General features: G+C 69.3%; 440 protein-coding genes, 3 tRNA genes, 3 rRNA genes and 2 pseudogenes (1 of these 448 cut by a window edge). 306 read left to right on the top strand and 142 right to left on the bottom strand.

Annotated elements, in window-relative coordinates:
• Positions 1-105: 105 nt before the first annotated feature.
• Positions 106-747: a hypothetical protein gene (locus tag ASE68_RS20275; RefSeq protein ID WP_157421637.1), complete on the top strand. Its 642-nt coding sequence runs from the start codon at positions 106-108 to the stop codon at positions 745-747.
• Positions 744-1418, top strand: coding sequence for a Pr6Pr family membrane protein (locus ASE68_RS12570; protein ID WP_235480851.1), 675 nt, complete (start codon positions 744-746; stop codon positions 1416-1418). The genes ASE68_RS20275 and ASE68_RS12570 overlap by 4 nt, the downstream gene beginning before the upstream one ends.
• Positions 1419-1476: 58 nt before the next feature.
• Here the strand turns inward: ASE68_RS12570 and ASE68_RS12565 are convergent, their stop codons facing one another.
• Complete coding sequence (locus tag ASE68_RS12565) at positions 1477-1746, bottom strand: antibiotic biosynthesis monooxygenase (protein ID WP_162238274.1); 270 nt, start codon at positions 1744-1746, stop codon at positions 1477-1479.
• 234 nt (positions 1747-1980) lie between these two features.
• On the opposite strand from ASE68_RS12565, the gene ASE68_RS12560 reads away from it, so the two are divergent.
• From ASE68_RS12560 to ASE68_RS12550, 3 genes are all read left to right on the top strand, one after another.
• Positions 1981-2400: a hypothetical protein gene (locus ASE68_RS12560; protein WP_055859108.1), complete on the top strand. Its 420-nt coding sequence runs from the start codon at positions 1981-1983 to the stop codon at positions 2398-2400.
• Between the two features lie 72 nt (positions 2401-2472).
• Positions 2473-2880: a RidA family protein gene (locus ASE68_RS12555; protein WP_055859105.1), complete on the top strand. Its 408-nt coding sequence runs from the start codon at positions 2473-2475 to the stop codon at positions 2878-2880.
• 146 nt (positions 2881-3026) lie between these two features.
• Positions 3027-3560: an SRPBCC domain-containing protein gene (locus tag ASE68_RS12550; RefSeq protein WP_082462221.1), complete on the top strand. Its 534-nt coding sequence runs from the start codon at positions 3027-3029 to the stop codon at positions 3558-3560.
• 90 nt (positions 3561-3650) lie between these two features.
• On the opposite strand, the gene ASE68_RS12545 is transcribed toward ASE68_RS12550, so the two are convergent.
• The gene (locus ASE68_RS12545) at positions 3651-4229 is read right to left on the bottom strand and encodes a DUF998 domain-containing protein (RefSeq protein WP_055859102.1); all 579 of its coding nucleotides are present in this window, start codon (positions 4227-4229) and stop codon (positions 3651-3653) included.
• A 309-nt stretch (positions 4230-4538) separates the two neighbouring features.
• Here ASE68_RS12545 and ASE68_RS12540 point away from each other — a divergent pair, with 309 nt between their 5' ends.
• The 3 genes from ASE68_RS12540 to ASE68_RS12530 all read left to right on the top strand — a co-directional run bounded on the left by ASE68_RS12540 (position 4539) and on the right by ASE68_RS12530 (position 6484).
• A complete protein-coding gene (locus ASE68_RS12540) occupies positions 4539-5033 on the top strand; it encodes an SRPBCC family protein (RefSeq protein WP_055859099.1) in 495 nt (164 codons plus the stop codon).
• 169 nt (positions 5034-5202) lie between these two features.
• A complete protein-coding gene (locus tag ASE68_RS12535; protein WP_055859096.1) occupies positions 5203-5796 on the top strand; it encodes a hypothetical protein in 594 nt (197 codons plus the stop codon).
• Positions 5797-5989: 193 nt separating this feature from the next.
• Positions 5990-6484 (top strand): hypothetical protein, encoded by a 495-nt coding sequence (locus tag ASE68_RS12530; RefSeq protein ID WP_055859093.1) that lies wholly within the window; start codon positions 5990-5992, stop codon positions 6482-6484.
• Positions 6485-6550: 66 nt separating this feature from the next.
• Here the strand turns inward: ASE68_RS12530 and ASE68_RS12525 are convergent, their stop codons facing one another.
• The 5 genes from ASE68_RS12525 to ASE68_RS19890 all read right to left on the bottom strand — a co-directional run bounded on the left by ASE68_RS12525 (position 6551) and on the right by ASE68_RS19890 (position 8764).
• On the bottom strand, positions 6551-6754 hold the full coding sequence (locus ASE68_RS12525) for a helix-turn-helix transcriptional regulator (protein WP_055859090.1): 204 nt from the start codon (positions 6752-6754) through the stop codon (positions 6551-6553).
• Positions 6754-7248, bottom strand: a complete 495-nt coding sequence (locus ASE68_RS12520; protein WP_055859086.1) for a DUF2975 domain-containing protein — start codon at positions 7246-7248, stop codon at positions 6754-6756. The genes ASE68_RS12525 and ASE68_RS12520 overlap by 1 nt, the downstream gene beginning before the upstream one ends.
• A 107-nt stretch (positions 7249-7355) precedes the next feature.
• On the bottom strand, positions 7356-7889 hold the full coding sequence (locus ASE68_RS20270; protein WP_157421636.1) for a hypothetical protein: 534 nt from the start codon (positions 7887-7889) through the stop codon (positions 7356-7358).
• A 105-nt stretch (positions 7890-7994) separates the two neighbouring features.
• Positions 7995-8234, bottom strand: a complete 240-nt coding sequence (locus ASE68_RS12510) for a hypothetical protein (protein ID WP_055859080.1) — start codon at positions 8232-8234, stop codon at positions 7995-7997.
• A 158-nt stretch (positions 8235-8392) separates the two neighbouring features.
• Positions 8393-8764 carry a PLD nuclease N-terminal domain-containing protein gene (locus tag ASE68_RS19890; protein WP_082462218.1) on the bottom strand — a complete coding sequence of 124 codons (372 nt, stop codon included), beginning with the start codon at positions 8762-8764 and terminating at the stop codon, positions 8393-8395.
• A gap of 488 nt (positions 8765-9252) precedes the next feature.
• Here ASE68_RS19890 and ASE68_RS12500 point away from each other — a divergent pair, with 488 nt between their 5' ends.
• On the top strand, positions 9253-9993 hold the full coding sequence (locus ASE68_RS12500) for an endonuclease/exonuclease/phosphatase family protein (protein ID WP_055859074.1): 741 nt from the start codon (positions 9253-9255) through the stop codon (positions 9991-9993).
• 98 nt (positions 9994-10091) lie between these two features.
• Here ASE68_RS12500 and ASE68_RS12495 read toward each other — a convergent pair whose 3' ends face one another.
• Positions 10092-10427: a hypothetical protein gene (locus ASE68_RS12495; RefSeq protein WP_157421635.1), complete on the bottom strand. Its 336-nt coding sequence runs from the start codon at positions 10425-10427 to the stop codon at positions 10092-10094.
• Between the two features lie 298 nt (positions 10428-10725).
• On the opposite strand from ASE68_RS12495, the gene ASE68_RS12490 reads away from it, so the two are divergent.
• The 3 genes from ASE68_RS12490 (at position 10726) to ASE68_RS12480 (ending at position 12487) form a co-directional block, all read left to right on the top strand.
• On the top strand, positions 10726-11421 hold the full coding sequence (locus tag ASE68_RS12490; protein ID WP_157421634.1) for a hypothetical protein: 696 nt from the start codon (positions 10726-10728) through the stop codon (positions 11419-11421).
• A gap of 76 nt (positions 11422-11497) precedes the next feature.
• Complete coding sequence (locus ASE68_RS12485; RefSeq protein ID WP_157421633.1) at positions 11498-11908, top strand: hypothetical protein; 411 nt, start codon at positions 11498-11500, stop codon at positions 11906-11908.
• Between the two features lie 66 nt (positions 11909-11974).
• A complete protein-coding gene (locus ASE68_RS12480; protein ID WP_055859062.1) occupies positions 11975-12487 on the top strand; it encodes a barstar family protein in 513 nt (170 codons plus the stop codon).
• Between the two features lie 143 nt (positions 12488-12630).
• Here the strand turns inward: ASE68_RS12480 and ASE68_RS20265 are convergent, their stop codons facing one another.
• Together ASE68_RS20265 and ASE68_RS12465 are read right to left on the bottom strand one after the other, a co-directional pair.
• Positions 12631-13197, bottom strand: a complete 567-nt coding sequence (locus ASE68_RS20265) for a hypothetical protein (protein ID WP_157421632.1) — start codon at positions 13195-13197, stop codon at positions 12631-12633.
• A gap of 323 nt (positions 13198-13520) precedes the next feature.
• Positions 13521-14072: a CGNR zinc finger domain-containing protein gene (locus ASE68_RS12465; RefSeq protein ID WP_055859054.1), complete on the bottom strand. Its 552-nt coding sequence runs from the start codon at positions 14070-14072 to the stop codon at positions 13521-13523.
• A 104-nt stretch (positions 14073-14176) separates the two neighbouring features.
• On the opposite strand from ASE68_RS12465, the gene ASE68_RS12460 reads away from it, so the two are divergent.
• The 3 genes from ASE68_RS12460 to ASE68_RS12450 are packed head-to-tail and all read left to right on the top strand — an operon-like array spanning position 14177 to position 16713.
• Positions 14177-15145: a DMT family transporter gene (locus ASE68_RS12460; RefSeq protein WP_055859051.1), complete on the top strand. Its 969-nt coding sequence runs from the start codon at positions 14177-14179 to the stop codon at positions 15143-15145.
• A gap of 9 nt (positions 15146-15154) precedes the next feature.
• On the top strand, positions 15155-16057 hold the full coding sequence (locus ASE68_RS12455) for an LLM class flavin-dependent oxidoreductase (RefSeq protein WP_055859047.1): 903 nt from the start codon (positions 15155-15157) through the stop codon (positions 16055-16057).
• 38 nt (positions 16058-16095) lie between these two features.
• The gene (locus tag ASE68_RS12450) at positions 16096-16713 is read left to right on the top strand and encodes a hypothetical protein (RefSeq protein ID WP_055859044.1); all 618 of its coding nucleotides are present in this window, start codon (positions 16096-16098) and stop codon (positions 16711-16713) included.
• A gap of 59 nt (positions 16714-16772) precedes the next feature.
• On the opposite strand, the gene ASE68_RS12445 is transcribed toward ASE68_RS12450, so the two are convergent.
• Positions 16773-17162, bottom strand: coding sequence for a co-chaperone YbbN (locus ASE68_RS12445; protein ID WP_055859042.1), 390 nt, complete (start codon positions 17160-17162; stop codon positions 16773-16775).
• Positions 17163-17340: 178 nt separating this feature from the next.
• Here ASE68_RS12445 and ASE68_RS12440 point away from each other — a divergent pair, with 178 nt between their 5' ends.
• The 3 genes from ASE68_RS12440 (at position 17341) to ASE68_RS12430 (ending at position 21059) form a co-directional block, all read left to right on the top strand.
• Positions 17341-18990 (top strand): M28 family metallopeptidase, encoded by a 1650-nt coding sequence (locus ASE68_RS12440; RefSeq protein ID WP_055859039.1) that lies wholly within the window; start codon positions 17341-17343, stop codon positions 18988-18990.
• 207 nt (positions 18991-19197) lie between these two features.
• Entirely contained in the window at positions 19198-20418 is a 1221-nt protein-coding gene (locus tag ASE68_RS12435; RefSeq protein WP_082462217.1) for an LLM class flavin-dependent oxidoreductase, read from the top strand.
• 11 nt (positions 20419-20429) lie between these two features.
• The gene (locus ASE68_RS12430; protein WP_055859033.1) at positions 20430-21059 is read left to right on the top strand and encodes an FMN reductase; all 630 of its coding nucleotides are present in this window, start codon (positions 20430-20432) and stop codon (positions 21057-21059) included.
• On the opposite strand, the gene ASE68_RS12425 is transcribed toward ASE68_RS12430, so the two are convergent.
• The 6 genes from ASE68_RS12425 to ASE68_RS12400 all read right to left on the bottom strand — a co-directional run bounded on the left by ASE68_RS12425 (position 21034) and on the right by ASE68_RS12400 (position 29328).
• Positions 21034-21678, bottom strand: a complete 645-nt coding sequence (locus ASE68_RS12425; RefSeq protein WP_055859031.1) for a DedA family protein — start codon at positions 21676-21678, stop codon at positions 21034-21036. The two genes, ASE68_RS12430 and ASE68_RS12425, sit on opposite strands and share 26 nt — an antisense overlap.
• An 82-nt stretch (positions 21679-21760) precedes the next feature.
• Positions 21761-25708 carry a DUF3376 domain-containing protein gene (locus tag ASE68_RS12420; RefSeq protein WP_055859027.1) on the bottom strand — a complete coding sequence of 1316 codons (3948 nt, stop codon included), beginning with the start codon at positions 25706-25708 and terminating at the stop codon, positions 21761-21763.
• Between the two features lie 98 nt (positions 25709-25806).
• Positions 25807-25998, bottom strand: a complete 192-nt coding sequence (locus tag ASE68_RS12415; protein ID WP_055859024.1) for a DUF5302 domain-containing protein — start codon at positions 25996-25998, stop codon at positions 25807-25809.
• Between the two features lie 31 nt (positions 25999-26029).
• Entirely contained in the window at positions 26030-27688 is a 1659-nt protein-coding gene (locus ASE68_RS12410) for an ABC transporter permease (RefSeq protein ID WP_055859021.1), read from the bottom strand.
• On the bottom strand, positions 27685-28632 hold the full coding sequence (locus ASE68_RS12405; RefSeq protein WP_055859018.1) for an ABC transporter ATP-binding protein: 948 nt from the start codon (positions 28630-28632) through the stop codon (positions 27685-27687). Before ASE68_RS12405 ends, ASE68_RS12410 begins: the two co-directional genes overlap by 4 nt.
• A 51-nt stretch (positions 28633-28683) precedes the next feature.
• Positions 28684-29328 carry a TetR/AcrR family transcriptional regulator gene (locus ASE68_RS12400; protein WP_055859015.1) on the bottom strand — a complete coding sequence of 215 codons (645 nt, stop codon included), beginning with the start codon at positions 29326-29328 and terminating at the stop codon, positions 28684-28686.
• Positions 29329-29464: 136 nt separating this feature from the next.
• Between ASE68_RS12400 and ASE68_RS12395 the strand changes: the two genes are divergently transcribed.
• The 3 genes from ASE68_RS12395 (at position 29465) to ASE68_RS12385 (ending at position 35181) form a co-directional block, all read left to right on the top strand.
• Positions 29465-31576 (top strand): glycosyltransferase, encoded by a 2112-nt coding sequence (locus tag ASE68_RS12395; protein WP_055859012.1) that lies wholly within the window; start codon positions 29465-29467, stop codon positions 31574-31576.
• Positions 31577-31842: 266 nt separating this feature from the next.
• Positions 31843-34125 (top strand): polyribonucleotide nucleotidyltransferase, encoded by a 2283-nt coding sequence (locus tag ASE68_RS12390; protein ID WP_055859009.1) that lies wholly within the window; start codon positions 31843-31845, stop codon positions 34123-34125.
• Positions 34126-34302: 177 nt separating this feature from the next.
• Positions 34303-35181, top strand: coding sequence for an SGNH/GDSL hydrolase family protein (locus tag ASE68_RS12385; RefSeq protein WP_055859008.1), 879 nt, complete (start codon positions 34303-34305; stop codon positions 35179-35181).
• 176 nt (positions 35182-35357) lie between these two features.
• Here ASE68_RS12385 and ASE68_RS12380 read toward each other — a convergent pair whose 3' ends face one another.
• The gene (locus ASE68_RS12380) at positions 35358-35570 is read right to left on the bottom strand and encodes a hypothetical protein (RefSeq protein ID WP_055859005.1); all 213 of its coding nucleotides are present in this window, start codon (positions 35568-35570) and stop codon (positions 35358-35360) included.
• A 1-nt stretch (position 35571) separates the two neighbouring features.
• Positions 35572-36285: a transcriptional regulator gene (locus tag ASE68_RS12375; RefSeq protein WP_055859002.1), complete on the bottom strand. Its 714-nt coding sequence runs from the start codon at positions 36283-36285 to the stop codon at positions 35572-35574.
• A 160-nt stretch (positions 36286-36445) separates the two neighbouring features.
• Between ASE68_RS12375 and ASE68_RS12370 the strand changes: the two genes are divergently transcribed.
• From ASE68_RS12370 to ASE68_RS12355, 4 genes are all read left to right on the top strand, one after another.
• Positions 36446-37384, top strand: a complete 939-nt coding sequence (locus tag ASE68_RS12370) for an ABC transporter ATP-binding protein (protein ID WP_055858999.1) — start codon at positions 36446-36448, stop codon at positions 37382-37384.
• A gap of 2 nt (positions 37385-37386) precedes the next feature.
• Positions 37387-38208 carry an ABC transporter permease gene (locus ASE68_RS12365; protein ID WP_200921708.1) on the top strand — a complete coding sequence of 274 codons (822 nt, stop codon included), beginning with the start codon at positions 37387-37389 and terminating at the stop codon, positions 38206-38208.
• Positions 38209-38330: 122 nt separating this feature from the next.
• Complete coding sequence (locus ASE68_RS12360; RefSeq protein ID WP_055861303.1) at positions 38331-39476, top strand: sensor histidine kinase; 1146 nt, start codon at positions 38331-38333, stop codon at positions 39474-39476.
• A complete protein-coding gene (locus ASE68_RS12355; protein WP_055858994.1) occupies positions 39473-40078 on the top strand; it encodes a response regulator transcription factor in 606 nt (201 codons plus the stop codon). Before ASE68_RS12360 ends, ASE68_RS12355 begins: the two co-directional genes overlap by 4 nt.
• 54 nt (positions 40079-40132) lie before the next feature.
• Here ASE68_RS12355 and ASE68_RS12350 read toward each other — a convergent pair whose 3' ends face one another.
• Positions 40133-40990 carry a RimK family alpha-L-glutamate ligase gene (locus tag ASE68_RS12350; RefSeq protein WP_162238273.1) on the bottom strand — a complete coding sequence of 286 codons (858 nt, stop codon included), beginning with the start codon at positions 40988-40990 and terminating at the stop codon, positions 40133-40135.
• A gap of 50 nt (positions 40991-41040) precedes the next feature.
• Entirely contained in the window at positions 41041-41505 is a 465-nt protein-coding gene (locus ASE68_RS12345) for an Lrp/AsnC family transcriptional regulator (protein ID WP_055858988.1), read from the bottom strand.
• 164 nt (positions 41506-41669) lie between these two features.
• Here ASE68_RS12345 and pdhA point away from each other — a divergent pair, with 164 nt between their 5' ends.
• Genes pdhA through ASE68_RS12325 form a run of 4 tightly spaced genes read left to right on the top strand, consistent with a single transcriptional unit; the run spans position 41670 to position 45642 of the window.
• Positions 41670-42812, top strand: a complete 1143-nt coding sequence (gene pdhA / locus ASE68_RS12340; RefSeq protein WP_055858985.1) for a pyruvate dehydrogenase (acetyl-transferring) E1 component subunit alpha — start codon at positions 41670-41672, stop codon at positions 42810-42812.
• A complete protein-coding gene (locus ASE68_RS12335; protein WP_055858982.1) occupies positions 42809-43819 on the top strand; it encodes an alpha-ketoacid dehydrogenase subunit beta in 1011 nt (336 codons plus the stop codon). Before pdhA ends, ASE68_RS12335 begins: the two co-directional genes overlap by 4 nt.
• A 2-nt stretch (positions 43820-43821) precedes the next feature.
• Positions 43822-45276, top strand: a complete 1455-nt coding sequence (locus ASE68_RS12330; protein WP_055858978.1) for a dihydrolipoamide acetyltransferase family protein — start codon at positions 43822-43824, stop codon at positions 45274-45276.
• 54 nt (positions 45277-45330) lie between these two features.
• Entirely contained in the window at positions 45331-45642 is a 312-nt protein-coding gene (locus ASE68_RS12325; protein ID WP_055858975.1) for a 4a-hydroxytetrahydrobiopterin dehydratase, read from the top strand.
• 15 nt (positions 45643-45657) lie between these two features.
• On the opposite strand, the gene ASE68_RS12320 is transcribed toward ASE68_RS12325, so the two are convergent.
• Positions 45658-46092 carry a GNAT family N-acetyltransferase gene (locus ASE68_RS12320; protein ID WP_157421631.1) on the bottom strand — a complete coding sequence of 145 codons (435 nt, stop codon included), beginning with the start codon at positions 46090-46092 and terminating at the stop codon, positions 45658-45660.
• A complete protein-coding gene (locus ASE68_RS12315; RefSeq protein WP_055858969.1) occupies positions 46071-46700 on the bottom strand; it encodes a TetR/AcrR family transcriptional regulator in 630 nt (209 codons plus the stop codon). The genes ASE68_RS12320 and ASE68_RS12315 overlap by 22 nt, the downstream gene beginning before the upstream one ends.
• 98 nt (positions 46701-46798) lie before the next feature.
• Here ASE68_RS12315 and ASE68_RS12310 point away from each other — a divergent pair, with 98 nt between their 5' ends.
• From ASE68_RS12310 to ASE68_RS12300, 3 genes are all read left to right on the top strand, one after another.
• On the top strand, positions 46799-48406 hold the full coding sequence (locus ASE68_RS12310) for a carboxyl transferase domain-containing protein (RefSeq protein WP_055858965.1): 1608 nt from the start codon (positions 46799-46801) through the stop codon (positions 48404-48406).
• Between the two features lie 86 nt (positions 48407-48492).
• A complete protein-coding gene (locus tag ASE68_RS12305; protein ID WP_055858962.1) occupies positions 48493-50190 on the top strand; it encodes a SulP family inorganic anion transporter in 1698 nt (565 codons plus the stop codon).
• A complete protein-coding gene (locus ASE68_RS12300; protein WP_055858959.1) occupies positions 50187-50858 on the top strand; it encodes a GAP family protein in 672 nt (223 codons plus the stop codon). The genes ASE68_RS12305 and ASE68_RS12300 overlap by 4 nt, the downstream gene beginning before the upstream one ends.
• A 46-nt stretch (positions 50859-50904) precedes the next feature.
• Here the strand turns inward: ASE68_RS12300 and ASE68_RS12295 are convergent, their stop codons facing one another.
• A complete protein-coding gene (locus ASE68_RS12295; RefSeq protein WP_055858957.1) occupies positions 50905-51630 on the bottom strand; it encodes an MBL fold metallo-hydrolase in 726 nt (241 codons plus the stop codon).
• A 123-nt stretch (positions 51631-51753) separates the two neighbouring features.
• Between ASE68_RS12295 and ASE68_RS12290 the strand changes: the two genes are divergently transcribed.
• The 8 genes from ASE68_RS12290 (at position 51754) to ASE68_RS12255 (ending at position 60427) form a co-directional block, all read left to right on the top strand.
• Complete coding sequence (locus tag ASE68_RS12290; RefSeq protein WP_055858954.1) at positions 51754-52335, top strand: TetR/AcrR family transcriptional regulator; 582 nt, start codon at positions 51754-51756, stop codon at positions 52333-52335.
• 115 nt (positions 52336-52450) lie between these two features.
• Positions 52451-54505, top strand: coding sequence for a biotin carboxylase N-terminal domain-containing protein (locus ASE68_RS12285; RefSeq protein ID WP_055858951.1), 2055 nt, complete (start codon positions 52451-52453; stop codon positions 54503-54505).
• On the top strand, positions 54495-55682 hold the full coding sequence (locus tag ASE68_RS12280; RefSeq protein WP_055858948.1) for an acyl-CoA dehydrogenase family protein: 1188 nt from the start codon (positions 54495-54497) through the stop codon (positions 55680-55682). Before ASE68_RS12285 ends, ASE68_RS12280 begins: the two co-directional genes overlap by 11 nt.
• 9 nt (positions 55683-55691) lie before the next feature.
• The gene (locus tag ASE68_RS12275) at positions 55692-56249 is read left to right on the top strand and encodes a MaoC family dehydratase (RefSeq protein ID WP_055858946.1); all 558 of its coding nucleotides are present in this window, start codon (positions 55692-55694) and stop codon (positions 56247-56249) included.
• The gene (locus ASE68_RS12270; RefSeq protein ID WP_055858943.1) at positions 56246-57058 is read left to right on the top strand and encodes a CoA ester lyase; all 813 of its coding nucleotides are present in this window, start codon (positions 56246-56248) and stop codon (positions 57056-57058) included. The genes ASE68_RS12275 and ASE68_RS12270 overlap by 4 nt, the downstream gene beginning before the upstream one ends.
• A 207-nt stretch (positions 57059-57265) precedes the next feature.
• Entirely contained in the window at positions 57266-58363 is a 1098-nt protein-coding gene (locus tag ASE68_RS12265; protein ID WP_235480850.1) for an aldo/keto reductase, read from the top strand.
• A gap of 49 nt (positions 58364-58412) precedes the next feature.
• Positions 58413-59795 (top strand): pitrilysin family protein, encoded by a 1383-nt coding sequence (locus ASE68_RS12260; RefSeq protein WP_055858939.1) that lies wholly within the window; start codon positions 58413-58415, stop codon positions 59793-59795.
• A gap of 29 nt (positions 59796-59824) precedes the next feature.
• Complete coding sequence (locus ASE68_RS12255) at positions 59825-60427, top strand: histidine phosphatase family protein (RefSeq protein WP_055858936.1); 603 nt, start codon at positions 59825-59827, stop codon at positions 60425-60427.
• Positions 60428-60447: 20 nt separating this feature from the next.
• Here ASE68_RS12255 and ASE68_RS12250 read toward each other — a convergent pair whose 3' ends face one another.
• The gene (locus ASE68_RS12250; RefSeq protein ID WP_055858934.1) at positions 60448-60987 is read right to left on the bottom strand and encodes a GNAT family N-acetyltransferase; all 540 of its coding nucleotides are present in this window, start codon (positions 60985-60987) and stop codon (positions 60448-60450) included.
• 38 nt (positions 60988-61025) lie between these two features.
• On the opposite strand from ASE68_RS12250, the gene dapB reads away from it, so the two are divergent.
• Together dapB and ASE68_RS12240 are read left to right on the top strand one after the other, a co-directional pair.
• Positions 61026-61805 (top strand): 4-hydroxy-tetrahydrodipicolinate reductase, encoded by a 780-nt coding sequence (gene dapB / locus ASE68_RS12245; protein WP_055858931.1) that lies wholly within the window; start codon positions 61026-61028, stop codon positions 61803-61805.
• A gap of 25 nt (positions 61806-61830) precedes the next feature.
• Positions 61831-62268 carry a hypothetical protein gene (locus ASE68_RS12240; protein ID WP_055858928.1) on the top strand — a complete coding sequence of 146 codons (438 nt, stop codon included), beginning with the start codon at positions 61831-61833 and terminating at the stop codon, positions 62266-62268.
• Here the strand turns inward: ASE68_RS12240 and ASE68_RS12235 are convergent.
• The 4 genes from ASE68_RS12235 to ASE68_RS12220 all read right to left on the bottom strand — a co-directional run bounded on the left by ASE68_RS12235 (position 62243) and on the right by ASE68_RS12220 (position 64606).
• On the bottom strand, positions 62243-63145 hold the full coding sequence (locus ASE68_RS12235) for a TIGR01777 family oxidoreductase (RefSeq protein WP_055858925.1): 903 nt from the start codon (positions 63143-63145) through the stop codon (positions 62243-62245). The two genes, ASE68_RS12240 and ASE68_RS12235, sit on opposite strands and share 26 nt — an antisense overlap.
• 1 nt (position 63146) lies before the next feature.
• On the bottom strand, positions 63147-63572 hold the full coding sequence (locus tag ASE68_RS12230) for an OsmC family peroxiredoxin (RefSeq protein WP_055858922.1): 426 nt from the start codon (positions 63570-63572) through the stop codon (positions 63147-63149).
• Between the two features lie 76 nt (positions 63573-63648).
• Positions 63649-64161: a DUF4395 domain-containing protein gene (locus ASE68_RS12225; RefSeq protein WP_082462215.1), complete on the bottom strand. Its 513-nt coding sequence runs from the start codon at positions 64159-64161 to the stop codon at positions 63649-63651.
• Complete coding sequence (locus ASE68_RS12220; RefSeq protein ID WP_055858921.1) at positions 64148-64606, bottom strand: thioredoxin family protein; 459 nt, start codon at positions 64604-64606, stop codon at positions 64148-64150. The genes ASE68_RS12225 and ASE68_RS12220 overlap by 14 nt, the downstream gene beginning before the upstream one ends.
• 156 nt (positions 64607-64762) lie before the next feature.
• Here ASE68_RS12220 and ASE68_RS12215 point away from each other — a divergent pair, with 156 nt between their 5' ends.
• The 19 genes from ASE68_RS12215 to dapF all read left to right on the top strand — a co-directional run bounded on the left by ASE68_RS12215 (position 64763) and on the right by dapF (position 84879).
• Positions 64763-65572 (top strand): thymidylate synthase, encoded by an 810-nt coding sequence (locus ASE68_RS12215; RefSeq protein ID WP_055858918.1) that lies wholly within the window; start codon positions 64763-64765, stop codon positions 65570-65572.
• On the top strand, positions 65569-66156 hold the full coding sequence (locus ASE68_RS12210) for a dihydrofolate reductase (RefSeq protein ID WP_082462214.1): 588 nt from the start codon (positions 65569-65571) through the stop codon (positions 66154-66156). Before ASE68_RS12215 ends, ASE68_RS12210 begins: the two co-directional genes overlap by 4 nt.
• 228 nt (positions 66157-66384) lie before the next feature.
• Positions 66385-67272 (top strand): type IV toxin-antitoxin system AbiEi family antitoxin domain-containing protein, encoded by an 888-nt coding sequence (locus tag ASE68_RS12205; protein WP_157421630.1) that lies wholly within the window; start codon positions 66385-66387, stop codon positions 67270-67272.
• Between the two features lie 169 nt (positions 67273-67441).
• On the top strand, positions 67442-68416 hold the full coding sequence (gene dapA / locus ASE68_RS12200) for a 4-hydroxy-tetrahydrodipicolinate synthase (protein ID WP_055858911.1): 975 nt from the start codon (positions 67442-67444) through the stop codon (positions 68414-68416).
• A 104-nt stretch (positions 68417-68520) separates the two neighbouring features.
• Positions 68521-70197, top strand: a complete 1677-nt coding sequence (locus tag ASE68_RS12195) for a ribonuclease J (RefSeq protein WP_055858908.1) — start codon at positions 68521-68523, stop codon at positions 70195-70197.
• A gap of 148 nt (positions 70198-70345) precedes the next feature.
• Positions 70346-71380 carry a hypothetical protein gene (locus tag ASE68_RS12190; protein WP_055858904.1) on the top strand — a complete coding sequence of 345 codons (1035 nt, stop codon included), beginning with the start codon at positions 70346-70348 and terminating at the stop codon, positions 71378-71380.
• Positions 71377-72168 carry an ABC transporter ATP-binding protein gene (locus ASE68_RS12185; protein WP_082462213.1) on the top strand — a complete coding sequence of 264 codons (792 nt, stop codon included), beginning with the start codon at positions 71377-71379 and terminating at the stop codon, positions 72166-72168. The genes ASE68_RS12190 and ASE68_RS12185 overlap by 4 nt, the downstream gene beginning before the upstream one ends.
• An 8-nt stretch (positions 72169-72176) precedes the next feature.
• Complete coding sequence (locus ASE68_RS12180; protein ID WP_235480849.1) at positions 72177-73403, top strand: ABC transporter permease; 1227 nt, start codon at positions 72177-72179, stop codon at positions 73401-73403.
• 121 nt (positions 73404-73524) lie between these two features.
• Positions 73525-74016: a GNAT family N-acetyltransferase gene (locus tag ASE68_RS12175; protein WP_055858898.1), complete on the top strand. Its 492-nt coding sequence runs from the start codon at positions 73525-73527 to the stop codon at positions 74014-74016.
• A gap of 139 nt (positions 74017-74155) precedes the next feature.
• A complete protein-coding gene (locus ASE68_RS12170) occupies positions 74156-77080 on the top strand; it encodes a DNA translocase FtsK (protein WP_055858895.1) in 2925 nt (974 codons plus the stop codon).
• A gap of 80 nt (positions 77081-77160) precedes the next feature.
• Positions 77161-77772: a CDP-diacylglycerol--glycerol-3-phosphate 3-phosphatidyltransferase gene (gene pgsA, locus ASE68_RS12165; RefSeq protein WP_055858892.1), complete on the top strand. Its 612-nt coding sequence runs from the start codon at positions 77161-77163 to the stop codon at positions 77770-77772.
• A gap of 5 nt (positions 77773-77777) precedes the next feature.
• Entirely contained in the window at positions 77778-78326 is a 549-nt protein-coding gene (locus ASE68_RS12160; RefSeq protein WP_235480848.1) for a CinA family protein, read from the top strand.
• Between the two features lie 193 nt (positions 78327-78519).
• Positions 78520-78828, top strand: a complete 309-nt coding sequence (locus ASE68_RS12155; RefSeq protein ID WP_055858886.1) for a helix-turn-helix domain-containing protein — start codon at positions 78520-78522, stop codon at positions 78826-78828.
• Positions 78829-78910: 82 nt separating this feature from the next.
• A complete protein-coding gene (locus tag ASE68_RS12150) occupies positions 78911-79150 on the top strand; it encodes a DUF3046 domain-containing protein (protein WP_055858885.1) in 240 nt (79 codons plus the stop codon).
• A gap of 272 nt (positions 79151-79422) precedes the next feature.
• Positions 79423-80505 carry a recombinase RecA gene (gene recA / locus ASE68_RS12145; RefSeq protein WP_055858882.1) on the top strand — a complete coding sequence of 361 codons (1083 nt, stop codon included), beginning with the start codon at positions 79423-79425 and terminating at the stop codon, positions 80503-80505.
• 37 nt (positions 80506-80542) lie between these two features.
• A complete protein-coding gene (locus ASE68_RS12140) occupies positions 80543-81415 on the top strand; it encodes a regulatory protein RecX (RefSeq protein ID WP_055858879.1) in 873 nt (290 codons plus the stop codon).
• A gap of 12 nt (positions 81416-81427) precedes the next feature.
• Positions 81428-83056 carry a tRNA (N6-isopentenyl adenosine(37)-C2)-methylthiotransferase MiaB gene (gene miaB / locus ASE68_RS12135; RefSeq protein ID WP_055858876.1) on the top strand — a complete coding sequence of 543 codons (1629 nt, stop codon included), beginning with the start codon at positions 81428-81430 and terminating at the stop codon, positions 83054-83056.
• Between the two features lie 16 nt (positions 83057-83072).
• A complete protein-coding gene (gene miaA, locus ASE68_RS12130; protein WP_055858871.1) occupies positions 83073-83993 on the top strand; it encodes a tRNA (adenosine(37)-N6)-dimethylallyltransferase MiaA in 921 nt (306 codons plus the stop codon).
• Between the two features lie 4 nt (positions 83994-83997).
• Entirely contained in the window at positions 83998-84879 is an 882-nt protein-coding gene (gene dapF / locus ASE68_RS12125) for a diaminopimelate epimerase (protein ID WP_055858868.1), read from the top strand.
• 82 nt (positions 84880-84961) lie between these two features.
• Here the strand turns inward: dapF and ASE68_RS12120 are convergent, their stop codons facing one another.
• Positions 84962-85570, bottom strand: coding sequence for a class I SAM-dependent methyltransferase (locus tag ASE68_RS12120; RefSeq protein WP_055858866.1), 609 nt, complete (start codon positions 85568-85570; stop codon positions 84962-84964).
• Positions 85571-85650: 80 nt separating this feature from the next.
• Between ASE68_RS12120 and hflX the strand changes: the two genes are divergently transcribed.
• The 3 genes from hflX (at position 85651) to metE (ending at position 90771) form a co-directional block, all read left to right on the top strand.
• Positions 85651-87174, top strand: a complete 1524-nt coding sequence (gene hflX, locus ASE68_RS12115; protein WP_055858864.1) for a GTPase HflX — start codon at positions 85651-85653, stop codon at positions 87172-87174.
• Between the two features lie 268 nt (positions 87175-87442).
• Complete coding sequence (locus ASE68_RS12110; protein WP_055858861.1) at positions 87443-88426, top strand: methylenetetrahydrofolate reductase; 984 nt, start codon at positions 87443-87445, stop codon at positions 88424-88426.
• Positions 88423-90771 (top strand): 5-methyltetrahydropteroyltriglutamate--homocysteine S-methyltransferase, encoded by a 2349-nt coding sequence (gene metE, locus ASE68_RS12105; RefSeq protein ID WP_055858857.1) that lies wholly within the window; start codon positions 88423-88425, stop codon positions 90769-90771. The genes ASE68_RS12110 and metE overlap by 4 nt, the downstream gene beginning before the upstream one ends.
• A 194-nt stretch (positions 90772-90965) precedes the next feature.
• Here the strand turns inward: metE and lexA are convergent, their stop codons facing one another.
• Positions 90966-91658 carry a transcriptional repressor LexA gene (lexA, locus tag ASE68_RS12100; RefSeq protein ID WP_055858854.1) on the bottom strand — a complete coding sequence of 231 codons (693 nt, stop codon included), beginning with the start codon at positions 91656-91658 and terminating at the stop codon, positions 90966-90968.
• Positions 91659-91917: 259 nt separating this feature from the next.
• Between lexA and ASE68_RS12095 the strand changes: the two genes are divergently transcribed.
• From ASE68_RS12095 to ASE68_RS12055, 9 genes are all read left to right on the top strand, one after another.
• On the top strand, positions 91918-92328 hold the full coding sequence (locus tag ASE68_RS12095; protein ID WP_082462210.1) for a LysM peptidoglycan-binding domain-containing protein: 411 nt from the start codon (positions 91918-91920) through the stop codon (positions 92326-92328).
• A 166-nt stretch (positions 92329-92494) separates the two neighbouring features.
• Positions 92495-93598 (top strand): histidinol-phosphate transaminase, encoded by a 1104-nt coding sequence (locus ASE68_RS12090; RefSeq protein ID WP_055858852.1) that lies wholly within the window; start codon positions 92495-92497, stop codon positions 93596-93598.
• 9 nt (positions 93599-93607) lie between these two features.
• Complete coding sequence (gene hisB / locus ASE68_RS12085; RefSeq protein ID WP_055858848.1) at positions 93608-94222, top strand: imidazoleglycerol-phosphate dehydratase HisB; 615 nt, start codon at positions 93608-93610, stop codon at positions 94220-94222.
• The gene (gene hisH, locus ASE68_RS12080; protein WP_055858846.1) at positions 94219-94857 is read left to right on the top strand and encodes an imidazole glycerol phosphate synthase subunit HisH; all 639 of its coding nucleotides are present in this window, start codon (positions 94219-94221) and stop codon (positions 94855-94857) included. Before hisB ends, hisH begins: the two co-directional genes overlap by 4 nt.
• 104 nt (positions 94858-94961) lie before the next feature.
• Positions 94962-95711: a bifunctional 1-(5-phosphoribosyl)-5-((5-phosphoribosylamino)methylideneamino)imidazole-4-carboxamide isomerase/phosphoribosylanthranilate isomerase PriA gene (priA, locus tag ASE68_RS12075; RefSeq protein WP_055858845.1), complete on the top strand. Its 750-nt coding sequence runs from the start codon at positions 94962-94964 to the stop codon at positions 95709-95711.
• A complete protein-coding gene (locus tag ASE68_RS12070; RefSeq protein ID WP_082462209.1) occupies positions 95695-96537 on the top strand; it encodes an SseB family protein in 843 nt (280 codons plus the stop codon). Before priA ends, ASE68_RS12070 begins: the two co-directional genes overlap by 17 nt.
• 99 nt (positions 96538-96636) lie before the next feature.
• Positions 96637-98010 (top strand): pyridoxal-dependent decarboxylase, encoded by a 1374-nt coding sequence (locus ASE68_RS12065; protein WP_055861288.1) that lies wholly within the window; start codon positions 96637-96639, stop codon positions 98008-98010.
• 60 nt (positions 98011-98070) lie between these two features.
• Positions 98071-102621, top strand: coding sequence for an ATP-dependent helicase (locus ASE68_RS12060; RefSeq protein WP_055858839.1), 4551 nt, complete (start codon positions 98071-98073; stop codon positions 102619-102621).
• Positions 102608-103387: a DNA-formamidopyrimidine glycosylase family protein gene (locus ASE68_RS12055; RefSeq protein ID WP_055858835.1), complete on the top strand. Its 780-nt coding sequence runs from the start codon at positions 102608-102610 to the stop codon at positions 103385-103387. The genes ASE68_RS12060 and ASE68_RS12055 overlap by 14 nt, the downstream gene beginning before the upstream one ends.
• 87 nt (positions 103388-103474) lie before the next feature.
• On the opposite strand, the gene ASE68_RS12050 is transcribed toward ASE68_RS12055, so the two are convergent.
• Positions 103475-103903 carry a DUF1844 domain-containing protein gene (locus ASE68_RS12050; RefSeq protein ID WP_369800079.1) on the bottom strand — a complete coding sequence of 143 codons (429 nt, stop codon included), beginning with the start codon at positions 103901-103903 and terminating at the stop codon, positions 103475-103477.
• Between the two features lie 332 nt (positions 103904-104235).
• Here ASE68_RS12050 and infC point away from each other — a divergent pair, with 332 nt between their 5' ends.
• The 11 genes from infC (at position 104236) to ASE68_RS11995 (ending at position 113955) form a co-directional block, all read left to right on the top strand.
• Positions 104236-104856: a translation initiation factor IF-3 gene (gene infC, locus ASE68_RS12045; RefSeq protein WP_082462208.1), complete on the top strand. Its 621-nt coding sequence runs from the start codon at positions 104236-104238 to the stop codon at positions 104854-104856.
• A gap of 54 nt (positions 104857-104910) precedes the next feature.
• Positions 104911-105105 carry a 50S ribosomal protein L35 gene (rpmI, locus tag ASE68_RS12040; RefSeq protein WP_055858832.1) on the top strand — a complete coding sequence of 65 codons (195 nt, stop codon included), beginning with the start codon at positions 104911-104913 and terminating at the stop codon, positions 105103-105105.
• Positions 105106-105137: 32 nt separating this feature from the next.
• A complete protein-coding gene (rplT, locus tag ASE68_RS12035; protein ID WP_055858830.1) occupies positions 105138-105524 on the top strand; it encodes a 50S ribosomal protein L20 in 387 nt (128 codons plus the stop codon).
• Between the two features lie 96 nt (positions 105525-105620).
• A complete protein-coding gene (locus tag ASE68_RS12030; RefSeq protein ID WP_055858828.1) occupies positions 105621-106424 on the top strand; it encodes an RNA methyltransferase in 804 nt (267 codons plus the stop codon).
• A 79-nt stretch (positions 106425-106503) separates the two neighbouring features.
• Entirely contained in the window at positions 106504-107292 is a 789-nt protein-coding gene (locus tag ASE68_RS12025; RefSeq protein ID WP_055858825.1) for an amino acid ABC transporter ATP-binding protein, read from the top strand.
• Positions 107293-107344: 52 nt separating this feature from the next.
• Positions 107345-108205: a glutamate ABC transporter substrate-binding protein gene (locus ASE68_RS12020; RefSeq protein WP_055858822.1), complete on the top strand. Its 861-nt coding sequence runs from the start codon at positions 107345-107347 to the stop codon at positions 108203-108205.
• Positions 108206-108263: 58 nt separating this feature from the next.
• A complete protein-coding gene (locus ASE68_RS12015; RefSeq protein ID WP_055858819.1) occupies positions 108264-108914 on the top strand; it encodes an amino acid ABC transporter permease in 651 nt (216 codons plus the stop codon).
• Entirely contained in the window at positions 108911-109837 is a 927-nt protein-coding gene (locus ASE68_RS12010; protein ID WP_055858817.1) for an amino acid ABC transporter permease, read from the top strand. Before ASE68_RS12015 ends, ASE68_RS12010 begins: the two co-directional genes overlap by 4 nt.
• A 64-nt stretch (positions 109838-109901) precedes the next feature.
• A complete protein-coding gene (pheS, locus tag ASE68_RS12005) occupies positions 109902-110942 on the top strand; it encodes a phenylalanine--tRNA ligase subunit alpha (RefSeq protein WP_055858814.1) in 1041 nt (346 codons plus the stop codon).
• Between the two features lie 4 nt (positions 110943-110946).
• Positions 110947-113487 (top strand): phenylalanine--tRNA ligase subunit beta, encoded by a 2541-nt coding sequence (pheT, locus tag ASE68_RS12000; RefSeq protein ID WP_055858812.1) that lies wholly within the window; start codon positions 110947-110949, stop codon positions 113485-113487.
• 63 nt (positions 113488-113550) lie between these two features.
• On the top strand, positions 113551-113955 hold the full coding sequence (locus ASE68_RS11995) for a DUF1801 domain-containing protein (RefSeq protein ID WP_055858809.1): 405 nt from the start codon (positions 113551-113553) through the stop codon (positions 113953-113955).
• A gap of 87 nt (positions 113956-114042) precedes the next feature.
• Here ASE68_RS11995 and ASE68_RS11990 read toward each other — a convergent pair whose 3' ends face one another.
• Entirely contained in the window at positions 114043-114759 is a 717-nt protein-coding gene (locus ASE68_RS11990; RefSeq protein ID WP_082462207.1) for a TetR/AcrR family transcriptional regulator, read from the bottom strand.
• A 186-nt stretch (positions 114760-114945) separates the two neighbouring features.
• Here ASE68_RS11990 and ASE68_RS11985 point away from each other — a divergent pair, with 186 nt between their 5' ends.
• From ASE68_RS11985 to ASE68_RS11930, 12 genes are all read left to right on the top strand, one after another.
• Positions 114946-116670: an amidohydrolase gene (locus ASE68_RS11985; RefSeq protein WP_055858806.1), complete on the top strand. Its 1725-nt coding sequence runs from the start codon at positions 114946-114948 to the stop codon at positions 116668-116670.
• Between the two features lie 10 nt (positions 116671-116680).
• A complete protein-coding gene (locus ASE68_RS11980; protein ID WP_200921707.1) occupies positions 116681-118342 on the top strand; it encodes an ABC transporter substrate-binding protein in 1662 nt (553 codons plus the stop codon).
• A 115-nt stretch (positions 118343-118457) separates the two neighbouring features.
• A complete protein-coding gene (locus tag ASE68_RS11975) occupies positions 118458-119405 on the top strand; it encodes an ABC transporter permease (protein WP_200921752.1) in 948 nt (315 codons plus the stop codon).
• Positions 119402-120262, top strand: coding sequence for an ABC transporter permease (locus ASE68_RS11970; protein ID WP_055858804.1), 861 nt, complete (start codon positions 119402-119404; stop codon positions 120260-120262). The genes ASE68_RS11975 and ASE68_RS11970 overlap by 4 nt, the downstream gene beginning before the upstream one ends.
• Positions 120259-121935, top strand: coding sequence for an ABC transporter ATP-binding protein (locus ASE68_RS11965; protein ID WP_055858801.1), 1677 nt, complete (start codon positions 120259-120261; stop codon positions 121933-121935). The genes ASE68_RS11970 and ASE68_RS11965 overlap by 4 nt, the downstream gene beginning before the upstream one ends.
• Positions 121936-122173: 238 nt before the next feature.
• Entirely contained in the window at positions 122174-123217 is a 1044-nt protein-coding gene (gene argC, locus ASE68_RS11960; protein ID WP_055858797.1) for an N-acetyl-gamma-glutamyl-phosphate reductase, read from the top strand.
• Positions 123214-124365, top strand: a complete 1152-nt coding sequence (argJ, locus tag ASE68_RS11955; RefSeq protein ID WP_055858795.1) for a bifunctional glutamate N-acetyltransferase/amino-acid acetyltransferase ArgJ — start codon at positions 123214-123216, stop codon at positions 124363-124365. Before argC ends, argJ begins: the two co-directional genes overlap by 4 nt.
• A 2-nt stretch (positions 124366-124367) precedes the next feature.
• Positions 124368-125279, top strand: coding sequence for an acetylglutamate kinase (argB, locus tag ASE68_RS11950; RefSeq protein ID WP_055861271.1), 912 nt, complete (start codon positions 124368-124370; stop codon positions 125277-125279).
• Positions 125276-126469, top strand: a complete 1194-nt coding sequence (locus ASE68_RS11945; RefSeq protein WP_055858792.1) for an acetylornithine transaminase — start codon at positions 125276-125278, stop codon at positions 126467-126469. Before argB ends, ASE68_RS11945 begins: the two co-directional genes overlap by 4 nt.
• Before the next feature lie 51 nt (positions 126470-126520).
• Entirely contained in the window at positions 126521-127456 is a 936-nt protein-coding gene (argF, locus tag ASE68_RS11940) for an ornithine carbamoyltransferase (protein WP_055858789.1), read from the top strand.
• A complete protein-coding gene (gene argH, locus ASE68_RS11935; protein WP_055858786.1) occupies positions 127453-128916 on the top strand; it encodes an argininosuccinate lyase in 1464 nt (487 codons plus the stop codon). Before argF ends, argH begins: the two co-directional genes overlap by 4 nt.
• Before the next feature lie 8 nt (positions 128917-128924).
• Entirely contained in the window at positions 128925-129593 is a 669-nt protein-coding gene (locus tag ASE68_RS11930; RefSeq protein WP_082462205.1) for a DNA-3-methyladenine glycosylase, read from the top strand.
• A 99-nt stretch (positions 129594-129692) separates the two neighbouring features.
• On the opposite strand, the gene ASE68_RS11925 is transcribed toward ASE68_RS11930, so the two are convergent.
• Together ASE68_RS11925 and ASE68_RS11920 are read right to left on the bottom strand one after the other, a co-directional pair.
• Complete coding sequence (locus ASE68_RS11925; RefSeq protein WP_055858783.1) at positions 129693-130298, bottom strand: hypothetical protein; 606 nt, start codon at positions 130296-130298, stop codon at positions 129693-129695.
• Positions 130299-130424: 126 nt separating this feature from the next.
• The gene (locus ASE68_RS11920; protein WP_055858780.1) at positions 130425-131093 is read right to left on the bottom strand and encodes a hypothetical protein; all 669 of its coding nucleotides are present in this window, start codon (positions 131091-131093) and stop codon (positions 130425-130427) included.
• 123 nt (positions 131094-131216) lie between these two features.
• On the opposite strand from ASE68_RS11920, the gene tyrS reads away from it, so the two are divergent.
• From tyrS to ASE68_RS11820, 21 genes are all read left to right on the top strand, one after another.
• Positions 131217-132518, top strand: a complete 1302-nt coding sequence (tyrS, locus tag ASE68_RS11915; RefSeq protein WP_055858777.1) for a tyrosine--tRNA ligase — start codon at positions 131217-131219, stop codon at positions 132516-132518.
• Positions 132519-133358: 840 nt separating this feature from the next.
• A 16S ribosomal RNA gene (locus tag ASE68_RS11910) occupies positions 133359-134884 on the top strand.
• A 507-nt stretch (positions 134885-135391) separates the two neighbouring features.
• Positions 135392-138496: ribosomal RNA gene (locus ASE68_RS11905) — 23S ribosomal RNA — on the top strand.
• Positions 138497-138737: 241 nt separating this feature from the next.
• A 5S ribosomal RNA gene (gene rrf, locus ASE68_RS11900) occupies positions 138738-138854 on the top strand.
• Together the 16S, 23S and 5S rRNA genes form the textbook arrangement of a ribosomal RNA operon.
• Before the next feature lie 251 nt (positions 138855-139105).
• On the top strand, positions 139106-141139 hold the full coding sequence (locus ASE68_RS20745; RefSeq protein ID WP_235480847.1) for a primosomal protein: 2034 nt from the start codon (positions 139106-139108) through the stop codon (positions 141137-141139).
• A 3-nt stretch (positions 141140-141142) separates the two neighbouring features.
• Positions 141143-142174 (top strand): HAD-IIA family hydrolase, encoded by a 1032-nt coding sequence (locus tag ASE68_RS11890; protein ID WP_055858774.1) that lies wholly within the window; start codon positions 141143-141145, stop codon positions 142172-142174.
• Between the two features lie 45 nt (positions 142175-142219).
• The gene (locus ASE68_RS20555) at positions 142220-142384 is read left to right on the top strand and encodes a hypothetical protein (protein ID WP_200921706.1); all 165 of its coding nucleotides are present in this window, start codon (positions 142220-142222) and stop codon (positions 142382-142384) included.
• Positions 142385-142387: 3 nt separating this feature from the next.
• Positions 142388-143197: a TlyA family RNA methyltransferase gene (locus tag ASE68_RS11885; RefSeq protein ID WP_055858772.1), complete on the top strand. Its 810-nt coding sequence runs from the start codon at positions 142388-142390 to the stop codon at positions 143195-143197.
• Positions 143194-144108 carry an NAD kinase gene (locus tag ASE68_RS11880; protein ID WP_055858769.1) on the top strand — a complete coding sequence of 305 codons (915 nt, stop codon included), beginning with the start codon at positions 143194-143196 and terminating at the stop codon, positions 144106-144108. The genes ASE68_RS11885 and ASE68_RS11880 overlap by 4 nt, the downstream gene beginning before the upstream one ends.
• Complete coding sequence (gene recN, locus ASE68_RS11875) at positions 144101-145807, top strand: DNA repair protein RecN (RefSeq protein ID WP_055858766.1); 1707 nt, start codon at positions 144101-144103, stop codon at positions 145805-145807. The genes ASE68_RS11880 and recN overlap by 8 nt, the downstream gene beginning before the upstream one ends.
• 122 nt (positions 145808-145929) lie before the next feature.
• A complete protein-coding gene (locus tag ASE68_RS11870) occupies positions 145930-147636 on the top strand; it encodes a CTP synthase (RefSeq protein ID WP_055858764.1) in 1707 nt (568 codons plus the stop codon).
• Complete coding sequence (locus tag ASE68_RS11865; RefSeq protein ID WP_055858760.1) at positions 147629-148321, top strand: NUDIX hydrolase; 693 nt, start codon at positions 147629-147631, stop codon at positions 148319-148321. Before ASE68_RS11870 ends, ASE68_RS11865 begins: the two co-directional genes overlap by 8 nt.
• Positions 148322-148331: 10 nt before the next feature.
• Complete coding sequence (gene xerD, locus ASE68_RS11860) at positions 148332-149237, top strand: site-specific tyrosine recombinase XerD (RefSeq protein WP_055858757.1); 906 nt, start codon at positions 148332-148334, stop codon at positions 149235-149237.
• A 56-nt stretch (positions 149238-149293) separates the two neighbouring features.
• The gene (locus ASE68_RS11855) at positions 149294-150181 is read left to right on the top strand and encodes a ParA family protein (protein WP_055858753.1); all 888 of its coding nucleotides are present in this window, start codon (positions 149294-149296) and stop codon (positions 150179-150181) included.
• Between the two features lie 82 nt (positions 150182-150263).
• Entirely contained in the window at positions 150264-151070 is an 807-nt protein-coding gene (locus ASE68_RS11850; RefSeq protein ID WP_055861267.1) for a ScpA family protein, read from the top strand.
• Positions 151060-151827: an SMC-Scp complex subunit ScpB gene (gene scpB, locus ASE68_RS11845; protein WP_082462201.1), complete on the top strand. Its 768-nt coding sequence runs from the start codon at positions 151060-151062 to the stop codon at positions 151825-151827. Before ASE68_RS11850 ends, scpB begins: the two co-directional genes overlap by 11 nt.
• A complete protein-coding gene (locus ASE68_RS11840) occupies positions 151820-152728 on the top strand; it encodes a pseudouridine synthase (protein WP_157421628.1) in 909 nt (302 codons plus the stop codon). The genes scpB and ASE68_RS11840 overlap by 8 nt, the downstream gene beginning before the upstream one ends.
• Complete coding sequence (locus ASE68_RS11835; protein WP_055858750.1) at positions 152725-153807, top strand: prephenate dehydrogenase; 1083 nt, start codon at positions 152725-152727, stop codon at positions 153805-153807. The genes ASE68_RS11840 and ASE68_RS11835 overlap by 4 nt, the downstream gene beginning before the upstream one ends.
• 2 nt (positions 153808-153809) lie before the next feature.
• Positions 153810-154496: a (d)CMP kinase gene (gene cmk, locus ASE68_RS11830; RefSeq protein WP_235480846.1), complete on the top strand. Its 687-nt coding sequence runs from the start codon at positions 153810-153812 to the stop codon at positions 154494-154496.
• Positions 154497-154549: 53 nt separating this feature from the next.
• Positions 154550-156067 carry a ribosome biogenesis GTPase Der gene (gene der / locus ASE68_RS11825; RefSeq protein WP_055858747.1) on the top strand — a complete coding sequence of 506 codons (1518 nt, stop codon included), beginning with the start codon at positions 154550-154552 and terminating at the stop codon, positions 156065-156067.
• Positions 156068-156124: 57 nt separating this feature from the next.
• Entirely contained in the window at positions 156125-156550 is a 426-nt protein-coding gene (locus ASE68_RS11820; RefSeq protein ID WP_055858743.1) for a nitroreductase/quinone reductase family protein, read from the top strand.
• A 68-nt stretch (positions 156551-156618) separates the two neighbouring features.
• Here ASE68_RS11820 and ASE68_RS11815 read toward each other — a convergent pair whose 3' ends face one another.
• Positions 156619-157245 (bottom strand): GNAT family N-acetyltransferase, encoded by a 627-nt coding sequence (locus ASE68_RS11815; RefSeq protein ID WP_055858740.1) that lies wholly within the window; start codon positions 157243-157245, stop codon positions 156619-156621.
• A gap of 75 nt (positions 157246-157320) precedes the next feature.
• Between ASE68_RS11815 and ASE68_RS11810 the strand changes: the two genes are divergently transcribed.
• Together ASE68_RS11810 and ASE68_RS11805 are read left to right on the top strand one after the other, a co-directional pair.
• Positions 157321-157815: a MarR family winged helix-turn-helix transcriptional regulator gene (locus ASE68_RS11810; RefSeq protein WP_055858738.1), complete on the top strand. Its 495-nt coding sequence runs from the start codon at positions 157321-157323 to the stop codon at positions 157813-157815.
• Entirely contained in the window at positions 157812-158468 is a 657-nt protein-coding gene (locus tag ASE68_RS11805; protein ID WP_055858733.1) for a PH domain-containing protein, read from the top strand. The genes ASE68_RS11810 and ASE68_RS11805 overlap by 4 nt, the downstream gene beginning before the upstream one ends.
• Before the next feature lie 34 nt (positions 158469-158502).
• On the opposite strand, the gene ASE68_RS11800 is transcribed toward ASE68_RS11805, so the two are convergent.
• Positions 158503-159021 carry a hypothetical protein gene (locus ASE68_RS11800; protein ID WP_055858730.1) on the bottom strand — a complete coding sequence of 173 codons (519 nt, stop codon included), beginning with the start codon at positions 159019-159021 and terminating at the stop codon, positions 158503-158505.
• A 220-nt stretch (positions 159022-159241) separates the two neighbouring features.
• Between ASE68_RS11800 and ASE68_RS11795 the strand changes: the two genes are divergently transcribed.
• Positions 159242-159318 (top strand) — tRNA-Pro (locus tag ASE68_RS11795).
• Positions 159319-159469: 151 nt separating this feature from the next.
• On the top strand, positions 159470-159841 hold the full coding sequence (locus ASE68_RS11790) for an HNH endonuclease (protein ID WP_082462199.1): 372 nt from the start codon (positions 159470-159472) through the stop codon (positions 159839-159841).
• Between the two features lie 33 nt (positions 159842-159874).
• Here ASE68_RS11790 and ASE68_RS11785 read toward each other — a convergent pair whose 3' ends face one another.
• The 3 genes from ASE68_RS11785 to ASE68_RS11775 all read right to left on the bottom strand — a co-directional run bounded on the left by ASE68_RS11785 (position 159875) and on the right by ASE68_RS11775 (position 162414).
• Positions 159875-160642, bottom strand: coding sequence for a CPBP family intramembrane glutamic endopeptidase (locus ASE68_RS11785; RefSeq protein WP_162238272.1), 768 nt, complete (start codon positions 160640-160642; stop codon positions 159875-159877).
• Positions 160643-160749: 107 nt separating this feature from the next.
• On the bottom strand, positions 160750-161349 hold the full coding sequence (locus ASE68_RS11780; RefSeq protein ID WP_055858723.1) for a GNAT family N-acetyltransferase: 600 nt from the start codon (positions 161347-161349) through the stop codon (positions 160750-160752).
• A gap of 84 nt (positions 161350-161433) precedes the next feature.
• Complete coding sequence (locus tag ASE68_RS11775) at positions 161434-162414, bottom strand: aldo/keto reductase (protein WP_055858720.1); 981 nt, start codon at positions 162412-162414, stop codon at positions 161434-161436.
• Between the two features lie 126 nt (positions 162415-162540).
• On the opposite strand from ASE68_RS11775, the gene ASE68_RS11770 reads away from it, so the two are divergent.
• Positions 162541-163452: a helix-turn-helix transcriptional regulator gene (locus ASE68_RS11770; protein WP_055858717.1), complete on the top strand. Its 912-nt coding sequence runs from the start codon at positions 162541-162543 to the stop codon at positions 163450-163452.
• A gap of 5 nt (positions 163453-163457) precedes the next feature.
• Here ASE68_RS11770 and ASE68_RS11765 read toward each other — a convergent pair whose 3' ends face one another.
• On the bottom strand, positions 163458-164090 hold the full coding sequence (locus ASE68_RS11765) for a TetR/AcrR family transcriptional regulator C-terminal domain-containing protein (protein WP_055858714.1): 633 nt from the start codon (positions 164088-164090) through the stop codon (positions 163458-163460).
• 99 nt (positions 164091-164189) lie between these two features.
• Between ASE68_RS11765 and ASE68_RS11760 the strand changes: the two genes are divergently transcribed.
• Entirely contained in the window at positions 164190-164450 is a 261-nt protein-coding gene (locus ASE68_RS11760) for a hypothetical protein (RefSeq protein ID WP_055858712.1), read from the top strand.
• A gap of 61 nt (positions 164451-164511) precedes the next feature.
• Here ASE68_RS11760 and ASE68_RS11755 read toward each other — a convergent pair whose 3' ends face one another.
• The 6 genes from ASE68_RS11755 to ASE68_RS11730 are packed head-to-tail and all read right to left on the bottom strand — an operon-like array spanning position 164512 to position 169770.
• Positions 164512-165399, bottom strand: a complete 888-nt coding sequence (locus ASE68_RS11755) for a sulfurtransferase (RefSeq protein WP_055858710.1) — start codon at positions 165397-165399, stop codon at positions 164512-164514.
• On the bottom strand, positions 165396-166325 hold the full coding sequence (locus ASE68_RS11750; RefSeq protein WP_055858707.1) for an ABC transporter substrate-binding protein: 930 nt from the start codon (positions 166323-166325) through the stop codon (positions 165396-165398). Before ASE68_RS11750 ends, ASE68_RS11755 begins: the two co-directional genes overlap by 4 nt.
• Positions 166322-166885: an aminobenzoate synthetase gene (locus tag ASE68_RS11745; RefSeq protein WP_055858704.1), complete on the bottom strand. Its 564-nt coding sequence runs from the start codon at positions 166883-166885 to the stop codon at positions 166322-166324. The genes ASE68_RS11750 and ASE68_RS11745 overlap by 4 nt, the downstream gene beginning before the upstream one ends.
• On the bottom strand, positions 166872-167639 hold the full coding sequence (locus ASE68_RS11740; RefSeq protein ID WP_235480844.1) for an energy-coupling factor transporter transmembrane protein EcfT: 768 nt from the start codon (positions 167637-167639) through the stop codon (positions 166872-166874). Before ASE68_RS11740 ends, ASE68_RS11745 begins: the two co-directional genes overlap by 14 nt.
• Complete coding sequence (locus ASE68_RS11735; RefSeq protein WP_055858701.1) at positions 167636-169126, bottom strand: ABC transporter ATP-binding protein; 1491 nt, start codon at positions 169124-169126, stop codon at positions 167636-167638. Before ASE68_RS11735 ends, ASE68_RS11740 begins: the two co-directional genes overlap by 4 nt.
• Before the next feature lie 2 nt (positions 169127-169128).
• Complete coding sequence (locus ASE68_RS11730) at positions 169129-169770, bottom strand: ECF transporter S component (protein ID WP_055858697.1); 642 nt, start codon at positions 169768-169770, stop codon at positions 169129-169131.
• A gap of 142 nt (positions 169771-169912) precedes the next feature.
• Here ASE68_RS11730 and ASE68_RS11725 point away from each other — a divergent pair, with 142 nt between their 5' ends.
• From ASE68_RS11725 to ASE68_RS11715, 3 genes are all read left to right on the top strand, one after another.
• Positions 169913-170551, top strand: a complete 639-nt coding sequence (locus ASE68_RS11725) for a GntR family transcriptional regulator (RefSeq protein ID WP_055858693.1) — start codon at positions 169913-169915, stop codon at positions 170549-170551.
• Between the two features lie 74 nt (positions 170552-170625).
• Positions 170626-172065 carry an APC family permease gene (locus ASE68_RS11720; protein ID WP_055858690.1) on the top strand — a complete coding sequence of 480 codons (1440 nt, stop codon included), beginning with the start codon at positions 170626-170628 and terminating at the stop codon, positions 172063-172065.
• Positions 172066-172186: 121 nt separating this feature from the next.
• Entirely contained in the window at positions 172187-175465 is a 3279-nt protein-coding gene (locus ASE68_RS11715) for a hypothetical protein (protein ID WP_055858687.1), read from the top strand.
• Here the strand turns inward: ASE68_RS11715 and ASE68_RS11710 are convergent.
• Together ASE68_RS11710 and ASE68_RS11705 are read right to left on the bottom strand one after the other, a co-directional pair.
• Positions 175451-176098: a VanZ family protein gene (locus ASE68_RS11710; RefSeq protein ID WP_200921705.1), complete on the bottom strand. Its 648-nt coding sequence runs from the start codon at positions 176096-176098 to the stop codon at positions 175451-175453. The two genes, ASE68_RS11715 and ASE68_RS11710, sit on opposite strands and share 15 nt — an antisense overlap.
• A 77-nt stretch (positions 176099-176175) precedes the next feature.
• On the bottom strand, positions 176176-176829 hold the full coding sequence (locus ASE68_RS11705; RefSeq protein ID WP_055858684.1) for a M15 family metallopeptidase: 654 nt from the start codon (positions 176827-176829) through the stop codon (positions 176176-176178).
• An 88-nt stretch (positions 176830-176917) separates the two neighbouring features.
• Here ASE68_RS11705 and ASE68_RS11700 point away from each other — a divergent pair, with 88 nt between their 5' ends.
• On the top strand, positions 176918-177658 hold the full coding sequence (locus ASE68_RS11700) for a response regulator transcription factor (protein WP_055858681.1): 741 nt from the start codon (positions 176918-176920) through the stop codon (positions 177656-177658).
• The gene (locus ASE68_RS11695; protein ID WP_200921704.1) at positions 177651-178736 is read left to right on the top strand and encodes a HAMP domain-containing sensor histidine kinase; all 1086 of its coding nucleotides are present in this window, start codon (positions 177651-177653) and stop codon (positions 178734-178736) included. The genes ASE68_RS11700 and ASE68_RS11695 overlap by 8 nt, the downstream gene beginning before the upstream one ends.
• A gap of 5 nt (positions 178737-178741) precedes the next feature.
• On the opposite strand, the gene ASE68_RS11690 is transcribed toward ASE68_RS11695, so the two are convergent.
• The 3 genes from ASE68_RS11690 to ASE68_RS11680 all read right to left on the bottom strand — a co-directional run bounded on the left by ASE68_RS11690 (position 178742) and on the right by ASE68_RS11680 (position 181379).
• Positions 178742-179512, bottom strand: a complete 771-nt coding sequence (locus tag ASE68_RS11690; protein ID WP_082462197.1) for a GNAT family N-acetyltransferase — start codon at positions 179510-179512, stop codon at positions 178742-178744.
• Between the two features lie 96 nt (positions 179513-179608).
• Positions 179609-180436 carry an endo alpha-1,4 polygalactosaminidase gene (locus tag ASE68_RS11685; protein ID WP_055858676.1) on the bottom strand — a complete coding sequence of 276 codons (828 nt, stop codon included), beginning with the start codon at positions 180434-180436 and terminating at the stop codon, positions 179609-179611.
• Entirely contained in the window at positions 180345-181379 is a 1035-nt protein-coding gene (locus ASE68_RS11680; protein WP_082462196.1) for a DMT family transporter, read from the bottom strand. Before ASE68_RS11680 ends, ASE68_RS11685 begins: the two co-directional genes overlap by 92 nt.
• A 74-nt stretch (positions 181380-181453) precedes the next feature.
• On the opposite strand from ASE68_RS11680, the gene ASE68_RS11675 reads away from it, so the two are divergent.
• Positions 181454-181924, top strand: a complete 471-nt coding sequence (locus ASE68_RS11675) for an Lrp/AsnC family transcriptional regulator (RefSeq protein WP_055858673.1) — start codon at positions 181454-181456, stop codon at positions 181922-181924.
• Here the strand turns inward: ASE68_RS11675 and ASE68_RS11670 are convergent.
• The 4 genes from ASE68_RS11670 to ASE68_RS11660 form a co-directional block, all read right to left on the bottom strand.
• Complete coding sequence (locus ASE68_RS11670; protein WP_055858670.1) at positions 181890-182525, bottom strand: TetR/AcrR family transcriptional regulator; 636 nt, start codon at positions 182523-182525, stop codon at positions 181890-181892. The two genes, ASE68_RS11675 and ASE68_RS11670, sit on opposite strands and share 35 nt — an antisense overlap.
• Complete coding sequence (locus ASE68_RS11665; protein ID WP_055858667.1) at positions 182525-183418, bottom strand: alpha/beta fold hydrolase; 894 nt, start codon at positions 183416-183418, stop codon at positions 182525-182527. The genes ASE68_RS11670 and ASE68_RS11665 overlap by 1 nt, the downstream gene beginning before the upstream one ends.
• 72 nt (positions 183419-183490) lie before the next feature.
• Positions 183491-183658 (bottom strand): hypothetical protein, encoded by a 168-nt coding sequence (locus ASE68_RS20260; protein WP_157421624.1) that lies wholly within the window; start codon positions 183656-183658, stop codon positions 183491-183493.
• Positions 183659-183663: 5 nt separating this feature from the next.
• On the bottom strand, positions 183664-184986 hold the full coding sequence (locus tag ASE68_RS11660; RefSeq protein WP_055858664.1) for an NAD(P)/FAD-dependent oxidoreductase: 1323 nt from the start codon (positions 184984-184986) through the stop codon (positions 183664-183666).
• Between the two features lie 131 nt (positions 184987-185117).
• Between ASE68_RS11660 and ASE68_RS11655 the strand changes: the two genes are divergently transcribed.
• Both ASE68_RS11655 and ASE68_RS11650 read left to right on the top strand, forming a co-directional pair.
• Positions 185118-185663, top strand: coding sequence for a PadR family transcriptional regulator (locus tag ASE68_RS11655; RefSeq protein WP_055858659.1), 546 nt, complete (start codon positions 185118-185120; stop codon positions 185661-185663).
• A gap of 38 nt (positions 185664-185701) precedes the next feature.
• A complete protein-coding gene (locus ASE68_RS11650) occupies positions 185702-187387 on the top strand; it encodes an AarF/ABC1/UbiB kinase family protein (RefSeq protein ID WP_055858656.1) in 1686 nt (561 codons plus the stop codon).
• A gap of 46 nt (positions 187388-187433) precedes the next feature.
• Here the strand turns inward: ASE68_RS11650 and ASE68_RS11645 are convergent, their stop codons facing one another.
• Positions 187434-188585 carry a calcium:proton antiporter gene (locus ASE68_RS11645; RefSeq protein WP_055858653.1) on the bottom strand — a complete coding sequence of 384 codons (1152 nt, stop codon included), beginning with the start codon at positions 188583-188585 and terminating at the stop codon, positions 187434-187436.
• Between the two features lie 154 nt (positions 188586-188739).
• Between ASE68_RS11645 and ASE68_RS11640 the strand changes: the two genes are divergently transcribed.
• From ASE68_RS11640 to ASE68_RS11625, 4 genes are all read left to right on the top strand, one after another.
• Positions 188740-189924 carry an alpha/beta fold hydrolase gene (locus tag ASE68_RS11640; RefSeq protein ID WP_055858650.1) on the top strand — a complete coding sequence of 395 codons (1185 nt, stop codon included), beginning with the start codon at positions 188740-188742 and terminating at the stop codon, positions 189922-189924.
• 218 nt (positions 189925-190142) lie between these two features.
• On the top strand, positions 190143-190538 hold the full coding sequence (locus tag ASE68_RS11635; RefSeq protein WP_157421623.1) for an SHOCT domain-containing protein: 396 nt from the start codon (positions 190143-190145) through the stop codon (positions 190536-190538).
• A 73-nt stretch (positions 190539-190611) separates the two neighbouring features.
• Positions 190612-191466: a hypothetical protein gene (locus ASE68_RS11630; RefSeq protein WP_055858643.1), complete on the top strand. Its 855-nt coding sequence runs from the start codon at positions 190612-190614 to the stop codon at positions 191464-191466.
• 25 nt (positions 191467-191491) lie between these two features.
• Complete coding sequence (locus ASE68_RS11625) at positions 191492-192286, top strand: hypothetical protein (protein ID WP_055858640.1); 795 nt, start codon at positions 191492-191494, stop codon at positions 192284-192286.
• A gap of 39 nt (positions 192287-192325) precedes the next feature.
• Here the strand turns inward: ASE68_RS11625 and ASE68_RS20255 are convergent, their stop codons facing one another.
• The 4 genes from ASE68_RS20255 to msrB form a co-directional block, all read right to left on the bottom strand.
• Positions 192326-192475: a hypothetical protein gene (locus ASE68_RS20255; RefSeq protein ID WP_157421622.1), complete on the bottom strand. Its 150-nt coding sequence runs from the start codon at positions 192473-192475 to the stop codon at positions 192326-192328.
• A 1-nt stretch (position 192476) separates the two neighbouring features.
• Positions 192477-193037: a flavin reductase family protein gene (locus ASE68_RS11620; RefSeq protein ID WP_082462195.1), complete on the bottom strand. Its 561-nt coding sequence runs from the start codon at positions 193035-193037 to the stop codon at positions 192477-192479.
• A gap of 127 nt (positions 193038-193164) precedes the next feature.
• Positions 193165-193683, bottom strand: a complete 519-nt coding sequence (gene msrA / locus ASE68_RS11615) for a peptide-methionine (S)-S-oxide reductase MsrA (protein WP_055858636.1) — start codon at positions 193681-193683, stop codon at positions 193165-193167.
• Positions 193680-194168, bottom strand: coding sequence for a peptide-methionine (R)-S-oxide reductase MsrB (gene msrB / locus ASE68_RS11610; RefSeq protein WP_055858634.1), 489 nt, complete (start codon positions 194166-194168; stop codon positions 193680-193682). The genes msrA and msrB overlap by 4 nt, the downstream gene beginning before the upstream one ends.
• Positions 194169-194426: 258 nt before the next feature.
• Between msrB and ASE68_RS11605 the strand changes: the two genes are divergently transcribed.
• The 6 genes from ASE68_RS11605 to ligD all read left to right on the top strand — a co-directional run bounded on the left by ASE68_RS11605 (position 194427) and on the right by ligD (position 201345).
• Positions 194427-196160 carry a sodium:proton antiporter gene (locus tag ASE68_RS11605; protein ID WP_055858631.1) on the top strand — a complete coding sequence of 578 codons (1734 nt, stop codon included), beginning with the start codon at positions 194427-194429 and terminating at the stop codon, positions 196158-196160.
• A gap of 168 nt (positions 196161-196328) precedes the next feature.
• Positions 196329-197294: a transglycosylase SLT domain-containing protein gene (locus tag ASE68_RS11600; RefSeq protein ID WP_157421621.1), complete on the top strand. Its 966-nt coding sequence runs from the start codon at positions 196329-196331 to the stop codon at positions 197292-197294.
• Between the two features lie 189 nt (positions 197295-197483).
• Positions 197484-199046, top strand: a complete 1563-nt coding sequence (locus ASE68_RS11595; RefSeq protein WP_235480843.1) for a YhjD/YihY/BrkB family envelope integrity protein — start codon at positions 197484-197486, stop codon at positions 199044-199046.
• Positions 199047-199128: 82 nt separating this feature from the next.
• On the top strand, positions 199129-199905 hold the full coding sequence (locus ASE68_RS11585) for a 1-acyl-sn-glycerol-3-phosphate acyltransferase (RefSeq protein WP_055858625.1): 777 nt from the start codon (positions 199129-199131) through the stop codon (positions 199903-199905).
• Positions 199906-199959: 54 nt separating this feature from the next.
• Positions 199960-200232 (top strand): DUF2277 domain-containing protein, encoded by a 273-nt coding sequence (locus ASE68_RS11580; RefSeq protein WP_055858622.1) that lies wholly within the window; start codon positions 199960-199962, stop codon positions 200230-200232.
• A 90-nt stretch (positions 200233-200322) separates the two neighbouring features.
• Complete coding sequence (ligD, locus tag ASE68_RS11575) at positions 200323-201345, top strand: non-homologous end-joining DNA ligase (RefSeq protein ID WP_055858619.1); 1023 nt, start codon at positions 200323-200325, stop codon at positions 201343-201345.
• Between the two features lie 110 nt (positions 201346-201455).
• Here the strand turns inward: ligD and ASE68_RS11570 are convergent, their stop codons facing one another.
• Both ASE68_RS11570 and ASE68_RS11565 read right to left on the bottom strand, forming a co-directional pair.
• The gene (locus tag ASE68_RS11570; RefSeq protein ID WP_200921703.1) at positions 201456-202256 is read right to left on the bottom strand and encodes an isocitrate lyase/phosphoenolpyruvate mutase family protein; all 801 of its coding nucleotides are present in this window, start codon (positions 202254-202256) and stop codon (positions 201456-201458) included.
• The gene (locus ASE68_RS11565) at positions 202253-203080 is read right to left on the bottom strand and encodes a hypothetical protein (protein ID WP_055858616.1); all 828 of its coding nucleotides are present in this window, start codon (positions 203078-203080) and stop codon (positions 202253-202255) included. The genes ASE68_RS11570 and ASE68_RS11565 overlap by 4 nt, the downstream gene beginning before the upstream one ends.
• Positions 203081-203144: 64 nt before the next feature.
• Between ASE68_RS11565 and ASE68_RS11560 the strand changes: the two genes are divergently transcribed.
• Positions 203145-203837: a helix-turn-helix transcriptional regulator gene (locus ASE68_RS11560; protein WP_055858613.1), complete on the top strand. Its 693-nt coding sequence runs from the start codon at positions 203145-203147 to the stop codon at positions 203835-203837.
• 19 nt (positions 203838-203856) lie between these two features.
• Here the strand turns inward: ASE68_RS11560 and ASE68_RS11555 are convergent, their stop codons facing one another.
• Entirely contained in the window at positions 203857-204501 is a 645-nt protein-coding gene (locus ASE68_RS11555; RefSeq protein ID WP_082462365.1) for a GTP pyrophosphokinase family protein, read from the bottom strand.
• Between the two features lie 164 nt (positions 204502-204665).
• Between ASE68_RS11555 and ASE68_RS11550 the strand changes: the two genes are divergently transcribed.
• Positions 204666-205529: an MBL fold metallo-hydrolase gene (locus ASE68_RS11550; RefSeq protein WP_055858610.1), complete on the top strand. Its 864-nt coding sequence runs from the start codon at positions 204666-204668 to the stop codon at positions 205527-205529.
• Positions 205530-205585: 56 nt separating this feature from the next.
• Here the strand turns inward: ASE68_RS11550 and ASE68_RS11545 are convergent, their stop codons facing one another.
• On the bottom strand, positions 205586-205999 hold the full coding sequence (locus ASE68_RS11545) for a YchJ family protein (protein ID WP_055858606.1): 414 nt from the start codon (positions 205997-205999) through the stop codon (positions 205586-205588).
• A 275-nt stretch (positions 206000-206274) separates the two neighbouring features.
• Between ASE68_RS11545 and ASE68_RS20550 the strand changes: the two genes are divergently transcribed.
• Positions 206275-207006 (top strand): hypothetical protein, encoded by a 732-nt coding sequence (locus ASE68_RS20550; protein ID WP_235480842.1) that lies wholly within the window; start codon positions 206275-206277, stop codon positions 207004-207006.
• Between the two features lie 82 nt (positions 207007-207088).
• Here ASE68_RS20550 and ASE68_RS11535 read toward each other — a convergent pair whose 3' ends face one another.
• From ASE68_RS11535 to idi, 9 genes are read right to left on the bottom strand one after another with little or no spacing between them, the layout of a single operon-like run.
• Entirely contained in the window at positions 207089-207382 is a 294-nt protein-coding gene (locus tag ASE68_RS11535) for a GNAT family N-acetyltransferase (protein WP_055858600.1), read from the bottom strand.
• Positions 207382-207768, bottom strand: a complete 387-nt coding sequence (locus ASE68_RS11530) for an RNA-binding S4 domain-containing protein (protein WP_055858597.1) — start codon at positions 207766-207768, stop codon at positions 207382-207384. The genes ASE68_RS11535 and ASE68_RS11530 overlap by 1 nt, the downstream gene beginning before the upstream one ends.
• 28 nt (positions 207769-207796) lie before the next feature.
• Positions 207797-208675 carry a prenyltransferase gene (locus tag ASE68_RS11525; protein ID WP_055861230.1) on the bottom strand — a complete coding sequence of 293 codons (879 nt, stop codon included), beginning with the start codon at positions 208673-208675 and terminating at the stop codon, positions 207797-207799.
• 20 nt (positions 208676-208695) lie between these two features.
• Complete coding sequence (locus tag ASE68_RS11520) at positions 208696-209046, bottom strand: lycopene cyclase domain-containing protein (protein ID WP_055858594.1); 351 nt, start codon at positions 209044-209046, stop codon at positions 208696-208698.
• Entirely contained in the window at positions 209043-209477 is a 435-nt protein-coding gene (locus tag ASE68_RS11515; RefSeq protein ID WP_082462194.1) for a lycopene cyclase domain-containing protein, read from the bottom strand. Before ASE68_RS11515 ends, ASE68_RS11520 begins: the two co-directional genes overlap by 4 nt.
• Positions 209474-211087, bottom strand: a complete 1614-nt coding sequence (gene crtI, locus ASE68_RS11510; protein WP_055858591.1) for a phytoene desaturase family protein — start codon at positions 211085-211087, stop codon at positions 209474-209476. The genes ASE68_RS11515 and crtI overlap by 4 nt, the downstream gene beginning before the upstream one ends.
• The gene (locus ASE68_RS11505) at positions 211084-212067 is read right to left on the bottom strand and encodes a squalene/phytoene synthase family protein (RefSeq protein ID WP_055858589.1); all 984 of its coding nucleotides are present in this window, start codon (positions 212065-212067) and stop codon (positions 211084-211086) included. The genes crtI and ASE68_RS11505 overlap by 4 nt, the downstream gene beginning before the upstream one ends.
• On the bottom strand, positions 212064-213128 hold the full coding sequence (locus tag ASE68_RS11500) for a polyprenyl synthetase family protein (protein WP_055858587.1): 1065 nt from the start codon (positions 213126-213128) through the stop codon (positions 212064-212066). The genes ASE68_RS11505 and ASE68_RS11500 overlap by 4 nt, the downstream gene beginning before the upstream one ends.
• Entirely contained in the window at positions 213121-213663 is a 543-nt protein-coding gene (idi, locus tag ASE68_RS11495; RefSeq protein ID WP_200921702.1) for an isopentenyl-diphosphate Delta-isomerase, read from the bottom strand. Before idi ends, ASE68_RS11500 begins: the two co-directional genes overlap by 8 nt.
• 54 nt (positions 213664-213717) lie before the next feature.
• On the opposite strand from idi, the gene ASE68_RS11490 reads away from it, so the two are divergent.
• Together ASE68_RS11490 and ASE68_RS11485 are read left to right on the top strand one after the other, a co-directional pair.
• Positions 213718-214224, top strand: coding sequence for a MarR family winged helix-turn-helix transcriptional regulator (locus ASE68_RS11490; protein ID WP_157421620.1), 507 nt, complete (start codon positions 213718-213720; stop codon positions 214222-214224).
• A 34-nt stretch (positions 214225-214258) separates the two neighbouring features.
• On the top strand, positions 214259-214708 hold the full coding sequence (locus ASE68_RS11485; protein WP_055858580.1) for an NUDIX domain-containing protein: 450 nt from the start codon (positions 214259-214261) through the stop codon (positions 214706-214708).
• 13 nt (positions 214709-214721) lie between these two features.
• Here the strand turns inward: ASE68_RS11485 and ASE68_RS11480 are convergent, their stop codons facing one another.
• A complete protein-coding gene (locus tag ASE68_RS11480) occupies positions 214722-215555 on the bottom strand; it encodes a DUF1295 domain-containing protein (protein ID WP_055858577.1) in 834 nt (277 codons plus the stop codon).
• A gap of 32 nt (positions 215556-215587) precedes the next feature.
• Here ASE68_RS11480 and ASE68_RS11475 point away from each other — a divergent pair, with 32 nt between their 5' ends.
• The 4 genes from ASE68_RS11475 to ASE68_RS11460 all read left to right on the top strand — a co-directional run bounded on the left by ASE68_RS11475 (position 215588) and on the right by ASE68_RS11460 (position 218090).
• The gene (locus ASE68_RS11475) at positions 215588-216211 is read left to right on the top strand and encodes a CDP-alcohol phosphatidyltransferase family protein (RefSeq protein WP_055858573.1); all 624 of its coding nucleotides are present in this window, start codon (positions 215588-215590) and stop codon (positions 216209-216211) included.
• Position 216212: 1 nt separating this feature from the next.
• Complete coding sequence (locus tag ASE68_RS11470) at positions 216213-216722, top strand: FHA domain-containing protein (RefSeq protein WP_369800078.1); 510 nt, start codon at positions 216213-216215, stop codon at positions 216720-216722.
• Positions 216722-217411 (top strand): MerR family transcriptional regulator, encoded by a 690-nt coding sequence (locus ASE68_RS11465; RefSeq protein ID WP_055858570.1) that lies wholly within the window; start codon positions 216722-216724, stop codon positions 217409-217411. The genes ASE68_RS11470 and ASE68_RS11465 overlap by 1 nt, the downstream gene beginning before the upstream one ends.
• Before the next feature lie 124 nt (positions 217412-217535).
• Entirely contained in the window at positions 217536-218090 is a 555-nt protein-coding gene (locus ASE68_RS11460) for a MerR family transcriptional regulator (RefSeq protein WP_055858566.1), read from the top strand.
• Positions 218091-218237: 147 nt separating this feature from the next.
• Here the strand turns inward: ASE68_RS11460 and ASE68_RS11455 are convergent, their stop codons facing one another.
• A complete protein-coding gene (locus ASE68_RS11455; protein WP_055858563.1) occupies positions 218238-219071 on the bottom strand; it encodes a ParA family protein in 834 nt (277 codons plus the stop codon).
• Positions 219072-219147: 76 nt separating this feature from the next.
• Between ASE68_RS11455 and ASE68_RS11450 the strand changes: the two genes are divergently transcribed.
• The 3 genes from ASE68_RS11450 to def (ASE68_RS11440) all read left to right on the top strand — a co-directional run bounded on the left by ASE68_RS11450 (position 219148) and on the right by def (ASE68_RS11440) (position 224504).
• Complete coding sequence (locus ASE68_RS11450) at positions 219148-222552, top strand: pyruvate carboxylase (protein WP_055858558.1); 3405 nt, start codon at positions 219148-219150, stop codon at positions 222550-222552.
• Positions 222553-222778: 226 nt separating this feature from the next.
• On the top strand, positions 222779-223999 hold the full coding sequence (locus ASE68_RS11445; RefSeq protein WP_055858555.1) for a MinD/ParA family protein: 1221 nt from the start codon (positions 222779-222781) through the stop codon (positions 223997-223999).
• A 13-nt stretch (positions 224000-224012) separates the two neighbouring features.
• Positions 224013-224504 carry a peptide deformylase gene (gene def / locus ASE68_RS11440; protein ID WP_055858552.1) on the top strand — a complete coding sequence of 164 codons (492 nt, stop codon included), beginning with the start codon at positions 224013-224015 and terminating at the stop codon, positions 224502-224504.
• A 96-nt stretch (positions 224505-224600) separates the two neighbouring features.
• On the opposite strand, the gene ASE68_RS11435 is transcribed toward def (ASE68_RS11440), so the two are convergent.
• Positions 224601-226436, bottom strand: a complete 1836-nt coding sequence (locus ASE68_RS11435) for a long-chain fatty acid--CoA ligase (protein ID WP_055858549.1) — start codon at positions 226434-226436, stop codon at positions 224601-224603.
• A 152-nt stretch (positions 226437-226588) separates the two neighbouring features.
• Here ASE68_RS11435 and ASE68_RS11430 point away from each other — a divergent pair, with 152 nt between their 5' ends.
• From ASE68_RS11430 to ASE68_RS11420, 3 genes are all read left to right on the top strand, one after another.
• Entirely contained in the window at positions 226589-227542 is a 954-nt protein-coding gene (locus ASE68_RS11430) for an ROK family glucokinase (RefSeq protein WP_055858546.1), read from the top strand.
• A gap of 50 nt (positions 227543-227592) precedes the next feature.
• Positions 227593-228282, top strand: coding sequence for a 1-acyl-sn-glycerol-3-phosphate acyltransferase (locus ASE68_RS11425; protein ID WP_055858541.1), 690 nt, complete (start codon positions 227593-227595; stop codon positions 228280-228282).
• A gap of 82 nt (positions 228283-228364) precedes the next feature.
• A complete protein-coding gene (locus tag ASE68_RS11420; RefSeq protein ID WP_055858537.1) occupies positions 228365-229735 on the top strand; it encodes a class II 3-deoxy-7-phosphoheptulonate synthase in 1371 nt (456 codons plus the stop codon).
• Positions 229736-229870: 135 nt separating this feature from the next.
• On the opposite strand, the gene pknB is transcribed toward ASE68_RS11420, so the two are convergent.
• Positions 229871-231820, bottom strand: coding sequence for a Stk1 family PASTA domain-containing Ser/Thr kinase (pknB, locus tag ASE68_RS11415; protein WP_055858535.1), 1950 nt, complete (start codon positions 231818-231820; stop codon positions 229871-229873).
• Positions 231821-231983: 163 nt separating this feature from the next.
• On the bottom strand, positions 231984-233195 hold the full coding sequence (locus ASE68_RS11410) for a LysM domain-containing protein (RefSeq protein WP_082462191.1): 1212 nt from the start codon (positions 233193-233195) through the stop codon (positions 231984-231986).
• Between the two features lie 186 nt (positions 233196-233381).
• Between ASE68_RS11410 and ASE68_RS11405 the strand changes: the two genes are divergently transcribed.
• Positions 233382-233732 carry an Rv2175c family DNA-binding protein gene (locus ASE68_RS11405; protein ID WP_055858532.1) on the top strand — a complete coding sequence of 117 codons (351 nt, stop codon included), beginning with the start codon at positions 233382-233384 and terminating at the stop codon, positions 233730-233732.
• 14 nt (positions 233733-233746) lie between these two features.
• On the opposite strand, the gene ASE68_RS11400 is transcribed toward ASE68_RS11405, so the two are convergent.
• Positions 233747-234859 carry a polyprenyl synthetase family protein gene (locus ASE68_RS11400; protein ID WP_055858528.1) on the bottom strand — a complete coding sequence of 371 codons (1113 nt, stop codon included), beginning with the start codon at positions 234857-234859 and terminating at the stop codon, positions 233747-233749.
• 74 nt (positions 234860-234933) lie between these two features.
• Between ASE68_RS11400 and ASE68_RS11395 the strand changes: the two genes are divergently transcribed.
• From ASE68_RS11395 to ASE68_RS11280, 24 genes are all read left to right on the top strand, one after another.
• The gene (locus ASE68_RS11395; RefSeq protein ID WP_055858524.1) at positions 234934-235323 is read left to right on the top strand and encodes a DUF3040 domain-containing protein; all 390 of its coding nucleotides are present in this window, start codon (positions 234934-234936) and stop codon (positions 235321-235323) included.
• Between the two features lie 342 nt (positions 235324-235665).
• On the top strand, positions 235666-236097 hold the full coding sequence (mraZ, locus tag ASE68_RS11390) for a division/cell wall cluster transcriptional repressor MraZ (RefSeq protein WP_055858521.1): 432 nt from the start codon (positions 235666-235668) through the stop codon (positions 236095-236097).
• Between the two features lie 103 nt (positions 236098-236200).
• Complete coding sequence (gene rsmH / locus ASE68_RS11385; RefSeq protein WP_055858518.1) at positions 236201-237154, top strand: 16S rRNA (cytosine(1402)-N(4))-methyltransferase RsmH; 954 nt, start codon at positions 236201-236203, stop codon at positions 237152-237154.
• A complete protein-coding gene (locus ASE68_RS11380) occupies positions 237151-237738 on the top strand; it encodes a hypothetical protein (RefSeq protein WP_055858516.1) in 588 nt (195 codons plus the stop codon). The genes rsmH and ASE68_RS11380 overlap by 4 nt, the downstream gene beginning before the upstream one ends.
• A gap of 28 nt (positions 237739-237766) precedes the next feature.
• Entirely contained in the window at positions 237767-239575 is a 1809-nt protein-coding gene (locus ASE68_RS11375; RefSeq protein WP_055858513.1) for a penicillin-binding protein 2, read from the top strand.
• Positions 239576-239588: 13 nt separating this feature from the next.
• Positions 239589-241133, top strand: coding sequence for a Mur ligase family protein (locus ASE68_RS11370; protein WP_055858510.1), 1545 nt, complete (start codon positions 239589-239591; stop codon positions 241131-241133).
• Complete coding sequence (gene murF / locus ASE68_RS11365) at positions 241130-242542, top strand: UDP-N-acetylmuramoyl-tripeptide--D-alanyl-D-alanine ligase (protein WP_055861218.1); 1413 nt, start codon at positions 241130-241132, stop codon at positions 242540-242542. The genes ASE68_RS11370 and murF overlap by 4 nt, the downstream gene beginning before the upstream one ends.
• Positions 242539-243636, top strand: coding sequence for a phospho-N-acetylmuramoyl-pentapeptide-transferase (gene mraY / locus ASE68_RS11360; RefSeq protein ID WP_055861213.1), 1098 nt, complete (start codon positions 242539-242541; stop codon positions 243634-243636). Before murF ends, mraY begins: the two co-directional genes overlap by 4 nt.
• Positions 243633-245186, top strand: coding sequence for a UDP-N-acetylmuramoyl-L-alanine--D-glutamate ligase (gene murD / locus ASE68_RS11355; protein WP_055858507.1), 1554 nt, complete (start codon positions 243633-243635; stop codon positions 245184-245186). Before mraY ends, murD begins: the two co-directional genes overlap by 4 nt.
• Positions 245131-246396, top strand: a complete 1266-nt coding sequence (gene ftsW, locus ASE68_RS11350) for a putative lipid II flippase FtsW (protein WP_082462190.1) — start codon at positions 245131-245133, stop codon at positions 246394-246396. The genes murD and ftsW overlap by 56 nt, the downstream gene beginning before the upstream one ends.
• On the top strand, positions 246393-247493 hold the full coding sequence (gene murG / locus ASE68_RS20245) for an undecaprenyldiphospho-muramoylpentapeptide beta-N-acetylglucosaminyltransferase (protein ID WP_055858504.1): 1101 nt from the start codon (positions 246393-246395) through the stop codon (positions 247491-247493). The genes ftsW and murG overlap by 4 nt, the downstream gene beginning before the upstream one ends.
• A 105-nt stretch (positions 247494-247598) precedes the next feature.
• Entirely contained in the window at positions 247599-249002 is a 1404-nt protein-coding gene (gene murC, locus ASE68_RS20240) for a UDP-N-acetylmuramate--L-alanine ligase (RefSeq protein ID WP_055858501.1), read from the top strand.
• Positions 249003-249372: 370 nt separating this feature from the next.
• On the top strand, positions 249373-250113 hold the full coding sequence (locus ASE68_RS11335; protein ID WP_235480840.1) for an FtsQ-type POTRA domain-containing protein: 741 nt from the start codon (positions 249373-249375) through the stop codon (positions 250111-250113).
• Between the two features lie 190 nt (positions 250114-250303).
• Positions 250304-251518 (top strand): cell division protein FtsZ, encoded by a 1215-nt coding sequence (gene ftsZ, locus ASE68_RS11330; RefSeq protein ID WP_055858495.1) that lies wholly within the window; start codon positions 250304-250306, stop codon positions 251516-251518.
• The gene (locus tag ASE68_RS11325) at positions 251515-252213 is read left to right on the top strand and encodes a YggS family pyridoxal phosphate-dependent enzyme (RefSeq protein ID WP_055858492.1); all 699 of its coding nucleotides are present in this window, start codon (positions 251515-251517) and stop codon (positions 252211-252213) included. The genes ftsZ and ASE68_RS11325 overlap by 4 nt, the downstream gene beginning before the upstream one ends.
• Before the next feature lie 33 nt (positions 252214-252246).
• Entirely contained in the window at positions 252247-252717 is a 471-nt protein-coding gene (locus ASE68_RS11320; protein WP_055858490.1) for a cell division protein SepF, read from the top strand.
• A 15-nt stretch (positions 252718-252732) separates the two neighbouring features.
• A complete protein-coding gene (locus ASE68_RS11315; protein ID WP_055858487.1) occupies positions 252733-253029 on the top strand; it encodes a YggT family protein in 297 nt (98 codons plus the stop codon).
• A 115-nt stretch (positions 253030-253144) separates the two neighbouring features.
• Positions 253145-253834 carry a DivIVA domain-containing protein gene (locus tag ASE68_RS11310; RefSeq protein ID WP_082462189.1) on the top strand — a complete coding sequence of 230 codons (690 nt, stop codon included), beginning with the start codon at positions 253145-253147 and terminating at the stop codon, positions 253832-253834.
• Positions 253824-254567 carry a signal peptidase II gene (gene lspA, locus ASE68_RS11305; protein WP_082462188.1) on the top strand — a complete coding sequence of 248 codons (744 nt, stop codon included), beginning with the start codon at positions 253824-253826 and terminating at the stop codon, positions 254565-254567. Before ASE68_RS11310 ends, lspA begins: the two co-directional genes overlap by 11 nt.
• Before the next feature lie 5 nt (positions 254568-254572).
• Positions 254573-255493 (top strand): RluA family pseudouridine synthase, encoded by a 921-nt coding sequence (locus ASE68_RS11300; RefSeq protein WP_055858484.1) that lies wholly within the window; start codon positions 254573-254575, stop codon positions 255491-255493.
• A gap of 127 nt (positions 255494-255620) precedes the next feature.
• Positions 255621-259094 (top strand): DNA polymerase III subunit alpha, encoded by a 3474-nt coding sequence (gene dnaE, locus ASE68_RS11295; protein WP_055861208.1) that lies wholly within the window; start codon positions 255621-255623, stop codon positions 259092-259094.
• 47 nt (positions 259095-259141) lie between these two features.
• Positions 259142-260449: a histidinol dehydrogenase gene (gene hisD, locus ASE68_RS11290; RefSeq protein WP_055858482.1), complete on the top strand. Its 1308-nt coding sequence runs from the start codon at positions 259142-259144 to the stop codon at positions 260447-260449.
• Between the two features lie 71 nt (positions 260450-260520).
• A complete protein-coding gene (gene nrdR / locus ASE68_RS11285) occupies positions 260521-260994 on the top strand; it encodes a transcriptional regulator NrdR (protein WP_055858480.1) in 474 nt (157 codons plus the stop codon).
• 66 nt (positions 260995-261060) lie between these two features.
• The gene (locus ASE68_RS11280) at positions 261061-262119 is read left to right on the top strand and encodes a quinone-dependent dihydroorotate dehydrogenase (protein WP_055861206.1); all 1059 of its coding nucleotides are present in this window, start codon (positions 261061-261063) and stop codon (positions 262117-262119) included.
• 51 nt (positions 262120-262170) lie between these two features.
• On the opposite strand, the gene ASE68_RS11275 is transcribed toward ASE68_RS11280, so the two are convergent.
• Positions 262171-263229, bottom strand: a complete 1059-nt coding sequence (locus tag ASE68_RS11275; RefSeq protein WP_055858478.1) for an App1 family protein — start codon at positions 263227-263229, stop codon at positions 262171-262173.
• A gap of 109 nt (positions 263230-263338) precedes the next feature.
• Between ASE68_RS11275 and ASE68_RS11270 the strand changes: the two genes are divergently transcribed.
• From ASE68_RS11270 to ASE68_RS11250, 5 genes are all read left to right on the top strand, one after another.
• A complete protein-coding gene (locus ASE68_RS11270; RefSeq protein ID WP_055858476.1) occupies positions 263339-263998 on the top strand; it encodes a TetR/AcrR family transcriptional regulator in 660 nt (219 codons plus the stop codon).
• 171 nt (positions 263999-264169) lie between these two features.
• On the top strand, positions 264170-265039 hold the full coding sequence (locus ASE68_RS11265; protein WP_055858473.1) for an ABC transporter ATP-binding protein: 870 nt from the start codon (positions 264170-264172) through the stop codon (positions 265037-265039).
• A complete protein-coding gene (locus ASE68_RS11260; protein ID WP_055858470.1) occupies positions 265036-265731 on the top strand; it encodes an ABC transporter permease in 696 nt (231 codons plus the stop codon). Before ASE68_RS11265 ends, ASE68_RS11260 begins: the two co-directional genes overlap by 4 nt.
• Complete coding sequence (locus tag ASE68_RS11255; RefSeq protein WP_055858467.1) at positions 265728-266507, top strand: ABC transporter permease; 780 nt, start codon at positions 265728-265730, stop codon at positions 266505-266507. The genes ASE68_RS11260 and ASE68_RS11255 overlap by 4 nt, the downstream gene beginning before the upstream one ends.
• Positions 266508-266509: 2 nt before the next feature.
• Positions 266510-267442 carry an ABC transporter substrate-binding protein gene (locus tag ASE68_RS11250; RefSeq protein ID WP_055858465.1) on the top strand — a complete coding sequence of 311 codons (933 nt, stop codon included), beginning with the start codon at positions 266510-266512 and terminating at the stop codon, positions 267440-267442.
• Here ASE68_RS11250 and ASE68_RS11245 read toward each other — a convergent pair.
• The 3 genes from ASE68_RS11245 to ASE68_RS11235 form a co-directional block, all read right to left on the bottom strand.
• Positions 267439-268143 carry a DedA family protein gene (locus tag ASE68_RS11245; RefSeq protein ID WP_055858463.1) on the bottom strand — a complete coding sequence of 235 codons (705 nt, stop codon included), beginning with the start codon at positions 268141-268143 and terminating at the stop codon, positions 267439-267441. The genes ASE68_RS11250 and ASE68_RS11245 overlap by 4 nt on opposite strands.
• A 62-nt stretch (positions 268144-268205) precedes the next feature.
• Positions 268206-269039, bottom strand: a complete 834-nt coding sequence (locus tag ASE68_RS11240; RefSeq protein ID WP_082462186.1) for a M56 family metallopeptidase — start codon at positions 269037-269039, stop codon at positions 268206-268208.
• A 2-nt stretch (positions 269040-269041) separates the two neighbouring features.
• The gene (locus ASE68_RS11235; RefSeq protein WP_055858460.1) at positions 269042-269416 is read right to left on the bottom strand and encodes a BlaI/MecI/CopY family transcriptional regulator; all 375 of its coding nucleotides are present in this window, start codon (positions 269414-269416) and stop codon (positions 269042-269044) included.
• Between the two features lie 87 nt (positions 269417-269503).
• Here ASE68_RS11235 and ASE68_RS11230 point away from each other — a divergent pair, with 87 nt between their 5' ends.
• The 9 genes from ASE68_RS11230 to holA all read left to right on the top strand — a co-directional run bounded on the left by ASE68_RS11230 (position 269504) and on the right by holA (position 283861).
• The gene (locus ASE68_RS11230) at positions 269504-270916 is read left to right on the top strand and encodes a cytochrome ubiquinol oxidase subunit I (protein ID WP_055858457.1); all 1413 of its coding nucleotides are present in this window, start codon (positions 269504-269506) and stop codon (positions 270914-270916) included.
• 12 nt (positions 270917-270928) lie between these two features.
• The gene (cydB, locus tag ASE68_RS11225; protein WP_055858454.1) at positions 270929-271933 is read left to right on the top strand and encodes a cytochrome d ubiquinol oxidase subunit II; all 1005 of its coding nucleotides are present in this window, start codon (positions 270929-270931) and stop codon (positions 271931-271933) included.
• Between the two features lie 2 nt (positions 271934-271935).
• Positions 271936-273576 (top strand): thiol reductant ABC exporter subunit CydD, encoded by a 1641-nt coding sequence (cydD, locus tag ASE68_RS11220; protein WP_055858452.1) that lies wholly within the window; start codon positions 271936-271938, stop codon positions 273574-273576.
• Positions 273569-275314, top strand: a complete 1746-nt coding sequence (gene cydC / locus ASE68_RS11215; protein ID WP_055861203.1) for a thiol reductant ABC exporter subunit CydC — start codon at positions 273569-273571, stop codon at positions 275312-275314. The genes cydD and cydC overlap by 8 nt, the downstream gene beginning before the upstream one ends.
• Positions 275315-275323: 9 nt before the next feature.
• A complete protein-coding gene (pabB, locus tag ASE68_RS11210; RefSeq protein WP_055858449.1) occupies positions 275324-276856 on the top strand; it encodes an aminodeoxychorismate synthase component I in 1533 nt (510 codons plus the stop codon).
• Positions 276857-276937: 81 nt separating this feature from the next.
• Positions 276938-279505, top strand: a complete 2568-nt coding sequence (gene leuS, locus ASE68_RS11205; protein ID WP_235480839.1) for a leucine--tRNA ligase — start codon at positions 276938-276940, stop codon at positions 279503-279505.
• A gap of 115 nt (positions 279506-279620) precedes the next feature.
• Positions 279621-280340 carry a ComEA family DNA-binding protein gene (locus ASE68_RS11200; protein ID WP_055858446.1) on the top strand — a complete coding sequence of 240 codons (720 nt, stop codon included), beginning with the start codon at positions 279621-279623 and terminating at the stop codon, positions 280338-280340.
• Positions 280341-282794: a ComEC/Rec2 family competence protein gene (locus tag ASE68_RS11195; protein ID WP_055858443.1), complete on the top strand. Its 2454-nt coding sequence runs from the start codon at positions 280341-280343 to the stop codon at positions 282792-282794.
• A 23-nt stretch (positions 282795-282817) separates the two neighbouring features.
• A complete protein-coding gene (gene holA, locus ASE68_RS11190) occupies positions 282818-283861 on the top strand; it encodes a DNA polymerase III subunit delta (protein WP_055858440.1) in 1044 nt (347 codons plus the stop codon).
• A 120-nt stretch (positions 283862-283981) separates the two neighbouring features.
• Here the strand turns inward: holA and rpsT are convergent, their stop codons facing one another.
• The 3 genes from rpsT to ASE68_RS11175 form a co-directional block, all read right to left on the bottom strand.
• On the bottom strand, positions 283982-284242 hold the full coding sequence (gene rpsT / locus ASE68_RS11185) for a 30S ribosomal protein S20 (RefSeq protein ID WP_055858437.1): 261 nt from the start codon (positions 284240-284242) through the stop codon (positions 283982-283984).
• 171 nt (positions 284243-284413) lie between these two features.
• The gene (locus ASE68_RS11180) at positions 284414-285076 is read right to left on the bottom strand and encodes a response regulator transcription factor (protein WP_304439085.1); all 663 of its coding nucleotides are present in this window, start codon (positions 285074-285076) and stop codon (positions 284414-284416) included.
• Entirely contained in the window at positions 285073-286317 is a 1245-nt protein-coding gene (locus ASE68_RS11175; RefSeq protein WP_055858435.1) for a sensor histidine kinase, read from the bottom strand. The genes ASE68_RS11180 and ASE68_RS11175 overlap by 4 nt, the downstream gene beginning before the upstream one ends.
• A gap of 81 nt (positions 286318-286398) precedes the next feature.
• Here ASE68_RS11175 and lepA point away from each other — a divergent pair, with 81 nt between their 5' ends.
• Genes lepA through hemW form a run of 3 tightly spaced genes read left to right on the top strand, consistent with a single transcriptional unit; the run spans position 286399 to position 290143 of the window.
• Positions 286399-288252, top strand: coding sequence for a translation elongation factor 4 (gene lepA / locus ASE68_RS11170; RefSeq protein WP_055858433.1), 1854 nt, complete (start codon positions 286399-286401; stop codon positions 288250-288252).
• Between the two features lie 11 nt (positions 288253-288263).
• Positions 288264-288914, top strand: coding sequence for a DUF1990 family protein (locus tag ASE68_RS11165; protein WP_055858431.1), 651 nt, complete (start codon positions 288264-288266; stop codon positions 288912-288914).
• 2 nt (positions 288915-288916) lie between these two features.
• Positions 288917-290143 carry a radical SAM family heme chaperone HemW gene (hemW, locus tag ASE68_RS11160; RefSeq protein WP_055858428.1) on the top strand — a complete coding sequence of 409 codons (1227 nt, stop codon included), beginning with the start codon at positions 288917-288919 and terminating at the stop codon, positions 290141-290143.
• A gap of 6 nt (positions 290144-290149) precedes the next feature.
• Here the strand turns inward: hemW and ASE68_RS11155 are convergent, their stop codons facing one another.
• Together ASE68_RS11155 and ASE68_RS11150 are read right to left on the bottom strand one after the other, a co-directional pair.
• The gene (locus ASE68_RS11155) at positions 290150-290530 is read right to left on the bottom strand and encodes a DUF4870 domain-containing protein (protein ID WP_055858421.1); all 381 of its coding nucleotides are present in this window, start codon (positions 290528-290530) and stop codon (positions 290150-290152) included.
• 120 nt (positions 290531-290650) lie between these two features.
• The gene (locus ASE68_RS11150) at positions 290651-291112 is read right to left on the bottom strand and encodes a DUF4870 domain-containing protein (protein WP_055858418.1); all 462 of its coding nucleotides are present in this window, start codon (positions 291110-291112) and stop codon (positions 290651-290653) included.
• A 190-nt stretch (positions 291113-291302) separates the two neighbouring features.
• On the opposite strand from ASE68_RS11150, the gene hrcA reads away from it, so the two are divergent.
• The 13 genes from hrcA to leuA all read left to right on the top strand — a co-directional run bounded on the left by hrcA (position 291303) and on the right by leuA (position 304656).
• Complete coding sequence (gene hrcA / locus ASE68_RS11145; protein ID WP_055858416.1) at positions 291303-292325, top strand: heat-inducible transcriptional repressor HrcA; 1023 nt, start codon at positions 291303-291305, stop codon at positions 292323-292325.
• Between the two features lie 46 nt (positions 292326-292371).
• Positions 292372-293475, top strand: a complete 1104-nt coding sequence (gene dnaJ, locus ASE68_RS11140; protein ID WP_055858413.1) for a molecular chaperone DnaJ — start codon at positions 292372-292374, stop codon at positions 293473-293475.
• Between the two features lie 11 nt (positions 293476-293486).
• Positions 293487-294221, top strand: coding sequence for a 16S rRNA (uracil(1498)-N(3))-methyltransferase (locus ASE68_RS11135; protein WP_055858410.1), 735 nt, complete (start codon positions 293487-293489; stop codon positions 294219-294221).
• Positions 294222-294245: 24 nt separating this feature from the next.
• A complete protein-coding gene (locus ASE68_RS11130; RefSeq protein ID WP_055858407.1) occupies positions 294246-294602 on the top strand; it encodes an HIT domain-containing protein in 357 nt (118 codons plus the stop codon).
• Between the two features lie 127 nt (positions 294603-294729).
• Positions 294730-295752, top strand: coding sequence for a PhoH family protein (locus ASE68_RS11125; protein WP_235480912.1), 1023 nt, complete (start codon positions 294730-294732; stop codon positions 295750-295752).
• Entirely contained in the window at positions 295749-296210 is a 462-nt protein-coding gene (gene ybeY / locus ASE68_RS11120; protein WP_055858403.1) for an rRNA maturation RNase YbeY, read from the top strand. Before ASE68_RS11125 ends, ybeY begins: the two co-directional genes overlap by 4 nt.
• Positions 296211-296212: 2 nt before the next feature.
• On the top strand, positions 296213-297529 hold the full coding sequence (locus tag ASE68_RS11115) for a hemolysin family protein (RefSeq protein ID WP_055858402.1): 1317 nt from the start codon (positions 296213-296215) through the stop codon (positions 297527-297529).
• Positions 297522-298415: a GTPase Era gene (era, locus tag ASE68_RS11110; protein WP_235480838.1), complete on the top strand. Its 894-nt coding sequence runs from the start codon at positions 297522-297524 to the stop codon at positions 298413-298415. Before ASE68_RS11115 ends, era begins: the two co-directional genes overlap by 8 nt.
• Positions 298416-298545: 130 nt before the next feature.
• Positions 298546-299733 (top strand): sensor histidine kinase, encoded by a 1188-nt coding sequence (locus tag ASE68_RS11105; protein ID WP_235480837.1) that lies wholly within the window; start codon positions 298546-298548, stop codon positions 299731-299733.
• Positions 299730-300413, top strand: coding sequence for a response regulator transcription factor (locus ASE68_RS11100; protein WP_055858395.1), 684 nt, complete (start codon positions 299730-299732; stop codon positions 300411-300413). Before ASE68_RS11105 ends, ASE68_RS11100 begins: the two co-directional genes overlap by 4 nt.
• 59 nt (positions 300414-300472) lie before the next feature.
• Positions 300473-301234, top strand: a complete 762-nt coding sequence (locus ASE68_RS11095) for an ABC transporter ATP-binding protein (protein ID WP_055858392.1) — start codon at positions 300473-300475, stop codon at positions 301232-301234.
• The gene (locus ASE68_RS11090) at positions 301231-302625 is read left to right on the top strand and encodes an ABC transporter permease (RefSeq protein WP_055858389.1); all 1395 of its coding nucleotides are present in this window, start codon (positions 301231-301233) and stop codon (positions 302623-302625) included. Before ASE68_RS11095 ends, ASE68_RS11090 begins: the two co-directional genes overlap by 4 nt.
• Before the next feature lie 258 nt (positions 302626-302883).
• Entirely contained in the window at positions 302884-304656 is a 1773-nt protein-coding gene (leuA, locus tag ASE68_RS11085; protein ID WP_055858385.1) for a 2-isopropylmalate synthase, read from the top strand.
• 96 nt (positions 304657-304752) lie between these two features.
• Here the strand turns inward: leuA and ASE68_RS11080 are convergent, their stop codons facing one another.
• Entirely contained in the window at positions 304753-305445 is a 693-nt protein-coding gene (locus tag ASE68_RS11080) for a trimeric intracellular cation channel family protein (RefSeq protein WP_235480836.1), read from the bottom strand.
• Between the two features lie 84 nt (positions 305446-305529).
• Between ASE68_RS11080 and recO the strand changes: the two genes are divergently transcribed.
• Together recO and ASE68_RS11070 are read left to right on the top strand one after the other, a co-directional pair.
• Positions 305530-306270, top strand: a complete 741-nt coding sequence (recO, locus tag ASE68_RS11075; RefSeq protein WP_055858381.1) for a DNA repair protein RecO — start codon at positions 305530-305532, stop codon at positions 306268-306270.
• Entirely contained in the window at positions 306267-307076 is an 810-nt protein-coding gene (locus ASE68_RS11070) for an isoprenyl transferase (RefSeq protein WP_055858378.1), read from the top strand. The genes recO and ASE68_RS11070 overlap by 4 nt, the downstream gene beginning before the upstream one ends.
• Positions 307077-307125: 49 nt before the next feature.
• Here the strand turns inward: ASE68_RS11070 and ASE68_RS11065 are convergent, their stop codons facing one another.
• On the bottom strand, positions 307126-308037 hold the full coding sequence (locus ASE68_RS11065; protein ID WP_055858375.1) for a serine hydrolase: 912 nt from the start codon (positions 308035-308037) through the stop codon (positions 307126-307128).
• Positions 308027-308935 (bottom strand): LysR family transcriptional regulator, encoded by a 909-nt coding sequence (locus tag ASE68_RS11060; RefSeq protein ID WP_055858372.1) that lies wholly within the window; start codon positions 308933-308935, stop codon positions 308027-308029. Before ASE68_RS11060 ends, ASE68_RS11065 begins: the two co-directional genes overlap by 11 nt.
• Positions 308936-309009: 74 nt before the next feature.
• On the opposite strand from ASE68_RS11060, the gene bla reads away from it, so the two are divergent.
• The 3 genes from bla to ASE68_RS11045 are packed head-to-tail and all read left to right on the top strand — an operon-like array spanning position 309010 to position 310869.
• Positions 309010-309963 carry a class A beta-lactamase gene (bla, locus tag ASE68_RS11055; protein WP_055858368.1) on the top strand — a complete coding sequence of 318 codons (954 nt, stop codon included), beginning with the start codon at positions 309010-309012 and terminating at the stop codon, positions 309961-309963.
• 55 nt (positions 309964-310018) lie between these two features.
• A complete protein-coding gene (locus tag ASE68_RS11050; protein WP_055861190.1) occupies positions 310019-310675 on the top strand; it encodes a DsbA family protein in 657 nt (218 codons plus the stop codon).
• Entirely contained in the window at positions 310672-310869 is a 198-nt protein-coding gene (locus tag ASE68_RS11045) for a hypothetical protein (RefSeq protein ID WP_055858366.1), read from the top strand. Before ASE68_RS11050 ends, ASE68_RS11045 begins: the two co-directional genes overlap by 4 nt.
• A gap of 56 nt (positions 310870-310925) precedes the next feature.
• Here ASE68_RS11045 and ASE68_RS11040 read toward each other — a convergent pair whose 3' ends face one another.
• Complete coding sequence (locus tag ASE68_RS11040) at positions 310926-311405, bottom strand: aminoacyl-tRNA deacylase (protein ID WP_055858363.1); 480 nt, start codon at positions 311403-311405, stop codon at positions 310926-310928.
• A gap of 91 nt (positions 311406-311496) precedes the next feature.
• On the opposite strand from ASE68_RS11040, the gene dusB reads away from it, so the two are divergent.
• The 3 genes from dusB (at position 311497) to dnaG (ending at position 315896) form a co-directional block, all read left to right on the top strand.
• A complete protein-coding gene (gene dusB, locus ASE68_RS11035) occupies positions 311497-312654 on the top strand; it encodes a tRNA dihydrouridine synthase DusB (protein ID WP_055858360.1) in 1158 nt (385 codons plus the stop codon).
• Positions 312655-312656: 2 nt separating this feature from the next.
• Positions 312657-313916 (top strand): deoxyguanosinetriphosphate triphosphohydrolase, encoded by a 1260-nt coding sequence (locus ASE68_RS11030; protein ID WP_200921701.1) that lies wholly within the window; start codon positions 312657-312659, stop codon positions 313914-313916.
• Between the two features lie 84 nt (positions 313917-314000).
• Positions 314001-315896: a DNA primase gene (gene dnaG / locus ASE68_RS11025; protein WP_055858358.1), complete on the top strand. Its 1896-nt coding sequence runs from the start codon at positions 314001-314003 to the stop codon at positions 315894-315896.
• Positions 315897-315938: 42 nt separating this feature from the next.
• Here dnaG and ASE68_RS11020 read toward each other — a convergent pair whose 3' ends face one another.
• From ASE68_RS11020 to ASE68_RS11010, 3 genes are all read right to left on the bottom strand, one after another.
• Entirely contained in the window at positions 315939-316514 is a 576-nt protein-coding gene (locus ASE68_RS11020; protein WP_055858355.1) for a TlpA disulfide reductase family protein, read from the bottom strand.
• Positions 316514-316990 (bottom strand): hypothetical protein, encoded by a 477-nt coding sequence (locus ASE68_RS11015; protein ID WP_055858352.1) that lies wholly within the window; start codon positions 316988-316990, stop codon positions 316514-316516. Before ASE68_RS11015 ends, ASE68_RS11020 begins: the two co-directional genes overlap by 1 nt.
• A gap of 98 nt (positions 316991-317088) precedes the next feature.
• The gene (locus ASE68_RS11010; protein WP_055858349.1) at positions 317089-319785 is read right to left on the bottom strand and encodes a hypothetical protein; all 2697 of its coding nucleotides are present in this window, start codon (positions 319783-319785) and stop codon (positions 317089-317091) included.
• A 414-nt stretch (positions 319786-320199) separates the two neighbouring features.
• On the opposite strand from ASE68_RS11010, the gene ASE68_RS11005 reads away from it, so the two are divergent.
• The 7 genes from ASE68_RS11005 (at position 320200) to ASE68_RS10975 (ending at position 327829) form a co-directional block, all read left to right on the top strand.
• Positions 320200-321831: an ABC transporter substrate-binding protein gene (locus tag ASE68_RS11005; protein WP_055858346.1), complete on the top strand. Its 1632-nt coding sequence runs from the start codon at positions 320200-320202 to the stop codon at positions 321829-321831.
• Positions 321832-321922: 91 nt separating this feature from the next.
• Positions 321923-323014: an ABC transporter permease gene (locus tag ASE68_RS11000; RefSeq protein WP_055858343.1), complete on the top strand. Its 1092-nt coding sequence runs from the start codon at positions 321923-321925 to the stop codon at positions 323012-323014.
• 1 nt (position 323015) lies between these two features.
• Positions 323016-324095, top strand: coding sequence for an ABC transporter permease (locus tag ASE68_RS10995; protein ID WP_055858340.1), 1080 nt, complete (start codon positions 323016-323018; stop codon positions 324093-324095).
• Complete coding sequence (locus ASE68_RS10990; RefSeq protein WP_055858337.1) at positions 324092-325780, top strand: ABC transporter ATP-binding protein; 1689 nt, start codon at positions 324092-324094, stop codon at positions 325778-325780. The genes ASE68_RS10995 and ASE68_RS10990 overlap by 4 nt, the downstream gene beginning before the upstream one ends.
• On the top strand, positions 325780-326637 hold the full coding sequence (locus tag ASE68_RS10985) for an ATP-binding cassette domain-containing protein (protein ID WP_055858334.1): 858 nt from the start codon (positions 325780-325782) through the stop codon (positions 326635-326637). Before ASE68_RS10990 ends, ASE68_RS10985 begins: the two co-directional genes overlap by 1 nt.
• On the top strand, positions 326634-327590 hold the full coding sequence (locus ASE68_RS10980; protein ID WP_235480835.1) for a D-isomer specific 2-hydroxyacid dehydrogenase family protein: 957 nt from the start codon (positions 326634-326636) through the stop codon (positions 327588-327590). The genes ASE68_RS10985 and ASE68_RS10980 overlap by 4 nt, the downstream gene beginning before the upstream one ends.
• Positions 327591-327753: 163 nt before the next feature.
• Positions 327754-327829 (top strand) — tRNA-Asn (locus ASE68_RS10975).
• 194 nt (positions 327830-328023) lie between these two features.
• Here ASE68_RS10975 and ASE68_RS10970 read toward each other — a convergent pair.
• Positions 328024-328368: a gamma-glutamylcyclotransferase family protein gene (locus ASE68_RS10970; protein ID WP_055858332.1), complete on the bottom strand. Its 345-nt coding sequence runs from the start codon at positions 328366-328368 to the stop codon at positions 328024-328026.
• Between the two features lie 173 nt (positions 328369-328541).
• Here ASE68_RS10970 and ASE68_RS10965 point away from each other — a divergent pair, with 173 nt between their 5' ends.
• Both ASE68_RS10965 and ASE68_RS10960 read left to right on the top strand, forming a co-directional pair.
• A complete protein-coding gene (locus tag ASE68_RS10965; RefSeq protein ID WP_055861182.1) occupies positions 328542-329240 on the top strand; it encodes an AzlC family ABC transporter permease in 699 nt (232 codons plus the stop codon).
• Positions 329237-329542 carry an AzlD domain-containing protein gene (locus ASE68_RS10960; protein WP_055858329.1) on the top strand — a complete coding sequence of 102 codons (306 nt, stop codon included), beginning with the start codon at positions 329237-329239 and terminating at the stop codon, positions 329540-329542. Before ASE68_RS10965 ends, ASE68_RS10960 begins: the two co-directional genes overlap by 4 nt.
• A 71-nt stretch (positions 329543-329613) precedes the next feature.
• On the opposite strand, the gene def (ASE68_RS10955) is transcribed toward ASE68_RS10960, so the two are convergent.
• A complete protein-coding gene (def, locus tag ASE68_RS10955; RefSeq protein WP_055858327.1) occupies positions 329614-330180 on the bottom strand; it encodes a peptide deformylase in 567 nt (188 codons plus the stop codon).
• A 39-nt stretch (positions 330181-330219) separates the two neighbouring features.
• Between def (ASE68_RS10955) and ASE68_RS10950 the strand changes: the two genes are divergently transcribed.
• The 5 genes from ASE68_RS10950 to ASE68_RS10930 all read left to right on the top strand — a co-directional run bounded on the left by ASE68_RS10950 (position 330220) and on the right by ASE68_RS10930 (position 334333).
• Complete coding sequence (locus ASE68_RS10950) at positions 330220-331137, top strand: DMT family transporter (RefSeq protein ID WP_055858324.1); 918 nt, start codon at positions 330220-330222, stop codon at positions 331135-331137.
• 182 nt (positions 331138-331319) lie between these two features.
• A complete protein-coding gene (locus tag ASE68_RS10945) occupies positions 331320-332576 on the top strand; it encodes a glycosyltransferase (protein WP_055858321.1) in 1257 nt (418 codons plus the stop codon).
• 10 nt (positions 332577-332586) lie between these two features.
• A tRNA-Ile gene (locus ASE68_RS10940) sits at positions 332587-332660 on the top strand.
• Positions 332661-332891: 231 nt separating this feature from the next.
• Complete coding sequence (locus ASE68_RS10935; RefSeq protein ID WP_055861179.1) at positions 332892-333125, top strand: helix-turn-helix domain-containing protein; 234 nt, start codon at positions 332892-332894, stop codon at positions 333123-333125.
• Positions 333125-334333: a tyrosine-type recombinase/integrase gene (locus tag ASE68_RS10930; RefSeq protein ID WP_082462181.1), complete on the top strand. Its 1209-nt coding sequence runs from the start codon at positions 333125-333127 to the stop codon at positions 334331-334333. Before ASE68_RS10935 ends, ASE68_RS10930 begins: the two co-directional genes overlap by 1 nt.
• A 135-nt stretch (positions 334334-334468) precedes the next feature.
• On the opposite strand, the gene ASE68_RS10925 is transcribed toward ASE68_RS10930, so the two are convergent.
• The 17 genes from ASE68_RS10925 to ASE68_RS10845 form a co-directional block, all read right to left on the bottom strand.
• The gene (locus ASE68_RS10925) at positions 334469-335035 is read right to left on the bottom strand and encodes a DUF4913 domain-containing protein (RefSeq protein ID WP_235480834.1); all 567 of its coding nucleotides are present in this window, start codon (positions 335033-335035) and stop codon (positions 334469-334471) included.
• Positions 335036-335045: 10 nt separating this feature from the next.
• The gene (locus ASE68_RS10920; protein ID WP_082462179.1) at positions 335046-335528 is read right to left on the bottom strand and encodes a single-stranded DNA-binding protein; all 483 of its coding nucleotides are present in this window, start codon (positions 335526-335528) and stop codon (positions 335046-335048) included.
• An 88-nt stretch (positions 335529-335616) separates the two neighbouring features.
• Positions 335617-337446, bottom strand: a complete 1830-nt coding sequence (locus tag ASE68_RS10915) for a type IV secretory system conjugative DNA transfer family protein (RefSeq protein ID WP_055858317.1) — start codon at positions 337444-337446, stop codon at positions 335617-335619.
• A 2-nt stretch (positions 337447-337448) separates the two neighbouring features.
• On the bottom strand, positions 337449-338435 hold the full coding sequence (locus tag ASE68_RS10910; RefSeq protein ID WP_157421618.1) for a DNA-processing protein DprA: 987 nt from the start codon (positions 338433-338435) through the stop codon (positions 337449-337451).
• A gap of 67 nt (positions 338436-338502) precedes the next feature.
• Positions 338503-339990 carry an ATP-binding protein gene (locus ASE68_RS10905; RefSeq protein ID WP_055858311.1) on the bottom strand — a complete coding sequence of 496 codons (1488 nt, stop codon included), beginning with the start codon at positions 339988-339990 and terminating at the stop codon, positions 338503-338505.
• Positions 339987-340427 (bottom strand): hypothetical protein, encoded by a 441-nt coding sequence (locus tag ASE68_RS10900; protein ID WP_055858308.1) that lies wholly within the window; start codon positions 340425-340427, stop codon positions 339987-339989. Before ASE68_RS10900 ends, ASE68_RS10905 begins: the two co-directional genes overlap by 4 nt.
• 192 nt (positions 340428-340619) lie before the next feature.
• Positions 340620-342083 carry an SCO6880 family protein gene (locus ASE68_RS10895; protein WP_055858305.1) on the bottom strand — a complete coding sequence of 488 codons (1464 nt, stop codon included), beginning with the start codon at positions 342081-342083 and terminating at the stop codon, positions 340620-340622.
• Positions 342084-342085: 2 nt separating this feature from the next.
• Positions 342086-343477: a conjugal transfer protein TrbL gene (locus tag ASE68_RS10890; RefSeq protein WP_055858303.1), complete on the bottom strand. Its 1392-nt coding sequence runs from the start codon at positions 343475-343477 to the stop codon at positions 342086-342088.
• Between the two features lie 30 nt (positions 343478-343507).
• Positions 343508-343777, bottom strand: a complete 270-nt coding sequence (locus ASE68_RS10885) for a DUF6112 family protein (protein ID WP_055858299.1) — start codon at positions 343775-343777, stop codon at positions 343508-343510.
• Between the two features lie 288 nt (positions 343778-344065).
• Complete coding sequence (locus ASE68_RS10880; RefSeq protein WP_055858296.1) at positions 344066-344332, bottom strand: DUF6112 family protein; 267 nt, start codon at positions 344330-344332, stop codon at positions 344066-344068.
• 1 nt (position 344333) lies between these two features.
• Positions 344334-345509 carry a M23 family metallopeptidase gene (locus ASE68_RS10875; protein WP_055858294.1) on the bottom strand — a complete coding sequence of 392 codons (1176 nt, stop codon included), beginning with the start codon at positions 345507-345509 and terminating at the stop codon, positions 344334-344336.
• 9 nt (positions 345510-345518) lie between these two features.
• A complete protein-coding gene (locus ASE68_RS10870) occupies positions 345519-346145 on the bottom strand; it encodes a hypothetical protein (RefSeq protein WP_235480833.1) in 627 nt (208 codons plus the stop codon).
• Between the two features lie 81 nt (positions 346146-346226).
• Entirely contained in the window at positions 346227-347207 is a 981-nt protein-coding gene (locus ASE68_RS10865; RefSeq protein WP_055858288.1) for a ParB N-terminal domain-containing protein, read from the bottom strand.
• Positions 347204-348088: a hypothetical protein gene (locus ASE68_RS10860; RefSeq protein WP_369800075.1), complete on the bottom strand. Its 885-nt coding sequence runs from the start codon at positions 348086-348088 to the stop codon at positions 347204-347206. The genes ASE68_RS10865 and ASE68_RS10860 overlap by 4 nt, the downstream gene beginning before the upstream one ends.
• A gap of 406 nt (positions 348089-348494) precedes the next feature.
• The gene (locus tag ASE68_RS10855) at positions 348495-349187 is read right to left on the bottom strand and encodes a DUF2637 domain-containing protein (RefSeq protein ID WP_055858282.1); all 693 of its coding nucleotides are present in this window, start codon (positions 349185-349187) and stop codon (positions 348495-348497) included.
• Positions 349175-350089, bottom strand: coding sequence for a bifunctional DNA primase/polymerase (locus ASE68_RS10850; protein WP_055858279.1), 915 nt, complete (start codon positions 350087-350089; stop codon positions 349175-349177). Before ASE68_RS10850 ends, ASE68_RS10855 begins: the two co-directional genes overlap by 13 nt.
• Positions 350086-351192, bottom strand: a complete 1107-nt coding sequence (locus ASE68_RS10845; RefSeq protein ID WP_055861176.1) for an ArdC family protein — start codon at positions 351190-351192, stop codon at positions 350086-350088. The genes ASE68_RS10850 and ASE68_RS10845 overlap by 4 nt, the downstream gene beginning before the upstream one ends.
• A 272-nt stretch (positions 351193-351464) precedes the next feature.
• Here ASE68_RS10845 and ASE68_RS10840 point away from each other — a divergent pair, with 272 nt between their 5' ends.
• The 4 genes from ASE68_RS10840 to ASE68_RS19870 are packed head-to-tail and all read left to right on the top strand — an operon-like array spanning position 351465 to position 354618.
• A complete protein-coding gene (locus tag ASE68_RS10840; RefSeq protein WP_235480832.1) occupies positions 351465-351944 on the top strand; it encodes a hypothetical protein in 480 nt (159 codons plus the stop codon).
• Between the two features lie 60 nt (positions 351945-352004).
• Positions 352005-352469: a hypothetical protein gene (locus tag ASE68_RS10835; protein ID WP_235480831.1), complete on the top strand. Its 465-nt coding sequence runs from the start codon at positions 352005-352007 to the stop codon at positions 352467-352469.
• Entirely contained in the window at positions 352466-353464 is a 999-nt protein-coding gene (locus ASE68_RS10830) for a DUF6545 domain-containing protein (protein WP_157421617.1), read from the top strand. Before ASE68_RS10835 ends, ASE68_RS10830 begins: the two co-directional genes overlap by 4 nt.
• Positions 353465-353478: 14 nt before the next feature.
• A complete protein-coding gene (locus tag ASE68_RS19870) occupies positions 353479-354618 on the top strand; it encodes a S9 family peptidase (RefSeq protein ID WP_235480830.1) in 1140 nt (379 codons plus the stop codon).
• 84 nt (positions 354619-354702) lie between these two features.
• On the opposite strand, the gene ASE68_RS10825 is transcribed toward ASE68_RS19870, so the two are convergent.
• The gene (locus ASE68_RS10825) at positions 354703-355350 is read right to left on the bottom strand and encodes a hypothetical protein (protein WP_157421616.1); all 648 of its coding nucleotides are present in this window, start codon (positions 355348-355350) and stop codon (positions 354703-354705) included.
• 107 nt (positions 355351-355457) lie between these two features.
• Between ASE68_RS10825 and ASE68_RS10820 the strand changes: the two genes are divergently transcribed.
• Positions 355458-357338, top strand: coding sequence for a class I SAM-dependent DNA methyltransferase (locus ASE68_RS10820; protein ID WP_055861167.1), 1881 nt, complete (start codon positions 355458-355460; stop codon positions 357336-357338).
• Entirely contained in the window at positions 357335-358306 is a 972-nt protein-coding gene (locus ASE68_RS10815) for a restriction endonuclease subunit S (RefSeq protein ID WP_157421615.1), read from the top strand. The genes ASE68_RS10820 and ASE68_RS10815 overlap by 4 nt, the downstream gene beginning before the upstream one ends.
• Positions 358307-358604: 298 nt before the next feature.
• Here ASE68_RS10815 and ASE68_RS20235 read toward each other — a convergent pair whose 3' ends face one another.
• Positions 358605-358922 (bottom strand): hypothetical protein, encoded by a 318-nt coding sequence (locus tag ASE68_RS20235; protein WP_157421614.1) that lies wholly within the window; start codon positions 358920-358922, stop codon positions 358605-358607.
• A gap of 477 nt (positions 358923-359399) precedes the next feature.
• Between ASE68_RS20235 and mobF the strand changes: the two genes are divergently transcribed.
• The 4 genes from mobF to ASE68_RS20230 all read left to right on the top strand — a co-directional run bounded on the left by mobF (position 359400) and on the right by ASE68_RS20230 (position 364986).
• Positions 359400-362834: a MobF family relaxase gene (gene mobF / locus ASE68_RS10805; RefSeq protein WP_055861162.1), complete on the top strand. Its 3435-nt coding sequence runs from the start codon at positions 359400-359402 to the stop codon at positions 362832-362834.
• 110 nt (positions 362835-362944) lie between these two features.
• Positions 362945-363325 carry a hypothetical protein gene (locus tag ASE68_RS10800; protein ID WP_055858267.1) on the top strand — a complete coding sequence of 127 codons (381 nt, stop codon included), beginning with the start codon at positions 362945-362947 and terminating at the stop codon, positions 363323-363325.
• Between the two features lie 87 nt (positions 363326-363412).
• A complete protein-coding gene (locus tag ASE68_RS10795) occupies positions 363413-363679 on the top strand; it encodes a hypothetical protein (RefSeq protein ID WP_055858263.1) in 267 nt (88 codons plus the stop codon).
• 5 nt (positions 363680-363684) lie between these two features.
• Complete coding sequence (locus ASE68_RS20230; RefSeq protein ID WP_157421613.1) at positions 363685-364986, top strand: hypothetical protein; 1302 nt, start codon at positions 363685-363687, stop codon at positions 364984-364986.
• Between the two features lie 67 nt (positions 364987-365053).
• Here the strand turns inward: ASE68_RS20230 and ASE68_RS10785 are convergent, their stop codons facing one another.
• Positions 365054-366037 (bottom strand): arsenic resistance protein, encoded by a 984-nt coding sequence (locus tag ASE68_RS10785; RefSeq protein WP_055858255.1) that lies wholly within the window; start codon positions 366035-366037, stop codon positions 365054-365056.
• 58 nt (positions 366038-366095) lie between these two features.
• Between ASE68_RS10785 and ASE68_RS10780 the strand changes: the two genes are divergently transcribed.
• Together ASE68_RS10780 and ASE68_RS20225 are read left to right on the top strand one after the other, a co-directional pair.
• Positions 366096-366440, top strand: a complete 345-nt coding sequence (locus tag ASE68_RS10780) for a hypothetical protein (protein ID WP_055858253.1) — start codon at positions 366096-366098, stop codon at positions 366438-366440.
• Positions 366437-366757, top strand: coding sequence for a hypothetical protein (locus tag ASE68_RS20225; protein WP_157421612.1), 321 nt, complete (start codon positions 366437-366439; stop codon positions 366755-366757). Before ASE68_RS10780 ends, ASE68_RS20225 begins: the two co-directional genes overlap by 4 nt.
• On the opposite strand, the gene ASE68_RS10775 is transcribed toward ASE68_RS20225, so the two are convergent.
• On the bottom strand, positions 366729-367196 hold the full coding sequence (locus ASE68_RS10775; protein WP_055858250.1) for a MerR family transcriptional regulator: 468 nt from the start codon (positions 367194-367196) through the stop codon (positions 366729-366731). The genes ASE68_RS20225 and ASE68_RS10775 overlap by 29 nt on opposite strands.
• Positions 367197-367474: 278 nt before the next feature.
• Here ASE68_RS10775 and ASE68_RS20220 point away from each other — a divergent pair, with 278 nt between their 5' ends.
• From ASE68_RS20220 to ASE68_RS10750, 5 genes are all read left to right on the top strand, one after another.
• Positions 367475-368080 (top strand): hypothetical protein, encoded by a 606-nt coding sequence (locus tag ASE68_RS20220; protein WP_152030937.1) that lies wholly within the window; start codon positions 367475-367477, stop codon positions 368078-368080.
• 127 nt (positions 368081-368207) lie between these two features.
• A complete protein-coding gene (locus tag ASE68_RS10765) occupies positions 368208-368828 on the top strand; it encodes a copper resistance CopC family protein (RefSeq protein ID WP_055858243.1) in 621 nt (206 codons plus the stop codon).
• Position 368829: 1 nt separating this feature from the next.
• The gene (locus tag ASE68_RS10760) at positions 368830-369363 is read left to right on the top strand and encodes a copper chaperone PCu(A)C (RefSeq protein WP_055858240.1); all 534 of its coding nucleotides are present in this window, start codon (positions 368830-368832) and stop codon (positions 369361-369363) included.
• A complete protein-coding gene (locus tag ASE68_RS10755; protein WP_055858236.1) occupies positions 369353-370582 on the top strand; it encodes a Dyp-type peroxidase in 1230 nt (409 codons plus the stop codon). Before ASE68_RS10760 ends, ASE68_RS10755 begins: the two co-directional genes overlap by 11 nt.
• A 225-nt stretch (positions 370583-370807) precedes the next feature.
• Positions 370808-371269, top strand: coding sequence for a hypothetical protein (locus ASE68_RS10750; RefSeq protein WP_235480829.1), 462 nt, complete (start codon positions 370808-370810; stop codon positions 371267-371269).
• A 90-nt stretch (positions 371270-371359) separates the two neighbouring features.
• Here ASE68_RS10750 and ASE68_RS10745 read toward each other — a convergent pair whose 3' ends face one another.
• Positions 371360-372271: a cation diffusion facilitator family transporter gene (locus ASE68_RS10745; RefSeq protein WP_055858234.1), complete on the bottom strand. Its 912-nt coding sequence runs from the start codon at positions 372269-372271 to the stop codon at positions 371360-371362.
• A 2-nt stretch (positions 372272-372273) separates the two neighbouring features.
• Complete coding sequence (locus ASE68_RS10740) at positions 372274-372663, bottom strand: helix-turn-helix transcriptional regulator (RefSeq protein ID WP_055858231.1); 390 nt, start codon at positions 372661-372663, stop codon at positions 372274-372276.
• A gap of 227 nt (positions 372664-372890) precedes the next feature.
• On the opposite strand from ASE68_RS10740, the gene lnt reads away from it, so the two are divergent.
• The 8 genes from lnt (at position 372891) to ASE68_RS10700 (ending at position 380940) form a co-directional block, all read left to right on the top strand.
• On the top strand, positions 372891-374459 hold the full coding sequence (gene lnt / locus ASE68_RS10735; protein WP_235480828.1) for an apolipoprotein N-acyltransferase: 1569 nt from the start codon (positions 372891-372893) through the stop codon (positions 374457-374459).
• Between the two features lie 58 nt (positions 374460-374517).
• Positions 374518-374943: a hypothetical protein gene (locus tag ASE68_RS10730; protein WP_055858225.1), complete on the top strand. Its 426-nt coding sequence runs from the start codon at positions 374518-374520 to the stop codon at positions 374941-374943.
• Between the two features lie 163 nt (positions 374944-375106).
• The gene (locus ASE68_RS10725; RefSeq protein WP_162238271.1) at positions 375107-375883 is read left to right on the top strand and encodes a M23 family metallopeptidase; all 777 of its coding nucleotides are present in this window, start codon (positions 375107-375109) and stop codon (positions 375881-375883) included.
• A 13-nt stretch (positions 375884-375896) separates the two neighbouring features.
• Positions 375897-376622: a thioredoxin domain-containing protein gene (locus ASE68_RS10720; RefSeq protein ID WP_082462177.1), complete on the top strand. Its 726-nt coding sequence runs from the start codon at positions 375897-375899 to the stop codon at positions 376620-376622.
• Complete coding sequence (locus ASE68_RS10715; protein ID WP_055858219.1) at positions 376619-377215, top strand: TlpA disulfide reductase family protein; 597 nt, start codon at positions 376619-376621, stop codon at positions 377213-377215. The genes ASE68_RS10720 and ASE68_RS10715 overlap by 4 nt, the downstream gene beginning before the upstream one ends.
• Positions 377212-377952 (top strand): cytochrome c biogenesis CcdA family protein, encoded by a 741-nt coding sequence (locus tag ASE68_RS10710; protein ID WP_055858216.1) that lies wholly within the window; start codon positions 377212-377214, stop codon positions 377950-377952. The genes ASE68_RS10715 and ASE68_RS10710 overlap by 4 nt, the downstream gene beginning before the upstream one ends.
• A 94-nt stretch (positions 377953-378046) precedes the next feature.
• Entirely contained in the window at positions 378047-379921 is a 1875-nt protein-coding gene (locus ASE68_RS10705) for a cytochrome c oxidase assembly protein (protein WP_235480827.1), read from the top strand.
• Entirely contained in the window at positions 379918-380940 is a 1023-nt protein-coding gene (locus ASE68_RS10700; RefSeq protein ID WP_082462176.1) for a cytochrome c oxidase assembly protein, read from the top strand. The genes ASE68_RS10705 and ASE68_RS10700 overlap by 4 nt, the downstream gene beginning before the upstream one ends.
• Before the next feature lie 267 nt (positions 380941-381207).
• Here the strand turns inward: ASE68_RS10700 and ASE68_RS10695 are convergent, their stop codons facing one another.
• From ASE68_RS10695 to ASE68_RS10685, 4 genes are all read right to left on the bottom strand, one after another.
• The gene (locus ASE68_RS10695) at positions 381208-381894 is read right to left on the bottom strand and encodes a thioredoxin domain-containing protein (protein WP_055858212.1); all 687 of its coding nucleotides are present in this window, start codon (positions 381892-381894) and stop codon (positions 381208-381210) included.
• A complete protein-coding gene (locus ASE68_RS10690) occupies positions 381891-383864 on the bottom strand; it encodes a cation-translocating P-type ATPase (RefSeq protein WP_055858209.1) in 1974 nt (657 codons plus the stop codon). Before ASE68_RS10690 ends, ASE68_RS10695 begins: the two co-directional genes overlap by 4 nt.
• Positions 383861-384220 carry a helix-turn-helix transcriptional regulator gene (locus ASE68_RS19865; protein ID WP_082462175.1) on the bottom strand — a complete coding sequence of 120 codons (360 nt, stop codon included), beginning with the start codon at positions 384218-384220 and terminating at the stop codon, positions 383861-383863. The genes ASE68_RS10690 and ASE68_RS19865 overlap by 4 nt, the downstream gene beginning before the upstream one ends.
• Before the next feature lie 337 nt (positions 384221-384557).
• Entirely contained in the window at positions 384558-384920 is a 363-nt protein-coding gene (locus tag ASE68_RS10685) for a metalloregulator ArsR/SmtB family transcription factor (RefSeq protein WP_200921700.1), read from the bottom strand.
• 90 nt (positions 384921-385010) lie between these two features.
• Here ASE68_RS10685 and ASE68_RS10680 point away from each other — a divergent pair, with 90 nt between their 5' ends.
• The 9 genes from ASE68_RS10680 to ASE68_RS10640 all read left to right on the top strand — a co-directional run bounded on the left by ASE68_RS10680 (position 385011) and on the right by ASE68_RS10640 (position 393577).
• Positions 385011-386372, top strand: coding sequence for an NAD(P)-binding domain-containing protein (locus tag ASE68_RS10680; RefSeq protein ID WP_055858202.1), 1362 nt, complete (start codon positions 385011-385013; stop codon positions 386370-386372).
• Between the two features lie 14 nt (positions 386373-386386).
• Entirely contained in the window at positions 386387-386899 is a 513-nt protein-coding gene (locus tag ASE68_RS10675; RefSeq protein ID WP_055861152.1) for a GNAT family N-acetyltransferase, read from the top strand.
• Positions 386900-386971: 72 nt separating this feature from the next.
• Positions 386972-387826, top strand: a complete 855-nt coding sequence (locus ASE68_RS10670) for a metalloregulator ArsR/SmtB family transcription factor (RefSeq protein WP_235480826.1) — start codon at positions 386972-386974, stop codon at positions 387824-387826.
• A gap of 16 nt (positions 387827-387842) precedes the next feature.
• Complete coding sequence (locus ASE68_RS10665; protein ID WP_055858199.1) at positions 387843-388598, top strand: MIP/aquaporin family protein; 756 nt, start codon at positions 387843-387845, stop codon at positions 388596-388598.
• 24 nt (positions 388599-388622) lie between these two features.
• Positions 388623-389042 carry an arsenate reductase ArsC gene (locus ASE68_RS10660; RefSeq protein WP_055858196.1) on the top strand — a complete coding sequence of 140 codons (420 nt, stop codon included), beginning with the start codon at positions 388623-388625 and terminating at the stop codon, positions 389040-389042.
• Positions 389043-389069: 27 nt separating this feature from the next.
• On the top strand, positions 389070-389720 hold the full coding sequence (locus ASE68_RS10655; protein ID WP_055858193.1) for an arsenate reductase ArsC: 651 nt from the start codon (positions 389070-389072) through the stop codon (positions 389718-389720).
• Positions 389713-390699, top strand: a complete 987-nt coding sequence (gene trxB / locus ASE68_RS10650) for a thioredoxin-disulfide reductase (RefSeq protein WP_055858191.1) — start codon at positions 389713-389715, stop codon at positions 390697-390699. Before ASE68_RS10655 ends, trxB begins: the two co-directional genes overlap by 8 nt.
• A gap of 84 nt (positions 390700-390783) precedes the next feature.
• Positions 390784-391095 (top strand): hypothetical protein, encoded by a 312-nt coding sequence (locus ASE68_RS10645; RefSeq protein ID WP_055858188.1) that lies wholly within the window; start codon positions 390784-390786, stop codon positions 391093-391095.
• A 1375-nt stretch (positions 391096-392470) separates the two neighbouring features.
• The gene (locus tag ASE68_RS10640; RefSeq protein ID WP_157421611.1) at positions 392471-393577 is read left to right on the top strand and encodes a competence protein CoiA family protein; all 1107 of its coding nucleotides are present in this window, start codon (positions 392471-392473) and stop codon (positions 393575-393577) included.
• A 12-nt stretch (positions 393578-393589) separates the two neighbouring features.
• Here ASE68_RS10640 and ASE68_RS20895 read toward each other — a convergent pair whose 3' ends face one another.
• The 4 genes from ASE68_RS20895 to ASE68_RS20215 form a co-directional block, all read right to left on the bottom strand.
• The gene (locus ASE68_RS20895) at positions 393590-393805 is read right to left on the bottom strand and encodes a PLDc N-terminal domain-containing protein (protein WP_055858182.1); all 216 of its coding nucleotides are present in this window, start codon (positions 393803-393805) and stop codon (positions 393590-393592) included.
• Between the two features lie 297 nt (positions 393806-394102).
• On the bottom strand, positions 394103-398095 hold the full coding sequence (locus ASE68_RS10630; protein WP_162238268.1) for a CHAT domain-containing protein: 3993 nt from the start codon (positions 398093-398095) through the stop codon (positions 394103-394105).
• A 116-nt stretch (positions 398096-398211) separates the two neighbouring features.
• Complete coding sequence (locus ASE68_RS10625; protein ID WP_157421609.1) at positions 398212-399060, bottom strand: hypothetical protein; 849 nt, start codon at positions 399058-399060, stop codon at positions 398212-398214.
• A complete protein-coding gene (locus ASE68_RS20215) occupies positions 399057-399935 on the bottom strand; it encodes a triacylglycerol lipase (RefSeq protein ID WP_157421608.1) in 879 nt (292 codons plus the stop codon). Before ASE68_RS20215 ends, ASE68_RS10625 begins: the two co-directional genes overlap by 4 nt.
• Positions 399936-400135: 200 nt before the next feature.
• On the opposite strand from ASE68_RS20215, the gene ASE68_RS10615 reads away from it, so the two are divergent.
• Both ASE68_RS10615 and ASE68_RS10610 read left to right on the top strand, forming a co-directional pair.
• A complete protein-coding gene (locus tag ASE68_RS10615; RefSeq protein WP_235480825.1) occupies positions 400136-403846 on the top strand; it encodes a DNA-binding protein in 3711 nt (1236 codons plus the stop codon).
• A gap of 536 nt (positions 403847-404382) precedes the next feature.
• Positions 404383-405207, top strand: coding sequence for a hypothetical protein (locus ASE68_RS10610; protein ID WP_157421607.1), 825 nt, complete (start codon positions 404383-404385; stop codon positions 405205-405207).
• Positions 405208-406707: 1500 nt separating this feature from the next.
• Here the strand turns inward: ASE68_RS10610 and ASE68_RS10605 are convergent.
• Complete coding sequence (locus tag ASE68_RS10605) at positions 406708-407364, bottom strand: TetR/AcrR family transcriptional regulator (protein WP_157421606.1); 657 nt, start codon at positions 407362-407364, stop codon at positions 406708-406710.
• Positions 407365-407454: 90 nt separating this feature from the next.
• Here ASE68_RS10605 and ASE68_RS10600 point away from each other — a divergent pair, with 90 nt between their 5' ends.
• A complete protein-coding gene (locus ASE68_RS10600) occupies positions 407455-408417 on the top strand; it encodes an alpha/beta hydrolase (protein WP_200921699.1) in 963 nt (320 codons plus the stop codon).
• A 305-nt stretch (positions 408418-408722) separates the two neighbouring features.
• Here the strand turns inward: ASE68_RS10600 and ASE68_RS10595 are convergent, their stop codons facing one another.
• The 3 genes from ASE68_RS10595 to ASE68_RS10585 are packed head-to-tail and all read right to left on the bottom strand — an operon-like array spanning position 408723 to position 411015.
• Positions 408723-409346 (bottom strand): bifunctional 4-hydroxy-2-oxoglutarate aldolase/2-dehydro-3-deoxy-phosphogluconate aldolase, encoded by a 624-nt coding sequence (locus ASE68_RS10595; RefSeq protein ID WP_055858162.1) that lies wholly within the window; start codon positions 409344-409346, stop codon positions 408723-408725.
• Entirely contained in the window at positions 409343-410281 is a 939-nt protein-coding gene (locus ASE68_RS10590) for a sugar kinase (RefSeq protein WP_055858159.1), read from the bottom strand. Before ASE68_RS10590 ends, ASE68_RS10595 begins: the two co-directional genes overlap by 4 nt.
• Entirely contained in the window at positions 410278-411015 is a 738-nt protein-coding gene (locus ASE68_RS10585; protein WP_055858155.1) for an SDR family NAD(P)-dependent oxidoreductase, read from the bottom strand. Before ASE68_RS10585 ends, ASE68_RS10590 begins: the two co-directional genes overlap by 4 nt.
• A 399-nt stretch (positions 411016-411414) precedes the next feature.
• On the opposite strand from ASE68_RS10585, the gene ASE68_RS10580 reads away from it, so the two are divergent.
• Both ASE68_RS10580 and ASE68_RS10575 read left to right on the top strand, forming a co-directional pair.
• The gene (locus ASE68_RS10580; RefSeq protein WP_369800087.1) at positions 411415-414423 is read left to right on the top strand and encodes a glycoside hydrolase family 2 protein; all 3009 of its coding nucleotides are present in this window, start codon (positions 411415-411417) and stop codon (positions 414421-414423) included.
• Between the two features lie 130 nt (positions 414424-414553).
• Positions 414554-416455 carry an RICIN domain-containing protein gene (locus ASE68_RS10575; RefSeq protein ID WP_162238267.1) on the top strand — a complete coding sequence of 634 codons (1902 nt, stop codon included), beginning with the start codon at positions 414554-414556 and terminating at the stop codon, positions 416453-416455.
• A gap of 60 nt (positions 416456-416515) precedes the next feature.
• On the opposite strand, the gene ASE68_RS10570 is transcribed toward ASE68_RS10575, so the two are convergent.
• Both ASE68_RS10570 and ASE68_RS10565 read right to left on the bottom strand, forming a co-directional pair.
• A complete protein-coding gene (locus ASE68_RS10570) occupies positions 416516-417424 on the bottom strand; it encodes a dihydrodipicolinate synthase family protein (RefSeq protein WP_200921698.1) in 909 nt (302 codons plus the stop codon).
• 16 nt (positions 417425-417440) lie between these two features.
• Entirely contained in the window at positions 417441-419198 is a 1758-nt protein-coding gene (locus ASE68_RS10565; RefSeq protein WP_055858145.1) for an IlvD/Edd family dehydratase, read from the bottom strand.
• 230 nt (positions 419199-419428) lie between these two features.
• Between ASE68_RS10565 and ASE68_RS10560 the strand changes: the two genes are divergently transcribed.
• From ASE68_RS10560 to ASE68_RS10525, 9 genes and pseudogenes are all read left to right on the top strand, one after another.
• A complete protein-coding gene (locus tag ASE68_RS10560) occupies positions 419429-420358 on the top strand; it encodes a carbohydrate ABC transporter permease (RefSeq protein WP_055858142.1) in 930 nt (309 codons plus the stop codon).
• A gap of 56 nt (positions 420359-420414) precedes the next feature.
• Entirely contained in the window at positions 420415-421272 is an 858-nt protein-coding gene (locus ASE68_RS10555; RefSeq protein WP_082462356.1) for a carbohydrate ABC transporter permease, read from the top strand.
• A gap of 71 nt (positions 421273-421343) precedes the next feature.
• Positions 421344-422690 carry a sugar ABC transporter substrate-binding protein gene (locus ASE68_RS10550; RefSeq protein WP_055858137.1) on the top strand — a complete coding sequence of 449 codons (1347 nt, stop codon included), beginning with the start codon at positions 421344-421346 and terminating at the stop codon, positions 422688-422690.
• Positions 422691-422810: 120 nt separating this feature from the next.
• Positions 422811-423011: pseudogene (locus tag ASE68_RS20825) on the top strand (winged helix-turn-helix domain-containing protein); the annotation flags it as partial.
• 51 nt (positions 423012-423062) lie between these two features.
• On the top strand, positions 423063-423533 hold the full coding sequence (locus ASE68_RS10545; protein WP_235480900.1) for a FadR/GntR family transcriptional regulator: 471 nt from the start codon (positions 423063-423065) through the stop codon (positions 423531-423533).
• A gap of 293 nt (positions 423534-423826) precedes the next feature.
• Complete coding sequence (locus ASE68_RS10540; RefSeq protein WP_055858132.1) at positions 423827-425002, top strand: alcohol dehydrogenase catalytic domain-containing protein; 1176 nt, start codon at positions 423827-423829, stop codon at positions 425000-425002.
• A 127-nt stretch (positions 425003-425129) separates the two neighbouring features.
• Positions 425130-426035: an SDR family oxidoreductase gene (locus tag ASE68_RS10535; protein ID WP_055858130.1), complete on the top strand. Its 906-nt coding sequence runs from the start codon at positions 425130-425132 to the stop codon at positions 426033-426035.
• 235 nt (positions 426036-426270) lie between these two features.
• Positions 426271-426543: a hypothetical protein gene (locus tag ASE68_RS10530; protein ID WP_055858126.1), complete on the top strand. Its 273-nt coding sequence runs from the start codon at positions 426271-426273 to the stop codon at positions 426541-426543.
• A gap of 109 nt (positions 426544-426652) precedes the next feature.
• Positions 426653-426970, top strand: coding sequence for a hypothetical protein (locus ASE68_RS10525; protein WP_055858124.1), 318 nt, complete (start codon positions 426653-426655; stop codon positions 426968-426970).
• Positions 426971-426980: 10 nt separating this feature from the next.
• Here the strand turns inward: ASE68_RS10525 and ASE68_RS10520 are convergent, their stop codons facing one another.
• Positions 426981-427304 carry a hypothetical protein gene (locus ASE68_RS10520; RefSeq protein WP_055858122.1) on the bottom strand — a complete coding sequence of 108 codons (324 nt, stop codon included), beginning with the start codon at positions 427302-427304 and terminating at the stop codon, positions 426981-426983.
• Between the two features lie 187 nt (positions 427305-427491).
• Here ASE68_RS10520 and ASE68_RS10515 point away from each other — a divergent pair, with 187 nt between their 5' ends.
• Complete coding sequence (locus tag ASE68_RS10515) at positions 427492-428223, top strand: EAL domain-containing protein (protein WP_162238266.1); 732 nt, start codon at positions 427492-427494, stop codon at positions 428221-428223.
• 69 nt (positions 428224-428292) lie between these two features.
• On the opposite strand, the gene ASE68_RS10510 is transcribed toward ASE68_RS10515, so the two are convergent.
• Positions 428293-428559, bottom strand: a complete 267-nt coding sequence (locus ASE68_RS10510) for a hypothetical protein (protein WP_055858116.1) — start codon at positions 428557-428559, stop codon at positions 428293-428295.
• A gap of 41 nt (positions 428560-428600) precedes the next feature.
• On the opposite strand from ASE68_RS10510, the gene ASE68_RS10505 reads away from it, so the two are divergent.
• Complete coding sequence (locus ASE68_RS10505) at positions 428601-428888, top strand: hypothetical protein (protein ID WP_055858113.1); 288 nt, start codon at positions 428601-428603, stop codon at positions 428886-428888.
• 33 nt (positions 428889-428921) lie between these two features.
• Here the strand turns inward: ASE68_RS10505 and ASE68_RS10500 are convergent, their stop codons facing one another.
• The gene (locus tag ASE68_RS10500) at positions 428922-430850 is read right to left on the bottom strand and encodes a sensor domain-containing diguanylate cyclase (protein WP_235480823.1); all 1929 of its coding nucleotides are present in this window, start codon (positions 430848-430850) and stop codon (positions 428922-428924) included.
• Between the two features lie 208 nt (positions 430851-431058).
• Between ASE68_RS10500 and ASE68_RS10495 the strand changes: the two genes are divergently transcribed.
• Positions 431059-431388 carry a hypothetical protein gene (locus tag ASE68_RS10495; protein ID WP_055858110.1) on the top strand — a complete coding sequence of 110 codons (330 nt, stop codon included), beginning with the start codon at positions 431059-431061 and terminating at the stop codon, positions 431386-431388.
• 168 nt (positions 431389-431556) lie between these two features.
• On the opposite strand, the gene ASE68_RS10490 is transcribed toward ASE68_RS10495, so the two are convergent.
• A complete protein-coding gene (locus ASE68_RS10490) occupies positions 431557-432435 on the bottom strand; it encodes a serine/threonine-protein kinase (protein ID WP_055858107.1) in 879 nt (292 codons plus the stop codon).
• 100 nt (positions 432436-432535) lie between these two features.
• Here ASE68_RS10490 and ASE68_RS10485 point away from each other — a divergent pair, with 100 nt between their 5' ends.
• Complete coding sequence (locus ASE68_RS10485; RefSeq protein WP_082462167.1) at positions 432536-434119, top strand: diguanylate cyclase domain-containing protein; 1584 nt, start codon at positions 432536-432538, stop codon at positions 434117-434119.
• A gap of 159 nt (positions 434120-434278) precedes the next feature.
• On the opposite strand, the gene ASE68_RS10480 is transcribed toward ASE68_RS10485, so the two are convergent.
• Complete coding sequence (locus ASE68_RS10480) at positions 434279-434755, bottom strand: MarR family winged helix-turn-helix transcriptional regulator (RefSeq protein ID WP_055858102.1); 477 nt, start codon at positions 434753-434755, stop codon at positions 434279-434281.
• Between the two features lie 104 nt (positions 434756-434859).
• Here ASE68_RS10480 and ASE68_RS10475 point away from each other — a divergent pair, with 104 nt between their 5' ends.
• Positions 434860-436131: an amidohydrolase family protein gene (locus ASE68_RS10475; protein ID WP_055858099.1), complete on the top strand. Its 1272-nt coding sequence runs from the start codon at positions 434860-434862 to the stop codon at positions 436129-436131.
• Between the two features lie 222 nt (positions 436132-436353).
• Positions 436354-436716, top strand: coding sequence for an amidohydrolase family protein (locus tag ASE68_RS20545; protein WP_055858096.1), 363 nt, complete (start codon positions 436354-436356; stop codon positions 436714-436716).
• A gap of 150 nt (positions 436717-436866) precedes the next feature.
• Here ASE68_RS20545 and ASE68_RS10465 read toward each other — a convergent pair whose 3' ends face one another.
• A complete protein-coding gene (locus ASE68_RS10465; RefSeq protein WP_157421605.1) occupies positions 436867-437550 on the bottom strand; it encodes a TetR/AcrR family transcriptional regulator in 684 nt (227 codons plus the stop codon).
• A gap of 178 nt (positions 437551-437728) precedes the next feature.
• Between ASE68_RS10465 and ASE68_RS10460 the strand changes: the two genes are divergently transcribed.
• From ASE68_RS10460 to ASE68_RS10425, 8 genes are all read left to right on the top strand, one after another.
• Positions 437729-439060 (top strand): MFS transporter, encoded by a 1332-nt coding sequence (locus tag ASE68_RS10460; protein ID WP_055858093.1) that lies wholly within the window; start codon positions 437729-437731, stop codon positions 439058-439060.
• 54 nt (positions 439061-439114) lie between these two features.
• Positions 439115-441805 carry a family 78 glycoside hydrolase catalytic domain gene (locus ASE68_RS10455; RefSeq protein WP_055858090.1) on the top strand — a complete coding sequence of 897 codons (2691 nt, stop codon included), beginning with the start codon at positions 439115-439117 and terminating at the stop codon, positions 441803-441805.
• Positions 441806-441881: 76 nt separating this feature from the next.
• Positions 441882-443120, top strand: coding sequence for a glycoside hydrolase family 1 protein (locus ASE68_RS10450; protein WP_055858087.1), 1239 nt, complete (start codon positions 441882-441884; stop codon positions 443118-443120).
• Positions 443117-443950: an SDR family NAD(P)-dependent oxidoreductase gene (locus ASE68_RS10445; RefSeq protein WP_055858085.1), complete on the top strand. Its 834-nt coding sequence runs from the start codon at positions 443117-443119 to the stop codon at positions 443948-443950. Before ASE68_RS10450 ends, ASE68_RS10445 begins: the two co-directional genes overlap by 4 nt.
• Positions 443951-443954: 4 nt before the next feature.
• Positions 443955-444806, top strand: coding sequence for a sugar phosphate isomerase/epimerase (locus ASE68_RS10440; protein ID WP_157421603.1), 852 nt, complete (start codon positions 443955-443957; stop codon positions 444804-444806).
• The gene (locus tag ASE68_RS10435) at positions 444803-446548 is read left to right on the top strand and encodes a family 43 glycosylhydrolase (RefSeq protein ID WP_200921697.1); all 1746 of its coding nucleotides are present in this window, start codon (positions 444803-444805) and stop codon (positions 446546-446548) included. Before ASE68_RS10440 ends, ASE68_RS10435 begins: the two co-directional genes overlap by 4 nt.
• Before the next feature lie 34 nt (positions 446549-446582).
• The gene (locus ASE68_RS10430) at positions 446583-447386 is read left to right on the top strand and encodes an SDR family oxidoreductase (RefSeq protein ID WP_055858078.1); all 804 of its coding nucleotides are present in this window, start codon (positions 446583-446585) and stop codon (positions 447384-447386) included.
• A gap of 233 nt (positions 447387-447619) precedes the next feature.
• Positions 447620-449122 carry an MFS transporter gene (locus ASE68_RS10425; protein ID WP_055858075.1) on the top strand — a complete coding sequence of 501 codons (1503 nt, stop codon included), beginning with the start codon at positions 447620-447622 and terminating at the stop codon, positions 449120-449122.
• Between the two features lie 52 nt (positions 449123-449174).
• Here ASE68_RS10425 and ASE68_RS10420 read toward each other — a convergent pair whose 3' ends face one another.
• A complete protein-coding gene (locus ASE68_RS10420; RefSeq protein WP_235480821.1) occupies positions 449175-450218 on the bottom strand; it encodes a helix-turn-helix transcriptional regulator in 1044 nt (347 codons plus the stop codon).
• A gap of 329 nt (positions 450219-450547) precedes the next feature.
• Here ASE68_RS10420 and ASE68_RS10415 point away from each other — a divergent pair, with 329 nt between their 5' ends.
• From ASE68_RS10415 to ASE68_RS20735, 11 genes and pseudogenes are all read left to right on the top strand, one after another.
• Entirely contained in the window at positions 450548-452797 is a 2250-nt protein-coding gene (locus ASE68_RS10415) for a glycoside hydrolase family 2 protein (protein WP_082462166.1), read from the top strand.
• Positions 452794-454191, top strand: coding sequence for a glucuronate isomerase (gene uxaC, locus ASE68_RS10410; protein ID WP_055858069.1), 1398 nt, complete (start codon positions 452794-452796; stop codon positions 454189-454191). The genes ASE68_RS10415 and uxaC overlap by 4 nt, the downstream gene beginning before the upstream one ends.
• Complete coding sequence (locus tag ASE68_RS10405; protein WP_157421602.1) at positions 454188-455603, top strand: mannitol dehydrogenase family protein; 1416 nt, start codon at positions 454188-454190, stop codon at positions 455601-455603. The genes uxaC and ASE68_RS10405 overlap by 4 nt, the downstream gene beginning before the upstream one ends.
• A 45-nt stretch (positions 455604-455648) precedes the next feature.
• On the top strand, positions 455649-456887 hold the full coding sequence (manD, locus tag ASE68_RS10400; RefSeq protein ID WP_055861129.1) for a D-mannonate dehydratase ManD: 1239 nt from the start codon (positions 455649-455651) through the stop codon (positions 456885-456887).
• Between the two features lie 154 nt (positions 456888-457041).
• Positions 457042-457641, top strand: a complete 600-nt coding sequence (locus ASE68_RS10395; protein WP_235480820.1) for a DUF1345 domain-containing protein — start codon at positions 457042-457044, stop codon at positions 457639-457641.
• Positions 457642-457857: 216 nt separating this feature from the next.
• Positions 457858-458340 carry a ferritin-like domain-containing protein gene (locus ASE68_RS10390; protein WP_055858067.1) on the top strand — a complete coding sequence of 161 codons (483 nt, stop codon included), beginning with the start codon at positions 457858-457860 and terminating at the stop codon, positions 458338-458340.
• Between the two features lie 37 nt (positions 458341-458377).
• Positions 458378-458545 (top strand): hypothetical protein, encoded by a 168-nt coding sequence (locus ASE68_RS20540; RefSeq protein ID WP_200921696.1) that lies wholly within the window; start codon positions 458378-458380, stop codon positions 458543-458545.
• A 149-nt stretch (positions 458546-458694) separates the two neighbouring features.
• Positions 458695-459138 (top strand): annotated as a pseudogene (locus tag ASE68_RS10385) (fibronectin type III-like domain-contianing protein); the annotation flags it as partial.
• Between the two features lie 87 nt (positions 459139-459225).
• Entirely contained in the window at positions 459226-459939 is a 714-nt protein-coding gene (locus tag ASE68_RS10380) for a TIGR00266 family protein (protein WP_055858056.1), read from the top strand.
• Positions 459940-460060: 121 nt separating this feature from the next.
• Entirely contained in the window at positions 460061-460852 is a 792-nt protein-coding gene (locus ASE68_RS10375; RefSeq protein ID WP_055858052.1) for an ABC transporter ATP-binding protein, read from the top strand.
• Positions 460834-461373: the 5' portion of a hypothetical protein gene (locus tag ASE68_RS20735; protein ID WP_235480819.1), read on the top strand. Its footprint extends 171 nt past the window's final position; the window shows 540 of its 711 coding nt (coding positions 1-540); it begins with the start codon at positions 460834-460836; its stop codon lies beyond the right edge, outside the window. The genes ASE68_RS10375 and ASE68_RS20735 overlap by 19 nt, the downstream gene beginning before the upstream one ends.

The raw sequence follows: 461373 nt of genomic DNA, 5'->3' as shown, positions 1-461373 counted from the left end.
GGTTCCGTGCGGACGTGTTGCCGCCGGGGACGGAATCCGCAGTGGAGCCCCGAATACCCGGATAATCGTTTCGGAAATCGCTCGATAGGCGGAGAAGAGGTTGATGTGGCCACACGCGTGCCGGCTGGATCACGCCTGCGGGTCTCGGGGTTGGCTGCCTCGTTCGCGTTCATCGTCTTCGTTGGAGTTGCGTCGGTTTGCCTGACGACTTCGGCGACCGCGGCGGGGCTCGACAAGGCCGTCATCTTCGCCGCCGGTGCTCCAGCGGCATTGGCGATCCTGTTTCTGCTGCTCGGGCTCCTCCGGCTCCTCGGATCGGGACGAGACGGCGCGGTAGCGAGACAGATCACGGACAGCCGAGCGGTGGTGTTCGGTTCAGGAAGGACGGCCGGACTGAAGAATGCGGTCGGGCCGTACCGTGTAGGGCCTCCGGAAACTGCCGTCCCATACGATTTCACGGTGGTCTGCAGCTCGGACGCAGTGAACCTCTGGACGGGCTCGATCGCCCTGCCCGTCAAGTTCGCGGAGATTCCCTGGCGCGACGTCGTGCAGACGACCGTCGGCACCGTGGCCATCGACGAACGACGGTCGCGTGGTATCGCCATCCAGACCACAGCAGCAGGGCGCATCGAGCTCCAGCCGCTCGGGCACGGCTTCGTGGCCGCCTTCCCGCTGTCGAAGACGACGCTCGGAGAACTCGCAGCGGAGATGAACGCCCATGCACGCGCATGCAAGGAGCGTCAGTGAGTCGGGGCGCACTCGCGCGCCCGATCGGCGTCGCCCGCATCACAGTGGGCGTACTGTGCCTCGCCGTGCTCTGCTACGCGTACGCCCTGCGCATCGCGGCAGGGGACGGCAACCCGTTCGACTACTTCGGCTACTTCACGAACCAGACCACGTCCCTCGCGAGCGTCGTGCTGATCATCAGCGGGACCTTCTCGATGCGCGGGCGCGTCGCGCCCGGCTGGCTTGACCTCCTGCGCGGAATGGCGACCGCGTACGTGATCGTCGTGGGAGTCGTCTACAACGTCCTGGTTCCCGGAACCGGAACCGCCCCAGCCTGGGTGAGCGCCGTTCTCCACGTCGTGGTGCCGTTGGCTGTCGCGATCGACTGGATCCTCGTCCCTGACCGCTCGCCCCCGCCGTGGCGTCGGCTCTGGCTCGTCGCGGTCTACCCGGTCGTCTGGGTAAGCGTCGTCCTCCTCCGCGGAGCGTCTGATGGGTGGGTGCCGTACGGTTTCCTCCTCCCGGAGCGCGGGCCGCTCTCGCTGGCCGTGCACCTGCTCGGGTTGTTCTGCGCAGTTCTCGCGGCCGGCGCCCTGGCCTGGGCCGCAAGCCGGGTCAACCTCTGGCACTCCAACAGTGACCCAACCGGTGAAGCAGAGATCGTCGACGCCACGCGAGTCACGTCGGCTTGAGCCGCCCAGCAGTTCGCGGATGCCGCGCCCGGTGAGGATCGCGTCGCGTTCCCGGCTGTCAGCGAACGTCGCCGCGCAGCCCGTCGATCGGATGCTCGTCCCAGGTCGCGAACGGGTCGTTGCCGACTTCCGCCATCAGCGCGGGTCGTGCGGCCGTCGCGGCGTCCTCGGAGTCCCAGAGCGCAATGCCCACAAGACGGCCGCTCCCATCGTCCACGACGCCGGTCCAGTGCAACCCCGGCTGTTCGCGGGCGACCCGGCTGTATCGCTGCATCGAGTCGAGCACCGCTTCCCGGTGCTCGGGTTTCGGCGAGTGCACGGAGACCACGGCGTACGTCATGCCACGAAGCCAAGCACGTGGCGCGCGGATTGGGAACAGGGGGAGTCGGCGGTGCGACGAACGAGCTTCTCTGGTCGCTCGGTGGGTCCAGTCTCTGATGTGTATCGCCTCGAAGCAGCCCCGTAGGCGCTCGGCGAGTGATTCGACTTGCGGCCGGGTGCACGATTTTCGTGGGGTTTGGAGGGCAGGCCACGCGCGACGGTTTGCATCTATGCTCGCGTCATGATTCAGTCCGGGCGCGCCTCGCTCACGGTCGTCTCGACCGAGACCGACCCTGCGCTCATCTCCGAGATCCTCGGACTGGTCCCGACGAGAACGAAGCTCCGAGGTTCCGTGAACCGCTCTGGTCGGCAGCTGGACCACAACGTGTGGACGATCGACGTCGAGCGCAGCGCCAACACGGAAGAGGACGCGACGGGCACTCGAGCGCTGGGTGATCTCGTCGCAGCCGCAAGCGCCGGAATCGGTCGATTTCCACTCCTCCCGGCTGATTGCTCCGCGAGGATCTGGTGGTCCGCGGACTCCGATTCAACGCAAGGCGGCTTCGTCATTCCCATCGAACTCGCTGCGGGGATCGCCGCGCTCGGTGTCGACGTCTACGCGACGGTCTACCTCGACGATGGTCTGAACAGCGCCGAGTGACGCTCGTTCCAGTCGGCGAGCGGCCGCTGGACGATCCGTCAGCTGTCTGCCGTGTCGTGTCAGGATGAGCCTGTGCACAGCGCCGTACGTCTCATTCGATCCAGCACGCTCAGCGGAGTCGCCCAGTATGCGTACGCAGCGACAGCACCGAAGGACGCGCGCTACATCTTTCTTGCCGGTGCTTGCCCGCTCGAAGACGATGGAACCATTGCCGCGGTTGGCGACTACGCGGCCCAAGCCGCTCGGTGCATCGAGACGATGAAGGGGGCGCTCGAGGCCGCCGGGGCAGGAATCGAGCACGTGATCAGCACGCGCGTCTTGGTCGCTTCCTCGAACCGGTCCGATCTCGTTGCAGCTTGGGAGGTGGTTCATGGCGCGTTCGGCGATCATGACGTACCGAGCACCCTCTTCGGGGTCACGGTCCTCGGATATGACGATCAGCTCGTCGAGATCGAGGCGGTTGCAGCAGTCATCGACTGACTTGCCCATCGGCGTCGTGAAGCGGCGTGCGGATGTCGCCATCCTCTGAGTACCTTGAGCAGGAAACGAGGGAAGCGAATGGCGGCCTCTGCCGTTGCCTACGGAGAGCAACGAATGGGCGCGATTCGAACAGGGAGTTGGTCGCAATGACCGAAGTGCACGGATCGGACGAATCCGACCGGTCGACGGATGAACTGATTCCGGATGTCCGACACGAGATCTTCAGTGTCTCCAGAGTTCTCCAGGCGGATCGGGCAACGGTCTTCGGAGCGTTTGCGGACGACCTCATCCGGCGGCGGTGGGTCCGTCTCCCGGGATCGGGAGCGACCTACGATCACGTCTTTCGGGTCGGCGGGGGCGAGGATGCGACCAGCACCTTCGTCCTGCCCGACGGGTCGGAAGAGCGGTTGCGCAACAGGTCCCGTTATCTCGACATCGTTTCCGGCCGCCGGATCGTGTTCGTGTACGAGGCGATCGTCAATGCCATGACCCGGTGGGTATCGCTCGTGACCGTCACCTTCGAGGATGCGGATGGTGGGGGAACCACGCTGATCTGGACGGAGCAAGTCGCGTTCCTGACCCGCACCGGTGACGGCAGCGCCGACCTGCCTCACCTGCGTACCGGGACGACCCTTCGGCTGAACGGGCTTTCGCTGGCCATCGATGGCAGCGGCTCCTGAGGCCCGCAATTCTCGCCGAGCTGTCAGCATGCGCTCGTGCGCGACATCCGAAGACGGACCGGCTGGCGCCTTAGAGGCGGCGCTCTTGCCTCACGCGGCGGACAGCACGCCGACAGCGGCCAGCACCACCCATGCCAGGTAGGCGAGGAGGCAGAACCTGTCCGGCCATCCGATTCGGATCTCAGGCGAGCCGCCTTGCCCGTGGGCTGGGGCCGCGGCGATGAGGAACCACACCAAGCCGGCGAACGGAACGACGGATGCGATCGCCAACGTCCAGCCGAGCGCGGTCGCCACCCCGACCCCCGCGATCAGCGCGGCAGGGGGGAAGCCGGCGAGCAACACCCCGCCAAGCATCGTGTGCGCCCTGCCCACGGGCGTGGCCTGAGCGCGGGGAGTCATGATCGGATCGGCGTCGATGAACGCGGCACCGAGCGCGCCCAATGCGACCGCGGCCAGGGGGATGGTCCACGCGCCGCCGAACGGCCACAAGGCGACACTCGTCGCCGCAAGGCCGATGGCCATCGTGACGAAGGCGAGGCGCATCACCCACCCATAACGCCCCAGGGAGTACTCGCTGATCATCCGCCAGGACGGGTCGTACTCGGGCTTGAGAACGTGGAGGATCGCGATCAGCCCTGCCGTGATCCCGCCGCCGACGAGCGCCGTCACGGCAGCGACGGCAGCAACGCTCAACAGGCCATACCTCCAGCGACCACGGGCATCCTCCTGAGCGGCACTCTATCCCGCGGTCTGGGACGACCATGGCTGGCCCAACACCGGAGCCGCATGCAGCGTCCGATCGCCGACCGGCCTCCGGGCGGCTTGGCTCCGCGCCGATGAGCAAGTACGGTCCTGAGCGTGACGATCAACAGCCCGCCGGAGAAGCGCTCAGCGCTCGATTTCGCCATCGCGACGCGAACCACCGAGGCCATGTCGTGCGGGTAGGCCATACGTCATCCGGCGGGCAGGGCTGATCACATGCTGATCGCCGCCCAAGACGCCACCGTGCCGGTCATCGTGCAGACCAGGTCGGCGCTCGCGCCCGAGGTCCTGTTCGCGGTCATCGTCCCGATCGATCTGACCCTGGTGTTTCGAAAGTGGGGCCCGTTCCCCGGGGTGCTCGGCGTCGAGAACCAGACCGGCGCGTGGGACCGCGTCGGGCAGAGCCGAAACCCGCAACTCTCGGACGGATCGACCGCCTTCGAGCGACTCACCGAGTACACCGAGGGCCACTCGTTCGCGTATGAACTGTCGGCGTTCACCGGGCGCATGCGACACCTCGTACGCGGCATCCGCGGTGAGTGGACATTCACCCCCGATGGCCTCGGGACGGTCATCAGGTGGACGTACGAGTTCAGCCCTCTCCCTGGTCGGAGGTTCGTCATCCGACGAATCGTGGCCCCACTGTGGCGTCGGTACATGGCCACCAGCCTTCGCGCGACGGTGCGGGAATCGAACCGCCTGGCGAAGTAGGCCCGACCGGCTTGCGATCTCCACCCGGGCGCGTTCGAACATGGCCGCGCCATCGTGCGATGGCGCAGTCGGGTCGCGGTGTGAGACGGTCTGACTGGCGTGTTGAGAAGCCGAGGAGGTATCTGTGCGCTCATCTGTACCGATTCCCGGGAATCCATGGCCGCACGACATGGTGATCACCGTCGATGACGATCCAGCGTCGCTTGTCGAGCTGCTGTGGATCCGCGATGCCTGGGACCTGCGACCGGACCACGACGATGTTCCGCCGCCACTTGCCGACCCACCCGACCCTGGGGTGAACGGAGAGGATGAGGTCGACATCCAAGCTTGGCAGGCTGCTTGGCCAGAGATCTGGGGTGCCACGCTCCGGCACGCCGGCGAAGTCCTCGACCCCGCGCTCTTCGACGCGATTCGAGGCACGGCGAACAATTCTCCTGAGCGCATGGAGTTGCTCGCTCGAATCACCGGACCTTCCTGGCGGGATCGGTTCGGTGACACGGGCTTGGTGCGGTTTCAGCCTTGGCAGGCTTCGCAATTCCGCAGGCGGACGGCCAGTCTCCCTACCTCGACCGAGGAGCAACCCGAGCACCGTTCCCTTGACGCGCTCATCAACGCATGGCGGCACGGACTCACGAGGATCGTGACGATCCCGTGCCGCGGTTCGTTCACGAGAGTCATCGGCCCGCATGCCCTGCTCATGACCGACGAGACTCGTGCAGATGCGGAGGCCTTCAGTGCGGCACTCCGTCAGTTCGGTTCTTGAGCCCGATAGCCGATCCTCTAACGAGCCGCGACCGGACGCGTGCAGATAGATCCGTCTGCGGGCAACCGTTCATGGACCGGCATCCGAAATGGTTTTATGAGGAGCGCTTCCGGGTTCGGCTGGCGGCAGCTCACACTTCGCTGCCAACACGGGTCGGATTGGGCGGTCCCGGCTTGAAGGGCGGCAAGGAGAAATGACTGCCCTGAGTGGCGTCGACTCGTTTGAGCCCTTCTTCCCGAAGGTGTCGGTGGTCACCGCTAGCGTCGGATGCGTGATCGAGATAGCTCGGACCCGCCGCTCATCTTCCGCCCCAGCCGCGCTGTTCTTCGAGCGCTGGTGCGACATCGAGACGCACCCCGAGTGGGCGCCGAGTATGGAGTATTTCCGGTTGTCCGAGCCCTTCGGCATCGGGGCGCGCGGGGTGCTGAAGGCGGTCGGGGGTGAAGAAGCGCCGTTCCGCGTCACGGCGGTGGGGCCCGGTTTCGTCTATGCCGATACGACGGAACTCGGTGAAGTGGAGCTGACAGTGCATCACGAGGCCGTCGACGGAGTCGACGGAACACAAGTCGAGCTCTCGGCGTGGCTGGTTGGTTCGGGCGAAGAGGAGTGGGCGCGCCGAATGTCTGCCGAGGTCCAAGGCAGCCTCGAGCGCGACCTAGCCGCGCTCGCGGCGCTGCTTGAGAGGTAGCGGCAGTCGGCGAGAACTGTCGCCGTGTGGGATCCGTCTGCGGACGTTCAAGGGCATCTGCTCTCTTCAGTCTTCGTAGTGCAGGATGTCGCCGGGTTGGCAATCGAGGACGCGGCAGATCGCGTCGAGTGTGGAGAATCGCACTGCCTTCGCTCGGCCGTTCTTGAGAACTGCGACGTTCGCCGGCGTGATGCCGACTGCCTCGGCGAAGTCGCCGACGCTCATTCTGCGTTCGACGAGCATGCGGTCGATCGAGATGCGGATCGGCATCAGATGACCTCCTCCAGTTCGGCACGCATCAGCATCGCGCGCCGAAGCAGCGATCGGAGCACGAGCGTGACGCAGCTCAATACGACGAGGACGAGAACGACGATCACCTGAATGAGCCCGAGGAACGGACTACCTGCTTGCCCGTTGCTGATCACCACGAAGCTGGTGATCACGAGCACGACAGCGCAGGCGAGGGAAACGACGAGGACGTCGACCCAGAGCAAGGAAGTTCGTGCCAGCACGGTTCCGCGGTAGAGGCGGTGAACGAGCAGCGAGATCATCGCGAGCGCGATGAGCGCGAGGGCAATGAACGCCATCGCCAGGGCGAGCAGCGGACCGCGCAGATCCGCGTACTCAGGCAAGCTCGCCGCGACATCCTGACTGATGCCGGGCAGGAGCACGAGCGCCCCAACACCAACGAGAAACAGCACCGCCAAGAGCGACTGGGTGAAGATGACGAGAGTGCGAGAGGGGCGCGGAAGATCGTAATCCATGCATCGATTGTCGATAGATGACTTATCGAAAGTCAATAGATGCAACCCATCACTTGATTCCGGCCAGCCACGGTGGGTTTGAGCCCGGGAGCGGATCCCTGAGCGGGTTAACGAGATTGACCGTCGACCTCCGTGAGGCGATGCGCGACGACCCCTGCGTGTCGGTAGCGCGACCATCCGTCGCCATCTGGCGCGTCCCATTGGAGACTGCTGCCGGCACGGTTCAGACGGTCGTGCTCATCCTTCGTGACCCAACACTTCTGGAGGAGCTGGTCGAAGATCGAGATGAGGTGTTCTGGAGAAGTGGCAGGGCCGCCAGCGATCGGAGCATTGTGGGTATTCGATCTGGGGTCCGCCTGGCTTGGATCGACAATTTCGATCACGATCCGTTTGAACGGGATCACATGCTCCACGACCCGTTGCCCACGCGGTAATTGCATCGCATCTTGGGTCGCGAACGTGACGTCGTGAGCTTTATCCAGTCCATAAAGAATCTGACGTAGGCGGCTCGGGTAGCCTCCCGAACCCTTTGACCACAACCGGCCGCCTGAGGCAAGGAGCGGACGAACTTCCGCTTCGATGAGGTCAAACGCCTCGGTCGCGATCCGCATGCGGCGCTCATCGTCCCGCTCAGCGTCCATTGAACGATCCTCGCTCAGTTCGGGCCGCGCAGTCCAGCCAATGCGTGGAGACCGCAGGCGGATCCTCAATTGAGCCGTGACACCTCTAGTCGTCTGAATCAGAAGCTAGGTCGCTTGTGTGAAAAATGACGTGAGCGCCATAACTCCCATGAGGATCCAGAAACTGCCAACGAGGATCATGGTCGCCGCGTTGAAAGCGCGCCTTGAGCGAGACTTCCGCCGGCCGAAGGTAGACCCATGCTGAGCGGAAAACCACCGCGACACCGGGCCTCGGAACCAGATGAGGACCACGCCGCCGCCGATCAGCAAGCTGGAAACCAGCACCACCGGGACAACTGCACTCATTCCCCAATGCTGTCCCATCCTGGCTTCGAAAGGTGAATCCATCGAGCCAGGGCAAGCAGGTCGCGTTTAGCGATCCCCTGCCGGGCGGTGAAAGACGTCGCTGTGCGCGACTGCGTAAGCGCCCTATAACGGCCCTGAACGCGGCCCACAAGGGCCCGTCAAGCTGTGGGCGCCGGCTTGCGACCAATCGTGAACCAGAGAATCAACCCGAGCCAGGGGAACAGCAATGCGATGAGCACCCACACCGCCCGAGCGGTTCCTGATGCCACTTGGTCGCGAGCGATACTCACGACAGTGACGACCAACGGGATGATCCAGATGACGGAAAGGATGATCAAGTGCCATCCGGTGAGGTTCCCAAACACGGCCTCAGTCTGGCAGACGCGTGCAGCGCGCGTTTCGGGAATCTGGCCGCCCGCGGGCGGATCCTCCTGCGGGCTGCGATGCGGCGGCCTCTTTTGAAAGTGCAAGTCGTCGCAGCTGAGTCCTGAGTCCAGTGCTCCCGGCCCGTTGATCGATATCGTGGCCATGACCGCAGCACGAGCTGGTTCGCGGCGTTGGAAGATCTGGGGTCAATCTCAGGTGTGGGAAGGGGCTGATCAGTTCTGGAGACGATCAACACGTTCGTTGAGCTCGTTGCTGGAATCGCGGGTCTGGCCGTCGCTCTGTGGCTCTTCCTCAAGCGGAGTGAACATGCGCGGCGAACGAAGGATCGGCTCGACCAACTGCCCAAGCGCCTCGGCGAGACCACAGCGCGAGATTCGACTCCCCGGACGTTCGCGTGGGTTTCTGTTTTCATGATGGCGCTATCCCTCTGGCTCATCATTGACGCGGCTCGACGGCTACTCATGGGGTAGGTCTCCAGACGTCACGAGGCCGTCCCACAAACGATCCACCAGCGGGCAGATGCGGTGGTAGTGGCCGATTGGCCGTGCGCCCCGAGCCGACCGTGGATCGCCTGAGTAGGCTCACCTCTGAGTAATGACCACGTCACCTCCACTAGGAAGGGAGCGAGTGAATGCGGATCGCGACCCTGAACTTGCGGCACGGTGGCGGGCCGCGCATCCCCTCCCTTCTCGAGCAGATCGAGAGGATCGACGCGGACGTCCTCGTGCTCACCGAGTTCCGATCCTCTGGGGTAGCCCTCGTCGACGGGCTGCATTCGCTCGGATATGAGACAACGACCTCACTGCCACCGGGCTCGTCCAACGGGATCGCCATCGCCTCGCGTTCTGCGATCGACCGCTCATGGTCGTTGGCTCAGGACTTGGATCCTGACTTGGATCCGCACCTGCTGTGGGCGGTGGCGACAAACGGACTAAGTCTCGTCGGGGTCTACCTTCCTCAGAGGAAGCTCAAGCTGCCCTACTGGGATGCCGTCATCTCCGCGGCCGCCAGCGGCCGTCTCAATGCAGGGGTGCTGATAGGCGACTGGAACACGGGTACGAACACCTTGGACAAATCCCCCGCGGGAGCCGGGTTCGATGGCGCCAATCGACTCGCCGCGCTCGAAGCTACCGGGTACGTCGATCCGTGGCGGCTTTCGCATCCTGACGAACGGGAGTACTCCTGGTTCAGCACTGCGGGTAACGGGTTCCGGGTTGACCATGTCTACGTGCATCCCTCGCTTCTCAACGACGTGCTGAACGTTTTCTACGACCAGAGACCGCTTGCAGAAAGCGCAACGGACCACGCAGCGTTGATCCTGGAACTCGGTGACGAGTTCCGGTCGAAGCAGGATCTGCCGAGCACCGTCTGAATGGACGCGGAGGTCGTGCTCGCGCCTCATTCAGGGACCGGCTCTCGGGAGACCCGGTCAGTGAGATCGACTGCACCTCGGTCGGACCGTTCAGCCGTCTAGAGAGTCCACCACTGGCTGGAGAGGCCGTCCGCACGCTGGGCGGCTAACGCCTTCCTGAACTCGACGACGAACACCACGAGGAACATCGGGCTGGCGAGCAGAATGGCAAGGACCATTCTGGCGCCGTGCAATTCGAAGGTGCCCGCGACGATGTCGGCCCAACCTTGGGCGATGAGTATTCCCAGCACGATGGTGCCGAGCGCACTGGCGACCGCGAGCAGCAACATCACCATCGGATTGGCGCGGTACGCGGTTCGCGGCCGGTCACGACGGCGTCGGGGCGCATCGCTCGGCCGCCGTAAATCGGTGCCGTGCGGGTCGGTGTCGCGCATTCGCATCTTTCGGGCCGCGAGGAGAGTGTTTGAGTGATCGTAGCCGAGCTTCGAGTTGGCGCATTTCAACGGCTCGTGCTCCAACGGTCGAGCAATCCAGCGGTCACCGTGAAGGACTCATCCCGCGATGGAGCGTCATCGGTTTGAGCGGTAGAGGATCCGTTACCGGGCGCGTTGCTGAGCCTGACAATCTCGTTCGGCTCTGCCGGATATGGGTCGACTGAGTGCTATTCGATGCTTCGACTACCCTTTGCGAGGGGCAGCGCCACGCGTGTTCCGCCTCGTAGGCTGCTCAACTATGAGTAATCCCGCGCGCGAGCTGCACAGCCTCTATTCCGAGTGGCGCGAAGCCCTCACTGCTGGAAACCAAGCTCTGGTCAACGTCCTCCGACCCCACACACTGGAAGGCGCTGCCCGGCTCGAGGCGGGCATGCGGCTGCTACTCAGAATCGACGGCGTTCTCCGGCAGTTCGAAGACGACGGCCGCAACGTTGCTCTATACCGTCGGCAGTTTCCGGGCTGGTCGATGGGAGTGCTGTCGACAGAAGTCGGGTGGGGCAACAACCTCGGATCCGACAACCTCGTTTCGGCCGCTGTGATGGACCAGCTTGAGGGGTTCGCCAACTTCCTCGACGGCAAGGTCTTCGAGGTTGAAGCCGCTGACCTCGACAACCTCCGGGATGTTCTAGGCCGAGCTCGAAAGTTGCTTCTCGAGGATGACAGCCTCGATCCGAATCTGCGGTATTACCTCCACCGACTCCTCCAGGAGATGCAGCACGCCATAGACGACGAGGCCTTCGGCGCGAGCTATGACTTCTCAGAGGGCGCCCAGCGCCTGTGGGTGGCCTTCCAAGCCGCCGAGGCGAAGAGTGCGAAAAAGGGCAGCAAGTGGAGCGCCCTCGTGCACGACATCACTGTCGGTGTACTCACGACGGCAGTCATCGAAGGCGCAAAGTTCTACATCGCAATCGCGGCGTCGCCCCCTAGTGCCTGACGACTGCGAGCGGGCGGTGGCGGTGCCAGGAGCCTCATGGCTGGCGACGGCGTCCTTCCCCTCGCAGCTGTACCGGATGTCGATCGATCACCGCTGCAGTGCCATCGTTGAGGTCATGATGGAGACGCCTTCTCTCGCCCAGGTGCGCCGAGTGCTCGAGCGAACCCTGATCGTCACTGGCGGCGAGCTCACCGCCGCCATGTGGGATCAGATTTCGGCACTGCGCGCGGTGAGTGGCCCTGTCACGATGCTCGAACTTGACGTCCCCTCCGAGGTCCAGAAGATTGACCACGCAAATGGTCCCTACCGATCCATGAGCAACGATGCTCAGGTCCAGGTTGTCGACGAAAGTGGCGACGCTACTGGCGGGATCCTGCTGTGGGTAGAAGACGGTCGGCTGATCACCCTTGAGTACTACTGGTACACCGACGACCCGCCACTCGAGCTCCCAACCGTGGATCGCATCGTCTGCGCGACGTCGCGGTAACCGATCGGCAACTGGGCCGGCCAGTGCCCTCTGAGAGCGCAGCGGCCGTCCAGTTAGGCTCGCCCCATGGCGTCCTTCGATCTGCAGACCGATCTCGGTCAAGACCCCGCATATCGACTGCTGGCCAATTCGCCCGTCACGCTCTTCCGTAGGGCCGACCGGATGGCCTCGACGCTTGAGCAGCTGAGGAAGCTCCGCTATCAAGTCCTGGAGTTCGACGCCACGACTTGGAGCCAGCTCGCGGCAATGCACGATCAGCTCGCGGCTGGGTTTGAGTTCCCGGACTACTACGGACGGAACTTCGATGCACTCGCCGACTGCCTGAAGGACGTCGTCGAGCACGACTACGGGTGGGACCCGAAGGCGACTGGACTCGTCGTCGTACTCGATCGATACGACGCCTTCGTGGAGGCCGATCCCGAATCGGCACAACTTCTCCTCGAGATCATGGCTCATACGTCGCGAGGCGCCGCTCTACTCGGCGGCCGCTTGATTTGCCTCGTGCAGTCCAATGACCGCGAAATCGCGATTGCACCGATCGGCGCGACCGTTGTGCCGTGGCACGATGCGGAGCATTGACCTGATCGACGGCGGTCGCAGCGTGGTCAACTCCAGTGCACCCGCACTGCGCACGCGGATCCGCTCCTGGGAAACTGTTTGGCACCATCGGAACCACCCCGCGTTGTTGAGAAGTGAGCCTACTGTCCCTGTCGCAGAGGACGTCAATCTCCGCCACGCACGCGCACAACGCGATCAGGGTCGCCAAGCCCTTGAGTCTGAATCCATCCGGCGCCATGGACGAATCGTTCGGCGATGAGACGGTCTTCTTCGCTCGGCGGCGCAAGGTCGCTGCGGTACGTCTGAGCGAGGCGCTCGCTTGAGTCTTCGAACAGGTAGCAATCCGCGTAAACCTGGCCGTGATGCAGCCATTCATGCCTCACGACAGGTCGATTCGCGAACCACTCAAGAAGGTCGCCAGCGCGAGCAGCCAGCTCGGGTGAGCCACCATCCAGATGAAAACCATTGAGTGTGGGCACGGGCGGGAACGACCGGTCGTGGACGCTGATCCGATCGCCTCGGAGGCTGCGACCTCGGAGCTGCAGCCCCACCGAAACGAGGGCAACCTCCGGCGCGTCGACGTCCAATACAAGCAGGAGATTGTCGTCCGTCCGTTCGACGCAGTACGGACGAAGACCGTCACGCAGCCTCGCCCGGAGTGCGCTTACGAACGAGAGTTGAGCGTCGGTCAGAGCCTCACCTTCAAGGTCAAACCACGCCAAATCGTCCACGACGCTCCACCATAGTCGCGCGTCTCACGCGCCCGATAGCCGGTCGCGAGCCGGTCGCCGGCCCGGCCGCGTTGATTCTGCGGCGATCCTGGAATGCGGGCGTCCGGATACCCCGCCCGATCAGAACGCCCGCACGGGCACGTCTACTGCAACGCAAGACGGGTCGGGCTCACCGGTGCCGACGCTGAAAGCGCTGCCATTCGAAGGCGACGTTGCTCGCACGAGTCCGTAGCAGCCGTGATCGAGGCAGGTCGCCCACGACGAGTCCGAAGCGTTGACCCGCGAACCAGGACGCCCTCCCGAGGAGAGTGACGCCTCCGGCCCTAGACCGCGTCGGCCCGCGCGCGGTAGGCGCGCACGGCCATGCGGTTGCCGCAGCGCGTGGTGCAGAAGCGGCGGGAGCCGTTCTTCGAGAGGTCGACGTAGAGGCTCTCGCAGTCGTCGGCGTCGCAGACGCGCAGGCGGTCCATCTGGTCGGCGCGGATGACGTCGACGAACGCCATCGCCGCCTCGACGAGGATGCGCGTGGCGAGCGGCTCGTCGAGCGCGGTCGCATGGATGTGCCAGTCGAGGTCGTCGTGGCGCACGAGCCGGGGGAGTGCACGGGCCTCGGCGAGCAGGTCGTTCACGGCTTCGGCGGCGGCGTCGCGGTCGAGCAGCCAGAGGCGCCGTAGCTGCTCGCGGGCGTCGCGCACCTCGGCGAGTTCGCGGGCGTCGCGGTCGTGCCGGCCCGAGTAGCGCCAGACGGCGATGAGCTCGCTCAACTGCGCGACGGTGCGCAGTTCGTCGTCGCCCGAATCGGATGACGCGGGCACCGTGTCGGTGAGGGCGGAGACGAAGGCGAGCGCCGACTCCGTGTCATGGGTGAAAAACATTTGACTCCTGACTTGCTCCACGAGTACTGTCACGAGCATAACGAGTTTCGGGCATGACGCGTCCAGGCTCGCACTGGAGCGACGAACAACGGAACGGGAACGGAATGCGGGCTTCACGCGGCATCCTCGGCATCACGCTCGGCCTCGGCTCGGGCCTCGCGTTCGGCGCGGGCGGGGCCATCGTGAAGCCGCTGCTCGAGTCGGGCTGGTCGCCCGGCGCCGCGGTCTTTTTCCGCGTGCTCGTCGGCGCCCTCCTGCTGCTCGTGCCGGGGCTCATCGCGCTGAAGTTCGACCTGCGCCCGCTCTGGCGCGCGAAGTGGACCGTGCTGACCTATTCGGTGATCGCCGTCGCGGGCGTGCAGCTCGCGTTCTACATGTCGATCTCGCGCATCCCCGTGAGCACCGCGCTGCTCATCGAGTACCTCGCGCCGGTCGCGCTCGTGGCCCTCGCCTGGGTGCGCACGCGGCATGTTCCACAGTTCGTGGTGCTCGCCGGATCCGTCGTGGCGATCGTCGGCCTCGTGCTCGTCATCGGCCCGGCCGGCGGTGCGCTCGACCCCGTCGGCATCGCGTTCGCCGCGGTCGCGATGATCGGCGTCGCCGTCTACTACGTGCTCGGCGAACGCAGCGACACCGGCATCCCGCCGATCGCGCTCGCCGCGGTGGGCCTGTTCATCGGATGCCTCGTGCTCGGCCTCTCGCTCGCCGTCGGCCTCGTGCCGTTCGAGGCGAACTTCACCGTGATGCCCTTCTTCGGCACGACGGCCCCATGGTGGGTTCCCGTGCTCACGGTCGGCGCCCTCTCGACGGCGTTCGCCTACGTGTCCGGCATCATGGCGATCCAGATCCTCGGCACGCGCCTGGCCTCGTTCCTCGGGCTCTCCGAGGTGGTCTTCGCGGGCATCGTCGCCTGGATCCTGCTCGGCGAGGCCATCGGCCCTGTGCAGCTGCTCGGCGGCCTGCTCATCCTCGGCGGCATCGTGCTCGTGCGCTTCGAACGGCCGGCGCTCGCAGGCGGGCCCGAACCGATGCCGGTTCCGGTCGGCACGGTCGAGCCGGCTTCGCGCACGTAGGCTTCGAGCATGCGATTCGGCATCTGCATCCTGCCCCAATCCGACTGGCCCGAGGCCGCCGAACTCTGGCGCGGCGCCGAAGACTACGGCTTCGACCACGCCTGGACCTACGACCACCTCTCGTGGCGTGGCCTCGCCGGCGAGCGCTGGCATGCGACCGTGCCGACGCTCACGGCCGCCGCGATGGTCACCGAGCGCATCGAGCTCGGCACCTTCGTCGCCTCGCCGAACTACCGGCATCCGGTGCCGTTCGCGAAGGACATCGCGACCGTCGACCAGATCTCGGGCGGGCGGGTGCTGCTCGGCGTCGGGTCGGGCGGCACGGGCTTCGACGCCACCGTGCTCGGCGAGCCACTGCTGACGCCCACCGAACGGTTCGAGCGCTTCGCCGAGTTCACCGAGGCCCTCGACGTACTGCTGCGCTTCGAGGATGCGGCGGCCGCGGCATCCGATTCGCCCGGAATCTCGTACGAGGGGGAGTGGTACCGCGCGGTGAACGCCCGCATGGTGGGCGCACCGCCGCAGTCGCCGCGCACCCCGCTGCACATCGCCGCCGACGGGCCGAAGGCCATGGCGCTCGCGGTGCGCCTCGGCGACGGCTGGGTCACGACGGCCGGCTCGATCGACGACACCGAGGAGTGGTGGGCCTACGCGGCCAAGCTCTCGCGACGGCTCGACGACGCGTGCGCGGCGGTCGGTCGCGACGCCTCGACCATGCCGCGAACGTTGCTGCTCGACTCGTCGGCCCGCTACTCGCTCGAGAGCGTCGACGCCTTCGAAGACGCGGTGGGCCGGGCGGCCGAGCTCGGCTTCACCGACGTCGTCGCGCACTGGCCGCGCGAGCACGGCATCTACGCGGGCAGCCGCGCGGTGCTCGACGAGGTCGCCTCGCGCCTGCCGTCCCTGCGCTGAGGGCAGCGCCACAGGATTGCTTCGATACGCTGGCAGGCATGCCCGCGCCACGCTCGAAGTCCCTGCTCGCGTGGGAGCCGACCCCGTATCTGCTCGTACTGGTGCTGCTCGTGCTCACCGGCATCGTGCGTCCGAGCTCGCCCGCCGTGCTGTACTGGCCGTTCCAGGTCGCGCTCGTCGCGTCGCTCGCGTGGCTGGTCGTCGTGCTCGTGCGCAGCGGTCGCCGGCGTTCGAACCCCGACCAGTGGGGCAACCTGGCGACGCTCGACGGGCTCGAGATCGTCGACTCGCCCGGGCGTGAGCGCGAGGTGCGCACCGTGGTGCCTGTGACCGACGTGCACCGGCACCAGGCCGCGATCGACCTGGCGCGCATCCACGGCGGCCCCGACCAGCACGCCGTGCTCGTGCCGCGCGCCAGCCGATGGCTGTCGAAGCGCTATCGGGTGGGCGTGCAGCTCGTCGGCGGCGACCGGCCGCGTCACGCGGGGTTCCTGTCGGATGCCGCGGCCGAGCCGTGGACCGAACGGCTCGACGCGCTCGGGCTGCGGGGTGCGTACGTGCGCGTGCCGGCCCGCATCTCGGGCCAGGGCCGTCCGTACACGGTCGACCTCGACACCAGCGGACTGCCCGAGGCGCTGACGCCGGCGACCGACTAGTCGGCCGCCCGCGGCATCCGCTCGATCAGGTCTGGCGCTCGATCACGTCTGGCGCTCGATCAGGAAGCGGGCGTTTCGACGGCTTCGTTCGCCTGCTCGGCCGCGATCTGCTCGCGCACCATGTCCATGTCGAGCTCGCGCACCTGCGACACCAGGTCGTCGAAGACGGGGCGGGGGAGCGCGCCGGCCTGGGCGAAGACGCCGATGCCGTCCTTGAACGCCATGATCGTCGGGATCGACGTGATGTTCATCGCGGCCGCGAGCTGCTGCTGGTCTTCGGTGTCGACCTTGGCGAAGACGAGGTCGGGGTTCGCCTCGGAAGCGGCCTCGTAGTTCGGGGCGAACTGCAGGCACGGGCCGCACCAGCCGGCCCAGAAGTCGACGAAGACGGTGCCGCCCTCGAGGATCGTCTTCTCGAAGTTCTCAAGCGTCAGGGGAACGGTAGCCATGTCTCAAGGGTACGGTCTCGTGCATGGGAGTCGCCCGATGTTCGCTGGGGGCGACCTGCGCGCACGATTCCTGCGTCTGCGGCGGCGAGGACGCGCAACCCCTTCCGGCCTTCGGAGCCGCCTCATAGGATTTCCCCCCAATCGGGTGTCAACGAGTGACATCCGCGCGGAAAGGAACATGATGCGACGAACAGCACCACGATCCAGAGACATCCGAACCATCGCGCTCGCGGCCACCGCCGCGGCCGCGCTCGTGCTCGTCCCGACGAGCGCCGCGTTCGCAGGCGGCGGCTCCGGCGGCGGCAAGGGCGGGCAAGCGAGCTCGTCGGCGAAGTGCGACAACCGCAACAACAACACGCTGCCCAAGCTGCTCGAATGCGCTTCGACCGGAGTGCTCGAGCACTTGGACGAGTTCCAGCAGATCGCCGACGAGAACGGCGGCAACCGCGCAGCCGGCCTGCCCGGCTACGACGCGAGCGTCGAGTACGTCGTCGACACGCTCGAGCGCGCGGGGTGGGACGTCACGCTCGACGAGTTCCCGTTCACCTTCATCGGGCCGTCCACGCTCGAGCAGACCGCGCCCGTCGTGGCGGAGTACGAGACGGGCTCGTTCACCGGAACCGGGTACGGCCCGATCGACGGCACGATCGTGCCCGTCGACGTCGTGCTCACGGCACCGTACGAACCGGTCACCAGCGGCTGCGAGGCTGCCGACTTCACGGGCCTCGACTTCAGCGGTGCCAGTGACATCGCGCTGATCCAGCGCGGAACGTGCGAGTTCGGCGTCAAGGCGCGCAACGCGCAGGATGCCGGCGCCGAAGCGGTGATCATCTTCAACCAGGGCAACACGCCCGAGCGGTCGGGCCTCATCACGGGCACGCTGTTCGGTGCGAACACCGAGGCGCTCGACATCCCCGTCGTCGGTGCGAGCTTCGAGCAGGGCGTCGCACTGGCCCAGGCCGGATCGACGGCGTCGATCTTCGTGCCGGCTCCCGAGGAGCGGCCGCAGGTCAACGTCATCGCCGAGCTCCCCGGCAAGAACGACGACAACGTCGTGATGGCGGGCGCGCACCTCGACTCGGTGCAGGCGGGCCCCGGCATCAACGACAACGGCAGCGGCTCGGCTGCGCTCATCGAGATCGCCCAGGCGCTCGGCAAGCTCAAGCCCGAGAACACCCTGCGCTTCGCATGGTGGGGTGCTGAGGAGAGCGGACTGCTCGGGTCGGCGGCCTATGTCGACGGTCTCTCGCAGCCCGAGAAGGACGACATCGCCCTGTACCTCAACTTCGACATGATCGCCTCGCCGAACTCCATCTACATGGTCTACGACAGCGACGAGTCGGGGTACGAGGCTCCCGTGGTGGTGCCCGAGGGGTCGATCGCGATCGAGGATCTCTTCGAGAGCTACTTCACCCTCATCAAGAAGCCGTACGACGACGCGGAGTTCTCGGGTCGCAGCGACTACGAGGCGTTCATCCTGAACGGCATTCCGGCCGGAGGCCTGTTCACGGGCGCCGAGGTCGTGAAGACCGAGCAGCAGGCGGCGATCTGGGGCGGAACGGCCGGTGAGCAGTTCGACCAGTGCTACCACCTCGTCTGCGACACGATCGACAACATCGACAAGAAGGCGCTGTACGTGAACATGGGGGCCATCGCGACCGCGGTGCTCACCTACGCGTACTCGACGGAGGACGTGAACGGCGTGAAGGGCAAGAAGCTGCCCTTCAACCTGCTGCCGGCTCCGGCCGGACCGCAGGGCACGGTCGGCGGCGGCGGCGGGCTCGCGCCCGACCACGGCCACGACCACGGGCCGCTCGAGGCCTCCTAGTCCGAGCCCGAACTGCGAGCGGGGGTGCCTTCGGGTGCCCCCGATTCGTCGTGCGGGCGGCTCGGATCCCTCGTCGGCAGGGGTCGGAATCGGCCCGCCGAAATCGGCTGTCAGGTGCGGGAATAGTGTTGCCGTGTCATCCGTTGGACCCGATGTATGCAAATGCATATACTTGTAGGACCAGAGGGAACACCCAGGAGGGGCGCCATGCAATTCGGAATCTTCACCGTCAGCGACATCACCCAGGATCCGACGACCGGCCGCACCCCGACCGAAGCCGAGCGCATCCAGGCGACGCTCACGATCGCCAAGCACGCCGAAGAGGTCGGCCTCGACGTCTTCGCCCTCGGCGAGCACCACAACCCGCCGTTCTGGTCGAGCTCGCCCACCACGACCCTCGCCTACATCGCCGGGCAGACCTCCACCCTGCAGCTGACCACCTCGACGACGCTCATCACGACGAACGACCCCGTGAAGATCGCCGAGGACTTCGCGATGCTGCAGCACGTGTCGGGAGGTCGCGTCGACATCATGCTCGGCCGCGGCAACACCGGCCCGGTCTACCCCTGGTTCGGCAAGGACATCCGCCAGGGCCTCCCGCTCGCGCAGGAGAACTACGAGCTGCTGCACCGCCTGTGGCGCGAAGACGTCGTCGACTGGCAGGGCCGGTTCCGCACGCCGCTGCAGGGCTTCACCTCGACGCCGCGCCCGCTCGACGGCGTGCCCCCGTTCGTCTGGCACGGCTCGATCCGCACCCCCGAGGTCGCCGAGCAGGCCGCGTCGTACGGCGACGGCTTCTTCGCCAACCACATCTTCTGGCCGGCGTCGCACACCCAGCGCATGATCGCCCTCTACCGCCAGCGCTTCGAGCACCACGGCCACGGCACCGCCGCACAGGCGATCGTCGGTCTCGGCGGGCAGGTCTTCATGCGCAAGAACTCGCAGGACGCGGTGCGCGACTTCCGTCCGTACTTCGACAACGCGCCCGTCTACGGACACGGTCCGAGCCTCGAGGACTTCACGCAGCAGACCCCGCTCACCGTCGGCAGCCCCCAAGAGGTCATCGACAAGACGCTCGGGTTCCGCGACTACGTCGGCGACTACCAGCGCCAGCTCTGGCTCCTCGACCACGCCGGCCTGCCCATGAAGACCGTGCTCGAGCAGCTCGACCTGCTTGGTGAAGAGGTCGTGCCGGTGCTGCGCCGCGAGTTCGCGAAGAACCGCCCCGCCGAGGTTCCGGATGCCCCGACGCACGCCTCGCTCGTCGCCGCCACGTACGGCGGCGAGGCCCCGCGCCAGGCGACGCCGAACGCGAACCGCGGCGACAACCTCGCCGGCCCCTCGCCCTACCAGGACGCGCAGGCCGGTCCGGCCGCACCCGCACCCGTCAAGACCGGCTCGGCCTTCGGCCGCGCCGCCACGCGATAAGGAGCACGGCCATGACCACCAAGCGCATCGTCGTCATCTCGTCGGGCCTGTCGACGCCGAGCTCGACACGGCAGCTCGCCGACCGGCTCTCGGCCGACGCCGCGAGCATCCTGCGGGAGCGCGGTGTCGAGGTCGAGGTGCAGACGTTCGAGCTGCGCGACCTCGCGCACGACATCACGAACAACCTGCTGCTCGGCTTCGCTCCGCCGAAGCTCGAGGAGGCCCTCGAGGCGGTCGCCTCGGCCGACGGCCTGATCGCCGTCTCGCCGATCTTCACGACGAGCTACGCGGGCCTGTTCAAGTCGTTCATCGACGTGATCGACACCCAGGCGCTCACCGACCTGCCCGTGCTGCTCGGCGCGACCGGCGGCACGCCCCGGCACTCGCTCGCGATCGATTACGCGATGCGCCCGCTGTTCACGTACCTGCACGCGCTGCCGGTCACGACGGGCGTCTACGCGGCCACGAGCGACTGGGGCGACGGCGGCGACGGTGTGCGCTCGCTGCCCGACCGCATCTTCCGCGGTGCGAAGGAGTTCGCCGACCTCGTCGAGCGCACCGACCGGTCGAACCTCGTGAACGACCCGTTCGCGCTCGACCGCCCGACGGGCCACCTCATCGGCGGTCTCGCGGGGGAGTGATCCCGGTCGAGGGCCCCGTCGCCGCATCCGGCGACGGGGCCCTCGTCGCGTCGAGGCGTGCGATGACCCGGTCGATGCCGAGCCCGAGCACGATCGCCACGGGAATCGACACGAGCGTGGCGACGAGCGGCTGATCGCCGAACGCGGCGCCGATGAGCGCGCCGACGCCCACGTTGTAGCAGGCCCAGGCGAAACCGGCCGCGAGCGACAGCGGCAGGTAGCGCCGCAGCGGCACCCGGCCCGCTCCAGCGGCGAGGTTCACCGCGATGCGTGCGAACGGCACGTACCTCGCCGTGAACACGAGCACGGCCGTGCGGCGATGCACCGCGTCACGCGCGCGCCGGAGCGCCCGCCCCACGCGACCGCGCCGCTGCCACGCCCATCGGTCGAGGCCCACGCGCCGGCCGATCAGGTAACAGCACAGATCGCCGACGACGGCCCCGGCCGCGGCGACCGGCACCACCGCCCACAGCGACGGCGACCCCGTCGAGGCGGCCAGCGCGCCGAGTGCGACCACGAGCGTCTCGCTCGGCAGCACCACGAGGAACGCGTCGCCGACCACGAACGCGAACAGCACGGGCAGCACCCACGGCGAGGCGGCGATCGCGTCGAGATCCACACGCCGGTTCTACCGCGCCGAGGTGAACGGCAGGGGGCGGATGCCGCCGGCGGCCGCCCGCGGCATCCGTCAGTCGTGCCGGCTACTCGTCGACGAGCGAGCCGGGTTCGAGGTCGTAGACGGAGTCCTTCGGCTTGCCGACCTTGCCGGTCGAGGCCCCACGGAACCACGGCGCCCACCAGAGCACCGTGCCGGCGACCCACGCGGTCACGGCGAACACGGCCCACGCCTGGATCGCGGCGTATCCGGACTCGATGGCGACGGTGGTCGCATCGGCGTTCGGCGCGACCACATCGTCGAACGAGGCGAGCCAGGTCGTGAGGGATACGGTGACCACGGCCGCGACGACCGTCACGACGGTCACGCCGATGAGGCGGTACCAGGGCTTCAACGCCTGCGAGAGCAGCGTGATCGAGAGCGCACCGACGACGAGTGCCGAGGCGATCGCGCGCCAGGCGATCGGGCCCCATGGTGCGTCCAACTGCTCGGTGAGCGGGTCGAGCAGGGTCATCGGCAGGATCGCGGTGATCGCGAGGGCGACGACCGCGAGCGCGCCGAGCTGGATCCACCGGCCAGGGCGGGGCCGACGGGCCGACGACACGGTCTGCAGCCGGCTGTGCGTCACCTCGGCGACGACGACGAGGGCGGCGAGCGCGACCCAGAACGGCAGCGTCCAGAGCCCGAACGTGAGAGCCACCGCGCCGAACGCGATCACGAGCAGCACCGTCAGCGTCACGAGGATCGCCCGCGGTACCAGTGCTCGCCGTTCTGCGGCCGCGATGACCTGGCGAGCCCGCGAACCTTCGACGGTCGCACTGTTGACGGCATCACGTCGTCCGCGTCGAGCGGAGCGCGCGCCGAGCAGGCGGATCCCGGCGACGACCGCCGCGACGACCGTCGCGATGATCGCCCCGACCAGGCGCTGGTCGGGCGAGGAGGCGGCGCTGAGGTCGCCGGTCATCTGCCGGAGCGCGAGCATGAGCCCGCACGCGAGGACGATCGCCACGAGCATGAGCCGAGGCGGTGAGAGCAGCGCCGGTGCGAGCGCCAGCACCGGGCGCAGCAGCCATTGCACGACGCCCACCGGCGAGAGCCGTCCGCTCCCGCGAACGACCGCCGAGGAGGCGACGCGCACGACGCGCGAGGCCAGCGCGACCCGATACCCGGACCCCAGCGATTCGAGGTCCTGCGAGCCGCGCACCATGCGCGCCCGGATGCGGTCGGGGGCATGCGGGTCGGAAGCCGGATCGGTGCCCTCGTCGACGACGCGCGTGCCGTACGGCCGATCGTCGCTCTCGTCCATCTCGCGGAGCAGTGCCGCGTGCACGAGGTCGAGGTTCGGCGTCGCGACGGGCTCGATGCGAGGCGCGGGCTCCATGCTCTCGAGGAGTTCGACGACGCCGGCGGCCGCGTCGAGGCGCCCCCACCACCAGTCGTTGCGGCGCCACTCCTTGCTGAGGAATCCGGCGAAATTCGCGATGCGCAGGCCCGCGAGCTTCGACGACGATCGCAACTCGCGGTCGTCGAGCAGGCGCCCGACGGTCTCGGTGTCGAGTTCCCCGACCGGCTTCGCGAGCGCGGCGCGGTATCCCTCGAGGATCTGGGCATCGAGGAGCGTGCGGTACGTGGCGACCGCGGCGGGCTGCGTGTCGGAGCCGATCCGGTGGAACCGCACGGTCGACGATGCCGTCGGGATGCCGCTGCCCGCGAAGATCAGCGGCAGGTCGCTCGCCGGCAGCCGAGTTCCGACGCCGGGCATCAGGTGCCACGGGGTCTCGAGCCAGCGCAGTTTCGGATCGTGGGCCGCAGCGATGACGCTCGCCTGCTGCAGCCACTCGACGAGCGCGTCGAGCTCGCCCCAGAGTTCCGCCCGCAGACGCGGACGATCTGCGTTCGCGTCGAGCCAGGTCGTGACGAGCGCGGCGACACTCGACTCGGTCAACGGCGATTCGGATGGCGGCACGTCGTCGATGCCGTCGAGCGTGCGACCGACCGCTCGGTCGCGCAGGTCGCGCGCCTGGGACATGACCGCGTACAGGCGCTCGCGCAGCACGGCCCGTGTCGTGGCGGTGGTCTCGGGGATCTCGGCGAGTGCCGCGTCCAGGGCGTGCAGCGACGTCGAGCGGAAGCACTGATCCTCGATCGCACGCACCCACGTGAGCGCGCAGAACGCCGCATCGACGAGGGTCTGCGCGCCTCGCGAGATGGCATCCACTGGCACATCCTCGACGGGCTCGTTGCGGCTCACCCGGTCGAGGGCGTCACGGAGGGCCTTCTCGAACCGACCGATGCTCGTGCGGTCGAGGGCGCGACGGTCGGGGCGCCGCTTCAGGTTGGTGCCGAGGGTCCACTCGCCAGGCCGGCTGAAGACCATGCGCAGGAACTCGGCATCCGTGGTCGACCGCAGGCGCGCGAACGCGGCAGCCGAACTCCGCTCCGAGGCCGGATCCTCGCCGGCCGTCGTCCGCGCGTTCATGCGGACGGCGAGCATCTCGTCGCGGCCCTTGCGCACGAGCGCCTGGGTGCGCTCGTCGAAGACGGCATCGATCTCGTCCTCGCCGGATTCGCCGCCCGCGCGCTTGCGCACACCGGCCATCACCGAGAAGAGGAAACGCGAGAGCGGGTCGTCACGGGCGGTCCTCGGGTCGGGCGGCAGCTCGGGCGCGGGACCGGTATATGCGGTGGCCCGCAACAGCCAGCGCGAGCTCTCCTTCGGCGACGGGTCGAGGTAGACGAGCGCGCGGTTGACGTGCTCGTTCGCAGGGATGTTGCGCACCGCGCGGAGCGCTCGATCGATGGGGATGTTGTCGAGCACGCCGCCATCGACGACGCGGAACGGATGGGATCGGCCCTCCTTGCGGTGCGCGCTGAACACCGTGCGCATGTCGGGCGGACTCGAGGTGCGTGCCGCGTCGAACGGCTGGTCGCCCGAGTAGATCAGGGCCGGCTCGAACGCGCCGGGGAACGAGGAGGTGGACCGCGCCGCATACGCGAGTCGTGCGTAGGCGAGGCGCCGGTCGTCGACGTCGACGTCCTTTCCGGGAATGTCGCGATGCGGCACGTCGTCGGTCTCGGTGCCCACGAAGCGGAAATGCGCGTGCCCTTCGGCGGCGCTGCGCTCCGTGGTGTCCTTCGCGTCGATGAGCGTCGCCGAGAGGTCGACCACCACATGCGGCGCCTCGAGCGCTGCGTGCGGCGGCGAGGTCACGGCGGATGCTGCTTCGGACCCGCGATTCGGACCGACGACGCCATCGCCGCTCGGGTCGTCGCCCGTGCCGCCGACGTCGCCCTCGGCGATGCGACCCAGTGCGGCCACGAGCTCGACCCAGAAGAACTCGTCGCCCCGGAGGACGGAGTCGAACCTCGCCGGCTTGCCGGTCTGCAGCAGCCCCCATGCGGCGCCCGTCTCGAGCCAGGTGCCGAGGATGCCCTCGAGGCCCACGCCCGCGCGTTGCGCGACGGCGTACATGACGGCGTTCAGTCCGCCGGCGCTCGCCCCGGCGAGCACGTCGAACTCGACGCGGTCGTAGCCGCGTTCGTACAGCAGTTGGGCGTACCGCTCGGCGCGCGCCAGCAGATTCTCGTCGGGGACGGCTGCCGCCAGCAGCATGCGCCGGGTCGACGCGTCGGCCTTTGCGAGGCGGTCCGCGTCGATGGTGACGGGGTGGATCAGCAGCGCGCGCGGCCCGTCGTCACCCTTGACGCGATAGATGCGGATGCGCCGAAGGATGTCCAGCTCGGCGATCGCCCCGCCGATCCAGACGGCGAGGCTCACGCCGCCCTTCATCGCGAGCGCCACGCGCAGGCCGCGCGCGTGGAACGGGCTCGCGCCGTCGGGCAGGAAGACCCGCGGATTGAGGTCGGCTGCCGCACCCTTCGAGGTGCGGGCCTCCCGGTCGACCTCCTCGGTCGGCGCCAAGTCGACGCCGGCGGCGACGGGGAACGTGCCGTAGGTGCGCTCGAACGGCTGCGCCGTGGCGGCGGCATCCAATCGCAGCGTGACGTAGTCGTGCGGTACCGGCTCTGGCATCGGTCGCTCCCTGCGGAAGACCCGTATCGGTCGGCCACATGCTAGCGACTGGCGGACCCCGACGTCGTCAGGGCGCGCACCGAGTCAGCTGCCGGGATTCAGCCGCCGCTCTTGCGCCGGAACTCCTGCTTCGTCGCGGCGTTGCCCTGCGCGTGGTCGACGGCCCCACGGCCGTCGAGGTGCGCCTCACCGCGGTGCTGCTGCTTGTTCTTGCGCTCGAGGGCCTCGCGGAACTTGCGCTTGACGTCGTCGGAGGGGCCCGTGGTGGTCTTGTCGTCGTCGGCACTCATGGTTCGAGTCTAGGCCTGCGGATGCCGCGGCTCACGCCTGCGTGAGGTCGCGCGCCCGGAACCGCGCGAGCCCGAGGATCCAGAGCGCGAGCGCCACGACCGAGAGCACGAGGAGGGGCAGGGCGTCGAACTCCACGCCCGGAACCCGCGGCGTCGCCGCGAGGGGGGTGGCGTCGATGACCTCGTCGGAGAGGGAGAAGAGCGGCCCGAACATCGCGATGATCACGCTGGCGCCGTAGACGATCCACGTGATGAGGATCGCCTGGCGGGGCAGCCAGCCGGTGAGGAGTACCGCGACGCCCATGAGCACGAGCAGGCTCGGCACGTACGCGGTCGAGGCACCGAGGATGCGCAGCACCTGGTCGGGGTCGGACTGCGATGCGGCGAACGAGAGGCCGAACACGAGGCCCGACGCGACGAGGATCACGGTGCCCCACACGGCGGCCAGGAGGTAGTGGGTGAGCGCCCACCTCGTGCGCGAGACCGCGCCGGCCAGTTGCGGTTCGAGGCGGCCGGAGGCCTCCTCGAGGCGCACGGAGGTCGCGCTCTGCACGGCGAAGGCGGCCGCGACCATGGCCGTGGCCATGACGAAGAGGCCGACGATGCCGTCGAGCACGCTGTCGGCCTGCCCCATGAAGGCCGTCGCGTACGGGCTGTTCGAGTCGAGCAGGTCGGACATCGCCGAGGCGACGCCGCCGTAGAAGGCGCCGCCCACCATGCCGCCGATGAGCCAGCCGATCATGGGTCCGCGCTCGAGGCGCACGGCGAGGCCGAGCGTGGTCGCCAGCGAGCGCGAGGCCCGCGCGGGCCCTGGGCGGTCGGGCAGCACGCCCGCGCCGACGTCGCGGCGGGACTCGATGACGCCGGCCACGAGGCATCCGCCGATGCCGAGGCCGACGAGCAGCAGGAGCGGCCACCAGGTGTTCTCGCCGAAGGAGCGCATGTTCTGCGCCCAGCCGATGGGGGAGACCCAGCTGAGCGGGCTCGGGGTGTCGCCCTCGGCCTGCACGTCGGCGATCGCCCGCACGAGGTACGAGACGCCGAGCACGATCGACGCGAGCGAGTTGGCCGCCCTGCTGGTCGAGGTGAGCTGCCCGGCGAGCGCGGCGATGCCGAGGAACGCGATGCCGACGCCCGCGATCGACGCGCCCATCGCGAGCGAGCCCTCTGCGGGCAGGCCGAGTCCGATGCAGGTGACGCCGATGAGCAGGCCGATCGCGACGCTCAGCCCGCCGACGACGAGCTGGTTCGCGAGGCTGTAGGCATGGTGCCCGACGGCGCCGGCGCGGATGAGCTCGGTACGCCCGTTCTCCTCTTCGGCGCGGCCGTTGCGGGTCAGCAGGAAGATCGACGCGAACCCGATCGACACCGCGAGGGTCATCCAGATCTTGATGTTCAGGATGCCGCCGAGCGTGCCTGCTCCGTACGGCAGGCCGGTGAGCGCGGCCACTGCCGGGGTGTTGGCGACGGCCGCGTACGCGTCGCGCGACTCCTGCGTCGGGAACGCGACGCGCTGGGACTCGAAGACCATCGCGACCATGCCGACGAGCACGATCGTCCAGATGGCGAGGCGCAGCCAGTTGCGACGCAGGATGAAGCGGCTGAGCTCGGGGAACGCGGTGAATGCCGCGGCGGGCGCCGCATGCCCGGGGGTCGCCGAGGTCGGCCGGGCCGGTGCGAGCACGCTCATGACGCGTTCACCGCCTCGTCGGTCGCGTCGGAGGTCGCGCCGGCCGGCAGCTCGACGCCGTAGTGCCGCAGGAAGAGCTCCTCGAGCGACGGCGGCGTCGAGACGAGCGATCGCGGCGAGCGCGAGGCCAGGTCGGCGAGGACGCCGCCCAGCTCGGCGTCGTCGACCGTGAAGGTGACCCGGTCGCCGTCGGCCGTGAGGTCGTGCAGGTCGGTGCGTTCGGCGAGCGTGCCCGCGCCGCCGGGCAGCACGACCGAGACCGAGGTGCGGTGCAGGTGGCGCAGGTCGGCGAGGGTGCCGGCCTCGACCGTGCGGCCCGCGCGGATGATCGTGACCGAGTCGCAGAGCTTCTCGACCTCGGCGAAGATGTGGCTCGAGAGCAGCACGCTGCGCCCCTGGTGCGTGAGCTCGCGCACCGTGTCGGTGAACACGCTCTCCATGAGCGGGTCGAGGCCCGACGTGGGCTCGTCGAGGATCAGCAGCTCGGCGTCGGAGGCGAGCGCCGCGACGAGCGCGACCTTCTGCCGGTTGCCCTTCGAGTACGTGCGGGCCTTCTTCGTCGGGTCGAGGTCGAAGCGATCGACCAGTTCGTCGCGGCGGGTTCGGTCGATGCCCCCGCGCAGGCGCGAGAGGATGTCGATGGCCTGACCGCCCGTGAGGTTCGGCCAGAGGTTCACGTCGCCGGGAACGTACGCGATGCGGCGGTGGAGCTCGACCGCCTCGCGCCACGGATCGCCGCCGAGGAGGCGCGCGGCCCCGGCATCCGCCCTGGCGATGCCGAGGAGGATGCGGATCGTGGTCGACTTGCCCGAGCCGTTCGGCCCCAGGAAGCCCATGACCTGGCCGCGTTCGACGCGCAGGTCGAGCCCGTCGAGTGCGGTGACGGTGCCGAAGCGCTTGACGAGTCCGGCGACCTCGATCGCCGGGGTTGATGCTGCGTTCATGACTGCTCCTTGACGTGTGATTCGGTGACGGGTCGGCGTGCGCGAGCGCGCTCAGCCGGGCGGGTCGCCGATGTAGCGCAGGTACTGGTCGAGGTAGGTGCTGTCGGCGAAGACGCCGTGGGTGTAGAGCTCGATCGAGGGCAGCGCGGTCGCCTCGAACGTCTCGTGCAGCACGCTCTTGAAGTCGGCGAGGGAGATCTCGGGATGCAGCGACAGTTGCACGATGAGCCCGCCGATCGAGTTCGTCACGAGCAGTCGCGCACGGCCCTCGGGGTCGCGACTCGGTCGCAGGATGCCGGCCTCGACCGCGTTCTCGGAGTAGGCGAGCGCGTCGGCGATCATGCGTTCGATGAAGGCGGCTCCCGCCGGACTGCCGTCCTGCACGCTGCGGAGGATGTACACGAGCATGGCGCCGTACTCGTCGGCCTCGGCATACTGCGCCAACGCGCTCGTGGGCGAGGTCAGGCCCTCGACCTTCGCCTCGTGGTGCATCGCGAGCACGGCCTCGTCGCATTCGGCGCGCAGCGCGTCCTTGGAGCCGAAGTGGTGTCGGATGAGTCCGGCGCTCACGCCCGCCCTGGTCGCGATCGTGCGCACCGACGCGCCGAACCCCTCGGCGGCGAAGCACTCGATCGCGGCGTCGCGAAGGCGCGCGCGGGTCGTGAGATCGCTCGCGGGAGCCTCGGTGATACGCATGTATCGGATGCTACACGCCTGTATAGCCATCGTCCAGTGGGACGGCGGCCCAACCGTCGGCGACCAGCAGGTGAACCTTCGACGATCACCGCCCCGAACGCTGAAAGCACGCCTCATCAGGCCCCACGCTGGAGTCGTGAAGGTCGCACTCCTCGCAGAATCGTTCCTCCCGCACATGAACGGCGTGACGCATTCCCTGCTCCAGGTGCTCCGCCACCTCGAGCGGCGCGGACACGACGCCCTCGTGATCGCCCCGCGGTCCGGACCCGTCGAGGGCTCGCCACTCGCCTCGCCCGACGGCTCGCGCGACGACGCGCCGGGCGCCCGGCTGCACGGCGCCCGCACCGTGCTGCTGCCCTCGATGCCGCTGCCCACCTATCCCGATGTGCGCGTGACCCTCGCGGGAGCGCACCGGCTCGCGACGCTCCTGCGCGAGCACGACGCCGACGTCGTGCACCTCGCGTCGCCCTTCGTGCTCGGCTGGCGCGGCATCCTCGCGGCCGAGGCGCTCGGCATGCCGACCGTCGCCGTCTACCAGACCGACATCCCGTCGTACGCCGAGCGCTACGGCGTGCCCGGCGCGGCGCCCGCCCTCGCACGGCACATGGCGAAGCTGCACCAACGGGCCACGATCACGCTCGCGCCCTCGGGCTCGGCCGTCGACCGGCTCACGAGCCTCGACGTCGACCCCCACCGCATCGCGCTCTGGCGGCGCGGCGTCGACACCGATCGGTTCTCGCCGTCACGGCGCACCCAGGCGTGGCGGCGAGACGTCGCGGGCGTCACCGGCGACGAGGTCGTCGTCGGCTACGTCGGCCGGCTCGCCCCCGAGAAGCAGGTCGAGGACCTGCGGGCCATCGCCGACCTGCCCCGCACCAGGCTCGTCATCGTCGGCGACGGGCCGTCGAGGGCCATGCTCGAACGGATGCTGCCGACGGCCGTGTTCACCGGCTTCCTCGGCGGCGACGCGCTCGCCGAGGCCATGGCGTGCTTCGACGTGTTCGTGCATCCCGGCGAGAGCGAGACGTTCTGCCAGACGATCCAGGAGGCGCTCGCGAGCGGGGTTCCCGTCGTCGCGACGGGTCGGGGCGGCCCGCTCGACCTCGTCGAGAACAGCGTCGACGGATGGCTCTACCGCCCAGGCGACCTGGCGGGGTTCCGCGACCGGGTGCGCGACCTCGTCGGCGACGACGCCAAGCGGCGCGCATTCGCCGTGCGCGCCCGCGAAGCCGTGCACGGTCGCGGATGGGACGTGCTCGGCGACGAGCTCCTCGGCCACTACGAGCGGGTCGCGGCCGGGGCCGGGCGGACGCCCGCGCCGGCGGCGGGGGCCGCGATCCGGCACCGGGCGCCCGCCGCGACCAGGGATCCGGCGCCCGTCTCGACGCGCGAACGCGGGCCCGCGGCATCCGCCCCGCCCGTGCCGCCGCGCTGGCTGCGCTACGTCGCCGTCGGCGACTCGCTGAGCGAGGGCCTCTGCGACACCTCGCGCATGGCCGCGGGGGAGTTCCGCGGCTGGGCCGACCGGCTCGCGATGCTGCTCGCCCTCGCGAGCCCCGCCGGCGACCGCGTCTCGTACGCGAACCTCGCCGTGCGCAGCCGCAAGGTCGACGACGTCGTCGAGTCGCAGCTGCCGCAGGCGACCGCCCTCGGAGCCGACCTCGTGAGCGTGCTCATCGGCGCCAACGACCTCGTCGGCGCCCGGCCCGCCGTGCACGCGCTCGCCGATCGTCTCGCGGCCTCGGTCGCGGCCGTGCGCGGCACCGGCGTCGACGTGCTGCTCGTGACGCCGTTCATGCCGCAACGCCCTGCCTCGCGGCTCTACGAGGCGCGCTTCGCGGCCTTCGCCGACCGCGTCGTCGGCATCGGCCACGACACCGGTGCGATCGTGCTCGACGTCGCCGCGCTGCCGACGCTCACCGTCAGGGGCATGTGGGCCGAGGACCGCGTGCACCTGAACTCCGCGGGGCATCGCGCGCTCGCCTACGAGGCCGCCAGGCGCCTCGGGGTTCCGGATGCCGCGGCGCTCGGTGCCCTCGAGCAGGCCGCGCACGGCCGAGGCGTCGATGCCGACCCGTTCGCCGGCGACCGCCACGTCGGCGACGCCGCATGGCTCGTACGGCACGCGGCGCCATGGGTCGCACGGCGCCTGCGCGGACGCACGGCCGGCGACGGACGCGACGCGAAGCGCCCCGAACTGCGGCCCGTGCTCGAGGCCGCCCACGCGACATCCGCTGTTCACGGGTGAAAAACATGCGCTCTGCTAGGCTGGACGAGGTTGCCGACCGGTCGCCGTGCAGGTGCACGGCGCCGAACAGCAGCTGACGGAGCAGGCCGGCAGGAAGCTGGTCCCCTGTGGTGGATCACCAATCGACGAACGGATCGAATGGTGGACTTCTACTGGTGGCCAGCGTGAACCCATCGTCCTGATGCGATTCGTATTGCCTGTTCCTGCTCCTGACGTACGAGTCGTGCCCATACGGGGTGCGACGAAAAACAAAGGAGAGAGACCTCTTGGAAGGTCCTGAAATCACGTTCGCCGAAGCCGTCATCGACAATGGCAAGTTCGGCACCCGCACGATCCGGTTCGAAACCGGCCGCCTCGCGCAGCAGTCGCAGGGCTCGGCAGTCGCCTACATCGACGAAGAGACCATGCTGCTCTCGGCGACGTCCGCCTCCAAGCAGCCGAAGGACCACTTCGACTTCTTCCCGCTCACGATCGACGTCGAAGAGCGCATGTACGCCGCGGGTCGCATCCCGGGCTCGTTCTTCCGTCGCGAGGGCCGCCCCTCGACCGAGGCGATCCTCACCTGCCGTCTGATCGACCGCCCCCTGCGCCCCTCGTTCGTCGAGGGCCTCCGCAACGAGGTCCAGGTCGTCATCACCGTGCTCGCCATCGAGCCCGACGAGCTCTACGACGTGCTCGCCATCAACGCCGCGTCGCTCTCGACGCAGCTCTCGGGCCTGCCGTTCTCGGGTCCCGTCGCCGGCGTGCGCGTCGCGCTCATCGACGGCCAGTGGGTCGCGTTCCCCAAGCACAGCCAGCTCGAGGACGCCGTCTTCAGCATGGTCGTCGCGGGTCGCGTCATCACCGAGAACGACGGTTCGCAGGACGTCGCGATCATGATGATCGAGGCCGAGGCGACCGACAACGCGTGGAACCTCATCCAGGCCGGCGCCATCAAGCCGAACGAAGAGGTCATCGCGCAGGGCATCGAGGCATCGAAGCCGTTCATCAAGCAGCTCGTCGAGGCGCAGCTGCAGGTTGCGAAGATCGCCGCGAAGCCCACCGCCGACTACCCGACCTTCCCGCCCTACCAGGCCGAGGTCAAGGCAGTCGTCGAGGCGTTCGCAGCCGCAGAGCTCAAGGACGTCTACAAGATCGCCGGCAAGGTCGAGCGTCAGGACGCCGATGACGCGCTCAAGGCGCGCGTCAAGGCCGAGGTCGCAGCCAAGGTCGAAGCGGGCGAACTGCCCGAGTCGGCCAACGCCGAGGTCTCCGCGGCCTACAAGTCGGTCACCAAGAAGGTCATGCGCACGCGCGTGCTCGAAGAGGGCGTCCGCATCGACGGCCGCGGCCTCGCCGACATCCGCCCGCTCGATGCCGAGGTGCAGGTCGTGCCCCGCGTTCACGGCTCGGCCATCTTCCAGCGCGGCGAGACCCAGATCCTGGGCGTCACCACGCTGAACATGCTGAAGCTCGAGCAGCAGATCGACTCGCTGAGCCCGGTCACCAAGAAGCGCTACATGCACAACTACAACTTCCCGCCCTACTCGACCGGTGAGACCGGTCGCGTCGGGTCGCCGAAGCGTCGCGAGATCGGGCACGGCGCACTCGCCGAGCGCGCGCTCGTGCCGGTGCTGCCCACGCGCGAGGAGTTCCCCTACGCCATCCGCCAGGTCTCCGAGGCACTCGGCTCGAACGGCTCCACCTCGATGGGTTCGGTCTGCGCCTCGACGCTGTCGCTGCTCAACGCCGGTGTGCCGCTGCGCGCCCCCGTCGCGGGCATCGCGATGGGCCTCATCTCCGACACCGTGAACGGTGAGACCCGCTACGCGGCCCTCACCGACATCCTCGGTGCCGAAGACGCCCTCGGCGACATGGACTTCAAGGTCGCCGGCACGTCGGAGTTCGTCACCGCGATCCAGCTCGACACGAAGCTCGACGGCATCCCCGCCTCGGTGCTCGCCGGCGCGCTGACGCAGGCGAAGGAGGCTCGCACGACGATCCTCGCCGTGCTGAACGCCGCGATCGACGCTCCCGACGAGATGGCCCCGACCGCGCCCCGCGTGATCTCGGTGCAGATCCCCGTCGACAAGATCGGCGAGCTGATCGGCCCGAAGGGCAAGACGATCAACGCGATCCAGGACGAGACCGGCGCCGACATCTCCATCGAGGAGGACGGCACCGTCTACATCGGCGCCGTCGACGGTCCGTCGGCCGAGGCCGCTCGCGCGCAGGTCAACGCGATCGCCAACCCGACCAACCCCGAGGTCGGCGAGCAGTTCCTCGGCACCGTCGTGAAGATCGCCGCCTTCGGCGCGTTCGTCTCGCTGCTGCCCGGCAAGGACGGCCTGCTGCACATCAGCGAGGTGCGCAAGCTCGCCGGTGGCAAGCGCGTCGAGAACGTCGAAGACGTGCTCGGCGTCGGCCAGAAGATCCTCGTCGAGATCACGAAGATCGACGACCGCGGCAAGCTCTCGCTCGCTCCGGTCGTGGCCGAAGACGCCGACACCGAGGGTCGCGAGACCGCCGGTATCCACTCCGAGGTTGCTGCAGAGGGCGCCGACGCGTAACCACCGCGTCACCGCGTTCATCGCAGACCGATGCCCCGCCCGATTCGTTCGGGCGGGGCATCCGTCGTCTTGCCGTCGTGTCGTGATGCGCTGCGCTGAGCGCTGCGATGCGCTGCATGGGTCGGCACCTCGAAGTGGGGATGGCCGGGCGTTCGGCCTCGGAGTAGCGTCCGCCCCATGATGAAGAATGCTCACTTCAAAAGGGGGCTTCCGTCTCGTCTCGGTGCCCTCGCGCTGATCTCCGCCGCCCTGATCGCCGGCATCGCCGCCGCTCCGGCGGCCGCCCAGCCGACCACGGCCGCATCAGGTGCGGCCTCGGCCGTCGCGACCGGCTGGTCTCCGCCCGCGCGCGGCTACGTCGCCCTCGGCGACTCGTTCACCGCGGGCCAGGGTGCTCCGCCGTACCGCTCCGACGACTGCAAGCAGAGTCGCTTCACCGGGTATCCGACCATCGCCGCCGTCTTCAGCCTCTACCGCCTCACCGAGAACAAGGCGTGCTCGGGCGCGACCGTCGCCGACACCGCGGCGCAACTGGCGGGCGTGAGCCCGCAGACGAAGCTCGTGACCCTCACGGTGGGCGGCATCGACGCCGGCTCCAACGAGGTGCTCGCGGGCTGCGCCCTGAACCCCGATCCGGCCGTCGACCCGTGCAAGACGGCGCTCGAGACGAGTGCGGCGAAGCTGGCCGTGCTCGGTCCGCAGCTGGTCGGGCTCTACGCGACGATCGCCGCGACCCTTCCGAACGCGAAGGTCGTCGTGCTGAACTATCCGCGCCTGTTCGCCCCGGGCGTCGCGCCGCTCGGCGACCTCGTCAACACCGCGAGCGACGGGCTCAATGCCGTCATCGCGGGGGCGGTCGCGGCGACCGGCAACCCGCGCGTCACCCTCGTCGACGTGACGCAGGAGTTCGCCGGCCACGGCATCGGCTCGCGCCTGCCCTACATCGCGTTCGACCCGGCGAACCCGCTGGCCACGGCGAACTTCCATCCGAACGCCCTCGGCAACGCACTCGGGTACGCCCGCGCACTCGCGAACGACCGGGTGCTGAGCCGCTGAGCCACGGCAGACGCTGATGCCCCGCCCGATGCGTTCGGGCGGGGCACCCGTCGTCTGCTGCGAACCCGGAGAACGGATGTCGCGGTCGCGCGCGACTCGCCGCACCGCGGTCGCGAATGGTCGCTCCACGACGAGCAGAGCGACCATCTGCGTCCGTGCGATCGGGCCGACGCCGCTCAGCGGAACGGGTTCACGCTGGGGCGGATCAGCGCGTCGCGCTCGGGCAGCGCCGCAGCGACGACCGCCCGTGTATCGGCTTCGGATCGCAGCCGGTCGGCGTCAGCCCGGCGGGCCGCTCGCCGCAGGCCCCATTCGGTGATGCGGAGTCCGCTGCGCACGGCCAGCACGGCGATGACTCCCGAACCGGGGGAGAGGAGTGTCGTGGTCATGTCAGAGCTCCTTCGTGGTGTCGGTGGGGTCGGTCGTGATGTCGTCGGCGTTCGTCGTGGTGTCGGGGCTGCCGGTCGGCGCCGTCGGCTCCCCGCGCATGAGCGGGAACGCGTTGATGTGGATCTGCACCGGTCGCGAGCCGGGGGAGGGCGTGCGCTTGTGGGCGTCGATGTAGCGCATCAGCACGACGTCGAGGTCGGCGACGAGTGCGCCGAGTTGCTCGGGCGTGAGGCGCAGGTTGATGGTGTCGCTCGTCGCGATGTCGAGCCACTCGTCGCCGAAGACCTGGTCGCCCTCGAGCACGAACTCGCGGAAGTTCGTCTCGCGCGAGCGGAACCACTCGTCTTCGACGAGCTTGACGGCGAGGCGCTCGGCGCTGCCGGCGGGCAGCGACCTGGCATCGGGGATCGCGATCGAGCCCGGCGTGCGCTCCCACCAGCGCTCGCGGCCCTTGCCGCGCGTGGTGTCCTCGCGCACGAGGCCGGCGCGTTCGAGCTGGCGCAGGTGGTAGCTCGTGGAGCCGCTCGACTCGCCGAGGCGTTCGCCGAGCCCGCTCGCGGTCATCGGGCCGTACGACGAGAGCTCGTCGTAGATGCGCACCCGCAGCGGATGGGCGAGCGACTTGAGGCTCGAAGAGGGCAGGACGTGGTCGATGCCCGGGTGCCGCGTGCTGCTGGGCTGGGCCGAGAGGTCGCGGGGCTGGTCGGTGGACATGATGCAAAGATAACGCTGCAAAGAGAACGTTGCAAGGATTTCTTTGCAACGTATTCTTTGCATCATCCCGTCCGCCGCATTCAGGACCATGACGGATGTCACGGGCAGGTCGTGACGTCGGTGTGAGGGCGACCACCTCGACGGCGCCGACCATGGACTCATGGGAACAGCAGAACTCACCACCGCAGCCGCCGGCACCGCGGCATCCGCACCGCTGCTCGCGGTCGACGTGCGCGCCGTCACCAAGCGCTTCGGCTCCGTCCACGCCGTCGACGGCGTCGACCTCCAGATCGAGCCGGGCGAGATCGTGGCCTTCCTCGGGCCGAACGGGGCGGGCAAGACCTCGACGATCGACCTCATCCTCGGACTCTCCTCACCCGACGCCGGCACCGTCGAGGTCTTCGGCCGGAGCGCGCGCACGGCGGTCGCCCAGGGTTTCGTCTCGGCCGTGCTGCAGACGGGCGGACTGCTCAAGGACCTGACGGTCCGCGAGACCGTGGCGCTCACCGGCAGTCTGTTCGCCGACCGCCGTCCGGTCGATGAGGTGCTCGAGCGCGCCGGCATCCTCGAGATCGCCGACCGCATGGTCGGCCTCTGCTCGGGCGGCCAGCAGCAGCGCCTGCGGTTCGCGATGGCACTGCTCAGCGACCCCGGCCTGCTCATCCTCGACGAGCCCACGACGGGCATGGACGTCACGGGGCGCCGCGACTTCTGGAACGCGATCCGCGAGGATGCCGCACGCGGCCGCACCGTGCTGTTCGCGACCCACTACCTCGACGAGGCCGACGCCTACGCCGATCGCATCGTGCTGATGCGCCAGGGGCGGATCGTCGCCGACGGCACTGCCGCCGAGATCAAGAACCTCGCCTCGGGGCGCACGGTGCACGCGACCATTCCCGGAGCCGATGCCGTCGCCCTCGCCGCACTGCCGGGGGTCGATTCGGTCGAGGCCCAGGGCGAGCGGTTCGCGCTCGTCACCCGGGACTCCGACGTCGTCGCCAGGCACCTGCTCACCGCGACCGCCGCCCGCGACCTGGAGATCACCGGGCAGAACCTCGAGAGCGCCTTCATCGCCCTCACCTCCGAAGGGAAGTACTGACCATGAGCACGACCGCACCCGCACGCACCGACCGCGTGAGCCTCGAGCGCCGGGTCCCGCCGTTCGGTGGCTTCAACCTGACGTTCCTCGGCATCGAGCTCAAGCGAAAGCTGCGCAACCGCCGCACGCTCGCCTTCACCGTCGTCTTCCCGGTCGCGATGTACCTGCTGATCGGCTACCCGAATCGCGACCAGCCGCTCACCGACCTGCCGATCGCCGACGGCGGCCTCTCGGTCGCCGCGTACATCATGGTCTCGATGGCCGTGTACGGCGCGATCATCTCGGCCACCGCGGCCGGCAGCGCCGTCTCCATCGAGCGCGCGCAGGGGTGGAGCCGCCAGCTGCGCCTCACCCCGCTGCATCCGATCGCCGGGGTGGCGACGAAGGTGATCGCGGGCATGATGCTCGGCCTGCTCGCGGTCGTGGCGACCTACATCGCGGGGGCCGCCACCGGCATCCGGATGTCTCCGGAGCAGTGGATCGCCTCTGGTCTGACCGCCTGGCTGCTTGGCTCGGCCGTCTTCACCGCGCTGGGCCTGCTCGTCGGCTACCTCGTGCCAGGCGAGAACACGGCTCAGGTCACGAACCTCGTCGTCGTGTTCCTGAGCTTCATCGGCGGACTCTTCTACCCGGTCGACTCCATGGCGCCCGTGCTGCAGGACATCGCCGCTTTCACCCCGGTCTACGGCATCGGGCAGATCGCGCGGGCGCCGCTCACGGGCCAGGGCGTCGACCTGCTGTGGTTCCTGAATGCGATCGCGTGGCTCGCGATCTTCGTGCTCGGCACCGCCTGGGCGTTCCGTCGCGACACGAAGCGCGTCTGACCGAGCCGCCCGTCGTGCCGCGCCGACCCGCGCGGACCCGCGCGGCACGACCGGCACGCCCGGCCTCGTCCCCCGATCCGCTCCGTCCTAAGGTGAGACACGTGCGCGACACGAGCATCGACATGCCTTTCTCCGGCCCGAGGTGGCCGATCATGCCGCCGTCGTCGGCCGGCCCGCTCACGACGTTCCCGGCGGTGCTCGTCTCACGCGGGGCGCGCAGCTGGTACTTCGGCGCCGGTGTTTCGCTCCTCTGGCTCATCGGCGTCGGCGACGCGGTGATCGCGCAGTCGTCCTCGACGTGGTCCGCCGTGGTCGGTGTCGCACTCGTGGTCGTGTTCGCCGTCGCGTTCCTCGTCGCCGCGCCGCTCGGCTGGTCGCTCACGCTCCGTGGTCGCCGGCTCGTCGCGCTCGGCTTCTTCGCGCTCTCGTTCACGCTCATGCCATGGCTCGGCTGGGAGGTCTGCAACGTCTGGACCTACGTCGGCGTGCTGATCGCCGTGACCGTGCTGCCCTGGCGGGAGACCTGGACGTCGATCCTCGCGCTCGGCGGTCTCTCGCTGCTGCTCGGATACCTCACCGAGGGTTGGCACGAGCACGTGCTCTCGACCCCGGCGATCATCATCTCGATCTCGCTCATGATGGCCGCGTTCGCCCGCACCCTCGCCGCGATGAACCAGCTCCGGGCGACCCAGGCGCAGCTCGAGTCGATGGCCGTCGAGCGCGAGCGCGGACGCGTGGCGCGCGACCTGCATGACATTCTCGGTCATTCGCTCACGGTCATCACCGTCAAGGCCGAACTCGCCGGGCGGCTCGTCGAGGCGGATCCGGCGCGGGCCCGATCCGAGATCGGCCAGGTCGAGCAGCTCGCGCGCGGCGCACTCGCCGACGTGCGCGCGACGGTCGCCGGGTTCCGCGGGGTCAACGTGAGCACCGAGCTCCTCGCCGCAAGGTCCGCGCTCGAGGCCGCCGGCATCGAGGCCGACCTGCCGCGGTCGACGGATGCCGTGCCCGAACCTCGTCGCGAACTCGCCGGCTGGATCGTGCGCGAGGGCGTCACGAACGTGATCCGGCATTCGGGCGCATCCCGGTGCCGGGTGCGGTTGGCGTCCGACGCCGTCGAGGTCGCCGACGACGGGTTCGGTCCGAGCGCCGCCTCGGCGGGTTCGAACGGTCTCGCCGGCCTGCGTGAACGCGTCGAGGCTGCGGGCGGCACGATGACCGTCGGACGCGGCGACCTCGGCGGCTTCACCCTGAGGGTGGCGCTGTGATCCGCCTGCTCATCGCCGACGACCAAGCCCTCGTGCGCGGTGCGCTCTCGGCGCTGCTGGGGCTGGAGCCTGACATCGAGGTCGTCGCCGAGGTCGGTCGCGGCGACGAGGTGGTCGCCGCAGCGCAGGCCGCCACGCCCGACGTGGCGATGCTCGACATCGAGATGCCGGGCGTCGACGGCATCGCCGCTGCCGCCGAGCTCCGTCGGGCGATGCCGACGTGTCGCGTCATCATGGTGACGACGTTCGGACGGCCCGGGTACCTCAAGCGGGCCATGCGCGCCGGCGCCTCCGGATTCGTCGTGAAGGACACACCGGCGGCCCAGCTGGCCGACGCCGTGCGGCGCGTCGCCTCCGGCCTGCGGGTGGTCGACCCCGTGCTCGCGGCCGAGTCGCTCGCGCAGGGCGACTCGCCCCTCACCGAGCGAGAGACCGACGTGCTCTCGGTCGCGCGCACGGGCGGTTCGATCGCCGACATCGCCCGCATCCTGCACCTATCGGAGGGCACGGTGCGCAATCACCTCTCGAGCGCGATCGGCAAGACCGAGGGCCGCAACCGTGCGGATGCCGCGCGCATCGCCGAGGCCAACGGCTGGCTCTGAGGCATCCGCCCGTTTCGCTTCGGAGTCGGCGTGCCCGTAGGAGCCCGGCGTGGGTCAGGCGTCGCCGGTCGCCCCGAGCCGTCGCAGCACGGCCTCGGSGAGCCGATCGGCGCTGCCGGGGGTGCGGTCGAGGTAGAGCAACGGCTCGACGAGTTCGAGCTCGAGAATGGCGAGGCGCCCGTCGAGGCGAACGACGTCGATCCGGGCGAAGAGCGGGTCGAAGGGCAGCCCGGCGAGCATCGCCGCGACCTGCGCGAGGTCGTCGCCCGACGCGTCGATGCGCTCGACGGTGCCGCCGTAGATGCCGTGGGCGCGGAAGTCGCCCGACGCCGGACGCTTGCGCAGCACGTGGCTCGGCTCGCCGCCGATGAACACGAACGAGAGTTCGCCCTCGTCGATGATCGCGTCGGCGAAGGGCTGCACCATGACCTCGGTGTCGGGCGGCAGCGCATGCAGCACGTCCGCGAGCCCTGCGGCGGCCGTTCGGATCACGCCAGAGCCGCCGACGCCCACGGCCGGCTTCAGCACGAGTTCCGGCCAGCCGGCGGCCGCGACCGACGCGACGAGGCGATCGGCGTCGGAGGGGAGCCCTCGCAGGACCGGCACGATCGCCACCCCGAGCCGCTCGAGGTCCTCGAGGTAGCGCTTGTCGAGGTTCCACCGCACGGCGTCGAGCGGGTTGAGCAGCGTGCACGCCGACCGGTCGATGTCGGTCAGCACGTCGACGAACCGGGTCGGCCGGTCGACGTAGTCCCAGGTGCTGCGCACCACGGCGGCGTCGTAGGCTCCCCAGTCGACGCCGTCCTGAGACCAGACCACCGGCTCGGCCTCGATGCCGCGTTCGCGGAGCGCCTCGATGAGCAGTCGGTCGTCGTCGAACAGCGCCTCGACGTCGCCGATCTCCCAGGTCACGAAGCTCGGGAGTCGTTCGCAACGCAGGATCGCAACACGCATTCGGGGCCTCAATTCGATCTCGCCAGCAGCGGCGCCAGTCGGTAGGGGATGAGCTCGCCCATGGCGAGGGAGGTCTCGGTTCGCACGACGCCGTCGATCGCGAGGATCTCGCCGTCGATGCGGAACAGGTCGTGCGCGTCGCGGCACACCACGCGCACGAGCAGGTCGACCGAGCCCGAGAGCCCGTGCGCCTGGATCACCTCGGGGATCTCCGAGACGGCGGCGACCACCTCGTCGAGCCGCTTCTGCAGCAGGTGCACCGACACGAAGGCCTCGAGCGGGTAGCCGATCGGCACGGGGTCGATGCTGCGCTCGAACGACAGGAAGGCGCCGGATGTCTCGAGCCGGGCCATGCGCGCCTGCACCGTGTTGCGCGAGAGGCCGAGCCGGTCGGCGAGGGCCACCACCGTCGCTCTCGGGTCGGCGCCGAGTGCGCCGAGCAGGGCGCGGTCGACATCGTCGTAACCGGTCATACTGCGAAACGATAGCACCCCTCTGGTGCCCCTCGTTGAGCAACATGCTCAACCGATTATCGAATGCTTGAGCGCTGTGCCATCTCGACGTACGCTCACGGTATCCGGCAGTGTCGCCGGGTACGACCGCTCACGAGGCGGTCGTCGAGAGCGAGGATCCACCCATGACCCCATCCGACCGAATCGCCACCGGGCTCCTGACCCGGGCCGACGGCTTCGCCCAGCTCATCACGCCCGAGGGCGAACGTCGCGCCGACCCGGCCCTCGATCGTTGGGTCGTCGACATCGACACCGAGGCGCTGCGCGGCCTCTACCGGGACATGTCCGTGCTGCGCCGCATCGACTCCGAGGGCATCGCCCTGCAGCGACAGGGCGAGGTCGGCCTCTGGCCGCCGCTGCTCGGCCAGGAGGCCGCACAGGTGGGCTCGGCACGGGCCCTGCGTTCCGACGACTTCGTGTTCGGCAGCTACCGCGAGCACGGCGTCGCCTGGGTGCGCGGCATCGATCCGGCCGACGTGCTGCGCGTCTGGCGCGGGGCCGCGTCATCCGGCTGGAATCCCTACGACTACGGCATGGCCGTTCCGCAGATCATCATCGGCGCGCAGTCGCTGCACGCGACCGGCTGGGCGATGGGCGCGGCCTGGGACGGCTCGGATGCCGCGGCCGTCGCGTACTTCGGCGACGGTGCCACGAGCGAGGGCGACGTCAACGAGGCCCTCGTCTTCGCGGCGAGCTTCGAGGCGCCCGTCGTGTTCTTCTGCCAGAACAACGGCTGGGCGATCTCCGAGCCGGTCGGCCTGCAGTCCAAGCAGCCCCTCGCGCAGCGCGCCGACGGGTTCGGCGTGCCCGGCATCCGCGTCGACGGCAACGACGTGCTCGCCGTGCTCGCGGCGACGCGGATCGCCCTCGACCGCGCCCGGCGCGGCGGTGGCCCGACGTTCATCGAGGCCGTGACCTACCGCATGGGCCCGCACACGACGGCCGACGACCCGAAGCGCTACCGCACCGACGACGAGCTCGCCGACTGGCGCGCACGCGACCCCATCTCCCGCGTAGGGGCGCTGCTCGCGGCATCCGGAACCGACCTCGAGGAGCTCGACCGCGAGGTCGAGGGCGAGTCGTCGCGCGCCGCCGCGGCGCTGCGCGCCTCGATCGCGACCATGACCGATCCCGAGCCGATGACCGTGTTCGACCACGTGTACGCCGAACCGCATTCGCATCTCGACCGCCAGCGCGACCACTACGCGAGGTACCTCGCGCAGTTCGACGACGGCGACACCGCTGCGTCCGAGGGAGGCGCCCGATGACCACGCTCACCCTCGGCGGCGCCATCAACGCCGGCCTCCGCCGTTCGCTCGCCGGCGACGACCGCGTCGTGCTCATGGGCGAGGACATCGGCACGCTCGGCGGCGTGTTCCGCGTCACCGACGGCCTGAAGGCCGAGTTCGGCGCGCACCGCGTCGTCGACACCCCGCTCTCGGAGGCCGGGATCATCGGCACCGCGGTCGGCCTCGCGTACCGCGGCTACCGGCCCGTCGTCGAGATCCAGTTCGACGGGTTCATCTATCCCGGGTTCGACCAGATCGTCGCGCAGGTCGCGAAGCTGCACCGGCGCTCGCGGGGCACCGTGAAGATGCCGATCACGATCCGGGTGCCGTTCGGCGGCGGCATCGGCGCGGCCGAGCACCACTCCGAGTCGCCCGAGGCGTACTTCGCGCACACGGCAGGGCTGCGAGTCGTCTCGTGCTCGGATGCCGCCGACGCCTACGTCATGATCCAGCAGGCCATCGCGAGCGACGACCCCGTGCTCTTCTTCGAGCCCAAGCGCCGCTACCACGTCAAGGGCGAGGTCGACGATCGGGCGAGCCTCGCCGACGCCAAGCCGATGGGCATCGCGTCGGTCGTGACATCCGGAACCGACGTGACGCTCGTGACGTACGGCGCGCTCGTGCAGGTCGCGCGCGACGCGGCCATCGCCGCCGCCGAGGAGGGCGTGTCGATCGAGGTCATCGACCTGCGTTCGCTCTCGCCGCTCGACCTGAGCACCGTCGCCGGCTCGGTGCGCCGCACCGGTCGACTCGTCATCGCGCACGAGGCCGGACAGCAGCTGGGCCTCGGCGCGGAGATCGCGGCGAGCATCACCGAGCGGTGCTTCGAGTTCCTCGAGGCGGCGCCCGTGCGCGTGACGGGGCACGACATCCCGTACCCGCCCGCGAAGCTCGAGCGGTACCACCTGCCCGACCTCGACCGCATGCTCGACGGCGTCGACCGGGCCCTCGGCCGGCCCAACTCGCTGAGCGGGGTGGAGGCATGAGCATGATCCGCGACTTCCCGTTGCCCGACCTCGGCGAGGGCCTCACCGAGTCCGAGATCGTCGCCTGGCGCGTCGCGGTCGGCGACCGCGTCGAGCTCAACCAGATCATCGCCGACGTCGAGACGGCCAAGGCGGTCGTGGAGCTCCCGTCGCCGTTCGCGGGCGTCGTCACGGCGCTGCACGCGGGCGAGGGCGAGACCGTCAACGTCGGTGCGCCGCTGTTCTCGTGCGACACGGGCGAGGGCTCGCCGGCAGGGTCTGCCTCGCCCGCGGAGCCCGTCGCGACGGCCGACGTCGACGAGCAGGCGGCGGATGACGCGCCCGGCCCGAACCTCGTCGGCTACGGCGCCGGTGCCGAGTCGGGTCCGAAGCGTCGTGCCCGGCGTGCTGCGCTCGCGGCAGACCTGGTGCCCGCCCCGCCGGCCGAGGACGCTCCCGCGGAGGGGGCGCCCGCCGAGGCGCTGCCTGCCGAGGCGCTGCCTGCCGTCGCCGCGCCCGCTGAGCAGGGTCCGCCTTCGGAACGACCGCGTTCCACGCCGCCCGTGCGCAAGCTCGCGCACGACCTCGGCGTCGACCTCGCGGCACTGCACGGCTCGGGGGACCGCGGACTCATCACGCGCGCCGATGTCGAGGCCGCGGCATCCGCATCGGGTGACGGCAACGCCGTCGACGCGCCGTCGCAGGCCTCCGCATCCGATGAACCCGCGCAGTCGACGCCGAACGGGCGTCTCGGCGGCGGCGTCGGCGGGCCGGAGCGTGCCGACGTGCGCATCCCGATCCGCGGCGTGCGCAAGCACACGGCGGCCGCGATGGTGCAGAGCGCGTTCACCGCGCCGCACGTGACGGAGTTCCTCACGGTCGACGTCACGGCCGCGATGGACCTCGTGCGCAGCCTTCGGGAGGACCCCGCGTTCGCCGGGCACCGCGTCACCCCCCTCGCGGTCGTTGCGAAGGCCGTGTGCCTCGCCGCCCGGCGGACCCCCGACGTGAACGCGCGTTGGGAGGAGGCGTCGCAGGAGATCGTCCAGTTCGCCTCGGTGAACCTCGGCATCGCGGCGGCGACCGAGCGCGGGCTGGTCGTGCCGAACGTGAAGGCGGCCGAGCGGCTGACGCTCATCGAGTTGGCCGATGCGATCGGCGAGCTCGCGACCACCGCGCGCGAAGGGCGCACGCGGCCCGCGGACCTCACGGGCGGCACCCTGTCGATCACGAACGTCGGCGTGTTCGGCGTCGACGCCGGCACGCCGATCCTGAACCCGGGCGAAGCGGTCATCCTCGCGATGGGCGCCGTGCGTCGTCAGCCGTGGGAGCACCGCGGCGAGATCGCCCTCCGCGAGGTCATGACGCTGAGCCTCTCGTTCGACCACCGCCTGGTCGACGGGCAGCAGGCGGCGTCCTTCCTCACGGATGTCGGCGCGCTGCTGCGCGATCCGGCCCGTGCGTTGACGATGGTGTGACCGTTCGTCGGTAGGCCCCTGTCGGCGGTCTCGGCCGGGGAGGATGATGGCGACATGGACCCGCAACGCATCCTCACCCCGGACGAGGCCGCCGACGCGCTCGTCGGCACCGCGTTCACCCACGTCGGCGCCCGGCTCGAGGGCGCCTATCGCACGGCGGACTTCGCGAGCGCCGTTCGCCTGCTCGACGCCGTCGCCGTCGTGGCCGACGAGGTCGACCACCATCCCGACGTGCGCGTCGCCTGGGGCGCCATCGCGTTCGAGCTGAGCTCGCACGACGCGGGCGGCGTGACCTCACGCGATCTCGAGCTCGCCCGACGCATCCAGGCGCTCGCCGAGGCACAGGGGGCGCGACCGCACGACTGAAGGCGCGTGGCCGCCTCAGGCGAGCAGGAAGACCAGCTCGTCGACCGGGGCGCCGGTTGCCGTCGTGCCCCCGGGCCGGCCGGAGTCGGGCTCGAAGCCGAGTCGCTCGAGCACGCGGATGCAGGCGTCGTCGTCGGGCGCGACGCGGGTGCGCACGGGCCGTTCGTCGAGCACCTCGAGGTAGAGGCGCAGGGCCCGGCCGGCGATGCCGTCGTCGCGTCGGGTGCCGTCGACGCGGCAGGCGACGAACGCGTCGCCGCGGTCGAGCCAGCGCGCGACCTGGCCGACGATCTCGCCGTCGGCGCGGATGGTGCGGCGGTCGGCGTCGGCGTCGGTGCCCGACGGGGCGTCGGTGCCGATCAGGGCGTCGTCGCCCGGGGTGATCCGGTTCAGGGTGTCGAGATCCGTGTCGCGGGTCGCGCGCAGGCTCACGACATGAGGCTCGCCCATGCCATCTCCTCGAGGATGCCGCGGATGGTGCCGTCGGCGGGTCTGCGCCCAGGGGTGCGGGCGCTGTGCGGTGTGGAGTTGAGCAGTCCGAAGGCGGCGTGTGCCCGGAACCGCAGCTCCACCTCGGCCCGGTCGGGCCTGAGCTCTGCGAGGGTGTCGACCCAGCGTTCGACGTACCGGCGTTGCAGCGAGCGCACCTCGTGGCGCACGCCGGGGTCGAGTTGTTCGAGTTCGCGGTCCTGCACGGCGATGACGTCGGCCTCGCCGAGCGCGAAGGCCACGTGGAACCGGATGAGCGAGCGCAGGGCCGAGGTCGCGTCGGGCGCTTCGGCGAGCACCCGCTCGGCGCCGTCGAGGAGCGAGCGGCTGGCGTCTTCGAGGATCGCGGCGAGCACGGCGGACTTGCCGGTGAAGTGCCGGTAGACGGCGGGTCCGCTGACGCCGACGGCGGTGCCGAGGTCCTCGATGGTCACCCCGGCGTACCCGCGTTCGGCGAAGAGCCGCGCGGCGGCGGTGAGGATCGCCTCGCGTCGGTCGGCCTTCTGCCGGCCGCGCTCGGTGAGCGGCGGCTGCGGTGCCGTCGGGGCCTGTGCGGGTGTGCTTGCCATTTGGATGGGTGCTCGCTAACCTCGGGAATCGAGTTAGTGAACACTAACCGAAAATCGCGAGGTCGCACAAGTGGCGCCGCGACGACGCGGAGGGGCCGATGACGACACTCACGACGGCGATCGATCGATCCGGCGAGGGCGCGCGACGCAACGCCGACGCGCACGCCGAGCTCGTCGGAGAGCTGCGCGAACGGCTCGCGGTCGCCGCGCTCGGCGGCCCCGAGGCATCCCGCGACCGCCATGTCGCGCGAGGCAAGCTGCTGCCGCGCGATCGCGTCGACCGGCTGCTCGACGAGGGCAGCCCGTTCCTCGAGCTCTCGCCGCTCGCGGCCGACGGACTCTACGGCGGCGATTCGCCCGGCGCCGGCATCATCACGGGCGTCGGGCTCGTGCACGGCCGCCCCGTCGTGGTCGTCTGCAACGACGCGACCGTCAAGGGCGGCACCTACTACCCGATGACCGTCAAGAAGCACCTCAGGGCGCAGGAGGTCGCGCGCGAGCACCGCCTGCCGTGCGTCTACCTCGTCGACTCGGGCGGCGCGTTCCTGCCGATGCAGGAGGACGTCTTCCCCGACCGCGAGCACTTCGGCCGCATCTTCTTCAACCAGGCGCAGCTCTCGTCGATGCGCATCCCGCAGCTGGCGGCCGTGCTCGGCTCGTGCACGGCCGGCGGCGCCTACGTGCCCGCGATGAGCGACGAGTCGGTCATCGTCCGCGACCAGGGCACGATCTTCCTCGGCGGGCCGCCCCTCGTGAAGGCCGCGATCGGCGAGGTCGTGACGCCTGAAGAGCTCGGCGGCGGCGACCTGCACTCGCGCGTCTCGGGCGTGACCGACCACCTGGCCGACGACGACGAGCACGCGCTCGAGCTCGTGCGCGACATGGTCGCGACACTGCCGGCGCAGGGCGATCGCGCCTGGGCCGTGCGCGAGCCGCGGCCACCGGCCGTCGACCCTGCCGACCTGACCGCCGCGGTCCCCGTCGACGTGCAGCAGCCCTACGACGTGCGCGAGGTCATCGCGAGACTCGTCGACGCGAGCGAGTTCAGCGAGTTCAAGCCCGACTACGGCGACACGCTCGTCACCGGGTTCGCGCACCTCGACGGGCATCCCGTCGGCATCGTCGCGAACAACGGCGTGCTTTTCAGCGAGTCGGCGATGAAGGGCGCGCACTTCATCGAGCTCTGCGACCAGCGCGGCATCCCGCTGCTGTTCCTGCAGAACATCTCGGGCTTCATGGTGGGCCGCGACGCCGAGGCGGGCGGCATCGCCAAGCACGGCGCGAAGATGGTCACCGCGGTCGCCACCACGCGGGTGCCGAAGCTCACGGTCGTGATCGGCGGCTCGTTCGGCGCCGGCAACTACTCCATGTGCGGGCGCGCCTACTCGCCGCGTTTCCTGTGGATGTGGCCGAACGCCCGCATCTCGGTCATGGGCGGCGAGCAGGCGGCATCCGTGCTCTCGACGGTCAAGGGCGATCAGCTCGCGGTGCGGGGCGAAGAGTGGTCGGATGCCGCGGCCGAGGCGTTCAAGGCCCCGATCCGCGAGCAGTACGAGCAGCAGGGCAGCCCGTACCACTCGACCGCGCGGCTCTGGGACGACGGCATCATCGACCCGGCCGACACGCGAACGGTGCTCGCCATGGCGCTCGAACTCGCGAGCCGCACGCCGCTGCCCGACCCGGCGTTCGGACTCTTCCGCATGTGACGGTGCGGAACCGCCACTCGGCGCCGCCCCCATGCCAGAGTGTTCCCGTACGTGCGTGAACGCGCGAACGGGGAATCGGGGGCGGTATGCAGCGACCATTGGCCGGGCTGACGGGGAAGAACCTCGCGACCGAGTTGACGGCCGGGGTGACCCTGATCGCGATCGCGATCCCGCTGAACATCGGCTACGCGCAGATCGCAGGCCTGCCGGCCACCGCCGGCCTCTACGCCCTGATCGTGCCGACCATCGTCTATGCGCTCGTCGTCTCGTCGCGCCAGCTGGTCGCGTCGCCGGATGCCGCGGCCGCGGCGCTCGTGGCCTCGTCCATCGGCGGCCTCGCGGCCGCCGGCAGCGCCGACTACGCCACCATGGCGCTCGCGCAGGCGATCATCTGCGGCGTCATGTTCGTGCTGCTGTCGGTGTTCAAGCTCGGATTCCTCGCGAACTTCCTCTCGAAGCCGATCCTCATCGGCTTCGTCGGCGGCCTGGCCCTCGACATCATGGTCAGCCAGATCGCGAAGATGCTCGGGGTCGAGATCGACTCGGGCGGCGAGTTCGTCGACAAGGTCTCCGGGCTGCTCGGCGGACTCTCCACGACGAACCTCTGGTCGCTGGCCATCTCGGTCGTCTCGGTCGCCGTGCTCCTGCTCGGCAAGCGGTTCCTGGGTGCCGTGCCGTGGGCGCTCGTGGTGCTCGTGCTCTCGACGGTGCTCGTGGTGCTCGCGAACCTCGACGACGCGGGCGTCGACGTGCTCGGCGCCGTGCCAGCCGGCCCGCCCACGCTCACGTGGCCCGTGCTCGAGTGGACGACCTGGCTCGCGCTCATCCCATCGGCCATCGCCCTCACCCTCGTGACCACCGCCGAGGGCCTGCTCGTCTCCCGCTCGTACGCCGAGAAGCACCGCTACCCGTTCCGCGCCAACCGCGACCTCCTGGCGTTCGGACTGTCGAACATCGCGGCGGGTGCACAGGGCAGCTTCTCGGTCGGGTCCTCGACCTCGCGCACCGCGGCGATGGACCAGGCCCGTTCGCGCACGCAGCTGCCGTCGCTCGTGCTCGCCGTCGGCACGCTGCTGCTGCTCCTCTTCGGCACGAGGCTGCTCGCCGACATCCCCTCGCCGGCGATCGGTGCGGTCGTCGGCGTCGCGATCATCCCGCTTCTCGGCATCCGCGAGTTCGCCGACCTCTGGCGCAAGGACCGCTTCGAGTTCGTCATCGGCGCGGTCTGCTTCGTGGTGACGCTGTTCGTCGGCGCGATCGCGGGCATCGTCGTCGCGTTCACGCTCGCCCTCATCAACCTCGCCAGGCGGGCCTCGAACCCGGCGATCGACGTGCTCGGCACGTCGGGCGATCCGAGCGAGTCGCTGCTCGAGGACACCCCCGTCGGCACGACCACGGTGCCTGGCGTCGTCGTCATCCGGCTCGCAGCCCCGTTGTTCTTCGCGAACGGCAGCGTCTTCACCGCCGCGGTCAAGCGGGCGGTGACCTCCGTCGAGGGCGAGCCGGTGCACGACGTCGTCATCGACATGGAGGCCGTGACCGACATCGACGTCACCGGCGGCGAGGAATTCGAGGCGCTCAAGGTCTGGCTCGCCGACAACCACGTGACGCTGTCGTTCAGCCGCATGCGGAATCCCGCACGCCTGCGACTCGTGCAGCTCGGACTGCTCGGCGACGAGCGCATCTTCGACACCAACCGGGCCGCGATCACGGCGCTCTCCGCCGGGCCCGTCGCCGCGAGCACCATGGACCCGGGCACCACGACAGAGAAGAGCAGCTCATGAACGGCGCCATCGGCGGCATCCTCCCACTCGCACTCGGCGTGGCCATCAGCCCGATCCCCATCATCGCGGCGATCCTCATGCTGCTCTCGCCGAAGGCACGCGTCACGAGCGTCGGGTTCCTGCTGGGCTGGCTGATCGGCATCATCGTGGCGATCACCGTGTTCACGCTGCTCGCGTCGGTCCTGCCCGAGAACGATCCCGACGCGTCGAAGCCGATCCAGGGCGTGATCCAGCTGTTGCTCGGCGCGGGCCTGCTCCTGCTCGCGCTCGGGCAGTGGCGCAAGCGCCCGAAGGCGGGCGAGGAGCCGGTGCTGCCCAAGTGGATGCAGGCGATCGACAAGATCACGTTCTTCGGCGCCCTCGGACTGGGGTTCCTGCTCTCGGCGCTGAACCCGAAGAACCTCATCATGGCGGCGGGCGCCGGCACCGAGATCGGCTCCGCCGGGCTCGCGACCGACGAGATCGTGCTCGTCATCGCGATCTACGTGCTGATCGCCGCGTCGACCGTGGCGATCCCGGTGATCGCCTACCTCATCGCGTCGGCGAAGCTGCGCGGCCCGCTCGACGCGCTGCGCGGCTGGCTCGCGCACGAGAACGCGGTGATCATGGCCGTCCTGCTGCTCGTGATCGGCATCTCGATGCTCGGAAAGGGCATCGCCAGCTTCTGAGGCGCACGGCCTGCGGGCCGTGTTCGGGCTGTCACCTGATGCCGCCTCAGGCTCCGGATGCCGCGGCCGCGCGCTCGACCTCGCCGACCGCCTGCTCCACGCCGCCCCGCCAGGGCGAACCGTGCCCGGGCAGCACCCAGGTCGCGCCGAGACCGGCGATGCGGTGCAGTGACGCGAGCGCCTCGGCCGGGTCGTCGGTGAACGGTGCGGGCTGCGGACCCGTCGTGCCGGTCAGCACGTGGCGGGTGGTGAGCCCGTCGCCGACGAACACCGCGTCGACCGACGGCACGTGGATCGCGACGCTGCCGGGGGAGTGACCCGGCAGGCCGATGATCACCGGTGCGCCCGGCAGGTCGAGCACGTCGCCGTCGTGCACGGCGACGACCTCGGTGAGCGGGGTGGTGCGCAGCCCGTTCTTGCGCAGCGCGTACCAGAGGAACTTCGCCGTCGCGCCGAGCTTCATGTGGCCCCACTCGGGCTTGGTGGATACCTCGCCACGGGCCCGCGCGGCATCCGCCTCGTGCACGAAGACGGGGACGCCGTGGTCGCGGCGCAGGCGTTCGGCGAACCCGATGTGGTCGCTGTCGCCGTGGGTGAGCACGACGCCGCGCACGTCGTCGATCGTTCGACCCATGGCGTCGAGCTCGGCGAGCAGTTCGGTGTACTGCCCGGCGAGCCCGGCGTCGATGATCGTGACGCCATCAGGTGCGTCGACCAGGTAGACGGCGACGATGTCGTTGCCGATGCGGTGCAGCGAGGGTGCGAGTCGCATGGGATGCTCCGATGTTCGTGTTCGTGGTTCGGGCTGGCGATGGCTACGATACATAGCTATGATGGCTAACGTCAATAGCCATTGCGATCGGATACCGGTCGCGTCGCACCCGGAGGAGCCACGATGCCCACCCCAGACCGTACGTCGCTCGCCGCGATCGTCGACGCCGGCCGCGACCTGCTCGAACTCGCGGGACTCGACGGCCTGACCATGCAGGCCGTGGCCACGAGGGTCGGCGTGCGCGCGCCGTCGCTCTACAAGCGCGTGAGCAATCGCGATGCGCTCATCGCCCTCGTGGTCGACGCGACGTTGCGCGACCTCGGGGGTGCCGCCGACGGCGCCGTCGCCGACGCGGGCGGCGACCCTCGAGACCGGCTGCGGGCGCTCGCCCATGCGCTGCGGGCCTTCGCGCACCGTCGTCCCGTCGCGTTCCGCCTCGTCTTCGCGCCGACGTCCGACCTCCACCTCGACCCCGACGCGTTGCGCGCGTCGAGCGTCGCCGTCGTGAGCGCCGCGACCGATCTCGCAGGCGAGGAGCACGGCCTCGATGCCGCGCGAACCTTCACCGCCTGGGCCAACGGGTTCGTGAGCATGGAGCTCTCCGGCGCGTTCCGCCTCGGCGGCGACGTCGACCGCGCGTTCGACTTCGGCGTCGAGGCCCTCGTCGCGGCGGTGGCGGGGGTGGCTCCGGCGCCGCGCATCTGAGCGTCGGCATGGCGTCCTTGCGATTTCAGTTAGTGGTCACTAACATGATTCCAGTTAGTGCACGCTAACCGGATTCGAGCGGCGTGCGCCCTGCAGAGAGGCAGAAGACACGCACATGGGCACGATCGACGCCGGCAGCCGTCCGTTCGAGCGCGTGCTCGTCGCGAACCGCGGCGAGATCGCGGTGCGCGTCATGCGCACGCTCCGCCGCCTCGGCATCCGCTCGATCGCCGTCTTCTCGGATGCCGATGCCGACGCGCCGCACGTGCGCCTCGCCGACGAGGCCGTGCGCATCGGCCCGGCGCCGGCCGCGCAGAGCTACCTCGACCCCGCCAGACTCGTCGCCGCGGCGCTCGAGACCGGTGCGCAGGCCGTGCACCCCGGCTACGGGTTCCTCTCCGAGCACGCGGGGTTCGCCGCCGCCTGCCGCGACGCCGGCATCGTCTTCATCGGCCCTGGCGACGAGGCGCTCGCTGTCATGGGCGACAAGATCCGCGCGAAGCGGCACGTCGCGGCATCCGGAGTGCCCGTGGTTCCCGGCGTCTCGGACCCGGAGCTCGACGACGCTGCGCTGCTTGCTGCGGGGGAGCGGGTCGGGTTCCCGCTCCTCGTGAAGCCCTCGGCCGGCGGTGGCGGCAAGGGCATGCAGATCGCGCGCGACGCGGGCGAGCTCGCCGAGGCGATCCCGGCCGCCCGTCGCGTGGCCCGCACCTCGTTCGGCGACGACACGCTGCTGCTCGAGCGCCTCATCGAGCGGCCGCGGCACATCGAGGTGCAGGTGCTCGCCGACGGGGCGGGCACCGTCATCCACCTGGGCGAACGCGAGTGCTCGCTGCAGCGCCGCCACCAGAAGGTCGTCGAGGAGGCGCCGTCGCCGCTCCTCGATTCCGCGACGCGTGAGCGCATCGGCCTGGCCGCCTGCGACGCCGCCCGCAGCGTCGCGTACCTCGGTGCTGGCACCGTCGAGTTCCTCGTGTCGGATGTCGCGCCCGACGAGTTCTTCTTCATCGAGATGAACACCCGGCTGCAGGTCGAGCACCCCGTCACCGAACTCGTCACCGGCGTCGACCTCGTCGAACAGCAGTTGCGCATCGCCGCCGGACAGCCGCTGGGCATCGCACAGCACGACGTGCAGCTCACCGGCCACGCCATCGAGGCCCGGGTCTATGCAGAATCGCCCGACCGCGGATTCCTGCCCTCGACGGGCGAGGTGCTCCAGTGGCGGCCGGCGACGGGCGAAGGGGTGCGCGTCGACGCGGGCATCCGCACCGGCCAGCACGTCACGGCCGACTACGACCCGATGCTCGCGAAGGTCATCGCGTACGGCGGCGACCGCGCCGAGGCGCTCGATCGGCTCGACGGGGCGCTCGCCGACACCGTCGTGCTCGGCGTCGACACGAACATCGCGTTCGTCCGGCGCCTGCTCGCGGAGCCCGACGTGCGCGCCGGCGCCCTCGACACGAACCTCATCGACCGGATGCCGCCCGCCACCACCGAGGCGCCGCGACCCGACCAGCTCGCCGCCGCGGCATCCGCCCTGCTCGCGCGCACCGCAGGCGAAGGCCGCGCCCGTGTCTGGGGCGGCCCGCAGGCGTGGACGCACGCGGACACCGCGGGCTGGCGCCTCGGCGTCCACCGCCGGCCGAGCGTGCTGCTCGCCCCGCGCGACGAGCCGTCCGCCGTGGTGACGGCGACCGCAGCGCGATCGGCCGCCGCCCCCACGACCGACACCACGACCGTGCGCATCGCCGACGATGGCGAGATCTGGGTGCACGACCGCCACGGCACGACCGCCTTCGTGCACGTCGACCGCCGTGCCGCGGCGGAAGCCCGTCGAGCGCTCGCCGAGCGCGGCGGCGTCGTCGCGAACCCGGAGCTCCGCGCCCCCATGCCCGGCACGGTCACCGCGGTGTTCGTCGCCGACGGCGACGCCGTCGAGGCGGGCGCCCCGATCATCGCGATCGAGGCCATGAAGATGGAGCACCGCGTCACCGCCACGACCGCCGGAACCGTGCGTCTCGCGGCATCCGTCGGCGACCTGGTTTCGCGCGACCAACCCGTCGCGCGCATCGAGCCTGCGAGCGACATCCGCGACGCAGCATCCGCACCCGAATCCGACCTGCCCGCGACCCGGGGAGAACACGAACAGGAGCCAACGCATGCAGTATGACCTCACCGACGAGGAGCAGCGCCTCTCCGACGACGTCGCCGACTTCGCCGACCGAGTCGTCGCGCCCGCCGCCTACGAGTACGACACGAAGCGCCGCCTGCCGATGGAGATCATCGCGCAGATGGGCGACATGGGCCTGTTCGGCCTGCCCTTCCCGAAGGAGGTCGGCGGCCAGGGAAAGACCTACTTCCAGCTCTGCCTCGCCGTCGAGGCGCTCGGCCGCGTCGACCAGTCGATCGGCGTGACCCTCGAGGCCGGCGTCGGACTCGGCGTGATGCCGATCTACCGGCACGGCACGCCGGCGCAGCAGGCGGAGTACCTGCCCGACCTCGTCTCGGGGCGGGCGCTCGCCGGATTCGGGCTCACCGAGGCCGGCGCGGGCAGCGACGCGGGCGCCACGGCGACCACGGCCGACCTCGTCGGCGACCAGTGGGTCATCAACGGCTCGAAGCAGTTCATCACCAACTCGGGCACGCCGATCACGCGATTCGTGACGATCACGGCCGTGACCGGGCAACGTATCGGGGCCCGCGGCGAGATCAAGCCCGAGCTCTCGACGATCATCGTGCCGAACGACACCCCGGGCTTCACCGTCGAGGCGAGCTACGACAAGGTCGGCTGGCACACCTCCGACACGCACCCGCTGACGCTCCGCGACGTGCGCGTGCCCGCGTCGAACCTGCTCGGCGAGCGCGGACGCGGCTACGCGAACTTCCTGCGCACGCTCAACGAGGGCCGGGTCGCGTTCGCCGCGCTCGCCACGGGCGCCGCGCAGGGCTGCCTCGAAGAGGCACTGCGCTACGCGAACGAGCGCCGCGTGTTCGGCACGAGCATCGGCTCGAACCAGCACATCGCGTTCAAGATCGCGCGCATGCAGGCCCGCGTGCACCAGGCCAGGCTCGCCTGGCACGACGCCGCGCGCAAGCTCGATGCGGGCAAGCCCTTCACGCTCGAGGCATCCATCGCCAAGATGGTGTGCGGGGAGGCGGCCATGGACAACGCGCGCGACGCCACGCAGATCTTCGGCGGCTACGGCTTCATGAACGAGAACGCCGTGGCCCGCCACTACCGTGACTCGAAGATCCTCGAGATCGGCGAGGGCACCACCGAGGTGCAGCTCATGATCATCACCCGCGAGCTCGGCATCGGCGCCGAGCAGCTCGTGCCGACCGCCTAGGAGCAGACGATGACGGATGCCGCGAGCGACGCAGTGCCGGTGCGCGAGGTCGTGCAGCGCGGCCTCTGGTTCGAGGAGTTCGAGGCGGACGTGCGCTACCTGCACCGACCCGGACGCACCGTGACCGAGGCCGACAACGTCCTCTTCACGACGCTGACGATGAACCCGCAACCGCTGCATCTCGACGCGGAGTTCGCCGCCGCGCAGCCGTTCGGGCGCATCCTCGTGAACTCGCTGTTCACGCTCTCGACCCTGGTCGGCCAGTCGGTCGGGCAGCTGACGCTCGGCACGCTCGTCGCGAACCTCGGCTTCGGCGAGGTCGCGTTCCCGAACCCGGTGTTCGTCGGCGACACGCTGTACGGCGAGTCGGTCGTCGAGTCGAAGCGGCTGTCGTCCTCGCGCCCGGGCGAGGGGGTCGTCGTGCTCGCGCACACCGCGCGCAACCAGCACGGCGTCGTGGTCGCGACCGCGTCGCGCACGATGCTGGTCCACACCCGCGAGGCCGGCGAGCGGCGGTCGGCGCATGGGGACGGCGAACGGCGGTCCGACGATCGGGCGAGCGGATGACGCGGCCGTCGTTCCGCTTCGGCCCGGCGCTGTTGTTCTGCCCGGCCGATCGACCAGACCGCTTCGCGAAGGCGCTCGAACGGGCCGACGCGGTGATCCTGGATCTCGAGGACGCGGTCGCCGCCGACGCGAAGGCCGACGCGCGGCGGGCGGTCGCGGCATCCGACCTCGACCCGGAACGCGTGATCGTGCGCGTCAACCCGGCTTCGGTCGATGACTTCGCGCATGACGTCGCCATGCTCGCCGAGACGGCGTATCGCACGGTCATGCTCGCCAAGTGCGAGGGAACGGCCGACCTCGTCTCGCTCGAGCCCTTCGAGGTCATCGCGCTCTGCGAGACGGCGCGCGGCGTGCTCGCGGCGGAGTCCGTCGCGGCGCTGCCGAACGTGGCGGCGCTCATGTGGGGCGCCGAGGACCTCGTCGCCTCGCTCGGGGGATTCTCGAGCCGGCACGACGACGCCCGGTACCGGGGCGTCGCCGTGCACGCCCGCGCGCACGTGCAGCTCGCGGCGGCCGCGCACGGGGTCGCCGCGATCGACACCGTGCACCTGGACATCGCGGACCTCGAGGGGCTCGCCGACGAGGCCCGCGACGCTGCGGCGCTCGGGTTCGCGGCCACCGCCTGCATCCACCCGTCGCAGGTCGACACGGTGCGAGCGGCGTACCGGCCGAGCGCGGAGCAGCTCGAATGGGCGCGGGAGGTGCTCGCGGCGGCGACCGGCGAGCCCGGCGTCTTCGCGTTCCGCGGTCGCATGGTCGATGGGCCGGTGCTGCGCCAGGCGGAGGCCGTGCTGCGACGCGCGGGCTAGCGTTCGGTCCGTTTCGTCCGGATCCGATCCGATGCGCGGTCGGCTCCGAACCACTTCCGAGAATCACCCGTGATCAGCACGATTCGGCCTCCGTTCGGGGGCCAACTCGAAACGATTGGGTAACAGTTCATCGGAAATTCCCGCGGCGGCATCCACAAGCCGTCGGGGGCATCATAGGGTCGTCTCAATCCTGGGGAGGAGGAGAAGGTGGCGAGAAGGCACTTGGCAGGGGGGCGCGATCCGCATCATGCGGCGGTCGCACTCGCAGAACGAGACGCATTCCAGGGCACGGATGCATCGGGGTCGACGATCCTCGACGAGCCGCGCACGGCGGCGCATCGCGCCGAGGTCGTCTCCAGCAACACCTTCTCGGGCCCGATCCTCGTGCCGCTCCGCGCACGCCTCGGCGACACCGACATGAGCGTGCACCGCCTCGCGATCGGCGGCAGCACGTTCGGCTGGACCCTCGGATCCGAAGACGCGTACGCGATCCTCGACCGCTTCGCCGGAACCGGCGGCGACCTCATCGACACGGCCGACAGCTACGCCGCCGGGCGCAGCGAGTCGATCATCGGCGCGTGGATGACCTCGCGCGGCTGCCGCGACCGGATGCACGTCATGACCAAGGTCGGCCGCAATCAAGATCTTCCCGGCCTCGCGCCGCAGACGATCCGCGCCGCCGTCGACGCGAGCCTGCAGCGCCTCGGCACCGACCGCATCGACGTGCTCTACCTGCACGGCGAAGACCCCGACGTCCCCCTCGAGGAGTCGCTCGGCGCCGTGGGCGCACTCGTCGCGGCCGGCAAGGTGCGCGCGGTCGGCGCGAGCGACTTCGGCCCGGAGCGCCTCATCGAGGCCAGGGTGCTCGCCGCCAACGGCCTGCCCAGGTTCCAGACGCTCACCACGCGCTACAGCCTCATGGAGCGGAGCTCGTTCGAGGGCGCGACCGAGCTGGTCGCGCATGCGCAGGGCCTCGCGGTCATGCCGTACTTCGCCCTCGCGAACGGATTCCTCGCCGGCGGCGTTCGACGCCGCAGCGACGTGCGGCACGACGCCCGCGGCGCCCGCGCCGGCGTGCACCTCGGACGACGGGGACTGCGTGTGCTCGCCGCGCTCGACGAGATCTCCGCAACGCACGGCGTCGCACCCGCGACGATCGCGCTGGCCTGGCTGCTGGCACGGCCCACCGTGGTGGCTCCCGTCGTGAGCGCCACGAACGCCGATCAGGTCGACGCGCTCATCGCCGCGGCATCCGTCGAACTGCACCGCTCGGAGCTCGTCGAACTGGACCGAGCCTCGCACTGAGGCGCGCGCCACCACCCACGGCGCGGGCGCGTGGCCTAGGCTTGGGGGGATGAACGGCGCCGTCGACCTTCCTCTCGGCACAGCCGAACTGTCCTTCACCGCTGCCGGTGATGCCCTCGTCAGGCGAACGATCCTGCCGTCGGGCGTTCGCGTGCTCACCGAGCAGGTGCCAGGCAGCCGCAGCGCCACCATCGGCTTCTGGGTCGCCGTGGGTTCGCGCGACGAGACGCCGGCCGACGAGGCGCATCCGGCGACGTTCGGGTCGACGCACTTCCTCGAGCATCTGCTGTTCAAGGGCACGCCGTCACGCACGGCGCTCGACATCGCGATCTCCTTCGACGCGGTCGGCGGCGAGCACAACGCCATGACGGCCAAGGAGTACACCTGCTACTACGCCAAGGTGCAGGACCGCGACCTGCCGATGGCGGTCGAGGTGCTCTCCGACATGTTCACGTCGTCGCTGCTCGATCCGGGCGAGTTCGACAACGAGCGCGGCGTGATCCTCGAAGAGCTGTCGATGGCCGGAGACGATCCAGGCGACGTGGCGAACGAGCGCTTCTTCGAGGCCGTGCTCGGCGACCACCCGCTCGGCCGGCCCATCGGCGGCAGCCCCGACACCATCAATCAGGCCACGCGCGAGGCCGTGTTCGAGCACTACGCGGCGAACTACCGGCCGAACGACCTCGTCGTCACCGCCGCCGGCGCCGTCGACCACGACGAGCTCGTCGCCGCGCTGCAGCGCGCCCTGACCGCCGGCGGGTGGAACCTGACGATCGAGGCGGCGCCCGTCGAGCGGCGCGCGCGCGCCGTGGCCGAGCTCGCGCCGCCGCGCGAGCTCACGGTCGTGCAGCGGCCCCTCGAGCAGGTCAACCTCATGCTCGGGGCGCGCGGCCTCGTAGCGACCGACGAACGCCGCTCCACGATGAGCGTGCTCAACACCGTGTTCGGCTCCGGCATGTCGTCGCGCCTCTTCCAAGAGGTGCGCGAGCGCCGCGGCCTCGCCTACGCCGTGTACTCCTTCGCCCCGTCGTACTCCGACGCCGGCCTGTTCGGCATGTACGCCGGGTGCGCGCCGTCCAAGGCGCCCACCGTCGCCGAGCTCATGCGCGTCGAACTCGACCGGCTCGCGCGCGACGGCATCACGGCCGAAGAGCTGCGCCGGGCGACCGGGCAGCTGGCCGGGGCATCCGCGCTCGCCCTCGAGGACTCCGACACGCGCATGTCGCGCCTCGGCCGTGCCGAGCTCACCCTCGGCGAGTTCGTCGACCTCGACGAAGCGCTCCGCCGCATCGCCGGGGTCACCGCCGAAGACGTGCGCGCCCTCGCGGCCGATCTCGCAGCACAGCCGTTCTCGCTCGTCGCCGTCGGCGCCGGCGAGGAGGCCGACTACGCCGACGCGATCGACCTGCCACCGACATCCGACGCCGCCTAGGCCGGCCGAAACAGCACAGGAAGCCCATCGTGCCCCACCACCTCTACCTCGTCCGCCACGGCGAACAGCTCGACGCCGAACACGGCATGCAGGACGGGCCTCTGTCGCCGCGCGGGCGACGGCAGGCCGAGCTGCTCGGCGAGCGACTCGGCGGCATCCCGTTCGACAACGCCTGGCATTCGCCGCTGCAGCGCGCGACCGAGACCGCCGAGATCATCGCCGCCAAGATGCCGTCGCTCTCGCCCGAGCCGTCGGCCCTGCTCTTCGACTGCATCCCGTCCGGCCCCGCGCCGGCGACCCCCAAGGCCTACGACGCGTTCTTCGGGTCCGTGACCGAGGCCGAGATCGAGGCCGGCACCGCCCAGATGGAAGACGCGGCGGCCGAGTTCCTCCGCTCGCACCGCGACGACCGCCACGACCTGCTCATCACCCATAATTTCGTCATCGGCTGGTTCGTGCGCGAGGCGCTGAGCGCCCCCGACTGGCGCTGGCTCTCGATCAACCAGGCGAACTGCGGCCTCACCGTGCTCACCCAGAAGTCCGGCCGCCCCTGGAACCTCGTCGTGCACAACGACCTCTCGCACCTGCCGTTCGAGCTGCGCACCGGCCTTCCGGAGCCCTTCGCCGTCTGACGCGGCGGCGACGCCCCGTCTCAGCCGAGCAGCCGCTTGGCGAACCAGGTCGTCGCGTTCGGGTTGTCGTTGTAGGGCGCGACCTCGACGAATCCGCTCGAGCGGTAGAGCCCGCCGGCGGCGGCGAGGCTCGCGTTCGTGTCGAGCACGAGCTCCTCGGCGCCGAACTCTCGGGCACGGCGCTCGAGCTCGACGAGCAGCGCGCGGCCGGCGCCGCGGCCGCGCGCGGCATCCGTCAACCAGAGGTGCTTGACCTCGTAGCGCACGAGCCCCGTCGCGGGGTCGGCATCGATGCGCCGGATGCCGCCGCAGCCGATGCCCGTCGTGCCCGCGGCATCCGACCCGCTGCCGTGGTCGTGCTCGGCGGGATCGGCGTGCTCGGCGTGCTCGGCGTCGACGATGAGGAACACGCCGTCGGGCGGCGTGAACGCAGCATCGACGGGAAAGGTCGGACGGTACTCGCCCTGCTCGGCGGGGAACCCGGCTGCACGCTCGGCGAAATACGCGGTGAGCATGCCGTTGGCCTCTGGGCCGCTGACCGGCACCGCTCGGAACTGCATGCGGCCCAGCCTAATCGGCGCTTGGTAGGCTGAAGCACGTGACGATACGGGTCGCCGTGGCCGGGGCCACGGGCAAAATGGGCAAGCTGGCACTCGCACTCGTCGAGGCCGCAGAAGACCTCGAACTGCATGCGGCGCTGTCGTCGACGTCCGAGCTCGACGAGATGCTCGGAGCCGACGTCGTGCTCGACGTCACGCACCCCGCCGCGAGCGCGGGCATCGTCGAATTCGCCGCGGGCGCCGGCATCCCGATCGTCGTCGGCACCTCTGGCTGGTCGTCCGACCGCATCGCCGACATCGAGCGCTTCGTGCGCGGCCACGACGAGGCCGGCGCGGTGCTGTTCATCCCGAACTTCTCCATCGGCAGCACGCTCGGCACCGCGTTCGCGGCGCTCGCGGCGCCCTGGTTCGACTCCATCGAGATCGTCGAGGCGCACCACGCCGGCAAGGTCGACTCGCCCTCCGGCACGGCGGTGCGCACGGCCGAGCTCATCGGCGAGGCGCGCGCCGCTGCGGGGCCCGTCGGTGCCCCCCACGCCGACCAGCGTGCTCGCGGCCAGCTCGTCTCCGGCGTTCCGGTGCACAGCCTGCGCATGTCGGGCCTGCTCGCCGAGCAGCGCGTCGTGCTCGGCGGCGACGGCGAGACGCTCACGATCGCGCACTCGACGCTCTCGCCGAGCTCCTACGAGGCCGGCATCCTGCTGGCACTCCGCCGGGCGCCAGAGTCGACCGGCGTGACCGTCGGCCTCGGCGTGCTGCTCGGGCTCGACCTGCCCGGCGCGACGGTTCCGGCCGCTGCCGCCGCGGTCGCAGAGTGACCGCCTCCGCGGCGTGGCGCGTCGCATGAGCGCGAAGGTCGGCGCCATCTCGATGGCCGTACTGCTCGCCGTGTACGTCGCCCTCGTCGGATGGCGGGCCGTGCAGTTCGCCGCGACCGGCGAACCCGTCGCGATCGGCATCGGTATCGCCCTGATCGTGCTCCCGATCATCGCCGCGTGGGCGATCTGGCGCGAACTCTCGTTCGGCATCCGCTCGCAGCGGCTCGTGAAGCGCCTCGAGGCCGAGGGCGCGACCGATCTCGGCATCGACACCACGGCGAGCGGCCGGGCCGTGCGCGCATCGGCCGACGCCGAGTTCGACCGGTTCCGCGCCGAGGCGGAGGCCGAGCCCGACTCCTGGCGGGCGTGGATGCGCCTCGGCATGGCGTACGACGCGGCAGGCGACCGCCGGCGTGCGCGTCAGGCCGTGCGGCGGGCTATCGAGCTCGAGCGGGCGAGCTGAGCATCGCCTCGATCGCGGACTCCACGGTCTCGTGGGCGAACGCGAACCCGTCGTCGACGAGTCGGTGCGGAACGACCTTCGCGCTCGCGAGCAGCAGGTCGTCGGCGGCCTGACCCAACGCCGCCTCGAGCACGCGCTCGGGCACCGCGAGCGAATACGGCCGATGCATCTGCTGCGCCATCGCGCTCATCACGCGATCGGCCGTCGCCGGGGTCGGTCCGACGATGTTGACGGGCCCGACGAGCGGCGAGTCGAGCAGGTGCATGATCGCCGCCACCTCGTCGTCGAGCGCGATCCACGGCCAGTGCTGGCCACCGGTGCCGAGCCGCGCCGAGACGCCGAGCTTCGTGAGCAGGCCGACCGGCTTCATCGCGCCGCCGCGCCCGATCACGAGACCGGTGCGCAGGTTCACGGTGCGCGTCTCGTGCGGGGCGAGTGCGGCCGCCTTCTCCCAGCGCGCCACGATGTCGGCGAGGAACCCGTTGCCGGCGGGAGCCGCCTCGGTGAGCAGTTCGCCCGGCCGGTTGCCGTAGTAGCCGACGGCCGATCCGCTGAGGAACACCGCGGGGGGAGTGCGCGCCTTTCGCATCGCATCGGCGAGGGTGCGCGTGGCGCTCACGCGCGACTCGAGGATCTCGCCGCGGTATGACTTCGTCCATGGCAGGTGCGAGAGCGAGGCGCCGGACAGGTTGATCACGGCGTCGACGCGATCCATGATCGTGAAGTCGATGATGCCCGCCGCGGGCGACCAGGTCACCTCCTCGGGCGACTCCGTTCGCCGGCGCACGAGGCGCATGACCTCGTGCCCCGCCGCGGCGAGGCGTTCGACGAGTGTCGTGCCGATGAAGCCGGACGCGCCGGCGATGAGCACGCGCACGTCAGGCGAGTTCGGCTTCGATCGTGATCGGGATGCCCGCGAGGGCCTGGGAGATCGGGCAGTTCGCCTTCGCGTCCTCGGCGAAGGTCTCGAACTCCGATTCGGTGAGGCCGGGAACCCGTGCGCTCACGAGCAGGTGGCTGCCGAGCACGCCGCGACCGGCCTCGAACGTGACCGCCGCGGTCGTCTGGATCGACTCGGGTGCGTGCCCGGCGCCGGTCAGCGCGTGCGCGAGCGCCATCGAGTAGCAGGCCGAATGCGCCGCACCGAGCAGCTCCTCGGGATTCGTGGTGCCGGCCTCGCCCGCGGAGCGTGCCCGCCAGTTCACGGGGAACTCGGCAACCCCGGAGGAATCGAGCTTCGTCGTGCCCGAGCCTTCGGTGAGGGTGCCGGTCCAGACGGTGGTCGATTCACTCGTGACGGCCATGGGTCCTCCTCGTCGAGCCGGAACCCTCAGCCTAACCCGCAGGGGTGTCGAGCGGCAGGCCTCCGCCGCGCGGATGTCAGGCGCGCTGCACGATCCGTGCGCGCACGAGCAGCAGGTAGATCTGGCAGCCGAGGCAGTAGTCGAAGACCGCGTTCAGGAACGCCGCGATGAAGGCGAAGCCGGCCGCGATCGCCACGGCGTACTCGACGCCGAGGAGCCCCAGCACGACGCCGACGATCGTCACGATGAAGCCCACGAGCTGGGCGAACGTCGGCGGACGCGGGTCCTCGAGCTCGCTCGGCGGGGCGAGGCGGGGCCGCACGAATGTGCGGTAGATCGCGCCGAACGGATGCCGCTTCACGCCGGCGACCGCGCCCCAGAGGAAGATCGCGGAGAGTACGGTGAGCAGCGCCCATGCGGCGACGGTCGCGCCGGCGACCGAGAGCACGACGACCGCCAGCAGGAGCACGGCCGTGATCGCCGCCGAGAACCGCGGTGCGCGGGGATCGATGCCGGCGGGCGCCCCGGTGGTGGTGCGGGTGCCGGTGCCGGTGCCGGTGGCGGATTCGACGGATTCAGGATGCGACATGGGGACTCCGGGTGATGGTCTCGAGGTGGGTGCGGACGGCCGCCAGGCGGGGGACTCCGCCGATGCGCGCGGTCGTGGTGCCGTCGGCGCGGAGGATCAGCGTCGTCGGCGTCTGCCGGACGTGGAACCGGTCGGCGAGGTCGGCGCGGTGCGTGAGGTCGATCTCGATGTGCCGCACTCCCTCGTACCCGTCGGCGACCGCGGTGAGCTGACGCGCCGTCGACGGGCAGCGGCTGCAGAACTCCGTCGAGAACTGCACGAGCGTGGCGGCGGCGCCGAGGTCGGCGTCGTCGAGCCCGAGGGCGGCGGCCGACGAGCTGCGCGTGGCCGCGGCATCCGTCTTCGTCGCCCTGACCCGACCGGTGCGGGCCCGCCAGACGAGGCCGACGACGGTCGCGATCGCCGGCAGCCCGAGGCCCACGATGAGCGCTGCCTGCCAGTCCATGCGCCAAGGGTACGAGCGCCCCGGAACGGCGGGTCGAGTGTGACGACGGATGACGCGTCGACCCGCCGTGCGCACGGGCGCCGCCGCGCGGCATCCGCACCCACGCCGTGCGCGAAATCGGACTCGATGTCGGCCGGGCGGGATAGCATCGATGCGATGTCCGAGACGATCAGCACCCCGTACGAAGACCTCCTGCGCGACGTGCTCGAGCACGGCACGCGCAAGACCGACCGCACCGGCACGGGCACCACGAGCGTGTTCGGGCGCCAGTTGCGGTTCGACCTCGCCGAGGGGTTCCCACTCGTGACGACCAAGCGCGTGCACTTCAAGTCGATCGCCTACGAACTGCTCTGGTTCCTCCGCGGCGAGTCCAACGTCGGCTGGCTGCGCGAGAACGGCGTCACCATCTGGGACGAATGGGCCGACGCCGACGGCGAGCTCGGTCCCGTCTACGGCGTGCAGTGGCGCTCGTGGCCCATGGCCAACGGCGAGACGATCGACCAGATCTCCGAGGTCGTCGACCAGATCCGCCGCAACCCCGACTCGCGGCGCCTCATCGTCTCCGCCTGGAATCCCGCCGACATCCCCGACATGGCCCTCGCACCCTGCCACGCGGTGTTCCAGTTCTACGTGGCCGACGGCAAGCTGAGCTGCCAGCTCTACCAGCGCAGCGCCGACATGTTCCTCGGCGTGCCCTTCAACATCGCGTCCTACGCGCTGCTCACCCACATGGTCGCCGCGCAGACCGGACTCGAGGTCGGCGACTTCGTCTGGACCGGCGGCGACTGCCACATCTACGACAACCACGTCGAGCAGGTGCGCACGCAGCTCGAACGCGAGCCGTTCCCGGCCCCCACGCTCAGGCTCACCCGCAGGCCCGACTCGATCTTCGACTACGAGTACGACGACTTCGCGGTCGAGGGCTACCAGCACCACCCCGCGATCCGCGGCGCCGTCGCCGTATGAGTGCGGATGCCGCGGGCCGGCCGCTTCCGGCCGACGCGGCCCGCGAGGCTCGCCCGGCCCGCCGCCGCGTCGATGCGCGCCCCGCGATCGGGCTCGTCTGGGCCGAGGCCGAGGGCGGCGTCATCGGTCGCGACGGCGGCATGCCGTGGCACGTGCCAGAAGACCTCGCGCACTTCAAGGCCGTCACACTCGGTGCCCCGGTCGTCATGGGCCGCAAGACCTGGGACTCCCTGAACCCGCGGTTCCGACCACTGCCGGGGCGGCGCAACGTCGTCGTGACCCGCCAGGCCGGCTGGGCCGTCGAAGGGGCGGATGCCGCAGCTTCCGTCGACGAGGCCCTCGCCCTCGTCGGCGACGTCGACCGGGTCTGGGTCATCGGCGGATCCGAGCTGTTCGGCTCGACCCTCGCCCTCGCCGATCGGCTCGAGGTCACCGAGCTGCGGCACGCCGACGGCGCCTTCCGCCCTGCTGACGGCGACGTGCTCGCGCCGCCCGTCGGGCCCGAGTTCGAGCCGACGCGCGGCGACGAGCACACCTCGGCGAGCGGCATCCGCTACCGCTTCGTCACCTACCGCCGCCCCTGACGCGGGCCCGCCCGAAGGCCGGCGGCCCAGCCCGCCACCGCACTCCGATCCTGCCCAACACTGCGGATATACGATCCGGCACGCCGCCAAACGCGCCGCAGGCAGGGCGAGCCCGATCGTATATCCGCCGAATCGAACCCGTCCTCCCCGGCTGGCCCGGAGCTCCGCGATTCCGGCTCCCGACGCGGATGCCCGTCTCGCGCTGATCGCCCAGTCCAGCCTGTCGCTGTGAGAAGTCCGCGGTGGACCCCCGGCGAGATCGGCCGACTGGCTCGCGAGCTCGGCGGCGTGGTCCGCCGTGGCGATGTCGCGCAGCTCGGTCTCGATGTGCGAGCGCTGCGACGCGCCGTCGTGACCGGCGAGGTGATCCGGGTCAGGTCCGGCCTCTATGCGAGCGCAGACCTGCCGTCCTCGACGAGGACGGCCCTTCGGCACGGGGGAGTCCTGGCCTGCGTGTCGGTGGCACGACTCCGCGGCCTCTGGGTGCTGCCGCTCGATTCGACCGTGCACGTCTCGCTCCCGCCGAACGGCCACGCGCGCGAGCACGCTCGCTGCGCGTGCGTGCAGCACTGGAACGCCCTCCCGACTCCAACTGCGACCGAGGTGTCCCTCGTCGACGCCCTCCTCCAGATTCGCGGATGCCTCGGGGACGACGCCTTCTTCGCAACGCTCGAGTCGGCGCTCCACGTCGGAGCGCTCGACGTCGGAGCACGGAACGAGTTGCGAGCCCGGATCACCGAATCGGCACGCTGGCTCGTCGACCTCGCCGGCACCGACGCCGAGAGCGGCCTCGAATCATTGCTCCGCATCCGGCTGCACCGATTGGGCTTGGCACTTCGCACGCAAGTCGAGGTTCCCGGTGTCGGACGGGTCGACTTCGTACTCGGCGACCGGCTGATCCTGGAGGTCGACGGTCGGGCGGGGCACGACACTCCCGATGACCGTCACCGAGACCGCCTGCGCGATGCCGTGGCGACGGCCCACGGCTTCACGACGCTCCGATTCGACTACGCGCTCGTCGTGCACGACTGGACGCTGGTCGAACAGGCGATCCTCGCTGCCGTCGGCCGGAGCGCTCACCTCGATCCGTGGGCCGAGCGCGTGCGCATGGCCTGAGCCGACAGCAGGGCGTATTCAACGCCCGCGCATGTCCAGAACGGCGGATATACGATCCGGCTCACCGCGTGGATCGGGCGGCGCACGGCGCGGCGGATCGTATATCCGCCAGGATGAACGCAGGCGACGGCGCCCCGCGGCATCCGCTCGACCCGATAGCCTTGACTGCGTGACTCAGGAAAACCCCTTCGGACAGGTACTCGTCGCGCTCGTCACCCCGTTCACGGCTGACGGCGAGGTCGATTGGCCCGGGGTCGAGAAGCACATCGATCACCTGATCGAAGGCGGCGCCGACGGCATCGTCGTCACGGGCACCACCGGCGAGACCAGCACGCTCACCGACCCGGAGAAGATCCGCCTCGTCGAGGTCGGCAAAGACGTCGCGGCGGGTCGCGCGAAGATCATCACGGGCGGTGGCTCGAACGAGACCGCGCACGCGATCGAGCTCTACAAGCACTCCGAGCAGGCCGGCGCCGACGGCATCATGATCGTCACGCCGTACTACAACAAGCCGACGCAGGCGGGCATCCTCACGCACTTCCGCATGGTCGCCGACGCGACCGACCTGCCGGTCATCCTCTACGACATCCCGGGCCGAACGGGCGTTCCGATCAAGTACGAGACGATCCTGCGCCTCGCCAAGCACCCGAACATCCTCGCCGTGAAAGACGCCAAGGGCGACTTCAGCGAGGTCAGCCGGGTGCTGAACCAGACCGACCTCATGTACTTCTCGGGAGACGACGCGAACGCGCTGCCGCACCTCTCGATCGGTGCGACCGGGCTCATCGGCGTCACCGCGAACATCGCGCCGGCGCCGTACCGCACCATCGTCGACGCCGTGAACCGCGGCGACCTGGCGACTGCGACCGCCGCGCACCAGCAGCTCGAGCCGCTCGTGCGCGCCGTCATGACGCACGTGCCGGGCACCGTCGCGGCGAAGTACATCCTCCACGGCCTCGGCCGCATCGGCAGCCCGCGCGTGCGCCTGCCCCTCGTCGGCCCCGAGGAGTGGGAGGCCGCCCTCATCGAAGACGAGATCGACCACGTGCGCGGCATCGCCGGCGTCGACTTCCGAAACTTCCGACCCGACCGCAACGCCGCCGCCGGCGGAGCGCTGCCGAAGGTCGCAGGCACCACCCGTTAGACCTGCGGATGTCGCGACGCACGCCCGTGCGAGACATCCGCCCCGAGACATCCGCGGCCCCGAGGGTCGCACCGAACTGAACACCGAAATCTGAAGGAGGGCCCATGCCCGATTCCATCATCGAACCTGCCCCGCTGACCCCCGGAACGCTTCGCATCATTCCGATCGGCGGCCTCGGCGAGGTCGGCCGCAACATGACGAGCTACGAGATCGACGGCAAGATCCTCATCGTCGACTGCGGCGTGCTCTTCCCTGAAGAGCACCAGCCGGGCGTCGACCTGATCCTGCCCGACTTCGGGTTCCTGCGCGACCGCATCGACGACATCGTCGGAGTGGTGCTCACCCACGGCCACGAAGACCACATCGGCGGCGTGCCGTACCTGCTGCGCCTGCGCGCCGACATCCCCCTGATCGGCTCGCAGCTGACCCTCGCGCTCGTCGAGGCGAAGCTCAAGGAGCACCGCATCAAGCCGTACAGCCTCACGGTGAAGGAGGGTCAAGACGAGGAGATCGGCCCGTTCGACCTCGAGTTCATCGCGGTCAACCACTCGATCCCCGACGCGCTCGCCGTCGCGATCCACACCGACGCCGGCACCGTGCTCGCCACGGGCGACTTCAAGATGGACCAGCTGCCGCTCGACGGACGCCTCACCGACCTGCGCGAGTTCGCCCGCCTCGGCGAGGAGGGCGTCGACCTGTTCATGGTCGATTCCACCAACGCGGATGTCCCGGGCTTCACGCCGCTCGAGCGCACGATCGGCCCCGTGCTCGACGAGGTCATCGCCCGTGCTCCGCGCCGGGTCATCGTGGCGAGCTTCTCGAGCCACGTGCACCGCGTGCAGCAGGTGCTCGATGCGGCGCACCAGAACGGCCGTCGCGTGGCCCTGCTCGGCCGCAGCATGGTGCGCAACATGACCATCGCCGCAGACCTGGGGTACCTCAACGTGCCGGCGGGCGTGCTCGTCGACTACAAGAAGGCCGGCGACATCCCCGACGACAAGATCGTCTACATGTCGACGGGTTCGCAGGGCGAGCCGATGGCGGTGCTGAGCCGCATGGCCAACCGCGACCACCAGATCGAGGTCGGCGAGGGCGACACCGTGATCCTCGCGTCGAGCCTGATCCCGGGCAACGAGAACGCGGTGTACCGCGTGATCGACGGCCTCACGAAGCTCGGCGCCAACGTGGTGCACAAGGGCAACGCGAAGGTGCACGTCTCCGGCCACGCGGCCGCGGGCGAGCTGCTCTACTGCTACAACATCCTGAAGCCGAAGAACGTGCTGCCGATCCACGGCGAGTACCGGCACCTGTTCGCGAACGCGAAGCTCGCCCGCGACACCGGCATCCCCGAGCGCAACACGTTCATCGGCGAGAACGGCACGGTCTACGACCTGCTCGACGGCGAGATGAAGGTGGCGGGCCAGCTCGACCTCGGCTTCGTCTACGTCGACGGCTCGACGGTCGGGGAGATCACCGACGCCGACCTGAAGGACCGTCGCATCCTCGGCGAAGAGGGCTTCATCTCGGTCATCATCGTGGTCGACGCCTCGACGGGGCGCATCATCGTCGGGCCCGAGATCCATGCGCGCGGGTTCGCCGAAGACGACTCGGTGTTCGAAGAGGTGAAGCCGAGGATCTCGGCGGCGCTCCTCGAGGCCGCGCAGAGCGGCGTGCGGGATTCGCACGCGCTGCAGCAGATCGTGCGTCGCACGGTCGGCACGTGGGTGAACCGTCGCCTGCGTCGTCGTCCGATGCTCGTGCCGCTCGTCATCGAGGCGTAGTCGAGCAGGTCGGCATCGCCGGTTCTCAGGGGCGGGTCGGGACATCCCCGACCCGCCCCTGAATCATCCCCGAGGCGGATTCCGCCTGCGGCATGCACGCCGGTAGCGTTGGGCGACCCGTTCGAACCCTACCGATGGAGGCGCAGCCGTGGGTGTCTGGCGCAAGTGGATCTTCCCGATCGTCCGAGTGGTGCTGGTGGCGGCGATCGCCGTCGCCCTGGTGAAGCTCGCGTTCTTCCCCGACGCCCCGCAGGCCGATGCCGCGCTGCAGCCGACGGGCACGATCTCGGAGCCGCAGGTCGAGGTGGCCCGCGCATCGATCCGCAACGACGTGGTGCTCGCGGGCACGGTGTCGCCCGATCCGGCCGTCACGATCAAGGCGACGGCGAACGGCACGGTCGACGAGGTGTTCGTCAAGCCCGGCCAGGTGATCGGCGAGGGCGACCTGCTCTTCGACATCAAGGTCGTCGACGAGCCGGTCGAGACGACGACGGTCGGCCCAGACGGGGTGCCGATGGTCTCGCTCGGCCAGCCGGGCCACCACTTCGAGCAGGTGTTCGCACCGATCTCGGGCGTGCTGACGGGCTTCGAGGTGCTCTCGGAGCAGCCGATGGCGGTCGGCGAGGCCGCCGGAAAGGTCGCTCCGCCGTCGTTCCAGGTCACGGCGCCGCTGAGCCCCGAGCAGCAGTACCGGCTCACGCAGCTGCCGGCCGAGGCCGAGGTCGTGATCGCTGGCGGCCCGGCGCCGTTCACGTGCGCCGGGCTCTCGATCTCGGCGACGGATGCCGCGGCCGCGGGCGATGCCGACACCGCGGCCGACTCGGCCGGCACGGCCGCCGGGGCGACGGTGCGGTGCGCGGTGCCCGCCGATGTGCAGGTCTTCTCCGGGCTCACGGCGCAGGTGACGATCGCCGCCGGAAGCGCCGACGACGTGCTCTCGGTGCCGACGACGGCCGTCGAGGGCGGTGCGGAGACCGGCGTCGTGTGGCTCGTGGGCGACGACGGCGAGGGCGCGGAGCACCCGGTGACGCTGGGGCTGACCGATGGCGTGAACGTGCAGATCGTCGACGGGCTCGCCGAGGGCGACGCCGTGCTGCAGTTCGTGCCGGGTGCGCCGGCCCAGCCCGACTGCGAGATGGACCCGGCGGCGTGCGCGGGCATGGTCATGGGGGCCGCCAAGTGACGTTGATCACGCTCGAGGGCGTCGGTCGCACGGTCGAGCTTCCCGATGCGCCGCCGCTCGAGATCCTCTCGGCGGTCGATCTCGTCATCGACGACGGCGATCGCGTGTCGGTCGTCGGGCGCTCGGGGTCGGGCAAGTCGACGCTGTTGAACCTGCTGGGCCTCCTCGACCGGCCGACGCACGGCGAGATCCGCTTCGACGGGGCCGACGCGCGACGCCTGTCCGACGGTCGGCTCGCCCGGCTCCGCGGCGCGTCGATCGGCTTCGTGTTCCAGCAGTTCAACCTGCTGCCGGGCCGCACCGCGATCGAGAACGTCATGACCCCGCTCCTCTACGACCGGGGTGCGGCGTTCTGGCGGCGCGAGCGACTGGCCACGGCCATGCTCGAGCGCGTCGGCCTCGGCGCGCGACTGACGTCGATGCCCGATCGCATGTCGGGCGGCGAGCAGCAGCGCGTCGCGATCGCGCGGGCGCTCGTGCGGCGTCCGAGGCTCATCCTCGCCGATGAGCCGACGGGCGCACTCGACCTCGAGACCGGCGCGACCGTCATGGAGCTCATGGAGGAGGTCGCGCGCGAGACGGGTGCGGCGCTTGTGACGATCACGCACGATCCGGCGATCGCGCGGCGAGCGGTGCGCCACCTGCGACTCGACGCGGGCCGGCTGCTGCCGCTCGACGACGTCGACCCGGTCGCGCACGACGGAATCTCGGATGTCTCGGGCGCCGCGCCCGCGGCATCCGCGACCGCATCGGCACGCGAGCCCCAGCCAGAGGGGGCGAGCGCATGATGTCGTTCATGGGCCGCACGTTCACCGGCATGGTCTCGACGTTCGTGGAGTCCGCTGAAGAACTGCGCATCCACCGCACGCGCGTGCTGCTCTCGCTCATCGGCGTCGCGATCGCGGTGTTCGCGCTCACGACGGTGCTCGGCGCCGCTGCCGTGGCCCAGCAGGCGCTGAACGAGGGCAACGAACGCAACTCGGGCCGGCCGGCGATGCTCGCCGCGAACGTGTACTCGACGTCGATGGACGGCGCCGTGCCCGACTCCGATCGCACGACCGAGGCGTGGCAGGCCGTGGTGGCGCGCCACGAGATCGAGTACGAGACCCGCGTCGGCTACGGCGCGCTCACGGCGCAGTTCGTCGACGGCGCCACACCGGTCGACTCGACGATCGTCGACGCCGACTACGGCATCATGCATCGCACCCCGATGCAGGAGGGCGCGTGGTTCGTCGAGGGCGACGCCGACCGTCTCGCCCCGGCGCTCGTGGTCAACGTGCCGTTCTGGCAGAGCCTCGGGTCGCCGGCGATCGCGTCGCATCCGACGGTCGAGCTGCGCGGCGCCGACGGACCGGTGACGGCGGTCGTCGTCGGGGTGGTCCGCACCTCCGACTACGAGACGTATCCTCGCTCGTTCGTGCTGGCGGACGCCGTCGAACGGCTCGGCCTCGTCGGCGAGAACATGAACGGGTACCAGTACGAGGCCTGGGTGCCCACCGACGTCGCCGATCCGCTCGCCGAGCGCCTGAGGTCCGAGCTGCAGGCGGCCTCGCCGGGCCTGCAGGCCGAGGTGTACCGGCAGGACTACCTGGCGTGGGAGGGCGGCGACCCGCTCCTCGTGCTGAAGCTCGTGGTCTCGGGCGTCGCGGTGGTGATCCTGCTGCTCGGGGCGCTCGGCCTCGTCACGATCTCGCTCGTCACCGTGAAGTACCGCATCCGCGAGATCGGCATCCGCCGCAGCTTCGGCGCGACCAGCGGCCGCGTCTTCTTCTCGGTGATGATGGAGAGCGTCGTCGGCACCGCGGTCGCGGGCGGCATCGGCGTCGCGCTCGCGATCGTCGCCGTGAAGAGCCCGCTGTTCGAGCAACTCGTCGGGCAGGGCATGGTCGAGGACTTCCCCCCGTTCCCGATCGAGGCCGCGCTGATCGGCATCGGGTCCTCGGTGCTGGTGGGTGCGCTCGCAGGACTGCTGCCGGCGCTCACCGCGGTGCGGGTCAGGGTGATCGACGCGATCCGGTTCTGAGGTCGAGGGCCGGGGCAGCGGGCGGCCGGGCGGGTCATGGCGGGGGGCGGCGGGGCCGGCCGGCCGAGCCCGGCCGGCCGCCCGAAACACCGTCGAAACGGGCGTGCCCTAACATCCGGTCATGGCGGACTTCACGATTCGCCCGGCGGTCGTGGGCGACGGATCCTTCCTCGCGGACATGGTCGTCGAGGCGGCGAACTGGCGGGCGGGCGCGACGCGTCCACGACCTTCGGTGCTGAGCGACCCCGTGTACCGCAACTACATCGCGGGCTGGCAGCGTCCGGCCGATCGCGGGTTCGTCGCGATCGACTCGCAGGAACGGCCGATCGGGGCCGCGTGGTATCGCCTGCTGGCATCCGACGTGCCGGCGCACGGCTTCGTCGCGGCGGGCGTGCCCGAGCTCATCATCGGCGTGCGTCCGTTCTGGCGCGCACAGGGCGTCGGGCGGGCGCTCATCCAGGCGTTGACGGATGTCGCGCGCGCGGCGGGCTACGCCAGGCTCGCGCTGAGCGTGGAGCACGGCAACTTCGCCGAGGGCCTGTATCGCAGCGAGGGGTTCGCGGTCGTCGCCTCCCGCGGCAACCGCGACACCATGGTGCGACTGCTCGGCTGAGTCAGGTGTGGCAACGGGCCGGCCGGCGCGGCGGGCACGGGTGGTTCGGCGCGGCGTGTGATCGGCGTGGCCCTGCGGATCACGGACACTCGCGGCTGCCTGACAGTCGGCGTCGGCGGTCGGCCCTAACGTAGAGCCCATGGCTACGAGCACCAGGTCGAACGGGCGTGCCTCCGGCACGCCTGCGCGCGCGGGTTCGAGGTCGACGAGTGCGAAGACGTCGGGCGCGAAGACCGCGCCGACGAAGAAGCTGCCAGCCACGACCACGCGCGCGACGTCTGCGAAGGCCGCTGCCGCGGCATCCGATCGTCCGAATCTCCTCGTCCGCATGTGGATGGGGCTCGCGCACGTGACGGGCGGCGCGGCGCGCGCACTCGGGCCCGAGACGCTCAGCAAGGAGGAGCGCCGCGACGGGCTGCCGTTCTTCCTCGTGCTGCTGGCCGTCGCCGGGGCCGTGGTCGAGTGGTTCTTCATCAACGAGCCGGTCGCGCAGTCGCTCGACACCTGGACCTTCGGCGGGCTCTTCGGGCGGGTGGCCTTCGCGCTGCCCGTGATCCTGCTCGTCTTCGCCGTGTGGTTGTTCCGGCATCCGAGCTCCGTGCACGACAACACCCGCATCGGCATCGGACTCGGCATCCTCCTGCTCTCGGTCTCGGCGCTGTGCCATCTCTTCGGCGGGCGCCCGGCGCCCAGCGAGGGCATGCCGGTGCTCGCACGCGCGGGCGGCATCCTCGGGTGGATGCTCGCCGAGCCGCTCGCCCTGCTGATCACCCAGGTCGGCGCGACCATCGTCGTCATCGTGCTGGCGCTGCTCTCGCTGCTGATCATCACGAAGACCCCGCCGAACCGCATTCCGGCGCGGTTCCGCGAGCTCTACGCCTGGCTGTTCGGCGCCCCCGAGGTCGACGGTTCCGAGGCGGCCGCCGCCCCGACCGTCGAGAAGCCGAAGCGCGGCCGCAAGTCGGTGCCGGTCGAACTCGACGGGCTCGATGCGCTCGACGACTCCGCCGACGACGCCGACGGCGGCGGCAAGTCGGGCCTGCTCCCGTGGTGGCGCCGCAACGAGTCCAATCGCGAGGTCGACCCGGAGTTCGATGAGCCCGGGGCAGACGGGCTCACCGCGGTGTTCGGCGAGGCTCCTGGAGCCGGTGCCTTCGACTCGCCCATCGACGGTGCGGGCGGGGGTACGGCCTACGGTGCCGAAGTGCTTGACGACCTGCAGCGGGCTGAGACGGCGCTGCAGCGGTACACGGGCGACGTGCCGCGCGGCGGAACCGCGCTGAAGGACGACGACGCCGGGGCGACCGGCGTGCTCTCGGTGTTCGACGAGGCGGCGGCCGGCGAACTCGCCGGCGCGTCGACGGCCGGCGGTGCCGCGGCATCCGCTCCCGCGCCGATCGGAGTGCCCGAGGCCGCCGAGCCCGACCGCCCCTACAACCTCCCGGCGGCCTCGACGCTCGCCGCGGGCGCACCGGCGAAGGCGCGCTCAGCCGCCAACGACGAGGTGGTGCGCCAGATCACCGGCGTGCTCGACCAGTTCGGCGTCGACGCCAAGGTCACCGGCTTCAGCCGCGGGCCGACCGTGACGCAGTACGAGATCGAGCTCGGCCCGGGCGTGAAGGTCGAGCGGGTCATCGCGCTCTCGAAGAACCTGGCCTACGCCGTGGCCTCCAACGAGGTGCGCATCCTCTCGCCGATCCCCGGCAAGAGCGCGATCGGCGTCGAGATCCCCAACGCCGACCGTGAGATCGTCACGCTCGGCGACGTGCTGCGCTCGGGTGCGGCCTCCCATGCCACCCACCCGATGACCATCGGCGTCGGCAAGGACGTCGGCGGCGGACACGTCGTCGCGAACCTCGCGAAGATGCCCCACCTGCTCGTCGCGGGTTCCACCGGCTCCGGCAAGTCGAGCTTCGTGAACTCGATGATCACGTCGCTGCTCATGCGGGCCAAGCCCTCCGACGTGCGCATGGTGCTGATCGACCCGAAGCGCGTCGAGCTCGCGCCGTACGCCGGCGTGCCGCACCTGATCACGCCCATCATCACGAACCCCAAGAAGGCCGCCGAGGCGCTGCAGTGGGTCGTGAAAGAGATGGACATGCGCTACGACGACCTCGCGTCGTTCGGCTTCCGCCACATCGACGACTTCAACAAGGCCGTCGTGAACAACGAGATCGTGCTGCCGCCCGGCAGCGAGCGCAAGCTCAAGTCCTACCCGTACCTGCTCGTCGTGGTCGACGAGCTCGCCGACCTCATGATGGTCGCGCCCCGCGACGTCGAGGACTCGATCGTGCGCATCACGCAGCTCGCGCGCGCCTCCGGCATCCACCTCGTGCTCGCCACGCAGCGCCCCTCGGTCGACGTGGTCACCGGACTCATTAAGGCGAACGTGCCGTCGCGGCTCGCGTTCGCGGTGACGAGCGTCACCGACTCGCGGGTCATCCTCGACCAGCCCGGCGCCGACAAGCTCATCGGCCAGGGCGACGGCCTCTTCCTGCCGATGGGCGCTTCGAAGCCGATCCGCGTGCAGGGCGCGTGGGTCAGCGAGGCCGAGATCGAGAAGGTCGTCACGCACGTCACCCGCCAGGCGCGACCCGACTACCGGCAGGATGTCGCGGCATCCGTCGAGCGCAAAGAGATCGACGCCGACATCGGCGACGACCTCGAGCTGCTGCTCGCCGCCGCCGAGCTCGTCGTCTCGACGCAGTTCGGGTCGACGTCGATGCTGCAGCGCAAGCTCCGGGTCGGCTTCGCCAAGGCGGGCCGGCTCATGGACCTGCTCGAGTCGCGCGAGATCGTCGGGCCCTCCGAGGGCTCGAAGGCGCGCGACCTGCTCGTCTCGGCCGACCAGCTGCCCGGCGTGCTCGCGCGCCTGCGTGGTGAGGAGCCCGCCGCCCGGCCCTCCGACAACCAGGGAGCCCCTGCCGCCGCTGCGGCGTCCCAGACCGACGGGTTCGAGCCCGACGCCCGCTACGACGACGACCCGGTCGCCAGGGCCACGCAGGGGCTCGCCGAGGTCGAGGGCGACGACGAAGACGCCTGGGGCCTCACGGGTCGCGACTGAACGACTCTGCCGGGGTGCGAGCCGTGCACGCGAGCATGGCGCGACCTCGGCCGCCGGCGGCATCCCGCTATCCTTGCCCCATGACCTCCTCCGCCGGTAGCTCCGGACGATCGGCGAACTGGAATCTGCCGAACGCGATCACGATCGTGCGCATCCTGCTCGCGCCCATCTTCTTCTGGATGCTCCTCGTCGACGACGGGGCCGACGGATGGCTGCGGTGGGCGGCCGCCGCACTGTTCATCATCGCGATCGCGACCGACGGCATCGACGGGCACATCGCGCGTTCGCGAGGACTCGTCACCGATCTCGGCAAGATCCTCGACCCGATCGCCGACAAGCTCCTCACGAGCGGTGCGCTCGTCTGCCTGTCGATCCTCGGAGAGCTGCCCTGGTGGGTCACGGCGATCATCGTCGTACGCGAGGTCGGCATCACGGTCTGGCGGCTCGTCGAGCTGCGTCGGGGCAATGTCGTGCCCGCGTCATCCGGTGGCAAGCTGAAGACCGTCGTGCAGGCCGTCGCGATCTCGTTCGCGCTCGTACCGCTCTGGACGGTGTTTGGCGAGTGGATCCACTGGGTCAACGGCGTGCTGATGACGGCGGCCGTCGTGCTCACCCTCTGGTCCGGCCTCCTCTACGTGCGCGACGCGATCCGCCTGGCGCGCAGCGAGCGCACCGACGGCAGCGGCAACTGACGACGATGGGCGAGCGGATGCCGCGGGCCGACCTCGATCCATCGGCCGAGCTCGTCTCACTCCTCGCGCGACGAGGCCTCACGATCGCCGTCGCGGAGTCCCTCACGGGCGGCCTGGTCGTCGCCGAACTGGTGCGGGTACCCGGAGCCTCGGCCGTCGTGCGCGGGGGAGTGGTCGCCTATGCGACCGCCCTGAAGCATTCGGTGCTCGGCGTCTCAGCTGAGCTGCTGGCGCGCGAGGGTGCGGTGCATCCCGAGGTCGCGGCGGGCATGGCCGAGGGTGTGCGGCGTGTGCTCGCCGTCCAGGGCGCATCGGCGTCGATCGGCGTCTCGACGACCGGCGTGGCCGGCCCCGATCCGCAGGGCGGGAGGCCACCCGGCGTGGTCTTCGTGGGTGTCTCGATCGCCGATCGCACCGAGGTGCGCGAGCTCGCGCTGCAGGGTGACCGCTCCGAGATCCGTCGTGCGACGGTCGACGCGGCGATCGCGGCCGTGCTCGATGCGCTCCGTGACGACGACGACGACGAGAGTGGCGACGAAGGCGCGACGCGCTGACGGCGACGGACCCGACCGATCGAATCGCGTCCGTTCCCGCCGGAATACTCCACATGAAGACCCTGTTACATCCTGCAGGTTCACACGAAAGGCCCAGTGTGCGACGCTAGGTTGGAAGCACCGAGTTTCAGGTAGACTGACGCTCCCGTTTCCGGCTCCGGCGGAGTCGCAGGCAGATTGAAGGAGGTTCCCGATGGTTCTGGTTCGACAGGAGATCGGCGATGTATTGAGGGACTTCCGACTGCAGAAAGGCCGCACGCTCCGTCAGGTGGCGTCCAAGGCCAGCGTCGCGCTCGGATACCTCAGCGAGGTCGAGCGCGGTCAGAAGGAGGCGTCCTCCGAGATTCTCGCGTCGGTCGCCGACGCACTCGACACGCCCATCTCGGTGATCATGCACGAGGTCGGAGACCGCCTCGCGGTGCTCGAGAGCCTCTCGGTCGTGCCCGACAGCCTTCCCGACGAGCTCGTCGCAGAGTTCGACGCGGGCCTGATGGTGCGCTGATCCCCGACATTCACGATGCCGAACGGCCGGTCTTGAGACCGGCCGTTCGTGCGTTCCCCCTTCGAGTGCTGCAGGAGGCCAGATGAAGCTGAGCGAGTTCCAGATCGCCGTCGAGCACGAGTTCGGCGCGGGGTACGGCGCCGTCGTGGTGAACGACCTCGCGCTCATGGGCGTCGGCGGCCGCACCGCCCGCGAGGCCCTGGCAGACGGCGTCGGTGCGCGCGAGGTCTGGATCGCGCTCTGCGATGCGGCCGACGTGCCCGAGCAGCGCCGGCACGGCGTCGGTCGCCCGACGCCCGAGGGCAGTGGCGCGTCGCTCTGACCACACGCCCGAGGGCGGGTGAACACGTGTTCGACACGCGGCGCGTCGTTCGAACATCCGTTCGGATTCGAGGATAGGCTCCTCAACAAGCAGGAGGCACGACGCTGCTTTCCACATCCGTCACGGTCCACGTGACGGATGTCGGTGGCCGACCATACGGTCGAAGCGTCGGAACACACCGCAACCGCCTTGTCGCCAGACGTCGCAGGTCACGGCCCGCACGAGCAACGACAGCCTAGAGGCAGCCGCATCATTCACCGAAGGAGCCCCACATGCCATCCGCAGTAGACCGCGAGAAAGCCCTCGAAACCGCCCTCGCCCAGATCGACCGCCAATTCGGCAAGGGCTCGGTGATGCGGCTCGGCAGCGAAGACCGCGCTCCGGTCGAGGTCATCCCCACCGGTTCCATCGCGCTCGACGTCGCACTCGGCGTCGGCGGCCTGCCCCGCGGCCGCATCATCGAGATCTACGGCCCCGAGTCCTCGGGCAAGACCACGCTCACGCTGCACGCGATCGCGAATGCACAGCGCGCCGGCGGCATCGCGGCATTCGTCGACGCCGAGCACGCGCTCGACCCCGAGTACGCCAAGAAGCTCGGCGTCGACATCGATGCGCTCCTCGTCTCGCAGCCCGACACGGGCGAGCAGGCCCTCGAGATCGCGGACATGCTCGTGCGGTCCGGCTCCATCGACCTCATCGTCATCGACTCCGTCGCCGCGCTCGTGCCGCGTGCCGAGATCGAGGGCGAGATGGGCGATTCCCACGTCGGTCTGCAGGCCCGCCTCATGTCGCAGGCGCTCCGCAAGCTCACGGGTGGTCTCAACCAGACGAACACCACGATGATCTTCATCAACCAGCTGCGCGAGAAGATCGGTGTCTTCTTCGGCAGCCCCGAGACCACCGCCGGCGGCAAGGCGCTGAAGTTCTACGCTTCGGTGCGCCTCGACATCCGCCGCATCGAGACCCTGAAAGACGGCACCGAGGCGGTCGGCAACCGCACCCGCGTCAAGGTCGTCAAGAACAAGATGGCGCCGCCCTTCAAGCAGGCCGAGTTCGACATCCTCTACGGCGTCGGCATCTCGCGCGAGGGCAGCCTCATCGACTACGGCGTCGACCAGGCCATCGTCAAGAAGTCCGGTGCCTGGTACACCTACGACGGCGACCAGCTCGGGCAGGGCAAAGAGAACGCCCGCAACTTCCTGCTGTCCAACCCCGACATCGCCGCCGACATCGAGAAGAAGATCCTCGTCAAGCTCGGCATCGGTCCCGCGGGCGCCGCGGGTGCTGCGGCAGCTGCAGCGGCACCGACGAACGTCGAACCGATCGCACCGAAGCAAGTTCGCAAGGGTGCCTGAGTCATCGTGATGCATGAGACCGGGGAGAGGAGCCGACATGAATGACGCGTCAGAGCACCTCGCCCCGGTCTCGTACCTTCCCTGGGCGACGCCCGGTGTGACGTCGGCGGTGGGTTCCGACGCAACCGAACCGTTCGCCGATGAGGAGAGCGGGGCTGATGACGCCGACGCCTCGAACGCCGAGACCATCTCGGGCGACGACGGCGTGGGCGACGATGGCGCGGGCGTTGACGCAGAGGTGAACGATCGCCGAGCGCGTTCGGGACTCGCCCGCGGTGGGCGTTCCGGCGGTGACGGCCGAGCCGAGCGCTCCGCGAAGGTCAGCGACTTCGGCCGGGCTCGCCGATCGTCTTCGGACTCCCGCCGTCGGTTCGGCGCGGCTGGGCGCGATGGCCGCGACGAGGGTGACGCCGTCGACGAGCGCGATGCCGAGACGGGTCCGCAGCGAGACGAACGCATCGACCGGCTCGTCGTGTCCCGACTGCGGCGCTCGGCGCTCTCGGTCGCCGAGGTGCGCAAGGTCCTCGCCGAGCACGGCCTCCACGAGATCGAGATCGAGGAGTGGATCGAGCGCTACGAGCGACTCGGCTACCTCGACGATGCGCGGCTCGCCGAACAACTCGTGCACGTGGGCTCCGAGCGTCGCGGTCGCGGCAGCGGGGCAATCCTGCAGGAGCTCACGCGGCGCGGCATCGTCGGCGACGAGGCCCGCACGGCCATCGCCGACCTCGACCCCGAGACCGAGTTCGACAATGCGCGCGCGACCGCGGAACGGCGGGCCAGGCAGCTGCGCGGCCTCGACCGTCAGACGGCCGAGCGGCGCCTCTCGGCGTTCCTGCAGCGGCGCGGCTACGCCGGAGACGTGGTTCGGCAGGTGGTGACAGAGGTACTCGCAGCCGATGGCTCGTAAACTGATGCGATCATGAGCACCATTCACGAGACCGCGGTCGCAGATGCCGTCGCCGCCGAGTCGAACGACGATGCCGTCCGTCCGCGCACCTACGAGGTTCGAACGTTCGGTTGCCAGATGAACGTGCACGACTCCGAGCGGCTCTCCGGTTCGCTCGAGGCCGCCGGATACGTGCCCGCCGATGGGGCGGAGCCCGACATCGTGGTCATCAACACCTGCGCCGTGCGCGAGAACGCCGACAACAAGCTGTACGGCAACCTCGGCCACCTCGCGGGCGTGAAGCGCCGTCACGCTGGAATGCAGATCGCCGTCGGCGGATGCCTCGCCCAGAAGGACAAGAACGTCATCCTCGAGAAGGCGCCCTGGGTCGACGTGGTGTTCGGCACGCACAACATGGGCTCGCTGCCGAGCCTGCTCGAACGGGCCAGGCACAACGACGAGGCGCAGCTCGAGATCCTCGACTCGCTCGAGGTGTTCCCCTCGACGCTGCCCACCAAGCGCGACTCCACGTACAGCGGCTGGGTCTCGATCTCGGTCGGCTGCAACAACACGTGCACCTTCTGCATCGTGCCCTCGCTCCGCGGCAAGGAGAAGGATCGCCGTCCCGGAGAGATCCTCGCCGAGGTGCAGGCGCTCGTCGACGACGGCGCCATGGAGGTCACCCTGCTCGGCCAGAACGTCAACTCCTACGGCGTCGAGTTCGGCGACCGGCAGGCGTTCGGCAAGCTGCTGCGGGCTGCGGGGCACATCGAGGGCCTCGAGCGCATCCGCTTCACGAGCCCGCATCCGGCCGCGTTCACCGACGACGTGATCGACGCGATGGCCGAGACGCCCGCGGTGATGCCGCAGCTGCACATGCCGCTGCAGTCCGGCTCCGACCGCATCCTGAAGGCCATGCGACGGTCGTACCGCTCCGAGAAGTTCCTCGGCATCCTCGACCGGGTGCGGGCGAAGATCCCGAACGCGGCGATCTCGACCGACATCATCGTCGGGTTCCCCGGCGAGACCGAAGAGGACTTCCTCGCGACCATGCGCGTCGTCGAGGCGGCCCGCTTCGCCTCGGCGTTCACGTTCCAGTACTCGATCCGGCCTGGCACTCCGGCCGCGACCATGGAAGACCAGGTGCCCAAGGAGGTCGTGCAGGAGCGCTACGAGCGACTCGCCGCCCTCCAGGACCGCATCTCCTGGGAGGAGAACCAGAAGCTCGTCGGCCATGAGGTCGAGGTGCTCGTCTCCACCGGCGAGGGCAAGAAGGACGCCGAGACGCACCGCCTGAGCGGTCGGGCCGAAGACAGCAGGCTCGTACACTTCGAGGTTCCGGCGGGCAGCGAGCAGCCGCGGCCGGGCGACGTCGTGAGCGTCACGATCACGCAGGCTGCGCCGTTCCACCTCATCGCCGATTCGGCCGGTGGAGCACCGCTCGCGATCCGGCGCACCCGTTCCGGCGACGCCTGGGATCGCTCGCAGGCCGAGAGCTGCGGCGTGCCGGTCGCTCCGGGCGCCGCAACCGCCAGCGGCGGCGCGGCGCGCGTCTCCCTCGGGCTTCCCTCGGTGCGCGTGCTGCCGGCGACGAACGAGCCGCTCATCAAGCCGGGCTTCGGCACGTTCCCCATCTACGACGTCGACGACGACCTCCGCTGAGCGCGAGGGGCGACGCATGACGCTGATCGCGGTGGTCGGCGCGACCGGCACCGGCAAGTCCGACTTCGCGCTCGACCTGGCCGAGTCGTTCGCGCGCGGCGGGCGCGAGTCCGAGGTCGTCAACGCCGACGCCATGCAGCTGTACCGCGGCATGGACATCGGCACCGCGAAGCTCTCGCTCGACGAGCGCCGCGGCGTGCCGCACCACCTGCTCGACGTGCTCGACGTCATCGACGAGGCATCCGTCGCCGCGTACCAGCGCGAGGCGCGCGCGTGCATCGACGAGATCATCGCCCGGGGGCGGGTCGCCCTGCTCGTCGGCGGTTCGGGGCTCTACATCTCGTCGGTGATCCACGACTTCCGCTTCCCGGGAACCGACGCGGCGGTCCGCGCCCGGCTCGAGGCCGAGCTCCTCGAGCTCGGACCCGGGCTGCTGCACGCGCGTCTTCGCGAGATCGACGCCGAGACCGCAGCGGGGGTCGACGCCGCCAACGGCCGACGCATCGTGCGGGCGCTCGAGGTCATCGAGGTGACCGGGGAGCCGAAGGCGGCACGTCTGCCCGACGAGCCGGTGCCGTGGCGCGACCACCGCATCGTGCACCTGCGCACCGAGCGCGCGCAGCTCGTCGAGCGTCTCGACGCCCGTGCCGCGCGCATGTGGCACGACGGGCTGGTCGACGAGGTGCGCGACCTCGTGCCGCTCGGGCTCGAGCAGGGCATCACCGCGCGGCGCGCGATCGGCTACGCGCAGGCCCTCGCCGAACTCCAGGGGCGCATGGCCCAGTCCGACGCGATCTCCGAGACGCAGCAGCTCACGCGAACCTACGCCAGGCGACAGGTTGGCTGGTTCCGGCGGTACCGTGAGGCGGTCGAACTGGACGCCGGCGACCCGCACGCCAGGGCCGGCGAGCTGGCCCGCCAGGCGGCCATAGACTGAACAGATGTCCTTCGACCTGCGCTTCACCAAGGGCCACGGCACCGGCAACGACTTCGTGCTGTTCGCCGATCCCGACGGCGACACGGTGCTCTCGCCCACGCAGATCGCGGCCGTCTGCGACCGCCACTTCGGCGTCGGCGGCGACGGCCTGATCCGTGCGGTGCGCTCGGAGAATCTCGGCGACGGGGCATCCGCCCTCGATGAAGACCCCGAGGCCGTCTGGTTCATGGACTACTGGAACGCCGACGGCTCGGTCTCCGAGATGTGCGGCAACGGCGTGCGCGTCTTCACCCGCTTCCTCATCGATCAGGGGCTCGTTCAGCTCGCGCCGGGCGCATCGATCGCGATCGGCACTCGCGCGGGCGTGCGCCGGGTGAGCCTCGCCGAGAACGGCTTCGAGGTCGACATGGGCCTCTGGCGACGCGAGGGCGGCGAGCCGCTCGTGCGGGCGAAGGGCCTCTCGGTCGCGCGTCCGGGGCTCGGCATCGACGTCGGCAATCCGCACGTGGTCGTGGCCCTCGCCGACGACGACGAGCTCGCAGGCCTCGACCTCGCGTACCTGCCCATCCTCGATCCCGAGCCGGCGGCGGGGGCGAACGTCGAGTTCGTCGTGCCGTCGGAGCCGCTCGTCGAGGCCGGCGTGGGGCGCATCCGCATGCGCGTGCACGAGCGCGGCTCCGGCGAGACGCTCTCGTGCGGCACGGGTGCGGTCGCGTCCGCGCTGGCCGTGCGGTTCTGGGCCGGCAGCGGTGCGCCCGACGACTGGCGCGTGCAGGTGCCGGGCGGGGTCGTGGGGGTGCGCATGTTCGCGGCATCCGATGGTGAGCACGTGGCGCTCTCGGGGCCGGCCGAGCTCGTCTTCGACGGCGTGCTCGCGCTCGCCTGAGCCCGCGACATCCGTCACCGCCCTCCTCGGAGCGAGCGGATGCCGCGTGCTGCCCGCCTCGAGCGGTGTGCGGGTCGTGCGGTCAGGCCGCCCGACGCCCGGCCGTGAGCACGCGGAACCCCTTGGAGTTCGCCGCGCGCTCGACGTCGAGTCCGAGGCCGTCGCCGAGCCATCGCTGCAGCGATTCGGCGCCGAGGTGCTTCGCGACGACGAGCCAGGCGGTCGCGTCGTCGGCGAGCCGGGGGAGCCAGAGCTCGAGCATCGCGTGCAGCTCCTGCTTGCCGACCCGGATGGGCGGGTTCGACCAGATCGTGCCGAACGCGACACCGTCGGGAACATCCGAGGGCAGCACGGCGTTGATGTTCGTGAGGCCGAGGCGGGCGGCGTTGCGGCGCACGAGGTCGAGTGCCCGTTCGTTGACGTCGACGGCCCACACCGTTGCCTCGGGAGCCTGCAGCGCGAGCGACAGGGCGATCGGCCCCCACCCGGTGCCGAGATCGAGCAGGTCGCCGGTCGCCGGCGGTGCCGGAACCGTGTCGAGCAGCAGCGAGGTGCCCTGGTCGAGGTGCTCGGGGCTGAACACCCCGGCCGCGGTCGAGAGTTCGAGGTCGCGGCCCGCGAGGCGGACGCTGATGGTGCGGGTGCTGGCATTGCTCCGAGGAGACGCGGAGAAGTAGTGGTCGGAGCCCATGGCAGCACGGTAGCGCACCGGAATGGGCGGGCACCGCACGACGAAGCAGAACCACACGCAAGCGAAGTAAGGTTGAGAGAATGAACGAAGCCGAAGACCACCCCACCGACGACGCCGTCGAGCGGGTGCTGCGCACCGCGGATTCCGCCGCGAGCGTGGCCCGGTTCGGCGCGGGCGAGGCCACGTCGATCATGCGAACGGATGCCGCGGGCGGCTCCTCGACCGACGGCGACCAGTTCGAGCGTGAAGACCGTGCGGCGCTGCGACGCGTTGCAGGTCTGTCGACCGAACTCGAAGACGTCACCGAGGTCGAGTACCGGCAGCTGCGCCTCGAGAACGTCGTGCTCATCGGCGTGTACTCGCAGGGTTCGCAGGCCGACGCCGACAACTCCATGCGCGAGCTCGCGGCTCTCGCCGAGACGGCGGGCGCCCGCGTGCTCGACGGACTGCTGCAGCGTCGACCGCACCCCGACCCCAGCACGTACCTCGGCAAGGGCAAGGCCGAAGACCTGCGGCACGTCGTCGCGGCCGTCGGCGCCGACACCGTGATCGCCGACACCGAGCTCGCACCCAGCCAGCGGCGCGCGCTCGAAGACGTGGTGAAGGTCAAGGTGATCGACCGCACCGCGGTGATCCTCGACATCTTCAGCCAGCACGCGAAGAGCCGCGAGGGCAAGGCGCAGGTCGAGCTCGCCCAGCTCGAGTACCTCCTGCCGCGACTGCGCGGCTGGGGCGAGTCGATGTCCCGTCAGGCCGGTGGCCAGGTCGGCGGCGCCGGCGCGGGCATGGGTTCGCGTGGTCCGGGTGAGACGAAGATCGAGCTCGACCGTCGACGCATCCACACGCGCATGGCGAAGCTGCGCAAGCAGATCGTCGGCATGAAGCCGGCGCGAGACGCGAAGCGCGCGAACCGTCGGCGCAACGCCATCCCGTCGGTGGCGATCGCCGGCTACACGAACGCCGGCAAGTCGAGCCTCCTGAACCGCATCACGGGGGCGGGCCTGCTCGTCGAGAACGCGCTGTTCGCGACGCTCGACGCGACCGTGCGTCGCAACACGACCGCCGACGGCCGCATCTACACGATCGCCGACACCGTCGGGTTCGTGCGCAACCTCCCGCACCAGCTCGTCGAGGCGTTCCGCTCCACGCTCGAGGAGGTCGGCGACTCCGACCTCATCGTGCACGTGGTCGACGCCGCGCACCCCGACCCCGCCGGGCAGATCGCGACGGTTCGCGACGTGATCGGCGACGTGGGCGCCCGCGACATCCCCGAGCTGATCGTCTTCAACAAGGCCGACCTGGTCGGCCCAGAGGAGCGGCTCGTGCTGCGCGGACTCGCGCCCGACGCGGTCTTCGCCTCGGCGCGCACCGGCGAGGGCATCGACGAGGTGCTCGCGGCGATCACGCGCATGCTGCCCGACCCGGCGGTCGAGATCGACCTGCTCGTGCCCTACGACCGCGGCGACGTGGTCTCCCTGCTGCACGAGACGGGCCGCGTGATCTCGGTCGACTACGTCGACGAGGGCACCCGGGTGCGGGCGTTCGCCTCGCCCGAGCAGGCCGCGCAGCTCGCCGGGTTCGCCGCGGCATCCGCTGCCGTCTGAGTTCGCGGGCGCCCGCTCGCGGCCGACGGTGATCGGCGACCCCGCCGGGACGCACCGGGTCACGACACGTCACCGAATGTCACAGTTCGCACCGGCCGCCGCCTTTTCCGCGTATCGTCGGCCCTGATCGAACGTGATCGGCCCGATGCCGGTCACCTGGAGCGACAGCCGAGCCCGGCACCCGCCCGCGAGACCACCAGCCGTGACGGCCGGGGTACGCGGCACGTGTGCCCGTCCCGCCCACGGTTCACGGACCCTGGAGCGCAGCATGGCACCGATCGCACCCGAGCCGGCGGCGACGCCCGAACGCACCCCGCTGTCGTTCGAGCTCTTCCCGCCTCGAACGGATGCCGCGGCGATCGCCCTCGGCCGCACGATCGACCGGCTCGCCGACGTCGACCCGGCATTCATCTCGGTGACGTTCGGCGCCGGCGGCACCTCGCGAGACCGCTCGCTCACGGTGCTGCGATACATCCTCGAGAACACCGAGATCGAGCCGATGGCCCACCTCACGTGCGTCGGGTCGTCGCACGCCGAGGCGAACGAGCTCGTGCGGCGGTTCCTCGACGCGGGCATCCGCAGCTTCCTCGCGCTGCGCGGCGACCCGCCGGCAGGCTCCGACCCCGACGCAGCCCTCGGCGACCTCGCCACCGCTGCAGAGCTCGTGCAGCTCATCCACCGGGTGCAGCAGGAGCGCGAGCCGTTCCGGCAGGTCGCGGTGGCCGGTCATCCCGAGGCCCGACGCATCCGCGAGCGCGAGCGCCCCACGCGCGTGGCGGTCGCCACGTTCCCGACGGGGCATCCGCGGTCCAAGGACCTCTCGCAGGACGTCGACATCCTGCTCGCGAAGCAGGCCGCGGGCGCGAACCTCGCGATCACGCAGCTCTTCTGGCGGGCCGACGACTACCTCGCCTTCGCCGACCGTGCACGCGCAGCGGGCGTCACGATGCCGATCCTGCCCGGCATCATGCCGACCACGACCCCTGCGCGCCTCGCCCGGCTGACCGAGCTCACCGAGGTCGAGCCGCCCGCCGAGTTCGCCATCGCGCTCGAGATCGAACCGGATGCCGCGGGGCAGGCCGAACTCGGCATCGCCTACGCGACCCGGCTCGCCGCCGAGGTGCTCGAGGGCGGCGCCCCCGGCCTGCACCTGTACACCTACAACCGCCACGAGGCCGTGCTCGACGTCGTCGGTCGCCTCGGGATCGCATCACCACACCAGCTCGCCAACGAGAGGAACACCGAGCGATGACCGAAACCACCTTCCCCACCGGGACGATCATCGGCTACCCGAGGATCGGACGCCGCCGCGAACTCAAGCGCGCGGTGGAATCCTTCTGGGCGGGCCGCATCGACGCCGCCGAACTCGAGGCGACCGCCGCCGAACTGCGCGCCGCGACGCGGGCACGTCTCGCCGACCTCGGGCTCGCACGAACCGATTCCGCGATCCCGGAGTCGTTCTCGTTCTACGACCAGGTGCTCGACGCCGCGGTCGCGGTCGGCGCGATCCCCGCACGTTTCGAGCGGCTCCGCGGTGCCGACGGCGGTCTCGACCTCGCGGGCTACTTCACCATCGCGCGCGGCGAGGGAGACGACGCGCCGCTCGAGATGACGAAGTGGTTCGACTCGAACTACCACTACCTCGTGCCCGAGATCTCGCCAGAGACCTCGTTCTCGCTGCACGCCGAGCGGATCGTCGCCGAGTTCGTCGAGGCGCGCGAGGCCGGGTACCTCACGCGTCCCGTCGTCGTCGGCCCGGTCACGTTCCTGCTGCTCGCGAAGGCGGCGGATGACGCGCCCGACGGGTTCCGCCCGATCGACCGCCTCGACGACCTCGTGCCCGTCTACGCCGCGCTCCTCGCGGAGCTCGCCGCGGCCGGCGCCGAATGGGTGCAGCTCGACGAGCCCGCCCTCGTGAGCGAGAGCATCGACGAGTCGCGCGATCGCGTCATCGCGTCGATCGGCGCAGCCTACGACGTGCTCGGAGCGGCCGAGGCCCGCCCGTCGATCTTCGTCGCGGCGCCGTACGGCGCCCTCGACGACGCCCTCCCGGCCCTCGCAGCGGCGCCCGTCGAGGCGATCGGCCTCGACCTGGTGCGCGGCTCCCTGCCCGACGCGCTCGACCCCGCGACCGAGGAGTCCCTCGCGGCCAAGACGCTCGTCGCCGGCGTCGTCGACGGCCACAACATCTGGCGCGGCGACCTCGCCGCGGCGTTCGCGCACGTCGAGGCGCTGCAGTCGCGCTCCGCATCGGTCGCCGTCGCCACGTCGACCTCGCTGCTGCACGTGCCGCACGACGTCGACGACGAGTCCAGGCTCGACGCGCGCCTCGTCGGCTGGCTCGCCTTCGCCGACCAGAAGGTCGCCCAGGTCGCCACCCTCGCGCGCGGCCTCGTCGAGGGGCGCGACGCCATCGCAGGCGAGCTCGATGCGGCATCCGTCGCCCTCGCGGATCGCGCCGCAGCCCCCGGCGTGCGCGTGCCCGCGGTGCGCGAGCGCCTCGCAGGCCTGCAGCGCGGCGACTTCAGCCGCGCCGACTACGACGAGCGCCTCATCGCGCAGGAGTCGCTCGACCTGCCCGAGCTGCCGACCACGACGATCGGCTCCTTCCCGCAGACCGGCGAGATCCGCCGCGCCCGAGCGAGCCTCGCGAGCGGTGCGATCTCGGCCGCCGAGTACACCGGGCTCATGCGCGAGGAGATCGCGCGCGTCATCCGCCTGCAGGAGGAGCTCGGCCTCGACGTGCTCGTGCACGGCGAACCCGAGCGCAACGACATGGTGCAGTACTTCGCAGAGCTGCTCGACGGTTTCGCGGTCACCGAGCACGGTTGGGTGCAGTCCTACGGATCGCGGTGCACGCGCCCGTCGATCCTCTGGGGTGACGTTTCGCGGCCCGAGCCCATGACCGTCGCCTGGGCCGAGTACGCGCAGTCGCTCACCCGCCGGCAGGTGAAGGGCATGCTGACCGGGCCCGTCACGATCCTCGCGTGGTCATTCGTGCGCGACGACCTGCCGCTCGGCGACACGGCGCGACAGGTCGCGCTCGCCCTCCGCGACGAGATCGGCGACCTCGAGGCCGCGGGCATCCGCATCATCCAGGTCGACGAGCCCGCCCTGCGCGAGCTGCTGCCGCTGAAGCTGGCCGACCAGCCGGCCTACCTCGACTGGTCGGTGGGGTCGTTCCGGCTCGCGACGGCCGGCGCGGCATCCGCGACCCAGGTGCACACGCACCTCTGCTACTCGGAGTTCGGCGTGATCATCGACGCGATCAAGAACCTCGACGCCGACGTCACGTCGATCGAGGCCGCGCGCAGCCGCATGGAGGTCGTCGACGACCTCGCGACGAGCGGCTTCGACCACGGCATCGGACCGGGCGTCTACGACATCCATTCGCCGCGCGTGCCGAGCGTCGACGAGGTCACGACGCTCCTCGAGCGCGCCGTCGCCGAGATCCCGGCGAACCGGCTCTGGGTCAACCCCGACTGCGGCCTGAAGACCCGCGGGTACGACGAGACGGTCGCCTCGCTCGAGCACATCATCGAGGCGACGCGCTCAGTTCGCGCTTCGCGTCTCGAGCACGTCGGCGCCGCCTCGTAGGGGTCGGATGTCACGGGCGGGCGGCGCTTCGGCGTCGCCCGCTCGCGTGTGCCAGGCATTGCCCGGCCGTTGTCGGGCAAGGTCGGGGTTCGCGGGTCGCCCGAGGTGGCACGTGTGCATGGTCGCGCGAGGTCGCAGGGGTGCTCGGTCGCGCGTCTGTCCTGCAACCCGGCGCCGCGCGCCACGGGTCGCGGTCAGACCGCGCGGAGCACCGCGACGATCTTGCCGAGCACCTCTGCGGCATCGCCGAGGATCGGTTCGAACGCGCTGTTGCGGGGCAGCAGCCAGGTGTGTCCGTCGCGCTGGCGGAAGACCTTGACGGTCGCCTCGCCGTCGAGCATGGCCGCGACGATCTCGCCGTTCTCGGCGGTGCGCTGCGAGCGCACGACCACCCAGTCGCCGTCGCAGATGGCGGCGTCGATCATGGAGTCGCCGACGACCTTGAGCATGAAGAGGTCGCCCTTGCCCACGAGCTGCCGGGGGAGCGGGAACACCTCGTCGATCTGCTGCTCGGCCGTGATGGGCACGCCCGCGGCGATGCGGCCGACGAGGGGCACCATCGCCGCGTCGCCGACGACGGGAGACGACTCGCCGTTCGACGAGCTGCGGGACTCGACGCCGGGCAGCTCGATGAGCACCTCGAGGGCGCGGGGCCGGTTCGGGTCGCGTCGCAGATAGCCGGCGAGCTCGAGCTGGTTGAGTTGGTGCGTCACGCTCGAGAGCGAGGAGAGTCCGACCGCGTCGCCGATCTCGCGCATGCTCGGCGGGTATCCGCGACCGGCGACCGACCGCTGGATGACCTCGAGGATCGAGATCTGCTTGGCGCTGAGGCTCTTGCGGCGGCGGCTGCGGCCGGACTCGCGCAGGTCGTCGAGTTCGGTGCTCATCGTCGTAGCTCCCTCTGGGTCTCCGTCTCGCGAACGGATGTCGGTGGTGTCTGTTGGACTGTCATCGGACATTCGAAACTGTATCCGCCTCGCATGGGCGCGGCAAACATCTGTTCGAGTGTGTCGCGAGATCCGGGGCCGAAGTTTTCGGAGCCGGGATGCTTGCGAGGTTCGAAATTCGAATATATATTCGGAACAGAGTTTCGCATCCGGCCCTCCCGGCCGAGGGTCGGGTGCGAATCATCCCAGGAGGTGCGAGATGAGTGCAGTATCGGTCAGTGCCGGAGCAGTCGGCGGCTCGTACGGTTCGTATGCCGACCGCCCCAGGTCGTTCGACGTCGGCGACGGCGCCCTCGTCGTGCGCAGCAGACTGCGACTCACGCGTCGTGGGCGTGCCGTGTTCACGGTGCTCGCCGCGATCCCGATCGTGTTCCTCGTGGCGTCCTTGGTGCTGGGTTCCGGCGGCGCTGCAGCCGATGCAGAGGGTTCGAACGGCGTGAGCCTCGCGTACCTGACGGTCTCCGACGGAGAATCGCTCTGGAGCATCGCCGAGTCCCTCGCTCCGCAGGGCGACCCTCGCGACCTCATCGCCGAGATCATGCGCATCAACGGGCTCGACGACTCGGTCGTGCAGCCCGGGCAGCGGCTCGCGCTTCCCTCGCAGCCGTAGTTTCCCTCGCCGGGGCCGCGCCGCCGCCTACCTTCGACGTCACAGGCGCCTCGCCGACGGTCGGCGGGCGGGCGCGGCGGTCACCGGCGCGGCGGTCACCGGTGCATTGGTCGCGGGGCGTCACCGCGACCGCGGGAGCCAGTTCGTGCTCGGTAGCATTGATCAGGTGACCGACCTCGAAGACCTGCCCATCCGCGACGACCTCCGGGGGCGCGCTCCATACGGCGCCCCGCAGAAGGCAGTGCCGGTCGCGCTCAACGTCAACGAGAACACGCATCCGATCCCAGAGGCGGTCGCGCACGACATCGTCGCCCGTGTCGCCGCCGCGATCCTGCAGTTGAACCGCTATCCCGATCGCGAGTTCACCGAGCTCCGACGAGCGTTCGCCGGCTACCTCGGCCACGGGCTCGACGAGTCGAACATCTGGGCCGCGAACGGCTCCAACGAGGTGCTCCAGCACGTGCTGCAGGCGTTCGGCGGTCCAGGCCGCAGGGCGCTCGGCTTCGCGCCGACCTACTCGATGTACGGCCTGCTCTCGTCGGGCACGGGCACCGAGTGGATCGGCGCTCCCCGCGACGCCGACTTCGAGCTCTCGCCCGAGACCGCGGTTGCCGCGGTGCTCGAGCACGACCCCGACCTCGTGATCCTCTGCGCGCCGAACAACCCGACGGGCACGCCGCTCTCGATCGAGACGATCTCGGCCGTCGCCGATGCGGCGCGCGGCATCGTCGTGGTCGACGAGGCCTACCACGAGTTCGCCGATCCGGGCACGCCGAGCGCGCTCACCCTGCTCGAGGGTCGCCCTCGGCTCGTGGTCTCCCGCACGATGAGCAAGGCGTTCGCGTTCGCCGGCGCACGTGTCGGCTACCTGGCCGCAGATCCGGCCGTTGTCGACGCCCTGCGGCTCGTGCGGCTGCCCTACCACCTCTCCGCGCTCACGCAGGCCGCCGCACTCGGCGCGCTGGCCCACTCCGGCGAGATGCTCGCGATGGTCGACGAGATCCGCGGCCAGCGCGAGCGCATCGTGACCGAGCTCGCCCGGCTCGGGTTCCGCCCGTACCGCAGCGGCGCGAACTTCGTGCTCTTCGGCGGCGTCGACGACCCGCACGCGGTCTTCGAGGGCCTGCTCGAGCGCGGCATCCTGATCCGCGACATCGGACTGCCCGGATGCCTCAGGGTCACCGCGGGCACCGAGACCGAGACGACCGCGTTCCTCGAGGCGATCGCGGCGTTCGCCCCGGCACCGGCCGCCCCGACGCCCGCTGCATAGGATGGCATCATGACGACTTCGAACGCATCGCGCACGGCGCGGGTGCAGCGCGAGACGAGCGAGTCGAGCATCGACCTCTCGATCGACCTCGACGGCACGGGCACGAGCGACATCGAGACCTCGGTGCCGTTCTACGACCACCTGCTCACCGCGTTCGCGAAGCACTCGCTCACCGACCTCACGGTGCGCGCCAAGGGCGACATCGAGATCGACGTGCACCACACGGTCGAAGACGTCGGCATCGTGCTCGGCCAGGCGATCCGTCAGGCGCTCGGCGACAAGCGCGGCATCTCGCGTTACGGCGACGCGCTCGTGCCGCTCGACGAGGCGCTCGTGCAGGCCGTCGTCGACATCTCGGGTCGTCCGTACCTCGTGCACACCGGTGAGCCCGCCGGCTTCGAGTACCACCTCATCGGCGGTCACTTCACGGGGTCGATGGTGCGCCACGTCTTCGAGGCCATCACGTTCAACGCGGGGCTCACGGTGCACGTCAACGTGCTCGGCGGCCGCGACGCACACCACATCGCCGAGGCCGAGTTCAAGGCGTTCGCGCGAGCGTTCCGGCAGGCGAAGGCGTTCGACCCGCTCGTCAGCGGCATCCCGTCGACGAAGGGCGCCCTGTGACCCGTCCGCCTCGCGTGGTCGTGCTCGACTACGGCTCGGGCAACGTGCACTCGGCGGCGAAGGCCGTCGAGCGGGCGGGAGCAGACGTCGAGGTCACCTCGGATCGAACGGCCGCGCTCGAGGCCGACGGGTTGCTCGTTCCCGGTGTCGGCGCCTTCAAGGCCGTCATGGACCAGCTGCGCGCCGTGCGCGGCGACGAGATCATCGACCGTCGGCTCGCCGGTGGGCGGCACGTGCTCGGCATCTGCGTCGGCATGCAGGTGCTCTTCGAACGCGGCGTCGAACGCGGAACCGACACCGAGGGCCTCGGCGAGTGGCCGGGCGACGTCACCGAACTGCCGGCTCCCGTGCTGCCGCACATGGGCTGGAACACCGTCACCCCCGACGAGGGATCCGTGCTCTTCGACGGCATCGCCGACGAGCGCTTCTACTTCGTGCACTCGTACGCCGCGCAGCAGTGGAGCCTCGACGTCATGCCGCCGTTCCCGAAGCCGCGGCTCACGTGGGCCGAGCACGGCGGCCCCTTCCTCGCCGCCGTCGAGAACGGCCCGTTGTCGGCGACGCAGTTCCACCCCGAGAAGTCGGCTGATGCCGGCATCCGGCTGCTGTCGAACTGGCTCCGCTCGCTCGGCTGAACGCCCTGCCGCGTCACACGATCCGACCGCACCCAGCGGTGCGGACTAGGATTCTGTGACTGTGCCGATGCCGCATTCTGAGGCATCCGATTTCGAGGACAGTGATGAGTGAGTTCAACAAGACCCCCCGCCTGGTGCTGCTGCCGGCGGTCGACGTCGCGGGCGGCAAGGCTGTTCGTCTGACGAAGGGCGAGGCCGGCACCGAGACGAACTACGGCGACCCGATCGACGCGGCCGTCGACTGGGCCGATCAGGGTGCGGAGTGGATCCACCTCGTCGACCTCGATGCGGCGTTCGGGCGCGGCTCGAACGGCGGCATCCTGAAGAAGGCGATCCGTCAGGTGCGCGGCCGGGTGAACGTCGAGCTGTCGGGCGGCATCCGCGACGACGAGTCGCTCGAGCACGCCCTCGAGATCGGCGCCAAGCGCATCAACCTCGGCACCGCAGCGCTCGAGAACCCCGAGTGGGCCGCCTCCGTCATCGCCCAGTACGGCGAGGCGATCGCCGTCGGGCTCGACGTGCGCGGCACGACGCTCGCCGCTCGCGGCTGGACGAAGGACGGCGGCGACCTGTGGCAGGTCATGGACCGCCTCGAAGAGGCCGGCGCCGCACGCTACGTCGTCACCGACGTCACGAAGGACGGCACGCTGCAGGGCCCGAACCTCGACCTGCTGCGCCAGGTGATGGATCGCACCCACCGCCCGGTCGTGGCATCGGGCGGCATCTCGAGCCTCGACGACATCGTCGCGCTCCGCGAGCTCGTGCCGCTCGGCCTCGAAGGCGCGATCGTCGGCAAGGCGCTGTACGCGGGCGCGTTCACGCTGCCCGAGGCGCTGGATGTCGCGTCCCACTGATCCCGAGGCGCTCGGCCACGATCCGAGTGACGCCGCCCAGGCGGTTCCAGACCATCGGATGCCGGGCGGCAGCGCGGATTCGGCCGGCACGCCGTGGGCGGGCCGCTCGTTCGAGCAGAACGCGCATGCGCAGGACGACGGCAGTGCGCCCGCGCACCTCGTGGCCGCCCTCGCGCGGTTCCGTTCGGGTGACGGCGGCCCGGTCGACGTCGTGCAGGCCTTCGCGACCTCGCGCCTGCTGATCCCGCTGCTCGCCGAGCTCGGCGACGGAGGCACGGAGCTCGGCGAGCACGGGCTCGCGGTCGAGAAGAGCCAGGAGCTCTCGATCGTGACCGTGCAGGGCCCCGACGGCCGGCCCGTGCTGCCCGTGTTCAGCTCGGTCGACGCGATGCGGCGCTGGAACCCGATCGCCCGCCCGGTGCCCGCCGACGGCGTGCGCGTGGCGCTCGCCGCGGCCGATGACGGCACCGATCACGTGGTGCTCGACCCCGGCTCCGAGACCGAGTTCGGCCTGCGGCGCGGCGCGGTGTGGGCGGTCGCCCAGGGGCACGCCTGGCGCCCGGCGGCGGAGTCCGAGCCGATCGGCGAGGCGTTCGCCCGCTCGGTGGCGTCCGAGCTGGCGGTGATCGACGTGCGCCTCGTCGACGGCGACCCCGACGCGCGCCTGCTCGGCCCCGAGCTCGTGGTCGAGTTGGAGCTCGTCTCCGGGTTGGAGCGCGTCGAACTCGATGCGGTGCTCGCCCGCCTCGCGCAACGATGGGCGGCCGACGACGTCATCGCGACGGGCGTGGACTCGCTGAAGGTGCGGTTGCGCGCGGCATCCTGAACCGGCATCCGGATCTCCGAGCGCGGCGCAGCCGTGACGGCGCCTGATGGTTGCCGCACGGATCGCGCGGGTGGAGAATCGCGCCGAGAAGGAGCGATGATGCCCGCAGCCGCAGACGAGTTCCACGAACCGCTCGAGGCCGCCGCGCGGCTGGCCGGCCGATGGCTCGACGGCGTTCGAGATCGACCGATCGCGCCGACCGCCGGCATCGACGAGGTGAAGGACGCCCTCGGGCGAGACCTCGCCGACGAGGGCATGGATGCCGCGGCGGTCGTCGAGGCGCTGAGCGCGGCCGTTGAGCCGGGCCTGATCGTCATGCAGTCGCCGCGATTCTTCGGATGGGTGATCGGCGGAACCGCGCCGGCGCCGCTCGCCGCCGACTGGCTGGTGACCGCATGGGACCAGAATGCCGCGCTCCGCGAGGTGACGCCGGGGGTGAACGCCGCCGAGGAGCTCGCAGGCGAGTGGGTCTGCGACCTGCTCGGCCTGCCCGAGGGCTCGGTCGCGGGGTTCACGACCGGGGCGACCGTCGCGAACCTCGTGGCGCTCGCCGCGGCGCGGCACGCCGTGCTCGAACGGGTCGGGTGGGACGACACGGTCGACGGCATCCAAGGGGCGCCGCGCATCCGGGTGCTCGCGGGCGACGAGCATCACCCGTCGGTGGATGTCGCGCTCCGCTGGCTCGGCCTCGGCAGGCCGATCGACGTGGCCACCGACGACGAGGGCGCCATCCTGCCGGCCGCGCTCGAGGCCGCGCTCGCCGAGGGCACGGGCCCCGCGATCGTGTGCCTGCAGGCGGGCAACATCCACTCCGGGGCGTCCGACCCGTTCGAGGCGTGCATCGGCCTCGCGCACGCGGCGGGCGCGTGGGTGCACGTCGACGGCGCGTTCGGGCTCTGGGCCGCGGCGAGCGAGCGCCTGCGGCACCTCGTGGCGGGCGTCGAGCTGGCCGACTCGTGGGCGACCGACGCGCACAAGACGCTCAACGTGCCCTATGACGCCGGCATCGTCGCCGTCGCCGACCCGGCACCGCTCGTGGCCGCGATGACCATGCACGCGGCCTACCTGCCGGCGGCCGCGACCGGCATCGACGCGGCCGACCGAGTGCTCGAGCTCTCGCGCCGGGCGCGAGGCGTGCCGACGTACGCGGCACTGCGCACGCTCGGCCGCTCGGGCGTCGCCGACCTCGTCGACGGGCTCGTCGACTCGGCGCTCGCGCTCGCCGACGGCCTGCGCCGCATGGACGGCGTCGAGGTGCTGAACGACGTCGTGTTCACGCAGGTCTGCGCCGGGTTCGAGGGCCGCGACGTGGCGGGGATCGCGCGCGCCCTCGACGACGACGGCGTCGCGCTCGCGCACCCGTCGCGCTGGCGCGGGGGCGAGGTGCTGCGGTTCTCGGTCAGCAACCGGGGCACGGATGCCGCGGCGACCGAGGCGACGCTCGACGCCGTCCGTCGCGTGCTGGCGCGCTGACCCGACGCGGATCCGGCCGCCGGAGGTCCCGGTGTCGGCCGTGGGCGGCAGGATGGAGGGGTGCACGCGCTCGAGGCCTTCTCCGAAGCGACGCGAACCTGGTTCGCGGAGTCGTTCCGCGCGCCGACGGCGGTGCAGTCCGCCGCGTGGCAGGCGATCGGGCGTGGCGCGCACGCGCTCGTCGTCGCCCCCACCGGGTCGGGCAAGACGCTCTCGGCGTTCCTCTCCGCGATCGACCGGTTGCACACCGAGCCGCCGTCTCGCGCCGACGGCGCTCCGCCCGGAACCCGGGTGCTCTACCTCTCGCCCCTGAAGGCGCTCGGCGTCGACGTCGAGCGCAACCTCCGTGCGCCCCTCACGGGCATCGCCCGCGTGTCCGAGCGGCTCGGCGTCGAGCCGCCGCACGTCAGCGTCGGCGTCAGGTCGGGCGACACCCCGGCCAACGAGCGGCGGGCGATGCTGCGCACGCCCCCCGACATCCTGATCACGACGCCCGAGTCGCTGTTCCTGATGCTCACGTCGCAGGCGCGCGAGACGCTCCGCACCGTCGAGACGATCATCGTCGACGAGATCCACGCGGTGGCCGCCACCAAGCGGGGTGCCCACCTCGCGCTCTCGCTCGAACGCCTCGACGCGCTGCTGCCGAAGCCGGCGCAGCGCATTGGCCTCTCGGCCACGGTGCGCCCCGTCGAGGAGGTCGCGCGGTTCCTCTGCGCGAGCGCCCCGGTCGAGATCGTCGCGCCGCCGAGCGAGAAGAGGTTCGACCTGCGCGTGGTGGTGCCCGTCGAGGACATGGCCCAACTGCCCGCGAGCGATGATGCCACCGGCTCCATCTGGCCGCACGTCGAAGAGGCGATCCTCGAGAAGGTGCTCGCGCACCGCTCGTCGATCGTGTTCGCGAACTCCCGGCGCCTGGCCGAGCGGCTCACGGCACGACTCAACGAGCTCGCGCTCGAGGCGTCCGAGCGCGAGGCGCTGCTCGTCGGGGCCGCCGGCAGCGGGCCCCCCGCCGCGGTCATGGCGCAGTCGGGCCAGACCGCTGGGGCGCCACCGCTGCTCGCGCGAGCGCACCACGGGTCGGTGAGCAAGGAGCAGCGCGCCGAGATCGAAGACGACCTCAAGAGCGGCCGGCTCCGCTGCGTGGTGGCCACATCGAGCCTCGAACTCGGCATCGACATGGGCGCGGTCGACCTCGTCGTGCAGGTCGAGTCGCCGCCGTCGGTCTCGAGCGGGCTCCAGCGGCTCGGGCGCGCCGGCCACCAGGTGGGGGAGGTCTCGCGCGGGGTGATCTTCCCGAAGCAGCGCGCCGACCTCGTGCACGCGGCCGTCACGAGCGAGCGCATGCTGGCCGGCGCGATCGAGACCATGCGGGTGCCCGCGAACCCGCTCGACATCCTCGCCCAGCAGACGATCGCCGCCTCGGCGCTCGACGCCCTCGACGTCGACGAGTGGTTCGACGCAGTGCGCCGGGCCGCCCCGTTCGGCGCATTGCCGCGCTCGGCCTACGAGGCCACGCTCGACCTGCTCGCCGGACGCTATCCGTCCGACCGCTTCGGCGAGCTCCGTCCGCGTCTCGTGTGGGACCGCGAGGCCGGTACGCTCGTCGGCCGCCCCGGCGCGCAGCGCCTCGCCGTCACGAGCGGCGGCACCATCCCCGACCGGGGCATGTTCGGCGTCTTCCTCGTCGGCGACGAGTCGGGTGGGCGGCGCGTCGGCGAGCTCGACGAGGAGATGGTCTACGAGTCCCGCGTCGGCGACGTCTTCGCCCTCGGGGCCACGAGCTGGCGCATCCAAGAGATCACCTTCGACCGGGTCAACGTCGTGCCGGCCTTCGGGCAACCGGGCCGGGTGCCGTTCTGGAAGGGCGATGGGCTCGGCCGACCCGCGGAGCTCGGGCGCGCGCTCGGCGCGTTCATGCGCGAGATCGCCTCGGCCGACGAGCCCGCCGCGCTCGAACGCGTCACGGCGGCCGGGCTCGATGCCTTCGCGGCGCGCAACCTCGTCACCTTCCTCGCCGACCAGGCGAAGGCCACCGGACACGTGCCGTCAGATCGCACGCTCGTCGTCGAGCGCACGCGCGACGAGCTCGGCGACTGGCGCGTCATCCTGCACTCGCCGTTCGGCATGCCGGTGCACGCGCCGTGGGCGCTCGCCATCGCCGCACGGGTCCGCGAGCGGCACGGCGTCGACGGTGCCGCCATCGCGGCCGACGACGGCATCATCGTGCGCATCCCCGACACGGGCGTCGACCCGCCGGGCTCCGACCTGTTCGTGTTCGAGGCCGACGAGCTCGAGCAGCTCGTGACCGAGGAGGTCGGCGGGTCGGCGCTGTTCGCGAGCCGCTTCCGCGAATGCGCGGCGCGAGCGCTGCTGCTGCCGAACTACCAGCCGGGGCGGCGCTCGCCGCTGTGGCAGCAGCGCCAGCGCTCGGCCCAGCTGCTCGAGGTCGCGAGTGCGTTCCCGACGTTCCCGATCATCCTCGAGACCGTGCGCGAGGTGCTCCAAGACGTCTACGACGTGCCCGCCCTCGTCGAACTGGCTCGGGATGTCGGTGCGCGCCGTGTGCGCCTCGTCGAGACCACGACCGAGTCGCCGAGCCCGTTCGCGAGCTCGCTGCTGTTCGGCTACGTCGGCGCGTTCATGTACGAGGGCGATTCGCCGCTCGCCGAGCGCAGGGCCGCGGCCCTCGCGATCGACACCGCGCTGCTCGGCGAGCTGCTCGGCCGGGTCGAACTGCGCGAGCTGCTCGATCCGGGGGTCATCACGACGACCGAGCGCGAGCTGCAGCGGCTCGCCGACGACCGCCGCGTGCGCGGCGCCGAGGGCGTCGCCGACGCGTTGCGCTGGCTCGGGCCCCTCACCGTCGAGGAGCTCGCCGAGCGCGTGAACGACGAGACCGATCCGGTCGCCGCCGTCGACGAGCTCGTGGCCGCGCGCCGCGCGGTGCGGCTGACGTTCGCCGGGCGAGAGCACGTCGCGGCGATCGAAGACGTCGGTCGCCTGCGCGACGCGCTCGGCGTGCCGGTTCCACCGGGCGTCGCGGTCGCCTTCGCCGAGCACGTCGGCGACCCGCTCGGCGATCTCGTGAGTCGCTACGCGCGCACCCACGGGCCGTTCGCGGCCGACGAGGTCGCCGACCGGTTCGGCATCGGCGTCGCGGTCGCGAAAGGCGCCCTGCGCAGGCTCGCCGACGAGCGCCGCGTCGTCGAGGGCGAGTTCCGCCCGAACGGCACCGCGACCGAGTGGTGCGACGCCGAGGTGCTCCGCAAGATCCGGCGGCGATCGCTCGCCGCGCTCCGACACGAGGTCGAACCCGTGCCGCAGGCCGTGCTCGCGCGGTTCCTGCCCGAGTGGCAGAACGTCGGCGGCCGGCTGCACGGCATCGACGGCGTGCTCTCGGTGGTCGAACAGCTCGAGGGCGTCCGCCTCCCGGCATCCGCCTGGGAGACGCTCGTGCTGCCCGCGCGCGTCTCCGACTACAGCCCGACGATGCTCGACGAGCTGATGACCACGGGCGAGGTCGTCTGGGCGGGGTCCGGTTCGCTCGCGGGCGACGACGGCTGGATCACGCTGCACCTCGCCGAATCGGCGCCGCTGACGCTCGACCCGCCGATCGGCGTCGAGACGACCGCGCTGCAGCGCGAGGTGCTCGTCGCACTCGCATCGGGCGGTGCGTACTTCTTCCGCCAGCTCTCCGACGCCGTCGGCCGGTTCGGCGGACTCGATGCCCCGGTCGTCGACGACGAACTCGTCGAGGCGCTGTGGGGACTCGTGTGGGCCGGCCTCGTCACGAACGACACCTTCGCGCCGGTGCGCTCGCTCATCTCCGGCGGCCGCAGCGCCCACCGCACGACCCGCCCGACTCCACGTTCCCGCATGATGCGTGGCCGCTCGCTTCCGCGCGCGTCGTCGGCGGTGCTGCGCTCGGGGCCGCCGTCGGTCGCGGGTCGCTGGTCGATCCTGCCCGTGCCCGATTCCGATGCCACCCGACGCGCCCATGCGCTCGCCGAGACCATGCTCGACCGCCACGGCGTCGTCACTCGCGGCACGGCGGTCGCCGAGGGCGTGCTCGGCGGGTTCGCCCTCGTGTACCGCACGCTCAGCGGGTTCGAGGAGTCTGGCCGGGCCCGCCGCGGATACTTCGTCGAGGCGCTCGGCGCCGCGCAGTTCGCCGGGCCCGGTGCGGTCGACCGGTTGCGCGGCTTCGCCGATCGAGACGACCGGCCGGACGACGCGCGCAAGGTGTTCGTGCTCGCGGCGACCGACCCGGCGAACGCCTACGGCGCTGCGCTGCCCTGGCCCGACCCACCGGGCGAGAGCTCCCATCGTGCGGCACGCAAGGCGGGCGCGCTCGTCGTCGTGGCCGACGGCGAGCTCGTGGCGTACGTCGAACGCGGCGGCAAGACGATGCTCGCGTACGTCGACGACCCTGCCGTGCTGCGGCAGGCCGCCGATGCCGTCGCCGCGCTCGTGCGCACCGGGCGGGTGCGACGCCTCGCCGTCGAGAGCGTCAACGGCGCGTTCGTGCTCGGTACGCCGTTCGGCGATGCCCTGAGGGCCGCGGGATTCGGCGAGACGCCGAAGGGGCTGCGACTCGATGCCAGAGGGTGACACCGTCTTCCGGGCGGCCGCTCGCCTGCACGCGGCACTCGCCGGGGCGGAGCTCGTGCGCACCGACTTCCGGGTGCCGAGGTACGCGACGGCCGATCTCGCGGGGGAGCGCGTCGACGAGGTCGTCGCCCGGGGCAAGCACCTGCTCATCCGCACGCCCGCCTGGAGCATCCATTCGCACCTGAAGATGGAGGGCGAGTGGCGCATCGTGGCGCCGGGGGAGCGTTGGCCGAAACCGGCGCACCTCGCGCGCGTCGTGCTCGAGACCGCCGACGCGACGGCGATCGGCTTCGAGCTCGGGCTCCTCGAGGTGCTCCGACGCGACGATGAGGCGGCGGCCCTCGAATACCTCGGCCCAGACCTGCTCGGCCCCGACTGGAACGCCGACGAGGCCGTCCGCCGGCTGCAGGCGAGTCCGGAGACGCCCGTCGCCGTCGCCCTGCTCGACCAGCGCAACCTCGCGGGCCTCGGCAACGTCTACGCCAACGAGCTGTGCTTCCTCCGCGGCATCCGACCGCATCGACCCGTGTCGAGCGTGCCCGACCTGCCGGCGGTCGTGTCGCTCGGGCGGCGACTCATCTTCGCCAACCGCGACCGCTCCGCGCGGGTGACCACCGGAGTCGACCGTCGCGGACAGCGGCTCTGGGTCTACGGACGCGCCGGCGAACCGTGCCGGCGCTGCGGCACGCGCATCGAGCGCGGCGAGCTCGGCCGCACCGACCTCGAGGAGCGCGTGACGTTCTGGTGCCCGAACTGCCAGCGGTGAGCCGGCGACGTGAGCACGAGAGCCCCGTGAACGACGATGGGGTCGCCGCGAGCTGCGGCGACCCCATCGTGCGGTGGGCGGGCTGAGTCAGTTGACCGGGCCGGTCCACTTCTCGCCTGGCCCCTGGCCGATGGCGTCGGGGATGACGGATGCCTCGCGGAACGCGAGCTGCAGCGAACGGAGTCCGTCGCGCAGCGAGCGGGCGTGCATGTCGCTGATCTCGGGAGCGCCCGCGGTGATGAGCCCGGCGAGCGCGTTGATGAGCTTGCGGGCCTCGTCGAGGTCGATCTGCGACTCGGGGTCGTCGGCGAGGCCGACCTTGACCGCGGCGGCGCTCATGAGGTGCACGGCGGCGGTCGTGATGATCTCGACCGCCGGTACCTCGGCGATGTCGCGTGTGGCGCCGTCGAGCGCCTCCTCGAGGTCGCCCTCGTGGTGTTCGGTGTGGCCGTCGGCGTGATCCTCGTGGGATCCGCCGGCGAAAGTGGGCTCGTCTGAATTCTCGATCACAGACATCCTCTGCTAGACTCGTTCGGTCCGGGTCTCGCACCCGGCACGCCGGGGCATGTCCCCGGCACGGCTGGGCTTGTCCCAGTACGGCTGGGCTTGTCCCAGTACGAAAGTGGAGATTCTCCCACCCGCGCTTACCGCTTCATCAAGGTTACCGGGTTGAATGCCCTCCGCCGCATGGCTCCAGATCGGCAACGATCGCGAGACATGGGGTAGTCAGGGGGCCGCAGTGCTGAATGGTGTGATTCCGTTCGGCGTGCGTGGATCTTCGCTCTCGAAACGGTGGGCGGCATCCGGTCTCCCATCGAGTGAAGAAGCTTGAGTAGAGGAGTACCCGCATCAGCGATCCCCGTACCAATGACCGTATCCGCGTTCCCGAGGTCCGCCTCGTTGGTCCCGCAGGAGAGCAGGTCGGCGTCGTGAAGATCGAGGTGGCCCTGCGGCTCGCGCAGGAAGCCGATCTCGACCTCGTCGAGGTCGCTCCGAACTCCAAGCCCCCGGTCGCCAAGATCATGGACTACGGCAAGTTCAAGTACGAGGCTGCGCAGAAGGCGAAAGAGGCCCGGCGCAACCAGGCGAACACGATCCTCAAAGAGGTCCGGTTCCGTCTCAAGATCGACAAGCACGACTACGAGACCAAGATGAAGCGCGCCATCGGCTTCCTGAAGGCCGGCGACAAGGTCAAGGCCATGATCCTGTTCCGAGGCCGCGAGCAGTCGCGCCCCGAGATGGGCGTCCGACTCCTGCAGCGCTTCGCCGAAGACGTCGTCGAGTTCGGCACGGTCGAGCACAACCCCACGATCGACGGCCGCAACATGGTCATGGTGATCGCCCCTCTCAAGAACAAGTCCGAGGCCAAGGCCGAGGCGAATGCACAGCGTGCTGCGGCGAAGTCGCGCCCGTCGGCGGATGCCGACGGCGAGGCCGAGACGCAGACGGCCGACGCCGAAGAGGCGTAGGCCAGACACCCACGTCCGCCACGAGTTGGCGGCAGAACCAAGGAGACACACGAGATGCCGAAGCAGAAGACCCACTCCGGGTCCAAGAAGCGCTTCAAGATCACCGGCAGCGGCAAGATCAAGAAGCAGCAGGCCGGAATGCGCCACAACCTCGAGGTCAAGGCCTCGAAGCGCAAGGCCCGTCTGAACCAGGACAAGGTCGTGTCGGCCCCCGACGCCAAGGTCATCAAGAAGCTTCTCGGCCGCTGAGCCGCGAGACCCGTTAAGGAAGAAACAGAGTCATGGCAAGAGTGAAGAGGGCGGTCAACGCCCACAAGAAGCGTCGCGTCATCCTCGAGCGCGCTGCGGGTTACCGCGGCCAGCGTTCGCGTCTGTACCGCAAGGCCAAGGAGCAGGTCACCCACTCCCTCGTCTACTCGTACAACGACCGCCGCAAGAAGAAGGGCGACTTCCGTCGCCTCTGGATCCAGCGGATCAACGCGGCTTCGCGTGCGAACGGCCTCACGTACAACCGCCTCATCCAGGGCCTCGGCCTTGCGGGCATCGAGGTCGACCGTCGCATCCTCGCCGAGCTCGCCGTGCACGAGCCGGCGACGTTCGCCGCGCTCGTCGAGTCGGCCAAGAAGGCCCTCCCGGCCGACACCTCGGCTCCGAAGACCGCCGCGTAAGCAGCAGCCTCGACTGACGTCGAACGGCCCGGCACCCCCTGCGTGAGAGCAGGGCGGTGCCGGGCCGTTCCGCGTTCCCGCCCTAGAATTGGCGTCATGCTCGAGAACCCCAGGTCTCCCCGTGTCCGCTCGGTCGCGAAGCTCGCCAAGAAGGCGTCGCGTTCCGAGAGTGGGCTGTTCCTGCTCGAGGGGCCGCAGGCGGTCTCCGAGGCGCTGCGGTTCCGGCCCGAGCTGGTGCTCGAGCTCTTCGCCACCCCGACGGCGCTCGAACGCCATCCCGAGATCGTGGCCGCGGCCGATGAAGCCGACCTCGAGATCGAGTACGTCACCGAAGAGGTGCTCGATTCCATGGCCGACACGGTGACCCCGCAGGGGTTCGTGGCGGTCTGCCGGCAGTTCCCGACGGCCGTGAAAGACGTGTTCGCGGCCTCCCCGAAGCTGATCGCGATCCTCGAAGAGGTGCGCGACCCCGGCAACGCCGGCACGATCGTCCGGGCAGCGGATGCCGCGGGCGCCGACGCGGTCGTGTTCACGGGTCGCGCGGTCGACCTCTACAACCCCAAGGTCGTGCGCAGCTCGACGGGGTCCATCTTCCACGTGCCCGTCGCGGTCGGCGCAGACCTCGCCGACGTGCTCGTGCGCGCCAGGGCCGCCGGCCTGACGGTGATCGCGGCCGACGTGAAGGGCGACGACCTCCTCGCGGCGCGCACCGACGGAACGCTGGCGAAGCCCACGGCATGGCTGTTCGGCAACGAGGCCAGGGGCCTGCTCGACGAGCAGCTCGAGCTCGCCGACCGGGTCGTCACGGTGCCCATCTACGGGCATGCCGAGTCGATGAACCTCGCGACCGCGGCATCCGTGTGCCTGTACGAGAGCGCCTTCGCCCAGCGCAGCGCCTGAGCGCCCCGCGGGTTACGAAAAGGTAACCAACCGCGTGCGATCCTGATCTCGGTGCCCTTCGCCCCCTAGTTTTGGGGGTATGGACCCGACCCAGCCAGCGCCGCCGACGTCGAACATCTCGGTCCGTCGTGGCGAACCCCTGGTCGTCGTCGACCACGTCGACAAGCACTACGGCGAACTGCACGTGCTGAACGACATCAACACGGTCGTGAATCGCGGCGAGGTCGTCGTGGTGATCGGCCCGAGCGGATCCGGCAAATCGACGTTGTGCCGTGCGATCAACCGCCTCGAGACCATCGACTCCGGTTCGATCTCGATCGACGGCCAGAAGCTCCCCGAAGAGGGCGCGGCGCTCGCAAAGCTTCGCGCCGATGTCGGCATGGTCTTCCAGTCGTTCAACCTGTTCGCGCACAAGACCGTGCTCGAGAACATCACCCTCGCGCCCACGAGGGTCAAGCGGATGTCGCGCAAGGCCGCCGAGGCCGAGGCGATGAGACTGCTCGACCGCGTCGGTGTGGCCAATCAGGCGAAGAAGCTGCCCGCACAGCTCTCCGGAGGCCAGCAGCAGCGCGTGGCGATCGCCCGGTCGCTCGCGATGAACCCGAAGCTCATCCTCATGGACGAGCCGACGAGCGCGCTCGACCCCGAGATGATCAACGAGGTGCTCGACGTCATGGTCGGCCTCGCCAAAGACGGCATGACGATGATCGTCGTGACCCACGAGATGGGCTTCGCCCGTAAGGCGGCCGACCGGGTGCTGTTCATGGCCGACGGCCGCATCGTCGAGGAGGCGACCCCGGCCGACTTCTTCGACAACCCGAAGTCCGACCGCGCCAAGGACTTCCTCTCCAAGATCCTCGACCACTAGACCCGGGTCGCCACGAGCGACCGGGAACCACCACCAGAAAGAGGCAACGGACATGACACGCATGAGAATCGCCCTCGTCGCGGCCGCAGCGGCCGCCGCACTGGCCCTGGCGGGCTGCAGCAGCGGGGGCAGCGACGACGCCGGCTCCGACGAGCCCGCACCCACCTTCGAGGCGGGCACCACCATGGCCCGGCTGCAGGAGGCCGGCGAGATCACGATCGGCACGAAGTTCGACCAGCCCCTCTTCGGCCTGGTCGGCCCGTCGGGCGAGCCCGAGGGGTTCGACGTCGAGATCGGCAAGATCATCGCCTCCGAGCTCGGCATCGACGAGGGCAACATCACCTGGACCGAGACGGTCTCGGCGAACCGCGAGCCGTTCATCGAGGGCGGCCAGGTCGACCTCGTCGTCGCGACCTACACGATCAACGACGAGCGCAAGGAGGTCATCTCCTTCGCGGGTCCGTACTACATGGCCGGGCAGTCGATCCTCGTGCTGGCCGACAACGACGACATCACCAGCGAAGAAGACCTCGTCGGCCAGCCGGTCTGCTCGGTCACGGGCTCGACTCCGGCGGCGAACCTCAAGGAGCTCGGTGCCGAGGTCCTCGAGACCGACACCTACTCCAACTGCCTCGAGCCGCTCCGCAGCGGCAAGGTGGTCGCCGTGTCGACCGACAACGTGATCCTCGCGGGCCTCGCAGCCCAGAACGAGGGCGAGTTCAAGGTCGTCGGCGAGCCGTTCACCGAGGAGCCCTACGGCATCGGCGTGCAGCTCGACGACACCGACTTCCGCATGTTCATCAACGACGTGCTCGAAGAGGCCTACGAAGACGGGCGCTACGAGGAGGCGTGGAACTCCACGGCCGGAACCGTGCTGCCGTTCGTCGACCCGCCCGCGGTCGACCGCTACTGATCCGAACGGGTCCGGGCCGCTTCCGGTCCGGACCCGTTCCTCCACCGAGAGGACCCGCGTGGACGTCGTCATCGCGAATCTTCCGCTCTACCTCGAGGGCTTCAGCGTGACGCTGCTGCTCCTCGCGGTCGGCGGTGCGGGCGCGCTCGTGCTCGGCACGCTCATCGCCGCGATGCGCATCTCGCCGATCGCGACGCTGCGCGTGATCGCCACGGTCTACACCGAGATCATCCGCAACACGCCGCTGACGCTCGTCGTGATCTTCTGTGCGATCATCCTCCCGATCCTCGGGTCCGAACTCCCGTACCTCATCGCCGGCATGATCGCCCTGGCGGTCTACACGTCGCCATTCATCGCCGAGGCGCTGCGCTCGGGCATCAACGGCGTGCCCGTCGGCCAGGCGGAGGCCGCCCGCAGCCTGGGCCTCGGCTTCGGCCTGACGGTCTCGCTCATCGTGCTCCCGCAGGCGTTCCGCATGACGATTCCGCCGCTCATCAACGTCCTGATCGCCCTGACGAAGAACACCTCCGTGGTCGGCGGCGTCGGATTCGTGAGCGAGCTGTTCGGCGTCGGCCGCACGCTCGCGAACGCGAACGGCGACGCGGTGATCGCCGTGCTGATCGGAGTCGCGTTCTTCTACCTCATCGTGACCGTGCCGCTCGGCCTGCTCGCGACGCAACTCGAGCGGAAGTGGGTGGTGCAGCGATGAGCGGCGCCAGTGTCCTGTTCGATGCGCCCGGCCCGAAGGCCCGTCGCCTCTCCCGCATCCTCTCGGCCGTCACGGCCGTGGTCGTGGTCGCGGGCCTCGGCTGGGTCTTCGCGACCCTGAATGCGCCGCGCGAGTCCGGCGGCATCACGCTTCCGGGCATGTTCGACACCGTGCGCTGGACCATCGTCGCCGACCCCGAGATGTGGGGCTTCATCATCAGCGTCGGCGTCTGGGGAACGCTGCGCGCTGCGGCCGTCGCCGCAGTGCTCGCCATCGCGATCGGCATCGTCCTCTCGCTGCTCCGCAGCTCGGCGATCGCCTGGGTGCGCATTCCCACTGCCGTGCTGATCGAATTCTTCCGCGGCATGCCCGTGCTGCTGATGATGCTCTTCATCCTGCTCGTCGCGGGCACCGGCCAGTACTGGGCGGTCGTCTCCGCGCTCGCGATCTACAACGGTGCCCTCATCGGCGAGACGCTCCGTGCGGGTCTGGTGGCCCTCCCCAGGGGTCAGCGCGAGGCCGCGCTGAGCGTCGGCATGCGGCCGCTGCAGTCCAAGATGCTCGTGGAGTTCCCGCAGGCGTTCCGCCAGATGCTGCCGATCATCGTCGCCCAGCTCGTCGTCCTGCTGAAGGACACCTCGCTCGCGTACATCGTCGGCTATCCCGAGCTGCTCCGCGTCACCCTCAACAACCTCGGCAGCTTCTACGGCAATCGCTACCTGTTCACCCTGTGGTGCATCGCCTTCGTGTTCTACCTCGTGATCGACCTCTCGCTCTCGTGGTTCGCGCGCTGGCTGGCGCGGCGCACCGATCGTCGCTACCACACCGGCAAGGGTGCTGCGGTCGAGGATCCGAACCAGGCGCTGCTGATGGCACAGGCGGTCGCGTCGGCTCGGCAGTCCGAGGGAAACAGTCAGGGCTGACTGATCAACGACGGCCGTCGACCCCGGCAGCCCGACCGAGCGCCGACCGCTAGACTCGTCTCTCGTGTCCGAGCCCCGTGAAATCACCGAGCAGTCCGTCGAGTCCGCGGTCACCGCGGCGCTCGCCGCGATCGCCTCGGCCGGCGATTCCGCCGCGCTGAAGGCCGTTCGCGCCGAGCACACCGGCGAGAAGAGCGAACTCGCCCAGCTGAACGCCGAACTCCGCAATGTCCCCAACGACCAGAAGGCCGCACTCGGCAAGCTCGTCGGCGGGGCCCGCGGCCGCGTCAACCAGGCCTTCGCCGCCCGCGAGAACGAGATCGTCGCCGCTGAGGCGGCGGCCCAGCTCGAGGCCGAGGCGGTGGATGTCACGGCGCTGCCGTCGCGGTACACCGCCGGCTCGCGGCATCCGCTCGCCCTGCTCGAAGACCGCGTGTGCGACGTCTTCACGGGCATGGGCTGGGAGATCGCCGAGGGGCCGGAGGTCGAGAGCGAGTGGTTCAACTTCGACGCGCTGAACTTCGACGCCGACCACCCTGCGCGCGCGATGCAGGACACCTTCTTCGTCGACCCGCCTGAGGCCCACCTCGTGATGCGCACGCACACGAGCCCCGTGCAGGTGCGCTCGATGCTCGACCGCGAGGTGCCGATCTACGTGCTCGCGCCGGGTCGCGTCTACCGCACCGACGAGTTCGACGCCACGCACCTGCCCGTGTTCATGCAGTTCGAGGGCCTCGCGGTCGACAAGGGCCTCACGATGGCGCACCTCAAGGGCACCCTCGACCACTTCGTGAAGTCGATCTTCGGCGACGAGGCCAAGGTGCGCCTGCGCCCCAGCTACTTCCCGTTCACCGAGCCGTCGGCCGAACTCGACTTCTGGCACCCGACCTTCAAGACGGGTCCGCGCTGGATCGAGTGGGGCGGATGCGGCATGGTGCACCCGAACGTGCTCCGCTCGGCGGGCATCGACCCCGAGGTCTACACGGGGTTCGCGTTCGGCATGGGCATCGAGCGGGGCCTCATGCTCCGCGACGGCGTGCAGGACATGCGCGAGATGGTCGAGGGCGACATCCGGTTCTCCCAGCAGTTCGGAATGGTGGTCTGAAGACATGCGAGTGCCGCTGAGTTGGCTCGCCGAGTACGTCGAGCTCGTTCCCGGAACGACGCCCGAGCACGTGCACGCCGCCCTGGTCGAGCTCGGGCTCGAGGAGGAGGGCGTGCACACGTTCGACCTCGTCGGCCCCATCGTCGTGGGCGAGGTGCTCGAGTTCGTCGAGGAGCCGCAGTCCAACGGCAAGACGATCCGCTGGTGCCAGGTGCGTGTCGCGCCAGAGGGCGAGACCGCGGCCGACGGCGGCGAGGCCGTGCACGGCATCGTGTGCGGCGCCCGCAACTTCTTCGTCGGCGACAAGGTCGTGGTGACCCTGCCCGGTGCGGTGCTGCCCGGCCCGTTCCCGATCGCGGCCCGCAAGACGTACGGCCACGTCTCCGACGGCATGATCGCCTCGGCGCGCGAGCTCGGCCTCGGTGAAGACCACGACGGCATCCTGCGACTGTCGACGCTCGGCATCGACGCGCCCGTCGGCACCGACGCGATCGCGCTGCTCGGCCTCGACGACACGGCCGTCGAGTTGAACGTCACGCCCGACCGCGGCTACGCCTTCTCGATCCGCGGCGTCGCCCGCGAGTACTCGCACGCCACGGGTGCGGCCTTCCGCGACCCCGCGCTGGTGCACCCGGCGCCGGATGTCGCGTCGGCGCCGTTCCCCGTCGAGCTCCGCGATGACGCCCCCATCCGCGGCCGTGCCGCGGTCGGCGTCTTCACGACGCAGATCGTGCGCGGGGTCGACCCCACGCGCCCGACGCCCGCGTGGATGATCGCGCGGCTGAAGCTCGCCGGCATCCGCTCGCTCTCGCTGCTCGTCGACATCACGAACTACGTCATGCTCGAGTTCGGGCAGCCGACGCACGCATACGACCTCGACAAGCTGCAGGGCGGCATCGTCGTGCGCCGTGCGACGCCGGGCGAGAAGATCACCACGCTCGACGACAAGGAGCGCGCGCTGCACGTCGAGGACCTCCTGATCGTCGACGATCGCGGCGCCATCGGCATCGCGGGCGTCATGGGCGGCGCCGACACCGAGATCTCCGACAGCACGACGAACGTGCTCATCGAGGCCGCGAACTTCGACCCCGTGTCGATCGCGCGCACGGCCCGTCGGCACAAGCTGCCGAGCGAGGCGTCCAAGCGCAACGAGCGCGGCGTCGACCCCGAGATCGCCGCGGCCGCCTCGGCGCGGGTCGCCCAGCTCATGGTCGAACTCGCCGGCGGCACGGCCGAGGGCGTCTCGGTGCTGGCCGACGTTCCCGCGCGCCAGGCGATCGTGCTGCCGCGCGGCTTCGTCTCGCGGGTCACGGGCGTCGACTACGACGACGCCGAGGTGCGTTCCTCGCTCGAGAAGATCGGTGCCTCGGTCGCCGACCTCGGCGGCCACGACGGCGTCGACGACGGGTTCTCGGTGGTTCCGCCGTCGTGGCGCCCCGACCTGACCGGCCGTGAAGAGCTCGTCGAGGAGGTCGCGCGACTCGGCGGCTACGAGCGCATCCCGTCGGTGCTGCCCGTCGCCCCGCCCGGCCGCGGCCTCACGCGCTCGCAGCGCATCCGTCGCCGCGTCTCCGACGCGCTCGCGGTCGGGGGAGCCACCGAGGTGCTCTCCTTCCCGTTCTCGAACGAGGCCGACAACCGGCAGTTCGGCAGCGCCGACGGGTCGCCCGTGGCATCCGTGCGGCTCGCGAACGCGCTCGATGCGACGAACCCGGTGCTGCGCCGTTCCCTGCTGCCCGGTCTCGTCGCGGCGGCCAAGCGCAATCGCTCGCGCGGCCTCGTCGACCTCGGCCTGTTCGAGCAGGGGCTCGTGTTCCTGCCCGAGACGGGTCGCGAGTACGGCACGAGCGAGTTGCCCGTCGGCGCCGCACTGCCGGGCGACGACGCGATCGCCGAGCTCGATGCCGGCATCCCGCCGCAGCCGCGTCACGTGGCCGCGCTCTTCGTCGGCGATGCCGTGACGAAGCAGCCCGGTCAGGCCGCGGTCGCAGCGGGCATCGTCGACGCCCTCGACGCCGCGCGTCGTATCGGCCTCGCGGTCGGCGCCGAGTTCGAGGTCGTGCAGGGGTCGCACCACACGATGCACCCCGGACGCACGGCTGAGCTGCGGGTCGACGGACATCCCGTCGGGTTCGCCGCAGAACTCCTTCCCGCGATCGCCGAGGAGGCCGACCTGCCGCGCGTGGTCGCCGTGCTCGAGCTCGACCTCGACGCCGTCATCGGACTCGCGGTCGAGCAGCCGGAGGCGCATGCCATCGGCACGTTCCCGGCGGCGACGCAGGACCTCTCGCTCGTCGTCGGCGTCGAGGTTCCCGCTGCGGTCGTCGCGGCATCCGTCGTCGAGGGCGCGGGCGAACTGCTCGAGGCCCTGCACCTCGTCGACGACTACCGCGGCCAGGGCGTGCCGGAGGGGCAGAAGAGCCTCACGTTCGCACTGCGCTTCCGCGCTGCCGACCGCACGCTGACCGCCGCCGAGGCGAGCGAGGCGAAGCTCGCCGGCGCGGCTCTCGCGGGCGAGCGCACGGGCGCCGCGATCCGCGAGTAACCGGGCCTGCGGTTCGCCGGGTCGGGGGCTGTCGGAAGCTCCGACCCGGCGATACCCTGAACCATGGCCGAACCGAAGACCGTTCCGACCGGGGCATCCGTCGGAGAATTCCTCGACGCGGTCGAGCCTGCCGGGCGGCGCGAAGACGGCCTCGTGCTGCGCGAGCTCTTCGACCGCGTGACCGACACCGACGCGGTCATGTGGGGCCCCTCGATCGTCGGCTACGGCCTGCAGCACTACCGATACGAGACCGGGCGCGAGGGCGATTGGCCGATCGTCGGGTTCTCGCCGCGCAAGGCGAACGTGGCGCTCTACGGGCTCCAGCTTCCCGGCGGCGAAGCGCTCGTCGAACGCCTCGGCAAGGTCAAGCTCGGGGCCGGATGCCTCTGGGTCGGCCGCCTGTCGAACGTCGACCTCGACGTGCTCGCGTCGCTGATCGACCGTTCGTGGATCCACGCGCGGGGGTGAGCGGTGGCAGGCATCGTCGCCGCACCCCGACCATCGCCGTGATCGGCAGCCGTGCCGGACAGGCTCCTCGTGCTCCGCGCGTCGTGGTCAGCGCGCCGCCGCGGCCCGTTCGGCCGACTGGATGACCGCCTCGACGCCGAGCATGAAGAGGTCGCGGTCCTCGAGGAGGGCCATCTTCACGCCGAGCTCCGCGATGCGCGGATGCGTGCGCGGGTCGGCGAGGATCGGCCCGTCGAACCACGGGCTCGTGTCGTCGTCGCCGACCCGCCCGGCTCGCCCGCGGGCGATTCCGGCCGCGGTCGAGAGCACGTGCGAGGCCATGAGGGCGTAGTGGCGCACGAGCTCGTCGCCGTCGAGCCCTGCCCTGGAGAACGCGTCGAGCATGAGCTCGACGGCGTCGAGCTCGCCTGGGCCGTGGGTCGTGAGCACGGTGGCCTCGACCGCGATCGCCGGGTAGGTCGTGAATGAGGCGAGGGTCGCGCGGGCCAGTTGCCGGAGGCGTTCGCGCCATTCCTCGGGTTCGGCGGTGACCGCGGCGACCGAGCGTGCGTTCAGCTCGTCGAGGAGCGCCTGCATGAGCGCCTCCTTGTTGCGGAAGTGCCGGTAGATCGCGGTGGGGTCGGTGCCGAGCCTGGCGCCGAGGTCGCGGACCGAGATGGTGGTGGCGGCCGTGTCGGCGGCGAGCTCGAGGCCTGCGGCGACGATCGAGTCGCGGTCGAGGCGCACCTTCGGGGCGCTGCCCGTTGCGCCGCCCGCTGCGCGGCCCGAGGCGGCGTGGCGGCTGGATCCGGTCGCGGTCGTCATCGCACCTGCTTTCGGTTCGCTGGGTCGGCACCCATCCTGTCACGCGTCGTCCGCCATGTGCGGCGATGCGACTGCGCGTTGCATCGGCCAGTGTAACGAATTGGACAACGCCGATGTCAACACTGTTGACGGCGCCGGGACGGGCGGCTACTGTCGCCACCACACACAACGAAGAATCGAGGCGAAGTGGCTGTCGACGTCCTATTCACCGGCGGGTCCGTGTTCACCGGAACCGGCTCGCCCCTGCACGACCATGCCGTCGGCGTCCGGCACGGGCGCATCGCCGCGATCGTGCCGGAGCACGAGGCCGCGAGCCTCGTCGGCCCCGATACCCGCGTCGTCGAGCTCGACGGCGCCCTGCTCTCACCCGGCTTCCAGGACGCCCACATCCACCCCGTCGGTGGGGGAGTCGAACTGCTGCAGTGCGACCTCAGCGCTGCGACGGATGCCGCCGACGCGGTCGCGACCGTCGCCGCGTACGCCGCGGCCAACCCCGATGAGTCGTGGATCCTCGGCGGCGGCTGGTCGATGGACCACTTCGCCGGCGGAGCCCCGGGCCGCGCGCTGCTCGATGACGTGGTGCCCGACCGACCGGTCTTCCTCATGAGCCGCGACCACCACAGCGCCTGGGCGAACAGCGCCGCGATCCGACTCGCCGGCATCGACGCCGAGACACCCGACCCCGCAGACGGCCGCATCGAGCGCGAGGCGGACGGCAGCCCTGCCGGCACGTTCCACGAGGGCTCGAGCGAGCTCTTCGCCGAGGTTCGGCCGGAGGGCAGCGAAGATCTCTCCTATCGCGGCCTCCTCCGGGCGCAGGAGCTCCTGCTCTCGCTCGGCGTGACCGGCTGGCAGGACGCGCTCGTCGCGGGCGACTCCGCCGGCATCTCCGATCCGACGGGGGCCTACTTGCGGGCCGTCGACGAGGGTGCGCTGCGCGCCCACGTCGTCGGCGCGCAGTGGTGGGAGCGCTCGGGCGGGCTCGAGCAGGTCGAGGGCATGCTGCGGCTGCGCGACGAGATCGCGCAGCGCGGGCACGAGGAGCGTCTCTCGTTCGGCACCGTGAAGATCATGGTCGACGGCGTCGCCGAGAACCAGACGGCGGCGATGATCGCGCCCTACCGCGACGCGCACGGCCATGACACGGCGAACCGGGGCATCTCGTTCGTCGATCCGACGCTGCTGCGGCGTGCCGTCGAGGCACTCGACGCCGCGGGCATGCAGGTGCACTTCCACGCGCTCGGCGACCGGGCGGTGCGCGAGGCGCTCGATGCCATCGAGGCCGCGCGCTCGGCGAACGGCCCGAGCGACGGACGCCATCACCTCGCCCACCTCCAGGTGGTCGCCGAGGCCGACACCGCCAGGTTCGCCGAGCTCGAAGCCGTCGCCAACCTGCAGGCCCTCTGGGCCACGCACGAGACCCAGATCGACGTGCTCACGCTGCCGTTCCTGCAGGACGGCGCCGAGGCGCGGCAGTACCCGTTCGGCGACCTCGTGCGCGACGGCGCGCGGCTCGCGGCGGGCAGCGACTGGCCCGTCTCGTCGGCCGACCCGCTGGCGGCGATCCACATCGCCGTCACGAGGATCGCACCCGACCTCGTCGACGGCGTGCCGCTCGGCGGCGCGCACCAGCGTCTCGACCTCGCGACGGCAATGGCCGCCTACACCTCGGGCAGCGCCTATGTGAACCACCGCGACCACGACACCGGGCACGTGCGTGAGGGATACCTCGCGAACCTCGTCGTCATCGAGCCGGATCCCTTCACCCTTCGCGACCACGAGCTGTATCGCGCCACCGTGACGTCCACGTGGATCGAGGGCGAGACCGTCTACGTCCGATACGACGCCGAGCCCGCCGCGGGACTCGCGGATGACGTCGCCACCCCCGGAATCCCCACCCCCACCCGCTGAGGAGCCTGACATGACCACCCTCCGATCCCGCGCCGGCGGCCGCACCGGCCGCCCCCGCGGCATCCTGCTCGTCGCCGCTCTCGCGGCGGGCGCCATGGCGCTCACCGCGTGCACGCCGCAGGCCGCGCCGAAGGCCTCGGCGCCCGACTGGGAGCTCACCGCCCAGACCGCCGCGCCCTCGGGCGACATCGACTCGTTCACCTGGGCGAACTACGGCGAGCCGTACTCGCTCGACTACGCGTACGCGTTCGACTACGCCGACAACATGGTGCTGTCGAACATCTGCGAGTCGCTGCTCCGACTGAACCCCGACTACACCCTCACACCCGGCCTCGCCGAGTCGTACGAGCAGTCGAGCCCGACGACGTGGGTGTACCAGATCCGCGACGGCGTGACCTTCCACGACGGCACGCCGCTCACGGCGGCCGACGTCGTGGCCTCGATGAGCCGCCACCTCGACCCGGCGGTCGGATCTTCGTGGTTCTCGGTCTACCAGAACGTCACCTCGATCGAGCAGACCGGCGACCGCGAGGTCACCGTCACGACGGCGATCCCCGACTCCCAGTTCAACCAGGGCATGGGCGGATCGGCCGGCGTCATCGAGTCGGCCGCGACGCTCGCCGAGAAGGGCGCCGACTACGGCAACTCCACCGGCCTCGTGAACTGCACCGGCCCGTTCGAGCTCTCGGAGTGGAAGTCGGGGGAGTCGATCACCCTCACCCGCTACGACGACTACTGGGACGACACACTCAAGGCGAAGTCGGGTGAGGTGCGATTCGTCTTCATGAACGACGCGAACGCGCGCATCAACGCCCTCAAGTCGGGCGATGTCGACGGCAGCTGGATGCTGCCGACCGACGGCATCGCGCAGTTGCAGGCGTCCGGAGCCGGCGACGTGTACTTCGGCCTCAGCACCGCGACCTCGAACCTCATCGTGTCCGACACCGACGGACCGCTCAGCGATCCTCGCGTGCGCCAGGCGCTCATGATGGCGCTCGACCGCGAGGGCATCCTCGAGGCCGCCGCCAAGGGCTACGGTTCGGTGTCGAACGCCCTGACCACCGAATCCGTGTGGGGCGAGGCATCCGAGCAGACCCGAACCGAGGCGTTCAGTGGCCTCGAGGAGTACCCGCGCGACCTCGAGGCGGCGAAGCAGCTCGTCGAGGACGCCGGGGCGACGGGGGAGAAGGTCGTGTTCGCGACCGCGCCGATCAGCAACGACTTCACCGTCGTGTCGCAGGCGACCGTGGCCGCCGCGCAGTCGATCGGCCTCGACGCCGAGATCAAGACCGTCACTCCCAACGCGTACACCGCACTCTTCTCCGACCCGAGCGCCCGCAAGGGCGTCGACCTCTTCTACACGGTCTGGTACCTCTCGAGCCCCGACCCGCTGGAGATGTACGGCGTGCTGCGCACCGGCGAGTTCAGCAACTACGGCGAGTGGAGCGACCCCGACTTCGACCGGATCGCGAACGAGGCCGTCGGCACCGCGGACCCCGACGCCCGGGCGAAGCTCACCTCCGAGCTGCAGCACATCGCGAACGAGCAGTTGCCGTGGCTCCCGCTCTACACCAGCCCGATGCCGGTCTTCGTCGGCGAACGCATCACCGGCGTCGCGCCGTCGATCGCGTTCCTGTACTACCCGTGGGCGGCGACCATTGGCGCTCGATAGGTCGACGGTCCCGGTCGCCGCGACGCCCGCGGCGACCGGTCCGGCCGGTCCGGCCGGTTCGATCGGTCCGGCCGGACCGGCGGAGCCGACCGGGCGGGGCCGGTACTCCGGCGGCATCCGTCGGGTCGCCAGCAGGTTGGGCGGGCTGGCGCTGACCCTGTTCCTCGCATCGCTCCTCGTCTTCTTCTCGCGTTTCATCGTGCCGGGCGACCCCGTGAGCTTCCTCCTCCGGGGCCGGCAGCCGAGTCCGGAGGCCATCGCCCAGGTCACCGAGCAGTACGGCCTCGACCTGCCGCCGTGGCAGCAGTACCTGAACTGGCTCGCGGGGGCGCTCCATGGCGACTTCGGCCGATCGCTGCAGTATCGGCAGGATGTCTCGACGGTCATCGCCGAACGCCTGCCCGTCACCCTCATGCTCGTCGTGATGGCGGGCGTGATCATCGCCGTCGTCGGCGTCACCGCGGGCATCGTCGCGGCGCTCAACCGTGGGCGCGTGCTCGACCGGGCGACGCTCGTCGGCCTGACGGTGCTGAGCGCGATCCCGTCGTTCGTCGGGTCGATCGTGCTCATCTCGGTGTTCGCGGTGCAGCTCGGCTGGTTCCCGACCTTCGGGTCCGGGGAGGGATTCGCCGACATGGCCTACCACCTCGTGCTGCCGTCGATCGCGCTCGCGATCGTGTTCATCGTGCTCGTGGGCAAGGTGACCCGGTCATCCATGGTCGAGCAGCTCGGCCGGGAGCACGTCGAGGTGGCCACGAGCCGTGGGCTGCGGCGGGGCACCGTCGTGCGCCGGCACGTGGTGCGCAATGCGCTCGGCCCGATCCTCACGGTGAGCGGCGTGCTCGTGGCCGGCCTCCTGGTCGCCAGCACGATCGTCGAGGCCGCATTCGGCCTCGCCGGCATCGGCTCCCTGCTGGTCCAGTCCGTCGACCGGCTCGACTTCCCGGTCGTGCAGGCGATCGTGATGCTCATCGTCACGGCGTTCGTCGTCGTGAACGCGATCGTCGACCTCGCCGAGCCGTGGATCGATCCGCGCTCGGCGGCGGGAGCGGGTGCGCGATGACCACGCCGACGCTCGCCGTCCAGGTGCTGCGCTCGCCGAGGGTGCGCCGCCCCGACCTGACCTTCATGATCGCGGCCGTCGTGCTCGCCGCGATGACGCTCGCGGCGATCTTCGCTCCGTTCGTCGCCCCGTACCCGCCCGACGCGATCGACCTGCTCGCCGTGAACGCCCCGCCGAGCACGGCGCACTGGCTCGGAACCGACGGCCTCGGCCGCGACCTGTTGAGCCGACTCGTCTACGGAGCTCGCACCGCACTGCTCGGTCCGCTGCTCGTGGTGATCGGCTCGACGGTCATCGGCATGCTGCTCGGGCTCATCGCCGGCTGGCGCGGCGGCTGGATCGACGCGGTGCTGGGTCGCGTGTTCGACGTGCTCTTCGCCTTCCCCTCGCTGCTGCTGGCCATCATGGCGGTCGCGCTGTTCGGCAAGGGGCTCGTCGCCCCGGTGATCGCGATGAGCATCGCGTACGCCCCGTTCGTGGCGCGGCTGACCAGGTCGCTCGTGAAGGCCGAGGTGAATCGGCCGTACGTGTCGGCCTACCGCGTGCAGGGCTTCGGCGGCGGCTGGATCGCCGTCAGGCGGGTGCTGCCGAACGTGATGCCCATCGTGGGCGCCCAGTCCACGTTGAACTTCGGCTACGTGCTCGCCGAGCTCGCGGGCCTGTCGTTCCTCGGTCTCGGGGTGCAGCCGCCGACGCCCGACTGGGGCGCGATGATCAACGAGGCCCAGTCCGGCATCCTCGCCGGAGCCTTCCTGCCCGCCCTGGTGCCCGCGGTCGCGGTCGTCGTCGTGGTCGTGGCCGTCAACATCATCGGGGACGAGCTCTCCGACCGCATCGGTGGAGGGGTCCCCGCATGAGCCTGCTCGAGATTTCCGACCTGACGCTCGACCTCGAGAACGGCACCAGCCTGCTGCACGGCATCTCGCTCGCCGTCGCGGCGGGCGAGACCGTCGGCCTCGTGGGGGAGTCGGGCTCTGGCAAGTCCCTCACGGCCCGCGCCGTCATCGGCCTCCTGCCCGATCGGGCGCGCCTCGGCGGCCGCATCGAGCTCGACGGGCACGAGGTGATCGGGGCGAGCGGCCGCGACATCCTCGCGCTGCGTCGGCACTCGGCGGCCATGATCTTCCAGGACCCGCGGTCGGGCATCAACCCGATGCGCACGATCGGCGATCACATGACCGAGACGCTCCGACTGTGCGAGGGCCTCTCGGCGACGGATGCCACGGCGCGGGCGCTCGAGCTGCTCGCCGCGGTTCGGCTGCCGCGCCCCGAGGAGCACCTGCGGCAGTACCCGCACGAGTTCTCGGGCGGCATGCTGCAGCGCGTGATGATCGCCGGCGCCCTCACGAGTTCTCCGAAGCTGCTCATCTGCGATGAGCCGACGACCGCATTGGATGTCACCACGCAGGCCGAGATCATCCGGGTGCTCGCCGATCAGCGCGACGCCCGCGGCATGGGCATGCTCTTCATCACGCACGACCTCAACCTCGCGGCCTCGATCTGCGATCGCGTGGTCGTGATGCGTGCCGGTCGCGTCGAGGAGGAGGGCGCCGCGCTGCAGGTGTTCACGGCGCCCAAGGCCGAGTACACCGCGCGCCTGGTCGCCGCGACACCGACGCTCGCGCCCGGCGGCGTTCCGGAGCGAGCGGATGCCGCGACGGCCGTCGACGCGGAGCCCCACGTCGCGACATCCGACGCACCTGCCTCAGGGGGCGCGTCCTCCGTGCCCGCACCGCTCCTCTCGGCGAAGGGGCTCTCGAAGACCTACCACCGGCGCGGCAAGCCGCCCGTGCGCGCCGTCGTCGAGGCGTCGTTCGAACTCGAGCGCGGCGGCGCGCTCGCGGTCGTCGGCGAGTCCGGATCGGGCAAGTCGACGCTCGCGCGCATGATCGTCGGCCTGGAGCAGACCGATGGCGGCGCGCTCGCCATCGCCGGCCGAGACCGCGCGTCGGTGCCGCACGGCCGCGAGGCCCGGCTGGCGCACGCCCGAAGCGTGCAGATGGTCTTCCAGGACCCGTACCTCTCGCTCGACCCCCGCATCACCGCCGGTCGGTCCATCGAGGACGCGCTGCGGCTGCACACGACACGGGATCGCACCGCCGCGCGGTCCCGTGCGGTCGACCTGCTCGAACAGGTCGGCCTCACGGCCGCACACGCCGACGCGCGGCCGCGAACCCTCTCGGGCGGCCAGCGCCAGCGCGTCGCGATCGCCCGCGCACTCGCGATCGAGCCAGACGTGCTCGTCATGGACGAGGCGACGAGCGCCCTCGACGTCTCGGTGCAGGCGCAGGTGCTCGACCTCGTGGCCGAGCTGCGTCGCGAGCGTGGGCTCACGGTGCTCTTCATCAGCCACGACCTCGCGGTCGTGCGACGGGTGTGCGACGAGGTGCTCGTGATGCGCCGGGGCGAGATCGTGGAGCGCGGCGCCACCGCCGAGCTGCTCGACGCGCCGCAGCATCCGTACACGCGCCTGCTCATCGACTCGGTGCCGAGTCCGGCCGGCGGTGAGGCGCGAGCCGCCGTCGCCTGATCCGCCGCGACCGGGACTACCCGACCGCCCGGTTTGCGGTCGGCGCCGCGCCGCCGCTAGGGTCGATCCATGTCCACCGCCCGTTTCGCCCGCACCGCACGCGTCGCGCGTGTCTCGGTCGTGCGCAACCGACGTCGTGGCGAGCGCCGAATGTCGGCGACCCCTGCGGAGGCCTGAGGCCTGACGCGGGGCGTCGCCGGAACATCGCCCCGCTCGTTCAGACCTTAAGGTGGATTCCATGACGTACTCCGTCGCCGTTTCCGGCGCGTCCGGGTATGCCGGAGGAGAGCTTCTCCGGCTGCTCGCTGATCATCCCGAGTTCGAGGTGCGAACCGTCACGGCGCATTCGAGCGCCGGCCAGTCGCTCGTGTCCGTGCAGCCGCACCTGCGCTCCTTCACGCACCTGACGCTGAAGGAGACGAGCGCCGAGACGCTCGGTGGCCACGACCTCGTCTTCCTGGCGCTGCCGCACGGCACGTCGGGAGCGATCGCCGCCGAGCTCTCGCCCGACACCCTCGTCATCGACTGCGGCGCCGACCACCGGCTCGAGTCGAGCACCGACTGGGCGGCGTTCTACGGCGGCGAGCACCACGGTGCGTGGAGCTACGGCGTGCCCGAGCTTCCGCGCCTGTCCGGCACGCAGCGCGAACGGCTCACGGGCGCTCGCCGCATCGCGGCTCCCGGCTGCAACGCGTCGACCGTGGCGCTCTCGCTCGCCCCCGGCATCCGTGCCGGCGTCATCGAGGATCGCGACCTCGTGTCGGTGCTCGCGGTCGGCCCGTCTGGTGCCGGAAAGAGCCCGAAGGTGAACCTGCTCGCGTCCGAGATCCTCGGCTCGGCGAATCCCTACGCCGTGGGCGGCGGCCACCGGCACATCCCCGAGATCCAGCAGGCCCTCCGCTGGGCGGGTGCGGCCGACCCGACGATCTCGTTCACCCCGGTCCTCGTGCCGATGAGCCGCGGCATCCTCGCGACCTCGACGGCCCGCATCGTTCCCGGAACGGATGCCGCGACCGTGCGCGCCGCCTGGGAAGACGCCTATGCCGGCGAGCGGTTCGTGCAGCTGCTTCCCGAGGGTTCGTTCCCGCGCACCTCCGACGTGGTGGGCGCCAACACCGCGCTCCTCGGACTCGCGATCGACGAGGCCGCCGGCCGCGTCGTCGTGGTCGCCGCCGTCGACAACCTCGTCAAGGGCACCGCGGGTGCCGCCATCCAGTCCGCGAACATCGCGCTCGGCCTCGCCGAGTACACCGGACTTCCCATGAACGGAGTCGCCCCGTGACCGTCACCGCCCCCGCAGGCTTCGAGGCCGCGGGCATCGCCGCGGGCATCAAACGCTCAGGCGCCCTCGACCTCGCCCTCATCGTGAACCGGGGGCCGTCGGCGGCGGCCGCGGCCGTGTTCACGTCGAACCGCGCGAAGGCGAACCCGATCCTCTGGTCGCAGCAGGTCATCCTCGACGGCGTCGTGTCGGCCATCGTGCTGAACTCCGGCGGCGCGAACTGCTTCACGGGCCCCGAGGGGTTCCAGGTCACGCATCGCACGGCGGAGGCCGCGGCATCCGCCCTGGGCATCGCCGCAGGCGACGTGCTCGTCTGCTCGACCGGCCTCATCGGCGACCAGCTCGACGGCGAGGTCCTCGAAGAGGGCGTGCTCTCGGCCGCCGCGCGCCTGTCGGCCGACGGCGGCGATGACTCGGCACGGGCGATCATGACCACCGACACGAAGCCGAAGACGGTCGTGATCGAGGGCGACGGATGGCGCGTCGGCGGCATGGCGAAGGGCGCGGGCATGCTCGCACCGGGCCTCGCGACCATGCTCGTGGTGCTCACCACCGACGCCGACCTGCCGAGCGGCGAGCTCGACGCGGCGCTCCGCGAGGCGACCAGGGTCACGTTCGACCGGCTCGACTCCGACGGCTGCATGTCGACGAACGACCAGGTCACGCTCCTCGCCTCCGGCGCATCCGGCATCGTGCCCGACCTCGACGCGTTCCGTACCGCCGTGACCGGCGCCTGTCGTTCGCTGGCCGAGCAGTTGCAGGCCGACGCCGAGGGTGCGAGCCACGACATCGCGATCGAGGTCCGCGGTGCCGTCACCGAAGACGACGCGGTCGAGGTCGGCCGCTCGGTCGCCCGCAACAACCTCTTCAAGGCCGCGATCTTCGGCAACGACCCGAACTGGGGCCGGGTGCTGGCGGCGATCGGCACGACGCAGGCGCCGTTCGACCCGTACCTCGTCGACGTGTCGATGAACGGCGTGCGGGTCTGCCACGCCGGGCGGCCCGACCAGCCCCGCGAGGCCGTCGACCTGACGCCGCGCGCCACGCACGTGCTCATCGAGCTGCATGCGGGCGAGGCATCCGCCATCATCCTGACCAACGACCTCACGCACGACTACGTGCACGAGAACAGCGCGTACGCGAGCTGATGATGCAGACGCGCGCACAGACAGAGACCGCCGATGCCGAGTCGTCGGCCTCGGCCAAGGCCCACGTGCTCATCGACGCCCTGCCGTGGCTGAAGCGCTTCCACGGCGAGACCGTGGTCGTGAAGTTCGGCGGCAACGCGATGGTGAGCCCCGAACTGCAGCGAGCCTTCGCCGAAGACATGGTCTACCTCCGCTACGCGGGCATCAAGCCCGTCGTCGTGCACGGAGGCGGCCCGCAGATCTCCTCGATGCTCGATCGTCTCGGCATCGAGAGCGAGTTCCGGGGCGGCTACCGGGTCACCACGCCCGAGGCGATGGACGTGGTGCGCATGGTGCTCTCCGGCCAGGTGAACCGCGAGCTCGTCTCCCTCGTGAACGAGCACGGCCCGCTCGCCATCGGCCTCTCCGGCGAGGACGCCGGCCTCTTCCGCGGCCGCCGTCGCGGGGTCGTCGTCGACGGCGTCGAGGTGGACCTCGGCCAGGTCGGCGACGTCGTCGAGGTCGACCCGGCCGCGGTCATCGCCCAGCTCGAAGCCGGCCGCATCCCCGTGGTCTCGTCGATCGCCCCCGATGCCGACCATTCGGGCCAGTCGCTGAACGTGAACGCCGATTCGGCGGCCGCCGCGCTCGCGGTCGCCCTCGGCGCGGCGAAGCTCGTCGTGCTGACCGACGTCGCGGGTCTCTACCACGATTGGCCGAACCGCGACTCGCTCGTCTCCCAGATCGACTCGGCCGAGCTCGCAGCGCTCCTGCCGAAGCTCGAGTCGGGCATGATCCCGAAGATGGCGGCCTGCCTCGAGGCCGTCGAGGGCGGCGTCGCGAAAGCGGCGATCATCGACGGACGCGTGCCGCACTCGATCCTGCTCGAGATCTTCACGCCCGCGGGCATCGGAACCGAGGTGGTGGCCGCATGAGCGCCTGGCAGCAGCGTTTCGACCGTCGCGTCATGCGCTCCATCGGCATGCCGCTCCGCAAGCTCGACCACGGCGAGGGCGCATACGTCTGGGACGACGAGGGGAACGAGTACCTCGACTTCCTCGCGGGCATCGCCGTCAACTCGCTCGGGCACGCGCATCCCGTGTTCGTCGAGGCCGTCAGCCGGCAGGCCGCGACCCTCGCGCACGTCTCGAACTACTTCACGACCGAGCCGGCGCTCGAGCTGGCCGAGCGCATCGTGCGCCTGGCCGGCGCGGGCGAGAACGGCCGTGCGTGGTTCGGCAACTCGGGCGCCGAGGCCAACGAGGCCGCGTTCAAGCTCGCTCGGCTCAACAACTCCGGCGGTGCGCGCACCCGGGTGCTCGCCCTGGTCGACGCGTTCCACGGCCGGACCATGGGCTCGCTCGCCCTCACCGGCAAGCCGCACATGCGCGAGGCGTTCGAACCCCTCGCGGGCGGCGTCGAGCACATCCCGGGCACGATCGAGGCACTCGAGGCGTCGATCGACGACGCCGTCGCCGCCCTCATCGTCGAACCCATCCAGGGCGAGGCCGGCGTCGTCGAGCTCCCCGACGGCTACCTCGAGGCCGCCCGCGAGCTCACCCGCCGACACGGCGCGCTCCTCATCGTCGACGAGATCCAGACCGGCGCCGGGCGCACCGGCGAGTGGTTCGGCTTCCAGCACGCCGGCATCACGCCCGACGCCATCACCGTGGCCAAGGGCATCGGCGGCGGCATCCCGATCGGCGGACTCGTGACGTTCGGCGCGGCATCCGACCTCTACTCGAAGGGCCAGCACGGGTCGACCTTCGGGGGCAACCCGCTCGCCACGGCCGTGGCCAACGCGGTGCTCGGCGAGATCGAGCGCGCCGACCTCGTCGGCAACGCGGCTCGCCGCGGGCCGGAGGTGCGCGCACGCATCGAGGCGATCGGCTCGCCGCTCGTCTCGGCGACGCGCGGCCGCGGACTCCTCATCGGCGTGGGGCTCACCGAGCCCATCGCGGGCCGCATCGTCGACGCGGCGCTCGAGCGCGGCCTCATCGTGAACGCCGCCAACGACGTGACGATCCGGCTCGCGCCACCGCTCATCATCGGCGACGTCGAGATCGACACCTTCGCAGACCGATTCGCCGCAGCGCTCGACGACGTCGCGCACGCGGCATCCTGACCCGAACCGACGCGTCGGCGCAGCCGACCCACCGAACGGAACACACACGACATGACCCGCCACTTCCTCCGTGACGACGATCTCACCCCGGCCGAGCAGGCCGAGGTGCTCGACCTCGCCCTGCGCCTGAAGGCCGACCGATTCGCCGAGCGCCCGCTCGAGGGGCCGCAGACGGTCGCCGTCTTCTTCGACAAGACCTCGACGCGCACGCGCATCTCGTTCTCGGTCGGCATCTCCGACCTCGGCGGTTCCCCGCTCATCGTCTCGTCGAGCGACAGCCAGCTCGGCGGCAAGGAGTCCGTCGCCGATACGGCCCGAGTGCTCGAGCGCATGGTCGCCGCGATCGTCTGGCGCACGTTCGCGCAGTCCGGGCTCGAAGAGATGGCCGCCGGCACGACCGTGCCGGTCGTCAACGCGCTCTCCGACGACTTCCACCCGTGCCAGCTGCTGGCCGACCTGCTGACGATCAAGGAACGCTTCGGCGACCTCGCCGGCCGGTCGCTCGCCTATGTCGGCGACGGAGCCAACAACATGTCGCACTCGTACCTGCTTGCCGGTGCGACCGCCGGCATGCACGTGCGCGTCGGGTCGCCCGCCGGCTACCCGCCTCGCGCCGACATCGTCGACGACGCCCGCCGCATCGCCGCGACGACGGGCGGATCGGTGCTCGTCACGACGAACCCGCACGAGGCCGTCGCCGAGGCCGACGTCGTGGTCACCGACACCTGGATCTCGATGGGCCAGGAGGCCGAGAAGGCCGAGCGCGTCGCGGAGTTCGCCGGCTACGGCGTCGACGATGCGCTCATGGCCGAGGCGGCCGACGGCGCGATCTTCCTGCACTGCCTGCCCGCCTACCGCGGCTACGAGGTCGAGGCGTCCGTCATCGACGGACCCCGGTCGGTCGTGTGGGACGAGGCCGAGAATCGACTGCACGCGCAGAAGGCCCTGCTGGCCTGGCTGCTCGCCCACCAGGAGGACGCACGATGACCGCCGAGACGCCCGGGACCCCCGGCACCGACGACCAGCACGGCACGAACGAGGGCTCGCTCTGGGGTGCCCGGTTCGCGAGCGGGCCGTCGCCCGAACTGCAGGCGCTCTCGAAGTCGACGCACTTCGACTGGCAGCTCGCTCCCTACGACATCGCCGGGTCGCGCGCGCACGCTCGCGCGCTCTCGGCGGCCGGGTACCTCGATGCGGGCGAGCTCGACGCGATGCTCGCCGGCCTCGATGCCCTCGAGGCGCGCGTGACGAACGGCACCCTCGTCGCGGCCGAGTCCGACGAAGACGTGCACGGCGCCCTCGAGGCCGCCCTGATCGACGTCGTCGGACCCGAGCTCGGCGGCAAGCTCCGCGCGGGTCGCAGCCGCAACGACCAGATCGCGACGCTCGTGCGCCTCTACCTGAAGGACCACGTCGCCGTCATCGGCCGCCAGCTCGTGCACCTCATCGACGCGCTCTCGGCGCAGGCCGACGCGCACCGCACGGCGATCATGCCGGGCCGCACGCACCTGCAGCATGCGCAGCCCGTGCTGCTCGCGCACCACCTCCTCGCACACGGGTGGGCGCTCTCGCGCGACCTCGAGCGACTCGTCGACTGGACCAAGCGAGCGGATGTCTCGCCCTACGGCGGCGGTGCGCTCGCGGGGTCGACGCTCGGCCTCGACGCGGCCTCCGTCGCCCGCGACCTCGGCCTCGCCTCGCCGTCCGAGAACTCGATCGACGGCACCGCCAGCCGCGACGTGGTCGCGGAGTTCGCGTTCGTCTCGGCGATGATCGGCATCGACCTCTCGCGCATCGCCGAAGAGATCATCCTCTGGAACACGCGCGAGTTCGGATTCGTCACGCTGCACGACGGCTACTCGACGGGTTCGTCGATCATGCCGCAGAAGAAGAACCCCGACATCGCCGAGCTCGCGCGCGGCAAGTCGGGCCGGCTCATCGGCAACCTGACCGGGCTGCTCGCGACGCTGAAGGCGCTGCCGCTCGCGTACAACCGCGACCTCCAAGAGGACAAGGAACCCGTCTTCGACTCGGTGGAGACCCTCGAGGTGCTGCTGCCGGCGTTCACGGGCATGATCGCGACCCTCACGTTCCACACCGAGCGCATGGCCGAGCTCGCCCCGGCCGGCTTCTCGCTCGCGACCGACGTCGCCGAATGGCTCGTGAAGCGCCATGTGCCGTTCCGCGACGCGCACGAGATCACCGGCTCGCTCGTGCGGTACGCCGAGGAGCATTCGCTCGAACTCGACGCGGTCGACGACGCCGCGCTCGCCGCCATCTCGCCGCACCTCACGCCCGACGTGCGCGAGGTGCTCACGATCGAGGGGTCCGTCGCGAGCCGCGACGGCGTGAGCGGCACCGCTCCGGCGAGGGTCGCCGACCAGTTCGCACGCCTCGCCGATCGTGTGCGTCACCTGGTCGCCGGCCTCCCCGACGCCGGGCACTGAGCGAGCGGATGCCGAAGCCGGGCGCATCGGACCCCGTGCCGCCTCCGGGCGGCGCGGCGTCCGGCGCCCGGCGTGCGCCCTCGCGGGCGTTCTTCGCGCGCGACTCCGTGGAGCTCGCGCCGCTGCTGCTCGGCGCCGTGCTCTCGTACACGTCCGACGCGGGCCGCGTCGCGGTGCGGATCTCGGAGGTCGAGGCCTACCGAGGCGTCGGTGAAGATCCGGGGTCGCACGCCCATCGAGGCATGACCGGCCGTACGGCCGTGATGTTCGGCGCGCCCGCGCACCTCTACGCGTACTTCACCTACGGCATGCACACGTGCCTCAACGTCGTCGCGGGCGTCGAGGGGCGGGCGTCGGCCGTGCTGGTGCGCGGCGGGACGGTGGTCGAGGGGCTCGAGCTCGCGCGAGAGCGGCGCGGCGCGGCATCCGATCGGGATCTCGCCCGCGGGCCGGCGAGGCTCGCCGTCGCGCTCGGCGTGCCGTTGGCCGCGAGCGGTGCCGACCTGCTCGAGTCGCCGTTCTCGCTCGAGGTGCCGACGGTACCGTTCGCGTTCGAGGCGGGCCCGCGCACGGGGGTCAGCGGCGCGGGCGGGGGAGCCGCGTATCCGTGGCGATTCTGGCTGCCCGGTGACCCGGGCGTCTCGCCGTATCGCCGGCACGCCAAGTCGCACGCCTGAGCGGAATCGGGCTGCCAGAGCCGGCCGAGTGCGTGGAGTCCGACGCGGTCGCCGTCGTCGTCGCAGTCGCTGCCCCGCCGCGAGCAGGTGCGTCGCGCGTCAGTGCACGGCGATCGTGACGACGAGGCTCGCCGCGCAGGCCCAGATGAGGCTCGCGAGCGTGCCGATGATGAACCGCTCGCGCGCTTCGGGCGCCTCGAGCTCGGTGAATCGGCCGACGCCCTTGACGGCGACGACGATCGCGAGGCCCTCGGGGAAGCCGGCGATGATCGAGCCGGCCACCGCGATGCGCTCGAGGAATCCGATGACGAGTCCGCCTCGCAGCACCTCGCGCTTCGGCGCGGCGACGATGCCCTGACGCTCTTCGGTGGTCGTGGCCTTGTCGCTGACGATGATGCCGCCGTGCAGGCCCGGTGCGACGCTCGAGCCCATGGCCAGCCGCAGCGCGGTCGCCGCAGCGGGGCTGCCGCCGAAGACGGCCGCCGTGAATGCGAGCGCGGTCGCGAGCGGACCGAAGCCGCCGGGCGCCGGTTCGGTCAATGCCGAGGCGCTGAGCAGCGCGATGACGAGGGCGCCGGCGGCGATCCACACGAACGCGGCCCGATAGCGCAGGTGCGCGAGCACCGAGAACGCGGCGGCGCCGGCGAGCGAGAGGAACAGGATGATCGAGGCGATGGCGTTCGTGACGGCGGTGGGATCGAACACGGGCTTCCTTCGGAGTAGGGCCAATGGAGCGGCTCCGAACAGCGTAGCGATCCGGGCCGACGCGCGGTCGCGGATTCGGCGCGTTCCGGCAGACGCGCTCGACGGTTCAGATGCGACGGACCCGTCTCACCTGGCGGGGCTGACCGACGGTTCAGACGCGACGGCTGCGTCGAGGCTTCCGAGCACCTGCTCGAGCGGCGCGATCGCGTCGCGTTCCGCACGCCACATCGCAGCCTTCAGGCGTGCGCTGACCGCCGCGGTGCTGATCGCGAGTTCGCTCGCGATGTCCTTCTGCCGGTGACCGGCCTGCGCGAGGTCGACGACCTCCCATCCGAACTCGCTGCGGCGTTCCCGCAGGAGGACGAGCAGGCGCACGAGCGCCTCGGCGCCGGCCGCGTCGATCGTCTCCGTCGGGTGGCCGTCGGTCGCGATCTCGGCCGGTGGGGCGGATGCCGCGCGAAGCGCGAACCGTCCGTCGGCCCGCTTGGCCGCCTGCACGGCCTCGCGCGCCGCGATGAACGCGGTGCCGCTCGCCTTTCGGGCGGCGTCGGGCAGGGGAGTGCGAAGCCCTCCGACGCCGAGCCCGACGCTCCAGCGCCCGTCGCGGGTGGTGTCGAGGACGATGCCGAGTGCGGTCGCCGCCGAGGCGGTGAGCAGTTGGATCTCGTCGCCGGCCGTCTGATCGGGCGGCAGCAGCAGCGCGTTGCCGTGGGTGCGCTCGAGGCGGGCGATCAGGTCGCCTGCGCGGTCGGCCTGTCGCCGGCTGGCGACCTGGTCGGCGGTGATCACGAACATGTCGCCCTCCCCAGATCAATGTCTGAACATTGAATCTTGATGCTCAAGGCTACATCATTGATACACGCAATTCTAGGTTCAGACCTTGACTTCGGTCGCTCGCCCCGCTGATACCCTTGCTGGGTGTCAGACCCCGTGATCCTCGCATCCCAGCACAACGACGACTCATTCGCAGACGTCTGGGAGGAGCTCCGCTGGCGCGGCCTCGTGCACGTCTCCACCGACGAAGCCGCCCTGAAAGAACTCCTCGCCGGCGATCCGATCACGTATTACTGCGGGTTCGACCCCACCGCACCGAGCCTGCACCTCGGCAACCTCGTGCAGCTGCTCGTGATGCGCCGGCTCCAGCTGGCCGGGCACAAGCCGCTCGGCCTCGTCGGCGGTTCGACCGGCCTCATCGGCGATCCTCGGCCCACGGCCGAGCGCACGTTGAACACGAAGGAGACCGTGGTCGAGTGGGTCGGCCGCCTGCAGGCGCAGGTCAGCCGCTTCCTCTCGGCCGACGGCGAGAACGCCGTTCGCCTGGTGAACAACCTCGACTGGACCGCCGGGCTCAGCGCCATCGACTTCCTGCGCGAGATCGGAAAGCACTACCGCGTCGGCACCATGCTCAAGAAAGACGCGGTCGCCTCGCGGCTCAACTCCGACGCCGGCATCAGCTACACCGAGTTCAGCTACCAGATCCTGCAGGGCTACGACTACCTCGAGCTCTTCCGTCAGTACGGCTGCGTGCTGCAGACCGGTGGCAGCGACCAGTGGGGCAACCTCACGAGCGGCACCGACCTGATCCATCGCGTCGAGGGCCGCAGCGCCCACGCCATCGGCACCCCGCTCATCACGAACTCCGACGGCACCAAGTTCGGCAAGAGCGAGGGCAACGCCATCTGGCTCGACGCCGACATGTGCAGCCCGTACCGCTTCTACCAGTTCTGGCTCAACACCGACGACGCCGACGTCATCGGGCGCCTGAAGGTGTTCACGTTCCTCGGTCGCGAGCGCATCGAACAGCTCGAGGCGCTCGTCGAGAGCGAGCCCTTCCGCCGCGAGGCGCAGCGCGCGCTCGCGAACGAGGTCACCACCCTGGTGCATGGGGCGGATGCCACGGCGGCCGTCATCGCGGCATCCGAGGCGCTCTTCGGCCAGGGCGACCTGTCGGCACTCGACGAGGCGACCCTCGAGTCGGCGTTGCGCGAGCTGCCGAACACCACGACCTCGCCCGACACCCCGGTGGCGCAGTTGCTCGTCGACACCGGACTCGTGAAATCGGTCGGCGAGGGCCGTCGCGCGATCGCCCAGGGCGGCGTCTCGCTCGACAACGTCAAGATCGAAGATCAGACGGCGACCATCGAGGGGCGCGTGGCGCCCGGCGGCATGGCCGTACTGCGTCGGGGCAAGAAGACCCTCGCCGGCATCTTCGTCCTCTAGTCGCACGCGCCGCTCGAGCTCCGAGCTCAACGACCCCGTTCACCTGCCAACCGCAGGGGAGCGGGGTCGTTCCGCGTCTCACCCGGCCGGATCCGCGGACCCGCCCGCCGGAATGCGCGTCGCTGCGTGCACGTCGAGTTTCGGATGCCGCCGCGTACCCGATTCGAAGCTCCGATGGCAGGGACGGCCCGCCTCGCTCGAACTCCGGATGCCGCGTGGGCTGGGCCATTGCGGCCGGCCCCGTTGGTACACGCCTGCCGACGGGGGCCGGTGTCCGGGGCGGAAACCTCAGCTGATCTGGGCTCCGATGTCTCGAGGACGGCGGTTGCTTATCGGCGACACGCCCGGGCTGCAGGGCTGATTTGGTGTCCTGGGGGGTGAGCCGTGTATCTTCATATCTGTCGCCGCGGCGGGTTGGAGAGATCCGGTTCGTGTGGTGAAGATCTCAGCCAAATAACCTCGTAGGCGCGTTTGCGACTCGGTGATTTCAAGTCTAAGATCGGATCTCCACCTTCTCCTTGGTTCACGGCTCATTTGGGCTGGTTTCTGGGAGTGTGATCGTAGTTCAGGGCTTCTGGTTCTGATGCGGTTCCCGGGTGGTATGGTTGACAGGTTGCCCTGATTGCGGGTCCACAGGTTTGTGGGTGTCTGGTTCGGGTGCGTCCGTTTCTTGAGAACTCAACAGCGTGCRTGCACTATGTTCAATGCCAATTTTTTGAACCCCAACCGGTTTTCGGATCGGTGGGATTCCTTTGATTGATGGACAATTTGATTTTTAGAAGTCAGTTGTTTCTCTGTCAGTGAACAAACTCCTCGACACTTCGGTGTTGGGAACCATTTTTTTTGGAGAGTTTGATCCTGGCTCAGGACGAACGCTGGCGGCGTGCTTAACACATGCAAGTCGAACGATGAAGCCCAGCTTGCTGGGTGGATTAGTGGCGAACGGGTGAGTAACACGTGAGTAACCTGCCCTGGACTCTGGGATAAGCGTTGGAAACGACGTCTAATACCGGATAGGACCTCTGACCGCATGGTTGGGGGTGGAAAGTTTTTTCGGTCTGGGATGGACTCGCGGCCTATCAGCTTGTTGGTGAGGTAATGGCTCACCAAGGCGTCGACGGGTAGCCGGCCTGAGAGGGTGACCGGCCACACTGGGACTGAGACACGGCCCAGACTCCTACGGGAGGCAGCAGTGGGGAATATTGCACAATGGGCGAAAGCCTGATGCAGCAACGCCGCGTGCGGGATGACGGCCTTCGGGTTGTAAACCGCTTTTAGTAGGGAAGAAGGGCTTCGGCTTGACGGTACCTGCAGAAAAAGGACCGGCTAACTACGTGCCAGCAGCCGCGGTAATACGTAGGGTCCGAGCGTTGTCCGGAATTATTGGGCGTAAAGAGCTCGTAGGCGGTTTGTCGCGTCTGCTGTGAAATCTGGAGGCTCAACCTCCAGCCTGCAGTGGGTACGGGCAGACTAGAGTGCGGTAGGGGAGAATGGAATTCCTGGTGTAGCGGTGGAATGCGCAGATATCAGGAGGAACACCGATGGCGAAGGCAGTTCTCTGGGCCGTAACTGACGCTGAGGAGCGAAAGCGTGGGGAGCGAACAGGATTAGATACCCTGGTAGTCCACGCCGTAAACGTTGGGCGCTAGATGTGGGGACCTTTCCACGGTTTCCGTGTCGTAGCTAACGCATTAAGCGCCCCGCCTGGGGAGTACGGCCGCAAGGCTAAAACTCAAAGGAATTGACGGGGGCCCGCACAAGCGGCGGAGCATGCGGATTAATTCGATGCAACGCGAAGAACCTTACCAAGGCTTGACATAACCGAGAACGCCGCAGAAATGTGGAACTCTTTGGACACTCGGTTACAGGTGGTGCATGGTTGTCGTCAGCTCGTGTCGTGAGATGTTGGGTTAAGTCCCGCAACGAGCGCAACCCTCGTCGCATGTTGCCAGCACGTAATGGTGGGAACTCATGTGAGACTGCCGGGGTCAACTCGGAGGAAGGTGGGGATGACGTCAAATCATCATGCCCCTTATGTCTTGGGCTTCACGCATGCTACAATGGCCGGTACAAAGGGCTGCGATGTCGTAAGGCGGAGCGAATCCCAAAAAGCCGGTCTCAGTTCGGATTGAGGTCTGCAACTCGACCTCATGAAGTCGGAGTCGCTAGTAATCGCAGATCAGCAACGCTGCGGTGAATACGTTCCCGGGCCTTGTACACACCGCCCGTCAAGTCATGAAAGTCGGTAACACCCGAAGCCGGTGGCCTAACCCTTGTGGAGGGAGCCGTCGAAGGTGGGATCGGTGATTAGGACTAAGTCGTAACAAGGTAGCCGTACCGGAAGGTGCGGCTGGATCACCTCCTTTCTAAGGAGCAACTCAGAAGCTTTCGGGTTTCTGCAGTGCAGACCAGATCAGGTCCTTTGTGGCTTGCTGGTCGCTCATGGGTGGAACATTGACATAGGCATCCAGGCCAAGGGTTCTGGTTTAGTACGCCGATGTGTTGTCTTTGACAGCGCGGATGGTTGGAACGATCGGGGCCGGCGGGTTGGATGCGTGCACGCTGTTGGGTCCTGAGGGACCGGACAAACCCTGGGCGCTCTTTGGAGCGTCCCGGGGGTGATGGTTTCTTCAGACCTTCACGAAGCCGATGGTTGATGATTCGGTGGGTGTGGGGGTTCTGGCCGTCTGTTGAGAACTACATAGTGGACGCGAGCATCTTAGAAGCAGGCCCGTGTGTGTAAAAGCACAGGGTCCTGTTTCACAAAAGGTGAGTCGCCAACGTACATCCCTCGGGGTGTTGTTTGGCGTATTCACTGGTCAATTTCGCAGCACCTTTCGGGGTGTTGCACGAATTCGATCGAACTCATGTGATTTCAAGTTTCTAAGAGCAAACGGTGGATGCCTTGGCATCTGGAGCCGAAGAAGGACGTCGTAATCTGCGATAAGCCTCGGGGAGCTGATAAACGAGCTGTGATCCGAGGATTTCCGAATGGGGAAACCCCGCCAGGCCCTTTGGGTGACCTGGTGACTCCCGCCTGAATATATAGGGCGGGTAGAGGGAACGTGGGGAAGTGAAACATCTCAGTACCCACAGGAAGAGAAAACAACCGTGATTCCGTAAGTAGTGGCGAGCGAACGCGGAAGAGGCTAAACCGGTCATGTGTGATACCCGGCAGGGGTTGCATGGTCGGGGTTGTGGGACCTTTCGGACTGTACTGCCGTGCAGTCACGGTGACGCGTCAGGTATAGACGAACCGCATTGAAAGGCGGACCGGAGTGGGTGTGAGTCCCGTAGTCGAAATGCCTGGCCGGCCGGAGAGGGATCCCAAGTAGCGCGGGGCCCGAGAAATCCCGCGTGAATCTGTCAGGACCACCTGATAAGCCTAAATACTCCCAGATGACCGATAGCGGACAAGTACCGTGAGGGAAAGGTGAAAAGTACCCCGGGAGGGGAGTGAAATAGTACCTGAAACCGTTTGCTTACAAACCGTTGGAGCACCCTTGTAGGTGTGACAGCGTGCCTTTTGAAGAATGAGCCTGCGAGTTAGTGATCTGTGGCGAGGTTAACCCGTGTGGGGCAGCCGTAGCGAAAGCGAGTCTGAATAGGGCGATTCAGTCGCAGGTCCTAGACCCGAAGCGAAGTGATCTATCCATGGCCAGGTTGAAGCGACGGTAAGACGTCGTGGAGGACCGAACCCACTTCAGTTGAAAATGGAGGGGATGAGCTGTGGATAGGGGTGAAAGGCCAATCAAACTTCGTGATAGCTGGTTCTCTCCGAAATGCATTTAGGTGCAGCGTTGCGTGTTTCTTGCCGGAGGTAGAGCTACTGGATGGCCGATGGGCCCCAAAAGGTTACTGACGTCAGCCAAACTCCGAATGCCGGTAAGTGAGAGCGCAGCAGTGAGACGGTGGGGGATAAGCTTCATCGTCGAGAGGGAAACAACCCAGACCACCAACTAAGGTCCCAAAGCGCGTGCTAAGTGGGAAAGGATGTGGAGTTGCACAGACAACCAGGAGGTTGGCTTAGAAGCAGCCACCCTTGAAAGAGTGCGTAATAGCTCACTGGTCAAGTGATTCCGCGCCGACAATGTAACGGGGCTCAAGCACGCCACCGAAGTTGTGGCATTGACATTTATGGTAGGCCTTCGTGGTCCAGCCGTGTTGATGGGTAGGAGAGCGTCGTGTGGGCAGTGAAGCGGCGGTGTAAACCAGCCGTGGAGGCCACACGAGTGAGAATGCAGGCATGAGTAGCGAAAGACGGGTGAGAAACCCGTCCTCCGGAAGACCAAGGGTTCCAGGGTCAAGCTAATCTGCCCTGGGTAAGTCGGGACCTAAGGCGAGGCCGACAGGCGTAGTCGATGGACAACGGGTTGATATTCCCGTACCGGCGAAGAACCGCCCACATGAAATCAGGAGTGCTAAGCATCCCAAGACGCGTGGATCCCTTCGGGGACGATCGTGAGGCGGCATGCGACCCCATCTGGTGGAGTGAGCGTATTAACAGGTGTGACGCAGGAAGGTAGCCCAACCCGGGCGATGGTTGACCCGGGGCAAGTGCGTAGGCCGAGCGATAGGCAAATCCGTCGCTCATGATGGCTGAGACACGATGCGGATAAAAAGTGGGTGATCCTATGCTGCCGAGAAAAGCATCGACGCGAGGTTCTAGCCGCCCGTACCCCAAACCGACTCAGGTGGTCAGGTAGAGAATACTAAGGAGATCGAGAGAATCGTGGTTAAGGAACTCGGCAAAATGCCCCCGTAACTTCGGGAGAAGGGGGGCCTAAGGCGTGAATGGACTTGCTCCAGGAAGCGCTGCAGGGCCGCAGAGACCAGTGGGAAGCGACTGTTTACTAAAAACACAGGTCCGTGCCAAGTCGCAAGACGATGTATACGGACTGACGCCTGCCCGGTGCTGGAAGGTTAAGAGGACCGGTTAGCCGCAAGGCGAAGCTGAGAATTTAAGCCCCAGTAAACGGCGGTGGTAACTATAACCATCCTAAGGTAGCGAAATTCCTTGTCGGGTAAGTTCCGACCTGCACGAATGGCGTAACGACTTCCCAGCTGTCTCAACCGCGAACTCGGCGAAATTGCATTACGAGTAAAGATGCTCGTTACGCGCAGAAGGACGGAAAGACCCCGTGACCTTTACTACAGCTTGGTATTGGTGTTCGGTGTGGCTTGTGTAGGATAGGTGGGAGACTGTGAAGCTGGCACGCTAGTGTCGGTGGAGTCATTGTTGAAATACCACTCTGGTCACTCTGGATATCTAACTTCGAACCGTGATCCGGTTCAGGGACAGTGCCTGGTGGGTAGTTTAACTGGGGCGGTTGCCTCCCAAAAAGTAACGGAGGCGCCCAAAGGTTCCCTCAACCTGGTTGGCAATCAGGTGGCGAGTGTAAGTGCACAAGGGAGCTTGACTGTGAGACTGACAGGTCGAGCAGGGACGAAAGTCGGGACTAGTGATCCGGCAGTGGCTTGTGGAAGCGCTGTCGCTCAACGGATAAAAGGTACCTCGGGGATAACAGGCTGATCTTGCCCAAGAGTCCATATCGACGGCATGGTTTGGCACCTCGATGTCGGCTCGTCGCATCCTGGGGCTGGAGTAGGTCCCAAGGGTTGGGCTGTTCGCCCATTAAAGCGGTACGCGAGCTGGGTTTAGAACGTCGTGAGACAGTTCGGTCCCTATCCTCTGCGCGCGCAGGAAATTTGAGAGGATCTGACCCTAGTACGAGAGGACCGGGTTGGACGAACCTCTGGTGTGCCAGTTGTTCCGCCAGGAGCACCGCTGGTTAGCTACGTTCGGGATGGATAACCGCTGAAAGCATCTAAGCGGGAAGCCGGCCTCAAGATGAGATTTCCATCCCCATTGGGGGAGAGGCTCCCAGCCAGACGACTGGGTTGATAGGCCGGATGTGGAAGACAGGACTAACGACTGTCGGAGCTGACCGGTACTAATAAGCCGATAACTTGAAACCTCACTACACACACACGAACGTGCATTCACGAAAAAGGCGTGTGTGTGGCCTGATGACTCGCGTCCACTCTGTGGTTCCCAACAGACGGAAACACAACATACAACTCAACAACGAACACCCCCACCCGGGCAACGTTGCGGGAGACCAYMMGGTCACGCAACCAMCACCCASGRTCAAAAGGGGGCCCGAAACTACACACCCACCACCCAGCAACRCTGGTGGTGCAGGATGTGGCAAGAGTTTCGGCGGCCATAGCGCGAGGGAAACGCCCGGACACATTCCGAACCCGGAAGCTAAGACTCGCAGCGCCGATGGTACTGCAGGGGGGACCCTGTGGGAGAGTAGGACACCGCCGGACAACCATTACCGAAGAGCCGCCCACCACGTGGGCGGCTCTTCGCATTTAACACACCNCGAACCCGGAAGCTAAGACTCGCAGCGCCGATGGTACTGCAGGGGGGACCCTGTGGGAGAGTAGGACACCGCCGGACAACCATTACCGAAGAGCCGCCCACCACGTGGGCGGCTCTTCGCATTTAACACACCAACCACGCAGAAGCGGCGCAGTACGGTTGAGTGACAACGAACTTCACAGATGACGGGACAATCGTGAGCGACACGAACGACGACACGAACAGGGGAGAGGCGCGCAGCCGCGCACCCCGTGGCGAAGGGCGACCGCAGAGCAGCGGGCGTGGCGCATACGATTCCAAGCCCCCGAGGTCCAACGGCGCGGGTTCCCGCGACGGGCAGCGCTCCAGCGGCTCCGGCGAGCGGAAGCCCTACGGCGATCGTGACAACACGCGTCCGTATGAGAAGCGCGACGGTGCTCCGCGTTCGTACGGCGACCGCGATAACAAGCGTCCCTACGAGAAGCGTGACGGGCAGTCCCGCCCGTATGAGAAGCGTGACGGTGGGGCGCCGCGTTCGTACGGCGACCGTGACAACAAGCGTCCCTACGAGAAGCGTGACGGCGACAACAAGCGTCCGTATGAGAAGCGTGATGGCGGTGCGCCGCGTTCCTACGGCGATCGCGATACCAAGCGTCCCTACGAGAAGCGTGACAGCGATAGCAAGCGTCCGTATGAGAAGCGCGACGGGCAGTCCCGTCCGTACGAGAAGCGTGATGGCGGTGCTCCGCGTTCGTACGGGGACCGTGACAACAAGCGTCCCTACGAGAAGCGTGACGGCGACAACAAGCGTCCCTACGAGAAGCGTGACGGCGACAACAAGCGTCCGTATGAGAAGCGCGATGGCGGTGCTCCGCGTTCGTACGGCGACCGTGACAACAAACGTCCCTACGAGAAGCGCGATGGGCAGTCGCGTCCGTATGAGAAGCGTGATGGCGCGCCGCGTTCGTACGGTGACCGCGACAACAAGCGTCCGTATGAGAAGCGTGATGGCGGTGCTCCGCGTTCCTACGGTGACCGCGATACCAAGCGTCCTTACGAGAAGCGTGATGGCGACAACAAGCGTCCGTATGAGAAGCGCGATGGCGGTGCTCCGCGTTCGTACGGCGATCGCGATACCAAGCGTCCCTACGAGAAGCGCGATGGGCAGTCGCGTCCGTATGAGAAGCGTGATGGCGGAGCGCCGCGTTCGTACGGCGATCGCAGCGATCGGCGCGACTCCCGCGAGCCGCGCGAGGAGTACCGTCGCGACTCGCCTGGCGCCGCGAATCTTCCGGTACGTCCGCGTCACGACGATCCGTTCATCCCGGACACGATCGAGCCACGCGACCTCGACAAGGGCGCTCGCGCCGAGCTCAAGACCCTCAGCAAGGAGAACGCCGACTGGGTCGCGCGACACCTCGTCGCGGCATCCCTCTACCTCGATGACGACCCCGAGCTGGCGCACGAGCACGCGCTGTCAGCCGGCCGCCGTGCGGGTCGCGTGGCTGTCGTGCGCGAGACGCTCGCGATCACGGCATACGCGACCGGTGACTTCGTCCTCGCGCTCCGTGAGCTCCGCACGTACCGTCGCATCTCCGGCAGCAACGACCAGCTCCCGCTGATGGTCGACAGCGAGCGTGGCGTCGGACGCCCCGACCGCGCCCTCGAGGTCGGTCGTGCCGTGGACCGCGCCGAACTCCCGGCTGCCGTGCAGGTCGGCCTCGCCATCGCGATGTCCGGTGCGCGCCTCGACCTGGAGCAGCCCGAGCTGGCCCTCGCCGAGCTCGAGATCCCGCAGCTCGACCCCGACCGTGCCTTCTCGTACAGCCCGGCGCTGTTCTCCGCCTATGCAGAGGTGCTCGATGAGCTCGGGCGATCGACGGATGCCGCGGCATGGCGTGCACGTGCCGCGCGTGCCGAGGACGCGCTCGGCGGCCCGGAACTCGACCTCGTGGAGATCTACGAGGTGGAGCTCGAGCCGGAACTCGACGCCGACACCGCATCATCGGATGGCGACGGCGACACTCGCGACGACGAGGCATCCGATTCGGCTGGCGCTGACGGCGACGTCGACGTCGCCGATGAAGATGATGCCGCCCTTGACGCTGACGCTGACGCTGACGCTGACGCTGACCAAGTCATCGAGCTGGTCGAGATCGCGGACGAGCCCGAGGACCTGGGCGACCCCGGCGACGTGCTCGAGGACGACGTGCGGGCCGTGCTCGCCGAAGGCGACGAGGACGAGGTCTGACGCGTGGGGCTGTTTCGCCAGAGGACCGAGGCGGCCTCTCCGCTCGACGGTGCCGATGCCGTGTTCGCCGACCTCGACGGGGTCGTCTACGCGGGCGCCGGTGCCATTCCGCACGCCGTCGAGAGCCTGAACCTCGCCAAGCAGCGGATGCCGGTCGGCTACATCACGAACAACGCCTCGCGAAGCGATGCATCCGTCGCCGCGCACCTGTCGGAGCTCGGCCTCGAGGTGCAGCCGTCGGATGTCGTGACCTCGCCGCAGGCGGCGATGCGCCTGCTCGACGAGCAGGTCGAGCCCGGCGCACTGGTCTTCGTCGTCGGCGGTGAGGGCATCGTCGTCGAGCTCGAGAAGCGCGGCTACCGTGTGACCCGGTCGGCGGATGATGCGCCGGAGGCGGTCGTGCAGGGGTTCACGCCCGAGGTCGGCTGGAAGGAGCTCGCGGAGGCGTCGTTCGCGCTGAACTCGAACGGCGGCCCCGGATCCGAGACGCCAGGGATCCCGTGGATCGCGACGAACACCGACTGGACCATCCCCGTGGCGCGCGGCATCGCCCCGGGCAACGGCACGCTGGTCTCCGCGGTGCACACGGCCGTCGGCCGGCTGCCACTGGTCGCGGGCAAGCCCGAGACGCCGATCTTCGACGAGGCGAAGCGGCGCTTCGGCGCGGAACGGCCGATCGTGGTCGGCGACCGTCTCGACACCGACATCCTCGGCGCGAATCGGGCTGGAATGACGAGCGTGCTCGTGCTCACCGGAATCGACCGTGCGAAGCAGGTGCTCGCCGCGGATGCCGCCAGCCGCCCGGACTTCATCGTCGGCGACCTGCGCGAGCTGCACGAGCCGTACCCGGTGACCGAGGAGGTGCGCGGCGCGATCCGCGTCGGAGGTGCGCGCGTGCGCGTCGACGGCCGTCGTGTGGTGATCGAGGCCGAGGGCGAGCGTCCGCTCGACCTGCTGCGCGCCGCGTGCGCGGCGATCTGGCGTTCGGGCACGGCGATCCACGTGCTCGAGGTGCCGGCCTCGCTCTACAGCTGACGCGCCGATCCCCTCGTCGTCGGCGGCCTCGGGTAGCGTGGACGCGTGAGCACTGAAGACGAACAGTTCGCTGCGTCCGAAGAGACGCGTTCGGCGCTCGACGCGATCGAGGCGCTGCCGCTCGACGAGCGTGCCGCGGGTTACCTCGCTCTCGCGGAGCGCCTGCGCACGGAGCTCGAGCACTCCGATCCGTCGCGGCAGTCCGACTGACGCATGGCATCCAGACGTCTCGACGCCGCCCTCCCCGAACGCGGACTCGCGCGCTCGCGCACGCACGCGGCAACGCTCATCGCGGCCGGCGTGGTGACGGTCGACGGCCGACCCGTCGTCAAGGCGTCGACCAAGGTCGAAGACGAGCAGACCATCGAGGTCGCGGCATCCGATCACTACGTCTCCCGCGCCGCTCACAAGCTCATCGCCGCACTCGACGGGTTCGCCGTCGACCCTGCTGATCGCGTGGTGCTCGACGCCGGCGCATCGACGGGCGGCTTCAGCCAGGTGCTGCTCGAGCGCGGCGCCCGCACGGTGCTCGCCGTCGATGTCGGGCACGGGCAGCTCGCCGCCGAGTTGTTCGGTGCGGCGGGGCTGGTACTGGTCGAGGGCTGCAACGTGCGTTCGCTCGATCGGGCGGCCCTGGCGAAGCTCTCGGGCGTCGAGGAGCCCGCTTCGCTCGTGACCGCCGACCTCTCGTTCATCTCGCTCACGACCGTGCTGCCGGCGCTCGTCGCGACGGCCGCCGACGACGCCGAGTTCGTGCTGCTCGTGAAGCCGCAGTTCGAGGTGGGTCGGTCGGGAGTGCGCGAGGGCATCGTGCACGACGCGGCACTGCGCTCCGAGGCCGTCGCCGGCGTGCTCTGGGCCGCGCACGACCTCGGTGTCGGCACGGCTGGCGTCATGTCCTCCCCAATCGCAGGCACGCGCGGAAACCACGAGTACCTCGTGCACCTCAACGCCGCGCGCGGAGTGAATCCGACAGAATGGATGCGGCAGGTAGCGCAGATGACGGGAGGCGAGCTCAAATGAACGACGCACGGCACTTCCTCGTGGTCTCGCACACCGGCCGTCGCAACGCCCTCGAGGCCACCGGCGAGGTCTGCGCCCAGCTCATCGCGGCGGGCGCGGTTCCGGTCATCGCCGACGAGCAGTGGAGCGATGTCCATGAGTTCGTCCCCGAGCTGAACGGCCGGGTCGCCCGGCTCGAAGAGACCGATCCCGCGCTGATCGAGCTCGTGATCGTGCTCGGCGGCGACGGCACGATCCTCCGTGCGGCCGAGCTGATCCGCGAGCTTCCGGTCGCGTTGCTCGGCGTCAACCTCGGTCATGTCGGCTTCCTCGCCGAGAGCGAGCGCGACGACCTCGGCTACACGGTGCAGCGGGCGCTCGCTCGCGACTACACGGTCGAAGAGCGCATGACGCTGTCGGTGCGCGCCAAGGTCGACGACGAGACGGTCTTCGAGAGCTGGGCGCTCAACGAGGTGTCCGTCGAGAAGGCCGAGCGCGAGCGTCTGATCGAGGTCGTGATCGAGGTCGATCGCCGGCCGCTCTCGTCGTTCGGCTGCGACGGGGTGGTCATGTCCACCCCGACCGGGTCCACCGCCTACGCGTTCTCGGCCGGCGGGCCGGTCGTCTGGCCGGGTCTCGAAGCCCTGCTGCTCGTGCCGCTCAGCGCGCACGCGCTCTTCGCACGGCCGCTCGTGGTCGCGGCCGACTCGTCGCTCGCCGTCGAGGTGCTGCGTCGCACCGAGGCGTCGGCGGTCATCTGGTGCGATGGCCGACGCACGTTCGACCTGCCGGCCGGCGCGCGCGTCGTGGTGCGGCGCTCGCCCGTGCCCGTTCGCCTGGCACGACTCCACGAGGCGCCGTTCACCGATCGACTCGTGAACAAGTTCCAACTCCCCGTGACAGGCTGGCGAGGACCGGTGGGCCATGATTGACGAACTCGGCATCCGCGACCTCGGGGTCATCGCCGAGGCGACGCTTCCGCTCGGGTCGGGGTTCACCGCAGTCACCGGCGAGACCGGCGCGGGCAAGACCATGGTCGTCACGGCGCTCGGGCTGCTGCTGGGCGCCCGCGCCGACGCCGGCGCCGTGCGGTCCGGGGCGAAGCAGGCCTGGGTCGAGGGTCGCTGGCTCGTGCCCGACGACGGCCCGGTCGCCGAACGCGTCGCCGAGACCGGTGGCGAGATCGAGGCGGGTGAACTGCTGCTCGGCCGGTCGGTCTCGTCCGAGGGCCGGAGCCGCGCGGTCGTCGGCGGCCGAAGCGCGCCCATCGGCGTGCTCACCGAACTCGGCGAGGAGCTCGTGGTCGTGCACGGCCAGGCCGACCAGCAGCGGCTCCGGTCAGCGGTCGCCCAGCGCGATGCCCTCGACCGATTCGCGGGCGCTGGTCTGCAGGCCGCGCTGACCGAGTACCGCGCCGCGTTCACCGCCTGGCACGCCGACGCCGCCGAGCTCGAACGGCTCACCCAGGCTCACGACGAACGCCTCCGAGAGGCGGCGGCCCTGCGCGAGGCGCTCGACGAGATCGAGGCCGCCGATCCGCGCCCGGGCGAAGACGTCGAGCTCTCCGAGCGCGCCGATCGCCTCTCGAACCTCGAAGACCTGCGCCTCGCCGCTGCCCAGGCGCACACGCTCATCTCGGCCGACGAGATCGTCGACGACGCACCCGACGCAGTCACGCTCGTCGACGGCGCCAAGCGCCACCTCGAGCGGGTCGTCGAGCACGATGCCGCGCTCGCTCCGATCCGCGAGGCCCTGCAGAACGCCGGCTTCCTGCTCGCAGACGCGGCCGCCGAACTCGGCGCCTACCTGGCGGGGCTCGACGCCGACGGTGCCCGAGAGCTCGAGGTCGTGCAGGAGCGTCGCGCACTGCTCACCTCGCTCATCCGTCGGCACGGGTCGACCCTCGACGAGGTGCTCGACTTCGGCCGCACGGGCGGTCTCCGACTCGTCGAGCTCGACGGCGACGATGAGCGCATCGAGCAGCTCGCGGCATCCGTCGACGACGGTGCGATCGTCGTCGACCGGCTCGCCGGCCGGGTCAGCGAGCTGCGCACCGACGCCGCCGGGCGGCTCGCCGCGGCCGTCACCGTCGAGCTGGCAGCGCTCGCGATGCCCGACGCACGGCTGACCGTGCTCGTCGACTCCGAGCACGAGCCGGCGGTGCACGGGCGCGACCAGGTCGCGATCCTGCTGCAGCCGCATCCGGGGGCGGAGCCTCGCTCGGTCTCCAAGGGGGCCTCCGGCGGCGAGCTCTCGCGGGTCATGCTCGCGATCGAGGTCGTCATCGCCGGAACCGACCCCGTGCCGACGTTCGTCTTCGACGAGGTCGACGCCGGTGTCGGCGGTGCCGCGGCGATCGAGATCGGGCGGCGACTCGCCCGACTCGCCGAACGCTCCCAGGTGATCGTGGTGACCCACCTCGCGCAGGTCGCCGCCTTCGCGACGAACCACCTGAGCGTGGTCAAGGGCACCGACGGGCGCGTCACCGAGTCCAGCGTGCGCCGCCTCGAAGGGCCGGATCGCGAGGCCGAGATGGCGCGCCTGCTCTCCGGACTCGCCGAGTCCGAGAGCGGATTGGCGCACGCGCGCGAACTGCTCGAACTCGCGGCGGAACGGGCGACCACCGGCTGAAGCGCGGCCGAATTCTGATGGGGAGACGCCGGGCGGGAGGCGCCCGGCGGGCGACGAAGGGGGATCCAGTGCAGAGTGACGGGGCGAGTTCGCAGAAACGTGGCTTAGACTATAAGCCCGTGGTGGAAGAACGCGGACAGGCGCCGAAGAGCGCAGACAATACAGACGACACGACCAAGCACATCTTCGTGACTGGTGGTGTCGTTTCCTCGTTGGGCAAGGGTCTCACGGCAGCCAGCCTCGGCAACCTGCTGACGGCACGCGGACTGCGCGTGGTCATGCAGAAGCTCGACCCGTACCTCAACGTCGATCCCGGAACGATGAACCCGTTCCAGCACGGCGAGGTCTTCGTCACCGACGACGGCGCCGAGACCGACCTCGACATCGGACACTACGAGCGCTTCCTCGACATCGACCTGAGCCAGGCGGCGAACGTCACCACCGGCCAGATCTACTCGACGGTCATCGCCAAGGAGCGCCGCGGCGAGTACCTCGGCGACACCGTGCAGGTCATCCCGCACATCACCGACGAGATCAAGCGCCGCATGCGGCTGCAGGCCTCCGAGACGCCGAAGCCCGACGTGATCATCACCGAGATCGGCGGCACGGTCGGCGACATCGAGTCGCAGCCGTTCATCGAGTCGGCGCGCCAGGTGCGCCACGAGCTCGGCCGCAAGAACGTCTTCTTCGTGCACGTCTCGCTCGTGCCGTTCATGGGCGCCTCGGGTGAGCAGAAGACGAAGCCGACGCAGCACTCCGTCGCCACCCTGCGCTCGATCGGCATCCAGCCCGACGCGCTCGTGCTGCGCAGCGACCGCCCCGTCACCGAGGCGAACAAGCGCAAGATCGCGCTCATGTGCGACGTCGACGAGGGCGCCGTCGTGAACGCCGTCGACGTGCCGTCGATCTACGACATCCCGACGATGCTGAACGACCAGGGCCTCGACGCCTACATCATCGAGACGCTCGGCCTCGACGCGAAGGCCGGCGACGTCGACTGGTCCGGCTGGAGCGGCCTTCTCGACGTCGTGCACGACCCCAAGCACGAGGTCACCATCGGACTCGTCGGCAAGTACATCGACCTGCCCGACGCCTACCTCTCGGTCACCGAGGCGCTGCGCGCCGGCGGCTTCGCCAACGACGCCAAGGTGAAGATCGAGTGGATCCCGTCCGACGAGTGCCGCACGCCAGAAGGCGCGAGCAGGCACCTGTCGCACCTCGACGGCATCTGCGTGCCCGGCGGCTTCGGCGTGCGCGGCATCGAGGGCAAGCTCGGCGCACTCCGCTACGCCCGCGAGAACGGCATCCCGACGCTCGGACTCTGCCTCGGCCTGCAGTGCATGGTCATCGAGTACTCGCGCAACGTCGCGGGCCTCGAGGGCGCGTCGTCGAGCGAGTTCGACCCCGACACCGAGTTCCCGGTCATCGCGACCATGGAGGAGCAGGTCGAGATCATCGCCGGAGGCGACCTCGGCGGAACCATGCGCCTCGGCCTGTACCCCGCGGCACTCACCGAGGGGTCGATCGCCGCAGAGGTGTACGGCTCGACGCTCGTCTCCGAGCGTCACCGTCACCGCTACGAGGTGAACAACGCCTACCGCGACGTCATCGCCGAGGCCGGCCTCGTGTTCTCGGGCACCTCGCCCGACCGGCACCTCGTCGAGTTCGTCGAGCTGCCGCGCGACGTGCACCCGTACTACATCGCGACGCAGGCGCACCCCGAGCTGCGCAGCCGCCCGAACGACGCGCACCCGCTGTTCCGCGGCCTGGTCGCGGCATCCCTCGACCGCCAGAAGGCGAGCCTGCTCTTCGACGACGCGAATGCCTGATCGCTCCGTCGACGACGTCCGGGGCGAGCCGCTCGCCGACGAACGGGTCGTGGTGCCCGTCTCGGCGAGCGAGGTCGTGTTCGAGGGTCGGGTGTGGGACATCCGTCGCGAGACGTTCGACCTCGGCGACGGGCCGATCGTGCGCGAGTTCATGGACCACCCCGGAGCCGTCGCCGTGCTCGCGCTCGACGACGACGACCGGGCGTTCCTGATCCGCCAGTACCGGCATCCGGTTCGCGTCCGCGGTTGGGAGATCCCGGCCGGGCTGCTCGACATCCCCGGAGAGGACCCGCTCGAGGCGGCCAAGCGAGAACTCGCTGAAGAGGGCGACCTCGAGGCGTCCGAATGGTCGGTGCTCGCCGACTTCCTCACGACGCCGGGCGGCAGCGACGAAGCGCTCCGCATCTACCTGGCGCGCGGCGTGCGCCCGGCCGCCGAGGCGTACGCGCGCGAAGACGAGGAGGCGCACATCGAGACCCGGTGGGTGCCGCTCGACGACTGCGTCGACGCCGTGCTCGGGCGACGGGTGCAGAACCCGTCGCTCGTGATCGCGGTGCTCGCAGCCGAGGCCTCGCGTGCACGCGGGTGGCGGAGCCTCGGCGAAGCGGATGCCGCGTGGCCCACCCGGTCGCCGGCACGCGGCACGCGGGCGCCCGGCGCAGCCGAGGGCGCCCCCACGGCATGAGCGCAGAGCGGTGACCGCGCAGACGGAGGTCGACGCCTACCTCAGGCACCTCACCGTCGAGCGCGGTCTCGCCCGCAACACGATCACCTCGTATCGACGCGACCTCGCGATCTACGCGACCTGGCTCGAGGCGCGCGGCTTCGACGGACCCGGCGCGGTCGCCGAGCAGGACCTCTCCGGCTTCATCCGGTACCTCGGCGCCGAACGCGAGCCGGTGCTCGCGACCGCCTCGATCGCGCGCGTGCTGTCGGCGGTGCGCGGGCTGCACCGCTTCCTCGCCGACGAGGGCACGCTGCCGACCGACGTCTCGCGTCGGCTGCGACCGCCGAAGCCGGCGATGCGGCTGCCCAAGGCGATCTCGGTCGCCGACGTCGAGGCGCTCATCGCGGCGACCACCGGCGAGGAGCCCGATCGGCTGCGCGACGCGGCACTGCTCGAGGTGCTCTACGGCACGGGCGCTCGCGTCTCGGAGGCGATCGGGCTGAACGTCGACGACCTGGTCGACGACGAGGTCGTGCGGCTCTTCGGCAAGGGCGGCAAGCAGCGCATCGTGCCGCTCGGCTCCTACGCCAGGCGAGCGGTCGACGCCTACCTCGTGCGTGCGCGTCCGCTGCTCTCGGCGCGGGGCACGGCGACCCCGGCGCTGTTCCTCGGCATGCGCGGGCGGCGGATGTCGCGGCAGGCCGCGTGGGAGGCGATCCACGGTGCTGCGGAGCGGGCGGGGCTCGCGGCATCCGTCTCTCCTCACACGCTGCGGCACTCCTTCGCGACGCACCTGCTCGAGGGCGGCGCCGACGTGCGCGTGGTGCAGGAACTGCTCGGGCACTCGTCGGTCGCGACGACCCAGATCTACACGCTCGTCACGGCTGACACACTCCGGGAGATGTACACGTCGGCCCACCCGCGCGCTCGCTAGAATCGACCAAGCAACTCGCACGACGAGGGGCCGGCAGGCCGGAAGAGAGACCACACGTGACCCAGCAGACGCACGATCCGGCGGACGGCATCGGTTCGCTGGAGCCGGACATCGGTCCGACCGGGCGTCCCCACCGCGAGTTCCCCGTTCCGAAGCCGCTGCGTACGCACGGCCCGGCCCGCATCATCGCCCTCTGCAACCAGAAGGGCGGCGTCGGCAAGACGACCACCACGATCAACCTCGGCGCCACGCTCGCCGAGTACGGCCGCCGTGTGCTCGCCATCGACTTCGACCCGCAGGGCGCGCTCTCGGCGGGGCTCGGCGTGCAGACGCACGACGTGCCGACGATCTACGACCTGCTGCTCTCGCGCACGATCGACCCGGTCGACGCGATCCAGCACTCGGGCGTCGAGGGCCTCGACGTGATCCCCGGCAACATCGACCTCTCGGCCGCCGAGATCAACCTCGTCAACGAGGTCGCGCGCGAGCAGATCCTCGCCGGCGTGCTGCGCAAGGTCTCCGCCGACTACGACGTGATCCTGATCGACTGCCAGCCCTCGCTCGGCCTGCTCACCGTCAACGCGCTCACCGCGGCGCACGGCGTCGTGATCCCGCTCGAGTGCGAGTTCTTCGCGCTGCGCGGCGTGGCCCTGCTCATCGAGACGATCGACAAGGTGCGCGACCGCCTGAACCCGGCGATCACGCTCGACGGCATCCTCGCGACGATGTACGACTCGCGCACGCTGCACTCGCGCGAGGTGCTCGAGCGCGTGGTCGACGCGTTCGGCGACGACGTGCTCGAGACCGTCATCACGCGCACGGTGAAGTTCCCCGACGCGACGGTCGCGGCGACCCCGATCACCGAGTTCGCGCCAGAGCACCAGGCGTCGAAGTCGTACCGGCAGCTCGCGAGGGAGCTGGTCTTCCGTGGCGCGGTCGCCTGAGGCCGTTCCGGTCTCGGGGGAGCACGTGCCCGGCGAAGAGGCCGGCAGCGATGACCAGCGCGCGGTCGAGGCATCCGGGACCCTGGCGCCCGCGACCGAGCCCGCCGACACCGGCTTCCGCGTCGCGCTCACGAACTTCGAGGGTCCGTTCGACCTGCTGCTCTCGCTCATCGCCAAGCACGAGCTCGACATCACCGAGGTCTCGCTCTCGGCGGTGACCGACGAGTTCATCTCCTACCTGCGCGGACTCGACTCGGCCGAGGAGCTCGACCGGGCCTCGGAGTTCCTGGTGGTCGCCGCAACCCTGCTCGACCTGAAGGTCGTCGGCCTGCTCCCGCAGGGCGAGCTCGTCGATGCCGAAGACGTCGCGCTGCTCGAGGCGCGCGACCTGCTCTTCGCGCGCCTGCTGCAGTACCGCGCCTTCAAGGAGGCCGCCCGGTGGTTCCAGTCGAACCTCGACGCCGAGGGGTTGCGCCATGCGCGTACCGTGCGGCTCGAGGACCGGTTCCGCCAGCGGGCGCCCGAGCTGCGGTGGACGCTGAGCGCCGAGGACTTCGCCGCATTGGCCGCGCTCGCGATGGCGCCGCGCGAGATCCCCGTCGTGGGGCTCACGCACCTGCACGCGCCGCTCGTGTCGATCCGAGAGCAGGCGGCGCACGTCGTCGCGGTGCTCCGGCGCGGCGACCCGGTGAGCTTCCGCCAGCTGATCGCGGGCGTCACGCGCCCCGGCGTCGTCGTGGCCAGGTTCCTCGCGGTGCTCGAGCTGTACCGGCACGCGGCGATCGGCTTCGACCAGGTCGAGCCGCTCGGCGAACTCACCCTGCACTGGGCCGCGGCGACGTGGTCCGACGAAAACCTCGAAGCCCTGGGGGCCGACTATGACGAATGAGATCGAAGAGGCGGATGTCGCGACGACCGCGGTCGACGAGGGCGGCGCCGGCCCCGACACGGCCGCTGAGCACCCCACTCGACCTGACGACGAAGTCGACGGGGCGACCGAGGGCCCCGAGCTCTCGATCGTCACGCCGCTCGACGTGCCAGGCCAGCCCCACCTCGACCTGGATCGCGCGCTCGAGGCGATCCTGTTCATCGCCGACGAACCGCAGAGCGTCGTGCACCTCGCGGCCGCCGTGCAGCGGCCGGTGGCCGAGGTGCGCGCCGCGATTGCACGCCTGCGGGCCGACTACGACGGCACGGGCGTCTCGGGGGAGCCGCGCACCGATGTCGCCGACGCGAACGATGCGGCACGCGGCATCCGTCGTGGATTCGAGCTGCGCGAGGTGGGCGGCGGCTGGCGTTTCTACGTGCGAACCGAGTACGACGCGCTGGTGTCGGATTTCGTGATCGCGCAGACGTCGACGAGACTTTCGCAGGCGGCGTTGGAGACGCTCTCGGTGATCGCCTACAAGCAGCCGATCTCGCGTTCGCAGATCGCGTCGATCCGCGCGGTGAACGTCGACTCGGTCGTGCGCACGCTGCTCGGCCGGGGGCTCATCACCGAGGTCGACACCGATGCCGAGACGGGCGCGCTGCTCTACGGCACGACCGAGCTGCTGCTCACCAACCTCGGTGTCAACTCCATCGACGAGCTGCCCCACATCTCACCGTTGCTCGACGACGGCCAGGAAGGATTCGAACGTGACTGACAAGAACGACGACCAGGGCGCCGGCTGGTTCACCGAACCGGAGGGCGTGCGCCTGCAGAAGGTGCTCGCCGCCGCGGGCGTCGCGAGCCGCCGCGTCGTCGAGCAGTACATCGTCGAGGGCCGCATCGAGGTCAACGGCGTCGTCGTGACCGAGCTCGGCCGCCGCGTCGACCCCGCGAGCGACCTCGTCGCCGTCGACGGCGTGCCGATCCAGCTCGACCCTGACAAGCGCTACTACATGCTGAACAAGCCGCGCGGCGTCGTCTCGTCGATGCGCGACGAGAAGGGCCGCCCCGACCTGCGGCAGTTCACCGACGAGCTCGAGGAGCGCGTCTACAACGTCGGCCGCCTCGACGGCGAGACGAGCGGCCTGCTGCTGCTCACGAACGACGGCGACCTCGCGCACGTGCTCGCGCACCCCTCGTTCGGCGTCGAGAAGACGTACATCGCCAAGGTGAAAGGCCGGGTGTCGGCGCAGACCCTGCAGCAGCTCAAGCAGGGCATCGAGCTCGAGGACGGCCCGATCAAGGCCGACCGCGCGAAGGTCAGGCAGCACCAGGGCGACGACGGCCACTCGATCGTCGAGCTCACGTTGCACTCCGGCCGCAACCGCATCGTGCGGCGCATGATGGCCGAGGTGGGGCATCCGGTCGTCGACCTCGTGCGTCGCAGCTTCGGGCCGCTGCACCTCGGCACGCTCCGCGTCGGGGTCATGCGCGAACTCACGAGCACCGAGCGCGGCCTGCTCCTGACGATCTCGCGAGAGGCGGATGCCGCGCGCGGGCGTGGCGAAGGGGCATCCGGGTCCTCGACCGACGAGGCCTCCGAAGCCTCCGGTGCTGCGGCGTCGGCCGAAGCCGCAGCAGGCGCAGACGGCGCAGCCGACGGGGAGCGGTCGTGAACGAAGCCCGCCTGACCGGCCCGGTGCGCATCGTCGGTGTCGGGCTGCTCGGCGCGAGCATCGGACTCGGGCTGCGTGCGAAGGGCGTCGACGTGGTCCTCGCCGACGCATCGCCGACGCACCTGGCGATCGCCGCGGACTACGGCGCGGGGCGCCCGGCGGCTTCGGACGACGTGCCGCAGCTGGTCGTCGTCTGCGTGCCGCCCGACGTCACGGCCGACGTCGTCGCCGCCGAGCTCGCCGCGAACCCGACCGCGATCGTGACGGATGTCGCGAGCGTCAAGGTCGCCATCCTCGACGAGCTCGTGGCGCGAGGAGCCGACGTCTCGCGCTACCTCGGAACCCACCCCATGGCCGGCCGCGAACTCGGCGGACCCATGTCGGGCCGCGCCGACCTCTTCGTCGGGCGCCCATGGGTGGTCGCCGCGCACGAGGCCATCTCGTACCGCGATGCGTCGGTCATCGACGACCTGATCCTCGACCTCGGCGCCACGCTCGTCGAGCTCACGCCCGAGCAGCACGACCGGGCGGTCGCCCTCGTGTCGCACGTGCCCCAGGTGGTGTCCACGCTCATGGCGCGACGCCTCATCGACGCACCCCACGCTTCGGTGAACCTCGCCGGCCAGGGCATCCGCGACGTCACGCGCGTCGCGGCGAGCGACCCCGAGCTGTGGGTGCAGATCCTCGGGCAGAACACCGCGCCCGTCATCGAGATCCTGCGCGGCTACCGCGAGGACCTCGACCGGTTCATCGACGCCCTCGACGACCTCGAGGCGCCCGGCGCCCGCCGTCGCATCGCCGAGGAGCTCTTCGGCGGCAACACGGGCGTCGAACGGCTGCCGGGCAAGCACGGCGTCGACCGTCGCTACGCGAGCCTCATCGTCATGGTCGACGACCGCCCCGGTCAGCTCGCCCGGCTCTTCAACGACGTCGGCGACGCCGGCGTCAACCTCGAGGACCTCCGCCTCGAGCACTCGCCGGGCGCCCAGGTGGGCCTCGCCGAGATCTTCGTGCTCCCCGAGGTGCAGGAGCGCCTCACCGACGAGCTGGCCGCACGCGGCTGGCGGATTGCAGGCTGAACGTGTCGTCCCCCGTCATCCCCGTCGTCGTCGCGATCGACGGCCCCGCAGGCAGCGGCAAGTCCAGCGTGTCGAAGGAGGTGGCCAAGCGCCTCGGCTACGGCTTCCTCGACACCGGTGCCGCCTATCGGGCGCTCGCCTGGCACGTGCAGGCCTCTGGCATCGACACGGATGACGCGGCATCCGTCATCTCCTCGCTCGCGAGCTTCGACTACCGCATCGGCACCGACCCGGCCGGCTACGCCGTGCACGTCGGCGAGGTCGACGTGACCGCGGCCATCCGCGATCCCGAGATCTCGGCGGTCGTCAGCAGGGTGGCCCGCGTGCCCGAGGTGCGCACGCATCTCATCGAACTGTTCCGCAGCATCATGGCTGCCGAACCCCGCCCCGGCGTCGTCGTCGAGGGTCGGGACATCACGACCGTCGTCGCACCCGATGCGCCCGTGCGGATCCTGCTGACCGCGTCGCCCGAGGTGCGGGCGTCTCGGCGTTCGGCCGAGCTCGTGGGTTCGACCTCGAGCGCCGTCGGCGACGACCTGCGCCGCCGCGACGAGGCCGATTCGAAGGTCGTCGACTTCATGACGGCGGCCGACGGCGTGACCACGGTGGACTCCACGGAGCTCGATTTCGAGCAGACCGTCGACGCCGTGATCGACGTCATCAGGTTCACACAGCCTGTCACTGATTGAATAGAGCGGGGCGCATCTCGATCAGACGCGCCCGAAGACTTGAGGAGACACCCATGACCGACCAGCGCGACGAGTACGACGACGAGTCCGTCGCCGACGACCGGCTCGCCGACCGCCTCGCCGACGTCGACGACGAGCTGGCCGAGCAGCGCGCGGCAGCGCTGCGCTCGGGGCTGTCCGACTACAACCTCGACGACGACGACCTCGACGTGCTCGAGCACTCCGAAGAGGGCGAAGACGGCATCCGCTACCTGCCGGCCCTGCCGGTGGTCGCGATCGTCGGCCGCCCCAACGTGGGCAAGTCGGCGCTCGTGAACCGCATCCTCGGCCGCCGCGAGGCCGTCGTCGAGGACACCCCCGGCGTGACGCGCGACCGCGTGTCGTACAAGGGCGAGTGGCTCGACCGTCGCTTCACCCTCGTCGACACCGGCGGTTGGGAGCCCGATGCCAAGGGCATCGACGCCTCCGTCGCGGCGCAGGCCGAGGTCGCGATCGACCTCTGCGACGTCGTGCTCTTCGTGGTCGACGCCACGGTCGGCGCGACCGCGACCGACGAACACGTCGTTCGGCTGCTCCGCAAGACGAACAAGCCCGTCTTCCTCGTCGCCAACAAGGTCGACGACGCCCGCCAGGAGTCCGAGGCCGCAGCGCTCTGGAACCTCGGCCTCGGCGAGCCGCACCCCGTCTCCGCACTGCACGGGCGCGGCGTCGCCGACATGCTCGAGGCCGTGTTCAAGGTGCTCCCGCAGGTGTCCGCCGTCGCGAAGGACGAGTTCGGCGGACCCCGCCGCGTCGCGATCCTCGGTCGACCGAACGTCGGCAAGAGCTCGCTCCTGAACAAGGCCGCCGGTGAGGAGCGCGTCGTCGTCAACGAGCTCGCGGGCACCACCCGCGACCCCGTCGACGAGCAGATCGAGCTCGGCGGCAAGATCTGGCGCTTCGTCGACACCGCCGGCATCCGTCGTCGCGTGCACCTGCAGCAGGGCGCCGACTTCTACGCATCGCTGCGCACCCAGGCGGCGCTCGAGAAGGCCGAGGTCGCCGTCGTGCTCCTCGACGTCTCGCAGCCGATCTCCGAGCAGGACGTGCGCATCATCGACCTCGTGCTCGAATCGGGCCGCGCGCTCGTGCTCGCCTACAACAAGTGGGACCTCCTCGACGACGACCGTCGCCGCTACCTCGAGCGCGAGATCGAGAAGGACCTGCACCACGTGGCGTGGGCCCCTCGCGTGAACATCTCGGCCCGCACCGGGCGCCACCTCGAGAAGCTCGTGCCCGCCCTCGAGACCGCACTCGCGTCGTGGGACACCCGCATCGCGACGGGCAAGTTCAACGCGTTCCTCACCGAGCTCACGCAGCAGACGCCGCACCCCGTGCGCGGCGGCAAGCAGCCCCGTGTCCTGTTCGGCACGCAGGCCGCGAGCCGGCCGCCGACATTCGTGCTCTTCACGACCGGGTTCCTCGACCCGGGCTACCGCCGGTTCATCCAGCGGCGCCTGCGCGAGATCTACGGGTTCGAGGGTTCGCCGATCGTCATCAACATGCGCGTGCGCGAGAAGCGCCAGCGCTAGCGGATCGATCGATTCGTGGCGCGCCGCCGCTCGCTCGCCGACCACCGATTACGGATCATGTCCGGAGTGCATCACGCGGTGTTGAAGGCGAGCGGATGGCGCGTGGCGAAGCGGATCGGCGGCATGCCGGTGCTCGAGCTCACCACCGTCGGGTCCCGGAGCGGTGCACGGCGAACCGTCGTGCTCTCCGCACCGATCGTCGAGGGTGAGCGCATCATCCTCGTGGCGTCGCGCGGCGGCGCAGATCGCGATCCGGCCTGGTACCGGAACCTCGTGGCGAACCCGCGCGTCGAGGTGACGCGAGGACGCACGACCGCGTGCATGGTCGCGAGAACGGCGAACCCCGCGGAGCGGGCGGTGCTCTGGGATCGCGTCGTCGCGGCATACGGCGGCTACGCGACCTACCAGGGCCGCACCGAACGCGAGATCCCGCTCGTGATCTGCGAGCCGTGCGGCGCGGGCGCCGGCGACCCGGCCGGGTGACCTCATGGCGCATCTCGGTGACGACTCGCTCGAGACGGAACCGCGTCGCGACCTGCGCCGGCGCGGGGTCAGCCTTCGGCGTCGAAGCGGGCCTGCATGACGGCGCGGTTGGGCGTGGGTCGCGCGACCTCGCGGAAGCCGGCGCGCTCGAACATGCCCACGGTGCCGGGGAACAGGTCGGCCGCAGGGACCTTGGACCTGGCCGAGGGGTCGATGGCGTAGGCCTCGACCACCCGAGCGCCGTGCTCGCGCGCGAACGCGACGGCCGCCTCGGCCAGTGCGCCGCCGACGCCGCGCTTGCGGTGCGCCCGCGGCACGACGAAGCACGTGACGGCCCAGATGCTCGCGTCGTCGAAGTCCAGGTCGGGGGAGCCCTCGGCCACGAGGCGCTTGCGAGGCAGGCCGGGCAGCGCGGATCGCGGCTCGACCGCGCACCAGCCCACCGGCGTCTCGCCGTCGTAGGCGATGAGGCCCGGACCGTGTTCTGCGTCGCGCACCTGTCGCTCGAGGAGTTGCGCGAGCTCGGCGTCGTTCATCGTCCATTCGCTGCGCGGGAGCTTGTACCACTGGCACCAGCAGTGCGCGGCATCGCCCTTCGTTCCGAACACGGCCTCGACATCGGCGAACGGCACCTGCTGGACGGGGACGACGCGCAGGGCCGGAATGCCGGCGTCTTCAGTGACCTGGGTTGGCATGCCGTCACGATAGTGCCCGGGTGCGACATCCTGCTCATATCGTGAATAGAGGTAATGATGTAGTAAGTTCATGGTATGACCCAGATCGAGCGCGAGCCGTCGACGCAGGCTCCGGCTCTCACGCCGACGCCGACCGTGCTCGACCGGCTGCTCGAGATCGGCGAGCTGTTCCAGCAGGACATGGCGACCGCATTCGCGGGCACCTCGCTCACGCCGGCACGCGTGCGCGTGCTCTGGGTGATCCAGCACGGCGGACCGATGACGCAGCAGGCGCTCGCGAGCGGCCTCGACGTCAGCGCGCGCAACGTCACGGCGCTCGTCGATGCGCTCGAGAGCGGTGGGCACGTGCGTCGGTCGCCGCATCCGACCGACCGACGGGCGACGATCGTCTCGCTCACCGAGGCGGCCGAACTCCGCATGCGCGAGATGCAGCGCGAGCACGCCGAACTCACCGCCGACCTGCTCGATGCCGTCGCGCCCGCCGACCGGGCCGCCCTCGAGCGCGGCGTCGACGCCATCGCCGAGCGGTTGCGGGCACTCATCGCGGCGGACCGGGAGCGTCGGGCATGAGCGTCACGAGCGAACGCCGCGTTGCGGCATCCGTCTGGCAGCGTGCAGCGAACCTGGCGAAGCGGGTGCTGCTCCTAGAACTGCGCATCTACGCGAACATCGGGCGCTTCGTCGCGCGCAGGCCTGCGATCGCGCGCGGCGCGGCCGGGTTCAGCTACCACAAGCCCGTGTTCGCGGTGCTGATGATCTTCATCGTGCTGTCGGCCGTCGAGATCCCGATCATCGACCTCGTCGTGCACCGGTGGCCCGCGGTGCGCATCGTCATGCTCGTGCTCGGCATCTGGGGCGTCACCTGGATGTTCGGCCTGCTCTGCGGCTACCTCATGCGGCCCATGACGGTCGGGCCCGACGGCATCCGCGTGCGCGAGGGGCTCGAGCTCGACGTCGAGCTCACGTGGGACGACATCGCGTCGGTCTCACGACGCAAGCAGGTCGATGAGCCCAAGTCACCGCGCATCGAGACGACGGATGCCTCGCGCACCCTCGCGCTGCGCATGCACGACGAGACGAACATCACGATCGAGCTGGAGCGCCCCACCGTCGTGCGGCTGCCCGGACGTGCGCCGAAGGGCGGCGATCAGGAGATCACCGCCCTTCGGCTGTGGGTCGACGACCCGAAGGGGTTCCTCGACGAGGTGCGTCGGCACCTCTGAACCCCGCGGGCCGTGCGGCCCGTTGCGCTGCGCGTCAGTTCTTGGGCGCCTCGGGCGTGGTGGGGGCGTCGGGGGTGGCGGCCGGGGCTGCGGGCGCGGCGGGGGCGGCCGGTTCTGCTGCGGCCTGGGCGGCGGCGGGCGCGGCGGCAGCGGGCGCGGGTGCGTCGACGGGAACCTCGACATCGGCCTCGTCGACCACGAGGTCGAGCTCCTCGAAGTCCTCGTCGTCGATGTCGCCGAAGACGGCCTCGAACTCGGCGGCGGCCGTCTGCGCCTGGATCACGGCGGCACGGTTGCGAGCGTGCGTCGCGAGGGCCAGGAGAAGGCCGACGATGCCGGCGGCGAGCAGCAGGCCGCCGACCGTGGACATCGAGATGTTGTTGAGGTACACCGCGTAGTCGGAACCCTGCTCGGTGTAGAACGCGACCTGCGCCGCGTTGCCGGCGAACAGCAGCAGCGCGCCGGCGATGGTCACCACGACCGCGACGGCCCAGAGCAGGATGATGGGCAGGTTCAGCGTTGACGGCTTGAGGGCGGTGGCGTTGTTCGACACGAGATTCCTTCGGAGAGGGGGCAGGGACGGTTCCCGGATGACGGGTACGCCGCCGTCGAAGGCGACTCCGACGAGCCTAGGGGAAAGGGCTATGAATCGGATATGTGCGTGCCACCTGCACCTTCGTGGGAGTCGACGTCGTTCGATGCCACCATGTGTTCGAGCACCCCTCCGGATGCCGCTATGATGGTCAAGTTGCCTTCGACGAGTTCGAAAGCGGCGGGCTGTGGCGCAGCTTGGTAGCGCACTTGACTGGGGGTCAAGGGGTCGCAGGTTCAAATCCTGTCAGCCCGACCAGAGCGAAAGCCCCGGTGGATCGAGAGATCTGCCGGGGCTTTCTTCATGTCCGAGGCACGAAGCCCCTGCGCTGATGCTCTGGCACTCAAGGAGTTCGTGGCGGCCTCGGCGCCTTCGGCGGATCGGATGCGGTGCGGATTAGCATGTCGACATGGCCGTCAGTCGGAGTCGTGCAGCGGTGTACGCGCGGCGGCGCAAGCGCCGTCTGGCGCAGAGCACCCACGATCTCAGTGATGCGCAGTGGGAGGCGTTGAGAACCGAATGGCGTGGCTGCGCCTACTGCGGTGCGAGCGATCGGCCGCTGCAGCGGGACTGCGTCCAGCCGATCTCACGCGGCGGCCGGTACACCCTCGACAACGTCGTGCCGGCCTGCGGCGCATGCAACGCGAGCAAGTCCAACGACGAGGTCACGTCGTGGCTTCGTCGCAAGAAGCTCGATGAGCGTGCGTTCCTGCTGCGGCAGCACGAGATCGGCACGCTTCTGAAGGCGCGGTTCACCGTTCAGGATGTCGCGCTCGACTGAACAGGGAACGCTGCACCCTGTGCTCTTCGCCCGTCATTCGCGCTCGTGCACCGTCTTCGTGCGCTCGCTGCGGCTCTCCCGGCGCGTGAGGATGATCGCGAAGATCACGGCGACGACGCCCACGAGGATTCCCAGAATTCCGGACAGGCCGCCGGGGGCCGCGAAGGACGAGAAGTCCCAGAGGCCGTGCAGTGCCATCGCGAAGATCAGCGTGCCGCTGACACGACGGAGCAGGTACAGGACGGTGCCGATCAGGAACGTGATGAAGACCTGCGAGATGCCGGGCAGCCCGGTGCCGAAGAGCGTGTTCGGCAGGTGCAGCAGGCCGAAGAGCAGCGTGCTGAAGAACCACACCCCGAGCTCCCCGAACCGGCTCCGCAAGGCCACGATCAGCTGCCCCCGGGTGACGAGCTCCTCGTTGAAGCCGACGAGGAGGCTGCCGATCACGAGGAAGACCCACATCAGCGGGGTGACGCGGGAGGTGTCGCCGAACAGGCCGAACACCGCGAGCAGCGCGAGGGCGACCGGGAAGACCCAGACCCAGGCCGGAAGCCGCTTCTTCGTCTCGAAGAGCGCGGGCCGCCACCATCCGTAGATCGAGACGATGACGATGATCGCGACCGAGCCCGCGGCCAGCGGCGCGACGTACCACTTCCAGAGGGTGTCCTCGCTGTCGCCGATGTGGTTGTAGTCGATGCCGTTGAAGATCCAGACGCTGTAGAACACGGCGAGGTACAGCAAGTAGGCGAGGACGCCGAGCCGAACACGGGGCGCGATGCGAAGCGGACGATCAGCGGTCATGGTCGAACGGTACTGGAGCCGTTCAGATGACGCGGGCATCGTCTGGAACCACGATGCGACCACGGTCGGCTCCGACGTCACCGGAATGACCGCGTCGATGCTCGAGGCTAGGTCGGCCTCGCATCGTGCCGGTCGTCCCACTCTGCCTCGCGCAGCGCGTAGACCTCCGTGTCGGCCCAGCGGCCCTTGAACCAGATGTTGCCGACGAAGTGCGCCTCCTTGCGCATGCCGAGCCGACGGCAGAGCGCGACGGATGCCGCGTTCCACGGGTCGACCTCGGCGACGATGCGGTGCAGGCCCATCGATGCGAATCCCATCCGGAGCAGCTCCGCAGCGGCCTCGGTCGCGTACCCTCGGCCCGAGTATTTGGGGTGGAAGGCCCAGCCGATCTCGGCGTACCCGTGCTCGGCGTGCTTGAGGCTGAAGTACAGGTCGCCGATCACGCGCGCATCGCTCCTTCGCTCCACCGCGAGCTCCAGGAAGTCCCCATCGGAGGTGAGCGTCGACTGCTCCGACCACGTCGCGATCCTCGCGGTGACGGTCTCGCGATCTCGCGGCTCGAAGAGCAGGTACTCGCAGACATCCGCTCGCGACTGGTAGGCGAGGACGTCATCGAGGTCCGTGTCGCGCATGATGCGGAGCCTGAGCCGTTCGGTGAGTCTCTCCTCGAACCGGAACGGGAGGCGGAAGTCCGGACGCTCGCTCACGCCGCCGAGTCTAGGCGGCGTGCAGCGGACGATCGAGGGTTCCGCGGTCCCGCGGTCCGCGGCGCCAGTTCCGTCGATCTCGGATCAGCCGTCGATGGACGCCATGTTCACTTCGTCGTGACGTGCGCCCGCGGCGGGCTCGAGGGAGTCCAACCGGTCCACCTGCGCCTGCGTGAGTTCGATCCGATCTGCCGCGGTGTTCTCCTCGACTCGAGCGACGCGGCGTGTGCCGGGGATGGGGGCGATGTCGTCCCCCTTCGTGAGGATCCATGCGAGCGCAGTCTGCGCGGGAGTTGCACCGATCTCGGCGCCGATCGCCCGGACCTCCTCGACGATCCGCAGGTTGCGCTGGAAGTTCTCCCCGGCGAACCTGGGGTTGCTCTTGCGCCAGTCGTCGTCGGGGAAGTCGTCGATCGACCGGATCCGACCGGTCAGCAACCCGTGGCCGAGGGGCGAGTACGGCACGAACCCGATACCCAGTTCGCGAAGCACGGGCAGGATCTCGGCTTCCACCTCGCGGGTCCACAGGGAGTACTCGGTCTGCAGGGCCGAGACCGGCTGAACGGCGTGAGCGCGGCGGATCGTTCCCACCGACGCTTCGGAGAGTCCGAAGTGGAGCACCTTGCCCTCGGTGATCAGGTCGGCCACGGCGCCGGCCGTCTCCTCGATGGGCGTGTCGGGGTCGACGCGGTGCTGGTAGTACAGGTCGATGTACTCGGTGCCGAGGCGCTTCAGCGATCCCTCAACCGCGGTCCGGATGTTCGCGGCACGGCTGTCGGTCGTTCCAGGGCCGCCCCTGGAGTGGGACACGAGGCCGAACTTCGTGGCGATCCTCACGCGGTCTCGACGGCCTCTCACGGCGTCTCCCACGATCTGCTCGCTCAGGTAAGGGCCGTAGATCTCCGCGGTGTCGATATGGGTGACGCCCAGATCGAGGGCGCGGTGGATGGTGCGGATCGACTCCGCGTGGTCCAGAGCGCCTTCCGAGGTGTACGTGCCGGCCATGGTCATCGCGCCGAGCCCGATGCGGGAGACCTCGAGGCCTCCGAGACGTGCGTTCTTCATTTCCGTCCTTCTCTTCTCGCTGTTCCCATCGAGTCAACGCGCATTCTCCTGCGGCAGCGCGGCCCTGCCTTCGGGTGCCCTGGCAGGGACCCCCTTCCGACTCGTCGTCGGCGTAGGTTCGAAGGCATGGGCACCCAGGACGACATCCGCGAGTTCCTCACCTCGCGGCGGGCCAGACTCACTCCCGCACAGGTGGGGCTGCCTGACTTCGGCGGCCGCCGCCGGGTGCCGGGGCTCCGCCGCGAAGAGGTCGCCCTGGTCGCCGGGATGAGCGCCGAGTACTACAAGCGGCTCGAGCGCGGCAACGCCTCGGGTGTCTCCGAAGCCGTGATCGACGGGATCAGCCGTGCCCTGCAGCTCGACGAAGCCGAGCACGCGCACCTGCACGACCTGATCCGCACGGCCAATGCCGGCGCCCATCCCAAGCGACGTCGACCGGTCGGATCGTCGCAGTTGACCGCCGCAATGCAGCAGACCATCGACGCGATGTCGACGGTGCCGGTGTTCGTGCAGAACGGCCGTCTCGACGCCGTCGCCGTCAACCGACTCGGCCGTGCCCTCTTCTCCGAGATGCTCGATGGAGCCCGGCCCCCGGCGAACGCCGCCCGATTCGTCTTCCTCGACCCCAGGGCGCAGACGTTCTATCAGGACTGGGAGGGCAACACCAGGCAGATCGTCGCCATCCTGCGTGCGGAAGCCGGGCGGTCGCCCTACGACCGGCAGCTCAGCGATCTCGTGGGCGAACTCTCCACCCGCAGCGACCTGTTCCGCAGGCTCTGGGGCGCTCACGACGTGCGCGAACACCGCACCGGACTCAAGCGGGTTCACCACCCCGTCGTGGGCGCCCTCGACCTGACGTACCAGAGCATGGACCTCGCGTCGGATCGCGGACTGCAGATGCTGGTCTTCTCCGCCGAGCCCGGATCCTCATCGCATGACCGGCTGCAGCTTCTCGCGAATTGGGCGGAGACGAAGGCATCGAGCGAGGTGTCCGCCGACGCCGAGGCCGAGGTCGAGGCCGCGGCGCGCGAGGACTGACCGCGTCAGTGCGTCGTGCCGGCCGCCGCCGTCGCGCCCCGCATGATCACGCTCAGGCAGTCGCGGAACAGGTCGTCTGCAGTGCGACCGTCTTGGAAGTACTCGGCGATGCCGGCCACGACCGTCGGGTGGGCCTCGGTGAAGGCCTCGAGGTCGAAGTCCTGCGCGGAGCCCGCGGCGGGCGGGCCGGTCTGCTCCTCGAGGACGTGGCCCACCGTGAAGTGCTCGACGGTCAGGACGATGAGGCGGGCCTGCCGCAGGGGGACCTCGCAGCGCACCAGCGTACTGATCGCGAGCTCGGAGATGGCGGCCATCCTGAGCGAGGTCTGCGACGTGGAGATGATCCGGGCGCCGTCGGGATGGGCGAGGAGCGCGCGTCGCAACCGTTCGGCGAGGCCGAGGAGCCACGCCTCCCACGGCTCGCCGGGCTCCGGTGGCACCATCTCGGGGAACTGCTGCTCGAGGATCGCGTCGGCGATCGCGGTGATCAGGGCGGCCTTGCTGGGGATGTGCCAGTAGAGCGTCGGCTGCTGCACGCCGAGCCTGGCGGCGAGCTTGCGCAGCGTCACCCCGTCGAGGCCGTCTGCGTCGAGCAGCGCGACGGCCTCGGTGACGATCTGGTGCCGGTCCAATGCCATGGGCTCACCCCCGCGGTCACTCTATCAATGATCGAGAAACGTCTCTATCGGTGATAGAGTCCGGTCGATCACCGACAGAAGTGAAAGGACGTGACCACGATGACCGACCAGCGTTCGATCCTCGACACCCTGCACGAGGCGACCCACCGCATCCCGGGCGTCTCCGCTCACGAGACCCGGCCGACCGGGCACCAGGGCGGCACCCGCCACGGTCGCGCCCGCATCAGTCGGGCGTCGCAGTCCGCGACCGCCGAGAAGCGCTCCGCCAACCCGACGCGCAACCACACGCCTGCGCGGCCCCCTCGGGTGCTGGTCGCCTGGCAGCGATGGATCGCCGCCTTCTTCGGCCGGGAGGTCTGACACGGGCTGCGGCGTACGCCGGGCGAGGTGCCCTCGCCGGCGCGCGGTCGGCGGCATGCCATCAACGGCTGCCGGCCAGCGCCTCCTCCGTGCTGAGCGGCAGGGCCGGGTCGGCGCTCCACTCCTCGAGCGAGCCGTCGTAGACCCGCACGCGGCGCAGGCCGGCATGGGCGAGTGCGAGGGCGTTGGCCGTCGCCGAGATGCCGCCTCCGCAGTAGAGCAGCAGCTCTGCGTCGAGGTCGGCTCCGGCCTCCCGGTATCGGGCGATGATCTCGTCCGCCGGCAGGATGCGGCCGTCACGGTCGAAGAGTGCGCGTGCCGGCACGTTGACGCTGCCGGGGATGTGACCTCGCCTGGAGTACCGGGTCGGCTCGACGCCCGCGAAGGCCGTCGCGGGAAGGCCGCAGACGAGCGCGCCGTCACGGGCGAGGGCGATCTCGTCACGCTCGACCCAGGCCTCGCGGGCGGTGCGGGCCGCCCAGCGTCGAGCCGGATGCACCTCATCGGGCGCCGTCGCGTCGTCGGCCGTCTCGATCGGCAGGCCCGCGGATCGCCACGCGGCGAGGCCGCCGTCGAGCACGCTGACCGGCACGCCGATCCAGTCGAGCAGGTACCAGAGGCGCGCAGCCCAGATCGTTCCGACGCTGTCGTAGACCACGACCCGGGTGCCCTCGCCGATGCCGATCGCCGCCAGCCGATCGGCGATGCCCTGCGGCGGCGCGTGGTGATCGTGCGTGGCGTGCGGCACCGAGAACTCCGTGTCGATGGCGACGTGCCGCGACCCGGGGACGTGCGCGTCCCGCCAGCGGTCCCGGCCGCTCTCGGCGCGGAAGTCCCCGTCGAAACGTGGTCGGTGCAGGATCAGGGTGGCGTCGAGCACGACGGGTGCGTCACCGGAGCGGAGCTGCGCGTGCAGGTCGATCGCGTCGACGAAGACGGGCGCGATCATGCGGCGGATGCCTCGAGGTCGGTGATCGCGCCGGGTGCGAGCGTGCGACGCCAGCCCGCGGCATCCGCGATCAAGCCGTTCGCCGCCATCCATTCCGCATACCGGTCCATGGCCTCCGACCGGATGCCGCCCCAACGGCCGTCGTGGAACCAGGTGGGCGCGATCGCCTCGAGCGATCGGGCGATCACGTCCTCGGTGAAGTAGGGCGTGACGGTCGAGAAGAGGTCGACGGTCGGTGCCGGATTCGCGGCCGCGTGCGCGAACCCGCGGGCCGTCGCGGCCAGGAAGCCGTCGATGAGGTGCGCCGGCAACTGTGCGGCCGCCGGTCCGCCGCCGAGCAGGTAGCTGTGGTATCGGATGCCGAGCTCGTCGTCGACGCGCCAGTGCCGTTCCGGCAGGTCGGGCTGCTCGGTCAACAGGATGTCCCACGCCCAGTACGAGCCGAACGTGGCATCCGCTTCGCCGTTGAGGAGGTCGGCGGCGCTGAGCTCGCGGACGCCGGCATCGACCAGCTCGACGCGGTCGAAGTCGCCGCCGGCACGCTCGACGAGGTCGCGCACGATCGCGAGGCCGCGTGGCGTGGGGTTCAACGCGAGGCGCCGGCCCTCGAGATCGGCCAGGGTCCGGATGCCGCTCTGCTCGAGCGTGCGCACGGTCTCGAGCCCGCGCTGGTTGATCGCGCTGAGCGCGTGCAGCTGCTCGCCCCGCTCCGCCCGCACGAGCAGGCGGTTCGTGGGGAACACCGCGAGGTCGGCGAGACCGCGGTTCACGTGCTCGAGGCCGTCGCCGATGCCGGGGTCGACGGTGCGGATCTCGAGGTCGATGCCCTGATCCGCGTACCATCCGGCCTCGCGGGCGACGTAGAACCCGGCCGAGTTCGGCCAGGGGTGGAAGTACTCGAGCACGAGGGAGATGGGGGTGGTCATGGGGTCCTTCCAGTCTGCATGAGGTCGAAGCCGCCGTCGGTCGGGACGGCGATGAGGTCGGCGAGGGCTTCGGGGTGGTTCTGCGCGATGAAGACGTCCTCCTGGGCGGCCCAGGCGTCCCAGTGCGGCACGTACGTCTCGCCGTCGCGGGCGAGGGCGCGGGCCTTGCGCTCGACGGTGCCGCTTTCGACCCAGAGTGCCGCGTCGGCCAGCGCCCGGTTCGCGATCGTGAGGCTGCCGACGCCCTCGACGATCAGCGGGCGGTCGGGGTCCACCGGATGCCAGCCGCCGGGGGCACCAGAGGTCCAGTCCCACTCGCGCCAGGACGCCGCGAGGCCGAGCGCCCGCGGCTCGAGCACGCTCGTCCGAAGGTGCTCGGATGCCCAGGTGAGTCCGCTCCATCCCGGGTAGATCGAGTCCAGGCGGATGACGACGGCCTCGGGCCAGAGTGCCGCCAGCGCGGTGGCGATCGTCGACTTGCCCGAGCCGGATCGGCCGTCGATGAGCAGGCTGCGCACGCCCGTCGCGCGCAGGCCCGTGGCGAGGTCAGCGAGCTCCAATGAAGTTCCAGCTTCCGGTCGCGACGGCCACGGTGATCGCCGTGGCGCTGATGACGACGCCGATCGCGAGGAGCGCGGCATCCGGTGCTCCCAGCGTCGACTCCCTCGCCCAGGTGCGCACGGGGGAGGCGCCGAAGCCGCGGGCCTCCATCGCCGTCGCGAGCTTGGCGCCCCGGCGCACGGCGAAGACGAGGAGGGCGAAGGCCTGGCCCGTCCATCGGCGGAGACGGCCGTGGTCGGCCACGCCCCGGGCGCGCCGGGCGTAACCGAGGTAGGTCCAGTCCTGGTGGAGCAGGCCGATCAGGCGGAACCCGGCGAGGGCGCCGAGCACGAACCTGGCGGGGAGCCGGAGCACCTGGGAGAGCCCGTCGGCGAGCTCGGTGGGGTCGACATCCGTGAAGAGCATGATCGACGGCAGCGCGATGGCGAGCACCCGGAGGAACGTCGCGATCGCGAGCTCGATCGAGCCGTCGCTGACGACGACGAGCAGGAACTCGGCGTGGACGCGACCGCTCGGGGCGCCGTACAGCAGGATCGTCAGCGCCGTGAATCCGGCCGCGATCACGATCGGGATGCTGCGCTTGAGGAACCGCCGGAACGGGATGCCGGTGCTCGCGAGCACGAGCACCTCGAGGGTGAGCGCGGTCAGGCCCGACACCCAGTCGACGCTGAAGACGAGGGCGACCGCGATGAGGAGGGCGGTGAGGAGCCGGGTGACCGGGTTGGCCCGGTTCACGTCGAGGCGCCGGGTCACGATGCCACCTCGGCCGGCCGCGGTTCCCAGGCGGGCAGCTCGAGCACGTCGTCGGCGAGCAGCGAGACGAAGGGCTCGTCGTGGGTCACGGCGACGACGGCGGTTCCAGCGTCGACGATCTCGGCGATGAGCTTCACGAGTTCCTCCCAGGTGCGCCGGTCCTGGCCGAAGGTCGGCTCGTCGAGGATGATCAGCCGCGGCTTGGCCGCGAGCGCGGTCGCCACCGAGAGGCGCCGCTTCTCGCCGCCCGAGAGCGTGTACGGGTTGGCGTCGGCGAGGTGCTCGAGGCGGAGTCGCGAGAGCAGGTCGTCGATCGTGCGGGCGATCGTCGCGGCATCCTGCTTCAGGGCACGCGGACCGATCGCGAGTTCGTCGCGCACGGTGGCGGCGAGGAACTGGTGTTCGGGGTCCTGGAACACGCTGCCGATGCGCGACAGGAGCTCCCGCGACCGCCAGGCGATGGGCTCGACCGGGCGGCGTGCCGGCGCGAATCCGGATGCCGCCTCGAGTCGCCCGCTGCCGGGGACCAGCAGTCCGCCCAGGGTGAGTGCGAGCGTGGACTTGCCGGCCCCGTTCGGGCCGACGACGGCGGTGGCGCGGCCGCTCCGGATCTCGACGTCGATCGTGGCGGCGAGCCCCGTGGCAGCCCGGCCCACGCCGAGGTCGCGCGCGGTGAGCAGCGGCACCTGGGCGCCCTGTCGGTGGCGTTCGAGCGTCGGGGTCGGCGCGCCGGGCACCCAGACGCCCGCGCCGAGCAACTCGGCGCGTTGGCGTTCGATCACCGCGTCGGGGTCGCCGTCGCCGATGATGCGACCCGCGGCATCCATCACGACGACCCGGTCGACCACGGGCAGCCACACCTCGGTTCGATGCTCGATCACGACGAGCGTGGCGCCGGTGCGGGCCGCGACCTCGGCGATCGCGTCGCGCACCTCTCGCACGCCCTCGGGGTCGAGGTTCGCAGTCGGCTCGTCGAGGAGGATGAGGCCGGGGTTCATGGCGATGACGCCGGCGAGCGCGAGGCGCTGCTTCTGGCCGCCCGAGAGCGCCGACGTGTCGTGGCCGAGGGGAGTGCGCAGGCCCACCAGGTCGAGGGCACGCGACACCCGACCCCAGATGTCGGCTCGCGGCACGCGGAGGTTCTCCATGCCGAACGCGACGTCGTCGCCGACCCGCGAGAGGATCACCTGGGAATCCGGATCCTGCAGGACCATGCCGATGCGGTCGCGACGTCGCTCGGGCCTGGCGCCGTCGACCAGCAGGCGTCCACGCTCGTCGCCGTCGTCGGCCCCGCCGAGCACGCCGCCGAGTCCGTGCAGCAGCGTCGACTTGCCGGCCCCCGACGGGCCGAGCAGCAGCACGCGCTCGCCGGGCTCGATGGCGAGGTCGAGGTCGCTCAGCGCCCAGTCGCGGCGACCGGCGTGGCGCCACGACCAGCCCTCGGCGCGGACCGCGGCGCCACCGTGCTGTGGAGCGGATTCCGTCATGGTCACGCCTCGCGGGTGCGAGCCTCGCGACCGGAGGCGAACCGACTGAGCGCGCCCGTGCGGGCGAGGCCGCGCACCGCGAGCCAGGAGAGGAGGCCGGCCAGCACCGCACCGGACACGATCGCGGCCACGACGTAGATGGTCGAGAAGGCGGACCCGGAACCGGGGTACCAGAGGATGAGGTCGTTGATCGCCAGTGCGAGCCCGCTCACGGCACCCGCGAGCAGGGCCACCGGAAGGTTCCAGCGGCGGTAGAGGAACGCCGCGAACACGAGCTCGGCACCGAGGCCCTGGATGAGACCGGACTCGAGCGTCAGCGGCCCCCACTGGTTGCCGACGAGCGCCGAGACCGCAGCGGCGACCAGTTCGCCGAACAGGGCAGCGCCCGGCTTGCGGATGACGAGCGCCGTGAGGATGCCGGCGAACAGCCAGCCGCCGCCGACGATCGCCTGCAGCCCGGGCAGCACGGCGCCGACGGGCGCGCTGATCGGGTTGGAGAGGATGTTCCAGAGCACGAACACGAGCCCGGACGCGACGCCGAGCACGCTGGCGACGACGATGTCGATGACGCGCCACCGGAACGGTGACGGGCGCCGTTCGTCGCCGTCGACCTGGGTGGCGGTGTCGGTCGTGCTCTGGCTCATGGCTCGCTCCTCGGGGACTCGGGTGGGACTCCACAACTATGCGGCCGAGCGAGGGTCGTGTGTGCACGTGTTGCTGATCATGTACTTTCTGTATACAGATCCATCCGATCCGTACACCTATCCGAGCAGTTGAGGAGCATTCATGTCGCGCGCACCCCTCCACGTGCAGTTGCGGGACGACCTGCTCGCCGGGCGCTTCCCCTGGGGCGAACCGCTCGTCGAGGGCCGACTGACCGAGCTCTACGGCGTGTCCCGCACCCCGATCCGCGAGGCGCTGAACCGCCTGGAGCAGGAGGGGCTCATCGTGCGCTCGTTGCGGGGCTACCGCATCCAGTCGGGCACCCCGGAGGACGTGATCGACATCTACGACGTGCGCATCGCGCTCGAGCAGGCCGCCGCGCAGGCCGCAGCCGTGCGTCGCACCGACCTGCAACTCGCCGAGCTCACGCAGTTGCAGCGCGAGGCCAGGCAGGAGGAGGACCCCGCCGTGGCCCGCCGGCTCCACGCGCGCTGGCACGAGCTCCTCTGGGCGGCCTCCGAGAACGCCACGCTCATCACCATGCTGCAGGGCCTGATCGTGCGGTTGCGCATCTTCGATCAGGACGCCTTCCACCGGCAGGACGTGCACGAGTCGATGCTCGAGCACGACGCCGTGCTCGAGGGCATCCGCAACCGTGACCCCGTCGCGGCGAAGGAGGCCATCGCGGCGCACCTGGTCCGCACCAAGCGCGAACGGCTCGACACGTTCGCACGACGGAGGATCGGCACCGACGCCGAGTGAGCGACACCCGCGCAAGGGGGTTGAGCCGACGCGGCGGATGTGGTCGGCTGGCCTCGGGCGAAGGGGGCCACGACATGAGCGACGATCCGTCCTGGACGCAGGTGGTGAAGGCCGTCGAGCCGGAGCAGCCGCAGTTGAAACGGGTGCTGGGACCCGGGCTGCTGCTTCTGTTCATCGTCGGAGACATCCTCGGAACGGGCATCTACGCCCTCACCGGCCAGGTCGCCGCCGAGGTCGGGGGTGCGGCGTGGCTGCCGTTCCTGCTCGCGTTCGCGGTGGCGACCGTGACGGCGTTCTCGTACCTCGAGCTCGTCACGAAGTACCCGCAGGCGGCCGGCGCAGCGCTGTACACGCACAAGGCGTTCGGCATCCACTTCTTCACCTTCATCGTGTGCTTCATCGTGATGACCTCGGGCATCACGTCGGCGTCGACGGCATCGCGAGCGTTCGCCGCGAACCTCCTCGTCGCCTTCGGGCTCCCGGATGTCACGGTGCCGACGATGCTCATCGCGCTGGCGTTCATCGTGCTCATCATGCTGGTGAACCTGCGCGGCGTGACCGAGAGCGTGTGGCTGAACGTGGTCCTGACCCTCGTGGAGCTGTCGGGCCTCCTGCTCGTCATCCTCATCGGCATGTGGGCGATCGCCGGAGGCAACGCCGACTGGTCTCGGGTGGTGGCGTTCGAGACGCCGGAGGACAAGGGCGTGCTGCTCGCGGTGAGCACGGCCACGTCGTTGGCGTTCTTCGCCATGGTCGGCTTCGAGGACTCCGTCAACATGGCGGAGGAGACGAAGGATCCCAGCCGGATCTTCCCGAAGATGATGCTGAGCGGCCTCGGCATCGCGGCCGTGATCTACGTGCTGGTGTCGATCACCGTGGTCGCCCTCGTGCCGATCGGCGACCTCGTCGGCAGCGAGACGCCGCTCGTGACGGCGGTCGAGGCTGCGGCACCCGGGTTCCCGATCAACGACCTGCTCCCGTTCATCTCGATGTTCGCAGTGGCCAACACCGCGCTCATCAACATGATGATGGCGAGCCGGCTGCTCTACGGCATGAGCCGGCAACAGGTGCTGCCGCCGTTCCTGGGCAGGGTCGCGCCGAAGCGGCAGACGCCGTGGGCGGCGATCCTGTTCACGAGCGCGCTCGCCGCGGGCCTCATCGTCTACGTGTCCCTCGACGCCGAGGGCTCCATCGTGGCGCTGCTCGGCGGCACGACCTCGCTGCTGCTGCTCACCGTGTTCGCGATCGTCAACGTGACCGTACTCGTGCTGCGGCGGCAGCCCGTCGACCACAAGCACTTCCGCACGCCGACGGCCCTGCCCGTGATCGGCGCGATCACGTGCCTCTACCTCGTGTTCCCGTGGACCTCCGGCCGCCCGCCAGGGCAGTACGGGATCGCGATCGCGCTGCTCGGGATCGGCGTCGTGCTCTGGATCGCCGAGCGGCTGTACACGGCGTCCCGGCGGCGACGCGACCACGATGACCGCGTCGAACCCGCCAGGAAGCAGACCTGAGCCGCCCCGCCGCTCCTCCTGCCCGCTCGGGCACCCGGTCCTGCTCGGTCGGCTGCGCGCCCGCGCTGGCCGCGGCCGCACCCGCGCGTGGTGATGGAGGCTGAGGAACGCAGGAGGAGGAGTGCCGATCCACGAACGGCCGGACCGGAACGCGCAGGGCAGGCAGGGCGGGCATGGCGCCGACGACCCGCGACGTACGGGCGAGCCGAAGTCTGCCGCGCGCGCCGTGCAGCGCGCGGGCGCGACGGTCGAGGCGCCGCGGATGCTGCATCCCGACGACGTCCTCGACCTGCAGCGGGATGCCGGCAACCGGGCGGTCGCGACGCACCTGCAGCGGGATCCGGCCCCCGACTCGGTCGCGGGCCGGCACGCGCGCGAGCCGATCCCGAAGGGCGGCCCGGACATCCGACCAGCATTGCAGGCGCGGTATCCGGCACTGCTCGGCGCCCTCACGGCGGCCCAGCTCGAGCACTGGCAGCGGGTCGTCGACCACTTCACGATCGCGTGGCATGTCGAGGCCAGGGTGCGGAGGCTGTTCGACGACTTCTCGTATTACGGCACGGTGCGCGAGCAGCATCCCGACTACGTGAAGGAGCGGCGCCGACTGCTGAGCGCAGTGCCGCCGAGGCCGGACGAGCACCTCAGCGTGGACGTGCGCCTGCTGCTCGCCGACGACGTGCGCGAGCCGCCGGAGTGGGACGTCAAGGCCGAGACCGAGTTCCGACAGTGGGCCGTCGAGCAGATCACGAAGCGGCCGCTCGAGCTCAGCACGCGGCCGTCGCCCGGCGAGGCGCTCGGGCAGCATCCGATGCCCGGCATCGTCTTCAAGACGAAGGGCTTCGTGACCGCCGACGACCTGCGCAACGACTATCCCGAGGAGTACGCGCGCCGCGTCTCGAACCGTGAGGAGCTCGCGAAGCTGCGCGAGGCGCTGAAGGAGACGACGCAGGTCTGGCACGAGCTGCAACCGATGCACGTCGAGCGCAGCGCCATCAACGCCAAGCGCATCGGCTTCGGGGCGATCCGGCACGTCTCGGAGGCGCTCGGCTCTGGCAGCGATCCCTACCCGACGATCCGCATCTGGGACCAGCCCCGGCAGCTCATCGAGCAGGCGTGGCCACTGCTCCGCGAGCGCAGGTACGAGCTCGCGGTGCCGCTCATCGCCATGGCCGAGCAGTCGACGGCCGAGGCGGCCAAGCGCTTCTCGGCCTACGAGAACCGCGTCATGACGGGCGCGGGAACGGCGGTGAAGTGGCTGAACCGGCTGAAGACCGCCGGCACCATCGCCGCAGGCATCGCCTCGGGCGGACTCGGCCTGACCGGCTCGGCCCTCGTCGCGGGCGGCTACACGTTCGCGCAGGAGGGACTCGGCCGGGCCGCCGAGATGCACTACGGCCAGCGCACGAGCCTCGGCCTCGCGAGCCTCATGCAGGCCGCGGGCGTCAGCGCAGTCATGACCTACCTCGGCGGCGCCCTGCAGGCACGGTTCCAGGTCGCGATCAAGGCGCGCATCGACCGGATCCCCGACCTCGCGGGCACGAAGCTCGCCGAGCTCACCGCGAGCGCGATGGCCGCGGGCACGTCGTCGGTCTACATGACGGCGACCGAGACCGTGCTGAAGTCCGTCGTCGAGGGCACGGCGCTGCCGAAGAACGCGAACGAGTTCGCCGACCTCATCGTCGACGGCGTCGTGCAGAACGTCGCCATGGACGTCGGCCTCGCCAAGGTCAACAGTCGGGTCGCGAAGGAGTACGAGGCGTGGCGCGGCGGCGCGCGCGGACCGGCCGTCACGATCCCCGAGGTCAGGGGAGCGGATGCCGGTGGCAGGGCAGCAGGCACGGCACCCAAGGCCGACGTGCCGGGCGTCGCCGGGCAGGCCGGCGGCCGCCTCTCGGACGTCGCCGTGCGCTCGCTGCTCTCGGAGCCGGGCGGATGGCGGCGCCTGGAGTACGAGCTGCGGGGCGGCACCGGTCTCGGCGCGAACCTGTCGCTGCCGGAGCGGCTGTCGCTCATCTCGCGGTTCGAGGCGCACCGCGAGCAACTCGCACGCAATGCGGGCTCCGTGTTCGGCGGCGAGGTCGTCATCGTCGACTCGGGCGACGGCCGCCAGGTCGAGGTGCACTTCACGGGCGATGAGGCGGCGCGCCACGTGCAGCACGCCACCGAGTACCTCGATGCGAAGTCGCCGGGGTGGGCGCGCCAGACCGACGTGCGACTCGTCGCCGACCCGGCGTCGACGCGTTCGCCCCGGGCCACGAGCGGCGGCCCCGGCGGCCGGGACTCCGCCCGCGTGGTGGAGCACCTCGGCCCCGAGGCCCGGGCCCTCGCCGCGGAGTTCGTGCCGCTCTACGAGAGCTACCGCAGGATGACGCCCGAGGCGCGGTTCGACGCCCTGCTCGAGATCACGAATCGGCAGCTCACGGCGGCCGGTGCGCCGCCGCTGATCCCCAACCACCTGCACAACCCGACGCCCGACCAGTTCGGCAAGCAGCCCGCCTCGGTATGGGAGTTGCACATCAACCGCGACCTCGTCTCGCACAAGGATCCGACGCCCCAGCAGTTCGCCGACGCGTGCGACACCATCGCGCACGAGGCACGGCACGCGCTGCAGTGGTTCCGCATGGCACGGCTGCACATCGAGCAGCGCATGCCTGGCGCGACCTGGGCCGAGGTGCGAGCGCAGGCGGCGAACGACCGGGTGCTGCGCAGCTTCGACGTGCAGACGGTCAAGGCCGCATGGGAGGCGCAGACGGGGAACCGCCAAGGAGGTGCGGAGACGTTGCGCCCGGGGGACCTGAACCATGCGACGGCGGCGGCGTTCTACGAGAGCGTGTTCGGTGCGAACGGCCCGGCCCGCAACCGCACCTACGACATGATGAAGATCCGCGGGAAGGAACTCGGGGTCGCGATGCGGCGGCTCAGGCTCTTCACGGAGGCCGGACTGCCCGAGAACCACCGGCTTCTCGTCGAGGCGCGCGAGCGGGTCCAGGAGGCCGAGGAGGCGCAGAGTCGGGCGCACGAGAACTACGAGCTCCTCGTGGAGGAGATCGACGCGCGCGTCCACGGGCAGGATGTCGCCGCTGCCGTGCTGAACGATGCCCGCATGCTGCCGCAGGTGCGTGACCGGGCTCGCGAGGCGCACCGCGCATTCCTCGTCGCCAGCCGCGAAGCCCGGGACGCATCGGCCCGCGGCACACGGACCTCTCGGACAGCGGCGAGGGCCGAGGCGTTCCGCCACTACGAGGAGGCCATGGAGACACTGCGCAAGCTCGTGGAGCGCCTCGAGACGGGAGCGGCCGCGGCGGCCAAGGCCGGCGGCGCGGGCGGCGCTGCCGCCCCGGTCGGGGCATCCGGTGGGAAGCCGGGCGGTGCATCGGGCGGCGGCTCACCGACTCGCTGACCCGACCGGCGTTCCCGACTGCTCCATGGGGACGGCGGGCCGCAGGTCCGTGCCGCGCATGGGCGTCCCGTACCGCAGCGGCGAGGCGACGAGGAGCGCACCGGCGATCAGGGCGAGCACCGTCGCGGCCGTGCAGAGCCGGATCGCCACCGTCGTGGCGCGCGAGCCGTGGCGACGGCGGGCGAGGTCGAGCACGGCGAACCCGACGAGGCCGCCGGCGGTGTTGACGATGAGGTCGGTGACGTCGGAGCTGCCCGTGGCCATCACGAACTGCCCGGCCTCCAGCGCGAGGCTCGCGGCCGCGACGACGCCCGTCGCCCTCCACCACGGCCACGAGGGCGCGACCAGGCCCAGGTAGACGCCGAACGGCACGAAGACGACGAGGTTCGCGAGCACCTCGGAGGGGGCGCTGGCGCCGAACTGCGCCGTGTCGGCGAACGGCACGAGCTTGACCACGCGATGCGAGGCGCCGCCGATCCAGGGGATCTCGAGCTTCCACAGCACGAGCCACGTGAGCAGGGCGAGGTACGCGACGAACATCGGGATCAGCATGGCCCCGGTCGGTCGGGGCGGGCGGTGCCGGCGCCGGGAGCGTGCGGCCGCGGCATCCGTCGTCTGGTTCGTGGTGGTCATGGCGGCGTCGCTTTCAGGTCTGGGGCTGTGTCCGAGGCTGGGTTCGGGGCGTGTCGCGGTGTCGTCCGGCATGCGGGTCAGCCCTGCATCCGGGGATCCCCGGTGGGGTCGGCGTACATCGCGGGGCAGCCGTCGGAGGCCGCATCGGGGCGGAGTTCGAAGTGCCAGGACTCGTTGGCGTAGACCTGGCAGAGCCCGTAGGCGGCGCCGTGCTCCGACAGCCACGCCGTCGCATCCCACGGGCCGAGGTCGATCGCGTCGCCACGCACATGCGGTGAGGTGCCGGCGGTGGCCACCCACTTGGCGGCCTCCTCGGCGGAGCCGTACTCGGCGACCGCGTCGCGCAGCAGTTGCTCCTGGTACTCGGGCGATCGCCAGCCGCTGTTGACGATGAACGAGACGCCGTCGCCGGCGGCCTCCGTCGCGGCCAGGCGCACGGCGTCGAGCAACTCGGGGTCGAGGTTGCCGACGGCCGGCTCCTCGTCGTCGAAGACGGTCACGCCGTCGTCGACCCGGCCGTCGCCGTCGAGTCCCCCGTCCGCTCCCGCGGCCGGAGGTTGCAGGCGAGCGGGTGCGTCGCCCGGTGCCCTCGGCGACGACGCCGCCGATGACCGGCCGGCGAGCGACCCGGCGAACACGGCGACGAGCAGCGCCGCGGCGAGCGCGAGCACGAGGAGCATGGCCGACCGGATGCCGCGGGTCGACGTTCGGGTGCGGTGCGTGGAGGTCATGGCCTCCAGCCAACGTGACCGCGTGTTGCCGCAGCGTATGCGGATCCCGATACGCCGACGATATGCGTCGGCTCGTACCATCGAGAACGTGCGCGTGCTGATCGTCGAGGACGAACCCCTCCTGGCCGAGGCCATCCGCGATGGCCTGCGCCTCGAGGCGATCGCGGCCGATCTCGCCGGCGACGGCGACACCGCGCTCGAGATGCTCGACGTGAACGCGTACGACCTCGTCGTGCTCGACCGGGACATCCCGGGGCCGTCGGGTGACGAGATCGCACGGCGCATCGTGGCGTCGGGCAGCGGGATGCCGATCCTCATGCTCACGGCGGCCGACCGGCTCGACGACAAGGCCTCCGGATTCGAGCTCGGCGCCGACGACTACCTGACGAAGCCGTTCGAGCTGCGCGAGCTCGTGCTGCGGCTCCGGGCGCTCGATCGCCGGCGCTCCCGCATCCGCCCGCCCGTTCGGGAGATCGCGGGACTGCGGCTCGACGCGTTCCGGCGCGAGGTGCACCGCGATGGGCGGTACGTCGCACTGACCCGCAAGCAGTTCGCGGTGCTCGAGGTGCTCGTCGACGCCGACGGCGGGGTGATCAGTGCCGAGGAGCTCCTCGAGCGGGCGTGGGACGAGAACGCCGATCCGTTCACCAATGCCGTGCGCATCACCGTCTCCGCGCTGCGGAAGCGGCTCGGCGAGCCCTGGCTGATCGTCACGGTTCCCGGCGTCGGCTACCGCATCGATGCCGGAGCCGATGCCGGCGCCGGTGACGGATCCGGTGCTGCGTCTGGCCGCGAAGGGGAGTCGACCGGGGGAGTCGGGAGTGGATAGACCGCCTGGGCTCAGCGTCCGCTGGAGACTCACCCTCAGCTACGCCGGCTTCCTCATGGTCGCCGGGGCGCTGCTCCTCGCCGTCGTGTGGGTGTTCCTGCTGCGCTACGTGCCAGCGAACGCGATCTGGACGATCGAGGGCTTCGTGCCGGGGCGCGACGACCTCGTGCGCGCCTTCGGTCCGGCGGCGGCCTGGGCCCTGGTGTTCCTGCTCGTGCTCGGGCTGCTCGGCGGATGGTTCCTCGCGGGCCGAATGCTCGCCCCACTCCGGCGCATCACGAAGGCCACCCGCGAGGCGGCGAACGGGTCGCTCTCCCACCGCATCGAGCTGGACGGTCATCGCGACGAGTTCCGCGAACTCGCGGACAGCTTCGACGCCATGCTCGCGCAGCTCGAGGCCCACGTCGCCGAGCAGCAGCGATTCGCCGCGAACGCCTCGCACGAGCTGCGGACCCCGCTGGCGATCAGCCGAACCCTGCTCGACGTCGCCCGAAGCGATCCGCAGCGGGACACGGACGCCCTCATCGAGCGCCTCGACGCCGTCAACACCCGGGCGATCGAGCTGACCGAGGCGCTGCTCGTGCTGAGTCGCGCCGACCGGCAGTCGTTCGCGAGGGAGCGCGTCGACCTGTCGCTCCTCGCCGAGGAGGCCACGGAGACGCTCCTCCCGCTCGCCGAGCAACGCGGCATCGCCCTCGAGGCGTCCGGCGAGGTCGCCGTCGCCGAGGGGTCGCCGACGCTGCTGCTGCAGCTGACGACGAACCTCGTGCACAACGCGATCGTGCACAACGTCGAGGGCGGCTTCGTGCGGGTCGGCACCTCGGTGCGCCCCGGCTGGGCCGTGCTCACCGTCGAGAACTCTGGAGAGCGGCTCGATCCGGCGCTCGTCTCGACCCTCACCGAGCCGTTCCGGCGGGGCACCGACCGCATCAGGAGCGACCACGCGGGCGTCGGCCTCGGCCTGGCGATCGTCAAGAGCATCACCAGGGCCCACGGCGGCACCCTCGAACTCGCCGCCCGCGACGACGGCGGGCTTCGCGCGGAGGTCGGCCTGCCCGCCGGCCTCGACGTTCGCTGAGGCCGTTACGCCGGCGTCCGCACCGCGGCGAACACCGAGCGCCTGCGGAGCGCGAAGCCGAGTCGTTCGTAGGCCGCGATCGCCCCGAGGTTCGACGCCTCGGCGTGCATCAGGGCGCGATCGCCGCGCTGCTGGATGTGGAAGGCCACGTCGAGCACGAGGCGTGATGCGAGGCCCTGCCGTCGGTGCGCGTCGTCGGTGGAGACCGCGCTGATCTCGGTCCAGCCCTCTGGATGCAGGCGCTCGCCGGCCATCGCCACGAGGCGGCCGTCGCGCCGGATTCCGACGTAGCGCCCGAGTTCATGGGTGCGGGGACGGAAGGGTCCGGGCTGGTTGCGCTCGACGATCGCGAGCATCTCGGGCACGTCGTCGGCGCCGAGCACGATCGCCTCCTCGTCGGGGCGCGGCCGCAGCGCGTCGGTCTGCACCAGCTGCACGCCGGCGCCGCGACCGACCACCTCCCATCCGTCGGGCAGGTCGCCGTCGAAGCCCGAGAGCCCGATGATCGCGTCGCGGCCGACGAGGTCGATCAGGGCGTCCCAGACTCCCGGGTCCTCCCAGGTGCGCACCGCGACGAACGGCGCGACGTCCTCCGGGTAGCGCCGCACGAGGTCGTTGCCGATCGCGAACGAGGCGTGCGGGCCGGCGAGCGAAGACCAGGCGGCGTTGTCGAGCACGGTCGCGTCGGCATGCGGCGCGTCGGGGTGCGGCTCATCGGCGTACGGCGCATCGGGGTGCGGCGCGTCGGCAGTCGGGGGGCTGGCGGGGTCGGACATGGGCTCACTGTGCGGCGCGCGGCGGTCGCGGCGCAAGGTCGGACGTCACCGCACGCAACACGCTGACGCACCCGCAACCTGAACGGATGTGCCGGCTCACCGTCGGCACACCTCGAAGACATGGGCGGCATCGCCGGGCAGCGTCAGGTCGCGGTCGCGCAGCACGAGCGACGCGGGCGCGTCGGGGTCCGCGCAGAGCTCGGCGAACGGGCGGGGGAGCGCATCGGTGTACTCGATCGCGATGACCTTCGCGCCGTACACCGCGGTGTACGCGCCGCACTCGTCATAGGCCAGGCATTCCTCGACGACCGCGAAGTCGAATCCCGCGTCGGCATGCAGCCGCTCGGTCGCCTCGGCGGCGTTCTTCTGTCCGGCCGCGAGCCCGTGCGCGTGGGCGAGGTCGACGAGGGTCGACGCGAGCGCGAGGTTGTCGTCGAGCGACATCGCGCCGCCCGAGCGCGTGTACGAGTCGAGGTTGTCGAACTCGACGGCGTCGTAGCCGCGTTCGGCGCACCCCTCGATCCACGGGGCGACGGACTCGGCGATGCGCGCTCGCTGCGCGGGGGTCGAGGTGTCGAGCAGCGCCTCATCGGGCCAGTCGGGGTCGATCACGTCTGCGCCGTCGCGATCGAGCACGACCTCGTCGGTCCAGAGCCCGCGCTCGCCGGGTTGCGTCTGGAACCCGTTCACGTAGCAGATCGAGTACCGGCCGGCGGCGGGATCGCTCGTGCGGTCGCGGGCGACGATGCCGACCGCCGGATCGGGCTCGTAGGCACCGCCGAGCTGGTAGTCGGGTGGCGACCCGGCCGGTGGCAGCACGACGGCACGGGGATCAGGGGCGTCGGGGGCCGAGCACCCCGACGCGAACAGGACCGCCAGTGCGAGCGCGCCCAGGGCGATACGGCTGCCGACGCGGTGGATCATCGTGTCCCATGCTCGCATGTCCGGCCCCGAGGCATCCGTCACCCGCGGCGACCGTGCGTCGGCGCCGCGGCGCGTTGAAGAGCAGCACCCCCGAGACCACGATCGTCATCGCCGCCACGACGCCCCACGTGATCGGCTCCCCGAGCAACGGCACGGCGAGCGCCGCGGCCGCCACCGGGCTCAAGGCTCCCGCGGTCGCGGCGATGCCGCTGCCGAGCACCCGAACCGCGTGCGCGTACGCGATCGTCGAGATGATGCCGGTGCCGAGGCCCTGCAGCACGGCGAAGAGCAGGATGTCGCCCGGCAGCGCGGTTCCCGACAGGAGGTTCGAGGGCATGGCACCGGAGCAGGCGAGCCCGAGGGCCGCGACCGCAGCGGGCGTGCAGATGACCAGCACCGTCGTCGTGAGGCTCAGCGTGCTGCGCTTCAGGCCGAGCGTGTAGACCGCCCAGACGAATCCGGCGACGAGCAGCACGGCGATGCCGGCCGGCGGCACCGTGCCGCTCGTCATGACGGCCGCGGCGGCCACTCCGACGACGATCAGGGCGACGGATGCCAGTTGCCGACCGGGGATGCGAACGCGTCCGCCCAGCACGGCCAGCACCGTGACGAAGAGCGGCACGGTGCCGGGGATGATGAGCCCCACCAGTGCGGCGGGCGCGAGGTGAGCTCCCAGCGCAGAGACGAGGAAGTGCGGCAGGCCGCCGACGAGGAGGAGGAGCGCGGTCGTGCGCCGCTCGGCACGGATCTCCCGGATCGCGCGCGGCAGCCACGGGGCCAGCGCCGCCACCGGGATCGCGAACCGCAGCACGCTCAGGTCGATCGTCGTCAGCGACGACTCGCCGACGCCACGCAGCGTGAGTGCGAACGACGCCCAGAGCAGGACCGCCGTCGCCATGGCGACGGCGCCGATCACGAGATCGCGGGTCTGGGTACCGGGCATGCCGCAACGATAGGAAATACGTCGGCGCATGCGATTGCCGAGAATGCCAAGAAATCGTGCTGCTTTGGCAGAATATGCCAATTCGAACCCTCGATGCCATCGACCGTCATATTCTGCTCGAGCTCCAGCAGGACGGGCGGCTCACCAACCAGGAGCTCGCCGATCGCGTCGGCCTCTCGCCGTCGCCCTGCCTGCGCCGGGTCCGCCAGTTGCAGGACGACGGGATCATCACCGGGTACGCCGCCGAGATCGCCGCCGGCGCGGTGGGGCTGGCCATCACCGCGTTCGTGCGACTGCGACTGTCGTCGCATGCGACGCAGGTGGTCGATGCGGTCGAGGCGCGACTCCGCGACATCCCCGAAGTGGTCGAGGCCTACCTGCTCGCCGGCGACGACGACTACCTCGCGAAGGTCGCCGTCGCGTCGTTCAGCGAGTACGAGGAGCTCATGCGCGGCCAGCTGCGCGCCATCCCGTCGATCGCCGGCATCACCACGACCTTCGCGTTCGGCGTCACGAAGGCGCGCTCGCCGCTGCCGCTGCGCTGACGGAACGCCCCGTGGCCGGCGGCTCGACCTCGAAGGTCGCCGCCATGCGGGCGAGGGCCTCGACCGCGCCCTCGAGGTCGGCCGGCGACAGGGGTCCGAGCAGCCGGTTCGCCGACAGGAGGCCGATGGTCGCGCTCGACAGGGCGAGCGCGACATGCTCGGGCGAGACGTCGGCGATCAGCGAGCCGCGAGCCTGCCGGTCGCGCACCCAGTCGACGACGCCCTCGTGGCGCCGTCGGTACCGGTCGTCGTCGACGGTCTCGACGTGCGCACCGAGCACGGCGTGATCGTCGAGGAACGCGGCCGTCAGCAGGTCGTCCTGCAGTAGGGCACGAATCGCGGCCCGGTACGCGTCGCTCAGGCCGGGGTCATCGCCGACCTCGAGCCGCACGCGATCGCGCAGGCGTCGGGTGGCGCGCCGCAGCACGGCGTCGAGGAGGTCGCGCTTGCCCGCGAACTCGAGGTAGACCGCCCCCTTGCCGATGCCGGCTTCCGCGGCGACGGCGGCGATGCCCATCGCGTCGAAGCCGCGCTCGAGGATCAGGCGCTCGGCGGCATCGAGGAGGCGTTCGCGCCGGTCGGGCACGAGCGGGCGGGGCATCAGCCGACCCGCCGAAGGAAGCCGACCATGGCCGGCACCACGAGGTCGGGCCGATCGCGCTGCACCCAGTGCCCGGCATCCGGGACCTCCAGCAGCTCGGCGCGGGGGAGCAGCCGGGCCGCGGTCCTCGCGCGCAAGATCGGCACCCCGCGGTCGTGATCGCCGTGGACGACCAGCGTCGGCGTCGGGATCCCGGGCAGTCGGTCGGCATAGTCGGTGCGCAACCGGTTCCAGAGCACCTGCTCGCGCTGCCATTCGCCGAACACCTCGAGGCCGTCGGATGCCGCGGCCTCCGCGATGACCGCCTGCACGAGTTCGGGCGTGCGGGCCGCCGGGTCGCGCACGATGCTGCGCAGTCCGCGTTCCATCGCGGCCGGGTCTCGTGCGTACGACCGGGTCATCGCCGCGAGGAGGCCGGATCGGAGCAGCAGGAACGTCGCCGCGTGGCTCAGGCGCCCGAGCGACCCGTCGGCGAGCCTGGGCATGATGCCGAAGCATCCCAGCAGCATCGCGCCGCGAGCCGCACCCGGCCGGTCGAGCATGTGGCCGAGGGTCAGGCCGCCGCCGAGCGAGAGCCCGCCGACCACGTACTCGTCGAGGCGGAGGGCGTCGACGAGCTCGCCGACGTAGCGCACGAGGTGCTCCTGCGTCAGCTGCCACTCGGCTCGGGGGCTGCGGCCGAAGCCCGGGTGATCGGGTGCGAGCACGCGGAAGCCGGCGTTCGCGAGCGCCGGGCCGACCTCGCCCCACGAGAGCTCGGCGCTGTCGGCCCCGCCGCCGTGCAGGAGGAGCACCGTCGGGCGGTCGCCGGTTCGGTCCCCGCCGGCGGCCGGCCACTCGACGACGGAGACCGTCGCCCCGGTCACCGGGACGGTTGCGCGACGTGCGCTCATGCGCCCTCCGTTCGTTGTGACCAGATTAGAGGTTCGGGTCACTACCGGAGTGTGGAAGGCGGGGCCCCCGCCTCACGCGAAGGGGTCGACGAGCGCGGAGTACCCGCAGTCGAGGCACCGCAGCGTGATCGTGAGGGGCTGATCGATCTCGACGAGCACGCCGCCGTCGAGGACGCCCCCGCACCGCGGGCAGGGATCGGGGCTGCGGAACCGCGGCTCGTCGCCGTTGTCGACCTCCATCGCGCTCAGGCCCAGAGCTCGTCGACGGGGACCTGCCGCCGCAGGATGTTCGCGGCGGCACGATGCCCCGAGAGCATCGCCGCCGGCACCGTCGCGGGGTCGTCGGTCCAGGTCGCCTCGCCCGCGAGGTGGAGCACGCCGCCGACGGGCGTCGCGAGGTCGTCGTGGTCGGCCGTCGTGGAGCCGACGGTCATATAGGCGTACGAGCCACGGGCGAACGGGTCGCCCTGCCAGTCCGTGCGATGCACGACGCTCGGCTGCTCGACGCGATCGCCGTAGAGCCGGGTCAGCTGGGCGAGCACCGACTCGACGACCCGCCGATCCGACCAGCCGCGCGTCTCGCGGGCGGCGGGGCCGGCGGCGAAGGTGAGGAGCGTGGGAGTGCCGTGCAGGGCGGTGAGGTCGTACCAGGAGTGCCACCATCTGCTCTCGGGACCCTGCTGGCGGATCGCGTAGACGTCGTCGTCCCAGAACCTCGTCGGGAACCGCAGGAAGACCTTCTCGAACGCGTTCATCTCGAGCCGGTCGAGGGCGCCGGCGACCGGTTCGGGCAGCGCCGGCTCGATGACGAAGTCGTCGGACTTCAGCACGCCGACGGGCACCGTCACGACGACGGTGCCGGCCGTGAACGCGCCGCGATCGGTGGTGACGACGACGCCGTCGCCCGACCACCGCACGTGGGAGACGACGTGCTCGAGGCGGACGTCAAGCCCCTCGGCGAGGTGCGCCGGCAGGCGGTCGTAGCCGTCGGGGAAGACCACCTCGTCGCCGTCGATCGAATCGTCGTCGAGTCCGTGCGCGGCGAGGTCCTCGATCCACGCGCCGTACTGCTCCTCCGAGCGGTGCTCGAGGTACTCGCGCACCCGCTGGGTGCGCTCGGCGTCCCACGCCTGACGGTCGAGCGCCGCCTCGGTCACGTCGCGGTACGAGGCATCCGGAGCGGATGCCGCGACCACGTCGAGGAGGGTCGCGTCGACGGCGTGGAGGTCGGCGGCGAAGCGACGTGCATCGGCATCGGACAGGCGCTCGCCGTCAGGCCCGTAGTACGCGATCGGTCGGCTGTCCGGCTGGTAGCCGCCGACCGTGAACTCGACGGTGCGCATGCCGAACGCCTCGGCCGCGGCGGCGACCGGGCTGCCGGTGACGCCGTGGATCCACGATGCGCCGAGGTCGGTGACGAGCCCGTCGGCGCGGTCGGTGCAAACCCGGCCGCCCACCCGGTCGCGGGCCTCGAGCACGGCGACCCGGTTGCCGTGCCGCGCCAGCAGCCTGGCGGCGCTCAGGCCCGCGACCCCCGCGCCGACCACGATCGTGTCGAAGTGCTCCATCGCCGACTGCCTCCATCTCGGGGTGCTGCACCCGCCTCCGACGGTATCGCCTGCGAACGTCGTACCCCTATCGCTCACAGCCTTCTCGCTATATCGTTGAGTATCGTTCACACGCGACGGAAGAGGTTGTCATGAGTGGCTCGTTCCCCACCGGCGGATTCGGCGCCGGCATCCCGGCCGACGGCATCTGGCAGGCCTTCGAGCAGTTGCGCTCGAACTTCGAGAAGCGCGCGGGCAGCCGCATGGGCCGCGGCGACGTGCGTGCAGCGGTGCTCGCCCTGCTCGCCGAGCAGCCCATGCACGGCTACCAGATCATCCACGAGATCGAGGAGCGCAGCGGCGGCACCTGGAAGCCGAGCGCCGGCTCGGTCTACCCGACCCTGCAGCTGCTCGCCGACGAGGGGCTCATCAGCGCCCAGGAGTCGAACGGCCGCAAGACGTACTCGCTCACCGACGAGGGGCGCTCCTCGGTCGCCGACACCGGTGCATCGGCGCCGTGGGCCCCGCAGGGCGGGAGCGACGGCGCCGGCCCCTCTGCACTGCCGAAGGCGGGCTTCGAACTCGCGCAGGCCGCCGCCCAGGTCGGGCGAACTGGCACGCCCGAGCAGGTGCAGCAGGCCGTGGCCGCGCTCGACGAGACGCGACGACGGCTCTACGCGATCCTCGCCCAGGACTGACGCGGGTGGCGTCCGCCCCTCGGGATCGAGGCGATTCGATGCCCGGTGCCGGCAATACCCGCGCGCGCTACCGACGCATCCTGCGGTTCGCGGGCTGGAACCTCGCCGTCACGTGGTGGTACGAGCTGTTCCTCCCGCGCATCGGGCTCACGTCGGTCGCCGAGCGCACGCGGTCCAAGCGCATGCGGCGCTTCGCCCAGCGGTTCCACGTGCTCGCGATCGACCTCGGCGGGCTCATGATCAAGGTCGGGCAGTTCATGTCCTCGCGCCTCGACGTGCTGCCGCCCGAGATCACCGCCGAGCTCGCGGGGCTGCAGGACGAGGTGCCGCCGGTGCCGTTCGCGGCGATCCGGGTGCTCGCCGAGGCCGAACTCGGCATGCCGCTCGACCGCGCCTACGCCTCGATCGACGAGGAGCCGATCGCCGCGGCATCCCTCGGTCAGGCCCACCGCGCCCGGCTCTCGGCCGCCGATGCCGCAGACACGGGTCTGCACGCCGTCGTCGTCAAGGTGCAGCGGCCGGGCATCGATCGCATCGTCGACGTCGACCTGGCCGCCCTGCGCAAGGTCGCGGGGTGGCTCAGCCACGTGCGACTCGTCTCAGACAGGGTGAACACGCACGCGCTCGTCGAGGAATTCGCGCAGACCAGCCTGGAAGAGATCGACTACCTGCACGAGGCCGCGAACGCCGAGCGCTTCGCCGCGGAGTTCGCCGACGACGACCGCGTGAGCGTCCCGTCCATCGCGTGGGAGCGCACGACCCGGCGCGTGCTCACCCTCGAAGACGTCACGGCGATCAAGATCACGGATGCCGCGGCGCTGGCGTCGGCCGGCATCGATCCAGCCGACGTGGCGCCGGCCTTCGCCGCCGTCATGTTCGACCAGCTCTTCACGAACGGCTTCTTCCACGCCGACCCGCATCCGGGCAACATCTTCGTCACGCCGATGCCCGTCGTCGAGGGTTCGACGGCGCCGGCGTGGAAGCTCACGTTCATCGACTTCGGCATGATGGGCGTGGTTCCGCCCGGCACGCGGAGCGGCCTGCGCAAGCTGCTCATCGCGGCGGCGTCGCGCGACGGCAAGGGCCTCGTCGACGCCGTGCGCGAGGTGGGCGTCCTGCTGCCCTCCGCCGACACCGGCGAGCTCGAGCGGGCGATGACCCAGCTGTTCGCCCGATTCGGCGGCATGGGGTTCGCCGAGCTGCGCGAGGTGGATCCGCGCGAGTTCCGCGACTTCGCCGAGCAGTTCGGCCACGTGGTGCGCTCGCTGCCGTTCCAGCTGCCCGAGAACTTCCTGCTCATCGTGCGCGCGATGTCGCTCACCTCGGGCGTGTGCAGTGCGCTGGATCCCGAGTTCAACCTCTGGGACTCGATCGAGCCGTACGCGACGAAGCTCATCCGCGACGAGCGCGGCAACGTCGTGCAGGACCTCGCGAAGCAGGCCGTCGAGATCGCCGGCATCGCGGTCGGCCTGCCGAAGCGCCTCGACTCGCTCGCGACCCGCCTCGAAGAGGGCTCCGTCGCCGTCACGAACCCGAGTCTCGAGCGACGCGTCGCCAGGCTCGAGCGCACCGCGAGGCGGGTGGTCTCCGCGATCCTGTTCGGCGCGCTCCTCGTGGCCGGGGCGGTGATCCGTGCGGATGACGCGGTGTTCGGCACCGTGCTGATGATCGCGTCCGTCCTGCCGCTGCTGCATGCGCTGTTCGCCGGGCGCGCCGGGCGCTGAGCGGCGAGGGGTCGGCAGGCGCAGGCGCCGCCCGCACGTGCTGAGCTCACGGCGCGAACAGCAGGATCGCGAACACCCCGAAGAGCATGAGGTGCACGGCGCCGTGCACGGCGGTCGTCCGTGGAGAGAAGAACGTGATCAGCGTCATGGCGAGCGTGATGGCGATGAGCACCATGTTCGCGGGCGTCTCGCCGAGCACGACCTCCTGGCCGCTGATCAGCCCGATCACGAGGATGACCGGAATGGTGAGCCCGACGGTCGACACGAAGGCGCCGAGCCCGAGGTTGAAGGCGCGCTGGTTCTGGTCGGCGAGCGACGCTCGGATCGCGGTCACCGCCTCCGGCGTGAACACGATGATGGCGATGACGACACCGCTGAGCGCCACGGGAGCGCCGGTGGCCTCGATGCCGAGGTCGACGAGCACGCCCAGGTCGTGCGAGAGCAGCACGATCGGCAGGACGGTCACGATGAGGAGCAAGGCGCGCCCGACCAGCTCCCCGCGGGCGGCGGGGTTCGCCGACGCCGACGCCGACGCCCCTGACGGCGCCGCGCTCGTGGAGGATGGGACTGCGGCCGACGGAACGACCGGCTGCACGAACAGGTTCCGGTCCCGGCCGACCTGCATGACGAGGAAGAACGCGTAGAGCGCGGCGGCGAGCACCGCGATGCCGATCGACTGGAACGAGGTCAGCGTTCCGCCAGGGGTCGAACTCGTGAAGTTCGGCAGCACCAGCGTGCAGAGCGACAGCGCGACGATGACCGCGAGGTAGACCGAGGTGCCGACCGTGTTGTAGTTCTGCGGCCCGTGGCGGAGCCCGCCGAGGAGGATGGCCAGGCCCATCACGCCGTTGATGATGATCATCATCACGGCGAAGAGCGAGTCGCGACCGATCGTCGCGGATCCGCTCGGGCCGAGCATCACCGACGCGATGAGGGCGACCTCGATCACGACGACGGTCAGCGTCAGGATGAGCGTGCCGAAGGGTTCGCCGACCTTCTCGGCGAGATGCTCGGCCTGGTTCACGACCCCGAAGGCCGCGACCATGATCGCCGCCAGGATCACGATGAACGTGATCACGCTGACGACGGCGTTCGGCGGATGCGCGACGAGGTCGTGCCCGAACGCGAGCGCCCAGATCGTCGTCGCCCAGGCGATCACGAGGATCACCACCGTCGACCGCGTGAGCAGTGCCCGCATGCTGACTCCTTCGTCCGAGCCGACCGTTCGCCACTCTACCGGCGTGCATCTCGGCATGGTCGGATGCGGCTGGACGCCGCCCGGCATTGCGCCTGCGGCTCGTCGCAGGCGATGCTGGTCTCGCGGCGGCCGCGCGCCGCATGGGGGAGTCGGCATGCGGGCTCGACGGGTGGTCGCGATCCTGGCGGCATCGGTGATCGCGATCGTCGGCGCGCTCGTCGCGGTCGAAGCGATCCGCATCATCGGCGATGCCGCGGAGCAGCCGGGGCTCGCGGACTTCTACGACCAGCCGGCCGACGCCGCGAACGGCGACCCCGGCACGCTCGTGCGGAGCGAGGCGCTCGACGGCGTGCCCGCGGCATCCGAGGCGTGGCGCATCATGTACCGCTCGACCGACCTGAACGGCGAGCCGATCGTCGTGACCGGCATCGTCGTGACACCGCTCGGCCCGGCACCCGATGGCGGGCGCACGGTGCTCGCCTGGGGGCATCCGACGACGGGCACGGATGCCTCGTGCGCCCCGTCGCGCGGCTTCGACCCGTTCATCGGCATCGAGGGGCTGCGCCTCATGCTCGACCGTGGCTACACGGTCGTCGCGACCGACTACGCCGGCATGGGCACCGAGGGCCCCGATTCCTACCTCGTCGCGCAGACCGCGGCGCGCAGCGTGCTCGACGCCGTGCGCGCGGCGCGCCACCTCGACGGCGCGGAGGCCGGTGATCGCGTGGTGCTGTGGGGGCACTCGCAGGGCGGGCAGGCCGTGCTCTTCGCCGCCGAGCAGGCGCCGGTGTACGCGCCAGAGCTCGACGTCGCCGGCGTCGCCGCCGCCGCGCCCGCGGCCGACCTGACCGCGCTCATGGGCTCGCACCTCGACGACATCTCGGGCGTGACGATCGGGTCGTATGCGTTCCCCGCATTCGCCTCGGTCTACGGCCCGAACGTGCCGGGCGCCGAGCTCGACGCGATCCTCACCCCCGCGGCGGTCGCGAAGTCGCCCGAGATGAACCGGCTCTGCCTGCTGACGAACCTCGAGAAGCTGCACGGCATCGGACAGCCGCTCGTCGGCGACTTCTTCGCCCACGACCCGACCACGACCGAACCGTGGGCCACGCTGCTCGCCGAGAACTCCGCCGGACAGCGCCCGATCGCGGCGCCGGTGTACGTCGCGCAGGGCGCCGACGACGAGCTCGTGCTGCCCGCCGACACGGCGACCTTCGTCGAGCACGTGCGCGGGCTCGGCGACGACGTCTCGTACGAGGTCGTGCCGCTGGCCACCCACAGCACGATCGCCTACCTCGCGCTGCCGACGCTCGACGCCTGGCTCGACGGCCTCGACTGAGTCAGCCCGCTTTTCAGGACCACATCGGTCATGACGGCGATATGCGCCCATGACCGTCTCATCCTGAAAAGGCGGGTGGACGAGTCAGGGGCAGGCGCGGCCGGCCCGCATGGTCGGATGCATCGCCCGGGCGCGCCTCTTCCACGGCGGGCCGCACGCCGATAGGTTGAGCGCCAGAAGGCACGGTCCTCGTCGTGCCCCGATCGAAAGGGCCCGCCATGGGAATGTTCGCCACCGTGTGGGATTGGATCTGGTTCAGCTTCTGGATCTTCGCCTACATCGCCTACCTCTTCACCCTGATCTACATCGCGATCGACATCTTCCGCTCGCACGACATCGGCGGGTGGATGAAGGCGCTGTGGATCCTGCTGCTGGTGTTCCTGCCGTTCCTGACCGGCATCGTGTACCTCATCATCCGCGGGCAGGGCATGGCGGAGCGATCGTCGTACCGACGCCCCGAGATCGTCGAGTACTCCGACGAGGAGGTGCGACAGGTCTCGTTCGCGAATCCGACCGATGAGATCGCGAAGGCGGCGGCACTGCGAGACCAGGGCGTCATCTCCGACGGGGAGTTCGACGCCATCAAGGCGAAGGCGCTCGGCCAGAAGTTCTGAGCCGGCACCACGCCCCGTGATCGCGTTGCCCGCGCCTCGTGCCCGGTCGTCGATCGCGGAGTAGCCTCGGCACATGAGCCAGTCCATCGGCGTCGGCCGGACCCCCGCTGCGGGGTCCGAGCCGGCGCCGTTCGACGTTCGCGGCTTCGCGCGAACCGCGCAGGGCAGCCTGCGCGACGACCTCGAACTCGACGCGATGGCGCAGGCCGGGCTCGCGCGCGACGCCGTTCGCACGGTCGCCACCCTCGCCGAACTCGAGGGGGCCACGATGGAGCACCTGCGAAACGTGCTCGTGACCCCGACCCACAAGGACGCGATGGTCACGGCGTTCCTCGTGTCGTGGGCCTACGAGAAGTACTGGATCGCCGATGCGCTGCGGCTGATCGCGGGCGCGACCGGGGCGAGGGATGCCGCGGCGAACCCCTCGACGCACACTGCGGCCGCCACCACCGGCCGGGCATCCGCCGGCCGCGGGCCGATCCGGCGGTCGCTCGCCGGCTTCGGGCAGGGGCCAGACGTGGTCGGCGCCCACCTCGCGCTCGGATTCGTGGACGACCTCGTGCTCGACCTCGCGTACGCGCGACTCGCCGCCGAGGCGATCGACGGGGCCGGCACTCCGAACCCGGCGTTCGGCGACGCCATCGCGCGCATCCGCACCATCAAGCTGCGGCACACCGAGTTCTTCGCGGGCGAGGCGCGGCGACGCATGGCGGCATCGTCGCGGGCGGCGCGCCTCGGGCGAGGCGAGCTCGCACGCTCCGCATGGCCGCTCGGCAGCGGCTCCGTCGCCACGGGGGAGCGGGAGGCGTTCGCGCAGTTCGCCGTGGCCGACGCCGAGTCGCGTTCGGCGCTCGCCCGCGGCATCCGATCGCTGCCTGGAGTTGGCGAACGCACCACGACCGCCGTCCTCCGACGGCTCGGCGCCTGAACGGGACACGAGGGAGCAGGGGAGCATGGCCTTCGACATCGACCGGTACACCGCGACGTCGGTCGGCGTCGCGTGGAGCGACCTCGACCTCGAGGTGTTCCGCACCGACCCGCTGCCCGAGTCGTCGTTGCGCACGCTGCGCTACATGGCCGACGTCGAGTACCACACCGTCTGCTACACGCGAGACCTGCTGACGACGCCGTCGCACCGCGAGGCCGACATGAGCGCGTTCATGACGATGTGGAACCGCGAGGAGTTCTGGCACGGCGAGGCGCTGGCCGCGGTGCTCGCGATGCACGACATCACGGTCGACTACGACGCGCTCAAGGCGAATCGCATGAAGCTCGGGTGGAAGGACCGGCTCGACCCCATCAAGCAGTCCGTGCTCGGCGGCCTCGTCGGCCAGGACTTCGTGGCCGTGCACATGTCGTGGGGCGCCGCGAACGAGTGGTCGGCGATCACCGCGTACCAGCGCATGGCCGAGCTCGAGGCGCATCCGGTGCTCGCCGAGTTGCTGCGCCGCATCGCCAAGCAGGAGGCGAGGCATGTCGCGTTCTACACGTCGCAGGCGCGCGAACGGCTCGCCGCGAGCGCGAAGGCGCAGAAGGTGACGCGGTTCGCACTCAGCCGGTTCTGGGCGCCGGTCGGGTCGAGCATCTCGTCGGAGAGCGACGTGCGGCATGTCATGACGCACCTGATGAGCGGCCCGGAGGGACGGCGTGCGGCCCGCAAGGTCGACGAGAGCATCAGCGGCATGCCGGGGCTCGCCGGGCTCACGATCGTGCAGGACGCCCTCGACCGGCTGGGCGTCGCCGCCTGAGGCAGGCGCGCGGCCCTGGCCGCGCCGCGCCGACCGGGCTCAGCGCGTCGTCAGCGCCGCGATGATCGTGCCGATCGCGCAGATCGCGAGGATCGCCGCCAGCCCGTAGCGGCGGAGCTGCACCGAGAGCAGCGCGACCGACGGACGACGTCGCCGGCGACGCCGTCGTGGTGGTGTCGTCGAGTGCATGTCAGACCTGCGGCGAGGCGTCGTCGATCGCGTGGAACCGGCGGTCGCGGTACACGAGCGCCGGCGCCCGTTCGCCGAGGTGCACGTCGAGCACCTCGGCCACGACGAGCGACGAGCCGCCGACGGGCAGGGTGTGGGTGATGCGCGCCCGCAGCGCCACGGGGGCGCCGACGAGCCACGGCTCGCCGGTCGGCAGGGTGCCCCAGCCCTGCTCGGGCGTGAAGCGAGGCGCACCCGATCGGGCGAAGGCCCGCGCGACCTCGACCTGGTCGGCCGAGAGGAGGTGCACGACGACGGATTCCGCGGCGAGCAGGCCGCCGGCGGATCCCGTGGCGCGCGTGACCGAGAACGAGAGCGCGGCGGGTTCGGCCGAGACCGACGCCACGCTCGAAGCCGTCAGGCCGACGGGCCCGAGCGGCGTCGTCGCGGTGATGAGGGCGACACCCGCCGGGTGGTCGCGGAACGCCGCCTTGAACGCCTCGGCGGTCGCGTCGAGCAGGGTCGGCGGTGCGGCATCCGTCGGCAGGGCGTCTGCAAGGGGGTTCGGATCGGGCACGGCCATGTCGTCCAGCCTACGTTCGCGAACCTGCGTGCCGGCACCACGCCCGCCGCCCCCGCACATGACGGATGCCCCGCCGGACCGGGGTCCGACGGGGCATCCGCTCGTGCTCGCGACCTGGGCGGAGTTCCTAGGCGACGGTGGAGGCGTCGCGCTTGGGCAGCTTCCAGCCGGGGCGCACGAAGTGGCACGTGTACCCGTTCGGGTACTTCTCGAGGTAGTCCTGGTGCTCGGGCTCGGCCGCCCAGAAGGGCGCGGCCTCCTCGATCGTGGTGACGACCTTGGCCGGCCAGAGTCCCGAGGCGTCGACGTCGGCGATCGTGTCGAGCGCGACCTCCTGCTGCTCGAGGCTCTGCGGGAAGATCGCCGACCGGTAGCTCGTGCCGATGTCGTTGCCCTGACGGTTCAGGGTCGACGGGTCGTGCACCTGGAAGAAGAACTCCAGCAGCTCGCGGTAGCTCGTGACGGTCGGGTCGAACTCGATCTCGATCGCCTCGGCGTGCCCGGGGTGATTGCGGTAGGTGGGCTCGGCGTTCGCGCCGCCGGTGTAGCCGACCCGCGTCGACTCGATGCCCGGGCGCTTGCGGATCAGGTCCTGCATGCCCCAGAAACAGCCGCCGGCGAGGACCGCGGTCTCGGTGTTCGTCATGATGCGTTCTCCTTCTCGGATGCCGCGGCCGCGCCATCCGTCGTCGTGAACAGGCTGAGGAAGTCCCCGTAGCCCTGCTCCTCGAGCTCGGCGACCGGCACGAAGCGCAGTGCCGCCGAGTTCATGCAGTACCGGAGTCCGCCGGCGTCGGCGGGCCCGTCGTCGAAGACGTGGCCGAGGTGGCTGTCGGCTCCCGACGAGCGTACCTCCACGCGCTTCATCCAGAGCGTGCGGTCGACATGCTCGGTCACGGCGGTCGCCTCGAGGGGCTTCGTGAAGCTCGGCCAGCCCGACCGGCTGTCGTACTTGTCGGTCGAGGAGAAGAGCGGCTGCCCCGACACGACGTCGACGTAGATGCCTGCGTCGTGGTTGTCCCAGTACTCGTTGCGGAACGCCGGCTCGGTGCCGTCGCCCTGCGTGACGCTGCGCTGGAGGGGCGTGAGGCGGGCGATCGCCTCGGGAGTGCTGCGGTAGTCGTTCGACATTCGTTCCTCCTTCATGGGGCGCCGCTGGCTGCGGCTCCCGGTGGGTCGCTGGCCGCCTCGCGAAGCGCGGCGACACTGGAGAAAACCATCGAGCGGGGCGCGCTGTTCCGGATGTCGCGCCTGCAGGCTGTGACTTCGCTGTGAGCGCGTCCCGGGCGCGCGACCGACGAGTGGTGACAGTCCGCCCGGGGTACGCGAGACTTTCCCCAGCCCCGTGGCCCGGATGCCGCATCCGCGCGGGGTGCGGATGGAGGGCCGGTGGAACTGCTCGTCGTGGTCGTGCTCGGACTGCTCGGCATCGCCGCAGCGGCGGTCTTCGGCCCGCGGCTCGGGGTGGCGGCCCCGCTGCTGCTCGTGATCGTCGGCATCGGCGCGAGCCTGCTGCCGTTCGTGCCGGAGGTCGAGATCGACCCGGAGTGGATCCTCGCCGGCGTGCTGCCGCCGCTGCTCTACTCGGCGTCGGTGGCGATGCCGGCGATGGAGTTCCGGCGCGAGTTCAGTGCGATCGGCGGGCTCTCGGTCGGCCTGGTGATCGTGAGCTCGGTGCTGCTCGGACTGCTGTTCGCCTGGCTGGTGCCCGGCATCGGGCTCGCGGCGGGCATCGCGCTCGGCGCCATCGTCAGCCCGACCGACGCGGTCGCGACCTCGATCGTGAAGCGCATCGGGGTCAGCCCGCGCATCGTGACGGTGCTCGAGGGCGAGAGCCTGCTGAACGATGCGACGGCCCTCGTGCTGCTGCGGTCGGCGATCGTCGCGACGGCCGCGTCCGTCACCTTCTGGGACATTTTGGGCGACTTCGTGTTCGCCGTGGTCGTCGCGGTGGTGATCGGCTACGTCGTCGGAAAGGCGAACCTCTGGGTGCGGGAGCGCGTGGTCGACCCGACGGCGAACACGGTGATCTCGTTCACGGTGCCGTTCCTGGCGGCGGTGCCGAGCGAGGCGCTCGGCGCCTCCGGGCTGGTCGCGGCCGTCGTGGCCGGCCTCGTCACGGGTCGCGGCGCGCTGAAGCGGCTCTCGCCGCAGCACCGCGCATCCGACACGCAGGCGTGGCGCACCGTCGAGCTGATCCTCGAGGGCGCCGTGTTCCTCGTGATGGGGCTGGAGATGTCGGCCATCGTGGCCGACGTGCAGGGCGGGCGGGCCGGCATCGCCGCCGGCCTCGTGATCGCCGGCATCGCGCTGCTCGCGGTGATCGCGGTGCGCACCCTGTACGTGCTCTCGACGCTCGGCCTGCAGCGTCGGCGGGTGCGACGCGGCATCGGGATGCGCGGACAGCTGGCGGACATGCAGGACCGGCTCGATCGGGTCGACGAACGGCATCCGCTGCGCCTCGAGCCGCGCGGCGGCCCGCAGCGAGGCGAGCCGGCCCCCGAGGTGCCGAAGGAACGGCTCGCGGTGTTCCGCAGAAGGATCCGTCGCAAGGTCGCCGACATCGACTACTTCACCGCCGAACCGCTCGGCTGGCGCGAGGGCAGCGTCATCGTCTGGGCCGGCATGCGCGGAGCGGTGACGCTCGCGGCCGCGCAGACGCTCCCGTCGGACACGCCGGAGCGCTCGCTGCTCGTGTTCGTGGCATTCGTGGTCGCCGCGGCCTCGCTCATCGTGCAGGGCGGCACCCTGCCGATGCTCGTGCGCTGGGTGAAGCCGGCGCTCTTCGACCGTGCCGCGGTCGACGCCGATCGCGAGGAGATCGACGACCTGCTGCGCGACATCGCCCGGCGCGTGACGGCCGATGCGGCCTCGGAGGAGGCTTCGGCCGCGGTGACGGATGCCTCGACGGGTGCCTCGGCGGGGGAGGCCGCGAGAGCGCGTACCGACCACGGACTGCGGCTCCGGCTGCGGGTGATCGGTGAGCAGCGGGCGGCGCTCTCGACCCAGCGCGACGAAGGCGGATTCAGCTCGACGGCACTCACCGAGTCGCTCGCGGCGTTGGATGCGGTGCAGATCAGTCTCGAATTACGCCTTCCATCAGGGGATGTTTCCAAAACGTGATCATTGAGCATTCGTCAATACCTCGGATGACATTCACAGGAACAAGTGAGGGGTTGTACAGAACTCCTCGGCAGACTGGCGACTTCGCCCGGGCGCCCCCGCGTCCGTGGAACGCCAAGCAAGGCTCGAAGCGCCCCCCGGTGCGACGACGCCGCCCAGGTGAAAGACATGCAGAACGAGACTTCTTCCCCCAGCACGACCCAGATTTCCCCCGGCACGAACCCCACGAGCACTGAGACCGAGCCGACCCTCCGCGGTCGTCGGGCGAGCGGACCCTTCCGGCGCTTCCGCACTCCGATCCTCACCGCGGGCGCCATCATCGCCGTCGGAGCCCTCGTCGGCACCGGATACGCCGTGCAGGGCGAGGCCACGGCCAAGGCCCAGCGCGTCTCGGAGACCGCTGCGCTCGCGCTGGCCGCAGAGCGCGACTCGCGACAGGGTCTCGCCGTCGACCACGGCGCCGTGCTCGACGTGCGCGCCGACAAGCAGGCGAAGGACACCCTGACGGTCGCCGGCAAGGCCATCGCCGCGGCGAAGGGCAAGGCCGACGCCTCCGCGCTCGCCACCACCGTCGCCGCACTCGACTCCTACGAGCTGCTGAGCCCGAGCAAGGTCTTCGAGCTCGTCGGCACGACGCAGAAGCAGACCGCCCAGGTCACCAAGGCCGTCGCCGAGGCAGACCGCGTCGCCGCCGAGAAGGCCGCCGCCGAAGCGGCCGCCAAGGCGAAGGCCGAGGCAGAGGCCGCCGCCCGCGAGGCCGCAGAGGCCGAGGCCGACTCCGGCTCCTCGTCCGGATCGTCCGACTTCGCCGCCCCGAGCGCCCCCTCGAACCCGAGCGAGGCCCAGGCCATCGCACGCGACATGATGGCCGCCCGCTACGGCTGGGGCGAAGACCAGTTCGGCTGCCTCGTCGCCCTCTGGAACCGCGAGTCCGGCTGGAACGTCTACGCCTCCAACCCCAGCGGCGCCTACGGCATCCCGCAGGCCCTCCCCGGCAGCAAGATGTCGTCGGCCGGCGCCGACTGGGCCAGCAACCCCGCCACGCAGATCTCGTGGGGCCTCGGCTACATCGCCGACCGCTACGGCAGCGCCTGCGGTGCCTGGAGCACCTCGGAGTCGCAGGGCTGGTACTGAGCCCTCCGCCCCCGCATCGATGGCGCCCGAGCTCCGGCTCGGGCGCCGTCGTCGTCTCCGGGGTTGAGGCTGCATGAGCGGCGCTCGTCTTCGGATGCCGCCGGCGGGCGCAGCCGGCCCCCGCATCGCATCCGGCGCGCCCGGAGTCAAGCGCCTGCGCGCGGCATCCGCTCTCGATAGCCTGACCGCATGGGTGGCGAGATCAAGGAGCCCGAGCGGTTGCCGGAGCAGACGGGCTTCATGGCGCGCATGAACGCGCTGATCGCGTGGGCCATGGCGCGCAAGCCCGTGCGCGCCTACCTGCGCTACATGAAGGTCCACGGCCCGGCGCTCGCCGACAGCGTCACCTACCGAACGCTCTTCTCGGTGTTCGCCGGCGTGTTCCTGGGGTTCGCGATCGCCGGCATCTGGCTCGCCGGCAACCAGCAGGCGATGGACGCGCTCGTCGAGACCGTCGAGAAGGCCATTCCGGGGCTGATCGGCGAGGGCGCGCTCATCGACCCCGACGACCTCGTGCAACCCGTGACGCTGAGCATCGCCGGCGCGATCGCGCTCATCGGTCTCGTCACCGCGATGATCGGCGCCATCGGCTCGCTGCGCGTCGCGATCCGCCGGATCGGCGGGCAGCCCGACCCGCAGACCTTCTTCCTCTGGACGATGCTGCGCGACCTCCTGCTGGCGATCGGGTTCGGCGCCCTGCTCGTCGGGGCCGCCGCGATCACGTTCTTCAGCACCGCCGCGCTCGACATGCTCTTCGGCTGGCTCGGCCTCTCGCGCAGCGCCGAGGGCTACACGTTCCTCACGGGAGCGGTCGCCGTGCTGGTGATCTTCGCCATCGACACCGTCGTCGTCGCCGGCATGTTCCTCGTGCTCTCGGGCGTGCGCCCGAATGCGGGAACGCTGTGGGTCGGCGCCCTGATCGGCGGTGCCGGGCTCACGGTGCTGCAGGAGCTCTCGGGCCTCTTCGTCGGCGGCGCGACCTCCAACCCGCTGCTGGCCTCGTTCGGCTCGCTCATCGCCCTGCTGCTCTGGCTGAACCTCTCGTCCCAGGTCATCCTCATCGCGGCGGCCTACATCATCACGGGCGTCGAAGATCGGCGCGATCGCGAATGGGGGCGCGAGCGGGATCGCGTGCTCGAGCGTGTGCGTGCCGATGAGCAGCGGTCGAGCGGCGGTCGTGCGACGCGTCGTCGCGCCCGAGGCGACGGGTTCGCCGACGGACTCCCCGACGGGAGGCCGCGCAGCTCGATCGTGCTGCGCGTCGTGCGCGGCCTGGTCGCGCCGCTCACGCGGACACGGGTGTTCCGCGCGATCGCCCCGGTGCTGCTGCCGCCGATCGAGGCGGTCATCGGCTGGACTACGGGCGGGCGCGTTCAGCTCAGCGCGCTCCTGGTGCCCTCCCTCGTGCTCCACACGGTCGGCGCCAAGACGGGGGAGCCACGCGACACGCCGCTCATGTACACGCCCGACGGGCATGGACGCGCGATCGTCGCCGGCACGACCTTCGCGATGGCGCGGCATCCGGGGTGGACCTACAACCTGCTTCGCCGGCCGGATGCCGCGATCACCGTGCGCGGTCGCGAACTGGCGGTGCGCGCCTCGCTCATCGACGCCGATGCCGAGCGCGAGGCGGCGTGGGCGCTCATCGAGGCGCAGTGGCCCGGCTATCGGGCCTACGAGCGCGACTCGGGGCGCGTGGTGCGGTTGTTCCGGCTGCAGCCGGTGCCGAACGAGGTCGCTCCGGGGGCGTGACGTCGTGAGCGCGACGTTGCGCCGGCACTTCGGCCACGAGGTCGCACAGGTGTCCTGCAGTGCGCGGTCCTACGATTGACGCATGACCGGACGACGGCCCAGTGAGCCCATCTACAGCACGGCGATCGTCGTCGGCCGCGGCCTCTTCGGCGCGCTGCGACTCAAGCGCCGGGTCACGGGCATCGAGCACGTGCCGACCACGGGGGGTGCCGTGCTCGCGATGACGCATTTCGGCTACCTCGAGTTCGCCCTCGTCGAATGGGTCACCTGGCTCGGCAACCGCCGTCGCATCCGCTTCATGGCGAAGCAGAGCGTGTTCGACAAGCCGGTCGTCGGCGCCCTCATGCGCAGCATGCGGCACATCTCGGTCGACATGAAGGCCGGGGCCGCAGCGTATGCGAAGGCCGTCGAGGCGCTTCGCAGCGGCGAACTGCTCGGCGTGTTCCCCGAGGCGGGCGTGAGCGCCTCGTTCACGGTCCGCGACCTGAAGACCGGCGCGGCCAGGCTCGCCGCCGAGGCGGGGGTGCCGATCATCCCGGTCGCCGTGTGGGGCGGGCACCGCCTGCTCACCAAGCGTCACAAGGTCGGCTTCTCCGAGCGGTTCGGGGTGCCCGTGAGCTTCGCGTTCGGGGCGCCCATCTCGGTGGGCGCCGACGAGGAGCCGCACATCGCGACCGAACGCCTGAAGGTCCGCCTGCAGGAGCTCGTCGATCGCGTCCAGCGCGAGTACCCGGTCGACGGCACCGGGCAGTGGTGGCAGCCGAAGCACCTCGGCGGCACGGCCCCGACCCCAGAGGAGGCGGCCGCGGCCGATGCCGCGCGTGACCTCGCCCGCGATGCGCGCCGAACCGAGGCCTGACCGACCGACAGGCCGACCCGAGACATCCTCGACACTTCGTCGTAGGCTTGAGGCATGTGCAGGAACATCCACACCCTCCACAACTTCGAGCCCGCCGCGTCGAACGACGAGGTGCACGCCGCGGCGCTGCAGTACGTGCGCAAGGTGAGCGGATCGACGAAGCCCTCCAAGGCGAATGCCGAGGCCTTCGAGCGCGCCGTCGCCGAGATCGCGCACATCACGCAGCACCTGCTCGACGACCTCGTCACGAGCGCGCCGCCGAAGAACCGGGAGGTCGAGGCGCAGAAGGCCCGCGAGCGCTCGGCCGGGCGGTACGCGGCCGCGTGAGTCGGTGCTGCGCGCGTGATCCGGCGCGGCGCGATCGTCTGATCGGTCGGGCCTCGCGGCGCGTCGGCGGGGTGCAGTAGCGTCGCTGGCATGGCAGGCGACGCGGCACAGCTCATCGTTCCCTCACCTGACGGCGAGCGCCAGATGCGCGTCTCGTCGCCATCGCGCGTGCTCTGGCCCGAGGTCGGCATCACCAAGCTCGAGCTCGCCGAGTACCTCGTCGCCGTCGGCGGGCCGTTCATCGAGGCCAACGGCGGCCGCCCGGTCTCGCTGCAGCGGTTCCCCGAGGGCATCGACGGCGAACAGTTCTTCTCGAAGAACCCGCCCCGCGGGGCGCCCGAATGGCTGCGATCGGTGACGGTCACGTACCCCAGCGGCCGCCGGCATGCGCAGGTCGTGCTCGACGAACCGGCCGGCGCCGTCTGGGCGGCGCAGATGAACACGATCGTGTTCCACCCCTGGGCGTCGCGAGCGGCGAACACCGACAACCCCGACCAGCTGCGCATCGACCTCGATCCCCAGCCGGGCACCGGCTTCGCCGAGGCGGTGCCGATCGCGCTCGTGCTGCGCGACCTGCTCGGCGAGGTCGGCCTCACGGCGTACGTGAAGACCTCGGGCAGCCGTGGCATCCACGTGTTCGCGCCCATCGAGCCCGAGCACGAGTTCCTCGATGTGCGGCACGCGGTCATCGCCCTCGGCCGCGAGCTCGAACGGCGCCTGCCCGAGCAGGTCACGACCAACTGGTGGAAGGAGGAGCGCGGCGACCGCATCTTCATCGACTACAACCAGGCCAATCGCGATCGCACCATGGCCGGCGCGTACAGTCCGCGTCCGCTGCCGCACGCGCCCGTCTCCTGTCCGCTCGAGTGGAGCGAGCTCGAGTCCACCGACCCGACCGCGCACACGATCCGCACGCTGCCGCAGCGGCTCGCCGAGGTGGGCGACCCGTGGGCGGGCATGCACGACCACCCGGGCCGCATCGACACGCTCCTCGACTGGTGGCAGCGCGACCTCGACGACGGCCTCGGGGAGCTGCCGTTCCCGCCCGACTTCCCGAAGATGCCCGGCGAGCCCATGCGCGTGCAGCCGAGCCGGGCGAAGCGCGACGACTGAGGGCGCGGCCCCGGGCGCAGCCTGCAGTCGCCTCCGCCGGACGGCCGACAGTGCGGCCGGACCGGTCTGCGCCGGATCGGGCCACAGCGGGGCAGCGGCGATCGAGCGGGTCAGGCGCCGCCGCCCGCCAGGTCCACGACGTCGGCATACGACGGAATCTCGCCGTCTCCGTGCTCCCTCGAGCCGAGCGCACCGGCCACGGCATCGTCGATCGCGCCCAGGGCGGCCCGCAAGAGGAGCGAGCCGGTGCTCACCCGCGCAACGCCGCAGGCCGCGAGCTCGCCGAATCCGACGCCGGGCTGCACGAGCACGTTGAGCGGAGCGCCCACGCGCGAGGCGAGCCTGGCGATGACCTCCAACGGAAGCGCGCCGGGCACGAACACCCCAGAGGCGCCGGCCCTCACGTACCGGCGCGCGCGTTCGAAGGCCGTCGCCTCGCGTTCGGCGACGGTGCCGCCGGCCTCGATCCAGAAGGCGTCGGTGCGGGCGTTCACGAACAGCTCGGGGGCTGCCGCCCGGATCGCCGCCACCTTCGTCGCCGCGAGCACTGGGTCGATCAAGCTGCCGGACGCGTCGGAGTCCTCGACGTTCACGCCGAGCACGCCCAGTTCAGCGAGTCGGCGGGTGTAGTCGCCTACTTCGTCGGGATCGTCGGAGAATCCGGACTCGATGTCGACGGTGACGCCGATGCCGGCGGCGGTCAGGTCCTGGGCCAGCCGCATCGTCGCGTCGGCCGCCTCGCCCGAGCCGTCGCGCAGTCCGTTCGCGATCGCGACGCCCAGGCTCGTCGTGCCGATCGCGTCGTGCCCGCGCGCGACCAGCCACCTGGCGGATGCACCGTCCCACGCGTTTGGCAGCAGCAGGGGGTTTCCGGGGCGATGCCGCGAGGCGAACTCGGCCGGGGTGATCAACGCCGGCTCCCGACGGCCGCCCCGCGCGTGATCGCCGGCTCCGGCCCTCGGAGTCCGTCGACGACGGCCGCGGCGATCGCCAGCGCGTGCGCCGGGGCCGGGCACGAGCGCGGTCCGGCGCCGAACGCGAGCGACCCCTCGGGTTCCTCCGCATCGTCGCCGCGACCGCCCTCGCACTCGGCCGCACCGAGCCGGAGCACCATGAGCGTGCCGTCTCGACGGAGGCGCCGGGTCGACGGAACCGGGGCATCGTGACGCAGTGTCCGCGCGAGCGCGGCGCGGGTCGTGAGGCCGGGATCCGCCTTGATCGAGCGGAGCGCGCCGTCGATCAACGCCGACGTCGCGAGGTGCGCCTGCACGAGGAGCTGCACGGCGAGTGCCGGATCCCGCCCGGGTGCGGCGTCGAGCGCACGTTCCGACGCGGCATCGGCGACGTCGAACCCTGCTCCCGGGGTCGCGCCGGTCGCATAGACCTCGGCGATCTCCGCGATGAGCGTCGGCAGTTCGTCGGGGGCGTCGAACCCGAGGTGCTCGGCGAGGGTCGCCACCGGGACGATCCGAGTGATGCCGGAGGCCGCCGAACCCCGAGCGTCGTGGGTCCGGCGGCTCGCCGTGCGAGCGAGGTCCTCTGGATCCAGCGCCGCGAGCCGTTGCTCGAGCCGCGCCCGGCGCAGGTCGTGCACGACGCCGTTCACGAAGCGGGATGTCGCGGCGCGCAGCCGTTCCGTCGCCGTCGCGGATGCGGCATCCGCTTCGGGAACGCGTTGAACGGGGTCGGCGAGGATGCGCCGCACCTCGCGGGGATCGGTGATGGTGACGTCCATGCTCCGACGCTATGCCCGTGAAGGTTCGTCCGGCGGCGAAACGTCGTCGGCGTACGCTGGCCACGTGAACGGCGATGCTGACCTCTCCCACCCCGCCAGGCTCATGGGCGAACCGGCCAGGGCGGCGATGCTCGTGGCCCTCCTCGACGGCGGGTCGCGGCCGGCGAGCGAGCTCGCGGGCATCGCCGGCGTGCGTCCGCCGACGGCGAGCGCCCACCTCGCGCAACTCGTCGACGGCGGCCTGCTGGTGGATCGCCGCATCGGTCGGCACCGGTACTTCGAGCTCGCCGACGCGAGCGTCGCCGACGCGGTCGAGGCACTGCAGCGCATCGCGCCGCGGAGGCCCGTGACCTCGCTCCGCCAGTCCACCACGGCCGTGCGGCTCGCCGAGTTCCGCACCTGTTACGACCACCTGGCCGGACGGGTGGCGCTCGTCATCGCCGATGCGCTCGTGCATGAGGGATCGGTGGCGCCGCTCGCCGCCGGCCGCGTCGGCGAGATCACCGGCATCGGTCCGCTCGCGCGGCGGCTCGGCGTCGAGGGTGAGGGCGACGGCGACCTCGTCGCACCGCAGGGTCGGCGCCCGCTGGTGCGCGGATGCCTCGACTGGACCGAGCGTCGGCCGCACGTCGCCGGGGCGGTCGGCGCCGGCATCCGCCGCACGTTCCTCGATCGCGGCTGGGCGGTCGGCCTCCCGCACGATCGATCGCTCAAGCTGACCGACGCCGGACGCGCGGTGCTCGCCGACCTCGGCTGACGGCAGTAGGGCGGGCGCGTCAGATCGCGATCGGCCTGCCCGTCACGGGCCCGACGGGCGCGCCGTGCAGCTCCCGGTGCAGGCGTTCCATGCGGGCGTCGAGCTCCGACGCCGTGCGCGCGGCATCCGTGAGGTCGTCGAGGAGCTCGGCCGGCACCTGGCGGTCGTACTTGTAGTAGATCTTGTGCTCGAGGCTGGCCCAGAAGTCCATGGCGATGGTGCGCACCTGCACCTCGACCGGCACGAGGTGGGTGCCCGTCGAGAGGAACACCGGCACCTCGACGATGAGGTGCAGGCTCTGGTAGCCGTTCGCCTTCGGCTCGGCGATGTAGTCCTTCTTCTTGAGCACCCGGATGTCGCCCTGGGCGGTGAGCAGTTCGGCGACGCGGTACACGTCGGAGACGAAGCTGCAGGTCACGCGCACCCCGGCGATGTCGGTGATCGTCTCGCGGATCGAGTCGAACGTCGGGTCGATGCCCTTGCGCTCGAGCTTCTCGATGACGCTGTCGAGGCTCTTCAGGCGGCTCGAGATGTGCTCGATCGGGTTGTAGGCGTGCGTCTGCCCGAACTCCTCGCGAAGGATCGAGAGCTTGGTGATGACCTCGTCCATGCCGAACTTGTAGCGGAGCATGAAGCGCTCGGTCTCGTCGCGCAGGGTTCGCATCTCTTCGAGCGTGCTGCCATCGATGCCCTCGATCGCGCGCTGGGCCCGCTCGGTGAGGCCTCGTCCGCTGGCGTCGTGGTCGGCGGTGGGTTGGATCGCAGTCACGAGATCCACCGTACGAGGCGAACCTCTGCATTGCCTTTGACCGGGGCTAGGCTCGGCCCATGACGACCTGGACCACCGTCGCCGTCGGCGTGCACCAGCGCCGGGGCGGCCCGTTCGACCTGTCCGTCGTGGTCGTCGAGGGCGCCGACGGCATCCTCGTGGTCGACGCAGGCGCCGATCCCGGTGAGGGGGCCGAGATCCTGGCCGACATCCGTGCTCGGTTCGACCGGCCGCTGCTGGGCCTGGTGAACACCCACGCGCATTTCGACCACACCTTCGGCAACCAGGCGTTCCGTTCCGGGGCGGCGGAGGTCGCGATCCACGGTCATGCCGCGATCGCACGCCACTTCGAACGCTACGAGGCGCCCCGGCTCGCCGCCTGGCGCCTCGATCCGTCGCGGGAGCCCGGGCGGGCGTGGGCCGACGTGGAGCTCGTACCGCCCACGCATCCCGTCGCGGCGCCAGTCGACCTCGACCTCGGAGGGCGCACCGTGCGGCTCCTCCCGCAACCGCCCGCGCACAGCGACACCGACCTCGTGCTGTACGTCCCCGACGTGCGGGTGTGGGTGCTCGGCGACCTCGTCGAGGAGTCCGGGCCGCCGATGTACGGGTCGGGCTCCTATCCGCTCACCTGGCCCGACGTGCTCCTCGCCCTCGCCGCTGGCCTGCGCGGCGACGACCCCGTCGTGCCGGGGCACGGCGCGGTCGTCGATCGCGTCTTCGTCGAACGACAGGCGGGCGTGCTGCGCGCGATCGCCGATCGGCTCGTCGAAGCCCACGGTCGAGGCCTGCCCGCCGAGGAGGTGCTCGCCGCGTACGCCGACTGGCCGCTCCCGCCCGAAGGACTCGCGGGTGCCGTCGAGCGCGCCTCTCTCGCGCTCGACGGGGGTCCGCTCGACGAGGGCGGCGTCCGCGACGCGTAAGACCACCGTCGCACGTCGAACCGTCGAACCCTCGTGCCGTCGTGCCGGCCCGCCGTTCAGTCGACGGCGGCCACGTACGACCAGCGCCCGCCCTCGCGCAGGAACGAGCTGATCTCCTGCTGGATGCCGCGCTCGCCGTCGTGCCGGTAGTAGGCGGCGAACTCGACCACGCCGGTGCGCTCGAGGGGGCCGCCCTGCTCGGTGCGCAGGATGTCGAGGCGCGTCCAGCGGATCGTCTGATCGAGGTCGAGTTCGTCGGGCCGGGTCGACGCATGCCAGGTCGCGAGCAGGTACCGGTCGTCGGCGATCGCGAACGCCGTGAACCGCGAGCGCATGAGCTGCACGGCGGTCGGAGCGGGCAGCCCGTCGACGATCCAGCGGCCGCAGCACTCGCCGAACGTGAGGCCGCTCGTGCACGGACAACGGTTGCCTGCAGGGGGGAACTCAGGGGATTCGGAGGTTTGCGGCATCCCCCCAGTATTCACGGGGCAGGGCGGGGTGCGGTCATGCTCCGCACAGGCAGAAGTGAGGATCCGTCCAGAATCGCCCGGCAGAGTGTGTGCCTTGTGCCCGAGCTCGGCGAGCACGTCCCCCGATTCCCCCGATTTCCGAGCGCTCAGGATTCATGCGCCCCTTCTCGAATGCAACGTCAGAACGCTCGAATACCACCCCCGAACCCAGCCCCACCCGGCGCGGAAACCGCGCTCGCCGCATCGGCCGCCAGCGTCTCATCGCCGTCGGCGCCGTGGCCGCCCTCGGGCTCGTCGTCGGCACCGGCTTCGCCGTGCAGGACGCGGTGAAGACGCAGGAGCGCATCGACGCGACCGCGCAGCTCACGCAGGCCACCGGCCTCAGCCGCGACGGACTCGGCGTCTACAGCGGCATCGCCGCGGCGAAGGCCGAGTCGCAGGCGGAGGACACGATCACGCTCGCCCAGGCGACCCTCGCGGCCGCCGACGGCAAGGTCGATGCGACGGGCCTGCAGGCCTCCGTCGCGTCGCTGAGCGACTACGAGGTCATCCCGACCGAGGACATCGTCGACCTCACGAAGCAGACCAAGGCCGAGGCCGCGAAGACCGCGGCCGCGACCAAGGCCTACGACGAGGAGCAGCAGCGCGCCGCGGCGAAGGCCGCCGCCGAGGCCGCACAGGTGCTCGCCGCCGCGAACACCCCCGAGGGTGCCCGCCAGACCGCGCGATCGCTCGCCGCATCCATGTACGGCTGGGGCGACGACCAGTTCCAGTGCCTCGAGAGCCTGTGGGCGAAGGAGTCGGGCTGGTCGTACACGGCCTACAACGCCTCGAGCGGCGCCACCGGCATCCCGCAGTCGCTGCCCGGCAGCAAGATGGCCACCGCCGGCGCCGACTGGGAGACGAACGCCGCGACCCAGATCAAGTGGGGCCTCGGCTACATCAGCGGGTCGTACGGCTCGCCGTGCAGCGCCTGGTCCCACTCCCAGTCGATGAACTGGTACTGATCCCCGGTCGGACTCCGAAGGCCGCGCGGGCCCGGCTCGACGCCGGCCACGCACCCTCACTGCTCCGCTCGTCGCACGCCGCTCAGGTCGTGCGCGGGCGGAGCAGTTCCGTTCGCTCGGGGTGGCGGTCGAACCACTCGGCGACGTACCAGCAGCTGGGCACGATGTGCCGGGCGGATGTCGCCTCGACGTCGTCGACCGCGAAGGCCACGAGCTCGCCGGCGAGCCCAGACCCCCGATGGCGTGGATTCGTGAACGCACGTGTCATCGCGATGGCGTCGCCGAGCACGCGGTAGTCGAGCACGCTCGCGACCTCGTCGCCGAGGCGCAGCACGTAGCGGTCGGCATCGGGTTCGTGCGTGAATTCCTTGTTCATCAGGCCTCCCTGCCGCGGAGCTTCTCGAGGTCGCGTCGTTCGCGCTTGGTCGGTCTTCCGGCCCCGCGGTCGCGAACGGGCACGATGGCGACGCTCTCGCGCGGCGGGGGCGGGGGAGTGCGGTCCTCGACCGCCGTCGCCGCGATCGTCGCCGAGACGCGCTTCACGAGCGTCTGCCGCACGACGAGCTGACGGTCGAAGCCCTCGATCCTGACGCGCACCTCGTCACCCGGTCGCACGGACTGCGCGGCCTTCGCCCGCTCGCCGTTGACCCGCACGTGACCGGCACGGCACGCGGCCGTCGCGGCCGAGCGCGTCTTGTACTGCCGAACGGCCCACAGCCACGCGTCGATGCGCACGGGGGAGTCGGAGAGCGGCGTCGGCATGCGGCAAGCCTACGCGCGCTCCGAACGCCTACGCGCGAACGGCCGCCCACCAGATGAGCAGCATCGTCACGAGGAATCCGACCGCGTAGTTCAGGGCGATGAAGTGCCGCCAGCCGCGGTTCGCCTCGCCGGAGTGCGCGTCGTCGATCGACCGGAACGGCCACACGACCACGAGGTAGGGCACGGCGAGCACGGCCCCGAGCGGCCCGGGCCACTCGGTCGCGAGCATGAGCAGTCCGGCGAGCGCCCAGAGCGCGAGCGCGACGCGCACGGTCGCCCGAGCGCCGAACGCGGTCGCGATCGACGCGATGCCGGCCTCCCGGTCGGGCACGACGTCCTGCACGGCGCCGAACGCATGGCTCGCCATGCCCCAGCAGAAGAACGCCGTGAGCAGCGCGGCGAGCTGGGGCGTCGCCACCGCTCCCGCGACCGCGAGTCCGTAGATCGCCGGGCTCACGAAGTGGAAGCTCGAGGTGATCGAGTCGAGCACCGGCCGCTCCTTGAAGCGCAACCCGGGCACGGAGTACGCGAAGACCGCGAAGAGACTCACGGCGAGCACGAACCAGGACCACGGATGCCCCGCGCCCGCCGACCACAGCATCACGACGAGGCACGGGGCGGCCGTGGCGATGCCCGCCCAGACCACCGTGCGATGCAGCGACGGGTCGAGCAGCGCGCCCTCGGCGCCGCCCTTGCGGGGATTGCGCAGGTCGGACTCGTAGTCGAACACGTCGTTCACGCCGTACATCAGCAGGTTGTACGGCACGAGGAAGAAGAGCGTGCCGACGACGAACGTGACGTCGACGGTGCCCGCGGTCAGCAGGTACGCGGCCGCGAACGGGAACGCCGTGTTGATCCAGCTGATCGGTCGCGACGAGACGAGCACCTGCGCGACGCGCGAACCCATCGACGCGCTCGGCACCGCGGTCACGAGGTCGACCCATCGGTGCGACGCGTTCCGCGCGAGCCGCGCCGTCGAGACGCCACGAGCGTCCACACCGCCGGCACCAGCAGCACCGCGGCGATCGGGTAGGCGAAGTCCTCGACGGGTGCGAGGCCGATCGTCGCACCGAGCCTCGTGCCCTCGGCGTAGCCGAACAGTCCGGCCGAGATCATCACCGTGTCGAAGACGGCGGTCAGCGCCAGCAGCACCACCGCGGCGATCGCCACGGCGAGGGCTCGACGGGCACGGGTGCCGGCCGGCATCCGACGAAGGGAGATCACGGCCACGATCGCCGAGACCAGCAGGAACGGGATGCAGATCAGCAGGTAGGTCACGCGCGGACCTCCGGCGCGGCATCCGCCCCTCGACCAGCGGCGCCGCCCGACCCGCCCGACGCGCCCGTGCTCGCCGCGGGCGCCGCACGCTCGTCGGCGACGTGGTCGGTCGGTCGCCTGCCCGCGAGCAGGCGCTCGGCTCCGAGCACCGCGACGAGCGAGAGGTAGCAGAGGAACGCGAGGAACACCGGCTCCTCGATCGGCAGATCGGGGGCGAGCAGCACGCCGGTCGCCCAGACCGACTCGCCGCGGAAGAACACGCCGAAGCCGATGCCGACGAGGTCCCAGACGAGCAGCAGCGCGGTGCCGGTGCCGACGGCCACCGCGGCGGCGACCGGGTGCCGCCAGAACGCGAGTCGCCATCTCGCATCCATGAGCGCCATCGCCCCGATCGAGACGAGGAGCGCAGCCAGATAGACGAAGCCGGTCATCCGGTCATCCTCGCAGGCGGAGTCGAACCCGCGGGGAGGGAATCGCCCGACTCCGGCAGCGGTCCGTACGACCGGTCGCCCCGCACGCGCTTCACGACGTTCTCCGCGCTGATGAGGCACATCGGCAGGCCGACACCAGGCACGCTCGACCCGCCGGCATAGAGCAGGCCGCGCACGCGGCGCGATCGGTTCGAACCGCGCAGGAACGCGCTCTGCCGCAGGGTGTGCGCCGGCCCGAGGGCTCCACCCCGCCAGGAGTTGAGGTCGGCCGCGAAGTCGGCAGGGCCCACGGTGCGCCGCACCACGATGCGCGAGGCGAGATCCGCCGTGCCCGTCGCCTCGGCGATCCGGGCGATCGCCCGGTCGGCCGCGGCCTCGACGAGGCGGTCGCCCCGGCCGTCCTCGCCGCCGCATCCGATCGAGACGTCGGCGGGCACCGGCACCAGCACGAAGAGGTTCGTGTCGCCGGGAGGGGCGACCGTGGCATCCGTCGCACTCGGCATGCAGACGTAGAACGAGGCGGGATCGGGCACCGACGGGTTCGAGCCGAAGATGCGGCCGAAGTTCTCGCGCCAGTCCTCGGTGAAGAAGAGGGTGTGGTGCGCGAGACCCTGCACCTCGCCGCGCACGCCGAGCATCGCGAGCACCGCGCCCGGCCCCGACGTGCGGCGATCCCACCACCGCTCGGGGTAGGTGCGGGCATGGGCCGGCAGCAGCTCGGTCTCGGTGTGGTGCAGGTCGGCGGCCGAGACGACCCGGTGCGCCGGCACCCGTCGCACGGAGCCCGATGCCTCGCGGAACCGCACGCCCGTGACCGACGGCTCGGCGTCCCCGGTGATCTCGATCTGCTCGACACGGGCGTTGCACACGATCTCGACACCCGCGTCGGCCGCGATCGAGGTGATCGCCTCGATGAGCTTCGAGAACCCGCCCTGCGGGTAGAACACGCCCTGCTCGAGGTCCATGTGGCTCATCAGGTGGTACATCGCGGGCGTCATCGACGGCGACGAGCCGAGGAACACCGCCGGGTAGCCGAGCACCTGCCGCAGCCGACGGTCGTGCACCGCGCGCGCCGCGAAGCGCTCGAGCGGCGTCGTCAGCAGGCCGGCCAGCCGCACCCCGCCCTTGAGCACCTCGGGTGCGAGCATGCCGCGCACGCCGTCGAAGTTCGTGTAGAGGAAGCGTCGGCGTGCAATGTCGTAGGTCGACGCCGCGGAGTCGAGGTAGCGCTCGAGCGCCGCCCCCGCGCCGGGCTCCACCGACTCGAACAGCGCGACGTTCTCGGCCCGCGTCGCGCGGATGTCGATCGCGTCGTCGTACCCGTCGGCGTACACGCGATAGCCGGGGTCGAGCTTCGTGAGCGTCAGCTGCTGCTCGGCACTCGTGCCGAACAGCCGGAAGAAGTGCTCGAACACCTCCGGCATCAGGTACCACGAGGGGCCGGTGTCGAACCGGAAGCCGTCGCGACTCCACGTGCCGGCGCGCCCGCCGACCACGGGGGAGGCCTCGAGCAGGGTGACCCGGTGCCCGTCGCGCGCGAGCAGCGCGGCCGTCGCGAGCCCGGCGATGCCGCCGCCGATCACCGCGATGCGCTCAGAGCCGTCGATCATCGACGTCCCCCTGAGGCGAGCATCGAGCGTGCGACGATCGCGAGCTTCGTCGCGTCGGGAACGCGGATGCGCGTCGTCATCAGGCGTTCGGCCGGCGTGGCCCGGCAACGGGCCGCGAGCCCGGCGAACAGTCCGTGTGCAGAGAGCACCGCCCCGCGCGCGCGGCGCGGCAGCTCGGGGATCGATCGGCCCGCGAGGTCGAGGTCGCGGTCGATGTCGTCGAGGATCCTGACCTTGTCGGCCTCGGTGAAGGCCTCCGGGTCGCACCACGGGAAGTAGTTGCGGCCGAGCGTGCGCCAGTCGGTCTCGAGGTCGCGCAGGAAGTTGATCTTCTGGAACGCGGCGCCGAGGTGCGTGGCCCCGAGTTCGAGTCGGCGGCGCCGTTCGAGGTCGGCCTGCGCGGTCGGCCCGGCGGCCACGCCCTGGTCGTCGGGCCGCGCCCGCCCTGACGCCTCGACGGCCAGGAACACGGCCAGGCACATGAGCCCGACGACCTCGGCCGAGCCGTGGATGTACGGGCCCACCTCGTCGGCCCGGATCGGGCTCGGGTCGAGGTCGCGCCGCATCGATGCGAAGAACGGGCGCGTCAGGCCCACGTCGATGCCGACGGCCGTCGCCGTCGTCGCGAACGCGTGCACGACGAGGTTGGTCGAGAAGCCGCGCCGAATCGCCAGCTCGGTCTCCGCCTCGAGCGCGTCGAGCGCGGTGAGGATCTCGTCGGCACCGAGGCCCGCGGCCGCAGCGGTGCCGTCGACGAGTTCGTCGGCAACCCGAACCAACGCATAGATCGATCGGATGCCGCGCCGCGACGGGGCATCGAGCAGGCGCGCCGCGGCGCCGAACGAGGTCGAGTACCGGCTGATCACCGTCGCCGCGCTCGCCGCGGCCGCATCGTCGTAGCGCTCGAGCAGCTCCGCACCCGAGGAGGACGGCGGGCGATCCGTCGTCTCGCGCTTCGTCGGGTCCACGGCGCGGCTCATCGGGCGCGCTCCACCGCTCGCCTGGCGATCGCGCCGAGTTCGGCGGCGAGCTCCGGCGGAAGGTCGGCCGTGTCGAGTTCGTAGCGGGCGAGGGTCACGTGCTCCTCGGCGAGCTCGAGGGCGGCGTCGAGGGCGCCGCAGCGGCGCAGGAGCTCGCGCAGTTCGTGGGCCTCGGCGTCGTCGAGCGACGGGTCGCCGAGCCCGACGGCGATGCGCGGCCACTCCGCGGTGGTCGCGGCGTGCGCGATGAGCGCCGTCCGCTTGCCCTCGCGCAGGTCGGATGCCACGGACTTGCCGGTGACGGCGGGGTCGCCGAACACGCCGAGCACGTCGTCGGTGATCTGGAACGCGATGCCGATGAAGCGCCCGTAGCGCTCGAGCGCGGCGATCGAGGACTCCGGTGCACCTGCGAGCACCGCGCCGGCGGCCAGCGGGCACTCGAAGGAGTACACCGCGGTCTTCTGCTCGAGCGTGGCGAGCACGCGCGGCATGCTCGTCGGCTCGGAGGCTCCGGCGTTCACGACATCGGCGAGTTCGCCGGCCGCGGAGACGAAGACGGCCCGGTCGAGGATGTCGAGCAGGCGCTCGCGGCGTTCGGCGTCGATCTGCAGCAGGGCGATCGCGCGGTGGGCGAGGCTCAGCGCGAGATCGCCGGCGAGCACCGAGGCCGTCTCGCCCCAGATGGCGCTCGTGCGTTCGTCGGTGCCGCTGCGCAGCGCACGGGCGGCGAACCTGGCGGTGATGTTCGGGTCGCCGCGCCGAACGGTGTCGCGGTCGATCACGTCGTCGTGGATGAGGAACGCCGTGTGCAGCAGCTCGAACGCGACCGCGACACGGGTGGCCAGGCGCGTGTCGACGCCGCCGAGGCCGTGGTACGCGAGCCGCACGAGCTGCGGCCGGATGCGCTTTCCGCCCGAGCTCTGCCGCGCGAGCGAGGTCCAGAGCGCGGCGTAGTGCGGATCGAGGTCGCCGGCACGACGGTGCGCGTCGGCGAAGATCGCACCGAGCTCGTGCTCGAGTTCGGTGTCGGCCGCGGCCGACGCGGAGGCGAGGTCAGTCACGGTAGAGCTCCAGGTGCACGGCCTGCAGTCCGAGCCACGGGCTGAACGCCCACGGAGCGGCCTCGATGGCGCGCTTGAGCTCGTCGGGCCGCACCCAGCGGTACTCGACGACCTCGCGCGGGTTGGGGTCGGGCTCGCCCGAGACGGTCGCGATGTACACCGGGCAGATCTCGTTCTCGACGGTGCCGTCGGCGTCGATCGCGCGGTAGCGGAAGGTCGGCAGCGCGAGCTCGAGCGAATCGAGTTCGAGGCCGAGCTCGAACTCGGCCCGGCGCCGAACGGCGGCGGTGAGCGGCTCGGAGGGTCGCGGGTGTCCGCAGAACGAGTTGGTCCAGACGCCCGCCCATGCCTGCTTCGTCAGGGCGCGCCGCGTGACCAGCACTTCACCGGCGGGGTTCAGCACGTGGCAGGAGAACGCGAGGTGCAGTGCGGTGTCGGGGCCGTGGGCCGCGCTCTTGGGCGCGGTGCCGATCGGGGTTCCGAGATCGTCGAGCAGCACGACGTCGTCGTCGATCAGGTCGATGGCGGTGGTCATCTGGCCTCCCATATTCGCTAACCGAGTTAGTGAATGTGACGTTACCATTGCAGCGTGGCCGACGGAACAATCGAAAGTTCGAGTGTGGAGCGCTACTGGTACGACGCAGACGACGACCAGACCGTGGCGGTCCTCGAGGCGGTGCGCCGACACCGCGCCGCCGAGGTCGAGATGCGCCGCCGCCTGCGCGCCGACATGGACATGGGCGACACGGATGCCGCCGCCCTGCGCTGGATCGTCGCAGAGCAGCAGGCCGGCCGCCCTCCGACGAGCGCGGGGCTGGCGCGCGAGCTCGGCGTCACGACCGCCGCGACGGCGAAGATCGTCGCCAGGCTCGTCGCGAGCGGCGACCTCGCGCGCGAACCCCATCCGACCGACGGGCGCGTGCTGCTCCTGCGCGCGATGCCCGATGCGCATGCACGACTCCGGCGCACGCTCGGCCCGATGCATCAGCGCATGCGGCAGGTGGCGGGGTCCTTCGACCCCGCCGAGCAGCGCGTGATCATCCGGTTCCTCGGCGACCTCGCCGACGCGATCGCGCCACCGGGCGTCACGGAGTGAGCCGTCACCGGCATCCGTGGGCCATGCTGGTGGCATGAGCGGAGCGAGCGGAGACGGCTGGGTCGAGGGGCCTGACGGGGCGCGGTACTGGGGGCGCTACGGCGCGGCCGGGCTGCTCGTCGTCAGCGCCGATCGCGAGGTCCTGCTGCAGCACCGCGCCGAGTGGAGCCACTTCGGCGGCACCTGGGGCATGCCGGGCGGTGCTCGCCACGAGCACGAGACCGCGCGCGAGGCCGCGTTCCGCGAAGCGGGCGAAGAGGCCGGCGTTCCCGCAGACGCGCTCGCCGTGCGGTTCTCGAGCGTGCTCGACCTCGGCTACTGGTCGTACACGACCGTCGTCGCCACGGCCGAGCGCCGGTTCGAGCCGCTCATCGGCGACCCCGAGTCCATCACGGTCGCCTGGACGCCCATCGACGAGGTCGACGCGCTCCCGTTGCACCCCCGGTTCGCCGAGGCATGGCCCGGCCTTCGAGCGAGGCTCTGACGAATCGAGGCCGTCAGCGTCCGGCGGTGACGGATGCCCCGGCTCGCGCCGGGCGAGGGAACCACGGCACGATCGGCGAGACGCGAGCCCGGTACTCGTCGTAGCCGGGGTGGCGTCCGCGCGAGATCGACTCCGTGAACACCGTCGAGCCGATGAACAGGAGCGTGAGCAGCACGGCGCCTGCGAGGGTCCAGTGCAGCCAGACACCGGTCGCGGCGACCGCGAAGCCGAAGAAGACCCACCACTGCGCCTGCTCGAAGAAGAAGTTCGGATGCCGCGACACGGCGAACAGCCCGGACTGCAGGAATCCGGGGGTCGGCGTGCGTCCCGCCGCTCGCTCGGCCGCCTTCCACCGGTGGAACCGCCACTGCTGCTCGTCGGCCACGGTCTCGCCGACGAGGAACGCGATGAACACGACGGCGAGCACGAGATCCCACGCGCCGAGCGGCGAACCGGCCGACTCGGCGACCGTGAGCGCCGGCAGCGTGATCAGCAGGATCAGCGCGTTCTGGTAGATCGAGATGAAGAAGAGGTTGAAGGCCTCGAACGCCGCCCGGGGCATCCGCTCGCGAAGGACCGCCCAGCGATAGTCCTCGCCACCCGGCCGGTAGCCGCCCTTCCGTGCGAAGTTGAACGTGAGGCGCACGCCCCACGCCGTCACGAGCACGGCCATGAGCACGAGGCGAGCGTCGAATCCGGCCGAGACCGCGAACACCCAGACGTACGCGATCGGCGCGATCGACCAGATGCGATCGACCCATGAATGCTCGTTGGTGATGAGCGAGAGGATCCAGGTTGCAGCGGTGATCGCGGCGCAGAGCACCAGACACACGGCGAGGGCAGTCATGGCTGGATTCTAGGGGTCGATAGGATCGCCATGTGGCTGGGCGGAGCGCGGGGGCGGTCGGATCGCAGGTGTGGACGATTCCGAACGTCCTCAGCATGCTCAGACTCGTGCTCGTGCCGTTCTTCCTCTGGGCCGTCGTGGCCGGCGAGTACGTCACGGCGCTCGTGGTCCTCGTCGCCGCCAGCCTCACCGACCTGCTCGACGGCTACCTCGCGAGACGCCTCGACCAGATCACGCGCCTCGGGCAGCTGCTCGACCCCGCGGCCGACCGCCTCTACATCTTCGCCGCGCTCGTCGGGCTCGCCGCGAACTCGCTCGTGCCGTGGTGGATCGTCATCGTCATCGTCGCGCGCGACGTCTTCCTGCTGATCCTCGGGGTGGTGCTCGCCAACCACGGCTACGGCCCGCTGCCCGTGCACCAGCTCGGCAAGGTCGCCACGTTCGCCCTCTTCTTCGGGTTGCCGGTCATCATGCTCGGCCTCGCGTTCCCGGCAGTGCAGCCGGTCAGCGCGCCGATCGGATGGGCCATCACGATCTGGGGCGCCTTCCTCTACTGGTGGGCCGGCATCATCTATGCGATCGAGACCGCACGAGTCATCCGGATTCCACTGGTGGCGGATGGGTCCCGATCGGATACGCTTGAACAGGGAGGCTAGCGTGGCGGATACCGACATTTCACAGGCTGGCGGCGCCGAGGGCGGCCGCACAGCGACGAACGGCGAGTTCGGAGACAGCAGCACGGCCGGAACGACCATCGGCTTCAGCCGAGAGGCCGCCGCGCAGCTGTCGATCGTCGATGCCGACATCTCGGCCGAAGAGCAGGAGGCGATCGCGGCGCTGCCGTCTGGCTCGGCGTTGCTCATCGTTCGGCGTGGGCCGAACAGCGGGGCGCGATTCCTGCTCGACACCGACGTGACGACCGTCGGCCGTCATCCCGACGCCGACATCTTCCTCGACGACGTCACGGTCTCGCGCCGGCACGCCGAGTTCGTGCGGCACCGCACGGCGTTCGAGGTGAAAGACCTCTCGTCGCTGAACGGCACGTACTTCGACGGGGTGCGCATCGAGACCGCGCTGCTCAGCGATGGAGCCGAGGTGCAGATCGGCAAGTTCCGCCTCACGTTCTACGCATCGCGCCGCGACCTGGCGCCGCTGGCGAGCAGCTAGTGTCGGGCCACGCCGCCGTCACGCACGCGAGCGGCTCGGCCCCCCTGCTCGGCATCGGCCAGGTGCTCGCGCGCCTGCAACCCGAGTTCCCCGACCTGACGCCGTCGAAGTTGCGATTCCTCGAGGAGCAGCGACTCGTCTCTCCGGCGCGCACGGCCGCCGGGTACCGCAAGTTCTCGACGGCAGACGTCGAACGCATCACGCTGGTGCTCTCGATGCAGCGCGACCACTACCTGCCGCTGAAGGTCATCCGGGCGCACCTCGAGTCCGTCGACGCGGGGGAGACGCCCGCGCTGCCCGGCGCGACCGACGCCAGCGGGTTCCTCGGAGCACGTCGATTCTCGCGAGACGAGCTCATCGCGACGGCGAAGGCGCCGCGGGGGCTCCTTGACGAGGCGGTCTCCGCGTCGCTCATGACCCCCGCCGAGCCCTACGACGATGAGGACCTCGAGGTGCTGCGCTCGCTCGTCGCCCTGCGCGACGTGGGCATCGAGCCGCGCCATCTCAAGGCGATGAGGGCCGCGGCCGAGCGCGATGCGGCACTCATCGATCGGGCGCTGGCCCCCTCGAGGCGGTCGGATGCCGCGGGCAAGGCGCGCGTCTCCGAGCATGCCGCAGAGCTCGCCGCCCGACTCGAATGCGTGCGAGCAGAGGTCGTGCGCACGACGCTCGCCAAGCTCGCCCGCTGAGCTCCGCCCCGACGCGTTCGCGACACGCCGTGACGTTCGGCCGGATGTGTTTGGTCGCACCCGCTCCGCTCGGTAGCGTGGACGATGCCCCGACGGGGTGACAGGACGACAGTGAGGGGATCGCATGAGTGAGCTCGACCGGAGCGCGCGCGATCGATACGACCTCGGACTCCTCTTCACCGACGGAATGCCCGAGCACGAAGACGGCACCGGCTATCGCGGCGCGGTCGCCGCCGGCGCCGCCGGCATCAGCTATCGCCAACTCGACTACTGGGCGCGAACGCAACTCGTCGAGCCGACGGTGCGCGGTGCAGCCGGCTCCGGGTCTCAGCGGCTGTACGGCTTCCGCGACATCCTGGTGCTGAAGCTCGTGAAGCGACTGCTCGACACGGGCATCTCACTGCAGCAGATCCGCACGGCCGTCACGCAGCTGCGCGAGTCGGGCGTCGAGGATCTCGCGCAGACCACGCTCATGAGCGATGGCGCGAGCGTGTACCTCTGCACTTCAGACGACGAGGTCATCGACCTCGTGAACCGCGGACAGGGCGTCTTCGGCATCGCCGTCGGCAAGGTGCTCCGCGAGGTCGAGAACTCGCTGGTCGAGCTCGACACGCAGTCGGCAGACCCCATGGACGAGCTGGCCGCCCGTCGCGGCGCGAAGTCCCGCCGCATCTCCTGAGCCTTCGGATCCCACGCGCCCGGGTCGTCGCGACGCGGGCGGCGATGTCGGCTCGCCTGATCGCTTCCTGCCCGCCGCGAGGACGCTGGATCAGGCGCCCCGAGCGTGCGCGCCCCGAATCGTGACCGGCGCGCGATCGCGCACGGCTCAGACCGTGGGGGTCTCGAGCTCGTACGGAGCTGCTGCGTAGTCGCCGATGTGCGCCGTGCGCAGCACGCGCTCGAGCAGCTGGTCGAAGTTCGCCGACATCTCCTCGGCCGACTCGCCGGGCCACATGTGCAGCGGCTTGGCGGCACCCTGGGCCTGCTGCAGGGACGTGCGCTCGGGCAGCTGGGGCGAGAGCACCAGCGGGCCGAACATGTCGCGGAGCTCCTTGATGCGGAACTGGTGCTCGAGCGACTGCACGCGTGCGCGGTTGACGATGATGCCGAGCGGCTGCAGGCGGGGGGAGAGGCCCCTGCGGATCTCCTCGATGGCGCGAAGGGCGCGATCGGCGGCGGCGACCGAGAACAGGCCGGGCTCGGTGACGACGGCGACGCGATCGCTCGCGGCCCAGGCGGTGCGCGTGAGCGCGTTCAGCGAGGGCGCGCAGTCGATGAGCACGAGCTCGTAGTCGGACTCGACGTTCGCGAGCGCCTCCTCGAGCTTCCAGATGTCGCGGATCGAGGGGTGCGGGCCGTCGAAGTTGATGGCCGACGGGCTGCCGATCATGACGTCGATCGTGGACTGCGGGTTGGACCTCGCCCAGCCGCTCGGGGCGATCGCCGAACGGACGATCTTCTCCTTGGGGGAGGCGAGCACGTCGGCCACGTTCAGGTGACCGGCGACCTGGATGTCCATGCCGGTGGACACGTCGGACTGCGGATCGAGGTCGACGACGAGGGTCCGGACGCCGCGGGCGAAGGCCGCCGACGCCAGCCCGAGCGTGACGGTCGTCTTCCCGACACCGCCCTTGAGGGAACTGACGCTGAGTACGTGCACGAACAGATACGCTACCTCTATTGCTTGGGCGAAACCTAAACGTTCGCTGTGCGGAAACCCCCACCGAAAGGCCTGCATGTTCTCGAAGATTCTGGTAGCCAACCGCGGAGAGATCGCCATTCGGGCGTTTCGAGCGGCGGTCGAACTCGGCGCGAAGACGGTGGCGGTGTATCCCTTCGAGGACCGCAACTCCCTGCACCGGCTGAAGGCAGACGAGGCGTACCAGATCGGCGAGCCCGGGCATCCGGTGCGCGCGTACCTCGACGTGTCGGAGATCATCCGCGTGGCCCAGGAGTCCGGCGCGGACGCGATCTACCCCGGCTACGGCTTCCTCTCCGAGAACCCCGAGCTGGCCCAGGCGGCGGCAGAGGCCGGCATCACGTTCATCGGCCCGCCCACCAGGGTCCTCGAGATGGCCGGCAACAAGGTCACGGCGAAGGAGCACGCGATCGCCGCGGGCGTGCCCGTGCTGAAGTCCACGCCGCCCTCGCGCGACATCGAGGCGCTCGTGGCCCAGGCTGACGAGATCGGCTTCCCGATCTTCGCCAAGGCGGTCGCCGGCGGCGGCGGGCGCGGCATGCGCCGGGTGAACACGAAGGACGACCTGCGCGCCTCGCTCGAAGAGGCCATGCGCGAGGCGGACAGCGCGTTCGGCGACCCGACCATGTTCCTCGAGCAGGCCGTGCTCCGCCCTCGACACATCGAGGTCCAGATCCTGGCGGATGCCACGGGCGAGACCGTGCACCTCTTCGAGCGCGACTGCTCCGTGCAGCGCCGCCACCAGAAGGTCATCGAGATCGCCCCGGCGCCGAACCTCTCCGACGACATCCGCACGGCGCTCTACAGCGACGCGATCGCGTTCGCGAAGTCGATCGGCTACGTGAACGCGGGCACCGTCGAGTTCCTGCTCGACACGGCGGGCGAGCGCGCGGGCGAGCACGTCTTCATCGAGATGAACCCGCGCATCCAGGTGGAGCACACCGTCACCGAAGAGGTCACCGACGTCGACCTCGTGGTCTCGCAGATGCGCATCGCGGCCGGCGAGACGCTCGCCGAGCTCGGACTCGAGCAGGGCGACATCCGGCTCCGCGGTGCGGCGCTGCAGACCCGCATCACGACCGAGGACCCGACGGCGGGCTTCCGCCCAGACACCGGCAAGATCACGACCTACCGCTCGCCCGGCGGCGCCGGCATCCGCCTCGACGGCGGAACGATCAACCCCGGTGCCCAGATCAGCCCCCACTTCGACTCGATGCTCGCGAAGCTGACCTGTCGCGCCCGCGACTACCCGTCGGCGGTCGCACGCTCACGCCGCGCCCTCGCCGAGTTCCGCATCCGAGGCGTCTCGACGAACATCTCGTTCCTGCAAGCCGTGCTCGACGACCCGGCGTTCATCGCAGGCGACCTCAGCACGTCGTTCATCGACGAGCGTCCGCAGCTGGTGCGCGGTCGCGTGTCGAAGGACCGCGGCACGAAGATCCTGAACTGGCTCGCCGACGTCACGGTGAATCAGCCGAACGGTCAGGCTCCGACGACCGTCAGCCCGGTCGAGAAGCTCCCGGCGATCGACCTGACGGCGCCGGCCCCCGCCGGCTCGCGTCAGCAGCTGCTCGAGCTCGGCCCGGCCGGGTTCGCCGCCGCGCTCCGCGCGCAGACGCCGCTCGCCGTCACCGACACGACGTTCCGCGACGCCCATCAGTCGCTGCTCGCGACCCGCGTGCGCACGAAGGACCTCGTGGCCGTGGCGCCGTACGTCGCCCGCATGACGCCCGAGCTGCTCTCGGTCGAGGCCTGGGGCGGCGCGACGTACGACGTCGCGCTCCGCTTCCTAGGCGAAGACCCGTGGGAGCGGCTGGCAGCACTGCGCGAGGCGCTGCCGAACGTGAACATCCAGATGCTCCTGCGCGGGCGCAACACGGTGGGGTACACCCCGTACCCGACCGAGGTCACCGACGCGTTCGTCCGCGAGGCCGCCGCGACCGGCGTCGACATCTTCCGCATCTTCGACGCCCTGAACGACGTCAACCAGATGCGCCCCGCGATCGAGTCGGTGCTCGCCACCGGCACAGCGGTGGCCGAGGTCGCCCTCTGCTACACGGGCGACCTGCTCGACCCCGCCGAAGACCTGTACACGCTCGACTACTACCTCGGCCTGGCCGAGGAGATCGTGGCCGCGGGCGCGCACATCATCGCGATCAAGGACATGGCGGGCCTGCTGCGCCCGACCGCGGCCGAGAAGCTCGTATCGGCCCTTCGCGAGCGGTTCGACGTGCCGGTGCACCTGCACACCCACGACACGGCCGGCGGCCAGCTCGCCACCCTGCTCGCGGCAGCCAGGGCCGGCGTCGACGCGGTCGACGTCGCGAGCGCGCCCATGGCGGGCACCACGAGCCAGCCCTCGGCCTCCTCGCTCGTCGCCGCACTCGCGCACACCGAGCGCGACACCGGCATCTCGCTGCAGGCCGTGGCCGACCTCGAGCCCTACTGGGAGGCCGTGCGCCGCGTCTACAAGCCGTTCGAGTCCGGCCTCCCGGGCCCGACGGGTCGCGTGTACCACCACGAGATCCCGGGAGGGCAGCTCTCGAACCTGCGACAGCAGGCGATCGCGCTGGGCCTCGCCGACGACTTCGAGCTCATCGAGGACATGTACGCCGCGGCGAACGACATCCTGGGTCGCGTTCCGAAGGTCACCCCGTCGTCGAAGGTCGTCGGCGACCTCGCGCTGCACCTCGCGGCCGTTCGCGCCGACCCCGCCGACTTCGCGGCGAACCCCGAGAAGTACGACGTGCCCGACTCGGTCATCGGCTTCATGGCAGGCGAGCTCGGCGACCTGCCCGGCGGATGGCCCGAGCCGTTCCGCACGAAGGTGCTGGCCGGTCGCGACGTGCGCATCGGCGTCACCGAGCTCACGGCCGAGCAGCTCGAGGCGCTCGACGGCGACAGCGCGACGCGTCGCTCGATGCTCAACAACCTGCTCTTCCCCGCCCCGACCCGGCAGTTCGAGCAGATCCGAGAGCTGTTCGGCGACCTCTCCGTGGTCGACACGATCGACTACCTCTACGGACTCCGACAGGGTTCGGAGCACGTCGTCGAGATCGCTCGCGGCGTCCGGCTCTACGCCGGGCTCGAGGCGATCGGCGAGGCCGACGACAAGGGCATGCGCACCGTCATGACGATCCTGAACGGCCAGCTCAGGCCCGTGTTCGTGCGCGACCGCAGCATCGAGGTCGACTCCCGTGCCGCAGAGAAGGCGGATGCCTCGCAGCCCGGCCATGTCGCCGCGCCCTTCTCGGGCGTGGTCACCCTGCAGGTCGAGCCGGGGGCCGAGATCGCCGTCGGCCAGAGCGTCGCGTCGATCGAGGCCATGAAGATGGAGGCGGCGATCACGTCGCCGATCGCCGGTGTCGTCGAGCGCGTCGCCATCCCGAAGACCCAGCAGGTCGAGGCCGGCGACCTCCTCGTGGTGGTCCGTCCGCTGTAGGCTGAGGCGTGAGCTCACGGTAACGTGGGCTCACGTTCGCACTGAGGAGGGGTTATCGGTGGCTGACATCAGGGGAGACGATCACGCAGCGTCGAGACGTCCAGGAGGGCGTACGGCAGCGATCGACCGTTCGGCGCCCGACACGACGAGCGGTGCTCATTCCGCGGGAGCGATTCCCGACAGCTTGAACATCAAGGTCGATCTCCCGCCGGCGCCGAGACCCGTGATGCCCGACGACGAGGTGGCCGTGGCCATCGACGACGTCGCGGTCGACCCCGGCGGGCTCGCTGCCGGGCCGACGACGACCTCGGTCGAGGTGGTCACCCCCGCACTCGTCGGTGCATCCGCGCGCGCCGGGGCCCACGCCGATCCATCTCCTTACGGTGCGCTGCTCGCGGCGGACGCCTCGAGGCTGCGCCGTGAGCGGGTGAGCACCGACACCGGCAGTCATGTCGCGATCGTCGACGTGCCGTCCGACTCCGCGACGCCCGCCGAGGTGCCCGAGACCTCCGAATCCCTCACCGCCGACCGCCTCATCGACCTGAACCGCACGACGCGGCCCGCACCGCACGGCGGCTTCAACCGCTTCATCTACGAGGCGTCGCTGCACCTGGTCAACCTCGGTGATTCGGCCAAGGCCCGCGCCTACAAGGAGCTGAGTGCGAGGATCCAGCGTCGATTCGATGGCGGCGCGAGGTTCGTCCCCGTGCTCACGCGCAAGGGCGGGGTCGGCAAGACCACGATCACGACCCTGCTCGGCATGGCCCTCGCCGATGCGCGCGACGACCGCATCATCGCGATCGACGCCAACCCCGACCGCGGCACCCTCGCCGAACGCGTCGACCGGCAGACCCGGGAGACGGTCCGCGACGTCGTGACGCGTGCGTCCTCGATCGGCGGCTACACCGATTTCTCGGCGTTCGTCTCGCGCGACGAGACCCGGCTCGACATCCTGGCGTCCGACACCGACCCGACGCTCTCCGAGGCGTTCAACGCCGACGACTACAACGTCGTCGCCGGGCTCGCGGCTCGCTACTACTCGCTCGTGCTCACCGACTGCGGCACCGGCATCGTCCACTCCGTCATGCGCGCCACGCTGCAGCGTGCCGATTCGATCGTGATCGTGTCGGGTGGCAGCGTCGACGAGGCCCGACTCGCATCCGAGACCCTCACGTGGCTCGAGGCGAACGGCTTCGGCGAACTCGTGCGCAACGCCATCGTCGCGATCAACCTCGCGACGCAGGGCACGCACCTGGTCAAGGTCGACGAGATCGAGGCCCACTTCCAGTCGAGGGTTCGCGAGATCGTGCGCATCCCGTACGACCCCCAACTGGCCGCCGGATCCGTGGTGCACTGGGACGAACTGCGTCCCATCACGCGTCACGCCGCACGCGAGCTCGCCGCGCTCGTCGTGGAGGGGCTGCCCGTCGACCGCGGCGGCCATTGAAACGGAGCGGCATTTGCCGGAACGACCCATTCGCCTGTTCGGCGACCCCGTATTGAAGACCGTGTCAGCCCCCGTCGAACAGGTCGATGACCGTGTGCGCGGGCTCGTGACCGACCTGCTCGACAGCGTCCGGGTGCCCGGCCGTGCTGGGGTGGCCGCCTCGCAGATCGGGGTCAACCTGCGGGCGTTCAGCTACAACGTCGACGGCGACGTCGGCTACATCATCAATCCCGTCGTCGTCGAGACATCCGGCGAGATCGAACTGCTCGACGAAGGGTGCCTGTCGGTGCCCGGACTCTGGCAGAAGACGCCCCGATACCCCTTCGCCCGCGTGCGTGGCATCGACCTCGAGGGCAACGAGATCGAGGTCTCCGGATCCGGACTCATGGCGCAGGCGCTGCAGCACGAGTGCGACCACCTCGACGGCCTGCTCTACCTCGACCGGCTCGAGAAGGACGAACGGCGTGCCGCGATGCGGGCGGTCAGGGAGTCCGACTGGTTCTGACCGGCGCTTGCACCGGTGCCGTCACCGGCACGGATGCCGGAACGCCGAAGGGCCTCGCGGATGTCTCCGCGAGGCCCTTCGACGTGCAGTCGATCGTCAGCGGATGATCGAGTGGCCCTCGGTCGCCGGCGCACCGGCGTACATGCCCTCGATCTGGCCGGCGAAGTCCGCGAGGATCACGTTGCGCTTGATGCTCATCTTGGGCGTCAGGTGCCCGCTCGCCTCGGTGAGCTCGCCCGGCAGGATCGCGAACTTGCGGATCGACTCGGCACGCGACACGTGGTCGTTGGCCGTGTCGATGGCGCGCTGCACCTCGGCCAGCACTGCGGGGTTCGTGGCGGCCTCCTCGACCGACATCGTCGCGTCTTCGCCGTTGTTGTTCAGCCACACCGGGAGCATCTCGGGGTCGAGCGTGATCAGGGCCGAGATGAACGGCTTCTGGTCGCCAACGACCACGACCTGCCCGACGAGCGGGTTGGCGCGGATCGGGTCCTCGAGCATCGCGGGGGAGACGTTCTTTCCGCCGGCGGTGACGATGATCTCCTTCTTTCGCCCCGTGATGGTGAGGAAGCCGTCGGAGTCGAACGAGCCGAGGTCGCCGGTCTTGAACCACTCGCCGTCGAACGCCTCTGCGGTCGCCTCGGGGTTGTTCCAGTACTCCTTGAACACGTCGATGCCCTTGACCTGGATCTCGCCGTCTTCGGCGAGACGCACGGAGACGCCGGGAAGCGCGGGGCCGACCGTGCCGATCTTGGAGCGCGTCGTGAGGTTGACGGTCGCCGGTGCGGTGGTCTCGGTGAGGCCGTAGCCCTCGAGGATGGTGATGCCGAGCGCGTGGTAGAAGTGCCCGAGGCGCGGGCCGAGCGGGGCGGAGCCCGAGACGGCGTACTTCACGTTGCCGCCCATGGCCTCGCGCAGCTTCGAGAAGACGAGCGCGTCGAAGAGCTTGAACTTGAGCTTCAGGCCGAGCGGGATCGAGGTGCCGGCCTCCTTCGCCGTCGAGTACGCGACGGCGGTCTCGGCTGCGGCGCGGAAGATCTTGCCCTTGCCGCCGGCTTCGGCCTTCTGCTCGGAGACGTTGTAGACCTTCTCGAACACGCGAGGAACCGCGAGGAGGAAGGTCGGCTTGAAGCTCGCGAGCGACGGGAGGAGCAGCTTGGTGTCGGGCTGGTGGCCGACGCGGACGCCGGCGTGCACGCTCAGCACCGCGATGAACCGCGCGAACACGTGCGCGGTCGTGATGAAGAGCAGCGTCGAGGCGCCGTCGGGGTCCTTCACGACGTCGGCGAGTGCGACACCGGCGTTGCGGGAGAGCTCGACGAAGTTCGAGTGCGTGAGCACGCAGCCCTTGGGCTTGCCGGTCGAGCCCGACGTGTAGATCAGCGTCGCGATATCGGAGCCGACCGCGAGGTTGCGGCGGCGCTCGATCTCCTCGTCGGGCACGTCGACACCTGCGGCGGCGAGCTTGTCGAGGTCGCCGAGGTCGATCTGCCACGTGTTGCGGATCGCGGGCAGGTCGGGGTGCACCTCGTCGAACCGGGTGAAGTGATCGGCGGTCTCGAGGATCGCGGCGATCGCGCCGGAGTCGCTGAGGCTCCACCGCACCTGCGCGGGGGAGTTCGTCTCGTAGACGGGCACGAGGATGCCGCCGGCGAACCACATGGCGAAGTCGATGAGGGTCCACTCGTAGCGGACCTTGCTCATGAGCCCGACCTTCTCGCCTGGCTGGATGCCTGCGGCGACGAAGCCCTTGGCGAGGGCGATGACCTGGTCGTAGAACTCGCGGGTGGTCACCGGCGACCACCCGCCGTCTGCGGTCGGAAGGGAGAACAGCACGGAGTCTGGCGTGGCCGCGACGCGCTGGACCAGCAGGTCGGTGGCGTTCGCTTCGGGATCGGCGGGGACGACGACGGGGGTATCGAACTGAATCACGGTAGCTCCTTCGGCACCGGGTCGAACGGGGGGCTTCCGGTCGCTGTAGGGGAGACGCCCGGGTCTATTACACTCTAGTGGTTGCCCTCGGAGCCCAGCGCCCGAGCGGTGCCAACACCTCTCTGGGCGACCCAAGCGAAAGGCGATCCACCGTGCACGCGATCGGCATCGACATCGGCGGAACCAAGATCGCGGGAGCCGTGGTCGACGAGGCGGGCGTCATCGTCCGCAGCGAGCGGGTTCCCACGCCCGCAGGCGACTCCGCCCTGCTCGAAGACGCGGTCGTCGCGATGATCCGGTCGCTCGCCGACGGGGCCGCCGACGACGTGGTCGTGGGCGTCGCCGCCGCCGGGTTCATCGACGCCGCGCAGTCGACCGTCTACTACGCGCCGAACATCGACTGGCGCAACGAGCCCTTCCGCGCGAAGCTCGAAGCCCGGGTCGGCGCGACCGTCATCGTCGACAACGACGCCAACGCCGCCGGTTGGGCCGAGTTCCGCTTCGGTGCCGGTCGCCTGGTCAGCGACATGGTCATGCTCACGATCGGCACGGGTGTCGGCGGCGCGATCGTCGCGGGCGACCGCCTCTTCCGTGGCGGATTCGGCGCCGGCGCCGAGCTCGGGCACCTCCGTGTCGTTCCGGGCGGGCTGCCGTGCGGCTGCGGCCAGCGCGGTTGCATCGAGATGTACGGCTCCGGTCGCGCCCTGCTGCGCATGGCCAACGAGATCGCGGATGCCGGTGGCATCGGCCTGCAGCTGGCGCGCGCCCGCGAGACGAACGGCGCCCTCGACGGCCGCATCGTCGGCGCGATGATCGAGTCCGAGGATCCCGGTGCGATCGCGGCGCTTCGCCAGCTCGGACACTGGCTGGGAGAGGCCTCGGCCTCGATCTCCGCGGTGCTCGACCCGCAGCGGTTCGTGTTCGGCGGCGGCGTCGCCTCGGCGGGCGAGCTCCTGCTCGGCCCGATCCGCGAGGCGTACCTCGAGCACCTGCCGGCGCGCGGGTACCACCCTGAGCCCGACTTCGTCATCGCCGAGCTCGTGAACGACGCCGGCGTGGTCGGCGCCGCGGATCTCGCACGCGTCTGGGCCGCCGAGCACGCCTGAATCGCTCCGGCGATAGGGTTGAGCGGGCGAGCGGAAGGAGCGACAGCGCGGTGTTCTACTGGATCATGAAGCACATCGTGGTCGGACCGATCCTCCTCGCGATCTTCCGGCCGTGGATCGTCGGGCTCGAGCACGTGCCGAAGGACGGCCCCGTGGTGCTCGCCAGCAACCACCTCTCCTTCATCGACTCGATCTTCCTCCCGCTCGTGGTCGACCGTCCGGTGGTGTTCCTCGCGAAGAGCGAGTACTTCACGGGCAAGGGCCTCAAGGGCTGGGCGACGAAGATGTTCTTCCAGGCGGCGGGCCAGCTGCCGATCGACCGCTCCGGCGGCAAGGCGTCCGAGGCGTCGCTCGAGACCGGCCTCCGCGTGCTGGGCGGCGGCGGCATCCTCGGCATCTATCCCGAGGGCACGCGCAGCCCCGACGCACGTCTGTACCGCGGTCGCACCGGCGTGGCGCGCATGGTGCTCGAGGCCGGCGTCCCGGTCATCCCGGTGGCCATGATCGACACCGAGAAGGTCATGCCCATCGGCACGCGACTGCCCAAGGTGCGTCGTATCGGCATCGTCATCGGCCCGCCGATCGACTTCACGCGCTTCGAGGGACTCGAGGGCGATCGGTTCGTGTTGCGTTCCGTGACCGACGAACTCGTGCACTCGCTCCGCGCCCTGAGCGGCCAGGAGTACGTCGACGTCTACGCCAGTTCCGTGCGGGAGCAACGCGCCACGCAATCGGGGTAGGCTCGGAATGCGGTGGCGCGCTCGCGCCGCCGATCGTCATTTCACCGGCGCGCATGCGCCCCGAACCCCTCAGGACATATCCGTGGTACAGCTCGTCGAGCCCGTCGTCAATGCAGATCCTTCCGTGATCGACGGCCTCGACTATTGGCGCACGCTGCCCATCAAGCAGCAACCGCAGTGGCCCGACGCGGCCGCGGCTGCCGCGGCATCCGCCGAGCTGGCCACGCTGCCTCCGCTGGTGTTCGCGGGCGAGGTCGACAACCTGCGCGATCGTCTCGGCGCCGCAGCCCGCGGTGAGGCGTTCCTGCTGCAGGGCGGCGACTGCGCCGAGACCTTCGCCGGCGCCACGGCCGACCAGATCCGCAACCGGGTGAAGACCGTGCTGCAGATGGCCGTCGTGCTGACCTACGGCGCGTCGATGCCCGTCGTGAAGATGGGCCGCATGGCGGGTCAGTTCGCCAAGCCGCGATCGAGCGACACCGAGACGCGCGGCGACGTCACCCTGCCCGCCTACCGCGGCGACATCGTGAACGGGTACGACTTCACGCCCGAGTCGCGTCAGGCCGACCCGGCGCGACTGGTTCGCGGCTACCACATGGCCGCGTCGACGTTGAACCTCATCCGCGCGTTCACGCAGGGCGGCTTCGCCGACCTGCGGCAGGTGCACTCGTGGAACCAGGGCTTCGCCGCCAACCCGGCGAACGCCCGCTACGAGACCATGGCGCGGGACATCGATCGCGCCGTCCGGTTCATGGACGCCTGCGGCGCCGACTTCGAGGCGCTGAAGCACACCGAGTTCTACACCGGTCACGAGGGCCTGCTCATGGACTACGAGCGCCCCATGACCCGCATCGACTCGCGCACCGGCACGCCGTACGACACGTCGGCGCACTTCATCTGGATCGGCGAGCGCACGCGCGAGCTCGACGGCGCGCACGTCGACTTCCTCTCGCGGGTGCGCAACCCGATCGGCGTGAAGCTCGGCCCGACCACGTCGCCCGAGACCATGCTCGAGCTCATCGACAAGCTCGACCCGAACCGCGAGCCCGGCCGCCTCACCTTCATCACCCGCATGGGTGCCTCGAAGATCCGCGACGGGCTGCCGCCGCTGCTCGAGGCCGTCAAGGCGAGCGACGCCACCCCGCTCTGGGTCACCGACCCGATGCACGGCAACGGCATCACCACGCCGAACGGCTACAAGACGCGCCGCTTCGACGACGTCGTCGACGAGGTCAAGGGCTTCTTCGAGGCGCACCGCGCGGCCGGCACCTTCCCGGGCGGCATCCACGTCGAGCTCACCGGTGACGACGTCACCGAGTGCCTCGGCGGATCCGAGCACCTCGACGAGGCATCCCTGGCGACGCGGTACGAGTCGCTCTGCGACCCGCGCCTGAACCACATGCAGTCGCTCGAGCTCGCCTTCCTGGTGGCCGAGGAGCTCTCGGCCCGCTGATCCACCCGCGTGCGCGGCATCCGTCTGATCGGCGGATGCCGCGCACGTGCGTTTCCGGCACCCTTTCGATGGGCGTCGGTGATGCCGAGGGCATCTGTCTCTCCGGCCAACCCATCGAGCCGGGGTCGGATCGACTCAGAAGCCGGCGAAGTTGACGGTGACCTCGGACCCGCGCAACACGGATTCTCCTGCCGCCGGACTCGTCTTCGAAACCGTGAATGCTTCGGGAACGACGTCAGCAATGCGGTTGTAGCTCAGTTCGAATCCGGCCTCGATCAGCATCGGCCTTGCCTCGCCCCAGTTCAAGTCGACGACGTCGGGGACGACGACGAGGTCGGGACCCTTCGAGACGGTGAGCAGCACCTTCGAGCCCGGCACCATCGGGTCGTCGGCCCAGTCGGCGGTCTTGACGTGGTCCTTCGGGACCTCGTTGTCGAAGACGGCGTCGGCGTACTCGACGGTCAGGCCGGCGTCTTTGAGCTTGGCCTCGGCCTCGTCGGCGGGGAGTCCTTCGACCGGGGGGACGGCGCCCACCGAGACCACGAGGCTCAGCTCGCCGCGCTCGGCGTACTGGTCGGGAACGGGTTCGCCGTCGCCGGTGAGCACGGCGATGACCGAGCCGGAGGGCACGTCCCCGGAGAAGCGCTCGATCGACTTCTCGTTCACCGAGAAGTCCGCGAGCTGGGTTCTCGCGTCGGCCTCGGTCGCACCGACCACCTGCGGCACGGCGATGATGGCCGGCCCCGTGGAGACGTACATGGTGAGCTTCGACCCGCGTTGCGCCTGTTTGCCTGGCGCGGGGTCGCTGCCGGAGACGAGTCCTGCTGCGACCTCGGGGTCGCTGCGCTCGGCCTGCGTCACGTCGAATCCGGCGTCGACCAGCATCGCCTCGGCGTCGGCCGGCGTCTCGTTCACGATCGCCGGCACCGTCGCATACGAGCCCGGGCCCGCGCCGAAGTACCAGCCGGTGCCCGCGGCGAGGCCCGTGAGCAGCAGGACGAGCGCGAGGATCCAGTACCCGCGTCGCTTCCGGCGCGCGGCCGCAGTGGTGAGCGCTGCCGTGTCCGGGCCGTCGCCGTCGGCGTCGGAGGCCGGGCCGACCGGCGAGGCGAGCGGCTTGGGGGCGAGCGCCGTGCCGGTGAGCACGGTGGTCGCCGCCGTCGAGGCGCCGACCAGTGCGGCCGAACCGAGACCCGCGCCGGTGAGCACCGTGGTGGCCTGGGTGACGTTCGCCTGGCCGCCGCGGATCTCGGGCTCGATCTGCCGAAGCCGGTCGAGCATCTCCTTCGCGTCGCGCGGGCGTGCCTCGGGGTCGCGTGCGGTGGACCACACCACGAGCTCGTCGAGTTCGACCGGCACGTTCGGGTTCTTGGTGCTCGGCATCGGCACCTGGTCGTTGGCGTGCTGGTAGGCGATCGCCATCGGCGCCTCGCCGACGTAGGGCTGCTCGCCGGTGAGCATCTCGTAGACCATGATGCCGACCGCGTAGATGTCGCTGCGGGCATCGGCGACGCCCCTGGTCACGAGTTCGGGGGAGAGGTAGGCGATGGTGCCGAGCAGCGCCTGGCCGGTGGCGGTGTTCGCGCTCGCGGCCCGCGCGAGCCCGAAGTCGCCGAGCTTGATGCGGCCGTCGTCGGCGAGCAGCACGTTCTCGGGCTTGAGGTCGCGGTGCACGATGCCCGCCTTGTGCGCGGCGGCGAGGCCGGCGAGCACGGCGTCGAGGATGTCGACCGTCTGCTCGGGCGTCAGTCGCTTGTAGTCCTTCAGCAGGTCGCGCAGGGTGATGCCGGGCAGGTACTCCATGACGAGGTACGCCATGTCGGAGTCCTGGCCCTGGTCGAAGACGTTGACGACGTTCGGGTGGGCGAGGCGGGCGGCCGAGCGCGCCTCCTGCACGAAGCGGGTCTTGAACGTGTTGTCGTCGGCGAGGTGGCCGTGCATGATCTTGATCGCGACGCGCCGCTCGAGCCGCAGGTCGGTCGCGAGGTACACGGTCGCCATGCCGCCGCGCGCGATGCGCGAGCGCACCTGGTACCGGCCGTCGATGAGACGGCCGATCATCGGGTCGGCGGGCGCAGTGGTCACCTGAGAAGTGTACGAACTCCTTCATGCCGATGGCCGACTACACACCGTGCACGCGGGGATCGAAACCGCTTCGTGATGCGATCCACGGGTTGCGATGTGGCCGGCCGCGGCGCCGGATGGCACGGCGCGCGATGGCGGCGGGATCCGGTGGCGGTGCGATCGATCAGCCGAGGTCCGCGATCCAGACGCGGGCCGCCGTCTCCCACTTCGCGTAGTGGTCGGGGTGCGCCGAGTGCTGCACGGCCTGCGCCGCGGCCGCGACCGGCATCGACTCCCATCCGCGCACGTCGAGGAGCCCGGGTGCGCGACCGACGTTCGGCCCGTCGGGCCCGCCGTAGAACGACCTCGCGGCGTGCGCCGGATCCGAGACCTGCTCGACCGTGCCCCAGCCCTGGCTCGGCCGCTGCTGGAACAGGCCGAGCGAGTCGCGATCGCCGGTGTCGACGTCGCGCAGCCCGGATTCCTGGGCGGCGGCCACGAGCGCGACGACGATGCCGCCGTCGGGCACGCCGAGGGAACGGCCGACCTCGATGATGAGCGACGCGTTCGCGCGCATCTCGTCGGTGAGGGTTGCGGGGCGATCCGGCTCGGGTGCCGGCGCAGGCGCCGGGGCCGGAGCGGGAGCGGGAGCCGGGGCCGGAGCGGGAGCGGGAGCCGGGGCCGGAGCGGGAGCGGGAGCCGGGGCCGCTTCCGCGACGGGCTCCGCCACCACGGGCTCGGCGGGCGGCGCTTCGGGAGCGGCCTGCGGGGCCGCGGCCTGCGGCGCGGCATCCGTCGCTCCACCCGTCGGCGGCAGCACGATCGACTCGCCGGGGAAGATGAGGCTCGACGAGCTCAGGCCGTTGGCGCTCAGCACGTCGCGCGTGCGCAGGCCGTATCGCTCGGAGATGCCGCTGATGGTGTCGCCGGCCACGACGGTGTGGCGTCGGATGTCGGTGGCGGCGGTCGGCTTCGGTGCGACGGGCGTCGAGCCGCCCGGCAGTGCCAGCCGCTGCCCGGGGAAGATGAGGCTCGACCACCCGAGGCCGTTCGCGGCGAGCACCTCGGCGGTCGCGAGTCCGTAGCGCTCGGCGATGCCGCTCACGGAGTCGCCCGCTGCGACGACGACCTCGGCCGGCGGCGCGGATGCCGGGGCGGCCGTCGTGCGGCGCGTCTCGGCGTTCGTGGCCTTGGCCTTCGCGAGCCGTTTCGCCGTCTGCGGGGCCGCCTCGGCGGGCTGCACGATGCCGAGCGTCACGGCGATGGTGCCGACGACCGCGATCGGCAGCGTCAGCAGGCGACGGATGCCGCGTGGCCGGCGCGCGTGCGAACGCTCGCGCCTCGTCTCCGGCTCCGGCTCCGGCGACTCCGCCGTCGGCGCTTCGGGATTCGTCATGCTGCCCCCTCGGCCGACCCCCATCGGCACTGGGCGTCACGGTTCCACAGCCATGGGGTCGTGTCAACGACATGCGCGCGTGTCCCCGGGAGTCGCCGGCTGACGCCGCCGCGACCGCGCGGAGCGTCAAGACCGGCCTGCCGTGACGGGTACCTCCGGCGACCCCGCTCTGGCTAGGCTGGAGGGGTGACCGATGCGACTGCGCCCGATTCGACCGCACCCGAATGGCTGACCGTTCCCGAGCTCGTCGAGCTCTTCGGCTCGACCCCGACCCGGGTGCGTCACCTCATCGACGACCGTCATCTGCTCGCGGCGCGCATCGACGGCGTGCTCAAGGTGCCCGCGGCCTTCATCCGCGACGGGCACCCGCTGCCCGAGCTGCACGGCACGATCATGGTGCTGGGCGACGGCGGGTTCAGCGACGCCGAGGCGCTGGACTGGTTGATGAACGTCGACGACAGTCTGGGCGTCAGCCCGATCGACGCGCTGCTCGCCGGCCGCAAGGCCGAGGTGCGGCGCGTCGCGCAGGCGCTCTGATCGCCGACCGGTGATCAGCTGCTGCGGCGGCTGACGGTCGTCGCGAGCGACGCCAGTTCGGTGCGCGCTGCAGAACTCAGCGGCGCGTCTTCGAGCGCTGCGCGCGCGCGTCCGACCTCGGTCGCGATGAGCGCCTCGACCTCGTCGACGGCGCCGGTGTCCGAGATGGTGCGCTGCAACATCTTCACCTGCTCCTCGGAGAGGGCCGGATCGCCGACCAGCTCGTCGAGCAGGTTGCGCGGGCCGGGGGCGAGGCGCTCGCGTGCGATCGCGATGATCATCGTGCGCTTGCCCTCGCGAAGGTCGTCGCCGCTCGGCTTGCCCGTGACCTTCGGATCGCCGAAGACGCCGAGCAGGTCGTCGCGCAGCTGGTAGGCCATGCCGAGGGGGAGTCCGAACTCGCGCAGCGCCTGGATCTGGGCCGGGGTGCCTCCCGCGATGTATCCGCCCAGCGCGAGCGGCGACTCGACCGAGTACTTCGCGGCCTTGTAGGTGATCACGCGCTCGGCGGTCGCACGCTGCTCGTCGTCCGGCCTCGTGTGCCAGGACTGCTCGGCGAGGATGTCGAGGTACTGCCCGGCCGTGACCTCGGTGCGCATGCGCACGAACTCGGCGCGCGCGGCCCGGGCCGCGACGCGGTCGGCGAGCGCGTCGAGGCCCTCGTCGAGCAGTTCGTCGCTCCAGCCGAGCAGGAGGTCGCCGAGCAGGATCGCCGAGGCCCTGCCGAACTCGTCGCTGCTGCGGAGCCAACCGGCCTCGGAGTGCAGTCGCTCGAACAGGCGGTGCGCCGCCGGGGCGCCGCGGCGGGTGTCGGAGTTGTCGATGATGTCGTCGTGCACGAGCGCCGCGGCGTGGAACAGCTCGAGCGCCGAGGCGGCCGAGACGATCGGGAAGGTGTCGCGTTCGGCCTCGTCGCCGAACTGGTCGAACCCGCGACCGCCTGCCGCCTCCCACCCCCAGTAGCAGAACAGCGCCCGGAAGCGCTTGCCTCCGCTGAGAAAGCGCCTTGAGAACAGGTCGAGCGGCTCCAGCTCGGGTGTGATCGAGCGGAGAATGGTGCTGCGCTCATCGAGGAACTCATCGATGCGTGCTTGAACCAGATCGACGAGTCGAGAACCTTGAGTCACCTGCCTAGCCTAGCGAGGCTGTGCGGCGCTAGAATGGGCCCGGATGCGTCGGTCCCGAGCCTGAGGGGAAAGAGATGCCGCTTTCAGAGCAGGAGCAACGTCTTCTCGAGGAGATGGAGCGCAATCTCTATCGCAACGATGCCGACTTCGTGCATGCGGTCGGGGGTGGCCGTGGACGACGCCCCAACTACCGTGCGATCGTGCTCGGAGTCCTCCTCGCCGTGATCGGCGCCGGCGCCTTGATCGCCGGTGTCGCGTTGCAGATGCTCATCGTCGGCATCCTCGGATTCGCGATGATGTTCGCCGGCGTCCTCGTCGCGATCACGCCCGGCAAGCGTGGGGCGACCGCCCCGGCTCCCGAAGAGGGCTCGCCCTCGGCAGGCAAGCCGCGCGGCAACCAGTCCGCCGGCTTCATGGACCGTCTCAACGAGCGCTGGGACCGCCGCCAGGAGCGCGGCGACTAAGCCCTCCACCGTCCTCCACCGTTGAACGGGTCGATCCTCCGGATCGGCCCGTTTCGTCATGTCCGGCCCGATTCGGGCCCATTCGGGCGGCCTCCGCGCTGATCCCGGCCTGCTCGCGAGTGTGCGAACGCTCGGGTTCCGTGTGTTCCCGCGCGTATCCGCGCCCTCCTCCTCCCCGGTGCGTCCGATTCCCTCCACGCCCCTCCACGGCGAACATCCGCGTGTTTTCGGGCATCGCTCACGTCGATTCCGCATCGATCGCCTGCGTGTCGTTGCTCCGGGGATGAGAGTGGAGTAAAGTGGGGGCACCTGGATCCTGGTCGGAGGAAAGGGGGTGGTGCGGTGTTCCTCGGGACCTACGAGCCGAAGCTCGACGAGAAGGGCCGCGTCATTCTTCCGGCCAAATTCCGGGACGAACTCTCGACCGGTCTCGTGCTGACGCGCGGGCAGGAGCGTTGCATCTACGTGTTCAGCGCCAGGGAGTTCGAGCAGATGAACGAGAAGATCCGCCAAGCCCCGGTGACGAGCAAGCAGGCGCGCGACTACATGCGCGTCTTCCTCTCTGGGGCCTCCGCGGAGACCCCCGACAAGCAGCACCGGATCACGGTCCCCGCAGCGCTCCGCACCTATGCGGGGCTCGGCCGAGACCTCACGGTCATCGGCGCCGGCAGCAGGGTCGAGATCTGGGACGCCACGGCGTGGCAGACCTACCTCGCCGAGCAGGAGGCGGCCTTCGCAGAGACGGCGGAGGAGGTGATTCCCGGGCTCTTCTAGCTCGACGGGTTGCGACTCCCAGCCGTACGCGCCTGCTGCACTTCCCCGCAACAGGACGAACGGATGGGGATCGGAATCCGTCGGACACGATCCCGGAGGCATCATGGACATCGAACGCATCCACACTCCCGTCATGCTCGAGCGCACGCTCGAACTCCTCGAACCCGCCCTCCGCCGTGATGGCGCGGTCGCCGTCGATGCCACGCTCGGCATGGGCGGCCACACCGCCGCGATGCTCGAGCGGTTCCCGTCGCTGACGGTCATCGGCCTCGACCGCGACACCGACGCGCTGGCGATCGCCCGCGAGCGGCTCGCGCCGTTCGGCGACCGTGCACGCTTCGTGCACACGGTGTACGACGGCATCCTCGACGCGATCGAAGCCGAGGGATTCGACGAGGTCGACGCCGTGCTCTTCGACCTGGGCGTCTCGTCGCTGCAGCTCGACCGCGCCGAGCGCGGATTCGCGTACTCGAAGGACGCGCCGCTCGACATGCGCATGGACGGCACGACCGGCCGCACCGCGGCCGACATCATCGCCACGTACAGCGAGACGGAGCTGCGCCACATCTTCCAGGACTTCGGCGAGGAGAAGCTCTCGTCGAGGTACGCGAAGGCGATCGTGAAGGCCCGGGAGACCCAGCCGATCCTGCGCTCGGCCGAGCTCGTCTCGATCATCCACGACGCGACCCCGGTCGCGGTGCAACGTCAGGGTCACCCCGCCAAGCGCGTGTTCCAGGCGCTGCGCATCGAGGTCAACGAGGAGCTCTCGGTGCTCCAGCGGGCGATGCCCGCCGCACTCGACGGGCTCAACGTCGGCGGCCGAATCGTCGTGCTCGCCTATCAGTCGCTCGAGGACCGCATCGTCAAGCGCGTCCTGCAGACGGCGTCCTCGTCGTCGGCTCCGGCCGACCTCCCGATGGAGCTCCCCGAGCACCGCCCGACCTTCAAGCTGCTGGTCAGGGGTGCCGAACTGGCGAGCGAGGCCGAACAGGCCGAGAATCCGCGCGCCAAGCCGGTGCGCCTGCGAGCCGCCGAGCGGGTGAGGAGCGCGACGTGAGCGCCCTTCCCGCGCAGAGCGCACTGAGCCCCATCCGACGCCGTGGCTGGATCCCCGAGATCCTGCGCCCGGCACCCGACCGGGCCGCCCGACCCAAGCCGCGCCTCGCGTACGCGATCATCGCGGTCGGCGGCGTCGTCGCCATTGCACTCGCGCAGCTGTTGCTCTCGATCGCCGTCACGCAGGGCGCATACGAGATCGACGGCTACGAGCTCAGCCAGGCCAAGCTCTCACGGCAGCAGCAGACGCTCGCCGAGGACCTCGACCGCGTGCAGTCCCCGCAGTACCTGGCCCGCAACGCCGAGGCGCTCGGCATGGTGCCGAACACGAACCCGGTGTTCCTTCGGCTCAGCGACGGTGCGGTGCTCGGACAGCCGGCGGCTGCAGGCGGGGGAGCCGCGGCATCCGCTGCCCTGGTTCCGAATGCGCTGATCAGCGGCGTGCCGCTCGTGACCGAGCAGTCGGCGGGGGAGACTGCACCCGTGGGCGGTCAGGGGGCCGGCCTCGGAGAACCCGTGGCCGATCCGGTGGCGCCGGCGCCGCCGCCCGTGAGCGACTCGCTCCCGACGCCCACGACCCATTGACGCACCGAACCACTGGAGGTCGATCCAGGTGAACCGCATCAGCCGTCATCCGATGCGGCGGATCCTCGCGGCGGGCCTCGTGCTCGTCGTGCTCGTCGGGCTGTTCGTGGCGCGCCTGATCGACATCCAGGTGGTGCGGGCGTCGGCGCTCAACGAGCAGGCCGAAGAGGTCCGTTCGACCGACCCGATCACGGTCTACGGCGCGCGCGGCGACATCGTCGACCGCAACGGCACGGTGCTCGCCGACAGCGTGATGCGCTACGACGTCGCGCTCTCGCCGAAGAACGCGAAGAAGAGCAAGATCACGCGCGACGAGCCCGACCCGGCCGATCCGAAGAAGACGAAGCAGGTTCAGGTGCCGCTCGAGCAAACCGCGGCCGAGCTCGGCGCGATCGTCGGACTCACGGGCGACCAGGTGCTCGGCATCATCGCGTCCGAGCTCGCCGACGACCCCGATTCCGACTTCGCCTACGTCGCGAAGCTCGTCGACGTCGACACCTACGAGAAGGTCAGGGCCCTCGACATCCCCTGGGTGGTGCAGTACCCGCATCCGAGCCGCAGCTATCCGAACGGGGCCGTCGCTGGCAACCTGCTCGGGTTCGTCAGCAACGACGGCGATGCGCAGGCCGGCGTCGAGCTCGGACAGGACGAGTGCCTGGCCGGTGAGGACGGCGAGGTCACCTTCATCCCGAGCCTGCAGGACTGGGTCGAGATCCCCGGCACCGAGGTCGTGCACAAGCAGGCGAAGGACGGCGGCACCCTGCAGCTCACGATCGACTCCGACCTGCAGTGGGAGGTGCAGCGCATCGCCGAGGCGCAGCGCCTCGCCGTTGGCGCACAGTGGGCGACCGTGACGGTCATGGAGGCCAAGACCGGCAAGTTGCTCGCCGTCGCCGACGTGCCGACGGTCGACCCCAACGACCCGAGCGGCACCGACAAGGAGGATCGCGGCTCGCGCACGTTCACGGCACCGTTCGAGCCCGGCTCGACGTTCAAGGCCATCACCGCCGCATCGCTCGAGGACGCCGGCTTGGCGAACCCGCTGAGCCAGGTCATCGCCCCGTATTCCTACGATGCGCCGAACGGCGCGAACTTCCGCGACAGCTTCTACCACGACGACACTCCGTACACGCTCACTGGTGCGCTCATCGACTCCTCGAACACCGCAACCGCGAAGTTCGGCGAGCAGATGTCCGACCAGGCGCGGTTCGAGTACATGCAGAAGTTCGGCTTCGGCACGGCGAGCGAGGTCGGGTTCCCGGGCGAGGAGTCCGGCGACCTGCACGGCGGCCCCGACGAGTGGGACAACCAGACGAAGTACACGACGATGTTCGGCCAGGGCCTGACCACGACCGCCGTGCAGATCGCGAGCTCCTACCAGGCCATCGCGAACGACGGCGTGCGCATGCCGGTGCAACTCGTCGAGGGCTGCACCGACGCCGAAGGCGAGACGACGGCTCCAGAGGTGAAGGGCACCAGGGTGATCAGCGAGAAGGCCTCGCGGGAGACGACCGAGATGCTCGAGAACGTCTACACCAAGGGCTGGCTCGCCGACCAGTGGAACATCCCGGGCTACCGGGTCGCCGCGAAGACCGGAACCGCGCAGGTCGCAGACGGCAACGGCGGGTACCTGACGGGGTACCTCGTGTCGGTCTCCGGCTACGCGCCGGCCGACGATCCCGAGTTCGTCGTTTCGGTGAGCATCATGGATCCCGTTAAGATGAACTCGTCCGCCGCATCCGCTCCCGTGTTCCAACAGGTCATGAGCCAGGTGTTGAAGAAGTATCGGACCATTCCATCCGGCGCTCCGGCGCCTGACCTGCCAGCCACCTGGTGAGAAAGTTGGGTTCGTGACCGGATCGCCTCCAACGGCCCTCCGGCCGCAGCACCCCGCCCCGCGTTCGCTTCGCGGTCTGGCCGAGACGTTCGCCCTCGAGGTGCGCGGCGATCCGGGCGACCTCGAGGTCACCGGGGTCGTGCTGTCGTCGAACACGGTTCGCCCCGGCGACCTCTACGTGGGCGTGCCGGGGCGCAACGCCCACGGTGCGCAGTACGCCGCCGCAGCCCGCGATGCCGGGGCGGTCGCCGTGCTGACGGATGCCGCGGGCGCCGACCTCGCGGCCGACTCCGGCCTGCCCGTGCTCGTCGCCGACGATGCGCGCGCCACGCTCGGCGACGTCGCGGCGTGGATCCACCGCACCGACGAGAACCCGGCGACGCTCTTCGCGGTCACCGGCACCAACGGCAAGACGAGCGTCGTCTACCTGCTCTTCGGCATCCTGCGCCAGCTCGGCGTGGTCGCCGGCCTCACGTCCACCGCTGAGCGCCGCATCGGCGACGAGGCCGTCACGAGCTCGCTGACGACCCCCGAGGCGAGCGAGCTGCACGCGCTGCTCGCGCGCATGCGCGAGGTCGACGTGCGCGCGGTCGGCGTCGAGGTGTCGGCGCAGGCCCTGTCGCGGCACCGCGTCGATGGCCTCGTGTTCGACATCGCCGGGTTCACGAACCTCACGCACGACCACCTCGACGACTACGCGTCGATGGACGTCTACTACGAGGCCAAGCGCGATCTCTTCCAGCCCGAGCGCGCGCGCCGCGGCGTGATCACGGTCGACTCCGAATGGGGCCGGCGTCTCGTCGACGACGCGCGCATCCCGGTCACGACGCTCACCACGAAGCCCGACGTCGCCGCCGACTGGCGCCTCACGGTGCTCGACGAGCAGCCGGCGTACACGGCGTTCCGGCTCGAGGGGCCGGAGGGTCGCGTGCTCGAGACCCGGGTTCCGTTGCTCGGCTGGTACATGGCCGCCAACGCCGCGCTCGCGATCGTCATGCTCGTCGAGGCCGGATACGACCTCGACCGCATCGAGTCGGCGCTCGGCGCCGACGGCATCGACGCCTACATCCCGGGCCGCGCCGAGCGCATCTCGGGCGATCGCGGACCCATCGTCTACATCGACTACGGGCACAGCCCCGACGCGTTCCTGCAGACCCTCGACGCGATCCGCCGTACGACGACCGGCAAGGTCGTCATGGTGTTCGGAGCCGACGGCGACCGCGACACGACGAAGCGCGCCGACATGGGCGCCATCGCGGCGCGCGGTGCCGACGCGGTCGTGATCACCGACTTCCACCCGCGATGGGAGGACCCCGCGGCCATCCGCGCGGCGCTCATCGAGGGTGCTCGAGCCGCGGTGCCCGACCGCGAGCTCCACGAGATCGCCGACCCGCGCGCCGCGTTCCGTGCCGCGCTCGCCCTCGCGGGCGACGGCGATGCGATCCTCTACGCCGGCCCGGGCCACGAGGACTACCACGAAGTGAAAGGCGTCAAGATCCCCTACTCAGCACGAGACGACGCGCGCGCCGCGCTCCGCGAAGCCGGGTGGCTCGCATGATCTCCCTCAGCCTCGACGAGATCGCCACGGCGATCGGCGGGTCGCTGCGACTGCGCGACACGGATGCCACGTCCGAGTCGCGCGTCGACGGCACCGTGACCACCGATTCACGTGAGATCACGCCAGGCGACGTGTTCTTCGCCAAGCGCGGCGAGTTCGACGACGGACACCGCTTCGCCCCCGCTGCCGCCGAGCAGGGCGCGGCGCTGCTCGTCGTCGAGCAGGAGCTCGACCTCGACGTGCCGCAGATCGTCGTCGACGACTCGGTCGTCGCGCTCGGCGCCCTCGCGACCGAGGTCGTCGCCCGCGTGCGTGCGGCCGGAGCGCTCAAGATCGTCGGCATCACGGGATCGAACGGCAAGACGACGACGAAGAACCTCCTCCGGGCGGTGCTCGAGCACGTCGGCCCGACGGTGGCCGCGCGCGCGTCGTACAACAACGAGGTCGGCGCGCCGATCACGATGCTCTCCCTCGAGCACGACACCCGGTTCCTCGTCGCCGAGATGGGCGCGTCGGGCGTCGGCGAGATCGCCCGCCTCGTGCGCATGGCGCGGCCCGACATCGGCATCGTGCTGAAGGTCGGCCTGGCGCACGCCGGCGAGTTCGGCGGCATCGAGCAGACCGTGCGGGCGAAGTCCGAGATGGTCACCGACCTGCTGCCGACGGATGTCGCGGTGCTGAACCTCGACGACCCCCGCGTGGCCCCCATGGCGGCCGTCACGAGCGCACGGGTGGTCACCTTCGGCCTCGGCTCAGCGGCCGACGTGCGCGCGACCGACGTCGTCGTGCACGCGCGCGGCACGGAGTTCACGGTGCACGTGCCCGGCGGCGAATCAGCGCGGGTCCGTTTCGGGGTGCTCGGCGAGCACCACGTGATGAATGCGCTGGCGACCGTCGCGGCATCCGTCGAACTGGGCGTCGCCCTCGCCGACATCGTCGCCGCGCTCGAAGGGGTCACCCTGGCCGAGCGCTGGCGCATGCAGGTCATGGGCGGCCGTGACGGCGTGACCGTCATCAACGACGCGTACAACGCGAGTCCCGACTCGATGAGCGCGGCCCTGAAGACGCTCGCGCAGGTCAAGGCGCCGGGCACGCGCACGATCGCCGTGCTCGGCGAGATGAGCGAGCTGGGCGAGTTCTCGGGCGAGGAGCACGACCGCATCGGCCTGCTCGCCGTGCGCCTGGGCGTCTCGCAGCTCGTCATCGTCGGCCAGGGCGCCAGGCGCCTGCACATCACGGCGATCAACGAGGGCTCGTGGGACGGCGAATCCGCCTTCGTCGAGACCTCCGACGAGGCGTACGACCTCGTCGTCGCCTCCATCCGGCCCGGTGACACCGTGCTGGTGAAATCCTCGAACTCGGCGGGTCTTCGCCACCTCGGCGACCGACTGGGAGAATGGTTCTCGTGAGAGCACTTCTGAGCGCAGGCGCATTGTCGCTCGCCTTCACGCTGTTTCTGACCCCCCTGTTCATCAGGCTCTTCGTGAAGCTCGGGTGGGGCCAGTTCATCCGCGACGACGGCCCGCAGAGCCACCACGTCAAGCGCGGCACGCCCACCATGGGCGGCATCATCTTCATCCTCGGCACGATCTTCGGCTACTTCGGCGCGACGCTGCTGCTGAGCAACGAGAAGCCGACGGCCACCGGCCTCCTCGTGCTGTTCATGATGGTCGGCCTCGGCCTGGTCGGGTTCCTCGACGACTTCCTCAAGACCCGCAAGAAGCAGAGCCTCGGGCTCGGCGGGTGGGCGAAGGTCGCGGGGCAGACGGCCGTGGCGGCCGCGTTCGCGCTGCTCGCGATCAACTTCCCGAACGCCGAGAGCGTCACGCCGGCCAGCACGAGCATCTCGTTCATCCGCGACCTGCCCCTCGACTTCATGGTCTTCGGCACCATCGCGGGCACGATCATCTACGTCGTCTGGATCTGCCTCATCACGGCGGCGGCGTCGAACGGGGTGAACGTCACCGACGGGCTCGACGGCCTCGCGGGCGGTGCCTCGGCCCTCGCCATCGGCTCGTTCGTGATCATCGGCTTCTGGCAGTTCAACCAGTCGAAGTTCAGCCCGAACCTCAACATGGCCGACGCATACCGCGCGTACGACGTTCGCGACCCGCTCGACATCGCGATCGTCGCGTCGGCCATCGTCGGCGGGCTCATCGGATTCCTCTGGTGGAACACGAACCCCGCGAAGATCTACATGGGCGACACCGGCTCGCTCGCGCTCGGCGGCGCGCTGGCGGCGCTCGCGATCCTCAGCCACACCGAGCTGCTGCTCGTGCTCATCGGCGGCATCTTCGTCATCGAGGCCGGCTCGGTCATCGTGCAGCGCGCCTACTTCAAGCTCACCGGCGGCAAACGCATCTTCCTGATGAGTCCGATCCACCATCACTTCGAGTTGAAGGGCTGGGCCGAGGTCACCATCGTGGTGCGCTTCTGGCTGATCGCGGGCATGTTCGTGGCCGCGGGCACCGGCGCCTTCTACTTCGAGTGGCTCCAGCGATGACCGATGCGGATGCCGCTGGCGGCCGCCTCGACTCCCTGACGAGCTGGCACGCCGACTGGAGCGGCCTCAGGGTGCTCGTGCTCGGCGCGGGCGTCACCGGGTTCGCGGTCGCCGACACGCTCTCGGAGCTCGGCGCCGACGTGCTGCTCGCGGCGACGAACGTCGACGACGACCGCGCGCGCATCCTCGACGTCATCGGCGTGCGGGTGCTGCGGCACGCGCTCGACGCGGTGCCCGACGAGGCCACGGCGTTCACACCCGAACTGGTCATCGCCTCGCCCGGGTTCCACCCCGACAACGCGGTGCTCGAGTGGGCCGTCGCATCGGGCGTGCCCGTCTGGGGCGACATCGAGCTCGCCTGGCGGGTGCGCGACAAGGTGCGCGCCGCCGACTGGATCCTCGTCACCGGCACCAACGGCAAGACCACGACCACGCAGCTCGCGGCGTCGCTCCTCGCGGCGAACGGCCTGCGCGCGGCCCCGTGCGGCAACATCGGCGTGCCGGTGCTCGACGCGGTGCGCGATCCAGGCGGGTTCGACGTGCTCGTCGTCGAGCTCTCCAGCTATCAACTGCACGCGCTGCCCGTCGAGGGCGCCGGTGCGCTGCATCCGGTCGCGAGCGTCTGCCTGAACGTGGCCGACGACCACCTCGACTGGCACGGCTCCGCCGACGCCTACCGTGCGGCCAAGGCAAAGGTCTACGCCAACACGCGCATCGCCTGCGTGTACAACCGAGCCGACGAGGCCACGCGGCGCATGGTCGAGGAGGCGGACGTCGAAGACGGCGCCCGGGCGATCGGCTTCGGCCTCGACACCCCCGGTCCGAGCGACTTCGGCGTCGTCGAGGGCATCCTCTGCGATCGCGCGTTCCTCGAGGAGCGGCACTCCTCTGCGCTCGAGATCACCACGGTCGCCGAGCTCGAACCCCGAGGACTCGGCGCCCCGCACATCGTCGCCAACATCCTCGCCGCATCGGCACTCGTGCGCGCCGTCGGCGTTCCGGTCGGCGTGATCCACGATGCGCTCGGCGAGTTCAGCCTCGACGCGCATCGCATCCAGACCGTGGCGGTGGCGGGCGGCATCCGCTGGGTCGACGACTCGAAGGCCACGAACCCGCACGCGGCCGAGGCGTCGCTGAAGGCGTACCCCAAGGTCGTCTGGATCGTCGGCGGCCTGCTGAAGGGCGTCGACGTCGACGGACTCGTCGCGGCCCACGTCGGACGACTTCGTGCGGCCGTCGTGATCGGAGTCGATCGGGCGGCACTCGTCGAGGCGTTCGCTCGACACGCGAGCGACGTGCCGCTGTTCGAGGTCGACGCCGATGACACTGGAAACGTCATGGCGCTGGCCGTCGCCTTCGCCGAGTCGATCGCCGAAGACGGGGACACGGTGCTCCTGGCCCCGGCAGCGGCCTCGATGGACCAGTTCGCCGACTACGCCGATCGAGGCCGTCGGTTCCAGCAAGCGGTACGAGCACGATTGGAAGGTGAGGCGGATGGCGACTCCGCCCCGCACGACGCCGCCCCGCACGAACCCGACGCCGGAGACTGAGCGCGGGGGCGTCGCCGCCCGCATCCGGCTCGGTCGGGTCTTCCGCGTCGAGTCGAAGGACTACGTGCTGCTGCTCAGCACGGTCGTGTTCCTCGTGCTGTTCGGGCTCGTGATGGTGCTCTCGTCATCGACCGTCGAATCCCGCCTCGAGGACGGCGGATTCTTCGACCAGGCGGCCAGGCAGGGCACGTTCGCGCTCATCGGCGTTCCGTTGATGCTCATCGCGAGCCGCATGCCCGAGCGCTTCTGGCTCTGGCTCGCCTGGCCGCTGCTCGGGGCGGCTTGTGCGATGCAGGTGCTCGTGGTGGCCACGCCCCTCGGCATCGAGGTGGGCGGCAACACGAACTGGCTCGCCCTCGGGCCGATCCAGTTCCAGCCGTCGGAGCTCATCAAGGTCGCGCTCGTCATCTGGCTCGGGCTGATCGTCACGAAGAAGCAGGCCTACCTCGGCGACCTCGGCAAGGGCGTGATGCCGATCCTCCTCGTCGGCGGCGGGGCGATCGGCCTGGTGCTCCTCGGCGGCGACCTCGGCACCGTCATGATCATGGGGGCGATGCTGCTCGGCACGCTGTTCCTCATCGGGGTCCGGTTCCGGCTGCTGCTGCCGCCCGTGCTGCTGAGCGCCGCGGTGTTCGTGATCGTCGCGGTCTCGAGCGACAACCGCATGCGACGCATCAGCGCCTTCCTCCAGGAGAACTGCGAGCAGGGCTCCGGCGACGACTGCTGGCAGATCCAGCACGGGCGCTTCGCCCTGGCCAACGGCGGGATCTTCGGCGTCGGCCTGGGCAACTCCACGGCGAAGTGGTCGTGGCTGCCCGCCGCCGACAACGACTTCATCTTCGCGATCATCGGCGAGGAACTCGGCCTGATCGGGGCGATCGTCGTCATCGCCCTGTTCGTGCTGCTTGCCGTCGCGTTCGCGCGCGTGCTGCGTGCGGCGCAGACGCCCTTCGCGAAGACCGTCACGGCGGCGGTCATGGTGTGGGTCATCGGCCAGGCATGTGTCAACATCGGTGTCGTGCTTGGTGTCTTCCCCGTTCTCGGCGTTCCGCTTCCGCTCGTCTCCGCGGGCGGTACCGCCCTCGTGACGACCCTCTTCGCGATCGGCGTCGTGCTGTCCGTCGCGCGGGACCCCGCGGCGACCGCTCGAGCCGCCGCCCGTGCGGCCGCCCGCTCGAACTCCCGCGCCGCGGCCGGGCGCACGCGATGACCGTCTACCTGCTGGCCGGCGGCGGAACCGCCGGCCACGTGAACCCCCTGCTCGCGGTCGCAGACCGCCTGCGCGAGCGCGATGCGACGGCCGAGGTGCTCGTCCTCGGCACGGCCGAGGGCCTCGAGGCGAGGCTCGTGCCCGCCCGCGGCTACGAGTTGCTCACCATCGCCAAGGTGCCGTTCCCGCGCCGCCCGAACGGTGCAGCGGTGCGGTTCCCGAAGCGGTTCAGTCAATCGGTCGCCGACGTGCGCTCGATCATCGCCGAGCGAGGCGTCGACATCGTGGTCGGCTTCGGCGGCTACGTCTCGACGCCCGCCTACCTCGCGGCCCGCCGCCAGGGCGTGCCCGTCGCGATCCACGAGGCCAACGCGCGGCCCGGACTCGCGAACCGCCTCGGCGCGCGCTGGGCCGAGACCGTCGGCGTGGCGTTCAGCGGCACCCCGCTCCGGCACGCCGAGGTGGTCGGCATGCCCCTCCGCCGCGAGATCGAGCAGCTCGACCGCGCCGTGCTGCGCCAGCCCGCCGCGGAGTTCTTCGGCCTCGACGCCGAGCGGCCCGTGCTGCTCGCGACCGGCGGATCCCTCGGCGCCCGCCGCATCAACCGCACGATGACCGCATCCGCCGAGGCGCTGACCGCGGCCGGCTGGCAGGTGCTGCACATCACCGGGGCGAACTCCGACGTCACCGATCCCGGTCTCGCCGACTACCGCATGCTCGAGTACGCCGACCGAATGGACCTCGCCCTCTCGGTCGCCGACCTCGCCGTCTCCCGCGCCGGAGCGGCCACCGTGAGCGAACTCGCCGCCCTCGGCATCCCGTCGGTGCTCGTGCCCTACCCGGTCGGCAACGGCGAGCAGCGATTCAACGCGGCCGACGTGGTCGAGGCGGGCGGCGGCATCCTCGTCGACGATGCCGAGTTCACGCCCGAGTGGGTGGGCGAGCACGTGCTGCCGCTCCTCGCCGACGAGCAGCGGGTCGGTCGCATGGCGGTCGCCGCGGCATCCGTCGGTCGGCGCGACGGCACCGATCGCATGCTCGACCTCATCGAGGCGGCCCTCGGCGCGGATGCCGACGGCACCGTCGCGGACGCGTAACGTTGAGGTGACGGATGCCTCGGCATCCGCCGCCTCGAACCTTCGGCCGCAGCCCCTCGAGGCCGGCCAGCGCAGCACAGCCCAGAGCCCAGAGAAAGCAACGCCGTGACCATCAAGCCCGATCTCTCCACCTCGATCCCGTCCGATCTCGGCGCCGTGCACTTCGTCGGCATCGGGGGCTCGGGCATGAGCGGCATCGCGCGCCTGTTCCTGGGTGCCGGCCACCGGGTCACGGGCTCCGACGTGCGCGACTCGGCGAACATCGGTGCACTTCGCGACCTCGGCGCCGAGATCGCCATCGGGCACGACGCGGCGAACCTCGGCGACGACATCGACACGGTCGTCGTGACGGGCGCACTCTGGCAGGACAACCCCGAGTACCAGCTGGCCCTCTCCCGCGGGCTGCCGGTGCTGCACCGCTCGCAGGCCCTCGCCGCGCTCATCGCGGGCCAGCGGCTCGTGTCGGTCGCGGGCGCGCACGGCAAGACGACCTCGACGGGCATGATCGTCACCGGCCTGCTCGCGCTCGACGCCGATCCCACGTTCGTGAACGGCGGCGTGCTCGCCGACCTGGGCGTCAGCTCGGCATCCGGTGAAGGCGAGCTCTTCGTCGTCGAGGCCGACGAGTCCGACGGCTCCTTCCTGCTCTACGACACCTCGGTGGCGCTCATCACGAACGTCGACCCCGATCACCTCGACCACTACGGCTCGCGCGAGGCCTTCGAGCAGGCGTTCGTCGAGTTCGCCGACCGGGCCCGCGAGTTCGTCGTCATCTCGAGCGACGACGCCGGCGCGACGCGGGTCCGCGAGCGCCTCTCGCACGAGCGCATCGTCACCTTCGGCGAGGCGGCCGACGCCACGGTGCGCGTGCACTCGGTCGTCACCGAGGGGCCGGTCGCATTCGCCGTCGAGTACGAGGGCGAGACCTACCATGCGCGCCTCGCGATTCCCGGACACCACAACGCGATCAATGCGGCCGGCGCGTTCGCCGTGCTCACCGGCCTCGGGTTCGACCCCGCCGCGGCCCTCGCCGGCATCGCGCGGTTCGCGGGCACGGGTCGGCGGTTCGAGCTGCACGGCAACGTCGGCGGGGTGAGCGTCTACGACGACTACGCGCACCACCCGACCGAGGTCGCCGCAGCCCTCGCCGCGGCCCGCACCGTCGTGGGTGAGGGGCGCATCATCGCCGTGCACCAGCCGCACACGTACAGCCGCACGCAGGCCTTCGCGAAGGAGTTCGCGGAGGTGCTCGAACAGTACGCCGACGAGACCGTCGTGCTCGACGTGTACGGCGCGCGCGAAGATCCCGTACCCGGCGTCACGGGTGCGCTCGTCAGCGAGCGGTTCGCCGACCCCGAGCACGTGTCCTTCATCGCCGACTGGCAGGCCGCCGCCGACCACACGGCGCAGATCGCCCGCTCGGGCGACTTCGTCATCACGCTCGGCTGCGGCGACGTCTACCGCATCGTGCCGCAGCTGCTCGGCTCGCTCGAACGCGAGCTCGGGTGAGGATGCCCGCCGCGTGAAGCGGCCGCAGGGTTTCGATCGGCCGGCGCCACCGCGCCAGGCCGCGACCGGCACGCAGTCGCGCGGCTCGACGCCGACGCCGACGCCGACGCCCCAGCGGCGCGGTGCCGATGAGCGAAGGCGGGCGGATGTCGCGAAGCAGCCGCCCGCGGCATCCGGGACCGCGGTCACCGAGGCGATCGAGCCGGTCTCGGGCGGGAGCACCGGTGCTCGGGGTGCACGCGCTGCCGCGTCGAACCCCCCACCTCGCCCTGAGCCTCGCGGAGACGCGACGACAGGGGAGCGTGCTCCCGTCGACCGCCCTTCCGGCGAGCCCGCACTGCCACGGAGCGGATGGGCGGCGCGGCGCGCCTTGGCGAGGGCCACACGCGATCGACGTCGGTACGAGCGCGCCGAGGTGCGCCGGTTCACGGTTCGCACGAGGCGGCGCAGGCTGGCCTGGGGCATCGCGCTCGGCGCGATCGGGCTGCTCGTCGCCGCGGTGCTGATCGGCGCCTACTCGCCGCTCATGGCGTTGCGAGTGGTGCGCGTCGAGGGCGCGTCGAGGGTTCCCGCCGCCGAGGTCGAGGCCGCGTTCGAGCCCATCCTCGGCACGCCGCTCGCCCTCATCGACCGCTCGGGGGTGCAGAAGGCGATGTCCGGGTTCCCGCTCATCGAGACCTACCAGACCGAGGCCGTTCCCCCCGACACGCTGGTGGTGCGCATCGTGGAGCGCACGCCCGTCGGGGTGATCGAGGCCGACGACGGCCTCGTGCTCGTCGACGCGGCGGGCGTGGTCATGGACCGACCGGAGGCCAGGCCCGACGGCCAGCCCGTCATCACGGTCGAAGGGGGAGTGGCGGGCGACGGCTTCCGCGCCGTCGCGGGCGTTGTGCGAAGCCTGCCCGCCGAGATCCGGATGCAGGTGACGGCCGCCTCGGCGGAGACGGCCGACGACGTGACGCTCCAGATCGGCGATGCCCGCGTCGTGTGGGGCAGCGCCGAGGACTCGGGCCTGAAGGCCGACGTGCTCGACGACCTCATGCGGGCGGCGCCTCCGGGATCGGTGTCCCTGTACGATGTCTCAGCGCCGATGAGTCCGGTCACGATGTGATCGGAGGCTCGTTCGAGCATCCGCTTCGTCGTGCGCCCGAATCGAGACGAAGGTGTTCGCGACACGCCCGCGTGCCTTGCGGCACGACGCGCGTCGTCCGCATACCTTCGAACACAGGAATTGCATACTCGGCAAGACTTTAACCCTCGACTTGAGGTTCAAAGTTCAGAGTTCGCACGAAGGGCCGGAGATGTCGACTAACCAGAACTACCTCGCCGTCATCAAGGTGGTCGGTATCGGCGGCGGCGGCGTCAACGCCGTCAACCGCATGATCGAGCTCGGCCTCCGCGGCGTCGAGTTCATCGCGATCAACACCGATGCACAGGCGCTGCTCATGAGCGACGCCGACGTCAAGCTCGACGTCGGCCGCGACCTCACCCGCGGACTCGGCGCCGGCGCCGACCCCGAGGTCGGCCGTCGCGCAGCCGAAGACCACGCCGAAGAGATCGAAGAGGCGCTGGCCGGTGCCGACATGGTCTTCGTCACCGCCGGAGAGGGCGGCGGCACCGGCACCGGCGGCGCACCCGTGGTCGCCCGCATCGCGAAGTCGATCGGCGCCCTCACCATCGGTGTCGTCACCAAGCCCTTCGGCTTCGAGGGCAAGCGCCGCCAGACCCAGGCCGAGCAGGGCGTCGCACGCCTGAAGGAAGAGGTCGACACCCTCATCGTGGTGCCGAACGACCGCCTGCTCGAGATCAGCGACCGCGGCATCTCGATGCTCGAGGCGTTCGCCACGGCCGACCAGGTGCTCCTCGCCGGTGTGCAGGGCATCACCGACCTCATCACGACACCCGGCCTCATCAACCTTGACTTCGCCGACGTCAAGTCGGTCATGCAGGGCGCGGGCTCCGCGCTCATGGGCATCGGCTCGTCCCGGGGCGCCGATCGCGCCATCAAGGCGGCCGAGCTCGCCGTCGCGAGCCCGCTCCTCGAGGCCTCGATCGACGGCGCCCACGGCGTGCTGCTCTCGATCCAGGGCGGATCGAACCTCGGCATCTTCGAGATCAACGACGCCGCCAGGCTCGTGCAGGAGGCCGTGCACCCCGAGGCCAACATCATCTTCGGTGCCGTCATCGACGACACGCTCGGCGACGAGGTGCGGGTCACGGTCATCGCCGCCGGCTTCGACGGCGGAGAGCCGGGCGCCAAGCCCGTCGAGGTGCGTCGCGAGCAGCTCGTGCCCGCCGCGGTCTCGATCGGTGCGGGCGTCGGTGCGTCCTCGGCCGGCGGCGGCTCGGTCGGCGGCGCCGACTCGGCGGACGTCATCGGCGAGATCGACATCGACGAGCTCGTGGAGACCGCGAACTGGGGCGGGCCTGAGACCTCGACGGCCGACCAGATCGTCTCCGACCCGGCCTTCGACGCCGACGACGACGACCTCGACATCCCCGACTTCCTGAAGTGACCGAGGAGCGCTCCGCAGGAGTCGACGACCTGCGAGCGCGACTCCAGGCCGTCGCCGCGCGCGTCGGCGAGGCCGCACGCCTCGCCGACCGCGACCCGACCGGCATTCGCACGATCGTCGTGACCAAGTTCCATCCAGCGATGCTCGTGCGCGACCTCGCCGCACTCGGCGTGCAGGATGTCGGCGAGAACCGGCACCAGGAGGCGCAGGCCAAGGCCCGCGAACTCGACGACCTCGCGCTGCGCTGGCATTTCATCGGCCAGCTGCAGACCAAGAAGGCGCGACAGGTCCGTGCGTACGCCTCGGCGGTCCACTCGATCGACCGGCCGGCGTTGGTCGACGCGCTGCGCTCGGACGAGGCCTCGCTCGACTGCTTCGTGCAGGTGAACCTCACCGACGATCCGGGTCGCGGCGGCGTCGCGCCGTCCGAGCTCGACGCGCTCGTCGAGCACGTGCTCGCGGCGCCCGGACTCGAGCTGCGGGGCCTGATGGCCGTCGCGCCGCTCGACGAGCCCGCTCGACCGGCGTTCGCGCGAGTGCGCGAACTGTCGGAACGCGTCGTGCTGCCGCTCGCACCCAAGGCCTCCGGGCTGTCGATGGGCATGAGCCACGATCTCGAGGATGCCGTCGCCGAAGGCGCGACACACCTGCGGATCGGCACGGCAATCACGGGCAATCGGCCCATCGCCGGTTAGCCTCGAAGAGACGGAACACAGACGGAGGCAGCGATGTCCAACCCGCTCAAGAAGACCATGGTCTACCTCGGCCTCGCGGACGAGGAGTTCGAGGCCGAGCCCCGAGAGTCGCCCGCAGCGGCGACACCGGTCGTGCATGCTGCGCCGGCACCCAAGACCGGTGCGGCCGTCACGCCGCTCCGCAAGAACCACATTCAACCGAGCACACCGCAGGCGGAGATGAACGAGATCCTCACCGTGCACCCGCGTCAGTACCGCGACGCGCAGGTCATCGCCGAGTCCTTCCGCGAGGGAGTACCGGTCATCATCAACCTCTCGCAGATGTCCGATGGAGACGCGCGCCGATTGATCGACTTCGCCAGCGGCCTCTCGCAGGGCCTGCACGGCAAGATCGAGCGCGTCACGAGCAAGGTCTTCCTGCTCTCGCCGTCGCACGTCGTGGTCTCGGGGGAGACCGGTGAAGCCGAAGGCGACGTCGACGCGTCGTTCTTCACGCACGCGTAGCCGTCGGTAGGCGCGTTGTCCGTCGTCTGGAGCATCCTCTACTCGCTGCTCGTCATCTATTTCTTCGTGATGTGGGCGCGCTTCGTCCTCGACCTGATCCGAACCTTCAACCGCTCCTGGCGGCCCCAGGGCGGATGGCTGGTCGTGGTCGAGCTCGTGTACACCGTCACGGACCCGCTCGTGCGCCTGTTCAGGCGGTTGATTCCGCCGATCCGCATCGGGCAGGTCGCCCTCGACCTCGGATGGTCGCTGGCGATGCTCGTGGTCATCGTCGCCATGACGGTGGTGTCGTGGCTCGCGGCCGTCGCCTGACGATCTCCTGCGAACACGGCGCAACGTCTGTGGGCGACACTGGGTGATCCGAGTGGTCTTTGCTACCGTTTAGCAGAACGCAACGAACAGTTCGAAGATGTGAGGGTGAGAAGCCATGGCGCTAACTCCGGAAGATGTGGTCAACAAGCGCTTCCAGGCGACGAAGTTCCGCGAGGGATACGACCAGGACGAGGTCGATGACTTCCTCGACGAGGTCGTCGTCGAGCTTCGTCGACTGAATCAGGAGAACGAAGAGCTGCGTCAGCGCGTCTCGGCCGCCGAAGCGCGCGCCGCAGAGGCCGCGAAGACGGCGGCGTCCGCACCGGCGGCAGCCGTGCAGCCCACGTACGCAGAGCCGGTGCCGCAGCCCGCGACCGTGGCCGTCGCCGTGCCCGCTCCGGCCGTGCAGTCCGAGCTCGACGAGCAGACCAGCACGACCAACCTGCTGCAGCTCGCTCGCCGACTCCACGAGGAGCACGTGCGAGAGGGCATCGAGAAGCGCGACGCGCTCATCGCCGAGGGCCACGCCACTGCTGCCCGCGTGGTCGCAGAGGCCGAGGCCAAGCAGCGCGCCCAGATCGGGGTGCTCGACCAGGAGCGCCAGGCGCTCGAGAAGCGCGTCGACGGGCTCCGTCTCTTCGAGCGCGAGTACCGCCAGAAGCTGAAGAGCTACATCGAGGGTCAGCTGCGCGACCTCGACACGGCTGCTCCGGTGCAGGTCCCCGACAACCAGGGCTTCGCGGCCCAGTCGGGCATCTCGAACGAGCAGGCGCACACGCCCACCTTCCAGGGCTTTGGAGCCTGATCGGGGCACGAAGGCCGGAACCTCGACTGCGCTCGTCGTTCTCGTCCTCGGTGCCCTCGCGGTCTACGGGCTCGATCAGCTGGCGAAGTTCCTCGTCGTCTCCAACCTCACCGAGGGCGAGACGGTGCCGGTGCTCGGCGACCTGCTCCAGTGGCACTTCGTGCGGAACCCGGGTGCGGCCTTCTCGCTCGCGAGCGGCATGACCTGGATCTTCACGATCCTGGCCGCCGGCGTCATCACCTTCATCGTCTGGTTCGCCAGGCGCATCCGTTCCAAGGCATGGGGACTCGTCTTCGGGCTCCTGCTGGGCGGCGTGCTCGGCAACCTGACCGACCGCCTCCTTCGCGAGCCGAGCTTCGGACTCGGGCATGTCGTCGACTTCATCTCGACGCCGTGGATGATCCCCGCGATCTACAACGTCGCCGACATGGCGATCGTCTCGAGCATGGTGCTGTTCATGATCCTGACGATCCGCGGCGTCGGGCTCGACGGCTCTCGTGAGGTCAAGGGCGGCGCGACGAGCGCCGGGGCCGAGTCGGCAGATGCCGAGAAGGCGCCCGCAGCCGACGACGCCGCCGCCGGTGGCGTTCGCGGCAGCGACCTCGACCGTGGCATCGACGCCGACCCCGAAGGTCGCGCAGGCGACCAGGGCAACGTCAGCCGCACCGGCGCGACCTCGAGCGTCTCGACCGACCAGGGCGCGCTGAGCGTGCCGGTCGCGCGCGAAGCCTGATCGCCGTGGAGTCGCGTTCCGTCCCCGTCCCCGACGGGCTCGAAGGCATCCGCGTCGATCAGGGCATCGCCAAGCTGCTCGGCTTCTCGCGCACCCAGGCGGCCGAGATCGCCGCGGCCGGGGGAGTCGTGCTCGACGGGCGCACGCTCGACAAGTCCGACCGGCTCCGGGCCGGCGGCTGGCTCGAGGTGAGCTGGCAGCCGCCTCGCTCGGTCGAGGTCGTCGCGATCCCCGTTCCCGACCTCGGCATCGTGCACGACGACGACGACCTCGTCGTGGTCGACAAGCCGGCCGGCGTCGCCGCGCACCCCTCCGTCGGCTGGGAGGGACCGACCGTGGTCGGTGCTCTGGCGGCGGCCGGCTTCCGCATCTCGACGTCGGGTGCTCCCGAGCGTCAGGGCATCGTGCACCGGCTCGACGCCGGAACGAGCGGCCTCATGGTCGTCGCGAAGTCCGAGCGCGCGTACACCGAGCTCAAGCGGCAGTTCCACGATCGCGAGGTCGAGAAGGTCTACCACACGGTCGTGCAGGGGCATCCAGATCCGCTCGCGGGCACGATCGACGCCCCGGTGGGTCGGCATCCGCGGTCCGAATGGAAGTTCGCGGTCGTCTCCGACGGCAAGCACGCGGTGACCCACTACGAGACGCTCGAGGCGTTCCCGTCCGCGTCGCTGCTCGAGGTGCATCTCGAGACCGGCCGCACGCACCAGATCCGGGTGCACATGGCCGCCCAGCGGCATCCGTGCGTCGGCGACGGCATGTACGGCGCCGACCCGACGATCTCGGCGCGACTCGGCCTCACCCGCCAGTGGCTGCACGCGCACCGGCTCTCGCTGACGCACCCCGCCACGGGCGACTGGGTCACGTTCGAGTCGGACTACCCGGCCGACCTCGCGGCGGCGCTCGAATCGCTCCGCGCCGACTGAACGGGCGGCGCTGACGCAGGGTCGTCCTAGACTCGAAAGCACCCCCAGAACCACCCCGCAGCATCCGAAGAGGAGCCCAGTGGCCACCGATTCCTTCGTCCACCTGCACGTGCACAGCGAGTACTCGATGCTCGACGGTGCGGCCCGGGTCGGTGAACTCGTCTCCGCCGCGGCGGAGCAGGGCATGCCGGCCGTCGCGGTCACCGACCACGGCAACGTGTTCGGCGCCTACGACTTCTGGAAGCAGGCGACGGATGTCGGCATCAAGCCGATCATCGGCACCGAGGCGTACGTCACGCCGGGCACGCACCGCGGCGACAAGACCCGAATCCGCTGGGGTTCCGGCGGTGGAGACGACGTCTCCGGCTCCGGCGCCTACACGCACATGACGCTGCTCTCGCAGAACACCGAGGGCATGCACAACCTCTTCCGGCTCTCGAGCCGCGCCTCGCTCGAGGGCTACTACTTCAAGCCGCGCATGGACCGCGAGCTGCTCTCCACCTACGCGTCGGGCCTGATCGCGACCACGGGCTGCCCGTCGGGCGAGGTGCAGACCCGGCTCAGGCTCGGGCAGTACGACGAAGCGGTGAAGGCGGCATCCGACTTCCGCGACATCTTCGGCAAGGAGAACTACTTCGCCGAGATCATGGATCACGGCCTCGGCATCGAGCGCCGGATCATGACCGACCTGCACCGCCTCGCCAAGCAGCTCGACCTGCCGCTCGTCGCCACCAACGACCTGCACTACACGCACGCGCACGACGCCAAGAGCCATGCGGCCCTGCTCTGCGTGCAGTCGGGGTCGACGCTCGACGACCCGAACCGGTTCAAGTTCGACGCCGACGAGTTCTACCTCAAGACGGCCGCCGAGATGCGCCAGGTGTTCCGCGACTACCCCGAGGCGTGCGACAACACGCTGCTCATCGCCGAGCGCTGCGACGTGAAGTTCAACACGAGCGCCAACTACATGCCGCGCTTCCCCGTGCCAGAGGGCGAAGACGAGCAGAGCTGGTTCGTGAAGGAGGTCGAGCGCGGCCTGCACGTGCGGTACCCGAACGGCATCCCCGACGCGGTGCGCAAGCAGGCCGACTACGAGGTCGGCGTCATCTCGCAGATGGGGTTCCCCGGCTACTTCCTCGTCGTCGCCGACTTCATCAACTGGTCGAAGAACAACGGCATCCGGGTCGGGCCGGGTCGTGGTTCCGGCGCCGGGTCGATGGCGGCGTACGCGATGCGCATCACCGACCTCGACCCGCTGCAGCACGGCCTCATCTTCGAGCGGTTCCTGAACCCCGATCGCGTCTCGATGCCCGACTTCGACGTCGACTTCGACGAGCGCCGACGCGGCGAGGTCATCAAGTACGTCACCGAGAAGTACGGCGACGAGCGCGTCGCGCAGATCGTGACCTACGGCACGATCAAGGCGAAGCAGGCGCTGAAGGACTCCGGCCGGGTGCTCGGGTTCCCGTTCTCGATGGGCGAGAAGCTCACGAAGGCGATGCCGCCCGCGGTCATGGGCAAGGACATCCCGCTCACCGGCATCTTCGACAAGGCCCACCCGCGCTACAAGGAGGCCGCGGACATCCGGGCGATCGTCGAGACCGACGCCGAGGCGAAGACGGTCTTCGAGACGGCCCTCGGCCTCGAGAACCTGAAGCGGCAGTGGGGCGTCCACGCGGCAGGCGTCATCATGTCGAGCGATCCGCTCATCGACATCATCCCGATCATGAAGCGCGAGCAGGACGGCCAGATCGTCACGCAGTTCGACTATCCGGCGTGCGAGTCCCTCGGCCTGATCAAGATGGACTTCCTCGGGCTGCGCAACCTGACGATCATCGACGACGCACTCGACAACATCGAGGCGAACCGCGGGTTCCGGCCCGTGCTCGAAGATCTCGCGCTCGACGACCCCGGAGCCTACGAGCTGCTCGGCAAGGGCGACACGCTCGGGGTCTTCCAGCTCGACGGCGGTCCGATGCGTTCGCTCCTGCGGCTCATGAAGCCCGACAACTTCGAGGACATCTCGGCCGTCATCGCGCTGTACCGCCCGGGCCCCATGGGGGCCAACTCGCACACCAACTACGCGCTCCGCAAGAACGCGCTGCAGGAGATCACGCCGATCCACCCCGAGTTCGCGGAGTCCCTGAAAGAGATCCTCGACACCAGCTACGGCCTGATCATCTATCAGGAGCAGGTCATGGCGATCGCGCAGAAGGTCGCCGGGTTCAGCCTCGGCCAGGCCGACATCCTGCGTCGCGCCATGGGCAAGAAGAAGAAGTCGGAGCTCGACAAGCAGTACGAGGGCTTCTCGGGCGGCATGAAGGCCAACGGCTATTCGGATGCCGCGATCCAGAAGCTCTGGGAGATCCTGCTGCCGTTCTCGGACTACGCCTTCAACAAGGCGCACTCGGCGGCATACGGCGTGCTCAGCTACTGGACCGCCTACCTGAAGGCTCACTATCCGGCCGAGTACATGGCGGCGCTGCTCACGAGCGTCGGCGACGCCCGCGACAAGCTCGCGCTCTACCTCAACGAGTGCCGGCGCATGGGCATCCAGGTGCTGCCGCCCGACGTGAACGAGTCGATCGGCTACTTCGCCGCCGTCGGCGAGGACATCCGCTTCGGCATGGGGGCGGTGCGCAACGTCGGCTTCAACGTCGTCGACGCGATCCGAGCGGCCCGCGATGCGAAGGGTCGGTTCGAGTCGTTCCACGACTTCCTGAAGAAGTGCCCGCTGACGGTCGCGAACAAGCGAACGGTCGAATCGCTGGTCAAGGCCGGCGCGTTCGACTCCCTCGGGCACACCAGGCGTGCGCTCGTCGAGATCCACGAGGGCGCCGTCGAGTCGGTCGTGAAGGAGAAGCGGGCCGAGGAGGTCGGCGACTTCGGGTTCGACTTCGACAGCCTCTTCGACGACCACGAACGGGATGCCGCGCCGTCCCTCGTGCCCGATCGACCCGAGTGGCCCAAGAAGCAGAAGCTCGCGTTCGAGCGAGACATGCTGGGGCTGTACGTCTCCGAGCATCCCCTCGACGGACTCGAGGCGCAGCTCGCGAAGCACGCGTCGACGTCGATCCTCGACCTCACCACGTCGGAATCGACGCAGGACGCCGACACCGTCACGGTCGCGGGCCTCGTCACGAGCGTGCAGCACCGCATCGCGAAGGCCTCCGGCAACCAGTACGGCATGATCACGGTCGAGGACTTCTCGGGCGAGATCACGGTGATGTTCATGGGCAAGGCCTACCAGGAGTTCGCACCGGGACTGCAGTCCGACTCGATCGTCGTCGTGCGGGGTCGCGTGAGCATGCGCGACGACGGCATGAACCTGCACGCGTACAGCGTGATCTCGCCCGAACTCGGTCAGGACGACGAGTCGGGCATCGTGAAGATCACGCTGCCCGACAACCGGGCGACGCATGCGACGACCGAGGCGCTCCGCGATGTGCTCGTGCGCCATCGCGGTGAGACCGAGGTGCGCATCACGCTGACGAAGGGCCGCGTCGGTCGGGTCTTCGAGGTCGGGCAGTACCCGGTCAAGGTCACCGCGGACTTCTACGGCGAGCTGAAGAGCCTCCTGGGGCCCAGCTGCCTCCTGTGACGATCCCGGCGGTCGTTCGCGGGAGCGGTGGGTACGCTGGAGGCATCATGCTGCGCACCATCGACCTCCGTGGTTCCCGTCCGACCCCCGCAGAGCTGCTCGCACTCGTTCCGCGCGCCGAGACCGACGTCACGGCCGCGCTCGCGCCGGCCGCCCGCATCATCGACGAGGTGCGCGAGCACGGCGGGCAGGCCCTGTTCGACCAGGCCGAGCGGTTCGACGGGGTGCGCCCGACCTCGATCCGCGTGCCGGCCGAAGAGCTGCGCGCCGCGCTCGAGGCGCTCGACCCCGCCGTGCGCGAGGCCGTCGAGTCCACGATCGCCAGGGTGCGGGCCGCGAGCGCCGCGCAGGTGCCCGCGCCGGTGACGACCGTGCTCGCGCCGGGTGCGGTCATCGAGCAGCGGTGGCAGCCCGTCGAACGCGTCGGCCTCTACGTGCCGGGCGGCAAGGCCGTGTACCCGTCGAGCGTGGTCATGAACGTCGTGCCGGCGCAGGTCGCCGGGGTGCGGTCGATCGCGCTCGCCTCGCCGCCGCAGGCCGACCACGAGGGCCGCATCCACCCGACGATCGCCGCGGTCGCGGCGCTCCTCGGCGTCGACGAGGTCTATGCGATGGGCGGCGCCGGCGCGATCGGCGCCTTCGCCCACGGCGTCCCCGATCTCGGGCTGCTGCCCGTGCAGCGCGTGACGGGCCCCGGCAACGTGTTCGTCGCCGCGGCGAAGCGCCTCGTCGCCGGCGTCACCGGCATCGACGCCGAGGCCGGCCCCACCGACATCCTCGTGATCGCCGACGCGACCGCCGATGCGGACTTCGTCGCCGCCGACCTCGTGAGCCAGGCCGAGCACGACGAGCTCGCGGCATCCGTGCTGGTGACCGATTCGGCCGAGTTCGCCGAGGCGGTGCGCGAGCGCCTCGAGGCGCGGGTCTCGTCGACGAAGCACTCGGCTCGCGTGCGCACCGCCGTCGAGGGCCCGCAGTCCGCACTCGTGCTGGTCGACGACCTCGAGCAGGCCGCCGCGTTCGCGAACGCGTTCGGTGCCGAGCACCTCGAGATCCAGGTCGCCGACGTCGATGCGACGCTCGCGCGCATCGAGAACGCGGGCGCGATCTTCATCGGCCCGTACTCGCCCGTGAGCCTCGGCGACTACGCCGCGGGGTCGAACCACGTGCTGCCCACCGGCGGCACGGCGAGGCACGTCTCCGGCCTCTCTGCGGCGACGTTCCTGCGGCCGCAGCAGGTCGTGCGCTACGACGAGGCCGCGCTCCGCGAGGTCGCGCCCGTCATCGCGACGCTCTCGGCCGAAGAGGACCTTCCGGCGCACGGCGAGGCCGTCACGGCGCGCTTCGAGCACTGAGCCCGAGCGCGGCGGTCGGTGCGGTCGGCGACCGGCGCGCGCCGTTCCGACCCCGCTAGGCTGGGAGCACCATGTACTGTCCGTTCTGCCGCCACCCGGATTCCCGAGTCATCGATTCCCGCACGAGCGACGACGGGCTCTCAATCCGCCGCCGTCGGCAGTGCCCCGAGTGCGGCGGGCGATTCTCGACCACCGAGACCGCGAGCCTCTCGGTCACGAAGCGCAGCGGGGTGACCGAGCCGTTCAGTCGGGAGAAGGTCGTGCTCGGCGTCAAGAAGGCCTGTCAGGGTCGCCCGGTGACCGACTCCGACCTGGCGCTGCTCGCGCAGACCGTCGAGGAGACGATCCGGTCGACGGGCACGTCGCAGATCGAGGCCAACGACATCGGCCTGGCGATCCTGCCCCCGCTGCGAGACCTCGACGAGGTCGCGTACCTGCGTTTCGCGAGCGTCTACCAGGCGTTCGAGTCGCTCGACGACTTCGAGTCGGCCATCGACCAGTTGCGCGAGGCGCACGGCCGCCTCCCCGCCCGCCCGGTCGAGTAGCGGCGGTCGCCGCCCGGCGGGCGTGCGCGTTCGTCGCCGTCGAACTCCGATAACCTGATGGGCGGCATGTACCGACTCCTCTTCTCCGTCTTCCTGTCCCGCATGGACCCCGAAGACGCGCATCACCTCGCCTTCCGGGTCATCCGGGCGCTGCCCACGCTCGGCTTCGGGCGGGTGGTCGAGCAGTTCACGAAGCCCGACCCGGCCCTTGCGGTCGAGGCCCTCGGGCTCTCGTTCCCCTCGCCGTTCGGCGTGGCCGCCGGCTTCGACAAAGACGGCTTCGCGGTGCGCGGGCTCGGCCACCTGGGCTTCGGGCACGTCGAGGTCGGCACGATCACCGCCGTCGCCCAACCGGGCAACGAGCGCCCGCGCCTGTTCCGCCTCGTCGGCGACCGCGCCCTCGTGAACCGCATGGGCTTCAACAACGGCGGGGCGGATGCCGCGGTCGGCCGCCTCTCGCACCTGGCACGTCGCCGGCACCGGCCGGTGCTCGGCGTGAACATCGGCAAGAGCCGCGTCACCGCCGTCGAGGACGCCGTCGGCGACTACGAGCGCAGCACGCGCGTGCTCGCCCCGTACGCCGACTACCTCGTGGTCAACGTGAGCTCGCCGAACACCCCCGGCCTCCGCGGCCTGCAGGAGCTCGACGCGCTCGCGCCGCTGCTCGAGGCGGTCCGCGCCTCGGCCGGGCGCACGCCGCTGCTCGTGAAGATCGCGCCAGACCTGGCCGACGAGGAGGTCGTGCGCATCTGCGAGCTCGCCGCGCGCCTCGCGCTCGACGGCATCATCGCGACGAACACGACGATCTCCCGCGAAGGGCTCCGCGCGTCCGCCGCCGAGGTGGAGCGCATCGGCGCCGGCGGGCTCTCGGGCGCGCCGCTCGCCGCCCGTTCGCTCGAGGTACTCGAATTGGTGCGCCGCAACGTGCCCGAGGCGATGTGCGTGATCTCGGTGGGCGGGGTCGAGACGGCCGAAGACGTGCAGGCGCGGCTCGACGCCGGGGCCGACCTCGTGCAGGGGTACTCCGCGTTCATCTACCGCGGCCCGTTCTGGGCCCGTCAGGTCAACCGGGGACTCGCCCGCATCCGTCGCGAACGCGCGGCCGCGGCATCCGTCACCGCCTGATCGCGGCGCAGCGCGTCTCGACGACGCAGCGACGCAGCGCACCTCGACGCTTCAGAGGAGGCCGACCTCGGCGAGCTGGTCGGCCATCGTCGACCCGTCGCTCGCCGACACCCACGGCACCGAGACCTCGACCTGCGATGCCTTGCCGCGCCCGCCGGCGAGCACCGCCTCGCCCTTGGACAGCTGCCGGATGGCGATCGCCGCGACGCGGTCGGGGAACTCTGCGGCGAAGTCGGCGTAGATCACCTCGTCGTGCTGGCCGTCGTCGCCGATGAGCAGCCACCGCACGCCGGGGAACTCGCCTGCGAGGCGTCGGAGGTTCTCCTCCTTGTGCGCGCGGCCGCTGCGGAACCAGCGGTCGTGCGTCGGACCCCAGTCGGTGAGCAGCAGGGGACCCGCGGGATACAGGTTGCGCGAGAGGAACCGGTTGAGCGTCGGTGCGACGTTCCAGGCGCCCGTCGAGAGGTAGACCACCGGAACGCCCGGGTGCGCCCGCACGAGGCGCTCGTAGAGCACGGCCATGCCTTGCGTGGGCATGCGGGCGTGCTCGTCGAGCACGAACGTGTTCCAGAAGGCCACGAACGGCCGGGGGAGCGCCGTGACCATGACGGTGTCGTCGACATCGGAGATGATGCCGAAATGCGTCTCGGGATCCAGCACCTGGATCGGCGCGGTCACCCTCTCGGAGCCGGGCGTGCTGAGCGTCGCCTGGTGCCAGCCGGGTGAGAGCGAGACCGGCACGCGCGTGTCGACCACGCCGCCGCGATCGGTCAGGACCTCGATGCGCTGCCCGCCGACCTCGATGACCACCGGCACGTCGCCGACCGGTGCGCTCGTGAAGCTGCGCCACCCTCGGATGCCCTGCTCGCGCCGCTTGCGTCGACGCGGCGAGGTCTCGTCGGCCGAGATCTGCCGGCTGAGCAGCACCCGGCAGAGCACGCGCACCCACTCGGTCGAGCCGTAGCCCGTGTAGGGCACGACCGTCGGCACCTGGCCGCGGCTGCGCGCCCAGCGCACATGCTGGACGTGGATCCAGTCCTCGATGCGCGCGGCGCGATGCCGGACCTGGCGCTCGCGGGATCCGGCCGGATCAGGGGGGCTCGCCGGCATCCCAACAGTCTGTCATGCCGGAGCGGACGCACGTGAAACGCACAGGTGTCGTGGTCATCGAGGCCCTTCGACGGCCGGTAGAGTTGACCGCGCAAACTGAGGAGGTTCCGTGCCGAATGTCGACCTGATCCTCGGGGCCGATTCGAGCAGGAAACGCTCAGTCCGCACCGAGCCGACCCAACGACGCAGTTCGCAGCGACTCGACGCCCTGCTCGACGCTGCGGCCGAGATCGTCGACGAATCCGGGTTCGAGCGACTCACCACCCAGATGGTCGCCGAGCGCGCCGGAGCCTCGATCGGCACGGTCTACCGCTACTTCCCCGACCGTGTCGCCGTGGTCGAGGCCCTGCGCGAGCGTGCGATCCGCCGCTACCGCGAGCGGGTCGCCGACGAGCTCGAGCGGCACGCGCCGGCCACGTGGTGGGAGCTCATCGACATCTCGCTCGACGCCTGCATCGCGCTCTACCGCGACGAGCCGGGCTTCACGGTCGTGCACGCCGGTCGCCGCGAGGGTGACGCCGACCACGAGCCCGAATTCGCCGGTCGCATGGCGCAGCTGATCGCGGCCGAGTTCGAGATCGACCTCGAGGCCGAGGAGCTCGGCTTCCGCATCGGCGTGGCGCTCGAGGTCGCCGATTCGCTGATCAACCGGGCGTTCGAACGTTCGATCGAGGGCGACGAGCGCTACCTCGCCGAGGCCCGCGCACTCGTGCAGTCGTACCTGCGCGAGCATCTCGGCACCCCCCGCGCGGCCAGCAACGCCGCCTGAGCCGGCCCGAGCCGGCCATGCGCGGCCCGTCGGAGCCGCGCGGCGCCGCCGATCACCGCACTCCGTGACGCGGTCTTGCGACGCGCGGGCGTTCGCGTTGCCTCGTGCCCGAATAGGTGTTTGGCTTGGTGCTGGAGTTCGAACGACCGTTCGAGCAGGGTTGAGGCGGCCATGATCGAGTTCCGCGGTGTCACGAAGCAGTATCCCGACGGCACGCTCGCGATCGAGCATGTCGACATCGTGATCGAGCCGCACAGCACGACGGTGCTCGTCGGCTCCTCGGGCTCGGGCAAGACCACGCTGCTGCGCATGATCAATCGCATGGTCGATCCGACCGGCGGCCAGGTGCTCATCGACGGCACGGATGTCGCGACCCTCGACCCGGTGCGCCTGCGCCGCGGGATCGGGTACGTCATGCAGAACGGCGGGTTGCTGCCGCATCGTCGCATCGTCGACAACGTCGCCACGGTCCCGTTGCTGCGTGGCGTCGCGAAGTCGGAGGCCCGGCTGCGCTCACTCGAACTCCTCGACACCGTGGGGCTCGACCGCGGGCTGGCCGACAAGTACCCGAGCCAGCTCTCCGGCGGACAGCAGCAGCGGGTCGGCGTGGCACGTGCCCTCGCGGCCGATCCGAACATCCTGCTGATGGACGAGCCGTTCGGTGCGGTCGACCCGATCGTGCGACTCGAACTCCAGACCGAACTGCGACGACTCCAGAGCGCCCTCGGCAAGACCGTGGTCTTCGTGACCCACGACATCGACGAGGCCTTCGCCCTGGCCGACCAGATGGTCATCCTCCGCACCGGCGGCGTCGTCGCCCAGGTCGGCACACCGGCCGAGGTGCTCGCCCACCCCGCCGACGACTTCGTCGCGTCGTTCATCGGGATCGACCGCGGCCAGCGCCGGCTGCGGCTGGAACCGCGCGATCCGGTGAGCGGTCGGATCCTCGTCGTCGACTCGGCCGGTCGGCCCGCCGGCCTCATCGACGATGACGGCGCGTCGGCCAGAGACCGCTCGTCGCCGGTCGCGAACGCCTCATGAACTGGCTCATCTCGAACTTCGACCTCGTCGTGGGGCTGACCGTGAACCACGTGCGCCTCAGCATCGTCCCGATCGTCGTCGGGTTCGTCATCGCGGTGCCGCTCGCCCGCGTCGCCGTGACCGGGCGAACGGCGCGCGGCATCATCATCACGTCGACGAGCCTGCTCTACACGATCCCGTCGCTGCCGTTGTTCGTGATCCTCCCCGCCATCCTCGGAACCAAGGTGCTGAGCGACATCAATCTCATCGTCGCCCTCTCGATCTACGCCGTCGCGATCATGGTGCGCGCCGCCGCCGACGCCTTCGCCTCGGTCTCGCTCGACGTCAGGCAGGCCTCGCTCGCGATGGGGTACTCCCGGTGGCAGCAGTTCTGGCGTGTCGAGTTCCCGCTCGCCGGTCCGGTGCTGCTCGCGGGCATGCGCGTCGTGTCGGTCTCCACCATCGCACTCGTCTCGGTCGGAGTCCTGATCGGATCGGAGAACCTCGGCTACCTGTTCACCAACGGCAAGCAGCGCAACATCCTCGAGGAGGTCGCGACGGGCATCGTCGCGAGCCTGCTCATCGCGCTCGTCTTCGACCTCATCCTCGTGCTGCTCGGCCGCCTGCTGCTGCCTTGGAACCGCAAGGGCCGCTCCAAGCCCGTCCAGACCGACTCGGTGCGCCTCCCGATCACGGTGGGTGACGTCGGATGAACCTCTTCATCGAGGCGTTCGCCTGGATCTTCAACCCGGCCAACTGGATCGCCGGAGCCCAGTCGCCCCTGCCGATCCAGGACCGCATCGCCGAACACCTGCTCTACACCTTCGTCGCCGTGCTCATCGCAGCGCTCATCGCACTCCCGCTGGGCTTCTACATCGGCCACACGGGCAAGGGCAGGCAGTTCGTCATCTCGTTCACCGGCGGCATGCGCGCCCTCCCGACCCTCGGCGTGCTGTTCTTCCTCACGATGGTCCTCGGCTACTCGATGGTCAGCACCACGGCCAACTTCCTCGGCACGATGATCGCCCTCGTGCTCCTCGCGATCCCGTCGATCCTCGCCGGTGCCTACTCGGGGCTGGAGTCCGTCGACCGGCAGACCATCGACTCGGCCCGTGCGAACGGCATGACCGAGCTGCAGATCCTCACCAAGGTCGAGATCCCGCTGTCGCTGCCGCTCATCGTCGGCGGCCTCCGATCCGGCGTGCTGCAGGTCATCGCAACCGTCGTGATCGCGTCGTACGTCGGCCTCGGCGGCCTCGGGCGGATCATCGCGAGCGGAATCGGGTTGAACGACTACGACCGCATCCTCGGCGGCGCCATCCTCATCACCGCACTCGCCCTCCTCGTGGACGGTGTCTTCGCGGTCATCCAGAGACTCACTGCGACACCTGGTGTCGGCCGTCCGGCCGAGACTGGTCGGAGTGCTGTTCGTCGGCAGGCACAGCGTCAGCCGGCCACGGTGGGAACACCGAACCAAGAGAGGGAATGACCATGAGCATGTTCAAGAAAGGCCGGATCGCCGCAGGCGTTGTCGCGGTCGGGGCCATGGTGGCCCTGGCAGGGTGCGCATCAGGAGATCCCACCGCTCCCGAGACCGACGCCGCCGGAGGCAGCGGCGACGCCATCGTCGTGGGCTCGTTCGCGTTCCCCGAGAGCGAGATCCTCGGCGAGATCTACGCCCAGGCGCTCACGGCCCAGGGCTTCGACGTCTCGACGAAGTTCAACATCGGACCGCGCCAGCAGACCATCCCGGCGTTGCAGGACGGATCGATCAACCTGATCCCCGAGTACAACGGCAACCTGCTGGCGTACTACGACCCCGAGTTCGCCGAGCGCACGACCGAAGACGTCGATGCCGCCCTCGTCGACGCAGTGGCAGCCGACGACCTCGTCGTGTACGCCTCGGCAGAGGCCGAGGACAAGGACGCCTACGTCGTCACGAGCAAGTTCGCGACCGCGAACAACCTGAAGGCGATCGGCGACCTCGCTGCCGTGCAGCCGTTCAGCCTGGGCGCCAACCCGCAGTTCGCCGAACTCGGGTACGGCATCCCGGGGCTCGCGTCGGTCTACGGCGTGGCGGATGTCACCTTCGTGCCGTACGAGGACTACGGCGGACCCGACACGGTCAAGGCGCTGACCGACGACACCGTCCAGGTCGCCGACATCTACACGACGTCGCCCGACCTGAAGGCCAAGGACCTCGTCGTGCTCGACGACCCCGAGAACCTGATCGCGGCGCAGAACGTCATTCCGCTGCTCTCGAGCTCGATCGCCTCGGACGAGTTGCAGAAGGCGCTCGACGCCATCTCGGCCCAGCTCACGACCGACGACCTCATCGACCTGCGCAATCGGGTCGAGGGTGACGAGAAGGCCTCCGCGAACACGGCCGCGAAGGACTGGCTCACCGAGCACGGCCTGATCTAGGCGCCATCGGCATCGAGGGGGTCGGGGACTTCGGTCACCGGCCCCTTCGGCCGTTCCGTCGCGGCATCCGTCATATGGCGTGCTTCGGAACGGACGAGCCACCGCTTGACCGCCCACACGACCACGAGGAACACGACGATGACCGCGACGAAGAGGTACCCGGCCCAGTGCAGGTCGCGGCTCAGCTCGCGGTAGCCGCCGGCGGCGGCCGAGCCGACCGAGACATAGGCGAACGCCCAGAGCACGCAGGCCGGCACGGTCCACGCCATGAACCTGCGGTAGCGCATGTCGCTCATGCCGACCGTCACCGGAATGAGCGAATGCAGCACGGGCAGGAACCGCGAGACGAACACCGCGGGGCCGCCGCGGCGCGCGAGGTAGACCTGGGCGCGTCGCCAGTTGTGCTCGCCGATGCGCCGGCCGAGGCGTGAGCGTTGGATGTGCGGGCCGAACCACCGGCCGAGCGCGAAGCCGATGCTCTCGCCGATGAGCGCGCCGACGATGACCGTGGCGGTGAGGGCGAGGTACTCGACCGCACCGTCGACGGCAGTCGAGGCGACGAGCACGATCGTGTCGCCCGGCACGACGAGGCCGATCAGCACCGAGGTCTCGAGCATGATGCCGAGGCCGGCGAGCAGGGTGCGTGCGACGGGATCGACGCTCTGCACCGTGTCGAGGATCCAGTCGAGGATCTCGTTCATCGTTCGAGCGTAACTGCGGCGGCGGGGCGTTTCATCAGACTCGGGGGTGATTCGAGGGGGGACTAGGGGATGACCCCGAGGCGCGCGAGCCGCGACGTGAGCATCGCCTGATCGGGGGCGATGCCGCCGGAGTCCGCGTAGGCGCCCGGCTCGCCGGCGCTGCCGACGAGCACGATCGCGGAGCGGAGCGCATCGTCGCCGACTTCGCGCCTGGCGTCGTCGTCGGCGAGCATCTCGGTGAGCAGGGTGACTGCGCGTTCCGCGCGATTCGCGATGGGGAACCAGGGCAGCGCACTGTGCCAGGCGCGGAACGAGAGCAGCACGAGGTGGTGGAACTGGTCGAGGTGCGCGCGTTCGTGCGCGATGACGGCGGCGAGCTCGTCGGGCTCGAGCGCGTCGACGAGGCCGTCGGTCAGCACCGTCGCCGTGCGGATGCCGGGGACGCAGTACGCGAGGGGCTCGGGGTGGGCGAGGATGCGCGTGCGCGGCACGCCGGGCATCGGGTCGCCGAGGAGGGCGATGAGCTGGTGCTGGCGCCGACGTTCGCGTTCGGCCCGGACGGCCGTGAGCCCGAGGTTCAGGAGCAGGTGCACCGCGAGCCCGATGGCGAGCGTGATGGAGGCGAGGTGCACGACCGCGTACTCGGCGGGGATCTCGCCGTGCAGGGCGGCCGGCACGAGGTGATCGACGGCGGCGGCGAGGGAGCCGGCGGGGGAGGCGCCGAACGCGAGCAGCGAGCCGATCATCGACAGTGCGCCGGCAAGGGCGATCGCCTGCCAGAGCGCGAGGGCGAGGGCAGGCGACTGCGAAGGCCACGCGGCGCGCGAGAGCGCCATCGGCACGGGCCAGGCGAGGGCCACGGCGAGCGCCCCCAGCGCGACGGCGGCGACGATCATGGTCAGTGGTGCGCGAGTTCGTCGAGGAGGCGCCGCAGGGTCGCGGCCTCCCGGTCGCTCACGGTGCCGACGAAGCGGGCGAGCGCGGCATCGCGATCGCTCGAGCGATCGAGCACCTCGTGCATGAGTTCGGCGGTGTGCTCTTCTCGGGAGAGCAGGGCGCGGTAGCGGTGGGGTCGCTGGTCGCGGGAGCGGGTGACGAACCCCTTGCGCTCGAGCCGGGAGAGCACGGTCAGCACCGTGGTGGTCGCGACGGCGCGCCCGCTGGAGTCGGGTCGCAGCACCAGGGCGTCGCGGAGCTCGTTCGCGGTCACGTCGGCGTGGCTGTTCCAGAGCACCTCCATCACGGAGCGCTCCAACTCGCCAAGACTCGCCATGCGTCAAGACTACCGCCGCGAGCCTGAATGTTCTACGCTCTGTAGAAGAACGACTCGGCGTGGCACCACCACGTGAAAGGGGCTTCCGTGAACGACCTGCTCGATCCGCTGCTGCTGGCCAGATGGCAGTTCGGCCTCACGACCGTCTACCACTTCCTCTTCGTTCCGATCACGATCGGCCTCGCTACCAGCACGGCCGTCTTCCAGACGGCGTGGTTCCGCACCGGCAAGGCCGAGTACCTGCGCATCACGCGGTTCTTCGGCAACATCTTCCTCATCAACTTCGCCATGGGCGTCGTCACCGGCATCGTGCAGGAGTTCCAGTTCGGCATGAACTGGTCGGAGTACTCACGTTTCGTCGGCGACGTGTTCGGCGCCCCGCTCGCGATGGAGGGCCTGCTCGCCTTCTTCTTCGAGGCGACGATGATCGGCCTGTGGATCTTCGGCTGGGACAAGCTGCCCCGCGGCATCCACCTCGCCACGATCTGGGCGACCGCGGTCGGCACCATCCTGTCGGCGTACTTCATCCTCGCCGCCAACGCGTTCATGCAGAACCCGGTCGGCTACGAGATGAGCGGCGACGGCGGCCGCGCCGAACTCGTCGACATCGGCGCGCTGCTCACCAACCGTGTCGTGCTCGCCGCGTTCCCGCACACGATCGCCGCGAGCTTCATGGTCGCCGCCGGCCTCATCATCAGCGCCGCGGCCTGGCACCTCGCCCGCAACCGGAACCTCGAGACCATGCGGCCTGCGCTCAAGTACGGCCTTTGGCTCATGATCGGCTCCGGGGTGCTCACGACGCTCTTCGGCGACCAGCTCAGCCTCGCGATGGTCGCGACGCAGCCCATGAAGATGGCCGCGGCCGAGGCGACGTTCGACACGGTCTGCGGGGCCGACGCGTCGTTCTCGATCTTCACCCTCGGCACTCCAGACGGCTCGAGCGAGCTGTTCTCGATCCGCATCCCGTACCTGCTCTCGTTCCTGTCGACCCATACGTTCGACGGCTGCGTCGAGGGCATCAACGACCTGCAGGCGCAGTACACCGAGCAGTTCGGCCCCGGCGACTACGCGCCGATCCTGTGGGTGACGTACTGGGCGTTCCGCTGGATGATCGGCCTCGGCCTGCTGCACGTCGTGATCGCGGTCGTCGGTCTCTGGGTCACTCGAAAGGGTCGCATGCCGAAGCAGGCATGGATCTGGAAGGTCGCCATCTGGAGCTTCCCGCTCTCGCTGCTCGCGATGAGCGTCGGCTGGGTCTTCACCGAGATGGGGCGGCAACCGTGGATCGTCTTCAGCCTCATGAAGACCGAGTCGGGCGTCTCGCCGTACGTCACCGGGCTCGACGTGCTCATCTCGCTCGTCGCGTTCACCCTGATCTACGGAATTCTCGCGGTCGTCGAGGTGCGGCTCATCATCCAGGCGATCCGCAAGGGGCCGCCAGAGGTGGGCGACCCCGACCCCGAGACCGGCAAGATCGAACCCGCGACGACGGTGTACTAGGAGGCGACTGGAATGGATCTCGCAACACTCTGGTTCTGGATCGTCGCGTTCCTCTTCGTGGGGTACTTCGTGCTCGACGGATTCGACTTCGGCGTCGGCATGTCGCTGCCGTTCCTCGGCAAGGACGACACCGATCGTCGCGTGCTCATCAACACCATCGGCCCGGTGTGGGACCTCAACGAGACCTGGGTCATCGTCGCGGGCGCCGCCCTGTTCGCGTCGTTCCCCGAGTGGTACGCCACGTTGTTCTCCGGGTTCTACCTCGCGCTGCTGCTAATCCTGCTCGCCCTCATCGCCCGCGGCGTCTCGTTCGAGTACCGGCACAAGCGCCCCGACTCGAGGTGGAAGTCGTGGTTCGACGGCATGATCGTCGTCGGTTCGGCCGTGCCCGCCCTGCTCTGGGGCGTCGCCTTCGCGAACATCGTGGCGGGCGTTCCGCTCGACGCCGACCACAACTTCACGGGCAACCTGTTCACGTTGCTGAACCCGTACGCCCTGCTCGGCGGACTCACGACCCTGCTGCTCTTCTTCACCCACGGCGTGGTGTTCGCGTCGCTGAAGACCGAGGGAGACCTGCGCGAGCGAGCCCAGCGCCTCGCGACCCGCTCCGGCCTCATCACGATCGTCGTCGCGGCCTCCTTCCTGCTCTGGACCGGCCTCGCCTTCGGCACGTTCTGGTTCTGGGTCTTCGCGGCGATCGCCGCGCTCTGCCTCATCGGCGGATGGCTCATGAACCTCCGCGGCGCCGAGGGCATCGCCTTCACGCTGCTCGCGGTGACCATCGCGACGGCCGTGCTCGCGCTCTTCTCGGCGCTGTTCCCCGATGTCATGCCCGCCTCGAACGACCCGGCCAACAGCCTCACGATCGAGAACGCGTCGAGCACCGAGTACACGCTGACGGTCATGACGTGGGTCGCCGTGTTCACGTTGCCGATCGTGCTGCTCTACCAGGGCTGGACGTACTGGGTGTTCCGCAAGCGCGTCACGCGGGCCTCCGTCGAGGCTGCCGCGCACTGAACGTGAAACCCCTCGATCCACGACTCGTCCGGCGTTCGCGCGCCGCCCGGCGGTTCCTCCTCGTCGGCGGCGCGCTCGCCCTGCTCCAGACGGCCGCGACCATCGGACTCGCGTACGCCCTCGCGTCACTCGTCGCGGGCCTCATCGACGGCGAGCGGATGTCGCAGGCATGGCCCCTGCTCGTGCTGCTCGTGGCTGCGGCATCCGTTCGCGCCCTGGCGGCGTGGTCGTGGGAACTCGTCGGCTCGGCCGGCGCGATGCGGGTGAAGCAGGAACTGCGTCGCGACGTGCTCGCGTCGATCGAGTCCGCGCCGGCCGGGATCCCCGGGTTCCCGAGCGCCCGCTCGACGACCCTGCTCGGCCCTGGCCTCGACGCGCTCGACGCGTACTTCGGCTCGTACCTGCCGCAGCTCGTGCTGACGGTGGTGTCCACGCCGATCCTGATCGCGGTGGCATGGGCGGCCGACCCGCTGTCTGGGCTCGTCTTCGTGATCGTGCTGCCGCTCATCCCGCTGTTCATGGCCCTGATCGGCATGGCGACGGCGGGCGTGCAGCGGCGCCAGTACGACTCGCTCGCGAGCCTCTCGCACGGGTTCCTCGAGGTCGCCGGGGGCCTCTCGACGCTCATCGTGTTCGGTCGCGCCCGGCGGCAGGTCGAGCGCATCCGGGCGGTCACCGACGACTTCCGCCGGCGCACGATGGCCGTGCTGCGCGTGACCTTCCTGTCGGGGTTCACGCTGGAGTTCGCGGCGAGCCTGTCGGTCGCGATCGTCGCGGTCTCGATCGGGTTCCGGCTCGTGTGGGGCGAGATCGACCTGCTGCCCGGCCTGTTCGTGCTGATCCTCGCGCCCGACATCTTCCTGCCCGTCCGAAATGTCGGGGCGGCGTTCCATGCCTCGTCGGCGGGAGTCGCGGCCTCCGATGACGCGTTCGAGCTCTTCAGCGCCGCCGAGCGCGCGGCGGTCGCGCCGGTCGAGGTCGAGGTGGCGGTCGCCGGGCATCGGGTTCCGGATGCCGCAGCCGGCGTCTCGCTCGTCGGCGCGAGCGTTCGCCGTGACGGCGTGGTCGTGATCGACGGCGTGGATCTCGAGGCCCGCCCTGGCGACGTCGTCGCGGTCACCGGGCCGAGCGGCGTCGGCAAGTCGAGCCTGTTCGCGGGACTGCTGGGCTTCGTGCCGATCGGGGGCGAGGTGCTCGTCGACGGCGGACGTCCTGGAGCAGCAGCCCGCCCGTCGATCGCGTGGGCGCCGCAGGGTGCGACGCTCTTCGCCGGCACCGTCGAGTCGAACGTGCGCCTCGGGGTCGAGCACGTCGCCCCCGAGCTCGCACGGCGGGCGATGCGCCTCGCGGCCGTCGGACTCGACCCCGCGGCCCCGGTCGGCACCGGCGGCACCGGACTCTCGGGCGGCCAGGCGCAGCGCGTCGCGATCGCGCGTGCGCTGCATCGGGCGCTCGCGACGCAGGCGCGCATCATCCTGCTCGACGAGCCGACCTCGGCGCAGGACGCCGCGCGCGAGGCCGCGATCGCCGAGGGCCTCCGCGAGATCGCCGACGAGGGATACGTCGTGCTCGTCGCGACGCACCGCGCCGGGCTCGCCCGAACGGCCGACCGCACGATCGACCTGGCCGGTGCGCATGTCTGAGCGCGGCTCCGTCATGCTCCGCGCGGCGATCCCGTCGGCGGCCAGGCTCGCGCCGTCGGTGCTCTCGGGCATCGCCTCGGGATTCTCGGCCATTGCGCTGCTCGCGTGCTCCGCGTGGCTCATCGCCCGTGCGGCCGAACAGCCGCCCGTGCTCTACCTCTCGGTCGCCGTGGTCGGCGTGCGCGCCTTCGCGCTCGGGCGCGCGGTGTTCCGCTACCTCGAGCGGCTCACGGGCCACGACGCCTCGTTCCGGCAGCTCGCCGCGATCCGCACCGGCGTGTTCGAGCGGATGCTGCCGGTGGCGCCCGACGGGCTCGCCACCGCACGACGCGGCGACCTGCTCGCCCGGTTCGTCGACGACGTCGACGAGTTGCAGAACGTGCCGTTGCGCGTCGTGCAGCCGCTCGTGAGCGCCGTGATCGTACTCGTCGCCGCGATCGTCGGCGTCGCCCTGCTCGCGCCCGCCTCGGCGTTCGCCGTGCTCGCCTGCCTCGTGGTCGGCATCGGGCTGACCCTGCTGGCCCAGTCGTTCGCCTCGGCACGCGCCCAGCGCGAGCTCGCCCCGCTCCGCGGCGACCTCCAGGCGGCCGTGCTCGAGCACGTGCAGTCCGTCGACGTGCTCGTGGCGTTCGACGCGGCAGACGGCAGCCGGGCTCGCATCGAACGGCTCGGCGACCGGCTCGCCAGGGCGACGCGGTCCCGGGTCATGGCGGCGGGAGCGGCTTCCGCCGCGATGACGGCGATCGGCGGCTTCGCGGTCGCGGGCAGCCTCGCGGCCGCCGCACCGCTGCTCGAGGACGGCCGCATCGGCGGACCCGTCTTCGCCGTGCTCGCGCTCGTGCCGCTCGCCATCGCCGAGGTCGCCGCGGCGATCCCGCTCGCGGCGACCGCGTGGCGCCAGGCGCGCACGAGCGCCGCGCGCGTCGAGTCGGCCGTGCCGCAGCAGGTTCCCGCGGGGGTTCCCGTGCCGCCCGAGACGCCGGTCGATCCGCCATCGGGCGCGGCGCCTCCGGCGATCAGCCTGCGAGGGGTGCAGGCCTCGTGGCCGGCCCTGCGCGAGCTCGACGGCGACCCCGAGCGTGGCGTCACGGGCTCCGATGCGCCGCCCGCGGCATCCGGGACCGCGCTCGTGCACGTCGACCTCGACCTCGCGCCGGGGGAGTGCGCGCTGTTGCGCGGGCCATCGGGGGCGGGCAAGACCACGCTCGCGCACGTGCTCGTGCGGTTCCTCGACTACGCCGGCTCGTATCGGCTCGGCGGCGTCGAGGCGTCGGCGCTCGACCCCGATGCGCTGCGCCGCATCGTGGGACTCGTCGAGCAGCGGCCGTGGCTCTTCGACGAGTCCGTGCGGCAGAACCTCCTCTTCGCACGCGACGCGGCGACCGACGACGAGCTGCTCGACGCCCTCGACCGCGTCGGACTCCGCGAATGGGTCGAGGCGCGCGGGGGGCTCGACGCCCGCGTCGGCGAGCGCGGATCGCTCGTCTCGGGCGGACAGGCGCAGCGCATCGCGCTCGCCCGGGCCACGCTCGCCGGGTTCCCCGTGCTGGTGCTCGACGAGCCGACCGCGAACGTCGACGCCGCGCAGGCCGGCGCGCTCATGCACGACCTCGTCACGGCCGCTCGCAGCGCGGGCCGCACGGTGCTCGTCATCTCGCACGCACCCGTCGACGACCGCCTCGTCGACCGCACCATCGGCATCGACGACGGACGCCTCGACGGCCGCATGACCGCATAGGCTGAACGGATGCCGCGCCGAACCCGAAGCCGCCGGCTCGACGGGTGGCTCGATCCGCACCTGCTCTTCCGCGCGCACTACGCCGACGCCGCGCACGTCGTGTGGCTCGACGGCGGCTCCGACGCCACGAGCGGCCTCAGCGTGATCGCGTCGGCGCACGCGGGCACCGAGCTCCTGACGGCGGATGTCGCGGCGGGCACGATCACGACGGCCTGGCCTGCGGCCTCCGACCGCCCGACGCTGACGCGGGCAGCCCGGGTCGGCGACGTGTTCGACGCGCTCGAGGCACGGCTCGCGGGGCACCGCACGGAGGAGACCGAGGGGTCCGATCCGTCCGCCGGCCCGGCCGGCCCGCTCGGCTGGTACGGCTGGTTCGGCTACGAGCTGGGCGCCGAACTGGTCGGAGTGCCTGCGGCCGAGACTGCCACGCCTGACGCGGCGTTCCTCTGGGTCGACCGCGCCGTCGTATTCGACCACGCGGCGCGCACGGCGGCGCTCGTGTGGCTCGACGGCCGCGAGCGCGATGATGACGACGGCGACGACGACGACCATGCATCCGAGGTCTGGGCGCGCGAACTCGCCGGGATCTGGGCGGGTGCCGTCGCGGGCGCCGGGCCCACCGGATCCGCACCCCCGGTGCCGGCGGAGCCGCCGACATCCGCTCGCACGGCTCAGGCGACGGCGCCGGCGGAGTCGCCGGCCACGGTCGCGAGGTGGCGCCACGACGCGGCGACGTATTCGCGCCTCATCGGCGAGTGCCAGGAGGCGATCCGCCGCGGCGACGCCTACCAGCTGTGCCTCACGAACCGCGTCGACGTCGACGTCTCACCCGACCCGGCGCGCACCTACCTGGCCCTGCGTGAGTCGAGCCCGACGCACCACGGCGGCTACCTGCGCTTCGGTGAGCACGCGCTGCTCAGCGCCTCGCCCGAGCTGTTCCTGCACGTCTCGCGCGACGGCATCGTATCGACGAAGCCGATGAAGGGCACCCGCCCGCGGCACGCCGACCCCGTCGAGGACCGGCGCCTGCGGCGCGAGCTCCACGAGAGCGAGAAGGAGCGCGCCGAGAACCTCATGATCGTCGACCTCATGCGCAACGACCTCGGGCGCATCGCCGAGCTCGGCAGCGTGCGCGTGCCGAGCCTGCTCGCGGTCGAGGAGTACCCGCACGTGCACCAGCTCGTCTCGACGGTGCGCGCCCGCCTGCGGCATCCGCTCACCGCCGTCGACGCCGTGCGGTCCGCGTTCCCCGCCGGCTCGATGACGGGTGCGCCGAAGCACAGCGCGATGCGGATCCTGCACGAGCTCGAGGGCGGGCCGCGCGGCGTCTACTCCGGTGCGTTCGGCTACCTCGCCGTCGACGGCAGCCTCGATCTCGCGATGGTCATCAGGTCGATCGTGCTCGGCCCGACCGGTGCCTCGATCGGCACCGGCGGCGGCATCACCGCGCTCTCCGTCGCCTCCGAGGAGGTCGAGGAGACCCGCGTCAAGGCCCGCGCACTGCTCTCGGTCCTCGGCGCGGCCACCGCCCAGCCCGAGTGAGTAGGCTGGATGCTCGGTGCGTCGACGTCTGGCGTGCCCTGAGCAGTGCGGGCCAACCGCATCGACACGATTGAGAGTCACGTGGCACACGATCACGACCAGGTCGACCCCGGCGCATACGACTTCGCCGCCATCCAGGCGAAGTGGCTTCCGGTGTGGGACGAGGCGAAGCCGTTCGCGGCGGGCCGCCCCGGTGACACGAAGCCGCGCAAGTACATCCTCGACATGTTCCCGTACCCCTCCGGCGACCTGCACATGGGCCACGCCGAGGCATTCGGCTACGGCGACACCGTCGCGCGCTACTGGCGCCACCAGGGCTTCGACGTGCTGCATCCGATCGGCTGGGACTCGTTCGGCCTGCCCGCCGAGAACGCCGCGATCAAGCGGGGCGTCGACCCCCGTGCCTGGACCTACGAGAACATCGAGCAGCAGAAGCGCTCGTTCCGCCAGTACGCGCCGTCGTTCGACTGGTCGCGCGAACTGCACACGAGCGACCCCGAGTACTACCGCTGGAACCAGTGGCTGTTCCTGAAGCTCTACGAGAAGGGCATCGCCTACCGCAAGGCCGGACAGGTCAACTGGTGCCCCAACGACCAGACGGTGCTCGCGAACGAGCAGGTCATCGACGGGCACTGCGAGCGCTGCGGGGCCGTGGTCACGAAGAAGGCCCTCACGCAGTGGTACTTCCGCGTCACCGACTACGCCGACCGCCTGCTCGACGATCTGAACCAGCTCGAGGGTGCATGGCCGTCGAAGGTCATCTCGATGCAGCGCAACTGGATCGGCCGCTCGGCCGGCGCCGACGTCGAGTTCGAGATCGAGGGCCGCGAGGAGCGCATCCCCGTCTTCACGACGCGACCCGACACGCTCTTCGGCGCGACCTTCATGGTCGTCGCGCCCGACTCCGAGCTCGCCGCAGAGCTCGCCGCCGGGGCATCCGACGAGGTCAAGGCACGCTTCGAGGGCTACCTCGCCTCGGTGCGCACCGAGAGCGACATCGACCGCCTCTCGACCGACCGCCCCAAGTCTGGCGTGTTCCTCGAGCGCCACGCGATCAACCCGGTCAACGGCGAGCGCCTGCCGATCTGGGCGGCCGACTACGTGCTGGCCGACTACGGCCACGGCGCGATCATGGCCGTGCCCGCGCACGACCAGCGCGACCTCGACTTCGCGCGCGCCTTCGACCTGCCCGTGCGCGTCGTCGTCGACACGAACCAGCCCGTCACGGGCGTGATCCCCGTGATCCCGCTCGATGAGAACGGCGTTCCCTACCTGCCGGACGACCTGCCGCCGCTGAACCCGGCCGAGACGGGCGAGGCGCTGACCGGCGAGGGCCGGCTCATCAACTCCGGGCCGCTCGACGGGCTCTCCAAGTCGAACGCGATCCGCCGGGTCGTCGACCTGCTCGAGCAGCGCGGTCTCGGCCGCGCGGCCAAGAACTACCGCCTCCGCGACTGGCTCATCTCGCGCCAGCGCTACTGGGGCACGCCCATCCCGATCATCCACTGCCCCGACTGCGGCGAGGTGCCCGTTCCCGACAGCGACCTGCCGGTCAGGCTTCCGGATGCCGCGGGCCTCGACCTCAAGCCGAAGGGCTCGAGCCCGCTCGGCGCCGCCGAAGAGTGGGTCAACGTCTCGTGCCCGAACTGCGGGGGAGCCGCGCGTCGCGACTCCGACACCATGGACACGTTCGTCGACAGCTCCTGGTACTACCTGCGCTACCTCAACCCGACCGACGAGGGCATGGCGTTCGATCCGGCCGAGGCCGAGAAGTGGGCGCCCGTCGACCAGTACGTCGGCGGTGTCGAGCACGCGATCCTGCACCTGCTCTACTCGCGCTTCATCACGAAGGTGCTCTTCGACGAGGGGTACCTGAGCTTCACCGAGCCGTTCACCTCGCTGCTGAACCAGGGCATGGTCATCATGGACGGCACCAAGATGAGCAAGTCGAAGGGCAACCTGGTCGAGTTCGCGAGCGAGCTCGGTGCGCACGGCGCCGACGCGCTCCGCGTGACGCTCGCGTTCGCGGGCCCGCCCGAAGACGACATCGACTGGGCGGATGTCTCGCCGGTCGGTGCGGCGAAGTTCCTCGCCCGTGCGTGGCGTATCTCGGGCGAGGTCACCTCGAGCCCCGACGTCGAGTGGAAGACGGGAGACGTAGCGCTGCGGCGCATCACGCACCGACTGCTGGCCGACGCGCCCGGGCTCGTCGAGGCGTTCAAGTTCAACGTCGTGGTGGCCCGGCTCATGGAGCTCGTCAACGCCACGCGCAAGACGATCGACTCCGGTGCCGGGGCGGGCGACGCCGCCGTTCGCGAGTCGGCCGAGGTCACGGCGATGATCCTCGACCTGTTCGCGCCGTACACCGCCGAAGACATGTGGGAGCGGCTCGGCTACCAGCCGACCGTCGCCCTCGTGCCGTGGCGCAAGGCCGACCCCGCGCTGCTCGTCGAGGAGTCGGTCACCGCGATCGTGCAGGTGAACGGCAAGGTGCGCGACCGCATCGAGGTCTCGCCGAAGATCTCGGGCGACGAGCTCGAGGCCCTCGCACGGGCGTCGGCGGCGGTCGTCCGCACCATCGGCGACCGCGAGATCGTGAACGTGATCGTGCGCGCACCCCGCCTCGTGAACATCGCCATCAAGGGCTGAGTTCCTCGCTTCGGGGAGGGGCGACCGCTCCTCCCCAGCGCATCACCGGCATCGGCCGGCCGGGCTTCGGTTCGGTCGGCCGTTTCCCGTTCCCGGGCGTCGATAGCGTGCGGGCATGCCCGCCGAACCGCTCGATGCCCGTGATGCGCTCGACGCGCTCGATCCCGCCGCGCGACGCGCGGGGCCCCGCGTCCGCATCGCCGTGGGCGCCGCCGTCGTGCTCTTCGTCGCGGCCGTCGCCGCGGCCGCCGTCATCTCGTTCGCGTCGGGCGGGGGCGGGTCGCAGGAGGTCATCGGCGGCTCATCGGTCTCGGGAGCGGGTGCGGGCGGCGGTACGACCGACGCGGTGGATCCATCGAGCGGCGACGACTCGGCGGGCGGCGCGGTCGGCGAACCGCTGCCCCTGCTCGTGCACGTGCTCGGCGCGGTCACCCGGCCCGGTCTCGTCGAGCTCGACGACGGCGCGCGCGTGGTCGATGCGGTCGCCGCGGCCGGAGGGTTCACGGCCGATGCCGATCCCGCGGGCGTGAACCTCGCCAGACCCGTCGTCGACGGCGAGCAACTCGTCGTGTTCGCGATCGGCGAGGCGCCCGTCGCCGGGCCCGGGCCCGGCGGGGCGGCCGGTGGCGGCGGCGCATCCGATGGACTCGTGCACCTGAACACGGCCGGCGTCGCCGAGCTCGACACCCTGCCGCGCATCGGCCCCGCCCTCGCGCAGCGCATCCTCGACTACCGCGAGGCGAACGGGCCGTTCACGAGCGTCGACCAGCTGCTCGACGTGACGGGCATCGGCGACGCCGTGTTCGCCGGGCTCGCCGAACTCGTGGCGCTCTGAGTGCACGACCTGCGGATGCTGCTGCCCGCGTGCGCGGCGTGGGCCGCCGCGTGGGCGGCGGTCGGTGCGCCGGGGCTCGGCGTGAGCGCATGGATGACGGCCGCGGCGCTCTGGGGCCTCGCGATCGTCGCGGTCGGGGTGCTCGGATGCGTGGCGCTGCGGCACGGGCACGGGCACCGGCACCGGTACCGGCCCTGCCTCGGTGGTGCCCGCCACCGAGACGCAGGTGTCGAGCTCGCTGCGAGCGCGTCGCGTTCCGGCCGTCGGGCGCCGAGCCTTCGGGCCGTGGTCGCCGTCGCGGCGACGCTCCTCGTCGTGGCATCCGGTGCGGCACTGGCCGCGACGGCCGCCGCAGCCGGACTCGCGGAGCGCGAGCGGTCGCCCCTGACCGCCGCCGCGGAGGGTCGTCGCACGATCGACGTCGTCATGCAGGCGACGACGGCGCCACGTCCGATGCGCGCCGCGGTCTGGGCCGCCGACGAGCCGATGGTCCGGGTCGACGGCGTGCTCGTGAGCGTCGACGGCAGCCTCGCGGCCGGCGTGCCCGTCACGGTCGGGCTGAGCGCCTCGACGAACGTCGAATGGGGTTCGCGCCTCGCCTTCTCCGCACGCGCGCAGCAGCTGTCCACCGACGAGGCCAGCGCGTTCCGACTCGTCTCGCCCGACCGCGTCGAACTCGTCTCCGGGCCGCCGGCATGGCTCGCGTGGGCCGCCGAGCTGCGCCGGGGGTTCGCGGATGCCGCGGCCGACCTCGACGGCGACGGTGCCGCGCTCGTGCCCGGCCTCGCGATCGGCGACACCTCGGCGGTCGGCGCCGACCTCGATGCCGCCATGAAGGCGAGTTCGCTGACGCACCTCACCGCGGTCTCCGGCGCGAACTGCGCGATCGTGACGGCGGCCGCGTTCGGTCTCGCCGCCGCGTGCGGACTCGGCCGGCGCACCCGGGTCGTCGTCGCCCTCGTCGCCCTCGCCGGCTTCGTCGTGCTCGTGACGCCGCAGGCGAGCGTCATCCGGGCCGCGGCGATGGCGGTCGTGATCCTCATCGGCGTGGCGTCGTCGCGGCGTGCTGGCGGAACGTCCGCATTGTCGGTCGCCGTGGTGGTGCTCCTCGTGCAGGATCCGTGGCTCGCGCGCGACTACGGGTTCGCGTTGTCCGCCGCCGCGACCGCCGGCCTCCTCCTGCTGGCGGGGCCGTTGGCCCTTCGCCTCGCCGACGTGATGCCGACTCCGCTCGCCGTGGTGCTCGCGGTGCCGGTCGCGGCGCAACTGGCGTGCCAGCCGGTGCTCATCCTGCTCGACCCGGCGATCGCGGTCTACGGGATTCCGGCGAACCTCCTCGCCGCACCCGCGGCACCGGTCGGCACCGTCGTGGGCATGCTCGGATGCCTTTTGCTGCCGTTCCTGCCGTCGGTCGGATTCGCCTTCCTGCAGGTCGCGTGGGTTCCCGCATCGTGGATCGCCCTCGTCGCGCACGGCGCCGCCGGCCTTCCCGGCGGCCGGCTGCCGTGGCTGCCCGACGCCGGCGGCGCGTGCATCCTGCTCGCCGCGACGGTGTTCGGCGTGTGGCTGCTGCTCGATCGCCGCGGCGGTCCCATGGTGCGCCGCACGGCGATCGTGCTCCTGGTGCTGCTCGTCGCCGTGCCGATCGGCGCCGTGCTCGGCCCGTCCGCCGTCGCGCGGGCGGCACACCCGGGGGAGTGGGATGTCGCGGACTGCGACGTCGGGCAGGGCGACGCCGTGCTGGTGCGCTCAGAGGGGGCGACCGCGCTCGTCGACACCGGACCCGATGCCTCGGCGCTCCGGCGGTGCCTCGACCTGCTGGGCATCGAGCGCATCGACCTGCTCGTGCTCACCCATTGGGATGCCGACCACGTCGCGGGCAGCGGTGCGGTCGTCGGCATGGTGACGACGGTGATCCACGGCCCACTCGACGACGAGCGCTCCTCGAACGTGCTCGACCCGCTCCTCGCGGCCGGTGCGGATGCCGTCGAAGTCGAAGCGGGTCGCCGGGGCGTGCTGGGCGACTCGCGCTGGAGCGTGCTCTGGCCGCCCGCCGGCACGGCGCCCGGCAACGACGCCAGCGTCGTGCTCGAACTCGAGGGCGATCTCGGGCGTGCGATCTTCCTCGGCGACCTCGGCGAGCAGGCGCAGGCACGACTGCTCGCGTCGGCGCCGATCGAGCCCGTCGACCTCGTGAAGGTCGCCCACCACGGCTCGGCCGACCAGAGCGAACGCCTCTACGAGGCCCTCTCGGCGACCGTCGGCGTCATCGGCGTCGGCGCCGACAACGGGTACGGCCATCCGACCGATGGGCTGCTCGACCTGCTCGCCCGGGTGGGCACCGTGCCGGTGCGCAGCGACCGCTCGGGCACCTCGCTGCTCACCGCGCACGACGGCGGCGGGTTCGGCCTCTGGACCGAGCGCACCGCCGGGGATGTCGCACCACGCCCGTAGACTTGACGCGAAAGGGAGGTGCCGTGGCGGCTCGATCCGGTGGGGCGGCGCGTGGCAGCACGCGGGCGAAGGCGGCGGCGATTCCGCAGCTCACCTACAACCAGGTGCGACCGGCGCCGATCGTGCTCATCTCGGGTCCAGAAGACGTGCTCGCCGAGCGGGCCTCGAGCCTCCTGCGCGAGCGGTTGCGGGCCGAAGACCCCGATCTCGAGGTCAGCGAGATCGCCGGCGACGGCTACCAGCGCGGCGAACTCCTGACGCTCGCGAGCCCATCGCTCTTCGGCGAGGCGCGGCTGATCCGCATCGACGGCGCCGAGAAGGCGACCGACGACCTCATCCTCGACATGGTCGACTTCGTGGGCCAGCCGACCGAGTCGACGACGGTCGTCGTGCGCCATCGCGGCGGCGTCCGCGGCAAGAAGATGCTCGACGCGATCCGATCCGGCGACGGCGAGGCCATCGAGATCGTGTGCGCCGAGCTGAAGCGCGAGTCCGACAAGCAGGACTTCGTGCAGACCGAGATCCGCGCAGCGGGCCGCTCGATCGCTCCGCGGGCGTTGCGCGCACTCGTGGCGGCCTTCAGCGACGACCTCGCCGAACTCGACGCCGCGTGCCGGCAACTGCTCGCCGACGCCCCCGGAGACATCACCGAGGCCGTGGTCGCGAAGTACTACGGCGGTCGCGTCGAGACCAACGCCTTCGAGGTCGCCGATTCCGCGATCGCCGGCCGCCACGGCGAGGCGCTCGTCGCGCTCAGGCATGCGCTCGACAGCGGCGCCGACCCCGTGCCGATGGTCGCCGCCTTCGCGATGAAGATCCGCACCATGGCCAAGGTGTCCGGTGTGCGCGGCGGCGGGGCAGGGGTCGCCTCGTCGCTCGGACTCGCGCCGTGGCAGGTCGACCGCGCACGGCGCGACCTCGCCGGGTGGACCGACGAAGGTCTCCAGCAGGCCATCGTGCAGCTCGCCCGAACCGATGCCGCGGTCAAGGGAGCCGAGCGCGATCCCGTGTTCGCCCTCGAGCGGCTCGTCGGGGTCATCGCCTCGCGCGGCCGCGACCTCGCGTAGTCCCCCTCGCACGGTCGTGACCTTTCTGCGCACACCCCACGGCGCACACCGGGCCCAGCGCCCGTGAAACGACGAACGCCCCGCACGACTCGTGCGGGGCGTTCGATCAGGCGACGTGCTTTACAGCGCGGCGACCTGCTTCGCGATGGCCGACTTGCGGTTCGCGGCCTGGTTCTTGTGGATGACGCCCTTGCTGGCGGCCTTGTCGAGCTTGCGACCGGCGACGCGGACGGCGGCGATGGCCTTGTCCTTGTCACCCGTAGCGATGGCCTCGCGAGCGGCGCGGACGGCGCTCTTGACCTGGCTCTTGACCGCCTTGTTGCGCTCCTGAGCCTTCAGGTTCGTCTTGATGCGCTTGATCTGCGACTTGATGTTTGCCACGTGGTTCGTCTTTCGTTCTTGTGCGGGTACCGGATGTGCCGAGCGAAGGTAGAGGGGCCTCGCGCGGCGAATCGTGCGGGGTGGGACCCACACGCAAGCCAACAGGCAACGATACCAGCATCACGCTCGCGGCACCAATGCGCCGGGGTCGGGACGCAGGACGGAGGCCGTTCAGCTCGAGCGGATGATGCCGAGGTCGCGGGCCCGGGCGACCGCCGCGGTGCGAGAGCCGACCTCGAGCTTGGCGAAGATGTGCACGAGGTGCGACTTGACGGTCGCCTCGCTGAGGAACAGCGCGCGCCCGATATCCCGGTTCGTGTACCCGCTCGCCACGAGGCCGAGCACCTCGGCCTCCCGGCCGGTCAGCCGCTCGAGGCCGTCGTTCGCGTCGAGGCGGGACGAGACGCCGGGGGCGAACGCCGGTTCGCCCGTCGCCGCCGCGCGGATCGCCGCGACGAGCTCGGCCGGCGGCGCGTCCTTGAGGAGGTAGCCGCTCGCGCCCGCCTCGATCGCGCTCAGGATGTCGGCATCGGTGTCGTAGTTGGTGAGCACGAGCACACGGGGCGCGTGGTCCTTCGATCGGATGTGCCGGGTCGCCTCCGCGCCCTGCATGTCCGACGGGAACTGCAGGTCCATGAGCACGACGTCGACGTCGCCGTCGGCGGCACGGCGGACCGCGGCATCCGCACCGGCGACGTCGGCGACGACCACGAGGTCGGCCTCGGCCTCGAGCATGGCGCGGACGCCGGCGCGGACGACCGGGTGGTCGTCGGCGATGAGGAGTCGAATGGCCTCGCCGTCCGCGTCGGCGGACGGGTCCACGGGACCGCTCACGCCGTCACCACGGGGATCCGCACGGCGACGGCCGTGCCATCGCCAGGGTGCGACTCGACCTCGATCGAGCCGCCTTCGCGTTCGGCGCGCTCGCGCATGGCCCGCAGGCCGTAGCGCAGTTCGGCACCGGGATCGGCGGCCACCGCGGTCGGGTCGAAGCCGATGCCGTCGTCGACGATGTCGAGCGCGACCTCGTCGCCGAGGTAGCTGAGGGTGAGTTCGGCGCGCGTGGCGCGAGCATGGCGCAAGACGTTCGCGAGCGCGCCCTGCGCGATGCGCAGCAGCGTCGCGTCGGTCGACATCGGCAGCGTCACGGGATCGCCGCTCGTCGAGTACGAGACGCGGGTCGCGGCGCCAGCCTGGGCTGCCTGCTCGTCGACGGCGGCCGCGAGGCGTCGGAGCGCGGCGGGCAGCGTCTGCTCGTCGAGCGAGGGCGGACTGAGCTCGCGAATGAAGCGTCGGGTCTCCGCGAGGTTCTCGGAGGCCGTTTCACGGGCGAGTCTCAGCTTGTCGAGTGTGCGCTCGTCGGCGATGTCGCGTTCGGCGGCGTGCAGGAGCATCTGGATGCTCGAGAGCCCCTGCGCCACGGTGTCGTGGATCTCGCGGGCGATGCGCTCGCGCTCGGCCAGCGTTCCGGCCTCGCGGCTGGCCGTCGAGAGCTCCTCGCGGGTGGCGATGAGGTCGAGGATGAGCGCCTGGCGGTCCTTCGTCTCCTGCGCCATCGCCCGGTATCCGAGGCCGATGACGATCGCGACGCCCGCGCTGATGAGCGGGCCGAGGATCGTGCCCACCTCGAATCCGAGGTGGCTCGCCGTGCCCCACACCGAGAGGCCGAACGTGACGATCACGAGCGGCACCGCGATGGGAGCGGCCAGCACGTGCAATTCGAGGAAGAAGAGTGGGAACGCGAGGAACGCGGCATCCGGGGTCATCGCCGACATGCCGGCCCAGAGCGCGAGGAGGGCCGTGAGCCAGAGCACGCGCGCCCACTGCGGGAGGTTGCGGCTCGAGGCCGCGATGCCGGCGGCGTAGCAGGCCAGGAACGCGACGGTCAGGACCGTGATGGCCCCCTCGTTCGCGTCGTCGGCGAGCAGCGCGCGGATCATGACGAACAGCGCGAGCCCGACGACCAGCACGTGCAGGCCGAAACGGAGCGTGACGAACACGGGCCTGAGGGCCGACGGCGAGACCCTCCCGAAGTCGATGAAGGGCAGTGGAGCGGGGGCTGCGGGCGCGGTCATGGTGCGTGTCAGCGTAGTCGCGGGCGCCTGCGGGCGGCATCCGTCGAAAGTGCGAACCCAACTCGTGGGAGAATCGACAGGATGTCTCCGAGAGCCGTAACCCCGCCGGTGCCTGCCGCCACCGATCCCGCGCTGATCCGCAACTTCTGCATCATCGCGCACATCGACCATGGCAAGTCGACGCTCGCCGACCGCATGCTCGGCATCACGGGGGTGGTGAGCGACCGCGATATGCGCGCTCAGTACCTCGACCGCATGGACATCGAGCGCGAGCGCGGCATCACGATCAAGAGCCAGGCTGTGCGCATGCCATGGCAGGTCGGCGACACCGCGTACGCCCTGAACATGATCGACACCCCCGGCCACGTCGACTTCAGCTACGAGGTGTCGCGTTCGCTCGCCGCCTGCGAGGGCGCGATCCTCCTGGTCGACGCCGCGCAGGGCATCGAGGCGCAGACGCTCGCGAACCTCTACCTGGCGCTCGAGAACGACCTCGAGATCATCCCGGTGCTGAACAAGATCGACCTGCCGGCTGCCGATCCCGACAAGTACGCCCGCGAGCTCGCCGAGCTCATCGGCGGCGACCCCGCCGACGTGCTGCGCGTCTCGGGCAAGACGGGCCTCGGCGTCGAAGACCTGCTCGACCGGGTCGTCGAGCGCATCCCGGCCCCGGTCGGCAATGCCGAGGCACCGCCGCGCGCGATGATCTTCGACTCCGTCTACGACAGCTACCGCGGCGTGGTCACCTATGTGCGCATGATCGACGGGCATCTGAACCCGCGCGAGCGCATCCAGATGATGTCGACGAGGGCCACTCACGAGATCCTCGAGATCGGCGTGAGCGCGCCAGAGCCGACGCCCACGAAGGGCCTCGGCATCGGCGAGGTGGGCTACCTCATCACCGGCGTGAAGGACGTACGTCAGTCGAAGGTGGGCGACACCGTCACCACCGCGGTCAAGCCCGCGACCGAAGCGCTCCCCGGCTACACCGAGCCGCTGCCGATGGTCTACTCGGGCCTCTACCCGATCGACGGCAGCGACTACCCCGAGCTGCGCGAGGCGCTCGACAAGCTGAAGCTCTCCGACGCTGCACTCGTCTACGAGCCCGAGACGTCGGTCGCGCTGGGCTTCGGGTTCCGCGCCGGCTTCCTCGGCCTGCTGCACCTCGAGATCATCACCGAGCGCCTGCAGCGCGAGTTCGACCTCGACATCATCGCGACCGCCCCTTCGGTGGTCTACGAGGTGACGACCGAAGACAAGAAGACCGTGACGGTCACGAACCCGAGCGAGTTCCCCACGGGGGCGAAGATCTCCGAGGTGCGCGAGCCGATGGTGAAGGCCGCGATCCTCGCGCCCAAGGACTACGTGGGCACGATCATGGAGCTCTGCCAGTCGCGACGCGGCTCGCTGCTCGGCATGGACTACCTCGGCGAAGACCGGGTCGAGATCCGCTACAACATCCCGCTCGGCGAGATCGTGTTCGACTTCTTCGACCAGCTGAAGTCGAAGACGGCCGGCTACGCGTCGCTCGACTACGAGCCCATCGGCGATCAGGCCGCCGACCTCGTGAAGGTCGACATCCTGCTGCAGGGTGAACAGGTCGACGCATTCAGCGCGATCGTGCACCGCGACAAGGCCTACGCCTACGGCGTGCTCATGACGGGACGCCTGCGCAAGCTCATCCCTCGCCAGCAGTTCGAGGTGCCCATCCAGGCTGCGATCGGCGCTCGCATCATCGCGCGCGAGTCGATCCGCGCGATGCGAAAAGACGTGCTCGCCAAGTGCTACGGCGGTGACATCAGCCGCAAGCGCAAGCTCCTCGAGAAGCAGAAGGAGGGCAAGAAGCGCATGAAGATGGTCGGCCGGGTCGAGGTCCCGCAGGAGGCGTTCATCGCCGCCCTGAGCGGCGATGTCGAGAAGAAGGACGCGAAGTAGCAGGCCCGCCGATGACCCGACGCAGCACGTTCACCGACCAGTCCGTCACGTACGGCTCGATCGGTGCAACGCTCGAGCCAGACCTCATGCGGTACCCGCCCGCCGGATACCGCCCCGCTGAAGACACCGTGCGCCTCGGCAGCGGTGCCGATCGCTTCGACCGCGCGGCCGAGGCCCTCATGACCTGGGGCATCCAGCGCGGCGCGGGCTACGAGGTGACGGAGGTCTCCGCCGGCACCGGCGCCCAGTACCCCGGCATCGTCTACGACGTCGAGGGTGCGCCGCTCGCCGAGCAGCCCGGTCCGCGCACCGAGGATCGCTTCGGCGAAGACGGCACCGCGTACATCGCCTCCGGCATGCAGGCCACGCTGGTGCGTCGCGGCCGCTTCCGCCCGCAGCAGACCCCCGTGCTCGTCGTCTACGTCATCGACGAGCCAGGCCGGGTCGGGTACGCGTTCGGCACCACGGCCGAGGGTCTCGAGAGCGGCGAGGAGTCGTTCGTGCTCGAGCGCCGCGACGACGACACGGTGTGGCTCACGATCCGCTCCTTCCGTGCGACGGCCGGAGGCGTCAAGCGCGTCCTCGCGCCGTTCGTCCGCCGTCGTCGGCGCGAACTGACCAGGCAGCAGCTGCGCGCACTGCATCCCGCCGGCGGCGTGTAGGCGTGGGTTCCGCGCTGCCGCTCGGCGAGCCGGCACCGCTCGACGGCGTCCTTCCGGCGACGGCGGCCGTCGGGGCGCGCGACCGGGCGTTCGGCGTCTACGTGCACGTGCCGTTCTGCCGGGTGCGCTGCGGCTACTGCGACTTCAACACGTACACGGCCAGCGAACTCCGCGGCGCCCGCCAGGTCGACTACGCCGACCAGGCCATCGAGGAGATCCGGATGTCGCGGCGCGTGCTCGCGACATCCGAGGTCGTGCCGCGTGAGGCCGAGACGGTCTTCTTCGGGGGCGGGACGCCGACGCTGCTGCCCGCCGACGACCTCGTGCGCATGCTCGCGGCGGTCCGCGACGAGTTCGGCTTCGCGCCGGGCGTCGAGGTGACCACCGAGGCGAACCCCGACTCGGTCGGCCCCGAAGACCTGCTCCGGCTCGCCGAGGGCGGGTTCACGCGCGTCTCGTTCGGCATGCAGTCGGCGGTTCCGCACGTGCTCGCCGCGCTCGACCGCACACACGACCCGGCGCGGGTGCCGCTCGTCGTGCGCTGGGCGCGAGAGGCCGGACTCGACGTGAGCCTCGACCTGATCTACGGCACGCCGGGGGAGTCGCTCGACGACTGGCGCCGGAGCGTCGACGCGGTCGTCGCCGAGCGACCCGACCACGTGAGCGCCTACGCCCTCATCGTCGAGGACGGCACGAAGCTGGCGAGGCAGATCCGCCGCGGCGAGCTCGCCGAGCCATCCGACGACCTCGAAGCCGATATGTACGAGCTGGCCGACACCGCCTTCGCCGAGGCCGGCTTCGAGTGGTACGAGGTCAGCAATTGGGCGACCGATGCCGCGCACCGATCCCGGCACAACCTCGGCTACTGGCGAGGCGACGACTGGTGGGGTGTCGGGCCGGGAGCCCACAGCCACGTCGGCGGGGTGCGATGGTGGAACGCGAAGCATCCGGCCGCGTACGCCGAGCGGCTCGCCGCCGGGCACTCGCCCGCGGTCGGGCGCGAGGTGCTCGACGCGCCGACGCGCGAGACCGAGCGCGTGCTGCTGCTCACGCGCATCCGCGAGGGCATCGACATCGCGTCGTTGCACGCGGGCGGTCGTCACGCGGTCGCGGGCCTGATCGCCGACGAGCTCGTGGACGCGAAAGCCGCCCTGGCCGGTGGGCTGACGCTCACCAGGCGAGGACGGCTGCTCGCCGACGCCGTGGTGCGGCGCCTGCTCGAGGACTGAGCCCGATCAGCTCACGAACTTGATCGTGAGCGGGTACGAGTACGCCTCGCCCTGGTTGGCCTTGACGGCGGCGATGATGCTGAACACGACGACGATGACGGCCACGGCGATCGAGAGGAAGATGCCGATGACCACGAGCCAGAGGATGCTGCTGACGATCGCGGCGATCGTCATCGTGATCTGGAAGTTCAGCGCCGTCGCGGTGTGCGCGCGCACGAACGGGCCCTTGTCCTTGAGGACCAGGTAGCCGATCAGCGCCGGGATGAAGCCGAAGAAGATGCCGCCGATGTGCACGAGCGTGGCCCAGAGCTTCTCGTCGTTCGGGCTGAGCTGCGGGCTCTGCTCGTAGGGGTTCTGCGGCGGAGGGGGAGGGGGCAGATCGGACATCGTCTTCTCCTGTTCGGATGCGCCGAACCGGCGCGGTGACTGCGGACGCCTTCATGCTGGCACAGCAACGCCCGCCGCGGGAGTGTGACGCTCCCACGGCGGGCGATGTGCGTGCCGCGACTACTTGATGAGTCGGATGGCGAACGGGTAGCGGTAGTTGCGGCCGTCCTTCGCCTGGAGGAACGCGATGATCGAGAAGACGACCCCGACGATCCAGACGGCCCACGAGAGCAGGCCGAGCACGCTGCCGAGGCCGAACGTGACGACCGTGATGATCGAGGTCAGGATGAAGATCGCGATCTGGGCGAAGACCAGGGTGATCTGGAAGTTGAGCGCTTCCTTCGCCTCGGTGTCGGTGAACTGGCCGCGGTCCTTGAAGACGAGCCAGATGATGAGCGACGGCAGGAATCCGAGGATGCCGCCGAGGTGGGCGAACGAGCCCCACTGCACGTCCTGCTCGCGCGAGAGCGGCGCGCCGGGCTGCGCCGCGGCGGGCTGGGCTGCGGGCTGGGGGGCTGCCGGCTGCTGCGGGGGCGTGGGCGGCACGTTCGGATCGGACGGGCCTGCGTTGGGATCTGACATGTTCGTGCCTTTCAGGCGTCGAGGACTGTTCCGCTGCCGCGAGGGGTGGGGGGTCGCGTCTTGGTGTGTCGCGGAACATGCCCACGGTAGCGTCGGGCACGAGCGTCGGCAATGGGGATTACCCTGAGTTGAGCGGTATGATTGGCACTCACGTCTGCTGAGTGCCAACACCGCCGAGAAAGCGAGGGACATGGTCTCCGAACGCAGCCTCGCCGTCCTCAGGGCGATCGTGCAGGACTACGTCGCCTCCCGCGAACCCGTGGGCTCGAAGGCCATCGTCGAGCGGCATTCGTTCGGCGTCTCGGCCGCGACGATCCGCAACGACATGGCCCTCCTCGAAGAGGAGGAGCTCATCGCGGCCCCGCACACGTCGTCGGGCCGCATCCCGACCGACAAGGGCTATCGGGTCTTCGTCGACCAACTCACCGACGTCCGTCCCATGACCCGGGCGCAGCGGCTCGCCATCGAGACGTTCCTCGGCGAGTCGAGCGACCTCGACGAGCTCCTCGCGCGCACGGTTCGCCTCGTCGCGCAGCTGACCAAGCAGCTCGCGGTCGTGCAGTACCCGAGCTTCGGCAGCGCCCGTGTCCGGCACGTCGAGCTCGTCTCGCTCGCGCCCGACCGCGTGCTGTGCATCCTCATCACCGACTCCGGTCAGGTCGAGCAGCGCGTCGCCGAGCTCCCGGCCGCGGTCGACGAGGCCACGCTCGCGTCGTACCGTTCGCGGTTGAACGAGCTCGCCGGCAATCGGGCCATGGCGGATGCCGCGGAGTCGCTGTCCGGCGAGTTCGCCGACGTCGCGCCGACCGATGCGCGCGTGCTGCAGGCCCTCGCGGCAACGCTCGCCGAGCAGGCCCGCGCGCAGCGCCAGGATCGCCTGGTCGTGGCGGGCGCCGCGAACCTCGTGCGAACCGAGCAGGACTTCGCGGGCTCGATCCTCGGCGTCATCGAGGCCATCGAGGAGCAGGTCGTGCTGCTCCGTCTCTTCGGCGAGATGGCCGCAGACGAGCACGCCGTCGCCGTGCGCATCGGCCGCGAGAACGCGTCGTTCGGCCTCGGCGAGACCTCGGTGCTCTCGAGCGCCTTCGAGATCCCGGGTCGCGACATCTCCCGGCTCGGCGTCGTCGGCCCGACCCGCATGGACTACTCGCACAGCATGGCGGCCGTCCGCGCGGTCGCCCGATACCTCTCCCGCACGCTCGGCGAGAACTGAGCAGCCGGCCCCCACCGGCATCCGCAATCGAAAGGACACGCCCTCCGTGGCAGACCACTACGAGGTCCTCGGCGTCTCACGCGACGCCACCCCCGACGAGATCAAGAAGGCCTACCGCCGCCTCGCGCGCGAGTTGCACCCCGACGTCAATCCCGGCGCCGAGGCATCCGAGCGCTTCAAGTCCGTGACGCACGCCTACGACGTGCTCTCCGACGCCAAGCAGCGCCAGCAGTACGACCTCGGCGATCAGGGCGGGTTCGGCGGCGGGGCGCAGGGCTTCGGCGGCTTCGGCGACATCTTCGAGACGTTCTTCGGTGGCGCGCAGCAGACCAGGGGCCCCCGTTCACGCCGCGAGCGCGGTCAGGACGCGCTGATCCGCGTCGAGGTCGGACTCGACGAGGTCATCTTCGGCACCCATCGCGACATCGAGGTCGACACCGCGGTGGTGTGCCAGACCTGCAACGGGTCGTGCTGCCAGCCGGGCACCTCGCCCGTCACGTGCGACATCTGCGGCGGCTCGGGCTCGATCCAGCGGGCCGTCCGCTCGCTGCTCGGCAACGTCATGACGTCGAGCCCGTGCGGCACCTGCCGCGGGTACGGCACCGTCATCGCGACGCCGTGCGTCACGTGCCAGGGCCAGGGCCGGGTGCGCGCGCGCCGCACGGTTCCCGTCGACATCCCCGCCGGCGTCGACACGGGCGTGCGGCTGCAGATGCCCGGGTCGGGCGAGTCGGGCCCGGCCGGCGGCCCCAACGGTGACCTCTACCTCGAGATCAAGGTCAAGAACCACGACGTGTTCAGCCGCAACGGCGACGACCTGCTCGCCACGCTCGCGGTGTCGATGACCGACGCGATCCTCGGCACGACGGCGAAGATCGAGGCGCTCGACGGCGACGTCGAGGTCGAGATCAAGCCCGGCCTGCAGAGCGGTGAGATCCTCACCGTCAAGGATCGCGGCGTCTCCAAGCTCCGCGGCAGCGGCCGAGGCGACCTCCGCGTCGGGGTGCAGGTGGTCACGCCCACCAAGCTCTCGACGAAGGAGCGCGACCTCGTGCAGCAGTTCGCGGCGTCGAAGAAGGCGCCCGCACCCGAGCTGAGCCACTTCCAGCAGGGCCTGTTCGCGCGCCTGCGCGACAAGTTCCTCGGCTGACCGGCGCCCCGATGAGCCACCTCTACCTCGACGAGCGCCTCGAACTGGCGGGCGCCGCACCCGGCGACCTCGTGCGCCTGACCGGCGACGAGGCCAGGCACGCGGTGACGGTCTCGCGGGTGCGCGTCGGCGAGCAGCTCTCGGTCGGCAACGGCCGTGGCGAGCTGGCCACGGCGACCGTGGTCGAGGCGGCGCCGCGCGAGCTCGTGCTCGAGGTCGGCGAGGTCACCTCGACGCCGGCGCCGAGCCCGCGCATCGTGCTCGTGCAGGCCCTCGCGAAGGGCGATCGCGACGAGCTGGCGGTGCAGGCGGCGACCGAGCTCGGCGTCGACGCGATCGTGCCGTGGTCGGCGAGCAGGTCGGTCTCCCGGTGGGAGGGGCCGAAGGCCGAGAAGGGCCGGGCCCGCTGGGCGACCATCGTGCGCGAGGCCACCAAGCAGTCGATCCGCCCGTGGATGCCCGAGGTCGCACCGCTCACCGCGACCGCCGCGCTTCCCGCGCTGCTCGAGGGCGTGCGTGTGCTGCTGCTCGAGCCGACGGCGGCGACGCCGCTCACCGACCTCCGCGACGACGGCCGCGACCTCGCGCTCGTGGTCGGCCCCGAGGGCGGCATCGCGCCCGCCGAGATCGAGCGTCTGGTGGCGGCCGGCGCCGAGGCCGTCCGCCTCGGCGACTCCGTCCTGCGCACCTCGACCGCCGGCCCCGCCGCGATCGCCGTGCTGAACGCCCGACTCGGGCGGTGGTGAGGCATCCCTCGCTACGATGGAGACATGACCGCAACCGCCGAGCCGACCTTGTTCGAGCGCATCGCCGCGCGCGAGATCCCCGCTGACGTCGTCGCCGAGACGGCGAACGTGATCGCGTTCCGCGACATCGCCCCCAAGGCGCCGGTGCACGTCGTCGTCACGCCGAAGTCCGGCGCCTACCGCGACGTCGTCGAGCTCGCCGCCGGCGACCCCGCGCTGCTCGCCGAACTCGTCGAGGTGGCACGCGGCGTCGCCGCCGATCTCGCCGACGGCGAGTTCCGGCTGGTGTTCAACACGGGCGCCGCGGCCGGCCAGACCGTCTTCCACGTGCACGCGCATGTGCTCGCAGGCGGCCTCGGGGAGGCATCGCTTGGCGGCTGATCCGCAGGGCGAAGACCCGCAGCGCGACGACGTGCAGCCCGAGGCGGCCGCAGCCGAGGTGCGACCCGCCGACGTGCCGCCGACCGTGCGCGCCGATGAGGAGCGACTCAGCATCGACGGCATCGCCATGGTGCGGCTCCTCGGCCCGCAGGACCGCCTGCTGACCACCATCCAGCGCGAGTACCCCGATGTCGAGGTGCACGTGCGCGGCAACGAGATCGGCATCCGAGGCGACGCCTCCGAGCGCCTGCGCGTGCGCCGTCTGATCGAAGAACTCCTGGAGCTCGTGCGAGCCGGCCAGGATCCGACACCCACCGAAGTGAGGAGCTCGGCCCGCATGATCGACGCCGATCCCGAATCCCGACCGTCCGAACTGCTCGGCCAGGTCATCGTCGCCTCGCGGGGCAAGACGATCCGGCCCAAGACCGAGGGCCAGCGCGCCTACGTCGACGCCATCGACGAGCACACCGTCGTCTTCGGCATCGGCCCGGCCGGCACGGGCAAGACCTACCTCGCCATGGCGAAGGCCGTGCAGGCGTTGCAGCGCAAGGAGGTCAGCCGCATCATCCTGACTCGTCCGGCGGTCGAGGCCGGCGAGCGTCTCGGGTTCCTCCCGGGCACGCTGACCGACAAGATCGATCCGTACCTCCGGCCGCTCTACGATGCGCTGAACGAGATGATGGACCCCGAGATGGTTCCGAAGCTCCTCGCCTCGGGCACGGTCGAGGTCGCGCCGCTCGCCTACATGCGCGGTCGCACGCTCAACGACTCGTTCGTCGTGCTCGACGAGGCGCAGAACACGACGCCCGAGCAGATGAAGATGTTCCTCACCCGGCTCGGCTTCGGTTCGAAGATGGTCGTCACGGGCGACGTCACGCAGGTCGACCTGCCGGGCGGCGCAAGCGGGCTCCGCCTCGTGACCCGGATCCTCGACCGCATCGACGACATCCACTTCGCGACGTTGACGAGCCAGGACGTGGTGCGTCACACGCTCGTCGGCCAGATCGTCGACGCCTACACCGAGTTCGACCAGCGCGCGCAGGCGCAGCGCTTCGAGCGCGACCAGGCGCGGGAGTTCGCGAACCGCGCCGAACGACGCGGGCACGCCGGCCCGCGCGACCACCTCCCTCGAAGGGGCGCCAACTCGTGAGCATCGAGGTCAACAACGAATCCGCCGTCGAGGTCGACGAGGCGGTGCTGCAGCGGCTCGCGGTCTACGTGCTCGACGCGCTGCACGTGCACGCCGACGCCGAGCTCGCGATCGTGCTGGTCGACGAGGGCGCGATGGAGCAGCTGCACGTGCAGTGGATGGACGAGCCCGGCCCCACCGACGTGCTGAGCTTCCCGATGGACGAGCTCCGGCCGGGCAGCGAAGAGAACCCGGCCCCGCCCGGACTCCTCGGCGACGTCGTGCTGTGCCCGCAGGTTGCCGAGGCGCAGGCGCGCACCGCGGGGCATCCGCTCATCGACGAGCTCCTCCTGCTCACCACGCACGGCATGCTGCACCTGCTCGGGTTCGACCATGCCGAACCCGAAGACGAGAAGGAGATGTTCGGCCTGCAGCGCGACCTCCTCGTCGGCTTCACGATGCAGGAGCGTCGTCGCTGACCATGCAGGCCTGGCTCTTCCTCGCCTCGGCATTCGTGTTCGTCGCGTTCGGCGGTCTCATGGCGGCCGTCGACTCCGCCCTCGGCGCCACGAGCAGGGCGGATGTCACCGAGCTCTCGTTCGGCTCCCGTGCGCGTCGGTCGCTGCTGGCCATCGCCGACGACACGGGTGCGCACGTCAACGCGGTCAACTTCGTGCGCATCATCGCCGAGACGACGGCGGCCGTGCTCGTCACGCTCGCGTTCGTCTCGTTCCTCGACAACGTGTGGTGGGTGCTGCTCTGGTCGGCGCTCATCATGACGGCGGTGTCGTTCGTGCTCGTCGGGGCGAGCCCCCGCAGCGTCGGTCGCGCGCACGCCGCGGTCGTGCTGAAGCTCACTGCTCCCGTGGTGCACTTCCTGCGCGTGCTGCTCGGCCCGCTCGCGAACGCGCTCGTGAGCCTCGGCAACCGGGTGACCCCCGGCCGCATCCGGTTCGCCGGCGTCTCGAGTGAAGAGCAGCTGCTCAGCATGGTCGACGAGGCGACCGAGCTCGAGGTGCTCGAAGAGGGCGACCGCGAACTCATCCACTCGATCTTCGAGTTCAACGACACCGTCGCGCGCGAGGTGATGGTGCCGCGCACCGACATGATCACCATCGAGTCGACGGCGCACCTGCCGCAGGCGATGGCGTTGTTCCTGAACGCCGGCTACTCGCGCATCCCGGTCATCGAGCAGGACGCCGACGACGTCGCCGGCATCCTGTACCTGCGCGATCTCGCACGCCTCGGATTCGAGCGACCGCTCGACGCGGCCGACCTCACGGTCGGCGAGCTGGCCCGCCCTGCCGTGTTCGTGCCCGACTCCATGAAGGCCGATGCGCTGCTGCGGCAGATGCAGCTCGAGTCGAACCACCTCGCGATGGTCGTCGACGAGTACGGCGGCATCGCCGGCCTCGTGACGCTCGAAGACGTCATCGAGGAGCTCGTCGGCGACATCTCCGACGAGTACGACCGCGAGGCCGCGCAGATCGAGGAGCTCGGCCCCGGCCGGTTCCGCGTCAACGCCAGGTTGCCGATCGACGAGCTCGGCGAGCTCTTCGGGCTCGAGCTCGATGACGAGGACGTCGACTCCGCCGGCGGCCTGCTCGCGAAGGAACTCGGCCGACTCGCCCAACCGGGCGAGCAGGCCGTCGTCTCAGGACTCGTCCTCCGTGCCGAGCGCACCGAGGGCCGCAGGAAGCGCATCTCGACGATCCTCGTCGAGCGCGATCAGTCCCTGATCGACGCCCAGCTGGCGTTCGAGTCCGGGGACGCCGATGGAAGGAAGCACCGTGGCTGAGTACCGCGCAGGATTCGTCTCGTTCGTTGGGCGCCCGAACGTCGGCAAGTCGACGTTGACGAACGCGCTCGTCGGCGAGAAGGTGGCGATCACGAGCTCGAAGCCGCAGACCACGCGTCGCGCGATCCGGGGCATCGTGCACCGTGAGAACGGGCAGCTGATCCTCGTCGACACGCCCGGCCTGCACCGCCCGCGCACCCTGCTCGGCGAGCGCCTGAACTCGCTCGTGCAGTCGACCCTCGGCGACGTCGACGTCATCGCGTTCTGCGTTCCGGCGAACGAGCCGATCGGCCCCGGCGACCGGTTCATCAACGAGCAGCTCGACCAGTACCCGCGCGCGAAGAAGGTCGCCATCGTCACCAAGACGGATGCCGCGTCGAAGGCGAAGGTCGCCGAGCAGCTGCTCGCGGTGTCGCAGTTGCGCGAGTGGGCGTCCGTCATCCCGGTGTCCGCGCCGCGCGGCGAGCAGCTCGACGTGCTCATCGATGAGCTGCTGGTGCTGCTCCCGACGTCGAGCCAGCCGCTCTACCCGGCCGAGACCCTGACCGACGAGGACACGTCGGAGCGCATCGCCGAGTTCATCCGCGAGGCGGCGCTCGAGGGCGTCACCGACGAGCTGCCGCACTCGATCGCGGTCGTCGTCGAGGACATGGTCGAGCGAGAAGACAAGGACCTGCTCGAGATCTACGCGAACCTCTACGTCGAACGCGACAGCCAGAAGGGCATCATCATCGGCAAGGGCGGGTCGCGGCTGCGCGAGGTCGGGGCCACGGCGCGCACGCAGATCGAGGGGCTGCTCGGCCGCAAGGTGTACCTCGCGCTGCACATCAAGGTCGCGAAGGACTGGCAGCGCGATCCGAAGCTGCTCGGTCGCCTCGGGTTCTGACCCGGCGCGACCTGCGGCGGACAGCGGCGTGCGAGGGCGCCCGGGCCGCGGTGGCCCGCCGTGTACGACTCGAGGATGATTCGCGACGGCTGACGCGGCATCCGGCGCATGCAGCGCGTACGGTGGATCGGTGCCCGAGAACCGAATCAGTCGCGCGAAGCTGACGACCGACATCGTGCTCGCGGTGGTCTTCGGCCTGATGGCGCTGCCGTTCGCGCTGATGGGCAACTGGGCCGACCTCGCCGCCATGGTGCTTTTCGTCGGCGCCCTCGCGGTGCGACGGCTGTCGCCGGCATGGTCGCTCGGCATCGCGTGGGCGGGGGCGACCGTGCAGATGGCCGCGCTCCGCGACCTGCAGTTCTACGACTTCGCGGTGCTCGGCGTGCTCTACTCGACCGCCGCGCACGGCGGCCGGCTCGTGAAGTGGCTCGGACTCGTGTCGGCGGGTGCCGGCGCGCTCATCGCGACCGTCTACCTGCAGGTGCTCATGCCGGTCTTCGGCGGCACGGGCGGCCTCACGCCGCAGAACCTGTTCGCGGCCGCGTTCATCCTCGTCGCCTCGCTCGCGGTGCTCGTGCTGGCCTGGACGGCCGGACTGCTCGCGCGCTCGGTGCGCGAGGGCCGCGAGGTGCGTCGGCGCGAGGAGGTCGCGAACCGTGAGCGCGCCCTCGCCGAGTACCGCTACACGGTCGAGCAGGAGCGCAACCGCATCGCGAGGGACATGCACGACGTCGTCGCGCATTCGCTGGCCGTGGTCATCGCCCAGGCCGACGGAGCGCGGTTCGCGGCGCGGACCCGCCCCGACGCGGCATCCGAGGCCCTCTCGACGATCTCGGGCGTCGCGCGCGGTGCGCTCGGCGACGTGCGGGTGCTGCTCGCCGAACTGCGGCACCGCGAGGGCGGCGCGCCACAGCCCGTGCTCGACGACCTCGGCGAGTTGATCGACGGCGTGGTCGCGGCGGGGCTCGACGTGCAGCGCTTCGAGACGGGGGAGCCGCGCGAGCTCGGCACCGGCCACCAGATCGCGGTGTACCGCATCGTGCAGGAGGCGCTCACGAACGCCCTCCGGCACGGCGACACCGCCGAGCCGGTCGAGGTGCGCCTCGACTGGGCGGTCGACGGCCTCGCGCTCGCGATCTCGAATCGCATCCAGGCGGATGCCGCGGGCGGGCCGACCCCGACCGGGGCCCGCCACGGCATCACGGGCATGCGCGAGCGCGCCCAACTGGTCGGCGGCACGCTCGCCGCCGAACCCGGCGTCGACGGGGTGTTCCACGTCGTCGCGAGGATTCCCGCACAACCGAGGAGCCAACCATGAGCGGCATCCGCGTCGCCCTCGTCGACGACCAGGCACTGTTCCGCTCAGGGGTGCGCATGCTCGTCGAGTCCCAGCCCGATCTCGAGGTCGTCGGCGAGGCCGGCGACGGCCCCTCCGGCGTCGCCCTCGCCGCGACGACCAGGCCCGACGTGATGCTCATGGACGTGCGGATGCCGGTGCTCGACGGCATCCAGGCGACCGAGCGCATCCTCGCGGAGGCCGAGCGCGACGGCCGAGCGGCACCGAGGATCCTCGTGCTCACGACGTTCGACCTCGACGAGAACGCCGCCCGCGCCATCCGCGCCGGGGCGAGCGGGTTCGTGCTGAAGGACGCGGACCCCGAGTTCCTGCTCGCGGCGATCCGCACGGTGCACCAGGGCAACCAGGTGATCGCCGCGAGCGCCACGCGAGAGCTGTTCGCGCATCTCGCGAGGGGCAGCGGCCGTCGCCCGGCCCCGGCGACGTGGTCGGAGCTGACGCCGCGCGAGCGCGAGATCTTCGGGTTCGCAGCTCGCGGGCTCTCGAACTCGGAGATCGCGGCATCGGAGTTCCTGTCCGAGGCGACGGTGAAGACGCATGTGAGCCGCATCCTCGCGAAGCTCGGCCTGCGCGATCGCGTGCAGCTCGTCGTGTTCGCCTACGAGCACGACCTCGGCATGCCCGATCATCCTGCAGGATGACGGCCGGCCATCCCATGGCCGGATGACCGGGCAGGGGCGGTCTCCGTAGCGTCGAAGGCATGCAGATCCAACCTTCAGACCTCGGACTCATCGCGCGCGTCACCAACCTGGGAAAGCGGTACGGCACCGGCCCCGGCGCGGTCGCCGCCCTCGACGACGTCTCGCTCGGCCTCCGCCGCGGCGAGTTCACCGCGATCATGGGCCCCTCGGGTTCGGGCAAGTCGACGCTGATGCACATCATGGCCGGCCTCGACTCGCCGACGTCGGGTCGGGTGTGGCTCGGTGACACGGACATCACCGACCTGCCCGACGGCGAGCTCACGGTGCTCCGCCGGCGGCGGATCGGGTTCGTCTTCCAGTCGTTCAACCTCGTGCCCACGCTCGACGTGCGCGGCAACGTGGTGCTGCCGTTCGAGCTCGACGGCCGACGCCCGACGAAGGACGAGCAGGCGTGGATCGACGAGCTCCTCGACACGCTCGGCCTCGCCGGCCGCGTGCGGCACCGCCCCCACGAGCTCTCGGGCGGACAGCAGCAGCGGGTCGCCATCGCGCGTGCGCTCGCGACGCGGCCCGACCTCGTCTTCGCCGACGAGCCGACCGGCAACCTCGATTCGCGCACCGGTCGCGAGGTGCTGGCCCTGCTGGCCTCCGCATCGTCGCGCTACGGGCAGTCGATCGCGATGGTGACCCACGACCCCATCGCCGCGAGCCACGCCGACCGGATCCTGTTCCTCGCCGATGGGCGCATCGTGCGCGACGCCGCTCGGTCCACGCCCGAGGAGATCAGCTCGTACATGCTCGCGATGGAGACGGCGGCATGACCAGGCTGAAGGACCTCCTGCCGACGCTGCTCGTGGCCTCCCTGGCCGCGGCGTTCGGCGTCGCCCTGCTGCAGATCACCGGCATCCTGGCCGCCGTCATCACCTCGGAGGACGGCCTCTCCGAGAGCGGCACGGTGCAGCTCGTGCTCGCGCTCGTGGCGAGCGTGTTCATCACGATCGCCGTCTACGTCAGTGCGGTGGTGACGGCGAACACCGTCGCGACGGTCGTGGCCGGTCGCACGCGCCTGATCGCGCTGCTCCGGCTCATCGGTTCGAGCGCCCGGGCGCAGCGGGCGACGATCGCCCGCGAGGGCCTGCTCATCGGGCTCGCCGGCGCCGCGCTCGGCGCCCTGGTCGGGTCGGCCGCCGCCTGGGGCATCGCCGAGATCGGCATGGCGCAGGGCAGCATTCCCCGCGTGGAGTACTCGCTCGTCGACCCGCTGCTGCTCGTGCCGATGGTCGCCGTCGTGGTCACCACGTGGCTCGCCGCGTGGACGGGGTCGCGCCGGGTGCTCTCGGTGCGACCGGCGCAGGCGCTGGGCAACGCCACCGAGGCCGACTTCGACGAGGTGTCCTCGCGCAAGGGCCGTGCGATCGTGGCCTGGACCCTCGGCATCCTCGGCGTCGGACTCCTCGCGCTCGGCGTGATCGTGGGGCTCGTGCGCCCCGAGGGCGTGCTGATCGGGCTCCTCGGCGGCATCCTCTCGTTCACGGCGATCGTGCTCGCGGCGCACCGCGTGATGCCGCCGGTGCTCAGGTTCGTCGGCCGCTGGTTCGGCGACCGCCCAGCGGCGCGGCTCGCGGCCGAGAACGCCGTGCGCCACCCCGAACGCTCAGCGCGCATGACCATCGGCCTCGTGATCGGCGTCACGCTCGTCACGACCTTCGCGGTCACGATGGAGACCTATCGCGCCATGGTGCTGGTCGCGACCGCGAACCGGCCCGAGATGCAGGACGCCCTCGGCCCGGTGATCGACGGCACGGTCGCGGTGTTCTCGACGCTCATCGGCTTCAGCGCCGTGATCGCGGCCGTCGGGCTGGTGAACACCCTGTCGATCAGCGTCATGCAGCGCACGCGCGAGCTGGGTCTGCTGCGCGCGCTGGGCTTCGATCGGCGGCAGATCAGGGTCATGGTGCTCGTCGAGGCCGCGGCGCTGACGGTGGCGGCGACGCTCACGGGCCTGGTGCTCGGCATCGCGTACGGCTGGGTCGGCGCGCAGTCGATCCTCGGCTCGGTCGGCAGCGGTCCTGGCATCGTCGCCCCGGTGATCCCGTGGCCGATCGTCGCGATCGTCGTGGGCGCTGCCGCAGTGCTCACGCTCGCGGCATCCGTCGCTCCGATGCGGCGTGCGGCGCGCGTGTCGCCGGTGGTCGCGCTCGCGATCGACTAGACCCCGCGCCTGCCGAGGGCGGGCGCGGAGATGGGCCTTCGCACGGGGGTGCGAAGGCGGGGGAACACGGCGGACGGAGGCCTCGGGGGAGGCGTCCGTCCGCCGTGTCGTGCGCGCGGGCCCGTCGCAGTGTTAGCCTTGGTGCGTGTCTTACGGCCTGCTTCTCCTTAGCTGCCGCAGCGAGTCCTAGTTCTCAGGCCTCCCTCGCTGCGGAGTTCGTCGTCGGCTGAATCATCCGCGAAGCGAGAGAAGCACCTCATGAAGAACACCCAGAAGCCGTCGGCGATGCCCGTTCACCGGTACCGCCCCTTCCACGAGCAGATCGTCGTCGACCTGCCCGATCGCACGTGGCCGTCCAAGCGCATCGAGGTCGCACCGCGCTGGTGCGCTGTCGACCTGCGCGACGGCAACCAGGCGCTCATCGACCCGATGAGCCCCGAGCGCAAGCGCATCATGTTCGACCTGCTCGTCAGCATGGGCTACAAGGAGATCGAGGTCGGGTTCCCGAGCGCGAGCCAGACCGACTTCGACTTCGTGCGCAGCCTCATCGAAGAGGGCGCGATCCCCGACGATGTGACGATCCAGGTGCTGACGCAGGCGCGCGACCACCTCATCGAGCGCACGTACGAGTCGATCAAGGGCGCGAAGCAGGCCATCGTGCACCTCTACAACTCGACGAGCATCCTGCAGCGCGAGGTCGTCTTCCGCACCGATCGGCAGGGCATCATCGACATCGCCCTGCACGGCGCGCGCAAGTGCCGTGAGATGGAGGCGACGGTCGTCGGCACCGACGTGTACTACGAGTACTCGCCCGAGAGCTACACCGGCACCGAGCTCGAGTTCGCCGTCGACGTGTGCAACCAGGTCATCGAGATCTTCGAGCCGACGCCCGAGCGCAAGGTCATCATCAACCTGCCCGCCACGGTCGAGATGACGACCCCGAACGTCTACGCCGACTCGATCGAGTGGATGAGCCGCAACCTCGCGCACCGCGAGAACGTGCTCCTGTCGCTGCACCCGCACAACGACCGCGGCACGGCGATCGCCGCGGCCGAGCTCGGCTACCTGGCCGGCGCCGACCGCATCGAGGGATGCCTGTTCGGCAACGGCGAGCGCACGGGCAACGTCGACCTCGTCGCGCTCGGCGTCAACCTGTTCACGCAGGGCATCGACCCCCAGATCGACTTCTCCGACATCGACGAGGTCAAGCGCACGGTGGAGTACTGCAACCAGCTGCCGGTGCCCGAGCGGCACCCGTGGGCCGGCGACCTCGTCTACACCGCGTTCTCGGGTTCGCATCAGGACGCGATCAAGAAGGGCTTCGAGGCCATGGCCGCCGAGGCCGAGCGCCGCGGTGCGACCGTCGACGACCTCGAGTGGGCCGTGCCGTACCTGCCCGTCGATCCGCGCGACCTCGGTCGCAGCTACGAGGCGGTCATCCGCGTGAACTCGCAGTCGGGCAAGGGCGGCGTCGCCTACCTGCTGAAGAACGACCACGCGCTCGACCTGCCGCGTCGCCTCCAGATCGAGTTCTCGGGCGTCGTGCAGGCCAAGACCGACGAAGAGGGCGGCGAGGTCTCGAGCGACGAGATCTGGCGCGTCTTCACCGACGAGTACCTGCCGGCACCCGCCGAGCGGCCCGATGACAAGTGGGGGCGCTTCGAGCTGCTGTCGCTGCGCACCGAGAGCGACCTCACGGGCGAGGTGCGCGTGCGCGTCGGCCTCCGCGACGGCGACGAGCGCGTCGACGCCGAGGGCAGCGGCAACGGGCCCATCGCGGCGTTCCTGTCGGTGCTCGGCGCCGAGGGTGTCGAGGTGCGCGTGCTCGACTACAGCGAGCACGCCATGTCGGCCGGCGGCGACGCCGTCGCTGCGGCGTACGTCGAGTGCCAGGTCGGCGACCGCACGCTCTGGGGCGTCGGCATCGACGCCGACATCTCCACGGCGTCGCTGAAGGCCGTGGTCTCGGCCGTCAACCGCGCGATCCGCTCGCACGTCGCGATCGACGAACTCGAGGCCGTCGGCGTCTGAGTCGAACGACGGATGCCGCGTGCCGACCTCGGCACGCGGCATCCGTCGTCTCATCGGCCGTTCGCGAGGCGGGCGCACCCGACGCCGGCCGCCGCCCTACGCGCCGTCGCGGATGATCGGCAGCATGCCGGTCTCGGTGGCGACCTTGCGCCGGTAGAGCATGCGCTGCTCGGGCAGCGAGACGTCGAAGATCACGGCGAGCCACCGGATCACGGCGGTGACCACGACGCAGACGATTCCGCCGATGAGCAGCGGCACGCCGAACAGGTGCAACGCGACGAGCACGATGCAGCCGGCGCCCGCCGCGACGGCGTAGAGCGACCCGACGTGCATGATCGAGATCGGCAGGCCCATGAGCATGTCGCGGAGCACGCCGCCGCCGACCGCCGCGGCCACCCCGACGGCCACGGCCGGGAGGATCGGCAGTCCGAGGCCGAGGGCCTTCGAGGTGCCGAAGGCGCCGAACATGCCGATGACGATGGCATCGAGGCCGACGATGACGCCGTTGAGGCGGGCGAGGGGTCCGGCGAGCAGCATGCCGAGGAGCGCTGCCGCGACCGCGACGACGAGGTACCAGTTGCTCTGCAGCGCTCGAAGCGGCTGGTCGAGCAGCAGGTCGCGGATCACGCCGCCGCCGAAGCCCATCACGATGCCGACGAGGGCGACGCCGAGCAGGTCGAGCCGGCGCTGGCCGCGGAATCCCGATGCGAACAGGGCGCCTTGGACGCCGCCGAGGCCGACGGCGGTGAGATCGAGCCACAGGGGGATGAAGAACTGCTGGGTTTCCACGAGGCAAGTGAACCAGAGCGGATGCCGCGTGCCGACCATCCGCGCGGTGCGCCGTGCCGTGCGCGGCGGGTGGGAGAATGAAGGGTGCCCGTCTACCGAGATGAAGCCGTCGTGCTGCGCACCCACAAGCTGGGTGAGGCCGACCGCATCGTCACGCTCCTCACGAGACGGCACGGCAAGATCCGCGCGGTCGCGAAGGGGGTTCGGCGAACGGGGTCGAAGTTCGGCGCCCGCCTCGAGCCGTTCATGGTCGCCGACCTGCAGCTCTACGAGGGCCGCACGCTCGACGTCGTGACGCAGGCCGAGTCGCTCGGCTCCTACGGCGCCGAGATCAGTGCCGACTACGCCGCCTACACGGCCGCGAGCGCGATGGTCGAGGCGGCCGACAAGCTCACCGAGTCCGAGGGCTCGTTGCAGCAGTACCTGCTGCTCGTCGGCGCCCTGCGATCGCTCGCCCGCGGCGAGCACGGTGCGACGCTCACCCTCGACTCCTACCTGCTGCGCGCGCTCGCCCTCGCCGGCTGGGCGCCGAGCTTCGAGGACTGCTCGCGCTGCGGTCGCCCTGGCGAGCACACGGCCGTCGTCGTGCAGCTCGGCGGCGTCGTCTGCGACGAGGAGTGCGCGCCGCCCGGCACGCCGCGCATCGCACGTTCGACCGTCGCGCTGCTCGGAGCGCTCCTCGCGGGCGACTGGGCGTTCGTCGACGCCTCCGCGACGGGCGACCGCAACCAGGCCAGCGGCATCGTCGCCGCCTACACCCAGTGGCACCTCGAGCGGGGCCTCCGCTCGCTGCCGCACGTCTCGAGGGAACCCACCGCACCGTGACCCCCAAGCCCTACACCCACCGCGACGCCGTGCCCTACCGGCCCCTCGACTGGACCGGCGTGCACCCGCCCGCGTTCCCGAAGGGCGCCGTGCCGAACCACGTCGCGATCGTCATGGACGGCAACGGCCGCTGGGCGAACCGACGCGGCCTCACCCGCATCGAGGGTCACAAGGCCGGCGAGGCGGCGCTGCTCGACGTGGTCGCCGGTGCGATCCAGGCCGGGGTCAAGCACCTCTCGGTCTACGCGTTCTCGACCGAGAACTGGAAGCGCAGCCCAGAAGAGGTGCGCTTCCTCATGGGATACAACCGCGACGTGCTGCACCGCCGTCGCGACCAGCTCAACGAGTGGGGCGTGCGCATCCGCTGGGCCGGCCGCAAGCCCCGCCTGTGGGCGTCGGTCATCAACGAGCTGCAGTTCGCCGAGCGCATGACCGCGGGCAACGACACGTTGACGCTCACGATGTGCGTCAACTACGGCGGGCGCAACGAGATCACCGACGCCGTGCGCTCGATCGCCGACGACGTGGCGGCGGGCCGACTGAAGCCCTCGGCGGTGTCGGAGCGGCTGATCTCGAAGCGCCTCTACGTTCCCGAGATGCCCGACGTCGACCTGTTCGTGCGCAGCTCGGGCGAGCAGCGCACCTCGAACTTCCTGCTCTGGCAGTCGGCGTACGCCGAGATGGTGTTCCTCGACCGGCTCTGGCCCAACTTCTCGCGCACCGACCTGTGGCAGGCCATCGAGCTCTACGCGTCGCGCAACCGCCGGTTCGGCGGCGCGATCGACACGCCGACCGCCTCGGAGTAGCGCCGCAGCGCGTCGCAGCTCGGATGCCGCGCGGCCCCGAGACATCCGCTCATCGTGCCGTTCGCGTGGCCCGCACCTGGTCGTGCAGCAGCCGTGCAGCGAAGCCCAGCGCCTGTTCGGCGCCCGGCTGGCGGCGGGCCGGCACCGACGACTCGCTCAGCACCGCGATCGCGAACACCCCGCCGTCGGCGTGCTCGAGCACGCCGACCTCGTGCCGCAGGTGCAGGAACGTGCCGGTCTTCGAGAACCATTCGGCGTCGTCGGACTCGAGGTCGGGTGCGAGGCGGTGCCGCATGAGGTTCATCCCGAGCAATCGTCGAAGCGGCTCCCGCTCGCTCGCGAGCGCCGGATCGGTCCAGATGCGCGCGAGCAGGTCGACGATCGCGCGCGAGGTGCCCGCGTTGGCGTGCGTGACGTCGAGCTGGGGGATCAGGTGTCCGCCGCCTCTCGTCGACGCCTGGATCGCCAGGGCCAGGGCCTGCGGCATCTCGTCGGGCGCGAGTCGACTCGCGAGCGTCTCGTGCAGGTCCTGGATCGAGTGCCGCACCGTGATCTCGGCGATGCCGAGCTCGCGCAGCAGGGAGGTGACCTCGGCGGGCGGGCAGCGCTCGAAGAGCGCGTCGGCCGCGGTGTCGTCGCTCACGCAGATCGCGAGGGAGAGCAGGTCCTCGACGGCGACCGTCGACGGGTGCTCGAACCGGCAGAGTCCGGTGAGACCTGGCGTCCGGCCGGCCGGGTCGAGCTGCACGGGCTCGGCGAGGTCGAGCGCTCCCTCGCGGGCAGCCCGCAGCACGGCGAGTGCGAGCGGCAGCTTCACGACCGAGGCGAGCGGGTACGCGGCATCCGGATCGATCGAGAGCTCGCGACCGGTGCCGAGGTCGCGCACCGTGATCGACGCCGTGAGGCCGGCGTCGTCGAGGGCCTGCGCGGCGTCGCGCAGCACGAGGCGATCAGGACGCATGGTGCTCGGTCGGCGGGTCGGTGCCGAGCAGCCCCGGCAGCAGCGGGCCGGTGGCATCGAGGAAGCGCCCGGCGAGGTCGCCGTCGCGGTGCACGAGCGTGTAGCCGCGCCTGAGGTGCAGGTCGCCGAGCGGATGCCACGCGAGATCGGCCCCGGTCGCCTCCCCGCGCGTGCACAGCACGAGGTCGCCGTCGGCGATGGCCCTGGCGATCGCGGTGACGAGCGAGGTCGCGAGCCGCAGGTGGCCGGTGGCGAGCCCCGCTCCGTTCCGCACGCGTTCGAGCCGGTCGCGCACGTTCGGCACGTCGTCCTCCGGCTGCAGCCAGAGCAGGCGACGTTCGGGGGTCCCTCGCCTCGGACGCAGCTCGGCCAGGTAGAACGGCTCCTCGCCGGTGTCGGCGCCGCGGGCGAAGCCGACGCCGAGCGGCGTCGACCAGTCGGCACGATCGGGTTCGACGTGCTGCAGGGCGAGCTGGGCGCGGCCGGAGCTCACCCATTCCGCGCGCTCGCGCGGCGCGCCCTCGAGCAGCTCGACCGTGAGCGACCGGTCGGCTGCCGCGGCGCACACCCTGGCCGCCGCGGCGGGGGAGAGGTGGCGCGGCACGGCGAGGGTGATCGGCAGGGAGCGGGCGTGGTCGGCATCGTCGGAGAACTCCTGCGCGGCGACCACGAGCCGAGTCGCTCCGGGGAGCACGCTCCGCCCGAACGGGGTCAGCGCCACGCGTCGCGACGAGCGCTCGAAGAGGCGGGCGCCGAGGTGGTTCTCGAGGGCGGCGATGCGGCGGCTCGCGACGGATTGCGTGACTCCGGTGCCCATCGCGCCGGCCGTGAAGCTCTCGCGCTCGGCCACGGAGACGAAGGCCTCGCAGGCCGACAGGAGGTCGAAGTTGCGGGGCATGCATGCGATTCTGGCATGAATGGCGGCGTTGTGTGCTTTGCCTGCATGAGTCGGAGCCCACGAGACTGCCGTCCATGCCATCGACACCTGAATCCACCTTCCTGTCCCGTCGCTCGCTCCTCGCCTTCGGCGGCGCCGCGACCGCCGGCGTCGTCGCCGCAGGGCTCGCCCCGTCGCCCGCCTGGGCGTCGTCGTCGCCGACTGCGTCGCCCGCGACATCCGCCGCAGATCACGAACGGATGTCGCGTGACCTGCGCGAGCTCGAACGTGCGGCGTCGGTGACGATCGGGGTGCACGCCGTCGACCACCGGGCCGGGCGCCCGGTCGGTGACGCGTTCCGCTACCGCGGCGCCGACCTGTTCCCGATGTGCTCGCTGTTCAAGGTGCTGGCGGCTGCGGCGCTCGTGCGGGATCGCGGCTACGACGAGGCCTACTGGACGACGCCGATCCCGTTCGCCAAGGCCGATGTCGTGCGCGACTCGATCGTGCTCGAAGCCCTGCGACCGCGGCGGGCCACCCCCGGCCAGTTGGCCGACGCGGCCCTCCGCTACAGCGACAACACCGCGGGCAACCTGCTGCTGCGCGAGCTCGGCGGCCCATCGGCGATCACCGCCTTCGCGGCGTCGCTCGGTGCGAAGCGGACCCGCCTGGACCGCTGGGAGCCCGAACTCAACGACGCCGTTCCCGGCGACGTGCGAGACACGACCACGCCCGACGACATCGCACTGCTCTCCACCGCGCTGCTGCTCGACGACGCCGCCGGCGTGCTCGCCTCGTCGCGGCTGCGCGAGTGGATGCTGCGCAACACGACCTCGGGTGCGCGCATGCGGGCCGGCCTCGCCGCTCCGTACGAGCTCGCCGACAAGACGGGCGGCGGCGAGTACGGCGTGGTCAACGACGCGGGCGTGCTCTGGCGCGCCGGACGCGACCCGCTGACGCTCGTCATCCTGACCCGGACCGATCGCCCCGATGCGACGCGCAACAACGAGGTCGTCGCCGAGGCCACGCGGATCGTCGTCGGGCACTGAGCCGGCGCCGTCGACGTCGGGAATACCGATGCGTCCGCATCGGTTGTCACTCACCGTGAGTGAACCCATCAAGATCGACATCTGGTCCGACATCGCCTGCCCGTGGTGCTACATCGGCAAGCGCCACCTCGAGGCGGGCCTCGAGGCCCTCGGCGCCGACGCGCCCGATGTCGAGATCGAGTACCACTCGTTCGAGCTCTCGCCCGACACCCCCCTCGACTTCGAGGGATCGACCGTCGAGTATCTCGCCGACCGCAAGGGCATGCCCGTCGAGCGCGTCGAGCAGATGCTGCAGCACGTCACTGGCGTTGCCGCGAACGCCGGGCTCGAGTACCACTTCGAGAAGGTCGCGCACACGAAGACGCTGAAGGCGCACGAACTGCTGCACTTCGCGAAGGCGAACGGCAAGCAGCTCGAGCTCAAGGAGCGCCTGCTCAAGGCGTACTTCGTCGAGGGCGGCCGCGTGAACCGACTCGACGAGCTGGTCGCCTACGCCGTGGAGGTCGGCCTCGATGCCGATGCCGCGCGCGACGCGCTCGAGTCCGGACGCTACGCCGCAGACGTGCAGGCCGACATCGCCCAGGCCGGCGCCTACGGCATCAACGGCGTTCCGTTCTTCGTGATCGACGGCAAGTACGGCATCTCGGGCGCGCAGCCGGCCGAGGTGTTCTCGCAGGCGATCGCGCAGGTCTCCGGCGAGCGCGTCGCGTGAGCGCGGCTGAGGCGGCCGAGGTCGACGTGACCGAGGTCGACGTGACTGCGGTCGAGGCGGCTGCGCTCGGGGCGGTCGGGCCTTCGAGGTCGGATGCCGCGGCGTCGCCGTTCACGATGATGGTCGGCGACCCCTCGGCGATGGTGTGCGAGGGCGACGTCTGCTTCATTCCGGGGGCCTCGCCCGTCGAGTAGTCGCGCCGCGCCGGATCGAGACCGGTCCGCTCGACAGGTCGGAGTCCGGCGCGCGCCTACTCGGGGTCGCTGAGATCGGCCACCGTCGCGCCGAACGCCTCGATGAGCCGGTCGGCGTCGACGAACAGGCTCCGGCCGTGCTCGCCCGCGCCCATCGAGACGCGGCGCCCGACGACGGACTCGTCGATGTAGACGGGCCATTCGGTCGTCGACCCGAGCGGCGTGATCGTGCCGCGCTCGTAGCCGGTGGCCGCGAGCGCGAGCGAGGCATCCGGCAGCTGCAGCTTGTTGACGCCGACGATCGCGCGCAGCTTCGGCCACGAGATCTTGCGCCCGCCCGGCACGAGGGCGAAGAGGTAGCTGCCGTCGCTGCGCTTGACGACGAGCGACTTCACGATGTCGGCCGGCGTGATGCCGAGCAGTTCGGCGGCCTCCTCGAGGCTGCGGGCCGCCGGTCGGTCGATGATCTCGATCTCGAGACCTCTCGCCGCGGCATCCGCCCGAACACGTTCCGAACCGGTCAGGGCCTCGCCCATGTCGTCCTCCCCAGGTCGCCTGAGGGAGATCCTAGGCGCGGGTTTCGGCAGGTGGGCGGGATGTCGCAGGATTCTGGGAGAATCGACGGTGATGTCTCTCACTTCCACGACTCCTGCAGGCCCGCTGACCATCGGCGGCCTCGAACTCGACGTGCCCGTCGTGCTCGCCCCGATGGCGGGCATCACGAACACGGCGTTCCGTCGGCTCTGCCGCGAGTTCGGCGCCGGCCTCTACGTCTCCGAGATGATCACCTCGCGCGCACTCGTCGAACGCACGCCCGAGTCGATGCGCCTCATCACGCACCACGAGTCCGAGACGCCGCGCTCGATCCAGCTCTACGGCGTCGACCCGAAGACCGTCTCAGAGGCGGTCACGATGCTCGTCGCCGAAGACCGCGCCGACCACATCGACCTGAACTTCGGATGCCCCGTGCCCAAGGTCACGCGCAAGGGCGGGGGAGCCGCGCTCCCATGGAAGAGCGGGCTGTTCCGCGACATCGTCGAGGGCGCGGTGACGGCCGCGGGCGACATCCCGCTGACCATCAAGATGCGCAAGGGCATCGACGCCGACCACCTCACCTACCTCCAGGCGGGGCGCATCGCCGAGGGCGCCGGCGTGGCCTCCATCGCGCTGCACGCGCGCACGGCCGCCGAGTTCTACTCGGGCCACGCCGACTGGTCGGCCATCGGCCGCCTCAAAGAGACGGTCACGAGCGTGCCCGTGCTCGGCAACGGCGACATCTGGTCGGCCGAAGACGCCCTGCGCATGGTCGCCGAGACCGGCTGCGACGGCGTGGTCGTCGGTCGCGGATGCCTCGGCCGGCCGTGGCTCTTCGGCGACCTCGCAGCCGCGTTCCGGGGCGAGTCGCAGAGCTTCCAGCCCTCGCTCGGGCAGGTCGCGCAGACGTTCCGTCGCCACGCCGAGCTGCTCACCGAGTTCTTCGACAGCGAAGAACGCGGCTGCCGCGACATCCGCAAGCACGTCGCCTGGTACTTCAAGGGCTACCCGGTCGGCGGCGACCTGCGGGCCAGGCTCGCGACCGTCGAGTCGCTCGCCCAGCTCGACGACCTGCTCGGCACGCTCGACTGGTCGATGCCGTACCCGGGCGAGGGGGCCGAGGGGCCGCGCGGCCGTGCCGGCACCCCGAAGAAGCCCGCACTGCCCGACGGCTGGCTCGACTCCCAGCAGCTCGCCGGCCACGATCGCACGACCCTCGTCGACGCCGAGCTCGACACGAGCGGCGGCTGAGGGTGGCATCCGAGCGACTCTTCGGCGGCTACCACGACGTCGACACCGAGCGCCAGTACCCCGAAGAGCACACGAATCGCCGCAGCGACTTCGCGCGCGATCGGGCACGGCTGCTGCACTCGAGCGCGCTCCGACGGCTCGCGGCCAAGACGCAGGTGCTGAGCCCCACCGCCGGGCTCGACTTCGCCCGCAATCGGCTCACCCACTCGCTCGAGGTCGCGCAGGTCGGTCGCGAGCTCGCCTCCTCGCTCGGACTCGATCCCGACGTCGTCGACACCGCGTGCCTCGCGCACGACCTCGGGCATCCGCCGTTCGGACACAACGGCGAGAAGGCGCTCAACGTCTGGGCCGCCGACATCGGCGGCTTCGAGGGCAACGCGCAGACCCTCCGCATCCTCACGAGGCTCGAGCCGAAGGTGTTCGGCGCCGATGGCCACGGCTACGGGCTCAACCTCACGCGCGCGAGCCTCGACGCGAGCTGCAAGTACCCGTGGCCCGAGGCGACCTCCGTCGCCGATCCGAGCGGTCGGGCCAAGTTCGGCTTCTATCGCGACGACCTCGAGGTGTTCACCTGGCTCCGGCGAGGTGCGCCCGAACGCCGCCTCTGCATCGAGGCCCAGGTCATGGACCTCTCCGACGACATCGCCTACTCCGTGCACGACTTCGAAGACGCGATCGTCAACGGCTACATCGACGTCGCGAGCCTCGGCGAACGTGTCGACCACGACGCCCTCGTCTCCTCCATGTACGAGTGGATCGGCGGCGCGTTCTCGCACGACGAGCTCATCGCCGCGTTCGACCGACTCGACTCGCTCGACGGGTGGACCGACTCGTGGAGCGGCAGCCGGCGCGACCAGGCGCAGCTGAAGAACCTCACGAGCCAGCTCATCGGGCGGTTCGCGCGTGCGGCGACCGAGGCGACGCGTTCCGCCTTCCCGCTGGCCAGCCTCATCCGGTTCGACGCCGACGTCGTCGTGCCGCGCGAGGTGCAGGCCGAGATCGCCGTGCTGAAGGGCATCGTCGCCGCGTTCGTGATGTCGCGCAACAGCCGGCAGCCGATCTACATCCAGCAGCGCGAGGTGCTCATCGAGCTCGCCGACGCGCTCGTCGCGACGGGCGACCGCGACCTCGATCCGGGGTTCGCCGAAGACTGGGCCGCGGCATCCGACGACGTCGGCCGTCGCCGCGCCGTCGTCGATCAGGTCGCGAGCCTGACCGACCAGTCCGCGCTGGCGTGGCACGAGCGACTCGTGCGCCGGTGACCGGTCTCGACGCGTGTCGGAACCGGGCCGCCGAGAACCGGGCAACCGGCCGAACGCCGCTCCCGGCGATCTAGGATGAGATCCATGGCCGGCCGAATTCGACAGAGTGACGTCGATGAGGTGAAGGCCCGAACGAACATCGCCGATATCGTCGGCGATCACGTGAGCCTGAAGTCCGCGGGCGTCGGCTCGATGAAGGGGCTCTGCCCGTTCCACGACGAGCGCAGCCCGAGTTTCCACGTGCGCCCCGCGCTCGGCTACTACCACTGCTTCGGCTGCGGCGAGTCGGGCGACGCCTACACGTTCCTGCAGCGCATGGACCACGTCTCGTTCACCGAGGCGGTCGAGCGTCTCGCCGGTCGACTCGGCTACGAGCTCCACTACGAAGACGGCGGGCAGGCCAGCGATCACGGCAACCGCGCCCGCCTGCTCGCCGCGAACCAGGCGGCCGCGGAGTTCTTCACCGACCAGCTCGGAACCGCCGAGGCCGAGGTCGGTCGCCGATTCCTCGGCGAGCGCGGCTTCGACGCCGAGGCCGCGCGCCGGTTCGGCGTCGGCTTCGCGCCGAAGAGCTGGGACGCGCTGACCAACCACCTCAAGGGGCGGGGCTTCTCCACCGAGGAGCTCTCGGCGTCCGGGCTCGTCTCGCAGGGCGATCGCGGCGTCTACGACCGGTTCCGCGGGCGCCTCGTGTGGCCCATCCGCGACGTGACCGGCCAGACGGTCGGCTTCGGCGCGCGGCGCCTGCTCGACGACGACAACGGCCCGAAGTACCTCAACACCCCCGAGACGGCGGTCTACCACAAGGCGCAGGTGCTCTACGGGCTCGATCTCGCCAAGCGCGAGATCTCGAAGTCGCATCGGGTCGTCGTGGTCGAGGGCTACACCGACGTCATGGCCTGCCATCTCGCCGGCGTCACGACCGCGATCGCCACCTGCGGCACGTCCTTCGGCGTCGACCACATCAAGGTGCTCCGTCGCGTGCTCGGCGACGACTCGGGGGTCGGCGAGGTCGTCTTCACGTTCGACGGCGATGCCGCAGGGCAGCAGGCGGCGATGCGCGCCTTCGCCGAGGAGCAGCGGTTCGCCGCGCAGACCTTCGTCGCGGTCGCTCCAGACGGGCTCGACCCGTGCGACCTGCGCCTCGCGCGCGGTGATGGCGCGGTGCGCTCGCTCGTCGACTCGCGAACGCCCCTGTTCGAGTTCGTGCTCAGGCACACCGTCGAGCGGTACGACCTCGAGACCGTCGAGGGGCGCGTGGCGGCGCTCCGCGCCGCAGCTCCGGTGATCGCCGACATCCGCGACCCGGCGATGCGACCCGGCTACACGCGTGAGCTCGCGCGCATGCTCGGCGTCGAACTCGGCGAGGCGACCCGTGCGGTCCGACAGGCGCAGTCCCGTCCGCGCGACGGCGGCTCGCGCGACGCGGCGAGCGGCGCCGAGCGGCAGAACGGCAGCAGGGTCTCGCCCGAATCCGGCGTTCAGGCTCCGGCCGCGGCCGAGCGTCCGTTCTCGATCGTCGACCTGCCGAACGACCCGGCGACCAGGCTCGAGCGCGATGCGCTGCAGGCGATGCTGCAGTACCCGGCCGAGGTGGGCGACGACCTGCTCCGCCATGCGCTCGACTGCCGGTTCACCAACGCGTCGCTCGCGGTCGTGCGCGACGGCATCTCATCCGTGCTCGCCTCGGGTGATGCGCTGCTCCGCGTCGACCGGGTCGTCGCAGAGGTCCCCGCGCCGTTCGCGGGCGTCGTGCACCAGCTGGCCGTCGCCCCCGTTCCGCAGCGCGGCAACGCCGAGCTGGACGTCTACGTGCGGGGGGTCGTGAGCGCGCTCATCGATCGTGAGCTGCTGCGGCAGAAATCCGAGCTCCTCGGGCGCCTGCAGCGCACCGACCGGGCGGATGCCGAGACCTACGCCGCGCTCCAGCGCGGCCTCGTCGAGCTCGAGCGCGAACGACGCGCGCTTCGCGGCGACTGATCTGCGGCCGGGCCCGAGCGATCCGCGGCGGATCTCGTCGTGTCAGCCGCCGGCCCGCTGCACGATGCGATCGAGTTCGGTTCGCAGCTTCGCGTCGTCGGCACCGCCGGGCCAGAGCTTGATCAGGCGGCCATCCGCATCGATGAGGGCGGTCATGGGCGCCTCGGCGACGGCGTACGAGCGCCACACCTGCAGGTCGGGGTCGACGATGACGGGCTGGGTGACGCCGAGGTCGTCGAGGTGCTCGACGAGCGCATCCTGGCCATCGGCCGGGTCTCCGGCCACGAGGGCGACGGTGACGGCGTCGCCGTAGTCGCGCGTGATGGCGTCGATCACCGGCTGCTGCTCGTCGCAGCGCGTGCACCAGGAGGTCGTGAACTGCAGCACGGCCGGGCGGTCGCCCCAGAGGTCCTCGTTGCCGACGGGGGATCCGTCGACGAGCTCCGCGTCGATGGTCGGCGCCGTCGGTGCGTCGGGGCTCTCGGCGAACGTCACGCCCTCGGGCAGCGCCCCGGGCATCCGATCGGCTCCTCCGAGGTCTTCGGGGGTGCATCCGGTGAACAGCATGGCGGTCAGTGCGACGCCGACCAGGAGCGCAGCACGCTGGGGGAGTGACATCAGTGGTCTCCGGTCTCGAGGATCGCGCCGGGGTCGGCGAGCGGGGGAACCGCGATCGGCGCGGCGTCGGCGGGCGTGTACCGGTAGGAGCCGGCGTCGCGGCCGTCGATCGTCACGGTGTAGTCGAGGTCGGGCGCGAGCCCGGAGGCCGCGATGCGGAAGCGGCACGCGGTGGGGATCCGCGGTGCGGCGCCGTAGTCGATGTCGTCCATGCGGACGGCCTCGCCGTCGGGGAGCTCGACGACGATGCGATCGGACTCGTGCTCGAGCACGACCTCCGCGCCGCGGTGGATGTACTCGTTCGGCCGTGCACCTGAGCACGCCTCGCCCTCGACCCTGAGGTTCGAGTCGCGCACGAGCACGTCGATCGTCGGCGCGTCCGACGCGGCGCCGCCCGGGCCGGAGCAGCCGGCGAGGAGGGCCGCGGCCACCGTCACGACGGCTGCCGCGGAAAGGATGCGGGGGAGTCTGGTCACGTCTCGGGCTCCGCTCGTGGAGGTTGCCGGATGGATCGAGATGCCGGCACGGGTGCCTCCCCGCGGTGGCGAGGAGGCACCCGTCCTGGGCATCGACGCTAGTTCAGGGTGAACGTGAGCGTCGTGGTGTTGCCCGCGACGTCGTAGACGACGAGGGTGTTCTGGCCGACGACGCCGCCGAAGGCGCCGGGCTTGACGAAGTTGAGGTCGGACCACGCGTTGTTCGTGAGGTCCTTCACCACTCCGTTGAGCGTCAGCTTGTCGATCTTGCCGGCGTCGTTGAGCTTGAAGCTCACGAGCGAGTAGACACCGTCGGCGCCCACCGTCTCGGTCGCCCCGGTCTTCAACGTGACCGTCGGGGCGGTCGCGTCGATCGTGAACGCGAACGTCCCGGTCTTGGCGATGTTGCCCTTGAGGTCCTCGGCGTTGTACTTCACCGTGTAGTTGCCGTCGGGCAGGGTGACCGTGGCGTTGTGCGTGGCGCTCGTCGCGCCGTTCGCGGCGGTCTGGGTGCTCTTGACGAGCGTCGTCCCGCTGTACACGTTCGCCACGACCCGCTTCAGGCCGTAGTTGTCGGTCGCGTCGACCTGCACGGTGAGTGCCTTCGACGGGCCGGCGGTGGTCGGCGAGACGAGCGTCGCCACGGGCTTGACGGCGTCGACGACCGAGGTCTTGGTCGTCGCGGTCGCGGCCGGGTCGTTCTCGGACGTGACCGTGACCGCGACCGACGGTGCGGCCGTCGGAACGCCGTCGCCCTCGTACTCGAGGTAGACCGGCACCTCCTTGGTCGCTCCGGTGCCCACCGTCAGGATCTCGTTCGGGATGCGCACGGTCCAGCCGGCAGCCTCGCCCTCGATCGCAGCGGAGACCCGGTAGATGTCGGCGTCGGCGATCGGGTCGGATGCCGCAGCTCCGGTGTTGGTCACCGGCACCGTGAGGCCGAGCAGGCCGCTCTCGAGCGAGCCCGAGTTCGCGACTGCGCCGAGTGCGACGCCGCGAGCCTGGGTCGAGGTCGACGTGAGCGAGCGGATCGCGACGTCGTAGGCGAGCAGGCCCTCGTCATCGCGCTCCATGTCCGTGATGTAGAAGTGGAGCCCGTTGGCCTCGTCGACGTACTCGTACTCGGAGCCCGAGTCGGTTCCGGCGTGGAAGAGCGCGTCGTTCAGCTGGCGCTGGTCGCCTCGCGTGATCATCACCGGCGTGCCGTCGGGACGGACGTAGTCCACCGTGTCGATGTTCTGCGGGTTGGCGTCGATCGTCCAGATGAACGGGTTCGAGTCGCGGTTCTTCGTCTTGGCGATCATCACGCCGTGGTCGGGCTGGAACGAGTCCGTGCCCATCCGGTCGATGACCTCGAGCGTGTAGTTGTCGTAGCTTCCGCCGTCGCAGTCCCACGTGGCCTGGCCGGTGGCGTCGACCCCGCGACGGCTGCACGAGCCCGTCGAGTTGTCGGCGGCAGCCGAGGTCGGCTTGTCGAGCACGAGGTTGACACCGGTGAGGATGCCGTCGCCCATCACGGCGCGCGAGGTGATCCGCGTGTTCACGAGACCGTACTGGTCGAGCGTCTGCTCGGGCAGGTTGAGGTACTCGTCCTCCTCGATGAGGTTGAGGTTGATGCGGTTGCGCAGGGCGACGCCGGCCGGCTGCGATCCACCGGCGACGGACGGGACGCTCCACCGCTGGTGCGTGCCGCCGGGGCCGTTGAACGATCCGCGTGCAAGCACGTCGAACGGTCCGCTCGTGTCGCGCAGCGGGCCGCCGTCGGCGCCCTCGACGCCGTACGGGTTGCCGTAGTTGTCGGCGATGCCGAGGATGTGGCTGAACTCGTGCGCGTACGTGCCCATGCCCGAGGACTCGGCCTGCGTCGAGTTGCCGGCGTTGCCGCCCGATGGGAAGTTGGCGTTCGGCCAGTGGTTGATCGCGGCCTGCCACGAGGTCCACGGGATGTACCGGGTCTTCGCCCAGTTCGCCATCGGCTGGCCGTTCTGGTCGAGGGCGACGCCGTTCTCGTCACGCGGCGGTCCGAAGTCGTCGGTGACGTCCTCGGGGTTCTCGAACAGCATCTGGCCGAACTCCTCCCACGTGGAGGACTCGTCGTGACCGGCCGTGATGTAGAACACCTGGTCGAACTTCTTCAGCGGCTCGGTCTCGCCGATGTCCGCGCCCCAGAGCGCGAGCGCATCGGGGCGGATGTTCTTGTTGCACGAGTCGCCCTGCGGGCAGAACGCCGCGTTCGGCTTGTTGAACGAGTCGTTCAGGCCGTACTCCTGGATGTCGCCCGGCAGCGTGTAGGGGCCGAACGCCTCCATCTGCACGCTCAGGCGTCCACCCGACTGCTCCATCCAGTACTCGTTGATGGTGCGGCCGTGGTTGAGCTCGTTCGGCTTGTTCAGCAGGTCGAGGTAGAACTGCGGCACGTCTTCGCGATCGATGCCGTTGGCGAGGCCCGACGGGTCGCCGAAGGGATGGGCGCCCTCCTCCTCCGTCACGAGGAACGGCTGGTTCTCGAAGTCCAGCAGCACGATGGCGCCGTTGAACTGCCGGTCGGTGCCCTCGTCGTCGTTGGCCCAGTCGGTGCCGGGGACGTCGACGTAGTCGTCCCAGGTCATGTCGTCCATGTTCACCCAGTTCTGGGGGTCGATGGGGTCGAGGACGGCGGGGTCGATCGCCGCCTGGGGCGCCGCGAAGGCGGTGCCGCTCGACACCGTCGCGATCGCGAGGACGCCGACGGCGACCGCCGAGGCGATGCCGGACCGCCTCAGCCGTGTTCTGGATCTGTGTTCACGTCGTGCCATTGTGCAACCTCCGGTTCGATGTGCGCGAGTCGCTACAACCCGTCTCTATGCATCACATGTGATGCGGCACTGAGTCCGCTGAGGATGTGATGTTTCCGGAATCATTCCACTGTCCGAACGACCAGCAACAGGTCGGAGGCGCGGAGGATGGATGGGTACTTCCGATGAGTACTCTTCAGGATTTTCGACCATTACGGTCCGATAACGTTGGCTTCTGCCTCAAGGTCGAGGTGCTAACTCTTGAAGTGTTCTCCCGCACACAGCTGAACGGACGGGGCTGCTCGCCCGCACCCTCGAGGGTGCAGACGGTTCGCCCGGTCCGCGCCGCACCTGGAATTCCAGCGTGTCGGAATCACCAAAACTCGGGGGTCGCTTCGCGGCCGAGCCGATATCCAAAGGAAGAGGTAGACGGACATGTCATCCGCATCCATCACCCGGCGCCGCACGCTCATCGCGGCCGCCGGCGTCTCGGTCGCAGCGCTCGCGCTCGCGGGCTGCACCGCCTCAAGCGGCGGCGACGATACCGCAGGCGGAACGCTCACGATCGGCACCACCGAGCAGGTCACGGCACTCGACCCCGCGGGTTCGTACGACAACGGCTCCTTCGCCGTCATGAACCAGGTCTACCCGTTCCTCCTGAACACGCCGTACGGCAGCCCCGACGTCGAGCCCGACATCGCGGAGTCGGCCGAGTTCACCGCGCCGACCGAGTACACGGTCAAGCTGAAGCCGGGCCTGAAGTTCGCCAACGGCAACGACCTCACGGCCTCCGACGTGAAGTTCACGTTCGACCGCCAGACGGCGATCGCCGACGAGAACGGCCCGTCGTCGCTGCTCTACAACCTCGAGTCCACCGAGGCCGTCGACGACACGACCGTCGTCTTCCACCTGCTGAGCGAGAACGACCAGATCTTCCCGCAGATCCTGTCGAGCCCGGTCGGCCCGATCGTCGACGAGGACGTCTTCTCGGCCGACTCGGTGACGAGCGACGACGACATCGTCAAGGGCAACCCGTTCGCCGGCCAGTACGTCATCACGAGCTACGACTTCAACAACCTGATCTCGTACAAGGCCAACGCCGACTACGACGGCCTCCTGGGTGCCGCGAAGACCGACACGGTCAACGTGAAGTACTACACGGATGCCTCGAACCTGAAGCTCGACGTTCAGGAAGGCAACATCGACGTCGCGAACCGCACGCTCAGCGCGACCGACATCGAGGACCTCCGCGGCAACGACAAGGTGAAGGTCGTCGACGGCCCCGGTGGCGAGATCCGCTACCTCGTCTTCAACTTCGACACCATGCCGTTCGGTGCGACGACCCCCGAGGCCGACCCGGCGAAGTCCCTGGCCGTCCGCCAGGCGATCGCCGACCTCATCGACCGCGACGCGATCTCCGAGGACGTCTACAAGGGCACGTTCACGCCGCTCTACTCGTACGTCCCCGAGGGCCTGACCGGCGCGAACGAGGCGCTCAAGGGCCTCTACGGCGACGGCAACGGCGCACCCGACGCCGACAAGGCGGCCGAGCGCCTCGAGAAGGCCGGCGTCACGACGCCGCTCCCGATCTCGATCCAGTACGTGGCCGAGCGCTACGGACCGTCGTCGAGCGACGAGTACGCGATCATCAAGGAGAACCTCGAGGAGAGCGGCCTGTTCACGGTCGACCTGCAGTCCACCGAGTGGGTCCAGTACTCCAAGGACCGCGTCGCGGACCTCTACCCGGCCTACCAGCTCGGTTGGTTCCCCGACTACTCCGACGCCGACAACTACCTGACGCCGTTCTTCCTCAAGGAGAACTTCCTGTCGAACCACTACGACAACGCCGAGGTCAACGACATGATCCTCGAGCAGGCCGTCACGACCGACCCCGCAGCGCGTGAGGCGCTCATCGGCGAGATCCAGGACGCGGTCGCGGCAGACCTGTCCACGATCCCGTACATGCAGGGCGCCCAGGTCGCGGTCGTCGGCTCCGATGTCGAGGGCACCGAAGACACCCTCGACGCGTCGTTCAAGTTCCGCTATGCGGCGCTCTCCAAGGGCTAGTCACTCCGACTAGAGTCGATCCAGTTCGACCGACGGGGGCGACCCGCATCCTGCGAGTCGCCCCCGTTCCATGTTTCACAGTGAGGAATCCATGTCCGCTGTCGATCTGGCGCCGGCGCCAGGCATCCCGACCCCCGGCGCCGTCAAGGCCAAGCCCAAGGGCGGAGGATTCGCACGCTATCTGCTCGTGCGATTCCTGCTGATCTTCCCGACGATCTTCATCCTCGTCACGCTCGTGTTCTTCCTCATGCGCACGACGGGCGACCCGATCACGGCCGCGCAGGGCGGCCGGCTGAGCCCCGAGGCGCTCGCCGAGCTGCGCGCAGCCGCCGGCTACGATCGCCCGATCCTGATCCAGTACCTCGAGTACCTCTCCCGCATCGCGGTGTTCGACTTCGGTTCGACGCTCACGACGAACCGTCCGGTGGTCGAGGTGCTCATGACCTACGGCCCCGCGACGTTCGAGCTGGTGTTCTACTCGCTCATCGTGGCGTTCGCCGTCGGCATCCCGCTCGGCCTCGCGGCCGCCTACTACCGCGACAAGGCGCCCGACGCCATCTTCCGCGTGCTCGCCATCTTCTGGTACGCGGTGCCGATCTTCTTCGCCGGCCTGCTCCTCAAACTCATCTTCGCGGTGTGGCTGAAGTGGCTGCCGGTCGCCGGACGAGCCAGCGTCGGAGCCGAGCTGCAACTGCAGACCCTGCCGAACAAGACCGGGTTCTACACGATCGACGCCCTGATGACCGGCGACCCCGCCGTGCTCGGCGACGTGCTCGCGCACGTCGTGCTGCCCTCGATCGCGCTCGGCCTGCTGACGGCGGGCATCTTCCTCCGCCTCGTGCGCACGAACGTCATCGGCACGCTCTCGACCGACTACGTGGACGCCGCCCGCTCGCGCGGCGTGGCCGAGTCCCGCCTGCTCCGCAAGCACGCGTACCGCCCCGCGCTCATCCCGATCATCACCGTCATCGGCCTGCAGATCGCGTTGCTCCTCGCCGGCGCCGTGCTGACCGAGACGACGTTCGAGTGGAAGGGCCTCGGCTTCGCCCTGGCGGAGTTCCTCGAGTCGCGAGACTTCGTGGCCGTGCAGGGCATCGTGGTGCTCCTCGCGATCATCGTCGCGCTCACCAACTTCGTCGTGGACATCATCGCCGCGTTCATCGACCCGAGGGTGAGGTTCTGAGATGACCACGGCATCCGCCACCACCGTTACCACTCCGAAGCGGCGCCTCCGCGACCGCCTGCCGATCGTGCACCAGCTCCGCCAGAGCATGGGCCTGCAGCGGGGCATGCTCGTCGCCGGCCTCGTCATGATGGCCATCTTCATCCTGACGTCGTTCCTCGCGCCGCTGCTCGCGCCGTACGGCTTCGCGCAGCGCAAGACCGACGGCGTCGCGTTCGGCACCCAGCAGCCGCCGTCGATCGAGCACCCGTTCGGCACCACGGTCGGCGGCTACGACGTCCTCTCGAGGGTCATCTGGGGCACGCAGACGGCGATCATCGTGATCGTCATCGCGGTGCTGCTCTCGATCTTCATCGGTGTCGCGCTCGGCCTCTACTCCGGCTACTTCGGCGGATGGCTCGACCGCGTGCTCGTGGTGGTCTGCGACGCGATCTACGCGTTCCCGTCGCTGCTGCTCGCGATCGTCCTCTCGATCGTGATCTCCGGCGGCCAGTCCGACCTCTGGGGCGGCGTGCTCGCCGCCGCGGGGTCGATCACGGTCGTGTTCATCCCGCAGTACTTCCGCGTGATCCGCGCCGAGACGGTGCGCATCAAGGCGGAGGCGTACGTCGAATCGGCGAAGGTGCTCGGCGCGTCGAACTCGCGCATCGTGTTCAAGCACGTGTTCCGCAACGCGACCCGCACGCTCCCGCTCATCATCACGCTGAACTCGTCGGAGGCGATCCTCACGATGGCCGCCCTCGGCTTCCTCGGGTTCGGCATCGAGCCGACCGCGGCCGCCGAGTGGGGGTACGACCTCAACAAGGCCCAGTCCGACGTCACGAGCGGCATCTGGTGGACCGCGCTCTTCCCCGGCCTCGCGATCGTGTTCACGGTGCTCGGCATCACCCTCGTGGGCGAGAGTCTGAACGACCTCGCCGACCCGCGACTGCGCGGTCGCCGCCGCGTGGCCAAGGCCGCCGGCCAGGTCGCGCAGACCTCGGTCGTGCCCGGTGGCACGCTGACGGCCGGCCCCGGAGGGCTGGCCGGCCTCGAAGACGGGGAGACGTTCGACGAACACGGAATCGAGGTCAAGTCATGAGCACGGTGGTCGACATCAGGAACCTCGGCGTCTCGTTCGCGACCGACGCCGGCGCGGTCAAGGCCGTCGACGACGTCTCGCTCTCGGTGAAGCGCGGTGAGGTGCTCGCGATCGTGGGCGAATCGGGCAGCGGCAAGACCGTGACCGCGAAGACGATCCTCGGGCTCCTGCCCGAGACCGCGACCACGAGCGGCGCGGTCGTGCTCTCGAACCGCGCCGGCACGCGCGAGAGCGACATCATCTCGCTCTCGAAGCAGCGGCTCCGCGAGGTTCGCGGCACCGACGTCGCGATGGTCTTCCAAGAGCCGTCGACGGCGCTGAACCCCGTCTACACGGTCGGTTGGCAGATCATCGAGGGCATCCGCGCCCACGGCGAGGTCTCGAAGGCCGATGCCAGGGCGAAGGCCATCGAGATCCTCGGTCGTGTCGGCATCCCCGACCCCGAGGAGCGCATCGACCACTTCCCGCACCAGTTCTCGGGCGGGCAGAAGCAGCGCATCGTGATCGCGATGGCGCTCGTGCTCGAGCCCGGCCTGATCGTCGCCGACGAGCCCACGACCGCGCTGGATGTCACGGTGCAGGCCGAGATCCTCGACCTGCTGCGTCGATGCCGCGACGAGTTCGGCGCCGCGATCGTGCTCATCACGCACAACATGGGCGTCGTGGCCGACCTCGCCGACCGCGTCGCCGTCATGTACCAGGGCAACCTCATCGAGCAGGCGCCCGTCGGCGAGCTGTTCGCGAACCCGCAGGAGGAGTACACGAAGGCACTCCTCGCCGCGGTGCCCTTCGTCGGCCACGGCACGGCGCGTGCCGAGGCTCGCGCCGCGGTTCGCCCCGAGGGGTGGGCCGATCAGGTTCCGGTGGTGCAGGCGACGGGCCTCGAGATCGAGTATCCGGGCCGGTTCGGGCGCACGGGCTTCCGCGCGGTGAGCGGGGTCGACCTCGCGATCCTTCCGGGCGAGGTGCTCGGACTGGTCGGCGAGTCGGGCTCCGGCAAGACCACGATCGGGCGTGCCATCGCCGGCCTCACGAAGGTCACCGGCGGTTCGCTCCGCGTGCTCGGCGCCGAGATGAACGGCATCCGCGAGCGCGAGTTCCGGCCGCTGCGCAGCCGTATCGGCTTCGTCTTCCAAGACCCGGCGTCGAGCTTCAACCCGCTGCTCACGATCGCGGAGTGCGTGGCGGAGCCGCTCATCATCCACGGGCGAGCCCGCGATGCGCGCGGCGCGCGGCGTCGGGTCGACGAGCTGCTCGAGGCGGTGCAGCTGCCCAAGGCCTACGGCGACCGGTACCCGCACGAGCTCTCGGGCGGCCAGCGGCAGCGTGCGAGCCTCGCCCGGGCGCTCGCCCTCGAGCCCGAGCTGCTCATCGCCGACGAGCCGACCTCCGCGCTGGACGTCTCGGTGCAGGCGCGCGTGCTCGAGCTCTTCGCCGAGCTGCAGCGCGAGTTCGGGTTCGCGTCGCTGTTCATCAGCCACGACCTCGCGGTCGTCGACCTGCTCGCCGACCGCATCGCGGTGCTCTACCACGGCAAGCTCGTCGAGGAGGGCACGGGCAGCGAGGTGCTCGGTGCGCCGCAGCAGGCGTACACGCAGCGACTCCTGGCCTCGTTGCCGGTTCCCGACCCGGTCGCGCAGGCCGAGCGCCGAGAGCAGCTCCACCGTCTGCGGGCGGCCGACTGATGGCTCCCGCCGAGCACGGGTACCCGATCGTCGTGAGCGATCTCTCGCTCGAGTACCCGGCGAAGGGGCCGAGCCCGGCGCACGTCGCGCTGCGCGGGCTCAGCCTCACGATCGCCCCCGGCGAGGTCGTCGGTCTGCTCGGCAGCGCCGGCAGCGGCAAGAGCACCCTGGCCAAGGTGCTCTCGGGTGCGGCCTTCGATCCGCGCTCGTCCGACGCGCGTCCGGTCATCACCGGAGGCGAGGCGTCCGTGCTCGGGCACCGCCTGCGCGGGTTGTCGAAGCGTCGCGTGCCCGAGCTGCGGTTCCACGTCGGCTACCTCGCCCAAGACGCGGGCTCGCGGCTCACGGCCGATCGCAGCGTCGCGGAGATCATCGCCGAGCCGATCCTCGAGCGCGACCGGCGCTACAACCGGCGTGCCCTCGAGACCCGGGTCGCGACGATGCTCGACAGCGTTCGGCTGCCGCTCGGATACCTGCAGAAGTACCCCTACGAGCTGAGCGGGGGCCAGCGCCAGCGCGTGGCCCTCGCGCAGGCGCTCGTGCTCGGTCCGTCGGTGCTCATCGCCGACGAGCCGACGGCCGGCATCGATCTCACCGTGCGCGACGCGGTCGCGCAGCTCATCGGCGAACTGCGCGAGCACCAGCGGTTCTCCGCGCTGCTCATCAGCCACGACCTGCCGGTGCTGCGGCGCACTGCCGACCGCATCGCGGTGCTCGATCGCGGCAACCTCGCCGCGCTCGGCACGATCGAGGAGGTCTTCCACGATCCGAGCCACCCGTACGTCGCCGCACTCGCGGGCGCGCTCGACGACGGTCACGCGATCATCGACGAGCTCGACGGCGGCCGCAGCGCGTGACGACGGAAGCCGCAGGCACGACGCCGGGCGACGGCGGGGTGTCCGTGCTGCCGCACGCCGACGCGTCGGTCGAGGCCGCGGTGCGCCGTGCGGGCGGCGAGGTCGTGCCGCTCGGCGACCGCACGCGGGGCATCGTGTGGGTCGCGGCATCCGGTTCGTCCGAACTCGACGACGTGCTGGCGCGGCATCCGGACGTCTCGTGGGTGCAGCTGCCCTGGGCCGGCGTCGATGCGTTCGCGCCGACCCTCGCCGGGTTCCGCGATGACGGGCGCGTCTGGACGAGCGCCAAGGGATCGTACGCGCGACCCGTCGCCGAGCACGCGCTGACCCTTGCGCTCGGCGTGCTGCGCGAGCTGCCGCGCCGAGCGCGGGCGAGCGAGTGGCAGGCCGACGAGCGGGGGCGCAGCCTGTTCGGCATGCGCGTCGTGATCGTGGGCGGGGGCGGCATCACCGAGCAGCTGCTGCGCCTGCTGCAGCCGTTCGGCGTGCACGCGATGGTCGTGCGCCGTCGCGACGTGCCGGTCGGCGGTGCCGAGCGAACGGTGACGGATGCCGCGCTGCACGAGGTGCTCGGCGACGCCGATCTCGTGTTCCTGGCGGCCGCGCTCACCGAGCGCACGCGCGGCATGATCGGCGCCGCCGAACTCGCCCTGATGCCCGACGGTGCGGTCCTCGTGAACGTGGCCCGCGGCGGACTCGTCGACACCGAGGCGCTCGTCGCCGAACTCGCGAGCGGCCGGCTCGGGGGAGCGGGGCTCGACGTGACCGATCCCGAACCACTGCCGTCGCGGCATCCGCTCTGGTCGCTCGACACCGCGATCGTCACGCCGCACGTGGCCGACACCGAGGCGATGACCGTGCCGCTGTTCGCCGAACGTGTCGAGGCGAACGTGGCCGCGTTCCTCGGGCGCGGCGAGTGGATCGGGCGCATCGACCTGCACGCCGGATACTGATCGTCGGCATTCGACCTTCGTTCAGGTCACGCGCGTATCCTGAAATTCGGTCTGGTCTGGGACTCCGTTGCGGGGCCACGACCGGCGCGTTGTCGAGGGTCGCTCGAATTGGTCAGACGCGCGCTTCTTGCTAGAGTAAATCCGCTGCAACACGCACGCATGATCCTCCATAGCTCAATTGGCAGAGCAATCGGCTGTTAACCGATAGGTTCTTGGTTCGAGTCCAAGTGGGGGAGCCAGACAGGCCCCGCGTTCTTCGGAATGCGGGGCCTTCGTCGTTCACGGCCCGCATCGGCGGCGACCCGCCCCGATCACCTTTTCAGGACCACATCGGTCATGGCTGCATATTGCACGCAACGCCGATGTGGTCCTGAAATGGTTGGTGGGACGGGCTGTTCGGCGGGTGCGCGGAGCCCGACGGACGTGCAAGCGGTCAGCGCGCGGCGTCGGTCGCGAGGTACGCCCAGGCCTCGAGTCCGGACGCGAGCACGACGGCCCGGCGAACGTAGTCGTCGACCTCGTAGGCGTCGGTCGCCGACAGTTCGTCGTCGGTCAACTCGAGGAATGCGCCCTCGACGGCGTCGTGCGCACTGCCGCGGCGGAGGATCGGATGCCGGTCGGACCCGCTCGTGGCGATGACCGCGGCATCCGTGATGCGCAGCCAGTCGAGGCGGAACCCGGGCAGGGCGTCGGCGGTCGTCGGCACCTCGCGCCCGTAGAGCGCCGTCTGCACGGCGGCCTGGCGGAGGGTGCCGTAGGAGAACACGCGGTGCGTCATGCCAGCAGCCTATGGGTGGCCCGCTCGGGCGCGGTGGCTCTGGCCTAGGCTTACGCGAGGTGTCGTCGCGACGGGTGGTCGCCGACGCCGCACCGGTCGAACGGGTCGACCGGCCGACGCAGCGGGAGGCGAACGTGCACGACGAACGCGCCGCCGACGCGTCGGATCCCGGCGTGGAGCCGGCCTCGGCGCGTTCCGCCGTGATCCGCGACTCGCTCTCGGTCGGGCTCGCGACGGCCGCCTACGGCATCTCGTTCGGGGCGTTGTCGGTGGCATCCGGGCTCGACGTCTGGCAGACGATGTTCCTCAGCCTGGTGATGTTCACCGGGGGGTCGCAGTTCGCGCTCATCGGCGTGCTCGCCGGCGGTGGTGCCGCGGCGGCCGGGCCGGCGATCGCCGCGGCCGCCCTGCTCGGCGTGCGCAACGTGGTCTACGGCATGCGCATGAAGCCGCTCGTCGACCGCGGCGGGCCCGTGCGTCGCGTCGCCGCGGCGTGGATCACGATCGACGAGTCGACCGCCGTCGCCCTCGCGCAGACCGAGGAGCGTTCGGCACGCCTCGGGTTCTGGCTCACGGGCGGCATCGTCTTCGTCGGCTGGAACCTGACCACGCTGCTCGGCGCGCTCATCGGCGACGCCCTCGGCGACACGCGCGCGTGGGGGCTCGATGCGGCCGCGGCCGCCGCGTTCCTCGGGCTGCTCTGGCCGCGCCTGAAGCGATTCCAGGCGGGCGCCGTCGCGGTGGGCGCCGCGGTCGTCGCGACGATCGCCACGCCGGTGCTCATGCCGGGTCTGCCCGTGCTCGTCGCGGCATCCGTCGCCCTGCTCGTCGGCTGGTTCGACTGGTTCGACCGCAAGGGGCCGACGGCATGACGACCTGGCACGTGATCCTCATCGCCGCAGCGGCGACGCTCGCGCTGAAGCTCGGCGGCTACGTCGTGCCGGCCGGCTTCCTCGAGCGCGAGCGGCCGGCGCGCATCGCCGACCTGCTCACGGTCGCCCTGCTCGCGGCGCTCATCGCCGTGCAGACCCTCGGCGCCGGGCAGGCGATCGTGCTCGACGCGCGCGTGCCCGCCCTGCTCGTCGCCGCCGCGCTCTACGCGCTGCGGGTGCCGTTCGTGGTCGTCGTCATCGCGGCCGCGGCGGTCGCCGCCGGCATCCGCGCCTTCACCTGAGCATCGTCAGTCGAGCGGATGCCGCGACGCGGCGTCGAGCGCCCGCACGCCGCCGCGAGCGGCGGGCGGGGTCAGCCCTCGAGGTCGTCGACGCCGGGCATCCACGAGACGCCGGGCTCGCCCCAACCGACCTTGCGGCAGATCTTCGCGACGATGCGCTGCTCCTTGTCGGTGAGCCGATCGGTGTAGAGCGTGCCCTCGAGGTGGTCGAACTCGTGCTGGAAGATGCGGGCGAGCCACCCCTCTGCCTCGATCTCGAAGGGCTCGCCGTCGAGGTCGGTCGCGCGCAGCACCGCGCGATCGGCGCGACGCAGCGGGAACCGCTCGCCGGGGAACGAGAGGCAGCCCTCGGACTCGTCGTCGGGATCGGGGTGACCGGGCGTGAGCGGGGTGATGAGCAGCTCGGGGTTGATCGCCACGCCGCGCCACGACTGCTCGGACTCATCGGTCCACGTGAACGTGAAGATCCGCAACGGCACCCCGACCTGCGGTGCGGCCAGGCCGACGCCCGGCGCGGCATCCATCGTCTCGTACAGGTCGCGTACGAGCTGGCGGATGTCGTCGTCGATCGTCTCGACGGGGAGCGCGGGGGAGTGGAGCACCGGATCGCCGGTGATGCGAATGGGAAGCACGGCCATTCGCCAAGGATATCGACGCCGGGAGGGTAGGGTTTTTCCGTGGATCCTGAACTGAGCGACCTCACCGAGCAGATCGCCCTCGACCCCACGCAGTTCATCGGCATCCCGTTGGCGCTCATCGGCGCCGTCTTCCTGTCGCTCGGCGCCCAGTTCCAGCACCGCGGCGTGACCAAGGTCGAGGCGCACACCCGCGACTCGCTCGGCACGGGCCTCGGACTCAACCAGCTCTGGCTCCTGCTGTCGCGACCCTCGTGGGTCATCGGCACGCTCATGCTCGGCCTCGCGATCGTGTTCCAGCTCTCGAGCCTCTACTTCGCGCCGATCATCGTCGTGCAGCCGCTCGGTGCGATCGCCCTCGTGATCACGTCGATCCTGAACTCGCGCGTCAACAAGGTGAAGCTCAACTCGAAGTCGATCACCGCGATCGTGATGTGCGTGGGCGGCGTGTTCCTGTTCGTGGGCGTCGCGGCGTTCACCGCGGTCGACAAGCCCGTCACAGAGCGGCAGTTGATCGTCATCCTCTCGCTCCTCGCGCTCGTGCTGGTCGCCGCCGGCCTCGCGTTCTGGTTCTTCCGCAGCCGTATCCGCGCGGTCTTCTACGTGATCATGGCCGGCGTGCTCTACGGCTTCGTCGCCACGCTCGCGAAGGTCGTCATCGGCCGCGTGCAGCAGGGCGAGTTCGAGTGGCTGACGTTCGCCTGCGTGATCGGACTGCTCCTGGCGACCGCGCTCGGTGCGTACTTCGTGCAGAACGCCTACGCGTCGGGTCCACCCGACCTGGTGATCGCGGGGCTCACGGTCGTCGACCCGATCGTGGCCGTGCTGATCGGCATCGTCGTGCTCGGCGAGGCGTCGCAGGCCGGCATCTTCGCGAACGTGACGTTCGCCATTGCCGGTGCGATCGCCGTGTGGGGCGTGTTCCTGCTCGCGCGCAACCACCCGCAGACGAGGCTCTGAGGTCGATCCGGCTCGGCTCCGGCACTGATCCGATGCGGCCGCGACGCTGGGCGACATGCCCGTGAAGCCGCTGACGTAGCGGACTGAATAGACTATCTTCGAACACATCGCCCGCGAACATCCCTGCGCCGTGGCGAGATCGGCCGAATCGGCCGCCCCAGAATTGTGAGGAACATCTCCACGTGTCTGACACTCCCGGTGCGACATCCGCCAGTGCCGCTGACCGCGCAGAGCCGGAACGTCCGCTCAGAATCCTGATCGGTGCCGACACCTTCGCCCCCAACGTGAACGGAGCCGCGCGCTTCGCCGAGCGTCTCGCAGCCGGCCTCGTCGAGCGAGGCCACGAGGTGCACGTCGTCGCACCCGCCGCGAGCCGCAAGAGCGGATCGTGGTCCGAGGTGCACGAGGGGCAGGAGATCACCGCGCACCGCCTGTACAGCTGGCGCTGGTACCCCCACGACTGGCTGCGCTTCGCGCTGCCCTGGCGCATCAAGCAGAACAGCGCCCGCATCATCGATGCCGTGAAGCCCGACGTCGTGCACTTCCAGTCGCACATCATCGTCGGGCGCGGCCTCTCGGTCGAGGCGGAGAAGCGCGGCATCCGCATCGTCGGCACCAACCACTTCATGCCCGAGAACATGCTCGAGTTCACCCTGCTGCCCAAGGCCTGGCAGGACTGGGCCGTCGGCCTCGCCTGGAAGGCCGCCGGTCGCACGTTCGGCCGCGCCGAGGCGGTCACGACGCCCACGCTCAAGGCTGCGCAGTTCCTCGAGAGGCACACCGGGCTCCGCGACGTGCACGCCATCTCGTGCGGCATCGACGCGCACAAGTACTCCCCGAACTGGGAGCCGCGCACCGAGAACCGCATTCTCTTCGTCGGCCGTGTCACGGGCGAGAAGCAGATCGACGTGCTGCTGCGGGCACTCACGCTGCTCCCGGAAGCGCTCGACGCGAAGGTCGAGATCGTCGGCGGCGGCGACCAGAAGCGAAACCTCGAGAACCTCGCGACCGAGCTCGGCATCGCCGACCGCGTCACCTTCACCGGCTACGTGACCGACGAGGAGCTCCGCGAGGCCTACCACCGCGCATCCGTGCTCGCGATGCCGTCGATCGCCGAACTCCAGAGCATCGTCACCATGGAGGCCATGGCCTCGGCGCTGCCCGTGGTCGCCGCCAACGCCATGGCGCTGCCGCACCTCGTGCACGACGGCGAGAACGGCTACCTCTTCGAGCCGAGCAACCCCGAAGACCTCGCGGCGAAGCTCCGCACGGTGCTCGAGGCATCCGCCGACGACTACAACGCGATGAAGGCGTCGTCGCTCAAGTACATCAAGGCCCACGACATCACTCGCACGCTCGACACGTTCGAGAGTCTGTATCGTGGTCAGCGCGTGACCGATCCGGTCACCGAGTCGATGCCGGTCATACTGCCCGACTGACGTCGCTCGAGGGGCGGTAGCTCAGCCGGTTAGAGCAGTGGACTCATAATCCATCGGTCACGGGTTCAAGTCCCGTCCGCCCTACCTCGATATCTGTCTGATCAGGTCTTCTTGTCCTATTGAAAGGGCAGAGACTTGACTGGCTCTCCATCTATTCACCACAAATGCGCACGAACGGGCGCGCGTTGCAGTTGGCAATCGACTCGTCTGGCGCTACCTCGGCCCGTCTGGTGCTCGCCGAATCGGCGTGGCTCTGGAGGTCGGCGTAGTTCGGTTGAACTGGGCTCAGCGTCGCGCAAGGTGCACCTGTCCGGTATGGACACGGAGCGATTTATAGGACTCGGCCTCGAGCCAGTACTCACGACGAGCGAGCTTGCCGAGTACCTCGGCGTGCACGTACAGGCGATCTACGATCTGCGCACCGACGGGCGAGGCCCGGCCGGCATCCGCGTGGGTCGGGAGATCCGCTTCCGCATCTCCGATGTGCTGCACTGGCTGGACGGGATGCACGAACCCGAGAGTGCGGTCTCTGGATCGGGGGAGCGCTGATGGCGGGCCGACCACGCCAGCCCGTCGGCACCTTCGGATCGATTGCCACGACCGAGTACGCGTCGGGGAGGTTCCGAGCAACAACGAGATTCCGCGACTGGGATGGTCAATCACGAAAGGTCACTGCAACGGCGAAGAGCCGGAAGGGCGCCGAGACCGCCCTGAAACTCGAGCTTGCGAATCGGATGCGTGTGAGTGGAGGCCGCGACGACGTGACCGCGGACTCATCGTTCGCGGACCTTGCGGCGGCCTGGGTCGAAGACCTCCGAATGGATGTCGATCGTTCGGAGAGCACGAAGGACACGTATCAGAAAGCACTTCGGCTCTGGGTCATGCCGGCCTTCGAGAACTTCACCGTTCGCGAGATGACCGTGGCCAGGCTCGACCGCTTCCTGAAGGCGCAACGCGTGACGTCGTATTCGCGCGCCAAACAATCCAAGACCATCCTCAGCATGATCCTCGGGTTTGCCACTCGCCATGGCGTCATCGCGGCGAACCCGATCAAGGAGACCACCCAGATGAAGCGCCCGAAGAAGGTGCCCAAGGCGCTCACAATGGAGCAGGTCGCCTCGATCCGGCGCGCCGCCCGTGAGCACGGTATCGGTCGTATGGGGGTCAAGCCTGACGGCCAGGTGCGTGACGTGATCGAGGTAATGCTCGGCACCGCGACGCGGATCGGCGAAGCGCTCGCGCTACGCAAAGTCGACATCGATATGACAGTCGACCCGCCTACCGCTCGGATCGCCGGCACGATCGTTTGGCGCAAGGGCGCCGGTGTGAGCCGGCAGTCCCATCCCAAGACTCATGAATCGAACCGACTCGTCGCAGTTCCGGCGTTCGCCGCCGAGGTGCTGCGTCGCCGTCTAGCGCTGATTCCGGATGCCGAACGCGAGGATCATGAGCATCTGTTGTTCTTCACCCGAAATGGCACGCCGCTCGCTCCATACAACGTTCGACGAACGTTCCGGCAGATCCTTGACGAGGCGGGCCTCGGCGACCTTCAAATCAGTCCGCACGCCTTCCGTCGCACGGGAGCCACGCTGCTCGCGCACGAACTCGGCATCCAGGCGGCAGCCGACCAGCTTGGCCACACGTCGACGTCCACGACGAAAGAGCACTACGCCGAGCCAGATCGCCGCGTAGACCCGCTGCCGGCACAGGTATTGCAGCGGCTGGCGCCCGACGAAGAACTGCCGCTGGACCTTTAGTAGGACTCTGTGGCTGTTGGGGTCATCGCCAACTGGTCAACTCGAATGGGAAGACCGAAAGGCCCAACCGCTGCAAGACGTAGGCGCTGAACGGTGCGGCGAGTTCTGCCGGCGCTGCCAACTGCTGCGGACGAGCTAGTTCCCGTGCAGTCGCCGCTGTTCGAGGTCGATGACGACGAACTCGACGAAGTCGGCTTCGCGATCAGCGATGGGTGCGTCGTCGATGGGGTCGGCGGGAGGTTCGCCGGGCCAGGCGGTTTGGCGGGTAGGGCGGTCGCGGTCGAGGCGGGTGCCTGAGGAGGCGACCCAATCGTGGAGGCGGCTGCGGGCGTCAGCGAAGTCGCGGTGCCAGCCGAAGGGTGCGGAGCCGTGCTGGTCGGGGTCGTAGGCGCTGAGCCAATGCAGGTGGAGGGCTGAGAGCTCCCAGACGAGTTCTGGGTGTCGGTGCCAGAGTGGCGGGATGATCGAGGCCGGAAGTCCGTAGGTTCGGCGGAGCCAGTTGACCCAGCGGTTGAGCTCGATCCACGCGACCTCCGCTTCTTCGGTGGTGAGCAGGTTCCAATTGATCGGGTGTGGCGGCTCGGCGAGCAGTTGCTCGCCGAGGTCGTCGAACGCGTCGTCGTCGAATGATGCGGTGAACCCGCTGGCGCCGAGCCAGGAGTCCTGCTCGGCGTCAGCGGACTCGGTGCGTGGCACTGTCATCGCCGTGCGCTCACAGCCCGAGCACCGCGTTCCCGAACGGCGACGGAACAGCATCGCGTTGGGCCGCAGCTTCCCGGGCGGTGCTGGATGAGTCGTGGGCGACGGCCGAGGCATCCGTCTGGATCGTCGCGTGCCGGCGGGTGCGGTCGACTTCGTAGTCGGTGCGGGCGAGGTCGTGGCCGAGCTTCTTGGCGACGAACTCTTCGCGGTCCACGATCTCGCCGTCGTGTTCGACTTGGAAGGTGCGGACGTAGCCTTCGGCGACGAAGCTGTCGCCCTTGGCGAACCGGGTCACGGCTCGGTCGGCGGTGGCGCGGTAGGCGACGAGGTCGTGGAACGTGGGGGCGAGTTCGGTGAAGCTTCCGTCATCCTCGCGACGGAACCGGGGCTGCCCGATGCGGGCGTAGAAGCGGGTCTCGCCGCGTTCGGTGACGGTCTGCTGAGGTTCGGTTGCGATGAACCCGGAGATCGATTGCTGGGTGTGCAGAGCCATGGGACTGTGCCTTCCTATGTTGGGCGGATCGATGATCCGCGTTCACCAACCAGGTGCACTGCGCGTGTCATCGCGGTTCGCCATGCTGCTAGTCAGTGGGCTGCGTGGTCTCGTCATCGGCGAGCTCGAGCGCGGTGCCAGATGGAGGTGCGGGCGCGCGGAGCAGCGATTCGATTTCTTCGCGCCATGCGCGGAGCTGTTTCACCTCGCGCCGGCTGGTCCAAATGCGGAGGCGGGCGATGATCGGCGGCGCCGAGCGGAGCAGGATCAGGCCGGTTCCGAACGGGAGCGTGCGGATCGCGTCGGGCGGCATGGTCGCGATGCGGCGAATGGAACGTTGCGCGGAGCGGAATCCGCGGTCGCCGATCGTGGTCGAGTTTGTCGTGTCGTCGCGGTCGCCGATCAGGGTGGAGAGGTCGTGGAGGTCTTTCGAGTTCGAGGCGCCGCCGAGGACGATCTTCACAATCGAGGCATCCCAGATCGTGCTGGCGGCGCTATCGGACCATTTGGTGCGCGCCTGGGCGAGCGACTGGAGCACGGGCATGGTGGTGATGCCGGTGCCGCCGCCTTCGGCCATGAGGTTCGGCAATGAGGGGAGCGGTGCGAGGTTGCCGATCTCGTCGAGGGCGAGGAGCAACGGGGGGTCGAGTCTGGCGCCGGTGTTGCGGGCGGCGAGGCGTCGGGCGGTCTCGATGAGGTCTTCGAGGAACGCGGCGACGAGCGATGCCGAGTTGTTCGCGCCGGCGCCGGTCGCGAGCAGGTACAGGGTGCCGTTGCTCTGGAGGAAGTCTTCCGGGTGGAACTGTTCGTCGGGCCCGGGCGAGACCGCGTTGAGCACGCGCGGGTCGGCCAGGGCGCCGAGAGAGAGCGACACGCCCTGCCAGATGGAGTCCCGGGTGCGTGGGTCGGCCTCGAGCATGGCTTGGAGCGAGTCACCCCATCCGGTCGCAGCGGCCGGGTGGGAGGTGAGGATAGCGGACGCGTCGGCGGCGGACGCGGGGTCAAGGGTCCAACGGAAGAGCTCAGCGGGGGAGCGACGGTCGAGGGCCGCGGCGTGCAGGAGTGCTTGGAGGGCGACGCGAGTCTTCGCCTCCCAGAAGCCACCGCCCTCGACGCCCCCAGCGGAGAGTCCGGTTCCGGCGGCGAGGCCGGCCGCTCGAATCATCGCGACCAGTGGATCTTCGCAGCCGCGAATCGGTGACCATCGCAGGCCTGACGGGATGCCGGGCGCGAGCTGTTGGGGATCGAAGACGGCGACCGGTCCGCATCGCTGTCTCGCGCGCAGGGTGGCGGTGAGGTTGTCGGGACGGGTTGAGGTCGTGACGACGGGGCCCGGGGAGTCGAGGATCGCGTTGATCACGATGTGTGCACCTTTGCCGGACCTGGGCGGGCCGATGACCAGGATCGAGTCCTCGACGGATGCCCACACGTCGATGCCTCGCGAAGTACCGAGCTGGTAGCCGACATCCGCTGGCATCGCGTCGCTGAGTGACGGGCGGAGGTGACGGGCTCGCCGAAGGAGTGCGCGGCGAGACGCGCTGCGCGAGACGTCGGCCTTCGAAGCAACGCCGGGCAGACGAAAGGGGTCGAGGGGGCGATCCCGGTTCGAGGCTCGCAACAACCGCCAGATGACGATGCTGCAAGTGCCCACAACGGTGAGCATGACGATGGCAGTCGTCCAGTACGCGACCGGATGCAGGTCTGGAGCGCCCAGCGCAGTGCCGGGCTCGCTCGGGTCGAGAAGAACGGCAAGGCCACTCGCCGGGCCGCTGGTCGGTTGCGGGATGCCAGCGGCCCATGCCGCTGCGCTGCCGGCCGCGCGAAGAACCAGGGCGAGTCCTGCTGAGCCGATCAGGGCGGCCATGCCGAGGTTGGTGAGCTCATCGCCGAGCGCACTCTCGGTGCGATCGCCCGTCATGATCAGCGTGCGACGCCGGCTGCGCGGCGTTGTGTGCGTCGCGGTGCGGCAGCGAAGGTGCGCTCGGCGGCGTAGCGGACGGCGGGGTCGGTGAGGGCGGTGATGTCGTCGGCATCCATGACGAGGGTTGCGATTCCATCTTGGATCAGACGGTGCGTGCCCGCACTCGCGGGCGACGTGAGGGGACCAGGGATCGCGGCGACAGGGCGGCCGAGCGCGTGGGCGATGCTGGCGACATTGAGGGATGCGGAGCGAGGGCCAGCCTCGACGATGATAGTCGCGCTGCCCAGTGCGGCCAGGAGACGGCCGCGTTGCAGAAAGCGCCACTTGGTGGGCGCCGCGTCTGGGGGGAGCTCACTGATGAGCAGGCCGCCGGTCGCGGTGACGTTTGTGAAGAGGTCGTCGTGCCCGGTCGGGTTGGGTCGGTCGAGCCCACCGGCGAGGACCACGATCGATCGTCCGGGTGAAGTGGCCGTTGTGGCGCGGATTGCGGCGGCGTCGATGCCGTACGCGCCACCCGTGATGATCACCTTTCCGCGGCTGGCGAGGTCGGTCGCGAGATCGCCCGCGATGTGATCGCCGTACGTCGTCGCTGCCCGCGCGCCGGCGATCGTGACGCGCTCGGCGATTGGGACGGTCAACGGGGCGACGTCGCCCTTCAGCCAGAGCGCCATCGGCGCACTCGGCCCCAGATGATTGAGCTCGGCAGGCCAGGCTTCATCGGCCGGAGTGATCACCCTCAGATCTCGCTGCGCCATACGAGCGTTGATGCGGTCCGGTTCGCCTGGGCTCAGGCGGGCAGCGAGCCGCCGGCGCCAGAGTTCGCCTTCGGCGGTGTCGATGTCGGAAGGGAGCGTGCCGCGTGACTCCAGCAGCGTGAGCGTTTCGACTGCGCCTAAACGGGCGACGAGAATGCCGGTGATGATGTCTGCGGGTTCGGCAACGGCGGCCAGCGTCATCCGTGCCGTTCGTTCGTCGGGTGCAGTCACGACCCCTCCTCGGTGTGTCCGGAAGGTGTGCCTGCGCTGTCGTCGCGGCGCGACAATCTGAGCGACATTAGCCGGCGCCAGCCATCATGCGTGCGGTGGTGTCGAAAGCGGCAAGCTCGTCTGGGTGCAGTTGGTGTTGCACGACGAAGCTGCGGTCCTTGACTCGCCAGAGGCCCTGCCCGAGTCCGAGCGTCGGCAGTAGCTTCTGCTCGGTGCCCGACAGCCCGAGAGCCGTGGCGGTGGACCCGAGCTGATCCGGTTCTTGCCGGTAGACGATGCGGGTCTCTGCGTTCGCGAGCAAGGAGGAGGCGAGGGCGCGCATCGCGGAGCCGGAGTCGCCGACGTTGTCGAGGTCGGAGAGCTTGTGGAAAATCAACATGTTCGCGATGCCGTAGTGGCGAGCGAGTCGCCACTGAGCGTCCATGCGCCGCAGTAGCGCGGGGTACGCCATCAGCCGCCACGCCTCGTCATAGATGACCCACCGCTGTCCGCCGTCGGGATCGGCGAGCGCGGATTCCATCCACGCCGATGAGCACGTCATGAGCACCGAGATCAGCGTCGAGTTCTCGGCAACGCGAGACAGGTCGAGCGAGACCATCGGCAGGCTCGGATCGAACCGCACCGTGGAGGGGCCGTCAAACAATCCGGCAAGGTCGCCTGCCACGAGGCGCCGAAGTGCGTGACCGACGAGGCGGCCATCTTCTGTGAGTCGGCCATCCGGGTCATCCGCGGTGCTCGGCTGGAGTACGCGGTCGACGACCATCGGCAGGATCGGCACCTCGGCGCTGCGCACCGCATCGCTGAGAGCGAGATCGATCGCGGTGTGCTCGAGCGGTGTCAGCGGGCGGTCGAGCACGGTCTCGGCAAGCGCGCCGATGAGATCGCGTCGGCGCGCGGCGAGCTGCGCCGCCCATTCCGCATCGGATGCCGCGGCGGGCCTGTGCCCTTCGTCGAGAGGGTTGAGACGGTTGCGGAGTCCGTGGCCCAGGATAATCGCACGCCCGCCGACTGCTTCGGCAACGGCCGTGTGCTCGCCCTTCGGATCACCGGGGACGTACACGCGCCGACCGAACGGCAGCGACCGAGTGTAGAGCGATTTCGCCAGCGAGGACTTGCCAGAGCCGACGATGCCGGCAAGCACGACGTTCGGCGCCGTGATCATGCCCCGCTGGTACAGCACCCACGGGTCGTACACGAAGGAACCACCAGAGTAGAGGTCCTGGCCGACGAACACGCCAGCAGACCCGAGGCCCGCCTCTGCGAGGAACGGGTAGTGCCCGGCGAGCGTGGCAGAGGTGTCCTGATGCTTGGGCAACTTGAGCCGACCCGGTGTTCGAAGCGCCGCGGGCCCAGGTTCGCCCGCCGCTGGCAGGTATCCGGCTGCGCGTGTCTCTGCGCGCTCGGCATTCGCCCGGATTCGACGTTCGCTGGCAGCTGCGCGCTCAGCGTCGCGCTCGATCTTCGCGGCGAGGCGTCGGCGACCTCGTCGCTCTCGGCGAGGCTCGTCGCGCGGGCTGACTAGCGCTGCGGTGTGTAGTCGTTCGTCGAGGCTCACAACGCCACCACGCGCTGGCCCGACGTCGCCGAGACCGCCGCTGTCGGGTTCGCCATCCAGGCGTCGGCGATCGACTGGGGCGTTCGCTCGAAGGGGGCGAGCACGTCCGATGGTGCGAAGTTGGGTTCGGCCTCGGGCTCGTATCGGCGCAAGAGCGACACGTACCCGAAGGTGTCGCTGTAGGTGAGCGCGTATGGCGAACCGAACGGCTCGATCGTGTGATCAGTACTCCCAGCCGGCACTGCGTCGTAGACATAGCCGTTGACGAGCGCGGCTTCGATCGTTTCGTCCCCGTGATCAAAATGCTTGAGCCGGTAGATCGCGGAGATCGGACCCTCCCGATCGATTACCGAAAGCAGGTCCTCGGCCTCCTCACCCTGCAGGAAGACGACGCTGATCCACCGCGTCGACGGCTCATCACGTTCGAAGGTGTACATGCTCGGCTCCAATCAGGGATGCTTCACACGGAAGGTGTGCAGGACTCTCGTCTTCTCGGATGGCCTGCGTTAGTTCTGTCTTCCCGCGCTGCTTCAAGTCGGTGAAGGCATTTGAACCGAATGCGTTCAGCAGGTCTGATCGGCCGCGCCTATCGATCTGTCTTGGATGGGCTCGGGGATCAACTTCCGGGCCTAGACGTTTCTGCAGAGTGGGAGTGTTGCTGCGGAGAACGCCTGTGCTTGCTGTCCGGTCAGCCGTCGCACCTCGCATGACGCCTGGATCGCAGCCTGTTCGATCGTTGCGACAGCGGCGTCGAGGTCGTCGACGGTGGACGCCGACACCGAGATCAGCCCGGTCACGCGCAGCACGCCGTGGCCGGCGGTGAGGTCGGCTTCTTGCTGGAGGACGTCGCCGTACTCCGCTGTTGCGGAGGCATCCTCGATCTGGCCGACCCGGCTTCGCTGATGGGCGTCGCTGATGAGCTCGGTCTTCTTCTTCCGGAGGTCTCGCGCCGCCTGATCGGCGCGCACCGGAATGTAGTGCAGCGAAAGGGTACGAAGGACGCCGTTCGTGAAGACGAGCGGTGCAAGGAAGCCGGGGTAGACCTGCGACCGTGGCCACTCGCTGATCCAGAGGACGGCGTGGAAAGCCGTGTCCGTGCGGAGGCGGTCCCACGATTCGGTCACAGCGACTGGGCCGGCGGTGGCGAGGTCTCGTCCGACATCCGGGTAGCGGTCGAGCTCGACGCCGATCGAGGGGTCGTACGCCGAGCGCAGCGCTGTCGCGAGTTCCGGAGCGGTGATCCAGCCGCCGACGATGAGGTCAGCGGTGCGCAGGGCGCCGGACAGCGCGGTCATTTCCTGTCGGAGCACGGTAGCCGCGCCGCGCATGCCGCCCCCGTTCGCGCGTACCTGCCTCGAGGCGGCGTTCAAGTCGAGCGCGAGGCTGATCGTGGTGGCGTGCCGCTCGCCGGCCGGTCCGGCGCGTTCGATGAGGTCGCGATAGGTGTTCGCGGCCCACGAGTCGTCGTCGGTGCCGTGATGTTCCCACCATTCGGCGAGTCCGGTGCCGGAGTCGGGGAGGGTGCGTTCGCTCACCTGGATGCGTGCGAGCCGACCTGAGCGGCACGCGCCGGCGAGCACGCGACCCCACCCTTGCACTCGTCGGTGCTGCTCGCCGGGGTCGACGAGGGCGAATGCCGGGTGAGAGATCGAGACGATCGCCGTGAGGGTCTGCTCGTGCGGGTCATGGATCATCACCGCTCCTGACTCTGGATCCTGCCACTCGCGGAGCGCGGCCGCGTCACCGGGGAGCGCGAGCGTGCCGACCGGGCGGGGCCGCATGATCCTGCGCCGGTAAGTGAGCTGCCCGCGCGCAGCGCGAAGCATCCATTTGGTCGTGATGGGCACCCATTCGACGAGCTTCCTTCCGCCGATAGGGATCACCGCGGTGAGTGCTGCGGGCCCCCAAATCGGCGAGGTCCAGGCGACGCCGGATGCCCCGGCCGTGTAGAGCGCGCTCACGAGCGTGAGCAGTGCGGTACCCGACGCGACGAACTGTGGCATGGACAGGCCGAGCAGCACCCCCCGTTTGGTGAGCCGGGAGAACTGCACCGGGGCGAGCCTCGTGCCGAAGAGGGCGGTGTCGGTGTGCATGGTCAGGCATCCTTTCGCGGAGGCATCGGGGTGATGGGCAGGCTCGGTTCAGTGGGCCGCGGGCGCGATTCCGGGGCAGGTGGCAGGGATGCCGTGGGCGTTGCGCTTGCGGACGCATCCGGGGTACCCGCATGCGCGTCGCCGACTTGACCGAGGGAGCTACCGAATCGATGACCGGCGCTCGCCGTTGCCCCGACCACCTGCGCGCCTGCGACGGCAGCGAGTCCGATCGGGCCAGCGGCTGCCCCTGCTCCTGACGCCCCAGCTGTGCCGGCTCCAGCCGAGGCGCCACTTCCCGCGGCGCCTGCCCCCGCCGACGACGCAGCACCACCGCTCGAGGCGGGCGATGAGCCACCGGCGTGCCCAGCGGTCGCACCAGTCGGCGTTGTGGGTACAGCGCCACCGGCATCACTGCCGCCGCGACCGCCGTCGAGCACCTTCTTGGCGTTGTCGAGGCTTGGACCGCTGGGCACCGGTACCGGGCGATTCAGTGCGGACTTCGCCTCCTGCTCGCTGGACATCGCGTGATACATGTCGAATCCGACGAAGTTCAAGAACTTGTAGGTGATGTAGGGCGCGAACGCGGCGACGAACATCAACACGATGCCGGCGATCGGGTCGCTGATCGAGGCGAGATCCGCGTCGATTGGGGCGGCTACCTGGGCGATGGCAACGAGGAAGATCACGACGAGCACGAGCTTCGACAGGACGAGGGCCACGATGAACGCGACCCACTTGCCGAACCATCCCTTCGTGGCATCCCAGGTCGCGCCGGCCAATGCGATCGGGCCGAATACGACCGCGACCAGCAAGAGCGCCTTGCGAATCAGGAGGGAGAACCAGACGATCGCCGCGGCGCTGATCGCGAGGGCGGACAGGAAGATCGTGATGATCGCTCCCACGCCCGGGGCCCCAATATTGATCGTCGCGAGGCCGCTGGCAAGGAGGGCAATGCGGTCACCCATGCCCGCCATCGTGTTGCCGGTGGCTTGAACGATGCCGATCGTGAGCTGGTCAGTGATCTCGAGCAGCAGCGCGGTCAGGCCGACGATCACGAACGATCCGAGGATCGATTTCGCCAGACCGAGGCCGGCGCGGGGGAGCGCGGTCGGGTCGCGGTGCACGAGCCCGGTGATCAGCTGCAAGAAGAAGAAGATCAGCGTCACGAATACGGCGACGCCGAACAGGACGTTGAAGACCTGCAGGTAGGTCGGGTCGGTGACATCGACGAGGGTTGTGGTGTCGAACGCCGTCCAGACGGCTTCGAACATCCATGCCGCGGCCGAGCCCATCGCCGAGGCCAGCCAGTCGAACGGCGCTGTGACGAGCGACGCGGTGCCCTCGCCGACGTTCGTGCAGACCTCGGCGATGACTGGGACGTCGCAGATGCTCATCGTCCTGCCCTCGGCGGATGCCGCTGTCGATCAGATGGCTTGGCCGACGTTCCAGAAGAAGTTCGTCAGCGTCACCGCAGCTCCGCAGATGATCGCTGCGCCGCACGCGATCAGTACGCCTGACTTGCCCCGCGATGCCAGGTGCGGATTCGACGAGTTCGCGCCGAAGCCCCAGACGATTGCAGCGACGATCAGCGCGAGCACGGCGAGGATCAAGCCGACGGTCATGACTGCGCCGACGATGACACGGAGCTGGTCGATGCCGGGCAGGCCGGTGCCATTGGGGTCGATGTCGATCATGGTGAGCTCCTCAACTCTCAAACTGGGAATCACCGTGAGGTGCGCAATTGCTACCGGGCAGTTGAGCGCGCAAAGAGGGGTTAGAGCTGACCGATCGCCTCGGCGAGCACAAGTTCCGGTGCCTGGCCAATCTGCTGCTGCCCCTTGCCGGATTCGAAGTGCAGCCCAGGCGTTCTGCTTCTCCGATGGCGGCGCCATCAACAGCCCTCGCCAGTACGCGTCGTTTCCGCGCGTGCCAGTTAGCGCGTCGTCCGCCAATCAGTCAGCCCTTCAGCAGCGCATGGTCGGTTACATCCCTGAGCCGACCGAGAGTAGGAAGTTCGCCCACGCGATGCCGCAGCCGGCCAATGCTGCCGAGCCAGCAGCGACCAACACCCCAATGCGAGCACGACCGGCGGTCTGAACATGGCCATTCGACGATGCAAGCGCCCACGTCACGGCGCTGATGATGAGCATGAGCACGGCGAAGATCAGCACGTAGGTCATGAGCGCGCCGATGATGCTGCGGAGCTCGGTGGCGGCACCAACGGCGCCGAAGTCGGGGAAGATGTCCATTTCAGTGGGTCCTTTCGGGGCGGCATCCGGCGATCGTGAGGTCGGCGTCACCGACACCTGCTGCCCCATGGTCTGACAGCCAGTCGACGGCGTCCACGGCAGGCTCGCCCTGGCCGCCGGGGTGGATCTCGAGGTGCAGGTGCGGGCCAGTCGATTTGCCTGCTGAGCCGACGTCGCCGATGTGTTGGCCGGCCGCCACGGTGTCTCCGACGGCGACGTGGATGCCCTCGTCGTACATGTGTGCGTAGAAGGAGGCGACCGTCAGGCCGGCGACGGTGTGCTCGAGCACGATCAGCCCGCCGTACGTTCCGCGTTCACCGGCGAAGACAACTCGGCCGTCCGCCACGGCCAGGATCGCCGTGCCCGCAGGCGCCGCCAGGTCGCTGCCGGCGTGGAAGCGGCGCTCGCCGGTGACTGGGTCGACACGCCAACCGAAGCTGTCGGTGCCCGTGTAGGTGCCATCCGGCAGGGGGAACACGACCCGCGTGGTCTCCGGCACGCGTGGGGGAGCGGCCCCTGCGCCGCTGCCTGCACGCCCGCCGGAGCGAGTGAGCTCCGTGAGGATCGACTCGGCGACCGGTTCGTACTCGCGGTAGCGATCTGGGAAGGCGCTGACCTCGACGGCCTGAGCCGCGGCACCGCGGTCGAGCTCCCGCCAACCGAAGACGTCGAGCAGGCCCCGTGGCGAGCCCGCGTTCGGCCCAGTCGTACCGCCGTAGAAGGCGCGGGCTTGGTAGTCCGGGTTCATCAGCTCCGCGACGCTGCCCCATCCAGATGCCGGTCGCATCTGGAACAGTCCGAGTGAATCGTGATCAGAGCCGTTGCCGTCATTGGGGTACCTAGCCGATTCGGGGTGCGCGCTGGGATTCGCGAGCATCCTGAGACCGGATTCGGTGAGCGCGGCCATGATGGCGATGATCACGCCGTCGCGACCGACCCCGACGGTCTGTGAGCCGACCGTCGTGATCGTCGCAGCGTGGCCGAGCTGGCTCTTGTTCAGAGCGATGGTGTGGCCGGATCGGGTCGTAGCCGTCAGTGAGTCGGGGATATCTCCGATGATCAATGAACCCGATGCGCAGGCGCGCGCTGCAGGGTTGACGAATGCGGCAACGCCGACGAGCGCTGCCGGTGGGCCGGCAAAGAGCAGAACGAGAAGGATGATGGCGAGGCGATGCATCCGCGGGCCTCACTGCAGCGGCGCATCGGGTCGGGAGAGTCGAAGCAGTCGGCATGGGTGCGAGTCCGGGCAATCGATGAAGACCGTGAAGGACACGGCGCGTTCGCTTGCGACTGGAGCGCCCTTCCACGTCCCGTATCGCTCCGCGGTTCCCGAGATCGTGAACGCGGATGCGCCGGGCCGCAGCTGCAACGCCGAGGCTTGCGACCGAGCGGCGGCCCAGGCATCGGGCACTTCGATCACCTCGATGCGAAGTCGCTGGCGGGTGCCGTATGTCCGCAACTCGTCCCAGAGTGCGCCGTCCGGGATATACGAGCGCACGTCGGCCGCGACGCCATTCGCCTCGTCGCCATCGCTCGCGTCGATGAGTGGCTGTGCCCATGCATTCGCACCGCCGTCGGCCCGAGTGTCCCAACCGAACAGCGCGCTGCCGACGCTCCGCGCGAACCGGCCGGCGTCCTTGGTTTCTGCAACGGCATTTGGCGTCGCCACGGACTCACGCGGAGCCGGCCGCGAGCTCGCCGCGGTCGTCTGCAGCTCGGCCGTCTGTGCGGCGGCAGGACCGCGAAGCAGACCGAAGAGTCCGACGCCAATGAGCGCGAGCAGGATGGTCGCGCCGCCGATGAGGGCGATCAACGCGCTGCGGCTTCGCATGGATGTCACGAGCTGATTCCTCCTCGACCTCGATGGCTTCAGTCATCGGAGAGGAGAGCCGCGTCATCCTGATGCGGCGAGGGCGCGACGTCGGAGGTTGCGAAGCGACTCGGCGAACTCGACTGATCCTTCGATCGTCGCCTCGAACTGGGCCCACTGCTCGTCGGTCAGCGCTGCCGCCACCTCTTCGGCATCGAAGCGCCGCCACCACTCGTGCAGGTCCGACCACTGCAGGACGAATGCGCGAGCCGGAAGTCTCAGGAGCTCGCCGTCATCCCGCGCTGCCGACACACGACCGCGCCGCTTGGACCGCGGCTCCGACTTCACCCGAGTGAGTGCCGTCTGCGCGAGCTGCTGCAGTTCCGTCTCCTCGTCGAGGTCATCAGTGCCTTCGAGCTGCTCCGTCAGCGCGCGCAGCGTGGGCTTCACGGGCGCCCCGCCATCGATGGCTTCGAGGGCCCGCCTCGCATCTGCTCGGACGTCGGCCGGTGCGGTCTCGTCATCCGCGATCTGCTGCAGCCGCCCGATGCGTTCGTGCGTGTTGTACGAGCGAGAGCCGCTGACGAGTTGGGCGGCCTGGGCGCGGGCATCCCCGGACCCGCGTGGACTCGGTGCCGCACCCGGTGCGGCACCGTCCGGGTGAGCTCCGCCGGCTTGGAACCGGCTCGCCTGCTGTCGCCTCTGGGCATCCTCCGCGAGCAGTTCCTTGACCTCTCGGTACAGGGCAGCGGCCTCGGTCGGCGCGAGGGACTTGTGCAGCGCGTTGTCGTCTTGTTCAGCGAGCAGCCGGGCGAGATCATCGGAGATCCCCGATCGCACCCAGACACTGATCTGTCGGAGCCCGAGCAGCCGAAGGGCAGCGAGGCGGCGCGCGCCGCAGACCAGATCCCCATCCGGCGTGACGGTGATCGGCTGCAACAGTCCCTGCCGCTCGATGGAGGCGGCGAGTCCTTTGATGTCGCCGAGGTCGTGGCGGTGACGCGCACCAATGCGGATCGATTCGATCGACCGATCAAGCTCGATGTGTCCCTGCCCGCCGGTCATGAGAGCACCCTCGGCGCATTGACGACGATCTCCGTCACCAGATCATCGTCATGTAGGAGCGCACGAAGCGGCTCCCCGACAAGCAGGCGCCACAGGATGCCGCGTCCGGCGACCGTGTGCTGATGCAACGGATCGCAGCACCCGAGCAACGCCTTGAGCATTGCGAGCCAGGCTCGTTGGGGCAGATCCAGGTGGGCGCGGGCTGAGGCATCTCGTCGGAGCGATTCGTACGCAGATGCCCGTGACGGCGCATCGGCGAGGCGGCCACAGACATACTCGACGCCGGAGCTGGCGCGGTCGCGAGGCCAGCCGAGAAGCCTGAAGAGCATGATCGCGTCTCGAACGGCGGCGCTTACGTCCTCGCGGTTGCTGTGGTCCGGGTCGAAGTCGACCGGTTCGGTGCGGAACGCTGGGTGGTACTCCGGCAACTCGTGTTCGCGGTCGCTGAATCGCTCGGCGTCGTGAAAGGCCGACACCTTCGCTCGTCGTGCCTGATGCACTGAGCAGAGCAACCCCTGCGCTCGCTCTTCGGCGATGCAGGTCACCTGCACCGCACGGGTGACGAGTGCCCACGGGTCGTCGGCGCGAAGCGTCGCTGGCGCACGCATTGCGTCGAACGCGGCCGACGCTGCCTCCCAAGGATCGAGGCCGTGCTTGCGCGCAAGCGCCGAATACTTCTCCGCCGCGAATTGCAAGAGGGCGGATGCTTCGGGGTCGGTGCGCCAGGCATCGCCATCGGATTCCTGCAGCTGCCGAAGCAGTGTTCGCAGGCCTTCTGACGTGCGAAACGCCTGCGTGGCGTCTTCCCGAGTTGAGCTCCAGTTCATCGCGGCACCTCCTGTCGGTTCGGTGCGTGTTGCCGCGGTCAGCAGGATGCTCATGATTCACCGCCGTCCAAGGCCTGCGCGGGCAACTTGGGCGGGCGCGGGGGAGCGGCCGAACTCGGAGAGGGGAGGGAGCTTGGCAGCGCGCTCCCGGATCGCGCGCCGGGTGGATGCCGGTGCTCGGCGCAGGCGGCGCGCGAGATCCGCTTCGAGATCGAGGCCGCGACTCGCGACTCGTCCAGTGCTCGAGTTCAAGAGATCTGAAGCACGAACCCAGACGATTCCCGGCCGCTGGTCGGACCCGTTCGGTTCACCCGCGAGACGTTCCGTTCCGATCGTGGATCGGGATGCGTCGACGAGAGCTCGAATGCGCTCACGAAGATCACCCTCTCTGACACCTGGCTGAGTCAGAGTCTTCCTGGCCGCCTGATCGCCCATCGCCCGAGACTTCTCGAACTCGTCTTCATCCATCGCTCGCACCTTCCCTTAGGGTGTCGGTCTGCGAGGAAGGTGCGCCGACGTGATCGCTCAGCCAACGCCCGATCGTGGACGGGTGCACGCCGAGTTTTTTCGCGATCGCCGCGTTCGACCAACCGAGCGACCGCAGCGATGACGCATCGTCGCGGATGGCGATGGGGGCCGACGTCGCAGCAGCAGGCGGGAGCGCACGCCGCGCCTTCGCCACAGCGCGCGCCGGTGCTGTCGATGTCGTGATGTGCCGGGTATCCGGTTGGGTGCTGCTCTTCGAACCCATCAGCACCGACGTCAGGTGGGTGATGGCCAACAGCACCATCGGCGGCACGGATGCGACGCAGGCCGCGAGCACCAGCGGAACCTCGGTCGTCTCCGCAACGACTGCATGAATCGCGTTCGCGGCAACCGAGATGCCGGCGCCCGCGACCAGCAGCATCCACGGATACCAGGCGCCCCGGGTGCCGGTGAGTGCGACCGCTGCGACCGTCGCGACCACAATGATGCCGTCGACGATGAGCGGCCACATCCACGCCTGACCGGCATCCACTCCGGAACGCCGTGCGAGATCGCTGAGCGAAGTGAACGAGAGCCAGAACGCACCCGCGGCGATGAAGACGGTACCGGCGACCGCAGTCAACGTCGCCAGCCGAACATCATTGGAACGCGGCGTCATCGCCTGCATGATGACTCGCTGATCCGCGTTGCGACCACCGGGCGTTCCTGCCAGACGGCCTGCGCAGCCGAGCTCCGACTGACGTGGCGTTGGGCTGACCGGATGGTGATGGCGATCTCGTCGTCGGCGAGGCCCGCGCTCGAGGCGGCCGCACCGAGCGCGTCTTCGATTGTGACGGCCATGAGCCCTGCCTCGGCGAGTCGGCATGCTGCCCAGAACAGGCCGTGATTCCGCTCGCCTTCCCGCAGCTGAGCCACCCACGCCGCGAGGCGCTGCCGGTCCACGGTGCCGGGTAGCGCTGCCGACGGCGGGGCTTGCGCAACATCCCTTCGCGGTCGTACCGAGTTCGGATCGATCAGCGAGCGAAGCGCGGCCGCGTCGACCGGGCGCGGCTCCCCTGAGCTGAGCGAGGAGAGTCGGTACGTGGCGCAACCGGTGTCGATTGAGATGCACGAGGGCGGGACCACGACGTAGCCGCCGTCGCCGCGGAAATCGATGTGAGCCGTCGCTGACTGCCAGCAGCGTTGCGGCCGGTCGATGGCACTGGGGAAGTACACGTGCATCCCACCTGAGGGGGTGCGGACTCGTGCGTACTCGCCGTCCAGAATGCCGGCCGCTTGTGCCACCGAGAAGGCGTCGAAACCAGATCGCTCGTCCGTGACGTCGACGTCGACGACTTCGAGACCGGACCGTGCGCCAGTCGGCACCGCCAGGTTCGCGTTCGGCCAGGCCGACCACCATTCGGCGACCACCCCGGAATCGGCGGTCGCATCATGGAAGCCGGCCAACGTCAGCGGTCGCTTGCCTCCGGCGATGCAGGGGAACACCGGTATGCCGGCATCCGCGAACGCGCGTGCGGCGTCACGCGGGCTCAGCCTGCTCGTGAGGAGCAGAACCTCGCCGAACCTCATGCGAGCCCCCGCGTGCTGATCCGGTCCATCGCTCTGTTCGGCGGCGCAGTCGGAGCGAGCGAGCGAGCTGCGGCGACCTGCACCTGCCCGAGCGCGACGGGATCGCCGTCGTCGAGCTGCGGCGTTCGGAGCTCATCGAGGATGCCGCCTGCCGCGCGTCGTACCCGTTCGCCGGTGGCCTGCACGACCTCGACAGGCGTGATCCCGGGCACCGAGTCGGCCCACCCGGACACGTATGGAACCGTGAAGACCGAAGTGTCCATGCCGTGCGCGGCGCCGATCATGAGCGCGACCGATTCGGCCTCGACCTCGGCGATCCCACGATGCTGAGGGACGTCATCTGAGGGGTTCGTACCTGCGAGCGGTCCGATCCCGCGTGGCGCCGCCACCGGGTCGTGAAGTTGGAGGTGCGCCAGCTCGTGTGCCAGCGTTTTGACGGCCGCGGCCGGCTCGAGATCGGCGCGCACGAGCACGGTGCGATCAGCGAAGTTAGTGAGCCCGTTCGCGCCACCGAGCGCGGTGGCATCCGGTGCCGAAGACAGGACGAAGCCGGCGCGATCAACCAGTGCGGCGAGAGCATCCCACAACCCCGTTGGTGCCTCGCCACGGAGCAGCCTCGGTGCAGGCCGCTGGGGGAGTGGCCGCCCGTCGGTTTGCGAGACATCCCAGACGTAGGTGGGTCGAACGCCGACGAGCTTCGGTCGGACCACTTCGCCAGCTCTGGGGCGCTCAGCTGACGCGAGCCTGTGCCACGCGCCCGGATCGGCCGGGTCGGCGGTCGCGAATCTCGCGGTCAGCGGCGCGAGGATCGCGTACCCGTGTTGGCCCGCGGTCACGCGTCGCCCGAGCGCCTGCCATTGCTTGAAGCCCGCGACGAAGGTCGGGGCAGGCTCGGGCACTGTTCCGAGCTGGTAGGCGGCGGCGTGCTGTACGTGGATGAGCAGCACGTTGTTGAACGACCGTCGACGAAAGCGCGCTGCGAACTCGATCGCCTTGACCCAAGCGTCGCCAGACACGAGCTGTTCGACGGCAACGGTCAGGCGTTCGTGAAGCTCAGCGATCTTGGCGTCGCGTTCGACGCGCTGGCCTGGAATCGACGACACGACGACCACCTTCCGGAGCGAGGGCCGCGCGGATGGGCGGCTATCGCAGAGGTGTGCTGATCGCGCACGGGGTCACCCCCGGCGCGTTGGAGCGGTCATGTCGTCGACGCGGGCCCTGCTGGCGAAGACATGCGCGATGTATGCACTGTGCAAGAAACTCCCTTCATTGAGCATGCTCAACAGTCCGTCGATGTTCGGTCTACCACGCTCGATTGAGCATGCGCAACCCTTGTCTTGAGCATGCTCAATTGGTACATTGAAGAATGCTCAATTTGGATGAGCGGCAACACCTGACCCTGCCTGACCCGAAGGAAGAGGGGCTGAAAAGCATGGCTGACGTCGAGAACCGCCAATCGGCGGAGAATCTGGCGAACCGCCTGCGGTTGCTCATCGACGTCGCGATAGCCGAGACGGGCGCGGAGCCGACCTATTCACAGATCGCGGCATTCCTGAGCGAGCGCGGAACGAAGCTTTCGCGCTCCCGCTGGACGTACATGGTCAACGGCCATCGATGGGTGCAAGACCGCCGCCTCTATGAAGGGCTTGCCGCATACTTCGACGTGGATGCCGAGTTCCTTGCTGGCGACGACGGCGCGGTCACGCCGGAACGAGTGAGCGCACAGCTCGACCTCGTGCGATCCATGCGTGCTGCGCGCGTCAAGGCGTACGCCGCCCGTACATTGGGCGACATCTCGCCCGATGCGCTCCATGCCATCAGCAGATATCTCGATGAGGAGATCACCCGTTCGTGACCAGCGGCGCCCGAACGTCGCGGATCCTGGCCCAACCCAGATCCGGAGGGAGAAGGACACGTGAACAGCGCAGTCGCGGTGTCGACGGCAATGCATGGGCTCGCGCTCGGGGAAGCGTTCTCGTTTGATTCGCTGGTCGAGGTCATCGAGAAGCGCCGCGGACGCAGCATCCGCATCGTCGAACTGGAAGAGCTCGGCCATGAGGCGAGCCTCTGTGCCTTACTTGTCGAGCTCGAAACCGAGGACCTCATCTTCCATGCCCCGACGGAGTCGCAGCTGCACCGCCAGCAGTTCGTGCTCCACGAGATCGCCCACCTCATCCTCGGCCACATCGATGGCGAAGAGCTTCGCGTGCCCGACTTCCTGCTGCCTGACATCCCGCCGGCCACCCGACGACGACTGCTGCGGCGACAGAATCTCAACGAACCCCATGAGGTCGCGGCCGAATCGCTGGCCGATCACCTCGCTGCCGCCATCCGGCTCTCGATGACGCACGATTCTCGATTCGTGGAGATCTTCGGGTGACGTCCGTCATTGTCGCCAGCCTCATGTGGCTGCTCGTCCTCGCGCTGCTCGTGCTGCGTCGCGGACGCGTGGAGCGCACCATCACTTGGGCCGCGGTGACGATCGCGATTTCTATGACGCTCAACATCGATCCCGTGTATCTCACGCTCGACGCTGCGGCGGGGGGATCGAACGCTGTTACGCTGGTCGCCGACCTCGCGTTGATGACCGGGGTCTTCCTGCTCGGCCGCGGCGTCATGAAGGCAGCGGATCACCCGCCCCGAGCCGTGCGGATTGCGCTCAGTCGCGTTGTGTTCGGCGCGGCCGTCTTCAGCGCTTCGATAGCGTTCCTCCTGATCGAGCGTGGTGCGACCACGACGAACTTCATGCTCGACCTTGGTCAGCAACCCGCCGCGGCGGTCTATTCAATGATCCATTTCACGTACTACGCGGTCGTGCTCGGAGCGATGGCCGTGGTGGCCTCCGAGCAGGTTCGCGTCAGCCAGGGCATCTTGGCGCTGCCGCCGGCGCTCTTGGTTGCGGGCTGTGGGTTCGGCATCTCACTGACCATCGACATCATCGTCATGGATGTCGCGCATCTCGCTGGCAACACGGACCTGATGAGCACCGCGGCCGTGCTCTATGGCCCGCTGTATCTGCTTACCTTCCTGCTCCTATGCAGCGGGTTCGCCGGGCAGCCGTTCGCTCGGGCGGTCCGAGCTCGCCGACGCGAACGCACCACGCGGGCACTCGCAGCCCGGTTGGCGTCCGTCTGGCAGGCCGCATCCGACGTCCACCCGGGTATCAGTCGCAACGCGGAGGCCGTTTTCGATGCGGATGACCCCGAGACGCTGTTGCACCGTCAGGTGGTGGAGATCCGCGACGCGATGATCGACATTCGGGTCGCCTTCGTTGTCAGGGGCGCGGATCTTGAAGCTCTCGAGGATGCTGAGCGCCATCTGGTCGGCGAGGGTGCAACACCAGACGCGGCCACATCGACGCGGGTGCGGCAGTGAGGTCGGTTCGCGCTGTGCTCGGTGCGCTCGCGGCGGTCAGCCTCGCGTTCGTCGGCCTCGGGTACGTCATCGCGCGGCGCGTGACGGCGCCAGCGGGACCACGCATGTTCGACCTCGTTGTTCGAGGTCTGGATGAGTCGGGAGAGACGCCCATGGTCATTCTCGCTCGTACGCCGAAGACGGAAGTCGTCGGCCAGTTCAACCTGATTCTCGAGTCCGGGGACTGGGTGAGACTCGGCCCTCGAGTCATTGACCTTGGTGCGGGCCTCGTAGGTCGGGACGTCGAGCAACCGGACGTGCCGCCCTCGCTTGTGCCTGGGGCGCGTGCCTCGTGGAGCGGCATCTACTTCCGGACGCCGGCGGATGCTGGACTGCACGCGCGCGACGTGGAGATTCGCACGCCGGTTGGCCCTGCGCCTGCCTGGGTAATCGTGCCGCAACAGCAGGCATCGGGGGACTGGGCGATTCATATCCACGGTCTCGGAAGTCCTCGTGCCGGCACACTCCGGGGTGTTCAGGTCGCTACGGATGTGGGGCTGACGTCGCTCGTCGTGTCCTTCCGTAACGATGGAGAAGGACCTCAGGTCGGCAGCGGGCGTTCAACTCTGGGAGCACTGGAGACCGATGACGTCGAATCCGCCGTGCAATACGCCCTTGATCAGGGTGCTCGCCGGATCATCCTCTTTGGCTGGTCGATGGGTGGCGCGATCGCCCTCCAACTCGCTTCGCGATCTGGGGTGCGTAAACATCTGGCAGGCATCGTGCTCGAGTCGCCGGTGCTCGATTGGATCGAGACGATCAAAGCCAACTGTGTTCACACTGGCATGCCGGGATGGGTCGGAGTGCTCGCCGTGCCTTGGCTGGATTTGCCGGCTCTGTCGAGGTTCGCCGGGCTCGCGGCGCCGGTTGTGACTGGAGCCTTCAATCAGATCGCCGGCCCGGCGTACGTCGCCCTTCCGATCCTGCTGCTCCATGGCACAGCAGATACCTCCGCTCCGGTTGACGCAGCGCACGAATTCGCTCGCCTCAATCCGGCAGTCGAGGTCAGTTTGTTTGGTGCCGACCACACGTTCACCTGGAACGTTGATCCCAACGCCTGGCGTGCATGTGTTTCAGCGTGGCTGGGCGTTTGGGTGAGCCCGAAACATAACTGAGAATGCCGATTGATTTCGCGTTGATGCCCTTCACCGAGCGGCCGCGGTGCGTTTCTCGGTCATCCCAACGGTCGCTCCACTTCGCTACAAGTACTTCCGGAAGAGCGTGCGGACCTCCCGCAGATGGGGGCTGTTCGGGTCGTTCTGCCACTGGCGACGCGATGGGTGCGGCACGGTCAGCGGCACATGACCAGACGTCGGCTTGAACGACCGCAGGAAGCGTCGAGCGCACACTCCGCTGGCTACGAGCGTCGCGTCCGGCGCGAGGTAAAGGTTGTTCACGCGACGTTCGAGGCTGGTCATCAGCACGCGACCGACGGCCTTGGCTTCCGGGCGCACCATGGTCATTGCCGTTTGCGCATCGGACGTGCGGACGCTCTCGAGGAGCTTCCAATCGTCCCCATCCAGTCCCGTCTCGTCGGGGTCGGAGACCGAGGCGAGCGGGACGTTGCAGGTGTTGAGAATCGCGATCCGCGAGTTGCCCGCGGCGTGCTGAGCAGCCACGACGCGCCCGAGACTCCGCCCGTTTGCCTTCGAACTCAGTAGATAATCGAGTGCGAGTTGGCCGGCGTGGCCGACGACGGGGATACCAGCTGCCACTTCGTCTACGTAGGGCGACTCGAAGACGAGAACGAGGCGGATGTCTGCCACGACAGGCGGCAGGAGGTCCCTCACGTGCCACATCCCGTACGGACCGTGCCCATCCTCCGAGACGTACTCCTCAACAGTCATCAAACTCCCCTCGTTCACACTCTGCCGCATCCATTGTCGTGGGCGCGGCGCTCTCGACTGGGGCGTCCGTGCATTTTGAGCATGCCCAGAACCGCTACGTTCATTTCATGGCGAATGAGCGCATCACGGAGGACATGGTTGGCGACCGAATGCGTGAGCTGGGGTATTACGAAGACGAGCAGGGCATCTTGGTCGAGAAGCAGCAGAGCGTCAACGTTGCGATCCGCTCGGCGCTCTCGAAGGCGTCAAAGAAGGGCACTGGCAAGAGCGCCGGTTATCCGGAATTCATCGTCACTGCCCCGGCGACGCCCGATATCGTCGTACTCGTCGAATGCAAGGCGGATATCTCCAAGCACGAGAGCGACAATCTCGACCGGCCCGTGGACTACGCGGTTGACGGCGTGCTGCATTACGCGCGACACCTGAGCGCAATGTACACCGTCGTCGCGATTGCCGTGTCCGGCACCCCGCAAGCCTCCCAGTCGTCGTTCTTCCTCATCCCGAAGGGCTCGTCTGAGCACCGTCGGCTCGTCGCGCCGACTGGTGCCGACATCGATGAACTCGTGCCGCTCAGCGACCTCATCGCGGCCGCGTCGTTCGACCCGACCGTGCAGCGTCAACGAGAGCGCGATCTCATCCAATTCTCGCAGGAACTCCACGTTTTCATGCGCGACGAGGCCGAGATGACTGAGCAGGAGAAGCCGCTCGCGGTCGCGGGCACGCTCATCGCGCTTCGAGATCAGGTATTCGCCGATACCTACCAGGCGTACCCCGCGAAGGACTTGCCGAGCGCGTGGATGGATGCCATCCGTCGTCAGATGACCGACAAGGAGTTGCCGAAGGCGAAGGTCGCCAACTTGGTGCAGCCGTTCACGACCATTCAGGTGCAGCCCGAGCTCGGGAAGGCGACGACGGCATATCCGAAGGGCCTACTAAATCAGATTGTGACGATGCTCGCGGAGCACGTCCTGCCCTTCATGACCATTTACCACGACTTCGATGTGGTCGGGCAGTTCTACGGCGAGTTCCTGCGTTATACAGGCGGCGACGGCAAGGGTCTCGGCATCGTCCTCACGCCGCGCCACGTCACGGAGCTATTTGCGCTCATCGCGAACGTGAATCGGCACAGCGTCGTTGTAGACCCCTGTGCAGGTACGGGTGGCTTCCTCATTTCAGCGATGATGCAGATGACCAAGACTGCGACGACCGACGCCGAAATAGCATCCATCAAGGCCGAGCGCCTCGTTGGGATTGAACAGCAACCCACGATGTACGCCCTCGCCGCCTCCAACATGATTCTCCGCGGCGACGGCAAGGCGAACCTCTACCAGGGTTCGTGCTTCGACTCCCCGAACATCGCCGCAGTCAAGAAGCACAAGGGCCTCGACGGCAAGCCGATGCAGCCGACCGTCGGCCTCATCAACCCCCCGTACGCGAAGTCCAAGCAGGACCTGTCCGAACTTCGCTTCGTGCGCAACATGCTGGACATGCTCGCGGAGGGCGGCATTGGAGTCGCCATCGTTCCGGTCTCGTGCGCGACTGCACCCTCCGGAGAAAAGAACGAGTTGCTCAAGCACCACACGCTCGAGGCGGTGATGTCGATGCCGCCCGAGGTCTTCTCGCCGGTCGGTGTCGTGACGTGCATCATGGTCTACACGGCGCACAAACCTCACAAAGTCTCCGACCGCAAGACGTGGTTCGGCTACTGGCGAAACGATGGCTTTGTGAAGGTCAAGAATCTTGGCCGGGTTGATAAGAACCACGCGTGGGCCCAGATTCGTGATCGCTGGATTGAGTCTTGGCGCAATCGCGAGGTGCACGCCGGCGAGTCCGTCATGCACAAGGTGACGGCCACGGATGAATGGGTTGCTGAAGCCTACATGGAGACGGACTACTCCACATTGACCGAGGAGGACTTCGAACGCGTTCTTCTCGACTACGCGCTCTTCACACTGGGCCACGGCGACAACGCGGAGGATGAAGAGTGACCACCATCGACGACCTGTTTGACGTCGAGTATGGGAACAAGCTCGATATGAATAAGCTCACGCGCACGCATAAGTCGTCGGGCATCGCGTTCGTCGGACGCAAGGGTGGACTGGCAGGTCATAGTGGCGTATCAGGATACGTCGCACCGCTGCCCGCCTCGGTCAAGCTCTACCTCGCTGGCTCCCTTACCGTTGCCCTCGGTGGCTCACGCCTCCTTTCGACATACGTACAGCAGCGCCCCTTCTACACGGCGCAGAACGTCGCGGTGCTCTCGCCCAGAGACCCGTCGATGCCTCTGCTCCACCGGCTCTTTTACGCCATGTGCATCAGACACAATGCGTTTCGATACACCGCGTTCGGTCGCGAGGCGAATCGCACGCTGCGGACGATTGAAGTCCCTGCGAGCGTTCCTGCGTGGGTCAACGATGGCGAGATTCCGACAACCGCCGGCTTGCAACGGAGCCTCGAAGGGCACGTGGAATTGACTCCTCCCGTGCAGTGGAACGACTTCACTATCGAAGACCTCTTCGAGGTAAGAAAGGGTAAGCGCGTTACCAAAGCCGACCGTCGACCTGGCACTACCCGCTTCATTGGCGCATCCGAGCATCGAAACGGCGTCACCGACATGTGTGACTTGGAACCCAACGCCCCCGCTGGAACGTTGACGGTCGTTTACAACGGAAACTCCGTCGGATTCGCGTTCTACCAGGACGAGCCATACTTCGCGTGCGACGACGTGAACATCTTGGTGCCCAGGACCGAGCTCTCGAAGTGGGCACTGCTTTTCGCAGCTACCGCCATTAAGCATGAGCGCCCCCGGTTCACCTACGGCTTCAAATGGACCCTGGAGCGGATGAAGCATACGACCATTCGCCTGCCGGCCAGGGACGGCGACCCTGATTGGGCGTACGCGGAGTCGGTGATGAGGGGGCTCCCCTTCTCCGCGGCGATCGCTCCCGCGGACTAGCAACATGCGCCTGCGCGCAGCGTCGCCGTAGCGAGGGCGTGCTCAGGGCGCCGTGCTCGACGAACCGAAGAACGGCCCACGAAGTTACTGCCAGAAGCTCATCGACGCTTGGCCGGTTTAGGCCGCGCACAGGCTGAATAACGCCCTCTATCGTCGCACGACTTCCATTTGAAGATCCGTCGACGGCTTAGCGCAGATCGGATCCCTCCGATGCAGGTCGCTCCAATGCCCGGTCGCAAGAGTTTCGGGCCAGGCGACAAGGATCCACGATCGAAGAGTGCGGGATGCCCGGGAGAGCTCAAGTGTGCCGCCGCACCGCGCTCGCGTACACCCACACGTACCGATCGCCCTGCGCCTCCGGCTCCGCATATCGAATGAGCACCGCGCCGCGGGTCCAGGCGATCGCCTCGGCTTGCACGAGCCGAGGCTCTTCGTAGATCACGCGATACCGCACGTTGGCCACAACCGGAATGGGCGCTGGCGGTTCCGTGCGGCGCCCGGTGGCGCGTACCTCGCTCGTCGTCAACGAAACGGGCGAGCCCTGCTTGGCTATCTCGAGGGCGATCGCGTCGCGGCGTTCGTCGGGGAGGTCTGGATAGCGTCTGTTCGTTCCCACGGGTGTTACGCGAACACGTTCTCGACGATCCAGCCCGTCGGCTGGAGCCGGAGATCGAAGACGAGTATCTCGTCGTGCGACGAGCGGCCAGTGACCCGCCACCCGAGTGGGGACCGGTCAGGCAACGCCCCTGAGTGGTCTGAACCGCACGACAACCATGCGTCATGCGGCAGCCGGGTAGGGGTATCGATGACTCGGTACCCGAGATTGCGGAAGACGAGACGGGTCGGGGCTCCGGCCTCGTCGAGCCAAACGACAACAGGCTCTGACGTGTGCGTCGCGATCATCGCGCCTCCCTCATTCGAATGAATGTTCGAATTCTAGATCGCGCCTACTGACACGCCAACCCTCCATGCCCTGGGTCGATAAGCGCATCTGCCCACCGCGACTCACAATCGACGGCTTGCCACGCCTCTTGCAGATCGAGGGCGCGCACCTTGCTCGCGTGATCGGAGGTGGGTGCGGGTGACGGTCTCGATGCGGGTGATGAGCGCAGGACAGGGATACCGCTACCTGCTTCGCACCGTTGCGGCAGCCGATGGCAATCGTTCACTCGCCACCCCGCTGACCCGGTACTACGAAGCAAAGGGCACGCCGCCGGGCTCTTGGATCGGCTCAGGTGTCGGGAGTTTGGCCGACGGCGCGCTCGCCGCGGGCGATCCAGTCACTGAGGAGCACCTGCAATTCCTGATCGGCCAAGGGTCGGACCCAGTCACGCGAGAGCCGCTCGGCCGGGCGTTCCCGCAGTACGCAGAGAGCAGGCGTGCGGTTGCCGGCTTCGACATCACCTTCTCGATGCCCAAATCGGCGAGCGTGCTCTGGGGCATTTCGGATGCCGCGACGCAGACGATCATCGCACGAGCTCACCACCAGGCGGTCGAACGCGTCGTCGACTACATGGAACGAGAGGTCGCGGCGACCAGGACCGGTGTCGCCGCAGCCGACGGCGCCGTCGCACAGGTCGCGGTGACGGGGCTCATCGCAACGGCGTTCGACCACTTCGACAGCCGCGCGGGCGATCCCCACCTGCATACGCACGTCGTGGTGAGCAACAAGGTGCGGACCGTGCTCGACGGCAAGTGGCGCTCTCTGGACGGACGGCCGCTCCATGATGCCATCGTGGCCATGTCCGAGCTGCATGAGGCGTGGCTCGCCGACGCCCTTACGCGCGACCTCGGCGTCGGGTGGGAACGCCGCGAGCGTGGGCGCGATCGCAACCCGGTGTGGGCGATTGCATCAGTGCCCGAGTCGCTCGTGCTCGAGTTCTCGATACGGTCACGGCGCATCGGGGCGGAGGCCGATCGCCTCATCGCTGATTACACCGCTGCGCACGGTCATCGCCCTGGTCGCGCGACCATCGTGCGCCTTCGCGCACAGGCCACTCTGGCGACGCGTCCCGAGAAGCATGTGCGCTCGCTCGCCGAACTCACGAGGGACTGGCGTGCGCGCGCAACAGCGGCGCTCGGCGAGGATGCAACGGCGTGGGCGCGCCGAGCATCCGCGTCCACCTCGCCGCGCGTGGTGACCGCTGCAGACGTGACGCTTGACACGATCGCAACGCTCGGCGTGCAGGTCATGCACGCCGTCAGCGAGAAGCGTGCAACCTGGCGGCACTGGAACCTCACGGCCGAAGCCGCACGTCAGACCATGCACTTCCGATTCGCGACACCATCCGATCGTGAGGTTGTGACCGGACTCGTCGTCGAGGCCGCGGAGCACGCATCGTTGCAACTCACTCCGGCGGAGCTCACGACCAGCCCGGCCGCGTTTCGACGCGAGGATGGCACGTCGGTCTTCCGGCCGAAGCACTCGACCGTATTCACCTCGCATGAACTTCTCGACGCAGAGGTACGGCTTCGAGAACGGGCGACGGATGCATCGGGCCCCACGGTGTCATTCACCGCGCTCCACGTGGGTGACCAACACCGGGCGGGCAGAGACCGCAGGCTTGCCAACGATCAGGTTGCAGCCCTCGTATCCATCTCGAGTTCCGGTCGTGTGCTCGACGTGCTCGTAGGCCCGGCCGGCGCCGGCAAGACCACCGCCATGGCTGCCCTCCGGCGTGCATGGGAGATCGAGCACGGTCCCGGATCCGTTGTTGGGCTCGCGCCATCGGCGGCTGCCGCCCACGTGCTCGCCGGGGACCTCGGCATCCAGACCGAGAACCTGGCGAAGTGGTGGCAAAACCATCTCACGAGCGGCACCGCCTTCGGCCGCGGGCAGCTCGTGATCGTCGACGAGGCATCCCTCGCCGGAACCCTTGCTCTGGATCGAGTGAGCGCGCTCGCCGAAGCAGTTGGCGCGAAGGTGCTCCTCGTCGGCGACCACGCGCAACTGCAGTCGGTCGAGGCAGGAGGCGCCTTCGCCATGCTTGCGCGCGATCACGCAGACGTTGCCGAGCTCGTCGATATCCATAGATTTGTGCACGACTGGGAGAAGGCGGCATCGCTCGGTCTGCGACGCGGTGACGAGGCATCCATCGAGACCTATCTCGCGCACGATCGGGTCAAGGATGGCGATAGCGAAGCGATGGCGGACGCCGCATACCTGGCGTGGCGCGCCGACACTCGTGCCGGGCGGATGAGCGTGCTGGTGAGCGACTCGCACGAAGCGGTTGCGGCGCTGAACGAGCGCGCGCGGACGGACTCGATCGTCGACGGGCGTGTGGACGCAATGCGCGAGCTCGCGCTGCACGACGGCACTCGCGTCTCGGTCGGCGACACGATCATCACCCGCCGCAACGATCGTCGTCTGCATGTCGGTCACGCATGGGTGCGCAACGGTGATCGGTGGACCGTGCTCGCGGTGCACCGAAGCGGGGCGATCGAGGTTCGACCCAGCGGGAGCCGCCGGGGGAGTAGCGCGCGGCTGCCGGCGGCATACGTGCGGCACCATGTCGAACTCGGATACGCCGTCACCGCACATCGTGCGCAAGGACTCACGACCGACACCGCGCACGTCGTCGTCGCGCGCGGCATGACCCGTGAGAACCTCTACGTCGCGATGACGCGGGGCCGCCACGAGAACACCGCCTATGTCGCGCTCGACCGGCCGGACGTCGCGCACACCGGTATCCGGCCACGTGATGACGTCGATGCGACCGCGCAGTCGGTGCTCGTCGGCGTGCTGCGTCATGTCGGCGCAGAGCCGTCTGCGCACGAGGCGCTGGTAGGCGAGCAGGAGCGAGTGGGCTCGATCGCGCAGGTCGCGGCAGAGTACGAGACGATCGCGGCTGCCGCACAGCATGCGCGGTGGACGTCTCTCGTGCGGAGCGTCGGACTCAGCGAGGCGCAGGCGTACGGCGTTGTCGTTTCGGACGCGTTCGGCCCGCTCTGCGCAGAACTGCGGAGGGCTGAGGCAAGCGGCGCGGATGTCTCGGGAGTCCTGGCGACGGCGGTCAAAGTGCGCGGATTCGAGGATGCCGCGGATATCGCGGCGGTGCTTCGGGCGCGCGTGCATCGAGCCCGTGATGTCGTCGCTCCGCAAGGTCGGTCGCGCTTCGTCGCAGGCCTGATCCCTGTCGCTGCCGGCCCGATGGACTCCGAAGACGCGAGCGCCTTGCGCGAGCGCGCCGAGCTCATCGAGGCGCGTGCCGTCATGCTGACGGAGCGCGCGATCGAATCGCAGGCTGCTTGGCTACGCCATTTCGGCCCGCCGCCGCTTGGGGTCGCGGGTTCATCATGGCGGCGACACCTCGCCGTCGTCGCGGCGTACCGCGATCGGTACGGCATCACCGACGGCCGTCCGCTCGGCGACGGCCGACCGGCATCCGACGTGCAGAAGGCGGATGCCACTCGGGCGCGAGCCGCCCTCGAATCAGCGCGCCGCATCGCGGACGAGGTGAATCGCGCCGCTGCTGACCGAGTGCCGAACGTCAACCTTGCCATTCCGCACGTCGGGGGCCGGGTCTAGAGTGCTGACCAAGCAGCATTCAATGTGTTCGCCGACACCGATGTGACGGCACGACGCCGCTTAGGCCGTCTCTCCAGGTTCCCGCTGCCGACCGATCGGAGAGCAGCCGCATGTTCGCATTCGTCTGGGCCGTCAGCGTCCGTACCGGAATGTTCGTTCGTCGCTTCATGCCGACCAGCCGCCTGCTGGATGCGCTGCACACGCGGCGCGGACTGAAGTGGGGCCTGCCGGCGATGCTGCTCGCCGTGCCCTACGGGCTCTTCGCGGCCGCGTTCGCTGGGATGGCTGAGGACGGCGGCTGGTTCAGCGCACTCGCGTTGCTGTGCGTCTGGAATGCGTGCAAGTTCCTCGTCGCGGGGCCGGTGACGGCTATTCGCCTGCTGCGTCTGCGAGCTCGAGAGGCGCGTTCGCGTCGCATCCTCGCCATGCTCGAACTTGAGGCAGAAGCCGAGGCTGGCGTGCGGCGGCCGGATCCGGCAATTCAGCACTGAACTCGCTCGCTCGGCACGGTGCCGATGGCGCACCTCTCTTTCGCGGCATGCTGGTCGTCGACCAGCCCGCCGACAGGAAGGCCAGCCATGACGCGCTCGCAGGAGCAATTCGACGATCTGCTCGGTCGCACCGCCCTCGCGGCTCTCTTCTACCTGCCCGAGGTGACCGTGACCGACGGCGCCTATCGAATCCAGGATGACGTCGAGTATTGTCTGCAGGCTGTCGATGAGCTCGACCCAGACGAGTCGGATCATCTCCGTGAAGCGATCACTCAGACAATCACAGATCCGACCGGGTACCGCTCGGCGCTGTTGGCGCTCGTCATTGAGCTGGCGCCGCCACCGAACGGCTAGATCGGATGAGCGCCTCGTCCACGCCTGATTCGGCGGCGCGCCCAACGGGGGCCAGCATCCCGCCGGCAGAGGACGAGGCCGCGCGTCGACGGAGGCGCGAGCAGAAGCGCGAACAGGCGCGTCGCTATCGACGCGAACACCCCGAGCAGCACGCCGAGACGCGTCGGCGATGGGTCGAGGCCAACCGTGACCGTGTTCGGGCCTCGAACCAGCGATGGCGCGAGGAGCACCTCGAGCATGCGCGAGAGCTCAACCGAGAGTCCATGCGGCGTGCTGCTGCGCGACGTCGGCGCGAGGAAGCAACGCGGGCGCGGGCACGCGAACGCGTTCGCGTCTGGCGTGTGGAGCATCCTGACCGGGTGCGGGCCTACCAACGCGAATGGGTCGATGCGAACCGTGACAAAGTCCGCGTGTACTACAACCGCTACTACGCCGCGAACCGTGACGAGGTGAATGCGCGGGCGACTGCCCGCCGTGACGCCGATCCCGAAGGAACGCGAGCTCGGCAGCAGGCCTGGGCCGAAGAGCACAAGGAACATCGCGCTGAGCTTCAGCGTGCGCGTCGTGCAGACCCTGATCGATATCGAGCTGAACTCGAGGCGAACGCTGCCGCCAGGCGCCTCAAGCGGGCACTCGCTCGCGCAGGCTTGCCGCCAAAGCGCATCCACCCGTCGACCGCCGCTGCGAGGCGTGCGGATGAGCGCGCCTCAGAGGCGTTCTTCAGTGACACACGTCTTCCAGAAAGACTTCGTCAAATCGCCGCGTTCCGCACCGCGCTCGCGAACCACATGCAGAAGCACCACGCTCGCATGCGCGAGTTCGCCGAGGCCTACGTCGCGAGCCGAGAGCGGATGGGTCTGCCGCTTGTGAGCGCCGAAGACGTGATGTGGGCGCGTGCCGTCGACTTAGTCCTCGATGGCAATCGACATGCCGATCGGCTCACGAGCCGGGACGTCGCTGCCGCCGTCCGAAATGCACAGATACTCCTGTGGCAAAGGGAGCACGATCAGCAGTTTCAACAATTCGTGCATGCGGTCGTCGTGCATGTTGTGCGCCACCGAGCGCGATTGAGCGCAGAGGCCGCGATCGAGAATCGTGCTCGAGTTGAGCGAGGTAAGGCACGGATCGACGAGCAACTGCTCTTGACCTGCATCGGGGCAGACGAGGTCAAGGCGCGGAGTGCGTCCGGCCTCCTCAGTGACCTAGATCTCCACCGCGCAGGCCGGTTTGCGGCGCTCCGAATCGCGGGTACGGACCGTACATCGACTGTGAGGCAGGAGTCGATCTCGATGAGACGCCGACTGTAGTTATCGGTCGCTCTGCTGTTCGCATCCTGACAGAAGCCGCAGGAGGAGGTCGTTCCCGAGGAATCCCTCAGCGCGACATGTTCGCGCTGCCGTTGTTCGGGACGAGCCTCGGTACTAGGCGAACGAAGACGATCATGCCGACCAGTTCGATGAGGGTCTGGGTTACGACGGCGAGTGGCGCGATTGCGAGCTCGGCGGGTAGGGCGAGTGCGAGTGGGAGCACGACGAGCGAGTTTCGGGTGGCGCTGCTGAAGATCACGGCACGCGTTTCGGGAACCTCGAGCCCGGTCAGGCGACCGGCCGCAAGCCCGACCATGGGCATGACGACGAGGAACGCGACGTAGAGGGGAACGACCCGCAGGAGGGTGAGGGCTTCGCTGCCGACGGCTGCGATCTGGGATCCGATCACGACCGCGAGGGTGAGCATCATCAGCGGCACCATCGCGCCGGCCATGACATGTTCGATCGCGAGCCCGGCGCGGTGCCGGCGGGCGACGGCTTGTACGATCGCGGCCGCGACCAGCGGGATGACGATGATGACCAGGAATGCCTCGATGAACGGCTCGAGCTCGATGTGCGCGACGGCCTCGCCACCAGCGAAGAGCCACAGGTACGCCGGGAGCAGGAGGATCTGCAACAGCATCAACAGCGGGGTCGCGGCGAGCAGGCGCGCCTTCGCCCCGCCGGCCAGTCCGGTGAACACGATTACGTAGTCCACGCACGGGGTGAGCAACACGAGGAGCACGCCGATCAACAGCCCGCGATCATTGGCCACGAACCGGGACAGCCCCCAGACGACCAGGGGGACGATGACGAAGTTCACGACGAGCACGGTTCCGAGGAACCGAAGATCTCGGAACGATCGGCCGACCTCGATCAGCGGGACGCCGAGAAACGTCGCGAACAGCAGTACTGCAAGCACCGGGTTCGTTGCGGCCGTGAGCACGGGGGCAGCGGCGGGCGCCAGGATGCCGAACACGCCGCCGAAGAAGATCGCGGCGACGTAGAGGGCGACTTGGTGCCGGTCCCACCAGTTCACGAGTCGCTGCATCCGACCAGCCTAGAGAACGCTTGACCTTCAAGCCGGTTGAAGCTTTAGCGTCGACGCCATGACCGAACTTGATTGGGCTCCAACCGCTTGCACGCTCCCCACCGTCGAGCAGCCGCTCCGCGAACGGGAGTTCAGCGCCCTGTTCGCGGGCAGTCTCCGCGGTGTGCACCTGGTGGGTGCCACTCGTGCCGAGCTCACGCTCGATCCGGCGAGCGAAACGGCCGCCCGCGACCTTGCCGTACGTGAGTCGTCGTGCTGCTCCTTCTTCACCTTCGAGTTCGAGTCCGACGTGGACGCGCTCACAATGCGGGTCACCGTGCCCGAGCAGCACGCCGCCGTGCTCGAGGCACTCGTCGCGTCCGCAACACGCGATGCCGGACTGACGGCCTCGGGTGCGGCATGACGCGGGACAAGAAATCGACCGCGTCGACAGTCGCAGTCATCAGTGCTGTGGTCCTCGCTTGTGCGGCATGCTGCGCCGGGCCGCTGCTGGCGATCGTCGGCAGCATCGGCGCGGCATCCCTCCTCGGCGCGTACTGGATCCCCGGACTCCTGGCGGTCGCCGTGCTCGCGGGAATCGTCGTGACGGTGCTTCTCGTTCGTCGGCGCCGAGCGAAAGCGTGTCGGCTTCCGGCGACCCGGGTCGACGTCGAGATTCAGCCGACGCGGAGGCGCGACGGTGAAGCCGCGTTCAGCGGTTCAGGACCGACAGCACCGTAGCACCGGCGGGCGGCTGCAGTGCCTCGTCTCCCGTGATCACCGAGCATGCGCAAGCGTCCGAGCAGACGCCCCCAGTCGCAGGCTGTGACAGGCGATCTTCAGCGCGCTGGAGCTCGTCGGACAGGCGCACGAGCTCAGCGATCTGCGCCCGCGTTTCGGCCAACCGGGTTGCGACGACGGCCCGCATGTCGCGTTGGACGTGCTCGCACAGGTCGGACTCGCGTGCAGCGACCAGGTGGCGGACCTCGGTGAGGCCGAGGTTCAATCGCTTCGCACCCGCGATGAACGACAACCGCTCCACCTCGACGTCGCCGTACATCCGGTACCCGTTCGAACCACGCTCAGCAGGCTCGATCAGGCCAGCCGATTCGTAGTACCGGATCGTGCTCGCCGGCAACCCGGTCCGCTCCGCCACTTCAGAGATACGCAACCCACCCATGCGACAACCGTAAACCTTCAAGCCGCTTGAAACTCTAGGCCGGGAGAACCGCTTACCCCGGCGCGCTGGTGCGTGGGTGCGTGCCGTCGACTACAAAGAGGACGTCACTGATGCGCACTGCGGCCCGCACGTCGCGATCACCGTACTGAGTGCGAGGACTGCCATGACAAGCGCCTGCGGTCGGCTGGTGGACTGCCGAAGCGTTCGAGTCCCGCCGTGGGATCGGACACCAGGGGCGAAGATGATCCCGCATGCAGTGGTAGGGGAGAATGGCTGTCATGTCTGGTCGGTGGAGCCGTGTCGCGCGTGGGTTCGCGGTCGCTGTTGCCTCGACCTACGTCGCGGTATTTGCCCACGTGCTTGGTGGCGGCGCGCCACCGTCGTGGATCGGGGTCACGGCGACCGTCATGATCGGTGTCCCCATCTGTTCTGCGCTCGCGGGCAGACGTGTCCGTTTCCTGCAGTCTGCAGCTGGCGTAGCAGCGACTCAGTACCTGTTTCATGCCTTGTTCTCTGCATCTCCAGCGCCGATGTCTCCAGCGCCGATGATTGATGGCTCGGCCGGTCACGATCACTTCGCTCAAGGCAATGTCACGCTCGTCGTCGGCCAGGACGTCTCCGTGGATGGCATGAGCGCTGCGCATGCCATGTCAGCGCTGGTGACCCTCGCGTTCTTGCGGTCGGTTGACGCGGTGTTCAAGATGCTCGCGGCCAGCGCCGCCAGGTTCCATGAGCGGGTCGTGCGGCGGTCCGGCCTTGTAGTTCTTCACCCTGAGCCGCTTCTTTCCCGGGTCCCCGCGATGTCGTGGCCGGATCTGCTGTCCCCGCCGTCGCGCTCGATCGTGATCGCGCCTCGTCGCGGGCCGCCGTTGGCTGCGCGGTAGCCAACCTTTCTTTCTGCCCAACGGGCGTTTCCCGCGATGGGTGCACGGCGTCCGCCATGCATCCCATTGCGTTGTTTCCACTTTTCTCCCAAGGAGATCTCTATTGCGTGCACGAAATCGTGCGGGCATGGCTGGCGCGACTGCGGTGATTGCGGCGTGTATCGCCGTGTTCAGTGCGGCTCCGGCCTATGCCCATGACTCCATCCAAGGCACGTCTCCAAAGGAGGGCGCTGTCGTCAAAACCGCTCCGACCGAAGTCGTTCTTGAGTTCAGCGATGACGTCCTTCCCATCGGCGCGATCATCATCGTTGACGACTCTTCCGGGACCGATCAGGTCGCGGGGGGCATCACGGTCGATGGGAATACGGTCACGGCGCCGATAGGCGGCGAATTGCCGGACGGTGTGTACGACGTCCGTTGGCGTGCCGTTTCCAGTGACGGCCACCTCATCAGTGACGTGTTCCAGTTCGGCGTTGGTGCCACGACGACGCTCCCGCAAGTTGAGGACGCGGCCGAAGCCACCAATGGAACCGAGGCCGAGGCTGAGCCTGCACAGCCGGAAAGTTCGGCCCCTGCTCAAGGCGTCACCGTCGATGACGGCGTCCGTACCGCGTTCATCGCGGCCATGGGTGCGGTCGCTGCGCTCGGGCTCGTTGCCCTTGGCATATCGCTCGGCCGTCGCCGTTCGCCATCCGATAGCACCACGTCTTTCAGCTCGACCACGAAGAACGACTCAAAGGACTCTTGAAATGAATGCAACGATCCGAACTACTATTGCCATCCTCGCTCCCGTTCTCGCGCTCGCGCTTGCCGGGTGCAGTTCCACGCCCGCTGCGCCTGCGCAGGCCGCGTCGACGCAGGCCGAATCACTTGCTGTTACGGACGCGTGGGTGAAGGCGACCGACACTGATATGACTGCCGGGTTTGGTCTCTTCGAGAACATCGGAGATGAGCCGCTCACGATCGTCACTGCCAGTGCCGAGTTCTCGGACATGCTCGAGCTCCACGAGACCGTCGAGAACGAGAGCGGTGAAATGAAAATGCAGCCCAAAGAAGGCGGGTTCGTCATCCAACCGGGTGAATCCCTTACGCTGCAGCCCGGCGGCGATCACATCATGATCATGGCGCTGGCGGAACCGCTTACAGCCGGAGACGCCGTCACCATCACCCTCGGGTTCGACGACGGAAGCACCGTCGCCATGGACGCCGTCGTCAAGGACTACTCGGGCGCCAACGAGAGCTATGAGCCTGACGCGAGCATGGATATGGGCGATGGCGAGTAACGCGGGAAAGAACCCAAACGACCTCAGCCGGCGGCAGCTCTTCCTCGGCGGGGCCGTCGCCGGTGTCGGGGCCGTGGCCGCCGTCGCGGCAGACCACGCCCTGAATGCGGCACCCATCGTCCCGGGCGCAGCAGCCCCGTTGAACGGGACGGTGACTATCCCGTTCCATGGCGCCCACCAGTCGGGCATCGATTCGCCGCCGACAGCGCACGCGACATTCATCGCACTGGATCTTCGCGAGGGTATCGGCCGCGAGGAACTGCAGGCAATGATGCGGCTCCTATCCGACGATGCCGCCCGCCTTGCCCAGGGTGTGAATCCGCTGGCAGATACAGAACCCGAGCTCAGCCTCGTGCCCGCGCGCTTGACGATCACATTCGGGTTCGGACCCAGACTCGTCGATCGCGCCGGCACGGATCGTGCGCCCCGTTCGTGGCTCCGACCCCTGCCGGCGTTCAAGGTAGACCGACTGGAGCAGGCCTGGTCAGACGGCGACCTCCTTCTCCAGGTTACGTCCGACGATCCGGTGACGGTCGCCCACGCGACACGAATGCTCCTGAAGGATGCCCGCCGATTCGCCACCGTTCGCTGGACCCAGAAAGGGTTCCGCCGTGCACACGGTTCAGAAGCCACGGGAACGACCATGCGGAACCTGTTCGGTCAGATTGACGGAACCACGAATCCGAAACTTGGCACCGCGGATCTCGAGTCCGTCGTCTGGATCGATGACAAGTCATGGCTCGCTGGCGGGACCAGCATGGTGATGCGACGCATCGACATGAATGTCGACAAATGGGATCGCCTCGACAGGCCGGGCCGCGAGCTCGCCGTCGGACGACGCCTCGACAATGGTGCCCCGCTGACCGGTACTCGCGAACAGGACGAGCCCGATTTCAATCACACCACCACGGTCGGGTTCCCAACCATCCCGGAGTTCTCACACATTCGGCGGGCGCGGTCGGATGCCACTCACGAGCGCATATTCCGGCGTTCCTATAACTACGACGACGCACTATCGGACCCGTCGATGATCTCGAACACCGGGCTCGTCTTCATTTCATTCCAAGCGGATATCGACACCCAGTTCGTGCCGATTCAGCGCCGACTGGATGACCTCGACCTCCTCAACGAGTGGACCGCCCCGGTCGGCTCGGCGGTATTCGCGATCCCGCCCGGGTGCGAGAAGGGCGGCTATATCGGCGAAACGCTCCTCGCCTGACGACCAGCTCATCGGGACGCGATTCGCCTCGCGCTGTTCGCGGGGGCATGAGCGGTCGGCGATGCTGGGGAACTTCCGGATGGCGTGAGTCGCACCAGACTCTCCTCGTGACGTTCAGACCGTCAGCGTGCAATGCTGGGCATCATGAGCGGGTCACAGGAGGGAGCTGGGCGCAACTGGCGCCCTCAATCCTCACGCGCGAGAGAGTTGGCACGTACGGCATTCGTGACTGAGGAATCCGTCTACGGCGTGATTCTTGTATCGGGCATGATTGTCGTGGCCGGGGGAAGCGGCACCAGCGCCTGGCAGTTGTTCTGGCAGGTCGCGGTGACGGTGGTCGTATTCTGGGCGGCTCACGTGTATGCCGGCACGGTTGCCCGTCACGGGCTCGAGCACGACCGCGTGCGGGGGTTGGGCGAGGCATTTCAACTCTCGGTTCGACGATCGTTGGGATTGCTGGCGTCATCAGCCATCCCGTTGGTCATCCTGCTCCTCGGCGCGACCGATGTCGTTGAGGATTCGCGAGCGCTTTGGGCTGCCCTCTGGGCTGGTGTCCTGGTTCTCGCGGTCCTTGGCTGGATCGCCTTCGCGCGGCGCGGCGCAACGTGGCCAATCCGAATGGCCGGCGCGCTCGGTACCGCCGCCTTTGGCCTCGTCATGATGCTGTTGAAGGCGCTCATTCACTGACGCCGCCCACAATGGCACGGCTGTCGTGAAGACCACATCGTTCTGCGAGCGGACGAGATGAGCTCATCTCCTCAGTCGCAGCTGTGGGACCTATTCATGGGCATTCGTCTCAGCTGCTCGGTGGTTGCTGGGTTCGATTTGGAATGTCGAGTGGTCGATTTTCACCTGGAAGTGATCGGCGACACATTTCTGAAGATCGGCGAGGATATCGGGCGCATGTCCGTCCTGAAAGCACGTGGGCTCGACGACGACATGCGCGCTCAGGATTGGAAGCCCGGTTGCGATCTGTGATGCATGCAGGTCGTGCACGGCGAGTACATGCGGGATTGCGAGGATGTGGGCCCGGACATCGTCGAGATCGAGTCCCTTTGGTGTTGATTCGAGAAGAACGCTCGCCGATTCCTTGAGCAGGATCAGCGTTCTGGGGATGATGAGCGCGCTGATCAGCATGGCGGCCAGAGCGTCGATCTGCGTCCAGCCTGTGGCCGCGATGACGAGTGCACTGATGATGACGGCGACGGATCCGAGCGCGTCGTTGATGACCTCAAGAAATGCCGCTCGCATGTTGAGGTTCGCGCCACGACCGGCGCTGAGGATCAGGATGGCAGCGATGTTGCCTACCAGTCCGATCACGCCGAACACCAGAAGGCCTGTCGAGGACACCTCCGGCGGTTCGAACAGTCGTTTCACTCCCTCGATGAACGCGTAGATGCCTACGGCGAGCAGAATGGCGGCCTGCGCAAGGGCGGCGAGCACCTCCGCTCGCTTGAATCCCCAGGTGTACCGAGCGGTTGCCGGCCGCAGCACAAGCGATGCTGCAATGAGCGCCATGAGCAGCCCACCTGCATCCGTGAGCATGTGGCCAGCGTCGACGAGGAGGGCGAGGCTACCGGTCAGTACCGCACCGATCACCTCCGCGATGAGGATGGACGCGGTTATCGCGAATGCGATCGCGAGTCGTGTCCTGTTGCTGGACGTGCCGTGGTTGTGTTCGTGGGACATGGCTAGCCTTCCGCGCTGACGAGGGACAGCTCACCGCGCACGTCGTGCGCGTTGGCCCCGCAGGTTGGGCACAGCACCACGGCGTACCCGGTGGCCTCGAGGAGCCGCTCTGCCGCAGCAAGGAGCGCCAACAGATCGCTCTCAGCCGTGAGTGACCAGATCGTCGAGCGCCCACGAGGCTGAGAGGAGACCAGCCCGCAGTCGTGCAGGCAAGCCAGGTGAGCGCTGACGGTGCTCTGAGCGAGACGGAGATGCTCCGTCAACTCTCGCACGGTGTGCTCACCGGAGAGCAGGTGCTGCAGGATGAGTAGCCGATTCGGATCGCCGAGGGCACGAAACAGAAGAGTGGCCGGTGCAAGCCCGGAGCGCGCGACCTCACGATTCATCGTCATACGGCGATATTAGCGTTATTAGGCGTCAGCGTACTTGCTAATCAGCAGACTCACGTCAATCGGATGCAACTGAGCGCGGCGTCAAGGTCGTGTTGCCCAGTCGCTGCGCGCCAGCCCTTGGTCCTCGCCGCGACAGTTTGGTGACGGAACAGCGAGTCCACCTGATCTCCTCCGCGGCATTGTCATGTGCGGCGTGCTGACAGCTTCGGCCGCCTATGCTGCGGACCGTGAATCATCCGGGAAGCGTGGGTTCCAGCCGAATGCCGCTCTGGGTTGCGCTCCCCGTGGCGGTGGCCGCCGGCGCTCTCCTCGATACTGCGTTCCCAGATCGCGGATGGTGGTGGATGGCGCCCGTCGCCGTGGGCGCACTGTTCGCAAGTTTGCTTGGCCGCGGTTTCGGCGGAGGCGTCCTCATCGGAATCGCCGGTGGGGGTGCGTTCTGGCTCCTCCATGTGGAGTGGCTCACGTTGTACCTCGGCCCCCTGCCGTGGATCGCCTTGGCTGGGCTTGAGACGGCGCTGTTTGCCTTGAGCGCAGGGCTCATTGCCGTTCTCCTCACCCGCGGCAGCGTGATTTGGCCAACCCTCGTAGGTAGGTTCGGGCTGATTCCGGTGGCGGTTGCTGGGGTTTGGACTGCACGCGAGGGGGTTGCCGCGGTGTGGCCGTATGGGGGGTTCGCGTGGGGTCGCTTGTCGATCTCGCAAGCCAGCGGGGGCTTGGATGACCTCCTCCCGTGGATCGGCGCCGCCGGCGTGAGTTTCGTTGTGGCGTGGTTGGCCGCACTGTCCGTGCAGCTGCTTCGCTACCCGCAAGTTCCGTTCCGAACGGCGTCGTTCGTCATCGCTGCTGCCGTCGTAGTCCTCCTCGCAATCCCCGGATGGCCTACGACAGCGAACGCCACGCTCCGGGTTGCGGCGGTCCAAGGCGGTGCTGATGCCGGTCTTTTCGCCGAGAATCGACCGGGCGAGCTGTTGCGTGCCCATCGTGCGGCGACGCCTCTCCTGGAGCCTGACGCAGTCGATGTCGTCGTCTGGCCCGAGAACAGCTCCGATCTCGACCCGCTGCGTTCACCACAATCAGCACGGCTTCTCGAACAGCTTTCCCAAGATCTCAACGCACCGCTGGTCGTCGGTACGATCACCGCGCGTGGCGACGAGTTCTTCAACACATCCCTGCTCTGGGAGCCCAACAAAGGCATCACCGATTGGTACGACAAAGCTCACCCCGTTCCCTTTGCCGAGTACATGCCTGACCGTGCGTTCTGGCGACCATTCGCGCCTGAACTCATCGACCTCGTCACTCGGGACTACTCGATCGGCACACGCGAGAACGTCTTCGATATCGGCGGTGTAGCGGCCGGGGTATCGATCTGCTTCGACATCGCTGACGACCGCCTCATCACAGAAATGATCCAGGCGGGCGCTCAAGTGATCCTCGCCCAAACAAATAACGCTGACTTCGGCCGGACTGATGAGAGCGTTCAGCAGCTTGCGATAGCTCGCATGCGGGCGCTGGAGACCGCCCGGAGCGTCATCAACATCTCCACCGTCGGAACGAGTGCCATCATCGCACCGGACGGTTCCTTGAAGTCCGAACTGCCCACATGGGTTCCCGGCGCCATCGTCACGGAGGTCCCGCTCTCAGACACGGTCACCCCTGCCGTCATCGCGGGGAGGCAGATCGAATGGTTCGTCTCCGGGCTGGGGCTCGCTGGGCTCATGGTGGCCTTGGCCTCCCGGACCGCCCCATCAGCGCCCCGTGCTCATCATCGAGGATGGCCGGATCAGAAGGCTTAGTGGTCAGTCTGCTATCTTCGTGCTGTCCTGATCAGCCCTGTCCTCGAGGTACTACCCCATGAGTCGCATTGAGACGCCACTGCCACCGCAGCGTCTCCATCTCGCGCTGATTGCCGTCCTCCTGATCATCGGCACTGCCCTCGCAATGCTCCTCGCACACTCGTACGAGTCCAGTCACGCGGCCACCGGGACGCTCAACACGGCCAGCATCGAGGTCGCGCTCCAGGCGGACTCCGCCGATGATCTCCCAACGGCGACGCCCACCGAGCGGGACGCGGTCCCGATCGGTGATTCCCTCGCACTGTGCATTTCCATCGGGCTGGGATGCGTCACCGCCTTGCTCATGGTGCTCCTCCGGCTGCGACGCCCACCGAGCATCGCGGCGGCTGCCGCTCTCATCGCCACGCCTCTCAGCAGGGTGTTGCCTACGCCCGCGTGGACGCCAGCACCGACCCTGACGGCTCTCTGCATCAGCCGGGTCTAGAAGCACGCCGAGTTCTCACGGTTTCGCGGCGCCCACCGAGCGCCGCGTCGCCGCCGCAGGACTCCTTGTGCCTCCATGCCCGCCAGGCCGACACGGCTTGTTGCAGAGAGACCCGATGAACCAAATACCACCTCAGTCGAACCAGCTAACCCGACGACAGGCCATGGGAAAGCCCGAGCGGCGCCCACCGACGACCGCGGTCCCGGTCGAGCCTTCCACCCAGCCCTCCAACACCCCGCCACGCCCCCCGCGCCATGCCCGACCAGCGATCCTGGCGCGAATAACCGCAGCCCTGCTTCTCGCGACCTCCGCCATGCCGATTGCGGTAGTCGGCCCGCTCTCCGCGGACGCCTACGTCGCCGCAGCGTCGGGGCGCGGAGATACGCAATCGATTTCGGTACCGCCCGATGCGACCCTGCAGGCGCTCTCCAATGAGACCTACACGGCGGTTTCCGGGGAGGAGCTGCGCGCTGCGGCGAACATGAGGACCGCGGCAACGTTCATCAACGATGGGAACTCTCCCATTCAGTGGCCATTCCCCGTCGGCGTACCACTGACCGACAGGTACGGGCCACGAGAAGCGCCGTGCGGCGGGTGCTCCACCTTCCATCAAGGCTTGGACATGACCCCGGGCGAAGGCACACCGATCGATGCCATCGCCGCGGGAACCGTCATCGCCGCGGAGGAATCCGACTCGGGATTCGGTGTCTCAGTTCAAGTGGAGCATGTCGTGGCCGGCCGAAAATACGTCAGCTTGTATGCGCACATGCAATTCGGGTCGCTCGAGGTGACCGAAGGGGACATCATCGCGGTCGGTCAGAAGATCGGCGAAGTCGGCAATACCGGTCAGAGCACCGGCCCTCACCTGCACCTTGAGATTTGGGAGGACGGGACCGACCCCATCGACCCGTACGCCTGGCTGACCGAGATGGTCGGCTGAAATTGGAGACATCATGACCGCACCGCGCAACCCCAGCAAGGCCACCCGCCCGGCGACTCCCACCGGCACCGTCGAAAAGGCCAGAACTAGGAGGGTCCTCTGGATCAATGTCGGCGCCGTGTTCGCGTTCCTCCTGGTCGTAGTGATCATCTTCCTCGTCACCCGCCCCACGTCGTCCGAGCCCAACGCGAACAGCACCACCGCACCAAATGAGGTGATTCGCGAGGACAGCCACATTCTCGGCGAGCCCGGCGCGACCGATGTCACCCTCGTCGAGTTCCTCGACTTCGAGTGCGAGGCCTGCGGGGCAGCGTTCCCCTTCATCGAGTCACTCCGGCAGAAGTACGCCGGCGAGGTTACGTTCGTGGCCCGGTACTTCCCGATCCCGAGCCACCAGAACGCCCTCAACGCGGCGATCGCGGCGGAAGCGGCGGGGCGTCAAGACAAGTTCGAGGAGATGTACATGAAGCTCTTCGAGACCCAGACTCAGTGGGCTGAACAACAGGACTCGAAGGCCGACGTCTTCCGTCAGTACGCCGACGAGCTCGGCCTGGACCTCGACCAGTACGACGCCGACGTCGCCGACCCGACAACCGAGGAGCGGGTGCTTTCCGACCAGACCGACGGCACCGCACTGGGCGTCAGCGGCACCCCGACCCTCTTCTTGAACGGCGAACTGCTCGAGCTGCGATCGGCGGACGACCTCACCTCGGCGATCGACGCCGCCCTCGGAAGATGACCGGTCGGATTCGATCCCGGCTCGCCGCGACGTTCCTCGGCGTGCTCCTGCTCAGCGGGTGTTCGTCCAATGATGTGGCCACGCAGTACCGGGAAGGAAGCGGGAAGAACTTCATCGCGGGCAACGGCACGATCACCGAGGTTCCCATGGCTGAGCGCGGCCAGACGGTGGAGTTCGATGGCATCTCGGATGCCGGCGCCCAGCTCAGTTCTACGGACTTCGACGGACAACCTCTCGTGGTGAACTTCTGGTATGCGGGCTGCGCCCCGTGCCGGAAAGAGGCTCCAGACCTTCAAACACTGTCCGAGCAGTTCGAACCGGACGGGGTCCAGTTCATCGGCGTGAACATTCGTGACCAGGTCGCGACAGCTCGTGCCTTCGCCGAAACCTACGGGGTGACATACCCATCGATCATCGATGCTGACGGTGGTGCGGCGCTGCTCGCATTTAGCGGAGTCATCGCACCCAACGCCGTGCCCACCACATTGGTCCTGGATGCCGAGCACCGGGTGGCAGCCCGCGTGCTCGGCAGGGTGACAAGCCCATCAATCCTCGAGGCGCTCATCAACACTGTGCTCTCGGAGGCACCATGATCCCCGACAGCGTGTTCACCGTTGTACTGACGGGTGAACTGATACTGGCGATCCCGATCGCCCTAGCGGCAGGTCTGATCTCGTTCGCGTCGCCGTGCGTGCTCCCGCTTGTCCCCGGCTACCTCGGGTTCATCGGGGGAATCGCACACCCCGCTCAGAGTTCCAAGCGTTTGGTGGCAGGCACGGTGTTGTTCATCGCCGGGTTCGGAATGGTCTTCGTTGCGTACGGAGCCATTTTCGGCGTCCTCGGTTCAGTACTGATCGCCTGGCAGGACCTGATCACCCGGGCCCTCGGCATCATCATCATCCTGATGGGGCTGGTCTTCACCGGCCGGATCCGATTCTTCCAACGCATCATCAAGCCGCAGCAGGCACAGTCCCGGGGGATCCTTGGCGCTCCGATCCTCGGCGTGGTGTTCGGGCTGGGCTGGACGCCATGCATGGGTCCGACGCTCACTGCAATTGCTGCCTTGAGTCTTGACGGCGGGTCCGCGTTGCGCGGCGCACTCCTCGGTCTGGTCTATTGCCTTGGCCTCGGCCTGCCGTTCCTCTTCCTCGCCCTCGGATTTTCGTGGGCATCGACCGCGGTCATGGTGATCCGCGCCCACCTCCGCAGCGTGAACCTCGCCGGCGGTTTGTTGCTGATCCTGATCGGCGTGCTCATGCTCACCGGAGTGTGGAGTACCTGGCTGTACCAGTTGCAGGCGGTGATTGGCGGTGTCGTCCTCCCGATCTAGCCCTCGCACGCGAATACCAGCTCCATCGAGCAGGGCGCTGTTCATTGTCCCCTCGCTCGTCATAGCGGCAATGGTCGCCGCATGCGTGATCGGGGTGCTCGCGACGACCACTGGACCCGCCCCGGTCTTCAAAGTCACACCCATCATCGAGTACGGGTTGCCCGTCATGAAGGGGCTCACCAACCTCGCGACCGCGACGACGATCGGCGGGCTGCTGCTGGCGACCCTGATCCTCCCGAGAACATCACCCGGATACGGGTACGCGCTCGACGTCAGCGCTTGCGGCGCCCTCGTTTGGACGGTGAGCGCCGCGGCAGCTACCGTGCTGACCTTCCTCAGCGTCGCTGGGACGGTGCCCCCTGAAATCTTCGGCCCGAGTCTGGGTCAATTTCTGACGCAGATCGAACTCGGCCGAGCCTGGCTGGCCACGGTGCTGGCCGCTTCTGCGCTGACGCTGTTGTGCTTCGCTGTTCGCAACCAAACTGCCGTCGCGTTCGTCATGATCGCCGCGTTCGCGGCCATGGTGCCAGTGTCGTTGCAGGGACATGCGGCGGGTGCCGGCAGCCACACCGCTGCGGCCAGCGCGCTGTGGCTCCACGTCGCTGCCAGCGCTGCTTGGATCGGCGGGCTCCTCGCCCTCGTCCTCACGCACCGGCGAGTTCCGGAGGCTCAGGCGTCGAACGCGCTGACTCGGTACTCCAGCATCGCGCTCGTCAGCTTCATCGTCCTCACTACCGCCGGCACGGTCGGGGCGGCGCTGCGGCTGCAATCTCCGGAGCAGTTGCTCACGACCGATTGGGGACGCCTGCTCTCAGGCAAGGTCGTTCTCCTGTTGGCGCTCGGCGTCTTGGGCGCCTACTACCGGACCCGCCTGCTTACTAAGCCAGCCAGGCCTTCGGCGGTGCGGTCTCGGATCTGGCGACTCGTCATTGTCGAGCTTGCGATCATGGGGGGCGCATCCGGGTTTGCCACGGTCCTCTCCCGGACATCGCCACCGGTTGTGGAGCAGATCGCGAACACCCCATCTCAGCGCCTCACAGGTCAGGATCTCCCGCTCCCTTTCAGTCCGCTCCGCGTGTTGGACGCCTGGTCGCTCGACCCGGTCTGGCTCCTCGTCGCTGGTCTCGGCATCGCCGCGTATATCCGCGCGGTAGTACAGCTCAGACGACGAGGAGAACCATGGCCAACTTGGCGCGGCGCGAGCTGGGTCGTCGGGATGGTGCTGCTGTACTACGTCACGAGCGGCGCCCCGAACGTGTACTCCCCGTATCTGATCACAGCCCAAACGGTCGGCCAGGGTGTGCTCATTCTGACGGTGCCTCTGCTTCTCGTGCTCAGTGCACCGACCTCATTGCTCCTCCGAGCGGCGCGACCACGGAGTGACGGCAGCCGCGGCGTGCGGGAGTGGGCCGTCCTCGTGGTGCAGTCCCGCGTGGCCGCCGTGGCCACCCACCCGATCGTGACCGTCGCCTTGTTCGCCTGCTCGATGATCCTGTTGTACACCCCGACCGTTCTCAGGTGGGTCCTGGAGGATCCCGTCGGTCAGCAATGGGCGACCGCGCAATTCCTGCTCGTCGGCATCCTCTTCTGCCAATCGATCCTCGAAACAGGGCAGGAAGGTCGGGGCAACCCCTACCCGCTCCGTTTGATGGCTTTGCTCGTCGCTTTGGTCTCCCTGACCATCTTCGGTCTGACCCTGTTGACTAGGAACGACCTGCTCCTGCCGAGCTGGTACGGGATCATTGCCGAAGGCTGGGAAGTCGACCCTCTCTCAGCGCAACAAGCCGCAGGCGTCACCTTGTGGGCTGTCGTGACGCTTCCCGCCCTGATCCTCACGGCAATCCTGGGCTACCAGTGGACCCACGCGGATCGAGAGCAGTTCCGCAACCGACCCGAAACGATTCCGGGTTGGGACGGTCATACCGGCGCCAACGTCCCGGCCACACCATCTCGAGACAGACATCGATGATCCGCGGTGATGTGAGCGGACCCGTGTCGATTCCAGAGGAACCGCCGAGCCTCGAGCAATTCCTGATAGTCGACCTGCAGCCGGTCCCGGTGCTTCCGCTGCTCGCGGCCCTCCTTGCTGGCGCATACGTCTGCGGCTGGATCCGGCTACGAATGCTCAAACGGCCGTGGCCCGTTTGGCGAGGCGGGCTGTTTCTCATCGGTTGCCTGCTCATCGCAGCGACCACGGGAACCAGGCTGGAAGGATATGGATACGAACTGTTCTCTGTGTTCATGTTCCAGCAACTCACGCTGATGATGGCTATCCCGCCGCTTCTCGTGCTCGGCTCGCCGGGAACGCTGCTGCTCCGAGCCACCCCGCATCATGGCGTCGGCCGGCTGCTGCTTCGGATTGCGATAGCCGGCCTGCAGTCACGAGTTTCGCGGTTCGTGCTCCATCCCGGCTTCATGATTCCGCTGTTCCTGTTCGCGTTCTATGGCATCTACCTCAGCAACATTGCGAACGTTCTGCTGAACACCTGGCTCGGACATCTCGGGCTTGAGCTGTCGTTCCTGGCGGCGGGCATCCTGTTCACCGTCCCGCTCATCTCCTCGGACCCGCTTCCCAAGCGGCAATCCCATCTCGGCCGGCTCGTCGACCTCTTCTCGGAAATGCCGTTGCACGCGTTCTTCGGCGTGATCGTCATGATGGCCATCACGCCACTGGTACCGTACTTCGCTTCACCGCCCCCTTCCTGGGCCATCGACCCCGTGGCCGACCAGAGCATCGCGGGCGCACTCGCATGGTCATACGGTGAAGCCCCAACGCTGGCGCTGGCCCTCGTCCTTCTTGCCCGCTGGTATCGGGACGATACTCGCCTCGCTCGAGCCAGGGATTTCCGTATCGACCGCACCGGGGACCCAGAACTCGAGGCGTACAACCGCTACTTGCAGCGTCTCACCGCGCATGACCGTATGCGCGAAAGTGCGTCCGGTGCGAGGACGGCCGCAGAACGACCCAATCAAGGGACAACAGGATGAGTTGGGACTTCCTCCGGAACTGCAACCGAACTCAGGACCTCCTCTGGAAATGCCAATCGAAACAGGACCACCGTGGCAACTTAACGAAGAACCCTGTTTGGCATGAGTCTCACATCAACCGCGCCTGGGACAGGATCGAGTAGAGGCAGTCCGCTCGACCCCAGGCGAGCTGACCGTCCACCCGACGAGGGCACACCCTCGCGCAGTTCTGTCACCAAGGGGGACACGCGTCGATCTTCTCGACACACGATGTCAATTGCTCGGGCATCAATTGGCCAGAGCGCGGTTGAGCGCAGCACGGATGTCGTCGGGAGAGGTGAGCGGAACGAGGTCGTCGTTGATGAAGATCGTCGGGGTGCCTTGGGCACCGAGCGCGGTCGCGGCGTCGTAGTCGTACTGAACGCGTGCTTCGGTGGATGGGTTTGCCACAGCCGCGTCGTAGGCGGCCAGGTCGAGGCCGATCTCTTCGGCGAATTGGCGGAAGAGGTCGGCCTTGGAGACGCGCTGCTCGCCCCACTCGCCCTGTGTCTCGAACATTCGGTGGTACATCGCTTCGAACTCGCCCTGCTGGGCTGCGGCCTCGACGGCGATCGCCGCGTTCCTCGAGTTGAAGTGGCCTGGCAGCGGGAAGTAGCGGGTGACGAAGGTGACTTCGCCGGCGTATTCCTCTCGGAGCTCTTCGACGAAGGGGTACACCGCGCCGCAGACTTCGCATTCGAAGTCGAGGAACTCCGTGAACGTCACGGTCCCGTTGTCTGCGACATCCAGCCGGTGGCTGTTCTCCGCCACGACGGCTACTGCCGCTGGACTGCTGCTGCCGCTGCCGCTGCCGCTCATGGAGCTGTCAGGCGTGGTCGCGCCGGGCTGGTTGAGTGCGATTGCGGTGATCGCGCCCGCACCGGTGAGGAGGATCGCGCTGAGGATGCCAATCTGGAACTTGGTGCTCTTCTTCATGCTGCGGGGAGAACCTTCCGGCGAGCGGCGCGGACGCCATTGAGGATCACGAAGACTTCAGCGATCTCGTGTATTAGGACCACGCCGGCGAGCCCGAGCACTCCGAACAGGGCTAAGGGGAAGAGCACGATGATGATCGCGAGCGAAAGCACGATATTGCCGGTCATGATGCGCCGGCCGCGGCGGGCATGCGCGAGGGCCTGTGGGATCAGCCGCAGGTCGGTGCCGGTGAACGCGACATCCGCGGATTCGACCGCGGCCGCGGAACCGGTCGCTCCCATGGCAATGCCAGCGTCCGCCGCGGCCAGGGCGGGCGCGTCGTTGATTCCGTCACCGATCATGGCCGTGGGCTTGCCGGAGGAAAGGGCTTGGATCGCGGCTGCCTTGTCCTGGGGTCGCAACTCGGCGCGGATGTCGCTGATGCCGGCTTGGGAGCCGATGGCCTTCGCGGTGCGGGTGTTATCGCCGGTGAGCATGACGCTGCTGATCCCGGCCGCCTCGAGCTGACGGATCGTGTCAGCGGCTTCGGGCTTGAGCTGGTCGCGGATGCCGATCACGCCGACAGCACTCCCGTCGATGTCGACGACTACGACCGTCATCCCTCCGCCTTCCATCGCGTTCGCACGCTCGGATAGGTTGCCGGCGTCCAGCCACCGGGTGCTGCCAACCCGCACGGTGCGGCCGTTGACGGTACCGGTGAGACCGTGTCCGGCATCCTCCGTCACCTCTGATGCCGCCGAGTGCTCCGGGGCGGCGGCCAGGATCGCGGACGCGATCGGGTGGGTGCTGTTCGCCTCGAGGGCTGCAGCCAGCCTCAAGACCTCATCACGGTCGAAGTTCAATGTGTCGATGTCGACGACTTCGGGCTTGTTGCGGGTCAGGGTGCCAGTCTTGTCGAACGCGACAATGCGGATCGCGCCGAGCTGCTCGAACGCGGCACCGGATTTGATGATGACGCCGAACCGGCTTGCCGCGCCGATCGCGGAGATGACCGTTACGGGCACGGCGATCGCCAGCGCACACGGGGAAGCCGCGACGAGCACGACCAGTGCACGTTCCGTCCACAAGCCGGGATCGCCGACCAGGAACCCGAACCCGATGATCAGGGCTGCCACGATCAGAACGATCGGGACCAGCGGGCGGGCGATGCGATCCGCCAGCCGGGCCCGTTCGCCCTTCTTCGCCTGCGCTTCCTCAACCAGCTTGACGATCGTGGTAAGCGAGTTGTCATGGCCAGCTGCGGTCGCCTCGACCTGGATCGTGCCGGCGCCATTGATCGATCCGGCAGGAACCGGATCACCTGGTCCAACTTCCACTGGAATCGATTCACCGGTCACGGCGGAGGTGTCGATGCTGCTGCGACCCATCACGACGACTCCGTCTGTCGCGACGCGTTCGCCTGCACGCACCACGAGGATGTCAAGTTCACGGATCTCCGCGGCCGGGACTGTGACCTCGCCAGAGAGGCGAGACAGCCGCGCCGTATCCGGGATCAGCGAGAGCAGTGAACGCAGCCCGTGCCGGGCCCGATCCATCGCCCGGTCCTCCAGGGCCTCAGCGATGGAGAAAAGGAACGCGAGCGCAGCCGCTTCGCCCACATGACCAAGAAGCACCGCGCCGACGGCAGCGATCGTCATCAGGAGACCAACGCCAAGCTTGCCGCGAACTAGGCGCCTGACCGCGCCAGGCACGAACGTCGTCGCACCTGCAAGCAGGCTGCCCGCCTGAACCACCGTGGCTGGCCATCCCACACCTGACCACTCGAGCCCGAACCCGACAGCGAGCAGCACGCCGGAGATCACCGGCAGCAGGAGCGCACGATCACGCCACCACGGAACCAACTCCTCATGCTCTTCGCCGTGCTCGTCATGATCATCGACCAGCGCGGCGATAGGTGGATCCTCGGGCACCCCCGCCCGAAGGGTGATGCTTACTGGAGCATCGTCGGGGCCGCAGCACTCGCGGCTCATGGGTTGACTCCCGGGCCGCAGCAGAAAGGAATATCACAGCCGTCGACAGCGCACGGCACAGCGTCATCAACGGCAAGAACCACGTCCAGCAGTGACGTCAACGCACGCGTGAGGTGCGGGTCAGAGATCTCGTACCGAGTGGCGCGCCCCTCGGGAATCGCCACCACGATCCCACAACCGCGCAGGCAACTGAGATGATTCGACACATTGCTCCGCGTGAGCTCGAGAGCACGCGCCAACTGCGCCGGATACCCCGGCTCCTGCAGCAAACTCAACAGAATCCTCGAACGCGTTGGATCAGCCATCGCCCGACCCAACCGATTCATCACATCAACGCGCGGAGCAATAGTCAGCATGCGATGACTATACAGCGTTCGCTGTATTGAAGTCATTGCGGGCTTCTGACCGTCACCTCATGCGCCCGCCCATAGCCGCCGCCCTTACTGTGCATCAGTGCGTCGAATATGGAGCTTGCCGTTTGAGGCGAGAAGCTGTGACCGCTCGATGTCGCGTTGCCTAGGGTCGGTTCGCGGTTGCTAGCGACGTTCGGGAGGTGTGCGCGCACGTTGCGATTTGCGTCCGCGTTGATCGCATTGAGTCGTTGGCGTGATGCCGTGGAGTCCACAGTGAGGACGGCGCCGCCTTCGAGGCGGTGCCCGTTCCAGCGCAGGCGGATGGCGAGTCTGGGCGGTGTCAGCGGGACGCGGTGACGTCGAGCAGCTGGGACAGTTCGCCGAGTGCTCCCGGAACGAGCTTGTAGTACGCCCAGGTGCCGCGCTTGCTGCGGGTCAGGAAGCCGGCCTCCATGAGGATCTTCAGGTGGTGCGACACGGTCGGTTGGCTGAGGCCGACGGGTTCGATGAGGTCGCAGACGCATGCCTCGGTACCCTCGGATGCTGCGACGATCGACACCAGTCGGAGCCGGGTCGGGTCGGCCAGCGCCTTCAGCTTCTTCGCGAGGGTGTCTGCACGCTCCGCGTCCATGGCCTCGCTGGTCAGCGGCGTGCAGCACACGGCAGCGTCGGGCTGGATCACAGGCAGCAGCGTGGTGGACATGTCAGCCATCGTACTCCAATATTGACAAACATCGATGGAGTGGGCACACTCAATATCGAAGTTCATCGATGCCTTAGGAGGCTCACCATCATGACGTTGATCGATCTCACCGTCCCGAGCCTGCAGCGACGCAGCCTTGACACCCTGCCGGTCGCGATCATCGGCGCCGGCCCGGTGGGGCTCGCGGCGGCCGCGAATCTCGTCGAGCGCGGCATCGACTTCGTGATCTACGAGGCGGGCGATCAGGTCGGTTCCAGCATCCGGCAGTGGGGGCACACTCGACTGTTCTCGCCGTGGAAGCACGTCGTCGACCCGGCCTCGCGCCGCCTGCTCGAAGCGACCGGATGGCAGCTCCCGGCACCCGAGAGCCTCCCCACGGGCATCGAACTCGTCGAGCAGTACCTGGAGCCGCTCGCCGCGCTCGAGGCGATCGCCGGCCGCATCCGCACCGGCGTCCAGGTTGAAGCGGTGACCCGTCAGGGCATGGACCGCACCCGCACAGCACGCCGCGCGTCGACGCCGTTCCTACTCCGCGCCCATACGGTCGACGGCATCGAGGAGTTCACCGCGCGCGCCGTGATCGACACGTCGGGTACCTACGCGCATCCGAACAGCCTTGCCTCCTCCGGCCTGGACCCGCTGGGCCTCGCCGAGGTCGCCGACCGGGTCAGCCACGCCCTGCCCGATGTCCTCGGCCGCGAACGAGGACGCTTCGCCGGCCGGCACATCACCGTCGTCGGCGCCGGACACTCCGCCGCGAACACACTCCTGGCTCTGGTCGAGCTCGCCGAGCAGGAGCCCGACACCCGCATCACCTGGCTGATCCGCAACGCCAGCGCCGTCCGCGTCACCACCTCGTACGATGACGGCCTCGCGGCCCGCGCTTCGATCGGCCGCCGTGTCGATGCCCTCGTCGCCGCCGGCCGGATCACCGCGCTCGACCGGTTCGAGATCGTGCGCCTCGGCCGCACCGACGACGGTGTACGTCTGATCGGCGCCCGCGCCGGCGAGCTCGTCGAGCACGACACCGAGCTCGTGGTCAGCGCCACCGGGTTCCGCCCCGACCTCGACATGCTCCGCGAGATCCGCCTCGAACTCGACGAGATCGTCGAGGCTCCCAAGCGACTCGCGCCGCTGATCGACCCGAACGTGCACACCTGCGGAACGGTCGAGCCGCACGGGTTCGCCGAGCTCACCCATCCCGAGCCCGGGTTCTTCCTCGCCGGGATGAAGAGCTACGGTCGCGCACCGACCTTCCTCCTCGCGACCGGGTACGAGCAGGTCCGCTCGATCACGGCATGGCTCGCCGGCGACCTCACCGCGGCCAGCAACGTCGAACTCGTGCTGCCCGAGACCGGCGTGTGCTCGACGAGCCTCGCTCCCGACGGATCGTCCTGCGGCACGAGCGACGCAGCGAGTGGCGCCTCGAGCGCTTCGAGCTGCTGCTCGTGACCACCGTCCGGCCGATGGAGGCATCGGACTGGCCGGCGGTGCAGGCGATCTACGCCGCGGGCATCGGCACCGGCAACGCCACGTTCGAGGCAGAACCCCCGAGCTGGGACGCCTTCGACCAATCCCGCGTACCCGATGCTCGCTTGGTCGCCTGCGACGCGGACGGCGCCGTGATCGGGTGGGCTGCGGCATCCCGGGTGTCCGCTCGTGAGGTGTACCGGGGCGTGATCGAGCATTCGATCTACGTCGACCCCGCCGCGCAAGGAACCGGCGCTGGGCGGCAGCTGCTCGCCGCGTTCATCGAGACGACGAACGCGGCGGGCTACTGGATGATCCAGTCCTCAATCTTCCCCGAGAACGTCGCGAGCCTCACCCTCCACGAACGCGCCGGATTCCGCACCGTCGGCCGACGCGAACGCATCGCACGCATGGGCTACGGCCCCCACGCCGGCAAGTGGCGGGACACGATCCTGATCGAACTCCGTCGTGGCGACGACACTGAGACCAGTGAGGCGCCGCTGAGCTGAGGGTTCTCGCGTCACAACCGATCGTTAGATAGACTTTGGTCTATGGATGCTTCGGTGGACTCTGCTCGCGAGTTGCGTCTGGTCGCCGACCCGACGCGGGCCCACATCCTGCGCAGCATCCTCGAAGCCCCCGACGGTCGGGTGCTCGTGGGGCGCCTCGCCGAGGAACTCGGGTTACGCCAACCGACCGTGAGCCACCACATGAAGGCGCTCCTCGACGAGGGCCTGGTGCAGCGGCAACCCGACGGGCGACGCACCTGGTACTCGCTGGCCGACGAGCACGCGGACCGGCTCGCTGAGATCCTTCGCGCCCAGGAGCCATCCGTCCCGGTCGATCCGGTGCTGGAGCGGGTGGTGCGAGATCTCAGCGACCGGTACCACGGGACCTTCAGTCCGGAGACGGTCGAGCGGTACGTGCGCGAGAGCTACGACCTCCTCGCCGAACGCCCCGCGCCAGGCCGGCGCCTCCCGTCGCTCGCTGCGCAGTTCGCCGCGGACCGGCTCGATGCCCTCGCCCGGGTGGCGCCGGCGTCGAGCCCGGTCCCTGAGGTGCTGTTCGTGTGCGTCCAGAACGCTGGAAGGTCGCAGATGGCCTCCGCCATCCTCCGCCACCTCGCCGGCGACCGAGTACACGTACGCACGGCCGGCTCGGACCCGGCCGGCGAGGTGCGCAGTACTGTCCTGACAGCACTGGATGAGATCGGCGTCCCGCTGGCTGGTGAATACCCGAAGCCACTGACGGACGAGGTGGTTCGGGCGGCGGATGTCGTGATCACGATGGGCTGCGGCGATGCATGCCCGATCTACCCCGGCCGCCGCTACCTCGACTGGGACCTTCCCGACCCGGTGGGCAAGCCCATCGCCGAGGTGCGGGAGATCCGCGACGACATCGAGCGCCGCATCCGCGAACTGCTCGCCACCCTCTAGTCGATCGACAGGACCGATGACCGACGAGTCACCCCAGCCCAGCCCTGCCCCGCTCGCCCGCCGCCTCGTCGCCGAGTTCCTCGGAACCGGGCTGCTCGTCGCGATCGTCGTCGGTTCCGGGATCGCCGCATCCCAGCTGTCCCCGGAGGACATCGGTCTGCAGTTGTTGGAGAACAGCCTCGCCACCACGCTCGGCCTGGCCGTCCTGATCGCGGTCCTCGCCCCGGTATCCGGTGCCCACTTCAACCCCGTCGTGTCGCTCGCGGACTGGTGGCTCGCCCGCAGGAGCGGCGGCCCCGGCTTCACCGTGCGCGGCGTCGCACCCTACGTCGCCGCGCAGGTGCTCGGCGCGATCGCGGGTGCAGTGCTCGCGAACGCGATGTTCGACGTGCCCACCGCCATCGCCACCACAATGCGCGCGACACCGTCGACACTGCTCGCAGAGCTCGTCGCGTCCGCCGGACTCGTGCTCGTGATCTTCGCCCTTGTGCGCAGCGGCAACACCCGGATCATCCCCGCCGCGGTCGGCGCGTACATCGGGGCGGCGTACTGGTTCACCAGCTCCACCTCGTTCGCCAATCCTGCCGTGACGATCGGGCGCATCTTCTCCGACACCTTCGCCGGCATCGCCCCGGCGTCCGTCGCGCCGTTCATCGCCGCGCAAGTCGTCGGCGCGGTCGTCGGCGTCGTATTGGTCAGCTTCCTCTTCCCGGTGCCTGCCGCGGCGACGGAGCGAGATGGGGCCAAGGTTCCCGCTGAGGTAGCCAAATGATAGATGGCGGTCTATCATTCAGGTATGAGCACTGAGAAGCCTTCCGTCCTGTTCGTCTGCGTCCACAATGCCGGTCGCTCCCAGATGGCCGCCGGGTACCTGCGCGAGCTCGGCGGGGACCGTGTCGAGGTTCGCTCGGCCGGGTCCGAGCCGAAGGACCAGATCAATCCAATCGCCGTCGAAGCCATGGGTGAGGAGGGCATCGACATCACCGGCAACACGCCGAAGATCCTCACCGTCGACGCGGTGAAGGAGTCGGACGTGGTGATCACGATGGGCTGCGGCGATGCCTGCCCGATCTTCCCGGGCAAGCGCTACGAGGACTGGGAGCTCGAAGACCCGGCCGGCCAGGGCATCGAGGTTGTTCGCCCCATCCGTGACGAGATCCGCCGCCGGGTGGAAGAGCTCATCAGCGAACTGCTTCCCGCGCCCGCCACCGCCTGACCCGTCGCGACGAAACCGGCCAGGATCATGAACCGCACCGTGCAGCCACCGCTCCTCACCCCTGACTCCGTGTTGCACCGGGCCAGCGAACGCCTCGCCGTCCGCTTCGATGGGATCTTCAGCGAGGAAACCGTTGAACGGGTCGTCTTCGAGTCGTTCACCGCGCTCGCCCGCACCGCGACCGTGAATACCCACCTGCCCAGCCTCGCGACGCGGTTCGCGCAGGACCGGTTGACCGCGTTGGCGCAGTCGAAGGGTGCCATCGCGAAGCCGGTGCCTGAGGTGCTGTTCGTGTGCGTGCAGAACGCCGGCCGATCCCAGATGGCAGCCGCATACCTCCGTGAGCTCGGCGGCGACCGCATCCACGTCAGATCGGCAGGATCCCAGCCCGCAGCCGACCTGGGAGCATCCGTCGTCCAGGTGATGACGGAGGCCGGCATCGACCTCGCCCAGGAGTTCCCGAAGCCGCTCACCGATGACGTCGTCCGCGCCGCGGACGTCGTGATCACGATGGGCTGCGGCGACGCCTGCCCGGTCTACCCGGGCAAGCAATACCTCGACTGGCACCTCGACGACCCTGACGAGCTCACCCTCGACGAGGTCCGCCGAGTCCGTGACCAGATCCGAACCAACGTTGAACAGCTGCTGCGCAGCCTGGAGGCCGCACCTCATGCATGAGAACCCCATCGAGAACGTCGTCGTGATCGGCTCCGGACCCTCCGGCTACACCGCCGCCGTGTACTTGGCCCGCGCCGGCCTGGCACCGGTCGTGCTCGCGAGCTCCGTCGAAGCCGGCGGCGCTCTGGTCACGACGACTGAGGTCGAGAACTACCCCGGCTTTTCGACGGGCATCATGGGCCCCAAACTGATGGATCAGATGCGCGAACAGGCCGAACGCTTCGGCGCCCGCATCGTCTACGACGACGCCACCGAAGTCGAACTCAACGGCGCGGTCAAGACCATCCGCACCATCAACGGCGTCGAATACCGCGCCCACGCCGTCGTGCTCGCAATGGGCTCGGCGTACCGCAAGCTCGGCATCGAAGGCGAAGAACGACTGACCGGCCGCGGTGTCTCCTGGTGCGCCACCTGCGACGGCTTCTTCTTCAAAGGCAAGGACATGGCCGTTGTCGGCGGCGGCGACTCGGCACTCGAGGAAGCCATGTTCCTCACCCGATTCGCCGACTCCGTCACCCTCGTGCACCGGCGCGATTCGCTCCGCGGATCGCGCATCATGCAGGAACGCGCGCTCGCGAATCCGAAGATCCGCCCCTACTGGAACGCCGAAGTCATCGCCGTCGAAGGCGACGACGGCCTCGAGCGACTTCGGCTTCGCGACACCACGACCGGTGCTGATGCTGCACTCGACGCGACGGGCCTCTTCATCGCGATCGGCCACGACCCGCGTAGCGACCTCGTTGCCGGTCAGATCGACCTCGACGACGACGGCTACGTGAAAGTGGCACACCCCTCCACTCAGACCAACCTCGCCGGGGTCTTCGCCTGCGGCGACCTCGTCGACAAGCGCTACCGGCAAGCCATCACCGCCGCAGGCACCGGCTGCGCCGCTGCGCTCGACGCCGAGCATTACCTCGCTGCACACGGTCTCGCTGATCCCGTGGAGGAACAGCCCGCGGTGATTCTCGAAACGACCTGATCCCTCTTGCTTGCCTCGGCGCCCGAGGGCCGGTCGTCGTCCGTTCCAAGTGCGTCGGTGGCGTTTTCCGAGGATCATGGAGGCATGAATATCCAGATCCTGCACATCGAAGCGTGCCCGAACTGGGTGGAAGCAGGTGATCGTGTCCGTGAAGCGGTCCGATCATTATCAGCCGATGGCGTCGAGCTATCGTTCCGTCTGCTGACCTCTCCTGAGGATGCCAGGCAGGTCAGGTTCGCGGGATCACCGACGATCCTCCTGGACGGCGAGGATCTATTCCCCGGTGGGGAGCCCACGCCGGAATTGGCATGCCGTGTGTACATCACCCCAAGCGGGTTGGCGGGGCTGCCGACCACCGAGCAGATCATCGACGCGATGGGATCGTATGAACGTTGACGCCCCCGTCCAGTGCTCCTGCTGCGGCCGAACCCTGCCGCGATCCAAAGTGCATGCGTTGAGCGAAGGCCCCGGATACCTATGTCGCCGCTGTGGTCTATGGATCGCGCTGCGCCTGCGCAACGACAGGGTCGAGTAGCGGCTGGAGTTGGGCTCCCCGTCTGGCCGTCGGTGATCGAAGCCCGCATGCCGGTCCTTGGATGCTGCGGAGTGCGGGTGGAGGTGCCGTCAAGACCGGGATGTCCCGTTTACCCTGCCCGATGACAACGCCCGCGGGGGTGCCCCGTACGCTCCAACCCGCCAGGTTGTCAGTCGCATTGCATCTCCGCACGACGTTTGGCTTCGCGGAGCTGTGTGGTCGAACGTTGTCGAGTGTTCGTCCCTCGCGGGTCGATATCGTGACGCCGATGTCGAGAGCGCACCAGGGGAGTCGGCTTCACCCTGGTGCGCTCGCGTCGGAGGTCTTGACCGCGTGGGCTCGACCACGTATTCACCGTTAATGGATCCGAGAGCATCCCAAATTTGCCGAGGGGCAGCCGGGGTATTCTGGGGGAGTTCGAACACGATGCACGAGAAGACCCTGATCAGCTCCAGATCAGTCGAGGTCTGGCCAGCCGTTCGGAGAAGGCGGAAATCGGTGCCGGCTCCCATCGGTCACGGGTTCAAGTCCCGTCCGCCCTACTTCGCGGATTCGCCGTATGATCTGGTGTTTTTCGCTGCGCCCCTTCGCGCGAGACTGCTTGCACCAGACTGCCATTCTTGCTTGATTTCTCCCTGATCAGGTTTTTCTCGGATGATTCTGCCCAGAATGCCGGTGTTTCGAGCTCAAGTCTCAGCCGGGTTCGAAATGCCTACTGATCAGGTTTTCTGCCGTCTCTGGATGCTCGCGAATGCCCCGTGTCCGTTTATTCGGCGCAAATGAGGCTCTGCGCATGGGGTGCTGGTGCATTCTGTGTTCGTCTCGGGCCATCTGGGGTGAGCGAACTTGGTGGCCGGATCCCGGGAGCGGGCGGTCGATTGCGCACGGTCGTCGGCATCCGCTCGGTGTTTGACGCCCGAAATGGGCATCCCGCGGTTGGGGAGTCCTTCACTAGCATCGCGCCATGTCTGGACAGTCTTCTAACACGTGCGTGAAGCAGGGTTATCCCGATCAGGAAGCGGCACGAACGGCGCTGGCACGGGTTCGAGAGCAGGGAGCGAAGCGCCCGTCGAGTGAGCTCCCTGTTCGGGTGTATCGGTGCGACCGCTGTCTGGGCTGGCATACGACTGCGAAAGGCCAGAAAGGTAAGTGGGATAAGGATCCTGGTTGGCAGCGACCATCGGACGAGGTCGCTCGCATCGAGGCTCTTCTTCGCGCTGACCTGCCTGCCCGACCGTGACCTCGGGCGGTCTTCATCGGTCCGGCGACATCGCTGCGTTCATCGGCGATGGCGAAACGCGACTGATCGCAGCTGCGTACCGTGATCCTGTTCGCGCGGGGGAGTTGTTCGTGCTTTCCGACAATGAGGCGCACGAGCATCGAGCGTGGGCGAAGAGCGCGTTGCGTTGCATGTTTGCGGACTGCCCAGCACCCGATCTCACGACCGTCTCCCGTGCCAATGCGCGTGACGGGTTCACCCACTTCCGCGGCGGAGGCAGACACGCTCCTGAGTCGGTGAACCATCGACAGGGGAAAGCTGTCGTCGCCCAATGGTTGCGGCGCCTCTACGGCCACGATGCGGTCGACATCGAGGTGGCCACCGATACCCAGCGTTCACGGGTCGCCGATGTGCTCCTCACCCATCCCATAACGCAGCGCCGAGTCGCGTTCGAGGTGCAGTACGCCCAGCTCAGCGTCGCCGAATGGCGCGACCGCCACGAGTCCTACGTGCAGCAGGGCATCATCGATGTCTGGCTCTGGGGGCACACTCGCATCCGTCGTGCTCGTTCTGAGTATGCGCTCGAGCCGTACCGTCTCGACGATGTGCAGGATGAGTTGCGCAAGGCGGGCATGAGGGTCACGTTCATCAACCCTGAGTCGTCGCAGCTGGCGATCGCGGTCAACCGGTTCGGCAGAACGTACTCGCTTGCAAGCGAACGCGAAGTGGATCTCGTTGCATTCGAGCTGGAGTCGATCCGGTTGTCAGACCAGGGCGTCAGGTCCGACGCGATTGATCCGTTCGTGACGGCCGCACGGGAGCGGGAAGCCGCGCTCCGGGAGCGAGAGTTGGAGGCGCAGGAGCACGCAGAGGCTCGTGCCGCGATTGAGGCAGCCCGCGCAAAAAAGGCGAGCGCGCGAGACCTCGAACGTGCACGTGCCGCTCGTGAGCAGTTTGCGTCGATGCCGGCTCGTGTCGACGCGAGGTCGGGCGTCGTTCGACCCTCTGTCACCATGCCGGCGAGAGTCCTGTGCCGGCAGTGTGGAAAGCCGCTCGACGCGACGCTTGCTGAGTTCGGCGTCCATCTTGGCCCGTGCCGATGGGAGCAAGAACGGTTGCTCTGAACGGCCGCGACGTCAGCGCACCGGTGCGGGCCGTCCGATCGCCCACCATAGGACGGGACCGAGGATTGGAATGAGGGTCACGAGCGCCCAACCAACTCTTGCACCGTCGCTGAGCGATGAGCGCGATACCTGGACGACGGCGATGATCCAGCAGATGGCGGGCGTCGCGAGCACGGCCACCAATAGCACCGTCCAACCGATACTCCAGAAGTGCGCCCACAAATCCATTCCTGGCATCCTCACGATCGGGGTGGTCTTCGGACATGGTCGCTCGGGCCTTGAGAATTATCGCGGACAAGTCGAGGTTGTGCATCGACTGGACGGCCGATCTGCCGGCTGGCGTGAGTTCGTGGCGATGATGCGGGGCGTGTTCAGGTGCCGCTCGACGAGTACGGCCATAGGGAAGGGGCCGTGGAAGGCGAGATGCACCTCGGCCCGACCGTGTTCGGCGGACAGACGCTTAACGTGCCGGGCCACGGCTTGGCTGAGTCGACGCATCTCCCCCCACACGTCGGTGCTCGCCGCTCAACGATCGGCGTTGTACCAGCGCTCCTCGGCGAACTGCTCGGTTCCGGCGATGCCGCAAAGCTCTCTAGCTGCGGCGTCGGGCAACGACGTGAGAGCAGGGATTCCGGTCCGGTTCCATCCAGCTTCGTGTCGCTCCGTCATGAAGGCGGCGCCATCAAGAGACCGCGAATCGAGCCCTGTCACCAGTCGTGCGAACGCAGCCATCCCGCCCTTGCGTGCAAAGCAGCTCGCAATGATGTGGTCGTCAAGCACGATTCGGTGGTGCAATGCGCGGGACAGTTCCACGGCATCTTGCAGGAGCGCCATGACGTCGGGAGCTATGCCGACGACGGCGACCGTGGCGGCGGAACCCGCACGCAGGCGTTCAGCGCGTGCCGCTGCCCGAAGTAGAAGGTCGGCAGGCCGGCCGATGGTCTCCCAACCCCACTCGAGCACCGCGATCCAGATGTCCCGCATCTGCACCATTGGACGACCAGCACGGGCTGCCGCGCCGGCTGCGGCGTCCAGCAAGTCGAACGCTGCACTTGCGACCCAAACCTGCGATGGGCCGAATCGCCGAGGCAACTGCTGTGCGGTGTAGTTCGCACCAATGACGAGGTGACCGGCCCAGTCCGCTGGCGGGCTCAACCGTCCACGTGTGCTGCGCCACGTTTCGAGCTGGAGGAGTTGCGCCTGATGCAGCGCCTCACCGATCGGGAGATCCGCAGCCCTCGCGATGATAGCGCGATCCATCGCGGTCACGTCCTTGATCGGGAAGGCGGTCGCAACCACGCGGTCCGCACCCGAGCGCAGCATGGCGGGGCCAAGCGTGTTCCATTCACCAGCCGAGACGCTGCGCAGGTCGCCGCTATCGCATGCCAGTAATATGACTGAGCGAGGCAAGGTGGGCAGAGCGTCTCCTGAAATGACGAATGACGGGTCGTACCGGCCCGTCGCCGTGAAGGAAAGCGCGGCGCGTCCCTCTGGAGGCATCCGAGTCGTGTGGCCCGCGAACAACCAGGTTGTCCCGCGGGCGAGACGCTGAAGCGCGTCAACGACTTGCACAGCGGTTGGCGTGTCCGCAGCGGTGAGCACCGTCGCATCGTTGGGGACCTCCTCGGCCAGACCGGCGGCCCCTGCGAGGTCGCCGCCCGGGTCCAGGACTGCGAGGCGGATGGGTAGTGGCCCCGAGTCGGCGCCTGCGGTCGGGTCCGCTCGCCTGATGATCTCAACGAGTGCGGCGACGGGGGGCGCGATCGTAATGCGCACGTGCTCGATGAGACGCACATCGGCCGGTCCGAGAATGATGCCCGCCCAGGGGACGTGCGACAGGGCCACATCGGGCGAGATCGCTAGCGATACGGTAGCCGCAGATTCGAGGATGGCCCTCTGGAGAGGCTCCGGAACGAGCGCGGCGAGATCGCGGGACAGCTCGTGCTCGCGCCGAATGGGCCCGTTGACGAACGGGCTGTCGGCGAGGCGCCGATCACGCTGCGAGGCGTTCTCCCCGGGAAATTCGATCGGGAGTGCGTCGTGCATGCGCGCGAGCGGGCCTGCGAGCTCGCTCATCGGGACTCGGCCGCCGGTCGCAGGCATCCCCGGCCGGACCAAAGCCCAGTACAGCTGTCCCTGAGCCTCCCAGGTCGACCACCACCATGCACCTGGCCCCGCCACTACGGCCGCTGCAGCCTCGAGGTCGTATGCCGGGGCGGGAGCCCCCGGCTGTTCCCAGAACCCGTTCTGGAGGACGGAGCGTCCGTTCGCGCGGATGAAGAGAGGTTTGCGGGCGGCATCGATCGGTCCTGTAGCTGCTTCGGACTGCAGTCGGCCATACTCTATGAGCTCGGCGAGCGTTGACCAATCCTTCCCCGCGAAGGCTGCGCCTATTGCGTCGTCGAGGGCGGGATGGAATGTCTGCCACCATGCATGACGATCCTCGCGGGTTCGGAGTTCGTGGCGGATGGTGTTCAAGACCCCGAGCAAATCAAGCCGGAGCCGATAGGCGGCGCGCTCGAACCCGGGGGCGGCATCGAGAAGGGCAATCATGGCGCGGAGCTCGTATCCGACCTCAACCGGATTCCCGTCCCGGAAGAGGATCTCAACACCGGTTCTCCAGAGCGACCAGGAGGAAACCGTCGCTTCGCCATTTCCGAACATATAGCGCGTTGCCTGACAGGTCGCCATTGCCTGCTGAGCCATCAGCGTCGATTCCCGGTTGCGCTCGCGGCTCGTCGCGCGCTCATTCTGCGCGAGGATTGCGAGGCCCGCGGCGGCATGCGCGCATCGCTCGGCGAGTTCGGGCCGATCAGCCTCAAATGTCACCGCGGCCGATCTCAGCATTCGGACTGGTTCGTGGACGCGGCCTCCGTCGGCGAGATCTGGGAGTCGAGCCAGGACCGTCAGGCCGACACCGACTTCTGGGGTAGCGTGGGAGAGGATTTCGGTGATCGTCAACGCGACGACGACCCGGAGCGCCTTGGGTACCCGCATCGGCGACTGCTGCATACGCGATCCGACCTCGAGCGCTGCGTTGTGCGCGTCATCGAGACGGTTAAGCAGGAACATCGTGCGGGCGACTATGTAGCCCTGGAACACTTCCGCTCGCTTCGGGAACAAATCGCGGAGGTCCCAGGCTTCGCCTGGGCGGCCGGCCTCCAGCAGCAGGTGCGCGTGCACCATCTCTTCTCGAGACGGGGAAGCCGATTCCGGCGTCGATAGGGCGAGCCAGTGCTCGTATTCGCGAAGCGCCGCAACCGGCCGCCCCAGCCGAAGGCTCCGGCGCACTCTGAACTGGGCGACGAGCCCCGAGAGAGGTCGGCGCCTGGGGAGGAACACCGGTACGGGGAAACGCGCTGATGGAATGCGACGCCAAGCCCACCAGTCGTACAGATGGATGGCCATGCCGAGCAGGAGCACGATAGCGGCTATAAGCGGGGGCCACCCGCGTACGGCGATCGCGACGATCGCCATAGCCAACGCAATCAAGAGATGCCCGGAAGCGCCAAGCATCAGGAGAACGCCAAGGACTACTCCGGCGAGCGCCGCTTGCTCGAACACCTCACTGATCACTCGCTGGGGCTCCCGTGCGATCAACTCCGCCGGAAGGCGCTGCTCGACCTGTCGGAGAACCGGAATGAACAGGACGTCGTGCCAACGGAATGCGATGTATCCGACTGGAATGAGGGGCAGGAACCATCGGAGCAGGCGGTTCCGATATGACCCCCGGTAGATCTGTCCGAGTGCGCGACCGATCAGGCCTCGATAATCCTCTAGTCCATTAAGTGCGCTTCCCGCGGTTTGCAGATGCCGGTATGGGATGCGATCGAGAAGGATTCCGATTCCTTCGAACAACACGTGCGCGGTAAGGAGGACGATCGCCATTGCCAGCAGGCCGAACGCGGCTGCGGTACCGCTCAAGACCAGCAGGCTCGGGATGCCCGCCAGGATGCCGCGTGGATAGCGCGGGAAGTCGGGCCAATCCATCAGCTTCGGATCGCGGAACGGAACGGCGGCGGCGAGTGCGATGAACCAGGCAGCGATGCTCCCCCCGCGGACTGCCAGCACGACTAGTACGACGCAGAGGGCGATCCGCAGGGACGGGTGGACGAACGGTGCGATGCGCGTGATTGTCCACCACGGGTCTGCAAGCGTCAACCTGAGCCGGGCGGTGTCCTCACTTGTCGGGTCCGTCGACTCTTGGCGACGCAGGTGGGCTTCGACGGCGCTGCCGATGCCCTCCATCGTGCCGAAACCGAAGGCCTCCGCCACGACATCGAGGAGCTCTTCTCGCTGCGCCGAGTCTAACCGAGCCGATGCGACCAGCGCGAGAGCGATGTGCTCCGAGCCGACGGAATCGAAGTCGAACGCGATCGCGATGGTGTCGGCGAGTTCGAGCACGTTTGCGAGTTCATCCGTGGCGGCCCATTCGGCCGCGAGCGCCAACATCTCGCGGAGGTCGCCATCCGTTCGTACTTCCACCCGCAGCCAAGAATCACCGTCGATCAGGCTCAATGCCGTGAGCAGCCGTGCACGTTCGGGGATCGTGATCGGCAGTCCGTTGACCGTCGTGAGGAGTCGTCGGGCTCCAGGTGCGAGTGGGAGCCTAGAAGCTCGCGAAAGACCGGGAATCATCGGCTCCGCCGGACGCGGATCCGCACCGGCGGGCCATCGGGATGTTCGATATCGAGATCGTGGTCGGCTTGGTCATCTTCGGGGAGCTGCATCCGGGCGGACTCGATTCGACCGGACGTGAACTGGACTTCGATGTCGTACGTGCCGTATGCGCCGAAGGAGATCAGCCGAACGCGCCAGCCGTTGTCCAGGGGGAGCAGCACAGCTCTGAGCTCAGTCGTCTCAACCGAGAATGTCTCCAGCTCAAGCCCCGCTGCGGACGATCGAGTCGCGAACTCTGCGGCGGTCAGACGAAACAGCTCGAGATCGAGGTCGAAGTCGGACGCAATTGGCTCGGAGCCAGACGCGGGTTCGTGGACGACCTCGGTGCGCGCGCCCACGCGTCCTACCAGCCTGCGGAGGTTATCGATTCGGTCGGGCGCGGTTGCTTCCAGTACTGACCTCGAACGCCAGTTCGCCGGACCCGGCAGTTCGACGCCGTCGGTCAGCAACTTCGCGACCACCTCAAGCTTTACTCGCTCCTCGGAAGTGACGCGGTTCGGTTCGCGCGTGGCTGACTCGACGATCGCCGTCAAGGTGCTTGCCCACATCTCCCATTCGGCGTCGTCCGAGTCCAAAATTGCGGACAGCAGCTCGACCCCCTCGAGACTGATGAGACTCCAGGCGCGGAATGCCCATCTCGCGTGGCGCTCGTCGTTCAGCCCGAGGTCGCGCCACTCGACCAATTCCCTTGCGAAGCGGGCACGCGTTCCTGCGTGGCCCGTTCGGTCGATCGTCTGTCGCCCTCGATCCAGCACCCGCAGCAGGTTTCGCTCTCGAAACCGTGCCGGATCGACTCTGGTCATGAGAGTTCGCCGTTCACTACGAAGCCGTACGGAACCAGGTACCCGTCAGTCGGTTTGCACACGTCGGCGTGGGCGACCTTTCCCTGTGGGTGGATTGTCGGATCGACGGTTCGTGATGCTTGGTCCGTGTCATACCGCTCAGTCAGTACGACATCCTCCGGATTAGCCCAGAGGATTTGCGCCCCGAGCGCGCGAGCGTCGCCAGCGCGGGTGTCATAACGCTCGGTGCGGCGTCGCGTCTCGCTGATGGCGAGCGAATCTGGAGCCAGGTCCACGTAGGCCGCCCCTGCCCGCAGTGATCGGTCCAATCCTGGCCATGCCGCAAACACGAGGGCAAGCCAGCCTCGCGGCACGAACCCAGCACTCGCTGGGCTGAAGAGCCGTAGTTGACCGTCGAGGATGTCAGGGCGTGCGCTGGGCAGGGAGCCCGCATGCGACCACTCGTCGATTTCGTCGACGAGGGCTCTGCGCAACACGAGTCCGCCGAGTGAGTGTCCGACCAGGATGAGTTCCTCGTACCGAGACGTCACATCTTCCCGAACAGCGATCCCGTCGAACTCCAACATGGGTCGATAAGGCGTGGGGTAGAAATCTCGAAGGAAGGTCCGGAGATGATCGGCTGCAGCGAGGACCGTCTGCGTGCGAGACGGATACTGGGTAAAGAGCAGGTCGGATTCTGCCCACCAGGGATCGCCTGGTGGTGGCGCATCGAAGTCGCCCCAGCTCTCGTACGCGGTGCCGCCCCAGCCATGCACGAAGACGACGAGGCGCCGAGCAGGGACGGTGGCCACGACCCCGGCTGGCGCGAGCGGATGCTCGAGATCGACGTAGCAATGTGCAAACGACGGAGGCATGCTCCTGAAGTTATCGGCCACAGCACGTGCTGCTCTGCCCCCCAAGCGGGTGGACCCAGGGCAGCCCGCGTTCGCCGCCGATTGCTTGCAGACGCGTGCGGATGGCAGGCCACTCGAATTCGGGTGGGACTCGGCGCTTGACGCGCGGCCGTCGGGTGGCCATCGTCTTGCTCGACGCATTGCTGATATGTCACACCTCGCTGCCATAATCAGGATCACTTATGGGGAATCAACACGACGACATCGCAACGGGTGAGGCGACCGAGACCACGGATGCGGAGCCCGCTGGCCAGGGCCGAACGCAGGGTGAATGGGATCTCGTCGCGCTCACGCCGACGTTCATCAAATCGGAGCACGCCCAGTACGCGAAGGCGATCGTGAAGGCGCTCGGCGACCCCCTGGTCCGCAACATCGCGCTGTCGGGCAACTACGGGGTGGGAAAGAGCAGCATCCTGCAGGAAGTCTCGCGCCTCAAGGCCAGCGAGGTCGTCGAGCTGTCGCTGTCGACGCTCGCGCCGATCGACCAGACCGACATGGACGAGTCGGTGCCCCGGCAGGCGACTACGCCGACGAACCGGATCCAGCAGGAGATCGTGAAGCAACTCCTCTACCGGGAGGAACCGGAGAACGCGGTGGGCTCGCGTTTCCGCCGCATTGAGCGCTTCAACTCCGGCAGGGAGCTACTTCTTGCGGGCCTGAGCGCCTTGGTCGTCACCCTGATCTTTCTGATCGCCGGCTGGGGCGCGATCATCACGAAGACGCTCGAGCCGCTGGTTGAGATCGGGCTGTGGGTGTATCCAGCGGTGTTCTTCGCGGCCGGCGGGGCCGCGTACCTCGTGCGCTGGCTGCTACACGGACGCATCCACGTCAAGCAATTCTCGGCGGGTCCGGCATCGGTGACCCTGGACGAAAAGTCCGTCTCGTACTTCGACCAGTACCTCGACGAGATCGTCTACTTCTTTGAGACCTCCCGACACCGGGTCGTGATCTTCGAGGACATCGACCGCTTCAACGACTCACACATCTTTGAGACTCTGCGGTCGCTCAACACGCTCCTCAACGCCGCTCCACAGATCAAGGACCGGCCCGTTCAGTTCATTTACGCGATCAAGGACAGTATCTTCGACCGCATCGGCCTCGAACTTGAGGGGCGGAAGCCCGATGCCGCGGCCGCCGACCTCGACCCCGCGCAGGCGGAATCGGTTCGGGCGAACCGGACGAAGTTCTTCGATCTCGTCATCCCGGTGGTTCCGTTCATTACGCACCGCAGCGCACGGAACCTCACGGCGCAGATCCTGCGAGGTATCAATCACCAGGTGTCCGACGATCTCGTTGACTTGGCGGGCCGTTTCGTCCCGGATATGCGCTTGCTCAAGAACGTGCGCAATGAGTTCGTGGTGTTCCGCGGCCGTATCTTCTCCGGCGACGGCGAGGAGCTCGGGCTCAGCGAGACCCATTTGTTCGCGATGATGCTCTATAAGAGCACGCATCTCAGCGACTTCGAGGTGATCCGTCTCGGCAAGAGCAGGCTCGACCGGCTCTACGAGGTGAGCCGGTCGCTGGTCGTCGCGAATGTTCCGCGCGTTGAGCGGGAGCTCCGCGCCGCTCGGCAGGATCTCGCGCGTGCGGGCAGCGCCATTGCCAGGGCGCCGCGTCTCGGTAAGAGGCTGACGGAACGCATTGCCATGATGGTGAGGACGACCGGCCTGCGGCAGCAGAACGCGAGCTACCAGTATGGCGGCAGCGAGCGAACGCAGGACTACTTCCAGTCGGCAGCGTTCTGGAAGTCGTTCGTCGGGGAAGACGGCTCCACTGCTGTTGTTTGGCACAACCCCGTTTACGGCGGCCCTCAGATCTCACTGAGCCGGTCGGACGTCGAGTCACTAGTCGGCGAGGCGCTCGATCCAGAGGCGTGGAAGGAAGCCGACGAAGACGCGGCCCACGAGAAGATCGCCGTGCTGGAGGAGCAGCTGAAGTTCCTTCGCTCTGCGGACATGGGTGACCTCATCAAGCGCCCTGAGTTCCTAGTGGACTTCGAAAACCAGCGGGTCCCGCTGGCTACGGTCGCTGAAAGGCTCCTCACCCGCGGGCTCGCTTTCGAGCTCGTCAAGGCCGGCTACGTAGACCGCAACTTCACGCTCTACACATCCACATTCCACGGCGACCGCGTGAGCCCGGCCGCGACCAACTTCATCATCCATCACGTCGAACGCGGACTCATGGACGAGCACTTCGAGCTAGAGCCGCTCGACGTTGACGCGGTCGTCCGCGAGCGCGGCGAACAGGCGCTCGCTGACCCCGCGCTCTATAACATCGCGCTGCTTGACCGTCTGCTCGCAACGAAGAGCCCGTCGGCCAGAATCATGGTGAATGCACTGGCCCGCTTTGGGTCGGACGAGCGGCGGTTCCTACAGAGCTACCTTGCCTCCAGCTCGCACGCACGAGACCTGGTCCGTCGACTCACCGCGCGCAGTCCGCGAGTCCTCGCTTACCTCATCGGCGAGGCAGAGCTCGACGATGTCGGTCGCCGGGCACTCGTCAGCGAGTGCCTCGCGCGTCTCTCCGACAAGCCCCGGCAGCGCGTCGATGAGTCGGTAAAGCGCTACCTCTTCGCCGGCTACCCAGAACTCCCCGCTGTCGCGTCCGCGGATCTGACGGCTAAGGCAGCGGGGCGTCTCGCGACCCTCTTCAAGGAGGCGGGCATCAGCGTTCCCGACCTCTCGCCGCTCGGTGCCCGCGCCCGCACCGAATTCGTCCGGCTCGGAATCTACGACATGACCACCGACAATCTGCAGTCGGCGGTGGGCGAGGGCGCTGGCCTTGCGCTCGACCAGCTCAGGGTAGCCAGCCGCGACCAGGTGTACGCAAAGGCTCTCAGGGAGCTGCCGGCGTACCTCGCGGCGATCGAAGGACGCTCGCCGTCGAATGCGACGGCCGCCGGTTTCGTCGCCGTGCTCACCGAGGTTCACGAAGCAGCGCCCGCGCTCATCGAGAACGTCGTCGCCACGGCCTCGGCGGAAAGCCGGATCGCGGACCTCGGAATGGTTCCAGAGGATACCTGGGCGCCGCTGGCGCGGGAGAACCGCTTCCCCGCCACCTTCGCGAACGTCCTGCGCTATCTCGGCCATGCAGGGGGCGTGGACACTAATCTTGCAGTCGTTCTGGGCGCCACGGATGCGATCAGGGAACACGACGGCGCCGACGAGGACGCTAAACGCGAGCTCGCCGTGACCCTCATCTCGTCCGCCGCGGTTCTCGATCCCGTGCTCCGCGCGAAACTGGCAGAGAGCCTCGACCTGAAGAAGTACGTCGCAGCCAACTCCCTTCCGGCCGAAAGCAGTGCCCTGTTCGGCGAACTGAGGGCCCGGAACGTCATCTCAGATAGTGCTGCGACCTATGCGCACCTCGCCGGCGCCGACTGGGCGACCAAGGAACATGTGCTGCGGCATTCTCCGAAATTTGAAGAGTGGACGACCCCCGAGCTCGTCAGCGCAGACTTGGGTCCGGTCCTTGGGAGCTCGGCTGTGAGCGACGCCGCGAAGCGAGACATCGTGAAAGGTGCGGACTCGTACGCGCCGCACGGCGGCAAGGCAGGGCTGCTCCAGCTGGCCCGCCTTGCGGAAGCATTCAAGATCATCGTCAGCTTCCCGCTCGTGGCTCAGATGGCCGCCAACCGCGTCCCTGCGGATCAGGTACTGACGCTGCTCCGTCCCTATCTGAATAACGCCACGGCCGAACAATTGATCCCGGTCCTGCGCGCGCTCGGCGACGAGTACGAGAAGCTGACCTACGTCGGCCGGGAGAAGCCAAAGATTCCAAACTCAGCGGCGGCAATCGCGCTCCTCGAAGCGCTGAAGTCGAAGGGCATCGTGGCGAGCTTCGACCCCACGCAGAATCCGATCAAAGTGAACAAGCGCCACAAGCAGTTGTGACGACTGAGCTGGCGATAATTTTCGGTTAGTCTCCGGTGACTGCGGGTGGTGCGGGCGGCCGCCATGATGACCTACGAACAAGATTGCAAAGCGCTCTATTCGGACCTGCTCGGCGTCGGTGACCGGGTATTCACCACACTTCGATCGGAGACAACCCAGACGGGCTAGGCGAAGCCGGGTAGTCTGGACAGGTGCGAACGCAGTGCACAAGAAGATCCTGATCAGATCCAAATCGGGCGAGTCGCGGCGAGGAATCCAGGATGCGACCAACGGGTGGGCGACACCCATCGGTCGTCAGTTCAAGCCCGACCCGCCCCACAAATGCCGTTTGATCAGTTGTTTTGCGTGGAGTGCGTCTCGGGTGAGCTTGGCCATTCTCGAAGGATCTGTGGTGGTCGCTAGTTCCGCTGTCCCGCATTGGCGACGGCTGCTGCCGAAGCAGGCGGGACCATCCTCGCCGTTGTTGGCGGCAGCGATACCCGCGGTCGAGAGGATCGATGCGCCTCCCGAACCTCGGGGCTGAAATGATCGGTCCCATGCCCGAGGAATACGCATCCACGGAAGCCGATCGCATCGATGCTGCTGACTGGCTCCACGAGGTTGTTTCCGCGACGCGCAACGTCCAGGAAGCAATGCAGATCACGCTGCCAGCAGGGATCGTGACACTTGACACCTCAAGAGATGTGAATGACGCAGCCAGACTCGTGAGTCTTCACATGGCGATCGCGATCGATCATCTCGTTTCATTCGCCGGACTGCTCCGAGTCCCGGGATCCCACGGACCCAGCTTGGCCACGATCAACCGGACCGTTGTTGAGACGTGGGCGCGAGCATGGTGGGTGATGGGTGCCATGACGTCGATCCGCGCCGAGTACCGTGCGAGGGCGATGGTTGTTCGTGAGCTCCACGCCGCCAAGGACCGGGGCATCCTCCTCTTGAGCGGTGAGTCCATCGATGTTGCGATTTCACGCGCCACCCGTGATCGCGACCGCATCCACGTCCGAACGCCTGAGACGGTGCCTCGTCCCACAGCTCTTGCCATTGAGATGTTGCAGGCCGCTGTATCTCCGGGGCCGGAGGCAGCCGCGATTTACTCCCATCTATCCGGAGTGGCGCACGGCGAGTCGGTGTACACCGCGTCGCTCACTGAGCAGCCGATCGCATACCCAGTCCCGCAAGTTGTGTTGCCCGCCGACAATCTGAAGAAGTATCTGACCCAACTTTTCGGCGTCACGATGATCGGCACCGTGAAGTTGACCAGCGTGTGGGGGCTGCCGGAAACCATCGGGGACGAGTACCTGCAATCCATGACCGAGATCGGGAATCGGCTCCCTGCGCATCTCGGCGGGTCGGCCGAGTAGCCTCACATTTATGTGCGGACGATTCACGCGCAATGAGCGGCCCGCGGATCTCGCGGCTGCGATCGGGCGCTCGAGGGGGACTTCTCGGCGTGGCGTTGAGCGGCATGACGCTTTGTTCCAACCTCGGGCCCGGGGTATGCGTTCGACCTGCTGACGTTCGCATGGCCGCTGTTCACCCCGACCAAGCGGAAGACGGCCCTGCGCACGTCTGATCGCTGACGGTGCAGGCGTTCGGGACAGATCAGGAGTCACCAAACCTTCAGGAGCCCCGGGCATCACCCGCGGTCGGGTGGGTGCCGTGAAGCCGCTATCGTCGGATTGTGCAGGCGCCGAGTGGACTACGCAAGGACGACCTTCGAATTGCGTGGGGAGGGGTCTCGGTCGTCGAAGACTTCGATGGTGGTCGACTTATCGATTCCGAGGTCCTCCGAGCGATGCGAGTCACCCCGGTTGACCAACTCGTCGTACTTGCAAAGGCCATTCATGCTCGCCAGTACCGTATTGAGAGACATTTAGAGCAAAGTCGCGACGCAGAGTTCGTTTCCCACCCGACGAGCATGAGCGCCCATCTGGAGGTCGACCTGCTGAACGGTCAGAGGCGGTACTTCCCGGGAGGGTGGCGGGTCGGTCTACTCGGAGAGCAACGCCTTCCGCGGTCGACGCTTAGTGCTCCACCAGGCGCTGTACTTTGATGCGCCAACCACCGCCTCGATCACGGACGCACCGGGACTGTCGCACTGGGTGTTGTATGAAGACATAGTCGCCCTGCCAGACCCCATCTTCGGGTGGGCAGTTGAGTTGCTGGCAGCAACGGAAATGGCGACGTTCGGGACAGACCCTGATGACGGGTGGTACCAATCGAAGCTATTCGAGTGGGCGGTGTGGATCAAAGACATTCGACCGTTGTTGGCCGCAAAGGCGGTCGCTCCAGGCGCTAGCCTGGTCGATCGCGGCTACCCGTCAGGAGCGGGCGAGTATTCACCACATTTCGGCTCGAACTGTTCCCAGATTGTTCGAGAACGAGGCGGGTAGCCTGGTCCTATCGGAACTGAACGCACGAGAAGTTCCTGATCACATCCAGATCGCTCGAAGTCGGGCGATGGTTGCCGGTGGCGGGGTTTTCGCCGCCGACACCCATCGGTCACGGGTTCAAGTCCCGTCCGCCCTACCTCGCAGAAATGTCGTCTAGTCAGGTATTGGACGCCTCCCGTGCACGTGAATTCGGCCTGATCGGGGTTCTATTTCGGAGCTTGAACCCGAGTCCAGTTGATTCGCGGGTCTAGTCCGGCTGCACCTCAATTGCCGCCTGATCAGGATTTCTTTGCGCGCCGATCGCATCGCTTGGCCGCATTCACGTTTATCGAACGTTTACCCAAGGCGCATTCGCGCAGTGCCGGCGTCAGGTGGGGCGAGTTTGCCCCGCGGCTCAAAGGTGACCTGGGTCAACCTACGGGGGCCCAGACGCCTCGCACCTTCTCGCGAGCGCGCCAACCGGACTGATCAACTTCGGCCCGGTGGCGTGACGTTGCTCGGTGTCACTGACAGTGGTGCATCCAGCAGGCTGTCGCGTGCCAGCCAGTCGGGGAGCATTGCCGAGACGAGCTTGCCCGCTCCGTCGACGTCCGCGCCGTTCTGCAGGTCCTCGTGCAGCAGGGAGAGGATCCCGCCGACGAGGAACCGAGCGCCTCGGTCGATGTCGAAGCCGAGCGGCATGGCCGGCGAGCGTTCGATCGCATTGGTCACGTGCGTCACCAGTGCGGAGTGAAGCTCCGCGAGGGCGGGCATCTGCGTGTCGGAGACCAGGACTGCGACGCACAGGTTCCGATGTGCGGCGAGGTGGTTGAAGAGGTCTTGGAAACTCGCCGCTGCTGGCTCGCCCGGACCTCTGGACGCTCGTTCGTCGTCGGCCGGGTCGAAGGAATCGAGAATCGAACGGAGGGCGGCGACACCCACTTCCTCGATGCCCGCGAAATGGGTGTAGAACGAACTCCTGCTCACCCCCGCCGCACGCACGAGGTCGGCAACCGTGGGCGAACTCGAGGATGCGAGGAGCCGCTCGTATGCGGAGAGCAATTGACTCCGCGTCCGCATCGACCTCGGGTCGGTCGGGTCGCCTTCGCGCATGAATGCCGCGGGTGGAATTCCTGTCAACCCCATAGCTCGCCTCCTCAGCACGAGCGTATCGGATGACAATCGGACACATGTCCGTTAGTGTGATCGAACCACCTCTGCTGAAAGGACGTCGAGATGTCAACGATGATGCTCGATCCACAGATCGCCGCCATGTACCGAGCCCTGGCCGAGAGCCTCCAATCCCTCGGAGACTTCAGTCCGCCGGCACGTGGCGACGTGCACGCGCTGCGCGCCATGATCGATGGTTCGATGCCCGCGTGTCCCGCGCCACTGTCGACGGGCGTCTCCGTGAGAGAGCACACGATCAGTTCCTCGCTGCAGGGACGGTTCGATGTGCGATGGTACGAGCCAGAGGTTGCGAAGGTCGGCGAGCTGCGGCCCGCAGTCGTTTACCTGCACGGCGGCGGCATGGTCGCCGGAAAGGCGGAGCACTACGACGGCCTCGTGCGGTACTACGTGCAGCAATCCCAGGTGCCCTTCGCCTCTGTGGATTACCGATTGGCTCCCGAGAACCCGGGTGCCGGGATGGCCACCGATGCTGTCGACGCGATGGCGTGGCTCATCGAGCATGCCGACGAGTTTGGAATCGATCCGCAGCGCATCGCCGTCATGGGTGACAGCGGCGGGGGCGGTGTGGCCGCAGGAGCGGCGATCCTCGCCCGAGACCGGGGCATCACGCTCGCGAAACAGGTCCTCATCTACCCGATGCTCGACGATCGCACCACGGTTCCCGACCCGAACATCGCGCCATATGCCGCTTGGGACTGGGACTCCAACTGGACCTGCTGGAGTGCCGTACTCGGAGCCGACATCGGCGGCGACACCGTGTCGCCGATCGCGGCGCCCGCGCGGCTCACCGATTTCGGCGGCCTGCCACCGGCGTACATCGAGGTCGGCGATCTCGACATCTTCCGCGATGAATCGATCAGCTACGCCCAGCGCCTTCATGCGGCCGGCATCTCGTGCGAGCTTCACGTGCTGCCCGGCGTCACGCACGGTCACGATCGCGTCAGCGTGGAGATCGACGTGTCGCGCCGGACCCTCGCGGAGCGATGCCGAGTGCTCGCTGCGCTCTAGACCCGCTCGCCACGGCCCGCAGTACCGCGAAGGAGACACGACACGCGTGCGCGGAACATACGCAATCACCGGCTCAGCATCTGGGATCGGCAAGGTTGCGCCCGCACTGCTGAGAGGAGCCGACGCCGGCCTCGACGGCATCCTCTCAATCGCGGGAGGGCCTCGCTTCGTCGTGCGTCAACCCGGCCAAAACTCCCGCCCCGCCCGCTCGTTCATTCGCCTGCTCGGCGGGCGGGGCCGGGAATCACGCGCAACTGGACAGCTGAGTCCACCTCGTCCAGTATCACCTGTCGTCAGTTCAACGGTCAGGCGACCTTCTGGGCTCTTGCGGCGGACACCAGCTGGAGATACTCGCGAGCGATCCGTTCCGGGTCTTCAGCCTTCGTGATGCTGCTCCCGACGCCTACGGCGACGGCTCCCGCACTGATCCAATCGCCGACGTTCGCGAGCGAGATTCCTCCGGTCGGGACGAAGGGCACCTGGGGGAGCGCAGTCAGCACGTCGCGAAGCGCGGCCGGCGTCCAGAGTGAGGCCGGAAAGAGCTTGACGAAGGGGGCGCCCCAGCCGATCGCCGTCAGGGCTTCGCTCGGCGTCGCGGCGCCGGGAAGCACGGTGACGCCGGCCTCCACCGCGGCACGGATGACGGGCTCATGCACCGTCGGCGCGACCACGAAGGACGCACCTGCCGACACAGCCCGGTCGACATCGTCAGCCGTCAGTGCGGTGCCGATACCGATCGCGACGTCGGGCCCGACCTCGGAGGCGATATCGCGGATGACCTCGATCGCGTCGGGCGTGACGAGCGAGACCTCGACCACTCGGAGGCCCGCGGCGAGTACTGCGCGGACATCCTCGGCCGCAGCAGCAGCGGTGGCTGCCCGGACGATCGCGACGATGCCCTGTTCGCGGATTGCGGCAGCGGCGCTCATCGCGTGGTCTCCGTGATCGGCATTCGTTCCGCCTTCTCTGTTCGGTCGTCCCGCATCGGGATGCCGTCGATGTCGCCCAGTGTTTCGACGACGGATGCGGCGATCCTCGTTCCACGCGCCAACGCCGCTTCGAGCGGAAGTCCCTCGATGAGCGCGGAGATCAGGCCGGCGGCGAACGCGTCGCCCGCACCGACGGTGTCGAGCACCGTGCGGGCCATGCTCGGCACGGCCAGGATTCGCGTGCCGTCGCTCGCCCGAACGCCGTTCGCTCCGTGCTTGACGACGACCAATGATGCGCCGGAGGCATGGAGTTCGTCGACCGCGTGCTCGGCGCTCGTGCCCGCCAGCAGCGCGAGCTCCTCGGGATCGCCGAGGGCGACATCCAGCTGCCCGCGGAGCCCGGCGAGCGAGTCACGGAAGCTCTCAGCCGTTCCGAGTGCCGGTCGATGGTTCGGATCGACGACGACGAGTGCGTCACCTCGACGAGCAAGCTGGACCGTGCGTTCAACGGCGGCCCTCGCGGTCTCGGAGCGGGAGGTGGTGATGCCGGTGACGAACACCGCGTCGACGTCATCGTGCCAGGCCTGATCGACGTCGCTCGGGGAGAGCGTGGTCGCAGCCGACCGGTCTCTCAGATGCATGGCGCCCTCGCCGTTGGCACCGCGAACGAGGACTCCCGTGCGCTCGACTGTCCGAATGAGATGCGCGTCGATGCCCAGTCCCATCAGGTCGAGCTCGACGCCGTCACCGAGCGAGTCCGTTCCGAGACGGGAGACCAGGGTCGCTCGGTGGCCCATGCGAACGAGCCCGGTCGCCACGTTGACCTCGCTTCCCGAAACGAGCCTGCGATAGTGGGTCGCGGTTGCCGGGGACGGTGCGTCCTCGGCGAGCATCACGGCCAACGCCTCGCCGAGGGTGAACAGTCGGCCGCTCATCCGGCGACCGTGGTGGTCTGACCGCCGTCGACGGGCAGGGCGACCCCGGTCACGTACGAGGCTTCGTCGCTCGCGAGGAAGCGGATCACCGTGGCGACCTCCTCCGGGCGCCCCATCCGCCCGAGCGTCGCCTGCCGGAGTGCGGCCGCCCGACCTTCCTCTGCCGCGGCATCCCACACCCGAGTCTCGATGGAACCCGGAAGGACGGCGTTGATGCGAACGTGGGGGGCGTACTCGTACGAGAGCTGCCTGGTCAGTGCGACGACCCCGCCCTTCGCCGCGGCATAGGCCGGGTATCCGGGCCAGGCGAGAAGCGCGTGAACGCTGGCGACGTTGACCATGGAGCCACGCGCTGCGACGAGGTCCTCGTGGAACGTGCGGATCGAACGCCACACCCCGGAGAGGGTGACGTCGATCTGGCGCGACCACGATTCCTCGTCGAGCTCGTGCGCCGGTGCAGGAAGGTGAAGGAACGCATTGTTCACGATGACGCCCGGGGGAGTGCCGTCGGACCTGAGCCGGTCGGCAAGGCGATCCCACTCGGCTCCGCTGGCGACGTCGAGTCGGGATCCGGACGCATGGCCGCCGGCGTCGCGGATCTCGGACGCGACGACGTCGGCGGCGTCGGCGTCGAGGTCCGTCACGGCGACGAAGTCGCCGGCTGCCGCGAAGGCATGGGCCGTGGCACGGCCGATTCCTCGTCCGGCCCCGGTGATGAGCACAGTTCGACGCATGTCATTCCCTTGTCTGGTCGATCTTGAGGCGTTGGTGCTCGTGGAGCACGTGGATCTATTTATACTATAAACCGACTTAACCTGTCTGACCGGACTTTGCCAGAAGCCCGCCCATGAACCATCCTTCGTCATGTACTCCCGTTCCGCGTCGGGTCGCGCAAGTTCCCACACGCTCGTCGATCGACGCGCGGTCCCGACAGCTCGAAAGGAATCGCCGTGTTGAACGCGCCCACCCGCCCTCGCCTGCTTCCCACGCCGCATCAGGTCGAACTCGTCGAGCGCCCCATCCGGGTGGTGTCCGAGGGGTGGACCTTCCACCCCGAGCCCGCCGACGGGTGGGAGCGACCTGACGGTGATGACGCCGGATGGAGGCCGATCGCGGTCCCCGGCGAGCCGGCGATGCAGGGCTTTGACGTCCGGCACGACGTGGAACTCGGGTATCGGGTGCGCCTCGACCTGAGGCCGACGGCTCACCACCGGATCGTGCTCCGCTTCGATGGCGTGTACGGGTTCGCGCGGGTCTGGGTCAACGGCGTGCTTGCGGGCACCCATCTCGGCGGCTTCACGCGTTTCGAGTTCGACGTCACCGATCTGGTGCGCACCGATTCGCCGAACCTGATCGCGGTCGGTGTCACCGATCAGTCCGAGTCGGTCTCGACGGCATCCAACTACGCGTTCCATCCGGTCGGCGGGATCCTGCGACCGGTCTCGGTCGTGGTCCTGCCCCGGACGCATCTCGCGATGCTGCACGTGCAGACGCCGATCGAGGATGCCGGAGCCGGGAACGCTCGGCTCGAACTCGACCTCCAGATCGTCGGGTCCGGCGCTGAGGACGGTCATCTTGCAGAAAGGCTGCAGCTGCGATTGCGGCTCACCGATCCTGATGGAGACGAGGTCTACCTCGGTGACGCCGCCACCGTCACTCCGGCTCCGGACGGCAGCGCACGCGTCGTCGCGGCCGTGCCCGGCGCACGACTCTGGAGCGACGAGTCCCCGGCGCTGTACGAGTTGGAGCTCGTCGTCGGGTCCGCACGCTATCGGCAGCGAATCGGATTCCGCGATGTGCGGGTTGACGGCCACCGGCTCGTGGTGAACGACGTGCCGGTGATGCTTCGCGGCATCAACCGCCACGACATCCATCCGCGACTCGGGCGAGCGAGCGACGGCACCCTCGAGCGCGAGGACCTCGAACGATTCCGTGCCGCGAACATCAACTTCGTCCGCACCTCCCACTATCCGCCGCATCCCGCGCTCCTGGATGCCGCGGATGAACTGGGCATCTACGTCGAGGTCGAGAACGGTGTCTGCTGGGCCGGGCAGTTCGGGTGGCCGGCGACGCAGGACGATGAGCGATTCGCGCCCGAGTACCTCGGACCTCTCGCCGAGATGATCGAACGCGACCGCAACCATCCCAGCGTGCTCATCTGGTCGATCGGCAATGAGAGCACGTGGGGCGAGAACTTCCGGCGTTCATTCGAGCTCGCCGTCGAGTCGGATCCGTCTCGGCCGGTCATCATGAGCTTTGCGGGCGGGCCCGAACACGTCATCAGTTCGCACTATCCGGCCTACGGCGAAGATCTCGGGTCCACGGGCCGGCCCGTCCTGCACGACGAGGTGGTGCATCTGCCGGTCTATCAGTCGGGGGATCTGCGACGGGACCCTGGCATCCATGCCGACTGGGCGGCGAGCCTGAACGACTTCATGGTGCGCCTGTACGCTGCCGACGGGGGACTCGGCATCGCGATCTGGTCGGGGATCGACGAGCAGTTCGCGCTCCCCGGTGGAACGGTCGGGTTCGGCCCGTGGGGCATCCTCGACATCTGGCGTCGCCGCAAGCCCGAATGGTGGGCCGTGCGGAGTGCCTTCTCACCCGTGCAATTCGCGTTCGGCTCGATTCGCGAAGATGGGAGCGACCTCGAGATCCCGGTCGTGAACCATCATTCCCGCACCGGCCTCGCCGACTTCGACCTCGTCTGGCGCAGGGCCGATGGATCCGAGGTGCGGATGCCGCTTCCGAACGTCGCCCCGGCCTCGGCGGGCGCGGTGCGGCTGCGGGGCGCGCTCGACGGCATTGGGCCGTTGACACTGCGGGTCGAGGGGGCGTCGGGCCGGATCATCGACGAGCGGACGCTCGAGCTCGATGACCGAGATGCCGGGATCGACGCGTTGCCTGCGACCGGGCCCGCGCCGTCATGGTCTCGAGACGATGCTCGGATCACGATCACGGGGCGTGGCTTCTCGATCGACATCGATGCCCGGACGGGGCACCTCCTCTCAGCCGTGACTGGTGGCCGGGTGGTGCTCTCCTCGGGTTGGGAGCCCTGGGCGGACGGCCTTCAGCTCGAAGCCTGGTGCGCGGATCGCGTCGAGGCTTCCACCGAAGCCGATGACGTCGTGATCCGAGTGGACGGCACTGCGGGCGCACTTGCCGTCACCACCACCACTCGCATCGACTCGGCCGGGATCATCTCGGTCGACTACCGCCTCGACGCGGCGCCCGGAGCACTCATCGGCCGCAGCTCTGAGCTGGGGCTGGCCATGGGCCTCGGGCCGGAGCCGATTTCGACGAAATGGATCGCTTCGGCCCCGCTCGGAATCGCGGGCGATGGGTTCCTGGGTCGGTCGCGCGGGTCCGCGCACCGTGAGGTCAGCGCCGATCGAAGGGCTATCGGCGAGGAGGCTCCCGGCTGGAACGCGGTTGCCAGCGGTGCGATCGACGTCTCCGTGCCCGACAGTTGGAGTCGCGACTTCCGCGCGGGACGCAGTACGGTCTGGAACCAGACGGTCACGGACGCGTCCGGTGCGGGCATCGAGTACCTCGGCGACGGCTCGCAGCACACCCGACTGTTCCCTGCGCGGCGGGTGATCAGGCCCGACAACCCTGACGTCTCGCTCAGCGGGGCCTGGGAGTACCGCGAAGTGGCGGGGGGCCTCAATCAGGGCACCGTCGGCCTCGTGGACCACCGAACCGACGACGCCGGTGCCACCGCCACCGTGAGGTTCTCCGGATCGGCGATCGACTGCCTCGGCGCGCTCGGCCCAGACCTCGGTGTCGTCGACATCGAGCTCGACGGGGTCGAGGTTGCCAGCGGAGTCGACCTCTTCTCCCCGGTGGACTGCTCCGGCCACACACTTTTCAGCGCGCAAGACCTGAACGACGGTGACCACGAGCTCACGATCTCCGTGACCGGTCGCTCGCACCGGTGGTCGGCCGGGAGCGCGATGCGCCTGCAGGCGTTCGAGGTGTTCGCACCGCGCCCGGACGTCCAGTTGGCCGTGCTCGCCGAACGCATCTATCCGGTCAGCGGTTCCTTCGACTGGGTGGATCCCGCCGTGTCGAAGACCGGTGCGGATGGGGTGCACGCGTCGGGTTCGTTCCGAATTCGCCTGCTCCCGGGTATCGCCTGATCGCAGCCGCAAGGTCCACCGTGGACTTCCCTTCCTCATTTTAATCGTATAAACCTATTAATCGGGTTCGATTGAGCTCGCCAATGGAGTCGAGAGGGGAATTTCGCTGATGCGAAATCGGAGAAGAAACGTGCTCGCGGCCACCACCGCCGCAGTCATGGTCGCGAGTGGTGCGCTTCTGGGAGGAGTGGCGCCGGCCGACGCCGCCGTCGGGGTCTACATCGATCCCGGTGAGGTGCGAGTCGCGGATTGGGAGGGCTGGGGCACGGCCTTCGCGTGGTGGGGCGACCGCGTGGGGACGTGGCCCGAGGCGAAGCGCGCCGAGATCGCCGACCTCCTGTACTCGCCCACCGAAGGCCTCGGACTCAACATCGTCCGCTACAACCTGGGCGGCAGCGCCGACCCGAACCCGATCGCGGCGATGCGTCCGGGCGGCGCCGTGCCGACCTACCTGCAGAAGGACGAGACGACCGGTGTCGTCGCCTACGACTGGACCGTCGATGAACCGCAACGGATCATGCTCGACATGGCCAAGGACCGGGGCGCCGACACCTTCGAGGCATTCGTCAACAGTCCGCCGTACTGGATGACCGTCAGCGGCGACCCTCGCGGAAATCCGAACTGCGCGACGACCGACAACCTCGCTCCCGCGAACTACGACGCATTCGTGGCCTACATGGTCACCGTCCTGAAGAAATTCGGGACCGATTTCGGGACGGATTTCGGCACGATCTCCCCGTACAACGAGCATGACATCTGCTGGAGTCCGGCCGGTATCTCCGAAGGGAACAAGCTCTCGACCGGCGCACAATCCGCGATCCTCGAGAAGCTCAACGCGAAGTTGACGGCCGAGGGGCTCGACACGCGGATCTCTGGGCCGGAGACGTCCAGCCTGAACAACTTCGTGTCCAACTGGAATGCGCTGACGCCTGCAGCCCGCAACGCCGTCGACCAGATCAACGTGCACGAGTACGGCGGCAGCGACCGCCAGGGCGTACGGAACGTCGCCACGTCGACGGGCAAGGACCTCTGGATGTCGGAGTGGGGGTGCTGCGACGGCACGGGCGGCGACAATCACAACATCGTCGGACCCGGTCTCGCGATCGCTGATGCGATCACCAAGGACATGGACATCATGCGTCCAAGCGCGTGGGTGATGTGGCAGGCGGTCGAAGACGAGGCCATCCAGCAGCAGTACAACATCACTTGGGGTGCGATCCACGCGGACATGGTCGGAACGACCTACAGCTACGAGAAGACCAAGATGTATCACTTCTTCCGGCAGTACACGAACTTCGTCCGACCGGGCTCCCAGATCATCGGCAGTGGCGACGCACGAGTCGTGGCCTCCTACACGCCGACAGACGGAAAGCTGTCGCTCGTCGCGATCAACAACACAGGCGCAGCCGTGAACAAGACGTTCAACCTCGGTGCATTCACGTCCACCGGCTCATCGGCCTCGGTCGTGAGGACCTCGTCGTCCGAGTCTTTCGCCTCGCTCCCAGCAGCGGCGATCACCAACAAGCAACTCGCAACCACGCTTCCCGCGAACTCGGTCACGTCCTTCTCGGTGAACGTCGGCGCGCCGTCGCAGCCCGTGTGGGATGCGAATGCGACGTACGAGATCGTCAACGCGAACAGCGGGAAGAACCTCGCCGTCTCGGCGGGATCCATGGCCAACGGGGCTCAGGTGTTGCAGTGGCCGGCGACGAACGGGGCCGAACAGGATTGGAAGATCCAGCCCACCGACAATGGCTACGTCAAGGTCATCAACGTCAACAGCGGCCAGGCGCTCTCGATCTCGGGTGAGAGCACCGCCGACGGCGGAAACGCCGTGCAGTGGCCATACGGTGGCGGGTATCACCAGCAATGGAAGGTGGTTCCCACCAACGACGGCGGCGACGCGCTGGTGAACCGCAAGAGTGGGAAGGTGCTCTCCATCACGGGCCAGTCGACGTCGAACGGCGCATCCGCCGTCCAATGGTCGGACGGCTCCGGTGCGCATCAGCGATGGAGCATCGCCCTCGACTAGACGAACGGGAACGGGGTCGGCCGAGCGCTCGCTCGGTCGGCCCCGTTCCCGTCGTCCGCCCTAGAGGAGGTCGGCGAACTCCTCGAGGAATCGATCGATCATCGCCCGTTCCTCCGCATCGAGGGTCCGTGCCGGTGCGCGACAGACGTCAGTGTCGATCATGCCGCGGAGCATCGAGATCCGCTTCTCCGCCGCGATGATGAGCTCGATCGACTGCATCCAGTAGGAGATGTAGGGCAGGAGTCTGGTGTGGAGCCGCACCGCCGCGTCGCGGTCGCCGTTCTCCCAGGCGTGCCAGATGCGCAGGTAGATCTCTGCGAACGAACTCCCGGGCTGAACGCCGACGGCTCCCCGCCGCAGGGCGTCGATGAGCTGGACGCCGGCATAGCCGACGACCGAGTCCAGCGCGGGGTCCTCGCCGTGAAGTGCGGCGATGAGCTGGCCGGGCGGCGCGGACTCCACCTTCACCTGCACCAGGTTCGGCGCAGCCGCGGCGGCCTGCGAGATCGTCGCGGCGGACAGGGCCGTGCCGGTCTGCGCCGGCGCGTACTGCAGGATCGCCGGCGTGGGGTCGATGGCTGCGAGCACCTCTCGGACGTGATCCTGCACGGCGCTCGTGCTCGGTCCGTGCAGGTGAGGCGGCAGGATGTTCACCAGGTCAGCGCCGAGCGCGACGGCGCGGCGGGCACGAGCCACGGCAAGCGCGGTCGAGTGGTCGGGCACGGACACGACGACGACGGTCCCGTGTACGCGATGCATCCGCTCGATCAGGATCTCGGTGAGCTGATCCCGTTCCGCATCGCTCAGCTTGTAGAACTCGCTGGCGAAGCCCGGGTACATCACCGATCGAATGCCTGCCGCAAGGAGGCGATCGATCAGTCGCTCGAAGCTCGGGATGTCGATCGCTCCGTCTGGGGTGAACGGGGTTTCGACGACCGGGCAGACGCCGGTCACTCTTGGGTGGTTCAACGTGGTCCTCTCGCGATCAGAATGGGGCTTTGGCGGGTTCGCTGCCGCTGGAGCCGACGAGGAAGTCCAGGTCGGCGCCGGTGTCGGCCTGGGTCACGTGCTCGGTGTAGATGCGCGTCCATCCGCGGCCGCTGGGCGGTTCGGCGGGAGTCCACGTCGCGGCACGACGTACGAGCTCCTCATCGTCGACGAGCATCTCGAGGCGACGGTTCGGGACATCGAGCACGATCATGTCGCCGGTGCGGACATGGGCGAGCGGACCGCCGACCGCGGCCTCGGGCGCCACGTGGAGCACGCAGGCACCGAATGCAGTGCCGCTCATCCGGGCATCGGAGATCCGGACCATGTCCAGCACGCCCTGCGCCAGGAGCTTCGCCGGCATCGGCAGGTTGCCGACCTCCGGCATGCCCGGGTATCCCCGAGGGCCGCAGTTGCGCACGATGAGGACCGTGTCGGCCGTCACGTCGAGGTCGAGGTCGCCCATGACCGCCTGGTAGTCCTCGAGTCGATCGAAGACGAGTGCCGGTCCCGTGTGGGTGAGCAGGTCGGGATCGGCCGCGCTGACCTTCAGCACGGCGCCGTCCGGCGCGAGGTTGCCGCGGAGCACGGCGGTGCCGGAGCCGGCCGGCTGCACCGGATTCTCCAGGGGACGGATGACCTCGGAGTCGTCGTTGCGGGCGCTCGCGAGGTCGGCGCCGAGCGTCTGCCCGGTGACGGTGATCGAATTCAGGTGCAGCCGTTCGCGGAGTTCGGCCATGAGCGCAGGCACGCCGCCCGCGTAGGCGAACTCCTCCATGAGGAACCGTCCGCTCGGCATCAGGTCGACGAGTAGGGGGATCTCGCGGCTGACGGCGTCGATGTCGTCGAGCGAGAGTGGCACCCCCAATCGGCCGGCGATGGCCAGCAGGTGCAGGACCGCGTTGGTCGAACCGCCGCACGCGGCGTTGACGACCAGGGCGTTCTCGAGCGCCTCGCGCGTCATGATCTCGGATGGACGAAGGCCCTCGAGCGCCAGTTCCACGGCGCGTGCACCGGTGTCTTCGGCGAGCACGGTCCTGCGTGAATCGACGGCGGGCAGCGCTGCCGCGCCCGGGAGCTGCATGCCGAGGGCCTCGGTGATGCTCGCCATCGTCGACGCCGTGCCCATCGTCATGCAATGGCCGGGGGATCGGTTGAGACAGCTCTCGAATTCGGTGAACTCCTCTTGAGTGACGGTTCCGGCGCGAAGGCCCTCGGTCATGCGCCAGATGTCGGTGCCGCTGCCCACGGTGCGGCCTCGGAACCGCCCGTTCAGCATGGGCCCGCCGGTCAGGACGATCGAGGGCAGGTCGACGCTGGCCAGCGCCATCAGGGCAGCGGGCGTGGTCTTGTCGCAGCCGGTGAGCACGACGACGGCGTCGAGCGGATTGGCTCGAACCAGCTCCTCGAGTTCCATCGCCATCATGTTGCGATACAGCATCGTCGTGGGGCGCATGAAGGGCTCCCCGAGTGAGAGCACCGGGAACTCGAGGGCGAACCCGCCGGCCTGCTGGATGCCTCGGCGAACGGCCTCGGCAAGACCCCGCAGGTGGATGTTGCACGGGGTGAGCTCAGACCAGGTGTTCGCGATGCCGATCACCGGGCGCCCGTCGAACTGACGCCCGGAGAACCCCGCCTGTCGCAGGTGATGTCGTGCGATGAAGCCGTTCTTGCCTCCGTCGCCGAGCCACGCCCGGCTCCGAAGGCCCGTGGAGCCGAGGTTTCGTGCCCCTCGCCGCTCCGGGCTCTCGTTCATGCCTCGGCTCGTGTCTGCCGCATTCGCTGCTCCTTCTCTTCGTCGTCGACGTTCCACGTCGACTTCGACGGGTGCCCGAACGGTTGATCGCGAGGTCGGCCGTGCTGCACGGCTCTCGTTCGCATTTCCTAAATAATATGCTTATAGTACTCCTGCAGGAAGTTCCGGAGGCACACCAGCGTTCGGGACTCGAATCACGAAACGTCGTTTCTCGTCGACAGGAAAGCCCGATGACAGTGCTGTCTTCTCCGCCCGTGCGCGCGGACCGCCCGATGCTCAGAACGCGTCGCGACCGACCGAACTGGACCGGGTGGATCTTCGTCGGACCCTTCATGGCGGTGTTCCTGCTGGTCCTCGTGGCACCGGTGGTCTACTCGATCTACCTCAGCCTCTTCCGCGAGCAGCTCATCGGCGGCAACAGCTTCGTCGGGCTCGCCAACTATGCGCAGGCGCTCGGCGATCCGAAGTTCTGGGAGTCCTTCTCCCGGGTCCTGGTGTTCCTGCTCGTCCAAGTGCCGATCATGCTGGTGATCGCGCTCGTGTCCGCTCTCGCGATCGACAGCGGCCGCCTGCGCTTCTCGGCGTTCTTCCGCATCTCGATCTTCCTGCCCTACGCCGTTCCCGCCGTCGTGGCGACCCTGATGTGGGGCTTCATCTTCGGCACCCGGTTCGGGCTCATCGGCAACATCAACGATGCCTTCGGCCTGGACATCCCCGCCCCGTTGTCCGGAAGCTGGATCCTCGCCGCGATCGGCAACATCGTGACGTGGGAGTTCATCGGCTACAACATGCTCATCTTCTACGCCGCGCTTCGGGTCATTCCGACCGATCTGTACGAGGCCGCATCCCTCGACGGGGCGGGCCAGTACCGGATCGTGTGGAACATCAAGATCCCGGCCATCCGCGGCGCGATTGTGATCGCCGCGATCTTCTCCGTCATCGGAAGCTTCCAGCTCTTCAACGAACCGAACATCCTGAAATCGCTCGCACCCAACGCGATCAGCACCTACTTCACGCCGAACATGTACGCCTACAACCTCTCCTTCGCCGGCCAGCAGTTCAACTACTCGGCCGCGATCGCCATCATCATGGGGCTCATCACCATGCTCATCGCCTATGTCGTCCAGCTCTCCGGCTCGCAGAAGGACCAACTCCGATGACCGAGACGAAAGCCGTCGTCACTCCGCACATCCGTGGCCGCGTTCAGCTCGCTCGCATGCGTCCGGCATCGGCGCCACGCCGATCGATCCTCCTCACTGTGCTCATGGCCGTGCTCGCCATCTACGCCCTGCTCCCGCTGGTGTGGCTCTTCATCAACTCGACGAAGACCCAAGACGCGCTTCTGTCGAGCTTCGGGTTGTGGTTCTCAGGCGACTTCGCGCTGTGGGACAACATCGTCGACACCCTCACCTACGACGACGGCGCCTTCATCCGATGGTTCGGCAACACCGTGCTCTACGTCGTGCTCGGAGCCGGCGGGGCAACGCTGCTCGCGACCCTGGCCGGATACGGGCTCGCGAAGTTCGCGTTCCCGGGCCGTCGTGCCGTGTTCGCCGTCGTCCTCGGCGCCGTAGCCGTGCCGGGCACGGCGCTCGCCGTGCCCACCTTCCTGATGTTCAGCCAGCTCGGCCTGACCAACACCCCGTGGGCGATCATCATCCCGTCACTGATCAGCCCGTTCGGCCTCTACCTCGTCTGGGTCTACGCGATCGACGCCGTCCCGACCGAACTGCTCGAATCCGCGCGTATCGACGGGGCGGGCGAGATCCGCACCTTCTTCACGATCTCGGCGCGGCTCCTCGCCCCGGGCTTCGTGACGGTCCTGCTCTTCACGATCGTGGCCACCTGGAACAACTACTTCCTGCCGCTGATCATGCTGAGCGACTCCACGTGGTACCCGCTGACCGTTGGCCTGAACGCCTGGAACGCCCAGGCATCGACCGCTGGCGGCGAGGCCATCTTCAACCTGGTGATCACGGGCTCCCTGCTGACCATCGTCCCCATCATCGTCGCGTTCCTCTTCCTGCAGCGGTACTGGCAGTCGGGACTCGCGGCCGGAAGCGTCAAGCAGTGATGCGCACCATCCTGCAGACGACCCCGAGCACCCGTGCTCGATCCACACAACGCAGTGAAAGGAAAAGTTCCATGCACCGATTCCGCAGCACCAGTCGCTGGGCCGCCGCCGCCGTCGCGGTCGCCCTTGCAGGCACGCTCGCCGCCTGTTCCTCAGGCTCCACCGACGCAGCAGACGCCACCGGCGCCACGCAGGCCGAGATCGACGCCGCCCTCCAGAAGGAGTCGTCGATCACCTTCTGGACGTGGGCGCCCCAGGCCGAAGACATCGTCGACGCATTCGAGAAGAAGTACCCCAAGATCGACGTCAAGCTCGAGAACGTCGGCACCGGCAACGACCACTACACGAAGCTCCAGAACGCGATCAAGGCCGGCAGTGGCGCCCCCGATGTCGCGCAGATCGAGTACTACGCGTTCCCGCAGTTCGCGCTCTCCGGGTCGCTCGCGGACCTCACCGATTTCGGTGCCGCCGACCTGGCTGACCAGTACACGCCAGGCACTTGGGGGTCTGTGGCGATCAATGGAGGCATCTACGGCCTCCCTCAGGATTCCGGGCCCATGGCCATGTTCTATCGGCAAGACGTGTTCGACGATCTCGGCATCGATGTACCGACCACCTGGGATGAGTACCTCGACGCTGCCCGGAAGATCCACGCCGCCAACCCGGACCACTACATCGTCAACGACATCGGCGACCCCGGGTTCGCGCAAAGCATGATCTGGCAAGCCGGTGGGCAGCCCTATACGGTCGACGGCGAGAATGTCGGAATCGACTTCGCCGGCGACGAAGGCACCCAGAAGTGGACCTCGGTCTGGAACCAGATGATCGCCGAAGACCTCGTCGCGCCGGTCGCATCGTGGAGCGACGAATGGTTCAAGGGGCTCGGCGATGGCAGCATCGCAAGCCTCGTCACCGGTGCCTGGATGCCTGGAAACCTTGAGAATGGCGCGCCTGCCGGTGCTGGACAGTGGCGGGTCGCACCGGTACCCACGTACGACGGAACCGTTGCGAACTCGGAGAACGGTGGTGGCGGCGATGCCGTCATCGAGCAGAGCAAGAACAAGCTCGTCGCGTACGGGTTCCTCCAGTTCCTCAACGGACCCGAAGGCGCGGCGATCCACGCAGCCGGCGGCGGATTCCCCTCCACGGTCGCCGACCTGGAGTCGGATGAATTCCTCAACTACGAGAGCGACTACTTCGGCGGTCAGAAGATCAACGAAGTCCTCTCGCAGGCCTCCAAGGACGTGCTCCCGGGGTGGACCTACCTCCCGTTCCAGGCGTACTCGAACAGCATCTTCGGCGACACCGTCGGGCAGGTCTACGAGGACAAGGGCGACCTGAACGACGGCCTCGCCGCATGGCAGGACGCCGGACTTCAGTACGGTGAAGAGCAAGGCTTCACCATCACCGGGAAGTAGTCGATTCCACGGCGGGTGCGTCGCCCTCGGGCGGCGCACCCGCCGTCATCGCAGAAACCGAGTGCCGAGCACCCGTTCGGCCCGCAGAGTGACGATAATCATATTTATGCGAGGGAAGAGATGACCGGTTTCACCCACCGAGGGCTCCACGGGCAAGTGGTCAACGCGCTCGGCGCTCGCATCATGCGCGGAGAGCTGCAACCCGGACAGAGCCTCGACACCGACACGCTCATGTTCGAGTTCGATGTCAGCCGCACCGTCATCCGGGAGGCCCTGCGGGCGCTCACCGCGAAGGGGCTCGTCGACGCACGCCCGAAGCACGGCACGTTCGTCACGGAGCGCGAGCGTTGGCAACTCCTCGACGCCGACGTCATGAACTGGCGTTCCTCCGGCTCACCCGACGGCAGGCTCGTTCTGGAACTCGATCAGGTCCGCGTGATCATCGAACCCGCTGCCGCGGCCCTCGCCGCAACGATGCGAAACGACGAGCAGCTGGAAGAGATCTCGAAGGCGCTCGCGCAACTGGTGACGAGCCATCGTGCCGACAGCCGCATCGACCATGTCGATGCGGACGTGGCCTTCCATCTCGCCGTGCTCGCCGCGAGCGGGAACGAACTCCTCACGCATTTCGAGGTCGTGCTCGAGCCCGCCATCCGCGCTCGCCATGAACTCGCCCTCGAGCATCTCACCGGTCATGAATACCTCGATGCCCACCGTGGTGTCTACGAGGCGATCGCCGAGGGTTCAGCAGAATCCGCGAGAGCACAGATGACGGAACTCATGACGCGTTCCGCCCAGGACATCGAAGAGATTCTTCAAACCGGCTCCCACGCGACGACCTAGGTTCACAGGCGTCATGTCGCGGGTGCTGTTTCAGTCGCATCCGGATCACCGCCCTGTCGCGATGATGACGAACCTGTAGGCCAGACCGAGCACGAACGCCGCGGACCACATCGAGAAGATCACCCTCACGGCCTCGACGGTACTGCGAGAACGCCGCTTCGCCTGGATTCAAACGGCCCGTCGGCCCGTCGGCCCGTCGGTGCCGTCGACGAGCGAGCGGCAGGTGCTACCTCGTCCGGGTTCAGGATGTCCAGCCCCTTGAGTGCGATTCGAAGCTCGGCGAGGGTCGAGGCATGAGAGCACTCACGTGGCAGGGGACGGGCAAGGTCAGCGTCGAGACAGTACCGGATCCGGACATCGAGGATCCGACGGACGCGATCATCCGGGTGACCTCGACGGCGATCTGCGGGTCGGACCTGCACTTGTACAACGTGCTCGGGCCGTTCCTGTCGAAGGGGGACGTCCTCGGGCACGAACCGATGGGCGTCGTCGAGGAGGTGGGCTCCGGTGTCGCGAACCTCGCGGTCGGCGATCGCGTCGTCATCCCGTTCGTCATCGCCTGCGGCGAGTGCCACATGTGCCGGCGCGGCCTGACGACGCAGTGCGAGACGACGCAGAATCGGCGGACCGGAACAGGCGCCGACCTCTACGGGTACACCGAGCTGTACGGGTCCGTCCCGGGCGGGCAGGCCGAGTACCTCAGGGTGCGGCGGGCCGATGCGAACGCATACCTGGTCGGGCAGGAGCTTCCCGACGAGCGGTACCTGTTCCTCAGCGACATCCTGCCGACGGCATGGCAGGGGGTCCAGTACGCGAACGTGCCCGACGGAGGCACGCTCGCGGTGCTCGGGCTCGGGCCGGTCGGGCAGTTCGCCGCGCGCATCGGCCGTCACCTCGGCCACCGGGTGATCGCCGTCGACCCGGTGCCCGAACGGCGGGCGATGGCCGAACGGCACGGCATCGAGGCCTTCGATCTCGGCGACGACCTGCTCGACCGGCTCCGCGACGAGACCGAGGGGCGGGGACCCGCCAGCGTGGTCGATGCGGTCGGCATGGAGGCGCACGGCAACCCCGGCGTCGAGTTCGTGCAGAAGGCGGTCGGCATCCTTCCGGATGCCGCGGCGAAGCCGCTGATGCAGAAGGCCGGCGTCGATCGGCTCGCTGCGCTTCATCTCGCCCTCGATCTCGTGCAGCGTGGCGGGACCGTGTCGCTCAGCGGGGTCTACGCCGGCGCCGCGGACCCGATGCCACTCATCTCGATGTTCGACAAGCAGATCGCCCTGCGCATGGGGCAGTGCAACGTGCACCACTGGCGGGACGAGCTGCTACCGCTCGTCGAGGACCCCGCGGATCCGCTCGGCGTCGAGGACCTGGTGACGCATCGCGTTCCGCTCGATCGGGCGCCGGAGATGTACGAGACGTTCATGAAGAAGGAGGACGGATGCATCAAGGTCGTCCTCGAACCGTGATCGCCGTGCTGCCGTGCTCGCCGCGCTCTCGGAGGACTGCGCCGGTGCTGCACCTGTCCGGGTAGCGATGACGCGGACTGGGCGCAAGGCCCTGCCGCGATTCCATCGCCGAACGTAGGTTCACGGTATGAGCGAGCCCACGCGAGACCAGTACACCTTCACCGACCCGTCGAAGCTCTACGCCGACTCCGACCCGAAGCGCCAGCACCAGCCGGAGCCCGGCCTCGAGGCGAAACTCGACCCCAAGCCCGATCTGGGCGAGGAGACGTACCGCGGCACCGGCCGCCTGCAGGGTCGCAAGGCGCTCGTGACCGGGGCGGACTCCGGCATCGGCGCCGCCACCGTGATCGCCTTCGCACGTGAGGGCGCCGACGTGGTGATGGCCTACCTGCCGGAGGAGGAGTCCGACGCGCAGCGCATCGCCTCGATCGCCCAGGATGCCGGTGTGCAGGTGTTCACGATCCCGGGCGACCTGCGCGAGGCCGAGTACTGCCGCGACCTCGTCGCCCGCGCGGCGGAGTCGCTCGGCGGGCTCGACCTCGTCGTGAACAACGGCGGTAAGCAGGTCTACGTCGAGGAGATCACCGAGCTCGACGACGAGCAGTTCGACGACACGTTCAAGACCAACGTGTACGCCATGTTCTGGATCACGAAGGCCGCGGTGCCCCACCTCCGGCCGGGATCGACGATCATCAACACGACATCCATCCAGGCCTACGAGCCGTCGCCGATCCTCGTGGACTACGCGTCGACGAAGGCGACCATCAACGCGTTCACGAAGGCGATCGCCCAGCAGCTCGCGCCGAAGGGCATCCGCGTGAACGCGGTGGCGCCAGGACCGGTCTGGACCGTGCTGCAGGTGACCGACGGCCAGCCGCCCGAGAAGCTCGACGAGTTCGGCGAAGACACGCCGCTCGGGCGGATGGGCCAGCCTGCGGAACTCGCTCCGGCGTTCGTGTTCCTCGCCTCGGCGGAATCGAGCTACGTCATCGGAGAGACGCTCGGGGTAACGGGTGGCAAGGTCACGCCCTGACATTCGCCCGCCGGCGAGGTCGATCATCATGCGGGGGCCCCGGACGCGAGAGACCATTTCCGCTGCACGTCAATCCCCTCCCGCCTCGCGTTTCATCGATTTACCGTCGTGACACCGGGTTCCTGGCCGAGCCCGGTGCGAGCAAGGAGCACGCCATGACCCGTTCAGACCCTCGGAGCCCTTCGACCCCTCCGAGACCCTCGACCGCGCACGTCCCGCATCGGGCGGTGCGCCCATGAGCACGATCGCCAACGTCGCGTCGCACGGCGACAGACCGCGGCGGCGACACGGACTTCCCCCGATCGGGCTCTGGTGGCCGAGACTGGAACACCCCGTGAAGTGGGAGCTGCTGGAGAATCCTGACGCACCGTTGCGCCCGGCCGTCGTGCGGCGGATCTTCGACCTCTGCGACCTCGAGGACCGGCCACTTCCGCCTGGCGTCGTGCGTCTCGATGTCGACGAGCGTGCCTTCATCGCAGGCTGGGCCCACTCGCTTTCGTGGGACTGAACCGGCGCCCGTTCCGCCGGAGTATTCCAATCAGGCGGACCGAGACGACGGGTCGAGCCGATTCCGGGCGGGCGCAGGAAATGCCCGTCCTGGGTGGCATGCTGGTGCAGTGGGCAAACTGACGTATCGATTCATCCGGACCGTTGAGATCGAGGATCGGCCGCTCGCGCATCTTCGGAGTGTGATTCACGCCAAGCTCCGCCGTGGCGAGTCATTTGCCTTCTCATGGGAGGTTTCGGTCGATCAGGGCAGCGGCAGGAACTCGATCTGGCTCGGGCCGGACATCCCGGTCGTTTTCGAGTTCTTCGACGGCCGCGAGATCCCGCTCAACCCGTTGTGGCTCCGCGAGCTGGCCCGTACGGCGAACTCCCCGACGGGCCTCGTCCTCGTGCCCGAGCCTGAAACTGCGCCGACGCGGGAACGGTAACAGGCTCTGGTCAGGCTCCGGGCTCGAGCCCGGGTTCCGGCGGTTCCGGAACGATGGTCAGACCGTTCGCCGAGTTCGCCGAACGGTTCATCGCCTGCACCCATGCCGCGTTCAGGCGCGGTGCGCGCCCGCCGAAGTACTCGAACGCGACCGGGATCGCCGGGGACAGCCACACCGAGGTTCGACCGAACCCGCTGGAAGTCGCCGACTCCGTCCACGTGAATGCGAACGGTTCGCCTCGGCGAAGCTTCGCCCAGATCGCCGCCTGCAGGTGGGCGAGCACACGATCGTCGAACGAGACGACCAGCTTGGAATCGTAGGTGAGGGTTCCCATTCCGAGAAGATTATCGGTTCGGACCTTCCACTCTCGCACCCCGGCTGCGGATGTGTGCCGGTGAGCGCGAACCTTACACCCCGTCTGCTGAGAACAGGTTGGCCTTGCAAGTGAAGCCAGATCTGGGGATTCTGTGTGGGTGGAAGATCGCGCATCGAGCACTGCACCCGAGAACTCGGCCGATGAGTTGCAGCGCGCCGTGCGGCAAGGTGAGCTCGTCCCCTATTTCCAGGCCGAGTACGACCTCGCGTCCGGCCGACCGGTCGTGTTCGAGGCGCTTTCCCGGTGGCTGCATCCCGAACGCGGTCTGGTGATGCCCGACCGGTTCATCGCGATCGCTGAACGCACCGGACTGATCGGCGATCTCGGGCGAACCATATTGGTACAGGCCGGCCGACGCGTCGCTGACTGGCACCGCCGAGGCCGACGGATCGGTCTCGCCGTGAACGTGTCCCCTTCACAGCTGCGCCCGGAGTTCGCCTCGACCATGGTGAAGTTCGTCCGCGCACTCGACCTTCCCGAATGGACCGTGACCGCCGAGATCACGGAGACCCCGGCACTCAGCGAGACCTGCGAAGAGGTCGAGACCATGCAGGCACTCATCGCCGGCGGTATCGGCGTCTCCGTCGATGACTTCGGGTCGGGCTTCACCTCACTCGAAGCGCTCGAGCGCATGCCATTCACCGAGGTGAAGATCGACCGTTCGCTCATGCGCAGGCCGGACCCAGAGGCCGACGTGTTGGCCCTCGCAGCGGTTGCGGTGGCTCGGCGACGGGAGGCCGTGGTCGTCGCCGAGGGAATCGAGACCGCGCAAGATGTCGACCGAGCGAAGGCATGGGGATGCGACCGCGGACAGGGGTTCTTCTTCTCGCCGGCGGTGCCTGCCGATGAGGTCGAACGGTTGCTCGCGGCGGTCTAGCCGACCAGCGTCAGCCTCGCGGCTCGGTGGCGGTCTTGCCGTTCGGCAGAGGTGATCTCGTCTCGGTCGTCAGAGAACGATCTCGTCGCCCGAATCTCCGCTGGCCCGATTGTCGTCACGCTCGGACAGGTCGCCTCCGACGTCGATCTGAGACCAGGTCACGGGCATTCCAGGGGAGAAGAGGATGTCGATGCCGGGGCCTCCCCGCAGCGGGGGGATATTGACGTACCCGCCCCCGGCTCGGATCGCCTCGAGGACCTGCTGCTTCAGCTCGGTCACGGGATCGGGCAGGAAGTAGTCGCGGCCATCAACGGTCAGTCGGTGCACAAGAGTCACCGGCTCAGGCTACCCCCACATTCCCCGTAAGATCGGAACCGATGGGATACCTCCACTACGGCTCACCGCCGGCCTCCTTCGCGATCCCCGATCGCACGCTCGCGCACCTCGAGTTCGTCGTGCTCGCCAAGCTCCGCCGCAAAGAGGCGTTCGCCCTGTCCATCGACGGTGACGACGAAGGTCGCCAGCAGGTGTGGATCAACCCTTCGTCCATCCTTCGATTCGAGTTCGACGGCGCCCCGGGCGAAATCAACCGCGTCTGGCTCGAGGAACTGATCGACTCCGCGAACGGCGCCGCGGGAATGCGAATCACGCCCGAGCCGAGGTAATCGCCGCGGCCCGCACGGGCGGCTTGCGGCTCCTCAGCGTGAGATCCGGTTGCGGCCGGCGTGCTTCGCCCGGTACATCGCCGCATCCGCCGCCTCGAGGAGTCCGGCCCGCGGCGAACCGGGATCGGCGACCACCACCCCGCATGAAGCGGTGATCGAGATCCACCCGCGGTTCGTCGAGATCGGCCGGGCGATGGACTGCACGAGGCGTTCGGCGATCGCCTCGACATCCGCGCCGACGACGCCGTCGAGGAGCACCACGAACTCGTCGCCTCCGAGTCGTACAACGTCATCCTGCTCCCGCGAGGACTCGACGAGACGTCTCGCGACTTCGAGGATCACCGCGTCGCCGGCATCGTGTCCGTGCGTGTCGTTCACGTTCTTGAAGCCATCGAGGTCCACGAACAGCATCGCTTTGCCGCCCTCGCCGACCGGACCGCGTGTCGCGAGACGCTCGACGAGGTATCGACGGTTGTGCAGGCCCGTCAGGGCGTCGCGCATTGCGAGTTCCGCCAACTTCGCCTCGGCACGTCGCTGGAGGGCGATCTCGAGCTCGTGTGCGAGTTCCACCGTTTCCTCGATCACCGTTCCCCAGGGCTCGCTACGATCACGCACCGTTCGCTTCCATGAGGCGAACGAGGTGCGGGGGGAAAGACCATCCGGTCGATTCACGCCACGCGGGTCGCCGAGCCACGAGATCTCATGCGCGACCTCGCCACGGAAGAACACGAGGGCGTCGCCCGTGTCGGCAAGCGGCACGACGAGGAGACCGGCGACGCCGGGGAGCAGATCGGCGAGGTCGGGCCGATCGGCGCGGAGGCACTCGGAGGCGAATGGAGCGAGACCCACGCGATCGAGCACTCGCAGGATCGCCGCGAGCGGCGGAACCTCACCCGCCATCCGCGCAGTGCCGCCGATCCGGACCATCACGCCGCCGGCGGGGACGAGATCGAGCACGGTGGCTGCGCCTCCGAGCAAGGCTGCGTGGATATCGTCCGAGGCGTAGAGCGGTGCCAGCAGCTCGGCCCGTCGGGCACGCACGTCGACCAGGTGCTGGAGTCGGCGGATCTCGCGCATCGAGGTGAGCTGCAAGGCGACCTGCCCGGCCAACACCTCGAGGGCACGACGCAGCAACACCGGTAGGCGCCGCTCACGGCGATCCGCACACGTGATCATGCCGGTGAGTCGCCCGTCCTCGACGATCGAGAGCGAGAAGGTGGACGCCTGCCCCATATTGCGCATGTACTGCAGGTGATATGGCGAGACGCTCCGCAGTTCGGCATCGGACAGGTCGAGCGTGCGCGGGTCGTCGGCGAGCGAGACGAGCGGGATGCCCGGGGCCTCGGTGCTCGCAATGGTGCGGCCGATCTTCGAGATGTACAGCGCGCGCGCCTGAACCGGGATGTCAGAGGCCGGGAAGTGGAGTCCGAGATACGGCTCCAGGTCCGCCGCTCGTTCATCGGCGACGACCTCGCCGTGCCCGTCGTCGTGGAAGTGGTAGATCATGACCCGATCGAACCCGGTGATCTCGCGGATGTCGGCTGCGACCGTCTCACGCAACTCGGACTCCGACGTCGAGCGTGAGGCTCGCATGATCGCGCCCACGACGGCGGTGCGGGCGTACTCGCCGACATCCGGCAGCGGCTCGATCTCGACGATGGTCAACCCATCGGCGCGATGCACGATCGCATCCGAGGCCACACCTTCCCACGTGATCCTGACGGGGTCGACCGCGCGGCCGGTCCGCACGGCGAACTCCAGTTCCTGGTTGCCGATGTCACCCACGCCATGCCCCAACCAACCGCTCGCGTTCGCGCTCGCGACCGCGATGACTCCGGAGAGATCCAGGCCGAGGAGCGTGCCATGAGCCTGGATCGAGCCGGGGGTTCGGATGGGCTCCTTCGCGCACTCGGCGAGCCTGCGGAGTTCGTCAGGGTCCAGGGCGAGTTCGGCCGGGTCCACGATCGCTCCGTCCGCCGGACGGGTCGGGTCGACCGGCGACAAAAGCGTACTCCACGCCCGCCGACGACCATTCGGGATCCCGAGCCGTACGCCTCGCGATGACCACCGCGCGGCCCCCGCCTCGTCCGGCCTTTGCACGCGCGATGGCCGGTTGTCAAGGGCCGGTGCCCGCTCCCAGCGTTGCCCGATCATTGCTTCGGAGGTCGAAATGCTGACGAACGAACGAACGCTGGTCTGGGAGCCCCTCGCCCGAGGATCCTGGCGGCTCTGCGACCCCCGCTACGCCGAAGGCGATGCCGAGCGGCTCGTCGCATACGTCGAACGCGGCGCCGGCGGAGGGTTCGAAGCGGTGTGGATCGGCCGGCGTGCTGCGCCATCGTGGCACGTCACCAGAGCCGCAGTCCTGCTCGAGGCCCGCCGACTCTCGCGCGCCGACGCCCACGCCCTCCGCAAGAGCGACATCCGCCGCGACGACTTCCACAGGTCGGAGGCATTGCAGGACCGGCATCGTGTGCTGGCAACGACTTCGCTGAGCTGACAAGGGGCAGACGATCGGCGATCCCGGGGGGACCGACACGAACGGCCCGGAACCTCGTCATGGTTCCGGGCCGTTCGTGTGCCGTCGGATTTCTCCCTGTCCTCCGGATGACGTCGTTTGGTGCGTCGGAGACCGGTTCGCTGGCGGATCATCACGCTGAGTGAACGCTCAGGGGCGCGACCGCGGGCGGAGGTCCCGTAGGGCCAGCCGGATCTCCGCGCCAAGGTCCGCGGCGGACGGACGAAGGTCCGGCTCGGCTGCCGTCATCCGCTGCAGCAGGGACCGCCAGGGCTCGGGGACGAGCTCAGGCGGGATGTCGGGCGGCCCAGCAAGGCGCGCCATCGCCGAGGGGATGGACGCGCCTGGGAATGCCCGCGTGCGAGTGAAGCACTCGAGCAGCACCAGGCCGAGCGAGTAGATGTCGGACGCCGTTGTCAGCGGATGGTTGCGTACCTGCTCGGGGCTCAGGTACGGGGCGGTTCCGGTGACGACCTCGGACTGGAAGCCGGCGTCGGCCACCTCGACGGCGATTCCGAAGTCCGTGAGCATCGCGCGCTCGCGCGAATGCTGCGTTCCATAGTTCACGATCATGATGTTGGAGGGCGTGATGTCACGATGGATGATGTTCTGGGCATGCACGTACTCGAGGGCCTCGGCCACCTCGTAACCGATCTCTCCGATCTCGCGCACGGAGAGGGGCCGCTCCGCCACGCGGTCACGCACGGTGGTTCCCTGGACGAGCTGCATCACGAGGAACGGCCGCGGGTCTTCGGGGGTGGACGTGTCGACGCCGGCATCGACGATCGAGACGACCCCGTGATGGCTGAGGGCGGCCAGCATGCGGAGTTCGGCTCGATACATTTCGACATGCAACTCGTTGCCGCCGCTGAACACCTTGATGGCGACGTCGCGGCCGAGGTACTCGTCGCGACCACGGAACACGAAGGCCGCGCCGCCCCGCCCGATGCGGGCCAGCGGGCGGTAGCGGTCGAGCAGAAGCGGGGCGGAAGGCGCAGAGTCGGGCGCGCTCGAATCTGCCGGTTCCATGCCCTCCACACTATGTCGACCGGCGGCGGCGTGAAGGCGGTGTACACGAGCGGGAATCACCCCTATCATCGCGACGTTCCCAGAGTCGCGATGGATATGTGTGATCGCTGCTCGCGGCCGCACGGACTCGATGCGTGGGCCGGCTCTCGCCCGTGTTGACACGCGCGCGCGGCGCAGAGATTATTCCTTCATGCATCCCTCCACGGCGCCGGAAGACGGCCTTCGCGCGCTTCCACTGCTCCCCGCGTGCGGGCTGATCACCGTTGATCATTCTGGCTCCATCGTGAAGGTCAACACGGCGATCCTCGAATGGACTGGGAGCGAATCCGTCGAACTCGTCGGGCGCCCGCTCGAGAGCTTCCTGACCTTGCGGATGCCGCTCGCAAGCACTGACGGGCACAGACCGACCGACGCCACCCTGCACGGCACGTCGGGCATCGTCCGACCCGTCGTCGTCGGCGCCATCGATGACCTCGTGGCCGACGTCGGCATGCAGATCGCGGTGTACGACGTCTCGGAACGGACCGCCTTCTCGCTCGGCTTCCAGGGCGCCGAAGCCAAGACCGAGCGAGCACGTCGGCGTCTGCAGATCCTCCTGAACTCGGCTGTGGGGTTCGGCGCGGTGCGAGCGGAACCCGAGGCCGCGGAACTGCTCGTCGACGTCGCACAGCGCGCGTTCGCGGCCTCGTTCGTGAGCGTGCACCTCCGCGAGCCCGACGGGGTCGTGCAGGTCGCCGGCGTGAATCCACTGACCCCGCATTGGCCGCGAGACTTCGTGCCTGCCGGTGGGTTCACGCTGGCGAGCGGTCAGGTGATCGTGGTGCGCTCTCCCGAGGACGCCGACCGGCACGCCCCGGGAGCTGGAATGAGTGCGGCCTACCGCGCCGCCGGAATCGAGGCGGCCATCGCTTCGCCGATCCGTTCCAAGGGCGAATCGATCGGGTCGATGGTCTGCTACTTCGACCACCCGCGGGAGTTCGACGAAGAAGCGGTGCCATTGGCCGAAGCTCTGTCGAACCAGGCCGCCCAGGCGATCGCCCGCGTACGCCTCGAGGAATCACTGCGACGCGCCGCCATGCACGACGAAGTCACCGGCCTGCCCTCCCGGCGACTCTTCGAGGAGGATGTCACGCAGACCCTGCTCTCGGACTGCCCGGTGGTCGCGGTGATCTTCGCCGATCTCGACGGGTTCAAAGCAGTGAACGACCTGCTCGGACATCCCGCCGGCGACGACCTGCTCAGGGAGGTTGGCAGCAGGTTGCGTGGGGTGATTCGCGAGCGCGACATCCTCGGGCGCTTCGGCGGCGATGAGTTCATCATCGTCGCCGCGGTCGATCACCCGGGCGACGCCGAGGCCCTCGCCGAGCGCGTCCGTGCTTCCATCGCCGAACGCTACGAAGGGCTTCCGCCCGAGCTCGCGATCACGGCGAGCATCGGGGTCGTCACGGTCGAGTACCCGGAGAGCCCGGTCATCATCGACCACCTCATCCGAGCGGCCGACCACGCGATGTACGACGCGAAGCTCTCCGGCGGCGACCGAGTCGCGCTCGCAGAGCTCCGACCACGCGAAGGTTCGTCTCTGCCTGAGCCCCTTGAACCACAGGCGGGGGATCGAGTTCTCGGGCTCCAAGAGCGGACAACCCTTGCCGCGCGAACCACATCGCGCCTACCGCAAGCCCGATGATCATCCGCCGGCGCAGGTCAGGGGGTTGCCGCCGGCGCGATCACCGTTGACGGCAGCTGGGCGCGCGGGGCAGCGTGGGTTGGCAGTGTACGCGTGGTCAGTCTGACGGGGATGATGCGTCCCTCGAGCCGCTCGTCGAATGCCCAGCTGGGTGGTCTCCTACTCGGACGAAGCGGAGCTCGCGGAGGCGACGTACTTGTGCAGCAGCCGGGCGAACTGGAGCCTCTCGCCGTCATCCCAGTCCCTCGTGATGTATTCGAAGGCTCGGCGTTGCTGTCGTCGAGACGTCGCGAGCACCTCTTCCCCTGGTGAGGTCAGCCGCAATGTGATGCTGCGCCCGTCGCTCTGCGAGGCCACGCGTTCGAGGAGTCCGTCGCTGACGCAGGATGCCGCGAGGCGACTGACCGCGGTTCGTTCCATGCCCAGTGCGGCTGCCACGGCGTTGACGCTCAGCAGGCCGTCGGATTCCTCCACGATGGCCAGGAGCAGATCGCGGCGCACGTCGGTTCGCGCCACCGGCACGTCGATGGGCACGCTGCTGGTGCGTCGTCGCAGCCGTGAGAAGGCCGTTCCGATGGTCTCGAGCAGTTCGTCGTCACCGGGGGAGGGTCGGGCGGCATCGTCGCGACTGGTCATCACTTCTCCTCAATTTGCGTGCAAAACGCACATATGTGCTAGTTTACACGTAAACGGATGGTCGCCACTCCGGCGGCCGTCGATCCTGCAGGAATGGAACTCGTATGCGTACTGCAATTGTGGCCGGTCGGGTCTTCGACGGCACCACGGACCTGGGCCGCAAGACGGTCGTGATCGCCGATGGGCTCATCGAGTCCATCGGAGATGCCACGCCCACTGATGCCGAGGTCGTCCTTGCACCGGGCGCCACGCTTCTCCCGGGCCTCATCGACTCGCATGTGCACACCGACACCGCCGGCCTTCGCCTGGCGCTGCAGTTCGGTGTCACGACGGAGCTCGAGATGCAGGGAGCGAACACCGCCCGCGACCGCACCCACATCACCGAGGATGACAGCCTGGCCGATGTGCGTTCGGCCGGGTTCGGCCTCACGCCTCCCGGCGGACATCCGGAAGAGTTGTTCCCCAAGGACTTCAACCCGCAGGGTGGTGCAGGCCGGGGCGGCCCCGGTGGTGGCCCCGGCGGCGCCGGCCGCCCGCCCCGTCCCGAGCGCGTCGATCCGATCGTGCGTGCCAAGGTCACGACTCCGGAGGAGGCGGTGGATGTCGTCGGCCAGCTCGCTCGGGCCGGATCCGACTACATCAAGTTCATGGTCGATGACGGCAGCGTCGAGGGTCACCCCGGCCTGCCCATGCTCGATCAGGCGACGCTGAACGCCGGAGTCGCGGAGGCCCACCGCCTGGGGCTGCTCACGGTGGCGCACGCACTCACCATCGACGCCACGCAGATGAGCATCGACGCCGGCATCGATGGTCTGGCGCACCTGTTCATGGACCGGCCGCACACGTCGCAGATCATCGATGCCATCGCCTCGTCCGGCGCGTTCGTCGTCGCCTGCGTCGTGCTCGACGCCTCGATGATGGGCATCACCGGCTCGGCGCTCGCCGACGACCCCAGGGTCGCCGGCAAGCTCTCCACGGAGTGGGACGAGACGCTGCGCAGCAGCTTCAACCACTACCCGCAGGGTCGACTCGAGGATGTTCTCGCCACAGTTCGCGCCCTCGATGCCGCCGGGGTCGACCTCCTCATCGGCACGGACGTCTCCCAGCCGCTGCCTTTCCTCGGCGGTCTCGCCCACGGCGCGAGCGTGCACCAGGAGCTGCAGTACTTCGTCGATGCGGGCCTTTCGCCCGTCACGGCGCTCACCGCGGCGACAGCGGTTGCGGCTCGCCGTTTCGGTCTCACCGATCGAGGCACGATCGCGGTGGGGCAGCGGGCCGACCTTCTCCTCGTCGACGGCGATCCGACCACGACGATCAGCGACTCGCTGAACATCCGCGACGTCTGGCGCCGCGGCATCCGTCAGCCCTCAGCCTGAGACGGCGTGACCGATGACCGCTCCACGCCGCATCGACGTTCATGCCCATTTCCCGGTCGACCTGCACGCGACACCGGGCAGGAGCGGACCGCCGTGGTCGGCATGGGACACGGCATCGGCCGTTCAGCTCCTCGACCGCCTGCAGATCATGCGGCAGTACCGCTCGCTTCCGGTCCTGCCGCGTGATCAGGCGGGTGCTGGTTCCGCGCTCGCATTCGCGCGGTGCCGCTCACGCTCGGTCGTCCGCCCTTCCTGGTGGAGTTTCCCGTCGACACCTTCCGGTCGCTCGTCGACGCCGTCTACGCGGGAGTCCTCGATCGGCATCCGGACCTGAAGATCATCGCGGCCCACTGCGGCGGCGCCCTGCCGGCGCTGGCCTGGCGCGTGAGCAGCCTCGCGCTCGTCAACGCACTCGAAGGAGCTCGATGCCGTATTTCACCACTTCTGATGGTCGAGCACGGCACCCTCGAGGTCTACCCGGGAGCCCCGCACGGCATCTACGGCGACGACCAAGCGGCGCTTGACCAGGACATCCTCGACTTCATCAATCACTTGAGTCGCGTATCACGTGGTCATCTCCCGTGAATCCCTGCCGATCAGGAATCATGCCGGTCTCAGTTCGGCGTGCGGGTGGCGTTCACGTATCCACCGTTTCGAGAGGTGGGCTGCCTGCGCAGCTTTCGCCGGGCCGGGCGGAAATCCGGTGCAGCCGAGCAATCTGCAGCGTACGCGTGGTCAGTCCGACGGTGACGATGCGTCGAGGGTGCCGCGCCGATCCTCGTCGGTCGTGATGAGGCGCATGAACGTCTCGAGCAAAGGGAGGGTCTCGCGCGACGGGTCGAAGAGGGCCTGGATGCGAAGTCCATCCATCATCGCCATGAGCATGGTGACCTTGTCGTCTGCGGTGAGCTCTTCACTGTCGTGTGCGGTGGTGAGTTGACCGCTCGAGAAGTGCACGCGCATGCGCTCGCGTCGCGCGATGAAGAAGTCGTGCGCAGGGTGCTCGGGGTTCGTCGCGGCGACCGTGATCGCAAGCCAGTTGCGCTGGCGTTCGGGATGGGAGAACTCGTCGGCGAGCACGCTCGAGAGCACGCGCTCGGCCGAGACCTTCGACTGCATGATGCGGCGCGCCATCTCCTCGTCGTCGTCGTCGCGCTGCGCGAGGGCGGCGAGGAGGAGGTCGTCCTTGCTGGCGAAGTGCCGGAGGAGCGCGGCATGCGTCAAGTTGGCCCTGGCGGCGATGTCGCGGAGGGACGCGCGCTCGTACCCGTGCTCGGCGAAGCTCGCGAGCGCGGCGCGGACGATCTCGGCGCGGCGTGCCGGCGTGCTCGCGTACGGTCCGCGGGGGCCCCGGGGCGCGGGGGTCCGCGCCGCGGCATCCGGCGCCACCGCGATGACCGAGGGGTTCGTACCGTGCATGTCTTCTCCCTGTCGGCCCATTCATGGAGTCTGGCAGACCAGCATCCGAAGCCGACTTGCCAATCGTAACCGCTGTGGTTACTCTTGGCCACAACGTAACCAATCTGGTTACTTTTGAGGAATCCCTCAGCACGGCCCGCGTACGATCGCGTGGTCGGCTTCACCGATGAAGGAGTCAATGGTGACGAAGAACGAGCCGGGCGCGGAGCACGCCGCCGGCCTCGCCGTGTCCGACGCGAATGTCGCGCCGGTGGTCGACAGCGCTGTGGTCGAGCCGCAGCAGCCGATGAGCAAGGGCTACATCGTCTGGCTCATGCTCGCCAGCTTCGGCGCGTCGATGGCGATGATGGTCCCGCTCTCGTACGGCATCGCGGTGCGGATCACCGAGCTCGCGCCGGGCCACGAAGAGTTCCTGGGATTCATCACGGGCATCGCACAGGCCGTCTACCTCGTCATCAGCCCGCTCGTCGGCATCTGGAGCGACCGCACGCGCTCGCGGTTCGGCCGCCGGAGCCCGTTCATCTACCTCGGCACTGCGATCGGCCTCGCGGGACTCGTCGTCATCGGCCTTGCGCCGAGCCTGCTGATCGTCGGTGCCGGTTGGGTGCTCGGCATGGTCGGCTGGTCGATCGCCGGTGCGGCCCTGCAGACGATCCAGGCCGACAAGCTGCCCGAGTCGCAACGCGGCAAGGTGTCGGCCCTCACCGGCCTCATGACGCAGATCGCACCGGTGCTCGGCATCGGCGTCGCCTACGCGGTGTCGTCGAACACGTTCCTGGTCTTCGTCGTGCCGGGCGCGATCGGCGCCGTGCTGCTCGCGCTCTTCCCGCTCATCAAGCCCGAGGGCAGCTCGAAGGACCTCGCTCCGTCGACACAGGTCACGGTCAGGTCCGTCGTCTCGAGCTACGGCTTCAACATCCGCAAGTACCCCGACTTCGCGTGGAACTGGCTCGGTCGTTTCGTCTTCTTCATCGGCCTGTACTTCAACACGACCTTCGGCACGTTCTTCTACGCTCAGCGCCTCGACATGCCCGTGCGCGAGGTCGCCGGCGTGGTCGCCACGGTGGGCATGATCGGCGTGCTCGCAGCCGCCGTCGGTGCGATCGCGGGCGGATTCCTCTCCGACAAGCTCCAGCGTCGTCGCCTGTTCGTCATGATCGCCGCCGTGCTGTTCGTCGTCGGTGCGGTCGTCGAAGCCACCGCGTGGTCGCTTCCGCAGATCGTCGCCGGCGCCGTGCTCATGCAGCTCACGATCGCCGTGTTCGCGACCGTCGACCAGGCGATCGTCTACGCGATCATCCCCGAGCGCGACCAGGCGGGTCGATACATGGCGGTCATCCAGTTCGCCCAGAAGATCCCGAGCGCGGTCGCGCCACTGCTGGCCGGTCTCGTGATCATGCTCGGCGCGACCGGCGGTGAGAAGAACTACACCCTGCTGTACCTGCTCGGTGCCGGGTTCGCCTTCTTCGGCGGCCTCATCATCCTGCTCAAGGTCAAGTCGATCCGCTGACCCGGGCGCTCGCCCGCACCGATCTCCCAGCAGCAGCGAAGGAAGCGATCCATCATGCTCACCGCACCCTCCGAACTGGCCGTCGACGCAGGCGGCGACGGCTTCACCGTCACCGGCGCCGCACCGCGGCTCTCGTGGAAGGACCCCATCGACCGCGGCATCCGTACCGCGTACGTGGTCGAAGCCGTGATCGACGATGCTGAGCCGCTCGTCGCCGAGGTGACCGGCCGTCGTCTGGTCGCCTGGCCGTTCCAGTCCCTCCGAAGCGGTCAGCGGGTGCGGTGGCGCGTTCGCGTCGCGTCCGAGGGAGCGACGGATGCCGCGTGGTCCGCGTTCGCGGTGTTCGAGGCGGGTCTCCTCGACGAAGACTGGACCGCGCAGTGGATCTCGCCGGTCGAGGCGCCCGTCGGCTCCGACGACGACCCTGGATACGGGCGGCGCGCGGCCCACATGCTCGCGGGCGGCTTCACGGTCGCCGGCGCGGTCGTGACCGCACGGCTCTACTCGACCGCGCTCGGGCTCTACACGGCAACCGTGAACGGCGAGCGCGTCGGCACGGTCGAGCTCGCGCCGGGTTCCACGTCGTACGACCGCACGCTCTATGCGCAGGCCGCCGACGTCACGGCCCTCGTCCGCGACGGTGTCAACGTGATCGAGCTCGAGCTCTCCGACGGCTGGTTCCGCGGTCAGGTCGGCGCGTTCCGGCTCCCCGCGGGATGGGGCACGACGCTGGGTGCCCGCATCGAACTGCACCTCGAGTTCGCCGACGGTACCCGGCGGGTCGTGGTCAGCGACGAGACGTGGACGAGCCGCCGCTCGGCGGTCACGCGCGCCGACCTCATGGACGGGCAGACCCTCGACCGCTCGGCGCCGCGCGCGGCCGCGGCATCCGTCCTCGTCGATGTCGTCGACGCACCGTCGATCGACTGGTCGCCCGCGCCACCGGTCCGCGTCGTCGAGACGCTCACGCCGGTCGAGCTCCGCCGCCTCGCCGACGGCGCGTGGCTCGCCGACTTCGGGCAGAACGCGTCCGGGTGGATCCGACTCACGGATCTCGGCGCGCCCGGCACCCGCACGGTGCTCGAGTACGGCGAGGCGCTCGGCCGCGACGGCGATCTCGACACATCGCACCTCGACTCCGAGCGGCCCGAGGGGCGCATGGCGTTCGTGCAGCGCGACGAGGTCGTCGCGGGGGAGCAGGGGGGCCTCTTCGAGCCCCGCCACACCGTGCACGGCTTCCGGTACGCGCGGATCACGAGGTCCGACGGCGGCACGCTCGCGCCGGCATCCCTCGAGATGCGCATCGTGCAGACCGACCTCCGCCGTACCGGCGCGTTCGCGTGCAGCGACGAAGACCTGAACCGCCTGCACGAGATCGCCGACTGGAGCTTCCGCGGCAACGCGGTCGATGTGCCCACCGACTGCCCGACGCGTGAGCGGCTCGCTTGGACCGGCGACTACCAGGTCTTCGCGCCGATGGCGACGCGCCTCTACGACGTGCACGGCTTCAGCCGCAAGTGGCTGCGGTCGGTGCGTGACGACCAGCTCGACGACGGTCGCATCGCGAACTTCTCGCCCGACGGCCGGCGGATCAAGCACCACCTCGACGACCAGTTCGCCATGATGACCGGTTCGTCGGGCTGGGGCGACGCGATCGTCGCCGTGCCGTGGGAGCTCTACCAGGCGTACGGCGACGAACAGGTGCTCGCCGAGAACGTCGGCGCGATGGTGCGCTGGGTCGACTGGGCGCTCGAGCAGGCGCGCACGACCAGGCACTTCGCCCGCGTGCAGGCCTCCGCCGAGCCCCAGCCGTTCGAGCAGTACCTCTGGGACGGCACGTTCCACTGGGGCGAATGGACCGAACCGCGGGAGCGCGATGCCGATGGACATCGCATCGACCCGATCAAGCACGATCCGATGGCCTGGTTCATGGCGGACAAGGGCGAGGTCGGCACCGCCTACCTGTACCGATCCAACGCGACGCTCGCCCGCATCGCGGGCATTCTGGGTCGCGTCGACGATGCCGCCCGCTACGCGGCGAGCGCCGAGCGCATCGCCGACGCCTGGCGGCAGGCGTACCTCCGTCCCGACGGCACGACCACGACCGACACCCAGGCCGCCTATGTGCGCGCTCTGGCGTTCGGCCTCGTGCCCGAGGAGCTGCGTGAGGCCGCGGCCGATCGGCTCGTCGCGCTGATCCGGGCGGCGGGCACGCACCTCGGCACCGGCTTCCTGGCGACCGGCGACCTGCTCCCGGTGCTCGCAGCCCACGGGCGGGCGGATGTCGCGTACGAGCTCCTGCAGCAGCGCAGCGCGCCGTCGTGGCGGTACATGCTCGACCGCGGCGCGACCACGGTCTGGGAGGACTGGGAGGGCATCGACGAGCACGGCGACGCCCACGAGTCCCTGAACCACTACAGCAAGGGCGCCGCGATGCGGTTCCTGCACACCCACACCCTCGGGCTCCGGCAGGACGCCGACTCGATCGGCTGGGAGCAGGTCGTCATCGAGCCCGTTCCGGGCGGCGGACTCACGTGGGCACGTGGTTCGCACGACGGACCGCAGGGCACGATCACGGTCGAGTGGCGGATCGAGGGCGAGCGGATGTCGCTGACCGCCGAGATCCCGTCGGGCACGAGCGCCCGCGTGGTGATGCCCGACGGCACCGAGCACCGGATCCCAGCGGGCCGATTCACGACCTCGGCACCACTGCCCGCGTACGATGCCGCGCCCGCCACGGCGTGACCCCGTCGCCGCGGCATCGGCACGCGGCATCCAGAACCGAAATCACACCCGCTCAACGAACGAGAGGAACGAACCCATGACCACCTTCCCCGATGGATTCCTGTGGGGTGCCGCAACTGCGGGCCACCAGATCGAGGGCAACAACGTGAACAGCGACTGGTGGGCGCGCGAGCAGATGATGCCCGGCATGGAGCTCTCGGGCGATGCCGTCGACGGCTACCACCGCTACGCCGAGGACATCCGCCTGCTGGCTGAAGCCGGGCTGACGTCGTACCGGTTCAGTCTCGAGTGGTCTCGCATCGAGCCGGTGCGCGGGCACTTCTCGAAGGCCGAGCTCGCGCACTACCGGCGCGTGATCGACTGCTGCCTCGAGCATGGCGTGACCCCGGTCGTGACGCTGCAGCACTTCACCACGCCGCAGTGGTTCGCCGCGCTCGGCGGCTGGGACGGCCCCGAAGCGCAGGAGCTGTTCTGCGCCTATGTCGAGCAGGCCTGCACGATCCTCGACGGCGTCGAGTGGGTCGCGACGATGAACGAGCCGAACATGCAGGCCGCGATCATGACCGCGATGCGCCACCTCGCGGCATCCGGCGGTGAGTGGACCAGCCCCACGGTCGAGGCCGATGGCGACGACGAGAAGAAGCAGACCCACAGCGAGTTCCTCACGTACGCCGATCCCGAGATCGGGCGCCTGTTCACCCGCATCCACCACGCGGCCCGCGAGATCGTACGCGAGCGCACCGGAGCGAAGGTCGGTTGGACGATCGCGGCCGGCGCGCTGACCGCGGCGCCCGGCGGCGAGGAGAAGCTCCTGCAGATCCGCTACGGCAAGGAGGATGTGTACTGGGAGGGAAGCCGTGGCGACGACTTCGTCGGCGTTCAGGCGTACTCGACCCAGCAGGTCGACGCGAACGGACTCGTGCCGCACCCGCCCGCACCCGACAACACGCTCGTCGGGACCGCGTTCCGGCCCGACTCGCTGGCGATGGCGGTGCGCCACGCCTGGGAGGTCAGCGAGCACACCCCGATCGTGATCACCGAGAACGGCATCGCGACCGCCGACGACACGCAGCGCATCCGCTACACCGACGAAGCCCTGCGGGGCCTCGCGGGCACCATCGCCGACGGCATCGACGTGCGTGGTTACCTGCACTGGTCGCTGCTCGACAACTTCGAGTGGGGCCACTGGGAGCCGACGTTCGGGCTCATCGCGGTCGACCGCGACACGTTCGTGCGCACCCCGAAGCCGAGCCTCGCCTGGCTCGGCGCGGTCGCCCAGCGCAACGCGCTCGAGTCGGCGGAGGTCGCAGCGTGAGCTTCCCGTTCGCAGACGTCTCGACTCGGTCGCTAACCGACCTGCTCTCGCTCGCCGGCCGCCGCGCCGTCGTCACCGGTGCCGCACAGGGGCTGGGCAAGGCCATCGCGGCGCGTCTGGCCGAAGCCGGTGCAGACCTCCTGCTGATCGACCTGAACGAGGACGCCGCGCGCGCCGCCGCAGCCGAGCTCGCCGACCGATACGGCGTTCGCGTCGCGAGCACGCGCGCCGACGTCACCGACGCGGCCTCGGTCGCGGCGGCCGCTGACCTCGCTGTCGCTGAACTCGGCGGCATCGACGTCTGGGTCAACAACGCCGGGATCTTCCCGAACGCACCCGTCACGATGATGCCCGACGAGATGTGGGACGCGACGTTCGCGGTCAACGCACGAGGCGTGTTCCTCGGTTCGCGTGAAGCCGCGCGTCGCATGTCGGCCGACGGATCCGGCGGCGTCATCGTCAACATCATCTCGACGGCCGGCGTGCAGGTGGCGTTCCCGGGCATGGCCGCCTACGTGGGATCCAAGCATGCGGCGCTCGGCATGACGAAGTCGCTCGCGGTCGACCTGGCACCCCTCGGCATCCGCGTGCTCGGCGTCGCACCGAGCTTCGTGCCGACCGAGGGCAACCTCGCAGCGGCGAAGGCCGGCGCCGAGGCGGCGGCCGCGGCCGGCATCGAGATGCCGCCGCTCGGCGTGATGAACACGAGCATGATCGGCCGCATGGGCACCCCCGACGACATCGCGCGCGTCGTGCTCTTCGCCGCGAGCGACCTCTCGATGATCATGACGGGCAGCACGCTCCTCGCCGACGCGGGCGAGACGGTCTGAGGACGTGTTCACCACACGACCGATCAGCGTGCAGCTGTACACGGTGCGCCACGAACTGGCCGACCTGGATGCGACGCTCGGGCGCCTCGCGAACGCCGGCGCCCAGGCCGTCGAGCCGTTCTCGGTGTACGACCGCCCAGCAGAGCTCTCCGCCGCCGCGGCGGCGAACGGGCTCGCGATCCCGACCGCCCACGCACCGCTGCTCTCCGACACGATCAGGCTCGCCGGACGCGAGGTACCGGTACCGCCCGCTTCCGCCGCCCTCGCCGCAGCGCGGGCGCTCGGCGCCGACATCCTGATCGACCCGATGGTCGACGCTGACCGGTGGCGTACCGCCGACGACATCGCCCTGACCGCCGACCGGATGAACGCGCTCGTCGAGCTGGCCGCCGCCGAAGGGCTCGTGGTCGGCCACCACAACCACTCGTTCGAGTTCCATCACCGCATCGGCGACCTGACCGCGTACGAGTATTTCGTATCGCTCCTCGATGAGCGCGTCGCCCTCGAGCTCGACGTCTACTGGGCGGCGGCCGCGGGGCAGGATGTGCCGGCGCTCGTCGAGCGGCTCGGCTCCCGGGTCAGCGCGCTGCATCTCAAGGATGCCGCCCGGGCGGTCGACGTCTTCGCCGCCGGTGGTGACGACGACCCGGCGGCGCTCACGCAGTGCGCGCTCGGGTCGGGGCGTCTGTCGAACGACGAGGCTCTCGCCGCAGCGCCTGCAACCTGTCTTCCGGTCGTCGAGTTCGATCATGTCGAGGACGCCTTCACCGCGATCGCCGCGTCGATCGCGCATCTGCAGGCGATTCGTACACCGGCTGGGCCACTGCCGACGGATGCCGCGGGGGCGACCTCGTGACCGCGCGGATCGTCTGCAACCCGCTCGACCTCGCCTACCGGTATCAAGACGTGCGGACGCCGTTCGCCGGTCGCAGCGTGCACCGCGAAGCGGCCGACCCCACGGTCGTCTTCTTCCGCGGCCGGTACTTCATGTTCGCGTCGATGACCCGAGGGTTCTGGTACTCCGACGACCTGGTCGAGTGGACCTTGCAGCCGAGCGAGAGGATCCCGGCGATCGACTACGCACCCGACGTCCGCGAGGTCGACGGTGCGCTGCTCTTCACGGCGTCGCGGCGCACGAACGGCCGTTTCTTCCGCAGCGTCGATCCGCTCGCCGATGACTTCGAGGAGGTCGCCCCGAGCGACATCGCGTTCTGGGACCCCGACACCTTCCAAGACGACGACGGCCGGCTCTACCTGTACTGGGGCTGCTCCCACAAGGAACCGATTCAGGGCGTCGAGCTCGACCGTGCGACGCTGCAGCGCATCGGCGAGCCCGTGCCGCTGATCGCCGCCGACACCGAGACCCGCGGATGGGAGCGAACCGGCGACGACTACGTGCCCGTCGTGCGCCGCGGGCTGATGGGCAAGGTGATGGACGCCTACATCGGCGACGCGCCGTTCATCGAGGGCGCGTACATGACCCGCGTCGGTGACCGGTACCACCTGCAGTACGCGGGCCCGGGCACGCAATTCAACACGTACGCCGACGGCGCCTACGTGGGCGATAGGCCGCTCGGCCCGTTCGTGTACGACCCGCACAGCCCGTTCTCGTCGAAGCCCGGGGGCTTCATCACCGGCGCGGGGCACGGCAGCACCTTCCAGGACCGGCACGGCAACTGGTGGCATGTCGCAACCATGCGCGTCTCGGTCAACGCCGACTTCGAGCGACGGATCGGCCTGTTCCCGGCCGGGTTCGACGATGACGGCGTGCTGTTCTGCAACCAGAACTTCGCGGACTACCCGATGCAGGTGCCCGACCGTGCGTTCGACCCGTGGGCTGAGGCATCCCCGGGCTGGATGCTCCTGTCGCACCGCGCTGTCGCGATCGCCTCGTCGTCGGCCGACGGGCACGACCCGGCGCTCGCGACCGACGAGTCGGTGCGCACCTGGTGGGTCGCCGGCACGGATCGACCGGGGGAGTGGTTGCAGCTCGACCTCGGCGCGGAGGCGACCGTCCACGCGCTGCAGGTCAACCTCGCCGACCACGGCCTCGCCGCGCGCGCACCCAAGCGCCGCGACCTCGCGAAGGCGACGTTCGGCAAGCGCGCCGTCTTCCCGGACCCGCAGCCGACCGAGGTTCGTCTCGAGCTCTCGCTCGACGGCGTGGAGTGGGCGGTCGTGCACGACACGATCGGCACGCGCGAGGACGCCCCGCACGCGTTCGTCGTCCTGCCCGAGGCGCGACGTGCACGGTACATCCGGGTCACCGCGGGCGCGATGCCCTTCGGGGGTGCCTTCGCCGTGAGCGGGTTGCGCGTGTTCGGCCTCGCCGACCTGCCCCTTCCCGGTGCGGTCGACGTCGGCGGCGAGCGGCGTGATCCGCGCACGGCCTCGTTGCGGTGGGAGGCCGTGCCGGGCGTCGTGGGCTACAACGTGCGGTACGGGCTCTCGCCCGACAAGCTCTACCACTCGTGGCTCGTCTACGACCGGACCGACCTCGAGGTCGGGTCGCTGAACGCGGGGCATCCGTATTGGTTCGCCGTCGACAGCTTCAACGGCGCCGGCGTCACAGCCGGTGCCGTGGCCTGCCTCCACTGACCCAGCCCACCTCTCTCAAAGACAGGAATCGAACATGCAGATCGCACAGAAGGTCTTCGTCGTCACCGGCGCCGGCGCCGGCATCGGACGCGAGACGACGCTCCGCCTCCTCACTGGTGGAGCATCGGTCGCCGGGGTCGACCTCAACGCCGACGGGCTCGCCGAGACCGCCCGGCTCGCCGGAGCAGGCAACCGGTTCTCCCAGCACGTCGCGAACATCACCGACCGCGAGGCGGTCGCCGGGCTTCCGGCGGCCGTCGAGGCGGCGCACGGTCAGGTCGACGGCATCGTGAACATCGCCGGCGTGATCCAGCAGTTCGTGAAGGTCGTCGACCTGCCGCTCTCCGAGATCGACAAGGTCATGAACGTGAACTTCGGCGGCGTCATGAACATGTGCAAGGCGTTCCTGCCGACGCTGCTCGCCCGTCCTGAGGCGGCGATCCTCAACGTTGCGAGCATGGGCTCCTACGCGCCGGTGCCCGGCCAGGCCGTCTACGGCGCCTCCAAGGCCGCGGTCAAGCTCCTGACCGAGGCGCTCTATGCGGAGCTCCTCGACACGAACGTGCAGGTGAGCGTCGTGTTCCCGGGCGCGATCGGCACCGATATCGCGGCGAACTCGGGAGTCAGCCTGGCGGGCGACGCATCGACCGAGACCGCCACGTACAAGACGACCAGCCCGGTCCAAGCGGGCAAGGTGATCGTCACGGCGATCGAGAAGGCTCGATTCCGCGCCACGATCGGCTCCGACGCGGCGGCCATGGACCGGCTGGCCCGCCTCAATCCGCGGTTCGCGACCACGCTCATCGCGAAGCAGATGGGCGAACTCCTCGAGGCGTGACGGCCGGAGTCCCCGGTGACGCGGGCCAGAGCGCAGTCGCACGCGCTCTGGCCCGCGTTCGTCATGTGGCGCTGTCTCCGCGCCGCCAGGTTGCGCCGGTTCTCTTCTATGTCTGCTCGGCGGCTTCTATCGGGCGGGCTGCTCGTCTTCCTACTCTTGCCTTCGGCTCATCAGGAGGCCGACGGAATGAGCCGTCGGCAGACCGAGCGGATTCTCGAAGGAGCGAACACGCAATGGCGCGTAACCCGAAGCAGACGGCCAGCGAGGCGGACGGCGTCACCTACCGTCGCGCCAAGACGTGGGAGATCGCCCTCTCCCAGATGAACAACGGCTCGGCGATGATCTTCTACGTCCTCGTCGGCCTCATGAGCTACCTGCAGAACGCCGGCTACGGCATCGCGGTCGTCGCGGCGGGGCTCATCCTCACGCTCACCCGCGTCTTCGACGGACTCATCGACCCGCTGCTCGGGCTGATCATCGAGAAGGTCGACTTCCGGTTCGGCAAGCTGCGCTTCTTCATGCTCGGTGGTTGGGCGATCCGATCCCTTGCGATCCTGCTGCTCTTCGTCTGGGCCCCCGACAGTGGGTTCGGCGCCGTGTTCTTCATCGCGATCTACGTCGTCTACATCATCGGGTCCTCGATGAACGACATCGCCGGGCAGATGACCGGACCGGTGCTCACCAACGACCCTCGGCAGCGGCCGTCCGTGCAGGTGTGGGCCACCGTCTACGCGTACTTCGTGCCCGCGATCTTCTCGATCCTCTCGACGGTGGTCTTCCTGCCGCGCCACGGCAACCAGTTCACGGTCGAGATGCTGAGCGAGACCGCGCTCACCTACGTGGCCTGCTCGCTGGTCTTCCAGGTCCTCGCCTGCGTCGGCGTCTCCCGCGTCGACAAGCCCGAGAACTTCGCCCACGTCTCGGTCGACCGCGCCAAGGCCGACGTCTCGATGCGCGACATGTGGAACCTGCTGACCAAGAACGGGCCGTTCCAGCGCTACTTGATCAGCGGCGCGGCCGACAAGCTCGCCCAGGTGGTGAAGTCGCAGGCCGTCATCGGGACGCTCATGTGGGGCATCCTGCTCGGCAACATGCAGCTCGGATCGGTGCTCGGCCTCATCGCGATCCTCCCGGGAATCGTGTTCGCGATCTTCGGTTCGCGCTACACCGGCAAGCACGGCTCCAAGGCCGCCACCATCACGTGGACCTGGCTCTGCCTGATCCTCGCCGTGATGCTGACCGTGTTCTGCCTGGTGGTCGACATGGGCTCCATCCTCGGCAACCTGGGGCTCACGATCGGGTTCTTCCTCGTCTACCTGCTGCTGAACGGCACCTCGATGGTGGTTACCGTCGCGCAGGGCGCCATGCGGGCCGACGTCATCGACTACGAGCTCGACCGCTCGGGAAAGTTCCTGCCGGCCACGGTCACGGCGACGTACAACATCGTCGACCAGGTCATCTCGTCGCTCGGGGCAGCGCTGGCTCTCGGCGCCGTCGCCCTGATCGGGTTCACGGCGGTCATGCCCCAGCCCACTGACAGCCCGTCGACGGCGATCCTGCTGATGAGCCTCGCGTTGTTCTTCGGCCTGCCGATCCTCGGATGGGCGATCTCGCTGATCGCCATGCGCGGCTACAAGCTCGACCGAACCGAGATGATCGAGGTGCAGAAGCGGGTCGCCGAGAAGAAGGAAGCGCTGCAGGCGGCGGACATCGAAACCGAGGGCGTGCTCGCCTGACGAGCGCCGATCTCGAAGGCCGCGGATCGCAGATCCGCGGCCTTCGAGCGCGTCAGGCCGTGTGGGCCTCGCGATACGCGGTCGGCGTCATCCCGTGTGCCTCTCGAAATACCTTGACGAAGTAGTTCGCGTCGTCGTAGCCGACGAACAGCGCGATATCGCGCACGCTCTGCGTCGTCGTGGCGAGCAGTCGGGCCGCGCGCTCGGCCCGCTGCTGGGCTGTGTACGCGACGATGGTCATGCCGGTGGCCGACTTGAAGCGGCGCGCGAGCGTGGAGGCGGACACTCCGAGCCGGTCCGCGAGGTCGGTCGTCGAGACATGGCTGCTGAGATGGAGGTCGATCTCGTCGGCGACGCGACGTACGAGCGGCGGATACTCGCGCTGGTTGTGGCGTCGGACGTACCGGCAGAATTCCGTGACCATCTGCGCGGTGAACGAGGCGGACCGCTTCGGGTCCGAAGAATGGCCGATGCGGTGCAGCCGTTGCGCATACTCCTGTGAGATCGCGTCGACGGTCACCGGTGGCAGCCCGCCGCGCTGCGCCGCGACTCGGGCCATGATCCGCAAGATGGTCGTGCCGAGGAACGGCGTGTTCAGGTAGCTGATCGTCTGCGGCATCCGTCCCATGCGTTGCAAGGCGGAGAGTGCCTGTTCGGAAGAGCCCTCCTCGACCGCGTCCATGAACTCCCGTTCGAGTCGGTACCGCTCTTCGATCACGGTGAATGCGGCAGACTGCAGAGCCTCCCCGACCCCGGGGGCGATCGTCCCGCCTTCGGCCTCGACCTCGCGAAGGCTGCCGAGCGCGTCCTCGCCGCCGCCTGCGCGAAGCAGGCTGGCAGCTCCGCGGTACACGTATTCGGCATCGACGATCGCGTACCTGGTGCGGTAGTGCTTGTAGATCGGGAGGTGGGCACTGGGAATGCCCAACCGACTCATGGCCTCTTCCGCGACACCCGGATGCATGGGCTCGTGCGTGTACGGGCCGATGACGAGCAGGCGGTCATCCCAGCGGACGAGTGCGATCGCCATCCCGAGCGGCTCACGGATCTCATGCACGACCTGCCGGTCCATGTCGCGCACGAACGCTCGGAGCACCGATGCAGTGAAGGCGGGTTGGATGCGCGGGTCGAGGCAGTGCGCCGACTCGAACGCGTCGAGCGCCGGTGCGATGTCGGTCGTGAGTTCGATCGGGCAGCTCAGGACCTCGGCCACCGCGGCCGCGATGGGCTCGAGGGCGTCCTGCGGATGCGCTTGCGGATGCGACGACGTCGTCATCGAGGTACCTCGGTTCGTGTGACCTGCAAGAGTGTGCCGAATCAGTTCTGATCGCGCGTGATCAGTTCTATCATCCTCCCGTCCGTGGTTCGTATCGTGGTTGAGCCCAGCCGGCGTGCGCCGGCGAACTCTCGTCGAAGGAGACTCCCATGCCGCAGCCCGCTGCCACCGACGCCCGCCGGGCCACGGCGATCCACGAGGGGTGGGCGTACTCGCCCGCCGAACTGCCCGCGGGGTCGAGTTGGGACGAGATCGCGGCCGCGGGGGAGCAGGTCGTGCTGCCGCACACCTGGAACGCGATCGACGGACAGGCCGGCGGCGAGTACCGTCGCGGTCGCTCGACGTATGCACGGGTGATCGAGGCCGATGAGTCCGATGTCGAGACCTGGGTCGAGTTCGCGGGCGTGAACTCGTCGGCCGAGGTGTACCTGGACGGACGCCTCCTCACCACTCACGATGGCGGCTACTCGACCTTCCGCGTGAACCTGACGGACGGGCTCGCGGACGGATCGGGAACGCTCGTCGTGATCGTGGACAATGCGAAGAACGAGCGGGTGTACCCGCAGCAGGCCGACTTCACCTTCTACGGCGGCATCTACCGCGAGGTGCGCCAGATCACCGTCGGGCGCGAACACTTCGACCTCGCCGACAACGGCGGCCCCGGCCTGATCGTCATCGCGCACCTCGACGGCGACCGCGCCGAGGTCGCGCTCAGTGCGGCGGTGGTCACGACCTCCGGCGGATCTGCGACCGGCGTGCGCTTCGCCGTCGACGGCGAAGCGACCGTGACCGTGCCGCTCGTCGACGGTGAGGCGAACGCGACGCTCTCGATCGAGCACGTGCGCCGTTGGCACGGCCTGCGCGACCCGCACCTCTACACGGCCCGAGCCGAAATCCTCGCCGGCGACGCGGTGCTCGACGAGGTCGAGCTGCGGTTCGGTTGCCGGGAGTTCGAGGTCGACCCGCAGCGCGGTTTCCTGCTGAACGGCGAGGAGTACCCGCTTCGCGGAGTGTCGCGCCATCAGGACTTCGAGGGCGTCGGCAACGCGATCACGGAAGAGGTCAAGCAGCAGGATCTCGCGTTGGTCCTGGAACTCGGTGCAACGACCGTTCGGCTCGCGCATTACCAGCACGACCAGCGCTTCTACGACCTCTGCGACGAGGCGGGCCTGGTCGTGTGGGCGGAGATCCCGCAGATCACCGTCTTCCTCCCCGGAGCGACCGAGAACGCCCGCGACCAGCTCACCGAGCTGATCGTGCAGAACCGCCACCACGCGAGCATCATCTCGTGGGGCTTGTCGAACGAGATCACCCTCGCCGGATCGGGCGAGGACGTGATCGCCGCCCATCGCGAGTTGAACGATCTCGCGCACGAGCTCGATCCGACCCGCCTGACCGCCATGGCGAACCTGTTCCTCCTCGAGACCGACCATCCGTTGGTCGGTCTGCCCGACGTCATGTCGTACAACCTCTACTTCGGTTGGTACGTCGGCGACGTCGCCGACAACGACACCTGGCTCGACGACTTCCACGCGGCATACCCCGAGATCGCGATCGGACTCGCAGAGTACGGGGCGGATGCGAACGCGCAGTTCCAGTCGGCCGCTCCCGAGAAGGGCGACTACACCGAGGGGTACCAGGCGTCGTACCACGAGCACATGGTCGGCATGATCGAGGCGCGGCCGTGGCTGTGGGCCACGCACGTGTGGAACCTCGCGGACTTCGGGTCCGCCGGTCGTGACGAGGGCGGCGTTGCGGGCCGTAACCAGAAGGGGCTCGTCTCGTTCGACCGATCGTTGAAGAAGGACGCCTTCTACGTGTACAAGGCGGCGTGGTCGAGCGAGCCGTTCGTGCATGTCGCGGGTCGTCGTCGCGCCGAACGGGCGGAGGATGTCACCGAGGTGATCGTGTATTCGAACCAGGAGCGGGTCGTGCTGTCGGTCGACGGCGTCGAGGTCGGCGCGATCGAGGGTCGTCGCACCTTCCGCTTCCGGGTACCCCTGACCGGCGAGCACGAGATCACCGCCCGCTCCGGCGATCTCGCCGACACCATCGTGCTCCGCCGGGTGGACGAGGTTCCTGCGGCGAGTGTGATGCCCACGACGTCCATCGCGAACTGGTTCGACGAGGCCGAGCTGCCGAGCCCCGTCGGGTACTTCTCCGTTCGCGACTCGCTCGGCGACATCAAGCAGTCCGAGGACGGTGCGCGCGTGATCTCCAAGGTCCTCGAAGCCGTGTCGACGAGCCGTGGTGAGGTCGGTCATGGCGTCGAGATCCCGCCGGCCATGCAGGCCATCGTCGACCGGATGAGCGTGGAGAAGCTCATCAAGCAGGCCGGTGGCGTGTCCATCGAGCACGTCGCCGCGTTGAACGCCCAGCTCAACCTCATCGCCAAATGACATCGCCTTCCCGAAATCCCGCCAGGTTGCTGCCGGTCGACCCGGCGACGCGTGCGGTCGCGCTCGATCTGTACGAGCGTGTGGCGGGGAGCCCGATCATCTCGCCGCACGGGCATGTGCCGCCGTCGCTGCTGCTCGACGACGAGCCGTACCCGGATCCAGTGGGGTTGCTGGTCACGGGTGACCACTACGTGACCCGCCTCCTGCACGCCGCAGGGGTCGACCTCGCCGACCTGGTCGTGGACGAGGCTGCCGGGCGCGATGCTCGCACGGTGTGGCGCACGCTCGCGGCGCACTGGCACCGGTTCGCGGGCACGGCGTCGGGGTACTGGATCGAGGAGGAGCTCGACGGGGTCTTCGGCATCACGACCCCGCTCGGCCCGAACACGGCAGATGCGATCTACGACGAGATCACCGCGGCGCTGGTGCGTCCGGAGTTCCGGCCGCGCGCACTGTTCGAGCGATTCGGCATCGAATTCCTCGCGACCACCGACGACCCGCTCGACGACCTGTCCGAGCACGCCGCACTCGCGGCATCCGGCCTCCCCGGGCGGGTGGTTCCGACGTTCCGACCGGACCGGTATCTCGATCCCGATGCGGTCGGGTTCGCGGGCAACGTCGAGCGACTGCTCGCCGCGACCGGACAGCCCGGTGACTTCGCCGGGTACCTCGGCGGGCTCGAAGACCGGCGCGCGCACTTCATCCGGCACGGGGCGGTCTCGACGGATCACGGGGTCGAGGAGGTGTTCACGGTCGACCTCGACCCCGCAGAGGCTGAGCGGCTCTTCCAAGCTGTCGTCGCCGGTCACGCGAGTGCGGGGGAGCGGCGTGCGTTCCGCGGGCACATGCTCGTGCAGATGGCGCGCATGAGCGTCGCCGACGGACTCGTGATGACGATCCACCCGGGTGTGCTCCGCAACCATTCGAGCGCCACGCACGCCCGGTTCGGACCGGACACCGGTCACGACATCCCGGTCGCGACCGAGTTCACGCGCGGCATCCGACCGCTGCTGGAGCGGTACGGCCTGGAGCCTGACTTCCATCTCGTGCTGTTCGCGGTCGACGAGACCACCTCCTCCCGTGAGCTCGCGCCACTCGCAGGGTTCTACCCGAGCGTGTACCTGGGTGCACCGTGGTGGTTCCTCGACGCGCCCGACGCGATCGCCCGACACCGCGCCGCCGTGACCGAGACCGCGGGCTTCTATCGCTCGAGCGGGTTCATCGACGACACGCGGGCATTCCTGTCGATCCCGGCACGTCACGACACGGCACGACGGGTCGACGCCGGGTTCCTCGCGCGTCTGGTCGTCGAGGGACGGGTGCGCATGGATGCCGCGGAGCGCATCATCGACGACCTGGTCGACGCCATTCCCCGAGAGGTCTTCAAGCTGTGACCGCCACCACCACAGCTCTCGCCGACGTGCGCCTGTCGCGTGCAACGGCAGGGGTCCCGACTCCGCCGGAGCGGATCGTGCACTTGGGTCTCGGCGCGTTCCACCGCGCGCACCAGGCCTGGTACACGGCGCACGCGGCCGATGCCGACGAGTGGGGGATCGCCGCATTCACCGGTCGCAGCCGCGACCTCGTCGACCGGCTCGGCCCGCAGGACGGCCTGTACACACTTGTCGAGCGCGCCGCGAACGGCGACCGGTTCGAGCTGATTCCCTCGATCGTGCGCGTCGAGGCCGGCGACGACGTGCCCGCGTTCGTCACGGCCGTCGCCGACCCTCAGGTCGCGATCCTCACGCTCACGATCACCGAGGCCGGCTACCGGCTCTCCGCCGACGGCACTCCGGACCTCGAGGACGAGGCCGTGGCATCCGACGTCGAACTACTGCGGAACGCGTTCACGCGCGACGCCCCTGGCGACACGACGGACGCCGTCCGGCCCGCAACTGCGCTCGGCCGGGTACTGCTGGCCCTCGACGCCAGGCGTCGCACTGGCGCGGGCCCGATCGCGATCGTGCCCTGCGACAACCTGCCCGACAACGGCGGGCTCCTGGGACGCGCGCTGGCCGACCTCACCGGCCGGACCTCGCCCGACCTCGCCGCGTGGTTGGCGGCGTCGGTCTCGGTTGTCTCGACCTCGATCGACCGCATCACGCCGGCGATCGACGCCGATGCCGAGTCGCACGCCGTCCTCGAGGCCACCGGATGGCTCGACGTCGCGCCCGTCGTCACCGAACCGTTCTCCGACTGGGTGCTCGAGGGAGACTTCCCAGCCGGGCGCCCCGACTGGGAATCCGCGGGCGCCAGGTTCGTCGACGAGATCGCCCCGTGGGAGAACCGCAAGCTCTGGATGCTGAACGGCGCTCACACCGTGCTCGCGACCTTCGGCCAGACCCGCGGCCACACCGTCGTCTCGGCCGCGATCGAGGATCCGGTCTGCCGCGACCTCGTCGAAGCCCTCTGGGACGACGACGCCCGCCAGTTGCCCGGGTTCGACCTCGCCGACTACCGGGCCGCGCTCCTCGAACGCTTCCGCAACCCCCGCATCGAGCACCGTCTCGCGCAGATCGCGCAGGACTCGACCACCAAGATGCGGTTGCGCATCGTGCCCGTCGCGCTCGGCCGACTCGCATCCGGGCACGAGGCGCCAGGTTGCGCCGTCGCGATCGCCGCGTGGATGCTCGGCGTGCGCGCCGGCTGCGCACCGGTGCCGGAGGGCATCGACCAGGCAGCGATCGCCGAGCTCGATGCATCCGCCCGGCATGCGCTGCTCGCCGCATTGCATGCACGCCTCGCGGATGACGCCGGCTTCGCCGCACACGTCGCCGACGCGGTCACCGCGCTCGAGACATCCTGACCCCGAAACCCGCTCACCCACGATCCACGGAGCAACACCATGAGCATGATCATCGACCGGGCTGACGTCATCGTCACCAGCCCCGACCGCAACTTCGTCACCCTCAAGATCACGACGGCAGACGGCCTGACCGGCCTCGGCGACGCGACCTTGAACGGGCGCGAGCTCGCCGTCGTCGCGTACCTGACCGAACACCTCGTGCCCCTGCTCATCGGAGCGGATGCCGCGAAGATCGAGGACACCTGGCAGTTCCTCTACCGATCCGCCTACTGGCGGCGCGGGCCCGTGACGATGGCCGCGATCGCCGCGGTGGACATGGCGCTGTGGGACATCAAGGGCAAGGCAGCCGGAATGCCGGTGTACCAGTTGCTCGGTGGCGCATCGAGGAACGGGCTGATGGCGTACGGGCACGCGTCCGGCAAGGAACTCCCCGAACTGTTCGACTCCATCCGCTCCCATCAGGAGCAGGGCTATCGTGCGATCCGCGTGCAAACGGGCGTGCCGACGCTGAAGGCGATCTACGGCATCGCCGCGCAAGGCGCCGACGTCGGCGACGCATCCGTGCGATACGACCATGAGCCGGCACGCCGCGGGGCGAAGCCGGTCGAGGAGGACTGGGACACCCGCGCCTACCTGAACCACCTGCCCGGCGTGTTCGAAGCCGTCCGCAACGAGTTCGGTCCCGACATCCCGCTGTTGCACGACGGGCACCACCGCATGACGCCGATCCAGGCCGCCCGCCTCGGAAAGGACCTCGAGCCGTACGACCTGTTCTGGCTCGAGGACTGCACCCCGGCCGAGAACCAGGAGGCCCTGCGCCTCGTGCGCCAGCACACCACGACACCGCTCGCGATCGGCGAGATCTTCAACACGGTCTGGGACTTCAAGGACATCATCCGCGACCAGCTCATCGACTACGTGCGCGGCGCGGTCACCCACATGGGCGGCATCTCGCCGCTGAAGAAGACGCTCGACTACGCGGCGATGTACCAGATCAAGTCCGGCATGCACGGCCCGACCGATATCTCCCCGGTCGGAATGGCCGCCGCCATGCACCTCGGGCTGTCGATCCACAACTTCGGCATCCAGGAGTACATGCGCCACGGCGCGAAGACCGACCAGGTCTTCGAGCAGTCCTTCACCTGGAACGACGGGTACCTGCACCCCGGCGACAAGCCCGGCCTCGGCGTCGAGCTCAACGTGGACGAAGCCGGAAAATACCCGTACGAGCAGGCTTACCTGCCGTACAACCGTCTCCTCGACGGCACCGTTCATGACTGGTGACCGATGACCGGCGCAACCCTCTCAGCTCGCGACCCTCGAGCCGCTCGCCGATGAAGAGCGCGGTCACGTCGTCTCGATCGAGTTCCGACGTGACAGCATCGCAACCATGATCGCAATTCGCACTCACAAGGTCGCTGGCACGGCGGTTCGCACCGTGGTCTCGTCGTTCGTCGGAGTCGCGGTGGCCGTGCCGGTCGGTTTCGCCCTGGGCTTCGCATCCGCATTGCTCGCCGGGTGGGCTGCGGGTGCCGGCACGGCCACGGTGTGGATCCTGCTCATGGTCTGGCCCATGGATGCGGCTGCGACGCGATTGCATGCGGTCCGCGAGGATCCCGGGCGGCGGTTCGCCAGGCTCCTGGCGATCGTCGGGAGCCTGATCAGCTTGGGCGCTGTGGCGGTCGTGCTGATCGAGACCAAGGATGCCGGCGAGGTCGAATCGTTCCTGCTGGCCGGGGTGTCGGTGCTCAGTGTTGCGGCATCCTGGGCGCTCATCCAGACCGATTACCTGTTGCGGGTGGCACGCGAGTACTACACCGATCCCATCGGTGGCATCGATTTCAATCAGGATGAGGATCCGATGTACACGGACTTCGCCTACTTCTCGTTCGGGCTCGGCATGACCTATCAGGTGGCCGACACGAACGTGCGAACCAACGCGGTTCGCCGCATCGTGCTGGCCCAGACGCTGCTCGCGTACCTCTTCGGCGCGGTCATCCTGGCGACGGTGATCAACCTCGTCACCGGCTTGGGCTGACGCCGTCGTCGTCGCGCAGCCTTCCTCTTCCTCAGTTCAGGTCGGGTATCGCCGAGAGCCCCCGAGCAGCCTCGCCATCGCCGAAGCGTGGTTCGTCATAGAGGTATCCCGGGCCCACGGCAACCCCCTGTACTCCCGGCACGTGATCGCCGACCGTTGGGAGTCGACGAACCTGGGCGCCCTGCACTCCGCGGAGGCCCCGGAAAGGAAACCCCAATGGTCCAGCAGACGCTCGAGAGCCCGACCGAGTTGCTTCATTTCCAGCTCCGCACCGCGCTGACGATGGAGAACGATTCCCTCGAGGCGCTCGGAGAGCTCGCGAAGGCGGCGAAGTCGGCGGAGATCAAGAAGCTGTTCCGCCACCACGCCGACGAGACGAAGGAACAGCTCGCGAACCTGAAGCAGGTCTTCGCCCTGCTCGAGTTCAAGGAGTCCACGGCTCCGTCGCCGAGCACGAAGGGCATCTCGAAGCAGGCGGTCTCGCTGCTCGAGCGGAGCGCTCCCAAGCTGCGCGATCAGGTCGCGCTCTCGAGTGCCCTCGGCAACGAGCACTACGAGATCTCCGCCTATCAGGGACTGATCCTGCCGGCGACCTCATTGGGCCTCACGGATGCCGTGGCGCTGCTTCAGGCCAACCTCGACCAGGAGGTCCACACCAGTGAGGAACTCAAGGCCACGCTCGAGAAGATCCTGGCCTGAGTCGACCGTCCATCAACCAGGCAGAGAAGGGCGAACCATGTCAGATGCCAACCCCGCAGGCGGCGAGACCGACCGTGCGGACGAGATCATGAACCCTGAAGACCTGCCCGCGCAGATCGAGGTCACCGAGCATGACGGCGTCAACCGCATCGATATCGCGGATGCCGCGGCCACTCGCCCGGGCGATCCCGGCGGTCAGGGTTGATCGAGCAGGGCGCGGCGAAGCGGGCGGAGGCGGATCAGCCGCCGTCCGCCCGCTTCGTGGTCGGTGTCAGATCTCGATCGGGAGGTTGAAGAGCCGCTTCGCGTTGCCGGCCAGGACGAGGTCGCGGTCGGCGTTGCTGCGCGTTCGCGAAGGTCTCGCTCGAGCCGGGCGAGGCGGCCACCGTGTCGCTCGAGCTCGAACGACGGGCGTTCGCGCACTGGGACGCTCGCGGTGCCCGCTGGTGGGTCGATCCCGGAATTCATCGGGTCGAGCTCGGCCGTTCGGCGACCGACATCATCGAGGTGCGCGACCTGCCCCTCGAGGGCGACGTCGAACGACCTGCGCCGCTCAGCCTGATCTCGACGGTCAAGGAATGGTTCAGCCACCCCGTCGTCGGCCCCGCCCTCATGCAGGGCATGATGGCGAACGCGACACCCGAGCAGCAGGCCGCCGCCCAGGCGAACGGAAACGCGCTCAAGATGGTCGAATCGATGCCGATGGGCCAGTTCGCGAGGTTCCCCGGCGTCGAGATCGCCGATGAGGCGCTCGAGCAGTTGATCGCGTTGAGCGTCGCCGGCTCGAGCGGCTCGTAGCTCCGGGGTCCTCCCCGCGATCAGCGAGCCTCTGCAGCCGGAAGTCGGTCTGGTTGGAGTCCGAGCGGTGCACCTATCGTGGAACGCATGAAGTCGACTATCGCGGGTACGACCATGCCGATCCTCGAACTGAACCTCGACGCAGGCGAGAAGGTGGTCGCCGAGGGCGGCGACGTGGCCTGGATGTCGCCGGGGTTCGCGCTCGACACGTCGACGGTGCACGGCACCGGCGGTGGCGGAGGATTCATGGGCGGTCTCAAACGCGTGCTCGGCGGTGCCCAGTTGTTCCTGACCGAGTACACCGCGCCCGCGCAGGGCGGACTGCTCGCCTTCGCCGCGCAGCTGCCCGGCACCATCCGCCAGCTCGACATCGACGCGGCGGACTCGTTCATGGTGCAGCAGGGGTCGTACTCGGCGAGCACGGCCGGCGTGGAGGTGTCGGTGGGCCTGCAGAAGAAACTCGGTGCCGGCATCTTCGGCGGCGCGGGCGTGATCTTCCAGAAGCTGAGCGGCGACGGCACCGCGTGGGTGCAGCTCGCCGGCGAGATCACCGAGTACGACCTGCCCGCAGGCCAGTCCCTGCTCATCCACCCCGGGCATCTCGCGATGTTCGAGGCCCAGATGAACCTGGAGTTCACGTCGGTCAAGGGCATCAAGAACAAGTTCTTCGGCGACTCGCTCTTCCTCGCCGAGATCCACGGACCTGGCCGCATCTGGCTGCAGTCGATGTCGCCGGCGAAGCTCGCCGCCGCCATCGAGCCGTACCTGCCCGACCGCTCGTCCAACTCCAGCAGCTCCTGATCGTCTGACGGCCGGCATCCATCGTCCGACGCCCGGTATCCGTCGCGTGGGGGATCTCCTGACGACCACGGGTTCGTAGGGTGGATGACGTTGGCCGAAGACGATCGAATCGGAGATCTGCATGACGGACGAAGCTCGACTCACGACGACGGCGGATACGGGGCCGGCGCTGGAGATCCGAGGGCTGGTCAAGCGCTTCGGCGACAAGGTCGCCGTCGCAGGCCTCGATCTCGAGGTGCCGAGCGGATCGTTCTTCGGCCTCGTCGGCCCGAACGGTGCCGGCAAGACGACGACACTGTCGATGGCCACGGGCCTGCTGCGTCCGGATGCCGGTGAGATCCGCATCCACGGCGTGGAGGTCTGGCGTGATCTCGTCGAGACGAAGAAGCTCGTCGGGATCCTCAGCGACGGCGTGCGGCTCTTCGACCGGCTCACCGGCATCCAGCTCGTGACGTATGCCGGGCTGCTCGGCGGCCTGCCTCGAGAGGTGGTCGCGGGGCGCGCGGCCGAGCTGCTGCAGCTGCTCGATCTCGACGGCGCCGGCGGCACCCTCGTCGTGGACTACTCCGCGGGCATGACGAAGAAGATCGCGCTCGCCTGCGCACTGGTGCACGCTCCGCGACTGCTCGTGCTCGATGAGCCGTTCGAGTCGGTCGACCCCGTCTCGGCGGCCAACATCCGCGACATCCTCGACGGATTCGTGCACTCGGGCGGCACGGTCATCGTCTCGAGCCACGCGATGGATCTCGTGCAGCGCATGTGCGACCACGTCGCGATCATCGCAGAGGGCCGCGTGCTCGCATCCGGCACGACCGATGACGTGCGCGCCGGCTCGACGCTCGAGGACCGGTTCGTGGACCTCGTCGGCGGCCGTCGGGCAGGGGGTGGGCCGGAATGGTTGCGACGCTCGTAAGGCTCCGGTTCCTGCTCCTCTGGAACTCGGTGCAGCGGAGCCCGTGGCAGATGGTCGCGATGGTGCTCGGCGCCCTCTACGGGCTCGGCATCCTCGTTGGGGTCGTCGCCGGGCTCTTCGCCCTCAGCTTCGCGCCGATCGAGGTGGCTCGCGCCGTCGTGGTGCTCGCGGGGGCGGCGCTCATCCTCGGGTGGACGGTCCTGCCGGTGCTGACGTCGGGCATCGACCAGACGGTCGAGCCGTCGCGGCTCGTGGCGTACCCGATCCCGCTTCCCACGCTGCTCGTCGCGCTCACCGTGAGCGGCGTGCTCGGCGTTCCGGGCATCGTGACCTCGATCGCCGCGCTCGGCACGGCCCTGACCTGGGTGCGGTATCCGCTCGCGGCGCTCGTCGCGATCGTGTGCGCGGTGATCGGCGTGCTCACCTGCGTCGTCGGATCGCGGATGCTCGTCGCCCTGGTCTCCGTCATCGGCGAGGGCCGGCGGTTCCGGGAGGCCAAGGCGCTCGTCGTGTTCATTCCG

The organism is Agromyces sp. Leaf222, from assembly GCF_001421565.1.
Classification (GTDB): Bacteria; Actinomycetota; Actinomycetes; order Actinomycetales; family Microbacteriaceae; genus Agromyces.
Note: the sequence above shows the minus strand (reverse complement) of the source record. Positions and strands in the feature narration are given on the sequence as shown.

Coding starts and splice junctions, on each gene's coding strand:
- ASE68_RS12450 (WP_055859044.1), top strand. CDS start 16,096: ATGCCCGCGCCACGCTCGAAGTCCCTGCTCGCGTGGGAGCCGACCCCG.
- ASE68_RS12415 (WP_055859024.1), bottom strand. CDS start 25,998: ATGAGTGCCGACGACGACAAGACCACCACGGGCCCCTCCGACGACGTC.
- ASE68_RS12250 (WP_055858934.1), bottom strand. CDS start 60,987: ATGCAGTTCCGAGCGGTGCCGGTCAGCGGCCCAGAGGCCAACGGCATG.
- ASE68_RS12460 (WP_055859051.1), top strand. CDS start 14,177: ATGCGGGCTTCACGCGGCATCCTCGGCATCACGCTCGGCCTCGGCTCG.
- ASE68_RS11515 (WP_082462194.1), bottom strand. CDS start 209,477: ATGACCGGCTTCGTCTATCTGGCTGCGCTCCTCGTCTCGATCGGGGCG.
- ASE68_RS10930 (WP_082462181.1), top strand. CDS start 333,125: ATGGCGGGCCGACCACGCCAGCCCGTCGGCACCTTCGGATCGATTGCC.
- ASE68_RS10935 (WP_055861179.1), top strand. CDS start 332,892: ATGGACACGGAGCGATTTATAGGACTCGGCCTCGAGCCAGTACTCACG.
- ligD (WP_055858619.1), top strand. CDS start 200,323: ATGGCAGGCGACGCGGCACAGCTCATCGTTCCCTCACCTGACGGCGAG.
- ASE68_RS10695 (WP_055858212.1), bottom strand. CDS start 381,894: ATGAAGAAGAGCACCAAGTTCCAGATTGGCATCCTCAGCGCGATCCTC.
- trxB (WP_055858191.1), top strand. CDS start 389,713: ATGCATGAGAACCCCATCGAGAACGTCGTCGTGATCGGCTCCGGACCC.
- ASE68_RS12305 (WP_055858962.1), top strand. CDS start 48,493: ATGCAGCGACCATTGGCCGGGCTGACGGGGAAGAACCTCGCGACCGAG.
- murF (WP_055861218.1), top strand. CDS start 241,130: ATGATCTCCCTCAGCCTCGACGAGATCGCCACGGCGATCGGCGGGTCG.
- ASE68_RS12335 (WP_055858982.1), top strand. CDS start 42,809: ATGACCACGCTCACCCTCGGCGGCGCCATCAACGCCGGCCTCCGCCGT.
- ASE68_RS12230 (WP_055858922.1), bottom strand. CDS start 63,572: ATGGCCGTCACGAGTGAATCGACCACCGTCTGGACCGGCACCCTCACC.
- ASE68_RS11685 (WP_055858676.1), bottom strand. CDS start 180,436: ATGATCCACCGCGTCGGCAGCCGTATCGCCCTGGGCGCGCTCGCACTG.
- ASE68_RS10580 (WP_369800087.1), top strand. CDS start 411,415: ATGCAGGGCTTTGACGTCCGGCACGACGTGGAACTCGGGTATCGGGTG.
- ASE68_RS10920 (WP_082462179.1), bottom strand. CDS start 335,528: ATGGCTCTGCACACCCAGCAATCGATCTCCGGGTTCATCGCAACCGAA.
- recN (WP_055858766.1), top strand. CDS start 144,101: ATGATTGACGAACTCGGCATCCGCGACCTCGGGGTCATCGCCGAGGCG.
- ASE68_RS10875 (WP_055858294.1), bottom strand. CDS start 345,509: ATGCATCGCCTCGCCATCATCCTTCTCGTTCTGCTCTTTGCCGGCCCA.
- ASE68_RS11670 (WP_055858670.1), bottom strand. CDS start 182,525: ATGCCCCGCCCGCTCGTGCCCGACCGGCGCGAACGCCTCCTCGATGCC.
- ASE68_RS12270 (WP_055858943.1), top strand. CDS start 56,246: ATGACGCGGCCGTCGTTCCGCTTCGGCCCGGCGCTGTTGTTCTGCCCG.
- ASE68_RS11765 (WP_055858714.1), bottom strand. CDS start 164,090: ATGGCATTGGACCGGCACCAGATCGTCACCGAGGCCGTCGCGCTGCTC.
- ASE68_RS11690 (WP_082462197.1), bottom strand. CDS start 179,512: ATGTCCGACCCCGCCAGCCCCCCGACTGCCGACGCGCCGCACCCCGAT.
- ASE68_RS10560 (WP_055858142.1), top strand. CDS start 419,429: ATGACAGTGCTGTCTTCTCCGCCCGTGCGCGCGGACCGCCCGATGCTC.
- ASE68_RS12540 (WP_055859099.1), top strand. CDS start 4,539: ATGCTGATCGCCGCCCAAGACGCCACCGTGCCGGTCATCGTGCAGACC.
- ASE68_RS11125 (WP_235480912.1), top strand. CDS start 294,730: ATGGTGCGGCTCCTCGGCCCGCAGGACCGCCTGCTGACCACCATCCAG.
- ASE68_RS11485 (WP_055858580.1), top strand. CDS start 214,259: ATGAGCGGAGCGAGCGGAGACGGCTGGGTCGAGGGGCCTGACGGGGCG.
- ASE68_RS11880 (WP_055858769.1), top strand. CDS start 143,194: ATGAACGACGCACGGCACTTCCTCGTGGTCTCGCACACCGGCCGTCGC.
- lexA (WP_055858854.1), bottom strand. CDS start 91,658: ATGAGCACCGAACTCGACGACCTGCGCGAGTCCGGCCGCAGCCGCCGC.
- ASE68_RS10900 (WP_055858308.1), bottom strand. CDS start 340,427: ATGTACACCTTCGAACGTGATGAGCCGTCGACGCGGTGGATCAGCGTC.
- ASE68_RS10645 (WP_055858188.1), top strand. CDS start 390,784: ATGAATATCCAGATCCTGCACATCGAAGCGTGCCCGAACTGGGTGGAA.
- pgsA (WP_055858892.1), top strand. CDS start 77,161: ATGACCTCCTCCGCCGGTAGCTCCGGACGATCGGCGAACTGGAATCTG.
- ASE68_RS10465 (WP_157421605.1), bottom strand. CDS start 437,550: ATGCACGGTACGAACCCCTCGGTCATCGCGGTGGCGCCGGATGCCGCG.
- ASE68_RS10590 (WP_055858159.1), bottom strand. CDS start 410,281: ATGAGCGGCCGACTGTTCACCCTCGGCGAGGCGTTGGCCGTGATGCTC.
- ASE68_RS11720 (WP_055858690.1), top strand. CDS start 170,626: ATGAGCGACGATCCGTCCTGGACGCAGGTGGTGAAGGCCGTCGAGCCG.
- ASE68_RS19865 (WP_082462175.1), bottom strand. CDS start 384,220: ATGCTGACTATTGCTCCGCGCGTTGATGTGATGAATCGGTTGGGTCGG.
- ASE68_RS10550 (WP_055858137.1), top strand. CDS start 421,344: ATGCACCGATTCCGCAGCACCAGTCGCTGGGCCGCCGCCGCCGTCGCG.
- ASE68_RS10685 (WP_200921700.1), bottom strand. CDS start 384,920: ATGTCCACCACGCTGCTGCCTGTGATCCAGCCCGACGCTGCCGTGTGC.
- ASE68_RS12495 (WP_157421635.1), bottom strand. CDS start 10,427: ATGCGCGACACCGACCCGCACGGCACCGATTTACGGCGGCCGAGCGAT.
- ASE68_RS12420 (WP_055859027.1), bottom strand. CDS start 25,708: ATGCCAGAGCCGGTACCGCACGACTACGTCACGCTGCGATTGGATGCC.
- ASE68_RS12065 (WP_055861288.1), top strand. CDS start 96,637: ATGCCCGCAGCCGCAGACGAGTTCCACGAACCGCTCGAGGCCGCCGCG.
- ASE68_RS12370 (WP_055858999.1), top strand. CDS start 36,446: ATGGGAACAGCAGAACTCACCACCGCAGCCGCCGGCACCGCGGCATCC.
- ftsW (WP_082462190.1), top strand. CDS start 245,131: ATGGCGACTCCGCCCCGCACGACGCCGCCCCGCACGAACCCGACGCCG.
- ASE68_RS11200 (WP_055858446.1), top strand. CDS start 279,621: ATGCCCGCCGAACCGCTCGATGCCCGTGATGCGCTCGACGCGCTCGAT.
- ASE68_RS10520 (WP_055858122.1), bottom strand. CDS start 427,304: ATGGGAACCCTCACCTACGATTCCAAGCTGGTCGTCTCGTTCGACGAT.
- uxaC (WP_055858069.1), top strand. CDS start 452,794: ATGACATCGCCTTCCCGAAATCCCGCCAGGTTGCTGCCGGTCGACCCG.
- ASE68_RS10605 (WP_157421606.1), bottom strand. CDS start 407,364: ATGGGGTTGACAGGAATTCCACCCGCGGCATTCATGCGCGAAGGCGAC.
- def (WP_055858327.1), bottom strand. CDS start 330,180: ATGGCCGTGCTTCCCATTCGCATCACCGGCGATCCGGTGCTCCACTCC.
- ASE68_RS12485 (WP_157421633.1), top strand. CDS start 11,498: ATGTCGATCGATCACCGCTGCAGTGCCATCGTTGAGGTCATGATGGAG.
- rpmI (WP_055858832.1), top strand. CDS start 104,911: ATGCCGAAGCAGAAGACCCACTCCGGGTCCAAGAAGCGCTTCAAGATC.
- ASE68_RS12325 (WP_055858975.1), top strand. CDS start 45,331: ATGGACCCGCAACGCATCCTCACCCCGGACGAGGCCGCCGACGCGCTC.
- ASE68_RS11640 (WP_055858650.1), top strand. CDS start 188,740: ATGCGGGCTCGACGGGTGGTCGCGATCCTGGCGGCATCGGTGATCGCG.
- ASE68_RS12320 (WP_157421631.1), bottom strand. CDS start 46,092: ATGGGCGAGCCTCATGTCGTGAGCCTGCGCGCGACCCGCGACACGGAT.
- ASE68_RS20895 (WP_055858182.1), bottom strand. CDS start 393,805: ATGGATTTGTGGGCGCACTTCTGGAGTATCGGTTGGACGGTGCTATTG.
- ASE68_RS12175 (WP_055858898.1), top strand. CDS start 73,525: ATGGCGGACTTCACGATTCGCCCGGCGGTCGTGGGCGACGGATCCTTC.
- ASE68_RS11620 (WP_082462195.1), bottom strand. CDS start 193,037: ATGGCCGTGCCCGATCCGAACCCCCTTGCAGACGCCCTGCCGACGGAT.
- cydB (WP_055858454.1), top strand. CDS start 270,929: ATGGATCTCGCAACACTCTGGTTCTGGATCGTCGCGTTCCTCTTCGTG.
- ASE68_RS11675 (WP_055858673.1), top strand. CDS start 181,454: ATGCCAATTCGAACCCTCGATGCCATCGACCGTCATATTCTGCTCGAG.
- ASE68_RS11660 (WP_055858664.1), bottom strand. CDS start 184,986: ATGGAGCACTTCGACACGATCGTGGTCGGCGCGGGGGTCGCGGGCCTG.
- ASE68_RS11535 (WP_055858600.1), bottom strand. CDS start 207,382: ATGAACAAGGAATTCACGCACGAACCCGATGCCGACCGCTACGTGCTG.
- ASE68_RS10720 (WP_082462177.1), top strand. CDS start 375,897: ATGACCGCACCGCGCAACCCCAGCAAGGCCACCCGCCCGGCGACTCCC.
- ASE68_RS11235 (WP_055858460.1), bottom strand. CDS start 269,416: ATGGCGAGTCTTGGCGAGTTGGAGCGCTCCGTGATGGAGGTGCTCTGG.
- ASE68_RS10865 (WP_055858288.1), bottom strand. CDS start 347,207: ATGACCGGCGGGCAGGGACACATCGAGCTTGATCGGTCGATCGAATCG.
- manD (WP_055861129.1), top strand. CDS start 455,649: ATGATCATCGACCGGGCTGACGTCATCGTCACCAGCCCCGACCGCAAC.
- ASE68_RS11090 (WP_055858389.1), top strand. CDS start 301,231: ATGACCAGGCTGAAGGACCTCCTGCCGACGCTGCTCGTGGCCTCCCTG.
- ASE68_RS11480 (WP_055858577.1), bottom strand. CDS start 215,555: ATGACTGCCCTCGCCGTGTGTCTGGTGCTCTGCGCCGCGATCACCGCT.
- ASE68_RS10675 (WP_055861152.1), top strand. CDS start 386,387: ATGGAGGCATCGGACTGGCCGGCGGTGCAGGCGATCTACGCCGCGGGC.
- ASE68_RS11980 (WP_200921707.1), top strand. CDS start 116,681: ATGACCACCCTCCGATCCCGCGCCGGCGGCCGCACCGGCCGCCCCCGC.
- ASE68_RS11820 (WP_055858743.1), top strand. CDS start 156,125: ATGTCCGGAGTGCATCACGCGGTGTTGAAGGCGAGCGGATGGCGCGTG.
- ASE68_RS10730 (WP_055858225.1), top strand. CDS start 374,518: ATGAGTCGCATTGAGACGCCACTGCCACCGCAGCGTCTCCATCTCGCG.
- ASE68_RS11565 (WP_055858616.1), bottom strand. CDS start 203,080: ATGGACGTCACCATCACCGATCCCCGCGAGGTGCGGCGCATCCTCGCC.
- ASE68_RS12050 (WP_369800079.1), bottom strand. CDS start 103,903: ATGTCTGTGATCGAGAATTCAGACGAGCCCACTTTCGCCGGCGGATCC.
- dusB (WP_055858360.1), top strand. CDS start 311,497: ATGTCTCTCACTTCCACGACTCCTGCAGGCCCGCTGACCATCGGCGGC.
- ASE68_RS10380 (WP_055858056.1), top strand. CDS start 459,226: ATGAAGTCGACTATCGCGGGTACGACCATGCCGATCCTCGAACTGAAC.
- ASE68_RS12315 (WP_055858969.1), bottom strand. CDS start 46,700: ATGGCAAGCACACCCGCACAGGCCCCGACGGCACCGCAGCCGCCGCTC.
- ASE68_RS11265 (WP_055858473.1), top strand. CDS start 264,170: ATGATCGAGTTCCGCGGTGTCACGAAGCAGTATCCCGACGGCACGCTC.
- ASE68_RS11260 (WP_055858470.1), top strand. CDS start 265,036: ATGAACTGGCTCATCTCGAACTTCGACCTCGTCGTGGGGCTGACCGTG.
- ASE68_RS11885 (WP_055858772.1), top strand. CDS start 142,388: ATGGCATCCAGACGTCTCGACGCCGCCCTCCCCGAACGCGGACTCGCG.
- mobF (WP_055861162.1), top strand. CDS start 359,400: ATGCGGGTGATGAGCGCAGGACAGGGATACCGCTACCTGCTTCGCACC.
- leuA (WP_055858385.1), top strand. CDS start 302,884: ATGAAGAACACCCAGAAGCCGTCGGCGATGCCCGTTCACCGGTACCGC.
- ASE68_RS11320 (WP_055858490.1), top strand. CDS start 252,247: ATGTCCAACCCGCTCAAGAAGACCATGGTCTACCTCGGCCTCGCGGAC.
- ASE68_RS10895 (WP_055858305.1), bottom strand. CDS start 342,083: ATGCACACCGACACCGCCCTCTTCGGCACGAGGCTCGCCCCGGTGCAG.
- ASE68_RS11555 (WP_082462365.1), bottom strand. CDS start 204,501: ATGCGAACCCTGCGCGACGAGACCGAGCGCTTCATGCTCCGCTACAAG.
- rplT (WP_055858830.1), top strand. CDS start 105,138: ATGGCAAGAGTGAAGAGGGCGGTCAACGCCCACAAGAAGCGTCGCGTC.
- argC (WP_055858797.1), top strand. CDS start 122,174: ATGACGTACTCCGTCGCCGTTTCCGGCGCGTCCGGGTATGCCGGAGGA.
- ASE68_RS11445 (WP_055858555.1), top strand. CDS start 222,779: ATGCCCGACGACGAGGTGGCCGTGGCCATCGACGACGTCGCGGTCGAC.
- ASE68_RS12435 (WP_082462217.1), top strand. CDS start 19,198: ATGCAATTCGGAATCTTCACCGTCAGCGACATCACCCAGGATCCGACG.
- ASE68_RS12510 (WP_055859080.1), bottom strand. CDS start 8,234: ATGAGTGCAGTTGTCCCGGTGGTGCTGGTTTCCAGCTTGCTGATCGGC.
- ASE68_RS11000 (WP_055858343.1), top strand. CDS start 321,923: ATGTCCGCTGTCGATCTGGCGCCGGCGCCAGGCATCCCGACCCCCGGC.
- ASE68_RS10665 (WP_055858199.1), top strand. CDS start 387,843: ATGACCGACGAGTCACCCCAGCCCAGCCCTGCCCCGCTCGCCCGCCGC.
- ASE68_RS10960 (WP_055858329.1), top strand. CDS start 329,237: ATGACGACCTGGCACGTGATCCTCATCGCCGCAGCGGCGACGCTCGCG.
- ASE68_RS11775 (WP_055858720.1), bottom strand. CDS start 162,414: ATGAAGAACGCACGTCTCGGAGGCCTCGAGGTCTCCCGCATCGGGCTC.
- ASE68_RS10375 (WP_055858052.1), top strand. CDS start 460,061: ATGACGGACGAAGCTCGACTCACGACGACGGCGGATACGGGGCCGGCG.
- ASE68_RS11275 (WP_055858478.1), bottom strand. CDS start 263,229: ATGCCGGCGAGCCCCCCTGATCCGGCCGGATCCCGCGAGCGCCAGGTC.
- ASE68_RS10715 (WP_055858219.1), top strand. CDS start 376,619: ATGACCGGTCGGATTCGATCCCGGCTCGCCGCGACGTTCCTCGGCGTG.
- ASE68_RS10725 (WP_162238271.1), top strand. CDS start 375,107: ATGGGAAAGCCCGAGCGGCGCCCACCGACGACCGCGGTCCCGGTCGAG.
- ASE68_RS12195 (WP_055858908.1), top strand. CDS start 68,521: ATGCCCGATTCCATCATCGAACCTGCCCCGCTGACCCCCGGAACGCTT.
- ASE68_RS11930 (WP_082462205.1), top strand. CDS start 128,925: ATGCCGAAGCCGGGCGCATCGGACCCCGTGCCGCCTCCGGGCGGCGCG.
- ASE68_RS10430 (WP_055858078.1), top strand. CDS start 446,583: ATGCAGATCGCACAGAAGGTCTTCGTCGTCACCGGCGCCGGCGCCGGC.
- argB (WP_055861271.1), top strand. CDS start 124,368: ATGCAGACGCGCGCACAGACAGAGACCGCCGATGCCGAGTCGTCGGCC.
- ASE68_RS10540 (WP_055858132.1), top strand. CDS start 423,827: ATGAGAGCACTCACGTGGCAGGGGACGGGCAAGGTCAGCGTCGAGACA.
- ASE68_RS10615 (WP_235480825.1), top strand. CDS start 400,136: ATGGGGAATCAACACGACGACATCGCAACGGGTGAGGCGACCGAGACC.
- ASE68_RS11395 (WP_055858524.1), top strand. CDS start 234,934: ATGCCGCTTTCAGAGCAGGAGCAACGTCTTCTCGAGGAGATGGAGCGC.
- ASE68_RS12030 (WP_055858828.1), top strand. CDS start 105,621: ATGCTCGAGAACCCCAGGTCTCCCCGTGTCCGCTCGGTCGCGAAGCTC.
- ASE68_RS12120 (WP_055858866.1), bottom strand. CDS start 85,570: ATGGGCTCCGACCACTACTTCTCCGCGTCTCCTCGGAGCAATGCCAGC.
- ASE68_RS11245 (WP_055858463.1), bottom strand. CDS start 268,143: ATGAACGAGATCCTCGACTGGATCCTCGACACGGTGCAGAGCGTCGAT.
- ASE68_RS11785 (WP_162238272.1), bottom strand. CDS start 160,642: ATGACCGCTGATCGTCCGCTTCGCATCGCGCCCCGTGTTCGGCTCGGC.
- ASE68_RS10855 (WP_055858282.1), bottom strand. CDS start 349,187: ATGCAGGCGATGACGCCGCGTTCCAATGATGTTCGGCTGGCGACGTTG.
- ASE68_RS10545 (WP_235480900.1), top strand. CDS start 423,063: ATGAACTGGCGTTCCTCCGGCTCACCCGACGGCAGGCTCGTTCTGGAA.
- ASE68_RS12300 (WP_055858959.1), top strand. CDS start 50,187: ATGAACGGCGCCATCGGCGGCATCCTCCCACTCGCACTCGGCGTGGCC.
- ASE68_RS10880 (WP_055858296.1), bottom strand. CDS start 344,332: ATGGACATCTTCCCCGACTTCGGCGCCGTTGGTGCCGCCACCGAGCTC.
- ASE68_RS12215 (WP_055858918.1), top strand. CDS start 64,763: ATGTCCGAGACGATCAGCACCCCGTACGAAGACCTCCTGCGCGACGTG.
- ASE68_RS12180 (WP_235480849.1), top strand. CDS start 72,177: ATGGGCCGCACGTTCACCGGCATGGTCTCGACGTTCGTGGAGTCCGCT.
- ASE68_RS12285 (WP_055858951.1), top strand. CDS start 52,451: ATGGGCACGATCGACGCCGGCAGCCGTCCGTTCGAGCGCGTGCTCGTC.
- ASE68_RS11805 (WP_055858733.1), top strand. CDS start 157,812: ATGAGCGTCACGAGCGAACGCCGCGTTGCGGCATCCGTCTGGCAGCGT.
- scpB (WP_082462201.1), top strand. CDS start 151,060: ATGACGAATGAGATCGAAGAGGCGGATGTCGCGACGACCGCGGTCGAC.
- lepA (WP_055858433.1), top strand. CDS start 286,399: ATGTCTCCGAGAGCCGTAACCCCGCCGGTGCCTGCCGCCACCGATCCC.
- ASE68_RS12225 (WP_082462215.1), bottom strand. CDS start 64,161: ATGTCGCATCCTGAATCCGTCGAATCCGCCACCGGCACCGGCACCGGC.
- ftsZ (WP_055858495.1), top strand. CDS start 250,304: ATGTCGACTAACCAGAACTACCTCGCCGTCATCAAGGTGGTCGGTATC.
- msrB (WP_055858634.1), bottom strand. CDS start 194,168: ATGTCGAACGACTACCGCAGCACTCCCGAGGCGATCGCCCGCCTCACG.
- ASE68_RS12330 (WP_055858978.1), top strand. CDS start 43,822: ATGATCCGCGACTTCCCGTTGCCCGACCTCGGCGAGGGCCTCACCGAG.
- ASE68_RS12010 (WP_055858817.1), top strand. CDS start 108,911: ATGAGCGGCGCCAGTGTCCTGTTCGATGCGCCCGGCCCGAAGGCCCGT.
- ASE68_RS11970 (WP_055858804.1), top strand. CDS start 119,402: ATGACCACGCCGACGCTCGCCGTCCAGGTGCTGCGCTCGCCGAGGGTG.
- msrA (WP_055858636.1), bottom strand. CDS start 193,683: ATGACGAACACCGAGACCGCGGTCCTCGCCGGCGGCTGTTTCTGGGGC.
- ASE68_RS12380 (WP_055859005.1), bottom strand. CDS start 35,570: ATGACCACGACACTCCTCTCCCCCGGTTCGGGAGTCATCGCCGTGCTG.
- ASE68_RS11665 (WP_055858667.1), bottom strand. CDS start 183,418: ATGAGCGCACGTCGCGCAACCGTCCCGGTGACCGGGGCGACGGTCTCC.
- ASE68_RS10890 (WP_055858303.1), bottom strand. CDS start 343,477: ATGAGCATCTGCGACGTCCCAGTCATCGCCGAGGTCTGCACGAACGTC.
- ASE68_RS12160 (WP_235480848.1), top strand. CDS start 77,778: ATGGGCGAGCGGATGCCGCGGGCCGACCTCGATCCATCGGCCGAGCTC.
- dnaE (WP_055861208.1), top strand. CDS start 255,621: ATGCTCGACGGTGCGGCCCGGGTCGGTGAACTCGTCTCCGCCGCGGCG.
- ASE68_RS12360 (WP_055861303.1), top strand. CDS start 38,331: ATGCCTTTCTCCGGCCCGAGGTGGCCGATCATGCCGCCGTCGTCGGCC.
- recA (WP_055858882.1), top strand. CDS start 79,423: ATGCCATCCGCAGTAGACCGCGAGAAAGCCCTCGAAACCGCCCTCGCC.
- ASE68_RS10995 (WP_055858340.1), top strand. CDS start 323,016: ATGACCACGGCATCCGCCACCACCGTTACCACTCCGAAGCGGCGCCTC.
- ASE68_RS12025 (WP_055858825.1), top strand. CDS start 106,504: ATGGACCCGACCCAGCCAGCGCCGCCGACGTCGAACATCTCGGTCCGT.
- ASE68_RS20225 (WP_157421612.1), top strand. CDS start 366,437: ATGACGCGGGACAAGAAATCGACCGCGTCGACAGTCGCAGTCATCAGT.
- murD (WP_055858507.1), top strand. CDS start 243,633: ATGACCGATGCGGATGCCGCTGGCGGCCGCCTCGACTCCCTGACGAGC.
- ASE68_RS11020 (WP_055858355.1), bottom strand. CDS start 316,514: ATGTCACTCCCCCAGCGTGCTGCGCTCCTGGTCGGCGTCGCACTGACC.
- priA (WP_055858845.1), top strand. CDS start 94,962: ATGAGTGAGTTCAACAAGACCCCCCGCCTGGTGCTGCTGCCGGCGGTC.
- ASE68_RS11010 (WP_055858349.1), bottom strand. CDS start 319,785: ATGGCACGACGTGAACACAGATCCAGAACACGGCTGAGGCGGTCCGGC.
- ASE68_RS10600 (WP_200921699.1), top strand. CDS start 407,455: ATGTCAACGATGATGCTCGATCCACAGATCGCCGCCATGTACCGAGCC.
- ASE68_RS11760 (WP_055858712.1), top strand. CDS start 164,190: ATGACCGACCAGCGTTCGATCCTCGACACCCTGCACGAGGCGACCCAC.
- ASE68_RS10480 (WP_055858102.1), bottom strand. CDS start 434,755: ATGACCAGTCGCGACGATGCCGCCCGACCCTCCCCCGGTGACGACGAA.
- ASE68_RS11750 (WP_055858707.1), bottom strand. CDS start 166,325: ATGACCACCCCCATCTCCCTCGTGCTCGAGTACTTCCACCCCTGGCCG.
- ASE68_RS11530 (WP_055858597.1), bottom strand. CDS start 207,768: ATGCCGACGCCGCTCTCCGACTCCCCCGTGCGCATCGACGCGTGGCTG.
- ASE68_RS10460 (WP_055858093.1), top strand. CDS start 437,729: ATGGTGACGAAGAACGAGCCGGGCGCGGAGCACGCCGCCGGCCTCGCC.
- ASE68_RS20255 (WP_157421622.1), bottom strand. CDS start 192,475: ATGCACTCGACGACACCACCACGACGGCGTCGCCGGCGACGTCGTCCG.
- ASE68_RS11710 (WP_200921705.1), bottom strand. CDS start 176,098: ATGACCACCACGAACCAGACGACGGATGCCGCGGCCGCACGCTCCCGG.
- ASE68_RS10490 (WP_055858107.1), bottom strand. CDS start 432,435: ATGGAACCGGCAGATTCGAGCGCGCCCGACTCTGCGCCTTCCGCCCCG.
- ASE68_RS11550 (WP_055858610.1), top strand. CDS start 204,666: ATGACGACCTGGACCACCGTCGCCGTCGGCGTGCACCAGCGCCGGGGC.
- ASE68_RS12280 (WP_055858948.1), top strand. CDS start 54,495: ATGCAGTATGACCTCACCGACGAGGAGCAGCGCCTCTCCGACGACGTC.
- ASE68_RS10825 (WP_157421616.1), bottom strand. CDS start 355,350: ATGACTGTTGAGGAGTACGTCTCGGAGGATGGGCACGGTCCGTACGGG.
- ASE68_RS11040 (WP_055858363.1), bottom strand. CDS start 311,405: ATGGGCGAGGCCCTGACCGGTTCGGAACGTGTTCGGGCGGATGCCGCG.
- ASE68_RS20540 (WP_200921696.1), top strand. CDS start 458,378: ATGTCAGATGCCAACCCCGCAGGCGGCGAGACCGACCGTGCGGACGAG.
- hflX (WP_055858864.1), top strand. CDS start 85,651: ATGAACGAAGCCGAAGACCACCCCACCGACGACGCCGTCGAGCGGGTG.
- ASE68_RS11095 (WP_055858392.1), top strand. CDS start 300,473: ATGCAGATCCAACCTTCAGACCTCGGACTCATCGCGCGCGTCACCAAC.
- ASE68_RS20230 (WP_157421613.1), top strand. CDS start 363,685: ATGAGCGCCTCGTCCACGCCTGATTCGGCGGCGCGCCCAACGGGGGCC.
- hisD (WP_055858482.1), top strand. CDS start 259,142: ATGCTGCGCACCATCGACCTCCGTGGTTCCCGTCCGACCCCCGCAGAG.
- ASE68_RS12520 (WP_055859086.1), bottom strand. CDS start 7,248: ATGGATTACGATCTTCCGCGCCCCTCTCGCACTCTCGTCATCTTCACC.
- ASE68_RS11460 (WP_055858566.1), top strand. CDS start 217,536: ATGAGTGAGCTCGACCGGAGCGCGCGCGATCGATACGACCTCGGACTC.
- bla (WP_055858368.1), top strand. CDS start 309,010: ATGCCATCGACACCTGAATCCACCTTCCTGTCCCGTCGCTCGCTCCTC.
- ASE68_RS12140 (WP_055858879.1), top strand. CDS start 80,543: ATGAATGACGCGTCAGAGCACCTCGCCCCGGTCTCGTACCTTCCCTGG.
- ASE68_RS10610 (WP_157421607.1), top strand. CDS start 404,383: ATGCCCGAGGAATACGCATCCACGGAAGCCGATCGCATCGATGCTGCT.
- ASE68_RS10505 (WP_055858113.1), top strand. CDS start 428,601: ATGGGATACCTCCACTACGGCTCACCGCCGGCCTCCTTCGCGATCCCC.
- ASE68_RS11815 (WP_055858740.1), bottom strand. CDS start 157,245: ATGCCAACCCAGGTCACTGAAGACGCCGGCATTCCGGCCCTGCGCGTC.
- ASE68_RS11730 (WP_055858697.1), bottom strand. CDS start 169,770: ATGAGCCAGAGCACGACCGACACCGCCACCCAGGTCGACGGCGACGAA.
- ASE68_RS10745 (WP_055858234.1), bottom strand. CDS start 372,271: ATGTCCCACGAACACAACCACGGCACGTCCAGCAACAGGACACGACTC.
- ASE68_RS11725 (WP_055858693.1), top strand. CDS start 169,913: ATGTCGCGCGCACCCCTCCACGTGCAGTTGCGGGACGACCTGCTCGCC.
- ASE68_RS11865 (WP_055858760.1), top strand. CDS start 147,629: ATGCCTGATCGCTCCGTCGACGACGTCCGGGGCGAGCCGCTCGCCGAC.
- ASE68_RS12365 (WP_200921708.1), top strand. CDS start 37,387: ATGAGCACGACCGCACCCGCACGCACCGACCGCGTGAGCCTCGAGCGC.
- ASE68_RS11165 (WP_055858431.1), top strand. CDS start 288,264: ATGACCCGACGCAGCACGTTCACCGACCAGTCCGTCACGTACGGCTCG.
- ASE68_RS12465 (WP_055859054.1), bottom strand. CDS start 14,072: ATGTTTTTCACCCATGACACGGAGTCGGCGCTCGCCTTCGTCTCCGCC.
- pdhA (WP_055858985.1), top strand. CDS start 41,670: ATGACCCCATCCGACCGAATCGCCACCGGGCTCCTGACCCGGGCCGAC.
- ASE68_RS11250 (WP_055858465.1), top strand. CDS start 266,510: ATGAGCATGTTCAAGAAAGGCCGGATCGCCGCAGGCGTTGTCGCGGTC.
- ASE68_RS12095 (WP_082462210.1), top strand. CDS start 91,918: ATGAGTGCAGTATCGGTCAGTGCCGGAGCAGTCGGCGGCTCGTACGGT.
- ASE68_RS11585 (WP_055858625.1), top strand. CDS start 199,129: ATGACCGGACGACGGCCCAGTGAGCCCATCTACAGCACGGCGATCGTC.
- ASE68_RS12490 (WP_157421634.1), top strand. CDS start 10,726: ATGAGTAATCCCGCGCGCGAGCTGCACAGCCTCTATTCCGAGTGGCGC.
- ASE68_RS10535 (WP_055858130.1), top strand. CDS start 425,130: ATGAGCGAGCCCACGCGAGACCAGTACACCTTCACCGACCCGTCGAAG.
- ASE68_RS11810 (WP_055858738.1), top strand. CDS start 157,321: ATGACCCAGATCGAGCGCGAGCCGTCGACGCAGGCTCCGGCTCTCACG.
- idi (WP_200921702.1), bottom strand. CDS start 213,663: ATGACCACCGCCATCGACCTGATCGACGACGACGTCGTGCTGCTCGAC.
- ASE68_RS11995 (WP_055858809.1), top strand. CDS start 113,551: ATGGCCGAACCGAAGACCGTTCCGACCGGGGCATCCGTCGGAGAATTC.
- ASE68_RS10475 (WP_055858099.1), top strand. CDS start 434,860: ATGCGTACTGCAATTGTGGCCGGTCGGGTCTTCGACGGCACCACGGAC.
- ASE68_RS11505 (WP_055858589.1), bottom strand. CDS start 212,067: ATGAGCCGCGCCGTGGACCCGACGAAGCGCGAGACGACGGATCGCCCG.
- ASE68_RS10425 (WP_055858075.1), top strand. CDS start 447,620: ATGGCGCGTAACCCGAAGCAGACGGCCAGCGAGGCGGACGGCGTCACC.
- ASE68_RS11280 (WP_055861206.1), top strand. CDS start 261,061: ATGTACCGACTCCTCTTCTCCGTCTTCCTGTCCCGCATGGACCCCGAA.
- ASE68_RS12220 (WP_055858921.1), bottom strand. CDS start 64,606: ATGGACTGGCAGGCAGCGCTCATCGTGGGCCTCGGGCTGCCGGCGATC.
- ASE68_RS11150 (WP_055858418.1), bottom strand. CDS start 291,112: ATGTCAGATCCCAACGCAGGCCCGTCCGATCCGAACGTGCCGCCCACG.
- ASE68_RS12400 (WP_055859015.1), bottom strand. CDS start 29,328: ATGCGTATCACCGAGGCTCCCGCGAGCGATCTCACGACCCGCGCGCGC.
- ASE68_RS12560 (WP_055859108.1), top strand. CDS start 1,981: ATGATTCAGTCCGGGCGCGCCTCGCTCACGGTCGTCTCGACCGAGACC.
- ASE68_RS12500 (WP_055859074.1), top strand. CDS start 9,253: ATGCGGATCGCGACCCTGAACTTGCGGCACGGTGGCGGGCCGCGCATC.
- ASE68_RS12410 (WP_055859021.1), bottom strand. CDS start 27,688: ATGAGCGTGCTCGCACCGGCCCGGCCGACCTCGGCGACCCCCGGGCAT.
- ASE68_RS10655 (WP_055858193.1), top strand. CDS start 389,070: ATGAACCGCACCGTGCAGCCACCGCTCCTCACCCCTGACTCCGTGTTG.
- ASE68_RS11135 (WP_055858410.1), top strand. CDS start 293,487: ATGAGCCACCTCTACCTCGACGAGCGCCTCGAACTGGCGGGCGCCGCA.
- ASE68_RS11255 (WP_055858467.1), top strand. CDS start 265,728: ATGAACCTCTTCATCGAGGCGTTCGCCTGGATCTTCAACCCGGCCAAC.
- ASE68_RS10660 (WP_055858196.1), top strand. CDS start 388,623: ATGAGCACTGAGAAGCCTTCCGTCCTGTTCGTCTGCGTCCACAATGCC.
- ASE68_RS12295 (WP_055858957.1), bottom strand. CDS start 51,630: ATGCGACTCGCACCCTCGCTGCACCGCATCGGCAACGACATCGTCGCC.
- ASE68_RS11155 (WP_055858421.1), bottom strand. CDS start 290,530: ATGTCCGATCTGCCCCCTCCCCCTCCGCCGCAGAACCCCTACGAGCAG.
- ASE68_RS12260 (WP_055858939.1), top strand. CDS start 58,413: ATGAACGGCGCCGTCGACCTTCCTCTCGGCACAGCCGAACTGTCCTTC.
- ASE68_RS11755 (WP_055858710.1), bottom strand. CDS start 165,399: ATGATCGCGCCCGTCTTCGTCGACGCGATCGACCTGCACGCGCAGCTC.
- ASE68_RS12455 (WP_055859047.1), top strand. CDS start 15,155: ATGCGATTCGGCATCTGCATCCTGCCCCAATCCGACTGGCCCGAGGCC.
- pheT (WP_055858812.1), top strand. CDS start 110,947: ATGCGAGTGCCGCTGAGTTGGCTCGCCGAGTACGTCGAGCTCGTTCCC.
- ASE68_RS11060 (WP_055858372.1), bottom strand. CDS start 308,935: ATGCCCCGCAACTTCGACCTCCTGTCGGCCTGCGAGGCCTTCGTCTCC.
- argF (WP_055858789.1), top strand. CDS start 126,521: ATGACCCGCCACTTCCTCCGTGACGACGATCTCACCCCGGCCGAGCAG.
- ASE68_RS10495 (WP_055858110.1), top strand. CDS start 431,059: ATGCTGACGAACGAACGAACGCTGGTCTGGGAGCCCCTCGCCCGAGGA.
- argH (WP_055858786.1), top strand. CDS start 127,453: ATGACCGCCGAGACGCCCGGGACCCCCGGCACCGACGACCAGCACGGC.
- ASE68_RS12535 (WP_055859096.1), top strand. CDS start 5,203: ATGGTGATCACCGTCGATGACGATCCAGCGTCGCTTGTCGAGCTGCTG.
- ASE68_RS10795 (WP_055858263.1), top strand. CDS start 363,413: ATGACGCGCTCGCAGGAGCAATTCGACGATCTGCTCGGTCGCACCGCC.
- ASE68_RS12170 (WP_055858895.1), top strand. CDS start 74,156: ATGGCTACGAGCACCAGGTCGAACGGGCGTGCCTCCGGCACGCCTGCG.
- ASE68_RS12530 (WP_055859093.1), top strand. CDS start 5,990: ATGACTGCCCTGAGTGGCGTCGACTCGTTTGAGCCCTTCTTCCCGAAG.
- cydC (WP_055861203.1), top strand. CDS start 273,569: ATGTCTGAGCGCGGCTCCGTCATGCTCCGCGCGGCGATCCCGTCGGCG.
- ASE68_RS10680 (WP_055858202.1), top strand. CDS start 385,011: ATGACGTTGATCGATCTCACCGTCCCGAGCCTGCAGCGACGCAGCCTT.
- ASE68_RS11130 (WP_055858407.1), top strand. CDS start 294,246: ATGACCGCAACCGCCGAGCCGACCTTGTTCGAGCGCATCGCCGCGCGC.
- ASE68_RS10990 (WP_055858337.1), top strand. CDS start 324,092: ATGAGCACGGTGGTCGACATCAGGAACCTCGGCGTCTCGTTCGCGACC.
- ASE68_RS11655 (WP_055858659.1), top strand. CDS start 185,118: ATGAGTGGCTCGTTCCCCACCGGCGGATTCGGCGCCGGCATCCCGGCC.
- ASE68_RS10625 (WP_157421609.1), bottom strand. CDS start 399,060: ATGACCAGAGTCGATCCGGCACGGTTTCGAGAGCGAAACCTGCTGCGG.
- ASE68_RS10785 (WP_055858255.1), bottom strand. CDS start 366,037: ATGCAGCGACTCGTGAACTGGTGGGACCGGCACCAAGTCGCCCTCTAC.
- ASE68_RS10985 (WP_055858334.1), top strand. CDS start 325,780: ATGGCTCCCGCCGAGCACGGGTACCCGATCGTCGTGAGCGATCTCTCG.
- ASE68_RS11100 (WP_055858395.1), top strand. CDS start 299,730: ATGAGCGGCATCCGCGTCGCCCTCGTCGACGACCAGGCACTGTTCCGC.
- ASE68_RS11735 (WP_055858701.1), bottom strand. CDS start 169,126: ATGACGGAATCCGCTCCACAGCACGGTGGCGCCGCGGTCCGCGCCGAG.
- crtI (WP_055858591.1), bottom strand. CDS start 211,087: ATGATCGACGGCTCTGAGCGCATCGCGGTGATCGGCGGCGGCATCGCC.
- miaA (WP_055858871.1), top strand. CDS start 83,073: ATGACGCTGATCGCGGTGGTCGGCGCGACCGGCACCGGCAAGTCCGAC.
- ASE68_RS10595 (WP_055858162.1), bottom strand. CDS start 409,346: ATGAGCGCCGCTGCCGCAATCCGCGAACAGGGCATCGTCGCGATCGTC.
- ASE68_RS11635 (WP_157421623.1), top strand. CDS start 190,143: ATGGGAATGTTCGCCACCGTGTGGGATTGGATCTGGTTCAGCTTCTGG.
- ASE68_RS11175 (WP_055858435.1), bottom strand. CDS start 286,317: ATGACCGCGCCCGCAGCCCCCGCTCCACTGCCCTTCATCGACTTCGGG.
- ASE68_RS10710 (WP_055858216.1), top strand. CDS start 377,212: ATGATCCCCGACAGCGTGTTCACCGTTGTACTGACGGGTGAACTGATA.
- ASE68_RS11625 (WP_055858640.1), top strand. CDS start 191,492: ATGGCCTTCGACATCGACCGGTACACCGCGACGTCGGTCGGCGTCGCG.
- ASE68_RS20220 (WP_152030937.1), top strand. CDS start 367,475: ATGTCTGGTCGGTGGAGCCGTGTCGCGCGTGGGTTCGCGGTCGCTGTT.
- ASE68_RS12055 (WP_055858835.1), top strand. CDS start 102,608: ATGCCAGAGGGTGACACCGTCTTCCGGGCGGCCGCTCGCCTGCACGCG.
- ASE68_RS20260 (WP_157421624.1), bottom strand. CDS start 183,658: ATGGAGGTCGACAACGGCGACGAGCCGCGGTTCCGCAGCCCCGATCCC.
- ASE68_RS10555 (WP_082462356.1), top strand. CDS start 420,415: ATGCGTCCGGCATCGGCGCCACGCCGATCGATCCTCCTCACTGTGCTC.
- ASE68_RS11790 (WP_082462199.1), top strand. CDS start 159,470: ATGGCCGTCAGTCGGAGTCGTGCAGCGGTGTACGCGCGGCGGCGCAAG.
- ASE68_RS10415 (WP_082462166.1), top strand. CDS start 450,548: ATGCCGCAGCCCGCTGCCACCGACGCCCGCCGGGCCACGGCGATCCAC.
- nrdR (WP_055858480.1), top strand. CDS start 260,521: ATGTACTGTCCGTTCTGCCGCCACCCGGATTCCCGAGTCATCGATTCC.
- ASE68_RS10760 (WP_055858240.1), top strand. CDS start 368,830: ATGAATGCAACGATCCGAACTACTATTGCCATCCTCGCTCCCGTTCTC.
- ASE68_RS11005 (WP_055858346.1), top strand. CDS start 320,200: ATGTCATCCGCATCCATCACCCGGCGCCGCACGCTCATCGCGGCCGCC.
- ASE68_RS12290 (WP_055858954.1), top strand. CDS start 51,754: ATGCCCACCCCAGACCGTACGTCGCTCGCCGCGATCGTCGACGCCGGC.
- ASE68_RS10765 (WP_055858243.1), top strand. CDS start 368,208: ATGGCTGGCGCGACTGCGGTGATTGCGGCGTGTATCGCCGTGTTCAGT.
- ASE68_RS10390 (WP_055858067.1), top strand. CDS start 457,858: ATGGTCCAGCAGACGCTCGAGAGCCCGACCGAGTTGCTTCATTTCCAG.
- ASE68_RS12385 (WP_055859008.1), top strand. CDS start 34,303: ATGATGAAGAATGCTCACTTCAAAAGGGGGCTTCCGTCTCGTCTCGGT.
- dapF (WP_055858868.1), top strand. CDS start 83,998: ATGTCCTTCGACCTGCGCTTCACCAAGGGCCACGGCACCGGCAACGAC.
- ASE68_RS10775 (WP_055858250.1), bottom strand. CDS start 367,196: ATGGGTGGGTTGCGTATCTCTGAAGTGGCGGAGCGGACCGGGTTGCCG.
- ASE68_RS10970 (WP_055858332.1), bottom strand. CDS start 328,368: ATGACGCACCGCGTGTTCTCCTACGGCACCCTCCGCCAGGCCGCCGTG.
- ASE68_RS11310 (WP_082462189.1), top strand. CDS start 253,145: ATGGCGCTAACTCCGGAAGATGTGGTCAACAAGCGCTTCCAGGCGACG.
- murG (WP_055858504.1), top strand. CDS start 246,393: ATGACCGTCTACCTGCTGGCCGGCGGCGGAACCGCCGGCCACGTGAAC.
- ASE68_RS11680 (WP_082462196.1), bottom strand. CDS start 181,379: ATGCCCGGTACCCAGACCCGCGATCTCGTGATCGGCGCCGTCGCCATG.
- ASE68_RS10820 (WP_055861167.1), top strand. CDS start 355,458: ATGGCGAATGAGCGCATCACGGAGGACATGGTTGGCGACCGAATGCGT.
- der (WP_055858747.1), top strand. CDS start 154,550: ATGACCGACCAGCGCGACGAGTACGACGACGAGTCCGTCGCCGACGAC.
- ASE68_RS11545 (WP_055858606.1), bottom strand. CDS start 205,999: ATGCCGCAAACCTCCGAATCCCCTGAGTTCCCCCCTGCAGGCAACCGT.
- ASE68_RS11450 (WP_055858558.1), top strand. CDS start 219,148: ATGTTCTCGAAGATTCTGGTAGCCAACCGCGGAGAGATCGCCATTCGG.
- ASE68_RS12110 (WP_055858861.1), top strand. CDS start 87,443: ATGGCACCGATCGCACCCGAGCCGGCGGCGACGCCCGAACGCACCCCG.
- ASE68_RS12155 (WP_055858886.1), top strand. CDS start 78,520: ATGGTTCTGGTTCGACAGGAGATCGGCGATGTATTGAGGGACTTCCGA.
- ASE68_RS12275 (WP_055858946.1), top strand. CDS start 55,692: ATGACGGATGCCGCGAGCGACGCAGTGCCGGTGCGCGAGGTCGTGCAG.
- ASE68_RS12210 (WP_082462214.1), top strand. CDS start 65,569: ATGAGTGCGGATGCCGCGGGCCGGCCGCTTCCGGCCGACGCGGCCCGC.
- ASE68_RS10755 (WP_055858236.1), top strand. CDS start 369,353: ATGGCGAGTAACGCGGGAAAGAACCCAAACGACCTCAGCCGGCGGCAG.
- ASE68_RS11595 (WP_235480843.1), top strand. CDS start 197,484: ATGGGTGGCGAGATCAAGGAGCCCGAGCGGTTGCCGGAGCAGACGGGC.
- ASE68_RS11410 (WP_082462191.1), bottom strand. CDS start 233,195: ATGACGAATCCCGAAGCGCCGACGGCGGAGTCGCCGGAGCCGGAGCCG.
- ASE68_RS11525 (WP_055861230.1), bottom strand. CDS start 208,675: ATGGGTTCGCGCGTCGCGCAGGTGCTCGTCTCGTCGCGACCGATCAGC.
- ASE68_RS11600 (WP_157421621.1), top strand. CDS start 196,329: ATGCAGAACGAGACTTCTTCCCCCAGCACGACCCAGATTTCCCCCGGC.
- ASE68_RS12345 (WP_055858988.1), bottom strand. CDS start 41,505: ATGACCGGTTACGACGATGTCGACCGCGCCCTGCTCGGCGCACTCGGC.
- ASE68_RS11705 (WP_055858684.1), bottom strand. CDS start 176,829: ATGACCTCCACGCACCGCACCCGAACGTCGACCCGCGGCATCCGGTCG.
- ASE68_RS10565 (WP_055858145.1), bottom strand. CDS start 419,198: ATGAACGAGAGCCCGGAGCGGCGAGGGGCACGAAACCTCGGCTCCACG.
- ASE68_RS12375 (WP_055859002.1), bottom strand. CDS start 36,285: ATGTCCACCGACCAGCCCCGCGACCTCTCGGCCCAGCCCAGCAGCACG.
- ASE68_RS12310 (WP_055858965.1), top strand. CDS start 46,799: ATGACGACACTCACGACGGCGATCGATCGATCCGGCGAGGGCGCGCGA.
- ASE68_RS12430 (WP_055859033.1), top strand. CDS start 20,430: ATGACCACCAAGCGCATCGTCGTCATCTCGTCGGGCCTGTCGACGCCG.
- ASE68_RS10450 (WP_055858087.1), top strand. CDS start 441,882: ATGACCACCTTCCCCGATGGATTCCTGTGGGGTGCCGCAACTGCGGGC.
- ASE68_RS12445 (WP_055859042.1), bottom strand. CDS start 17,162: ATGGCTACCGTTCCCCTGACGCTTGAGAACTTCGAGAAGACGATCCTC.
- ASE68_RS10530 (WP_055858126.1), top strand. CDS start 426,271: ATGAGCACGATCGCCAACGTCGCGTCGCACGGCGACAGACCGCGGCGG.
- hisB (WP_055858848.1), top strand. CDS start 93,608: ATGACGACTTCGAACGCATCGCGCACGGCGCGGGTGCAGCGCGAGACG.
- ASE68_RS10740 (WP_055858231.1), bottom strand. CDS start 372,663: ATGACGATGAATCGTGAGGTCGCGCGCTCCGGGCTTGCACCGGCCACT.
- ASE68_RS19890 (WP_082462218.1), bottom strand. CDS start 8,764: ATGGCCACGATATCGATCAACGGGCCGGGAGCACTGGACTCAGGACTC.
- ASE68_RS10690 (WP_055858209.1), bottom strand. CDS start 383,864: ATGAGCCGCGAGTGCTGCGGCCCCGACGATGCTCCAGTAAGCATCACC.
- ASE68_RS10925 (WP_235480834.1), bottom strand. CDS start 335,035: ATGACAGTGCCACGCACCGAGTCCGCTGACGCCGAGCAGGACTCCTGG.
- ASE68_RS12240 (WP_055858928.1), top strand. CDS start 61,831: ATGAGCGCGAAGGTCGGCGCCATCTCGATGGCCGTACTGCTCGCCGTG.
- ASE68_RS11645 (WP_055858653.1), bottom strand. CDS start 188,585: ATGCGGGCACTGCTCACGCGGTCGACGGTGGTGATCCTCGTGATCGCC.
- ASE68_RS11580 (WP_055858622.1), top strand. CDS start 199,960: ATGTGCAGGAACATCCACACCCTCCACAACTTCGAGCCCGCCGCGTCG.
- dnaG (WP_055858358.1), top strand. CDS start 314,001: ATGGCCGGCCGAATTCGACAGAGTGACGTCGATGAGGTGAAGGCCCGA.
- ASE68_RS12480 (WP_055859062.1), top strand. CDS start 11,975: ATGGCGTCCTTCGATCTGCAGACCGATCTCGGTCAAGACCCCGCATAT.
- metE (WP_055858857.1), top strand. CDS start 88,423: ATGACCGAAACCACCTTCCCCACCGGGACGATCATCGGCTACCCGAGG.
- ASE68_RS11770 (WP_055858717.1), top strand. CDS start 162,541: ATGGGCACCCAGGACGACATCCGCGAGTTCCTCACCTCGCGGCGGGCC.
- ASE68_RS11065 (WP_055858375.1), bottom strand. CDS start 308,037: ATGCGTCCTGATCGCCTCGTGCTGCGCGACGCCGCGCAGGCCCTCGAC.
- rsmH (WP_055858518.1), top strand. CDS start 236,201: ATGGACATCGAACGCATCCACACTCCCGTCATGCTCGAGCGCACGCTC.
- ASE68_RS10885 (WP_055858299.1), bottom strand. CDS start 343,777: ATGATCGACATCGACCCCAATGGCACCGGCCTGCCCGGCATCGACCAG.
- ASE68_RS10860 (WP_369800075.1), bottom strand. CDS start 348,088: ATGAGCATCCTGCTGACCGCGGCAACACGCACCGAACCGACAGGAGGT.
- ASE68_RS10915 (WP_055858317.1), bottom strand. CDS start 337,446: ATGACGGGCGATCGCACCGAGAGTGCGCTCGGCGATGAGCTCACCAAC.
- ASE68_RS11990 (WP_082462207.1), bottom strand. CDS start 114,759: ATGACGACCGCGACCGGATCCAGCCGCCACGCCGCCTCGGGCCGCGCA.
- pabB (WP_055858449.1), top strand. CDS start 275,324: ATGCCGCGCCGAACCCGAAGCCGCCGGCTCGACGGGTGGCTCGATCCG.
- ASE68_RS10455 (WP_055858090.1), top strand. CDS start 439,115: ATGCTCACCGCACCCTCCGAACTGGCCGTCGACGCAGGCGGCGACGGC.
- ASE68_RS10585 (WP_055858155.1), bottom strand. CDS start 411,015: ATGCGTCGAACTGTGCTCATCACCGGGGCCGGACGAGGAATCGGCCGT.
- ASE68_RS11965 (WP_055858801.1), top strand. CDS start 120,259: ATGAGCCTGCTCGAGATTTCCGACCTGACGCTCGACCTCGAGAACGGC.
- miaB (WP_055858876.1), top strand. CDS start 81,428: ATGAGCACCATTCACGAGACCGCGGTCGCAGATGCCGTCGCCGCCGAG.
- ASE68_RS10800 (WP_055858267.1), top strand. CDS start 362,945: ATGTTCGCATTCGTCTGGGCCGTCAGCGTCCGTACCGGAATGTTCGTT.
- ASE68_RS11920 (WP_055858780.1), bottom strand. CDS start 131,093: ATGTTCGTGATCACCGCCGACCAGGTCGCCAGCCGGCGACAGGCCGAC.
- ASE68_RS12440 (WP_055859039.1), top strand. CDS start 17,341: ATGATGCGACGAACAGCACCACGATCCAGAGACATCCGAACCATCGCG.
- ASE68_RS12150 (WP_055858885.1), top strand. CDS start 78,911: ATGAAGCTGAGCGAGTTCCAGATCGCCGTCGAGCACGAGTTCGGCGCG.
- ASE68_RS12020 (WP_055858822.1), top strand. CDS start 107,345: ATGACACGCATGAGAATCGCCCTCGTCGCGGCCGCAGCGGCCGCCGCA.
- ASE68_RS12405 (WP_055859018.1), bottom strand. CDS start 28,632: ATGAACGCAGCATCAACCCCGGCGATCGAGGTCGCCGGACTCGTCAAG.
- ASE68_RS11115 (WP_055858402.1), top strand. CDS start 296,213: ATGCAGGCCTGGCTCTTCCTCGCCTCGGCATTCGTGTTCGTCGCGTTC.
- ASE68_RS10780 (WP_055858253.1), top strand. CDS start 366,096: ATGACCGAACTTGATTGGGCTCCAACCGCTTGCACGCTCCCCACCGTC.
- hrcA (WP_055858416.1), top strand. CDS start 291,303: ATGGTCTCCGAACGCAGCCTCGCCGTCCTCAGGGCGATCGTGCAGGAC.
- ASE68_RS12525 (WP_055859090.1), bottom strand. CDS start 6,754: ATGCCGATCCGCATCTCGATCGACCGCATGCTCGTCGAACGCAGAATG.
- ASE68_RS11945 (WP_055858792.1), top strand. CDS start 125,276: ATGAGCGCCTGGCAGCAGCGTTTCGACCGTCGCGTCATGCGCTCCATC.
- ASE68_RS10850 (WP_055858279.1), bottom strand. CDS start 350,089: ATGAGGTTCGGCGAGGTTCTGCTCCTCACGAGCAGGCTGAGCCCGCGT.
- ASE68_RS12070 (WP_082462209.1), top strand. CDS start 95,695: ATGTCGCGTCCCACTGATCCCGAGGCGCTCGGCCACGATCCGAGTGAC.
- ASE68_RS11240 (WP_082462186.1), bottom strand. CDS start 269,039: ATGATCGTCGCCGCCGTCGCGCTGGGGGCGCTCGCCGTGGCCCTCGCC.
- ASE68_RS20270 (WP_157421636.1), bottom strand. CDS start 7,889: ATGGACGCTGAGCGGGACGATGAGCGCCGCATGCGGATCGCGACCGAG.
- ASE68_RS12550 (WP_082462221.1), top strand. CDS start 3,027: ATGACCGAAGTGCACGGATCGGACGAATCCGACCGGTCGACGGATGAA.
- ASE68_RS10700 (WP_082462176.1), top strand. CDS start 379,918: ATGATCCGCGGTGATGTGAGCGGACCCGTGTCGATTCCAGAGGAACCG.
- ASE68_RS11630 (WP_055858643.1), top strand. CDS start 190,612: ATGAGCCAGTCCATCGGCGTCGGCCGGACCCCCGCTGCGGGGTCCGAG.
- ASE68_RS11650 (WP_055858656.1), top strand. CDS start 185,702: ATGCCCGGTGCCGGCAATACCCGCGCGCGCTACCGACGCATCCTGCGG.